We start from the raw sequence: 461,373 nt of genomic DNA, 5'->3' as shown, positions 1-461,373 counted from the left end.
GACTCCTTCATATGCGCTATGACGCTGCGCAGACTCGCTACCATATCGTTAAAAGAACGGGAGAACTGGCCAACCTCGTCCCTAGACGTAAATGGACTGTTCACGGTCAGATCGCCATTTGCCACCTTAGCAGAAATATCCGCCAACTGACGCAGCGAGCTGCGTGTGGAAATACAGAAGCCGATGGTCAGATAAGTCGCAAGCAGCAAGAGCAGCGAGATAAAGAGCGTGCTCTGCAACCGTTCAGAGGTAAATCCGTCTACCCGCTTATGGAGCAAGTCATCGAGAACTGACGAAGATGTCTCGTACAGAGAGAAAGCTGCCGATATCACTTCATCGCTTAGATCGTCTTTACTGCCTGCACCTGCCGGTACTCGATCCGCTTCCATAAAACGTTCATTCATCAGCTCTAGAAATGTATTGATAGAAGCTGCCGACTCCGTTGCAACGCGGCCCATATCCTCTCTCAAGCCGGGGTTGTAGGCGTAAACCGTCTGCAAATTTTTCTCAATTTCCGCCAGATTGCTCTGAATCTGCGTCAAATTGCGATCCAATCGTCGCTTGGTCGACTGTGTCATCTCTCCATCATAAATCGCTCGGTTCGCTATGACAGCGGATGAGCTGAGCAAATCGGTCATATACGGAAGCTTCACTAAGCTAATATCCATGATATAGTAGGAATCCAAATCCGGGTCCAAGACCAAATTCGAATGATCCCCTACGAGTGTAATTAAATTCAAATGATCCTGTACCAACACATCATATTGGGTATACTTGTCATCCACGACGCCAGCTTTAGGCAAGGTGCTCTTGAAATCCTGCCAGTCTGCCAGCAGCTTCTTCCAACCCGCTTCCGTACCAAGCTTCGACCCATATTTGTCTTCAAGCGTTTGCTGCTGCTTCATCGCCATCGTCATCAAGTTCTGACTCTCCGCAATCGCAGCCTCACTGCCGATTTCACCTAATTGCAGCGAAGTCGTCTGCTCACGCAAGTCCAGTGCAATCCGAAGCATGTTCTTCAGTCCTGCATTGTACTGGTTTCCGATTAATTCCTTCTTACCGAATTCAATGCCGACTTTCTTCTCCGAAATGTAGAAGTACATCAATAATGCGACAGGGATGATGAGAACTACGCCTATAATGATAAATTTCTGTGCGTAGTTCAAGCGATTCATCAGTTTAATAGCAGGATTAAAGATAGCTGTAATCATGGTGTTTCCTCCTTATTAATCGTAGTCATCCCCAGCAAGCACTTCAATAGTACGATACATTTTCGACAAAATTCAGCAATTACCTCCTCGATTCGACGCTATTTTGCGTAAATTTTCCATAAAGATATTTGCGCTGTCGACCTCTTATCTCCGCCAAACCGCACTTCCTTTCGGAGAAAATAAAGAGGCCGGCGATCCCCCCTAATCAGGAAAGAACCGCCGGCCCATCTATTATTTCGATGCTTTCCAGGCATCGATCTGAGATTGCATCTCCGCCAAAATCTTATCGAGTCCTGCCTTCTTCAGTTTCTCGTTCATCTTCGTAAGCGTCGTATCCGGATCAGCGATACCCGTTACCAGTCCGGCGTAGAACTCATCCACAACAGAAGCGGTTTGCGCAAGCTCACTCTTCACGTTGCTCGGATCGAAGGAGAAACCAAGCAGCTTGGAAGGAATCGCAGCTGCATTCTTGTCTGGACCGGCAGGGAACCACTTCGGCTGTGTCGGGCTTGTGCGGTAGGAGTTGAACATATTGCCATACTCCCAGCCGGAATCCATCCAGTAGCCGGTGTTGTCGATCTTCTGAATCAGGTCGTCTCCAGCCTTCGTGTAATGTTTGCCTTCGATACCGAAGCTCATCAGATTGAATAGCTGCGGATCGGAGTAGAGCAGGTTGTAGAACATCATCGCTCTGGCCGGATCCTTGGACGTACGGGAGATCGCCGTCATCGTTGCAATGATGGAGCCTGTGCTCATGTAAGGCTTGGAGAACTCGACAGCCGCCACGTTCGCCGCATCTCCGCCGCCGAATTTAGCCGCTTGGTTAGCCGCTGTATCCGGGTTGATCACGGTAAATGTGGAGGTCACGTATTTGCCTGCCATTTCATCGGAGTTCGTATCTTTCAAAGTGGATGCATCCTTGCGGATGATGCCTTTCTGGAACCATTCATGCATAAGCTTCAAGAAGTTCGTGAATTCAGGTGTTTCATACAGATTAACAACCTTCGTGCTGTCATCGTTGATATAGACGACACCAGGGTTTTTCTGCGAAAAATATTCGATGCCGAGCGCGCTGCCGTAGTTGCCCATAACATCGGTGTCGCCTTTCAAGCTGAACGGGAATTTATCCGGCTCGCCTGCTTTGACCTTCTCGAAGAAAGGCGTCAAATCTTGGAGCGTCTTGAATTGATCGGCTGTGAAGCCATACTTATCGAGAAACGTCTTGTTAATCAGGACGCCCGGCGTTCTTGCCAGTACTTGCGTATTAATGATGGCATAGAGCTTGCCTTTTACTTTAGCCGCATCCCACGCTGCTTCCGGCACCTGCTTGAGAATGTCCGGTCCGTACTGCGGGAGCAGATCCGTAATGTCGAGGAACGCGCCTTTATTCACATTTTGCAAATAGTCGTTTGTCCAGTTGGAGGTGAAGATCAGATCCGCTTTCTCGCCGGAAGCGGCGATCGCCTGCATCTTCTGATCGTACGTGCCCCAATCGACAAGCTGAATGTTCAGCGTCGCATTGATTTTCTCCTGCGTGATCTTGCTCATCTCATCCTGCACAAGCTTCGCATCCGGGAAAACGCTTTGAGGCAAATACCATGTAATTTCGTAGGGGTCGAGCTTGGATGCATCCGTTGCAGTCGTGTTCGCTGCCGAATTGTTCGCCGCTGCAGTGTTGTCTGCCTTTGTATTGCCGGTATTCGCGGACGTATTGGCATTATTCTCTGTGTTACTGTTGCCGCAGCCGCTAAGCAGCATGCTAACGGAAAGAATCGCTGTCAGTGTTGCCGTAACAAACTTGAACCCTCTTCTTCTCATTGAAATAACCCTCCTGTGATTACTATTTATTATCATCCGAGAACGGACCGATAATCCAGTACAACTTTTCAAGCTGGGCCGAGCCACAATCATTCACCGGCTTTAGCCCTTGACTGCACCGACCGTTAATCCCTTGACCAAATATTTCTGGAAGAACGGGAAGGCGAACAGCATCGGCCCCGCAGCCAGAATCGCAATTGCCATGCGGGAAGATTCCGTCGGAATCGCGCTCAGATCAACGCTTATGCCGGCTTGCACATTCTTCGTCAGAAACTCGATGTTGGTCATGATGCGGTTCAAGAAGAACTGCAGCGGGATCAACTTCTCGTTCTGAATGTAGAGCATAGCCAGCCACCAATCATTCCAGAATGCCAACGCATAGAACAACCCAATCGTCGCCAGGGCCGGCTTCGATAACGGAAGTATGATTCGCACGAAAATGCCGGGCTCCGTTGCGCCATCGATTTTCGCGGATTCAATAATTTCAAACGGCAGCCCTTGCATAAATCCCTTCATCAGCATCGCGAACCAAGCACTGACGCCATAGGGAAGGATCAAAGCCCAGATCGTATCCTGCAGATGCAGCACATTCGTCATGATCATGTACGAAGGCACTAGTCCCGCATTAAAGAGAAGCGTGAAGAAGACGAAGAATGTGGTTGCTTTGCTGTACCTGTAATCCTTGCGCGTCATGACATAAGCAATCGAAGACGTAAGAAGCAGAGCGATTGCGGTTCCAAGTACCGTGACGACAATCGTAATGAAATACGATTGCAGCAGCAGCTTCGAATTCTGAAGCAAATAAGAGTAGGCGGTAAACGTAAACCGCTTCGGAATGAGCTGGTAACCGTACCTGGCAATGTCGGCGTCATAGGAGAGCGAGACCGATACCACGTACAGCAATGGAAAAATAATCAGAATCGACAGCAGGGTCAGAACCAGTACGATCCCTACATTGTTGCCGCCTAGTCTGCCCGCTTTAGCTGCGTGCATTTGCGCTCACCTCCATTAGAACAACGCGTTGTCCTTGCTGTATTTTCGAACGAGCAGATTCGTTGTCAGCACTAAGATGAGTCCGACAACAGCCTGATACAAGCTTGCTGCTGAGGCCATTCCGAGATCCCCGACGACGCGCAGCGATCGGTACACATACGTGTCCATGACGTCTGTTGTTGAGTAGAGCATCCCTGCGTCCCTCGGTATGAAGTAGAACAAGCCGAAGTCGGAGTAGAAAATACGGCCGATATTCAACATTGTCAGCATCGTAATGAGCGGTGTAATTAGTGGAATCGAGATGTTGCGAATCTGCTGTAAACGAGAAGCTCCGTCAATCGAAGCGGCTTCATAATAACTCGAATCAATCGCGAGCAAGCCGGTGAAGAAAATAATCGCGGTGTAACCGACGTTCTTCCACAGGTAAGTCAGCGTAAGAATGAGCGGCCAATAGGACGGATTGCCATACCAATCAATGGCCGTGCCGTGGAATTGTTCGACAATTTTATTGATGACGCCGTAAGTTGGATTAAGCAGAATGTAGGTGACAAACCCGACGACGACCCACGAGAGAAAGTAAGGGAAGAACAGGATCGTTTGAAAAATTTTCACGAGCTTTCTGCCCATTTCTGCCATCAGCAGTCCAACAATAACGGAGCAGATCGTCCCGACGACGATGAATACCCCATTCAACAGTAGCGTGTTTCGCGTTATCCGCATCGCATCCTGGGAGTTAAAGAAGAACTTAAAATTGTTTAAGCCCGACCAGGCGCTGCCCCAAATGCCATCGGCATAATTGATGTCTTTAAATGCGATCACGATGCCAAAGAGCGGCAGGTAATAGAAAATAAAGACGACGATGATCGCAGGCAGGCTGATCATGAATAAGCTTCTGCCTTTCGTGAAATGCTTCCATTCCTTCTTGAATACCGAAGTGATTCCTCTGCTCATGTGCTCCTCCTTTGTGCCGTTTTGCGATTTCGTTGTTTACGATTCTGAGCATACGGCCCACGGGGGCATCGGCGAAACTGCTCATTTTTGCAGCGTCAAAAAAGCACTGTACGATTTTCAAATTTGCCGAAAATCCACTGTACAAAAACAAAAAAAGGCCGCCGATACTGGGATCGGCGGCCTTTCTAAATCTGTGACGCGAATGTTCCGACTCACGACTACCCTTTCCCCCGCCCGGCAATATACTCACGCGGCGTCATGCCGAACTTCGCCTTGAACAATTTATAGAAATAGCTTTCATTCTCAATGCCCACTCGGCGCATGATTTCTTGAATGCTCAGCTTCGAGTTCTCCATCCACTCCACCGCTTTCGTCAGCCGGACTTGATTGATGTACTCCGGTATCGACATGCCGAAATGCTCCTTCGATATCTTGCTCAGCTTATAGGCGGAGAGTCGCATCATGCCCGAAATATCGGTCGCCGAGAGGGAAGAGTCGAAATAATTCGAATCGATGAAAGCCTTGATCGTATCTGCAGCTACCTGATTGCCTTCCTCGGCAGCTGATTTGCGCTCACTCGTCATCGTCTGAACCGCTTCAAGCAGCTGCTCCTCGAACTGCTCTGCCGTCTCCTCCTCATACAGCTCCCGATTCAGCAGCTTCGCATGAATATGAATCGGCTCCTTGAGGGAACGGTTCATTTCGTACACAGCTTTCTTCAAATGATGCACAACCTGCATGCTGACAAGCATAATATCGCTGTACTCCAGCTTGCGGATATAACGGAACAGCTCGCGGAATTTCTCTTCCGTTCGCACGGGATCGCCCTTCTTGACAACCTCGATGAACTTGCCTGTAAGCTCCATCACCTGCTCCATATCAATACTGCTCGTCTGCTCATCGATCTCAGCTTGCGTGATAATCGCCATATGGCCTCGCACATAACGATAGGAGCTGTTCGTGAAGGTGTGACTGTACGACGCCGCAATCGCTTGATAGTGTTCAATCGGCTCGCTGATGGCGACAGAGAAGGAAATTTTGTAATGCTCTTTAATGTAATGCTGCGCTTCCGACAGCAGCTCCTTAACCATCTCTGGCTGCGGCGCAGAATCAATATTGAGAAGGATCGTGAACGAATCATCCTTCATATCTACGGTTTGCTGAGCGAATGACCTGCTAATCACCTCTGTCGTTATGTTGGCGATTGCGAAGCGCAGAAGCTCTCGCTCAACCAAGCTCTTCGTCATGAACAGCTTATAGTTGTCGATACGCAGCACGCAAAGCAGAAACGGCTTCTCCTGCGACAACGCAGGATGGAGCGAATGCAGCGCCTCCCCGAATGCCGTGCCGCTCATACTGAAGCTGTCGACAAGCAAACGTTTGAGAAAATACAATTTCATAATGCCGGTATTATTGTTTTTCTCCAGATGATACTCGTACAGCTGCTCTCTTGATTTCTGATACACCTCGGTCAAATAGGAGAATTCATCCTTAGCTCCCGGAGCCACAGATCCGCCGCGTGAGGTCTGTTCCATCAGCCTTCTGACCGGCTTGTAGATCCCTCTTGAAACCGACAAGGTCAGCAGCAGCGCACCGGCAAAGATCGCCAATGTAATGAGCAGAATCGTATCCAGCAGCTGCTTCAAGTTCGCATACGCCTCTTTGTAAGGCTTCGCATCAAGCAGTGTCCAGCCGGTCTTCTCCAGACGAATATACGAGATGATATATTTCTCGCCGCCAATGCTTTGATTAAAGAAACCTGACGGCTGCGCAGCCAAGCCTTCTGAGCTGCCCGCCTGGTCCACATAAGCTTGCCTAATCGTATTCGCGAATGTTGAGGTTTGTACCGGATTACCCGGATCGGTCTCAATCAGCCCATTGCCGCTGTCCAAGATGTAGAGCTCACTTCGCGCGCCGGCCTCAATCCGGTTAATCGCACGGATGTTATCGACGAGCCAGTCCAGCTTTATGTTCAGAATGATGGCGCCATCCATACGGTTATCGCGATCCGTCGTCTCATACATCACATAGCTTAATACCGTATTCGCAGCAGCTCCGGCTGCGCCTTGATCAGCGGCTTCCGCACTGCGTCGCACGATTGCACGGAGCACCGGAATGTTCGTATAGCTTTGCAATACTTTATCGAGCTCTGCGTCCTTATGATACAAATCGCCATATGTCGAGTAATATAGTTTCTTATGATTGTTATAGATGTAGATGGACTGAATGAATGGATTGTTCGCCACAATCGTCGCGTTTAGTTTATTAATGACATTCAAATGCTCGTACGTTTCCTCATCGTTCAAATACATAAGCGCCTTCACGTCGTTGCTGCCATAGGTGGAGAGGGTAATATTGCGAATCATCGTATCGAGATAATCGATGTTGTATTTCATCTGCGAGAGTACCTTCTGGCTGTTCTCGTATTCGCTCTTGAACACCTTCTTCTCTACATTCACATACACAAGCGTGGAGAACGAAACGACGATTAGCAAAATAATGCTGGTGATCCACAAGAATATGCGCAGCAAATATTTCTTCTCTTGAAACAGACGAATGAAGCTCATAAGCAAGTACCACCCTTGTTATTCAATCTTTGCTTCCCAAACCGAACTGCCGTAATGAATGTCCGCTTTGCATATATGCCCGGCAACCGCAATCGGCTGCTTGCCTTCTGCCGCGTGCAATAACTGAAGGGCAGCACTTCGTCCCATATCATAGAAAGGCTGGTTCGCACCTGTAATATCTAGTTGGAGTTTCCCGTTCAACCCCTGCGCATCATAAGTAACAAAGGACATCTCGTCCGGGACACGCTTGCCAAGCCGCTCAAGTGCAGCGAGCGCAGCCTCGGCAATCTGATCATTCGCTGCAAATACAGCCGTGTACCGCGTCATCTCCAGTGCATTCGCAAGCCGAGCAACAAAGTCTTCGAACTCGCTCTCGAAATTCTCGAACCGAGTCGGGATGCATAAGTCGTATTCAGCTTCAAAAGAAACGCCTGCTTCAATAAACGCTTGTCTCATGCCAAGCAGCCGTTCATAGAACGTGCTGAGGTCCGAATTGCGTACGAATGCAATCCGCCGATGTCCCTTGGCAAGCAGCAATTTCGTAAGCGAATACGCGCCTGAAGCGTTATCGCTCGTCACAAAAGGAATATCGGTGTCCCATACGCGCCTATCCAGAAAAATGACCGGAATGCCGCAACCCGCTAACTCCTCGTAGATCTGCCGACTGCGAGGCTCGTCCTGGCCGCCGTGAATCGGACTCAGAATAATCCCCTCCACTCGCCTTGCAATCGCGCTCGCAACGAATGACTCCAGCTTATCTAGGCTGCGATTATCGCTGCTGCTCATGAGCTGATAGCCCTTCGGCTGAAGCACATCCTCGATCCCGCGCAGAGCGGCTCCCCATAGCGGATTATCGATACCGATAACCGATGCAGCAATGAGTCCGCTCCCGTTCCCATTCCCGCTCCTTATTCGACTGGTCGGCTGAGACAAGAGCCCTCCATCTGCCAAATATGTACCTCGGCGATTATCTCGTGTCAGAAGCCCTTCCCCACACAATTCCTTAATCGCCTTCTCTATTGTATTAACGCTGGATTGATAGGACTCCGCCAAATTCCGGCTGGAAGGCAGGCGTGAAGTGTCCCTCCACTCTCCAGCATGTATGCGCTTTCGAATATCTTCCTTAATCCGGTGATACGGGAATATAGTCAGCCTATTCACCTTCATCTCTGCTAGATTAGCTTGACTATATGATATGTGTATCATCTGTGTCAATCCAGAGTCTGAAATTGATGAACCACATGTATATAGGCCTACTTTTATGAACCTTTAGTCCTTCACTTACGCAACTAAGACATCAATATCACCTATAAATACCAACTCTATCCTTTTAAATAGGTTCCAGAGACTCATTCGCTAGTTTGAGATATTATGGAAAATAGAAATAGCGCTAAATTCCTACATTATTCGTCAAAACTGAATCATTTTTCGCAGGCAAACCCTACGAAAGCAGGGGACGCAAAGTCAATGGGTCTAAGTCTATTCTCCTATAAATGCGATGAGATACGACAGCCAGACTGCCGAAGTTAATCTGCTGACCTTGGTTCTCCAAGCGGGAAGATGCGTATCGGTCTGTTACCGCCATCTTGCTTCGAGCCCGAGGATTTTTGTATACCTATTTGACGTAGAAAGGATGTGTACGGCTTGGCAACCCCTTACGAGCAGTTTAGTTCTAAGCTTCTGACATACACATTAATATTCCTTATTCTGTCTTCTATTCCCATATATGTAACCGTTCTTGCACTTGAGCTAATTACCTTTCAAGTCTTTATTCGATTCGTCGCTTCCGTTATCCCGCTTGGCGTTGTGCTCTACTTCATTTACCGACAAACCTATCAAACGCTCAAAGGAAAAGTCATTATTTCAGCCTATTCGTTCCTGCTCTGCTTCATCGTCATGTGGTTTATCCCAACATCAAACTCCGGCACCGTGGTTTTCCTCTTTGCGCTTCTCTCCCTCATCTATCTGGACCGCTTTGTGACACTAATGGCAAGTGGATATGGCATCCTTGTACTCATCACCCATCAATTATTCAACCCCTATATGCTCGCAACGGATCTGCTCTACCAAATTGTTCAATTCACCTTGTTCACCATGAGCTGTATCACCTGTGTCAGCGTTTGCATCATTGGACGCCGAATCATCGCACATGCGCAGCGAAGCGAGAAGAAAGCGCTGGATAACGAGAATCGGTACCGGCAAATTTTCGAGCTGTCTCCCGAAGCTAATATTGTACAGATCGACTATAAAATCGTTCACATGAATCGATCAGGGCTAACGATGTTAGGCGCACAGCATCTGGATGAGTTAGTCGGCGTCAATGTGTTTGACATCGCATTGCCGGAGTATCACGAGATGATGCGAACCAAATCAACCGACCTCATAGAGGGCCACACTGCCGTTAATCACGCGGAGCTCTGCATTTACAAGCTAAACGGTGAAGTGATCGACGTTGAAACCAATTCCATCTCGATTCTATTTCACAATCAGCCCGCGATCCTATCAAACTTCCGAAATATAACGGAAACGAAGAAGGCTCGTGAAACCATCAACTATATGGCCTATCACGATCAACTGACTGATCTTCCCAACCGCTATCAATTAATAACGAAGCTCGATGCAGAGCTCCGGTATGCGGTACACAAACCATGCAGCTTCGCTCTCCTGTTCCTTGATATGGACAGGTTCAAATCCATCAACGACACATTCGGTCATCCACTGGGGGACCGTCTGCTCAAGAGCTTCGCGAAACGGCTTCAGGCATCGCTGCAGCCAGCTGCATTTGCGGCCAGACTTGCCGGCGACGAGTTTGTCATCCTGCTGCCGAATATCGATGCTGAAACGGTGGGGACGCTTGTTGGCCCTCTGCTGGAGCGGCTCTCTGAACCTTTTATTCTCAGAGGTCAAGAAATCATCGTTACGACAAGCATCGGAATCGCTATGTATCCCAAAGACGGGAAGGATGCCGATACGCTTCTGATTCTCGCAGATGCGGCTATGTATGCGGCTAAGAGGCGGGGAAGAAACAACTACGCCTTCTATAGTAATGAGATGAACGAAGTTAATTTACGGAAAATGATGCTGGAGCAGGACTTGCGCAAAGCACTGCAGCAGGGAGAGCTGCATTTGCTCTATCAGGGCAAGAAGGATTTGCAAGCTGGCAGTTTGAACGGCTTCGAGGCTCTCCTTCGTTGGACGCATCCCAAGTTCGGCGCCGTTCCTCCGGCTGAATTTATTCCGCTTGCGGAAGAAACAGGGCTTATTGTTCCGATAGGAGAGTGGGTCATACGGCAGGTATGTAATCAAATCAATGCTTGGAAGCAAGCGGGCTTGTCTCCTTTGCCGGTGTCCGTGAACTTATCGGTTCGCCAATTCAAACAGGACAACCTGATTGATATGCTGAAGGCGATCCTGCTCTCCACTGCGGTTGAACCACGGCTCATTGAACTTGAAATTACAGAGAGCGTTGCTTCATCGAATTTCGAAGCCCCGCTTATTGAGAAGCTGCATGAAATGAAGGCGCTCGGCGTTGCTATTTCGATTGATGACTTCGGAACCGGATACTCATCGCTTAGCTATCTGCGCCTTTTTCCCGTGGACACCCTTAAGATGGACAAATGCTTCATTCGCAATATTGGTCACAATCAAGATGATCTGGCAATCGTCACGGCGATCATTGGTATGGCTCATAGTCTCAAGCTTCAAGTCCTCGCTGAAGGGGTTGAGAACGAGACTCAGCTTGCACTCTTAAAGGAACAGCGCTGCGACGGTGCTCAAGGCTATCTCATCGGCTACCCTATTGCGGCTGAGGAAGTGGAGCTGCTGATTACTCCGGTCCATGAGCTAAGCAATTCGTAGGGGAGTACAAGCCCGTTCCTATGATGGCCCGAACTCCCTCCAAGCTGCTTGATCATCATTAGGTTTGCTGTTCATAGGCGAGCTGATGGCCATCCTCGAATCCTTTGGCAAAGCCGAGGTTATAGCCTTGATTATAAGCATTATCGAAGGCTCGATTATAACCCGGACTGCTTAAACCCCGCTTCCTTCCACGCTTCTGCTTACGCACGGAAGATTTGCCGGTGCCTGACTTCGTGCGTTTGCGCTTCGTAATCGAGGTAGCCTTCTTCTGGCTGCCTGCTGCTGCCTTGCTTGAAGACTTGTTCGGTGTGACCCGTGGTGTGATTGGTGACTTGCTGACGATCTTCCCGCTTATTCCCGCTGCAATCACTTTCCGGTTCCTCCTTTACCTTCCCGTATTGGATGCGAACCAACCTGCACGGCAGCATTCAGCCATGGCTTGGCAGAGCGGCTGTCTCTGCTTCGACTTTGGCTTTGACTGCTCTCCATGGCGCTTACCATTGCGGTAAGCGTCAGCTGCATCGCCTCAAGCCGCTTCATGTTGCGCTGTATGGCTTCTGCCAGACCGGATGCCCGCTCGGCTTCAGCTGCGACGCTGTTCAGAATTCGAGCGACGGCCTGCTGGCTGCGGGAGAGCGACGCTAGCAGTTCGATTCGTACCTCCCGCTCCTTCAAGCTCCAATTCATTAGTGCCTATCACCCATATCAAACGGTCCGTTCAGCATATTTTCGATGCCGTTCATCGGTCCCGCCCCCATCCCCATATCATCCACCTGGCGCAGTGCCGCCTTCAGTACATTGGTCATCCCATGATTGAGCTTCGCAAGCCCGTCAATCACTTCGACAAGCTGATCATGTACCATCATCGAGGACTTCCATTGGTCTTGCTGCTCCGTAAATGCGTCCGGCGTAATATGATTGCACAGCCAAGCGCGTACCTTCTCCGCTTCGACGGCCTTTGCCTCCAGAATCATCGCCACATTCCACTGCAGCTTAGCGGAGGCGTCCAGCATTCGGATATATGCGGTTTCTCGACTCATAACGGGCACGCTTCCTTTCCTCCGCCTATTCTTCGTCCTCGACGTCCATCTCTTTCATAACAACCGAAATCGTAAGGGCAAGCGACTCCTGCAGCTCTGCAATGCTGTTTAAATAGGCCACTACACTCTTCGTCATCACCTGAGAATTATCCATCAGCTCGCTGACCCCGCCGAAGCTTGGGTGCGTATCCGGCAATGCGTGCACAATTTGTGCCATCCGGACTGCGACATGACGCTTCGCCTCCAAGACGCGCGCCAGCTGCTCATGGGAATGTGACATATGCTCAATCATTTCCGTTACGATATGCTGCAAGGCGCAGTCCCTCCTCTACCTATCGCAATATCAGGAATCGGTCTCTTTGTTAACATATGCGCCGCCCTCTCCGCTTGGCACAGCCAAGACTCCTGTGCGCTATAACTGATCGGCAACCTGAACGGGAGCAATGATTGGCAATCCTTCAGGCAGCATGCCGAGCTGCTCCTCCGTCACCAATCCTGCAGGCTTCCACTGCAGGCACCATGCCTCCGCTGCTTTCGCGCTTGCCACTCTTCTCCGAACGCCGTTCGCGACCACATAGAAACTGCCGTCCGCACCAGCAGCCGTAACGCCTTGCATCGTCAGCGCCCCTTCAATGCTTCTTCCGTGCCAGCCAGCTTCAACAGCTTCGACTGCAATGCTCTCCCCGATTGGCCAGCGTCGCAAATCCACTTGCGAGAGCCGTACGATAGGCAGGGTAACTTGGCCTACAATCGGGCGACGCATACCACCTTCCACCCAGTAGAGCGCCCCGGACACTCCGCGAACGATGACATGCTCTGGAAAGAAGGCGGTTTCTCCTTGTGCGCGGTCACCGGCTGCGTTCATGGCTTGAACCTGATAGACGAGATCGTGGGGATTCCCCCATTTCTCTACGTACACCTGCAAATTATGATCGTTGACTTCTACAAACTTCGTTCCAAGCTCCTTCATGCTTACACTGCCGAAATGATGAATGAAGGAATCGCGCGCGATGACAAGCGTATACCCTTGCAGACGTACGCGGATGTTGTAATCGTCGTCCTCATAGTTTCCAATCCGGTAGCCTTCGTCGAGGTAACCGGTTCGATCCCAAAGTTCGCGGCGAAACAGCAGGCAGAAGCCCGTTAATCGGTCCGTTCGCTGCCATCTGGCCGGGTTAGGAATATTATACAGTCTTGCGAATGGCGCAATGCCTCTTACCGTCTTGTACGGCACTTCAATGCGCTGATCGCCGCTGATATAGTTCGTCACCGGACCGACCATGCCGATTGCGGGATCGCTGTTCAAACAGGCCAGCATATTGCCCAGCCAACGCTCTGTCACAATCGTATCGTTATTGAGAAGCATCAAGTAAGATCCCTTCGCCATCATCATGCCGATATTAATCGCGCCGGCGAAGCCTCGATTCGTCTCAAGCACCCGAAACCGAACCCTGTTGCCGAGTCCGCGCAAGTAGGCGGCCGTACCGTCCGTAGACGCGTTGTCGACGATGATGATCTCATAGGCGCTCGGCGTATGCAGCTCGATGCTGGCAATGCATTTCTTCAAGAAGTCCACTTTGTTATAGCTTGGAATAATGATGCTTGTGCCTTCAAAATAAGTACCGAAGCCAAAGTACCCCGTGCGGACACCTTCCTGATAGCCGGCTGCCATTCCGATTGGAAATTGGCTGGATTTCTTCGTTTTGCGGGCTGCAGAGGTACTCGTAGCCGTCGATTTCTTCCGCTTGCGATGCGCATGCGCTTGCCTTCTCATCCGCTCTGCCCTCTCCTATCCTTAATGCGTAAGCGCGATCTGTCCCTTCACAATGGCATCTGCCATATGGCCAAAATCAAGCGCTGTCTTGCTCCGCTCGTGTGCGATCCGGGTGCAAATCATAACAGCCGCAATTCCCGCGGACACGAGCGCCAAATCAAATTCAACACCTCGACTCTCCAAGATGACGCGTTCCACGTCACGCACTCCCCGTACCGGACTGATGAGCCCTGACACCATGAATCCCCGTTCCGTGAGCATATGCGCCAGCGCCGGAGCTGCATTGCCGATGACAAGCAGCTGCTTGCCGGCGAGCAGGCTGCCGAGCAGTCCGGTTTGGGCAAGCCCGTAATTGACCGTCGAGTTCGTCATCCGAAGCGTCCCAGGGTCAAGTTGATGCGCGCGAAACACCGGATGCAGCAGCGGGTGAAAATGTTTTCTGCGGGCAAGCGGCACACCGACGATATGCGCATGACGTATAGCGTGCAGGAGCTGATCGCGCGCCAGCAGATCAGGCGGATTCACGCCGGCATAGGGGAGAAACGTGCCCTCTCGCTGGATCGTAGCGGTGTCGTAGACGACTTCCTGCGCAAGTGTCAGCAGCTCTCCGTCTCCAAGTCTGACGACCGCGCACGGTCTGCGCTCATGAATGGCCTGTTCCATCTCGGCAAACACCTCATGAACATCCATTAACGGCAGACATCTCGGCCGCAAATGCTCGACTCCGATGGCAATGACGTCTTGGAGCCGAACTTCTGGGAGCAGCAAATTCATCGGCAGCGCTTGCTCCAGCAGCAGCTCTCCTCCTTCGTACTTGCCAAGCTCGTAACCCGCCGTAAAAGCATTGTCGTGAAATTGCCCATGTTCCATACCGGGTGGAAGTGCGGCGCTGTCGCGCTGTCCCCGGCGGCGCCCTCGCTTCTTGACCAAGGACGGCTTCCGCCCTCTTGTCCTTTTCTTGGCGCCATTCGCGCTTGATTTCCTTGACTGCCCGGCTTTTGCAGCTCCGCTTCTGCCTCCGGTTGCCGCTGGAACCGCCTGCTTCTTCACGATCTTCTGCGGCGCATTGCCTCCCGAAGTCTTAGCCGCTGCGGGAGCGGGAGCCTGCTTCGGCTGCGGCTGCGACTGGGACTGGGACTGCGGCTTCGGTGCCGACACACTACGTTTGGTCGCGACCTGCCCTTGCCCGCTGCTGCTTGTGAGCATCACGTTTCTGTGGACTACCGCCACCTTCATGGTCCATCATCCCCGCTAAACTTTATCGAAGCCTCAAGAAGGGATTGAAAGGTACCGGCATCTGTCCACCAACCGGTGATATGCCGATGGGCGAGCTTCCCCATGCTCGCATATACGTTGTTCACGTCGGTAATCTCCAGTTCCCCGCGCAGCGATGGCGTCTGTGCCGCAATGAAATGAAAGACTTCGCGATCGAACAGATAGATCCCCGTTACGCAGCTGTCGGTTAATGGCATCTTCGGCTTCTCATCGATATGAATAATCCGCCCTTCCTCGTCGAATACCGGTACCCCATAGCGCTCCGGGTCAGGCACTTGCTTGAGCAGCACCATCGCTCCGTCAGCCTGCTGCATGAACGCTTCCAGATGAGGGGCCAGCGATTCCTCGAACAAATTATCACCCAGCAGCACGATAAACTTGGCATCCTCGCCAACGAAAGACCTCGCCAGCTCAAGCGCCTGGGCGATTCCGCCGGCTTCTTCCTGGATGCGGTAAGTAAGTGACACCCCGTACTCTACGCCGCTTCCGAGAAAAGAAGTAAACATCCCTGCAGAGACTCGGCTTGTAATGAGCAAAATGTCCGTAATTCCAGCCTCTTGCAGACTGTTAATGCTGTAGCATATCATCGGGAGCCTCCCGACCGGCAGCAAATGTTTGTTCAAGAGCTTCGTCAGCGGCATTAGGCGCGTTCCCGTACCACCGGCCAAGATAACAGCTTTCAAATAAATAACCTCCTTTGCTTTGCCGATTCGCTCAATACATGAACTTAGCAGGATCTACCTTCCACTTGGCTATAAAATGCTGCCGATTGCGCTCGACGAGCTGCTGCAATTCCTGCGGGTTACTGCGTTTGAAGCTGGCGCTGCCGCGATGATGAACGAACACATCCCTGCACATGAGCAGACTGTACCCGTGCATGCGAGCCCGGAAGCAATAGTCATCGTCCTCGTAATGACCTGGCGTGAACCTCTCGTCAAGCTCACCGATCCGTTCATAGAGCGAACGTTTGAACAGCATGCAGAAGCCGACCAGCCGCATGATCGGCTCACTTCGCTTTGCTTCCTTCACGAGCGCCGTTGCCGCTTGGCCGTGAAACTCTTCCATGGAACTGAACGGATACTCCACCTGCTGTCTGCCGCTGATGTAATTCGTTACGGGTCCAACCATGCCGATATCTGCGCGTGCCGTCAGTGCACTGATTAATGCAGGCAGCCAGCCGGCTGAAACGGTCACATCATTGTTCAGCAGCATCAGATATTCGCCGCGCGCCATACGCAATCCACGGTTGCAGGCAAATGGAAATCCGGTGTTTCTGGCCAGTGACAGACAGGGAATTCCTTCTCGGATACACCATTTGCAAGTGCCGTCATCAGATCCGTTGTCGACGACAATCACTTCATAGGGGGTCTCATTCGAGTCGGTATACCGGCGTATGGCTTCGATGGCATCCTGCAGAAGCGATAGGCCGTTGTAGCTCGGTATAATAATGCTCGTCATGCCTTTCATGTTGCTGTTCCTCCCGCAGCGGCACGCCGCCGAACCTGATCTGGAAATGCCAGTCTTGGACCTTTCGATCTCATGGCTGTCTGCAGCGCTTCAACATGGTCGCCGACCGACAGCTCCTTGGAAACTACTCCTACCGGTCCTCTTATAGCGACCGTTTTGTTCTTGCGCACTTTGTTCAGCGAGCAGCTTCGGAATATCAGCTTGTGCTGGATGGCCGCCATATGAGCTATCGGCGGGACCGCAAGCGTTGATACGCCTACGGTTTCCATTCCATGGCGCGACCAGGCATGCGGCAGCAGCTCAACCGAGTTTGCCAGCAGCTCGGCACGACCGAGCGACCAGTTCATGAATGCTCGAACGCGTGCAGCTTCATCCCAAGTCTTGAAAATCCCAAGTGATGGCGTCTGATCCGCCACCACAATATCCGCGCCGGTCTCTGCAAGCGAGAGCATAAGCGCCAGCTGCTCTGCTGCCATTATGGATTGTCCGTCGGCGAACAGGACAATATCGGACCTTGTCATGCGAGCTCCGATCGCCCGCCCGACATCTGCGCCGAGCGACTCTCCGATTTGCATGATCGTAATCTCCGGCACCGCGCGAAGCTCCGCAAACTCGCCTTCGCTGCCACCTTCCAGCACGACGATCACTTCCTGAAGCGGCAGTCGCAGCAGCTGATTGATCGCGGACGAATTCATGCCCGGGACGGAGAGGACGACAGCCGCGACTGACTTCCCCATTGCGACCGGCTGCCACATCCCCCGCGGCAAATCCAGGGCTGCGGCGAAGCCGTCGGCATAGGCTCTGCCTTCCGAGAGCAGCTTGACTCGCAGCGCATCGGTGTGGTTTCGGCCTGCGCAGCGCGTCGTCCAACGCTCATTCATTCGCAGCTTCGCTTCCGTGGTACCAGCCTGCGTGGTATGTCCGTTCTTGCGAAGAAGCGCACCATCGGTATAGCCGGCATTATAGGCCGTTCTCAGCTTGCCGGTATAGCTGCCGGCAGCGCGTTCTTGGCCGGTTCGCCCCGCGCGCGAGCGACGCGTGCGGGTTTTCGTAGTCGCTCTTTTGCCTGAGCGGCCTGACTTTCTGGATTGCATACGTTCACCTCGCCAAATAACGTTTTCGCGCCATATCCGTATATCCGCCGCGATCATCCGTCTGCTTCGTCAGCCAATCAATGGCTTCCAAGTGATCGCCTACTATGAGCAGCTCAAGCGGATTCGTCCGTTCTCTCTGCTTGCGGGGCAGGTTGAGCTTCCCCACATTAATGCGTTTTACTGCGGATACTGTTAGTCCATGCTGCACGGCTTTGGCATGCGCGAGCGGCGGTATCGCCAGTGCGTCGGCACCGATTCTCGTTAATGCGGTGCGGCTGATGGCATGGGGGACTGCTGTCATCGAAGTGCCTTTCAAATCGGGACGCCTCAGGATTGTATTCAGCGCATGTTTCGCGAGGACGACGCTGTGGACGGATGATTTGTTCGTAGGGCCGGAGTAATCGTTAAGTGCCACATCTACTCCGCCATGCAGTACCGATTGAACGAAGGGTCTCAACCCCGATGCCGGTATGATCATATCGCCGTCGAGAAAGAGCAGCACCTGCCCGCTGGCGGCGGCAGCCCCGACACTTCGTCCGACATCATGACCAAGCGGCTCCGCGAACGGAATAACCTTAGCCCCCTTGCGCTTGGCGATGGCCGCCGAGCCGTCAGTCGATCCGTTGATGACGACGATCACTTCCACGCTGGAATGTACCTTCTTCGCTTCTTGAATCACTTTCCCAATGGTACGACGCTCATTCATGACCGGGATGATGACCGACACGACCGGATTGGTCGGAGTTGCAGATATCGTCAATATCGGCTCGGGTTGTGGCTGAGGTTGCGAAAGTGGATGCAGTTGCGATTGAGGCTGCGAGTGCAGTTGCGGCTGTACCTCTGGCATTGGCTGTGGCTCAGCTATTCGGAATGCTTGCTGCCTGATGGCTTCAACTACCGGAGTCTGCTTCTGTTTCGGCTTCTTCGGGGCGGCTTTGGAGAAGGACTTTCCGGAATTGGTCGTCGCCGCATGTTGGACGATCGGCGGCTGCTTTGCTGCTCGTTTTCTCATTTCGGCTTTCTGCACAATTGCCTTCTTACTTGCTCGCGGGACGGATTTCGCTGCGATGGCTGATTTTGTTGATCGGGAAGATACCTGTTGCTTTGGAGGTGATGGTGCTGCAATTGGAGGTGCAGCGGAGGTCTCGCTCCACGCTGCACGAATGGCGCGGCTCCCGGCTGCCATCGATAACCCGGCATAGACTCTATCATTTAGGAGCGGCTGCTTCCGAATCTGCTGGACGACTCTTCCGCTGCTAGGCTTCATGAACTCGTTCACCTCCATATCCGTCTTTTTACCAGTTAGTTTATGGACGATAGAGTGCAAGAGGAACGGCTGATGTACGTTAAGGCAGGAGCCGCGCTGATTTTACGCGTTTTTCACGTCACTGAATCTACCTAATTACATATGCTGTTGACATAGAGGAGGTGATGCCAAATGGTAGAAAGCTTACAGCTTCGACAAGCACTTCGTGTCTTCCTAAACAAGGCCGAAGCGGCTTGGTTTGATGTGTACGGCGCGAGCTTTAATAGAAAAGAGATTAAAGTCGGCGGCACGGAATACGTCCAGCTACCCTTGCGCTATAGTACCAGGGCTAAAATTTACGCTTATTTTCGCAAGTATTGGGGTATAACCTATAGCCGCATGCAGCTGCGCAGCTTGAAGTCCATCGTGCATAACGGGAGGGTTTATGTCATTTTGGGCGATCCCGGACCGATTCCGAATATCGTCGAATCCGTGCGCATTCTGAGCATTACGAGTACACGAATTCGGGTCCGTGCCATGTTGTCCGGTGATCCCGACGGCAATGTACCGATTTATTACACCATTGCCCGTACCTGTTGCGGGTACAAGATCATCAGCCGTTCCGGCAAACGTTATGATTACCGGTTCACAATTGGTTAGCAGCAATATGACGCACATCACATCAAGCCAGCGCAACGCAAAAAGGGACTGTCCTACCGGTCATCATTTTGATGACTGGACAGTCCCTTTTTGTTCGTTGCGAAGATTAAGGAACGGCGGCATTGCAGTGTCCGGGACAGCCTTTCTGCGTTTTGTTCTAACGAACCGTAGAGGTCTTATTCGCAGGAAAACTGGCACTTTTCGAATCTAACGATCCGTGGAGGAGGTCGTTACTATTAGCCGTATGCCCAAGAACCCCCCCCGCCTTCCAATTCTAACGAACCGTAGAGGTCTTATTCGCACGAAAACTGCCACTTTTCAAATCTAACGAACCGTGGAGGTCTTATATGGGGTAAATGGTCCGAAAAGTGGCTTCTCGGCACGAAATAAGGCCTGTACGGTTCGTTAAATTTTCAAATGACCCTTTTGGGCCAAATAAGACCTCTGTGGTTCGTTAGCGATCAACTTTTAACGATTTACGTGGTGCGCGCAGTGTCACTCCCATTTTCTCGATTTACCGCTGATGCAGAACCCCAGGTGAGCAACTTTACCGCTCATGTGCGGTTCACTGTACCTCTCTGTTGCTCCAAACCTCCATTTCTCTGCCGGTCCCGGGACGAGTTCGGAGGCGAGTAGAGATTACGGTTAGAAATTAGTACATTGCGTGGTACGGGGGCATGGTACGAGGTGCGGCGTTCGGGGAGCAGGGTACGGGCTACGGGGTACGGAGTTCGAGGTTCGAATTACAGGGTACGGCGTTCGGCGTTCACGTGCGGGGTGCGGGGTGCGGCGTGCGGGTTACAGGGTACGGGTTACAGGTCGAGGTGCAAGGCGCCCACCGCGGATGTGGTTTGTGGTTACCGGTAGCGGCACTACAAGGAAGGACAGCCTCCGAATAAAACAAAGAGCTGAGAGTCGAAAACCGACTCTCAGCCCTTTTGCGAACCTGCCTTACAACGAATCCCAAGCGAGATCAATATCCGCCATCAGATCCTTCGGATCTTCCATCCCCACGTACAGTCGAACCACCGTAGCGGACTGTCCGTCACTTCCCGGAGGAAGTGCGTTCACCGTCACGAGGCTCTCGAAGCCGCCCCAGCTGACTGCGATTTTGAAAAATTGCAGCTTCGTTGCCCAAGCTCTCATCTTCGCAAGCGGCTCGTCCGTCATGAAGGAGAATAAGCTGCTGTAGCCCTTCATCTGGCTTCTGCCCAGCTCATATTGCGGATGCGAAGTCAGGCCGGGATGATTGACGCGGCTTACATATGCTTTGCGGCTCATAAACTCCGCCAGCAGCAATCCGCTCTCTTCGTGTCTTTGCATGCGCAGCGGAAGTGTGCGCATTCCTTTGGAAACGAGCGCTGCCGTCTGCGGCGTCATGAGTCCGCCAAGCAGCATATATTCTGCATATCCGACTTGATCAATCAGCTCATTTGAGCCAAGAATGACGCCGCCGACGCAGTCACTATGACCGCTAATGTATTTCGTAATGGAATGTACAACCAGATCCACGCCGAGATCAAGCGGACTCTGGAAACAAGGCGTAGCCCACGTATTATCAATGATTGTCCGTGCCCCAATAAGCTTGGCATAAGCCGCGCATTCACGCAGGTTTTGCAGCTCGAACAATCCTGAGGTTGGACTCTCCAGATAGAGCAGCTTCGTATTCGGACGAACCGCTGCTCGGAAGTTGTCAATGTTGGTCCCATCCACAAACGTCGTTTCCACGCCGAATTTCACCATGTAACTGCCTAGAAACTCTCTCGTCGGGCCGTAAGCTTGATCCACGCAAATGACGTGATCCCCTTGCTGCACCGATGACAAGATGGCCGACGAAATGGCAGCCATACCGGATGCGAAGCACTTAGCCTTGTCCGCGCCTTCGAGCTCCGCTAGCTTGTGCTCCAGATACGTTACCGTAGGATTGTTGCCACGTGAATAGATATGGTTGTCGAGCAGTGCTTGAAAAGCAGTGTCGAACTCTTCATACGTCTGAAAAGCAAACAAGCTGTTCTGATAAATCGGCATATGGATCGCGCCATGATGCCTCGAATCGAGTTTATCGTAAGAGACTTGAGTAAATTGTTTTTCTCTGGCTGTAGCTGCATCATGTCCCGTTTCCGTTTTACTCATCCTTTTTCTGCTCCTTGTGTCAAACCCTCAACGATGAAACGCTGTGCAAAGGCGAAAATCAAAATCGTTGGAATGATCGACAATACCACTCCTGCTGACATTGAGCCCCAATCCACATCGAATTTTAGAATAAATGAATTCATAGCGACCGGGATCGTCTTGAGTGAATCGTTATCTATAAACAAAGCGGCCAGGAACAACTCGTTCCAGTTCTGTACAAAGGCGAAAATAAATGTAGATGCAATACCTGGCAGCATGACGGGAATAATAATCCGAATCAGTGCCGACCAACGCGAGCAGCCATCAATCATTGCCGCTTCTTCAAGACTGCCGGGAATACGTTGGAAGAAGCCGCGCAGCATAATGGTCGAGAACGGGATAAGCCCTACCGTATACATCAAGACCAGCGCAATTCGGTGGTTGAGCAGGTTCATTTGGCTCATCATCAGATACAGCGGTGCAAGCGCGATAAATCCGGGCAGCATCTGTGTAATGAAGAACGCTAACATGATTTGGCGATGTCCTCTGAAAGAAAAACGGGCAAGTACATACGCACTCAATACCGCAATAACCAATACGACTAATGCAGCCGAAATCGCAATCAGAAAGCTGTTAGCGATGTAGACGTGAAACTTGGATATTTTGAAAATATTAATGAAATTATCAAGCGTAAATGTAGTCGGCCAATATTTGATCGGATAAGAGAAAATATCCTTCTGCGGCTTAAGAGACGTGATGACGATCCAATAAAGCGGGAAAATCATCGCGATTAAGTAAAGGGATAAATAACCAATTCGGAACAGGCTCAGAAGGCGTTGCTTCATTAGAAATCACCTACTTTCTCAGCCTTTGTGACTGCCAGGAAGAAAATTGTGTAAAGCAGCAAAATAATTATCATAATAATACCGATCGCTGACGCGGCACCGTAGTCGCCGCCATACAGGATTTTGTCCAGCATAAGCGAGGACAGAATATGTGTTGTTCCGGCAGGACCACCGTTGGTCAAGCCGTAAATGATCGTCGGATCATTGAATATCCAAATCGCGCGCAACAGCGTTGTCGCGATAATAGTCGGCATAATGTAAGGCAAGGTTACGTTCAGGAACTTCCGCATTCCGGTCGCGCCATCCATGTCCGCAGCTTCGTAGAGTTCGCCGGGAACGGATTGCAGGGCAGCCAGCAGCATGATTGCGAAGAAGGCAACGCCGTACCATACGTTGGCGACAATAACGGAAACCATCGCCCATTTGGGATCGGATAGAAAACCGATACGTTCGTGTATAAGGCCTAACTTAAGGAGCAAATCGTTGATAACCCCGATTTGGGAGTTGAACATCCATTTCCAAATCAACCCGATTAGAAAGCCGGATAATGCCCATGAGTAGAAAGCGAAGCCTTGATAAATTCCTCTGCCTCTGAATTGCTTCTTCATCGCCAAAGCCAGCAGGAGTCCAAGTGTAAATTGCAGGATCAAGGAACAGAACACCCAGTAGGCGCTGTTCTTCATGGCCATTAGAATTTTAGGATCATGGAAAGCCGCTTTAAAGTTCGCCAAACCGACAAAATGTACATTACGTAAATCGAACAGCTTGTAATCTTGGAAAGCCATTAAAATCCCTTTTAGAAACGGATAATACGTAAACACTAACACGAGACACAAAGCGGGAAGCAGCCCCGATAGTATAAAGATGCGTTGATTTTTCATAAGACACCGCCTTGCTCTTTGAATTTAGTGAGGGCGGCTTGTCGCCGCCCTCCTGATGAATCCTTATTTATTCAATTTAGCCTTTTCGTCTACCCAGTACTTGTCCCACTTCTTCAGCGTATCATCCAGATTCGCTTGACCAAGCAGAAGCGCTTGCGTGGTTTCCATTGCAACTTGTCCCCATTGTGCATTACCTGCGTACTGGAATGCTGGTTTGAAGTTTACGAAAGTATCCGGTTGGTTGGACATGTCGAGCAATGTTTTGTAAGGACCTGTTTTGAAGAACTCATCTTCGGAAGCGCTGGAGTGAACCGGAATAAGTCCAAAGTCTTTCGAGAATTGCGTGTTCTCAGCCGGGCTCGACAAGAATTCGATCAGCTTCCAAGCTGCTTCTTTGTGCTCCGAGTTAGCTGCGATACCCCAGCCTGCTCCGCCTGCTGCGAGTAATGCTTTGCCTGTTGGGCCGGTTTGCAGAGGTGCTGTTGCCCATGTTCCTGCTTCCATTTTCTCATTAAGCGATTGAATAACGTCAGGATCTTGAAGCAGCATACCTGTTACGCCGGAAGTGAAGGCTTGTACTTGCTCTTGGAAGCCCCAGTTCACGGAATCCGGTGGCGATACATCTTTATAAAGTTTAAGGTAAAGCTCCATTGCCGCTTTCGCTTCAGGCGTCGAGTAAACCGTTGCGCCGTCTGTTGTGAACATGGAGTCTTCCAAATTCACCTTTGCACCGTTAAAAGAAAGAATCATTGCATCCGTTGTACCTGTCGAACCTGAACCTCCGCGGAAGGAGAATCCGAAACGGTTCTTCGCGGGATCTGTCAGCTTCTTGCCTGTTTCGTAGAGCTCATCCCATGACTTTGGCGGCGTTAGGCCCAATTCTTTGAACCAATCGGCACGATAGAACAGTTGTCTCTCATAAAGACCGTTTGGAATGAAGTATAATTTATCGCCTACGGAACCAACGGATTTAGAAATCGCTGTCAATGTTCCGAAATCAGCCCATTTATCTGCGTATGTGTTTAGTGGCTCAACAAAGCCGTTATTCACCATTTCAGCAACGTTCAGGTCACGAACCTCAAGGATGTCGATATCTTCTTTGGCACCCAGCATCGTTCTGATCTTGTTGTCTGCTTGGTCGAATGGAGGGGAAATGAATTCGACTTCAATGTTCGGATTCGCAGCTTCAAACTTGTCAATCGAAGCTTGAATCAGCTTCGTTCTGTTCGGACTTGTTAAACTTTCGATCATGCGTAGCTTTACTTTCTCGTCACTTGCACCTGCATTTGCATTTGTGTTTGAGTTACTAGCCGTGCCGTCATTCGAATTGTTACCGCATCCTGCCAAAAGACCAACTGATACAACACCACAAAGCAGTGTAGTAAGAAGCTTGTTGCGACTTGTCATTGATGTCATCCCCCTATTTAATATCATGTATCACACAGTCATACAGTCATCCTGTCTGATAGGTTGATTATAGTGAAAGCGCTTAATCATTGTCAAGGAAAAAATTGCGCTTACTTGGCGCTTTTTATTTTCGCCTCGATGCAATCCATCAACTTGCCAAACTCTTCCAATGCAGTCCTCGTATCATGCGCTGCAATGCCTTTAAACATCGTAATATGAAACGGATACGTCTCATCAAAGAGCTGTTTGTCTCCTAGCGGATCGTTAAAAAACTTCTCATATAAGCCTGAAATCGAATCTAGCACGGTCTCTAGCACCGGGTTATTCGCAGCTTTAATAATGTGACGATGAAAAGCTAAATCAACCTGCGAAGTGTCTTTATTGCCTTCTTTCAAGATACGGTACTCTTCCAGACACTCTTCTACTTCGGCAATTTGCTTGCTGGTAATCCGTTTGGATGCCAGGACGACAGACTGTCCTTCCAACGCCCTGCGCACTTCAAGAATGGACAGCAGGAAATTCTTCTCCCGTTCAATCTTCACTTTCCCGGTAAAGCGGAACGTGTTGACGTCTTTAACAAAGATACCCTTGCCATTGTGAACCTGAATAATATCCATGGCTTCCAAATAGCGAAGCGCTTCGCGCAGCGAGGAGCGGCCGACACCGAACATTTGCGTCATTTCTTCTACAGAGGGTAGCTTGTCGCCTTCGGAAAGATCCTTCTCTTCTATGAAGTTCTGAATCTCCTGCGATACTTGTTCATGTACTAGTATTTTTTGAATTTTCTTCATTGTCCGCTGTTCGCCCTTTCACCTTGCTACCTATCTGATAGGTACATCGTACGCGAGAAATGAGAACGCTGTCAACTGGAATATACTTTAATAACCAAATAGCCGGAGCTCCCTGAGGGGGCTCCGGCTATGATTTCTGCCTATTTTACTGGCCGATTCCGATCCAGTTCACCAGACCGATTGGCTCTGGGCTGATTCGGGTCCGCACGATTGTCAGTTGAACCGCTTCGGCTGTTTTGCTCTTGATTACAGCATAGCAGGAAGGCTGATCCGTCGTCGCAACGAACACATAAACGTTGTTGCTGAATGGCTGGTCGAAACCAATCGTAATGTCAATCTGCTCGCCTTGGCCTTGGAAGCTGTACGGCGCAAGCCCGAACTGCTGGATGACGGCTGTTTCCCGTTTGACCGTCGTAACCGGTGTGAAATCGAGCTTATCGCTGCTAATGCTGCCGTCTTGCAGCGAGCTGCCTTCCACAGCGAATTCCGGAGCCGGAGCTGCTTGAACCGGGAATGCATCTTCAGCAAAGTGAGCTGCCGTAATGCTGCCGAGGGCGATTTTGACACCTGTTACAGCGCCGTCTGCCAGTTGCTCTGAATTCACTGCTCCGATTGCAATGTGGCCTTCCTCGATGCAGCCGTTTGATATGGTTTGCTGAGCCGGCGCTAGTACGCCGGGCGCAAGCTTCTCGAGCGTAATTGCTCCGTCAGCGATCGCTTCTGTGCCAACCGCACCGACTGCCAGCTTCTCCGAGGTCACCGATCCGTTGCATAAAGCAACACTTTCGATGGAGCCAGGGATGAGATGCGAGGTCGTAATGGAGCGTGCTGCGATCTTGCTAAGCGTCACTGAGCCGGCTTGCAGCTGGTTCTCACCAACTGCTCCGTTCGCCAGCTTCGTGCCGCTGACAGCGCCATCGCTGATCGCTTCGCTACCCACGGAACCTGCTGCATAATGAGCAGAACCAATGGCTTTGTTTGCAATGATGTTCGATGTCACTGCTCCATGCTGCAAGTGACTTTCGCTTATTACGCCGAGTGCCAGCTTCGTGCTCGTAACCGAGCTGTCGCCTAGCGCTTCCGTGCCGACCGACAAGGGCGCCAGCTTCGCACTTGTTACCGCGCTGTCGCTGAGCGCTTCCGTGCCGACTGCGCTGCTCGCCAGTTTCGCACTTGTTACGGCTGCATCGACGATGGCTTCTGTTCCAACTGCTCCACTTGCCAGCTTCGCATTTGTTACTGCGCTATCGCCGAGTGCTTCCGTGCCAACTGCGCTGCTCGCCAGTTTCACACTTGTTACGGCGTGGTCGCTAAGTGCTTCCGAGCCAACTGCTCCGCTAGAGAGCTTCTCGCTTGTAACTGCTCCGTCACACAACGCCTTCGTACTGACCGCTCCGCCTGCCAGCTTCTCACCTGTGACTGCGCTGTCGCTGAGTGCTGCCGTGCCAACCGATCCGAGCGCCAACTTCGCACTTGTTACCGCGCTATCGAGGAGCGCTTCTGTACCGACCGATCCGCTCGACAGCTTCGCGCTGGTCACCGAACCGTCGCTCAGCGCTTCCGTGCCGACTGCTCCACTCACCAGCTTCGCGCTTGTTACCGCGCTGTCGCCGAGCGCTTCTGTACCGACTGCTCCGCTAGCCAGTTTCGCGCTTGTTACCGCGTTATCACCGAGTGCTTCCGTGCCGACGGAGCCTCCGGACAACTTCGCGCTTGTTACCGCGTTATCGCCAAGCGCTTCCGTGCCGACCGAGCCGCCGGAGAGCTTCGCTCTTGTCACCGAGCCGTCGCTGAGCGCTTCCGTGCCGATTGCTCCGCTAGCCAGCTTCGTACGTGTCACTGCGCTGTCAATGAGCGCATCTGTGCCGACCGAATCGCTTGCCAGTTTCGCACTTGTTACCGCGTTGTCGCCAAGTGCTTCCGTACCGACAGAGCCGCTCGACAGCTTCGCGCTTGTTACTGCGCTGTTGCCCAGCGCTTCGGCGCTGACGGCTCCTTTGGCCAGCTTCGCACCTGTGACTGCGTTGTCGGCGAGCACATCCGTGCCGACCGCTCCGGCTGCCAGCTTCGTGCTTGTTACCGCATTGTCGCCAAGCGCTTCCGCGTCCACTGCTCCGCTTGCCAGCTTCTCGCTTGTTACCGAGCTATCGATCAGCGCTTCCGTGCTAACCGATCCACTCGCAAGCTTTGCGCTTGTTACCGCTCCATCGCTGATTGCTTGCGTACTTACCGCACTTATTCCGAGTTTCTCGCTTGTCACCGCGCTATCGCTGAGTGCTTCCGTACTCACGGCTCCCAGTGCCAATTTCGCGGTTGTTACCGCTCCGTCTCTCAGCACTTTCGTGCCTACTGCACCGTTTGCCAGCTTCACGCCCGTCACCGAGCTGTCGATGAGTGCTTCTGTGCTCACCGCTCCGCTCGCCAGCTTCGCGCTTGTCACCACTCCATCGCCGATTGTATCCGTGCCGACTGCTCCGCTCGACAGCTTCGCGCTGGTTACGACTCCGTCTCCGAGCGCTTTCGAGCCGACAGCTCCGCGCGCCAGCTTCTCGCTCGTAATGGCGCTGTTGCCAAGCGCATCTGTGTTCACTGCTCCAGGCGCAAGCTTCACGCTTGTTACAGCTCCGTCGCTCAGCGCTTTCGAACCAACCGCTCCATTCGCCAGCTTCTCGCTCGTAACCGCGCTGTCGCTCAGCGCTTCCGTTCCGACCGCTCCGCTTGCCAGATGCGAGCTTTCGACCGCTCCTTTGCTTAGCGCATCCGAACCGACTGCGCCGTTTGCCAGCTTCGAGCTGATCACCGCTCCTTCGCCCAACGCTTCGCTTCCGACAGCGCCTGCCGTCAGATGCGCACTTGCGATCGATTTCGGTGCAATTTTGCTAAGCGTTACCGCGCCCGGCTGCAAATGTCCTTCGCCAACCGCCGATGTGCCGAGCGCTTCGGATCCAACGGCTCCGCTTGCGATCTTCGTGCTGCTGACAGCCCCGTCACTCAGCGTATCGTTGCTGATGGTACCGCGTTTGATTTTGATGCCATGGATGATGCCATCCGGCGCCTTATCAAACGTGTAAAACTCCGATGCCAAATGCGCTTGGGAGATCGAACCTTTGCGGATGTGGTACCCTTGAATGGCTTCAGCCTTCAAGTGTTTGCCTGCGATGGTCTCTAGTTGGATGTGATCGCCGTGCACAGAGAGCGATGACAGCTTCGAGCTTGTTACCGCTTCGTCGCACAGTTGATCCGTGCCAACGGACTCCTCGGATAAATGAAGCTGCAGGACGCTGTCGATCTTCAGATGCGTGCTGCCAACCGAAGACTCTGCGAGATGATTGGAATCAATGGCAGAAGCAGCTACATGCTGGCCATGAATCGCGGAAGGCTCGATTGCACGGGAGCTTACCGCTTCATTTTGCAAATGATAACCTGCTACACTGCCTTCACTCAGCTTCGCTGCGGTAACCGAATCATTGCTCAGATGAACGTCGCGAACGCTATCCGGTGCAAGATGCGCGCCGTAGACGGATTGCTCCGCCAAGTGCTTGCTGCCTACCGATTCGCTGCTCAGATGACCGCCGGTTACCGATCCCAGTGCAAGCTTATCGCCCGTAACCGCACCTTGAGCCAGCGCATCGCTGCCGACGATGCCTGCCGACAGATGCCGTTCGGTGATAATGCCTTTGGCAAGATGCTCTGCATCGATTGCACCTTTGGCCAGATGCTTACGCGTAACGGAACCAAAAGCCAACTGATCGCTTGTAACGGAACCGTTCACCAGCTTAGCCGTCGTTACGCTGCTGTCAGCCAGTTTACTTGATGTCACCGCGCAGTCCGTCAGCTTATCGGTAGAAACACTCTCCGGTGACAGCTTGAGGGAATTCACGATGTGATCCGCCAAATGGTGAGAGTGAATCGAGCCCGCTGCCAAATGCCGCTCCGATACGGAACCGGTTGCCAGCTTAATGGATTTCACCGCGCCATCTTGAAGTGCGTTTGTTTCAATCGCACCTTCGCTGATGTGATACGCTTCGATAAGCCCCGGCTGCAAATGCTGCGAGGTTACCGCTTCCGGCGAGATGGCTTCTTCCGTTACCGTTCCCGGCGAAAGATGGAAGGCGCGAACCGCTTCCGGACCGATTTTATCAAATGTGACGGACTCATCCGCCAGATGCTTCGTCTGAATAGAAAGCTCTGCCAGCTTAGCGCTGCTTACGCTGCCATCGACGAGCTTCTGCTCGCTGACCGACTCATCCTGCAGCTGTACTTGACCGACAGCAGCTGCGCTGATGTGCACCTGCTTCACCGACTGGGCCGCAAGCTTCTTATCCGTAACGGAACCGTTGATCAGATGTCCGGTAGCTACGCTGTTATCAATCAATTGCTTCGAGCCGACCGAGTTCTCCGCCAGATGGCGTTCTTCGATCGTGTCGGATAACATTTTGTCGCCGCTGATGCTGAGTCTGCTTAGATGTTTACCGTGAACCGCATCATCAGTCAGCTTGCTTGCCGTAATGCTATGATCCGCGATCTTGGATGCCGTAACCGCATGATCGACGAGTTTAATCGTGGAGATCGACAGGTCTGCAATTTTCGGTGACGAGATCGAGTAATCCTGCACATGCTCCGTACCGATTTCGGCGGCAGCGATATGCTGCGACTTCACGGCGCCGTCTTGCAGCTCCTTCGAGCCGACAGCTCCTTGCGCAATGGATTCGGACGTTACGGAACCGGCTTTCAGTTCTCTGGTGCCGACTGCTCCTTCAACCAAATGGGCAGCTGTAATTTCGCCCAGCGCCAGATGTTTGCCCAGCAGAACGCCTGATGCTACATGCTCCGCAAGCAGCAGTCCGGGCAGAAGATGGGAGGAATCGATTGCTCCAATGCTGATCTTCTCACCAGTTATCGAGCCATCGCGAATCTTCGAGCGGGTGATGGAGCCTTCCGCAAGCTTTGAGGTTGAGATGGCTTCGTTGGCAATATTCTCGGTACGGATCGCCGCACTTTTGATTTTGCTGGAAGTAATGGTTTGATCTTCGAGCAGCTCTGATGTAACAATAAGCGGCTTCAAATGTTTCGCTTCAATGGACCCTTCCGCAAGCTTATCGGCGCTGATTGTCCGGTCAGCCAGCTTCTCCGACGTAATGCTGTTGTCACGCAGCTTATCGCCTGTAATGGAGCGGTCGCGAATTTTCGTGCCTGAGATGGCATTCTTCGTCAAATGGTCGCCCGTAATGGACTCCGACGCGATTTTGGACGAGGTGATGGCACCGTTAGCGATTTTGATGCTTTCCACCGCGAAATCGGCAATCGTGTTCGTAATGACCGCACTCTGCTTGATCCGGTCGGAGTCAACCGTACCATATGCCAATTTAGCCGATGTTATGGCATTGTCGGCAATATCGTCCGTGTGTATGAAAGGCAGCGGTGAATCCGGCATACGCTTCTCGGCTACTAGCGCCTCTTTGCGCAGTAGCTCCTGTTTCAACAGTTCCTCCATCTGCTCAATATGGAGTCGTTCTGCTTCTTCGTTCTCGCGGGCCAGCCGCTCTACTTCTTCTGTCAATGCCTGTAATTCTGCTTCCGTCTGTGTATGTGGAATCAGCACGGCCGGCTCTTCCGAGACAACCACGACCGGCTCCTGCTGCGGCGCTTGTTGTTCCACAACTTCCGCAACTTCCTGCGCAGTAGTCACTTCAACCTCTTGCCGAGGCTGATCTTCCGGCTCCACTTGCTGCGTAACCTCTTCCGGAGTTTCTGTTTCCAGCACAGGTGCTGCTGCATTCACTTGAACCATTTTCTCTTCCGGTTTCGCCGATATCGGCTTTTTCTTCTTCAATTCCTCGAGCCATTTCAACTCCGACGCGTTCGGATTATCCACATAAAATAACGGCTTCCGCCCTTTGGGGCCTTTTCCTTTGCTGCTCTTCGCCATAGCCCTCTCCTTCTTCCACCTCAAATGTCATAGGTATCATATGCATTCACCCATGGGCTGGTCACATGATCGAAGGTCTAATTATTTGTAAAAGGCGGCGAATGCCTTGATAACGTTCGGATAAATATGTTATTGCATAGGCGAGAAATGCGAAAAGAAGCCGCTCCCACGAAGGAACAGCTTCGTCCAAAATCAATTTAATTATTGCACGCGATGAACGCCGATCGTTTGCTGCACATCGCCGGCAATCGTAATCGTCGCATTCGTAGTCTCGACTGTACCATTATTGTAAATAGCTTTAAACGTGAACGTCAGCGGCCCGTCGCCGAAGTCCTCGAAGCTCTCCTCCCACATCGCCCCTGCCCAAGATGTCTTTGCTGCATTCGTCTGACTAAGAGAAACCGTCATCCCGTTCATCGTGACCTTCACTTGATCGGCAATCGTTGCGGTTCCGGTAGCCGTCGTAGTAGCGGACAACATGAATTTCTCCCCTGCCCAATATACCGCGTAAGCGCGGGGGCTATTCTCGTTGCCGCTGGTTTCGCGATTGCTCGCCTTACGACGCTCATCCCACAGTTCCGTATGTTTCACCTGTCCGCTTACCGATAGCGGCAGCACGGTGATGGTTTTGTGGACGATGACCGGAGGAGCCTTTCCGTCGGAGACCGAGAGCTGAATCATATAGGTTCCTGCCGAAGAGCTTGGAATGCTCGGACCCACAGTAGGATAAGGAAAATCCCCCGAGAAATTGTACAACTGGCTTCTTCCGGCAGGGTCCGCAATGGAATACTGAAGATCGACATGATCATGATCTGGATCCGTGATCGCATGAGACAAGGAAATCGTGTCGCCTTCATAAGCAAGTTTGGGCAGCCAGTCCAGATCCGCGGCAGGCGGCTGGTTCGTTTCAATAAATAAATATTTAGGCGCGCTATAGTCGCTCCAGTCATATCCATCGTATACACGGACGACTACATATAGGTTGACCTTTTCCGGAAGATCCGTGCCTGGAACCCAATTTAAGACCGAACCGTTCTGAATACCGGAATCCAACTCTAAGATGCCGCCGTAACGATAGATTTTAAGCTGATACTTGGTTTGCGGATCGTCGTCCGGGTCTCCGTAATTCCACTTGAAGGCAGGACGCAGCACCGTCATCTTCGTTGGATTGTTTTGATCCGTACTGCTCGGAATATAAATATCCGGAATTGGCTTTCGATTGATAATATGAACGTTTTTACTTATCTGAGCTTCCTGTCCCAGAGAATCTGTGACGACCTGTCGGATACTGAACGTACCCATGGTATTGAATGCTTTGGTCCATGCCGTCCTAACCGTGCTCTGGAAGCTTTCAACTCCCGTGCTTTGACTCAAGATAAAATACTGATGGGCAAGATTTACACGTCCACCATCTTCCTTATCGCTTGCTGTGGAGTCAATTGTGATGGGTACACCGCGATAGGTGGTTACAGGTGTAGTTGTAAAGCCAGGTATCGGCGGGTCATTGGCACCAGCGATCTTGGATACGGTGATTGTTACCGTATAATAGCTGCTCCACGCTTGATACTCGTCCCTTACAGCCATACCAACTTCATATTTACCCAGCTCCTGTGGTGCCACCAGTTTCTGATTAACCATCGTTCCACTTGGCGTTATGTAGTAAAAGCTCTTCTCCATGATGCCTTTGGTCACTTTATAGTCAATGCCTGTTGCCTCTGTCGAGTAGTTAGTTGCGCTTAAATATCGATCTGGATCGTGGCTGGAATCTGTCCACTTGATTGTGCCATCCGCATTTATGGATAGCGCAAAGTTTGAAATTGGTCTGCGATGAACAATGACTTGCGTGCTGTACGTGTTTGATTCCTTACGATAATCATTGAATGTCAGATTCGGGAATAAATACGCACCATTCGGATCATCCAGCGTTGTATAGGCCACATCATATGCACCGACTTTATCGAACGGAGATTGAGGTGTAGTAAACGTTGTTCCTGACAAACTAGAAGGGCCGGATTTACCGTCACCTGCATCTAAGAACTTCTCAGCAGCTTTGTTATATGTCCACTTCGTCTTATTAGCTACCAGAGGATCATTCTCCGTATCGAAATTGGTCAAGGAGTAGTGGACATTGTCTCCAACCAAAGCCGTATTGAGCATCAAAGACTTGTTAATGGAGATTTCCGTTAGCTCCATGTCCTTAAATTCGGTTAATTCCGTGTTCCCGTACGGACCATACTTGCCCTCAGTAAAAGTGCTGTCTTCTACATCAATTAATGGAGTGCCGTTCACATAAATCTTAATGTTATCGGCAAGAGCTTTAATCGTAAATGAACTGTACGTCCCTGGTCGCATGATGAAATCCGCTTGCGATAGAAGAGTTCTCGTTCCATCCTCGATTTTCACCAATCGCACAGTATCATTAGATGCTTCTACCCGGTACATATTATCTTTGTCTACCATGCGGAAAGAAAAGCCAGATGAAATATCGGTGTCTAGAAATTTGAAGTTGTATTTCATCTTAAATCCGATTGATAGATCATCCTCCAGTGGCAGCGTATCGCTATAGAATTGCCCGTATGAATCATAATGTCTATCTTGTATTGTCGAAGAGGCAAGAAGGTAATGACTTCGATACCCTGATTCAACGTCTAGTTGTCCATCCTTTAAAGTCGTCAACGAATAGATATACGCTCCCATTGTAGCAAGAATCGTTAACTGACCGGATTCTAGATCTAGTTGTAGAACCTGTGTATCATAGGTGCCATAAGCATATCCATTCGGTGTGAATTTTAGATCGTTTATTCTTCCCGTTGCTGTCCAGGCAAGTGACAGATCGCTAAATTTATAGGCGCGAATCTCAGTAGCAGCTTGTACGATAATGTAGTCTTTGTATGATCCAATAATGTAGTCAGTAGCAGTTAAAGCCTTCGAAAGAAGCAGGCTGCCATCGCTTGCCTTTCTGGCGATTAAGTTATGCGTCCCGCTATAGCGGACGATATAGCCAATTTTGCTGCCATCCGAACTACTGGCCAGCTTTCCTCCGAAACTATAACCACTACTACGACTATATCCGCCGAATTGATAATCATACATGGTACCATCCTTGATGGTATAGACAGGCTTGCCTGACTTGCCGTCGAGTTTAGTCAATGCTAATTCATAGAAAGTTACACTTGATGAAGAACCTTGAGATGGCGTTCTAGACCACTTATCGAAAGATTCGTAGTAAACATTTCCATTTGCATCGTATCCTAGCGGGGATATTGAGACCCCTTCATGCGCTTTTCCCGTAGGAACATAGAACACCCCGGCTGGTAAATCTTCGGTATAGGCTGTTGTCGAATTTATTAAATGAGGTGCCGGGAATAGAAAATTGTCAGATGCATCTGGATTAGTTCCGGACTGAACTTGCGGGAAAGTTCTAGTCGTATATATATTTTTGGAGTCAAGGCTAAATTTAATGGGTTTATTAATCAGCATCGAGTGAGTTCCAACAATAAAACTGTCACTTCCAGCCGAACCCCAGAAAGTATTAGGATTCGCAATCTTCGCTTCAGGAGCCTGGCCTAGAGCTAATTGCGTAAACGTATAAAGGTAATCGTAGTCTGCGTCTATAATATAGACCAGCTCTAAGCTTCGGTCGATTTCTTCTACACTTATTTGCGAATAGGTGCGAAGCAGAGTCGAACCTTTATAGACCTCAACATCCTTAGCTCGTTTACTGCTGTTTGGAACGATGACCATCTTGTAATCATCAAATAAGACTGTACTGTCACTTTGATCCGTCAATAGGCTAACCGTTACTCCTGTTTTCGAAGGCCCTCTCCACAGGTTAACTCCGTATGAAACCACACTAGACAGAGAGTTTTCTTCACTATCCCAGATCCATCGCTTCACTGGACTCGTATTCTTCCACGTTGAAGATATCAGATCGCTTGGCCTTAATTTGTATGTCATCCCATATAGAGGAGGAGAGGAATTATCGCCTTTCATCTCAAACGAAACGAATGGGGCATCATTGATGACGTCAATGATGATGGATTCACATACGCTTTTTCCCCAGTCTTCCGTTCCGCAGGCTTCGATTTGACGCTTCCCAACGGATAGATACTTAAGATCAATCTTCCCTGTTCCAAAGTTTATGCTGACAGGAGTTTCTTCAACGAAGTTTCCATCGTTGTCTTTATCGTAACGCTCTTTAATTTGTTTGGACACGATCGTGTCACCGTCGATACTGAAAATATCGATCGTATAATTGCCAGTGACGTTCCGAAGCAGCTTCAACGGACCTGTGATTGTCACGTCTGGAGGCAAGTCAGGCTTTACTGTCAACGTGTGCTGAGCAGGCGCAAGGGATTTTAACCCAATCGCATCGTACACGTTAAGTGTAATCATTTCAGTACCCGGCGTAACATAGAGAGACTTTTTGTTCGTCCATTCATCTCTTGTGTGATTGATTGAACGGCCAGCAATGGGACTGTAACTATGAGAGGAACCGAATGCATTAGGCAGAGGCCGTCCCTCGACAACCTCGAAAGGTCCGTCGATAATTGGAACTGGGTTAGGCGGCACAACTTGAATTGTTGTACAAGCTGTAGTCGTGAGTCCATGCTCATCTCTCATCTGAGCACATACACGGTGTGATCCAAGCTTGTCCATAGTCAATGTATGCTGGCCGTCATTATATTCAACGCTCTTCGATGGAATCGACTGCACGAATGCATTTCCGGCCCCGAAATCGAAGCCCAAGAAAGTCATAAGGTCACCATCTGGATCATGTGGCGTTGGGATTGCTGGATCCTCAATATAGATAAGATCGAGCACCGTCCCCTCAAGGACTTGGGTCAGTGGTTTTGTCGGTGCGTACGGGTAGACATAGCCAATCTGGAAGCTTGGCGGGTCATTAGGGCCTGTGTCCTTTGATTTTTCATAAAAGAATGTTACATAAGCTTCTGGAAGAGCTGCGGTTAAATTTACACTGGCGCTCGAACCAGCTGTTACGGTGTTCGAATATGCAACATAAGAGAGATTCTTACCTTGAAGTATTCCGTGTGTTGCAGAATTGGCGAAAACCCCTTGGGAATGCGGTAAAGTCGGTACTGGAATCAGTTCTTCGCTCTGCTGCAAGTAGGGCTCAGAGGAACTGTTACGAACCATGTGCCGAACGTGGATCTTGCCGGCACTTACTACATCGTAGATGTAATAAAGATAGAGCGTTTTGAATGAGGAGCTATTATAGATTGGAATGCTGTATTCCCCTGCTGTCGGGCTGCTAAGACTAGTCGGCGGCGCGCCTGTTGTGGTTTTGACATAACCCTTATAGACATACCCAGCAGCCGAAGGATGCGCTGGAGTAAAAGAATTACCATTCGTTAAATCAATGGTTTTGTCAGGAAACACCGAACTGAGACTCTGGCCGGTAGTCGTGACATGGCGCACATGAGCTTTGCCATCTAAAATCGTTTCTTGATCATAATAAAGATTGAGATAGTATCGATCATATTTCCCATCATATACAAAGGTAGGCGGGCTTCCAGTAATGATCGATCCCCCGCTTGGGGGGCTTAACGTACTTTTCTTATACCCGTTATACGTATAGCCAGCAGCCGTTCCAGGCGTGATTGATTGGCTTTGGCCTTGTGTCATGTTTTGCGTCTGATTGGTAAAGGCCGCATCGATATTCGTGCCAGACGTTGTGTAATGATGAACTTCAAGTACGCCGTCAAGCTGGATTTCGAATAGAATCGGAAGATAGTAGCGGTAGATTTTTGTTGATAGTGTACAAGTTGGACAATAGCTTTCGTGATATATTTCATTCATATCATAAACAGCTAGTGAATTTAATGTTGCCGTTGCTGAAGCCGTAAAGGAAATGGTAGAAGTACCTTTTCCAGTTTCATTGCTTTTGGATGGAGTTCCAATATTGGAACTTACGAATTTTGAGAATTCTGGGTAGTCCTCTGATCCTGCCCGAGACCGCTGATATAAATCCATTTCCATCGTAGAATTAAAGTTGTAAACTTTTACATCACGTACCGTTCTCCCAGGAAAGGAGAACGTATACGATTTTGTGACCGGTACTGGCTTTCCTGGTGCTTCAGGATTTGACGAATCCCACGTTCCATCGTTTTTACTCCATGTTTCATAATACATAAATCCTACAGCATAATACCGCGCCTCACCTGCAGCATTGTAATCAGGGATAGGCATAACACTCGCATTATCTCCAAGGGCGGCGTTAGCTTTCTCTGGGACTAAGTTAATAAACATGCTGAATATCAAAGTAACTATAAGGATGGTACTCGTTATACGCTTCATGGTGTCTCCTTAGTTGAATGGATTTTTGACAACGATAGGAGCTGAATTCAATCCAACGGAGCTGCTAATTCCAATATATTGAGCATCTTTGAGTGTGAATTCGGAGTATTTCATGTCTCCAACCAAGTCAGCATCTGATTTCAAAACAACACTATAGTAGTGGATACGAAATACACCAATAGACTCACGGAAACCGAAAAACTCTGGTCGGTTGCGAAATTTGTAACCATTCGAGAGATAAAAAAGCCCTGTCCCCATCGAGCCGCTTTGAGTGGTTGTTGATTTGATATAAGGGACACCGTTAGTGTCCTTCGACAAATCCCACCGATAATAGATAGACCCATTCAAAATAAACGGAAAATCACTGTACTCCAAAACATAGGCTTGCGTAGCTTTTTGTCCTGTCTGAAAGACATCGAGATAAAGTTCTCTCCCCTTGTAATAGGGTAAAATCGGCTTAATATCCACTAGATCCGCTACATCCTCGGCGTTCGGAATATCCTCATTCCCCACCCATACAAACTGCGCCACTGGATCCCAGCGAACAGGAACACCCAGCCCCTCACTGATCACGCGAATCGGGACAAGCGTACGCCCGTTCTCAACGATGGCAGGCTGCGCTAATGTTACGCTCTCCCCATTAATAACAGCTACATTCGATCCGATCGATAGCTTTACCGTATTGCTTCCTTTTACAATCAGAATCGTGCTGTCTTGTTGGGTAACAGTCGCTTGCAGCTTCTCCGCTACGTACCGAACAGGAATCAATACGGTACCATCAACCATCTTAGGCTTCACGTCGAATGCAATTTTACGGGCATTATATAGAACCTCGATAGGCATGTCTGCCTTCAACATTTTCGGAACTGCTGCATTTACGACTCCAAACGGTAATGCCATAGATAATGCAAGAGTAGTGACTAGTAGTTTTTTCATCATTTCGTTCCATCTCCTTTTATATACTAATCTCCCCGAACCCGAACTCCCTGTCCATCATCCCGCGGTATCCGCGCACTTTCTTTACTAGCCTGCACGATCCCCATCACGCCCATCGAGATCACTATCAACATAATTAGCACTACAAGCGAATAAAACATCTTCATTCCAAACACTCCTCTAAGTTGAATTTGACTAAGCTGCCTTCATAGGAACTAACATATTCTACCACTTCTCACCATAATTCGACGAGATAAATCTATCATTTTATACCATTTTATCCAGCCTATAATGCAAAAAAAGCACCTGCCCGCAAGCTGAATAATCAGCCGCAAGCAGGTGCCTCCTGCATGTCGTCTCTATCAATTCCTTAAGCAACGTTATCCGTTGTTGCCTACCATTCTCTATCTTTTGCTACTTCCTATCTTACTTTGGCTTTCGACATTTTTCAACCTTAATTTTACATTTTATTTCATCACTCGGATCTAATCCGAGCGCCCCTCCGCATCAACATCGGTTTCCATCTGCGCGTCTCGAAACAGCTCCAACCATCGCTCTGCCGAGTGCTGCCAAGTAAAATGCTGCTCCACCCGCTCCCGACTCTTTCGACCCATCTGCATACGCAGCTGATCATCGCGCAAGAGCTTCAACAAGCGTTCACGCATTTCATGAACCACATCATCCGGATTGACCAAATAACCGGTAACGCCATCCTCAATAATTTCTTTCATTCCGCCCGCCCGCGTCGCGACGACAGGCAAACCGCAGGACATCGCCTCCACGTTCACAAGGCCGAATGCCTCCCGCTTTCCAGATGGAACAACAGCGACATCCGCTGCGAGGAACCAGCTCGGCACTTCGGAATAAGGTACATAAGGCACAAACTGCACATGCCCCTTCAGCTTCCGACCAAGCTGCCGCAGCTGTTTCACATACGGAGTTGTACGTTTGGAACCATAGAACGCACCACCTACAATAACCAGAAGTGCTGAAGGATGCTCCTGCACAAGCTTTGGCATAAGCTTCAGCAAGTGGTGGACCCCTTTGATTGCAAGAAGTCTGCCCATAAACAAAATGACACTTCTGCCCGACCATCCGCGTTCATTTCGAAGTTGAGCCCTACGATAAGCCCCCATTATGGAGTACTGAGATTGAAAACGCTCCGTATCGACTCCGAGATAGACGACACGCAGCTTCTCGGCGCACTCCGGCACTCGAGCGGCAACGTCCTCTCTCAAATACTCGCTGTTCACGATAATGCGATCGGCAGCTCGGAAACTCTGAGTTAGGAGTGCACTGCTAATGGCCTGTTTACGGATAAAAGTCGAGGAATGCAGGTTCAGCCATATTTTGCTCTGCGGCCGCAGTCTTCTAAGCTTCAAAGCATAAAGAGGTCGATTCTCGATCTGCAGCAAATCCGGTTGGTGAGTCAGGATGGATTTTCCTACCCGCTTCAAATACAGCCTTTTATTATGAGCCGGGTAGCGAACCACGGATGCTCCGCCAAGCATCGTCCTATTCTCCAGCGTCCGGCTTGATCTCCCATAGATGTAAGCTTCCACTCGAGGAACAAGCAGCGGCACAAGCTTCTCAACTACCCGCTCCACGGAGCTGCTGCTCTGAGAAGGCAGTACATACGTACCCGGTGTCACAAATGCGATTTTGGCTCTAGCTCTGACCATGAACGAAGCCCGCCTCTCTTTCAACAGCTTGCTTCTCCTATCATATGTACAAGGTTCGCTTGCTGACTCCGACAGAGGCCCCATTCCACCGATTCCGCTGCATCCAACTTATTGGCGTCTGCTCCATACCTGCTGAAGCAGCATACACAATCCATAGGGTCCCAAATAAGCACCGCTCACCAGAAAAACCGGACTTAGCAGCACCTCATGCACCTGCGTCATAAATACGGTATCGTCAAGCAGTGTTCTCGCCACGCTGTTCGCTGCAATGCTGAAGAAGCCCAGATAGGCTAAGACTGCCAGCCCATCAATGATTTTACGAAGAGCTTCGTACTTGACCCGAAGCACTGCTAGAATTAAGCCTCCAATAATCGCTCCAATGAGCACTAACCCTGTCATACGATCACCTCATATGACAGTATTTGCATACCTACTCGCCCCTTAAACATGCTTCCGGTGAACTCTATTGATAAATGAGTCGCGATATGTCAAACTAGTCGGAGACCACCACGACGAACCCCCGTTTAATCCAGAGAGGACGTGAACTACCGGCATGACCAAATGGCTGCTCCGATCCATGACTGAGCTTAGCTCGCGCAAATGGATTTCGCGCATAACCGGTCGATTCGCCCAGTCGCCCGCTAGCCGGCGCTTTATTCCAAGATTCGCCCGTATGTACGGGATCGCTATAGAGGAAGCCGAGAAACAGCTGCATGAGTATTCTACGTTAAATGAGTTTTTCACAAGGCGCTTGAAGCCCGGCGCACGTGTAATTGATGCTGACCCAGCTGCGCTTGTCAGCCCGGTTGATGCACTTATTACAGGCTGCGGTCCGATAGAGCAAGGCACGATTCTTAACGTCAAGGGCCAAGATTACACCATCGAAGAGCTGCTCAACCGCTCTCCCCGTATGGAGAATTACAAGAATGGCTACTACATGGTGCTGTATCTCAGCCCAACCGATTATCACCGCATACATACGCCTATAGCTGGTACGATTGTAGAACGCGAGCATGTACTCGGCAAAGTCTATCCCGTCAACGATTTCGGCCTCCGGCATATGCGTCGCGTGCTGAGCCGCAACGAAAGGCTCATCACCTACATGCGTCATGCCAATGCAGAGACTGCTATCGTCAAGGTTGGCGCGATGAACGTCAGCAGTATCAAATATGTATTGCCCTTGCAGGAACGAATGGACAAAGGTGCCGATCTTGCCTACTTCGAGTTTGGCTCAACCGTCGTACTCTTGACTGAGGATGACAGCTTCTCTCCGCGTCCGGATATGAAGACAGGACTTAAAGTGCGCATGGGCGAGAAGCTCGGCACGCTTGCCGACACATAGAATATGGAAAAAGCTGTCCAAAAGTGTGACTCACTTTTGTGACAGCTTTTTTGATTCCGCGGATTCTAGCTCTAACGAACCACACAGGTCTTATTTGATTCAAAAAAGCTGATTTGAATTTCTAACGGATCCCACAGGTCTTATTTGGTGTCAACACGCCTATTTTCGTCTCCATTCCCCGCAATAGCGTCTCCACGGTTCGTTAGATTTTGGAAGAAGCTATTTTCGAGCAAATAAGACCCCCACGGTTCGTTAGCGTGTGAGACGGGTGCAAGTTGCGATGGAGGTGCATCGGGTGTACGCGGGGGCGATGGAGATGCGAAGTTCTCGGGGTACGCGAGGTGCTCCGGGTACGACGTGGTGCGCGAAGTGCGCGAAGTGCACGGATTGCGCGAGGTGCTCGATGCTCGAGGTGCTCGAGGTGCTCGAGGTGCTCGAGGTGCTCGAGGTGCACAGCGTGCGCACTTCGCACAGCGGTGCGCCGTTCAGCGCCTCCCCGCTCATTCCGCCCCTTCCCCCAACAACGACACCGCTATCGCTTCAATCCGCTCTGCTCCAGCAGCAATCTGCTCCTCCGTCAAATGCGAGAAGCCGAACAGCGCCGTATGGAAAGGCATTTCGCCTTCCCATAACGAGTCACCTACAGACCAATGAACGCCAGCTGCTCCACACGCATCCTGAAGACGGACATAGCTCTCCGGATCGCCCCGCCACTCGGCATACACGTGAAGTCCTGCATCCGCAGGAACGAACCTGAACCACCTTGTCAGACGACTCTCGAATTGTTCACGAAAGACAAGCAGCCGCCGACCGATAACCCGCTTCATCCGCCGCAAGTGACGAGAATAACAGCCGCTCGTTATAAAATGCGCAAGTGCACGCTGCTCAACAAGAGCCGATGGATGCGGCTCCAGCAGCGCTTTTGCCAGGCGAAACGGCTCTGCTAACGACGCAGGCAGCACTACATAACCAAGGCGCAAATCGACGAACATCGTCTTCGAGAAGGTGCCCATATAGACGACGCGTTCATCATGATCGAGCGCCTTAAGCGGTTCTACCGGCCTGCCTCCCCAGCGCAGCTCGCTATCGTAGTCATCCTCGATAATGACGGCCCCTTGCCTCCCTGCCCATATAAGCAATTCCGCTCTTCGTTTCGCCGACAGCACCGCGCCGGTAGGATATTGTCGTGTCGGCGTCACGACGAGCAGCTTGGATGGCCAGTCCTGCGGCACGATGCCTTCGTCGTCAACGGCAGCTGCCAGAATCGAGCCGCCAGCAGCGGCGACCGCTCTGCGAATGCCGGTGAAGCATGGATTTTCCACCACCACCGGGAGCTCCGGACGCACGAGCAGCATAGACAACAGCGCGATCGCATGCATCGAGCCGTTCGTAATATAAATTTGCGAAGCATTCGCGCGAATTCCTCGCTCACGGCGCAAGCCCTTAGCAATCGCTTCTCTCAGAGGAAGGTAACCTTCCACCTCACTGCTGATAGCGGGAAACGCAGCCATCATCTCGCGAACCTCGGCATGCAGCGCCGCTTTCCACTCCTCCACCGGAAATTGCGACGAATCCACCTGCCCCAGCCGAAAACTGATCTCCTCCGCGCCACCAGCTCCCTGAAACGGATGATTCTCAACGGTCACAAACAGCTTCCTGGAAGAAGTAAGCTGCTCGGCCCAAGCCGACAATGTAACACGAGCACCGGCAATTGTCCCCGACTCCCTATCTTTTACAACACCAGAAGAAGCCGCGACAAACGTTCCGCTTCCGCCCTCAGCCCAGGCATACCCTTCCGCAATCAGCATGTCATAGGCTTGATTCACAGAGCCGCGCGACACGCCATACAATTCGGCTAGCTTCCTGCTGGAAGGCAAGCGAGCTCCTCCCGCCAGCGTGCCACTCATGATCCCTTCACGAAGTGCATGAAACAATGCCTCTGTCTTGCGTCCGAGTTCCTCGTAATACCGCTCAAAGGGAATGCGAAAATCCATATCCATAATGCACATTTGCCCCCATCTTTAGTGCTGCTGATAATTGGTCTATTAAAATTAGACTAAATTGGATCTTTTTAATTGTCAATAATCGCAGTATGCTCTTACCTATTAAGTCCGGCGTGCGGGCATTATTGGGATTAGCAATGGAGGGGGAGCAAAGATGCGCAGAAAAGAATTTGCGATGAACGAAGCAGAGAACCACGAGGAAATGGAGAGTTTTCTTCGGGAGATGAGCTTTGGGTTTCTGGGAACCGTTTCAGCAAACGGCGAGCCTAACATGACTCCGCTAAACTTCGTCTATGTAAACGGGAGCATCTATTTTCACGGAAGCAGAGCCGGGGAGAAAATGACACAATTAAAGGCTGACCAACGCGTTAGCTTCATGGCCGCCAAAGAATATGCGATCATTCCCTCGTATTTCACCGATCCGCTGATGGCTTGTCCGGCAACGGCTTTCTTCAAATCCGTCCGCGTGGATGGCTGCGCTGTCGTGGTCGATGATCCGAATGAGAAAGCAGAAGCTCTCGAAGCTCTCATGCGCAAGCTGCAGCCGGAAGGCGGCTACAAAACGATTGATGCCAGCGACCCCGACTACATCTCGCGTCTGAAAGGCGTTGCCGTCGTACGGATCGATGCCGACCGGATGACAGGGAAATTCAAATTCGGACAGAACCTCAAGGAAGCTGAGAAAACAACGATTACAGAGCAGCTGGCTGAGCGCGATCTTCCGATGGACGCGGAGACAATCGCCATGATGCAGCGCTACTGCCCGCATGCGAAGGCCATCGGCGATTGAACGGGAAAGCGACGACAGCCTCTACAGCGCACAGCACAGCAGAACAAGGCAGCCACCCGGCTGCCTTGTTCTCATACCTACCCTTATTTCTTCTGTGCTGTTGAGCATTGAATCGTGGAGCGTTGTATCGATTTCCGAAGAACGTTTCGGAAGACCGCAGCGGCCACATTATTATAGTTGCTATAGAAGTCCGAGAGATCGTCATTATAGAACTGAACGACAAAGACTTTAAACACGGGAAATACAGATATAAGGCCGAACGTATTCCTAACTGCGACGAATTTGAACAGCCTATTCGTGCAAAATGCTCTGCGGAAGAGAATGGCGATGGCACGTGGAGTCAGGTTGCTCGTAATCGGCGTTACCGGCTTGCCTTGGCTGTCTCGCACCCTCACAAAGATCCGATAACTCCCTAAATTTCGGTTCAGCACGAGAAGCGTCGCAAGTGCTTTCGCTTTAAGCGTCCCTTTCACGCGCAGTGTAACCAGATAATTGCCGCTTGCCAATCTACGCAGGGGATCTACTTGTACAAGCGGATCATTCCCTACAGAATACTTGATTTCGTTAAAGTACGTGAATTCAGGCGCCGATAATGAAATATTGACTTTCTTAGCTATTTCGGCCATATTTTCGCCTCTCTCCGCTCCCTCAGACTATGTCGCATACTATATTATTGATCTCGAATTGCATCAGGAACTGCCTGTACCTATAACGAGCAAAAAAAAGAGCCTATCGGATTTCCGATGGGCTCTTCCCTGTATACTGCTTGAACTGCCTGCTGAAGAAGAATATATCGCGATACCCGAGCGCATCGGCGACTTCCGTCACATTCATGCCGGCATGCATGAGCAAATGCTGCGCCCGATCGATTCGTGTGCGAATCATGTAGTTCTGCACCGATGAACCGATCAGTTCCTTGAACTTGATCGAAAAATATCTCGGCGACAGCTGCGCACGCTGGGCCAAATCTTCCACTCGATGCGCGATCCCGGGGTTTTGCCGAATATAGTTGGCCACCTCATGGATGGCTTCAGTCAATTGATTGCTGACCTTCCGTTCTACAGGACCTTCCAGATCCTCACGCAGCAAGTAAATCATGAGCTGCTTCAGGATCAATTGCGCCTCTTCCTCTGCGGCGAAGGTCTTCACTAGAAACAAACGTACGTAACGGGACAACAGATGCTCGAAATCTACCGTCTCTGCGAGGATCCGATACGATTGCGGCACGACGCTGACAGTCTCGGATACGTCAAAATGAATATACGTCAGAACAAGCGGCTTCTGCGGATTATGAGTCGCACTCGTATAATCCCCAGGCTTAAATAGAAAGCAGCTCCCTTTACTAACCGAGAAAGGCACGCCGTTTAATTGAACTTCTCCGCTGCCGCTCCATACATAGAATAAGTCGTAATTCGCCAGCGGTTTTTCGCGCTTTTGCCACTTCCATCCCGGCTCGCAGACGATTTTGGCTAACGCGGGTTTTAATTGAAAAGATGTCGGCGCACAGTGCAGCATCTCAGCTTCCTCCGTTTGCAAAAACAATATCGTTGTCATCATACAATACTGCGATTCCTTTGCCAATATGGACACCATGCAAGAAGGACGACTCTCACGAAATAATTGTTGCAAAAAAGTGTTTGTAACATGGCCTTCCACTCCCAAACAGTGATATAATATCTCCTAAACGGTTTCCAATGGGGACCAAATGAGAATGAAACGCCGGAAGGATGAATGAAGTCGATGAACCCACTTGCCCAGCAATTGAACGCGACGATTGAGCGAGAGAATGGTCATGTATTCGCCATGTTGTCAACACTCGGTAAAGCTATTTATTTCCCGAAGGAAGGCATTTTGAGCCAATCTGCCGAAGCAAAAGCGAAGGCGAAGAAGTACAATGCAACAATTGGTATTGCCATTGAGAACGGCCAGCCTATGCATTTGAAGGTCATTCAAGACACGCTCTCCGCTTATAATCCGAAGGATCTCTATGAATATGCACCACCGGCAGGCAAGCCGGAGCTGCGCGCCGCATGGCGCAGCAAAATGCTGAAGGAGAACCCTTCGCTTGCCAATAAGAACTACGGCAACCCTGTCGTGACGAACGCACTGACGCATGGCCTCAGCATTGTAGCGGATCTGTTCGCAGATACAGGGGACGCCGTTATTATTCCGAACAAGAACTGGGAAAATTACGAGCTGACCTTCGGCATTCGCCGCGGCGCCGAGATCGTCCAATATCCGCTGTACAACAACGAGAACCGCTTCAACAGCGACGGACTCCGCGAAGCATTGCTTGCTCAGAAGAGCAAAGGCAAAGCGATCGTCGTGCTCAACTTCCCGAACAACCCAACGGGTTACACACCGGGCGCGCAAGAAGGCGCTGAAATCGTTGCTGCAATCCGCGATGCGGCAGAAGCCGGCATCAACGTTGTAGTCGTTACCGACGATGCATACTTCGGTCTGTTCTTCGAAGGTTCGATGCATGAATCACTGTTTGGCCAATTGTCCGATCTACACCCTCGCGTGCTGCCGATCAAAGTCGACGGCGCGACGAAGGAAGAATACGTATGGGGCTTCCGCGTAGGGTTCATTACGTATGCAGGTGCTTCCGATGCCGTACTTGCTGCGCTTGAGCAGAAGACACTCGGCATTATCCGTGCGACAATTTCGAGCGGCCCGCATCCGTCCCAAACCTTCGTGCTTCACGCGCTGCAATCGAAGGACTTCGAACCCCAGAAGGAAGAGAAGTACGCGATTATGAAAGGTCGCGCCAATCGAGTGAAAGAACTACTCGACAGCGGCCGCTACGGCGATGTTTGGTCCTACTATCCGTTCAACTCCGGCTACTTCATGTGCCTCAAGCTGAACAATGTGGAAGCTGAAACCGTCCGTAAACGTCTGCTCGACACCTACGAAATCGGTACAATCGCACTTGGCGAAACCGACCTTCGCGTAGCCTTCTCTTGCATTGAAGAAGAGAACCTCGAAGAGCTGTTCGATACCATCTACAAAGCCGTTCAAGATGTCGCGGTTGCCAGCAAATAACTAGCAGCTCCTGCTTTCAATAAGCAAGAAGGGCAATGAGAGAAGGTCATGTTAACGACCTTTCCTCATTGCCCTTTTTTGCATGTCGCCGCCAGCCGCTTTAAGCATACCTCTTCGATGACGCCAATCGGACCTCTTTATCCAGGATTTCATGATCCACGAATCCTTCATCGTCGATAACACTGTTGCACATCACAATACTGTCGCGGACGACCGCACCTTTACGTACATGAACCCCTTCGAACAAGATGCTGTTTATTACAGTGCCCTCAATGATACAGCCATTGGCGATGATCGAATTGCTTGCCCTTGAGCCTTCGACATAACGTGCAGGCGGCTCGTCATTAAGCTTCGTTATGATACTCCCCTGTTGAGCAAACAGACCTCTTCGAATGCCGGGACGCAGCAGCTGCATGCTGTTCTCATAATAGCTGGCCAGCGTATTGACCACACCTAGGCAGCCTTCATGTATATAGCTCTGAATATGCAGCTGGTCGACCCCGCCCATGATGGCATGCTCCACGAGATGATCCTGCCCTTGCGCCAAGGAAGTATCGACCAAATCGAGCAGCAGCTCCTTACGCATGATGTACATTTCCATAGAAATCAGATCATGGTCCGCTTCATCGGACATCGGTGCAATGGAGGTGATACGGCCGCCTGCATCGGTCTTGACCTTCCGTGCTTTTCCGCCCAAGAGGTTGTTCGACTGCTTGCAAATGACCGTAATATCCGCCCCGCTTGCCTGATGTGCAGCCAATACAGGCTTAAAATCAACGTTACAGATCATATAACCGCGTGTAATTAAAACATATTCGCAGGAATGATGCTTAAAGTAGTCCTGATTCTCATAGAAATGATACAGATCACCACGGTTCGTTTCATGCGCATGTTCCATAATATTAGGCGGAATAATGGATAACCCGCTTTCAGGGTGCTCAAGATCCCAGTGTTTACCCGAATCAAGATGATCCATCAGGCCGCGATATTTCGTATGCGCGAAAATGCCAACCTTCGTAATGCCGGAATTCGCCATACTCGATAGTACAAAATCAATCAGCCGATATTGGCCGCCGAAAGGAACAGACGCTAAGCAACGATTCGCCGTAAGAGACCCCATTTCATCCGGTGCATGGATGAGATTGATTATGCCGAGAATATTTGCTTGCACAGCTGCTCTACCTCCGTCATGGATTGATTCACAACCGTAACCTCACTGAATTCAGGACCGCCTATCGAAGCACCATCGGGAATAACGGTTCCCTCTGCGATAATTGCTTTATAAATGCTGACTCCCTTGCCTATCTGCACGCCGGGCATAATAACCGAATCCTGAATTCGGCTGTCTCGCCCCACCTGAACGTCACAGAAGAGTACGGAACCGACCACTGTTCCTTCCACAGTGCAGCCTTCCGTAACGAGCGAATTCGAAATCTTTGCCCCAGCTGCCGCAAAATGTGCCGGACGATTCGGCTGAACCGAATAGATTGGCCAATTATAATCGTTCAATTCAAGTGATGGTGTCTTCGCTAACAGATCCATGTTCGCTTCCCATAAGCTCTCAAGTGTGCCGACATCCTTCCAATACCCGTCAAACGTATAGGAATCCAGCTTCATCCCATCATCGAGCATGGCCGGGATAATGTCTTTACCGAAATCATTACCCGAAAGTTCATTAGCTTCATCACGAATCAAGTATTTCTTAAGGGCTGACCACTTGAATATATAAACGCCCATCGAGGCAAGGTTGCTCGTAGGGACTTTCGGCTTCTCTACGAAGGAAGTAATGGCCCCTGAATCGTCGACATGCATAATGCCAAACCGGCTTGCTTCTTTCAGGTCTACTTGGAGACATGCGATGGTAACGTCAGCGCCGCGCGCCTCATGCTGCTCCAGCATCCGGTTGTAATCCATTTTATAGATGTGATCGCCGGAGATAACAAGTACATATTCAGGCTCATACTGTTCGATAAATCCGATATTTTGATAGATGGCATTTGCCGTGCCTTTATACCATTTGCCGCCTTTTTGTTTCATATAAGGAGGAAGAATAGACATGCCGCCATCGCGTCTATCAAGCCCCCATGGGCTGCCGTTGCCCAAATAACCATTCAATACAAGAGGCTGATATTGCGTCAGCACACCCACCGTGTCAATGCCGGAATGTACACAGTTGCTTAACGTGAAGTCAATGATTCTATACTTCCCTCCGAAATGAACTGCAGGCTTCGCCAACTCCTGTGTAAGTACGCCTAATCGCTTTCCTTCGCCTCCAGCAAGAAGCATAGCAACCATTCTTTTTTTGCTCATCAACAACATCTTCTCCTTCTCTAATCAAGCTTACGTTCCAAACAATATAGCTTTATTTACATATACAATTTTCCATATATTTGAAAACAGAAAATTGCATTACAATCCGGCTTTAAATTATTAAACTAGGTCTAATTGGTTATCTGCTAGGTTTGAGAACAGCTCTCAATTCGTTATTCAGTATACCTTCCAGCCATAAACTTTGAATCCTACTTCCAGCATATTCGTGCCCTACGATTCGACAGTGCCCCTTCTCAGTGATGTCGAACAGCACAAGTCGCCATTCTTGCAATGGATAAAATAATCTATGTACGATTGTATTATTTATTCTTTTCCGTCCATTTTTTCACAGAACGTCCATAAAAATTGTTGTTTCTTTTTCCCCCTGCATAAAACTGTCATTTTCCATAAAACCCCTGCAGGCACGTTCGTTGTCGAAAAGAATTTGCATAATCGCACCTCTATTTCGTTTGAATTTCCGGATGAAGCGCTGCCACAAATACTAGTCTCCTTTAAACGACGCTATATTGACGAATTGTCGTAATTTTTCATAGAAAAAGAAGCAACCTTAGTCCTATTGATAACGGACCAAGATTGCTTCCCAAATTATTCTAATCCTCATCTGGATCAAACACGAGTTTGCGCTTCACTCTTCCCGGCCGTAACGCCAAGACGTAGAGCAGCGACAACGCAAGTGAGGTTAACGCCTGTACCACGAGCCCTTGTGAAGGCAGCAGTACGATCTGCGGAAGCCAGATGATAATGGCGCACAAGAGCGCAGCCATACGATCGACGCGCACTACTGCATCATAACGAGTCTGCTCCGGTAGCGGGTAGACATGCCGCCAGACCGAATGCCGGTGCGCCTGCGTGAGCGCGCTCAACTGAACCCCGCTCAACCAGACGAACAGAATGCAGACGCCGGCCGATCCCCAGCCTGACCACAGGCCGGAATAGGCAGACAAGATGCCTGTGAATACACCAAGTCCTGTTAAGCGCAGCAATATGCCGCCAAGCTCGGTACGGATCAGTGTAAATGTATAGAGATAAACAAAGGCATGTTCCCTGCGGTACCGAATCCGCCTTGCAATCCAGGACGCATAAGGCCGTGACTTGACCGCTGCCGATTCTGTCGGCACATCCGTGAAAGCCCCGAAGAAAACATCATACCTCCGCCGAGTGCGTTTCTCTTCCTCAATGAGCAGCAGCCATGGAATCGGATAACGCGGCATGCGCAAGTACAGAAGTCCGAAGAGACAACCGATAACTGCGAGATAAATCGCCGTCTTCCATATCTCGGTATGCAGCAGCGCCGCGACGCCTACCGCTGTGGCGGACCAGCGCAGCAGCCGAATGCTGCGCCTGCTTCCTGCATGAACAAGCTGGCGCTCGCGCCAAGCTGCCCCCATGTGCAGCAGCTTCAACAACAGCGCGGCAACTACGATTATGATGCTGCTTGTCTGACCATGCGCCGCAATGTAAAGCGGAATATAGATGCCGCACATCAACAGAACAGCAGCCATGATGCCCATGCCATTATAACGAAAGGAACGTCTTAGATAAGACGGCAGCTGCGCTTCACGCGGTACCAGAAACACCACATCTGCCTCACGCAGCCATGTCCGCAAGGGACTCCAGCATACGAACGGCGTCAGCACGACTACGCCAACAATCGTTATCGGGAAGGTAGCCGGCATATTACGCAGCAGCATTCCGTACCCGGCTAACCCGGCCAGCAGCAGCATGATCGTTACACCCGGCAGTCCACTCTGAACAATATAGCGAAAATAAGGCAATGCTCCGCGCCAGAACGTGCTTGAGCGCGTACGCCACAACGAATCAACCGATCGCTCCATTTGCCCCTCCACCTGCCACGAGACGGTAAAAGGCTTCTTCCAGCGAACCGGCTCTGCTCTCACGCGGCATCCCGGCTGCCTCGCACACATCCTGCAGCGTGCCTTGTGCAACAACAGCGCCTTGATGCAGCACGATAAACCGGCTGCAATACGATTCTACCGTCGATAAGATATGGGAGCTCATAAACACAGAGGAGCCCTCCTTCGTTACCTCGACCAGTTTATCGAGCAACGAACGAATGCCGAGCGGATCGAGGCCAAGGAACGGCTCGTCAATGACATATAGCGCAGGCCTCGCGAGCAGCGCATTCATGATCATGACCTTCTGCCGCATTCCTTTGGATAAGTGAGCCGCGAAAGCACTTCGCTTCGGCGTCATATAGAACTCATCCAGCAAGTTCTCCGTTCGCTGCTTATACAAGGTTTCTTCCACATTGTAGGCCATGCCCGTCAATGCCAAATGCTCCTCAACCGTCAGCTCATCGAAGAGCAGCGGCGACTCCGGCACATAAGCCAGCGAGCTGCGATACGCCTCGGAATTCTCTGCCAGCGTATGACCGCTAATGCGAATCTCCCCGCTGTGCGGCTGCATCAGACCGAGAATATGCTTGATGGCCGTGCTTTTGCCTGCACCGTTCAGCCCGATGAGTCCAACCATTTCACCCGCACCCACTTCGAATGACAAGTCGTGGAGCACCGGCCTGCGGGGGCTGTATCCGCCTGTTAACCCTTTTACCTCTAAGACTGGCTTCATCGCAATCACCTCTACATTCTCACCCTGATACTACCAAATTTCCGGCAAAATGAAAAATCGCAAGCAAAAAGGCCCCATGCCTGCAGCGATGCAGGTCATGGAGCCCTCTAAGAGCTCGAATATTATAGTACTTTGATGGAATAAACGAGGTTATTAAGGACAGTTAGTTCAACCGCATGACCGGCTACCAGCAATGCTGCGTTGCCAACGATCGCTACGTCAGGAGCCGTGTTAAACACATACGCTTGCGTAGTGCCGTTCTCTGTGCGCGTGATCGAAATCGTTGCGATTTTACCTTGCGCATTCAAGGAATAGGAGTTGAACAAGCCAACTTGAGTTGTAACGGCAGGCTGCTCAGAAGCCAGCTTCGTCACTTCGATGAACACGACTTTGTTTTGGTACGTACGAACAAGAACTTCGTCGCCGGCTTTCAGTGCCGATACCGCAACCTTCACGTTATTACGGAAAATGAAGACGTTCGGGTCAAGCGCAAGCGCCACTTCGGTGTTGTTTGGTTTCACGACTACGATTGCGTTGCTTGCAGGATCCGCTTTCAGCTTACCTGTGATCGCTTGAGCGTCTTGATCCGGAAGCTGCTCATCCGTACGGTCAAGCAGAGCCGCAAGCTCAGCGCGAGTGACTTGTTGGTTCGGACGGAACGAGTTGTCCTCGTAGCCTTTGATTAGGCCTTTCTCGATCGCTACTGCAACGTAACCAACAGATCCCGCAGGGATTTTATCCGCGTCGCGGAACGTCAGGTTGGAGTTCACTTTCGCTTTCGCTTCTGCTTCCAGGCCCAATGCTTTCACAAGCAAAGTTGCCGCGAACAAACGAGTTGCCGGCTTGTCCGGTTGAATCGCATCGTCTGTTTCGCTGAACAAGTCTTTCTCAAGCGCTACAGCCACGTAGCCGACTGCCCATGGGTATTTTTTGGCAAGAACATCAGCGTCTTTGAAATGCAGCTTTGTGCTCATTTCAGCTTGCGATTCCGCTTGCTCTTTCAGACCCATCAAACGAACAGCCGCTACGATGGATTCGATGCGCGTAATCTTCTGCTGAGGCTTGAACGTGCCGTCATCGTAGCCGTTGAACACGCCTTTGGAAGCCAGACGAATGATGTACTCAAGCGCCCATTTCAGCTCTTTCTCATCCTTGAACTGAAGGTTGATGCCGTGTTTATCATTATCTTTCTTATCATCGTTCTTGTTATTGTTCTTTCCGTTGTTGCTTTGATGATTGCCTTTATCGTCATGTCCTTTGTCGTTACCGTGAGCAAAAGCGCTGCCTGCGCCACCTGCCAGGGTTAGTAACGCCACTGATGTAATTGCCGCCTTTTTCAAAATGGCTGTTTTCATGGTGCTGCCACTCTCCTCGCGAATGCGGTCCGTGCCGCTGTTTTTACTTTCGCTCATATCGTTCGGAGAGTAGCCGAGCATTTAAGGGGGTCATGGTCAAAATAAAGTTCGTCCGTTCGTCAAAAACCGAGGTTTGACGCGGAAAATCAGCTCTTATTATTCCTCAGATGACGAGTATGCAAGGGGGAAATATTGGTTGTCATACAGGTCGCCTTCCTTAGGACGAGGGCCCAGCAGACGGATATTATCGACATTCTGAGTTCTCTTATAAGCCGTTCCTTGCGGAATATAATGCGCAACGATGCTAAGGCGCGGGTCGTTGGAATAATTTTGTCTGGATCCGTGGATCGTATACGAATGGTGGAAGCTCACTTGGCCTGCTTTGAGAATAAGCGGCTCTTCGCGCCATGGCTTCTCATCGACTTCCATTTGTTTCTTCACTGCTTCAAGCTCCGTGTTGAAGAAGCCGTCGGAGTTCAGAAGTCCCCATTTGTGCGAGCCTGGAATCACTTGCATGCAGCCATTGGACAGATCCGTATCCTGCAGCGCAATCCAAGCCGTAACTAAGTTTGTTGTGTTCGTGCATTGCCAGTACACATAATCCTGATGCCAGCCAACGTTGCCAACGGATGTTTGCTCGCCTTTGCCGGTACCCGGCTTGTAGATCGCTTGGTCATACCAAACGCGAACTTCGTTCGTGTTCATCAAGTTTGCCGCCAATTTGCCGAGTTTGCGAGCGGTTACCGTTTTGTACACCTCGTCGTTGATCCACCAAGCATTGTCGATCTTGCGCAGACGGGTCGGATTGTCGCTCGGGAACCATTCCGTAAGCGGGTAAGCGTCACCGTCGAAATCTTGATTCCAAATGCGATCATGCGCTTTGCGCAGCGCTTCTACTTCTTCTGCATCGAAGACAACCGGACTAATCCAGTAGCCGTTTTCCTCGTAAAATTGTTGATCTAGCTTCGCTTGTTCCGCCGTGATAGGTTTCATTGTTTTCGCTATCCCCTTTGACATTCAATTTGTATATCCATACATAGAATATACAGTCATCATCACGATATGTATTGTATGTCTACTTCTCCATTTGTATAATTGTAAGATGAATTGGAGGGGTTAGCATGCATGGCGACAACCAGCCTCGCATCGGCGTAGAGGCTCTGATCAAGTTGGTCGATCAGAACTGGAACCATATTCGTATCCATTCCTGCGGGTTCTGGGAGAACTTAGGCTGGGATGGTCCGGGCAGATGGTTCGAGCTCAATTACTTGACCGGCGGGAGCCAGCTTGTCATCCAAGACGGTCAAGCCGTTCAGTTGAATCAAAGTGACCTGCTTGCTGTGCAAGATACGCTTCGGAACAGCTCCTGCGCAGGCGGACAGTTTCGGCTTTATTATATCGGCTTCTACTCGGACAAAACGGAGATCAATACGGCGTTCCGCGAATTGTTCGCCAGACTGAAGCTGGATACTCGGCCCATGGCGCTTCAAGGGCTGCAGCAGGATTATCAGGCGATCATGGCTGATTTGAACTTAGGACGGCAGGATTCGGTCCTTGTGAAGCAGCATTTCCTGCATTTGCTCGTGCGCATCTATCATGGTGCGGCGCAAACCTCGCAAAGTGCCCATCATAAACTCATTCATGCGGTCATGAATGACTTGCATGAACGAGTAAATAATGCAGGCGAGCGGCTGCTGCTTAGCGAAATTGCAGCGCGTTATTCGCTGAACGAACGCTATCTCAATCAGCTGTTCAAGCAAGAAACCGGCGTCACGATCGGTATCTATATGAATGCAATCCGCCTCGAGCAGGCCAAACGGCTGCTCGAAACGACATCGATGCCGATCACGGCCATCGCGCACGCCGCCGGATTCTACGACGGCGCGCATTTCAGCCGCACGTTCAAGGGCAAGGAAGGCGTTTCACCGCAAGAATATCGGGCGATGCAGCGGAATGGCTAAACCATTACGGACCCGTGGCCTCTTAGTGGACGCGATATGCAGTCTCAGGCTACCTCTCTTGATTACTTTTCCCCGCTTCCTCAACTACCTCACACAGTTACCTCTCTCCTCTCTACCGCCAACCTCTGCACACTCCCACCAGCTTTCTTCCAGCCCGGCCTGAAATGACAGTCCCCGCCCCGAGTCGTGGTGAATAATGGACCTGCGGCGGATTTCCCGTGAAACGATACGTAATAAGATTAGTCCCAGGAACGGTATACCACCGTGCATCGCAACTTAGGAGGCCATTCATGAACCAGGTCAAAATCTCACAATTGAAACAATCGATCACCCCATACGAGAAACCTCATACGAAATCGAGCCTCATTCAGCTTGCCAATACACTGGGTCCACTTCTTCTCCTCTGGTATGCAGCCTACGCGAGTCTTTCTCTATCCTATTGGATCTCACTTCCGCTAACCTTCGTCGCTGCCGGATTTTTAGTCCGGACGTTCATTATTTTTCACGACTGCTGCCATCAATCATTCTTTAGAAACCGTAAAGCCAATGATATCCTTGGCACCGTCTTAGGCGTGATGACACTCTTTCCCTACCATCAATGGAAGCAAAGCCACTCCATTCATCATGCCACGAGCGGGAACTTGGATAAGCGCGGAACCGGCGATATGTGGATACTCACAGTAAACGAATATAACGCTGCTCCTTTACGTAAGAAGCTTGCTTACCGCGTTTACAGACATCCATTCGTAACGTTCGTTATCGGGCCGATCTTCGTGTTCCTTTTTACATACCGATTCAACCGCAAAGGCGCAAAACGCAAAGAGCGCCTGAATACGTATTTGACTAATGCATCCGTAATTGCTTTATATGCGTTATTGACCTGGGCGGTTGGTTGGCAAGCCTTCATCTTAGTTCAGGGTCCGATATTCTTCGTCTCCGGCTTGCTGGGCGTGTGGCTGTTCTATGTTCAGCATCAATTCGAGAATTCATATTTCGAGCAAGACGAGGAATGGAACTTCGTCCAAGCTGCCGTCGAAGGAAGCTCCTATTACAAGCTTCCGAAGCTGTTGCAATGGATGACGGGCAATATCGGGTTCCATCACGTCCACCATCTAAGTCCGAAAGTGCCGAACTATCATCTGGAGAAAGCCCATCAAGCCTCTCCACCCTTGCAAAAGGCGACCACAATTACGATTGGCACGAGTTTAACGTCGCTTCGATTCCACTTGTGGGACGAAAACAGCAAATCGTTCGTTAGCTTCCGCGATCTTCAGCGTTTGTCCGGCTAATCCCGTGCCGCTCGCCCAAGAACACAGAAAAGGCCGCCTCACAAGCAGCATAATGCTGCATCTGAGGCGGCCTTGCTTCGACCTATTGCTGCTCGCCGTCGCGCTTCGCTTTCAGCCACTTCGGGGCGCCTTTGTTCTTGCGCTCGCGCTCTTGATCGCGCTTCGACTTCGTCGGCTTCACCGACTGCTTCGCTGCCGGCTTCGCAGCAGCCTGCGGCCGGCCGGCCGGGGCCGCACCGCCGATTCGCTCGCCGCCGGAGCCGCTTGCCTCCGCGCTTCCGCTAAGGCTCGCCGCAGCAGGCCGCGAATCGGCCGCCGTCGCCGGGCGCGCCGGTCGAGCGCCGAAGGCTGCGCCGGCTTTGCCCGCGCTCGCTCCTGCGCCGCGCGCCGCTCCGCCGAAGCCAGCTCCGCGCTCCCCGGCTCCACCACCGCTTCGCCCTGCTCCAGCGCTCGCTCCGCCAAAGCCCGCTCCGCGACTGCCCTGCTCCTCACCTGGATTCCACAGCTTCCCGTGAGACATCGTCTTCTCCTGCAGCTCAATACCAAGCTGCTTGCGGAATTTATCCATAATGAACAGCTGATTGCGCGTCACAATGGAAATGACCGTGCCTGGCTTGCCCATCCGGCCCGTACGGCCTGAGCGATGGACATAATGATCCGCATCCAATGCCGGATCAAGATGTACAACCAGCGGCAAATCCACAATATCGAGTCCGCGAGCCGCAACATCCGTTGCGACCAGCAATTGAAGACGACCTTCACGGAAACGAGTCAGCGTCGAAGCACGCTTCTGTTTGTCCGCATCGCCATACAGCGTCTCCACACTAAACCCTTCATAGCTCAGCTTTGCTTCATAATTGGCAATCTCATCCGTCTCGTTAATGAACAGCAGCGCAGCAGTCGGCTTCAGCATCCGAATGAGCTTCCTCGCGGTATCGGCCTTATCCCGACGTTCACATACGACAAAATAATGCTTCACCTGTTTGCCTGCGTTCTGATCCGCCGTCACGTCCACGCGCTGAGGATCCTGCATCCAGCGTGCTTCCACATCGACCATTGCCTGCGGCCTTGTTGCCGAGAAGAACGCAATCTGCCGGTCGCGAACCATGCCCCGCAGCAGCGTTTCCACCTCGACAGTCGAGCCCAAATTAAACACTTGATCCGCTTCATCGATAATGACGAGCCGGATATGATGCAGCTTTAGCTTGCCGGACTTCACAATTTCATGAATACGTCCCGGCGTACCAATAACAACATGGGGATGCTGGCGCAGCTTCTCGACCTGACGCTGCATCGATGCGCCTCCAATGAGCTGCTGCGTCTTCACGCCAATCGCTTCACCGTAGATTTCGGCAACTCTAAAAATTTGCATCGCCAGCTCCTGCGTCGGCGCAAGCACCATGACCTGCACATCCTGTTTGGTCACATCCACACGCTGAAGCGCGGGCAGCATATACGCAAGCGTTTTACCGGTCCCGGTCTGTGATTTGGCAGATACATCATGCCCTGCTAACAGAACCGGTATGGTTGCCGATTGTACCGGCGTCGGTTTCTCGATTTGATTCGAAATCAGTGTTTCTACCAGCTGCGGATACAGCTGCAATGTTTCCCATGTCACGTTCATCAAACTCCTCATCTGCTTGCTATCCTATTTCCGATTCAACCAGCGTCCTGCGAGCCTGTCTGCCAAACGCGGAAATAATCCATAAATCCGAATACCGATGGATGCCGATCGCGGCAAGTCCACTTCCGGCTTTCTCCGTTTCATCACTTGCACAATCACTTCCGCCACACGCGCCGGCTTCAGCATGAAGCCTTGTACTTTGCTCGCATAATGGCCTTGCGGGTCTGCTATATGTAGAAAAGGGGTATCGATCGGCCCCGGATTAATCGCCGATACATAAATATTCATCGAAGCAAATTCCGATCGCATCGCATTAGTCAGCCCAAGAACGGCATGTTTGGTTGCCGCATAACCGGATGACTTCGATGTGCTAAGTTTCCCAGCCATAGAGGCGACATTAATAATATGGCCCTCGCCTTGCTTTTGCATAATAGGCAGCACTGCCTTGGTACATCGAATAATGCCCATATAGTTCGTATCCATCATCTCATGGAATCGCTCGATCGGAGCATCCGCAAACAGCTCAAATACCCCATAACCCGCATTGTTCAGCAGAATATCGATCCGGCCAAAGTCCTTCGCGATTTGCTGCACCACGCGCTCAACCTCATCATTGTTGGTTACGTCCATCCTATAGCAGCCATTCCGGCCTCCGATCGCATCAGCGGCCTCGCGAAGCTTATCCAGCCGTCGTCCGGTAAGGATCGGAATCGCCCCGGCTGCCGCCAGCAATTTGGCCGTTTCCGCGCCAATCCCGCTCGCCGCGCCGGTAATAAGTACAATCTTCCCATGCAACATCGTGATCACCTGACTTTCAGTTTACTGCAACAGGTACAAATAGGCAAAATAGGACCGCTACTTATGGCCCTAAACACGAAAAAAAGCTCCACTGGGAGCTCGAATCGTGTTACGATGCAATTAGTACCTGGATGTCCAGCTCTCCGATTCCATCCATAATCAGCGGAATGGTTAACGCTTTCGAAGCTTTAAATTCAGTCGCCTGTGATGAAAGTACCAGCTTCGGAGGGGTAATATCGACGCGAACTCCTTGATTGAAGAGCATCGTGCTGGCATTACCGCTAATCATGTTGCCAAGCTCCGATATTGCGCTTTTGCCCATCTCATCCATTTCCGAAATCACATATCCGCCCATCATAGCCGACACCATTTTCAAAGCTACTTCTTCACTTAATCCAAATACAATATCACCCTTCATTTGACCGTTTATACCAATTTGTATCCAAATATAATCATGAGTGAATTTAACTTCTTTCACACCGAGCTGACCAGTGGAAGGCCGAATTTGGATGACTTGTTCGATGACTATTTTAGCGGACTCTAAGAAGGGATTAATATATTCAGCCTTCATCGTGAGGTAGCGCCCCTTTTCGACTTGATTCGATGGCATTCGTCTTTACCAATGATTATACAAGAATTGTTAGGTCAAGTATACTACTCAATTCGAGCTAAAGTTTAAAGATTTGTAGAAATGCGTCGAACAAGAGTCTCAGGGAGGATAACCGTGCCGAATGTATGGACTCATTTTCTATTCGGGCAGCAATGCCTGCAAGTGCTTGGTGAACAGCATCTAATTGCTGCGCCGCACCGAAAAAATATGTTTAATATGGGCTGTCAGGGCCCGGATTTTCTATTCTATCATCACTTCCTGCCTTGGCAGAGAGGGAAAACGATGAGTCAGCTCGGGAGCGAGATGCATCAATTCCACTGCGGCCCCGTTCTTCTGGACTTATTGGATGCTCTGGATAGTACATCTGATGCAGATGCTGCGGCGAGAGACGATGCGCTTGTCTATACGCTGGGTTTTGTGCTGCATCATTTATTGGATCGTGTCATGCATCCTTATGTCTTTAGCCGTTCCGGCTCTCGCAAATGGGATCATCAACGCTTTGAAGTCATCATGGATACACTTATTGTTCGCAAGCTGCTTGGGGCGGAAACGTGGAAGACTGAGGTATGGCGCGAAATTAACAATAAAGGGGAGCTGCCCGCTTCCGTCGTGGATGCGTTCGAGCAGATTGCTGCAGTTCATTATCCGAAGCTTGCACCTCTAATACGCCGTGAATACTGGACCGGCGCCATGCGTGACATGATTGCGGCGCAGCGGTTATTCTATGATCCTACCGGGATCAGACGTTTGCTTACGTTTGGTCAAATCGAACCTTTCGTCTATAAACGCGATCCTTTGCAACTAGATATATTAAACGAGTCCCACGCGCCTTGGCTGGACCCGGTCGATGGGCATACGCTGCATACGGAAAGCGTATGGGATTTGTGGGATGTTGCTTTGGCAGAAGCGACAACGGTCATAAGGGCTATTCTGGCATGGCTTCGAGAGCAAGACCCGCTGGCGCCGATTCTTGGCAGCAGTGAAATTCCTTCCCCCTCCAAACATCAGCTCCGAGAAGCGGTCGTTCAATTGATAGCCAACCGCTCCTACGAAACAGGACTTTCTTGTGACTGTGGGGCATCCATTCAATTCGAAGATCCGATCTGGTCGACGATCTGATCTTAAGATACTTGATTGATCTTCATCCGGCGATAACGAAGGCGAATCAATCTTAAGCGATCATAGATCAGATCAAGTGATTTCCCCTTGCCTTGCACCGCTTCTTCACCATACACACGCTGCAGCACCGGCTTCAGATAGCGGTCACCAACAGCTATCATCGCATCCCAGACAAGCTGCTGCTCCGACTCCGGCATCGATTCCAGCTCTCGCTCGATAAGCGGCTCTATATCGTACCCTTCTGTCTCCAGCTTCTCAATGCGTTCCATGAGATCTCTGCGAGGCAGATCGGTCTGAGCGAGCAGCCCCTCTAAGGAGTTGCCCTCCGCAATTCCGCGAAGCAGCTTCTGCTTCTCCTGCTGGCGATCCATCTGCGATTTATACTTATTTTCCTTCTGCTTATACACCCACTTAATGTAGACCTTAGGATCAATTGCCGTAGATACCCAGTCCAGCGGAAAGCTTCTTTCGCGCTCAAAGGTCCGCGTAATGGCAAGCACTTCTTCCGCATATGCAGCCTGCTTCGTCTCGCCCCATCCGGGTATTTGCAGAAGCTCTTCAGGCTGATGCGGTACAAAACTGCTGATCATCCAGAGCATCCGATTGGATGCGATGAGATAAGCCGATTTCTTTCCCTCCACCGCTTTCAAGCGGCGCCATTCGCGAAGTGCTTCGAACAGAACGGGATCGGTGTTCATTTCCCCATAACATTGAATCATCGAATACAAACTGCCCAGCCCATCCTGACCGCGGCGTTCCTCCAGCATCCCATCAATCAAAGGCGTATAGCCTTCACCCATCTGAACGGCGATGCCATGGCGGAATGCCGTCATCATTTCTTCCCACGAGCTGCCTTCAAACCAAACGGCTTGCTGCTCATCTTGCCCGTTTGCATACGACTCCGTCCAAATAACCGACCATACACCGTTCTGCTCGCAAATGGACAACTGTGCTTGTTCGGCACGGCTGCCTTGTCCTGCTTTCTCAAATGTGTTCAAAAATACGACCTGCATGCAGGTCCACCTCCACCCGAAAATGTGTTTGATCAAACGCCGAAACACCGGAAAACACAAAAAAGCACCTCTAACGCCATAGATATGGCGAAAGAGGTGCTTCCTCACGATGCAACGATTTGATTGCCCAAATCATAGCATAGCCGACTAAGCATGACAAGAGTCAATTTTCCAATTCATGGCTATGAGCCTGATTGCCCCGCCGCAGAAAGGAATGCTATGATAGATGCAGAATAAAGGAGGAACTCGAAATGCTGCTGCCTGATTATGATTTTATGTCCGATACAACGGAGCAAACAACAACCCGCTTCGTTACTTTTATAACGCCGAACCTGAAGCGGTTCGATCTGGCTATTATGACTACCAACCGGTTCTACGGCAAGAAGCTGATCACAGAATTGCAAAGCGGAAAGACTGCGATCGTCGGTCAAGACGATTTGGACGAAGAGGGCTACCTGGAATTCACGTTTAAATTGACGGAAGAAGAGGCCGCCGATCTTAAACAATTTTTAGAATTTGTGGTGGGAACGGTGCATTTTACCGACTGACCTCGGGTACACTGTAACGGTCATGAAGAAAGGGCTACCGCCTTTTCTTTTATTTAAACCAATAGCCGCCGCAGGAGGAATCTGCATGTTTATGAAAGAAAACCGTCAGCCCTATACAGATTTGAAGTCGGTCGAATCTCAGCGAAACGATCTCAATGCACAAGAGTTTCCCGATGGACCGTATGGTTCGAAGATTGTGTCCGAATCGCTTAGCAAAGGCAAACCGTGGCGAGTCGATCAACGGCCGCCGAATCGGTTTGATTACGAGAACCGCGAGCTGCATGCAGGCATATACCGTGACTACCCCGGTGAGGACGTTTATCCCGATGCAATGGATGAGCCTTAATCACTCTCACAATGAAAACCCGCCAGAGAAGGAAGCACTCTCCTCCTCTGGCGGGTTTTCGCACTTCAATCCTCTTCCATCAGTGAACCCTCGGAAATCGTTCCTTCACGAACAGAAACACGGAAGGTCTTCACCTCAAATGGTGCAAGCACAACGTTGCAAGTGATGCCGAGCATCGGAATCTCCAATTCCGTCTCCCGTGGACTTCCGGTTGGCTCGAACAGGCGAAGCACATAATCATCACTGCGTTCCATTTGCTTGAAGGCTCCCAGTTGAACGACATCATCCTTCAATATAACGAGCGGTTTTATTTTCTCTCCGCGGCCGGATGGGAAGAAAGACAACGCGTAAGGGGCTTCATTACGCTGAACCGCCTCACGATCAATGGCGTTAAGACGCTCATTCGCGGCACCGCCGTTCAGCCAGTACGTAAACTCCCGTTCCCCTTGATCAATGCGCGGTGAGAAACGATCCTGCACAATAAGCGGGCGATCCATAATCGGGTGAGTCGTGTAGCCTGGGCTGCGCAGCAGCGTTGGACGAATTGCACCATCTCTGAAGTCTGAACCATAGGTCCCATTATTAATTAAGGTCAAGGCAGCCTTCTGCTGTGCCGAATGAGCAGCGGTCCACTTCTGCGCCACAGCTTCTTGTCCTGTCGTATCCAGCGTCTGCACACCATACACCGTTTGACCGATATACGCAGCATCCGAGAACATCGTTGGAATGGACAGCTTCAGCATCTTGTCCTTTTCATTCCAGAACACCCGTACATGCACTTCGAGCTCGCTGCCCTGTTTAGGGAGTTTGTACGTAAGAACCAGTTTGGAATTCTGATAAGCAAGAACAGCTTCAACTACAGTTCGCACAGCTCCGTCTTCGACAACCCGAACGGATGGCAGCAATGCATGACGCAATCCGGAGAAATCAGAGCCTGCTCCCTTATCCATCAGCTGAAACGAACCGATATCCGGCTCAAACCGGTTCGTGTCCATCCGCCATGGATCCTCATTATCAGCGACAACGACCGGCTGGAATGCACGTTCCTTCACATACGAAACACCATCTACCAGATAAGCATCAAGCAAGCCTGTACTTGTATCGATAACAGCTTCCATTCGACCGTTCGAGAAACGAATCGCATGCTTGTCGACTTCAAGCTGCGGCTGCGGTTTGGCAGGGAGCATCTCAATTCGGCAATCGAAGCGATTCATCGAAGAAGGCGCGAGCTCCGCATAGAACACGGCACGTTTCCGCCAATCCAGATTAATATTGCTGTGCTCCTTCTCAGGCTGAGAAGGAACTCTCTTGCCGTCTTGATAAACAACGGGCATCGAGAATTCGTCCTTCCAGTTCTGGTCCGCCAGCATAAACTCGCAAGCAAACACACCGGCTACCGGGAATGGATGCGGGTTATAGATGAGAATCGGATATTCGCCTTCCTCTGCCTTCGGTTGTCCGGCTGCTAATCCGAAGAAGGCTCTCGCCTTCAGTCTCGAGACGATTTCAAGTCCATGTCCGAGCAGACGCAGGGATGCATCCTCGGCAGGCTGTACCGATGAGCCCGGTAATATATCATGGAACTGAGCAGTGAGCAGATCATAGGTTGCCTGCTGCAATTCCTCTCTTGGATAGGTAAGTTTGCCGGCAATTGCAGCGGCAGAGAGCATTCTCTCCGTTACATAGAGCTCATTCTCGAGCAAACGATGCTTCTGCTTAATTCGAATGATGGACGTATAACAGCCGACAAACCTTGGATTCAAATCATTCGCATGGCCCGGCAATTCTGCCGCCTGCACAGCCAGCTCTGCAAAATATTGCTCCGGAGATGAATGTACGATTTGAACATCGCTCCGCGTTTCCATCAGCTTGCCGATTTCGTCTAAATCGACGCGGGAAGGGCCGCCTCCATGATTGCCAACCCCCCATAACATCAGGCCAAGCGGCTTGCCTTCATGGCTGCTGAGCCAGTTCTCGATGGACTTACGCGCTTGACCCATAAGGGTATTATAGAAATAAGTCTGATGAGCCATCACCTCGGAGCCGTCAAATCCGATCCATCGAAATTCCCGCTCCGGGCCAACCGTATGATCATCGGGACGCATAAACAGATAAGAATCGTAACCGGCTTTGCGCATGAGCTGCACTAAACCGCGGGAATGTCCGAAAGAATCGAAGTTGATTGCCGTAGTCGGCCTTGCGCCGAATTTCTCCGAGAAATAAACTCTGCCATGCAGCATCTGCCTGACGATCGATTCCCCTGAAGGCATATTGCAGTCCGGCTGAAGATACCATCCGCCCATGATATTCCACTTGCCTAGGCGCACCAGCTCTTGAATTTCCTCGAACAATTCAGGCTCATATTCCTCTATCCATTTGTAGAGAATCACTTCATTATGATTGAAAACATACCCATCGTATTCCCTGCAAAATTCAGCGGCGGCGCGAAACGTAGAAACTGCAGCGGCAGCGCCCTCTTCCCACTCCCACTGCCATACGGGATCCAAATGCGCATTGCTTAGCAAGTGAAGCTTGGCCATCCGTTCATCCTCCCAGATCGATCGTACCGATGTTTGTTAGAAACAAATAATGTTCCTTTCAAACTTACGATACCTTACAATGGCAAACTTGTATATAACAAAAAAACAATCCTACGGCTACTAACAGCCACGTAGGATTGCTTGTTCTTCATTCCATTTCATTGCGAATGCTTATTGTGCTGCAAATCCGCTCTTTAACGCTCTGGCTATCGTCACATTACGTTTGGCTTGATGTTCGGCAGCAGCGCGAACGTCTTCCTTCATTGCTCCATCTTGATCTACGGATACACTCGTGCCATAAGGATTTCCTCCCGCAACAAATACGGATGGATCTGTAAATCCGGGAGCGACCACGATCGCACCCCAGTGGTACATGGACGTGTACAACTGAAGAATGGTTTGTTCTTGTCCACCATGCGGATTCTGAGCAGAAGTCATGGCGCTCACGACTTTATTCACTGTTTTACCTTGGAACCATAGTCCGCCGGTTGTATCGAGGAACTGTTTCATTTGGGCCGGAAGATTACCGAAGCGAGTCGGCATACTAAAGATAATAACATCCGCCCATTCCACGTCCTCAAGTGTCACAGTCGGGACATCTTTGGTTGCTTCAAGATGACTTTTCCAGGCTGGGTTCGTATCAATGACGGACTGAGGCGCTGTTTCCGGTACTTTTACAATTCTCACATCTGCCCCGGCTTGACGCCCACCTTCAGCCGCCCATTGCGCTAACTGATAGTTAGTTCCATTCGAACTATAATAAATAATGGCTACATTCACTTTTGTTGATGTCATTGGTGTGGTCCCCTTATTAAATAATTTCTGCAAAAAACTCATTGTAGTATCCCTCCAAATTACGTTACTCTATTCAAGCCTTGCTATCCGACTTACAATTATTGCTGAGCAGGCTTCACTGTTCTAAGATAATGCACATAATCGATGCTGCTCTGAACTAATCGTTCATTCGTAACGTCTGAAGTATCATTCAGCGAGAAGTGAGGCAGATAAGTAGCACTGATAAACTCAGTCAGCGCCTCTATCGGACGCAGTATTTCTTGCAGTGTAAAGCGATTGAACCCGGTTGGTTGAAATGACTCTGCAGTGCCATAAGTCGAAATAGCTACGCCAATTTCTTTACCTGCCGTTTTGGTGGCATTTGGTCCATAAGCCCAGTTATAAAGCAATACCTTATCGAACCATTTCTTCAATAACGGCGGTGAGCTGTACCAGTACAGGGGATATTGAAAAATAATCCGATCATGGTCTTCAACCAACTTCTGCTCCCTCGGAACATCGATAATCTCGTCAGGATACTCCTTGTATAACTCATGAATCGTAATATCACCTTCGTCTTGAACGGCCTTCAACCAAGCTTTATTCCAGTTGGAGGCTTCAATGTTCGGATGTGTAACGATGATCAAAGTTTTCATTATTGGGTTCATCTCCTTGTTGTATCTTGGTGCTTCTACCTATTGAAAGATAGTTAAATGATTGAAGTTTAATCATTTCCTTAATTGACGAATTCCCGCGCGATCCGCTGCATCTTCACAGCAATATTTTCGCTCGGCTGATTGTTCATGTTGCTATTCTATCTTTTAGTAGATAGCCTGTCAATATCCAAATCCTCTCACTTAGCAAACACGATTCAACAAAAAAGCAATCCGCTCGGCTAACTTCGCCCAGCAGGATTGCTTCACTTCCATACATTATGAACGATAAAGCCGTGTTTCGTCTGTCTTCTCCGGCAGCCATACTTTCATTTGGCCGGCATCCCGATTATCCCACGCGTAATAAGGAATCGCCTTGAACTTTTGATCACCGCTCGGTTCTTCGGCATATACGGCTAAGACACCTTGCAGCAACTCCGGCTCATATACGGTACGGAACCGGGTAGCGACCGTTACGCGTAGTGCGTCATAGCTCGCATTATCGATCTCTTCTATACAATAGACGAGCGGTCCGCGTTGCAGTGCGACTTTCCCCTCATTGGCCAAGACTAGCGGATGCGAGTAAACCCGCTCAATCTGCATCGTCAACTCAAGCGTAATTTCGTCTCCGGGCTTCCATTCGCGTTGCAAACGAACATAGCCTTTCACGATTTGAGCATCAGCGATTTCCAGATCCCCGACCGACAAACGGTAGGATTTGCACCATGCCGGGATACGCAGTTGAATGCCGTACGCTCCTGCTTCTCCATCTTCCACGCGCAGCTTGATTCGACCATTCCATGGATACTCCGTCACTTGACGCAGCGTAATTGAGCCAGCTAGCAAGTGAAGTTGGCCGGTTCCCTCCACGAATTGATTGACGATAATGTCATTGCCTCGGGTCGCATAGACATACCCGCCGATGGACGGAATGAACCGTGCGATCTGCGTCGGACAGCAAGAGCAGTCGTACCAAGGTACTCGGTGATGCGTCCCGTCAGACTCCAGCGGATTGACATAGAAGAACTTGTCGCCGGACAAGGATACGCCGGCAATCGAACCGTTATACATCGCCCGCTCGACGATGTCTGCGTATTTCGAATCGCCATGCAGCAAATTCATGCGATGGTTCCACATCACCATCCCGATCGATGCGCAAGTTTCGCAATAGGCGCTGTCGTTAGGCAAATCATAATCTGCGGTAAACCCTTCATTATGGCGAGAAGGGCCAATACCGCCTGTTATGTACATATTCCGGTCGACGACGTTAGACCAAATACGATTCAGTGCCTCTATGTAACCTCGATCTCCGTTTAGCATGGCAGCGTCCGTCATCCCTGCATACATGTACATCGCACGTACGGCATGACCGGTTACAATCGATATGTCCCGTACAGGCACGTCATCCTGCGAATAAGCGGCGCCCCAATCCGAACGATCCCAGCTGTAGCCGACACCATGGCCGTGACCGCGTTCTTCCAACAGCCAATAAGCCAGCTTCCAGTAGCGCTCTTCTCCTGTTTCGACGTACAGCTTCACAAGGGCCAACTCGATTTCTTGGTGACCCGGAACCCAGTGGCGCTTTCCCGGTCCAAACAAGGAATCGATATGATCAGCTACCCGGATCGCAACATCGAGGAACAATCTTTTGCCAGTGGCCTGTTTATAAGCAATCGCTGCTTCGATCATGTGGCCGGCACAGTACTCCTCATGCTTATTCATGTCCGTCCATTTCTTCTCCGGTTCGGCAAGTGTAAAGTAGGTTTGCAAATAACCGTCTTCTTGCTGCGCCGCGGCGATCAGCTCGATAATCCGATCAGCTTGCGCTTCCATCTCCTCATCGTGCTCAATCAAGAGGGAATAAGCGATCCCTTCCAACACTTTATAAACATCGGAATCATTATAGAAAATCCCTACAAAGCCGCCTTCCTCAAGGCCTCCGGCTTTGGCGAAATTCGATATTCTGCCTGTAGCCTCGCACTGGGCCAGACATGCTGTAATCGTCGATTTCTGTGTCGCCTTAATCCGATTGCTCCAGAAACGATCCTCGATGGAAACGTTCGTGAACGGAATTGCTGTCAACGTTTGGTACGGTAACGCTAACTCTTTCAGTACTGTCATACCGGCTACGACTCCTTCGATTCAGGTAGTGGATTTGGTTAGCGAGGGATTCATGCCGGCTGTTCGATTAGCCCTTCATCCCCGTCAGTGAGATCCCTTGTACAAAGTAGCGCTGCGTAAACAAGAAAACGAGCAGCACCGGAAAAATAACGAGCAGCGACGCGCCCATCTGAAGCGGCCAATTCGTCGTATATTGGTTTCGGAATACAGACAACCCTACCTCAAGCGTACGCATCTCAACCGTATTCGTGACGAGCATTGGCCATAAGAAATCGGTCCAAACTCCCATGAACGTAAACACCGACAACGTGGCAATCGCCGGCTGCGACAAGGGGAGAATGATGTTCCAGTAAATCCGAAACTCGCTGCAGCCATCGATTCGCGCCGCATCCTCGGTTTCCTTGGGCAGGCTGTGGAAGAACTGCTTGAGCAGGAAGATCCCATATGCGCTGCTGAGGAAAGGAATAATCTGAGCGGCATAGGTATCCAGCCAGTGGAATTTATAAATCATGACATAAGTCGGGATCGTCGTGACCTGCGAAGGTATCATCATGGTCGCGAGGAACAGAACAAAGATTGCGTTGCTTCCTTTAAACGGAAGCCTTGCGAAGGCGTAAGCAGCCAACGAACAGAATATCACCTGTCCGATAACAACGCTCATCGTTACGAAGACTGTATTGTAGAGAAACCGCAAGAAAGGTGCCGCTTTGAAAATGCTCATATAGTTCTCGAACAACCAACTGCTCGGAATGAATTTCGGCGGAAACTCAAACACGGAATATTCCGGTTTCAGCGACGTGGAAATCATCCATAGAAACGGAACCAGCATCGTTAAACTGACGATTCCCAGTACGACGTACGTGAAGATGTCTGCGAACAGCTGCCCTGGTTTTGCTATTTTGCTGCTATTACCCCTGCTTGTCATCGTGGCCATCGGTTTATCCTCCCTCCCGGCTTAATGCTCATAATTAAATTTCTTCATGAATTTCACTTGAATGATCGTAATGATGAAAATAATCGAGAACAGCAGCCATGATTGTGCGGATGCATACCCCATATTGAACACTCGGAAAGCTTGCTCATAAATGTGATACACCACCACATCCGTCGAGCCGACCGGCCCGCCTTCTGTCAGCATGTAGATAACCGTAAACGCCTGGAACGAACCGATAATGGTCGTCACTGTGAGGAAGAAGACCGTCGGCATGAGCAGTGGAAGCGTGATTGACCAGAAAATGCGCCATTTATTCGCTCCGTCGATACGTGCTGCTTCATATAAGTGCTCGGGGATGCCCTGCAGTCCGGCCAGGAAGATGATCATTTGGTAGCCGATCCCTTTCCAGACGGTTACAATAATGACGGCGATCATGGCCCATTTAGGATCCATCAGCCACTTGGGACCTTCGATGCCTATCTTGCCTAGCAAATAATTTAACAGCCCGAACTCCGGCTGTAATATCCATTGCCATACCATCGCGATTGCTACCGTCGAGGACACAACCGGCAGGAAGAAGAACGAACGAAACCAATACACGCCCTTCATTTTGCGATTCAGCACAAGCGCCACGAGCAGGGAGACCGCAATTCCCGTTGGGACACTCCCGAATACAAAATAAAACGTGTTAACCATCGCATGCCAGAAGTCGGTATCATGGTACATCTTGATATAGTTTTTCAGCCCGACGAACGGCTTCGCCGGCTTCAGAATGCTCCACTTATGAAAGCTGAGATAGAGAGAGAATAGAATCGGAATTAAAGTAAATACGGCGAGATGAATAAAAGCAGGCAAGATGAACAAATAACCGATCGGTTTATCGTCGCCTACTGCCTGTCCCCTCAATTTCTTCCAAAAGCTAGGCTTAGCCAGCTTCTCAGACGGCACGTACGATTGGGAGGCCGATTCCACTGCTGTTTCCTCCTTCTTAGCCGCATAACAGAAATCGGGGGAGCGGAATTTCTCCAATCCCCCGACCTGCGCAGCTTATAAGTTATTCGTCTTTAATGATGGCATCGATCTTCGGTACAGCGGCATCCATGGCTTCTTTCACAGAGATGCCGTTTACGACAACCTGCTCCAGCGCTTTATCGATTTGTGTTTCGATTTCGGCCCATTTCGGATGGATCGAGCCCCATGGCTGACGTGCATATTGCACTTCGTCTACGAACACTTGCTCAATCGGCTTGTCCTTCGCATACTCTTCTTGCACCGATTTCACTGCGGACAATTCCAGCCCCGATTCAACGCGGCCCTTCTGGCCTTCAACCGACTCGGACATGAATTTCGCGAGCTTGTAAGCTGCTTCCTGATGCTTCGTTGAAGAAGCTACGCCCCAGCCCGCTTCATACATAACGGAAACACGCTCTTTATTGCGAGGCAGACCTACGACGCCCAGCTTACTGATATCAAATTTGCCGGATTCTACCGTATCGTTGATACCAAGAAGCGTCCAGTGACCGGAAACTTGCATCGCGACTTTACCGGATTGGAACCACAGATCGCCAAACGCTTTCTTCACCGATGGTGTCGGGGAAACCTGCTGCTTCACAAGATCCGTATACATCTGCCAAGCTTCAACCGTAGCCGGGCTGTTCAGATAACCATCAGCGGTTGTGCCGTCCTTATCGAGCACGTCCGAACCATTTTGCCATACGAATGGAACGGATTTGTAGAAGTAAGGGTCAGCGGACATGCCGTAAATATCGGTTTTGCCATCGCCGTCCTCATCCTTAGTCAGCTTCTTAGCCGTATCCAGGAAGTCCTGCCAGGTCCAGTTATCCTTCGGATAAGCTACACCCGCTTTATCAAACACCTCTTTGTTGTAATACACGACCATTGGGGTGAAACCACGTGGGAACTCATACAGCTTGTCGCCGCGAACGCCGATATTATAAACGTTCTCGAACCACACATCTTTATTGAATTCAGTATCATTTTGCGTAAATGGAGCCAGGTCAAGCAATGCATTATTGTCGATAAATTGCGGCAGTAATACAGAGTCAATCAGGAATACGTCCGGCGCATTGCCGGCTGCGATGGAAGACAGCAGCTTCTGCGTTGCGTCATCGCCTGGAATCGGTTCATATTTGACAGTAATATTCGGATTTTTCTTCATAAACGCATCGATCGCTGCTTGTTCGGCTTTCGCTTCTTCTACAGCCGCGCCGGATGAAACACGCAGCTCGAATTTCTCTTGCGAATCTGCATTCGTTGCATTTGCATTCGTTGTTGCTGCATTCGAATCTGTGCTGGACGTATTTGCGTTCTCAGCATTGTTGCTTCCACAGCCGGCAAGCAGCGTCGTGGCCCCTACTACCGATGCCAACATATAACCTTTCCACTTCTCCATCTACTTTCACTCCCCTTGTATAATGAAATTCTGTTTTATACAAACGCAATCTCGTCGAACAGAATCGTAAAGTTCCCTCCGCAAGAAGCGATCTGTAGCTCAAGTTGGCTAAGCTCATTCAGGTCGGGAAGACCTGCACGGCTTTGCACCCAACCGGTTTGTTCACCGGTAAGCGGGATACGGATGTTGGACCAGCCGCTTCTGGCCTCAGAAGCAATCTGCGTCCATTCAAAGAGCGGGCGAGCAGACACCCATTGCACATATCGGCTGTCATCCTGCTTCAGTCTTACGGTAAATGCGGATGACGGAAATCCGCCCCACGTTTCATGCGAGAACTTGATCCAGAAGCTGAGTTCGCTGTCGTTCTGCGACAAAACTTGGGCAGCCGTCTCGGTCGGAATCGGAAGCTGCAGTCTCACAAGCGACGATGTTGCTTGCAGCTGCAAGGCTTGTCCCTCGCCCGAGAGCGTCTGATCGTCGCTCCTAGTGATAACGGCCGAATGATTCGGAACGACACCGGTCAGAATCGCTTGATTCACCTCTATGCGATGCTTGATTTGTTCTGACGCATGCAGCACATTCAGATCGATCCAGTCCAGATCCGCCGTACCGCTAGTACCAATGACGGTCAAGCCTACACGATAGAAACCGGCCTGCTCATAGAAATGCTCAACCTTCGCTGTTTCCTTAATCGTTCCGTCTCCCATATCCCAGCGATAGGTCAACTGGCTGCCACCTGATGCATCCCGACTTGCGGAGGCATCGAATTGGACGGCATATTGCGCGCGCGGCCGCTCCGTTAACAGAGCTGCCTTGGCAATAGGAGGCTCTCCGTCTGCTTCACCTACGATCACATCTGACACATTGATGTCTTGATAGATGTCTCCGCTGCCGTTACCGGTGATACGGTTCCCGGCAATGTACAGCTGCTTCGCATGCTTCATATAAATGCCGTAGGTGTCGTTGTCGGTTATTTCATTTTGTTCGATAATCCAGTGACTGGTTTCGTAGCCTTCCTTATAACCTATTGCGAGGCCAACGCTCTTATTGTTGTGAATCCGATTGCGTCTCATAGTGAAATGACTGCTGGATCCGTTCACGACTGCAATCCCTGCATTACCGAATTTCTCAGGTGCATTTGCGATTCTTAAACCGTTATAAGCCGCTTCATTCTCGATTAGCACCGCATGGCAGGAGCCGCCAAGCCAGAATCCATAGCTCGAATGGTTGCCCTTATTGCGAACGAAGACGTTGTCCGGATCCCAGACTTCCCAAGCGTTATTGTGAGCATAAGACGCATCATTGCCTTCAAAATAGTTGCCGGTGCTGACAAATCCGTTCAGGGAACGGATGAATACGCCGTCTCCGCCATATGTAAAGTCATTGTTCAGAATCCTGTTATCGTTAGAGCCGCTTTCGATCAGCACGGAGGTCGAGTCTCGTGCATGTACCTCACCGGGGGCGATTCGAATTCCGTAGCTCATCACATTACCGTCAATTTCGTTATGAGATGAACCCCATAGCTTCAGGCAGACGTTCGTGCAATGGGAGAAGATGTTGCCTGTAATCCGATTGCGGTCGGCATATTTTAGATCCAGGCCGTTCCACACTCGGTTGCCTCTGTTTCCGGCGATTACGCTGTCCGAGACACGTTCCAGCATCAACGCGCCTACAGACTCCCCATCACCCCAGCCATAGTCAGGGTCCGTGTAATTATCCGAGAGGTCATTGTTTTCGATTACCCAGCCGGAACCGTTCGTTATTTTCATACCGGTCTTGAATCCATGCAGCTCCAAGCCTTTGACCGTTACTCCGTCATAACCGTTGGAATAAAGCCCTGTACCGTCGTAGGAATGAATGTTGCCGATTTTGCCGCGTCCGCGAATGATGGCTCCGTTGCCGTCAACCGTGACGCCGTTTGCAGCGATAATCAAGCCTTTACTGTTTGGAAAGCTATATTCACCCGGCTCGAAAACAACGTCTTCGGTAATAATCATGCCGGCATATGGCTGAATTACTTTCGTCATCTTGTGATTTACGCCCCCGTTTCTGGAGTGAAATAATCGCTATCGTACCGATCGAATGCCTGCTGCTATCCCTTCAGAGGCGCCGTCGTTTCACGCTCAATTACGTTCCCTCTTACTAGCTGCTTCGCCGTTTTCCCATCCGGCATATGGCCGGTCGTGATCATTTCGCAAAGCACTTTGCCTGCGATAAACCCGACTTCGAACATCGGCAGCGAAATGGTTGTCAATCTTGGCCGTGCATATCTCGCAATCGTCCGATCATCGTAGCCCATGACCGAAACATCTTCCGGAACACGAAGACCACATTCTCTCGCGGCATCGATTATGCCGATAGCCATCATGTCGTTCGCTGCAAATACGGCTGTTGGCGGATCTTCGGAGCGGAAGAGCTCAAGTGCCAGTTGGTAGCCGCTGTCCTCGAACCAATCGCCGTGCTTCACGTATTCGGAGCGGAACGGGATTTGATTCTGATTGAGCGCTTCCTTATAGCCATTCAATCGGCGGATACTGGAATACCAATCCTCAGGTCCGTTTATGTAGGCAATCTTACGATGATTCAGGTTAATCAAGTAGTCAGTCGCATCAAGCCCTCCGGCAAAATCGTCCGTACACACGATGCTGACAGGCTCCTCGGCACTGCTATATCGGTTGATGAGCACGAAAGGCAGCTTAGTGGTAGGCACTTCGGCAAGTGCATCAAGCGTGGAATCCGCCAGAATAACGCCATCCATCTGCATATCCGCGAAGTAATCGATGGCGGACTGCTCATTCTCCGAATCATGATGCACATTCCAGACCAGCATGCTGAACCCGCTCTCACGCAGCGCATGTTCGACGCCCTTGGCAATCATGCCGCTCAATTCATCGGATACATCGTCCGTGATCAATCCGATCATCGAGGAGGACTTCTGTCTGAAATTGCGTGCCAGTAAATTCGGGCGGTAGCCCATCTCTTCTGCAATCCGCTGAATGCGTTCACGAGAATTGCGGCTAATCTTGTCGTTGTCGGCAAGTGCCCGAGAGACCGTAGCCGCGGACATGCCTGCCGCTTTGGCAATATCGTATATGCTTACCACTGGCTTCACCCCTCTCATGGTTCATTTATTCCAATAGTTTGCAATCGATTGCAAAACTTCACAAGTTCACCTGCAAACGTTTACACTTCCTGTCTAGAAGTTATTGTAATCGATTGCATTAATTCCTGCAACGGTTATTTTGCAATCGATTGCAAAAAGATTATAGAGTGGGATTAACTTCGTCCCTCTACGCGAACAGGACTCCCCGTACGGATCGATTGGCGAATGGCTTCCAGCGTTGCGATCGTTTGGAATCCGTCCTCCGCATCCGGCATTGCTCGCGTCCCCTGGTGCAAGTTCCTAGCAAAATGCTCGGTATAATTAACAAACTCGCCGGCATGATGATTCACGCCTTCAAACTGAAAATAGTGATAAATATCCTCGAAGTAGTGCTCCGTCCGTTCCTTCTCGCCTTCGTACTTGATTTGCGCTTCCAGCTGAGGGTATTTGCCGATGAAGGTTCCCTTCGTTCCGTACAAGGCGACTTCAATCCAAGGGCGAGTCTGGTGCAGATGCTCTAAGCCATAGAGACCTAGCACGCGTCCGATTTTGCCGCTCCTGAATTTCAAATTGATGACGAATGTATCGTGACCCTCAAACCCGTTCGCAATCGCAATATCCGATTGGCTGCTGTACGCCGAAACCTCTTCAACATCGCCCATGTACCAGCGAATAAGGTCTACCGGATGTGAGCAGCAGGCGAACAGAAGATCAAAGCCGCCTTCTCGTGCCCATGCCCGTTCATTGTAAAACCAGCGCATATCGTGTACATACTGCGTTTCCGCGAAGCTGAGCGTACCAAGCTTGCCCGCCTCATAAGCCTCGCGCTGATGCTGCATAGGACCGAAGAAACGCGAGCTTTGCCCAACCATAAGCTGACGCTCGGGATTAGCCCGCACATAAGCAAGCACTTCTCTTGCTTCTTCCAACGAATTGACGAGCGGCTTCGTGCAAAGCACATGTTTGCCCGCTTCAAACGATTGGCGAATATGGGTAAAATGCATTTGATCCGGCGTATAGATCGCGACAAAATCAATATCCTCGCGAGCCAGCATAGCCTCAAGGGAGCTGTAAAAGTGAGGAACTGCATATTGCCGTGCGATTGTTTCTGCCAGCTGTTCGTTCGCGTCACATACCGCGACTACCTTCAGCTCCGGATGACCGGCCAATCCCTTTACGAGTCCTTTGCCTTCGCCCAGACCAACAATCCCTATGCCGTACTGGCGGCCGATTGCTGTAAAACGTCCATGTCCTTCCATCCTTCATGCCCTCCTACTTGGGGATCTTATATCAACGGAAGCAAGTAATCCAATATACAATCGAGCAGATAAAGTGCCGCCGGATTACGTTCAAGCCCGTCAGGCTGGCTGCCGAGACCACCTTCCAACCGCAGTGTGGTCGCAATTCGAATGCCTTCTCCAATTCGCTCCTCGATCATGTATCGGTCAAGCTCAAATATTCTTGCATCCAAGCGGTCCATGATTGGCTTATGCTCGCCAAGCTTCAAACGGTCGAATACCATATCGGTTGCGAGTCCAAACAGCAGCATCGACGTATGATCCTGATGCGGAAATTTGCTCATAAGGGCATGGTCATGGAACAGCTGCAGCGATTCCCGCCAGAATGGCGCACGCTTAACAGTGAGCGGACCGTATCCTCGCTCTATGTACAGTGCCTTGCCTCCTGCCGCGACGAAGCGGTCCATCTTCTCCGTCCATCTTGAGGTAAGCAGCACTTGGACGTTATCGTTATTGCTTTCGCCGTTCTCCGACCATGTACGAATGGCAGGATGCAGACTTGCCCATTCACGGAACAATCCGTTAGCATCATCTACAGCAATTGCGGCAAGCAGGTTTTCAGATCGATCAGCCCTCGGCAGCACCCAGATTGGCCACGAGTTGGTCGCAACGATACGCCCTTCCGATTCCAGCTCTACTTGCAGCACCACCTGTAATGGTGTATGCGTTTCGGGAAGCGTCCATTCCGCAACAGCCAATTCCTTGAAGTCTCCTACTTGAAGCTTGTCGACCTCACGCGTACCTTCGTTCGCAGCTTGTCCGTCAACAATCCATGTCCAACGAAGCATAGCTGCTTGAATTGCTTCCGCTCCATAATGCGACACCGCAAGATGCGGTCTGATCGCCTCACCCGGGGCATAGTTGTTCGGATCCCATGTCGTCAATCGGTCGCCGCCATTGATCCAATTTCTGCGTGCATCCCAGGTTACCGTAATCATAGTCGCGCCATTAATTTGCCGGAAACGCTCAGGCGGCTGCTTCCACTCGCCAAAATCATCGAACACGGCGCTTGATGCAAGGCCTGAATCCTGAATCGATGTCAGCGTATAGCCATTGATGTGCGGGTACGCTCGAACTTGTTCTAGCACGGATTTGCGGTATACATACGCGCTTTCGCGTGCGTTTGCAGTAAGCTCCTCTTCCGTAAATGGCAGGGGAAGCATCGCTAATTTCTCATCCTGGCGGTGATATTGCCAGCGCGCATCTCGTGCTACAGGGTTGACGGTGGGATCGGATTTCAGCCACCATGGCCTTTCGCCTTTTCGCTGAATCACCTCACCAAGCGGCCTAAACTCATCGTAATCGCAGAACTCCCCGAATACCCATGGCTTCTTCTCCCGCCAAGGCGAAGCGAACCGGCTCAGTAAATCCGGGTAGAAATGAACGTCCGTGTAGAAATGGTAGTCGTAGAAATCGGCATATTCCTTAAGCAGGCCTCCGTAGCATTCGCCTGAACCGCTGTTGTCGCGTATGATTGCCCCATTGGTTAACCGCTTCGCCTGCTCGTACAGGTCTTTCAGAAATTCAGCGTCCGCCTCATGGTTCAGCTCACAGCCCAGTGTCCATACCCCAATCGAGGTGTAGCTGCGAATTTCCTTAATGATCGCCTCATACTGCGAGAACGCGCGCGCTTTGAACTCTTCGTTTACCTCAGGCAGCCACATCGGCAGCTCCTGCCAGATGACGAAACCAAGCTCATCAGCTAGCTCGAAATAATCGCGAACGGGCACATATAAGCAATGCTTAACCATGTTAAAGCCGCCATCCTTAAGCTGGAGCAATTCCTTGCGAATCGCCTCGCGATCCGGTATCGGTGCGACTAGATCGCCATACCAGCCCCAATGCAGGATACCTCTGAGATGAATGCGCTGGCCGTTCAATAACAACTGTTCACCTTCAATGGAACAGTACTTCATACCGAATCGATGCTCGTAACGATCTACCGCTTGGCTGTTTCGTTCGAGTGTCAATGAAAGCTTATACAGCTCTGGGTTCTCCGGGGACCACAACTTGATGTTCGCTCCGGCCGGAATCTCAATGACGCCGGTGTTATCGGCTGTTATCGGAAGCGTTACCTCGGTTGCGATCGATCCATCCGGCGCATGAAGAACAGCATGAATCGTCCATGTCCCCTCAGTGGACCCGCCTTCTAAGCGATAATTGACAGTCACCGTTTCCGTGCCCGGCAGTGTTTGAACGAATACATCCGCAAGCTCACCTACCGGAATGACACCAAGCTCAACCGGCTTCCATATCCCGCCGAAGATGACGCCTACATCCGGCAGAAATCCGGCCAGACATTGCCGCAGCGGATACTTGTCGCCTTGCTTGTACACGCGAAGAAGCAGCTCGTTCGTTCCGCCTGCGTTTAATGCTTCGCCTGTCTCGATGCGAAAGCCGCTCCATCCTCCCTCGTGCTCGCCAATCCGCTTCCCATTCAGCCATATCTCACAGAAATAATTCACACCTTCAAAGTCAAATGCCGTTCTTTGCTCATGCCAGTCGGCAGACGCCTCAAACGACAGCTTATACCATACAGCTCCGTCCGCCAGCTTGTTATCCGTCAGCACATCCCAACAGCCGGGCACTTGCGTTTCCTGCCATACGCCCGCGGCGATCGCCTCTTCAGGACTTCCATATTGATGGTCAAAATCAAACAACAGCTTCCAGTTTTCCGTCAATTTTACCGATTGCTGCAGCATGTATCACTCACCCTTTCGCCTTCGATGATCTTACGTAAAGCCGTTACTAAATCCAATCTCGCTGTTCCTTCGTACCCCTCCGATAGCCTGAGTCCCCCCAAGTTGGTAGCGGTTACAGACTAGCATGGGAGATTTTTGTCTGTCAAGCAGTCATTTCCATTCTGATTGCAAGCAAAAAAGCCGCCGAGCATCCAAATTCCTGACGCTCCGCGGCTTCTATAGACATCGCTATACCGAAAATAAATCCAAATTGAAGGTCGGATGACCTTCTAATATTTTAACGAGACCACCAAACTCAAGCTCTTCGAATTTACGTGTCGCAGCTTCGTGTTGGATCTGCCAAGAGCAAGCTGACAGTTCGCAGCGTACCGGCGCATTGAGGCGAATGGTCGCCAAATCTCGTGACAGGTGAAGCATATCAAGATCCGCTTCGATTTTACCACGAACGCCTTTAGGCAGCTTATCCAGGTTCAGCAGCACGCCTTCGATTGATTGATATTCGAGAATCAGCTTGAGCGCTGTTTTCTCGCCGATGCCTTTGACGCCGGGGTAATTGTCGCTTGTATCGCCCATGAAGCCCTTCAGGTCGATGACCTGGCTCGGCGATAGCTGCTTCTCTTCCAGAAGCAACGCCAAATCGTAGACGGCGTAATTCAGCTTACCCTTCTTCATGATGACCACTTTCACCGTTTCACTTACCAGCTGCAGCATGTCGTGGTCACCGGTCAGGACGTAGACCTCTGCTTCACCGCTTAGCTGCGTCGCTAACGTGCCGATGCAATCATCGGCTTCAAAACCGACGACACCCACGTTCTGAATGCCCATTTCCTCTACGACTTCTTTGACCAAATCAAATTGAGGAATAAGCTCGAGCGGTGCCTCGCCCCGATTTCCCTTATAATCCGCGAACTGCTCAGTTCGGAACGTCTTGCTGCCCATATCCCAACAACAAATAACATGAGTCGGTTTAAACGTATTGATCGCATCGAAAAAATATTGTATAAAGCCGTATACCGCATTCGTCGGCAGCCCAGCACTTGTTTTACGAATATAGCCCGTATAAGACGTGGCGTAGAAAGCTCTAAACAAGATCGCCATTCCGTCAACGAGCAGCACTCTGCGGTTGTTCGTTTCTTGCATCCCCATATCTCTCCCCTATAACATTTATTCGCCTCTGATGAATCTCCCGATTCGTTCAGCAGCCTCAATAAGTCGCGCTTCCTTCTCAACTAAAGCAATTCGGACATAACCTTCCCCTTGTTCGCCAAAGGCATCTCCGGGAATTACAGCAACTCCGGTCCGTTCGAGCATTTCCCGGGAAATGCGACGCGATGTCCAAGGCTCCGACAATTGCCACTGCATAGGAGGCAGCTTCGCCCAAATAAACATCGTAGCTTTAGGTGATGCAATCTCCCATCCTTGCTCACGAAGCGCCTCAATGAATACGTCACGCCTTGTCTCATAGAGAGCTCCTACCGATGGTTGATCCCCTAGCATATCCTGCTGCAGAGCAACGATTCCCGCTTCTTGAACAGGCAGAAATACACCATAATCGATATTCGCTTTCAGCTCGCGCAGCGCAGCTATCGCCTTCTGATTGCCAGCCAGGAAACCGATTCTGCATCCCGCCATATTGAAACTCTTCGATAGCGAATGAAACTCTACCGCTACTTCACTTGCTTCCGACACTTGCAGAATACTAGGAGGTCTATATCCGTCAAAAGCCATCTCCGAATAAGCTAAATCATGTACGATCAATACTCCATGACGTTTGGCATAAGAAACAGCGCGCTCGAAGAATGGGATATCCGCAACGGCCGAGACCGGATTGCTTGGATAATTGAGCAGCATAAACTTGGCTCTCTTCCATACTTCTTCGGGGATGGCATCAAAATCAGGCAGAAACCGATTCTCTGCAAGCAGCGGCATCCGATAAGGCTCCACACCAGCAACCGCAAGTCCAGCCATATAGACCGGATAACCCGGATCAGGAACCAGCGCAATATCTCCCGGATTGCACAGTGATAGAGCCAAATGTCCCAGTCCATCCTGCGAGCCCATAAGCGACAGCAGCTCATGCTCCGGATCGACTTCAATGCCGAATCGATACGCCAGCCAATCGGCTGCCTGACGGAGAAACTTCACACTCCCCTTGGAGCCTGGATATCCATAGACATCCTCACGCAGCACGGCTTCGCTTAATGCTTGCCGGATCGGCAGCGAGGGAGGCAAATCCGGACTGCCGATGCTAAGATCAATGACGTTCATCCCAAGGCGCACGGCCTCTCGTTTCCACTCAGCCACCTCGGCAAATATAGACGAGCCAAGCTCAGACAATCGATCCGCACGCCATTCTTTCGTAGTTGTCACCTGACGAGTACCTCCTTAGCTCTCTGCGCCGCTAGTTGCCCCAAACCCGATCATATTCCTCATCCTTGAAGCCTACCGTAACCGTACTGCCGTTCGTAACGACAGGCCGTTTAATCAATCTGCCGTTCGAGGCAAGAAGCTCAATCTTCTCCTGCTCCGTCATTCCCGGCAATTTATCCTTCAGTCCGAGCTCCTTGTACACTTCGCCTGAAGTGTTGAAGAACTTCTTCACATCCAGGCCGCTATTGGCAATAATCGTTTGCAGCGTCTCCACGGAAGGCGCCGTTTCAAACACATTGTGCGACTCGAGTTCATAGCCCATTCCTTTGAGCGTCTTGATTGCACTGCGGCAGGTGCCGCATTTCGGATATTCGTAGATTGTAAGCTTCTTCATGGCGTACCTCTATCTCCAGTTCATGGTTGTTATCGTAGTCGTTATAGTTTCCGAAGCTCTGACTCCAACTGCCGCAAATCCTCCGGCAGCGCCGCCTCAAACGTCATTCGCTCCTTCGTAATCGGATGCGTAAATGACAAAATCGCAGCATGCAGCGCTTGCCGCTGCAGTAAGGCTTCCAGCGAAGCTGCCACCTCCGGCGCCTCAGCTTCCTTGCCCTCGCCTGCATACCCATACAGCTTGTCCCCGAGCAGCGGACAGCCAATATGCTTCATATGCACACGAATTTGATGCGTGCGGCCTGTTTCCAGCTTAATATTCAGCTTCGTTGCAGCGCCGCTTCCGTATACCGACTCTACCTCGTAATGCGTAATCGAATCATAACCATCAGGCGTTACGACGCGCAAATGAGGATTGACTGTATCCCGATCAATCGGTTCATGAACGGTTCCCGCTTCCTCGGCTGGACTGCCGTACACGTAAGTCCGGTACCGTTTATCCACCTCACCGGCCTGAAGCTGATCCGAGAGCTGCTGGTGAATATAAGGCGTCTTCGCGATCGCGACAAGTCCTGATGTTTCCTCATCCAAGCGATGAATGGGGCGAAACCGAACGCGCTCCCCGCGCTGCTTCCAATGATAAACGACCCCGTTAGCCAGCGTCCCCGTGTAATGCCCCTGTGTGGGATGCACTACAATTCCGGGCGGCTTATTCACGATAAGCAGATCCCGATCCTCATAAACAATATCGAGCTCCATCGGCTGCGGCAAAATATCATTCGACTCTTCCTGCTCCATCCGAAGCTCGAGCAGGTCACCACTAGTCACGCGGTCATTGGTATAAACACGTTCTCCGTTAATGGTGATTCCATGCTCCGTCTGCTTCAGTCGTGACAGCAGTTTACGAGAAACGCCCATTCTGCGCTCCAGCACCTTGCGGACGATCTTGCCATTGTCCTCTTCTTCGATAACTAAGGTGAGTGGTTCATAATAGACGGCATTAGTCATTGCTCTTGGTGCGAAACACGTCCGCGCTCCTAATATATTCGGTATCCGGTACGCCGAGCTTCACATTCGCGAAACGTGCAGCCGCGAAGAAATAGTCCGACAACCGGTTCATATACGTACTTACGGGCGGGTGCACCGGTACTTCTGCCGTCAAAGTCACGATGCGCCGTTCCGCTCTTCGGCATACCGTTCTGCACACATGTAGCAGAGCAGATACTTCACTGCCCCCGGGCAAAATAAATCGCTTAATCTCCGGCGACGCCGCCGTATGCGCATCGATCCAGCTCTCCAGCCGAGCAGCTGACGCATCGGTCAGCTTCAAATCGCGTCCGCTCGGATCCGCGAAGGCCAGATCCGAGCCGCAGTCAAACAGCTCCTGCTGAATTTCTGTCAGCTCCGCAGCGAGCTCGTTCAACCCATCACGAACGGCAATCGCAGCCGCCTGACCGACAAAGCTGTTCAGTTCGTCAACCGTTCCGTAAGCTTCAACCCGGCTGTCATCCTTACGAACTCGGCCGCCTTTGACCGATGTATCTCCTTTATCTCCGGTACGTGTATATAGTTTCAAGGTGCTCACCATCCTATTTTTCGTCCCACCTCAACACCTAAATAAGTGTTACGATGTTTTGCCGAGCTCAGTAGCGGAGTGGGCGGAATCGTTGTGTAGAAGCGTCAGCGTTCGCCTTTGTCAGTCGGATTTCAACCGATAAATCAGTTACATAATCATAGAAATCCGAGGGACAACAGCGATCGTAACAATGATCCGCACGCGCAGCGACCTGTTAATCGCATTACTGTCGTGAAACGCATTTAGCTCCACTATAGCACATATGTCAGAACAGCAGACATCATTCCGACCAGTTGGCGCTCATTTCCTGCGGGCCAGTCCTCTGCTTCTTCCCATATATGGAAAGCAGTACTAGACTGAACAACAAGGCGCAGAATGACAGGCCAGCAATGATCAAATAATAGGTTTGACCGGTTACCGACTCATATAACCATCCGCCTGCGTAAGAGGCGACGATGCCGGATACGCCGAAGAACAGAAGTGCAAGCACGGTTTGGCCTGTTGCACGCCACTCCTCGGGAACAATGCGGTACAGATATTGAATGGCTGCGGTATAGAAAATCGGGAACGTAAAGATCTGCAGCACTTGCAAATAAGCCAGCATATGCGGATCTGTAATCCAAGCCGATAGGAAGAAACGCACAAAGTAGAATAGGCTGGCAAATGCGATCAGCGCAAGCTCCCTGCCCTTGCGCATCCACCAGAAGCTAAGGGCAAACACAAGAATTTCAGTCCCGGCAGCGAGGAACCATGCTTGTCCGATCAGTTCCGGGCCACCGCCCAGCGCTCGCAAATAGACACCTAGATACGTATCATTGATTCGCGATGGAACAGCCGCAATAAAGATTAGAATGAGGAACATCAGCGTTTCTCGGTGGGTGAGAAATTGTCCGAGCTTCTTCAGTTTCACCGGCTTGCTGGCAGCAGGTGCGTCCGCTAACGTGAAACATATGATGAAGCTGATCACGCCGATGACGCCGAAGAGCGGTGCCATTCCTTCAACACCGAAATACTTCATGACATAACCAACGGCCAGCGACATTACCGCATAACCCAAGGCGCCGAACGTCCGAATAGAACCATAGCTGACGCCTCTGGCTTCAGCCGTTTGGAAATTCAAGCTTTCCGTTAGGGGATCCATCGACAGTAAGAAGAAGTAGAGCAGCATCGTAAAGACGACAAGCAGTATAAAGCTGCCCGAGGCATAGAGCATGTACCCCACAATAGTGGAGCAGAAGATAAGCAGCAGCAATACTTTTCGAATTGTCTTCGTACGATCGCTAATCATTCCCCAGAGTGGGGAAGCAAAGAGGGAAACAAAGCCCCCTGTGCCAATAATAAACCCGATCTTCGTCGCAGCAAGTCCTTGAGCATCCAGATACACCGGCAGAAACGAAATAAACATAGCTAGTAATGCAAAATACAAAAAATTGAATATTCGTAAGTTAGCAGGTGATTTCATCGCAAATCTTAACTCCTCTTCAAGTTGCAAAAAAGAAAAGAAGTCCTGTACAGGACCCCTTCTCAGGTGAAAAAGCAGTGGTAAGAGTCATTACGACTGTTGCGCCCAGCTTCTTCTGAATTGCATATATTCATTTATCTTCTTATCCAGACGGCGGCTTAAGTCAATCACTTTCTCAGAGCCGAATGTCGCTTCTTCGACATAAGACTGTTCCATCTTCATGCGCAGCGCATATATTTCGTCTTCCAATCGGCGTATAGATGATGAGGACACAAGCTTAAGACCCGTTTTCGCACAAGTCATGGCCATCCCTCCTGTCATCACTCAACAAAACTTAACGACGCTTGTGCATTGCGTTTATAAAGTTTTATTAAATTATAACAAAGTCTGACAAAAATGAGTATACCTATTTTAATTTCCCTTAAGTTTCCTCACATAGTTGCCAATACGCTCTATTGCTTCCGTAATTTGGCTCACGGAAGTTGCATAGGAGCAGCGCAGATGACCTTCTCCGCCAAGTCCGAATACATCTCCTGGCACCGCCGCAACCTTCTGATCGTTCAGCAGTCCCGTAGCAAATTCCTCTGATGTCAAGCCAAGTCCGGCTATGGATGGGAATGCATAGAAGGCGCCTTGCGGCTCATGGCATTGCAATCCAATTTCCCGGAATCCTTGCACAACGAGTCGACGACGTTGGTTGTAAGATTCCACCATACGGTTCTTTTCATCCATGCCGTTGCGAAGCGCTTCAAGCGCTGCCACTTGTGACATGTTCGATGCGCACATAACCGTGTATTGATGAATCTTCAGCATAGCCGAGATCAGATCACTATGGCCGCATGCATACCCGATCCGCCAGCCCGTCATTGCAAACGACTTCGAGAAGCCGCTGACCAGAATGGTACGATCCTTCATACCCGGCATCGAAGGGAAGCTGACATGCTTCGATCCATAAGTAAGCTCGGCATAAATCTCATCGGAAATAACGATAAGATCGTTCTCCTCCACGACTTTAGCGATCGGCAGCCAATCCTCATACGTCATGATTCCGCCTGTTGGATTGCTCGGATAACAGAGGATGAGCACTTTCGAGCGAGGCGTAATCGCTGCTCGGAGCGATTCAGCCGTCAGCTTGAACTGATCCTTCGCGAAAGTTTCTACCCCGACAGGCACTCCGCCGCTTAGCGCAGTAATCGGAGAGTAGGAAATGTAACAAGGTTCAGGAACCAAGATTTCATCGCCAGGCGAAATCAATGCACGCAGTGCCAAGTCGATTGCTTCGCTTCCGCCTACAGTCACGAGAATCTCATTCGCAGGGTTATAAGCCACATCGAATTCACGATCCATGTAGATCCCGATCTCTTCGCGGAGTTCCGGTGTTCCCGCATTCGAGGTGTATTGGGTCTTGCCCATTTCAAGCGCATAGACGCATGCTTCGCGCACATGCCATGGCGTTACAAAGTCAGGCTCACCGACACCAAGTGTAATAATATCTTTACGACCGCTTGCTAAGTCAAAAAACCGACGGATACCGGAAGGTTTAATGCCTCTCACTTGCGGAGACAAATAATCAGCCATCGACGTGCGGCGCGTCAGCGTGCCGCTTTGCTTCTCTTCATCTTTTATCATAAGCAATCACCCTTTACGGTGAGACGAGAAGACGGTGGTCGTCCTCATGCTCTTCGAATATAATGCCGTCTTGCTTATATTTTTTGAGGATAAAAAAGGTCTTGGTAGAAAGTACGGCATCGATCGGGGACAGCTTATTGGATACGAAGGAAGCGACGTCTTTAAGCGTTTTCCCTTGCACCTCAACGAGCAAATCATAGGCGCCCGACATGAGATAAACCGATTTCACTTCCGGATATAAATAAATGCGTTCCGCAATGCCTTCAAAGCCGCGGCCGCGTTCTGGCGTAATTTGGACTTCAATAAGTGCGGTTACTTTCTCATCTTCAACCTTGCTCCAGTTGACAACGGTCGCATATTTGACGATGACGTGATCCTGCTCCATCTCCGCAATCGCCTGCTTCACCTCCGCCGCTGGCGCGTCCAGCATTGTCGCGATCAGTTCCGCGCTGCGTCTTGCATCTTCTTTCAGCAGTTCAAGTATTTGCATTTTCCGTTCATTCATCGTCAAACCCTCCTGATTCTTCAAATCGTCCGCAAAGCTTACAAGCCTGCGATGCGAAATAGCTATAAAGACTATATTACAACGAATCCAAGCATCCTGCAAAGTAGAAAAGCGCGGCAGCCCGCCTACTTTGACCAACTATTATCAGTCGTCAACCGGAAAATAATGCAAGAGCTGTCGCATTTCGCGGCAGCTCTTGTGTTTGACAGCTATAGGGCATGGAAATTACATATAATACGGATTGGAATTTCCCGGCCCTGGACTTTGATTGGCAGGCTGAGGCGGATGGTACTGTCCGTAAACCGGTGCGCTGCGGTAACCGCCATACCCCAGATTCAATTGCTGCAGAAACTGCTGCGTCTTCTGTGCGGTTTGTTGATTTTGCTTCAGTTGCTTGTCAATTTCTTGGCGCAGTGCACCTGAGGAGGCGCTGTACATATTGTTTTGCTCCATGATTTTATAGAGATGTCCCTGCATCTGCAGTGTGCTGTTCATTAAATTGGTGAACAACTGTCGAATTTCCTGACAGCTTGCTTCAGTGGCTGCTGTTGCATACTCGCGCACAACGCGCTTGAGGTCTGCTAAAACCGTGTAAGCCAAGTCTTCATCTGACAATATCGGCTGGGCTTGTCCTTGTTGTTGAAACATGCTGCTCCTCCTTTTAATTAATTTTGTGGCTGAGTCGGTGCCAGCTGCTGGTGCTGACTGAGCGCTTGAAGCAGCATTTGTGTATGCTGCTGATGGGTCTGAATCATTTGGATACTTGCTTGCTTTAACGCTGGTGTAGTCGCCGAAGCGGCCATGACCGCATTTTGTTTGATGAGCAAATCTTCGTTTGACAACGAATCCGCTACATACTCCAATTCTTTGGCAGTTATCGGCTGAAGCATTGTGTTCCCTCCTGAATTTCCATATCGTGCCTTACTCGAATACCATTCCCGCAATAATCATTTCCTATGTAGCCGGCTTCTCCGCTTGCAGGGGAAGAAGCCGATGTTGAAACATGTTAGGGAAGATGAACCGTCTTTACGTGATCGAAGTGCAAATATACCGCATTCCCGCCCGCTGTCGATAGTTCGATCATATTTTGATCGAGACCTTTGAGGACACCGATCTTATTCGGGTTCTCGCCGAGATCCAGAATGACGAACTCGCCGATGAGTTTCCTCAGCTGCTGATCAAACGTACGTGCCAGTGTAATTGGAGATGGTTTAAGCGGAAACTGCTCCGGGGTCAATGTGTACGGTGTCACGTTAGGATTGTAGGGAATTAAATATTTAAGATGATGCAGTGAAATAATGACGGAATGATAGACGGGTGAATAAAAGACGAAGAAATCATTCATCACGCTCGTGAGGTAGCCATGGATAGACTGATTCCCGGTGATATAAAGCTCAGAGAACATCCCTTTGGCATTCATCAGCACTTTACGATAGGAGATGGGATCATTTTGCGGTTCGAAAGGAAGTTCCGGTACATCGATTTCTTGGGCTTCACTTTTGGCAAGACGGAGCTGCTGCAAATGGATTAAAGGAACATACAGAAATTGCGTACCGTTATGAAGCACGAGAATATCTTGACCTATATCAATTAATTTACCGCGAATAGGAATTGTTTTTCCCGAAATATCAAGCTCGACATAACGGTCTAATAAAGGGTGACGATGTTTCATGAAAATCGACCTCCTTTCATCCTATTAATTGCGTTCATGCATATAGACAGCGTAGACTGGCAAGCAGTCCTGCCGGGATGACAACTTTATTCGATCGGCACCCCTAGGCCGGATCCATAGGAAGAACCCAGCCCGGGCTGCGACGACAACCTTAAATGCCAAATCGTTACCAGCTGCCATTCCCGAGATACGGTTAGGTATTTGTGTACGGAAAATAAGATACAGCAGCCCTGGTAGAGTGTGTGCAGCAAGTACGATAGAAGAACAGATGAATGGCATGTGTAAATCTAGTACTGCATGACAATGAGAGGTACAGCAAGGCTGCTGCCGGGGCTGGCAGAATTCATTAGCCCCGGCTTGCAATCAGCCTTATTTACCACCATAGTAGCGTGTTTTTTTGTTTCCTTTTTTACCAGCTTTCTTCGTTGCGTTGTTGCGTCCGGAACGATTGCCGCCGCTTCCGCCGCTTCCACCGCTTCCTCCACTTCCACCGCTTCCGCCAGATCCGCCGGATCCACCGGATCCGCCGCTGCTGTTACCTTTGCTGCCGTTGCTGCCTTTGCTGCCTTTGCTGCCGCCGCTTGCGTAAATACCTGCGGTTTTAACCGTTTTGATGTGGTACAACGGGATTTGAACCAATTCAGGACCTACAACGAGCAGCAATGCATCGTTGCCAACACCAGCGATGAAGCCTTCGATGCGTTCTGGTCCACCCCAGTTAATTTGAACGAATTTCTTAGTCAGATCGCGAAGGACACCTACAAAGCTGCCTGCCTCAATAAATTTAGCGTGGGATAAACCTGTGGAGCCGCCAGGAAGATCTGTAATACTTTTTACGTGAGCTGTGCTGACATAAACTACGCCTCCTGTTGTTTTCAGAACCAGGTAACCTTGTTTCACAGCGAGTAAACGACCTTCTACCGACTCAGGACCGCCGCGGTTAATGCGAACCATCATACCTACTTGAGCTTCCAAGAAATTGTGACCTCCCGAATGATGACTTTTGTGACTCTTGTGGCTTTTGTGGCTTCTGTTATTGTCGCAACATGAGTTTGTTCCCGCCACTTGGTTCGCTCCAAATGGTTTGTAGCTAACTGCATTGTTTCTGACATCCATACCAAAATCCCTCCATAATTAATAGATTTTGACCTGTACCACGTAGACCACCGGCGCAAATTACGTTACGATCACGACTACCAAAATACCGGTTCATCCATCTCGCTTCGACATTCATCCCTCCATTACTTGCCCCGGTGAAATCTATCATGGGAGACAATTTATAATGTATTTATATGTATCCCATATGTGAGCGGTACTAGATTGATATCTATTTTCTATAAGATTAAGCATATGACCCAGTCCGATTACTAGATTCGCGACATAGCTTGTATAGAATCTATTAATAAGGAGATGAATTCTCAATTGTCCAACAACAACAATAAATCGACAAAAGGAAGCAACGGCTCTCGCGGCTCCCAAGGTACTGGCGGTACTCAAGGTTCCCGCGGCTCTAACGGTTCGCGCGGCAGTGGCGGTTCCCATGGCTCCCATGGATCTCATGGGACAGGCGGTACTCAAGGCTCCCGCGGTTCCAACGGATCTCGCGGTACTGGCGGTTCCCAAGGTTCACGCGGTACTAACGGCTCGCGCGGTTCCCAAGGTACTGGCGGTACTCAAGGTTCCCAAGGCACTGGCGGTACTCAAGGCTCCAACGGATCATACGGTTGGGCTGGCGCTGAGCCAACACAAGATACCAATGGCTCCTGGGGCTATTCTTACGCGTTGCTGCTTGGCCCGGTAGCAGTCCGCTCACGTAACTCTAGCGGTTCCAACGGCTCCCGTGGCTCCGGCGGTTCCCAAGGCTCACGCGGTTCCAATGGATCCCGCGGCACTGGCGGTTCCAAAGGCTCACGCGGTTCCAACGGCTCCCGTGGCTCCGGCGGTTCCCAAGGCTCACGCGGTTCACACGGTTCACACGGTTCACACGGTTCACACGGCTCCCGTGGCACTGGCGGCTCCCAAGGCTCTCGCGGTTCCAATGGATCTCGTGGCACCGGCGGTTCCCAAGGTTCACGCGGTTCCAACGGCTCCGGCCGCAGATAATCTGTGACCAATAGACATCTACCCGCATAGTGTAAATAAGCTGAAGCCTATCGAATGCGATAGGCTTTATCTTTTGCCTAAGGAGATGGTCTAATGTCCGGGGAAGGACTGCCTACTCGAAAAATAACGATCAACAACGAGGATTTGAAGAGGCTGGAATCCAATGTATGGAGCAATGAATTTGCTCCCGTAAAGCTGGAGATGAACGGAAAGACGATAGATGCAAAGCTGCGATTCCGCGGCGGTCACACCCGCAATTATCCGAAGAAATCATATGAAATTCATTATGGAAATAATCAAATTTTGCACTGGAATGCAGAAGTCGATGATCCTTCTATGATTCGGAATGCGCTCTCCTTCCATTTCTTCAATATGATCAACGTGCCCTCGCCAAGAACCAGACATATGTGGCTGGAATGGAACGGCTACCCGCACGGCGTTTATTTGGAAATTGAATCGGTTGATGATACGTTCTTCCGAAGAAGAAACATCGGTTCGCAAGCCTTAATCTACGCGGTCAACGATAAAGCGAACTTCGGTCTCTACGACTCGGAAACCGGCGAGTTGAAAGAATCACTCTTTGACGGCTACCGAGTGATGAAAGGATCCGATGAAACCAAGTCGAAGCTCGTAAATTTCGTGAAACGGATTAACAATCCCGCGAACAGCTCCTTGAAGAGCTATCTTGCTTATCGCCTCGATATCTACTTATATTTGAAATGGCTGGCTGGTGCTGTTTTGACGGGCAATTATGATGGGTTTGATCAGAACTACGCTCTGTATGAGCATACCAAGAGTGGAAAGTACCGCATCATTCCGTGGGATTATGAAGGGACATGGGGCCGCAACTGCTATGGAAGACTGTGCGGAAGCGATTTAGTGGACGTTAGAGGATATAATACGCTTACGAAGAAGGTATTGGCTTACAAATCGCACAGACAAATCTATCGTAAAATCTTAACCAATCTACTCGCGAATAAATTTACGGTCAAAACCATCGAGCCGATCATCGCCGACTTGTACGAAAACTTAAGACCCGCCATTCGAGATGATTTCACGCGAAAATGGCCCTTATACGCCTTCGATGATGAGCCGCAATTGTTTATCAGCTATATCGAAGAACGCAGGGCCATTGTGTTAGATGAGCTTAATAATTGGGTGGATTAGGAAGAATGATCTGCTAAGAAGCTTAGCTTCGTTGCAGCATTCTTCAAACTGAATGTTCGCGTACGTTATTCAGACGGGAACATTCAGCTAAGCTGATTGGTTTGCGTTCGAATCCAAGGATTCGAATGCAGCATTCTGCTGCTAAAACAATCCCATACTTAAGTATCGCTCGCCGCTATCCGGGGCGATGCAAAGTACACGCCTGCCATCTCCAATTCGGCGGGCTTCCGCCATTGCCGTCCAAACGGCAGCTCCCGAGGAAGGACCTAGGAGCAGCCCTTCTTGGCGGGCTAACCGACGCATCGTCTCGATCGCGTCGTCATCGGACACCTGAACGATTTTATCATAGACGGAAGTATTTAGAATAGCTGGAACGAATCCGGGGCTGGTGCCGACAAGTTTATGAGGCCCCGGCTTGCCGCCCGACAAGACCGGTGACCCAAGGGGTTCCACAACGGCTACATAAAGTCCCGGAATCGCAGCTTTCAACGCCTCACCGGTTCCCGTAATCGTGCCGCCGGTTCCCGCCGTTGCAACGAAGACGTCGAGACGTCCTTCGGTTTGGCGGATGATTTCCTGTGCGGTGGTGCTGCGATGAATCGCCGGGTTAGCCGGATTCTCGAACTGATTCGGGATGTAGCTCCCCGGACGTTCTGCTTGCAGCTCGAAAGCTCGTTTGATCGCACCAGGCATTCGCTCTGCAGCCGGCGTCAGTTCAACATCGGCGCCATAAGCCTTCAGCAACCCGATTCGTTCCTTTGTCATGTTATCCGGCATGACCAGAATGAGCTTATAACCTCTCGCCGCCGCATTCATAGCGAGTCCGATGCCGGTATTCCCGCTGGTCGGCTCGATGATTGTGGCACCGGGCTTCAGTGTCCCATTCGCTTCTCCCGCCTCGATTAGCGCGTATGCCGCTCGATCCTTCACGCTTCCACTCGGATTGAATCGCTCCAGCTTCACCAGCACTTCCGCCGCTCCCGGCTCCTTCAGCCTGCGGAGCGCAACGACCGGCGTATCGCCAATCAGATCCGTTACATTATTTACAATACGGGGCATACCCAGCCCTACCTTCCATTGTCAGCCTCGCGAAGAGGCTCGTTCTTGATTGCCGTTCACCCTCCCCAGCACGGACCGCATCAGCCACCAGCCTATAATCGGAAAGGCTCCTACGATCAGCATAAGTGATGGAACAATATAGGGGGAACGGTTTATATACGGTAAGATTAGCAAATAAGAAGTGACACCGATGATTCGGCCCACGGTTAAACCGGCCTCACGAAGAATGACATACTCCTCTCGCTGCCGCGCGCTTTCCTCATCGCTGCCAATGAGATCAAATACAGCCGAAGTCATCGGGATGATATATAGCGGCATGAAGAGTGCCGTTCCTAGACCCCAGATGAGCAGCGTGCGATAACTGGTCGGCCAGAATAATACGCCAATAACAGCCGTAATGGCAACAGCCCCGATCAGCATCGCCATGTTTCTTCGATTCGGTTTCATGACGCGTCCGATCAGCCAGAAGCTCACTAATGCAACAAGCGAGGTAATCAGCGAGAAATTGCCGAGCTTCCCTTCATTCTTGGTTGCAATGTAGACGAGCAAGCCGATTAAGAACATAAATACGCCCTCGCGCACGCCTTGTGAAACAATCGAGGGAACCGCATAACGCCAAGGATTACCTCGCTCCTTGAGCACTCGCAGTCCTTGAAACCACTCATACTTCCCACTGGTTTCACGTTTCTTCAACCAGAAGCTAAGGACCACTGCAACGGCAAAGATAATCGAGGATACGGTGAAAATAATACTGTAACCCCGTTCCCCGCTGTTAGCCGTAATCAGCCAGCCCGAAATCCAAGGCGCAATAATGCCGGCACCTGAGCCAAGCAGTCCCGCCCAGCCATTGAATCGGTCCCGATTACCTGGCTCCGTAATTTCGAAGTAGACGACATTAAAGGCGAGCCAGAAGCAGCCATTTCCGATGCCAATCATCATGCCAAGCGGGACGACATACGTTATCGCAGACTTCCCCAGCATGAGTACGACAAAATAGAAAACTCCGGACAGCGCGACGCCGAGCCGGAGGCTGTTCATTTTGTTATGCTCCTTCACCCATTTGCCGGCCAGCCAGAACGTCAGTCCGCTTACTATAAACTGCGTAAAATTAAACCAGCCGATTAACGCGAAGGATTGGCTCGCTTTCCATAGATAAACCGGCAGAAACGTGCCGGACAGCGCATTCGCGGTGCCAAGCAGCGCTTGGACGGCAAGCAGTATTATCGCTTGGCTGTCCAAATGGCTGCTAGTAGAATCACGTTTATTTCCTCCACCCGATACAGTCCGCAGCTTCTCCCGGGATTTTCCCGCGAACCAACGTGATTGCACAGCATGTTTGCCTTGCTCCAACAGAACCCCTCCCGCCTGCTGCATGATGCTGCAGCTTTCTAGGCGTAAGTTGCCCCCATTAGAGACCTAACATGCCGGAACAGGCTGAATTACAAGAAGTTTCCACATACTGAAAAGGCAGATGATACGGTTCGGATTGCAGCATCCCTCTAAATTCGCATATATGAGATGTTTATTAAGCGTAATGTTGCACAAAGTACAACAAATTAGAGGCCCAATGGTATTTCACAGCTAAATGTTGCAGGAAATGCAGCATCTAATCAGATATGAGCTCCTACAAGCCAGCCCTAGTCTAGTCTTCCAGATCCACTGCTTTGGTCAGCAGTTGAACCAGTCGCTCTTGATCTTGTACGGAGAGACGGTTCTGCGTATGGAAGCAGGACGGGCATACATAGAGCTGCAGCTGGAACGGTGTCGAAACAATCGTTTCTCCGAGCGCCGCAGGTGTTCTAGGTTTAAACTGTTCTTGCGTGATAATCTGTGTGCCGGCCTCTAGCATGAACTCTCGGCACGTTGGACATTCCGGCGCTTCCAGCTGTTCATCCAGAATACGCGCCATCGTCTCTTCCAGAGCGAGCTGATCGCGATTATACGGCCTTAGATCAGACAGGTCACGGGTTTCATCTTCATCCCAGCTGTCCTCGTCCAGGTCCGCTTCCTCTTCGATTTCATCGTCCAATTCCTCGTCCGGCTCTGCGCCGCCAAGCGTCAGCGTCCGGTAGCCTGACAATTCATTATCGCAGTGCGGACAATTACGCTCCGGACCGATTTCTTCGTCCCATACAATTTCAGTGTGGCACCATGGACATATTGGCTGCTCTTCATGTTTATCGCTCATACCGATTCCTTCTTTCTATTTCGCAATTATTGTAGTAAGTAAAAAACGCCAAAAATAACAAATAACGCGGCTAATGCAAATAAAGTTCCCCATAAATATTTCATCGGTCGAGCCTCCGAGCCGTTAATGAGTTTCGTATACGTTTCGTGATCATGCAAGAATGATGCTGTACATTAGGCAACTGTGGCACCAATGACGTAAGAAAGCGAGATCGAAATAACCATGGCAATGAAACCTACCGCCCGATTGTCCTTCTCAATTTCTTCATCAATACGAAACACAGGTGTCAGAAATTCAAATAAAAAATAAGCAGCAATAAGCAGAGCGAACCCGTATGTCGCCCACACCAAGCTATGATACACGCCTTCATTGGCTTCGATGGAGAAGCGGAACAAGTTGCAAATCCCGAAGATTTTGCCTCCTGTCGCCATCGCCACTGCCAAATTGCCGCGTTTAATTTCTTGCCAGCATTTATAACGGGTAACAAATTCAAAGAAATACAAGAAAACCAGCAGCGCCAGCACCGTTACCGAAACATAAGCAAGCGAGGCTGCAAATTGATTGCTGAGCAATTCGTCGATTTCATGTTCCATCTCGAAGTCCCACCCGCCTTACTTAAGTTCCGCTACCGTTACGCCGGAGCCGCCTTCACCGTATTTACCAAGCCGATAGCCCTTCACATGCTTATGTCTGCGCAGGAAATCGCTGATGCCTGAACGCAAGATGCCTGTTCCGTTGCCGTGAATAATATAAACCTGCCCGAAACCGGCCAAGAACGATTCGTCGAGGAACCGGTCAACCTCCAGCATCGCTTCTTCCAGGTTCGTACCGCGCAAATCGAGCTCGGAGCGAACATTCTCATCGCGTGTCCGCTTGAGACTTGCTGCAATCTTAGGCTGCTGCGTCTTGCCGGATTCCGCCCGCTTCATAAGCTCCAAGTCGCTTAACGCCACTTTCATCTTAAGAATGCCGAGTTGAACAACCGCATCATTGCCATTAACCTCTACAACGTGACCGCGCTGGCCAAGGCTGTATACCGTAACCTCATCGCCGCTTTCGATCCGTTGCGGCTTAGCCACCTTGTTCTGCTGGCCTTTCGACGACTTACTCTTCTCAGGTGTTGCTTCATCAAGCTTACGCCGCGCCTCGGTCAGCTTATGATCCTTAACCGCTGCGCCTTCCTCCTGGGCTAATTTGCGCAGGTCGGCAATGATTTGCTCTGCTTCGCGTTTCGCCTTGAGCATGACTTCACGCGCTTCGTCTTGCGCCTTTGCCAGCAGCTTCTCCCGCTGTTCATCGAACTTCTGGCGTTCAATCTCGTGACGAGCGCGTTCCATTTCAAGCTCTTTGCGAAGGGCTTCGGCCGTATTCCGCTCTGCCTCGGCTCCAATCCGATTCTCTTCTAATGAAGCAATCATCGTTTCAACGCGTATATCCTCTTCGCTGACCTCGCCACGCGCGTGATCGATGATGCCTCGCTGCAAGCCAAGGCGCTCAGCAATTGCAAAAGCGTTGCTTCGTCCCGGTACCCCAATCAACAAGCGATAGGTTGGGCTGAGTGTCGCGATATCGAACTCCATGCTCGCATTGATGACACCTTTGCGGTTATAGGCATAAGCCTTCAACTCGCTGTAGTGCGTCGTTGCAACAATGCGGCACCCGAGCTTGTGCATGTGCTCCAGGATAGCGATAGCAAGCGCTGAACCTTCAGCAGGATCGGTACCTGCGCCAAGCTCATCAAGCAGGACAAGACTCTTCGGCGTCATATTTTTCAGTATGCGGATGATATTCGTAAGATGACTTGAGAACGTACTCAGATTCTGCTCGATGCTCTGCTCATCGCCGATATCCGCGTACAGCGCGTCAAACACGCATAGCTGACTGCCTTCTTCAGCTGGAACAAACAGACCGGACATTGCCATAAGGCTTAGCAGGCCGATTGTTTTCAACGATACCGTTTTACCGCCTGTATTCGGACCGGTTACGATGATCGTCGTATAATCATTGCCAAGCTCGACATCGATCGGAACGACATGCTCGCGATCAATCAGAGGATGACGGCCGCGGCGCAGCTTAAAGTAACCGCGATCATTCATTCGAGGCAGCGTAGCACCCATCAAGTGAGCGAGACGTGCTTTGGCAAAAGCAAAATCAAGTAGACCTAACAAGTCCAAATCAAGCAGCAAATCATCGGCGTAATCGGCCGTCAGCGCTGTTAATTTCTGAAGGATTTTCTCAATTTCGCGTTCTTCGGCCAAACGCAGCTCACGCACTTTATTATTAAGCACAACAACCGCTTCCGGCTCAATAAACAGCGTTGCTCCGGAACCGGATTGATCGTGAATAATACCGCCGAAGCTGCCGCGGTATTCTTGTTTGACGGGAATAACATAACGGTCATTGCGGATCGTAATGATGGATTCCTGCAGCATTTTCTGTACGGATGAAGAGCGAATCATGCTCTCCAGCTTCTCTCTTACACGACCTTCGCCGCTGCGAAGCTCTCTGCGAATGGATGCCAGCTCCGGACTCGCGCTGTCCATCACTTCTGCCTGATCATCAATGCACGTCAAGATAGCATCTTCAAGTGCTTTATGTTCCGTTAGCTGTTCAGCTGTAGCGGCAAGCAGCGGGATGGGATGATCATCGTGCAGCGCATGAATATGTCGCTTCAGACGGCGCGAGCCTCTAACCGTCTCCGCGATTTCCAGCAGCTCCGCAGGATTCAGCGTTCCGCCGATCCGAGAGCGAAGAAGCGAAGGTTTGATGTCGGCAATGCCTCCGAAAGGAGCGTTTCCTTTGAGACGGTCCGCTTTGTAAGCTTCATCCGTCACTTGCAGCGCATGCTTTACATCCTCTAAGTCGGAGCTCGGATGAAGCGCATCCACGACTGATTTTCCAAGCGCGGTTGCGGCATGCTGTCCTAATTTATATACAATTTTGGCATAATCCAGTGTTTGTAATATTTTGTTGTCCAAGCGAGAACACCCCTCTCGTTTCCTATTATAGCCGAACAACGCGGTGTATGCCACGATCCAGCGCTTCCATGAATGGAGTAAGCAAAAAAGGAAACAATACCTCTACACGAGAAGGTAAGCTTCTCCGAACACTGGCCAATGCTTTTGATCCATGCGCCGATACGCGCTTAAGTGTGGTCAGGAGGCTTTTGTCAAAAAACTTTGTAGGAGGTTTTTCACTATGCATTTCCTGGGTCACGTGGTCAGATTCATTGTATCAGCAATCGTGTTAATGATTGTCGGCTATATTGTACCTCAATTTAGCGTCGGCGGTTTCTGGAGCGCACTCTTCCTGGCGCTTGTTATCGCGGCCTTGGGCTGGATCATCGAGGGCATCTTCGGCAAACGCGTCTCGCCGTTTGGTCGAGGCATTGTCGGTTTCTTGTGCAGCGCCCTTGTCATCTGGGTCGCGCAGTTCATTGTTGGCGGTGTTTCCGTCACCTGGCTGGGAGCGATACTGGCCGCGCTCGTAATCGGGATCATCGACTTGTTTATTCCGGTCAGCACTCCGTATGAAGCAGGGCGAGAACATTAAGCAGCTGCTGCAGATAAGCATTCAACAGATCGTCACAGTAATTTGTTTCCGGTAACGGTATACTAGAGGAGTTCATAACTATCCGATTCATGAAGGAGCGTTCTCTAGTGAAAAAATTACTGCTCATGTCCTTTATGCTTGTTGCAGCCGTACTCGTCTTAGCCGCATGCGGTTCGAAAAATTCCGACAATAACAATTCAGCTGGTTCCGGCGTAGAAGAAACCGGTACAGCTGCTTCTGCAAGCATCGTAATCAAAGCATCGCGTTTCGAGTTCGATCAACCGGTTTACAAGATCAAGAAAGGTGAGCCGACTGAGATTACGCTGGAATCCGAAGATGGCGTTCACAACATGGAAGCACCTGACCTGAACCTCACGGTTAACAGCGGCAAACCGAAAGTCGTCACTCTTAATGATGCAGGGGAATACGAGTTCCATTGCGACATTATGTGCGGCACCGGCCATTCCAAAATGATTGCCAAAATTATCGTCGAGTAGACCGGCTTGCTCCGTTTATCGAATGAATAACAATAACCCGTTCAGTATGTGCTGGACGGGTTATTTGTTATTCCGATATTTAATGCACTCCATCAGGAATATTGATGAAGGTCGTTTTGCGAGCAACTTTCCGGCATATATCCGTTTCACTGTTAGCATCGTATAAGAAAGACTTATAGCTCCGCTATTCCACCGGCGAATGTTGTTTGCTACGATGTTTGCAACGATAACGAAGAGGGTGGACTTCATGAGTACTGTGGATGGACGAGTAGTAATGATAACAGGTGCGGGCACAGGTCTTGGCCGAGCGACAGCGATCGATTTTGCAAGTGAGGGGGCTCAAGTTGTACTCCTAGGTCGACGCCAAGGGAAGCTGGAGGAAACAGCTGCTCTTATCGAGGAAGTCCGTCCGGGAAGCAATGCTCTGGTAATTGTCTGTGATATTGCAAGCGGAGTGGCTGTACAAGCTGCAGTCCGACAAGCGATAGCAGCCTTCGGTCGCGTAGATATCCTTATTAATAATGCTGCTGCTTTAGAGCCCGGACGCGTCATCGAACTCACTTCTGAGGAGTGGGCCACTCAAATCAGCATAAACCTGACCGGACCATTTCTCATGACCAATGCCGTATTGCCTTCCATGCGTGAAGCCAGGTACGGACGGATTATAAATATCACTTCGGGTTTGGCATTAAACGGAGCCGGCGGATATGCCGCATATAGCGCATCTAAGGCAGGATTAGAGTCGCTAACACGGACAACTGCGGATGAAGAGCATGAATACGGCATTCTTGTGAATGCTTTTAATCCCGGAACCATCCGTTCCGAGATGCATGCAACAGGCAAGGATCCGCATCAAGTGACCGGTGATCTGCTTCGTTTGGCGGCGTTGCCCTCTGATGGGGCGACAGGAACAATTATTGCTTATTAATGAACAAGAGGGCTGTGCCGCACGCGGGTTTCATTTCGAAACCGGCGTACAGCACAGCCCTCTTCTTCTCTTATCTAATCGACTTCCAGGAGTGCAATCCATTCGTTGTATTCCGTCTGAAGCTTCGAGTATTCAATCTTGAGCTTACCATGCTCGATCTGAAGCTGATCATGTGTTGCCTGCAGTTCATTGGCTGAGGCCAGTGAGGCTTCCAGCTCTTCGAGCCTTGAGCTGATCTGCGTAGCTTGCGCCTTCGCTTTCTCCGCTTCTTCCTCGCTCAACAGGAGCTGCTCCAGCAAGCCTGCTTCCGCTTCGGCATGTGCCGCAGCTTGCTGCTTGGCTAACGTAATCTCCGAATTAGCGGCATGTGCTTGATCCATCAGCTTCACATTAGCTTCGTCGGCAATCCGCTCCGCTTCGGCCATTTGCTGCCGTGCCTCGCGCATGAAGTCAGCCGCGCGATCGTCTGCAGCTTGCAGACGATCTGCCAGTTGCTCGTTCCGCTCCTCCAGCTGCTTCGCTTCGCGCATGATGCGCTCATGCTGTTCTTCCAGCATTAATTGTCCCAGCTGGCTTTCTTCCACAGCCTGCTGCGCTGCCTTCAGTTCTCTGCGCAGTACATCCAACTGCTCTTCCTGCTGTTGAATCGCTGCGCTCCGGCGGCTTTCTTTCTGCTCCTGATCGGCAAGCCATTGCTCCGCTTGTTCAGCTCGGCTCTCATGTTCACGCAGTTCCTGTTCAAGGCGTGCCGCCTTGGAACGCAGTGCCTCGCCTTCTTCTGCCATTTCCAGCTCGAGCAGCTCAGTCTTCTCTTGTTCCTGGGCAAGCTGATCTTGCATGGAACGAAGCATCTTGCGCATCTCTTCAAGCTGCGCAGTGAGCTGATCGCGCTCTAGCTGCCATGCGTTCTCACGGTTCTGTTGCTCGGTTGTGAGTGAGAGATAACGGCTCTGCGCATCTGCACGGCCGGCTTCAAGCTCCCGCTTGTAGGCAGCTGTGATGGACGCTGCCTCCGCTTCGCCTTCTTGAATCGCCTGATCAAGCAGCAATTGTGCAGTCGACCGCTCCTGCTCTAACTGTATAGCTGCTGCTGTCTGTTCCCGCTCCAAGAGGGCGGCTGCTTCTGCCTGCGCCTGTTCGAGCTCTTCGCTTGCAGCTTTGCTCATCTCGACCAGCTTCGCTTCGGCTATGACAGCTTGCTCAACAGCTCGCTCGGCCTCGCCGCGCATCCGCTCTAAACGCTCGCGAGCCACCTGACGAACTCGTTCCACATCCGCCTCCGCGGTGATACGCACCTGCTCGATCCGAGATTGCATCTCCAATCTCGTCTCTTCCAGCTGCCCGGATGCTGCTTCTGCGGTCGCTTCCTGCAGCGACCGTTCCTTCTGCAGTTCTTCTTGATGAATCGCATGCAGCTGCTTTAGTTCAACTGCCGTATATTCTCGCTCCTGAGCAAGCTCTGCTTGAGCAGCTTCACGCACTTGCTCCAGTTGCGCTTCCATGGCGAATTTCGTGCGCTCCAGTTCTTCGCGCGCTTCGATTGCAGCCAGCGACTGCGATTCCACTTCCAGCTCCAGCGTAAGCTGCAGCTCCTCGAGCTCTGAGCGATGAGCGTCGCGCAGTTCAGCAAGCTTCGCATCCGCTGCTTCGAGCTCACTTGCCAGCTTAGTTGCTGCAGCTACTCGTTCAGCATGCAGAGTCGCTTCTGCGACTTCGCGTTCAGTAGTCAGCTTCGCTTCCGCTGCTTCAAGTTCACTAGCCAGCACTGCTTCCATGGCTTCAAGCTCGCTTGCGAGTTTAGCAGCTGCTGCTTCACGCTCAGCATGCAGATTTGCTTCTGCGACTGCTCGTTCACTTGCCAGTCTCGCTTCCGCTGCTTCAAGTTCACTAGCCAGCTTAGCTGCTGCTGACTCACGCTCAGCTTGCAGATTTGCTTCTGCTGCTTCGCGCTCACTTGCCAGTTTCTCTTCAGCCGCTTGAATCGTTTGCTCCATCCGGCCTTGCAGTGTCGAGCTGACCAGCTCCAGCTCTTCATGAGCGGCCTCTTGCTCACGATCGAACTCTTCCTGCAATTGCTCAAGCGCTTTACGCGAAGTTTCTCTTACCGCTTCCAGTTCCGCTGCGAGCTCCGTGCGTACGCGTTCCAGCTCTGCTTGAGATGCGGACTGCTCACTTTCACGCTCAGCAGTCAGTTCCACCCACACCCGCTCGAGTTCTGCTTGAGAAGCATCCAATTCACTTGTATGTTTTGCATCCAGCTCTGTTCTTACTTGCGCAAACTCAGCACGAGCTGCTTCCAGTTCACTTGTTAGTTTCGCCGCCCATTCCGCACTCACACGCGCAAGTTCCTCTTGAGCTGCTTCCTGCTCGAACGAAATCTCTGCCAGTAGCTCCGCTCTTGTACGCTCAAGCTGCTCGATAGAAGCGGCTTGCTCGCTTTCCAGCTTCGTTGTCAGCTCCTGCTGGACTCGTGCAAGCTCTGCATGGGCTGCTGCTTGCTCGTTTTCCAGCTTCGCAGTCAGCTCCTCCTGAACTCGTGTAAGTTCCGCTTGAGCTGCAGTATGCTCGCTATCACGTTCTTCTTGCAATAGAACCAGCTCTAAACGCGCTGTTTCTTGTGCATCCTCACGTTCCGCAATAAGCTCCGCTCTTACTCGCTCAAGCTCAGCTCGCGCTTCCTCTTGCTCACGCACAAGCTCCGCCTTCAAGCGCTCGATCTCTGCTCGCGAAGCCTCTTGCTCGATCTCGCGCTCCGCCATCACGCGCAGTTGCTCCGCAAGCGCGGCTTCCTGCTCGCTCGCCAGCTTCGCTTCGGCTGCGCCGACCGCTTGCTCCAAGCGCCCCTGCAGCATCGCGCTTGTCCGCTCCAGCTCCTCGCGCGCAGCCTCGATCGCCGCTTCCGCTTCCTCCTGCTCCGCGGCCAGCGCCGCTTCCGCTCTCGCCTGCTCCACGGCCAGCGCCGCTTCCGCTCTCGCCTGCTCCGCGGCCAGCGCCGCCTCCGCTCTCGCCCGCTCCGCGGCCAGCGTCTCCTCCGCAGCCGCCAGCGCAGCGGCAAGCCTCGCCTCCGCGCTAGCCAGCTCCGCTTCCGCGCTCAGCCGCTCCGCATCGAGCTGGCCGTGCAGCGTATCCACGATCAGCTTTACCTGCTCCAGCTCCGCTACGGCCGCTTTGCGGCGCTCCTCGGTTTCGTGCATCCGCTCATTTTCGACTCGCAATCTAAAAACATCTTCAGCCATATGTACTGCAGCAAGCATAGCAATCTTAGGCACATCCAGTCGTGGATAGCCCTTAGCCAGCTTATTCATATTCTCGTCAACAAGCGCTGCAATGCGCTTGATATAGTCAGGGTTATTGTGACCAGCTAATTTGAATTGGTTTCCAAATATATCAACAGTTACACGTGTCCGATCGGCAGCGTTCATGAGGGCATGTCCTCCTATAGGTTCAAGGGTGAAAAATGAGTTCAATGCGACAATCGTTGCCTTCTTCCACTTCTAAAGCATTCCGGGCAAGCCTTGCTGTACAAGCTTTCTCATGCCGATAATCCAGCAAAATAGAATAAAGCCGCACCGAGATTTGTTCGCAAGGAACTAATTCGATGCGGCAAAGGTCAACTCCTGCCTATTTACGCAATTCCGCTGCAAAAGATTGTTCCAATTTTGTTACAACCTCTGCATGGCGTTCTGTTACTTCTTCATCCGTCAACGTACGCTCTGCATGACGGTAAACGAGTGAAAGTGCGACGCTTTTCTTATCAGCGCCCAGCTTCTCTCCGGTAAAGATATCGAAGATACGAACCGATTCCAGCAACGCGCCGGCTGTCTCTTGAACAGCATCGATCAGCTTGCCTGCTGCAACTTCGCGGCTGAGTACAACTGCGATATCACGTTCCATAGCTGGGTAACGAGGCAGTGCCTTATACACGATGTCAAAATCAGCAGCGGCATAAAGCGGCGCCAGCTCGACTTCGAGCACATACGTGTCAGCCAGATCATGATCGATCTGTGTGGTCGGGTGCAACTGCCCCAGGTATCCAATGGTCTGCGCACCGCGCTCGCCTTCGAAAACAACCGCTGCAGTACGGCCCGGGTGCATATGCTCCGGCTGAGCTGCTTCATAGCTGATCGAGCCGCTAACGCCAAGCACGTCCACCAAGGTTTCGAGAATGCCTTTCAGATCATAGAAATCATAAGCTTCTGCTTTACGGTTCCATTCCGTTACATTCTTGTTGCCGGTAAGGAGAACGGCAAGACGGTGTTTCTCATGAGGCAGACGAGTAAGTGCCTCTTCATCCGTATGGAAGACGCTGCCGATCTCGAAGATCGCGACATCGTCGTTTTTACGATTTCGGTTGTACGCAGCTGTTTCCAGCAATTGCGGAAGCAGGCTGGTACGCAATACACTGCGGTCCTCGCTCATTGGAAGCGCCAGCCGAACCGGGAACAAGTCCGCTCCGGCCAGAGCCGGGAACAGCTTCGTCCGATCCGGGTGAGTGAAGGAGTAGCTGATTACTTCGTGAAGGCCGGCATCCGTGAGACGTTTGCGCAGCTCGCGGCGAATCGCCTGCGGCTTCGTCAATGCACCCGGTGTTGCAGCGCCTTCGATTGCCGTCGTCGGGATATTGTCATAACCGAACAACCGGGCAACCTCTTCAATTAGATCGACATCGCGTGTAATGTCGCCGCGCCTGGATGGAACACTTACAGTAAATACCCCATCAGTCGACAATTCAAACGGGAATTGCAAACGGCCAAAAATCGTTTCGATTTCGAGCTTCACAAGCTCAGTTCCGAGGTAACGGTTGATTTTGGCGATCGATACGCTGATTACCGCATCCTTCGGCTGTTCAGTCAGCTCTTCCACGATGCCGTCAAGCACATGGCCGCTTGCATATTTCGCCATTAGCGAAGCTGCGCGATCAAGGGCAGGTATTACTCGAGCCGGGTCAACACCCTTCTCGAAACGTACGCTCGATTCCGAACGCAGGCCGACTTGACGAGATGTTTTGCGAATGGTGCCGCCATCAAAGCGAGCCGATTCCAGCAAAATATTGACCGTCGAAGCGGTTACTTCCGAGCTTGCACCGCCCATAACGCCTGCAAGCGCCAGCGGTTCTTGACCGTTCGAGATAACCAGAATGTGCGGCTCAAGCTTGCGATCTTGGCCATCAAGCGTAGTCAGCACTTCACCTTCGTTTGCCATACGAACAACAATGCGTCCACCTTCGACTTTATCCGCGTCGAAAGCGTGCAGCGGTTGACCGTACTCCAGCATAACAAAGTTCGTAATATCGACTACGTTGCTGATCGGGCGAATGCCGGCAGCCATCAGACGATTCTGCATCCACTGCGGCGAAGGGCCGATATGAACGCCTTGAATATAACGCGCCGAGTAGTGTGAGCATTGTTCTTTTGCTTCGATGCGAACCGATACATGCGCAGAAGCTTGCTCCGCCGAATCGCTCACACGGTTGTCCGGCAGCTTCACGCTGCGGCCTGTCAATGCACCGATTTCATAGGCAACACCCAGCATGCTTAGGCAATCCGAACGGTTTGGCGTCAAATCAAGCTCCAATACTTCATCTTCGATAGCGAGCACATCCAGAATAGATGCGCCGATCGGCGTACCTTCCGGCAGCACGAGAATGCCTTCTTGCTGTTCTTTAGGCAGAAGCTTCTCGTTAAGACCAAGCTCCTTCGCGGAACAGATCATGCCCTGAGATTCTACCCCGCGCAGCTTAGCACGTTTAATGGCAAAATCCCCCGGCAATACAGCGCCGATTGTCGCAACCGGAACCAGCTGTCCTGCAGCTACGTTCTTAGCGCCGCACACGATTTGCAGCACTTCCGGGCCGCCCACATCAAGTGTACAAACGCTTAGCTTGTCAGCATCGGGATGCTTTTCGCGTGTCAGCACGTGACCGACAACTACGCCTGTAACACCTTTGTTACGGGATTCGACGACATCGATTTCAATGCCTCCGCTTGTCATTAGCTCTGCCAGTTGATCGCCGGTATAGCCGTTCAACTCGATATATTCGTTCAACCATTTATAAGATACGTTCATATTAGTAGTCGCCTCCTTCTCACATTCGGACAAACTGGCTTAGGAAGCGCAGATCGTTCGTATAAAAATGACGGATGTCGTCAATGCCGTATTTCAGCAGCGCAATACGTTCTACGCCCATACCGAATGCGAAGCCGCTGACTTCATTCGGGTCGTAGCCGCCCATCTCAAGCACGCGCGGATGAACCATGCCGCAGCCCAGAATCTCCAGCCAGCCGGTTTGCTTACACATCCGGCAGCCATGGCCGCCGCACTGTACGCAAGTTACGTCAACCTCAGCGCTTGGCTCCGTGAACGGGAAGAAGCTCGGACGAAGACGGATTTGGGCTTGCTTGCCGAACATCAGCTGTACGAATTGAAGCAAAGTGCCTTTGAGATCGCTCATGCGGATGTTTGGTCCGATGACAAGTCCTTCGATCTGATTGAACTGGAACGAATGCGTTGCATCGTCATCATCGCGGCGGTAAACTTTACCCGGGCAAATCACTTTAACCGGCTTGCCGTTCATGGCTTTCATCGTGCGAACCTGTACCGGCGAAGTGTGCGTACGCATAAGGATGTCGTCCGTTACATAGAAGGAATCCTGCATATCGCGCGCAGGGTGATCCTTCGGCAGATTCAGCGCTTCGAAGTTGTAGTAGTCGGATTCGACCTCCGGTCCTTCAGCGATCGTGTAACCAAGACCGATAAACACGTCCTCGATTTCTTGCGCTACTTTGTTCAAAGGATGAACGGCGCCTGCGGATTGTTTCTTGCCCGGCAGCGTAACGTCGATCGTTTCGGCACGAAGGCGGTTCGCCGTTTCAGCTTGCTGGAACGCCGCTTGCTTCGTTTCAATAACTTCTTCAATAGCGGCGCGTACTTCATTACCGACTTGCCCGATAACCGGACGCTCTTCAGCACTTAGAGAACCCATGCCGCGGAGAATTTCGGTCAGCGCGCCTTTCTTGCCTAGATATTTGACACGCAGATCATTCAATTGCTGCGGACCGTCAACCTGCTGCAGCTCCTGCAGCGCCTCGACCCGCAATGCTTCCAAACGCTCTTTCATTCCATCCAGCCCCTTCTTTAACCAAATCGCATTTCTGAAAACAAAAAAACGGCTCCTTCTCCCCGTAAGGGACGAAAGAACCGTGTTACCACCCTAATTCAAATTACCGCAGCCTGATTGTAGGCGAGGCAATTCCTCAAAGTCCGAATATCGGCCGGAACCCGGTACTCCCTACCTTGTGCGGCACGAAGCCGTACACCTTCAAGAGTCTGCTCGGAAGGGAACTTCGGCAGCCTGATTTCCCAAAGACGCTCTCAATCTACGGCGTCTTCTCCCTGTCAAGAAAGCACTGCGTACTCTTCTTCCTCATCGCGTTAACGTATATAGAACCTATTATACAAAGTTTACATACCCTTTCGCAAGGGCGGATTGCCCTGCCACTGATGGAACCACTCCGAGAGCGGTATATCCTCTTAAGCGCCGCTATTCGACCATCTTTCACTTCTGTAAGCGGCATATCCTCTCTCAGCTCCAAGAAACGCAAAAGAGGCAGTCTCATCAGCCGCCTGCACGCTTTTGAGTCTGCCCCTGCATCTAATTAACGCTGTCTCTTACGCGAAACCGCAACGCCGAGCGCTGCTGCCGCCAGTGCTACGGCGACGATGGACAGCGTACGGTTGACCGGATCCGAGCCGCTATCCGACTTGTCGGCCGCAGCAGTCTCTGCCGCGCCGTTACCCGCTGTTTCCGGCGTACCGGCCTCGTTACCTACATCCGTCGTCGCTGTGTTCCCCGTACCTTCCGAACCCGAAGACGTTGCCGTATTCGGATCTGACCCTGCGGAACCAGAAGTACCGCCGCCGTGTGCGTCACCTTCGCCTGATGCCGCCGTCACCGTAGTTACCGATGCCGGGTAGTCCGCTCCGTCACCGCCGACCCACTCCACAACTGAGCTGTCGCTGTAGGTTTGATAAGCTTTCCAGATCAACTGCTTCGCATCCGCTGCAACTTTACCGGATACCCGGAATTCGGTGAATTCCGTTTGCGCCAATCCATCGCCTTCGGCTGTCCACGTCACAGCAGTAATGGCTTTCGTGTCCGCATTGCGCTCAAGCTCGTATTTCCAACCCGCCTTCGGCTCAACGCGGCTAATTCCCACGCCGTCAGGCACTTTCACTTTCACGACTTTCGTCGTCACGTTCTCTTTCTCGCTCGGAACGCGCACCGAGAAGACTTCATAACTGTTCTGAGCTGCTTCCTTAGGCCAAACCGTTACGTGTGCACTTGCAACTCCTGCAAAAAGGAACATCGCCATCAGCGTCATGCCGAGCACTGACCATTTCTTTAATTTTTTCATTTTACACCCTCCTGCTCTCGTCTATATAGGAGCAGTATAACGCAAGAAGCTTTATCCGCCATGACTCGTTCGAGCTATTCGCATGTTACAAGTTTGTGTCTTGGCTTGCCCGTGCTACTCCTTCGCAAGCCCTTTCTCCAGCGCATAGCGAGTGAGTTGAACCCGATTCTCCAGATGCAGCTTTTGCAAAATATGTTTCAAATGGTTCTTCACCGTATGTTCGGAAATCCCGAAACTTTCGGCAATTTGCCGATTAGAGCCGCCAAAAGCTACCCGCTCCAGCACCTCGCGCTCCCGCTGCGTCAATGCGGTGTGTACGGCATCTTGCTCCGTTACGCCGGCAGTCTCGCTGCGCACGACCTCAGCGACAACAGCTTTCCCAGCTCCTGCCCCTGCCTGCCCCGCGCTTCCCCCGTTAAACTCCTGCAGCATGCGAAAAGCAAGCTCCTTGGACAACGGGGCCTCATCCACGGCAACAGCGCGCAAATACTCCAGCCATGCCGATGGCGACAGGTTCTTCAGCAGATAGCCCTGCGCCCCCCGTTTGATCGCTTCGAACAGGTCGGAGATATCGTCCGAGACGGTCACCATAATGATTTTGATGCGCGGATCGATCGTCTTAATGCGCTGCGTCGCTTCCATTCCGTTCATCACCGGCATGTTGATGTCCATTAGCACCAAATCAGGCACCAGCGAAGCCGCAAGCATGACTGCCTGCTCGCCGTTTGACGCTTCTCCTACTATTGAGAAGGATGCGTCGCCGCTGAGGATGTCCCGCATCCCTTCCCGTCCATGTGGATGGTCGTCGACAATCAGCACCGTTATTTGAGTTTCGCTCATGTCAGCGCTCCGCCTCCTTTTTCACTTCAACGACGGTACCCTTAACCATCGGCATCTCATCTTCCACATCTTTTGCATCTGATGCCTCCGCCGCACCAGTCGACCGAACCCCAAACTGCCAGCCCATCGCCTTGGCACGATCCTGCATCATCCTAATGCCGTATCGTCCCTTAGCCATAAGCTGGGCCGGCTCAGCGCCAATTCCATCATCCTCGATGGTACACCGAAAGCCGTTGCCCCCATCCGAGTCAGGCCAAGCATGCACGGCCAGGCATGAAGCATTGGCATGCTTACGCACGTTCAGCATCGCCTCGCGAACGATCGCGAGCAGCTCGACCTTTTCCTTGCTGCTTAAATTACCTTCGGTAAGCTGCCAATCCAGCTCCACTGTGAGGCCGCCGCGCTGCAGCTCCTCCGCCATATCCCGAACCGCCTGCATCCATTGCACATCGGTTCTCGAAGGCTCGCTGCGAAGCGAGGCAATCGACTGCCGCACATCTTCATATACGTGCCGCACCGTACGGCGGAGCTGCTGCGTCGTCTCCATGACAGCTTCATTGTCCTTCGCTTGCTCCAGCTTATCCAGCTTCACGGACAACAGGAAGAGTGACTGCGAGATGCCGTCATGCAGTTCCCGGGCAAGCTGCTCTCGTTCCATGAACGCTGCCTTAGCCGCTTTCGCCTGCTGCAGCGACTCGTTAGTGGACTCCAGCATGCGAAACAGCTTGATAAGGAGCGTCGCCGTTACGGTCATGACAATAACGGGCGCGAGCGCATTGCCAAGATCCATCGAAACATAAGGGAGCAGAAACGTATGTCGCAAATATTCCCACAACGCTATCGTTAAAGTCGGCGTCCACAAAATGAACCATTTTATTCGGTTATATGTCATTTTGTCACCTGCCGCCTCTATTAATAATTTCGGAACTCCACCTTCTGCACTTGCTCGTTATCGTCTTTATCCAACACGCGGATTTCAGCCTGCCAACGCCCTGCGAATGGAATGAACGGTCCCTCTGCTTTGTAAGCAGCCTTCACATAGCCATCGAATGAGGTAATTTCAGTATCTTCGAAAAGCTTGATCGGCACTTGAATCGGGCCGAGTTCCTTCTGATCCAACGCAAACAAGCGCATCGTAACGGATTTCGGGGCGCCTACCGCGTCAGGCAGCCATACCTTCACGATAAACTGGTTATCGCCCGGCTTGTTCGGCGTTACTCGCAGTGACAGATGCATCGTATCACCCATTTTGTGATAAACAACCGGCTCATTCGCCGGCAATGGACTTATATAGGTAAAGAGTGCTGCCGATACAAGGATGAGGGCCATCAGTGCGGCATCGATACGAAGCAGCACGGTTGTCGGCAGATTGCCTCTGCGTATGCGCAGATGAAGAATACCGCCAACGATGAGGACCAGCAGGACGAAACCTGTCTTGATCAGTAGAATCGTTCCCCATGCCGTGTAGAACAAATAGTGAAGGGAAGGCAGAAACAGCAAAGTCATGCCAATGCCTGACAAAATAAGAAGTGCAAGCGACAGCAAGGCCGCCCTGGAGAATAAGACGGCGAATCTCCCAGCTTCCTTGCGATCGGACTGCCAGAGCAAACCAAGCAGGATCAAACCGCCTACCCAGATGGCTGCAGCTGCCAGATGCACAAAATCAAACATGACAGACGCTGATTTCGGAGCAAATACCGCCGCATGACCGCTCCAGCTCTCAAGCGCAAGAATGAGCAGCGCCCAGATGGTCTTCAGAACGGCATGGAAACGGACGATAATAAATCCGAGAAGCACCAGCACCAGCAGCGCAATCCATTCACGCCCGATGTTCGTCTGCAGGAAGAGCTTGCTATATTCATCCCGTGGATAACCTGTCAATATCTCGCGAGCATGGACGAAAATATAAACAAGCGAACCAACAAGCAGTGTCCGCAAGGCAATCCGTTCCCATTTTCGCTGAATGTCCGGAAGCAGTTTGCCACGTCCCCGGGTCAGTAATGGCCACAGCATTAGTCCCGCTGCCCATAGCAGCGCCCCATAATAAACGATGCGGGCAGCGTAAATGATAAATTGTCCTGTTGTCAGTTGGGTAGTAGCGCTGTGTCCTTCATGACCAAGCTCTTTATGGGGATCAAATGTGGCAGCATCCACGCCCTCCTGAGGATTTCCTACAATAAAGACGTAAGATCCACTAACGGGATGGCCGTCCTCAGAGATGATTGAGTAAGACACGGTATACACGCCTTCGCCAAGCGAAGGAAGAGGCAGTATCAGCGAACGATGATCTTTGCTGGCTTGCGCGGTTTCGCTCGTAACGGGTCGAGATTTGGAATCAAGTACTTCTATGGAGCCTACCTTCGCCTCGATGGATTCGTTAAAACTCAGCTCAACCGATTTCGGGCTTTGCTCATATTTGACGTTAGCCTCCGGTTCGGAGCGTTCAAGCTCAGCGTGCGCGGACGCCAGGCCAGGGATGCTGATAAGTACGAGGCACATCCAGATGCACAAGACCACCGCTTGTATTGCGGAATGGGATTTATATTGAATGCGAAGGTTCATGATGTTGTGTAGTCACGTCCTCTCCTTATTATTGAACAATAAACTCAGAATAAGTGTACTAAAGCTGATGGTCGAACACCAACGATAAATCCAAACGTTGTTTGAACATCTTACACGGTTAGAAGCAGCTTGCCTTTATCCCTATTATTGTCACCACACGACTACTAAAGTTAGTGCTATAATTAGTTTCCGCAATTGATATAGTACTCACTTTTTTATATTAGCTACGTTTATAGAACTAGCTGTCCCGATCGATAAAAAATGCCGCAGCTGTACGTTTTCATGGGCTTTTCACCCCCTCAAAACAGGTGTAACGGTATGGTCTGATGTCGAATAGTATAACTTGACAGCCACTATATATTGGTGTAATTTAGGGAAGTACTAACAACATATTGTGTATTAGAGGTTGTCAGACGACATCCTTCGACAAGGAGTGGCTCTGCTCGTGGATATTATTAAGAGGAACGGTCAGAAAGAAGAATTGATCTTTTCAAAGCTTAAGAAGGTTATTGATTTCTCGTGTGTCGGCTATAACGACTGCGATCCGCTTGAGCTGGAAACTGCTTTGCTTCCTTATTTCCGCAACAACATTACAACCAAAGAAATTCAGCGTACACTCACACAGGTTGCGGTAGAAAAAACAAGCATCGAACAGCCGAACTGGCAGTACGTTGCAGCCAAACTTCTTGTGTACGATCTTTATAAAGAATCTGCAATCAATCGCAAATACGGCTATTTCGGCTATGGAGACTTCTACTCGCTGATTACGTATTTGACAGACAAAGGGCTTTACGGGAGCTACATATTAGAGTATTACACCCGTGATGAAATCCGTGAGCTCGGCAATTACATCGTGCCTGAACGCGACTACCTGTTCAACTACATCGGCCTCAAAACACTTGCAGACCGCTACTTGATCAAGAGCTTCAGCGGCGACGTGCTTGAGCTTCCGCAAGAATTGTTCATGGGCGTAGCGATGCATCTCGCTATGAAAGAAGATGACAAGCTCGCTTGGGCGCGCAAGTTCTACGATGTGCTCAGCCGTCTTCAAATGACGGTTGCCACACCTACTCTTGCCAATGCACGCAAACCGTTCCACCAGCTTTCCAGCTGCTTCATCGATACCGTGCCTGATAACCTGTGGGGCATTTACAACGTAGACTCCAGCTTCGCGCAAGTATCTAAATTCGGCGGCGGCATGGGTATCTACATCGGTAAAGTGCGTAGCCGCGGCTCCAACATCCGCGGATACAAAGGCGTTGCCGGCGGCGTAGTCCCTTGGATCAAGAACTACAACAACACGGCGGTTGCCGTCGACCAGCTCGGCGTTCGTTCCGGCGCAGTCGCGGTTTACCTTGACGTATGGCATAAGGATATTTTCGACTTCCTTAATCTTAAAACCAACAACGGCGATGACCGGATGAAAGCACATGACATCTTCCCTGGTGTCTGCATCCCTGACTTGTTCATGCGCAAAGTACAAGAGCGTGACTCGTGGTTCCTGTTCGATCCTCACGAAGTACGCAGCTACATGGGCTGGGCACTTGAGGATTCATGGGGCGAAGAGTGGGAACGTCGTTATGAAGAGTGCGTGAACAACCCTGCGCTTTCCCGTGACGAAGTACCGGCTATCGATATCATGAAGAAAATTCTTGCAAGCTCCTTTGAAACAGGCACACCTTTCGTGTTCTACCGCGATACGGTAAACCGCGCGAACCCGAATAAACATAAAGGCATCATTTATTGTTCTAACCTTTGTACGGAAATTTGCCAGAACATGAGCCCGACTGAATATATCACGACAACTCATGAAGACGGCGTTATTACAACACAAGTGAAAAGCGGCGACTATGTCGTTTGTAACCTCTCTTCCCTTAACCTTGGCCGTTCCAGAACGAAAGAGGAAATCGAAGAGGTTGTCACCTGCCAAATGCGGATGATGGATAATGTTATCGACCTTAACCATTACCCGATCCCGCAAGCGGAAATTACGAACCAGAAATACCGTGCGGTTGGACTTGGTACGAGCGGTTACCATCAATGGCTTGCTCTTAACAGCATTGCATGGGAATCCGAAGAGCATTTGGATCGTGCCGATGAGCTGTATGAGTGGATCAACTACTGCGCAATCAAAGCATCGATGGAAATCGCCAAGGAAAAAGGCGCTTACCGCGTATTTGAAGGCAGTGAATGGCATACGGGAGAATTTTTCGAATCCCGCGGTTATGATGCGCCGCACTGGCAGAAACTGAAGAAGGATGTAGCTGAGAACGGCGTCCGTAACGCATGGATGTTCGCGATTGCACCTACAGCCTCCACTTCCTTGATCGCCGGTTCTACTGCAGGTATTGACCCGATCTTCAACAAGTTCTTCGTTGAAGAGAAGAAGAATGCGGTCATTCCGCAAACAGCGCCTAACCTGAACGAAGAAACGTTCTGGTTCTACAAAGAAGCGCATCACATCGATCAGCGCTGGAGCATCCGCGCAGCGGGCCGCCGTCAGCGCCATATCGATCAAGCGCAATCGTTTAACTTGTACATCACGCCGGAATACACGGCGAAGGAATTTATGGAACTGTACATGGCAGCATGGGAGAACGGCCTCAAAACCGTTTACTATTGCCGCAACAAGAGCTTGGAAGTTGAAGATTGCGTAAGCTGCAGCTCTTAAGGAATCGTTGAAAAAAGGTGTCCCTGCGGTCAGTATGGGTCTCCAATCGCTGTTGTAGACCGGATTTCTTTGAATTTATAAATGATTTAGAGGTAGAAATCCGGGCTACAAAGGCTGAATGATTGACGTGACAGAAGCTACGCCAGTCATTCAGCCTAGGCGAACGTTGACACTTTTCCGACTCCATACTGCCCTCCGGGCCACTTTTCAACGTAATCTTAAGACCACTGCAGCTTATTTTTAGGAACGAATAGAGGGAGGCAGCCCATTTAATGGATCTGCAAAAGAAAAAATTGTTCAATGAAGAAGGCGACCGCGATTGGGGCAAGCGTCGCATGATTGGCGGCAATACGACCAATCTGATTGAGCTTAACAACGTGAAATATGACTGGGCAACGAAGATGTACCGTACGATGATGAATAACTTCTGGATTCCGGAAGAGATTCCTCTTGCTCAGGATGCCAAAGATTACAGAAACCTGTCGCTCTCCGAGCGTAACAGCTACGATAAAATTATCAGCTTCCTCATCTTCTTGGATTCGCTTCAAACGGCAAATCTGCCGAACGTCAACGAATATATTACTGCACCTGAGGTAAACCTGTGCTTAACGGTTCATACGTTCCAAGAAGCCGTTCACAGCCAATCCTATTCCTATATTCTAGACAGCGTGGTTTCTCCGGAAGTACGCGATCAAATTTATAACCTGTGGCGCGAGGACAAGAACCTCTTGAAGCGGAATCGGTTCATCACCGACCTGTACGAGAACTTCATTGCTAATCCATCGTCGCAAAATCTTATCAAGACCATTATGGCGAACTACATCCTTGAAGGGATCTACTTCTACAGCGGATTCAGCTTCTTCTATGCGCTTGGCCGCCAAGGCAAAATGCTCGGTACCGTCTCTGAGATCAAATATATCCAGCGCGATGAATTGACTCACTTAGCGTTGTTCCAAGGTATCTTCCGTGAAGTGCGAAAAGAAAATCCGGAGCTGTTCACGCCGGTTCTCATCGAAGAGCTTCGCCAAATGATGCGTACAGCTGTTGAGCATGAAATCGAATGGGGTCAATATATTACGAACAACACCATTCCGGGCCTCACTGATGAAATCATCGAGAAATACATTAAGTTTCTATCCAATGAACGTCTGCGCAAGCTGAATCTCGATATTCTGTATCCGGAAATCGTCGAGCATCCGATGAAATGGGTGGAAAGCTTCAGCAATATGAACGGGATGAAAACCGATTTCTTCGAGCAGAAAGTAACCAACTACAGCAAATCGTCCAACCTTAACTGGGGCGACCTGTAAGTTTAATATAAGGTGAACCATCTTATACTTCAAAAGGGCTCAAGCCCTCTCCACTCGAGAGGCTTGGGCTTTTTTTTCATGCTCGGCAGAGTTCAGGATCTGCACGCTTCATGATACAATAGGAATAAGGCGGGACATGCGGCGGGGAGTGAATTGAGGGTGGATGCAGCTACACAGCAGCCTATTAGCGAGATAATGCCATTCATCCGCGTCGGGCATCACTACCAATTCCCTTATGAGCGAAACGAGTTCGAATATGGCCGCTTCGGATACTGTTATGCCTTTCATCTCGTTGATGGCGGCAGAGGAAGTATTACGGTTAACGGGCAGGTCTATCCGCTGAAGAGGGGCGATTTGATCTTCCTGCCGCCTCAGCTGATGCATTCCTTCTACACGGACCATGAGAATCGTTTAGCAACTTATAATCTCTATTTCGAGCTATGGAATGAGGAGCCGCGGTCAACTGAGCATCACTTGTATTGGCATCCGTCGGATTTACTGCCAGAGTTGTTAACAGCCGTACAGGAAAACACCGTTCTGGATACAATGCCGCATCTCTTTCATTTGCAGCACCATACCATCTTGATGGATTTGTTTCCCCATATTGTGAAGCATCATCAACAGCAGCGCACACTCGGCGATACGATCGCACATAGCCTGCTCAAAGCGTTTATGCTGGAGTTCATCCAGATTGCCGGGGAAAGCTGGCACAGTGACTACCGAATGAAAACGATTATGCACCGCATCGATAAAGAAGCGCATGCAGGATCGAATTATACGAGCTGGCTGGCACAAAGCGGGCTTCAGAAAACGAGATTCCATTCGCTCTTCAAGCAAACCGCGGGCATCTCTCCAAAAGCCTATTGGAGCCGCGCTGTCATGAAACAAGCAGCAGCCGCACTTTGGGAGAGCAATCGATCCATTACGGCGATCGCAGAGGATTTGGGATATGCCTCTATTCATCATTTTACGAAACAGTTTACCGCCTACTATGGCGTGTCTCCCTCCCAATATCGCAAACGCAAAGTGTAATGCTTAGAGGAGATACGAGAGATACACCTTAAACCTAAATCTACGACCTAAGTCCAGTTTCAGCACTGGACTTGCGCCCGTTCTTGAACCATAGTGCTTCCAAGTAAACTAATACTAGTTCATTCCGTGGAAATGGGGGAAACCGAATATGTCCACACAAGTTTACGTCATCAATGCTGCGATGGCTGTTCTATTACTCTTATTGTCTCTCTTTGCGGGGCTCACAACCGGCAGCATGGCCTTCCGGCGTACGACTCACAGTCTGCGACGCACTGCCATCCTTACGCTTGCCCTGCTCAGCTCAATGATACTTCTGGCTTTGGCCAAGATGATCATGCTGATCGCGACGTATTCTTACCGCAACTGGTTTGTGCTCGATAATGCGCTCATGTTCTTCGCGCTCATTATGCTGCCAACTGCAGCCATCGCCTTCTATTCCGTTTCTAGACTGCTTAATCTGGCTCGGCTTACCGTGAAGCACCCGGATGATGTCGTGAGCCGTACAAAGCGCCGTGCGGCGTCTGAAGTCGCTTTAGTCGTCCCCATTCAAGTGCTGGTCATCGAAGCGTTCCTGTATGCTTCCATTAACGTATTCCCTCTTGGCATGGCTTACCGGAAGCAGATGATTACCGTCGGACTCATTATCCTCGCTGCACCATTACTGCTTATCTGGCGCCAATCGATCAGACGCAGGCGAATTCACCGTGATGACGGAACGGCTGTCATTCACAAAGTAAAACGCGTTATCGTCTTTACGATGGCCTGCTTGTTGCTCGCCTTCGGAATTATCCATACGTTCAACAACGCAAAAACGCTCAGCAAGGCGACTGAGCGAAATTTATCCTTACGTATATCGATGTCAATTCCCTCAACGAACGAGTAATCGCATCTGCATGTCAGCCCCGCTTGCGGGCGTAGAAGTCAGGCCAATAATCTTCCGCGATGGGCGGGCAGCCTCTCGGCGTATCCCATACATAAACCCACCCGCTTTGCTCCGGCTGATGGTTGTCGGTTACCCAGATCCGATCGTAATCGTTTACCTCTTCGATCCCCACGAATTGCTCCAGATCATCCATACGTTTCAAACCTTGCTCATTCACGACAATCCACATTCCACGAACACGGGCACCACTTGTGTAAGCTGCGGCATCCCGCAGCAGCGCCGGGTAAGGTCCGTAATCAACCAGCCTCCCAAGAATGACACCGGGTGCAGCAGATTGAATGAATCCGGCACAGACATGATGATTGCTATGGCCCGGCAAGAGCGAGCCATAGATAAACACGGTTGTGAGTTGTTCCATATGTAAACACTCCTCTTAAGCCTCTTAAGAGCCTAAGCCAATTGACTATTGCGATGCCTGTACCAGTTCTCGAACAAGTTCGCCGGAATCGGCTTGGTGAAGTAGAAGCCTTGCGCTTCCTCGCAGTTACGTTCACGCAGAAACTTAATCTGTTCGTCGTTCTCTACGCCTTCGGCCGTTACTTTAAGCTTCAAGTTTCTAGCCATCGTTGTAATGGTTGCGACTATCGCCGCATCGCTGCCGCCTTTCGCCAAGTCGCTGACGAATGAGCGGTCGATCTTCAGCTTATCAATCGGGAACCGTTTAAGCGAGATCAGCGAGCTGTAGCCCGTACCGAAATCATCGATACTGATCTGTACGCCTATCTCCTTCAAGCTGGTCAGCGTATCGCTGGCGAACTCCACGTCGCTGGTCATACTCTCCGTAATCTCCAGCTCCAGATATTTCGGCGGCATGCCCGTTGCATCCAATATGCCCTTAATGCGTTCCGCCAGCTGATGCTGTCTAAACTGCCGCATCGACAAGTTCACGGACATCATCATCGGCGGCAAGCCGGCTTCCTGCCAAGCGACGTTCTGTTTGCAGGCGGCCTTGAGCACCCATTCGCCGAGCTGCAGAATAAGTCCATTCTCTTCCGTGATCGGGATAAAATCACCCGGCGGCAGTAATCCCCGCTGTGGATGATTCCAGCGCACTAACGCCTCGACTCCAATTACTTTGCCCGTGCTTAAATTAACGAGCGGCTGATAAGCCAGCGTGAACTGCTCCTGCTCGATCGCACGGCGCAGATCGCTCTCCAGCCTCAAACGATCATGCGATTTACAGTTCATCTCCGGATCGTAGCTGGAGAATTCATTGCGATGTGCTTTGGCGCTGTACATGGCCGTATCTGCGTTCTTGAGCAGCACCTCAACGCTCTCTCCGTCCTGCGGATAGAAGGAAATCCCGAGACTGATCGTAATATGATATTCCGCTTCGCCCAGCACAAACGGTGCATCGAAGAGCCCCATGAGCGCTTTGGCTTTTGTTTCTACCTGTTCGGTCTCCGCATCCTTAATGTCCGCCATTAAGACGACAAACTCGTCCCCTCCCATGCGGAACACATGATTCGACGGGCCCACTGCCAGCCTCAGCCGCTGGGAAACAGCCTGCAGCATTTGATCGCCAAAGGAATGACCAAGCGCATCATTAAAGGTCTTGAACCTATCAATATCCAGTAGAAAAACAGCGAGTTTATGGTTGCTCTGCTGCGCGCGCACCAGCTCCGCGCTTAGCTGCTCTTGCAGCTGGCGCCGATTGGACAATCCGGTTAGCTCATCGTGGTAAGCCAAGAAATGGATGCGTGATTCCGTCCGTTTATATTGTTTGAACGGCTCATCCAGCGTGACGTAATAGATCCCTTTCATCAGGAAGTAGAAGCCGGCCAGCTTATACACATGCCCGAGGAGCATATCGGTGTCAACGCCACCGGAGCTTAAGATGAACTGCAGATTGGCAAACAAGAAGAAAACAAGCGATTGGATAATGGTTAGCAGCGCTTGAGGCCGCTCATTGCGATTTAAGTAAAGCACCATGCCGATCGTACTCAAGTAGGAGAAAATAATAACGAAATAAACAAGTACTCGCACCAATTCAAGCGTTTCGCCCGTGAGCACTGTAATGTGGGCACGATCAACCAATGCAAAGTAGACCAGCGCGACCACAGTCGCAAAACCAAGTGACAGTAACACAGCCGGAAGCCGTTTCCTTGCCGAAACCGGTGCATCATTCTTGCGGAAGATGAGAAACAACCCGACAGAACCGATGAACTGGGCAGACATGGAGAACAGGGCGGATAAGTTGGTTTCCCCAACGGGATGGAAGAACGGCATTCCTTCCGCTGTAAGTCCGTGAAGCATGTCGAACACGCCGACAGCGCCGAATAATGCCGCCGTATAGAGCCGATGCTTCGACAACGATTTGACGAAAAACAACCAGCCTAACACCAGCATGGTGAAGCTCACTGCATATGTATTAAATTCGATGCCGGAATGCACAAACAAGTACGCCCGGCCCGTAATCGGCCGATAGAGTTCGCTATGAAACACCTGCATAAGTATAAAGCTGATGATGGCGGCAAAGGCCGTCCACATCGTAATTTTTTCCGCCCTATTGATAGACATATTGTCTTGATGTCCTCCTTCAACAAAGAAAGCCGATGCTGCCCTGCATGCCCATGTGATGATGTTTGAATGTTACGAGCAGAGCCGTATCTTCTCGAAAGCTGCAAGCTACCTACGCGGTGTCGGCGGCTGAAGCGCGATTCCCGCCGCTTCCAAGCCTTTACGCAGTGCAGCGGCAAATTCTGCTGCGCGCTGTCCGTCGCCATGGAGACAAACCGTGTCTCCTTGAATAGCGATCTCTTTGCCTTCGATTGTCCTTGCTGTCCCCCTTGTAATGATACTTAGCGTTTGGAGCAGCGCTTCATCAGCGGAGGCGAGCGTCGCCCCTTGCTGATTTCGGGGAGTAAGTGTTCCGTCCTCTTGATAAGAACGGTCTGCGAAGATCTCAGATGCCGATTGCATGTTTTGCTTATGCGCTGCTGCGAGGAGCATGCTTCCCCATTGTCCGTAAATGATCAGGGATGGGTCGTACACGCTCACCGCGCGCACGAAGGCTTCTGCAAGCTCTTCGCTGCGACCTGCCATATGATAGAGCGCGCCATGCGGCTTCACGTGACGCAAGCTAGCGCCGGCAGCACGAACGAATGCATCTAATGCGCCGATCTGGTAGAGCGTCATGTCATAGATTTCCTGTGCGCTGACCGCCATCTCACGTCGCCCGAAGCCGAGTCGGTCCGGCAAGCCCGGATGCGCACCAATTGACACACCGGCGTCTGCTGCTCGATATACGGCTTCACGCATCGCATGAGGATCTCCGGCATGAAAGCCGCAGGCAATATTCACTGAAGTGACATGTGCGAGTAGTTCACAATCTTGGCCAAACGTATAGATGCCATAGCTTTCGCCAAAATCACAGTTCAGATCGATCACCTGTTGTGACTGCGATAAATCGTGGATATTAGTCATATCGGCTTTTGGCGGTCCTTTCATGATCACAAATTCAATTTCATTGCTTTCTTACAAATCGCGAGAATGGCGGCGAGCTGCTGCATGCCGCGTTCTTGCTCTCTAGCGATGTGCTGGGCTTCAGCCAGCGTCACTTCTTCGAAGGTGACGTAATCGCCGGGCTTGCACTGCGCGAGCAGCGGCAAGTCGGCCGTGATGACATGCGCTAGCTTCGGATAGCCGCCGGTCGTCTGGCAGTCTGCGCCGAGAATGATCGGCGCGCCGCCGCGCGGCACCTGTATCGTGCCGGCGATGACGCCGTGGGACAGCAGTTCTTCGCTGTCCTCCATCTGCAGCGGGGGGCCATCTAGGCGGACCCCCATACGGTCTGATGCGGGAGCTACGCGATAGCGCTCCCGCATGAACGCCGTACGGGCCGCTTCGCGGAATTGCCCGTACTCGGCGCCCGGCATCACGCGCAGCCGGATGCCGGCGGGGTTTGCGCTGCCGCGCTGCAGCGCCTGCGGCGGCGCGAACCAGCCCGGGGCCGCCCAGCTGCGGCGGCGGCCCTGCGGCACGGCCGCGGCACGCGCGGCTAGCGCGGCGTGCCACGCGGCCGCCCAAAGCGCGGCGCTGCCGAGCGGCAGCACGTCGCCGCCCTGCAGCTTGCGCCCGGCGATGCCGCCGATGCCGGCACGCGTGTCCGTGCTGCGGCTGCCGAGCACCGCCTCGGCGGCAATGCCGCCGGCTGCCGCAACGTAAGCGCGGCACCCGCTAGCCGCGGGACCGAAGCTGACGACCGTTCCGGCGTCAAGCCAAACCGGCCGCCTCAGCGGGAGCGCCTCACCGTCGATCGACGGTGCCAAGTCGGCGCCGCACACGGCGATCAGCATCGCTTCTTCCGCCAGCAGCTGCGGGCCGTTAAGCGTTAGCTCAAGCCCCGCAGCTCCAGGCGCATTGCCGACGAGCAAATTCGCCGTCCGCAGCGCGATGCTGTCCATCGCGCCGCCTTCGGGAATACCGAAGCGCCGCCAGCCCGGTCGTCCCAAATCTTGTACCGTTGTATGTAAGCCCGGTTTGATTATTCGCAGACTCATGGCGCTTCACCTTGCTCCTTCAGGTCCTTCTCGGAAATCGGAACAAAACGCAGCACATCGCCCATGCGCAGCAGAAAGGGCTCCGCTCGCTTCGGATCAAACAACCGAAGCGGCGTGAGGCCGATCAACTGCCATCCTCCCGGCGTCGATAGCGGATAGATGCCTGTCTGCCCGCCGGCAATGCCGACAGCCCCTGCGGGCACGCTGCTTCGCGGCATGGCAAGACGCGGTTGACGGAGCTCATCCGGTAAGCCGGTTAAATAAGGAAAGCCCGGCATGAAACCGATCATGGCAACGCGGTACTCCGCAGAGGCATGGCAGGATACGAAGCTCGCTTCCGTCATGCCTGAACGCGAGGCGCACGCCGCCAGATCGGGACCATAACGACCGCCGTAGCATACCGGAATTTCGACCAGCCTGGGTTCAGCAGTGTTATGATGCTGCCTGCCTAGCAGAATCAGTTCCACATCGGCTGCCGTTTGTTCATAGTTGAACCCCTCATAGACGACGGTTACCGTATCGTAGGCAGGAACCACATCGACGAACCAGGTCCGTCCTGCCTCACGCAGTAATTCCGCCATTCCGGCAGCAAGCAGCCAGCGCTCACCTTCTTGCCCCTCGTCATCCAAAATTACGACAAGAGCCCGGTCTCCAAGTGGCCTGATACTGAACGTTCGCTCCGCAGCGTCACCCACAAAATTCACCAATTTTCTCATATTTTCAACATTGCAATTACGAATTGGAAGGTAATGCCGTTAAAGGGTAATCTCCTTTAGTTTGTACCATTGCGTGCCTTTTTGTCCAGCATCTTTACAAAGCTTTCCTAAAACATTTTCCGACAAAAAGTGTTCTATTCAGACGTGTACCGACTAATGACCTCCACGAGCAAATCATTGAGACGTTTCACTTCATATTCCCCGACAGCCGGTTCCATGTGATCATTCCCGATACCGCTGTGATCCGTTAGAAATAAATAAGTCCCGCCTGTGGCAGTGGCCATGAAACGCATCAAGTATTCGGTCTGTACATCAACACCGCTTGAAGCAATCGGAATGATCCGAATGCCTTCTGCTGCCGCGGATTCCATCAGCTCATGAATGCGTTTCGTCACCTTACGTTCATGATGCGGCGGAGCGTCAAGCACGAGAAACAACAGTCTTGCCCTTGCATCACCGCTCCATTTATGATCATCGACGGCATTCTCCAGCGCTTCATCTACCGCTTCCGGGAAATCGCCTCCGCCTGCAGCATCTTGCTGCGAAATCTGCTTGACGGCCGTATCGATATCCTTCGTGAACGGATAATCTTTGACCAGATATTTATCGCTGCGATCTCGGTAGAAATTGGTGCTGACTTGAATATCAAGCTGTTGGCCGTTATCCTTGCCGACGCGGGCGACGACGTCTTTCAGCTCCGACTTCAGAAAATCCAGCTCATCCTGCATGGAACCTGTTGTATCCACAACGAGCATCAGATCAACACCAAGCGACGGCTTCACCTGTTCGTTCAGATCAACGCGCAGCGCGGAACCTCTTGGGATCTGCACATTCTCATACTGCTTCTCTTGATTCCCCGAACGAATGATAACCCCATATCTCTCCTGATTCTGCTGCTCATCGAATAATCCCGCGTAGGCAGACGCTTCTCCATCAATATTAGTACGTGACTCCCACACCGTATCGCCATCGTCATCAACGAGGCTGACTTCTGCATCGGATACCGGCTTACCGCCTCCGGTCACAACAACTTCCAATCTATTTTGCGGAAAAACAGACCAATAGGATTGCAGCTCTCTGCCCTCGCCGCTATTCAGCAGCCGGATCCACTCCTTCCAGGAGGTAAGATCGTCCGACTCCCCGGCTGTCAGTTGACCCGCTTGTGAGTCGTCGTACTGGCTGCCCGGCGGAGTTGTCTCATCCTTATCGATCGGGGAATCATCCGTATCATGAGCAGGTTCTTCGGAAACGGATGAATCGGCTTTGTCATTGCTGCTTGAGTTGGTAGTGGCTTCACCCCGGTTGCTTGTGCTGCTGTTGTCCCTTGCTTCCGTGTTCGAACTGTTGCTTGAAGAATCCGTGTTCGCCGCGCTGTCGTTCTGATTGTCAGCCGAGGAGCACCCGGCCAGCAGGAACGTTAATGCCGCGAGCAGTAGAAGCGACGTCTTCATCTTTCCTTGTCCCCTTACATTCTCTTTACCCGGTGCATGTTCTCTGTTTATTCCTTTACGTTGTTGCATCCGAATTCCCCCTCGATTCTGTTGGTAGCCGAACCATTATATGTAAAAGCCGGCTTATTACCATCGACGGAATCGCTCTCCGAATTGTTGCATTCTCGCTGGCACGACAGTACAATCGGGGGAAGTATATTTTTGGGGAAGAAAGGAGCGCTGCTGCCTTATGGAAACTTACTCACTAGCAGAGCTGAGCATTACCTATAACGATGTCACTACGAAATTAATTTATAAGTCTGCACATTTGGTTGTCGTCACGGACTCCGGCTATAAGCTGTGGTACATCGAGATCGACGGCATGACTCAAACCTCGCTCCTTCACATGTTCCATGAATCCGAGGACATTGGGATATCCTTATCCGGCATAACAGCCGGCGGCAAACCGTTCCAAGCGGGCGGATATTTCCATCCGAACGTCCAGCATCAGGCTGCGGCTATCCGAGGTGACGGCGAGCTGCACGGTTTCTAGAAACGACTAGTACTTTCGCACACAACAAAGCAGCTCCGGTTCTCATTCCACGATGGAAGGAATGAACCGGAGCTGCTTTTTGTGTTATAAGGGCGTTACTGCACGGCAATACCTTTGAAGAAGAGCTCAAAAGTAATGGCCATTCGGTTATCGAGTGAATCCTCATTCTCTTCCATCGACCAGACGAAGAGCGTGCCGAAGTAAGCTTGAAAGGCTTGCTGAGCCATCATCTCAGCGGGCATGTCTCTGCGAAACTCGCCGTTCTCCTGCCCTTCGGCAATAAGCGGCAGCAAGGCTTCTTTAAGCGTAGTGAGCATCGAGTTATGGGTATCAAGCGCCTTGGCACTGCCGAGCATGGCTTGAAATAATGCGCGCGTGAGTGGTTTGCTAAGTACAAATTGTTTCACGATTTGGAATAACAACAGCTGTAGACGGGGCACCAGCGGTCCGGGCTTGTCTTTGAGCTTCGCCACCTCGTTTAACGCGAAGATCGCTTGCAAATCGCAGATCAGTTCATCCTTGGAAGCGAAATAATTGAAAAAAGTGCCTTTCGCAACGCCGGCTTGCTTGGCAATACTTTCAACGGATGTCTGCTCGTAACCCAGCTCAGCAAATAAAGAGAGCGCAGCTTCTTTGATTCGAATGCGGGTCTGTTCTTTCTTGAGCTCGCGGTTCATCGCTATATCCTCCATCTAAGTTGTTCGCGTTCAGTCAATGCTAATTGTAGCATAGCACTTAAGCTCCGTAAATACGAGTTGACCATCGGTATAAAATTTAGCTTTATACATACAATTCAATCTATCGCGAATGAAACCGAATTCAATAAAGATACCGAATTCTGATGTGTGAAATAATTATGACCATTAGTTCAAAATTATTGACGAATGGTTTTGTCTTGCGCTATAACTATTCATAGAGAACCTGTTAGTTTAGTTTCGAGGAGGTATTGAAATGTCTGAACGTATCATTCGAAGTATTGCCCGCGCCAAATGGGCAGTCCTAATCGGCTGGCTGGCGATTACCGTGGCCTCCATGTTTGCCCTGCCTGATCTTGCGGCCATTGTCCGTCAAACCGAGCAGAAATTTATTCCGGCCGCTTCCGAATCCGTCGTAGCCAAACAGCTCATGGAACGGATTAATCCGGAGACCACCACCAAATCCAGCGCAATCCTTGTTTACTCCCGCGAAGGCGGCATGACCGCACAGGACCGCGATTGGCTCAAGGCCAAAGCTGCCGAGCTTGCGCTGCTTAGCGGCAAGGATGGCTTCAAGTCGGTGCAGTCGGCTTATGAAACGCCGGAGCTGGCGGAGAAATTCCGCAGCAAGGATGGCACAACCGAGCTGCTTATCGTCGGATTCTCTCGTGCGGATAATGATACGCTCACCCAAGAAGCGGTTGATATACTCGCAGCTAAAGTGAAAGATGCGCCGAGCGGAAGCAAAGTGGAGCTCACGGGAAGTGCTCCTATCGGCAAAGATTTTCAACAGAGCTCTGAGGAAGGATTGAAGAAAACGGAGCTGCTCACCGTAGCGCTCGTACTCGTGATTCTTCTCCTCGTTTTCCGTTCCCCTGTCGCGCCGTTCATTCCGCTTATTACGATCGGCATTTCCTTAGTCATCACACGCGGGCTCGTTGCACTGGCCACGGATTACGGGATGCCGGTTTCGTCTTTTACTGAATCCTTCCTGATTGCCGTCTTGTTCGGTGCGGGAACCGATTATTGTATCCTGCTTATCCAGCGTTTCCGCGAAGAGCTCAGCCATGACGGTGACAAAGTGGAAGCACTCGTAAGGACGATGCGGACCGTCGGCAAGACCGTTGCCTTCTCCGCCAGTACCGTATTCGTTGCGTTCTTCCTCATCGGCTTCGCCCAGTTCGGCCTTTATCAATCAGCCGTTGGCGTATCCATCGGCGTTGCGGTTACGCTCATTGCAGGACTTACCTTAACGCCTGCCTTGTTGATGCTCTTCGGTAAAGCTACCTTCTGGCCGAGCAAGGCTGCAAGCGGTCAAGGCCACGGCGAGTCTAAGCTGTGGGGAGCGATGGCAGCTCTTGCCGCACGCAGACCTGTAGCCATTCTGGTTGTTACGGTTCTGCTGCTTACGCCAATTACATTCCTGTACCATGGCAAGCGGTCCTTTGACGACTTGGCCGAAATCAATCCGCAGCTTGGCTCCGTGCAAGGCTTCCGACAAGTGGAGCATGCCTTCGGTGCCGGTGAAGTCTTCCCGCTCTCCGTAGCGCTGCGATCGGATGAGTCGATGCGCAATCCTGCCGCACTGGCCGCACTCGAAACGGCAAGCGCCAATGTAGCGAAGCTAAGCGGCGTCAAAGAAGTGCGAAGCGCCATAAGACCGCTCGGCGAACAGCTGGCGGACCTAACGGTTTCGAATCAGCTGACGCGAACCTCTGATGCGCTTGATCAGATGAAGAATGGCGTCGATCAAGTAGCAGACGGCTTAACTACCGCCGGCAGCTCAATTGCGAGCGGGCAGGCCGATATTCAGAACCTGACAGATGGCTTGCGAACGATGGCTTCCCGCACCTCTGAAGCGCAGAGCGGGCTGAAGCAAATCTACGGCGGCATGCAGCAGGCGTCCCAAGGCGCCGGCCAGTTATCCGGCGGACTCAAGCAGAGCGCCGAAGTATCCGGCTCCATGAGCCAAGATTTGCAGGCGTTGCTGAAGAAATATCCGGAGCTGAAGAACGAGCCTGCCATGCAGCAATTGTTAGGCAAGCAGCAAGGACTCTCCGGCGGATTAAATGAACTATATTCCGGGGCAGCTAAGCTGTCAGCAAGCTTCACTCAACTAAACCCCGGCGTCAATAAAGTTGCCGACGGACTTGGCCAACTGGCTGACGGTCAAACCCAAGCCGCCGACGGTACAGCGAAGCTCGGAAGCGGACTTCAAGAGCTTACCGGCGGCTTGAAGGATGGAGCTGCAGGTCTTGGCGACATCTCGAAGGGTCTCACTTCGGTGAAGGATGCACAGCGTACGATTGGGGACAGTCAGATCCCTGGCTGGAATCTTCCTCAAGAAGCATTGGATAGTCCTGAGATGAAGCAAGCGCTCGATTACTATATTTCCACCGACGGGGAAACCGCCAAGATGGAGATCGTCCTCTCGGTAAATCCGTATTCTCCCGAAGCGCTGACAACGGTTGATCAGATTAGAGAAGCGCTGAACCATAGCTTCGAAGGAAGTGCCATTGAAGGAGCTCATGTGTATGTATCCGGCACATCGGCACAAATTTCGGAGCTCAAGGATATTTCGAAGAATGACTTTACGCGAACAGGTGCGTTTGTCTTGATCGGGATTTTCATCGTACTGATGATTCTGCTGCGCTCCATTCTGGCGCCGCTCTATGTACTGCTCTCCCTTGGCTTTAACTTCTTGGTCACCATGGGCATTGTTGAATTCATATTCGTTCAATTGCTCGGCAAGGAAGGCTTGTCATGGAGCGCTTCATTCTTCGTCTTCCTCATTATCGTAGCGCTTGGCGTCGATTACAGCATCTTCCTCATGGCTAGGTTCAAGGAAGAATATCGACCGCGGGGCATTACGTATGCGATGACGAAAGCGATGTCGACGACAGGCGGCGTTATCATATCCGCAGCGGTCATCATGGGCGGCACGTTCGCTGCACTTATGATGTCCGGCGTGAATACGCTCCTGCAGATCGGTGCAGGCATCGTCATTGGTCTGATTCTGTATGCGACTGTCTTTATGGGCCTTGTCATTCCTGCTTTGGCTAATCTCTTCGGTGAAGCCAACTGGTGGCCTTTCCGCCAAAGAGCAACCTCTCAATCAGAAGCAGCGAAGGCCCAAGAAGAAGGGAATAGCCCAAGATACAAAGAGCAAACCTCTGAATAAATCAGGCTTCCGATAAAAAAAGCTGTATCCGCTCCTTTCGAAGGTGGCGGATACAGCTTTTGCTTTATTTATATCGAAGATTCGGCTACAGCACGTTTGGCTGCTTGATGCGTATAAGCAAACAGCTCCATAAGCTCCATATGCTGCACATATTCAATCGCGCTCCTGGCTTCTTCCGAGATCGTCCCGCTCTCTTGAAGCGCAATCATGCCTGTGAGTGCCGAAGCTTGCCAGCGCACTTGGCGTTTCATTACCTGCAGCGAATCGCGAATGGTGCCTTCCTGCAAATCGCCTAATACGACGCTGTTCTGCAGCCAATCCGCTACTCGTGTCTGCAAGCTCTCCATCGCCGGATGGGCGCCTGCATTGCTGAACCAGTAGTTCGCATTGGAGTAATCACCCTCCATCCGGTGCATGATACCATGCCAATAGCAGCCTGTCGGGTCGTCTTCAATCTCTTGGGATTGTTCATGCGACGCGTCCAAGCTCTCGTTAAGCAGATGCAAGCCGGCCTTGAGCGCAATGAGCGCGGGTTGAGCGGATTTCGGAGTTCCGACAGTAATTAGAGGCAAAGCGGCTATTTCTTGATCGAGTGCAGCATCCCATACCCCTTTCGGAGACAGGGCTTGCATGGTCTGACGCGATTCCAATTGTTCGATGATTAGCGCTAATGATTTCTTCAAGCCGCATCCACTCCTTCAACAGTTCGTAACGCCAATCACTTGCATGAGTGGACTCTATTGTAATAGATGCCCTTCGAAAATTCAATGAGAATATGCCTATTTATCCTTACAATCCGCGCGGATGAAGTTCGGCGACGGCGACGATCCTCCTTAGCAAACAAGCTCCCGAACCGCTAAGGTCTGGGAGCTCGTTCATTATTGAAGAACTTATTTGCTGTGCAATACTTCAGGCGTAGTCAGCTTATCGTAGAAATCAACCGACTTATCTTTGTCATCGGAATTCCGAAGCGCCATTGCGGAACGAGGATGCTCATCGAACATGCCTGTAATCATATAAGGAATAATATAGCCCCACTCTTCTTTTTCACGAAGCGGAATCATGTACTTCTCGATCATATCCAGAACCGGACGCACATTGTACTTCGTGTTCTTCAGATGTGCGACAAGCAGTTCCGTTGGGCAGTTGCCGGCCGCGCGGCCCATACCGTATACGGAAGCATCCAGGAACTCGACGCCTTTCTCAACCGAAATAAGCGTATTGGCGAAAGCAAGCTGCATATTGTTGTGCGTATGCACACCAAGACGTTTGCTTGGCAGGTACTTCTGGAATTTGCTGACCAAATAATTGAAGTCATTCGGCGCCAAGCTGCCATAGGAGTCAACGACGTACACGACGTCGACTACACTTGCTTCGATCAATTCGAATGCTTCAAGCAGCTGGTTCTCCATTACGTTGGAGAGTGCCATAATGTTCAAGGTTGTTTCGTAGCCGCGCGAGTTGAATACGTTAACCAGCTCCAGCGCCTTCGGCACGTCTTGAATGTAGCAGGCAACGCGAATCAAATCGAGCATGCTCTCTTCGCGTGGAAGAATATCGTTCTCATCTACCCGTCCGATATCGACAAGTGCAGAGAGCTTCGTATTCAGCTTCTGCGGGATGACTTTACGAAGGAAGTCGTCGTCCAGGAAGCGCCATGGCCCCGCATCTTCAGCGCCTTTGAGCAGCTTCGGAGAGTTTTTGTACCCGATTTCCATATACTCGACGCCAGCTTCATTCAGCGAGTTGTATAGATGCTGAACGAACTCAACGCTGAAATCCCAGTTATTGACGAGCCCGCCGTCGCGGATCGTGCAGTCGACGATTTTACAATGACTTTTTTTCGAAGCATTCATAGCATTGTGTCTCCTTTTTAGCCAGATCTTGTCTTTTCTACTCATAATACTTGATATTGGCTATGAACGCAAAGTCATTTTTGTCAGAATTGCAGGACTCTTCGGATTAAATGGCGCGGAACGATTTCCTCGTGCTGACCATCGTTTGATCCAATTTATCGCTTAATTTCTCCAGCATTGTCGCAAGCTCCGACGATCTGGAAATAAGCTGATGCTGCTCATTCGAGCTGCCCGTAACCGTCTTGACGCTGCCTGTTAATTCAACGGACATTCGGGAGATTTCCTCAATGTTGACGCTGAACTGCTTCGTGCTTGCTGTCATTTGCTGAGAGGCACCGGAAATATAATGAATTTGCTCTGCGACGGTTTTGATGGATCGCATGATCCGTTCGAATGCGGCTCCCGCATCACATACGGCTTGGTTGCCTGATGCAACCTCTTCAATGACTTGATCCATGGAATGGATAGAAGCACGGTTATTAGCCTGAATGTCTTGAACAAGCTCAGCGATTCTCTGGGCAGAGGCAGTTGTTTGTTCAGACAGCTTGCGCACTTCATTAGATACGACGGTAAACCCACGTCCATGCTCGCCGGCCCGCGCCGCTTCAATCGCCGCATTCAGTGCCAGCAGACTGGTTTGTGAAGCGATGTCTGCAATTAAGCTTGTAATGTCATCTATTTCTTGCGAACGCTGACCGAGCAGCTTTACTTTGGTTGCGGACTCTTGGACGGCATTGCTCATCGATGTCATCTGCCTGACAGCCTTCTGTATGGCCTCATTCCCGTTATCGGCCTCCGTCGCTACCTCACTGGAGAAAGTTGACACCGTAGCAGACGTTTCGGCAATGGTATGGATGTCTCGGAGCATCTCTCCGATGACCCTCTTGCCTGTCTGTGCGCCATGCTCCTGCAAATGCGCCGTGGCATCAACCTTATGCATCGTTTGTACAATATCCCCTGCCAAGAGATTAAGCGTAGCCGCATTGCAGCTGAGCTCTTTGGAATTCATGAGCACTTGGTCCGACGTTTCCGTCACATTTTCAATAATTTGTTTGACCGCTGCTTGAATCTTCTGCTGTTGGGCCGATTCCAACGCGAGGATGAATGCTCTGCGCGTCACAATTTGATAGGTAACCGCGCCGATAAACAAGACGACAAATACGATGTGAATGGAGACCATGGCAAGTGAGTAATCACGGGTTCCGTAGACAAGGTCTGGGAAGATTAAGAAGCCGAGTACATGCTGAAGTGCGAAGATAACGGTGCTGATGAGAAGCATTGCGATGAGGTCGTAGTACAAAATAATAGCGAGTACCATAAAGATGGAGAAATGATATTCCACCATGCCGTTGCCGCCTGAGATGATCGATATGCTGCTGAAGGTAAGCGACAGTGTCAATAGAAGCGGAACGGACTGCTGCTCCTTCTGCAACCGCATGCAAATCCCGGCAAGCAGTAAGAAAATAATCGGTAATGCCAAGAACGTTTGCTTAAGGAAAGTGTGGAACGTAGAACCATTCATGTCCGTTTGATGATCATGATGCATGGAGAAACCGAGCCAATCGAATGCGTGTACCAGAAGCGATAATAGCACAATAATTGTAGAAATGAATAACATGACACGGTTTTTCTCTCTAAGCATACAACTTGCCTACCTCCCCATATATGTATACATATAAAAAGAGTCCACCCGCGTTAAGGATGGACTCCTTTTCACTCGGTAACCTGTCCACCATGGCATCTGAATTGCGATGCTTTAGGCCTAGGCTTTGCGTCCCAACGTTTCCGTTGGTTTGCCATTATCATATGAAGAAGTAGTCGGATACTATGGTCATGGTACTGTTAACAGGGTTAATTATATGAGGGGAAAGCCCTGTTTGTACATAGCGTAATTTGTATTGTTTTGTCGAATTTGTCAGATCATCTCTTCTGCTCTCACCACTTCGTCGAACTTGGCTGCCGTAATAAGCCCACTGCGAATGGCAGCCTCGCGAAGCGTCAGGCCCTCCTTGTGAGCGGACTTGGCAATGGCCGCCGCATTCTCATAGCCGATATGAGGATTCAGCGCCGTGACGAGCATCAACGACTCGTTTAGATGCCGAGCGATGGCTTCCCGATTCGGCTCAATGCCGACCGCACAATGCTCATCGAAGGAGCGAATCGCGTCGCTGAGAATACGGGTCGACTGCAGGAAATTGTGAATGATGACAGGCTTAAACACATTCAGCTCGAAGTTTCCCTGACTGGCCGCGAAGCCGATTGCCGCGTCATTGCCCATGATCTGACAGACGACCATCGTCAGCGCCTCACACTGCGTTGGGTTGACCTTCCCCGGCATAATGGAGCTGCCCGGCTCGTTCTCCGGGATACGAATCTCGCCAATCCCGCAGCGAGGTCCGCTTGCGAGCCAGCGCACGTCGTTCGCGATCTTCATTAAGTCCGCGGCGAGCGCTTTAATTGCGCCGTGTACGAAGACGATCTCGTCGTGGCTCGTCAGCGCGTGAAATTTGTTCGGCGCGCTGATGAAGTTCTTGCCTGTGAGGCGGCTGATCTCCGCCGACACCTTCTCGCTAAAGCCCTGCGGGGCATTCAGCCCCGTTCCCACGGCTGTGCCTCCGATGGCAAGCTCACGCAGCTCCTCGCGGCTTGCTCTGATATTACGCTCCCCTTTCTCCAGCATCCGAACCCAGCCGCTGATTTCCTGGCCGAGCGTAAGCGGTGTGGCATCCTGCAGATGGGTGCGGCCGATTTTGATGACCTCCATGAAGCTAGCACTCTTCTGCTCGAGTGTGGATTTCAGCTGCGCAATCGCCGGCAGGACGAGGTCCTCTACCGCAATCAGCGCGGCGATATGCATCGCGGTGGGGAATGTATCGTTGGAGCTCTGCGAGCGGTTGACATCATCGTTGGGATGAACGGCTGCTTCTTGCCCCTTCTCCCGGAGCAGCTGCGCCGAACGTCTTGCTATCACTTCATTGACGTTCATGTTGGACTGCGTGCCGCTCCCGGTCTGCCATACAGCAAGCGGAAACTCATCCTGCCACTTTCCTGCAATCACCTCATCCGCTGCAGCCGCAATCGCTTCTGATTTAAGGGTATCCAACTTCCCCAAGCTTCCGTTCACGGTTGCTGCTGCTTTCTTCAGATAAGCGAAAGCGGTAATTAACTCGCGCGGCATCTTCTCCGTACCGATTCGAAAATTGTGCAGACTGCGCTCCGTTTGCGCTCCCCACAGCCGGTGCGCCTCAACCTGTATCTCACCCATAGAATCCTTCTCCATGCGAAAATCGCTCATCGCGACTACCTCCTCATTACGGATTATTTCTGTTTCGGCTTACTCTCTATATACCCTATGAAAGAGGCGATGCATCTACGAGCATGCATCGCCTCTTTCCCATGATTGCCTATTTGCGGGCTTGCAATACGGCTTCTGTCTGAAACCTCGCAACTGCGATTCCGTGTCATTGGCTGATCCAGGGGCGAAGTTGCATTCTATCGCAACATTTAAAACTGACCTCTTAGTTCCGGAGGCAGCTCCCGGCTCTTGCGCGTGTTGGAATCCATCGTCACACAAGTAACGACCGCGTCCCCGCATAGCTCGCCTTTCTCGTTCACGATCTCCTGATTGAGCACATAGCTGCTACGCCCGGCCCGCTCCGGCGATGTTGTAACCGTCAACCGATCGCCTTGCCTGCATTCCTTGCGATAGTTGATATTGATATTGACCGTTACCGTCTGAACACCCATCGCAAGTAACACATCATAGTGCAAGCCCGCCTGCTCATACCATGCTTCCCGTCCCCATTCGAGATATTCCAAGTACTTGGCATTGTTCACATGCCCGTTCACATCGATTTCCGTTGAACGGACGATTAGCTCCAGATTCGCTTGCATCGATCCACACACTCCTCCGTTGTTGCAGCCGCCTTGTACAGATCAGGCCTAGTTGCCTTCATGTTAGCGGGCGAGAGTATGCTTGTCAAAGCGAGTGGAGAGTGCCAAATCAACTAGTCATGAAAAGGCAATATTCCGCTCCCCGCGCTAGACGCTGAGAGTGCAGAAAACGAACTCTCAGCGCAGAAAATATGCCGATACACGGCGCTGAGAGTCGAAATATCGAACTCTCAAGTTTTCAAACTAACCATTAAGCTTCTCTATCATTCACCATGCAAAACAGCAAGAAGACCGCTCTCTCCGAACCTACCGGAGAGAACGGCCTATCATTTTACCACTCTGCGAACGAGCCATCGTCGTACGCCAGACGAGGTGTATCCCAGTCGCCTGCGTAGCCGCGTTCAATGAGCGCTTCTTCATTAATTTCGATACCGAGGCCAGGCCCCTGCGGGATAGCGACGTGACCATCGATAACTTCAAACGGCTTCTTCAAGTAGCCTTCTCCAAGGTCCCACTTCTCCGCCATAGACGGATGCTCTTGGATCAAGAAGTTCGGCGTACAAGCATCGAGCTGCAAGCAGGCCGCAAGCGAAATCGGTCCAAGCGGATTATGCGGTGCGATGGAAGCGTAGTACGTTTCCGCCATTGCGGCGATTTTGCGTCCTTCGAAGATTCCGCCTGCATGGCATAGGTCCGGCTGAACGATTGCTACTGCGCCTTTCTCCAACGCTTCGCGGAAGCCCCACCGTGTAAACAACCGCTCGCCCGTTGCGATCGGAATGCTTGTCGATTGTGCTATGCGCAGGAGGGAGTCCACATTCTCAGGCAAGCAAGGCTCTTCAATAAACATCGGATAATAGGGTTCGAGTGCCGCGGCAAGGCGAATCGCCATAGCCGGGCTGACCCGACCGTGAAAGTCGATCGCAATGTCGACACCGCTGCCCACAGCTTCGCGGGCTGCAATGAACTTGTTCACTTGGCTCTCCACGAAAGCCAGCGAATCCACATGCCGTACCGGTGCGTCTACACCTGTTTTAATGGCGTTGAAGCCAGCTTCTACTCTACGCTTAGCGTTGGCTGCGAACGCTTCCGGTGTTTCACCGTGGCAGTGACAGTACATGCGGATTTTATCGCGCACTCTGCCGCCGAGCATTTCATAGACAGGCATGTTGTAGAACTTGCCTTTAATATCCCACAGCGCCTGCTCGATCCCGCTTATCGCGCTCACGAGGACAGGGCCGCCGCGATAGAACGTGCCCCGGTACATGATTTGCCAGTGATGCTCAATACGAAGCGGATCTTCGCCGATCAAGTAACGCTTCAACTCTTCAATGGCTGTCGCCACGGTAAGAGCACGACCTTCGACGATTGGCTCGCCCCAGCCAACTATGCCTTCATCGGTCTCAATCTTCAGAAACAACCAGCGAGGTTTCACATGATAGAGCTTCAAATCAGTTATTTTCACAGCTTTCGATCTCCTTTACGTCCTATACTGGTTTCATCGAGCATTGAGCAACTCTCCGTTACCCGTTCCCCTTCTCTGCCCATACCGGGAGCAATGCGCCGCCATCCATAAACATAGTCGTTCCTGTCATATAACCCGCGCTGTCCGAAGCCAGAAATACAGCCGCTTCGCCTACTTCCGCCGGCGTACAGAATCGTCCCATTGGGATACGTGATGAGACCGATTCGATGATCTTCTGAACGCGCTCATTGCCATCGCCCCAACCGTTCTTCGTGTAGCCCGGCGCGATGCCGACAACCCGAATGCCATGAGGAGACAAATCGAGTGCCATGTTCTTCGTCAGCTTGTTTACAGCTGCCTTCGCCGCGGCATAGACGGTGGAATTCGCCCATGTTCCTTCGGCATGGTTGGAGCTAATCTGAATAATAACGCCGCTTGTGCCGTTCTTGACCATGAGCCGCGCCGCCTGTTGCGAGCAGAAGTAGAGTCCCTTCAAATCGGTATTGAACACCTCGTCGAACAGCTCCGGCGGCGTTTCAAGGAACGGCTTCATCCGCGTGATGCCCGAATTGTTGACATGTACATCCAATCTGCCGAATCGACTATTAAATTGCTCGAACAGCGACTCGACTCCCTCTAGCGTTGAGATATTGGCTTGTACGGCCTCCGCCTTCACGCCGAAGGCGTTAATCTCACGCACTACTTCCTGTGCCATCTCCGCACTGGTGTTGTAATTGACGCACACATCATAACCTGACCTTGCAAAAGCAAGTGCAATGCCTCTGCCGATCCCGCGACCTGAGCCTGTTACTAAAGCAACTTTGCGATCCACGTAAGTCCCCTACCCTTTCAAGCCTGTGAAAGAAACACCCTTCTCGATGAGTTTCTGACAGGAAGTGATGATAATCATGAGCGGAATAGTTGCGATAACTAAGCTGGACATAATGACGTTGGACCCCATGCTTTGCCGCTGCTGGAAGTCATTAAGCGCAACGGTGAATGTCCATACGTCTTGCGTTCGAGCAACAACAAGCGGCCACAGGAATTCATTCCATACCGCAATAAACGTCATAACCGCGACAACCGTAAAGATCGGTGCCGACATCGGTACGATGATTCTCCAGAAAATCTTAAACTCGGAGGCACCGTCGATGCGTCCCGCCTGAAGCAGCTCGCCCGGCAGCTGTTCGAAGAATCCTTTGAACAAGAAGATAACGATCCCCCACGCCGTATGCGGTAAAATAATCCCCCACAACGAGTTGACCAGGTGGAGTTTATCCATCGTTAAATAGAGCGGAACGAGGATGGCGATCTCCGGAATCATAATCGTCGCTACGAAGAACAACGTGAGCCACGTACCGACCTTGCTCCGAACAAGATGAGCAAGCGCGTAACCTGCAGTTCCGCCGATCAGCAGTTGAAGAATAATCGTTGATCCGGTTACGATCACGCTGTTCAATAAGAAGTGCGGGAAGCCGAAATTAGCGCCTTTGCTTTCGTCACCGGACTTTTTCCATAGCACGATGTAATTGTCGAACAGCCTTTTCCAGTCCTTCACCTCAGAGATGGTGAGCACTTTACCTTTCACAACTTTCGATTCCGAAAGCCATTTCAGCGCGTTTGTCGCGTGAAGCGGCAATTCCGCTGCAATTTCAGTGGAGCCCTTATAAGCTCCGCCTTCACCTTTGAAATCGAACGTTGTAAATTTCCCGGCACGAATTTTGGCCAGCTTGTTCTTCATCACTGCATGTGTCGCTACCATGGTCGGAACGATCTGCGGCCGTCCAACCGTAAAGTTATAAGCCGGCATCGACGCTGTATACACGATGACGCCATCCTTTACGCCGGTTACCTTCATCGCGCCGACCGCTTCATTCTGCATTCTTTTCCAAGTGAACCAAATGGCCTCCATGGCATCCAGCTCATACTCTTCAGGCTTCGTAATATCCGCGCCATCGTAATTGAGCGTCACGCTTACGGTTTTGGGTACCTCAGGAACCCATTTAGGCGGAAAGCTGTAAATAGAAATGTTATCTTTCATGGATGAGCTGATCATCCAGACAAGTGGAACGATCGACGATAGAATAAAGAAAATGGCAACTGAGTAGGAGACGATTTTGACGGATAATCCGCCCTTCTCCTTAATGCGTCCGCGTCCAGCCATGAGATACTCCTTCCTGGATCCTCTAAATTAGATGAATGCTGAGTCGACCGGAAATCTCCTCAAACCACTCATCTTAATCCTTGTTGGACAATTTGAGCTGCAAGTAAGTGATCAACGCGATGATTACGAACATAACGAGTGAGATCGAACCCGCTACCCCAAATCGGAACTCCTTGAAGGAGCTGTTGAACACGAGCATGGCCAGAGTCCGCGTGCTATTCGCCGGTCCGCCGCCGGTCATAATGTACATCGGGTCAAAGGTCAGGAATACACCGCTTATAAACGATATAAACTGAATCCCGATAACGAATTTCAAGCTTGGGAACACGATCGCTGTCATTCTGCGCCAAGGTCCTGCACCATCAATCTTGGCTGCCTCTACGTTCTCGCTCGGAATGCCCTGAAGCGCCGAATAGTAAATGAGCATCCCCATTCCGGTTGCAAACACGCCTGGCAATACGATCGACCATTTGGACATTGCGGGATCGTTGAGCCAGCCGTATGGACCAAGACCGATGAAGCTGAGCAAATAGTTCAATAAACCGTAATCCGGGTTGTAGAGCCACTTCCAAAGCAGGTAGCCCGCTACTGACGGAACGGCTGTAGGGAGCAGGTACAACGAGCGCATCGTTTTGCTGGCGAATTTAACTTCGTTCAGCAAGACGGCCTGCACGATCGGCACCCAGAATGTAAGTACAAAATAGATAAAAAAGAAAGCAAAGGTATTTCGGAGCGCGTTCCAGAACTCCGTCGAATGCCATAAATACTTATAATTATCCAGCCAGACAAACTTGCCGGGCGGGTTAATGACCTTGTAATCAAAGAAACCCATATATACGGCTTGCAGCAGCGGGTAATATTTAAATACCAAGAAACACACGATAGCCGGCGTCAAAAAGAAAATAGGCGTCCACGATATCTTAAATCGGTAGGGAGTCTTTAATTGCACTTGCGGCTGCTGTCCGGTGGCTGTTTTCATCGCTTCCGCTTCCTTTCGGAATGACAGGCGGGGCAGCTCGCGGCATGACTTGCCCGCTCGCTGCCTCCGCCTGCGTCATATTATTTCTTCACGGATGCGTTATACGCATCGATAACTTCTTTCTGTGCTGCATCTTGCGCTTCTTGAAGCAGCTGTTTCGGATCGGATTTCTCATCCGTCAACGCCTTTTGAACCGCTTTAACTACATAAGGAGTAAGACGCTCTTTCAAGAAGTACTCCAGGTGAGTATCGGAAGCCGCTTTGTTTACAGCAGCAACGAGCTCAGGAGAGATATCTTTGGCGAATTTGGAAGGATCCACGTCGCTCCGAACGGACAACAAGTTCGGGAACATACCGTTGTCTTGTTGGAATGTAAGGACTTTCTCCATCACTTCTTTGGAGTTCATGTACACGATGTATTTCCAAGCTGCATCTTGTTTTTCTTTGGATGTCTTCGGATTGATAATCCAGTACGCGCCGCCGATTTGGCCTGGACCTTTGCCGCCAGGACCTACCGGATATGGTGCAAAGCCTACATCATTCAAATCCATACCTTGAGCAACATAGTCGCCGAATCCGCCGGATGCTGCATTGGACATCGCTGCGCGGCCTTGGAAAATATCATTCATGTTGTCTTGGTAGCTTTGGAGCACGTTGTTCTGAACGATTTTGTGCGTCCATTTCAAATCTTTGTAGAACTGAAGTGCTTTAACAGAAGGATCTTCTGTGAAGGCCAATTGTACAGTACCGTCCGGCTGCAGGTGCGTCAAGTCGCCGCCAGCTTGCCATACATAATACTCGAACCACCAGTCAGCCCACTCCATGCCCAGAAGCGTGATACCGTATTGTTTCTTGTCTACGTTCGTCAGCTTCTTACCAAACTCAACCAGTTGATCCCAGTTTGCAGGAGGCGTATCGCGATCAAGACCCGCTGCTTCGAACATTTTCTTGTTCCAGAACAAACCTGTTACGTACATATCATGAGGCACGCCGTAAACTTTGCCGTCGATTGTGCCGGCTTGCAACGAGGATGCGATAAATTTATCTTTGTCCGCATATCCATCCCAATACGGAGTCAAGTCAAGCGCTAGGCCTTGGCCAACCCAGTCAGCAATGATTGGGAAGTGAGCTGCGTGGTAAGCATCCGGTCCGTTGCCGCCAGCCATTGCTGTAACGAAAACTTCACGGTCATTCGTACCTTGCGGCATTAATTCATGCTTGACTTTAATGCCGGGGTTTTGGGTTTCGAACTCCGCGTAAATTTCTTCTTTCAGCTCTTTCTGTGTGTCTTCCGGTGTTGGTTGATCCCAAACCGTAATTTCGACGTTTGCTGCCGGTGTATCTGTTGTAGCTGCTTCATTTGTTGCAGCATTATTCGTGTTGTCGGTTGTTTCCGTAGTCGCTGTGTCCGTGCTTTCATTCGTTGTCGTGTTGTTAGCTGTGTTGTTGTTATTGCCGCCCCCACAAGCTGATACAACAAGCATCAAGACCATGACACATGCTAATACAGTCCATTTTTTAAGTCGTTTTGCGTTGTTCAATTGACTGCCTCCCCTTAAATGATTTCTTCTACAACTGTAGTATAGTTCCTTATTGAGAGCGCTTTCTATGTAATATCCTAACATCCTATTAGCAATATTTTAACTTTTCTCTGTAAATTCAGAATCGCCATTAAAGGAAAACTTCGGAAGTTGTCGAATATTCGGAGTAAGCGCTGTCAGTGCCTGGAGGGGTTTGTTTGAGCAAGATGTGGTCTTACTTTCAAAGTCTTAACAATCAATTCCGCAACAAAATGATATTATCCTTCTTTATTGTCATCAGCCTTACGGCTTTTATCATGGGCTATTCGTACTATCGAATTATGAGCCATGAGCTGGAAGCCTCTACCTTGGAGGGACTTGAGAAGCTGACGGAACAAACGGTGGATACCCTCGACCTCCATTTCAAGACAATCGGTAATACCGGATACAGTTATTTCAGCGATACGTCGCTGCAGAAGTTTCTGGATGCCCCTCTCAACTTTGATACCCAGCAGTATTATCGAAACAAGCTCGCCTCCCAGAAAGTACAGAATCCACTCATTTCATTCATTGCGATCACTGACCTCAAAGGTGAGCAGATCAGCAGTTACTACTACTACAATGCCAGTGTTAGGAAGCTTCTCGATCAGGAACAAGCTGTTCTTTACAAGAAGGCGCTCGAACTGGATGGCTTTCCTTTCTGGAGTGTGTCCTATACCACAATCAGCACAACGGTTACGCCAGTCAAGACTGTCAGCTACATCCAGCTGCTTAAACGAATTACGATGAATGCCCAGCATCCCATTGGTTACATCAAGATCGATATTGACCCCCGCGTGCTGGAGAAAACCTTGCTGGGCTTACAGAACGATGACGGCAGTACGTATTATATTGCGGATACAAGCGGACATATTGTGTACTCTCGCAATGAAGAGGAGATCGGCAAGTCCATTGCCGGCAGCCCTTTATTCAACGGCTATAAGGAAGCACAGACGAATACGAAATATGTGGATTTCCGGTTTCAGGACGATGACGAGAATACCAATATCGGTTTCTATCACAAGCTTGGGGTCAGCGATTGGATCGTCCTCGGCAGCGTGCCGCTTGACCGCATTCTCGAGAAGGTCAATACGTTCCGGAATACGCTTATTCTTATCGCAGCCATCAGTTTCTTGATTGCCATGCTGCTCGGTTCCCTCATTGCCGCCGGGGTTACACGTCCGCTCAAGGAATTGAATAAGAAGATGAAACTCGTAGAGATGGGCGACTTCCAAGCGTTCATTGAGGTTAAAGGCTCCGATGAGCTGTCCACCATTCAGCATAGCTTCAATAAGATGACATCCGAAATCAGCACGCTGATTTCCAAGGTGTATGAAACCGAGCTCTTAAAGAAAGAAGCAGAGATTAAAGCACTGCAAACGCAGATCAATCCTCACTTTCTCTACAATACGCTCAGTACGATCGACAGCATCTCTTCCATTCATGGCGATGAGCGGATTTCATATATTTGTCTGGCGCTTGGCAAGATGCTCAGGTACAACCTCAATGGCGGCAGCATTGCCACGATCAGGGAAGAACTGGATCACTTGCACCAATATCTATCGATTTATAAAATACGGTTTCCCGAGAAGTTTGATTACGAAATCCATACGGATGAGCAGATCGGCTCCTACGTTCTACCGAAGTTTCTCATTCAGCCGCTCGTGGAGAATGCCATCATTCATGGTCTGGAGCAGAAGGTTGGCTATAAATTCGTCCGCGTGACGCTCGTCAGCCTTGATGAGCACTCGCTGCAAATTATTGTTGAGGATAACGGAGTCGGCATGGAACCGGCCATGATTGAGCTGTTTCACCGCAAGCTAAGCGACCCGAACGACATGATGTCCCGTCAGATTTCGTCCCGAACGATGATTGGACTTTCCAATGTGTTTAAACGCATTCAGATGTATTACGGCAGCGATCCTCAGGTCGTTATTGACAGCAAGCCGGGGGCGGGAACGCGGATTTATTTTGTATTACCAAAGCAAACGGCAGGAGGCGGTACCGATGAAAGTGTTAATCGTGGATGATGAGCCGTTGCTTCGAGAAGGATTAATTCGCAAAATCGCCTGGGAGACGCTCGGTCTGCAGCTTGCAGGAGAGGCCGGAGACGGCTTCGAGGCTATGTTTCAGCTGGCAAACTGTCAGCCGGACATCGTCCTGACGGATGTTCGCATGCCGGGGATGGACGGGCTGCAGTTTATCAACTCCGCACGGGTTAATTTTCCACGGACTAAATTCGTCATCATCAGCGGATTCGATGAATTCGAGTATGTACGCGAAGCGCTTCTCTACAATGTAAGAGACTACCTGCTAAAGCCGATCGACAAAGAGAAGCTGAATGTGCTGCTCGAGGGTATATGCGAGGAGCTTCGGAAGGAGCAGCAGGAAGCCGCCGATCGCAGCAAGCTCAGTGAACTAAGCGATATGATTCGCCAGAGCAATCTGCAGCCGCTGGATTTCCAATTGACGCATCTCATCTCCGAACAGGAACTGCGATGGGACGGCATTCCAACTAGCCTCATGCAATGCACCTCTTTCGCCGGAGCATCCGTCAAGATCGTGTACCGCAACGAATCCTCTCGCTTTCAAGAGAATGACGAGCCGCTCGCGAGGTTTGCGATTCAGAACATTATAGAGAATACATTAGCGGCCGAATCCGGCATCCAGTTCTTAGTATTCAAGCACGCCTACCACTCCGAAGAGATCGTTGTTTTCCTAGGCTCACAGAGCGAGCTTGAACTGCAAAGACTGCCTGAAACCTTGAATCAAACGGTAGAGTGGATCAAGCAGCATCTGGGTCTCGTGATCTCTATCGGCCTTGGCGGCATCAAACCGGAAATGACGCAGCTGCGCCTCTCCTGCATGGAAGCGCGCAAGGTACTGCAGAATCGCTTGCTCTTCGGCAATGGCAACGTATATACCGATATCGAAACGACTTCCTCTGCCGCAGCCGCATACCCACGCATCTTCGTCCAGGCAGAACGCGGACTCAGCGCGATGCTCGAGGAAGGGCGCCATCAAGAGTTTCTCGATTATGCGGGCCAGCTGTTCCGTACGCTCGCTGAAACGTCCGGTGCCAGATACGAACAAGTGGAGTACCTCTATACGGATATCATTCACATGCTGCGCAAGTATGCGGCCAAGACCGCAACTGATCTGCCCAATTGGAACCTGGGCACGCCCATCGCCAGCTTAGACAATCTACGAAGCTGGAAGGATATCATCGACATCATCGAACAGCAGCTGCAGCGTCTGAGCGGCATGCTGAACCGAGGAACCGATCAATCCTGCGACGAAATTATCGAGAGCGTCAAACAATACATCGAGGTTCATTATGCGGAAGAGCTGTCCTTGCAGTGGGTCGGCGAGACCTATTTCATTCATCCTAATTATTTCTCCAAACGCTTCAAGACGGTCGCCGGCATCAGCTTCAATGACTATTTAACCAAGGCGCGAATTGAGCGCTCCAAGGAGCTGCTTCGGACGACAACGCTCAAGATTGCCCGAATCTCGCAGCTTGTCGGCTACGAAGATCAGAACTACTTCTGCAACGTGTTCAAGAAAGTAACCGGAACCAGCCCTTCTGTGTTCCGAGGCTAAGAGGAACACTAAAGAAGCATCGTCCCTTCTCACGAAGAAACGATCAGAATGTCGAGAAACCCAACGTCTTCTCCAACGTTGGGTTTCTTTTTGGATCTTTGAATGTAACTCCATGATGAGCGTATGTTTTATCGCTTTCTAGCTTTAACGGTTGTGACAGTGGCTATTTGGCGCGAATCGCCCCTTTATTATTTCTAACGGTTGCCAGCGAGCTTATATGAACGTTTTCCACTTGGAATCGACCAAATTGCTGGAAATAACCTCTGTCGCAACCGTTAGCGTTTCAAAATGGCATATTTCCATGAAATAGCCCCGCTGACAACCGTTAGCGGGGCTATTTCATGTTGTATAGACAACAAAGTGGCTGCCGAGACTTGCCCGGACAGCCACTTCTTTGTATCTTATGCTTAAACTAACGGCTACGCAGCTTCGAGAGCAGGCGCAAAATTTCGATGTAAAGCCAAACCAGCGTCACGATCAAGCCGAACGCCCCGTACCATTCCATGTACTTCGGCGCTCCGCGCTGCGCCCCTTGCTCGATGAAATCGAAGTCGAGCACGAGATTAAGAGCAGCAACTACAACGATTACGAGCGAAATACCAATTCCGATCAGACTGTTGTCGTGCAAGTACGGAACCGTTACACCGAACATCCCGAGCACGATGCTGACCAGGTAAACCAGTGCAATACCGGCCGTTGCCGCGAATACGCCAAGCTTGAAGTTCTCTGTAGCTTTGATCAATCTTGTTTTATACGCGAGCAGCAAGGCGATGAACACACACATCGTAATTAACGCGGCTTGCAGCGTAATACCATTAAATCTTCCTTCAAAGCTGGCCGAAAGTGCGCCGAGGAAAGCACCTTCCAGCGCGGCATAGACCGGTACGAGATATCGCGATGTCGTCGGTTTGAAGCTAATCACGAGTGCCAGGATCAAACCGCCTATTGCTCCGCCAATCGCTAATCCCGTAACATTCTGGCCATTGAAATACATCGACCATGTGGCGAACGCAGCCCCGAGCAGAATCGCTAGTGTAATAAATGCTTTGTTCACGGTACCTTCGATCGTCATGCGATCAGCACCGAGATATTGACCTGAATTCTCGAAGGACTTGTCATTCAAAGTAGGATTGCCGCTGCGACCTAGCAAGATCAATCACCTCATCCATAGATTTACATCTATTATAGCATTCTCACTATTAGTCGGCATTAATCCAGCTTACATCTTTATCTGCCAAATAAGCATGCCATTCCTTCGGCGCTTCCACGTCGCTGACGATGATATCGACATCTTTGACATCGGCGATTTTGTAGAACTGCATGGCACCGAACTTGGAGTGGTCCGACAAGATAATGCTTTGCTTCGCATGGCTCATCAGCTGCTTGGCCAATTGACCGCGCTCGGCATCGAAGCTTGAAATCCCCTTCTCTATCATAATGCCGTCTATCGAGATAAAGGCTTTATCCGCGTAGAACTGCTCTACCATCCGCTCCGTTAAAGACCCGCTCACTCTGGAATGTTTGGCATTCACTTTGCCGCCGAGAAAATAGATTTCGCCGGAGAAGAAACCTTTATTCTGGTAATCGATAAGCAGATACATGATTGGGGCTGAGAGGGTGATGACCGTAATATTTTTACGATTGAGCAAATAATGAACCATCTGCAGTGTCGTTGACCCGTCCTCGATAAAAATAATATCGTTATCTTCCACGAGCGAAGCAGCAGCGCGTCCGATCCGCTTCTTCTCTTCAGCCCGAATGACCTCGCGTTTGAGATGAGTAGGCTCTTCGCGGGTTAGATTGATCTTCACCGCACCGCCGTACACACGCTTCAGCTTATTCTGCTCCTCTAATTCCTCCATGTAGCGACGAATGGTCTCAGAGGATACTTTTAACTGATCCACTAAATCGGATGTCCGTATTGTCCCCTTCAGGTTCAGTGCATTTAAGATATAGTCCTTACGTTCTTCGCCGATCAACGACATGTGTACGCAGCCTCCTCAGAGCCAGAAGCGTCTCCGCTCCACAGCTTCGATTAAACGTTCCATATCCGCAGCATGTACATCCCCGATATTACCGATTCGGAACGTATCTGCGGCTGTGATCTTCCCTGGGTATAGCACGAAGCCTTCTTCCTTCATCTCTTGGTAGAAACGCTCGAATGTGAACGACGGCGAATCCGGAAAATAGAAGGACGTAATGATAGGCGAATGATGGCGAGCAGGCAGCAGCGTTTGGAACCCAAGACGCTCCATACCGCGAACGAGCATCCGCTGATTCGTTTCGTAACGCTGCTGACGCGCCTTCACGCCGCCTTCATCTTCAAGCTCCAGCAAGGCTTCATGGAAAGCATGCACGACATGAGTCGGAGAAGTGAACCGCCATTTGCCGCTGTACCGCTCCATGGAATCCCATTGATCATACAGATCCAGCGACAACGACCGGGCAATCCCTTTACACTGCTCGAGCTGCTCCTTGAGTGCGATGACAAAACCAAATCCGGGCACCCCTTGAATACACTTGTTGCAGCTGCTGATCAAGAAATCGATGCCGAGCTCCTGAACATCCATTTCAATTCCGCCAAATGTACTCATCGCATCGACGATCAGTACTTTTCCGTGTCGTTTCACCGTACCCGCAATGTCTGCGAGTGGATTTAACATGCCGGTAGTCGTCTCGCCATGCACCATAGCCACATGAGTGATGGACGTGTCTGCAGCCAGCACTTCGTCGAGATGATGAGGATCTGCAGACTCTGTTTCACCAAAATCAAGCACAACCGTCTCAATGCCCAAGGTGTTAGCCATCTGAACAATCCGCTGTCCGTATGCACCATTCACTAACACAGCCAGCTTACCGGCCTGTGGAATTACAGATCCAATGACCGACTCTACGCAGTACGTACCGCTTCCTTGCAATAACACACTCGTATAGGATTCTGGTTGTTTGGTAGCCAGATGCACGAGCTTTGCTCGAATGTCTTGGACCAGATCATTATATTCTTTGTCCCACGTACACCAGTCCCGCAGCATCGCCGATTTGACTCGTTTTGTCGTGCTGAGCGGACCTGGCGTAAGGAGCAAATACGGGTTCTCGGGAATGTTTGTGTAGGTCATGGTTTATCCCCCTGCTCCAAACGAGCATTGATTAATGCAATAACGGTGTCCAGTTCGCCGATGGTATCGATGACGTAATGTGCGCCTGCCGCCCGATATTTCAGTTCAACAGCAAGGAGCTTCTCACTTAACTCTTTAGGAGGACACGCAGCCACTTCTGCTTCCGTCATGCCGAGCTCACTGCTGCCTTTCAAGATCCCAACCGTCCAGACTCCTGCATTGACGCCTTCTTGAATATCGCTGATCGTATCCCCTGCTTTGACAATATGCTTCATCGGATAAAGATCCAAACGAATGGCGTTCTCATAGATCATCCACGGATACGGACGTCCGGCCGGAACATCATCAGGAGTAACTAGTGAATCCGGGGCATACCCTCTCTTATTTGCTTCCAGCGCTACGACTTTCATCATTTCGAATGTGTAGCCTGTCGTGGATCCGATCTTGATTCCTTGTTTACGCAATCGTTCCATGAGCTCTATCACGCCTGGAATAGGCTCTGCATAGTTAGCCAGAATGGAGAATAGAATGCGTTCGAAATCCGTATACATCTCATTCACATCGGCATCATTCGGGATTCTGCCGTATTTATCTTCCCACAGCCCCGCGATACGCTCCATCTCGCACAATGTTCTCAAATGATCGATTTTGAGCATACCCATCGGCTTGCGCGCTTCATCCATTGTAATGTCGATGCCTTTATTAGCGAATACCTCTATAAACACCGCAACCGGTGCGAAGCAACCATAATCAACCGTAGTCCCTGCCCAGTCCAAAATAACACCTTTAATCGTCATCTAAATGGCCTCCTTTATTTGTGAACCTGCCATGCTTCGGATTGTCTTCTTACACGTTTTACCGCCAGCTCATAGAGTGAGCGGAAAAAAATGTTCGTGAGGACGATCAACGTGGACATTGCAGCTGCAGCCGCGACGTCTCCGGCATCATCCATGCTAACGATGGAAACAGAAGCCAAGTTCGTATCGGCCGACCGTAAGAAGATCACGGCAGATACAGTAACCATGGCATTAACGAAATAGTAGATCGCATTCTCGAGAATGACCGGCAGCGACAACGGAACCGTTACGCGCAGGAAGGTGCGGTAGAACGGAACTCGCATCGATTCCGAGACAAGCTCGAACTCTTTATCCAGCTTCTTCAGGGAAGCTGTCGCCGTGATAAACGGCACGGAATAGAAGTGAACGATATTTGCGAGCACAATAATCGCCAGAGTGCCGTAGATTCCGCCAAGCGGATTGCTCGAATTATTAAAGAAGAAGATATAGGCCAAACCGACGACCATGCCGGGCAACGCAACAGGCAGGATCGATAGAAAGTAACCCGCTTCTCGGATGAGCTTCAATTCCTTGGACTTCTCGATAAAATAAGCAAAAACGAACGTGACGATCGTACCGATTACGGCGGTAAAGAAAGCGGCTTTCAAGCTGTTGATATACGGCCCAAGTCCGCCTGCCGCAACTGTTGTGAAGTCGTAATGCTTCAAGCCGATGCTCAGATCATAAGGCCATACTTTGACGCATGAAGCATAGACCATCGTTACGAGTGGAATGAGAATAACTAATGCCACGACAGTGCTGAATACCGTAAACAGGACGTCGCGCGTTCGTTTCTTCTCCACGCGGTAAGGCGTAGATTTGGCTGACAGCATCGAACGCTGCTTGCGGTCGACGATGCGGTTTACAACGAACGCAATTACTGCCGGAACGGTAAGCAGGATGCCGACTGCTGCTCCCATGGACATATTTTGCTGTCCGATAACCTGCTTGTAGATGTCGGTTGCCAGCACATTAAACGATCCGCCAACCGCCTGTGGCGCTCCGAAATCCGTAAAAGAGGCTGTAAAACAGACAAACACGGCACTAATTAATCCATATTTGACCGATGGCAATGTAACCGTGAAGAATCTTCTCAGCTTGCCGGCTCCCATCGACTCCGCGGCTTCGTAGAGACGGAAGTCGGTAATCGAAAGTGCCGTAAGGAAAATCATATACGCTTGCGGGAAGATGTAGATGACCTCAGAGATGATGATGCCAACCGGGCCGTACAAATGAATGTTGACCCCTGGGATATGGCCGAAAAACCCGGTTGTAATCAACCCTTGATTCCCGAACAAATACGTCAAAGCGATGCCGTGCATGATGGTGGGTTCAAATAACGGAAGCAAAGCCGCGTATTTGAAGAATCCTTTGCCCCGCACAGCGGTTCGCGATATGCCAAAGGCATAGAAGAAAGCAAGTGTACCCGCGATAATCGTAGACACGACAGAGATTAAGATCGTATTCGTTAAGGATTGGGACAAGGCCGGTGTCGTGAAATAATGAACGAAATTATCAAGTCCGTTAAATTGACCATCCCGATTTAGAAAAGCTTTGCTAAACAATGTACAGAGTGGAAATAATACAATCGCCATTAAGATGAATACGACACTTACGATGATGATGCGCCGTATCCATTGCTCACGGTCTCTCATCCGAACACCAACTTCTCGGGCTGAAAGTGGATGCGTTTAGTTGTGGGAATCTCAAGGAATACGTCGGCGTTTCTGGATAGCTGCATGTGAGCAGCGGCCTGTGACGAAATGTCCACGATCATCGTTTGGGCGGCGATCGTGCCCTGTTGCGATGCCATTTCCTGCTGCTCAACTTGTACAGTTAAGCGATAGAAGGAACCGCGGAATTCAATATTTCGCACAATGGCCGGTATTCCGTTAGGAATGGGCATCGTGTGAATATGAACATGCTCGGGTCGAATTGCCATTCCGCCTTGTGCGGCAGCAGCTTTCCCATGATCCATGAAATTGATGGCACCGATAAAATCAGCGACAAACGGGGAGGCCGGCACATCGTAAACCTCTTGCGGCGTCCCAACCTGCTTGATCTCGGCATTATTCATGACCACGATACGGTCTGCCATCGTTAACGCTTCTTCTTGATCATGGGTAACCATGACCGTAGTAATGCCGAGCTTCTCTTGCAGCTCGCAGATTTGCTCTCTCAGCTTCTCACGAACCTTGGCGTCAAGCGCAGATAACGGTTCGTCCAGAAGCAAAAAATCGGGAGATAAAACAATTGCCCGAGCAAGCGCGATTCGCTGCTGCTGTCCGCCCGACAGTTGAGCCGGGTATCGTTCACCCATATGCGCCAGGTCTACGAGATCCAGCACATGTCTGACTTTCTCGTTCATTTCTTTCTTGGATAACTTCTTGCCTTGCAAGCCGTAGGCCACGTTCTGATAAGCCGTTAAATTCGGAAACAGGGCGTATGATTGAAAAACCATTCCGAAATTCCGTTTTGCCGGCGGAAGCTTCGTGATCTCTTTGCCCCCTACAAGGACACTTCCTTCGGTTGGCGTTTCGAGGCCTGCGATGATACGCAATAAGGTTGTTTTGCCGCATCCGCTTGGGCCTAACAAACAAATAAATTCACCTTTTTGAATCGTCAGGTTGATATCCTTGAGTGCGGTAAATGAGCCGAAATGTTTATGAATATGTCGCAGTGACAGGTAAGCTTGTGACATAAGAGCCTCCCTTTATTGGACTGAAGCTGCCCGGCATCATGCCCGCGCAGCTTCTTCCTTGATTAGTAATAGGGTGATGTAAGGCGTTATTCCGTTTTCGGTTCGCTCTTCGCGTTATAACGTTTATCCCACTCTGCCAGCGTGTTGTCTCTGTTTTTGGCCGCTTCATAGAGGTCATTCTTAATCAGCTGCTTCACCGGATCCTGCAAATAACCTTCAGGGATTACAGTCGTATCCGCTTTTGTTGCGAGAATGGCGAAATTCTTGTTGTATTCCTTCATTGCATCATCTGTAATTGCCCAATCCAGGAAATTCTTCGCTGTTTGCTTGGTGGTTGCTTTCTTCATCAAAGCATTGGCTTCCACATCCCAGCCTGAACCTTCTTTCGGGAACACAACCTCGACCGGTGAACCTTTCTTCTTCTCTTCGATACCGCGGTAGCCGAAGGAAATCCCGATCGGATACTCACCTGTACCTGCCATCTTCGCAGGCTTGGAGCCGGAATGCACATACATCGCGATGTTATCGTTCAGCTTATCCATGTACGACCATGCATCGTCTTGGCCTTTCAGTTGAACGAGGCCGGATACGGTAAGGAATCCTGTACCGGAAGAAGATGGGTTTGGCATGGTGATAAGACCTTTATACTCGGGTTTAATTAGATCCTCGTAGGATTGCGGAATTGGCAGGTTCTTCTTCTCAAGCTCAATCTTGTTCACTACAAACGCTGTTTCCCAAGCATCGATACCAACCCAGTGAGCAGGTTCGTTCTTGTCTTTGAAGTCTGGTTGGATACGCTCCACGCCTGCCGGTGAGTAACCTTCCAGCATTTCGTTCTGGTCTAAGACGAGCAAGCTTGTTGCCGCTACGCCCCAGACGACGTCAGCTTGCGGGTTGTCTTTCTCTGCCAGCAGCTTCGCTGTGATAACGCCAGTTGAATCACGAACAATATTCAATTTCACGTCTGGGTACTTTTCTTTAAAGGTTACCAGGTATGCGTTAATTTGATCATCCTCAAGTGCGGTGTAGATCGTCAGATCTTTACTCTCTGTATCTACGCCGCTGTTTGTTCCCTCATTTGCCCCCGCAGATGTTTGTTCTGTATTTGCTTCCGGTTTTGCTTGTCCGCAAGCTGCCATAATGGAGATTGTCATCAGTGTTAGAACGATAAGTGCGATAAACCTTTTCATTATTCGTTGTCACTCCTTATTTGTTCGGCTCGGATTAACCAAGCTTCGATAGTCTAAATATAGGGGGCAATTGTAATTTCAATATTAAATACAAGTTAAGAAATTGTTTTTGTTTGTGTATTGGTTGTTTTTAGTTGTGTTTCGAGGTTGAAATGTCTTCTATGCCGCAATGCGTGGAGGCCGGGAGCTGGATGCGAGTTCAGGAGTGAGTGGATACCGGGAGGGAGATTCGACTTGCGATCGCCCCCCGTCAGTTGAGTAGCATATACTCTTCCCAACAGCAAAAAGAACCTCCTGCGCCCGATGAAGCGCAAGAGGTTCTTCAGTTGAAGGGTCAACCTTACAGTACGGGAATAGACAGCTCGAAGTGGATATATCCCTCTACCAGTTTCACATCGATTGTGCCTTTGTAATACTCGACACGTTCTTTCACTACAGCCAACCCAAGCCCGCTGTGCTCCCCGCCGACTTTCGTGCTGAAGCCCGTTCCGAACATCTGGTTGACGCGCGCGGGATCGAAATCCTCATGCACCAGATTAGCAACGGAGAAAAACAGCATGCCCGATTCCGACCAGCCTTTGACGATGACATGACGCAGCTCCGGAGCCAAGCCGCTTACTTCGTCGAATGCATTGTCGATAAGATTACCGATTATTTTCACAATATCCACCGACTTCACACCAAGCGATAACCCTTCGAGTCCCGTAAAATGATGGTCAAACAAGATCTTCGTTCTCATCGCCTGCGCCAGCTTCGCCTGAATCAACGCAGCAACGGCAGGATGGCCGATGCGAATAATATCATTCACTTCATTGATTTCTTCAATTAACTCTTCCATGTACCGAAGCTGTTCTTCCTTCTTCCCTCTTGATAGGAGGGCATACATCGTTTGCACATGATTCAGGAAATCATGCCGCTGGCTGCGAATCTCCGTAAACATAACGTCCATATTCTGAATATACAGCTCTTGCGTGGAGCGCACGGCGATTTCCTTGCTTTTGCCCGTAAACCGGAATACGAGATACATGCATAATAGGCTGAATATCGTAAACAGCACAACGAGCAGCGCCAGTCGAACCAGTTGCACATTCAATGTTTGCTCAACCGAGCTATAATCGGACACGATCGCGATGACGTAAGGGACGTCTCTTTGCACTTCCGAAACTCGCGTTTTGGCAGGTATGTAGACGAATGTTTTGAGAACAGTCTTACCTTTCCATTTCTCAAGACTGCTTACCGGCTTGTTCGTTTGAACAGCCTCCGTAAAGCTGTCGATGTCATCGGCATGTTTAATTGCATAGCTGCCAAATAGAACCTGTCGATCATAGATGGAGATAAAAGATGCCCCGTTGTTATCTCGATACAGTTTAGGAGGTTTGCCGAAAGTAACGCCGTTTAAGCCTGAAATTTCGATAATATCGTGATTCGCCGCAACCGTCTTCTTCACAATGGTATCACTGCCGACAATTTCCTGATATTTCAGCACCTGATCGGCGTTCACAAAGACCGCAATAATATAATCCGTCGATCCATCATTATAGAAACCGAATTTACTAACCTCGCTTGCGCCGGAGGCCGGAACCTCAGCGATGCCGGACCAAAAGTTAGCTAAGCTCTGACCTTCTGCTATCGTGACATTGTGCTTCGTTAACAGCTGATCATATGCCGTGAACCAATATCCGAACGGTTTCGTGCTCGTAATCTTAAGCTCTTTGGGCTCCGAGGATTTGATAACTCCGATGTCGTCACTGCCTGCAACACGCTGCATGAGCGAAATGCCGGCAACACCTGCCTGCTTCGCAAGTACACGAAGCTGTTCGTTCGTAATCAAATTCACATCAGGGTTAATTTGTCCTTGGATGGACATCGCGGCCATGCGCAATTTCTCACCGATTAGATCCTCTGTGTAGAAAGAGCCTTCTTTGGATTGCTCAATGGAGGTTCGGATTTGAATGGCCGTTGAGGCCATACGCGCGGACAAGTCATCTTTTAATAGAGTCTTCGTATACCAATAATAGGATGCATTGTTAATTGCGACCAATAACACGGCGATACCGAAAATAATATAGATGATTCTGGAATTAATCCGCATGAAACTCACACTTTCTCTCTGGGACAATTTAGAACTCTCTTAGTAGTATAGTTCCATCCCGTGTAAGCTGTCTATGTACAGATGTCCTAGTTTTCGTCGAATACAACAAAGAGCCCCCCTGGTCAGAGGAGCTCCTTCTGTTCATTCCGCTTGATCCTTCCACGAATAGACAGGCTTCCAGTTTAATACCCGGCAGGCAGCCTCATTGCTGACCAGCGCCTCTCGTCCTTCATAGCTTCTTCTACGGTCGCGCACCTCTGGATAAAACTCATCCAGCAGACGCTCCGTATTCCAATCGCTCAGCGTATCGCTGCTCGTAATATTGAGGGAGACCGCGCCGTAACCGTCCGTCGTCATGGCCGCGATAGTGGCGGAAACCGCATCTCTTATATCGACATAGCTCCACAAAATATTCTTGAAGTTCGCCGGCTGCTTGATGCGCTCCCCGAAAGACTTCAGCTCATCCGGAGTAGCGATCAGCGAATAGCGCATGGCCGCAACCTGCATACCGGTCCGGCGGTTGAACATCTCGCCTGTCTGTTCGTTGACGATCTTGGATAGTCCGTAGCATTCCTGCGGCTGCTGCGGATGTACTTCATCAACCGGAAAATAATCGGGATCGAACTTCCTCGGCGCCCAGGCGAAGCCGTATGAGGATTCACTCGAGCCATGCACAACTTTCCGGATACCGAGCACCGAAGCCGCTTCCAGCACGTTATACGTCGATTGCACATTGTTCGCGAATATAAACTCGTTCGAAAATGAACCCGGTGCAGGAATAGCCGCCAGATGGATGATAGCATCGGCACCGTTCACGCCGCCGATGACTTGCCCGAGGTTGCCCAGATCCACCGTGATCTGCCGGCAGCGCAGCTTGTCGGAGCGACGGTTATCCAGCGCAATGACGGTATATCCTTGATTCAGCAGCTCCGAGGCAACCCATCCGCCAAGCTTTCCACTTGCTCCGGTTACAGCTATCGTTTTCATCTATTCGCCCTCCTATGGCCTAACCAGCGTTCCATCCGGCCTGCGGTCAAGTTTGTACGGAATATGATAAGCCGACCGGCTCCATCCACCATCCACGAGCAGTGCTGCTTTCTCCTCATCGATGTCGATCCCCAAGCCCGGCTTCTCCGATAAATAGAGATAGCCGCCTCTGCGCTCCACATGACCCGGGAATGCTTCGCACTCCGCCTCCTTGAAATGATTGATTTCTTGAATCCCGAAATTCCATACCGCGCGGTCCAGATGGACGGCTGCCGCTTGGTTGACGGGGTCGTTCTCCCCGCCTTCCTGCCAGGCCGTCCGAACGCCGAAGGTTTCGCCAAGCGCGGCCAGCTTGCGGCAGGCGCTGATGCCGCCGCCCTTGGACACGCGCACGCGAATGAAGTCGATGAGCCTCTCCGTGATGAGATCGGTCCATTCATGGGGACTGGTGAACAGCTCTCCAACCGCTTGCGGCGTTGAAGATTGCTGCCGCAATTGGCGGTACCAGCCGATCTGCTCCGGCGGCAGTATATCCTCTAGGAAGAACAATTGGTAAGGGTCCAAGCGTTTGGCCAGCTGTACAGCGGCAATCGGCTGCAGATGGGAATGAACGTCATGCGTAAACTGAATATCGTTGCCAAAAGTAACACGCAGCTTCTCGAACATGGCCGGAATGGCGTTCATATAGATCGCTTCGTTGAACACATTAGGGGACCAACTCGGAACAGGTACGTTCGCTTGGTCTGCCGGCACGAAACCGCCGCCGCCATAGGAGCCAAGCTGACAACGGATAACCGTGTAGCCTTCCTCCTTATAGCGGTGAACCGCTTCAGTCAGCTCCTCTTGATCGCGTCCATCCGCATGGCCGTAACAGGGAACGGCTGATCTGCACGCGCCGCCGAGCAGCTGATACACCGGCAAATTAGCCTCTTTGCCTTTAATGTCCCAGAGCGCCATATCGATGCCGCCGATCGCGGTTTGGGTAATGGAGCCGTGCCGCCAATACCCGCTCGTATGCATCATTTGCCAAATGTCCTCGATCTGGCCTGCCTCTCTGCCGATCAGCAGCGGGGCAAACAACTGCTCCACGACCTGCACGACGGCTTCCGGATTAAACATATCCGTCGCCGAGCCGATGCCATACAATCCGTCTTGATCTGTCGTTACTTTTACAATCGTCCAGCTGCCGTCATGCCGTGTTCGGATACATTTCACACCTGTGATCTTTGCCACTGTTTGCTCCTCCGATTCTTGGACCTATGATTAGTATGATCTGCTCATAGGTGCATTTCGTTATAGATTGTGACCGTTCCCAAGGATGTCGTACCGTTATAGCGCATCAGATTCATCGCTTTGACCGTGCCGCTGTCCACCTTCACGGTGTATCCGCCTGAGCCGAGGTTATCCGTTCCTAAGTTGAATGCGTTTACCGTTCCCGACTGCACAACTACACCGTTCTTGGAGCCGTAGGCAAACACGTTAACCAGCTTCTCATCGGAAGCTCCGTTCACGGTTACAAGCGTCTCGTTCGGTCTCGTAAACGCATCGATGACCTGCGAGAAGACGTTGCTCTCCACGACCCAGCCGGGAATGTTGTAGCCGGTGCGGCATACGGCGTTGCCGTTCGTGAGAATGCCGGTTATATAGCCGGACGTACTGAGCCCTACCGTAATACCATTCTTGAACAAGGTCCCTTGTACCTTCTCGACATAGTGGTTATCGTTACGATTTGTCATCAAATCGATGGCGTTATACGAGTTGGGCAGTCCCACATTGATGATGTATACGCTGCTGCCGTTGCCTCTAATCGTATATGGGAAAGCTTTAATGCCTGCCGCAGGGTTGTTCTCCGGATAAAATACACGCAAACCGCGCAAGCCGGCTGTATTCCCATTCAGCGTAATAAACGCCGTGCTGGAATCCGGTGTTGTCGTATCTTTGCCTTCATAAGCGAATAGCACTGTGCCGGCACTCGATCCGCCTTGATCCCTCGTCGGTGACGATGCCGAGCCGCGCAGCTCTACATTGGCCGGAACGGTCAAGTGCGTGCTGACTTTGAACCAGCCTGCAGGCACATAGACCACACCGCCGCCGGCTGTTCCCGCAGCATTGAGCGCGGATTGGATCGCGGTAGTCGCATCCACCGTTGGCAGCGCTGGGCCGCGCGAGGAAGTGAACGGCGCATTGTACGGCGCTTTGGTGACATCGTACAGCACAGCCCGGCTGACCTTCGGCGTCGCCGCAGAAGGGGACACGACCGGCGATGTGCCCGTACCTGAGATCGTTACCGTGCCTGATGTGGCGCCGGTCATATCGGAGTCGGTAACTTTCACATAGCCAGCGGTGTTGTTCTGAACGGAAGCCGTACTGCCTTTAAGCACACTGCGCAAGAACGATACGCCCCAGCGAGTATCGATATTATCGACCTTCACGGCGATATTCGTGTTCTGAATATTCGCCCAGATAAAAGCGCCCGAGAACTGAATCCGCTGGCCTGTCACGATGTTGATTCCGATATTGAAGTCGGATGCCTCCATCGCATAGAACTGATCCCACTCCAAGTCGCCAAGCGTAAACGCAGTGGCGTTCGCACGCGTCCAGTTCTTGATCGTTGTCGCACTTGGAGCATTGTAGGATGCGCCTGCACCGGCCCAATACGAGCTGTTGAAATTCACATGCTCCCATGTGCCGACATCTGCGCCGTTGTAAGCTTCCACGCCTCGGTAAAGAATCGTGCCCTTCGCGTTCTTCACCGTCGCTTGCTCATGAACCTGCGAACCGCCGGTATGGTCGGAGGCCATCGTGCTGATGCCGATTCCGCGGTACGAATTGAGCATGGTCACGTTCATGATGGACGCTGTCATATAATTCTCGCTGCCGATCCAAGCATTGCCCGGAATTTCGAAGGTGTAGTTATAGTGAACCGGACTTGTCGCATTCTGGTTCGGATAATACACCGTCAAGCCCTGTACCGATGCGCTGCCCCCGATACGGAACAGCACCGATCCCGAATCACCGGAAGCCAAGTTCGCCGAAATCACAGTGCCATAACTCCCGCTCCCGCTGTCCGCATCCCGGTAATCGCCTCGGACCGAGCAGAAAGCTCGTACCTGAATCGTACCGGATACCTTGTAGGTCCCGGCAGGCAGCCACACCGTGCCGCCGCCGTCGTTATAGCAGGCGTCAATCGCACTCTGAATAGCTGTGGTCGCATCGTTCACACCTGTGTTATCAGCGCCGAACCCCGTGACGGCATTGTAATCCGAGATCACAATGTCGCTCGTTGGATAGACTGTACTGACGATAACGCTGTTACGGACAGAACTTGTCGTCGTTGTATTGGAAATCGTAATATCGTCGATGTAGCCGCGGTAGTTGCCCGTACTGCCAGCACGGTCGTAGGCGACCCAGATGCGGTCGATTGTCTTCCCGGCATTCTGCACGCCGAAGCTCGAATCGATCTGCGACCAAGCATTGAGCGGAATCGTGCCGCCATGACCGCCGGCCGGATGAACGGTGTTCCCGTTTTGATCCACCGATCCGCTGTCACGCAGCGTCGACCCGTCCGTGAAATGGAAATCAACGGCCATGTACCTCCCATTATCCTGCTGCGGATAGATGAAGTATTGCAGCTTGGATGCCGATGTAACGGGAATACTCACGGCGAACACTTTGAAATACGCATACGTAGTAGAGCCGCCGTTCGCGTTGCCTGAATACATAAGCGCCGAGGTGCCTGAATGCGCCTGCTCACCGGTACGCGGCGAAGCCTCCGGTGAAACGCCTGACGTAATACCGCTCACATTCGATGAGAAATCAATGGTGTCCACGAAATTCGGTGCGGTTTGTCCGGATTCCAAGCCTGTCGTGAACAGGACGGTATCCGCCGATGCGACGAGCGGTAAGAACGGAAAACAGGATACAGCGAGTAAGAAAGCCATGATGAGCGGAGAAAACCTCTTCTTCATGATCTACACCCTTCCATATTTGTAATCGTTTACAAATAGAGTATAAGGGAGTCCCGCTGCCACTTGTAATGAGTCAATCCAATCGTTATCTGGGGCAACCTTATCTGTTTGCTCCTCAGCGTCAGCAAAAATCCGCGCCCGGTGAGAGGCGCGGATTTCTCGATTATTTCTTCGTAGCCAAGTAAGCATCGATTTGTTTTTGCGCTTCCGCGATGATTTTGTCAAGGCCGTTTGCTTTCTGCTTCTCGATGTAATCCGCTACTGCTTTATCCACATCTTTGGCATTCCCGTACTCGATCGGTTTGTGGAATTCTTCGACTGCTTGGTCGCGTTTAGCTACTTCGTTCTTGATATTGTCCTCGGAGATGAACAGTCCGTCTACCGGGGAGTTTACGTTAACCGGCAATGCTGCGAATTCGGCTTCATGCACCCAGAAGTCTTTGCCATAGGCTGGGTTTGGACGCATGAACTGCGGTTTCCACAGTGCCCATTGGCCGCCCCACTCCATGTAGTTGGACGTCGTCGTTTGCATGCCTTCCGGATAATTCGCTGTTTCGCCGTCAATCACGTAGGTTTTGCCTTCGATGCCGTATTGCACGAGATCATAGAGCGTTTTGTCGGTTTCAAGCATATCCAGGAATTGCAGCACACGGTCAGCATGCTCGGAGTTGCGATTAATTGCTACAACGTTAGCCAGCGCTGTACGGTTGACATATTTCTTGTCTGGGTAGAGAAGCGAGCTGGACAGCTTGTAGGACGGATCCGCGAAGCCCGGGTTTGCGTTAACCCATTCATGCGAGGAGTCGGTGTAGAACATTTTGCCGTTTCTCCATTGTGCCGCGCCGTCTTCTTTATCGATCATGGCATCTCTGTTGATGATACCGTCGTCGTACCATTTCTTCGCCATAAGCGCTGCTTCTTTGTAGAACGGTTGTTGTTCAACCGGTTGGATCTTCACAGCCGGATCGTTCAGGTAGAAGCCCATGCCGTGGAAGCCAAGGTCAACCCACTCATCGCGCTCCATGTAGATGCCAAGCGGCGTGGAACGGGACAGCTTATCTTTCGGGAACGCTTCTTTCAGCTTGTGCAGGAACGCATCGAGGTCTTCGATTGTTTTGATGGAATCCACAGCCGGCGTGATTCCTGCTTTATCGGTCAGATCCACCCGCCATACCGCATATTTACGTTGGTTCATGCTCATCGTCCAAGGAAGGCCGACGATTTTGCCATCCACTGTTGCAGCCGTTAGCGTGCCTTGTTCTTGATACTTGGCAAACAGGGTTGGTGCGAATTTCGGAAGGAGATCATTGAGCGCCATATAGGAGCCTTTGGCAGCCATTTGCTTATAGGAGAGCCAGTCGCCGTCAAAGTTCATATCCCATTTATCGCCGGAAGCGGCCATAACGAGCATTTTGTCCTTAAAGTCGCCAAACGGGATAAAGTTGATATCGAATTTCACGTTGAGCCCTTTTGTTTTCACATAATCGCTGACTGCAGACCATACTTCATCCGTAGCCGCTTTCTTGTCACCGCCAAAATAAAACTTCAGCGTTACTTCCTCTTGCTCCTTAGCTGTATTATCAGTCGTTGCTGCTGCGTTGTTCGTATCATCTGTGGTTGCATTGGATGTATTGTCGGTCGCCGTATTCGTCGTGCCGGATGAATTGTCCTTCGAGTTGCCGTTGTTGTTTGAACTACATGCTGAGAGTAATAGGCTAAGCATAAACACAATCGTGAGCAGCAGTGGAAGCTTGGCATGCATCTTCTTCATCGTGTACCTCTCCCCTTGAGCTTGTTTTTTATACTATCCAGCGCTACCGGTAGCGCCGTTATAGCTGTCTGTCTGTTACCCTTTCACTGCGCCAACCATCAAGCCTTGGACAAAATACCGCTGCAAGAACGGATACAAGAAGATGATCGGCCCGATCGTCACCACCGTGAGTGCCATCTTGATGGACTCGGACGGCAGCTGCGCGGAGATACGCTGCATATCGGCGGCATTGCTGGAGCTTCGGAGGAACTCTACGTTTGAAACGAGTGTGCGAAGGAGCAGCTGCAGCGGCTGCAGCTCTTGTTTATCGACGAACATGAGGCCCAGGAACCAATCGTTCCAATACCCCAGTGCGACGAACAAGCCGACCGTGGCGAGAACCGGTTTGGATAAAGGCATGATTAGCTGCCAGTAGATACGGTACTCGCTGGCTCCGTCCATTTTGGCGGATTCATAAATGTCCTCCGGGATGGAGAACAGGAAGTTGCGGATCAGAAACATATTGAACGCGTTCGCCAGCGGTGGCAGAATCATCGCGAAGATCGTATCCTTCAGGTGCAAGTAGTTGACGCATACGATGTACCAAGGCACCAATCCGCCGCTGAACAGCATCGTGATGATGACGTAGATCGAGAGAATGTTGCGGTATTTAAAAGAGCGCCTCGCCATCACGTACCCGCCCAAGCTGGTCAGGAAAACGGAGAACACTGTACCTGCAACAGTGACGAGTAAGCTGATGCCGTACGCATCCACAATTCGATTGGAGCCGAGCAGCAGAATCTCATACGACATGAACGTGATATGCCTTGGGAATAGCGAGTAGCCGTTGTTAATAATATCGTTCTCCGTTGCAAGCGAGCCGGTAATGACCATGAGAAACGGCAGCAGACAAGCAAGGCTGAACAAGGAAATGATGACGATAATGATCGTTTGCGAGATGGATATACGTTTTACCGGCATGGTGCCCTCCTTATGTTCGTCACGAAGTGAAGTTAGAAAATCGCTGAGTCCTTGTCGACTTTCCTTGCCGCATAATTGCTGCCAAGCACGAGGACGAAGGCAACGACCGATTGGATGAAGCCGGCTGCTGAGGCCATTCCGATATCGCCGGATTTCCGTAAGCTTCGATAGACCAGCGTATCGATAACATCTGTTGTCGGATAGAGGAGCGAAGCGTCGCCGACCATGGCGTAGAACATGCCGAAATCCGCATTCATGATTCGTCCGACGGCGAGCAAGGTGAGGATGATGATCGTCGGCTTCAGCATCGGAATGCTGATGAACCGAATCTGCTGCCAGCGGGATGCACCGTCAATGGAAGCGGCTTCATAATACGAGTTGTCAATGCTCGTTAGCGCGGCCAAATAGATAATCGTGCCATACCCGGTTACTTTCCAGCGGATGGCGATGGTCAGGATCAGCGGCCAAAGCCCTGCTTCGCTGTAGAAATCAATGGGCTGGAAGCCCAACCATTCTACAATGCGATTGATTGCGCCATTCTCGTAGTTGAGCAGGTTATATGTAAAGACGCCGACGACGATCCAGGAGATAAAGAAGGGGAGAAACGTGATCGACTGTGTAATTCGTTTAAAATATTTGTTACGCACCTCGTTCAGCATCAGCGCAAGTCCCACCTCGAAGATCAGCCCCACTGCGATGAACAACCCATTGAGCAGTATCGTGTTCCGGACTGCACGCGAAGCGGCATCCGACGATAGCAGGTAATCGAAGTTGTTGAGAATGGGCTGGGCCCATGGACTGCCGAAGATCCCTCTGGCGAAGTCGTAATTCTTGAAGGCGATGATGAGACCCGCGAGCGGCAAATAGTTAAAGACAAGGAGCAGGATGCCGACCGGGAGGAACATCACGTAGAGCGAGTGGTTTCGCATGAGATCGGAGACGAAGCTCGACCTCTTGCGATAGACAGCTGCAGATATCGGTTTATTCCCAACTTCGCTGCTTGGTTTCATGGGCGTCCTTACCTTTCTTGTTCATGTTTGGTAGCTGCTTATCGTTGCTATAATCATCATAATGGATGGCCCGCCTAGCTACTATGAGCCAAAATTAAACTTTGTGGTGTAAACTTGGCCTCTGAATGGGAAAGTGCGCGTTGGCGTATTGCGTCACGGTGCGACGAGCTGCGCTGCGAGCTTGAGCAGCAAGTGTTGCTCTGGGAGCTACTCTTGCTCTGGTATCGCAGACTAATTGCTAATGTGTGGCTCTGAGAACTACTCTTTCTCCGAATTCGCTCATTCTCCTCTCATGTGTGGTTCTGGGAGCTACTCTTTCGCTCATATCGCCGACTAATTGCTGATGTGTGGCTGTGGGATCTACTTTTCTGCTGATATCACCGTTTTAGCACCCATGTAGACTTCCTGATGGGCTTCATCCGCTCAAAAACACTGGTTTCCTCCCATGTAGACTTCCTGATGGGCTTCATCCGCTCAAAAACACTGATTTCCTCCCATGTAGACTTCCTGATGGGCTTCATCCGCTCAAAAACGCTGATATCCTCCCATGTAGACTTCCTGGTGGGCTTCATCCGCTCAAAAACGCTGGTTTCCTCCCATGTAGACTTCCTGATGGGCTTCATCCGCTCAAAAACGCTGGTTTCCTCCCATGTAGACTTCCTGGTGGGCTTCTTTATCTCTACTTCCTACTACTGTGCGGTAACTTTATCTCTCTTGAAGCTACTTTCTCGAAGTTCTACACATGTGCGGTAGCACGTACCTCTCTCGACGCTACTTCGCAGTTATCCCGCACATGTGCGGTAACTGCTGCCTCTCATCTGCACCACTAGCCACCCAAACAAAAGGGCACCTATTCCAACTCCGGAATAGTGCCCTCCCTTCCCTCGCTCAGCCAAGCACGCAAGCACTCCCTCACACACACAACCCGCCGACCGCTAACCCTGCTCCTCCTCCGGCTCCATGATCGGGTGGCGCAATACGATGCGCGTCCCGCTCCCCGCTCTGGCCTCGATCTGCAGCGTATACGCCTCGCCAAAATACAGCTTCAGCCGGTCATTCACGTTGCGCAGGCCGACGCCGCGGCGTTTGGCTACAGGGGCTGCCTTCTCCTCCGGATGGGTCAGTTCCTGCAGCACCGCCTCCGGAATACCTTGTCCATTGTCGCTCAGCTCAATGACAATATCCGTCCCCTCGCGGCGCCCGGTCAGCATGATCTTCCCTTTCTCCGGATTGCTCCGAATACCATGATGAATCGCATTCTCAACAAGCGGCTGCAGCAGTAAGCGGAGAAACGGCGCATGCAGCACCTCTTCATCGATCGAAATCAAGAACCGTACCTGGTTGCCGAGGCGTGCCTGCTCGATGCGGACATAGGCCTTCACCTGCTCGATTTCCCTCGATACCGTCGTAATTTCCTTGCCTTGATTGAGACTCAAGCGCAGCAAGTTACCTAGAGAGGATACCATTTCGCTTATATCCGGCATGTTATGGTACTCCGCCTTCCACCGGATCGACTCCAGCGTATTGTACAGAAAATGCGGATTGATCTGATGGCTCAGCACTTGAAACTCCAGCTCTTTCTTCGTCCGCTCGGCTTGCGTCGTTTGGTCGAGGAGCTGCTGGATTTTGCCCGTCATGTTGTTAAAGCCCCGATACAGCCAGCCGATCTCGTCTCTTCGGTCCGATGGCGGCAGCATGAACTGGAACTCGCCGGACTCCAGCTTACGCATGGAACGAACCAGCCTATGCAGCGGATGAGTGAAATACAGCGTCATATAGATGATGACCCCGATGCAGCAGATCAAATAAATAATGAGGAAGAAAACAAGCAGCTTATCCATTTCCTGAATGGGGTGCGTCAACTGCTCCAGCGGCGTCGTGCTTACGAGCATCCATTGCTCCGTATCCAGCTTCACATAGGTGACCAGCTGCTTCTCGCCGTCAATCGTGAGCGTCTCCGCTTTCTGCGTCGAGGCCGCAATCGAATCGATAAGCGGCTTGGACGGGATGAGCTTGCCGGCCAGCGCATTGTCTGCCGTATCATAGAGCACATACCCGCTGCGCGTCATCAGAAACATGCGCTGCCCCTTCATCCGCTGCGAAGGCGAGAGATACCGTTTCAGCTGATCCTCAGTCAAATCCGTAATGACGATCCCACGCGGAATTTGATCATGCAGCCCTGTAAACCGTTTGATTTTGGACAGCATCGGTCGAAAATACGTACTTTCCGCAGGCATGAACAGATGCCACGTCGGCGTAATCGTCTTCTGTGCCGCCTTGAACCAGTTGCTTGTCTGAAACCCCTTCTGTTCATCCAGTGTGTTGATATACATGGGATGTTCGTTCGGATCAATCGGAAATACACGTACTCGAAAAGCATCCACCTGCGACTTCGATTGATCGAGCAGCAGCATCATGCCGGAAATAAAAGCACTCTCATCCTCCGCCCTAGTCATCGAATTCTCCATCAGCTGCTGAAACTTCGTATTGCCGATAATGCCGTTTATCTGCTCGTTCAGCTGGTTGAGATAGCGATCCAGATTCTGCTTGGATTGGAGCATGTAGTCCATCGAGAAGGAGGCATTGGCATTCGAGATGCCTTCAACCGACTTGATATGCGCATAATAAGCAAAGAGCAGAAACGGCACGATGATAATGATGAAGAAAATGCCAATTACTTTATTGCGTAAGGAGGCCGCTTGCTGAAGCGAATAGCTACTCATCGATGATTCCTCTCAGCTTCCGATATTCTTTGGGCGTATGGCCAACGTTCTTCTTGAACAGCTTCGTAAAATGTACCGGGTCCCGGTAGCCTACCTCTTGCGAGACCTGATAAATTTTACTCCCGACATCCCCTAACATTTCCTTCGCCTTCTCAATCCGCACCTCGGTCAAATATTCCAAGAAGGTCTGCTGCTTCTCCTTCTTGAACAGCTTGCTCAGCCACACCGGCGTAACATGAACCTCCAGCGAAACGGTGTGCAGCGTCAAATTATCCCCATAATTCCGCTGAATCACCTTCTCCGCCTCCGAAATAATTTGGCTTTGCGGCACCCAGTTTTTCCTGAAATCCGCGGCAATGGATACCAGATAGCTCTCCACCTGGATTCGCAGCGATTCGAGTGTATCGTACTGCTCCAGCCGATCCCAGATGGCGATGGGGTTGCGTTCCCAGCCCCTTTCTTTCCATCCGCCGGCGGCCGCTTTCTTGAATAGCTCAAGCAGCCATTCGAATATTTTCTGCTGAATATCTTTGATGTTGGTCGCGCCCCATGTCCGTACAAATTCAGGGAAGGACTGCATGACAGTCCGGATTTCAAGGTCGGATCCGTAACGAATGAGATCGAACATTTCATTGACGTTGCCAATCGACAGCTCCGAGAACTCCGCATCGACGCCGAGATCCTGACGAAGCAGCAGCCGATTGCCGCCGTAGACCGCCTTCTGCTCCAGAATATCTGCCGCTTCCTGCCGCATATCATGCAGCTGCTTAATGCCGCCGACCGTTGAGGCGAGCCCGATGCTGACCTTCACTTTGACATAGCCGTTAATCCGGTCGATGCACGTAACAGCAATATCCTTAATGGAGCAAAGCTGTTCTTGATGATTGCAGCTGAGAACGATCGCGAATCGGGACTTCGCATCGCTGTACATGCAGGCCGGATGCCCATATTCCTCCTGCAAAGTCTGCTTCACGACATTGCTGATGCCGAAGAGGACAAGCTCCTTCTCCTTGCGATACAGCTTCCCTTGATCGATCGCCTTCAGATCGTCTACTTCTATGAGCATGAGCGCAAGCTTGTGCTGCGTCAGCCACTCCAGCTGCAAATTGCCGAGTCTGTGCATCATGCGCGATTCCCAGTACGGGTTATACTCGTTCTCCGCCGCTTCGCGAACGACTTCCTCTTGCATCTTCGGCAACGCAAAATGCACCTGATTCTCCAGCAGCAGCTTATTCTGCTTGTCGAGCCGCTCCTCGCGGATTTGACTAAGAGCCTTGTGTATAACCTGCGACAGCTCCTCGATATTAATCGGCTTCAGCACATAATCAATGGCGCCAAGCTGCATCGCATGCTTCACCAGATCAAAATCATCATAACCGCTGATTACGATCGACTTGCCCGAGAAATTACCCCGCTGATGCAGGGACTGAATGAATTCGAGACCCGACATGCGGCTCATTTTGATATCCGTCACGATAACGTCCGGGTTTAACTGCTCCGTCAGCTCAAGCGCCGTTTCACCGTCGTCAGCTGTATATATTTCATCCATTTCGATGCCAAAATCCATCCAAGGAAAACGAAGCCGAAGCCCCTCTCTGATTTCCTTCTCATCATCTACAATCAGCACTCGATACATGTTCTCTCATCACCCTTTACCGAGTATGTATGCGACTTCAACATGAACGTACCGTTATCTTATCGCTCTTAATTCCAGGCAGGCAATGGGGGAATATTATCTTTAACAGGTCAATCGAAACCAACTTGGAAGCGCTTCATTACAGTTCGACAACAATTGTCCTTTCCCTTCCACATGGTTTGCCAAAGAAACTTTGAGGCGATTATGAATAATGGCTTGGACGCCTCATTTACCTTCGTTTGGAAAGGCGGTAGAATAGGGGTGTTTGGTTTACCTGAATGCATATCCCCCATCCCATTACGATAGCGAGGAATTATCATGAACCAAGAAACAATGGAACTGATGCGTACGTTAACCGAATTTCAAGCGGCTTCCGGATTTGAGCGGGAGCTACGGAGCTTTGTGCGCGGTGAGCTTACGAAATATACAGATGAAATCGTGCAGGATCGGCTAGGCAGTATCTTTGGCGTTATGCGCGGCGATGCGAGCGGTCCGGTCATTATGGCGGCTGGTCATTTGGACGAAGTCGGCTTTATGATTACGGGAATAACAGAGAACGGCATGCTCAAGTTCCAAACGCTTGGCGGCTGGTTCAGCCAAGTGCTGCCTGCACAGCGCATTCAAGTGATGACCGAGAACGGGCCGATTGTCGGCATCATCGGAACGACGCCTGTTCATCTGCTCGATGAAGCAGCGCGCGGCAAGCCGCTGGATGTGAAAGGTATGTATATCGACATCGGCGCGGACAGCCGCCAGCATGCGGAAGAAGTCGGCGTGCGCATCGGACAGCAGGCTGTTCCGTATTGTCCGTTCACTCCGCTCGCGAATCCGAAGAAAATTATGGCGAAATCATGGGATAACCGCTACGGCGTCGGGCTTGCCATCGAGCTGCTTAAAGAGCTGCATGGTCAGAAGCTCCCGAATGTGTTGTATGCAGGGGCAACCGTACAAGAAGAGCTCGGACTTCGCGGTGCCAAAACAGCATCTGCCATGATTAAACCGGATCTGTTCTTCGCCATGGATGCCAGCGCGGCGAACGACATGAACGGCGACAAGTCGCAGTTCGGCCAGCTTGGTCAAGGCACTCTGCTGCGTCTCTATGATCCAAGCATGCTGACTCACCGCGGTATGGTGGAGTACGTGCTGGATATGGCGCAAACGCACAACATCCCGTACCAGTATTTCGTATCCCAGGGCGGAACGGACGCCGGAGCGGTACATACGCAAGGAATCGGCATCCCTTCAACCGTCATCGGTGTATGCGCAAGGTACATTCATACCTCGGCTTCCGTCCTGCATACGGATGACTACGATGCAGCTAAAGAGCTGCTCGTGAAATTGGTACAGCATTGCGACCGCACGACCTACCAGACGATTATTGACCGTTCGTAAGAGGCGTTATTAAGAAAAGACCAGTGAATCGTTCGTTAGCCGAACGATCACTGGTCTTTTTGGCATCACCTGCATGACAAGCGCATCTCCGCTAGGAAGGAGAAAGCCGTTTCATCTGGGTTAGTACAATTTTCTATTTAGCAGATCGAAACATTACGCTGTATCTATTCGTCCATAAAGTGAAAGCATAAAGGTAGAAAGGGTGATGGTAATGCAAGCACATATTGGTAAGCGTTCAAATGTCTGGTACAGGCTGACTTCAGCCGTTCTCATAGCCGTCACCGTCTTCGCTGTAGTTGGCTGCAGCCAATCGGATCAAAATAAGAGCACAACGGAGCATCAAGTCCGTAATTTGCCAACGATCACGAGTCAAATCAAAGCCGGAACCAATCCGTTCGAAGTAGCCGGCATCGAGGATCCGCAGGCATTCTTCGACGTTTTCGATGAGGTCAAAACAGCCATCGCCCAGGACGATAAGGTCACTGTAGCGAATCATATTCTATACCCGCTCAGAGTGAACAGCACATCTGGCTCGCAGCTGATCAAGACACGCCGGGATTTTGTCGATCAATACGACACCATCATCGACAAGTCGATCAAACAAGCGATTGCCGAGCAAGAAGCGGATCAAGTATTCGTGAATTATCAAGGCGTCATGGTCGGCAACGGCGACATCTGGTTCGGCGGCAGCGCGGATAAGCCTCAGGTGATCGGGATCATCGCCATTAATCACGATATTCGCTGACAGTCGAGCTACTGAAACAATTTGCGCTGATAATCGGCAATACTAGCGTATTCATCTGTCAGCTTCTCCGATAGGCGCAAGTAGATAGGCAGCAGCTCCTCATAGTGGGCTGCTGCTTCTTTATTAGGCGTAAGCTCGAACGTCGAGCCCATCATCTTCGAGACGATCGACAATGAATCGGCACGGCCGATCGCCATTAATCCGAGCACAACCGCCCCTAAGCAGGAGCTCTCGAAGCTCTCCGGAATGACAATCCTCTGCCCCAATATGTCCGCCATCATCTGACGCCAGAGCGCAGAGCGTGCAAATCCGCCGGTGGCATGGATTTTGGCCGGCTTACCGATCGTTTCCTCCAAGGCATGAAGAACCGAATACAAATTGTAGTTGATGCCTTCCAGCACAGCACGCATCATATGCTCCTTGCGGTGATGCAGCGACAGACCGAAGAAAGAACCGCGCGCATCGGGGTTCCAGAGCGGTGCTCGTTCACCCGTCAGGTACGGGTGGAAAATCAATCCGTCCGAGCCGGGACGCACCTTCTCCATCATTTGCGTCAGCACGTCGTAAGGGTCTAACCCCTTACGACGTGCTTCTTCCGCCTCTGCAGAAGCCAGCTCATCTCTGAGCCAGCGGAAGATGACGCCGCCGTTGTTAACCGCCCCGCCGATGACCCATTTGTCCGCCGTCAGCGCATAGCAGAAGTAACGGCCCTTCGGATCCGTTACGGGTTTATCTACAATCGTACGGATCGCGCCGCTTGTTCCGATCGTAAGCGCCACGACGCCGGGAGCAATCGCATCCACGCCTAGATTGGACAGCGGACCATCACTCGCACCTACAACGAATGGTGTGCTCGGCAGCAAGCCGATTTGTTCCGCTGCTTCGGCTTTCAGCCCGCTTAGTACATGTGTCGTCGGAACGAGCTCCGACAGCCGCTCACTCGTAATGCCCGCAATACGAAGCGCTTCCTCATCCCAATCCAGCTTCTCCAGATTCATCATCCCGGTTGCCGAAGCAATCGAATGATCGACGACATAGAGGCCAAATAGCTTAAAGAACACATATTCCTTAATCGAGATGAACTTCTTCGCAAGGACGAACAGTTCCGGTTCGTCGTGTCGCAGCCAGAGCAGCTTCGTAATAGGCGACATCGGGTGTACCGGTGTGCCTGTCCGCAAATAAACCTCATGACCGCCCATTTCATTCTTGAACTTTGCTGCCCATGCTGCGCTGCGATTGTCCGCCCAGGTCAAGCATCTCATGATCGGCTTCCCGTCAGCATCAACCGGAATCACGCTATGCATGGCCGAGCTGAATGAAACGAACAGCACATCCGCCGCATTCACGCCTTGCATGATTTGCTTCATTGTCGAAACTACCGCGGCATAAATCTCATCCGGATCCTGCTCCGCCACTTCCGGTGTCGGCGTATAAAGCGGGTACTCCACATGTGCCGAGGTGACGATACTGCCGTCCTCCCGGAACAGCACGGACTTCGTGCTCGTAGTCCCAATATCCACGCCAATCATATAGTTCATCTGTTCGCTCTTCATCGTTAAGCCTTCTTCCCCGTCAACACATACAAGCTTCGCGCGCTTAGCCCGAGTATGTATTTCGTTTATCATCACTTTCCATGTAGTATATATTCCCTGCCTTTAGAGCGCAATGTTGGGAGATGCGACCTGCCGCAGAAAAAGCCGCCCAAGCCCCCTCATAAGAGGAAGCCTGGACGGCTTGCAATTACACACTCTATCTTTACAGCAAATCCCAGTCAAACATAACGCCAATCGCCGAGGTGCGATCCTTCATCAGGAAGTCATATGCAGCAGGCGCCTCAAGCGGCGAATAGGTATGGGTCATCAAATGTTCGAGGTTCATTCGACCTTGGAGCAGGTAATCGTAGAATACGGCTGTCATTTGATCGCCGGTCACGCCGTTGTAGTTGCGCGTCATGCTGGCATGAACACCAAGAATAGCTACGGAGTTCGAAACGACGCGCGGCCCGATTACTTGCTGGGACGGCTGAGTTGTATCGCCGAGCAATACGACACGGCCCATTTCCTTCGCAAGCAGCGTTGCCGGCGCCAATACAGCCGGATGGCCCGTAATATCATACACCACGTCGCACATGCTTCCGCCCGTAATTCGGCGCACTTCTTCAGCCGCTACATCAGCAGCAGCGCAGATCGTATGCGTCGCTCCGCTCTTGCGGGAGAACTCCAGGCGCGATTCCGCCTGATCAATCACAATGATATGTCTGGCTCCGGCGGCTCTCATATACTGCACGACCAGCTGGCCGAGCAAGCCTTGGCCGATGATGGCAATCGATTCGCCGAGCTTCAGCTCCGCGCGGCGCGTGCCTACTTGCGTAATTTGTCCAAGCGTCAGCCAGGAAGCTTGCTCATCTGTAATGCCGTCCGGAATCGGTTTTACGTTGCTCGCTTGGGTATTGAAGTATTGTCTGTGCTGCATATTGGACGTGACTCGATCGCCAACCTTAAATGCTTCGACGCCTTCGCCCACTTCCATAATTTCAGCAGCCATGGAGTACCCCGGGTAGAACGGATACTGCACCCAGGATTCCCAGTTCGTATTCGTATCGAAAATTCCGCGCAGGCAAAGCGTTTCCGTGCCGGTGCTGATTAGCGATTTTCTGGCTTTGCAGCGCACCTCGCCGGGCTGCAGAGGAGCTAGTTCTTCCTCACGTACTTCAACGACCTGCGCCGCTGGAAAAATAATATTCGTGGAATTCATGGAACTGTTCCCTCCCATTCGTCTATACGGACATTGTAGGAGAAAAGAGTGCGCTTACAATAGAGCAGTTTTATCGCTATAATGATCATTTCTTTAGGTTATCGTTTCCTGCATGAACCGGCGGTACTGAATGGGCGCCATACCGGTATACTTCTTGAACAGCCGTGTAAAGTTCGTCACCTCAGAGAAGTGAAGCGCCTCCGCTACCTGCGTAACGCTCATATCCAGATCGGTAAGCAGCAGCGCTTTGGCCTTCTCAATTCGCAGCCTGCGCTGCAGTCCGATCGGCGACATGCCGTACAGTTCCTTGAATCTGCTGCTTACATACGCCGTGTTCAAGTGCAGCTGCTGTGCCATCTCCGCTAACGAGAGCGGCTTCTCCGGCTGCTGCACGATTTGGCATAACATGCCGAGGAAGCTCTGCTGCCCGCCTGCTGCCGTATCGGCAACCGCTCGCTGTCCGATCGCCTCATCAAACAAGAGATACAACAGCTCCAGCGACTTCGCTTTCTGCAGAATCGCCGCCGGCAGCGATGAGGCATTGCGCCTCGATTCCATGAGCTGCTCGAAGACGGTCTCGAAGCGTTCCTTCTGCTTCAGCTGATAGATATACGGAATTTGAAACAGCGGCAGCACATCCAACACCCGCTCCACTTTGTATGTAAAATGCCACCATAGAATAATCGCCTCATCATCCGTGTCTTTATATTGATCATGGATCAAATGAGGCGGAATGAAGATTACACTGCCTGGCACAATCTCATAGACCGCATCGCCAATACGCAGCTTTGCCGTGCCTGTTTTGTGATAGGACATCATGTACTCGCTCGCGAACGCTCGCTCGCGAAAGTTCATTTCCCTGCGTGTATGAATGGCAAACTCCGACACATTCAGCTCCGCTTGTTGAAGGAGCTTAATCAAGTACTGATTCACTTGTAATCCCCACCTTACTATCTGTCTGCCTTCCTAGCTGCATAGTCGCCGGTTACCTCACATTTATCTCAGGTCACGGGATCGTGGGATTACCATTCTTCAAACGGTCGAATTCATAGATCGCTTGCAGCTTATACTCACTGTTCTCGTCATCCCGATGATAAAGGCCCATATAGCCGACATCGGCGAAAATCATCGTTTCCACGTCAGTCCGCATCTCATCGCTGCGGCTTGATTGCCAGTAATAATGCAGCTGAATCGGTGCTTCATACCACAGCCAATCCAGATCTTTGATGGTCTGATTGTGATGCGTCAGTACCCAGATTTGAAAAAGCACATGCGGATCTTTGATATCAATTTGCGATGCCAGATTCACGGTCTTTAAACGTTCCGCTTCCTTTCGCAGCAGCTCATGAATCTCCGAATCCGCTGTAATGGTCGTTATGGAACGTACTTCATTGAACTGTGCCGCATATTGATCCGCTTTGGCATGTACGCGCAGCTCGTGGAACGAGAGGGTAGGCAAATAGAAATTTGCCGTTACCGTAACCAAGCCGAAGATCAGCGCTCTCAGCAAGAAGCCTTGCTTCTTCTTGTTCCTGTAGGACAGTCCGATGAGGAACCCGACCGGAATCAATACCTTACTAATATTGACGTAGAAATTGCATAAGCAATAGAGCGCGACGATCATCAGCCACATCCGTACAGTCATGGCTTTACGCTGATCGAGATAGGAAACCAGAAGGAGTGCCAGCAAGCCAACCCAAATCATGATGTTCATGATTTAACGGATTCCGCGAACGATGTTCGTGTCGGTCGATACGAAAGAAACATTTTGCCGGTAACGAAGCTCCAGCTCTTGATCCCCCAATTGAATCTCGAAAGTCACCGTAAAAGGTGCTTCGACGAAACGCAGCGTTATGATTAGCGTGTCTTGCTCCTGCCAGGTAAAGCTGGCCATCGTCCGCTGCCTGTCACGTGCATTCGGTTCCGGTTGGAGGAGTCTGCCGCTGCCTTCCTTCCACGTACCGCGTCCGCCATTCACGAGAAACTGGCCTTCGGCTCCTTCGAATGTAATGACAGCCTCATCGCGCTCGAATTGGAGGGTAAGAAATTCCCACTGCTGCGAGTTCTTATCCAGTCGGTATCTATTGCCGGACACAAGTTCCTCTCGTGCAGAGCTAGTTTTGCCGATAGCCGGCGGATGAAGAGCTAAGGATGCGAGCCGCTCGGATAGCTGTGCGGCTTGTTCGCCATTTGCTCCCAGTGGGAGCGGTTGATCCAAGGCAGCGGGCAGGATATGCGTCCAGATAGCATCCAAGACACCTTGCATGTCATTCGTGCTGCTTGTGATCGCGATTACCATGTCTTGCTCCGGCATAACGATGCAGAACTGACCGAATGCGCCGTCCCCGCGGTACGCACCGTGACGGCATTGCCAGAACTGATAGCCATACCCCTGTGCCCACTCGTTGTCTCCGCCATCGCCATTGTCAATTTGCTTCGAAGTTGCTTCCTCGATCCAAGCTTCGGAGATCAGTCGCTTGCCTTCCCAGAGCCCTTTCTGCAAGTAAAGCTGCCCGAACTTCGCAACGCCTTCGGTGGTCAGCGCCAATCCCCATCCACCTACATTGATTCCAAGAGGGCACTCTCCCCATGTCGCGCCTATAATCCCAAGCGGGCCAAACAATCGTGGTTGCAAATAATCGATCAGCTTCTGTCCGGTGACCTTCTGAAGAATTGCCGACAGCATGTAGGTGGCTCCACTGTTATAGACGAAATGAGTACCCGGCTCCCGCTCCACAGGTAGATGCAGGAAAGTTCTTGCCCAATTGTCATCCGTGCCGGTTATGAGGTTAACAATGGTGTCCGTTTCATTGCCGGTTCCCATCATGAGCAAATGGCGAATACGCATCGCTTGCAAATTCGGTGATGGTTCCTGCGGCGTCTCATCCGGAAAGTAGGAAATGACGCTGTCATCGATCGATAGCAGCCCCTCCATCACGGCCATTCCGATTGCTGTAGAGGTGAAGCTCTTGCTTAGCGAGAACAGCATATGCGGAAGCTGACGCGAGTAAGGCGCCCACCATCCCTCGGCTGCTACTTGACCATTCCGCATCATCATCATGCTATGTATTTCGATTTGACGCTCCTGCCACTCATTCAGCAGGGCCGTAATCGCCTGCGGATGAATGCCCAGCTCTTCGGGCCGGCTTCTGGGCAGGCGCAGCTCTGTTCTTGTCATAGGGGGAACCGCCTCTCAAAGTTGTGGCTTATTATCCTGATTTTCATTACTGCCGAACTCTTTCCAATTGGTCTTAATCTGGTTCATCAGCTTGGAGAGCGGCCGTTCAAACTCTGCAGCAACCAAATAGCAGATGCCCACAATTAAGGCGAACCTGCTCATGACTAAGGGTCCGTTGCCTACATAATCCAGCATGGCATTGAATAATTCACGGTTCCAGGAAGTGACGTTCGAGCCGAATATAGCCGCTGATACGTACCGGATGCCATAGAGAAAAGCTGCGATGCTGATGAGAATAATACCGACTGATCTCCTGTTCATACATACCTCCTGCGAGTTGATATGCTGAAGTTTACTTCAGCAGTTCATGGAAATAGCCTCGTTTTCGAAGTAGTTGTTGCAAATTGTGCAACATTTTCCCATATAGATGAGCATCTGAGAGAAAATGTTGCAGATTCTGCAACACATGCTGTCTAAATCGGCGGGAAAGTCCCTATTTGGGAATAATTGTTGCATTTTTCGCAACATTCACATGTTTGGAACGCAAAGTAGAGCTCAATGTTGCATAATGCGCAACATTTTTGAATTGAACCAGAAGTGCTTAATCCAGGAAGAAGTCATCTGCGTTTCGCCTTTACCCGCATGCCCGATCGGCATCGGTCCGGCATTGTCAGGCGGATACGCCACATATTTATCGATGCCTCCAACCTGGATCGTTTCGAAAACAAGCGGATTCGGCAGCTCCTCCATCGCCTTCCAGCCCCAGGAATGCCCCCACTCCAGCGTTTCCTCACGTGTCAGCTCTGCCGCCGCACGTCAAAGACTAAGCGCCTGCAGCCCTTCCATACCCTGATGATGCTGCACCTCGAATTTGCTCAGGACGCATTCTCGTCAAATACATCTTCCTATCCTCCCTGACCGACTGGCGGCATTATCACTATTAATTCTTATTCTGCTTCGCCTCTATCGAAACCTGTTAGATTGTGATATCCCTACGAATAAAAAAAGCGAATGCATTTCCCGCAAAGGAGATGCAATCGCTTATTATGATCAAGCCAACCAACTAACCCCCATCTCCTCTAACGATCCCCTCCAGCCGGCAGGGGGCTCATTATCAGAGACTATGCAATGAATATCCGTCAGGTCGGCGATCTTCGCGACCGTTCGTTTGCCGATCTTCGAGGAATCGGCGACTACGATCGACGTTTCCGAGCAGCGGATCAGCTTGCGCGTGAATAAGGCCCGCTCGAAGTCGTAGCTCGTAATTCCGTTCTCGAGCGAGACGCCATCCACGGAGAGGAAGGATTTATGCACATAGAAGTCCTCCATCACTTTCTCTGCGATCGGGCCTGACACCCGCATATGCTTGCTATTGACTTCTCCCCCGATGAAGATCATTCTACCGTCGAACAACCCTCTCTTCTGATAGTCGATAAGAAGAATAAGCGTCGGAATGGAGCATACGAGAATGGTAAGATTGCGTTTGTCTGCCAGGTGGTGAAGAATCTGCATAGCCGTGCTGCCTTCATCGATAACGATAACGTCATCATTCTCGATTAAATTCGCCGCCAGCATACCGATTTTCCGCTTCTCTTCGGCATGAATGACCTCACGTTCGTGATAGGCAGGCTCGAAATCGGCCTGTACCTTAACCGCCCCGCCGTAAACCTTCTTGAGCTTGCCGTCCTTCTCGAGATCATCAAGGTCGCGCCGAATCGTCTCCGTCGTCACCTCGAACTTCTGTGCAAGCTCGTTCACTTGAACCTTCCCTTGGATGACCAACAGCTCAAGAACGCGTTTCTTTCTTTCCTCACTTGCCAGCGACATGCTGTTCACCCCTTGATCTTATTAGTGCCATTATATCAAAAGGGGATTCATTCGTAATAGCTTCCACTTGCAACCTCATGAATCGACAGCTCAATTTGCTCAAGCGCCCAGCGCATTTGCTCGATTGTAATCAATAGAGATGGCCGCAATGTAATGACATTGCCCTCAATAATCTTGAACGCGACGCCTCTTTCCATCGCCTTATACATGACAGCTTCGGCTTCCGTGACGGCTTTCTCTTTGGTCCGCTGATCTTTCACGAGCTCGACGCCAAGATGCAAGCCGACCCCGTTGACATTGCCCGCCATCGGACAACGCTCGCGAAGCCCTTCAAGCCATTCCAGCGTAAATTGGCCAACTTTCTCTGCATGCTCAACAAGCGAGTGTTTCTCCAGATATTCAATCATGGCCAGCCCCGCCGCAGCAGACAGCCCATTCTTCTCATGTGTAAAATGCCCGATGGACAAGTGGCCCAGCACGTTGAAGCTCTCTCTGGTTACGAGGGCAGCCATAGGAAGAAGCCCGCCGCCAAGCGACTTGCCAAGTACAAGAATATCCGGCGTCACACTGTGCTCACAAGCAAACATTTTGCCCGTACGACCGAAACCTTCAATAATTTCGTCAAAAATAAGCAGTGCCCCGTGTTTCTCGCACAGCTCCTTCACCCGCTCCCAGAAACGACGGCTTGGCACGATCGGAGTAGCCGAGATCGGCTCACCGATGACGCACGCGATATCACCTTCGCGCTCGAACAGGAGCTCCATCTGGCGCAGAATTTCATGATCCACGGCCTCATCTGAATCGAAGCCCCACGGGTTACGATAGTAATTCGGGAACTCCACATGGAGCGCTCCCGGCACCATTGGACCGTTGCCTGCTTTGAACAGGCGTTCGCCACCGACGCTTGAAGCCTGAAATCCGTTTCCATGGTAGGAATCCCAGAACGAGATCGTCTTCCACTTGCCCGTAATCTGCTTCGCCAGCATAACCGCCATCTCAATGGCTTCCGAACCGCCGGGTGCAAACAGCACGCGATCAAGCCCAGCCGGCGTGATTTCGACAAGCTTCTTAGCCAGCGCCACCGCATATTCGTTCGTATACCGCCTTGGCGTGAACGTTTGCTTGTTCCGTAGTGCCGTAATCACCGCTTCGATCACATCATCATTATTGAAACCAACGTTATGGACCCCGTTCCCGTGCATGTCGATGTACGCTTTGCCGTCCATGTCATAGATATAGATGCCTTCCGTCTTCGACAAGACGTTCATGACCGGAGTAGACAAGCTTTGATGTAGAAAATAGCGGTTGTCATCCTCGAAAACAGCCTGTGCCGCTGCACTCAAGTTGCGTTTCCAATAACGGCTCCGCGCGTCGGTTTGGTTGATGTCCCCTTGCTCCCTGCTCATCTCCATGACCTTTTTCCTCCGCTGATCATAATCGTCTATCGGTACTGCATCAGATTGAGCCCGTTATCAGTCGAATCAAATACATGAAACTTATCGTCACGGAATCGAATGTAAACAATGTCACCAGAATGAACATCTGCCTCGTTATCGACCAGGAAACGGATCATTCCCTCAAGCTGGTTCCGCGCATCGATGACCTTCACCAGCTTGCCGCTGCCCAGATGCTCGATGAGGTCAACCTTCATCGGAATCCCCAGCGCGTCCGCAGCATCGGTCAACGTGATATCATGCGGCCGCACGCCTAAATGAACCTGCTTGCCGATATGTTTAACATCTACCTTGCGCGCTTCCGGAACGGTGTATTGGAATCCCTTCGTCACGATTATTTGCACACCGTCACGCTGTTCGATTTTGCCCGCAATTAAGTTCATCGGCGGGTTACCGAGGAAGCTTGCGACGAACAGGTTCACCGGGTGGTTGAACAGCTCCTCCGGCGGCGCGTATTGCTGGATCTTGCCACCGTTCAGAATCGCGACACGGTCGGAAATGGCGAGTGCTTCCTCCTGATCATGCGTCACGATAATCGTCGTAACGCCGAGCTGACGCTGCAGCTTCCGGATCTCATCGCGAACGTCCAGCTTCAGCCGCGCATCAAGATTAGACATCGGCTCATCGAGCAGCAGAATCTCAGGGTCTTTAGCCAGGGCACGCGCCATCGCGACCCGCTGCTGCTGACCACCGGACAGCTGCGATGGCTTGCGATCGAGCAGATGGTCGATCTGCAGAATACGGCCCATTTCTTTAGCGCGTTCATACGCCTGCGCCTTCGGCACTTTACGCTCCCTCAGCGGGAAAGCGATGTTGTCGCGAACCGTAAGATGCGGATACAAGGCGTAGGACTGGAACACCATCCCTATGTTGCGATCCTTGGGCTCCACGTGATTGACCATCCGGTCTCCGAAGAAAATTTCACCCGAGGTAGGCTTGAGCAATCCCGCAAGCATCATCAGCGTTGTCGTTTTGCCGCAGCCGGAAGGGCCAAGCAACGCAACGAATTCCCCTTTTGGAATTTCCAGGTCGAGCCCGTCTACGGCTCTTCCGCTTTCTTTTTTGCCATCGTAGGATTTGACGATATTCCTCATTGTAATCACGATTGTTTCGCCCCTCCCATATTGACCTTCATAAACATCTTCTGCGTGAAAATATAGAACAGCACAACCGGCAGCGTGTAGAACAAGCCAATCGCGGTAATTAGGCCGTAGTTGATGATATGGTTCTCCTTCGTTACGAGCTTCGCCAAGTAACCGGCAAGCGTCAGCATTTTATCATCGAAGATGAGCAAGGTGAAGAGGAACCACTCGCCGTAGGCGCCTAGGAAAGCGAATACCGCGATCGCTCCTATACCGGAAAACACATAAGGAACGAGCACCTTGCGGAATGCGCCGAATCGGCTTGATCCGTCAACCATGGCCGCCCACTCAATATCCCAAGGCACCTCATCGAAGAAACCTTTCATGATATAAACCAGACCCGGAAGGGAGCCTGTTGTTGCCACGAGCATAACACCGAGGTAGTTGTTCACCAGTCCCATTTTGACAAGAATGAAGAACGTAGCAATGATGAGCGTAATACCGGGAAACGAACGCATCAGGAACAGAAACTTCAAAGCCGCCCCTTTGCCAACAAAATCAAGACGCGAGAACGCATAGGCGGTGGGCACGGAAATCCCAACCTCAATTGCGACAATAAGAAAGGAGTACACGATTGTATTGAGCACAATCGGCCAGATCATCGGCAGCTTCACGCCTGAGTATTCCACCGGTTTGGTAAAGAAGGAGAAATTGTCGAGCGAGAACTCCCCAGTCGTGAAATTCATCGTCGCGGCGAGAAAATACCATACGATCATGGCAGCAATCGGAAGCGTAAATAGCGTCATATAGGTGTGCACTAGCACTTTCTTTAACGTGCTGGTCGACATCGGGATTCACCACCGGTCTCCTAGATTAGTCTTCGATTCGTGAAGGCTTGATCATCTGATCGAAATCGAACAGGCGGATCAATAGCAGCGTCAGCACGAAGGAAATGAACACGACGATCAGCGATACCGCTGCCCCGTAGCCATAATATTTGAGATTAAATGCTTGCTGGAAGGCGTAAAGCGATAATGTCGTCGTATCTCGCATCGGTCCGCCATTCGTAAGCAGCATAATGAAGAAATACGAGGATACGAAGCCGATCAAATCCGAAATCGTGATATACATGAGCGGCCATTTGAGCGTCGGCAGAATGATTTTCAGAATAACGGACTTCTCACTGGCACCATCGACGCGCGCCGCCTTGTACAAATCCTCCGGAATCGAGTTGATTGCCGAAGACAGTAAGATCATGCCGCCTGACACCGTCGATACGATCGTCGCCAGAATGACGATGGCCATTGCGCCTTTCGTGAACCAAGATACCGGCTCCGAGATAATGCCCATATTTTGCAGGAATTCGTTAATCAAGCCGCCTTCGGTCGGGTCGAAAATAAACTTCCAGAAGGTGACGTACACGACAGACGGAATGATGCTCGGGATGAGCCATAACACTCTATAAATGACAGCCGTCACTTTGCCTTTAAGAAAATATTGCGTCGCAATGGCAATCACAAGCGCAAAGAGCAGCGAGATGACCAAAGTTAGAATGGCGAATACGGCGGTATTGCCCAGAATTTGCGGCAAGTTGTAGTCAGTCATTATTCGTTTGAAGTTGGTTAGCCCAATGAAATGGGGTTTCATGGATGCGTTTAAATCCGTGAAAGCCATCCCTACCGTCGCAATCGCCGGCAAGACGAAGAAGACAAGGACGAGTAAAGCGAATGGCATGATGAACAGATAAGGATAAATGATTTTGCGAACAGGTTTCTTGTATGGCTTTGATTCGAGTGCTTGTGCTTGAGTCATTTCGTTGCGGCCTCCATCCGTTGTGCGGCGTTACTTAGAGACAAGGTGAAACGGCTGTCGCCGTGCTACCGGCGGAGAAGCGCGTTTCATTCCGGTGAAATATAAGCATGGTATAAGGTGAAACTTATACTTTCTTATATTTGAGGGTAGGCGCCCTAATCGGGATTTGAGCGCCTATTCCTCTTATGCCTTATTCCTCAATGATTAGATGATCCGCTGGTACGTTTTGCTTTACTTCCTTCTCGAACAATTCATAAGCTTCTTCAGCTGTTGCGTTTTTGGTCAGGATCGCATCGATGCCAAGTGTGTAGCCTTTCGTGAATACTGCATAATCCGGTAGAGCCGGACGAGTCTTCGTGAACTCGACCAGGTAGGCGTGATCCTTGTAGAAGGACATTTCTTTGAAACGTGCATCCTCTTGTGCTTCAGGCGTTACCGGCAGCTTGCCGCTTGCAACCGTATGGTTGATTTGCAGGTCCGGTGCGAGTACATTCTCGATCAGCTTCTGCACGTAAGGCATTTTCTCATCGTCAACGGTTGGACCAACGAAGATCATAGCCGGGTTACTGTAGGAAACAGGCTTGCCGCCTTTGGTCGCGGAAGGAACCGGGATCCAAACTACGTTCTGATCGAACCATGTGTTATAAGCTTGCACATCATCTTTCATGCCGTTTGCTTCACGCATCATTTGGTAGAATTCCGTACGCGCGAATTGGGCGAAGATCTCGCCTTTCACGAACATTGGCGCGGACATGTCAGTGTCAACGTCACCGATATTCTCTGCAATAACGCCGCGTTTCTTGGCATCTGCCCAGAATGCGTATACGTCCTTCGCTTTCGGTGTCAGCATCATTTTGTTCTGCGCAGCATCGTAGTTCACGAAGTCAAACGCGTAATTCCAGCCCTCGAAACGCGTATCTTCTACAGCGAAGCCGGTCTTCACGAGCTTCTTCTTCTTCGCTTCATCAGCCAAGTTAACCAGATCCGGGAACGTAAACTCGCCGCTGTCGACTTTGGCTTTCAAGCCATCGATTTGGTCCTTCGTCCAGCCGATGCCTTCCAGCGCCTTACGGCTGATGAATACAGGAGAAGCATCCATATCTTGAATCGCGCCATAGTAATGGCCGTCGTAGCTCATAATGTTCGTGTAGGATTCCGGTACGCTCTTGAACACGGCAGAATCCTTCACCCAGTCGATATCGCGGATCAGACCTGCGTCCTTCTCCCAACCGATGTCAACGCTGGAGTTGATAAACACATCTGCAACTTTGCCGGCTTGTGCTTGCAGGACAAGCTCATCGTCACCGATGCCAGGCCACCAATCGAGCTTTACTTGCACGTTCTCGGAAGCCAGCTGCTCGTTTGTGCGTTTCTCCGCTTCAATGAAGTTATCTTTACGTGCTCCCCATGTATTCTCGCGAACCGAAATCGTCACGACCTTAGGTTCTTTATTTCCCGCCGAGTTCGCGTTGTTAGCAGGAGCATTAGCGGATGTGTTACTGTTGTTGTTTGTTCCGCACCCCGCCAAGACACCCACACTCATGACCATTGTCAATGCAATACCAGCAAATTTCTTCACAGCTTATACTTCCTCCTTCGAGTCTCTTGAATGGATACCTTACAAGATTGAGTATAGAGCTCGTTTGTAAACTCGCTATAAAAACAACGTTAAGATTTTGTTTATTGTTGTTTTATTTGTTATTTCATTGTTTTAATCCTTGAAAACCTGTTGAATCGCTTCTTCTACGATGTCTAAAGCCAGAAGCAGCTGTTCCTCGGTTGCAATTAGCGGCGGCACCAACGTAAGCACATTCCCGCTGGAAACCTTGAAGCTGAGCCCTCGCTCCATACAGCGGTACATCACTTTCTCCGCTTGATCGCTCGCCTTTTCCTTCGTATTGCGGTCATTCACCAGCTCGATCGCAGCCATCATGCCGATGACTCTCACGTCTCCGATCGGCATATAACGCGATTTCATGTCTTCAAGTCTGGCTTTAAGCACCTTCTCCATTTGGCCTGCGTGCTCTACGAGACCGTTTTGTTCGATATATTCAATCGTGGCGAGCGCCGCGGCGCAGCCGACCGAGCTTTTCTCATGCGTATAATGACCAAGTGAAATGTCTTGCGCGACATCCAGCCCTTCGCGAACGATGATGCCTGCCATCGGGAACACGCCGCCTCCGAAACCTTTACCGATTACCACGATATCCGGCACGATGTCGTAATGCTCATGCACGAACATCTTCCCGGTTCGGCCGAACGCCGTCGGAATTTCATCCAATATTAGAAGCACGCCATAACGATCGCACAGCTCACGCAGTCGTTTGAAATACGCCTTAGGCGGAATTTGCACATCCGTGCTTCGGACCGGCTCCATCACAATCGCGCCGACATCACTTTCCCGCTCCAGCATGAACTCCAAGTAATCCAAGCATTTCAAGCCGCAGCCATCGCAATCCCCCATGAAACATCTGTAGCTGTTGAAAGGCATCATATGTTCCGTACCCGGAAGCAACGGGCCCATGGAGTTGCGGAATACACCTTCCCCGCCGACCGAGATCGCATCGAGGCTTGCACCGTGGAACGAATCCCATGTCGAGATGGTTTTGAATTTGCCCGTAGCTTTTCTCGCGAGCTTCAGCGCCATGCCTATCGCACTCGTGCCGCCCGGCGTGAACAAGACTTTGTTCAGATCGCCGGGTGCGAGTTCCTTGAGCTTCTTCGCCAGTTGGATGGCGACGGGGTTCGTGAATCGGCGCGGTAGAAACGGCAGCTCGTCGAGCTGGTTCTTAACCGCATCGATCACATATCGGTTCTTGTAGCCGACCTGATGGACGCTGTTTCCGTGGAAATCCATATATTTGCGGCCGTCCATGTCGATGAGGTAGATGCCATCCGCATCGGTAACGACGTTAAGGCATGGGGTCGACATCGATTGATGGATAAAATATTGGCTGTCTTCCAGCAATACATCCATCGTTTCCTCGCTTAAGTGCGTTTCTTGCCAGAGCTTCCGCTCAGAAGTAAGGTTAATGTCCCCTTCCGTCTTCATAAAGGCTTTTAATTCCAACTAGTCGCTCCCCTTTCATAGGTGCTAACTTGCTACATACTTTGCGCCAAATTTTTGGCCCATTTATTCGATCGATACCGGAACCATCCGATACAAGCTTTCGATACTTCTTCGAGCGCAAACACGAAGTAGACCCATTCGACCGGCCAATGAAACACGTAAACACCGGCAAAAACAAGCGGCAATGAAATGAACCAGGTCGTAACCAGAATCAACTTCATTGTATAGACGTTATCTCCACCTGCGCGGAACAGGCCGACGATCCACACATTATTGAGAAAATAGGCGGTGAGCACGAGCGATTGGATCAGCATGACATGTCCAAAAGCCGTCTTTACTTCCTCGCTCGTGTTGCCGAACAACTTCACGATATAAGGACTGGACACGGCGACAGCAACACTAACCAATAACGAGAGAATGACCGTTATCTTCGTAAATTTCCTTCCATAGAGGATCGCTTCACTCGGATCCTCTTGGCTTAATTTCTGTCCAATCATGACTTTGGCCGCATAAGCGAAACCGAATATTCCCATCATAAAATAACCATTGAATGTCCGAGACAGCTGAAAGGTAGCGAGAGCAGTCACGCCCATGTAACCGAATGCCACAGCATACAGCATGTTGCCGACTGACCAGAGTCCTTCATGGAGAACAAGCGGCATCGTCGTTCGGTACAAGCTTTTTGCGAACGATAATTTGAACGAGAACAGCGACTTGATAGGCACGTTGAAAGCAGCTTTCCTCGCATAAACGTACCCGATAAGCGCAACAGCGCTGATGACGGATGATACAAGCGTCGCCCAAGCTGCTCCTTCGACCCCATAGGCGTGAAACCCGAATTTGCCGTAAATCAATACGTAATCGAGACAGACGTTAACGGACATCGAGATGATGCCCACGATGAGCGTCGGTTTAACCAAACCGATGGACCCAAGCGCTTGGCCGAACGTGTCCTTTACCGAATTAATGAGATAGACCACTAACAGAATGGTAAGATAATGCACACCATAGGCCACCGCTGTTGGATCATTAATGAAAGCCGTTAACATCCCATGACGGAAAACAAATGCAACCCCTGCCAGCACTAGCGTTATGCCAATGCTGGAGGTGAGCATCAAGGAGAACGCCTTCTGCGTGGACTCCCGATCCTCTTTGCCATGGAACTGGGTGATGAAAGCTGTAATGCCATATACGCCCGATAAGATCATGCTCAGGATGAATCCAATCTGACCGACAGCAGCAACGACCGCAATGGCCGTATCGCCAAGCCCGCCGACCATAAGCGTATTTACAAGAGAGAACGAGTTGCCTATCAGCATCTGAAGCACAGTCGGAATGACCAGCTTAATCAGATTTTGACGAAATTCAGTATGCAATGCTGAGTTGCTCATAGGTGCTGTCTACATCCATTCTTCGGGGAAGATAGGATTGGACCAAGCGACATTGCCTTCGAAATCCATGCATTCCACCCGAACGTATCGCATCCCGGCGTCCAGAAGGAACGCTCCATCCGTTATTGCTGAAGCATCCCGATTGAACACCGTACGGCCATTGAACGGATGCGTAATAAATTTGATGAACTTGACGGGCGAGCATTCAATCTTGAGATAGCCATCTTCCACTCGCAGATCATGAATGGCAGGACCGTTTGAGGAGTAATAGCTGCCGGCTTTCAAGGCCTCAATAATTCCCTCTTGTCGCAAGCTCTCTGCCTGAACCGAAATCCATCCGCCGAAAAATTCCGAAATCGCGCTGTCCATCGGACCGCCATGTGCATCGTCTGCAGCGATTCCGAATACTTTACGTCCATTGCTGAGCAAGTAATCCCAATGCCTTACTCCATAACCGACCGCTTCGTCGAGCTCGGACTGGTGATTGTAGATCTCGACGGCAAAATAATGCTGGAGCTCAAGCAAGTCCTCCGGTTTGTTGCGCGACCACGTTGGATGATTCATGATGACGAGATTACCTTTGGCCCTCATCTCGTCGATCAGCTCTTGAATCGTATCCAGGCTTGTATAATCCGGCTTGGCGTGTTCTTCATCATGCTCGAATTCGGACGTGGAGCCGAGCGACGGATCAAGCAGGCCATGGATATGGTATTGCTGCCCCGTCTCTCTCCAGCTCATCTCGCATGCCATTTCGTACCCGCTCAGCATCAGGAAATTCTCGTCGTCATAGGCTTCCGATTTCCAGTAGATCTCGTGATCGCTCAGGCACATGAAATCGTAGCCTTTCTCGCGATATGCTTTGATTACCGTTTCCGCCTCGTATTGTCCATCACTTCTCGTCGAATGGGTATGAAGATTGCCTTTGTATTTGCGTTTGCTGCCATCCAGAAAAATCATCGGTTTCATAGTAGATCCTCCACGAATACGGGATTCGTCCAAGCCACATTGCCATCGAAGTCGACGCATTCCACGCGGATATAGGTCATGTCCTCTTCAATTTCCATCATTGCTTGTGTAAGCGGCTCGCCGGTCATAAAGTTGCCGAAGAATGGCCCGCGTTGCGGGAATGCTTTGAACATAATGAACTTGCACGGGGAGCACTCGATCTTAAGTCTGCCGTTCTCCACCCGCAGATCGTACACTTCCGGACCAGAGCTTGAGTAAAATTGACCTGACTTGAGGCTGCGAATCACATCCGTATGCGTGAGCGAGTCCGCTTGTGCTTGAACCCAACCTCCCCCGTACTCCGGAATTTGCCAATTCGGGTCGTGGCTGTGGGAATCATCTGCGGCAATACCGTACACGCGTTTGCCGTTCTGCAGCGCATGGTCCCAATAAGCGGCACCGTATGAGCTGGCTGTCGACCATTCCGTAGCATGATTGTAGATTTCGACGGCGAAGAAACCATCGTACTTCACCATGTCCTCGAACCTCGTTAAGTGCCATTCCGGGTGGTTGAAGACGACGAGATTACCATGCGAGCGAAGTTCGTCGATCAACAGCTGCGGCGAATGGTCGCCAACCCATGGCACAGGCGTAGGGAAAGCGTGAAGATGCTCGTAGCGCGGTTGCTCCGGTTGAGCGGTTGGATCGTCCAATACCCCAAAGTGATATCCTGGGTTCTTGTCCGGTACCGGATTCAGCTCGCCTCGCTCCGTTCCCGGGAGTGTAATAAAGTCTTGCGTGTTGAACTCTTCTGTACGTGTATAAATATCATGATCGCTCAGAGAAATGAAATGATAGCCTTTCTCCTTGAAAGCTTGAACGACATCCGCGGCAGGCAAACGACCGTCTGACCAGGTCGTGTGAAGGTGTAGATTTCCTTTGTACATCGGTTTATTGCGGTCGAGCAAGATAATATTCTTCATATGCCTTACCTCCACTTGGTTTGTTGTTGTTTTATAAATTGTTTTATGTGGTTTATATCAAGGATACATCGATAAACCGTGCGATTCAATCGATTTCGTTAAAATTAACACGGAGTTAATACTCTTTTACAAAAGAAAACAAACAATAAACCACATCATAAAAAAAGAAGCGATGGCAGCGCCGTAGTGGCGTGTCATCGCTTCTTGATATGTTCATCAAAGTTTACGGATCATGGAGCTCGTCGAAACAGAAAAACCACTCCTAATGGAGTGGTTTCTTAATTAGTCCTTATACCGTTATACCAGATGGCAAGCGACGCTGTGATCGTTCCCTACATTTCTGAACAGCGGCACTTCCTCACGGCAACGGGCTACCGCAAAGGGACAGCGAGTATGAAACTTGCAGCCGGACGGGGGATTCGCCGGATTTGGCAGTTCCCCGCTCAGCACGATCCGCTCGCGCTTGAGTTTGGGAATCGGAATCGGCACGGCCGAGAGCAAAGCCTTCGTATACGGATGCAGCGGATTGCGGAACAGCTCGTCGCGCGAAGCGGTCTCCATCATCGAGCCAAGATACATTACGCCGATATGGGAGCATAAATGCTCGACGACACTTAGATCATGAGAAATGAATAAATACGTTAATCCCTGTGTCTCCTGCATTTTGCGAAATAAATTAATAATCTGTGCCTGAATGGATACATCCAGTGCAGAGACCGGCTCGTCTGCAATAATCAGATCCGGATTCAAGACGAGAGCGCGGGCGATGCCGACACGTTGGCGCTGTCCGCCTGAGAATTCATGCGGAAACCGATCGATGTGATACGACGACAATCCGCAAGCGGCAAGAACATCCATGACCCGATCGCGTATCTCTTCCTGCGGCACGAGACCATGATCGAGCAGCGCCTCGCCAATCGCATCGCCGATACGAACCCGGGGATTCAGCGAGCTGTATGGATCCTGGAAAATAAGCTGCATTTTCGGGCGAAGCCTGCGTAATTCCTCCGGAGACAAGTTATAGAGATCAACGCCTTTGAATTTCACTTCACCGGCCGTTTTGTCCGTCAGTCGCAGGATCGTACGCCCTACCGTGCTTTTCCCGCTTCCGGATTCTCCGACGAGCCCGAAGGTTTCGCCCTGCTTAATCGAGAAGCTGATATCATCAACGGCCCTGACGTTGCCGACTGTACGGCTGAGCAGACCGGATTTGATCGGAAAATATTTCTTTAGCCCGTTTACCTCGAGCAGTGGTTGTTGTATCTCAGACATAAGCAATCGCCTCCTCATACAACCAGCATGCGACCTTTTGCCCATTTCCGACTTCCTTTAATTCAGGCTGCTTGGTTCTGCAAATGTCCATGCAGTGCGCGCACCGGTCGTGAAAGTAGCAGGATGGAACGAGCTCCAGCGGATTCGGAACCTGACCCGGAATGGAATACAGTTCTTCTTGGCGCTGGTTGATAATGGGCTTGGATTTCAGCAAGCCTTGCGTGTACGGGTGCTTCGGACTTTCAAACAAGGCAACAACTTCGCCTTCCTCTACGACTTTCCCCGCATACATGACCACGACATAATCCGCCATCTCCGCCACGACGCCAAGATCATGCGTAATGAGCAATATGGACATGTTGGATTCATCCTTGAAGCGGCGCAGCATATCGAGAATTTGCGCTTGAATCGTAACGTCTAGTGCCGTCGTCGGTTCGTCGGCGATAAGCAGCTTCGGACCGCACGAAATCGCGATGGCGATCATGATTCGCTGGAGCATGCCGCCGCTTAGTTCATGCGGATACGAATCCGCAATTTGCTCCGCGCGCGCAATCCCTACTTCGCCGATGAGCTCGATTGCCCGCTTCCGCGCAGCTTTCCTGCTGAGCTTAAGATGCTCCATCAACGGCTCCATCAGCTGCTCCCCGATTCGGAGCACAGGGTTGAGTGAGGTCATCGGTTCTTGAAAAATCATGGCGATTTCATTGCCCCGAACGGTACGGAGCTCATTGCGGCTTAGTGTTAGCAAGTTTTCGCCATGAAAAGAAATCCTTCCGCCCACCACCTGACCTGCCGGTGCTTCGACCAAGCCCATCACCGACATCGCTGTGATGCTCTTCCCGCTGCCTGATTCTCCGACGATACAGACGATCTCACCCTGGCGGACCTGCAGGCTGACATCATCTACAGCTCGAACGACACCCTCCTCGGTTTTGAAAATCGTGCTTAAGTGCTCTATATCAAGTACGTTCTCCATGCTCACGTACACCTACCTTTTCTGCTTGGGATCCAAGACATCCCTTAATCCATCCCCGAAAATATTAATAGCGATGACAGTCGCGAATATCGAGAAACCGGGCGGAATCCAAAGCCACGGATGGTCTTGAAAGTCGATCATATTGTTAGCGGCATCGATCATATTGCCCCATGTTGGTGTTGGCGCCATGACCCCGAGTCCGAAGTAACTGAGGACGGATTCGTATAGAATCGCCCCGCCGATGTTTAATGTGGCAATGACGATGAGCAGCGGTACCAAATTCGGCAGCAAGTGATTGAATAGCTTCCTTCGGTCACGAAGTCCGAGGACGACGGTTGCTTGCATATATTCTCGCTCGCGCAGGCTAAGCATCTGTCCTCGAACCATCCTGGCAAGCCCGGGCCAACCGACAATACTAAGCATCAGCATGACGATATACATGCGATAGTCCGTCGGTATTTTCCACTCTGACAGCAGTGCACCTAAGATGAATAGAAGCGGAAGGCTTGGAATCGTCAACAGCAAATCCGCCAGACGCATGATGATTTGATCGGCGATCCCCCGATAATAGCCGGCAATAACCCCAAGCAGTGAGCCGACGAAAACAGACAGAACCATCGAAGCCAAGCCGACGGTCAATGAAATTCGTCCCGCTTGCAGTGCCCGGGTCAGTACGTCGCGTCCCAGCGCGTCCGTTCCCAGCCAGTGCTTGAGATTCGGCGCTTTATTCATAAAGGCCATATTGATTTTGTTATCCGTGTACGGCGAGAACAACGGACCGATGAAACATGCCGCGAACATGAACGCCACGACAACAAAACCAAACACAGCCAGCTTGTTCTTGAGCAGTCGCCTCAAGGATTGCCTCCATAGCGACGTATATACAGGTTTAGCTTTAGGGGCCGACAAAACCGCAGTCCCCTCACTATGAGTCGTTGACATCCGTTTGGACCTCCTACAGCCTGACCCGCGGGTCGGCGACATGGTATAGAATGTCGGAGACCAACGTGCCGATGACGGTCAATATAGCAATAAACAAAGTGAATCCCATGAGCAGCGGATAATCCCGCAAGCCGAAGGATTGCATATAGAGCTGCCCGATTCCCGGCCAGTTGAAAATTTTCTCGATAATCAACGACCCTCCGAACAGCGCGGGAAGCTCGAAGCCGACCAGCGTAATGGCTGGCAGCAGCGCGTTGCGCAGCGCATGCGTGAACAACACCTTACGTTCTTTTAACCCCTTCGCGCGGGCCGTACGAATATAATCCTGCTTAATAACGTCAATCATATTGCTGCGGAAGTAACGCGTCAAAGAACCGACTCCGAGCAAGGTCATGACCATCACCGGAAGAATCATATGGTGTACGACTTCTTTGACATAGGCCAATCCCGTTGCATTGCTGCCCGTCGTCATCATGCCTCCCGGAGGCAGCCACTTCCAATCGACGGCTAGAATCTTGATCAGGAAGAGGCCGATAAAGAACGAAGGTATAGACATAGCGGCGAAGAGCGCCACCATGACGAACGTATCGAACCATGAATACTGCTTGTACGCGGCGATTACGCCGACGACGACCGCGATCAACCAAGTCAGAAATGTGGAAACGGCCGCAAGCAGGAATGAATTCCAAATATATTGGTTAAACAAAGTGAGAACCGGTTTCTGCTGCGACAACGAATAACCGAAATCGCCGTGGAACGCATTCTTCATCCAGATTGCATACCGCTCAATCACAGGCTTATTCAGCCCATAGATCTCCCGAAGCTCTGCTTTGCGCTCCGGCGTCAGCTTGATATTTCCCGTGATAAAATCTCCGGGCGTCAACGCGTACAAGCAAAATATCAAGAATGAAGAAGCGAACAATATGACGATGATATATAAGATACGCTTGGTAATGTAAGTGCTCATATGGACTCCTTAACCTGCTATTCCCTGCCCGGGAAATCCGAGCAGGGAATAGCATTCGTTTGTATCGTTATTGGCTCAGCGTCCAATTCGGCAAGCTTGGAGCAAGGCCGTTGAACGGGCTAACGCTTAGATTCTGAATCCGACCGTTATAGGCGTACACGCTCTTCTTATAATTCGTGAAGATGATTGGCAACTGGTCGTTCAGCAGCTTGTAAATATCCTTGTACACGGCTTTGCGCTCATCAATATTCGAAGTTGCCAAGCCTTTCGCGTACAATTCCTTAAAGGTTGCATCATCGTAGCCTGGAATCTCTCCGTCAACGAATTGCAGTAAGCCATCCGACGGATCGGTCAAGAGCGATGTCGAGAAGGAAGCCATATCATAGTCGCCGCCTTCCACCTTAGATACAAGCGCGTTGAAATCCGCGAATACTTCAGGCTCGAATTTGATGCCCAGTGCTTCGAAATCTTCTTTGGCTACAGCGATAAAGACATCCGTTTCCGGCTTTTTGTAGCCCAGGTAATGGATCGTCAGCTTCTTGCCGTCTTTCTCGCGAATGCCGTCTGCACCTGCTTTCCAGCCTGCTTGATCCAAGAGCTCCTTCGCTTTCTCCGGATCGAACTTATAGGAATTGATCCCATCCTCCGTATACGACCATGAGATCGGAGAAGAAGGAATGTTCGCTACTTGGCCAGCCCCTTGAGCAGCATCCACATAAATGCTTTGACGGTCTAAGCCGTAGGTGAGCGCTTGACGGACTAGTTTATCCTGCAGTGCCGGATGTTTCAGGTTCAATTGCAGATAGCCATACGTGCTTGGCGTATAAGGAAGAATATTCACGAAGCCAAGTGCTTTCAGCTTATCGATATTTTCCTTCGTAGCCGTGAACGACGCATAATCGACCTCGCCTGTTTCCAGGTACTGCCACGTATCGCCCTGTGCTGTTTTGTATATAAAATGCTCTGTTTTTGGTTTGCCATCGAAGTAATTCTCGTTTGCGATCATGCGAACTTCCTGACCCGGAATAAATTTCTCCAGCTTATAAGGTCCGGTGCCGAGCGGACTGCCGCTTAGCTTCTTCATGTAATCCAATTGTCCTTGCTTGTAGTCCTTGCCGTAATACGCCTTGGACAGCACGTCTGATCCGAGCAGGGTCAACGCACTGGCGTTCGGCTTCTCAAGCACGACGGATATCGTCTGCGGGTCGATGACCTTGATCCCCGATATACTGTTCGCCGTACCTGCTTTATAGGCGTCGCCGCCTTGGACATGCAGCGTGTTGACCATGGAGTCGCCGTCGTACGACTTGTCGTACAGAATCGTCCACGTAAAGGCGACGTCTTCAGCCGTAAGCGGCGAACCGTCGCTGAATTTCAAATCCTTGCGAAGATGGTACGTATAAGTCAAGTTGTCCGCGGATACTTCCCATTTTTCGGCTAAGCCGGGAATCGGAAGTCCTTTGTCGTCGACTTTGACTAGCGGCGTATAAAGCAACGACGAGACGTTGCCGTCATATCCGCTTTGTTGGAAGTACGGAGTGAACGCGCCGCTTGGATCGGTTAAGCCGACGATGATCGTATCCGTACGCTTCTGGGCGATGTCTGGAAGTTTAGACATGTCTGACGCTGTGAAGAGGCCGGAAGCATCCTCTGCCGGAGCGGTTGTGTTCGCTGCATTGTTCGTTGCAGGCTGATTCACTTCCGTCTGGTTGGCAGCCCCCGTGGTATTATTATTGCCGCAAGCAGATAACAAGATGGCGCTCGCAAGTATGGCTGTTGATAAGGTTGCAATTTTTCTCTTCATGATACCCTCCTAGATTAGGCAGCTTTTGGCGCCTCTTTAATTCCGATAGAATTACTCGACTTTCTTCGTCCTTATTATAGGATCGATTTTCGGTTCTGTAAATAGAGAACTCAAAATTTATTCTTTATCTAAAGAATATATAAAGAAATGACTAGAAATACCCCCTCGTTCGGATAGGCTGCAGCAAACGAAAAAACCGCTTCCCCACCGTGAAATCACGTGTGTGGAAGCGGTTAATTTATGAAAGCTGACTTTCTATCCTCAGCCCTGCTCGATATAACCCAAGATTTTGCTATGAACCTGCTCCAAGGCGCTTGTCCTCAGGCTATAAGTAGTAAGCGTCTCCCCTTCGAAGTGCGCCGATAACATTCCGGCATATCGAAGCTTTGCAATATGATCATGGGTGATCCCCTTGGATAATTCCATATGGCGTACGATTTCGATGAACGAGCGCGGCCCTTGGTTGAGATATCTCAAAATCTTCAACCGGCTCTTCTCTGCCACGCTTCGGATCATGCGATACTCATGCGGCGCCAGAAATTCTTCTTCCTCCGCGTAAATTCTGGCTGCGTAATGGCAAATGGTAACTTTGCCAAAGCTGAAAATAACGTTAATCGGTTGAAAATGATACTGCGGCATGAGAATCAACTGTTCCAGTCCGTTGATCGGTGCGAAAGACAGTCCATTCGTCGTCTCATCGATGAAGGCATTCGGATCCGTCGACTGAAGCGCTTCCTTGCGAATAAGCGCTTGTTCGCGAAGCCCTTTCAGAATAAAGGGATCGATATGTCGAAAATATTGATCATTCCACTGCTCGAACAGATTGATGGTATGATCCCGAAATTCACCCATCTGGTCCGGGAACTGGTTACCGTAAGTCGACATTAATTCATACAGGTCTCCCGCCGACATCCCTTTGAGCCACTCCACGAAATCGACGACATCTTCTCCCGGGCATAAATGTACGAGTAAATACGTTAGTTTCCAGTCGCCGTCGATCTGAACACGATCCAGTACATCCGCTAATTCAGGTGTAATCATTTGACGGACCTGTTTGGACCAGGACGGAGTTAAATCGAGCTTTTTATGCGATTTACGGCAAACATAAGCATGCAAGCTGCCCATGATTTCGTATAATGGTTTGAATCTCACGTCCAACCTGTATTCCATGACGTAACGCCCCTCTCTGTCCTATCATTATAGCAACTGATCTTCGCTGAGCACCACTTCGATTTTCTCGGTTCCCCTTTACAAAAAAAATAACCTTCCCGGCTGGGAAGGCCACTAATGCAATGGTTGCATAGCTAATATGCAGATCAGATCATCATGAATGCTCCGTCAACGTCTGCTGCTCGCTGCGCTCCGCTCGAAGCACGATCGGACCTACAGTAAGCGCAAGCAGAAGCAATGCTGCTCCTGTAATAAGGGAGATGCCATAGCTTTGCAGCCAATACGGGCTGTCCTCGATTTGCTTATATACCCAGCCTCCGAAGAGTGGCCCGATAAACCCTGTCACGCCTGTAAGTGCGGAGAATACCGCAACATACATCGGTCGATCAGACTTTGGCGTATCGCCGATAATAAAGTTGAAGACAAGCAAGTTGTAGCCGCCAAGCCCTGCACCCAGCGCGATATTAACGATGGTCAGGACGAGCAGGACAGGCATGATTTCTATCCCTACCCAGAGGACGCAGGAAGCGGCAATAATCGGCAGCGCCCACAGCAGCAGCGTCCGCGAGTCAAATCTACTATTGAGATTCCCCCAATAATAGTAGCTGAACATCGTCGTCAGCATCTGAACCGTCGTGAGTACCGTAATGCCCCACTTGCTGATATGCAGCGTCTCTAGCATCACATACGAGAATAACGGGACGACCGCATTTTGCAGCAAAATAAACACCGCAATGAATAGCGTCGCTTTCATATAACCTTTATCTTTAAGAGGCTTAAGGAAAAGTGCTGCCGAGCTCGATGCTGCTGATTTCTCGAAAGGTGGATTCGGATAACGCCACAGCTCCAGCCCGTTCCATACCGCGCATAATGCACTGACAATGTAAAGAACGGCAAATCCGGTCTCTGCATTCATTCGCTCCAGGATCTGACCGCCAACAAGCAGCGTTATACTGCCAACGGCCCAATGAATGGTGTTTCGGATGCCAAAATATCTTCCGCGCACTTGCGGCGGTACCATATCCGCAACGATCGAGGTCCAGAAGACGGAACTGGTAGAAGCGCAGATAAAGGAGATTAGAAATAAACCGATGAAGACCTCAACCTGCAGTCCTTCCGAAACGAAGAACGGAATAAGCCCGGTCGCAACCCAGAAAAGTCGATGGACCGTTCCGAATATCGTGAGGAGCAGTTTACGATTATTTAACCGCTGCATGTAGAAAGCCGCCAACAGCTGCACAAGATTGGCAAGCGCCGGAATAGCCATGACCAGCCCGACATCCGATGCCGAGCCGCCCAAGTATACAACATAAATCGTTAAGATAGGACCGCCAAGCAGGTTCGCGATAATGACAGCCGGTATTCCTTCCATGATGGAAGTTAACAACCCTCTGCGCTGATCGGACATTTGTTTTCGGCGAAATACAGACATTAAGTGATTCCAGAAATTCATGCGGTTATCTCCCTCGTGATGTTACCCCTATAAATGGCCGCGCTATATTAAAAGTGTTAAACGAGCAGTTCGCCAAGCGTGCGCACCATGACTCCTGTACCGCCTTTAACCTCCCATGACCGATCCCGCTCCAGCCATGCCGTACCGCCAATATCCAAATGCACCCATGGCTTCTCCTCTGCGAAGGCGCCGATGAACAACCCGCCGATGCTTGCGCCGCCGTATCGTCCGCCGCCATTCTTCATATCCGCAGCATCGCTGTCCAGCTGCTTGCGGAATTCCGGGTATGCAGGCATCGGCCAAATGCGTTCGCCGGCTCGCTTCGATGCGAGAATAACCTGCTGCTGAAGCGTCTCATCATTCGTGACGACGCCTGTAGCAACATCCCCAAGCGCTACCATAACCGCCCCGGTTAAGGTCGCAACGTCAATCAGCTTCGTTGCGCCGCGGCGGATTGCGGTTGTGAGTCCGTCCGCAAGAACGAGCCGTCCCTCTGCATCGGTATTCACGATCTCAACTGTGGTGCCGTTCATCATCGTGAGCACATCGCCCGGCTTCATCGCACGATCGGATGGCATATTCTCCGCGGTCGGAATGACGATGACCGCGTTTAGCTTCGGCCGCAGCTCGCCTAGAATACGTACCAAACCCAGTACGGCAGCAGCGCCGCCCATATCGGAAATCATCTCTTCCATGCCAAGGCCCTTCTTCAAGGAAATGCCGCCTGTATCAAACGTGATGCCTTTACCAATGATGCCCCATTTGTCCTCGTCCCCCGGAGCGCCTTCATACTGGATAACAATCATACGCGGCGGGTTAATACTGCCTTTGCCGACGCCGATAAGTCCACCCATGCCGAGCTTCTTACAGGTCTGTTCATCCATAACTTCAACGTTCAGGCTATAGGCTTGCGCCAGCGTCCGTGCTTCGTTTGCCAGCACTTCCGGTGTCAACGTGTTACCCGGTAAGTTGGTCAAATCCCGAGCAAACACAACGGACTCTGCGAATACGACACCTCGGCGGGTACCGCTCTCCCATTGCTCCGCTGCTGCTGCTGCCAGCGGCTCCGGTAATGTCTGTGTCACTGTGAAGGCGACTTTACTCACAAGCGACTGTCTCCGATTATCAATCTTCTTCGCCGTCTTACGTGTGAATAAACCGAGAATATAACCTTCTGTCATCGCCTGCGCAGCTTGACACACCGTAAACACGGGCGTTCCGATTGCCAGCACTTGAGGCAGCTGCTGCTGCACGCTCACTGCCTTTAACCGTTTAGCCGCTTTAGCTGCAGTCGCTGCCGCATCTCGCAGTCCGTCAACCGTGAGATGGTCCTGCGAAGAAATCCCAACGAAGATGATATGCGACTCCGGCCGCAGCCCTAACGTCGGCAGCACCAGCGTTTCACGGAGATCACCTTTGAACAGCTCCTTCTCCACATGCTTGCGCAGCGCCTCATCTAGCTGTGGATGGATGCCCGCTACCGCCCCTCCGGGCTGCTTTAGTTCTTCTTTACTGATGAAGGATACGACAACATCGGCAGCATCTGCTGCATTCCGCGCGCTCTTCGTCTCATATATAAATGTAATGCTCATCGTGTGTGAACAACTCCTGTCTTGAAACTCGTATGCTGCACAAAGCTAATCAACACAAAAAAACCGGGTTTCCCCGATTTCCTGGTTCGTCCTTGTCATGCAGCTCTGAGGCAAGCATAATCAGCCTCTGCAAGACAACTTCTGCAATTAACACGGGTTATACCCCGATTCTAATCCTTTATTCCGCCAATGGCAAATAGATATTAAACTCCGTACCTTCACCGCTGCTGCTCGAAACACGGATCTTCCCGCCGTGGTTGCGAACGATGCGGTAGCTAACTGAAAGGCCTAGCCCGGTACCTGATGCTTTCGTCGTGAAGAAAGGGTCGAACAGTTTGGATTTGGTCACAACATCCATACCCTTCCCATTATCGCGGATCGTAATTTCGGCGTCTTTGCCGTCTCGCCTTGTAATAATGTCTATTCGGCCGCTTCGCTCACCGCCCATTTCGTCGATGGCTTCCATGGCATTGCGAACAATATTCAAAATAACCTGCTTAACCTGCTTCACATCAATGGAAGTGGAGAGATCCTCGTCATACGTTTCCAGATGAATTTGGCAGCCCTTCATAAGCGCCTCGCTGTCGGATAGGAGAATGACTTCTTTCAGCAGCGAATTAATAAGCACCTTCTGCTTCATCGGAGCAGATGGCTTCGAAGAGTTAAGGAACTCATAAATAATATCGTTTGCGCGATCAATTTCAGTCAAGATGATGCGGGAATACTCTTCTTTCCCTAACTGGGTGAGGTGAGGCTTCAAGAGTTGGATAAAACCACGGATGGAAGTAAGGGGATTGCGAATTTCATGCGCGATAGCAGCAGCGATCTTACCCAGCATCGCCAGCTTATCGTTCTGATAAGCCGATTGCTCAATCTGCTTGTATTCTGTGACATCCTTGACACTGAATAAATAATCACCGTCCAGCTGGTCCCCGTACGTAACGGTTACGAGCAGAAAGCGACCGTTCACATCTTGAAATTCCAAGTAACGGCTTCTTCGCAGAAACATTTCTTTATAGAGCCTGAGAATAATGCGCTTCTTGCTCCGACCAAGTTGATTATGCCATAGTATATCGGTCAAATTACAGCCGATTAACGTTTTGCGGGGAATATCGAGCAGCTTGGCCATCTGAACATTGATAAAGGAAACAATCCCATCGCTATCCAGAATCGCAATGCCGCTGTCCATATGCTGCAGTACATTCTCATACTTGTTCTTCACCATACGGAATGACCGGTGCGAGCTGAGCAGCATGTCCCGCATCTCGCTAAAGCGCTGCTCCGGCGTTTGCTCCGGCTGGAGTCGGAATCGGAAAGCAACCATTAGCTCAATCAGAAAAATAAACGACCGGCTGTACAGCTGGAGCGCTTCCTCTGATTCGACGTTGGCAACGAGCATCTGCATCGATTCTTCATGAATCGCAATGATATCCTCCGGATGAATGCCGTGAAGCTGCTTGCCGATTTCAGTCGCTTCAAAAAGCGATGCCTCGCTGCCGCTTCGAATATATTCAGCAAGCGCCGGGAAATATCGCTTTCGAATGGCTTGCATTGATTTACTCCTCTCCTGCTGCACAGTTCGGCGAATCCATGCGCAATGGAGAAACAATCCATTTACGGAGTGTGATCATGGTTCCTCGTAACTGATCATGGGACAGCTCAATATCGTCTGCCAGTTTTTCTACCAACTGAAGATGGATTCGACTGGCTCCGCGAAAATGATCGAAAAGTCTGACTTCAATGCCGCTCGCGGGTTCCCCTTTGGACGGACTGATTTGCCGAATGGTCACATGTCCCTTCTCCGAGAAAGAAATAAGCTGAAGGGCTAGTTCGGAAATCGTATACGCAATTACCGTCTGATCAACAAGACTGAAACCGATCGCCTTCGCGATGTCTCTTCCTCTTTGTCGTGCCTTAATCGCATCAGCCTTTTCCCGAATATGGAGCATTTCCATTTTTTTCTCGCCTCCGCACATCAAAAAATTGCTTTCTTTATGCAGGTTCCGAGCCCGAGATCGCTTACAATAATCATAGTTATGACGTCCATTTTCTGTCAACAGGAGATCCTGTCGAATGATATCGAATATACGTAGTACGAAAGGCGCAGCTCTGATGCCTGCGCCTTTCGTGGTCCTATACTAATTCTGTTTTCCTTGTCCGCGGCCGTTCTTCCCCTCGTTGTTCCCCCTGCCGTTGCTGCTGTCTTTTCCTTGATTGCGATCATCATTCTTACTGTCTTTGTTATTGTCATTCTTAATGTCATTTTTACTATCCTTGTTATCGTCTTTATTATTGTTCTTGCGATCGTCCTGCTTCTTATCATCCTTAGAAACGCCATTATGACGACCATTGGAAGTGTTTTTCACTTCGCCCTGGCCGCCTTTTTGGTCGTTGCTGCGATCATCGTTCTTGCGATCGTCAACGTTTTGCTTATTGTCACTTTTTCCATGGTCATCTTCACGACTGTTTTCTTTGGGTTTATCATCCTTACGAATGACATTCCCCTTCTGTGGCGGGTTCTGAGTAGGCGCTCCGACTGTAATGCCTCCACCTGAGGAATGATTCCAGCGATTCCAGCCTTTGTTGATGACTTTATTATCATCTTTGACGTTGCCTTTATTGTTACTTTTGTTATTGTTCTTATTGCTTTTATTGTTTCCTTTGTTATCGTCCTTCTTGGTCTCCGCGCTAATGACCTTGCCTATGCCAATGTTCGCGTGACCCTTGTTATCGTTCGATCCTGATTTGTTGTCAGAACCCGAATGATTGCCGCGGTGATCATCGTTCTTCCTATCCCGCTTCTCTTGCTCCTTCTTCAGCAGCTCTCTTAACTGCTCTCTCTGCTGTATCTTCTGCTGCTCCCAGGACTGCTTCGCTGGAGTAGTTTGCGATTGTTCTGACTTTCTCACCGTATCCCCTTGCTCTTGATCGCTCTTCGCAACAGTTGCCGGCGGCTTGTTGTTCTCGTTAATGACCGCTTTTACGCCGCCCCACGGCTTCGCTGTCTTGTGAATCGACTGCGTCTTAAGCTGCTCAATCGACACCTTATGGCCCTGCTTCTTCGCCATTAGGTAGAAGGCCAGCTTGCCCGCAGACAAACCATCCTGCTTCGCCTCTTCTCGAATCTCTTCAGGCGCTGAAAGTGTGGTCACTTCGACCTTCAAATTGCGTCCTTTATCCGTCTTCGAAAGCGATTTGCGCACTGCCGTATCCATATGCGTAGTTACCGTATTCTCGTACTCTGAAGCTGTCGGATTAGCTACCAGTACACTCGTAATGATGACGTCGCCTTCACCGCTGTTCAGATACGGGCCGGCACTAATTCGATCCATAATGGCTTCCGTAACTTGCTCAAGCGTAAGCCCCTTATACGTCAAACCTTCCGTAACATCCTTGCCATCGTCATTGATCGCGCGCAGCTCTTCTACATGCTCATCTTCCGTGATGCCAAGCTCGATACTTGGATTCACATCCATCGTCAGATAAGCGACAACCTGCGGTCCCTTATTCACTTGATTTAGCAGAAACGGAACAAAGAGGAGAAGCAGAATCGCTGCTGCACCTGCACTAAAGCTGTACAATTTACGCGGCTGGGCGAATCTTCGCTGCTCGGTGAAACTAAACTCTTCGCCAATTTGTGGCTTCCGGCTTGTCGGCACCTTGCGGAATTGCCCATCCGGCATTAGTAGAATGACGTATTTCTGGCCTGTTTCCATCACAATTCCACGACTCATGCTCTCACTCCTTTCACCTGGGGTTGTTCCTGCTGCGGTGGCTCTTGGGGCTGTATATATTCCTGCAGGTAAGGATAATCACCGTTATGTAGTAGTGCAATGGCTATTATGTATTTACGATTTCGCTCGATCGTCTTGCGAGACACGCCTGCCATTTCGCATAATTCTTTAATGGGCAGCTTCTGCTTCGTCTCCATGATTTCGTAGAGCTCCGGAGCGTTAGCGAGCAGCTTGCTGATCGAGATCAGCAGAACCCTTGAATCGGAGTGCTTCGGTGATAAATCCGGCAGTTCGCCAAACGAGATGCCAAACTGCTTGAGCCGGCTGTCATACTCGCTGATTTCAAGGCGCCTGGCCTCCACATCCTGCGAAACGGAGTATCGCTGCAATGCTTCCTTCATCTCTATAGGATTGACGGTCATTTCTTCCTCGTCATCCTGATCAAAGGCGCTGTATGGAACAGTGCCCGAATGCCTTTGTTCTTTTCGCACATAATCAATAAGCCTGCGCCGAATGACCGTTTCGGCAAAGCCGAGAAACGATTTTCCTGCCTGACTTGAGAATTGTTCTACCGCTTCGTCGAAGGCAGCCAGCGCAATGCTGAACTCATCCGAACGAGTAGGATCTATGTATCTCTTGCAGAATCGACTTGTCACCTTCGCAATATACGGCTTATACGACGCGATAAAATCATTCCGCGAAGCTTCGCCGCTGCGAATCATCTCCACCATATCTTCCGGAGTGATCTTGGTATCTAAGGTGACAGCGGACGTAACGGGCTTACCGCCAAAAATCCGTTTGAACAGAACAAGTAACAAACCGCTCCACCTCACATTTACATTTTTCGTGATGTCCCTTTAGCTTGAGGGGGTCGAACACATGGGTATATAAAAGAAAAAGCCTCCTTCGTCAGGAGGCGTTGCGTTCTTAACAATATCCTTCGGAGGTTCGTCGCTGCAGTAGCTTATTACGCCGCTGGTTTAATACGCCGAGCCGCTTTTTCAATTCCGCTTCCCAAGCCTCATCCGCGATTTGCTTCGCGAAGCTCAAGAGATCAAGTGCCATATCGATTTGATTCGTGACGACTTCCATAGGATCTTCGTTCTCATTGTTTACACAGTTCTCGAACAGTTCTTTATCTTCCTGCTCCACATATTCGATAAAGTCGACTTCCGATGCGCCGTCGCCGTGTGCATACTCAGCAAGAATCTCATATTCATTCTCAATCATGTGATGAATTTCAACGCGATGACATACTGGACAGAAAAGAATAGGAACATTATGAATATGCGTGCGAAAATGCTTCAGCGTGCCATTCGTGCCGATCATGCTTGCTCCACAGCAAAAGCTCATGTCAGTCTCCTCCTTAGCCTCCATTACCCTTCATCAATCACATCTGAAACTTTGTATAACTTATTCGCGTCTCTCTGGCAAAATTCCTGCTTTCCTGCGTTTCCAGAGTATAGAAAAACCCGAGGCCTCTTGGAGGTCCCGGGTTGATCGTATGCAAGATGTCGATTCTTATTTCGCAACGAGGTGCTGATCGCCCGGTTTCCAGTTGATCGGGCACAGACCGCCGGATTGCAATGCTTGCAATACGCGGAATGTTTCTTCAACACTTCGACCTACATTGTTGTGGTTAACAACTTGGTATTTGACTTCGCCTTCCGGATCGAGAATGAATAAACCGCGAAGCGCGATCCCTTCTTCTTCGATCAGTACGCCGTAGTCACGAGCAACGTTCTTGGTGAGGTCTGAAGCAAGCGGGAAGTTCAGTTGGCCAAGACCGTTATCCGTAATCGGTGTGTTGATCCAAGCGCGATGGGAGTGTTTGCTGTCCACGCTCACGCCAAGGATTTCTGCGCCGACTTTGCTGAATTGATCATAAGCCTCGCTAAGTGCCGTAATTTCAGTCGGACAAACGAACGTGAAATCGAGAGGATAGAAGAAAAGGACCAACCATTTGCCTCTGAAATCGGAAAGTGCCGCCGTGCTGAAGCCTTGACCGTTGCCTGTTGCCGTCTCCATCGAGAAATCCGGAGCAAGGCGACCTACCAAACGTTCTGCCATGTTGTCGTTACCTCCACTATTACTTCTTCAATGCCGCGATGATAAGGTCGCCCATTTCAACGGTACCGATTGCTTTGCTCTTATCGACTGCAATGTCACCTGTGCGGTGGCCAGCGTCCAGCACGGATTTAACTGCATCTTCGATAGCTTGTGCTGCTTCTGCGTAGCCAAACGTCAAACGGTACATCAGCGCAACCGAAAGGATTGTTGCGATCGGGTTCGAGATGCCTTGTCCGGCAATGTCAGGAGCGGAGCCGTGCACCGGCTCGTACAAGCCGAAGCTGCCTTCGCCTAGCGAAGCGGAGGAAAGCATACCGATGGAGCCGGTCAGCATCGCTGCCTCGTCACTGATAATATCTCCAAACATGTTCTCTGTTACGATAACGTCGAAGCTCGAAGGACGGCGAAGCAGCTGCATGGCGCAGTTGTCGACCAGCACGTGCTCAAGCTCTACATCCGGGTACTCAGGAGCAATCCGGTTTACTACTTCACGCCATAGACGGGATGTTTCAAGTACGTTAGCTTTATCTACCGACGCCAATTTCTTGCGGCGAGTTTGTGCGATTTCGAAGCCTTGGCGAGCGATACGTTCCACTTCTTGCACGTTGTAGACACAAGTATCTACAGCTTCTTCACCGTTAGCGCCTTCGCGGCGGAATTTCTCACCGAAGTAGATGCCGCCTGTCAGCTCGCGCACAACGATTAGGTCTGTGCCTTCAAGAACTTCCGGCTTCAGCGTAGAAGCTTCCATCAAGCAGTCGAATACATTAGCCGGGCGAATGTTCGAGAAGAGGCCCAGTGCTTTACGAATGCCGAGCAAGCCTGTTTCCGGGCGAAGCTCTTTGGAATTGTTATCCCATTTCGGGCCGCCAACTGCGCCAAGGAGAACGGCATCGGCATTTTTACAAATGTCGAGCGTTTCTTGCGGAAGCGGAGTACCTTTCTCGTCAATCGCGATACCGCCGAACAAACCATGTTCAAACTCGAACTGGAAGCCGAACAGCTCCTCTGTTTTCTTCATTACTTTAATCGCTTCGCCAACAACCTCCGGTCCAATTCCGTCACCGGCGATAACTGCAATCTTTTTCACGTCTGCCATGTCTGATTGACTCTCCCTTTTATTCAGGACTTGAGAAGAATAGTTGTCACCGACCTTGTGCGGCGCAGTAAGTTTCTTCTATCGTCGTCCTTTGATTATGATTCTCAGTCTACTCCTAGTTGTACCATAAGAAACCGACATTGACAAAGATATGAAAGCTATGACTTTTATAGGCTGAGCGAATAAGTCGTCAAATATGTACACGCAAACCAATCAGCTGGTTCAAAACAAATCATTATCTTTCGCTCGCTGCGCTGCTTCTTTGCTGCTCTTGCCGCCAAGCTTGCGCAGGATGTTATTCACATGGTTCTTCACTGTACGGAGCGAGAGGAATGATTTCTCTGCGATTTGCGTCTGGCTGTAGCCCTCGTGAATCATCGACAGCAGCTGAACCTCCGATGGAGTCAGCATCCGTTTGAACTTATCCGTTTCGTATTCGCGCTCGAGCTTCTTGAGCCGCCTGAACTCTTCGAGCATCAGCCTTGCCGCAGAGCCGTCGATTGCCGACCGATCCTCTGCCGCTTTGCGTACCGCGCTTGGAATGGAAGTGAAATCCGACTTCACCAAGTAATTGACCGCCCCTGCACGGAATGCCTCTACGACAAAAGCACGATCCTCCATCGAGGTAAGCATAATAACGCGCGCATTCGACGCGACAGACAGCTCCGCTGCCAGCCGTAAGCCCTCCGGACTGTCAGCAAGCATAATATCTAGCAGAATGACATCCGGATTCCTCTCTGCCACAACGGTGAGTGCCGCATCCGCATGATCGGCCTCGCCAACAACCTTCATATCAGGCTCACCGTTTAAATAGGCGATTAATCCTCTGCGCCAATCCGGATCGTCCTCGACCAGCACGATCGAAATTACTCCCTCGCTCATCTCTCTGCTCCTTTACCCCGTTTGACCGCTCTAAAATGAAACCGAACCACCGTGCCCACTCCCGCCTCGCTGCTGATCCGCAGCTCCCCGCCTTGGCGGCTCATCAGCTGGGCACAGTACGCCAGTCCCAGCCCGAAATTCATCGCTTTGCCACTCTTCGTCGTGAAGAACGGCTCAATCACTTTCCTCAGCTGCGAGCGCTCAATTCCTGCACCTGTATCGCTGATCTCAATCGTGCTGCCGCGCTTGCCGCCGATTACGGTGACGGATAAACTACCGCCGCCAGGCATCGCATCGATCGCATTTTGCAGTACATTATGTATCGCTTCCGACGTTTGCGCCGCATCTGCCATTGCCATTGCCGTCACCTGCTCGTCATAGTGCACGGTTACACCTATGCCGCGGCTGCTTGTTTGCTCCTCAAGCATCGCCAGTTGCCCGCGCACCAGCTCCGTCAGGCGAACCTCCTGCAGCTGCAGACGCAGCTCCTGCGTCCGTTCATGCACGCTGCGTATCATCGCCTCAATATGCCCGGCCGCTGTGCTGATGACGCTCAGATCGCTGCGCAGCTCCTCATTCGCTCCGGCTTCGCGGTTCATTTTATCGGTAAACAGTTTGATTTTCCCGATATCGTTCTTGATTGCATGATTCAGCATTGCCGTTCCGCTCGTAATTGCTCGCAGCGAGTAATTCAATTGCCTGCGCTCGATGAGCAGCTGAACACCAAGGAACCCGAAATTGAACAGAGCAAAGATGAAGATGACAAAAGCAATGCTGATTGGCCATACGTTATACCGCCAGAGTCCATATAGGCCGAACAATGGCATAATGAAATTCATCGTCAGTGCAATAAGTACAGCCGGCAGCACCGCGATTAACAGCACCGCATGAGCGCGGCGCTCCGCCGGGTGCACATGGGACTTTGTCAGCACCAGTAACACTCCGAGAAGAAAATACGGAATCGCCCAAATGGCGAGTATATTGTAATGCACGGGATACGACTCCGCTATTGGCAGCGCAAGCATGCCAATAGGCAGCACCGCTGCTATCACTGGTAATCTACGCGAGAGCATCACCGGTATACGATCCGAATTATAAGCTGCCCCGAAGCAGAGAAACCCGAAAGGCAATCCGTAGTAGCTTGTCCAGGAGCACGTACGTTGGATGATCCGAAGCACTTGCTCGCCTGCCGCATCGATATCTTGATTGGCCAGCATCGTCGTGATCCAGCCTTCCAGTACGGATGCCAGCGCTCCCATTCCCCCGCAAAAGGCGACTAAGCTGAGCCAGCGACCCGCAGCATTCCTCCGGTTAGCCGTAACTAACAGCACAGATGTAACCCATAACACAATCCACACGAACAGCATCTATTAGTGTTCCCCCAATCGGCACTGCGCGCGCATCCCAGTTACAGACCGAGGCGACTACCAATGTCGATTTTTCCTATAGTATAACATGGCTGCAGCTGATTGGTTTGCGTCCAACTGCGTCCCAACAACAAAAAACGCTCCGGCAGGCCATAATAACGGCCGCCGAAGCGTTGTTAAGTATCAACTCTAGATCAAGCTCATTTTGTCGCGTCTGCCAGGTGACTTCCGCTTCTCCACGAGACGGTTAAGTGCATCGATGTAAGCACGTGCGCTCGCTTCCAAAATATCCGTGCTAAGGCCGCGGCCTTGAGCGGATACTTCATCTTGCTTAAGCACAACATGCACTTCACCAAGCGCATCTTTACCATGCGAAACGGACTTGATGGAGTAGTCCTCCAGCTCCACGTTTTCTGTCGTCAATGCATCAATAGCGTTGTAAATCGCATCCACAGAACCGTTGCCTTCTGCGGATTGCTCTTTCACTTCGCCTTCTGCAGTGCGCACACGGATCGTTGCATTAGGTACGGATTTGTTGCTATAGCTGACTTCGATCGTCTCAAGCGAATACACCTCAGGCGTATCGGTGAGCTTCTCTTCCAGCATCGCGCGAATATCTTCGTCCATGACGTTCTTCTTCTTGTCCGCCAGGTCTTTGAATTTCGCGAAAGCGGTGTTTACTGCTTCGTCGTCAAGCTCGTAGCCTAGGTCAATCAGCTTCTCTCGGAACGCAGCGCGTCCGGAATGCTTGCCAAGCACAAGCTTGGAATCACGCAGACCGATTGAATCCGGAGAGATGATTTCGTATGTCGTTTTCTCTTTCAACATGCCATCCTGATGGATACCAGACTCATGCGCAAACGCATTCGCGCCTACGATGGCCTTGTTGCCAGGGACAACCATGCCCGTCAGTTTGCTCACGAGACGGCTTGTTTTTGCAATTTCCTTCAGGTTGAGCGTCGTTGTCGCACCGAAGTAATCCGCACGCGTAGCAAGTGCCATCGCAATCTCTTCGAGTGCCGTATTACCGGCGCGTTCGCCGATTCCGTTGATCGTACCCTCGATTTGATCCGCACCGTTAAGAATCGCTGCCAGTGCATTGGCTGTCGCCATGCCAAGATCGTCGTGACAGTGTGCGCTAAGCTGAATTTTCTCGATGCCCGGCACCTGCTCCTTGAGCGTCTTGAAGATATGACCATACTCGGACGGGTTCATATAGCCAACCGTATCCGGAATATTAACAACCGTTGCGCCTGCGCGAATCGCCATGTCCGTTACTTGACACAAGAAATCAAGCTCCGTACGGCCCGCATCCTCAGGCGAGAATTCGATTTTGCTAAAATATTGCTTCGCATAACGGATCGCACGCTCTGCTGTCTCCAGTACTTGATCCTTCTCCATACGCAGCTTGTGCTTGCGGTGAATTGGGCTCGTGGCAAGGAACAGATGCAGGCATGGATCTTGAGCGCCTTTCAGCGCTTCAGCAACCGCATCGATGTCCTGTTCGCGAGAACGCGCCAGGCCGATGACAGAAGCATTCTTGACGGCACGCGCAACGGCATTAACCGCTGCAAGATCGCCCGGGGACGCAGCCGGGAAGCCGGCTTCGATCCGATCGACACCGAGCTTCTCCAGTTGGTACGCAATCTCAACCTTTTCCTTCGTGTTGAGGTTAACGCCAGGAGATTGCTCGCCGTCACGAAGCGTCGTATCGAAAATATAGATTTTACGCATTAGCTACACCTCGGACTCAAGAATAATCCCGGATAGCGAAACGGCCCTGACGCCTCCAGTAGGAGACGCAGGGACCGGTCACTTTATCCGGGTATGCATATTTATACATTCAACCGCAGAATGCTACCTCCCAAAGAACCACCTGGAAGTCAAACCAATCTGCATAACCGGTTACGCGGATAATGCCTTATTATTTCTTGATCCAGTGCATCAATTCACGAAGTTGACCGCCGACCACTTCGATTGGGTGTTGAGCTTCGTTACGGCGAGTTGCCGTCATAAATGCATTGTTGGATTGGTTCTCCAAGATGAAGTCGCGAGCGAATTTACCTTGTTGGATATCTGTAAGAACGGCTTTCATAGCTTTCTTCGTCTCGTCAGTTACAATGCGAGGACCAGTTACATAGTCACCGTATTCAGCTGTGTTGGAGATGGAATCACGCATAGTGGAAAGGCCGCCTTCATACATCAGGTCAACGATAAGCTTCAGCTCATGCAGACACTCGAAGTATGCCATTTCCGGTGCATAACCTGCTTCAACAAGCGTTTCGAAGCCTGCTTTAACAAGTGCAGTTGCGCCGCCGCAAAGTACAGCTTGCTCGCCGAACAGATCTGTTTCTGTTTCTTCGCGGAACGAAGTTTCGATAACGCCTGCACGAGTACAGCCGATACCTTTTGCGTATGCAAGACCGATTGCTTTTGCGTTGCCTGTAGCATCTTGCTCGATTGCGATAAGACCAGGTACGCCAAAGCCTTCAACATAAGTACGACGAACCATGTGGCCCGGGGACTTAGGAGCAACCAGCAATACATCTGTGTCTTTACGAGCATTGATTTGGCCAAAGTGAACGTTGAAGCCGTGGGAGAACATCAAAGCAGCGCCATGTTTCAGGTTCGGCTCGATTTCTTCTTTGTAAACGCGAGCTTGCGTTTCGTCAGGCATCAAGATTTGAACAACATCAGCAAGTTTTACAGCTTCGCCAACGGACAATACTTCAAAGCCGTCGTTTTTAGCTTTCTCAGCAGATTTACCAGCGCGAAGGCCGATAATTACTTTCAGACCGCTGTCGCGAAGATTTTGTGCTTGAGCATGACCTTGGGAACCATAACCGATAACTGCGATTGTTTTGCCTTGCAGAACGCTTTGGTCTGCATCTTTCTCATAGTACAATGTAACTGCCATGTGAATGTTGCCTCCTTTAATTTAACCCTTTTGAGCGGGTGTTACAGAAGGGACTTGACCCGAGCATTTCGCTTTGTAAACAACCCCGGTTCCCTCGCTCTAACCCCCGCTCAAAAGCGGTGTTGACCTTATGATTTGGTCTGAAGATGTACGTGCTTGGGGCGTTACCTATGATCTAGTTATCTAGCGTTTCCACGGATCATTGCCGTCACACCTGTACGAGACAGCTCGCGAATGCCATAAGGCTTCAGCAGCTCGATCATCGCATCGATTTTCTCCGTATCGCCTACTACTTGCACCATCAGCGACGTTGTGCCGATATCGACAACAGCAGCACGGAAAGTTTCCACTACGCCGAGAATTTCAGGACGGGACGTTGGTTCCGCACTTACTTTAATAAGCGCAAGCTCGCGGCCAACCATCGGATTGGCGCTTAAGTCTACGACTTTAATAACGTCAATGAGCTTGTACAGCTGCTTGATGACTTGCTCAAGCATCTTGTCGTCGCCTGTAGTGACGATGACCATCCGGGACAAGCCGGTTTCCTCGCTCGTCCCTACTGTGATGCTTTCAATATTGAAGCCACGGCGTCCAAACAAACCGGAAACGCGCTGAAGGACGCCTGGCTGATCGTTTACGAGAACTGCTACCGTATGTCTCTTCATCATTCGGAATCCCCCATTAGCATTTGGTCAATTGTGGAGCCTTGTGTAACCATCGGATACACATTCTCATGTTTGCGAACGACAAACTCCACTACTGCCGGTCCCGGATGATTCATCGCTTCTTGCCAAACGGCACGTGCATCTTCTTTATTAGAAGCGCGGAATCCGCGTACGCCGTAAGCATCAGCCAATTTCACGAAGTCAGGGCTGCCTGAGAGATCGATGTGGCTGTAACGGTTGTCATAGATCAGCTCTTGCCACTGACGAACCATGCCTAACACCTGGTTGTTAATGATAACGACTTTTACCGGAATGTTGTTGATGGCACAAATCGCAAGCTCTTGCGCGCACATCTGCATACCGCCGTCACCATTAATTGAGATAACAAGACGGTCCGGATTCGCCATTTGGGCACCGATTGCCGATGGGAAACCAAAGCCCATCGTACCTAATCCGCCGGAAGTTACCCACGAGCGCGGCTGATTGAATTTGTAGTACTGTGCTGCCCACATTTGGTGCTGGCCAACGTCAGTCGTTACAATCGCTTCGCCCTTCGACTCTTCGTAGAGCATCTCGATAACCCATTGCGGTTTCAGCTCTTCTTCGGAATCTGTGTAGCTGTAAGGTACTTCCTTACAGGAAGCTGCAAGCTTCGCACGCCATGCATCAGCTTTCTCCGCATATTTCACTTCTTTGTTTGCGATTTGAAGTACAGTCTTTACATCACCAACAATCGGAATGTCCGTCGGAACGTTCTTGCCGATTTCCGCCGGATCGATATCGATGTGAACGATCTTCGCCAGCGGCGCGAAGCCGGACAATTTGCCCGTTACGCGATCATCGAAGCGTGCTCCGATATTGATTAGCAAATCCGCCGATTGAATGGCTGTATTAGCTGTGTAGGTACCGTGCATGCCCGGCATGCCGAGCCATAGCTCGTTACCGCTTGGGAATGCGCCTAGTCCGAGCAATGTCGTCGTAATCGGAATACCTGATTTCGTAATGAACTCGAGCAATTCCTCATGACCGCCGGAGTAAACAACGCCGCCGCCTGCCAATACGATCGGACGTTCAGCTTCCGTGATCGCTTTAATCATCTTGTCAACTTGCAGTTTATTCGGCGTCACCGTTGGGTTGTAGCCGCGGATGCTCACTTCCGTTACCGGCTCGAACAACGCAAGCTCGGCGGAAACATCCTTCGGAATATCGATCAATACTGGACCTTTACGGCCGGTATTGGCGATGTGGAACGCTTCATGAATGATACGAGGCAAATCAGCAGCCTTGCGCACCAGATAGCTATGTTTCGTAATCGGCATCGTAATGCCGGTAATGTCAGCCTCTTGGAAAGCATCCGTACCGATAAGTGAAGTCGCTACGTTGCCGGTAATGACGACAAGCGGCACCGAGTCCATATACGCAGTTGCGATTCCTGTGACGAGATTCGTAGCTCCCGGTCCTGATGTTGCGATACATACGCCAACTTTTCCGCTAGACCGCGCATAGCCGTCGGCCGCATGAATGGCGCCTTGCTCGTGACGGGTCAGCAGATGCTGAAAATCCGAAAATCCGTGCATGGCATCATAAATGTACAACACAGCTCCGCCTGGATAGCCGAACACACACTCCACATCCTCGAGCACCAAGCTGCGAAGCAAAATTTCTGAGCCGGTAATAACCTCCGGTTTTCTCAGGTTTTCCTTAATTTCTTCTTTTGACCTTAACGTTGCATGTTGAGCGACCATTAAGTCGTCCTCCCTTCCTAGGTGAAACGAGTTGGAATTGTAGAAAAACAAAAAAACCTTTCGTTCCCAGACGTCTATTGCGTCTAGGGACGAAAGGTTTAGCTTCCGTGGTACCACCCAAATATGTTATACGCCTCACAGCGCATAACCTCATGAGGTAAGAACGAACCATCGTTCATTACCTTGGCACAATAACGTGTGCCTTACGATTTCCCCTAATACGATCAATCATGATCTTTTCAGGGAAACAGCTCCGAGGTGAGCTCGTTGGAAAGGGGTATTGGCGTCGGTTTCAGCAGATCCGATCGCTCTCTGGAGCAAAAGAGCCCTTAACACTTCGTCCTCTTCATAGCCGTTTACTTATTAGCTTATCGTTTATTATATGCTCCCCAATTTCATTCGTCAAGGACTTGCGCCAGCATAATTATAAAAAGTTATGTATACGCCATTCTTAGGCGCGCCGCTCCGCTATTTGCTACATAAGATGAAGAATCATGCGCCAAGGTGAAACGGCTGACGCGCAAACTTAATCATCTATAAATTCCGGAAAGCAGGATGTCCTATGATTCGAGCAAGACGAGCACGCACGGATGACGAGGAGATCATCCGTCTGATCAAAACCGAGCTCATACCGCTTTCGTATACAGCTTCGCCCAGAGATGCGCAAACCATTCGCGAGCTGCCCAAACGTCTAAGCGACGGAGTCTCGCTTGTTTATTCCCGGTCAAAAAGAAGCATACCGCTTGGAGTCATTCATTACTATACGCGCGGCGACATGCTCCTCTTCGATATGCTCGTCGTCCATCCGCAGCATCGCGGTAAGCAGATCGGCACGCTTCTTATATCCAAAGCGGAAACAAACGCCAAAGAAAAGGGCTGCAGCTACGCCAGGCTGTTCGTCGATCACGGAAATCCAAAAGCCCAGCGGCTCTATTCGAGGCTGGGCTATCAGACCGTCCGTTTCATTCATCAGGTTCGCTGCTACGAGATGGTTAAATCATTAGTAACTTAATTCGCTGGTTAAGACAGACATGAATCATGGGTGCGATTAGTAGTATGGCGTGTTATTGTAACCGGCAATAGGCTGGCAGTCGCAGCCTGGTCCGCCGAAGCCTGGTCCGCCGAAGCCCGGACCACCGAAGCCTGGGCCACCGAAGCCTGGTCCGCCAAAGCCTGGTCCACCGAAGCCCGGTCCGTAGCCCGGTCCGCCGAAGCCGCCGCCCCAGCCAAAGCCGCCTCCGGCAAATAGACCGATTGCTAGCAGATCGAATAATACAAGTGCTATGATCGCTCTTGTTTGAACCTCTTTACCATTGCTAAGCGGCATAAGCTGCAATTGATTGTGATGGGCGCGAACGAGTTTGCCGGTGACAACAGAACCGTCTTTGCGAACCGCATAGACCGTTTTGCCGACCATCTTCTGAACTTGTTCTTTCGTAACGCGTTGCATAAGGATTTCCCTCCTCGACATAGCTTACAATGCATGTGATTTGCCTCCGCCGACAAATGCTCATAGAGGATATTTATCTCGGAAGTATAAACGGCGTTGTCCTATACTCTATTCACTAGCATCCTCATGCGATTGTACCGCTGTCCATATCGATCAAAACAAAAAAAGCGCCTTTCCGCAGAGCGGAAGAGCGCTTTTATCATAAAACGGTAATCCGAAGACTACGCGTTTACTTTTTGTTTTGCAAGGTTTGCAAACGTGTTGAACGAGTTGATGTCGTTAACTGCAAGATCAGCAAGCATTTTGCGGTTTACTTCGATACCAGCAAGTTTCAAACCGTACATGAATTTGCTGTAGGACAGGCCATTCAGACGAGCTGCTGCATTGATACGAACGATCCACAGTTTGCGGATGTCACGTTTGTGTTGACGACGGTCACGGTAAGCGTAAAGCAAGGATTTCATTACTTGCTCTTTCGCTGTTTTAAACAGGCGATGCTTTGAACCGAAATAACCTTTTGCTAGCTTCAAAATTCTTTTACGACGACGTGCGCGGACGAATCCGCCTTTAACTCTTGCCATGAGTAGAAACCTCCCGAGTAATAGTTATACGAATTAGATCGATCTAATTAACCTTTGATGTTTGCTAGGCCTTGTTGCAGACGTTTGAAATCGCCTTTAGCCAGGTTTGGTTGAGTGTTCAGTACACGCTTCTGACGGGACGATTTGCCGGAAAGAAGGTGGTTTTTGTACGCTTTATAGCGAATTACTTTACCAGTACCCGTAATTTTGAAACGATCTTTCAAGCTGCTGTGAGTTTTCATTTTAGGCATGTTGGTGTATCCTCCTCAAAGAATGTTAGTTAACCTGTTTCGGTGCCAAAATCATAATCATGCTGCGGCCCTCAAGCTTAGGAAGACGCTCCATGACGCACAGATCAGCAACCTCTGTTGCAAGCCGATCAAGAATCTTCTGACCGACAGAAGCATGTGTAATTTCACGTCCGCGGAAACGAACCGAACATTTCACTTTATCGCCTTCACCCAGAAACTTTACAACATTGCGGAATTTCGTTTGGTAATCGTTCTCGTCGATGTTAGCACGGAACCAAACTTCCTTCGTGTCTACAATCTTCTGATTCTTGCGAGCTTCTTTTTCTTTCTTTTGCTGCTCATAACGGAATTTGCCATAGTCCATAATCCGGCACACCGGCGGTTTCGCTGTCGGTGCAACGTTCACTAGGTCCAAGTTCAAATCGATTGCCAATTGCAGTGCCTCGCGGAATTGCTTGATGCCTAGTTGTTCGCCTTCAGCACCGACTACACGCACTTCTCTGGCCCGAATTTCATCGTTGATTTGATGTTCCCTGCTAATAACCTGCCACCTCCAAAAATTATGAATCACGCAAGCAAAAATCAAAAAATGCGGATCCGCTCGGGACCCGCATTCCAATAATCAAGATTGTTGGCTGTTCAAGCAGCTGTTAAGCTGTAGCCTGTTCAATCATCGATCGCGAACCATTCGGCCATCGCCGAGTAGGTGAGAAGCGGGTGCCTCTACTTGTGCGTATACATGTTTAAGTTACTGTAAGACATGTTACTGAAATACTATAGCATAGCCTATTCAGGAATGTCAACCATCGATTGACGAGGCTGCCCTAGAAGCTCATTAAACCTGTTTGCTCTGCACTTCTTCCAAGCGAAGTACACGCGTATGCTGCGTATGGCTCCATTGCTTGTTGTTTTGCGTGAAGAACGCGTAGCATGTAATCGGCAGCCAGGAAAGCTGGAAGAAAATCATCGAGAACAGATGTGCATACATCTTCCCAGAGCGGATGCCTTCAAGCATCATAACGAGCGGGAACATGACTACTGTAGCCGCAATCGCAACACCTGCTACCCAATACGGCATGTAGTAGTAGATGGATGAAAAAGCATTCTTCGCCGGGATGATATTATCCATCCAGAGCAGCGCAGTAACCAGGAAGCCGATAAAGGTGTTGTACACCGAGATGGAGTACAGCGCCGCATCGAACTTCACGAAGCTGCGTTCTTTGATACTTGCCCATAGCAGCGGGAAGAAATAACTGCGAGCTACGGTAAAGTGACCTTGCATCCAGCGCAGACGCTGTCTGGAAGAAGCTTTGAAGCTAAGCGGCTTCTCGTCGTATACTTTGGCATCGTAATTCAAGACCGGATGAATGCCGCGTTTCACGCAGCGCATCGAGAACTCCAAGTCCTCAACGAGACTTGTTGCACCCCAGCCCATTTCCTTCATGAGCGCGGTATCAAAGCACATGCCCGTGCCGCCAAGATAGTTGGCCATGTTCAAGTTTCTGCGGGACAGCTGCCACAACCGGTTGCAATACCAGTATGTGATCGCATAAGACGCCGTAACCCAAGAATCCGTCGGGTTCTTCGTATCCAAGTAGCCTTGGATAACCTTGTGGCCTTCGCATAAATCATTGTTCATATGAATCAAGAAGTCATTGCCGACCAAGTTATCTGCGTCGAACATCACGATGGCATCGTACTGACGGGGCATGGCCCACAATTCCTTCAGCATCCATTCGATCGCATGGCCTTTGCCGCGCAGATGCGGGTTCTTACGCTCGCATGCCTGCACGCCATAGCTGCGGACGATCTCTGCCGTGTTGTCCGTGCAGTTGTCGCAAATGACGAAGATATCGTAAAGTTCCTTCGGATAATCCAGCTTTTTTAAATTTTCAACAAGCGCTCCGACTACCTGTGCTTCATTGTGTGCAGCGACCAGAACGGCAAAGGATTTCTGAGGTGCATGCTTCACTTCCTTACGTTTCCTTACAATACCGAACAGGGAAATGCTGAATTGATACAAACCGACAAAAGCCAAAAAGATTTGAAACATAATAATGATTGTATTAACCATTATTCTTTACTACCCCCTTGAGACCCCATTTTTATATTCTCTCTAGTTTTGTTTGATCTCGCTGTCAGTGAATCGCGGCAGTTCTTTTTGTTTATTCCGCAACCCTACTGATTCTCCACACATTGTGTCCATTTGTCAAAAGTAGAAAATGTCGCTTAACCGCCAAGAAGTCGAAGAAAAGCGCTTGCATTGGGTGCTGACAGGACTGATACCTTGTTTTCGTCCGTCTCACCCTTATTTTCAGCCATTTACGATAAAAACATGTTTCTTTTTCAATAAACGTATAGAACTGGCAAAGGTTTCATGTAAATTATCCCCTAGTGTGACGATTTGTTGAACTCGGGACTTCGCTTTCCGCTTGCCGGAACCTCATGAGAAGTTCTTCAAAGATGGCATCCCAGGATTGTCTTAGGCTATGTGCCAACCCCCTCGCTGTGAAACGCTTGCGAAGCTCCGGGTTTCGGTACATGCGTTCCAGCGCTGCACTGAAGGCGTTCACATTGCCGGCCTCGCACCTCAAACCACTCCACTCGTGGACAACCGTGTCCACCACACCTCCCGTATCTGCACAGATGACAGGCGTACCGCAAGCCATCGCTTCCAATACGACATTGCCGAAGGTTTCGGTAGGTGACGGAAACAGCATGACATCCGCTGCTGCATACCATTGTTGAAGCGCAGGCATCGCAGTAAACCCAAGAAAGCAAGTCGAAATCCCTTCACGCACAGCTTGCTGCTTCAAGGTATTCATGGATGGACCGTCGCCGGCTATAACGAAAACGGCGTCTTTGCACACCTCTCGTTGAAACTTTGCAAATGCGGCAATCGCACAATCCACGTTTTTTTCAGGAGCCAGTCTGCCTACATAAAGCACGATGAAGCGATCCTTCGGTATTTGATACTGCGCCAGAAGTGCGGCTTTATCCACATTCGGATGAAAGCTCTTCGTATCCATACCTCGCGTCCAAACGGCTAGACGATGCTCATCCCACCCCCGTCCCTTCAGCTCAAGAAGCGTCGATGCGGAGGGTACGAAAATGAACCTGCATTCCTGGTGAAACCATTCCATATACCTCCATAACATCTTAACCATCCAACGGGTATTGTAAAACGCCAAATAGCGGTCAAAATGTGTATGATAGGATGCAACCAGCGGTATTCGGTGTTTATGCGCATAATGAATGCCGCAAAGCCCAAGATTGAACGGGGTCGCAACATGAATAAGTGTAGGCCTGAACGCTTGCAAGGTGCGATTGATATGAATCGGATTTGGCAATGCCAGGCGGCATTCGGGATAGAGGAAGAAAGGCATGCTGGCAAACCGAGTAACCATAGGTTGAGGTTCTTCATGCGCGGCGGCTGCAGGCTGTGGAGCGAAAACAAGACATGGAATATCGCGGCGGCGCAGGTACTGCTCCCACCGTTCAAGCGTTCGTGCCACTCCGTTAACCTCAGGAGTGAAAGTATCCGTAAATAATGCAAGACGCATCGGTCATCGCCTCCATCTGCTAGAACCGCCTTAGATGCGCGGCCAGCTTGTGGAGCCAGTTTACATGAGTTGTATTTCCAGTGTATTAATGGCAAATGAAGAGTGAGTGAAGAAGCATTCGCCATGTATCCTTCATAAACATGTATCCTTCATAATCGGTTATTTATTTGTTAATACCGCAGAAACAATTCCAACCTATACTTGATTTGCAGGTGGCAAGTGATCGGTGGCTTGCAGCTGATGAATAGGCGTGACATTTGCATACAACCAGGAGGGGATTCATGTGGTTAATGTCGTGTTCTGGGCTTTAACACAGGAGCAACGCTTATTATTATGGGCAAATCGCAGATCGGCGCACAGAGCTGTCAATCGCTTGTTAGGAGGATGGCTGGGGACGATTACCCATGCAGGCGGGGCAACGTTCACGTTACTGACTGCTTTGCTTTGCGGATTGTCCGCGCCTGGCGTATGGGGTACCGCCGGCTGGCAAGCTTTCGCAGCCATCATTATCAGTCATATACCCGTTGCCATCATGAAACGTAAGTTCAGCAGACTTCGCCCTTATCAAGCACTTAGCAGTGTGCATGTATGCAAAAAACCGCTGCGCGACTCCTCGTTTCCTTCGGGTCACACAACGGCTATATTCGCTTGGCTCTTGCCTTGGCTCGTGACGGAAACCGCTATGCTGCCGATCATTCTTCCTGCAGCAATCATCCTCGGTGTATCCGTTGGCTGGTCAAGAATGTATCTCGGTCTCCATTACCCTTCCGATATTGCGGCAGGTGCGGTAATTGGCTCGTCTGTATCATTATCCGTTTCCGCAGCTTGGTCACTCTTCTGAGCAGCAGCAAGCTTAGCCTCTCTATGAGCCGCAATCGCCTTCTCACCGATCACCACTTCGACGCGGTGAATATTATTGCCCTTCTCAACGAACTTGGCTTCATATTCCGTCAGCACAAGATCATCGCGCAGCGTTTCTTTATGAAGATGCAGTGAAATATTACGCATATGCAGTTCCATATCCGCGAAGCTGTTAAGCGAGAATTCGAATAGCAGCTGCGAATCGGTCTTGAAATGAATTTCGCCGTATTCGTTTAGAATCTCCATATACTTCTTCACGAAGCGCGGGTGCGTCAGTCTTCTGCGCCCGTGCTTTGCTTTGGGCCATGGATCGCTAAAATTCAAGTGGATGCGCTGGATTTCCCCTGGTGCAAACATCTCTTCAATTCCTTCAATATTCGCACGCAGCAGTGCCAAATTCGGCGGCTGTGTAACGCCTTCCTTCTCCCATGCCAAACGCGCTTTATCACTTGCACGGCGGATCAACTCATCGTACATGTCCACGCCGATGTAATTAATATGAGGATTCCGAACGCTCATATCGCTGATAAACCGGCCTTTTCCCATGCCAAGCTCAACATAAATCGGGTTATCGTTGCCGAAAAATTCGCGCCAGCGTCCTTTATGAGGCGCTGCATCCAGCACCACCAGCTCCGGCTGTGCTTCCAAGCTCTCCAATATTCCTTTTCTTCCTCTAAGACGCATAATAATTGATTCCTCCACTATCGCTAAATGCTGAACGAGCATCGTTCAATCTATAAACTTATTCTGCCCGAATTCCGCATCACTTGTAAAGTCTACGGTAATGCAGGCCTTTGCCAGTTATTGTGCATATAAAAAGCCGAGGGCACAGTTAGCGCCTTCGGCTGAGGTTGTTTCTGATGCGAATAGCAGAGTTTAGTTGAGCAATTGGTTCTGAGCAGTCTCTTGCGACTCCAAGATGTCATGCAGCTTCTTCCGGGCGGAAACCTCAACATTATGATTACCGTAAAAACGGATCCCTGCGAGCGACATTAATTCTTTTCTCGTTAATTCGACCGTAACTTTCTCGTCACCATGTGGAATTTTAACTTGTGAATCCATTCCTCATCACCTCAACTTGATTATTTTCAAGCACATTTCCAGAAAATCGACCTGCTATGACAAGTGGTTGGAAGAGGGTTAAATGTGGTGTTTTTGCTGTTCTGTCGCACTTTTAATATAACACTTCATGTTAGGTTTAGCAAGCCCTTTTCTAATCTTTTTTACAGCATCGCGCCTATTTTGAAACCGTTTTTTTGGATCTAATGAAGTGCGATTAGGTGGCCGTTTACTGCCTCAACGTAGCGTTTTGTCTCTTTTTTCGTTATGATTGGGGATATAAGATTTCATAAAAGCAAGAGGAGCCTACCCATGAAAGTTCAAACTCAGCCGGATGTCGACTCCCTACAGCCTAGCCTGTGGAGCGACAAAAGGTTTCATACATGGAATTACGAAATGCGAGAGCAATTCGGGAGCAAAGTATTCAAGGTCATGCTGGATGCCGGATTTACCTGCCCGAATCGGGACGGGAAGATCGCTACAGGCGGCTGTACTTTCTGCAGCGCGAGAGGTTCAGGTGATTTTGCGGGCAGCCGCAGAGACGACTTAGTGACCCAATTCAATAAGATCCGAGATTTGCAGCATCTGAAATGGCCGGAAGCGCAATATATCGGGTATTTCCAAGCGTATACGAATACGTATGCGCCGGTAGAAGAGCTGAGGGAATATTACGAAGCCATCCTCGTTCAGCCCGGTGTTGTCGGCTTGTCCATTGCAACGCGGCCGGACTGTTTGCCGGATGACGTTGTCGATTATTTGGCCGAGCTGAATGAGCGGACTTATCTGTGGGTCGAGATGGGACTCCAAACGATCCATGAGTCCACTTCCACCTTGATTAACCGCGCTCACGACACAGCCTGCTATGAAGATGCTGTCAAGCGTCTTCGGGCACGCGGCATTCGCGTTTGCGCGCATATTATTTATGGCCTGCCTCAGGAAACGCATGAAATGATGCTTGATACCGGCAGAGCTGTGGCCGCCATGGATGTGCAGGGGATCAAAATTCACCTGCTTCATCTTATGCGCAAGACGCCGATGGTCAAGCAATATGAAGCAGGCCTGCTCCGCTTCCTGGATCAAGATGAATATGTGAAGCTGATCGTTGACACGCTGGAGCTGCTGCCGCCGGAGATGATCGTTCACCGGCTTACGGGCGACGCGCCTCGCGATCTGCTGATCGGTCCGATGTGGAGTCTTAAGAAATGGGAAGTGCTGAATGCGATCGACCGCGAGCTAACCACCCGCAACACCTGGCAAGGCCGCTTGTGGGAGGCGCAGTAGAATGGGGTTCCTGAGCGTACTCAGCATGGCTCACAAGCTCGTGAAGGAACGAGTGACACCAGGCGACATCGTCATAGACGCGACCTGCGGCAACGGCATAGACACGCTGTTTCTGTCGGGGCTGGTTGGCCCCCGGGGAAGCGTCTATGCCTTCGACATCCAGGAGGAAGCACTGGAACGAACGCGGCAGCGATTGAACGACAGTGCAGCAGATGCGGCGCTAAACCTCGTTCATGCGAGTCATGCCGATATGGTGGCGCATATCTCCGCCGAGGCATGCGGGCAGGCAGCCGCCGTTATGTTTAACCTCGGCTACCTGCCCGGCGCGGATCAGTCCGTGATCACGACTCCTGATGGCACGCTGGCCGCTCTGGAGGCCGCTCTCTCGGTCCTTCGGCCTTCCGGCATCGTAACCGTCGTGCTTTATCCAGGTCACCCCGGCGGCGCCGAGGAAGCCGAAGCTGCCGTGCAATGGGCTTCCTCACTGCCTCAGTCGCTTGCGCAAACGGTACTGTATCGTATGGCACAGAAACCTGAGGCACCTTATTTGCTTGCAATCGAGAAACGGTAGTGTAGTCTTCGTTGTGGGACAAGCTGGCTTCTTGAAGAAGAAATCCTGAATAGCTAAATTATGAGGAGGTAATTATTCATGGCAGTTCGTAAACTTGAGCATGTAGGCATTATGGTATCTGATTTGGAGAAATCGATCGCATTCTATACCGAGATTGTTGGTTTGAAGTACCTGTACACGTTAAACCATTCCAACAATGTCATCCGCCTTGCTTTCCTTTCCGGCACAGATGGCGGTGAGTCCGAGGTCGAGCTGATCGAAGGTTACAACGGTCAATTGTCAGATGAAGGACGCACGCATCATGTGGCATTCACTGTAGACGATGTGGACGCTGAATTTAAGCGCATCACGGATCTTGGCGTTCCGCTGAAAGATACCGAAATTACAATGCTGCCGAATGGCGCACGTTATTTCTTCTTCTATGGCCCGGATGGCGAATTCTTAGAAATGTTCCAACCTGCTGCACAACCGCAAGTCTTATTGTAGTTTGAGGAAACCAGGAAGTTTAGACAGAGGAGTGATTGAATTGACACAGACTTACCCCTTGCAATTTAAACCCGAAATGAAAGAACGGATCTGGGGCGGCCGCGCACTGGAGCAATTCGGCCTTGAACTGCCGGAAGGCGCTATCGGCGAAGGCTGGATGATCGGCGATCATCCGAACGGCACGACCAAAGTCATGAACGGCGCACTCGCCGGACTTGGATTGGATGATATTCGCGAGAAATACGGCCGTGAATATTTCGGTACGAAAGGCTACGCCGAGAACGGTCGTTTCCCGCTTCTGATCAAGCTGCTGGATTGCAATGATGATCTGTCCATTCAAGTGCATCCTACCGATGCTTACGAAGGACTGCCTGAAGGCGAGCTTGGCAAAACCGAAATGTGGTACATACTGGCTGCAGAGCCCGGCGCCAAAATCATCTACGGCCTCAAAGAAGGCGTCGATCGCGCTGCCCTCGCTGCTGCAATTGAAGAAGGCCGCGTCATGGATTGCCTGCAAGAAGTACCGGTTGAAGCCGGAGATGCGTTCTACATTCCGGCCGGCACGGTTCACGCGCTGTGCGCAGGCGTTGTAGTCGCTGAAATTCAGCAAAACTCCGACACTACTTACCGCGTGTTTGACTACAATCGTCCGGGTCTGGACGGCAAGCTTCGTGAGCTGCATGTGGAAGACTCCCTCAATGTTACCGCTTATGAGGGCGCTGGCGCGAGCCGCATGAAGACCGATGCGATCGGCGACAATGAATGGCTCACTATTGCAGAGTCCCCTTATTTTGTCGTTGAGAAAGGTCTTGTACGCGCTCCTTGGAAATTGACAACGACACCTGAATCTTTTGTCATTATTGTTATTGCAGAAGGAGCTGGCTCGCTGAGCTGGGATGGCGGCACACAAGCCGTTAAAGCCGGCGAATGCTTCTTGCTTCCCGCTAGCCTTGGCAGCTACGAGCTGGACGGCAGCATGACCGTTCTGCGCAGCGTTACGCCTTAATACGAACAAACAAACGAAGAAGCCCTCTCAAAAGTGTGCAAGACGACTTTTGAGAGGGCTTCTTAATGACTAGAGCTACGGCACATTCCAAGCTAAAAATGCTGCTTCATGTACGGAGGTGCGCGCCTCCAAAATACATCGAGGTAAAATGCTGCTTTTACACCTTAATCACAAACGGAGCAACGAGCACCTTCCCCTTATATTGAAATTGCGCCCATAGCTTATACTTGCCCGCCTTGGGGAACTGCGTATGGAACATCACACTCGAACCAGAGTCAGCGCTCATTTCAGATACGGCATGCACATGCAAATACTGCGTGGCACTCTCGTCCAGAATGACGCAATGTCCCGCTGTTCCCAGATAGGGCTCCAGCTTTATGGACTCTCCTGTAGCGGCATCCTTCAACGTAAAGTTGAGCATCGCCATCTCCCCTGCCTTCATTTCCTTCAAGTCAGGCATTCCGCTGAGAGTAACCTCTACGCCGGAAACGATCGTTTGCATGGGCTCGCTTACGGAAAGCTTCTCACTTGCCGGCTCCGCACCGCCAACCGTGATCCATTTCTTATATACCGTGAGCCCGGCGTCATCCGGCATAAATTCCGAAATAAGCAGAAACCGACCGCCATGCGGAAAGCTCAGCTTTACTTTGAATTTCCCCTGGCCCTCTTGAACCGGATGAACATGTGAGAACGTGGATAAGTCAGAGCTGACTACGATCAGATGCATCAGCTTTGTCATATCTTCTGTAAAACGCTCGACCGGCACACCTGACGGATCAAGCACCTGCAGCTCTAATTCAATCTCTCGCCCGCTCTGGGCCGACTTCTCCTCCGCTACGATCACTTTATATCCCCGGTCAGATACGTTAGTCATTTGATCCTGCTGCAAATAGTGAAGCAGTCCTCTGGTTGGGGGATCGATCTCCACATTGCGAAGCGGTTTGGCTGTACAGCCGCCCAAGAGAAGCGCTGCTAAACCGACAATAACCAGACATCTTAATCTCAAACTCTTGAGCTGCATCCGATTTCTATCCTTTCCCTTTCGAAGCAGACAGGAAATGAACGCCAAGGGAAAGTAACGTCGCCTCTACAATCGAGCCTGACCATAGCTCTGCCGACCATCCGATGCCATCCACAGCATTCATGTACCCGAAATAAAAGCCCCAAAGCGCAATCGGCAGTGCGCCTGCGATTATTCGCTGAGCCCATATTCTGCCTTCACCAGCCTTCAAATATCGGTAAAGCAGATCACCCAGCAAACCTGCGGCACCTGCAATAATAATCGACTGGTAGTACACGAACCCGTCCAGTACATTCATCATCGTCGTGATCATCGCAAACAGCAGCGTCATAGCGCCGAAGGGCAGCTGCCATCTTTTCATAAGCAGAAACACCGGATACATGTAGATCAACGTATCCAGCAAGATGTATGTAAGACCGCGCATCTCGTTACTTTCAGCAACAATCCCATTACTAAAATGACTGACATACCAATCTACCACAGAGGCTGACGGCAAGTTGTAGCGGAACGCCCAGGCGTACATGAGAAAGAAGCTGACGGCGCCGACTGTGATGACCAAGGATAGAAAAGCAGGCGCGAACTCCAGCCAGCTTGGTTTTGTCATTTTCTCATTATGCCAGCTGGCCCGAAACGGACTCGATAAAATCAATAACCCGCCTAACAGCAGCATCAGATGTGACGGACTCAGCAGCGCTGCCGTGTTTTGCTCAATGCCGAACACAACATGCCAATACATATCGAACAGTCCGCCGAGCAGGAAGATGACAACGCCGGTTAATCCGAGCCCATAGCCTACAGGCGCAGCCTTGAGCCAAGGCATGCCGGTAGTCCGTTTGGAACGGTACAGCAGCCAGCACATCCACATCGCTGAAACCATAAAACCCGAATAAAGAATGGCATGCCATGGGGTAAAGAACGTTTCGACGACCCCGTGATTATGAGCAAATCCATCCACGAAGATACCGCCGATCAGCCAGATGCCAAATACAATCGTCCAATAATCTTTCGCCGTACTTACTCGCACTACACGTGTATTCATAGCTTGAATCGGAACTGCTTGCATGGCGCGTCCCTCCGGAGTTGTCATTTTGCAAAGGCTGTAAACGCCTTCACATTCTTGTTTTATTGTACTATGCCGGTTTGTATTTCCACTACTGGACCAGCTAAAAAAAGAAGACCGCCGATTAAACGGCAGTCTCCTCTTCCTTCTTCCAAACGCCTCTTCGCTCCAGCAGTGCCACAATTGCCGCAGCAGCAAATATCGTTAATAGACATACGAGCGGATAACCATAGCGTCCGAAGGTAATAAATGGTAGATGAATGAACCAATAATAGAGAAAGGGCAGCAGCACCGGCAAAATCAGCTTCAACCGTCCGCGAATGCCAAGTACGATGAGTCCAGCAAAACCAGCGAGCACGTACAGCCAGTGCACCACGTTGATCGCCGGTCTAGGCAAGCCCGGCACCGGCTTGGAGTAGAAAGGGCTCTCGAAGAGTTGGATGGACTTCCCGACCGTAAACCAGTACGCATAATCGAACGTGTGATGCTTGAAGCCATAAGCAATGACTCGCTGCGCGGCCAGCTTCTCCGCACTGTCGCTGCCCACGAACAGCTTCTGATCCTTGTATTCCGGATATTGCTCGAAGAACCCTTTTGGCGGATTGGCCCGTTTGATCAGCGCTCCCAGCAGCATAGGGTTACCGGTAGACTTGGTGAATGGAATAAATTCATGAAAGTCGACGTAGTTGCGAACCCACCATGGTGAGAGCAGCAGCATGCTGCAAACGCCAACGATAGCCGTATATTTAAAAATATCCTTCCAGTTGTAACGCTTCACCAGCCATATAATCAACAAGCAGATCGGTATCAGTGCACATTGCGGTTTGACGTAACAGGCGAGCCCCAGCATGATGCCGACAAACACATAGGCAGATGCCTTTCGACGCTTCAGCGCATAAATAATGCTGCAAATCAGCAACAAAAAGAGCAGTTTAAACGTCGATTCCGTTAGAATCGCACCAGAGGCAAACAAGTTCGGCACATAAAGCGCATCAAGCAAGACAGCCACAACAGCGACGCGCCTGCCCAGCATTTCACGTGCGATGATGAAAATGAGATAAACCGATGCCGCCTGCATCAAGCACTGAAGCAAACGGAAACTCATCACTGCAGCATCGCGATCCAGAAACGACAGAAATCCGCTGAGCACAACCGGAACCACCGGCATGATGTAGTTGGTCGGGTTCATTCCGCTGTTATAAACAAGCGTATGATGCTCGAGCAGCACTTGCGCGGCATGTACATATTTGACGTCATCATTGTTGCGTTTCTCATAGGAGCCAAGCAAGAAATGGTCGCCGAGCGACAAGACCGTAATCACATGGATGAGTAAAACCGCCGCCATAAGAATCCAAACGAACTTCCGCATCCGGGACGTTTCGGACCGTAGTGAAAACAAAGCATAACTCCCTTTCCATTTAACTGGTATTCTATAAAGAACCGTTTTCTATTATACTATAAAAGATTTGTTGAAAAGCAAGACGCGCAAGTAGAAGGATGGGAAAGAAGGTAATACAAGATGCAGCAGCAACGGAGCAGCGATATATTGGTCATTATTCCTGCCTATAACGAAGAAGATACTCTAGCCCGCACCGTGCAGGAGCTTAAACGTCACACACCCTATGATTTTGTCGTCATAGATGATGGCTCTAAGGACCGCACGCCTGAGATCATTCGCAAAGAGGGTTTTCCTTCCCTTCGCCATGCCGTGAATCTCGGAATTGGCGGCTCGATGCAAAGCGGCTACAAGTATGCAGACCGAGGCGGTTATAAATATGCGATTCAACTGGACGCGGACGGGCAGCATCGTCCTGCGGATATTGAGAAGCTTGTAAACGAAGTAACAATTAATGACTATGACATGGTCATCGGCTCGCGTTTTGTGGAAGCAAGCAGCTACAAGGGAAGCCTCTCCCGCCGACTCGGAATATTTTACTTTCACTGGTTGATTCGGATGCTGACAGGCGTTCCGGTCTACGACCCGACATCCGGCTTCCGCATCGTCGGACGCCGAGCGATCGAGCTGTTCTCACGCACCTATCCGACGGATTATCCGGAGGTCGAAGTGCTCGTCAGCTTGTCCAAGCGAGGCTACAAGCTCAAAGAGATCAGTGTTGAAATGCGCAACCGTCAAGGCGGCTCCTCCTCCATCAACTGGTCCAAATCGATCTATTATATGATGAAGGTTACGATGTTCTCGCTCATTCGCAAAAGCTTCTCCTAAACGAAAGGACCCGTCCAGATGAATCAGCTTGTCGCTATTCTCATTACGTTGTTTTTCCTCGGGCTTATCGTTTCCTTCACGGTAACCCATAAATTAAAGGACCGCTACGCGTTCCTCTGGCTGATTACAGCCGTTGCCGGCGTGCTTGCCGCGGCTTGCATCCCGCTGCTTAACCGGTTTGCCTTATGGATCGGCATCGCCTACATGCCTACCTTCGTGTTTCTGGTCACCATCATCTTCATCCTTGCGCTGCTCGTGCGGCAGACGATGAGTTTGTCGAACCAGTCGGAGAAAATGAAGACGTTGACGCAGGAATTCGCCGTCATGGAGAAGAAGCTGCTCGATCTTCAGAAGACAGTGGAAGGACGTGAGACCCTGTGAATCTGGTCCAATTCCTTCTCATTCTCGCCAATACGCTCATGCTTGTAAGCGGACAGTTTCTATGGAAATACGGACTCATGCAGCGCGCGAAACCTTTCGAATCGCTGCGTACGATTGTGGAACTGATGTTCTCGCCTTACATTATGGGCGGATTGTTCATCTATGGCTGCGCAACGGTATTGTGGCTGTTTATCGTATCGAAGGTTGACCTCAGCTTGGCTTATCCCATCCAGAGCCTCGCGTACATAATCTCCATCATCGGCGCTTATTACCTGTTTGGAGAATCGTTGTCCGCCCTCAAAATCATCGGCTGTCTGCTCATACTTGCAGGTGTCGCATGCATCGGCTTGTCAGCTCGTTATGCGTAGAAGCTAAAAAGCACGGTAAAGCTCAGGAGCGATTGCCTCCTGCAGACTTTACCGTGCTTTACTTGTTTAACATCGCTGTGCTTTAGTTCTGCTCGTTCTCGTCGATTCCGCAGGCGTCATCGGTGCAAACACCGGTGCTGAAGTTCGAAGAAGGATCGAGAATGATCAGCGGCTTCTCCTCTTCCCAGCCCTTCTGCAGGACATCGAGGAACACCTCGCTTTGAAGCGCGCCGGCTACCGCGTATTTGCGGTTGATCACGAAGAACGGTACGCCATTCGCGCCAAGCATGCTAGCTTCGCTGGACTCTGCTTGCACTTCGGCTATGAACGCATCGCCGCCGAGCATCGTTTCCACTTCATCCGGGTTCAGTCCGGCTTCAACCGCGATTTCGCGGAGCGTATCCATCTCAGCAATATGCTTGGAATCTGTAAAATACGCCTTGAACAGCAGCTCCGCTACCTCAGTCCGTTTGCCATGTGTGCCTGCAAAATGAATCAAACGATGCGCATCAAGCGAATTCGCGGGAATCGCATGCTCGAAGTTGAACGTAAGCCCCTGCGCCGCAGCTTGCTGCACCAAATTCTCATGAAGCTGGATGGAACGCTCACGGCTTACTCCGTATTTGTCCGCTACCAATCCATAGACATCATGCTTCGGATATTTCTCCGCATTCGGGTCCAGCTGGAAGCTGCGATAAACGACCTCCACCTGATCTTTATGCTCGAACTGATCCAGCCCCTTCTCGAAGAGACGCTTTCCAATATAGCAAAACGGACATGCAATGTCCGACCAAATTTCCACTTTCATCTTCACTTCACTCCTTCATCTGATAAGCCCATTATAGCCGCTTCCTCAGGTGTAGGACAACGTTTGGAAGCGTTCAACTGCTCGCCTCCCGCCGCCTCCATTCGCTTGGAGGACATCCGATCAATTTCCGGAACACATTCGTAAAGTGCTGGCTTGTCTTAAATCCAAGCTCAAGAGCAATTTCAATGATGGATAAACTCGAGTTCAACAGAAGCTCACAGGCATGTTCAATCCGAACACGTTCCATGTATGCAGCAGGCGATTGTCCGAACAGCTCTTGAAACAATTTATAGAAATGCGATTCACTCACCTGCACCTCCTGCGCCATCTCAGCAATCGATAATCGTCTCTCAGGTGTTTGCTCCAATCGCTGAACAAGCTCAGTCATCTTGCCCCACCATTCAGGTTCAATCGTCTTCAGTGGAACCGGCTGCAGCAGTCCAAGCAGAATATCCAGCATCTGATGATGGGCAAACAGCCTCTTCGCCGGTCCATCCGATTCTAAGGTCGCCTTTAGCCGCGCGAATTGCTCATGCACCCGATTATCGGCACGAAATACATGCGGCAGCTGCTGCAGCCCGGCCACGATGAAGTTACGCTCTTGCTGTCCTAAGTTAAACCAACTTGAGTCCCGCTCAGGGTCCGTGATGATAAACCACCAAATGCGGCTAGGCTCGATATGGTTGAATCTAGCCTTGTGCAGCTCTCCCGGAGCTGTGAAGAACCATTGGCCTGCACTAGTAGGATATTGCACACCATCTACTTCCCAAGTAACGCTGCCATGCTCCAAGTAGACAAATTCGTATCCGATCATGTGACGATGCAAGGTCAGCTGATAAGCTTCCGAATACTTCTGACAGCCAAGCACGATCAGCTCCGGAATAATGCTGGTTCCGACTGCATCCATCCCGTGACTTTCATCATAATCAGGCGGGTAAATCCAGCGCATCGATGTAGAAGATTGTTTTCTTGCCATGCCCGTTCCCCCATCTCCATACAACCTTTATGTGTCTAAAACTATTTCGTATTTTTTGGAAAGCCAGTCGAGCTTCCATCCCTTACACTTAGAAGCAGGAAGCTATTCTGCGCCAATAAGGAGTAATCATATGAGCGAAACTTCACAACGGGATTACAGCATACTAGGACCGGAAAGAGAGAAAGCGATCGCCAAAGGACTTGTATCCGCCGAGTGGTACAAATGTCCCGTTCCCCGCAAACGCATGAAGGAGCTTATGGTCCGCAGAAACGGTCCAGCAATAAGAGACACATTGCTATGGTTTATGTTTCTAGCAGCGACAGGATATCTCGCTTATTTATCCTGGGGAACCTGGTGGGCGATCCCCGCATTTGCCCTTTACGGCATCATCTACTCCACTCCCGCCGTCTCGAAGTGGCATGAATCCTGTCACGGGACACCTTTTCGAACACCATGGATGAATGAAGCTTTGTATCAGCTGTGCTCCTTCCTCATTCTCATTCAAGCGACGAATTATCGCTGGAGTCATGTTCGTCATCATACCGATACGATCATCGTCGGCAGCGACCCGGAAATTATGGAGCCGCGCCCCCCAATGTGGAGCAGACTGCTCAAGATGATTTTCCGATTCGGCGATATCTTCGGGACGTTTAAATCTTTGTTCCGACATGCTTTCGGCCGCCTTACCAATAGCGAGAAGGAACTGATCCCTGTAAGCGAGTATCGTTCATTGTTCTGGGAAGCTCGCATTTTCATTCTCGTTTATGCTGCTATTATCGGGCTGTGTTTCTATATTCAGAGCCTATTGCCGCTTATGTTTGTCGGTTTACCTGCGTTCTACGGCTTCTTCTTGATGACCGCCCTGAACTCTACTCAACATCTTGGCTTATACGAAGACACGCTTGATCACCGGTTATGCGTGCGCACTTTCTATACCAACCCGATCATTCGGTTTCTGTATACCAACATGAATTATCATATGGAACATCATATGTTCCCGATGGTGCCTTATTATAACTTACCTGACCTGCATCAAGAGATTAAGAATGACTGTCCGCCCGCCGCATCAAGCTTCACAGCCGCTCTTCGTGAAACGGTTTCCGCCTTATGGCATGCACAGAAAGATCCGGCCTATGTCGTACCGAAATACCGCGCATTTGCCGAACAGCGCGCGAATAACCAGCCTATTGAAACCACCCTCGCATCCAATAAATAAACAGAGAAATGTACGTGATGAAGGACGCAGCTAACGTCCCTTATCACGTACATTTTTTATTATCCCTCTGATTTCAACCGAATCACGAATCTAAACTTGGTATTCTCCTCGTACCACATGCGGAAATTAGTACCCCAAACATTGTTGTGCAGGTTAAAATGCATGCCGCCATCCAATGGAGCGAATGCTTGATCGAATTGAAGCATTCGCTTCTCTCCCGGAGCTAATACCGGAGCATCCAACGTTTCCAAATGGACAATCCCATCACTGCCTTGGTAATGCACGCCGGAATGAACGGCATGAAGACTGCGGTTTCCGTTCTTAACCACTTCAAGCGGCGAAACACGTTCCCCCAACTTATCCATCTTCCACAGGTTCGGGTTATCTACGTTCAAAGCAAAGGAGAACCAGCTTGCCTCCGGCAGTCGATAGGCTTGTTTATCGAACCAGCCTAATTCGACCTCGATCTTACTCTCCTGTTTGTAGAACCGATACTGCATATGAAGCTTCTTGGGAGCGCCATGTGTCTGCGAGGCTTCTTGGCTCATGTTAAGCTGCAAACTGACTTCATCATACTGCTCCTCTTCCCGGACAACTGCCCCATTGACTCGGGGTGAATATCGCTTATGTTCCGGTTTAGGCTCTGCAAACTCCATGCCTGGCTTGCCGAAGTCCGGCTCCGACCAGTAATACGTTTCAGCCCAATTCACAACATAATCTCGATACCAATTATGGTAGTCATCCATGCCAAACGTTTCATATTCGAATACGCCTAACCGATGCTGATCATCAGCCCAAACTTTACCCCGCCCGTCGACAAGCTGAATAATCGAGCCGTCGATTCCAAACTCGACATCGAAGCAGCCTAGTCGTTGCGGCTGTCCCAAGGGGAGCTCCCGCCCATTCGCATGAAACGCTTCATTCGGAGCCAGCATCAACAGTGCCTGACGTGCTTCGTTCTGCAAGTCCGACGATAACATGGATATCGCCTGCGTGAGGTAATTCCGTTGTTCCTCCCATGAACTTTCGATCAGGCTGAAGCTTTTCCCCGAATCTGATTCGAACTTCTCCGAGTGGTCGCCGCCATAAATGCCGAAATAGCCATAACGAGGATGGATGGCATCCTTCGTGACGACATCGGCTTGCCTTGCCGCATGGAAGTCATGGACGGAATAATGCTTGAAATCGGTCAAATGTGTCTTCTCGTCCATCCCCCATGTATGTTCGGGAATGAGTATGAGCTGATCGCAGAAGTCGGCATATTGCCTGCTGCTTGCGTCCAATCGACCTTCACCTACCCACTTGCTGCGCAGCCTTAAGAGCTCCCGATAATGGGCGATTTTCAGCGGATCGGAGGCTGCTCCGTGAATCCATGAATCACCGATTTCCTCCGTAACGACGGGGAATTGATCTTTCATAGCTACTAATTTCTCGGCGAACGCATCCATTGTTGAGGCTTCTATAACGGCTCCCGGAAATTGTTCGGCAAGCTGTAGGAACTGCTTCCGAATATCCTCTGCCTTCGGCGGCCCCATATTATCGTTCGTATGCGCAAACACCAGCACTTCATCCAAACCGTCAATGAACGTGATATTGCCGTAACTGCCGGCATAGTTAACAACGATTTCCGATCCGTCCTTCGCTCGCCAAACGAATACTTCCGGAACGCTCGGCTTCGTCGAGGCATAGTTAACGCCAAGGTGCAGGTATTGAATACCGTACTTCGCCATATAGGGAACCATGCCAATCGTATGTCCGGGTACATCCGTCATCTTGGCCGCGATCGTACGTTTGCCATACTTCTCATCCAGCTTGCGCGCGATCGACAAACCATGCTCGAATAACGCAGGATCCATTAATTCCGTGTGTGTTGTAAAAGGTAGTCCGTGCCAAACGATACTGCCGGCAGCAATCCCATCTTCCATGCGCTTACGCTGCTCCGAATCAGCCGTTTTTAGAAATTCATGAATCAGCCAAGAGCCGGTTGTCCACACAAACCTTACCGGGCCCTGTTCGCGATTGAATGCGTCAGCCAGCTCGAGCGCTTGAGGAATAAAGGAGTGAAAGTATTGATCCACGACATGACTTGCCAAGTCCGTAAACCCGATATCAAGATGCGTTTTAAATACAACATGAACTTTACGTATGTTTTCCATCCCAAGCGTACCTCCTACTTATTCCTTAACGGATCCAAGCACGATACCGTGAACAAAATATTTCTGAAGAAACGGATAGATCGTCAATAGCGGAATCATCGCTACGATCAGCTTGGCTGAGTTCAGCGTCTTGTCAGACGCCTTCGACAGCTCAATTAATTGATCCGTCGTCAGCGATTTCATCAACTCTGGATCAATCCGTACGACAAGCTGTTGAATGTAGGTCTGCAGCGGATAGAGAGACGGCTTATTCATGTAGATGAGTCCGTCGAAGAATGAATTCCAATGGCCGACAATGCTGAATAGCGTTACAGTCGCCAAGGCCGGCATCGATACGGGAATAAAGATACTCGCTAGTGTTCGCCACGGACCGGAACCGTCAACGATTGCAGCTTCTTCCAGCTCTTTAGGTAAATTTCGAAAGAAATTCATAATGAGAATGACATTAAAGACAGGTACTGCCCCTGGCAAAACGAGCGACCATAACGTGTTCTGCAGATTCAGTTCCGTCACAGTCATATACAGCGGAATGAGTCCGCCGGAGAAGAGCATGCAGAACACCAGATACCACATATAAATTTTTCTGCCCGGAAACATCTTGTTATCTCTTGCTAACGGATAAGCCATGATGACGGTCAGTGCGAAGTTGATCGCACCGCCAAGCAGCACTCGTTTTACAGAAATGTAGAAGGCTGCAAAAAATTTATGGTCTTCCAAAATAATTTTATACGATGTTAGATTGAAGCCAACAGGCCATGCAAATACTCTACCGGCATTTACAGCAGCTTTGTCACTAAAGGATAGTGCAATCGTGTACCAGAGCGGGAACAACGAAATGCACGCAATAAGGATCAAAGCCAAATAGATAAACATATCAGCGCTGCGGCTGCTCCACGATTTTGAGGAAACCATGCCTAGACCCCTTTTCTTAGAAGATGCGGTAGTTAGCAAATTTGTCGGCCATTTTATTGGAGAGCGCGATCAATATAATAGCGATCACAGACTTCATTAACCCGACAGAGGTGGCGAGTCCGTATTGTTGATCCACAAGGCCCATGCGGTATACGTACGTATCGATAATATCGCCAGACGAGTAAACGAGCGGATTGTACAGATTAAACACTTGATCGAAGCCGGCGTTCAAAATATTGCCAAGACTTAGTGTCGATAGCAACACGATTGTAGGCATAATGCCGGGAATCGTGACATGCCATAGCTTGCGGAACCTTGATGCGCCGTCGATCTCGGCTGCTTCATAGAGCGAAGGATTAATGCCTGCAAGCGCAGCCAAATAGACAACAGCGCTAAAACCAAATTCCTTCAGCACATCGCTCCATACGATAATATGACGAAAATAATGATTGCTGGCGAGGAACATAATAGGCTCCATGTGAAAAAATCCAGTAATCTGGTTGACGATTCCGTCTATAGATAGCATCGCAATCAGTATGCCGGATAGAATAACCCAGGACATAAAGTGCGGCAAATATACGATAGTTTGAACTAACCGTTTGAACGCGCGCGCTCGAATTTCATGCAGCAGCAAGGCGAACGTAATTGGAATAATAATGCCCAGAACAATCTTCATGGAAGCGATAACTAATGTATTGATGAACACCTGTCTACTGCCTGGAAGTTGAAGCATGAATTTAAAGTTATCCAATCCGACCCATGTCTGCTCAAAGATCGGAATACCCGGTATAAAATCCTGAAACGCAATAACGGTACCAAACAGTGGAATCGTACTGAAAATGATGAGCAGCACGATGCCCGGAAGCAGCATCAGGTGATAGTTTAGCAGCCATTTCTTCGATATCATCGGTGTTCCACCTGTCCTATGGAATGATATAAGGGAAGCGCCAGCATATCGCATTGGCGCTCCCCCATCTTACTATTTGCTTATCTCTTCTTTCACTTCTTCGCTAATACGTTTACCGCCAAGCGTATTCCATTGCTCTACAAACTTATCGAAGCTGTCTAGAGGCTGCTCGCCCATAATAATTTTCAGGAAGGTTTCGTTCTCAAGCTTCTCCAGAATGGACCACTTCGTTTGCATCGACTTTGTTTTTCCGAAGTACAGGTTATTCGAGAATACAACATTGTCTGCATTCATAAGCTTTGCGCCTTCGAATCTTGCCGTAGCGTTAGCCCAAGCGGCTATATCCTTCTTCGGATTAGCTTGATTCGTAAAGTAATCCTTGTACCAGCCTTTAAGCTCCGTATCCAATGACGAATCATCTTTTGCGTCTACAGCGGCTTGAGCTTGTGCATGCGTATCATATACCGTAGTTTCCGGGCCAACTTGAAGCGAGAATGGCCACAGCTCCCATTTCTGCTGAACGGCAGGTTGATCCTTATACAGATCAGCCGCTTCCGGGTCAATCTTGCGAATACCGTTATATTCCACATTCAGTACGCGAACAACCGCATCCGGATGCTCATAACCTTTTCGTACGACAAGGTATTGGCCTGTTGGGTCCTGGTCAACCGTGTTGAACTTGCCTTCGCTGTCAAGTGGAGCGATAAACGGCTTCCATTCCGCTTTCGGATCATTCTTAACAGAGTCGTTCAGCGGCCAATAGGAAATCCACCATGGACCAAAGACGATACCGACTTGGTTGTTCGCTACAACTTCAGCCGGATCTTTACGGATCGCGAACTCTTTGTCGATTAAGCCTTGCTTATACATTTCACTCAATTTGCCGAGTGCCGTCTTCATTTCGGGCAATGTCGAGCTGTACACGACGTTGTCAGAAGCGTCCTTCAGCCACTGGCCTTTAAACGCGTGGAATGTGCTCATAATGGGGTCAAAGCCGGAGAAGTTATTCCAGCCGGCAAGCGAAGGAACACCGCTAATGCCAAGCGTTTTGCCGTTGCCGGCAGCATCATTATCGATAAATGTTTTAGCTACCGACATCAGCTCGTCAACTGTCTTAGGCGCTTGCAAGTTATATTTGTCCAGCCAGTCCTGGCGCACCCACATAATATTGTATTGCTGACCGATATTCGTATTTGGAAGCGCCATCAATTTACCGTCAAATGTCGCTCTCTTAAGCACTCGTTCGCCATAGGAATCGTAGTAGCCTTTGATGAGCGGGCTAATGTTGCTGTTATAAGCATCCGTCAAATCTTCGATCAGATCGGCAGCTACGAGCTGCTTAAGCTGCTGCTCATTCACGAGGAATGCATCCGGCAAATCTCGGCTCGCCATCGATACACCAAGCTTCTGCTCGTAAGCTTCAGGCGTTTCCACCTGCCATGCATGCGTCACCTTCACATTCAATTTCTTATTGACCCAGCGAGTGAACTCGTTATCCTCAACCGTATCACCGTTTTGGAAAGTGACATTTTTGGAGTTAATCGATTTCGCAATTGAAAGAGAAATAGGTTGATCGAATTTACCGAACGGGTCTGGCTGTGCAGCGTCCGATGCCGTATTCGTTGCAGTATTCGTTGAGGAATTGGCTGTGTTGGTATTCTCACTGCCTGCTGAGTTGCTTGTGTTGTTCCCGTTATTGCCCCCGCAAGCGCTTACCAAAAGCATTAACGATACTAAACTGAGTGCTGCCCATTTGCTATTGCCCTTCATCTTTCAGCCCCCTTGATGATCTATATCACTACGTCTTTATCTTACCTTTGGCAGGGCAAATAAAGTGAGAGAAGCCTGCTGTTGCTGGTTAGAATTTGGTTCTTCATTCGCTGAGGTTGTACATGGATAATCTCATTTTCTCACCTGTTGTAACCATTTTCGCACCTTTCTTGCTCCCAATACGCTAAAAAGGGATCTTCAACGTTACCGTCGTTCCTTGCCCAATCCGGCTGTCTATAGAGAATAGGCAGTCATCGCCGTAATGAGCCTGAATGACTCTCTTTACATAATCGAGTCCAATGCCAAGACCGGAGTCCCGCAGCGGATTTTTCTCTTCCAGCATGACTTTGGCTATCTCGTCTGCTGTCATCCCTTCGCCGTTATCGATGACTTCGATGATTAAGTAATGATCGCTGACTTTATGAATGTCGAGCGTTATTCGTCCATCCTCGTCGCTTAGGCCGTGATAGAGCGCATTCTCAACGATCGGCTGCAGAATGAAGCGGGGAACGTCCGTATCGAGCAGCCCCTCATCAATGTCGGCAACGACCTTGAACTCGCAATCGTACCTGACACGCTGCAGCGCGATATAGTCATGTATGGCTGCCAATTCATCCCGGAGCGGAACGATTTCTCCTTTTTTTCCAAGGTTATAGTGAAGAATGCGGGTAAAGACCGATACAAACTGGTCGATCTCCGTTTGGCCCTTCATCCGGGCAAGCCATTGGATCGTATTTAAGGTGTTGTGAATAAAGTGCGGGTTGATTTGATACAGCAGCTTCTCCACCTCTAATTGCCGCTTGTTCGTTTCTCTCAGCTCGATATCGCCGATCAGATCCTGAATCCGGGTTCTCATCTGATAGGATTTTTGCATGACAATATCAAACTCTTTGATGTTGGTATAGCTAACCGGAGAATCGAATTTGCTGCTTGCGAGCAGTTGAATGTCATGGCCGACCTTCTTCAGCGGCAGATAAACCGTTCGCCACAGCACATAGGCAAACAACAAGCTGATGAACAAGCTGCCGGAACCGATCAAGAAATATTTGACTAACCATTTATGGAATTCTCGCTCAAAATCTTGTTTCGCGATGACGACCATCAGCGTCCAGCCTTGCTCATTATGCTGACCGAAGATATAGTAATCCCCTTGCTTTTCTTTAAAAGTACCGGCTGTGCCAGATCTCGCAAATGCTTGTCCAAGCGGGAACCTCTCCGGAAAATCACTGTAAACAATGTTTCCTTGATCGTTAATCAATACATTCGAAGCCTTCATTCCATATTGCTGCTTGTCCATGATTTGCTCGAACAATTTATTATTCGTTTCCACGTACAGGTACACTTGGTCTTCCCCCGTTAAATACACAGGCCGTACCAATGAAAATACAATCTTCTTCTTTCCGTAACGATACAGCGTCTCATGCGGCCCGTAGAAGGTCACGGCTTTCCCGGCTGCCAGACGAGGCAGCTTATCGAAGCTGAATTTGCGATCTACGACCAAATTCTCAAACTTCACTTCTTTATTTTTCGGAAAATAATAAAACATAACGCCAAGATTGGGATTCGTAAAGTTAACCAGGTTCAAGTTTTGCTGGATATCTTGACTCAGCTCCAATTGCTGATAAATACTCTCCGTCGTCAGATAATCCGTCAATTTCTGACCGACGTTGCCTTCATTGGTGAGCTGAAGAGATGCGTAATCCATATTATTCAGCGTACTGTTCAAGTTGTAGCTGCCCTGGTTGAGCGAATTGAATAAACCGCTTTCAATTTTCTTGCTTGTGATTTCCTCAATGGACAGATACGATACCCATCCTAACAGAGCTAATGGAATGAATGCGCTGAGCAGCAGAATGAGAATGAGTTTATTCTTAAGCGATCGTGCTCTTCGCAGTTTGGGTATAAGTGCGTTCACAATATCCTCCCGCTTTTCTTCCCGAACTGTTTGCGATGATCCAGCGGATTTCTCCCGAACTGTTTGAAGAAGACGCGGCTAAAATACTTTTCATCTTGAAAGCCCGTTTTTTCGGCAATGGTGTAGATTGGCAGCAGCGTGGACTCGATCAAGGCAACTGACTTCTCCAAACGCAAATGTTTGGTGTACTCGCTATAAGGCTTCCCTACGATATCTTTAAAGCACCGGCTGAAATAGCTGCCGCTCATTAAGAACTTTGCCGCCAATTCATCGCGATTAAAATCATAGTCGCTGCTTTCATGGATAAGGCGGATTGCCTTCATGACAAGGATGATGATGTCGGTAGAGTAAGGAAACGCTCCCGTTCTATTGCGCAAAGCTTCTCGTAAAGCTGTGAGCCACGCTGAGGTTTGATGCCAGAAGTAAAGCCTATCTTTATCTGCCAACAGGTCTCCAAATCCATCCTCGCTCAATACCGAAAACCAAAGGGCAAGATGCTCATCGATCAGCTTCATGATCGTATCGCGATTGGGTCTTAAATCGGTGATTTCTCCGAGAAGCGCATGGAAGGCTTCGTCCTCATAAATCCAGTTCATCTCTCTCCAATTGCAATACAGCTTGTCCCCGTCATTCGAAAGTTTCGTCTCGTCCGAGGTTGACAAGTTTAAGGAAATGAAACCGAATTTCTGACCAGGCTGAAAGTCATAATAGATTTGCTTGGGTGTTTCAAACTGGACTGCTTTGCTGATCGCATTCACCGATTCTTGACTTGCGCCTTCAATATCCACCCATAGCCAGTTCTCTTGACCGATTATAAATTGCCGGGTGACGCTGTCGATTTCTTGATGCTCCTTGCGGAACAGCCACATGCCGCTGCTTAGATCAAGGACATGCTCGGATCTGTTAATCTCGCCTGGGAATGCACGTTGATGCGGCGTGCCGGCAGCAGTCACGTCAACTAACAGCCCGAAATGTTGGACTGCCGGTTTCTCCTTGCGATACGAGCCTGTGCTCTCGTGTTCAATACGGTCCACGATCCGGCCGATGATTTCTTCGATCTTCTCTGTGTCGAGCTGCGTCTTTACGATATAATCCAATGCGCCTAAGCGAAGTGCCTCCTGAATGTAGTCAAAGTCCTGATGGCAAGTAAGCACAACCATTCTGGTCTGGTGAAATTGCTCCCGAATGGCTTTCATAAGCTCAATGCCGTTCATTACCGGCATAGTCAAATCAATAAAAATAAGGTCAACCTGATGCTGATGCATAAACTCGAGCGCTATTTTTCCATTGACCGCTTCACCAATGATTTCGATCTCAAATTGCTCCCAAGGTACGATCGAAATAAAGCCTTTTCTGGCCAGTTTCTCATCGTCTACGACGAGTGCTTTAATCATTAATACTCCCCCCTTTTGCTGGAATCTATAGAAAAGCCGCCTTATAAATAGGCGGCTTCCGTAACTCCCTCAGTACACTATAGACTTCGCTCTATTTTTCGTGCAGTTACTATTGGCTGATAATACCCTGAATCGGATGGCAACAACCACTCGATTTCCGAGAATCCCGCTTTCATCAACATCGTAGTTAATTCTTCGCGCAATAAAGCTCTGTACGTTGTTTTATTATGCTTTGTTGTCCAATTCCCGTTTATTTCTTGCAGAATAAACTGGTTCGTCTGATAGGTTGTCCCATCATCTGCCCAATCCCAAACCTGAAATACAATACGCTTGCCCTGGTCGAAAATGCGCGGTTCTGTGGCTCTTGGCTTTTCTCGTGCCAGCTCATCGTAATCCCTGATTGTGATCAGAAGAACGCCGTCATTGTTAACTTTCGCGTACATATTGCTTAGAGCGAGAAATAAATCTTCATCCGTCAGCAGGTGCGGGACTGCGTTATCTGCGGAAAGAACGACATCAAACGTGCCTGAAACCTCTTGTGCCAACGAACGAAAATCAGCGACTCCAAACTTTATTTCAACCCCGAAAGCTGCTGCTTCTTTGGCTGCTCTTTCAATTGAAACTGAACTTAAATCAGTACCCGATACTTGAAATCCGTGATTAGCAAGCCCAATGGCTTGTGTGCCGATCCCGCAGGAGCAGTCTAAAAGCGAGGATCCCGCTTGGTCCCGATCTGCCGTCTTTGAATGAATGATTTTGCTTAAAATCTCACCTTGTCTAGCAATAGCCTGATGCCAATCCACGAAAATGAGGTGATACGTTTCAGCCAGGTCATCATAAAATTCTAAAACAGAATCATCCATTGTTCACACCACCTATTGGTATTCGTCATTTTCAAAGAGTTGGACCTAATTATAGTGATAAAGTGCAATCATGTATACTACATAAAACGTTATATGATATAGATCAAAAGCTATCTGTAATCAAAAAGCTATCTCCTTCAGCGAGTTCACGGCATCTTCGATTTGATTCAGCGCCTGTATCAGAACGGAGCGCGGACATGCCACATTCATACGCATGAAGCCTTCTCCGTTTGCTCCGAACGAATAGCCTTGATTGACGGCTACCCTCGCATGTTGAATAAAGAGTCGATCCAATTCCTCTCGTGTCAGACCCCATTCACGGCAGTCCAGCCAAACCAAATAAGTAGCCTCCGGTTCAATTACTTTGATCTGTGGGATCCTCCCTTCCATAAAGCGCTTCACCAACTGCACGTTCTCTTGCAAATAAATGAGCAACTGATCCAGCCATTCTCCGCCATATCGGTAAGCGCTTTCTAATGCGATAACCCCAAACGTGTTAGGGGCGTTCATGGACAGTCCTTCCATGGCTCTGTTGAATCTATCTCGTATTTCAGGGTTCGGAATAATAACGCTCGATGTATGTAGACCTAATAGATTGAATGTTTTGCTTGGTGCAATACATGTGATGGATTGGTCGGCAAATGCAGCCGATAGGGATGCAAATGGGAGATGGGTATGGTTATTGTAGACAAGATCACAATGAATTTCGTCCGCAACTACGAGGATGTTGTGCTTGATGCAGATCTGCCCCAGACGAGTGAGCTCTTCCGGGCTCCATACTCGGCCTACCGGGTTATGCGGGCTGCATAGAATAATCATCTTTACGCTTGGATCAAGCTGTGCTTCCAGATCATCAAAATCCATTGTATAGCGCCCGTTATTCAGCATGAGCGGATTATCAACAATCTTGCGGCCTTGCGCCTCTATGAGCCGGAAGAAATTATGGTAAACCGGCGATTGCACCACAACTTTATCGCCCGGATTCGTAAACGTGTTTACGATGACCGATAAGGAGGGAACGACGCCGGGGCTGTGCGATAACCACTGCTTATCAATCGTCCAGCGATGTCTTTGCGTGAGCCACTCCACGATCGCATCCAAATAAGACTCCGGTCTGAAGGGATAACCGAATACACCATGCTCAGCCCGTTTCGATAACGCATGAACAACTTCAGGCGGCGATGCAAAATCCATATCCGCAACCCACATCGGTATAATGTCCTTCATGCCAAAGAAGTTCTCGAGCTCGTCCCACTTTAAGCTCCCACTGTTCCGGCGATCAATAACCTGATCGAAATTATATTTCATTTTACCCACCTCTAGTAGAGTACTCAGAATTATTAATCATTATATTGGCACTCCTTTGAACCTGTCAAAAAGAAAAACCTAGGAGGCATGCCTCCTAGGTTTCTTATAAGTTTGATTAACGACGCAGAATATCTTCGATGCTTGCCAGCTCTTCGCTCGTAAACGAGAGATTGTTCAGCGCTGCAACGTTGTCTTCGATTTGGCTGACGCGGCTTGCGCCAATCAGAGCCGAAGTGACGCGACCGCCGCGAAGCACCCATGCCAGAGACATCTGAGCCAGCGACTGTCCGCGCTCTGCTGCAATGGCATTGAGCTTCTGCAGCTGTGCTATACGCTCCGGTGACACTGCGCTTTCACTCAGGAAGCCTGTTGCGCTTGCCGCGCGCGAATCGCTTGGAATACCGTTCAAATATTTGTTCGTCAGCAGACCTTGTGCCAGTGGACAGAACGCGATGCTGCCAACGCCGTTCTCTTCCAGCACATCCTGCAAACCGTTCTCCACCCAGCGGTCAAACATGTTATAGCTTGGCTGGTGAATAACAAGCGGCGTGCCGAGCTGCTTCATGATTGCGATGGCTTGCGCCGTTTGCTCTGCACTGTAGCTGGAGATCCCGACATAAAGCGCTTTGCCGGAGCGAACCATGTGATCCAGCGCGCCCATTGTTTCTTCAAGGGGTGTTTCCGGATCCGGACGGTGCGAATAGAAAATATCAACATACTCCAGGTTCATCCGTTTCAAGCTTTGCTCCAAGCTTGCCATCAGATACTTGCGGGAGCCCCATTCGCCGTATGGACCAGGCCACATATAGTAACCGGCTTTGGAGGAGATGATCATTTCGTCACGGTACGGTTTAAAGTCCGAGATCATCATTTGGCCGAACATTTCTTCTGCAGAACCTGCCGGAGGACCGTAGTTGTTCGCCAAGTCAAAATGTGTGATACCCAAATCGAAAGCACGGTGAAGCATCGCACGGCCGTTCTCATACTTGTCCACGCCGCCGAAATTATGCCAAAGCCCTAATGAGATCGCAGGCAGTTTAAGGCCTGTACGTCCACAACGGTTATACTTCATCGTCGCATAACGCTCTTGATTAGCTGCATATACCATGTTCACTGCTCCTTAGTAGTCCGGATTATATAAAACCTCTTAGAGTTTACACCATATGCCAACCCGGCTCAAGTTAAGCTGGAAGGAACCAGCGATAGCGTAAAGAATTCAGGTGACTTGGAATCTCCCTTGCCGCCTCCGCTGTAGATGACAACCAGCAGCGTTTCTTCTTCCGTCGAAACGACGCCTTCCTCCAAATACCGCTTCAATTGGAATGGCAGTCTCTCAATGACAGCATGTTTCTGAAGCTCTTTCTCGCCAAGCCCCAGCGCTGCAAAAGCTTCCGATACATCGTCCGGACGCTCAGCAAGACGCTGCATCCAGCCGCTCCACTCCGACTTCTCCATGCTGAAATCCCACCAGACCTTGCGCGGCTTATAGTTGTGATTCACGAAGTAATCCAGCTTCATTAGGCCAAGCGCGACATCAAGCTGCCAAGTTGCAGATTCATCCTTCTTGTGGGCTTCCGTGAGAAAAGCCCACAGCCGTGAGAATAGATCCTCCAACTGGTGACCGATCTTCTGCCAGCCGCGGCCTTCCCAATAATCGCCGAACTGCTGGAAGAAGTCGAAGGCGGACGGGAATGCCCGCTCCACTAGATAAAGGAGCGTATGATCCATCCGATGCGCATTCCAATACTTCTCGAGCACGTCTTCTACTCGTTTGATCCGAACGATGTCCGAGAACGGCATGATATCATTGCCGAGAATCTCGTATGGCGCACGGTCCATATAGATATAACCGTGTTTCTCCGCGTCAAGGCGCATGCCTGTACCGCGCAGCATCTTGAGGAAGCCCAGCTGCAGCTCCTCCGGACGCAGCTCAAACACGTCGTTGAACGTCTTGCGGAACGAATCGTAGTTCTCGTGCGGCAGGCCGGCAATCAAATCGAGATGCTGATCGATTTTGCCGCTTTCCTTGACCTTCATGACCGTTCGCGTCAGCTTCATGAAGTTCTGGCGGCGCTGCACGGCTTCGTTGGTCAGATCGTTGGTCGATTGAACGCCGATCTCGAAGCGGAAGATACCCGGCGGCGCGTGCTCCGCTAAGTAATCCAGCACTTCCGGACGCATAATATCCGCCGTGATTTCAAACTGGAATACACAGCCGCCGTGATTCTCGATGAGAAAACGGAAAATTTCCAGCGCGTAATCGCGCTTGATATTAAAGGTGCGATCGACGAATTTGATCAGCTTCGCACCGGCATTAATGAGGTAGAGCAGATCCGATTTGGTTCGCTCCATATCGAAGTAACGAACGCCGACCTCGATGCTCGACAAGCAGAATTGGCAGCTGAACGGACAGCCTCGGCTGGTCTCGAAGTAGACAACACGACTTGCAAGGCGCGGCACATCTTCCTCGAAACGATGCGGCGAAGGCAGCGTTGCCAGATCAAGCTTCGGACGAGGCGGGTTCACGATAATTTCCAGTCGGCCGTCTTGGTGCTCCTTGCGATAGGCAAGGCCAAACACCAGATGGAATTTGCGCGTATCCGCAAGCTCCGTGAGCAAGTGATGGAAAGTCTCTTCCCCTTCTCCGACAACGATGTAATCGACCTGAGGCAGACGCTCCAACCAGAATGCGGTGTCGTAGCTCACTTCCGGACCGCCGAGGACGATGCGGATCTCAGGTTTGATTTTGCGCAGCATGTCGATCACTGTAATCGTCTCTTCTATGTTCCAAATATAGCAGGAGAAACCCACAACATCGGGGTTGCGGGCAAACAAGTCAGCGACGATATTCATCGCAGGGTCCTTAATCGTAAACTCCGCGATATCGATATCAAAATCCTTCTCCGCATAGGCCTTCAAACAGCGCAGCGCGAGCGAGGTGTGTATATATTTAGCGTTTAAGGTGGAGAGCACTACTTTCATTGAACGTCATTCCTTCATTGGCTTGAATATGAATCTGGACTAGCCTAACTATCCCATTGTAACGAAAATCAACTTAAAAAAGAAGAGCAGCCCCTTGGGCTCGGCGGCTGCTAACGCATCCTGCCTGGCTCAACCGGACTGCTCCATCCGCTATGCGCGGACGCTGACGAATACTTTGTCTTTGCCTTGATACGAAATAACAGGGAATTTCACGCGCCATTTGCCGTTGCCAAGCGCGGTTACTTCATCCTGCGCGAAGCCGCGCGGCTCGAAACTAAACTCTTGATCATAATACACAAGCAGTTGGATCGTATCTTCCGGGAGCATGCGACGCAGCTCATAGCCGGTATTCAGTGCCCATGTGCGCAAATCTTCACTGGACGCATGACCATACTGCATATAGATAGCCGGATCGATCACGGCGCTTACGACGAGCCAGCCTTGCGCATCCCGTTTCACGTCCATTTGACCCAGCTCGGTTGTGCCGCCTGTTGTTTGCAGCTCCGCAAACTCATCCTTGATCAGCAGCTTAATCGTATCGGTTGATTCCCCTACCAGTGTCGCCGGAAGAGTAGGAGGCAGAAATTCGATCTTCTTCGGTGGCGTTTCTTCCAAATCGTATTTCAGCATTAAGATATTCATAGAAGATACCGCGAAATTCAAATCAGCCTGCGTAGTATCAATACCCGCAGCCGTAATCCCGATCAGCTCGCCGTAATCATTGAACAAACCGCCGCCGGAACTGCCATGATCGATTGGCACGCTGATTTGATAATATTGTGCGCCATCAAAGGTAATGTTGCTGATTACGCCGTCAGAGATCGTATTCTGCAAACCAAGCGGACTGCCGATCGCAACGACATGATCGCCTTTGGATGCGCCGACTCCGATATCAACAGGGTCAACCTTCAGCGCGGTTTTCGTCTTCACGATAGCCAGATCGTAATTCTCGTTATACCCGACAACGCCTTGGATTTCCAGTTCTGTCCCATCCAGAAGCAGCGCGCTTCCTTTGGTCGCATCCGCAATGACATGATAATTGGTCAATATTTCATCTTTGCCAATGACAACTCCACTGCCTTGCGCAGTGTCCGTCATGATCATGACGACCTTATTATCGTTCTTCGCGACGATTTGTTTGGTCGTCATGAGCACGGGGTGTTTCTCTTGCTCAGCCAGATCCATGGCATGCTGCTGCTTCTGTTCGATAACCTCAGCTGACGTGATGCGAATCACATGTTTCGCTTGATCGAACTGCACATCGGCTCCAAGCGCCTCTGCAATGAAACGAAGCGGCACCATAGTAGCGCCATTCAGCTGCTGCGGGGCTTGCGTAAGCAGAATCGTCTTGCCATTCTTGACCGCTTTCTTATTGCCAAGCTGCAAGGAGATCGTTGTACGTCCCTTAACAGCAATAATGGTCTTGGTCGTAGGTTCCCAGGTAACACTTGCTCTTAACGCTGTAAAGATCACTCGCATAGGAACAAAAGTCGTACCTTTCAATGTTAGCGGCGAGGGGTTGGTCGATAGCTTCTTCCCGTCTACGAAGACAGAAGTTGTTTGGTTATTCGATTTAGCAGCGGTTGCGGAGGCATAGGCTATCGGAGCTGTTACTGTTCCTGCTGTTGCGGCTTCAGCTGAATTCAGTTTCACGTTCATGGAAAGCGGTGCTAATACAAGTCCTGCGGATAAGACGGATAAGAGCCATTTTTGCTTCAATTTCATAGTCAGACTCACGCGTGTTTCCTCCAATAATCCCTAAATCTTACATCAAACCATCGTATCATCCACCCTCTATTTTGTCTATCAAATGCATATTGCTAGATGCTAGAAAACCATGGGACAACTTGAAAAACTTGTGCTACTGCTGTTTAAATTCCGTTGGCGTGAGCCCCGTCTCTTCTTTGAAATTCCGCGAAAAATAATGAACGCTCGCATAGCCGAGCCGCTCCGCAATAACCTCCATTTTGTCCCCGCTTAGCAAGTAGTACTTGGCCTTGCGAATTCGCTCGGAGATGAGATACTGCTTCGGACTCTCTCCGGTGCATTTACGAAATAATGAAGAGAAGTAGATCACATGGTAACCGCACAGCGCAGCGAGCTCGGCGACGCTCCAGTTCTTCTCCGGTTCCTTATTCATGGCATGCAGAGCCGGATCGATCTTGCGCTGCTCCTGCGACTTCGGACGTTTCGTCAGTTGGTTCCGCACAATTGTGGCCAGCAGCTCTGTCATTAGAGCGCGCATCACGATCGTGTAGCCGGGCTGTTCGTTTAAGTATTCTTTTACAATCCGCATCAGTATCGGTTCAAGACCCGGAATGGTGAAGAAAGGTGGCAACTCCAGCCCCTCTTGGCCTGCAATGTCGAGCTTATAGCTGCTTCTTCTGCTCGCTAGAAGTGTCTCCTCACTGCAGCTCTCAATTGTAAAAGCGGGATGCACGGGCTCCAGTGTTGATCCGCGATAAGTAAAATGGATGCCGATAAAGACGACCTCGCTGGTAATGGTCAACTTATGTGGACAATGAGGGCCATAGAGCGCGCTGTCTCCCGGTCCCAGGATGCAGCGTTCTGATCCGATACACACTTCGGCTTCTCCTGAGAGGATGTAGAATAGCTGGTAATCCGGGATGATTCGGGGTCCGAATACCATTTGCGGCTCTGCTTGGGCATGGCTTGCGAAATTTACGGTAGGCAGCAGCTCTTCGATCGCTCCGATGACATATTCGGGATGTGGCAGCGACAAGTGGGGCTCAACTCCTTCATCACAATAGTTGAAACAACAGTTGAAACAATATTAGAAACAATATTAGAAAAGTGCAAAGCCCTGTTGTGTATGTGTAAATACACCGCTTTCAATCTGCTATATGCTTAGCACATAGCAGTTCAGGCAAAGCAAACTAACTAGGGGTCAGGGAGGAATTATTCTATGTTAAGTCAAGCACAAATTGAGGAATTTGAAAACAACGGGTTTCTGAAAGGCGACGTCGTGCTCAGCGATTCGGAGGTTGAGGCGCTGCGTGAAGAATTGGATAAAGTCATGAATGGTGAAAGCGTGACGAAGCCGGTGCTGAACCACAATATGCTCTCATCGGACTCCCCCTACGACAATATGAAAATGATTGCGAGCGAGAAAGTCGTTCAAATCGTGAATATTTGGCTCGCGAGTGATCGGTTCTTGCAGCATGCCGCTCATCCGGTCATCTGCGAGGAGGTTGCACAGCTGTCGCACACCAACTCGCTGCGGATCTGGCATGATCAAATTCAATATAAGCCTCCGGTTACCGGCGGACCGACTGCTTGGCATCAGGATCATCCGCTGTGGCCGATCATCCAGCCTGCTGATCTTGTGAGTGCTTGGGTCGCGCTTGATGATGCCGTCATCGAGAACGGCTGCATGTGGATGGTGCCGGGCAGTCACAAGTGGGGCAATCATCAGCGCTACCTCTCCAGCACGAAGGAATTCAAGCCGTTCCACAAGCGTCCGGAGATGCTGCCAAACAACGCCGTCGTCGAAGCGGTGCCGTTCGAAATCAAGAAAGGCCAAGTGGGCTACCACCACTGCCTGACCTGGCACGGCAGCCCGCATAATCGCTCCGACATGAAACGCCGCGCCATCGCGGTTCATTATATGCCGGGCCATACCCGCTACGAGCCGGTAGGCGAGCATGTCATGCTCTCCTATGTGAACGTCCAGCCGGGCGAGCTGCTGGTCGGGGAGCATTTTCCGGAGGTATACCGGAGGCAAGGGGTACAGGTGTAAGAGATTGGAGCCGAGGCGCGCTTGCGTCTCGGTTTTTTGTTTGGGCGGCGAAGGGATGGGGCTCGTGAGAGTTCGGTTTATGTACTCTCAGCTTCCGGAACGGTTGTTATGGGGTTAGTTTGAGTTGATTGGGTTGGTGAGAGCTCAATTTTCGACGATTGTACCACTTTTTAGCGGTATATCCTCTTATGCGCTCCTCTTCGACTTCGTTTTGATGTTATTAGAGGGATATCCTCTTAATAGTTACAACCTCAAATATGGACGAATTTACCGTAGTTTTAGCGATTGTACCCATTCTTTAGCGGTATATCCTCTTATGCGCTCTTCTTCGACCTCGTTTTGATGCATGAAGCGGATATTCGCTTCATGCATCCGAAAGCAAACTTCAACATATAAAACCAACTTATACCAGTAACATTTCGAGCATCTTAAACACCCACAACACAAGTAGCCTTCTCACCGACGACAATGACTTATTTGTATGACCGCGTTTCTTTCGGTATAGTAAAATGAATATACAATTCGTACTAGGAGCGTTTATAGATGGATAACAAGCAACAACCAAGATCACCTAAGCAAAAATCGAATGCCGGGAACAGGCAGTCAACGGCATTCGGTAGATCCGAATCGGGAGCTTCGCGCGATTCCCGCGGTGCGTCCGCTTCGCGCGGCGCCGCCAAAGCAGCGGCAGCACCGCGCCAAGCTGCGCCGGCACCGAGCCGCAGCTACCCCGTGCAAGAGAACGCCGAGCTGCTCTCGTTCCTGCTCCAAACCGTCAAAGGCGAAGGCCGCAACGCCATTAAGGCGATGCTGAGCCGCGGACAAATCGCAGTGAACGGCAAGACGCAGAAAGTGTTCAACTATGCGTTGAAGCCCGGACAAACCGTGACCGTGTCCAAAGAACGCATCGTTGAGGCGCCTCCGCTGATTGGGCTTTCTATTCTTTTTGAGGATGATGATCTCATCGTCGTTGTGAAGGAAGCGGGACTGCTGTCCATCGCCTCCGATCAAGAGTCGGAGCTGACCGCCTATCGCCAGCTAACCGCACATGTTCGCTTGACGGATCCAAGCAATCGGATCTTCGTTGTCCATCGCCTGGATCGCGATACTTCCGGCGTCATGATGTTCGCGAAGAGTGAACGCGTGCAGCAGGAGCTTCAGCATACATGGCAGGACACGGTGAAGGAACGTACGTACATCGCGCTTGTCGAAGGAATGGTCAAGAAGCAGGAAGGCACCATTTCGTCGTATCTCAAAGAAAGCAAGACGCTCAAAATGTACTCCACCTCCAATCCAACCGACGCCCAGCATGCCGTAACGCATTACAAAGTGTTGCAGAGCAATCGGAATTACTCCCTGCTCGAGGTATCGCTTGAAACAGGCCGCAAAAATCAAATTCGCGTCCACATGGAAGACATCGGGCATCCGATTGTAGGCGATAAGAAGTACGGCTCCAAATCCAGAGCTATTCCTCGCCTTGGTCTCCATGCGCGGCTCTTAGCTTTCTTGCATCCGTCGACCGGCAAGCTGGTTCGCTTCGAAACCGATATTCCTAAGCTATTCTTGAATCCGTTCAAGGACGGCTTTATTCCCAAATAATAAGGAGGCAGCCACCTTGTCCAAAGCAGACAACATGCTGGCCATTCTGTGGCTGCTCAAAGCAAACAAACGAATGACCGCCAAGCAGCTGGCTGACTCCCTAGAAATGCACATCCGAACCGTATACCGGTACATCGATGCGCTCTGTGCGAGCGGCGTCCCGATTGTAGCCGACTCCGGCCATAATGGCGGGTACAGCCTGCTCGAGCACTTCAAGGAATCGCCGCTCTTCTTCGATCTGGAGGAGCAAAAGGCGCTCATCCATGCCGCACTCTTTGCACAGGAAGCGGGATATCCCTACGGAGACGTGCTGAAACAAGCCGTTACAAAATTAAAACGCTACACCAATGAGGCGCAGCGCAGCGAGATTGAACGGCATATGGTCGGATTCGAGGTTGTAAATCCATCCGCTCCACAATCACATATCGAGGGTTTCCTTCAACAGCTGGAGCAGTCCGTCGCAAGCTGCACGACGCAGCATATGGTCTATCAGAAAGGCTACGGTCTGGATGAACAGGAGCGCTCGATCGACCCATACGGCCTCGTGCATTGGAGAGGCAAATGGTACATCATCGCCCACTGCCATCTCCGGCAATCCACGCGGAGCTTCCGTGTGGACCGCATTACGGCGCTGAACGGAACGGACCACGTATTCGAGCGACCGGAAGCCTTCTCGGCACGTTCTTTTCTAATTCAGAATTTAAAACGACAACCCGAAGGTGACGTTCAGCTCACCTCTGTCGTCATTCAAGGCAGCCTGCAAGCACTGAATGCACTAAGTGAAATTTGGTTGTTCAGTGATGCGCTCGTCAACCGTTATACCGATACCGCCCACTTTATGATGGAGGAGCATTTGCTCCAAACCTTCGTCCCCTATCACCTGCTCAGCTTCGGAACTCGCATTCAAGTGTTGGAGCCGTTGCAGCTGCAGGACAGATTAGTCGTAATAACCGGTCAGCTTCTTCAGCACCATTCCCGTTAAAGCGCCCTGCTTGCAGCTTGATACTCATCGAGCTGTGCAGCGGGCTGCATGACCGGTCCCCCATGACAAATTTCCAATCGTTTCGGCTTCAGCTTCCGTACGATCTCGCTGCTGCGAATCGCTTCTGCCATGTCCGCCGTAAACATCGCCATCGGTTTGCGCAAACGGCCTTTCTTCGAAGTAAATAAATCTCCCGCCAGCAGCATGCCATCTTGCTTATGGAAGTATACGACATGCCCAGGTGCATGACCCGGCGTATGATAAACGCTCAAGCTGGCGATATTGGCAAGCTCCCCATTAACCTGCTCCAGCGGCTTTGCCAGGCCAGTTTTGACCGACTGCCCCGCTTTCTTGCGCCCCGGATAAGGTTTGCTCCCCTCCATATACGGAAATTCAATCTCATGCGCATAGACTTCGGCATCCGGGTATCGAGCCAATAATCCCGTAATCGCACCGACATGATCCGAATGCCCATGAGTAAGCACAATACGCTTCAGCGGCCCAGCCTGCAATTGATCTATAAAAGAAATGATACCCTTCGTCATGAGCGGAATTCCCGCATCCACCAGCGTAACGCCATCCTCCTCGCGTACCACCCATACCCGGAAGGGGATAATCATCCATGTCCGTAAAGTCCATACATGCTCAGAAATTTGCTCGGATTTCATACTCACTCTCCACTCCTTTTCCCATGATTATTCGTAGCTGTGATACTTCATAACCAACGGTTACTAACCACTGGTTATAATATATGCCCCGACTCCCTTTCTGTCAACATCATTTCTCCCTTTTTCAAAAAACGACATTTTTCGATATATGGAGTAATTGTAAAGAATCCCGAGAGAAGCAGAGATAATAGGCGGATTTCTTGTCACATTGGCATTATTTTGATTTTTCTGAATATTTACATAATAGGCGAATTGCCTGTACACTAAGGTCAGATCAAACAAGCAGCTCGCCCCCAAGCCGAGAGGTTCGGGTAGAGATGAAAGCAGGTTGATCGAGAAGATCTCCACTTTCTCTGAGAGGGGATAGTCCATTGAAGAAGGTTAGCGAAGTATGTCCCTCAATGATTCGGGAAAGGAGTTATCCGGTATAGTTGTTTTCGGGACATGCGGGAAACGGTGAGCAAAGACGGACAATAGAATCAATGGTCAGGTTAAGTTTTATGGTCTTAAGGTAGGTTTACAAGCAAGGTTTAAGAAGTTTACAACAATTACAAATTCAAGAATGAGGATCCATCAACAGTAAGAGCAAGATCAGCGTGAAATTTGATTAGCAACGGTTGTTGTTTGGAAAATGGAATGGAGTTGCAGTATCCAAATTGAATAGGAATGGTTCGTATCGATAGGGATTTCGGTTGTCATAGACAAGCGAAATCCCTATTATATTGCGTTCTTAGCGAAACCGCGAATCCATTAGTTGCCTATTTTACATATTGCGGATTGACATGTTCATCTAATTAGATTATCTTCTAATTAGATGAACATCTAACATATATCGAAAGGCAGGCCACAGCCATGATGCAGCTTGACAAGATCGTTAACTATCATAAGGCACTCGCTGATCCTACTCGCATCCGTATGCTTATTTTGCTGGCGGAAGGTGAAATGACCGGACAACTGCTTGCGGAGAAGCTTTGCCTATCCCCCGCTACAATAACGCATCATGCCGCCAAACTGCGGGCAGTCAGCCTCATTCACGAGCGCCGCGACAAGAATGCGATTTTCTTCTCGCTGGATCATTATTTTCTGAGGCAATACGAAGGCTCGCTGCAAGCTATCCTTGCGCAGCCTGCAATAAAGGAAACGAAGGAGATCGAACCTATGGATGAGAAGAACGAACGATTGAAACAATCCGTTCTGCGCAATTTCATCACTGCAGATGGTAAGCTTAAGCATATCCCCGCTCAGCTGAAGAAGAAACGGATTGTGTTGGAGCATTGGGCACGCCAGCTGGAGGAAGGCAGAAGCTACTCCGAGAAGGAGCTAAACGAGTTTATCAAACAGTTCCATCCCGACTTCGCCACCATTCGCCGCGAGTTTATCATGCATGCTTACTTGTACCGCGAGCAGGAAGTGTATGAACGGAACCCGCAAGAAATGTGGGAACGCTGGGAAACGTTATCCTAATCCATCTAGTCCATTTGGGAGGTACTAATACCGATGAGCAGCCATTCGAACGACCCTCATGAGCCTTCCGGCATCGCCAAGACACCGAAGCCTCCTTATTACGCCGTCATCTTCACCTCGCTCCGGACATCCGGCGACAATGGCTATGGCGATATGGCCGAGCAGATGAGTAACCTTGCTTCTGTACAACCGGGTTTCCTTGGTGTAGAAAGCGCACGCGACAGCGATGGGCTCGGCATCACCGTTTCCTATTGGGAATCCCTTGATGCCATCAAGAATTGGAAAGCCAATCCCCTCCATCTAACCGCGCAGGATAAAGGCAGAACAGACTGGTACGCCTCCTACAGCGTGCGGATCAGCCGTGTGGAGCGTAATTATTTTTTCTAGTATATAACTGTTACAAAGAAAAGGGCCGCCCGGCGAATCGTTGCAGATTCCATCCGAGCAGCCCTATTCTATTTATTCTCCGGCAATGCTGTTCTCTTTCAAAATAACGTCATGCGCGCCGCCCTCAATAATGCTCGTCGCTGAAACCAGCGTAATCCGTGCATTCTGCTGCAGCTCTGCGATAGTAAGCGATCCGCAGTTGCACATGGTCGATTTGATTTTGTGAATCGTCTTGCTCAAGTTCTCGTGCAAGCTTCCCGCGTAAGGAACGTAAGAGTCTACGCCTTCCTCGAACATCAGGCCCGCTTTGCCGCCGGTGTCGTAACGCTCCCAGTTGCGTGCACGGTTGGAGCCTTCGCCCCAGAACTCTTTTACAAAGTTGTTGCCGACCTTCAGCTTACGAGTCGGGCTCTCGTCGAACCGTGCAAAATATCGGCCCATCATAACGAAGTCCGCACCCATCGCGAGCGCCAGCGTAATGTGATAGTCATGCACGATACCGCCGTCCGAACAGATCGGCACATAGATGCCGGTTTGCTGGAAATACTCGTCGCGCGCTGCAGCAACCTCAATCATCGCCGACGCTTGTCCGCGACCAATCCCCTTCTGTTCACGCGTGATGCAGATGGAACCGCCGCCGATACCGACTTTAATAAAGTCTGCGCCTGCTTCTACCAGGTATAGGAACCCTTCACGGTCAACTACGTTACCTGCGCCGATCTTGACATCGGAGTTTGATTTCACGAAAGCAATCGTTTCCTTCTGCCATTCCGAATAGCCGTCTGAGGAATCGATAACAAGCACATCCACGCCAGCTGCGACAAGTGCAGGTACACGTTCCGTATAGTCTTTCGTATTGATGCCCGCGCCTACGATATAACTCTTATTCGCATCCAGCAGCTCGGATGGGTTTTCTTTATGCTCGTCATAATCCTTACGGAAAACCAAATAATCCAAATTGCCCTGCTCGTCTACAACTGGCAGACAGTTCAGCTTGTGATCCCAAATGAGATCATTCGCTTCCGAAAGCGTAATCCCGGACTTGCCGTAAATCAGCTTCGAGAACGGTGTCATGAACTCGCTAACCGTCTTGGACTGCGGGTCTCGGCTGATCCGATAATCACGGCCGGTTACGATGCCAACCAGCCTGCCTTTCGGTGAACCGTCACTTGTAATCGCAACGGTGGAATGGCCGGTACGCTCTTTGAGCTCCAGTACATCCTTCAGCGTGTGCTCTGGCGTCAGGTTCGAACGGCTGACAACGAAGCCCGCCTTGTAGCTCTTCGCTTTACGCACCATCTCCGCTTGGCTTTCCACAGACTGGGAGCCGAAGATAAACGAGATTCCCCCGCTTCGTGCAAGAGCAACGGCCATTCGATCGTCGGAGACAGCCTGCATAACAGCGGATGAGAACGGAATATTCAAGGAATAAGCCGGTTTCTCGCCTTTCTTGAACTTCACGATCGGTGTTTTGAGACTTACGTTTGAAGGATTGCAATCCTTCGTGGTCAAATTTGGCACCAGCAAAAATTCGCTAAAGGTGCGGGATGGTTCCATGTAATAATGAGCCAAAAGATGTCGCCTCCTGCAATCCAATTCCGGATAAATTCTTACAAGCATATCACAGCGATCCCAATCGCGCAATGGAAGTTGTCGTTCGACTTTACTCCGGTATTTTAACGACGATTTCGCCAAAAAAGTTGCTACTTAGCTGGTTCAAGCAAAGAAACCGCTTTGTTTCGTTGGGGATCTTCGACCTCGAATTTACTCGTCACCTTCACCATCATACGGTAGGCGGTCTTATCATTCATCGCACCGGTTTGCGGCAGTTCTTCATTCGCTTGGAAGCTGCGAACCGCTGAAGCTGTATCCTCATCGTAAATCCCTTTACCAGCACCTACTGCATAACCGAGTACTTGCAGCATGCTCTGCACCGTCTGTACCTTGTCGCCATAATCGCCAATCCCCAGCTTCAAGCCGGCTGCAAGACGTGGTAATTGTGCATAATCCGGTGCTGCCACCACATAATCAGGCTCAATGCCCTTCTTATGAATCCATTGTCCATCCGGCGAACGCCATTGCGCCTCCGTCAGCTTAAGCACAGAACCATCCTTCAATTGACGGAAGTTCTGCACGATCCCTTTGCCGAAGGTTTTCTGCCCCACGACTTTGGCATCGGCAGTTGCTTTAAGCGCTGCAGTCAGCACCTCGGCAGAGCTTGCCGTATGAGCATCTACCAGAATTGCAATCGGCAGCTTCCATGGTTCTTTCTGTTTGGACTGATGAGTAATGACGCGTGTCTCGCCCTTATACACGACCTGTACGATTGTTTTCCCCTTTGGAACAAACCGATTAGCAATCGTAATAGTCGGCTCCAGCAAGCCGCCCGGGTTGCCGCGCAAATCGAGCAGAAGCGACTTCATTCCTTTCTTCTGCAGCGCTTCAATCGCAGCGTTAAATTCATCTGCTGTCTTCTCCGCGAATCGGCTGATGGTAATCTCGCCGATTCCGTCTGACAACATCTTCGAAGTAACCGTGAGCACCGGAACGGCACCACGCACAACGGAGATGGAGAGCGGTGTACTCGAGCCCTCACGCTGAACCGTCAGCATCGCCGTCGTACCTTCTTTGCCTTGCACAAGCTCCTTCAGCTTCGTTAAGTCGAGTCCCTTAGCCGATGTTCCGTCTATCGAGACAAACACATCGCCTGCCTTCAAGCCCGACTTCTCCGCCGGGGCGCTCTTAATCAATTTATCGATAATAAACCGGCCGTCTTCCTCACGAATTTCTACGCCGATCCCGACAAAATGGTCCTCATACGAGCTTATGTATTGCTCCCCTCGATCTCCCGTTAAGTAGACCGAATAAGGATCGCCGAGCGATCCGACCATGCCTTCCGCAGCGCCGTCGACAAGAGCCTTCGAATCCGCGCCTTCCAAATAACGATTCATGATTTCTTTATACGCGTAAGATAAATTGCGGAATGCGGGCTCTTTCATTATGGGGTACTGAAGCAGCATACTGAACCTTCCCCCTGCAAATCCAACCACGACCGCCACTGTCAGCAGTACAGCCATGGAAACGCGCCGCCGCTGTTTTACCGCTTTCTCACCATAAATACTCACCCTGACACCTCTTCCAAAATGAACCTGTAACTCACTCTATCGCATTCGAGCGCCTGTCGCAAGTTCCTCCCAGGCAAAGCAAAAAGACGTTCCCGGGCACATGAAACAGACCTCATTGCTGCATGGCTGCAGCAGTCTGTTCGTGCAAGGGAACGCCTTTGAATTTCAGTTATGTTGGCATGCTACAGCGCCGCTTTCTCTGTAAGCAGGTTCAGCCAATCGCGCTCGGCATCGGTCAGCGTAACCGGCAATGCCTTAAGGCTGTCATGCAGTTCGCTTGTTTTATGCGGTCCGATGATAGCTGCAACCGGGAATGGCTGATTCAATACATAAGCCAGTGCGATGTGGTTAGCGGTTACGCCGTATTTCTCCGCCAGCAGCGTCGCTCTGCGCTTACGCTCCCAGTTATCGGCGCTGTAATTGACGCGAACCATCTCGGCGTCCTCGCGATTATCTTCGGAATAGCGGTCCGTGAAGAACCCGCCGGATTGCGAAGACCAAGATAAGATCGGCAGCTGCGATTGCTCATGCCAAGCTTCGTCCTCCGCCGTTGTCGTCACACAGCCCGCCCAGCGTGCTTCATTGGGTCGTGCCAGCGCCAAGTTCGGACTGCTGCAAGCGAAGCCTGTCATCCCGTGTTTGGCAGCATAGGCATTGGCTTCTTGAATGCGAGCTACACTCCAGTTGGATGCGCCGATTGCACGGCAGCGACCGGCAGCCAGCTGATCGTTAAGGCCTTCCAGAATGTAACCGACGTTCACGTTCGGATCATCGCGATGAAGCATGTACATATCCATGTAATCGGTTTGCAGCCGCTCAAGCGACTCCACCAAATCACTTTGAATACAGGTTTTGGTCATACGGGATTGCTCATACGGATGAGCGCCTTTCCCGACGATGACGATCTCGCTGCGGTTCCCGCGATCTGCCATCCATTGTCCAATCGCCTGTGCCGAGCTCGCGCCGTAAATATGTCCGGTATCAATAGCGTTGCCTCCGGCAGCTACATAAGCATCAAGCAGTTCACCGGAATAATCCATTCGATTAATGTCAAGCATCATAGAGCCTTGAATGAGCTGCGTAACGCCCTGCTCAATGCCTGCAATTGCGATTCTTTTCATAGTCGTCATCGATCTGCGCTCCTTCATATCGTTATATTGATCATTATAGTAAAGGATTTCACTTTCAAAAATCGAAATATATTGCATAGACTACAACGATATTGCTCATGTAAGGAGTGTACCGATGGCTAAGCAACATTTGACGCTGCCGCTGCTGCGAAGGAATAGGTTCTATTGCTTCCCGGAGTCAGCCGGATATTACGAGCATAATAAAGGGCATGATGTGCGCCGATCGGCAGGTATGCTGCAGGAATTCAACCTGCATCTGGTTACCTCTGGCCATGGTTATGTCGAGCATGACGGGCAGCGCCATGAGCTGAGCGCAGGTGATGCCTTTCTATATTTCCCGGGCGATAAACAGGCGTATTTCGCCGATGATGATCATCCATGGGATTTCAAGTGGATTCATTTCTACGGCAGCGGTATCCTCGCTGATCTGACCGAAAGGGGCTTCCACCGTTCAATCGGATGGCGAGTACGCTCTCCATTAGTGCTCGAGAGCTTAATCGATGAACTGCTTGGCGAAATCAATCAACACAAAATGCTCCATCCCAGCCGCATTTCCATGCTCATGTACGGCATTATTGCCGAATTCACCGAGCAGGCCGAGCCTATTACGGCACCAAGTGCCGGTGCATCCGCCATAGAACGGATGCTGAAGCTTCTGCCTGAGCTGCAGGCTGCTGCAGCCGAGCCATTCGACCTGGATGATTGGGCGGCACGCGCAGGAACGAATCGTTTTGCTTTCTGCAGGTGGTTTCGCCGCGCCGCCGGTCAAACGCCGCTCGAATTCGTGACGATGTGCCGCATCCAGCGGGCTAAGCAGCTGCTCGTCGAACAACAGGACCTCAGTGTGAATGAGGTTGCGAGGTTGTCGGGTTACGTTCACCCGAGTTATTTTAACAAGCGCTTTCAAGAAAGTGAGAACATGACGCCGACTTCCTATCGTCAGCAATTTACAATGTCGACATAAGGGTTAGGGTTGTTCCTGCCTCTGATTTCCGCTACAATCAATGAAAATGCGTACGCAGGAGAGAGAAGGAGCAGAGAGAAATCATGTATAAATTAATCGCTATTGATATTGATGACACGCTCTTAACCGATGAATGTACGGTTACACCGGGAACGAAGGAAGCACTGACAGCAGCGATGGAGCAAGGCGTGTTCGTCACTTTGGCGACAGGCCGCATGTTCCCATCCGCGAAGAAGATCGCTCATCAAATTGAGCTGAATGTCCCAATCATCACGTACCAGGGCTCCAGCGTCAAAACATTACTGGACGAACAAGTTCTCTATGAGCGCTACGTGCCTCAGGATGCTGCCGATCTGCTGATGCAGTATTGCGAGGACCATGGTATCCATCTGCAGCTCTATACGGATGATGTTATTTATGTCAAAGAGGATAATCAGAAAGCGCGCGACTACTCGAAGCTGGCGAACATTCCATTCGTCGTAGAGCCGGATTTGAAATCGCTGATCAAACGCCCTACGGCCAAGATGTTGATGATCGACGATCCTGCCCGCCTCGATGAAGTTGCCGCGGATCTCGCTCCGTTAATCGGCAATCAAGCACATATTACGAAATCCAAGCCGCACTTCCTGGAAGTTACACACAAGGAAGGTACCAAAGGGCATGCGATCGCGTTTATGGCGCAGCATATCGGCTGCTCGCTGGATGAAGTCATCGCAATCGGCGACTCTTGGAATGACCACGAGATGATCGAAACGGCCGGACTTGGCGTAGCGATGGGCAATGCCGTGCAGAAGCTGAAGGATATCGCGCAATATGTAACGAAAACCAACAATGATGAAGGCGTACGCCATGTCATCGAGAAATTCATTCTTCAAACCGTTTAAACGATAAACGAAGAGCTGCACCGACAGTCGATTGGTCCCGACTGTGACGGAGCAGCTCTTTTTTGCTAAATCAGATGGTGAAATAAGTGCCCACAGCGAGCAGTACAGAGGCGATGAACATGGCCGCAAGAGGCTTCACAATCACCTTGCCGCTTCCGCGTAAATCTACATTGAGCCCAAGCGCTACCATCGCCATGGTCAACAAGAAGGTGGTTATCTTGGTAATGGCATTCATGACCTCCGGCGCTTCGTGGATAAAGCTCTGTCCGGCAGCGGTACTTCCAAGCGCACTTAGCGCGAGAAAACCAAGCAGGAACCACGGAAGCTGAAGCTTAGCAGTTTGATGTATCGCTGCTTCAGCAATCGATCCGGATGTCTGCTGCTTTAACCGCCGGAGTTGGCGCTGCCTCCTGTGCCGCTGCACAAGAATAAGCACAAGACTTAGCGGCACAAGCAAGAAAACACGGCCGAGCTTCGCGAGCAGCGCACCTGCGAGCGCATCTTCTCCGGCTGGCGCAGCCGCCAGTGCAACGTGCGCGATTTCATGCAGACTCGTTCCGGACCAGATGCCGTACTGCAGCTCCGTCAGCGCAAGGACGGGACGAAGCATCGTGTAACCGACTGCAAATACCGTCCCTACAAGCGCGATAAGGCCGACGCTTACGGCTGTGTCATCCTCCTTGCTGCGCAAGATCGGCGATACGGCTGCAATAGCCGCCGCGCCGCAGATCGCGGTGCCAATGCCAAGCAGCAGCGATAGGTTCTGATCCGTCTTCATCAGCTTAGCCAGCAGCAGGGTACAGCCTATGGCGAATAGGGCAGCAGCGATATCCCGAATGAGCAGTGCCGGTCCATCTTGGAAAATTTGCAGCGCATTAAGCTTTATCCCGTAGAGGATGATGGCGAGTCTGAGTAAGCTTTTACCCGAGAATGTGATTCCTGCGCGGAGAGCCCCCGGATAGCCCCACACCTGTCTATAGATGACCGCAAGCAGAATGGCACATGCCATCTGCCCTACATAATGGAGAACCGGCAGCTGTGATAATCCATATCCCGCAGCCGCCAATAGAAAGGTAAATCCGATTCCGCCTGCTTTCTTGCCGCTTGAAGAGTTGAGGCTTGCTATATAGGAACCAATCGGTTTTATTGTCTGCTGGAGCGCCATAGCCGCCTTGCCACCTCCGTGTCTCGTTGTTGGTTTTCATTATACGTGGCAGCAGTTGATAAGAGAAATCAATCATTATGATGAAAAGAATAAAGGATTGTTATGTTAGTCCGTTAGAAACATTGTCGTTACCATTTTGTCACTCCTAATTGGATAATGCCCGTTATACTGAGGTCCTAGCCTACAACAACCCTGGAGGGATTATTCATGTTCAACATACAGCAACCATTCAAACGGATTACCGCAATCGGAGCTGTAAGCTCACTTCTTCTTACTCTTTCTGCACCGCTAGCTTTCGCGGATCAAGCCGTCGCACCGGTAACTACACAAGCAGAGGTTAGCATTCAAGCCGGTACTGTCCAACTGACTTCCAAGACAATTAGTGATAAAACCGACTATTATGAGTCTGAGCTTACGATCCCCGTCATCAGCGGGATGCAAGATAAGAGCTACCAGAACACGCTGAATGCTAATCTTGCGGCACGTGCACATGCAGAGCTTGAGAAACTGAAGAAACAAGCCAAAGACGATGCCGCCGCTGCAGTTGGTGTATACGAGTTTAGACCTTATCTGTTCAAAGTCAGCTATGAATTGATTGCCGATGGCAGCAAAGGCGCAGGTGGCGTCCTATCCTTCAAAATGATTACCGCAGCCTATACCGGAGGCGCTCATGGCTGGACACGCGTTGACACGTACAATGTCCGCAATGAAGTGAAGGCTTCCGCCGTGAAGCTCAAGGAACTATTCGGCGAAGGCTACAAAACCATCCTTAATAAGGCGGTTAACGCTGAAATTGCCGCGCATTCGGATGTTTATTTCAAAGATACATTTAAATCGATTGCAGACAACCAGCCCTTCTATCTCAAGAATGGCAAAGCGGTGCTCGTCTTCCAGCAATACGAAATCGCGCCTTTTGCAGCGGGTATTCGGGAAATCGCCGTTACCCTTCCGGGCAGCAAACCAACACCAACTTCCGCCGTTCCCGGCAACCTTAGTTCCTTATCCATAACTGTTGGTGGAAAAACAGTCTCTGGCGCACATCTATTCGCGGACAAAGACGGCGTCGCGATGGCACCGCTTCGTGCCATTTCCGCCAAACTAGGCTATGAGCTCAGCTGGAACGCTGGCCGAATCGTTGTAGACAAAGGGACTCAGCATGTTTCCCTGCAAGTTGGCAAAGACAATTATGTCACTACTCCTGGCCAAATCACGCTTGGTGCCGCTCCTGTTATGAAAGACAATACGCTCTATGTGCCGCTGTCTTTCTTCTCCAAAGTGCTGAAAGTTACAGTTTCCTACTCGAAGGATGCCGTAGTCATCGGCTAAATCGAATCGAATGGAATCGAATCGAATGAAAACCGAAAAAAGCATTCTACTTTAGGGAGCCTCACAATGTTTCGACAGCCACTTTGGTGTCTATACAACATGAATCAAAGTGTAACGGTTGTCAGCGTGGCTATTCCGTGAAAATAAGCCTGTTTGCAACTCTAGCGGTTGCACCGAGCACCAGCTGGAACGTGAGATTCAGACGAATCTCGATTACCGCCGTTGAGTTCTTTGCCTGGAAACCCGAGCAAAAAGAGAAACCCAACGTTTGAAAAAACGTTGGGTTTCTCGACATTCAGAAGCTCCCTGCTGCAGGGAGCTTTTTATTATTTTCCCGATTAAATACCGGCCAATACTTGATACCATACGCCTTTCGGTGAATAGAGCTTCTCGCGAACTTCAGCCCATCCTCCCAAATAGCTGATATCAAACAAATCCTCAGGGGTTTTATAATTGCCTTTGACCTCTTCCATGACCTTGTCATTAACGGGTCGGAAGCCGTTGTCCGCGAAGATACGCTGCGCTTCCTCCGTGTACAAATAGGCGAGCAGCGCTTCAGCTGCTTTACGAGTGCCGTGCTTATCGACGTTCTTATCGACAATCGCAGCTGGATTCTCAATCAGAATGGTTGATTTCGGCACGACCACCTCATACGGAATGCCTTTCTTAATCCGAGCAAGCAGCTCATTCTCGTAAGTGATGATGACATCGCCTACCCCATATTCAAAGGCAGCCATCGATGCACGGCCGCTCTTATCCAGCGATTCTACATTATGATGAATCCGTTCCAGGAACGACTTGGCATAAGCCGGGTCTTTCTGTCCTGTCTTCGTTTCTGACTCCTTCAGTCCCGCACCGTACATCGCATTGATATCCCATTGCGCGCCGCCGGAGGTTTTCGGATTCGGGTATAGAATCTTCACGCCTTTACGGGTGAGATCCTCCCAATCATGAATGCCTTTGGGATTGCCCTCACGCGTGCCCATCACTGCGATAGAGCGTGTAATCATCCCGCCGTTGCCGACTTTCCGCCAGTCGCTTGTAATGAAGCCTGCCTTCTGAATCTTATCGATATCGCTTTCCATCGCAAGAGCCGCTATATCCGCTTCGAATCCGCCTGCAATTGCACGAGCTTGGGTACCGGATGCCTCATACGACTCCTGGAAGGTAATCGTCTGCCCGGTCTCTTCTTTCCAATGCTCCGCAAACTTCGGCAATAGGACATCGAATGCATCCTTTACTACGGAATAAGCTCCGATTACGAGCGTGAGATCACCTTGTGCTGCAGGAGGTTCAGCGCTATTCGTATTCGATGTCCCGCATGCTGCTGTGAAGAGAAGCGAGGACGTCATAAGCGCGGCCACTGCAATGCGCCAACCTTTTGTTAGGAATGATTTCATTGTGTACACAACGCTTTCTTCAGTTAAATATGCATCGGCATCGGATCTTCTTTCAGCTTGTTCTCCATAATCCAAGTGTCGTTGTCGTTAAACAGGTAGGCGCGGTGAATCATGACACTGATCTCTTCGCCCGGCTGCAGCACATCCTTCTCAAGCGAACGATACGTAATTAGTTTAATGTCGCCGACCTCAACCTCAACCATCCATTCGCTTCCGCGGAAATGCAGATGCTTCACTTTGCCGAGCACCGTTGCAGACGGAAGACGGAATTCATGGCGTTTGCCGATCTCGATATATTCGGGACGAATGAGTGCTTTGGTACCCGGCCAGTTCTTGGCTTCTTCGAAGCCTTTAAGCATCTCCACTTTATCGACGATCGTGGACTCCCCAATGAAGCTGGCCACGAATTGGGTTTGCGGGCTTTTGTAGATATCCCAAGGCGTCCCCTTCTGTTCCAGGCGGCCTTTATTAATGATCATGATTTCGTCGGCTACTTCGATCGCTTCATCCTGATCATGCGTAACGAAAATCGACGTAATCCCAAGACGCTCAATCATTTCCTTCAGCCATGTCCGAAGCTCATGCCGAATCTTCGCATCAATCGCGGCAAAAGGCTCATCCAGCAGCAGCAGCTGCGGCTGTGGTGCAAGCGCCCTGGCAAAAGCCACACGCTGGCGTTGACCGCCGGAGAGCTGATGCGGATAGCGGTGCTCGAAGCCCTTCAGGCCGGTAAGCTCAAGCAGCGACATAACACGCTCGCGGATTGCATCCTTAGGCTCCTTCTTGACCTTCAAGCCGAAAGCGACATTATCATAAACCGTCATATGTTTGAATAGAGCATAGTTCTGAAATACGAACCCGATTCCGCGTTCCTGCGGCGGCAGGTCATTCACCCGTTTGCCATGAAACACGATATCTCCGGAGGTTGGTGTCTCCAGCCCCGCAAGCATGCGGAGAATCGACGTTTTGCCGCCGCCGCTTGGTCCGAGCAGACCGATTAATTGACCTTTGGCAATATCGAAGCTAACATCATTGACCGCTTGAAAATCACCGAACTGTTTATTTAAACCGCGCACCTCGATATGCATCGCTTAATGCACTTCCTTTCTCTTCTTCGCCCATTCCATAAGCAGCAGCAATCCCACAGAGAACGCAGCCAGCACAAGCGCCACGCTGCTCGCCGCGATAACATTGAAATTCTCGACATCCTGATAAACGAGCGTTGTCGCCGTTTGCGTCTTGTTCATGATATTGCCTGAGACAACCAGTACGGCACCAAATTCGCCGAGCGATCTTGCGACGGTCAATACAACCCCATAGATGACGCCCCAGCGAATCGACGGCCAGGTCACCTTCCAGAAGGTGTACCAGGAGTAAGCGCCAAGCGTCGATGCCGCTTCTTCCTGCTGAGAGCCGATTTCCTGCAGCACCGGCATGACTTCACGCACCATAAGCGGGAACGTCACGAAGAGTGTAGCAAGGATCATACCGGGCAATGCATAGACTACTTTGAAGCCGATATCTTCGAAGAATGTACCGATTACCGAGCTCGGACCGAGCATCAGAACGATCATCAATCCACCGATGACCGGCGAAACCGCAAACGGCAAATCAACGATACTGTTCATCAGCCCTTTGAGCCGCTTGCTAAGCCACGTGCCTCTAACGAGATAGAGGGCAAGCATGACGCCGAACAGCGTATTTAGGAGCGTTACTACGACGACGATCAAGCCGGTCATCATAAGCGCATGTAAGGATTGCTTGCGTGTCAGCGCTTCTGCGAAGCCGCTCCATCCATCTCCCCAGGAGCCGGTAAAAATCTTCACGAGCGGTGCAATGAGCAGTATCAGAAACACCAGATAGGTTAACGTAATCCAAAGTTTTCTCATTTGCCGTGCCTCCTCGATTGGACGAAGTTAACCGCCCACAGAATGAGGAACGACAGTGTCAGCAGCATAACGGAAACGGCCGCAGCCCCCTGCACGTTATCGCTTTCAATCTCTCCGAAAATATAGACAGCTGCGATCAGCGTTTTTCCCGGAATGTTGCCTGCCACGAGTACGACAGCGCCGAATTCAGCGAGTGCTCTCGAGAAAGCCAGCATCGCTCCGCTAATAATACCCGGAAGCATGGAAGGGAATATCACTTGAAAGAAGGTTCTCGCCCTCGATGCGCCAAGCGTATACGAGGCTTCTTCTTCCGACTTGTCGAGCTCTTCGAGCAAGGGCTGAACGCCGCGAATAACGAAGGGAAACGTCACGAATACCATAGCTATTATGATAGCGGGTTCATGAAATACGATCTGAAATCCGAGCTTGTCGGCGATTCCGCCCGCGAAGCTGTTTGGACCCAAGAGCAGCAATATCATCAAGCCACCGACAGCCGTCGGCAGCGCAAATGGCAAATCTACTAAACTATTAAGTATTCTTCGCCCCGGAAACCGATAACGAATCAATACCCATCCAATCATGGTGCCAAGAAATACATTGATAAGTGCAGCTATTACGGAAAGTTTAACGGTAAGCAGCACGGCCTTCCAAGCCAACGGGTCCGTGATGCTGTCCCAGAAAGGCTGCAGGCCAAGCTCAAAGGATTGCGAGTAGATTCCAATAATCGGCAAAACAATCAGCAATACAAAATAAAGCATAATGGTGCTGCGGAAGCCAAAGCTCCACAAGCGGCTGCGCATGATGATATTCAAGCTGACTTACCCCCTGACACTTTCCTTGAGGAATCGTTGTAGTGGTTTAATCCCCATCAAACTACTTGGTATTAAATGTAGCAGACAGAGGCGAGTCTAGTCAATCCTAATTATTCTTCATCCAGCCCGGGGATTAAGTGAAGGAATAAGAAAGCTCCCCGGCACAGGTTGGTCCGGGGAGCTTCTTATTGCGTTATTCGCCTTCAATGTAGTACTTCTCTTCACCAAGAGAGAGTACGGCTTGTCCTTGCGTGACGTCGGTTATCCACGCGCTGAATCGCTCTGCGTCCGGCGCTTCCGGCAGACAGGTGATGACTACACGGTCGGTGAATTCGGTCCCGCCAACTCGCACATTACGGGCGTGGAATTCGTTTTCCAGCTTGCCATACCATGTATAATCGACATCGACAATTACCTCGCGATGCAGAATATACACAATGGGCTCGGCCGCTTCAATTGCCGCGACAGCACCGTCTGTATAGGCGCGAATAAGGCCGCCTGCACCGAGCATGATGCCTCCGAAATAACGAGTCACGACAATAACAACGTTCTTGAGGCCATGATGCTTGATCACTTCCAGAATCGGTTTGCCGGCAGTACCGCTTGGCTCCCCATCATCGGATTGCTTCTGGATCTCGTCGCGTTCACCGATCACGTATGCAGAGCAATTATGCGACGCGTTCCAGTGAAGCTTCTTCAGCTCCTCAATGTACGCGATCGCTTCTGCCTCTGAAGCGACCGGCTTTCCATAACCGATGAAACGCGATTTCTTAATGACAATCTCTTTGCTGGCCTGCTTACGCAGCGTTTTGTATCTGGGCTGCATGGCGATTAAAGCTACAGGCGAGCTTCCAGCTCAGCCTTCTCTTTCTCATAGCCCGGTTTGCCAAGCAAGGCAAACATGTTCTTCTTGTACGCTTCAACGCCCGGTTGGTCGAACGGATTGACGCCCAGCAGGTAGCCGCTGATGCCGCACGCGATTTCGAAGAAGTACACCAGGTAACCGAATGTATAAGGTTTCATGTCCGCAATGTTCACGACAAAGTTAGGTACTTGGCCGTCTGTATGTGCAAGAAGCGTGCCTTCGAAGGCTTTCTTGTTTACGAAATCCATCGTTTTGCCAGTCAGGAAGTTAAGCCCGTCCAGGTCTCCTGCATCATGACCGATCGTAATTTGTTCCGCTACGTTCTTCACTTGGATGACCGTTTCGAAGATGTTACGGTTACCCTCTTGAATGAATTGACCCATGGAATGCAGGTCCGTCGAGAAGTCTACGGCAGCCGGGAAAATCCCTTTGAAGTCTTTGCCTTCGCTCTCGCCGTACAACTGTTTCCACCACTCCGACACGAAGTGAAGCGCCGGCTCGTAATTCACGAGAATTTCCGTTGCTTTGCCTTTACGGTAGAGAGCGTTGCGCGCTGCTGCATATTGGTAAGCTTCGTTCTCGGCAAGCACGGGGCTGCTATAAGCTTGCTGTGCATCCGCTGCGCCTTTCATCATCTCATCGATATTGATGCCTGCAGCTGCAATCGGCAGCAAACCAACTGCTGTAAGGACAGAGTAACGTCCGCCTACATCATCCGGGATGATAAAGGACTCGTAGCCTTCTTCCGTTGCCAGCTTCTTCAGTGCACCCTTCTCGCGATCTGTTGTCGCATAGATACGTGTACGGGCTTCAGCTTTGCCATACTTTGCTTCCAATGCTTCGCGGAATACGCGGAAAGCAATTGCCGGCTCAGTCGTTGTACCTGACTTGGAGATCACGTTGATCGACCAGTCGCGGCCTTCCAGCAATTGAAGCAAATGCGTTACATATGTAGAGCTGATGTTGTTGCCTGCGAACAAGATTTGCGGCGTCTTGCGTTGTTCTTTCGGCTGCAGGTTATAGAAAGAGTGTGACAGCATTTCAATTGCTGCGCGAGCGCCTAGGTAAGAGCCGCCGATGCCGATAACGATCAGCACCTCGGAATCCGATCCGATCTTCGCAGCTGCTTTCTGAATGCGGGAAAACTCTTCTTTATCATAATTCGTCGGCAGGTCGATCCAGCCCAGATAGTCCGAGCCTGCGCCCGTACCTTCACGAAGCTGGTCATGTGCTGCGCGTACTTGCCCTGCCAGATTATCGATTTCATGCTGGCCGATGAACGACAATGCCTTGCTATAATCAAACTGAACTGCTTTACTCATTCGTAATAAACCTCCCACAAATTATCCTGTTTACAGCTAGGATAAGGATAATGGATTTGTTAGGTAAAAACAAGCGATCGAGGGGGCCAATACTTCTTCCCAGCTTTTTGTGATAAAATGAAACTACATAAAATCCGCTTTCAAGGAGATGAACATGCATGTTTAAAATTGCATTTATCGGCCTAGGCGTTATGGGTGAGCCCATGGTAGCCAATTTGCTCCGCAAAGGGTATTCCGTTACTGTATTTAACCGTACGCCGGGCAAAGCGGACAAGCTTCTCGCGCTTGGTGCGGATGAAGTTTCATCACCGGCAGCAGCAGCGCGCGTATCGGATCTGATTATTACGATGATCAGCAACGATGACGCGATTCGTGAAGTCTACTACGGTGAGAACGGCCTGCTCGGAGCTATGATGCCGGGAACGATTGTCATCGACAGCAGTACGATATCTCCGGCTTTGGCACGCCAACTACATACAGATGTTTCTGCTAAATTCGGCGACTTCCTCGATGCCCCGGTTACAGGAAGCAAGCCTGCTGCAGTGAGCGGCTCCCTTGTCTTCATGGTTGGCGGCGATATCGAAGTCATCCACAAGGTACACGACGTCCTGAACGCGATGGGACGCAAAGTCATTCCGATGGGTCCGGGCGGAAGCGGTTCAACTGCGAAGCTGGCTCATAATACGATTGTCGGCATCAACGTTGCCGCCCTGCTTGAAGGGATGGCCATAGCCGCAAGCGGCGGCATCGACGCCAAGTCGTTCCTCGAACTGGTTCAATCCGGCGGAGCTGCCAGCAAAATGGCCGAGCTTAAAACGCCGAAGCTGCTGGAACGCGATTTCAGCGTGCAGTTCTCGCTCGCGCTCATGCTGAAGGATCTGCGCCTTGCTTCCTCGCTCTCTGATGAGCTTAAGACGCCAACGCCGATTCTGGAAACGGTAAAGAGCCTTTATCAAGTCGGTGACGCGATGGGTCTTGGAGAGTTGGATCTCTCCGCGCTCGCTCACGGCTATGAGCAGTGGATCAACAAACGAATTACGACGCACAACGATGTTGAAGATACCGTTGCTGCCACTTCGGAAGCACCGACGGGTGTTCAAGTATCCGATAACGGGCAGAACCGTCGCAGGGCCGAACGCCTTGCACTGAATGTACCGCTGAAGCTCTCCGTCTATCAATGGGCGCAAGAAGGTTCGTTCTCCGGTCAACTGATTGATGGGACGCTTTGCGATATTTCCGAAAGCGGACTTCAAATTTCGTCCAACTTCCCGCTGGAGTGCGATATGTTCGTCGTCATCCACTTCCCTCAGGATTCGGAGCTGCCTCCGGTAACCGGACGCATTATCCGCATTGAAACCAATGGCAGCCGCTTCCGTTACGGCTGTTTGCTGGCAGGGCTCGCTCCTTATCAGCGGTTGCAGTTGGAAGCTTATATTAACAAACAACGCATTACGGCTGACTAATCGACCGTTTAACGCAGAAAAAGCTGCCCCACTCTCCTTGGATAATGTCCAAAGCGAGCAGGGCAGCTTTTCGTTTACCTAAACTATTCTTGAATATAAGAGCAGATATAATCCGTAACCGTTGTCACTTGAAGCTTAAACTTTGCATGTGCCGGAACCGTAAACTCGCCTTCGCCGGAGATGCTGATCCATTCGGAATCGCCTGGCAGCAGCACTTTCAAATCCCCTGCCACGATTTCCATAATTTCCTTCACATCTGTACCGAATTCATACTCGCCTGGCATCATGATGCCGAGCGTTTTCTTCGTTCCATCTGCGAACAGTACTGTGCGGCTGGTTACTTTACCATCGAAGTATACATTAGCTTTCTTGACGATTGACACATTCTCGAACTGAGACATTCGGCATTAGCTCCTTTGTGGTATACGCTTAGAATGAGGATAGGAAAGCAGGGCTTCCTGCCGCGTTACAATAGCCGGCTTTCAGCCCCGCAGTTTATTAGCTACTACAGCAAACCTTTTACCTTGCTTACAACATTCTCAACCGTGAAGCCGTACTCTGCAATTACGCGATCGCCTTTTGCGGAAGCACCGAAGGTATTGATACCCAGTACCTCACCGCCGTCGCCTACGTAACGCTCCCAACCGAATGGTGAACCCATTTCGATGGCAAGACGGGCTTTAACACTTGGAAGAATAACGGATTCTTTATACGCCTTAGGCTGGCGCTCGAACAGATCGAAGCTTGGCATGCTGATGACACGAACTTGAATGCCTTCTGCTGCAAGAGCTTTCTGAGCTGCAACCGCAAGCTGTACTTCAGAACCGGTAGCGATCAGCTGAGCTTGAGGATTGCCGTCAGCCGCTTCGGAAACGACATAAGCGCCTTTCGCAATGCCTTCGCGAGCTAGCTCGTTCGTTCCTTCAAGAATCGGCAGGTTCTGACGAGTCAGAACGAGTGCTACCGGCTGATCCGCTTTGGAAATCGCATAAGCCCATGCTGCCGAAGTTTCGTTCGCATCCGCCGGACGCAATACAGTAAGCTGCGGAATGATACGCAGGGAAGCAATTTGCTCGATTGGCTCATGCGTAGGACCATCTTCACCAACTGCGATACTGTCATGCGTCAGTACATAGACAACCGGCAATTTCATCAGCGCGGACAGACGTACTGCCGGACGCAGGTAATCCGTGAATACGAAGAACGTAGCGCCGAATGCTTTAACGCCGCCATGCAAGCTCATACCGTTGATAGCTGCTGCCATCGCAAACTCACGTACGCCGAAGTATACGTTACGGCCTTCGTAGCTGCCTGGTTTAAATACAGGCAACCCTTTCAGGTGAGTCATTGTGGAGCTCTCCAGGTCAGCAGAGCCGCCGATTAGGTTTGGGACGTTCTTCGCAAGTCCGTTAAGCGCGTTACCGGAAGCTACACGAGTCGAAAGTGCTTTGTCCGCAGACGTGTATGCAGGCAGATCATTATCCCAGCCTTCAGGCAGGTTGCCGCTGATTGCGGTTTCGAATTGTGCTGCCAGCTCAGGGTTAGCTGCTTTATAAGTTGCATACAATGCATCCCACGCTGCATTGGCTTTCTCACCGTTTGCTTTCACTTCCGCGAAGTGTGCGGCAACTTCTGCCGGCACGTGGAAAGCTTCGTTCTCCCAGCCGTAGAATTGCTTCGTCAGAACAGTCTCGTCAGCGCCAAGCGGGCTGCCGTGTGTACCCAAATGACCGCCTTTGCCGCCTTTGTTCGGACTGCCGTAACCGATTGTCGTTTTCACTTCAATCAGTGTCGGTTTGCTTGTATCCGCTTGTGCAGCAGCTACTGCTTTAGCAAGTGCGTTCAGATCATTACCGTCTTCTACGCGAATGACTTGCCAGCCGTAAGCTTCGAAACGGCCTTGTACGTTCTCGGAGAACGACAGGTTCAGCTCGCCATCGAGCGAGATATCATTTGAATCGTATAGGACAACCAGTTTGCCAAGCTTCAGGTGAGCTGCGAGCGAAGCTGCTTCGCTTGCAACGCCTTCCATCAAGTCGCCGTCGCCGCAAATTGCGAATGTATAGTGGTCGATCACGTTCAGGTCTTGTTTATTGTAAGTTGCGCCAAGATGAGCTTCAGCCATCGCCATACCAACTGCCATGGCAATCCCTTGTCCAAGTGGACCGGTTGTTGCATCTACGCCGGCTGTGTGACCGAACTCGGGGTGACCCGGTGTCTTGGAGCCCCATTGACGGAAGTTTTGCAGTTCTTCGATTGGAAGACCATAGCCTGTCAGGTGCAGCAGGCTGTAAAGCAGCATGGAACCATGACCTGCGGAAAGAACGAAACGATCGCGGTTGATCCATGTTGGGTTGGACGGATTGTGGTTCATTGTTTTCGCAAACAATTGATACCCCATCGGAGCCGCTCCCATAGGCATGCCCGGGTGGCCGGAATTTGCTTTCTCAATCGAATCGATCGCTAGTGTGCGAATCGTGTCAATGGAAAGCTGGTCGATGGATTTCTGTGTTACTGTCATTACGTAAACTCCTCCTAAATCCGAATAGGCTTGCATCGAAGTGAAACGGCAATCGCGATCCTTGGAAGGCGCGGTGCGTTTCAATGTCATACTCTCTCTTTAATTACTCTGGCGGTGTACCCGCACTGGCTTTGAAATATTGTACCATTACCACTGCGCCTTTTCCATCCTTAATGCGTTAGTGCGCTAAAAATCGACATGAAAATGGCGCGTTCACACGGAGAATTCCGCGAAAACGCGCCATTGTTGTCAGCAGGTTGCTGACGTTTGCTTCAATTAATTGAATACGACCGTCTTGTTCTTGTGCACAAGAATCCGGTCTTCGACATGCCACTTAACCGCACGCGCAAGTACAACACGTTCAATCGTACGTCCGATGCGTTTCAGGTTGTCCACTTCATCACGGTGGCTGACGCGCTGAACATCCTGCTCGATGATCGGTCCGCCGTCGAGCTCTTCCGTTACGTAATGCGCTGTAGCTCCGATGATTTTGACGCCTCGCGTATACGCTTGAGCATAAGGTTTGCCACCTACAAAGGCAGGCAAGAAGGAATGATGAATGTTAATAATCCGATTCGGGAACTGCTCGATGAATTTAGGCGAAATAATTTGCATATAACGTGCCAGTACAATCAGATCTGCTTTATCGGACACAAGCTCCAGCTGCTTCTTCTCCGCTTCGGCTTTCGTGTCAGCCGTAACCGGAATGTGGTGGAACGGGATACCAAATGATTCTACGAGTGCTTTCATATCCGGGTGATTACTGATTACCATTGCAATATCCGCTTCCAGATCACCTGCTTGCCACTGCCAGAGCAGCTCCAGCAAGCAGTGATCTTCTTTGGAAACGAAGATAGCCAGACGTTTCTTGCGACTCGCGCGGAACGTATGCCATTTCATCTCGAAACGATCTGCCACTCGGGCAAAATCCTCCTGGAGGACCGGCAGCTCGGCGTCCAGGTCACTGAGATCAAATTCAAAACGGATAAAGAACATGCCGCCGCCGGGATCCATGGAATACTGGTCGGACTGCACGATATTCGCGCCATGCTCGTACAAGAAGTGCGAGACAGCCGCTACAATTCCGGGCCGATCCGGGCAAGAGATGAGCATTGTCGCACGTTTGCGCTTATCCGGGCGCTGCGAGGACGGTCCGGGCTGATAGATGTTTTGCATAATAGACAAGTCTTCCTTCCGTCAACAAGTAGAGTAGCTATAGGTCAGCTTATGCGTTCACAAGCAGCGTTTTGCCCGCGAACCAAGCCGTAATCCGCTGATTAATGGCTTCTTCCGAGAGCTCTGGCAAAATGCGATGCTCGGCTACAAGATCATACAAACGATCCATCGGCTCGCGCGGATCGGCTTTCTTTGCTTTTGCGTCATTCTTAAGTACATCCCAAACGGACAGTACATAGCCGCGGTGGTTGATGTCCTGTTTATTGAAGAAATGGTGCAGACGCTCCACATCCTCCAAGAACTCACTGCCGAAACGCGTATGTGCATCGCCGCGAAGCAAAGCAATTTCCGCTTCGTACATCGGACGCTGCGTTTTGTCCTCTTGGCCAATCCATGGTGTCTCAAGGATAAATGGACGTCCTTTGAGTCCTTCATGATGAACGATATTGCGAATCGCATCATGCCCAATCCAGCCGGCACCGATCGGTGCATGACGGTCTTTACCCGCTCCGCGCGGATTTTTACTGTCATTGACATGGACAACGGCGACACGGTTAAGGCCAACAATGCGATCAAACTCTGACAGTACACCATCAATATCATCGACGATGTCGTAACCTGCATCATGCATATGACAGGTATCCATACAAACGGTCAGACGTTCGTTTGCAGCTACTTTGTCAATAATGGATGCAAGCTCATCGAAGCTGCGGCCGATTTCAGTGCCTTTACCTGCCATAGTTTCAAGGGCAATATTCACGTTTGTTTCTTTCGTGCCATTGAGTACTTCATTCAAGCCTTCTGCAATGCGAGCAATCCCGTACTCCGCATCCTTGTCGGTGAAAGCACCCGGATGAAGCACGATATTGCGTACGCCGATCGCGTCTGTACGGCGAATTTCTTCCTGAAGGAAGCGGACAGCCAGTTCAAACGTATCGTCTTTGTAAGAGCCGAGGTTTACGATGTATGGGGCATGAACGACGATCTCGTCAATTCCCGCCTTGCCCATTGCGTCTCTGCCATCTGGAATATATAAATCTTCAATCGGTTTACGCCGTGTATTCTGTGGTGCACCGGTGTAAATCATGAATGTACTTGATCCGTAGGATACGGCTTCGTTCGCTGCGGTCAGCAGCCCTTTATCGGAAAATGAAACGTGGGATCCGATTTTTAACATGGACTCATTCGCTCCTTTCGTTACAAGGCGGGACTACTAGGTGTCCTGTTCCTCGCAAACGCTTGTCCTTCCTATTTTACAAGGAATACTCCAATAAATCTAGGTGTGTGACCGTAAGGAAAGTTTGGATGCTATCGTATCGTGCCGGAAATGCCTTGTCGGTTGCGGGAGATAGACGTCATCGCTTATAATGGAAACAATTTGTTACGCATAATTCGTATATCTGAGTTGGCTCGAGGTGAATAAGTCGAATGGCACCGAATTGGTTTATGTATTTTATTATGTTTTGGGCAATTGTGATGATTGGCTTTATGTCGATCGGCGGCTATTTTATGTTCCGTAAATTCCTTAAGGTGCTCCCGATGCGAGATGGCAAATCAAAGCTTGATTGGCAGAACTATTGGGTGGAACGAAGCCGCGGCATGTGGCCTGAGGATTCCAAGAGTTTTCTGGATCAGCTCGTCTCTCCTGTACCAAGTGCGTTTCGGGACATTGCCAAACATTCCATTGCAGCCAAAATCGCTCAAGTAGCCGTTGAAGGCGGCGCATCGGAAGTGTCGCGCAATCACTGTATTGAAGGTTATATTCGGGCAACGCCTAAGCGGGATTACCGCAGCTTGGTTTCGTTTCTGGAGAAGGAACAGATCGACTACTCCGCCTATACACATTTAATTAACAAATAAGCCGCCCGCTTGGGCGGCTTTTGCAGTATTATTGAAGCAATTGGATGCTCTGAATGAGGTTTAAGGAGGTCTCTGTATGAAGGTAGCAGTTACCGGAGGAACGGGATATGTAGGAGCTATGCTTGTCGATGCACTGCTGCAGCGAGGAGATGAAGTATGGATTATCTCTAGGTCTGAGAAACAGATGAGCCCGAATCCGAAGCTGCATACGATCACTTGGTCCAAGCTGGCCGAGTCTCCGGTTAAGCTGGAAGGGATCGACGCAATCGTCAATTTAGCAGGAGAATCCATCAGTCGCCGCTGGACGAAAGAAGGCAAATCCGCAATATTGCATTCGAGACTAAATGCAGCGCGTGCGATCGGCAAAGTCGTAGAAGCCCTTCAGCGTAAACCGTCCGTCGTTATAAATGCATCGGGCATCTCTATCTACGGGACGGATGGAAGTAAAGTCAGCGATGAGTGGGGCCCAGCTCACATTACTGATTTCCTCGCTTCTGTCGTTGAGAAGTGGGAAGCTGCTGCAGATCGCATTGAGGTTCAACGGCTTGTAAAGCTGCGAATCGGACTAGTGCTTGGGATGAAAGGCGGTGCCTTCCCGAAGATGCTGCTGCCCTATCGATTAATGGCAGGCGGAAGAATGGGAAGCGGCAAACAGTGGATCCCCTGGATTCACGAAGACGATATGATTCGACTGATTCTATTCTGCCTCGATGATCCGGAAATACATGGACCCGTCAATGCATGTGCACCAGAGCCGGTAACGAACAATGAGTTTGGAAGAGCAATCGGCAAGGCCATGAGAAGACCGCACTGGTTTCCGGTGCCGGCATTCGTACTCAAAGCCGTTCTCGGCGAGCTTTCCTTCCTGCTGCTCGAAGGTTCAAGAGCGATCCCACGGAAGTCTATGGAGCTGGGGTTCGAGTTCCGCTACGATACCGTTCATGATGCGCTGCGTCAGTTATTAGCCCGGAAGTAACAGCTTCCTTGACTGGTCGGCCTTACACTTCACTTCAATCACTTCCGAAGAACCTTACCATACGGGAAGTCCTTCAGCCTACTTGTTGTGAGGGACTGGAGGGCAATCCTGATCGGAATTTATAGAGTGGCCCTCTATCACCAGCCAGCTGTATCGAATCGTTATCATTTAGCGGATAGGCTTTGTAGGGAATCATTGTAACTCCGTTAAGGGTACTTCCGTTTCGAGAGCCCATATCTTTCACTGACCAGTTGCCTTGCTTCACACTTAATTCCAGATGGGCTCTGGAAATCCCGGAAGACAAATCCACGTGATCCACTCCCTCATTTGCTCGGCCGATTACAAACTGGTTCTGTCCCAGTCTGACTACCACCGCTGACTCTCCTTCTACCTTGCGTTCGAGACACGGAGCACTAATAACAGCTCCGCTTTGCGCCTCTGCATTCTGTCTAAGTAACACTGTTGCATCGTTAGGCGATGCTTCCAGAGATGCTGTCTTTCCGCTGAGTGATAGAGGTGTGAATGGAATCGCGTTTGACTGAACGGCAGGTGGAACACCATCCCCTGTGAATTCTTCTCGGTATGACTTCAACTGCCTTTGAACGTGGATAGGCATGGAATTAGGCACGAATCCATCTTCGACAGGCCATGCCTGCCTCTCATTCCAACCATTGCCCTCATCTTCCTTACTCGAGCCAGAACTCATCCTTCGATTCACAATTAGTCCTCCCGCGGCTGTCATGAGCGTCAAACCAGAGCAAATCAGCAGACTGCTTTGAGATGGAGATGGCAAATAGAGAAAGCGCCAAATGACCGCGGCAATAATTAGTCCTCCTGCTCCTAACATCCAGCCCGACTTCATTAAGGAAGCTGGTCGCTCTTGGACCGGCAGCTCCGTTAGCGGAAGCTCAAATCCAATATCCCCCTGAATGCGCTCGCTTCCCTCATCCCTTCGAACTACACTTGGAGCTCTCGGCGGCACAGACTCATTCTTCCATACGAACGAAGATTGAGTAGATGAAGGGACAGCCACATTATCTACCGGCCTTATAGCATGATCCGGCTCTCCGAACGACTCGTTTGTTGACTCTCTGTATTCACTTCCAAGAAGGGCGAGCAGGGTCCGCCTGAGCTGCCCCCAAGCAGTATACTCCCCTCTTAAATGCTGGAAAATTTGCTGCAAGCCCGCTCCATCAGGCTGGGCGATATAACCAACCCAGCGAATAGCCATAGCAAGCACCGCCTCACTTGCCGAGGATACAATGCTTGTATCTCGAAGCGGCACGTACACAAGCTCGGCTTCCTCCCAATGATCACCGATATAGATGTATTGCTCATGAAGCATAAAGCCTTCTTCTCGCAGCATGTATTGTTTACAATCATCCAGTGCTTCCACGATAGCGAGCAGCAGGGCATAGAATTGAACCATCGTCAACTGCTGAGTTTGCATGCGATGAAGTAAGATTCGTTTGCCGTTAATGCGATACCGCAAAGTTATCTTCCCGTCGATATCGACCCATTCCACAGGCAGCAATTTCGGAATACGCTGGCTTTGGAGCATCTTCATTTCGATTGGATCAAGCTGCTCCCTCGAGATGCCGGATTCCAAATCAACGATCATTTCAAGTCCACGCTTCATCGTGAAATCGACTCTTAATTCTTTAAACACCATCAACGTCGCTCTCCTTCCTATCCACTGAACGGCCATTCACGCATGAAGCAGCAGGTCGTAATCGCCCCTGGCACCACTGCGATCATGAACGGGAATCGCAACCCATTCTTCTTCAGCGTCATGAAGCCATCTGTATGCAGATTTCGAGGTAAGGCAAACAGTGAAACTGCAAATGCCACAATTCGCTTTGCAAAGGTTTGATTCATGACCAGGAGCACGATTCCAAACAGCCCCCCAAACAAAATGGAATACATAAGAACTTCCAAGCACGTAGCTGCCCCAACAAGCGCACCAAGTGCTCCGAACAGCTTCACATCCCCCGCCCCTATTCCCTTCAGCATATACAAGGCAATCAGAGGCAGCACTCCCGCCAGTATACCGATTAACGAGAAAATCACACCGCTCAAACCATCGCTGCTCAAATGATAAATGAGTCCGGCGGCGAAGAAGGTTAGCGTCAGCTTGTTCGGAATGCGCATCGCTCGCACATCACAGACAAAAGCAATTCCAAGCAGCAGCGCTGCTAAAACGAGCTCGATTTGAGCCATCATCCGAAACCTCCTTCCAAGCTACAGAGCAGCTCTCTTCTCCACTACAAAATGTCTGGCAGCACGCGATGAACCTTCACTTGCCGAAACAATAAGCTCCCATACGCCGGGAGTGGTGTTACCCGATATCAGCCATGTCCACTCCGCAAACCCTTCGTTGTCTGTGTAAGTATCGCCGAGATGCTTTGCCACACTGTGCCCACTCTTATAAATCACCTGAATGGACAGCTTTCTACCCGGACTTGTCTGAACGACAACACGTGCCCGTCTTCCCGGATTAGCCGGTGACGGCTCGAGAAGTACAATTTGAATAGGCGCTTCATCTAATTGTGCCAACTCTTGATCCTGAGGTGCCGGAATGGAATCGCGCACCCAGACACGTTCTTCAGCACGCTCCCTCAATACAATCGACTTCTTCGTAAACGGAAATCCCAGCTGGAACTCATACTCCGCCTCGATGAGAAGGGAAACATCTGACTTATTCTTCAAATCAGGAAGCGAAAGCTTGCTCAGACGCAGCCTCTTAGGATCGAGCACGGACTTATCGGCTTCTTGGCGAAGCAGCGGTTCAATAATGCCCCTGCCGGCTTCAGTTGCTGCTGCATCCACTACCGGCTTCCAATTCCCCTGCAATGCCGATGAAAGGAGAAGCCCTGCCGGAGCCGGAAGCCACTCTTCCAGCTTCTCAGCAATGAAATCCACTCCCGGTAATTGTTGCAATAGCGGTGGTAAAGCAGCTTCTGTTCGTGTTCCCGCTTCCGTATCTGCCTGAGGCTCCGTCACCGAATTAGCTGCCGATTCCGGTTCATGGATCTCTCCCACGGATGCACTCAGCTTCTGAAGAGCTAGATCAACAGGATGGATATTAGCCGCAGCCTGCCTTACCGTTTGGGATACTGAGCTATGAAGCGCCATCTGCACCGTATTAAGCCGGATCAAGCAAATAAAGAAAATAACGACCATTAGCAAAATCGGAAGCAATAAAGCCGCTTCTAAAGTAATGCTTCCGGTTTCGCTGCTCCGTTTACCCGTACGACCAGCCAATGGTATGCGTCGCTTCATATCGATTGCCCTTAACCTTTCCGCTCAGAATACCTGCGCCAGTAAAGCTCCTCATGAGCCCGGGCAGAAACCACAGCTTCACGGAGGAGGTCAATTCCCCCGTCAAGCCTGTGGAGACATATGATAAGGAAACGCCGCCCAGATTACGCTCAATGACAGCGATAATGCGCGCTGTCTTGGCTTCGCTGCTGCCATGCAACAGCAGAAAAACCCTTAGATAATCCAAATAACTTAATTCCACGGGCGTATACTTGGAAAGCTCCACTTTCCCTTCCTGCGCAATCGTAATCATATCGGCCAGCGATTTCTCTAATCCGTACAGTACCGCAGCGGAGAGTACCAATAATGGATGTCCCAATCCTTTGCATGCAATAAACCCTTCCATCGTTCGAATCGCCAGCCTTGCTGCGAACAATTCACCGTAAGCGGCGGCCACATTAGCAGCGGGCTCCTGAAAACCATACATAATATATTCGACCTCTTGATTCTCGAGAGCCAGTCCCGAAGAGAAGCCTTCTGTGGTCGATCGACCGCTTGCCGGAGAAGCAGAGAACAGCTTAGGATCGAACGAATGAAACCGATGAACGATATATTCATTCACATAGAGCGGATCTCTGATCCCTTCAAGAACATCCGCCATCCCGCTGAAGATCCTTCCCATGGAAGTCATCGATACCCTTGCCTTCTCACCGGCATCGACATCAGCGTCCTCACCGCCATTCAGGTCATCATCTATTAGCGGCGACGTTGCAGCTTCATTGAATTTCAGATTCGCTTCCATTTGCTGCTTCACTTCACGAAATGCCTCTTGGTGGTCCTCCTGATTCGGGGCAGAGATCATCGATTGAAGCTGCTGTTTCACTTGAACCCATTTGGTCTCAGCTGCCGCTTCATTAGACTTTCGTTCTTGATCGCTGGACTGCCGGCTCTCCATCTCCTTCTGCCTGCTATGGATGACGGTGCCCGGTTGAATGTAGCGATCCCCATAGCTGCCATAAGCACCTTCAAGCTGCTGCAAGGATTCACGTAATATTTCGGACCTGCCGATACCCCCAATTGCAGTTAGGACCGCCTGACGAAACAAAGCAGCCCTTGCAGCTACTTGCTGAATATCGACTGTTTGCTGGCTTAGTTCTTGTTCATAAGTTTCAAACCAAGCTTGATCCAGCACGAGCCCTTCTGCAGCATCACGTGATTCACGAAGAGGTGACAGCTCACCAGCTTGCGATTGCCCTCCGGTAAGCTGCTGCTGATTCATCCGGTCATAACCGTCGCCCGTTCCTTCTTCTCTCATCCGCTTGACCGCATCTTCCATGGCCTTATTCAAGCCCTTTGCTTCTTGGAGCAAAATAACTGCCTTTCGCTCCGATTCGCGATGAAGAATGGCCGCATCATCCAGCACTGCCATGATTGAATCAGCTTCGTTACTCGCATAGTTCCGATAGAAATTAATGGCATCAATGCGTAGTGGGGGCAACTCCTCCATTGTGCGTATCGTATCTTCTCTGATCCACTGCTCATAGGAACCATAGAGGCTGACTATTTCTCGAGCCGAACCTGTCATTCGTGACCCTATTGCATTCTTGACGCTGGCAGCGGCTTGTTTCTGAATCGTAATCACTTCCTGCAGCCGCTTCTCTCGTTCATCGTAAAGCTGACGAAGCCGCTCCAGCAATTCCACTGACATGGAGGCTTCCTTCATAGCAGAGGCCATCGGGGCGAACTTGGAGGCTACCTCCAATGTAAAATCAATCGGCGCTTTGTATTTCATGTCCTCCAGCACCTGCCTGCTAAAGACCTGATGAAGGCCTAATACCTCATAGCTGTCCACATGCGATGCTTCCGTCTTCCCGTCGAGGAGTCTGAATCCGCCCTCATCCGAGGTCCAGTTGTGCGACACGGCTTGCGCGAACAACTCCCCACGATCTGAACCGCCTGTACCGAACAGACCATATTGCTCATATAACGCCCCGTCATAAGCAGATAAAGCGGATCGGATGCCGGATTGCGCAGCAAGCCTGCTCTGTTTCTCAAAAGCCGCAATTCGCGCTAAATCGATGAGCAGCGCTGTGAACAGCAGCATGGCTGCAGTCGAAACGATCAAGTAAATCGAAACAGCACCGTCACTGCTCCTCCAGAAGAACGACTGGATAGGGGCAACATGCCGACTATTATCATTCAATCGGTGCATTTGTTCTGCCTCCTACTGCTCCTGATCCTGAAGAGATTGCCGGTTATGCAGCACTTCACGGGCTTGTGCCTTGCCTTGCTCGGACTGACCGGCAAATCTTCCTGCATAATACCGTACGAGATCCACATTTCTGATGAGCTCGACAGGGTCGACTATGACAGCATCCGTTATAGCCATCGGCTCCGAGTGGCCAAGTATCGTTTCCAGAGGAGGGATCGATAATGGCTGGCGGAGCTTCACGTCAATTCTTTTCACCCATACCCCGTCATACGTCATCACCCCTTCGAGCGGCTTCCGAACTCTGACTGCTCCAATTGCCATCTTCTTAAGGGGGAAGGATTCAGAGGGAACACTGGATGTATCCGAATTATTGGCAGAGGTTTCGCCAATCGGAACACTCAAGCTGTTCTGATTGCCGCCAGCTGATCCGAATAACGTTTGCAGTGCCCCATTATCTGACAACCGCCAATATAATCCGTCGTACTTCCCGGTCACGCCTATTCCACTGACAGCAGCTCTGGCACTGTTATCCCAGCGGAAAGCAGTTCTCTCTGCCGTTTGTGATGCAACTGAATACAAGACAACCTTCTGGTAGGTATACATACTAAGCATGAGCAGCGTAATGAGGGCTACGAAAATCATAGGAAACACCATACTTGCTTCAAGCGTAAAGCTTCCTTCCTCCTTCAATGCCAGCGCACGCCAACTCGCCAAACTAGTTGAAGATTTCGTTCGCTTTATCATCCGCATCGCCCATCAATTTCTCCATTAATGCAATAATCCAATCCTTGAAAAGCAGTGCTAATATAATGACTACAGCAATGATAAGTACGATCTCCAGCGTACCAAGGCCCTCCTCATCCTTCCAAAATGCACGCAGTGCGTTGTTCATGTTCTTCATATCGTTCCACTCCTCTATTAGTAGTAGTTAACCGCGCATCATTAAGATCGCAGGTGAGGCAACAAGCACCATAAGCACCATAAAGATACCGACAAGCGGGAAAACAAGCTTCGAGGAAGCTTCTTCACCTCTTGCACGAGCTACAGATTTACGTTTCTCCCATAAGGAATAAGAGAGCTCCTTCAAAGAAAGGACAAGCTGATCGCCGCCTCGGCGATAATTCAGCAGTAATGTTGTAGTAAACAGCGAGACCTCCTGCACACCGCAGCGCCGGCTCAGCGTCTCCATTGCCGCCGCAAAGGATTCGCCATTACGCACGGCTTCATTCACTTTGCGAAGCTCGATGAACAGCGGAGTTCCGCCTTTCTCATCCTTTCGTTCACCGGCTCGCACTAATGCGCGCTGCAGCGTCTCTCCCGCTCCAAGCAACAACATCAGCTTGCTGATGACCTCAGGCAGCAGCAGTAAAATATCCTGCTTGCGGCGCTCCACTTTAGTGGCGGTATCCCGCCATTTCGCTGCGGGCAGAAGGATACCAAGCAGCATGCCTATATACAGCAGCGTCTGCTCCTTGCTGAGTACACTAAGCCACGCTCCCGCACATGCTGCCGCGTATCCTGTACCGATGGACATAGCGACAAAGCCGTCTGTTGCATCTACCGTCCAGCTCCGCCCGTTAAGAATAAACAGCCTCCCGTGCAAGCTCGCAAGAAAGGGCTGAATTCGGTTTAACAATCCGCTCTGCTCCAGCAAATAACGAAAAGGGGATGTCACTAATCGTTCTGCCGTGCTCATCTGGTTTCTCTTGTCATGCCGCCTGCATTGCAGCAAAGCCCAACTCCATAAAGCAGTAAGTAAAGACCCCATAATAATGGACAACAGCAAGCTGCAACCCCCTTCGACAATTACATGCGGATATTCATAATTCTCGTCATCAGCATAAAACAAAGTCCGAGAAGAAGAAGCGCCGCTGTCAGTATGACGTAGCCAATCCCGCTGTATAAAGGTGCCATATAGTCCGGCGCTGTCAGGCTGAGGAAGGCTAGGAAAACAAACGGAACCCCCATCATAATTCGCGATTCCAACCGCTTCTGCGCTACCATGACGGCGATTTCCTGCTGCACATCCAGCTTCTCGCCAATCATCTGTGAGGTTCGTCTGATCACTTCAACCAAATCACCTCCGGATCGTTTACAGGTTGTAAAGACGTCGGTGAACTGTGAAATATCATCGATCTGGGCACGTTGGCTCAAATCGATCAGCCCCTGTTCAAGCGTTTCCCCGTAACCCAATCTCGCTGATAAAATCTCAAATTCGATTAGAATCTCAGTCAGCGGATTCGGGTAGAGCAGTCTGAGATCCTCAAGCGCGGTAACGAAGGCATTCTCTACAGAGCGCCCTGCGGCAAGTGAAGATGCGATTGAATAGAGCGCTTCTCTAAATTGAACTGCCAGACGTATTCGCCGCTGCTCCAGCAAGGATCGCCTGTGGATACGAGGAGCGATGATGCCAGCTAATGACAGCACAAGCGCAGCAACAACAGAACGATAAAACAAGAACGCGGCAGCAAAGACCAGAAGCCCTCCGACAACCGCCGCTGCCTTGAATTGCTGACCGGATAAACGATACTCCCCGTAACAAGGAAGCTCCTCTGCGCCTGCTCCTACTGCAGATGCCGCACTCGTCCATCCAAGCCAAAGCATCCAGTCGGCATGAGTACTCTTCATACTCTTCAAGCACCTTCACCTTCCGAGAATTCAGCTTCAGCCATACCCGCCATCTGCAGCTTCCACGTCCGGTGCAACTTCATATTCTCGCAGCGCCGTAGTAAGCCGGACACACGACCTTCACGTTCACCATCCTCTTGGAACCGGTAGAGGGTTTGCAGTAATACCTCACCATCCTGAATTCCGATGACCTCGGATATTTCGATGACTCGCCTCGAACGATCGCGTAAGCGGGATACATGCACGATAATATCGATTGCCGAACTAATTTGCTGCCTGATGACGGCGATCGGCAAATCCGCACCGCTCAGCACCATCGTTTCCAATCGGGCAATCATATCCCGAGCGCTGTTACTATGTCCGGTGGATAAGCTTCCATCATGTCCGGTATTCATTGCAGCCAGCATATCGATTGCTTCGCCGCCCCGTACCTCGCCTACAACGATCCGATTCGGCCTCATTCGCAGCGAAGCTCGAATCAGCTCTCGCATGGAAATAGCCCCTTTCCCTTCGGTGTTCGCGTTACGCGTCTCCAGCGATACTAAATTGGGGACCGTACGAATTTGCAGCTCGGCTGCATCTTCAATGGTTACAATCCGCTCGTCCTCCGGAATGAACTGAGTAAGAGCATTAAGGAAGGTTGTTTTGCCCGAGCCTGTCCCGCCGCTAATGAAGATATTGTATTTGGCCTTCACAAGCTTACTAAGCATGGAGGCGGCCTCAGAAGTGAGCGCCTCACACGCGATCAGATCATCCATCAGCAGCGGACGCTCAGGAAACTTCCGGATCGTCATCGTCGGTCCTTTCAGAGCAACCGGCGGCAATACGATATGCACCCTCGAACCGTCCTTCAGCCTGGCATCCACAATCGGCGTGGATTCATTCACTACGCGGTTAACACCCGCAACTACAGATTGAATCAAATCCTCCAGCCGTTCCTTACTTTCAAAAGCCATTGGAAGCCTCGACAATTGTCCCGCGCGTTCCACGAACATCTCCTTATGGGAGTTGATCATAATCTCCGAAATGGCCGGATCATCCATAAGCGGCTGTATAAAATCCAAGCCTCGGAAAGAATGAAACAATCTTCGAACCAGCTGGATCTTCTCACCTGCCGTAATGGGATGATCCAAGCACCACCGAAAAACCTCCCGTTCAATGCGCGAGCTGAAATCCTCATCTGACATGGCGCTCCCCAGCTCAAGCTGGTTGCGAATTCGCTCCTTGAGCAGCTGGATTGTTTCTTCTTTCAAAGGCGACACTGTCATCACCTCCCGGCTTCAGCTCGCCAAGCTTGCCAAGCAGCGTTTCAAGCGCTCCGCGATACTGAGGAGCATCGAACCACCCAGCCCCGCCTTGCTGACCGATAGCAGTCCATTCTTTCACGAAAGGAACAGTAGCTGTAATCGACAGTGAAGCCATCTTACCGCTATGCCATTCCGCTTCAGGCCTGCCAATTGGTTTAAGCTGAATAAATTGAAATTTCGGTTTCGACTCCGCAAAGGAAGAACCATTCTTCTGCTCGCCATATTGCATGGCTAACTCAGTCTTACGCAAGCTGCTCGGGTCGTTATTCAAGAGCCAAAGCACATGGCGGCTTGCTTGAAACACCCCGAAGTGTAAGGCATCCAATCGGCTGTCCAAATCAACCACAATCTTGTCGTATTCCCCGGTTCCCTTGATGGCACCCAGCAGCCTCTTCACATGCTCAGCCGTAAGGGACAGTCGTTCCTCCGCATTCTCGCAAGGCACGATAAAATCTATGCCGAGCCACGGATGCCGCTTGCGCAGCGCAATAATTTGGGCAACCGCTTTATCCGGGGCTGCTTGCAGCGTGTACAACAAATTCGAGAAATCTTCTCGACCATCCCTGCTGTCCCAGAGCGGTGCAGCATTCCACTGTTCCAAATTCAAATAAAAGACCCGAGCACCGCAGGCGGCTGCCTGCCTCGCAAGCTGAAGCGCAAGCGTGGTCTTACCGATTCCACCGGCAGGGGAATACACCGAGATGATGCTAGCCCCAGCTTCAGACTCAGCGCCGGATTCGGCATTCCCCTCACCCATCAGCTTTACCGTGCGCTGCTCAGAAGAGGCATATAGAGCCGCGAACGACTGCAGCAGCTGCGGCAATGGCTGATACTGCAGCACTTGGTGCTTATGCCCTGAAAGTCCAACCTGCCCTACAAGAGCTGCGGCTAACACGCTCTCAGCCAACTCTCCCAGCTCATCCAATAAGCTTGGTTCTGCGACGAGCAGGTCAACGGCATATCCTCCGCGCATATAGCTGCGAAGTGCTGCCGGATTCGTGAAGGCCGTTAACTGCCAGCCCGTTCCAAAGGAGCTCTGACGCATGTAGTCGCCAAGTCGTTCGATATAACTCGATTCTTGTACAGCAACAATAAGGTTTCGTTTGCTCATACGGATCAATTCCACACTCCTCTTGGCATCCTGAAAAAGAAGAAAAGGACGCAAAAAAGCACCATAACAACGCAGATCATCTGCGCGTTACGGTGCTTCCGTAGCGTCCTTGTACAATTGACCATAATTTACCACATTATTCACATTGGAGTCAACCCACATTTAGGCACAATTCAAAGTTCGACTTCCTAATTTTGTAGTTGCTTATCTTTTGTATGTGTACTATACTAAAGTAAGTTAATTTGTATCTGGTTAGTTACTTATTTTTACATTCATTCCATTTGGAGAGGGAGACACCTAAAATGAACCAAAACAATACTGTAGCAGCACCATCCGCCGAGCAAGTCATGCGTGAGCGTCATTCCGTACGTCAATACAAAAGAGACGTAGTTATTCCTGAAACAACATTGAACGAAATTCTTGAACTGGCAGCAACTGCACCATCTTCTTGGAACCTTCAGCAATGGCGTTTCCTCGTTATCCAAGACCAAGCACAGAAAGATCTTGTTCGTCCGATCGCTTACGGTCAACAACAAGTATCCGACGCTTCCGCCGTTATCGTTATTCTTGGCGACTTGCAAGCGCAAATTACCGGCCGCGAAATCTTTGACGGCATGCTCGCAGCAGGCCATGTGACGCAAGAAATCCGTGACAATATGGTTAGTCAAATCGAAGGCGCTTATTCGTTCGAGCAAGTTGCACGCGACGAAGCTAACAAGAATGCTGGTCTTGGCGCTATGCAGCTAATGCTCGCAGCTAAATCGAAAGGTTATGACACGGTTGCAATGGGCGGCTTTGACAAAGCGAAGCTCGTTGAAGCTTTGAACATCCCGGCACGTTACATCCCGGTTATGATGATTGCAATTGGTGAGGCAGCTGCACCGGGTCGTCCGACTCCTCGTTTGCCGCTTAGCAAATTGGTTATCAACGAATCGTTCTAATTCATCCCCACACACAAAACAAGCACACAATAACGAAAGCCCTCCGTTCTCTCTAAACGAGATACGTGAGGGCTTTCTTGTAATTGCACTACCTGTGTCGTTAATGAATGGAATGCTCATCTCGTGCCACAGCCGTTCTTCCAAATAATGGATACAGAGGCTGCGCAGCATGCTCGCGATCAAAGAACAGCCCGATTTCACGCGCGGCACTTGCGTCAGAATCCGATCCATGCACAATATTACCCGAAATATCCATTCCGAAGTCGCCCCGAATCGTCCCCGGCCCAGCTTCCACCGGATTCGTCTTGCCGATGATTGCACGCGCATTCTCAACCGCATGAGGCCCTTGCCAGATCATGGCGCACACCGGTCCGGACGTCAAATAATCGACCAATTCACCGAAGAATGGCTTTGACTTCAGCTCTCCGTAATGCGTTTCAGCAAGCTCCCGGTCAATTGTGCGAAGCGATATCGCGGCCAGCTCGAAGCCTTTTTGCTCAAAGCGTGTAATAATAGGGCCGATCAGCCCCCTCTTCACTCCATCCGGCTTTACCATCACAAACGTCTGCTCTACTTGCATACTCCTCGAACTCCTTCCATAAGCGGACAAATCCAGATCCAGATTCCAGTGACAGAAAAACGGCGCCGTCCCCATAAGGCCGCACCGTTCTCTATCGATCATTATTCCACATTATGTCAGGTATTATGCCTAACTCTCACAATCTTACGATTCTTCTGTCAGAGCCAGAAACTCTTCAACGTCTTCTAAAGCAAGCTTGACCGCTTCACGCCAGAAGTCCGGCTCATCCAAGCGTACGCCAAGATGCTTCTGCGCCAAATCCTCGACCGTCATCAATCCGGTATCGCGAAGCAATGCGACATAGCGGTCCGCAAAAGACTCGCCTTCTTTCTTCGCTTGCGCATAGATGCCGCAGCTGAACAAATATCCAAATGTATACGGGAAGTTGTAGAACGGCACGTCCGTCAAATAGAAATGCAATTTCGATGCCCAGAAATGCGGATGCAGCTTGCCAAGCGCGCCGCTGAACCCTTCCTGCTGCGCCTCTTCCATCAGCTTGCACAGGTCTTCTTGGGTCAGCATGCCCTGCTTGCGTTGCTCATAGAAGCTCTTCTCAAACAAGAACCGAGAATGAATATCCATAAAATAAGAAACCGCGTTATTCAGCTTATCATCGAGCAAGGCCAGCTTCTCTTCCCGGCTAACCGCAGCCTTCAGAGCGGAATCAGATACCAGCATTTCGGCAAAAGTAGACGCTGTTTCGGCCACATTGCTCGCATACTCCTGTGCCAGCGGCGGCAAATCATTCATTACATGCTGATGATACGCATGTCCAAGCTCATGGGCAAGCGTCGAGATATTCGACGGTGTACCGGAATAGGTCATGAAGATCCTTGTTTCCTCACTCTTAGGAAACGACGTACAGAACCCGCCCGGACGTTTACCGGGGCGATCCTCCGCTTCGATCCACGCTTCGCGGAACGCCATCTCCGTAAACGTGGCCAGATCCGGACTGAACGCACGGAACTGCTCCGTAATGAACGCCGCTGCGTCGCTATAAGGTACTGTCTTGCTCGCTGAACCAAGAGGCGCGCTAACATCATGCCAATCCAACTGCGAGAGGCCCAGCAGCTTTGCCTTGCGCTCCATATAGCGGACAAGCCGCGGCTTCCCTTCGGTTACGGCAGACCACATCGCATTCAGCGTAGCCTCGCTCATCCGATTAATCGCAAGCGGCTCCTTGAGCGCCGTACCCCAGCCCCGCTTCTCATACAGCTTCAACCGGAAGCCGGAGATGCGGTTAATCGTATCTGCGCACAGATCCCCTTGCTCCGACCACTCGCGCTCCCACTCCGCGAAAGCAGTCTCGCGTACGCTGCGATCACTATGACTAAGCCTATTATGCATTTGGCCCGCAGATAGCTGCTTCACGGCCCCGTCCTTCTCAGTGACTTCGAATCGAATACGCGATACGATCGTGTTATAGAAATCTCCCCAGCCGTGGTAGCCGTCAACCGCCAGCTCCGCTGCGAGTGCTTCCTCTTGAGGCGGCAGCTTCTCCTTAACGGCTTCACGCCGCTCATTCAGTACGAAAGCAACCGGTGAAGCATCAGCAGCGTTCAGCCAATTCTTCCAGCTCTCCTCATTTGTCCGCAGAAGCAGCTCATCGAAGTTGGTAAGTGCCCCGTTGAACTTGGCCGATAAGGTTTTGACTCGATCATTAAGCCCGTTTGCCGCCGTATCTTTCATCTGCTGCGCTTGCAGGCATCCTACGAAGGAATCCGACTGACGAAGCCGAAGCAAAATCGACTGAACCGCTTTCGTCCAGCCTGACAGCTGATCCGGTGAAGCAGGCGTGCCGCTTGCAGATGCCTCGGACAGCTCACGTGTCAGGACATCAATATCGCGCTCCATGCCGCTTAGTTCCTGATGAAATGCGGCAGATCCGGAACCCCCCGCATAGATATTTTCTAAATTCCATGTTGTCGGTAATATGGATTGCATAAGAGCCTCCTCCTGTCTGCGCGTTGCGAATTCTATCGTCGCAGTGTATAACTGAATTATACCGTTATCCATGTCCCTTTTTCCATCCTATGCAAATCTGGGCGCTGCCTATGCAGACAAGCCCCTACGATAAGGAGTGTTTACGATGTCTCAACCCTTACAGCTCTCAGCGGAAACTGCAGTTAAGCTGGCGAAGGAATTGAATGTTCCGCTCGAGCATTTGATGCATATGCCCAAACATATTTTGCTGCAAAAGATTGCCGAGCTCGCGAAGAATGCCGCAAGCGACACTGAGGATAAAGGAGCTTCCACGCCGTGATTCCTTTTGAACGCGCTTGGCCTTATGACATTATCATGAAAGACGTGTATGTGCCGAGCTGCCCGTTCTGCAAGAAAGACAACGTCCTGCTGCCAATCAGACCCAAGGAGCTTGGCGATATTCGCACAGGCAAGAAAAGACTTCTCGTCTTCCCATGCTGCCATAACCGGGTAACGGTGATCGATGCAGACCAGGACTATCTCCTTACGGACACGACGCTTCGCCACGCCTAATTTCGCTTCCATGCACACAAAAAGCCGTCCGAGCAAAAGCTCGGGCGGCTTTGTATTATCGCTATTGTATATTATCCCTACGCGTTCATTGCGGCGGGCTCATCCTCGAAATTGTCTCCAAATTGCTGCTGTTCGCGAAGCAGCTGCCATTGATCGCGGCATGCCCGGATCATGGAAGCATCCTCAATCCGTTTGTCATTGACGACACGCGAGAACCATTTCACTGCTGCATTCGGCTCGCCGATCCGACGATTCAGCTCCCCCATCAAATACATCAGCTTCGCATTATTGAGTGAACCGCTCTCCGTTTCGAATACGGCTACGTAAGAATCCAGTGCGAAGCGGAGGAAACGCAGCTCCTGTTCCTTCATATTCTCATACCGATAGAGCCATGCAATATGATGAAGGATACCCGCTATGACGCGTTCCTTCTCGTCAATAATGCCTGAACAGAGGAGGGCAAGCTTGTAGCATTCCAGCGCCTGCTCCTTCGTACGCGTACCGCCGTAATCGCGATAACTCCAGCGGCCTCCCAGCGTCTGTTGATAGAGACTTTTCTGAGCTGCTGTCATTGACGTCTTGCCGTTCTCCGTAGAAGAGAATCCGCATCTCGGACATACACGTACAACGTAGAAATCAGGGTTAAACTCCGTCTTGTAATGCGAACAGAAATCGGTATCCCGACCGGAAGGTTTCTTGAAGCTTGGGCGTACACGTGACGTCTTGTAGGTGGACTCACAGCAAATGCAGGTAATTGAAGTTAAATAGAGTGGATCCATTTCGTCACGTCTCCCTATTGTTATGGTTGTTGATTAACAAAGTGATGCGCCGGTCCCGATAAACGGTCAAGCATTACTTCCTGCAGCTCTGCAGGTAAGTCCGTTTCAGCAAGGGCTTCCCGCATACAACCAAGCCAGGCCTCCGCACGTTCAGGTGTTATAGGAAACGGCAAATGCCTTGCCCGCATCATGGGATGCCCATATTCATCAGAGTATAAAGAAGGGCCGCCGAAGAACTGCGTCAGAAACATCGTCTGTTTCTCCATGACAGGTTGTATGTTCGGTGGAAATAAAGGCCCAATCAATGGGTTCTTCTGAACCTTAGAATAGAAGGATTCTACGATGCCTTTAATACCGGCAACTCCTCCGACAGCCTCATATATAGTGCTATAGTTATTCATCGTCATTACTCACTCCGTTTTGTAGGTCTTTTGTAGCACTTTTCTTAATTATTTTAACATAAAACATGAATCCATAGGCACACAAAAAAATGCCCTCTAGGAAGAGGGCATTACGGCAGTAGGTGTTGGTACGAATAAGAGTCGGGATATATCAGCTTTCGTAATCCTCTTCTCCGGGAGCCATCAGGGACTCACGGATGACGTAGATGAATGCGCAGACGAGGATGCCAGCAATTATACTCATAGTCATCACCTCAAGGCGTTCGATTGATGTAAGACAATTGTAGCATACCCAGAATAAAAATAACATATTGTTTTGCAAGCGTTTTCTAAACATTTTTTCCCCATATTACAGCCATATTACAGCTCTTTTACGCCCCTATTACAGCACCTTTAAAAAGCATTTTTTCGGACAAGTGATGTTTGTCCTCTCTCGCACATATAGCAGTAATAGTAGGCATTTTACGATTTTCAAGGAGGGCCTCTTCGTGCATGTCGTTCGCTATTTACTTCGTCCGTCCATCATACCGGCTTGGTCAGCGGTTCTGCTCGTTCTGCTGATGATTGGTTTTCCCGCTGAGGCGCTCTCAGCTTCCATTCGTGGGCTCTCCATCTGGTGGGAAGTGCTTTTTCCGGCTCTGTTCCCCTTCTTCGTCATTTCAGAGCTGCTGCTTGGACTAGGCATCGTACATTTCTTCGGCAAAATATTGGATCCGCTCATGCGGCCGCTCTTCCGTATACCCGGTATAGGCGGTTTCGTTGTGACGATGGGGTATGCATCCGGTTATCCTGTAGGGGCAAGACTTACGGCCCAGCTCTGGGAACAAAAGCTTATTAATCGTTCGGAGGGCGAGCGGCTCGTGGCGTTTACGACAACCTCGGATCCTATTTTCCTCATCGGTGCGGTTTCCGTCGGCTTCTTCCACAATGTTGCACTCGCGCCGGTTCTGGCCGCAGCCCATTATGGCGGCGGTCTCATCATCGGACTGCTGATGCGATTTCATGATCGTAAAGCAGAGGCGACTCTACCCGCAGCAGCAGCAGCAGGCAGCACCGGAGGCAAGAGCAGCACAAATGGGAAGAGAAAAAGCCGTCTCTCCGAGGCTATACACGCCATGCATTTCGCGCGTTTAATGGATGGACGCAAATTCGGCGATCTCCTTCAAGACGCCATACAAGCTGCGCTGCGGCTCATGATCGTAGTCGGCGGTCTCGTCGTGGTGTTCTCCGTAATCATGGAGCTGCTAAGACAGGCAGGGGGCATCAATGTATTGGCGCACGGCATTCAGTCCTTGCTCAGCCTGATTCATGTTCCGCCTGCCCTCTCTGACGCCGTAGTAAACGGCATCTTCGAGGTTACGCTCGGCGCGCGCTCCGCAGGCGCGGCAGTCAGCAGCGGTCTCGTCCACCAAGCGGCAATTGCCGCATTCATCCTCTCTTGGGGCGGCTTGTCCGTCCATGCCCAAATCGCCAGCCTACTCAGTCATACGGATCTGCGCTATAAGCCTTTTCTGTTTGCACGGTTCGTACATGGCTGTATTGCCACCTGCTTAATCTATCTGCTTTGGGGTGCGCTCGGTCCGGCGCTTTGACATTGAATTCGCCACAGATATCCGCTATGATTCAAGTATTAACTGCGCGGAAGGGGCGCCTGGATTTGAATTATGTCGTAATTGATCGAGGAGATAAGTTATCGAAAGAGCTTGTCACTCGTTTTCATGAGCTTGCAGCAGCACGAGGATTAAAGCGTAATGATGAGAGTCCTGAGATGGTCATCTCCATCGGCGGCGACGGAACGCTCTTGAAGGCATTCCACACCTATGTCGACCGAATCGATGACCTCGCTTTTATAGGTGTACATACAGGTCACCTTGGATTCTTCGCCGATTGGAAAGCCGACGAATTGGAAGAGCTGGTCCGCATGATGGCGGAAAGTGAACCTCGCATCGTACGTTACCCGCTTGCCCAAATCGAGCTGGACACAGACGCAGGCAAAGTGACACATACGGCGTTGAACGAATTTACTCTTAAGGGCCTCGACAATATGTTAGTCGCTCAAATTAACGTCAATGATGAAATGTTTGAAATGTTCCGCGGCGACGGCATTGTCGTCTCCACTCCATCAGGCAGTACGGCGTATAACAAAAGTCTTGGCGGCGCGATCATCCATCCATCGATCGAATCGCTTCAGCTGGCCGAAATTGCATCGATCAATAACCGGGTCTACCGTACGCTGGGTTCTTCAATTGTCCTGCCACAGCACCATCACTGCGACATCATTCCACGCAAGGATCAGCGGCTGCAGCTGACAGTTGATCAGCTTACCATTAAACGGGACGATATTCACTCCATTCGGTGCAGCGTGGCTTCACGCAAGGTTAGCTTCGCACGCTACCGTCCATTCCCGTTCTGGAACCGGGTGCGCGAAGCGTTCCTTGGTTACGATGTGAAATAGATGAATCATTTTCGCGCCTATCTGCAAATTGTTAAACCTTATCGCTGGCTGATTGCGATTACGCTGGCGATTGGCATCATTAAGTTCGCGATTCCGCTGACACTTCCCTTATTTCTCAAATATGTCGTCGACGACGTGTTGCTTGCTTCTCTCTCGGTTGAAGACAAAACAGCAAAGCTGTTTAAGGCGGTCGGGCTCGCCTTCTTACTCTTCGTCGTGGTCCGATATCCAGTCGAATATTACCGTCAATATTTCGCGCAGCTGACAACGAGCCGCGTGCTTTTTGACTTGCGTAACAAGCTCTACGCTCACCTGCAGCGGTTGTCCATTCGGTTCTACCAGAACCGCAAATCCGGCGAGATTATCTCTCGCATGATGAACGACGCCGAGCAGACCAAGTCGCTCGTAGAGACAGGACTCATGAACATCTGGCTGGATATGTTCACGCTCGTCATTGCACTCATCATCATGTTCAACATGAATGTCATGCTGACCTTTGTGGCTATTGCGATTCTGCCTTTCTACGGTTATGCGGTGAAGAAGCTGTACAAACGGCTGCGAGGCTACTCGCGTTCGAGATCGCAAGCGATGGCTGAGATGCAGGGGTATCTCAATGAGCATGTGAACGGTATTCCCGTGGTGAAGAGCTTTACCTTGGAGTCTTATGAGCAGCAGCAATTCGGCAATCGGAACCAGACCTTTCTGGAACGCGCCTTCGCCTTAACTCGGTGGAATGCGCTCACGCAATCCATTATTAATACGTTGACCGAAATTGCACCGCTGCTGGTGCTTGCCTGCGGCGGTTATTTGGTTGTGCAAGGCAAGCTTACGTTAGGCGAGTTTGTCGCCTTCTATGGCTATCTTGATCGGTTGTACGCGCCGCTTCGCCGGCTTGTCAACTCGTCTACCGAGCTCACTCAAGCATCCGCATCGCTGGAGCGTGTGATGGAGCTGCTCGGCGAGCAGGCTGAAATCACAGATGCGCCGGACGCTGTCCCGCTGCGTACTGTGCAAGGAGATATTCAATTCCGCCATGTATCGTTTCGCTATCAGAAGGAATCGGACTGGGTGCTGCGCAATATCAACTTGCACATTCCAAGAGGTCACACAGTCGCGTTAGTCGGCATGAGCGGCGGCGGCAAATCTTCGTTAGTCAGCTTGCTGGCACGCTTCTACGATACGCAAGAAGGCGAAATTACAATTAACGGCCAGCCCATTCGCAGTGTGACGCAGCATAGCCTCCGTTCGCAGATCGGGATGGTGCTGCAGGATAACATCTTGTTCAGCGGCTCTGCTCGCGAGAATATTCTGCTTGGCAATCCGGAGAGCACGGAGGAGCAGATTTACGATGCAGCCAGAAGAGCCAATGCCCATGAGTTCATCATGTCGCTGCCCAAAGGCTATGACACGGAAATCGGCGAACGCGGCGTTAAGCTCTCCGGAGGGCAGAAGCAGCGAATCGCGATTGCCCGCGTGTTCCTGAAGGATCCCGCCATCCTCGTGCTGGATGAGGCGACCTCGGCGCTTGACCTGGAATCCGAGCATGCCATCCAAGAGTCCCTCGCGGAGCTCTCGCAGAACCGTACAACGCTTGTCGTGGCGCACCGACTCTCAACAATTACACACGCTGATCTCATCGTCGTCATCGAGCATGGCCAGATCGTGGAGCAAGGCCGCCATGAGGAGCTCATGCGTAACGGAGGGGCTTACGCCCGGTTGTATAACGTGCAGTATTTATAGCTGCCATTGCGCACCAGGACATCTACTTGGGAGCGAATTCGGCGAAATGAGCTCATGTAGCGCACCAGGAGATCTACTTGAAAGCGAATTCGGCGAATCGAGCTCATGTAGCGCACCAGGACATCTACTTGGGAGCAAAATCGGCGCATCGAGCTCATGTAGCGCTCCAGGACATCTACTTGCGAGCGAATTAGGAGAACTGAACTCATGTAGCGTACCAGGACATCTACTTGGGAGTGAATTCGGCGAATTGAAATCATTTAGCGAACCAGGACAGCTACTTGAGAGCGAAATCGACGAAATGGGCTCATGTAGCGTGCCAGGACATCTTCTGGGAAGCAAATTCGGCGAATCGAGCTCATGTTCCGCACCAGGACATCTACTTGGGAGCGAATTCGGCGAAATGAGCTATAACAAAAAAGGCCAGCCTCAAAAGTAAGCACTTTTGAGACTGGCCTTTTATTTAATGTTTAGGGCTCTGTTCCTTGCCGCCACGCCCTTGAGGCGGATGGGAAGGGTTCTCCGATGCGGCCGCAACGGGAGCCTTCTGGTTAAAATGAGGGCGTTTGTTGCGATTCCGTTCCGGCCGATCCGGACGTTCATTACGATCTGAACGCTGCTCGCCGCCGCGATCAGGGCGCTCATTGTTATTGCGCTCCCCGCGTTCGCTGCGTTCTCCGCGTTCATGACGCTCGCCGCGCTCCGGACGTTCATTCTGATTGTTCCGAGCAGCCTGCTTGCCACCATGCTCACGGTCCTTATTGAAAGGCTTACGTCCCTCGCGAGGCGTTTCCTTCTCCGGATCCTTCGCCGCATCCTTACGGTTGCTGTTGCGCTGCTGCTCTCTGCGTTGATCCCGCTCATGCCGCGGCATGAACTTCACCTGCTGATGCTCCGAAGCCGGAGCATCAGCGGCTTGACCGGCAGCGACGGCACGGGAGGCGGTTACATAAGCTTCCACGCCATCAGCCGTTTCATAGGTTTCGCCATCCTGATCTTCGGTCAGATCGCCGTCTTCACCGGATTTCGCACCACCCGGCTGTTTCTCGAGCACGAAGTAGGCGCATCCAAAATTACAATACTCATTAATATAATCCGTCATCGAGGAGAACGCGCTCTCGCGCGTCACCTTCGGATGATTATCACGAAAGAATCCCTTGAGCCGAAGCTGATTATATCCCCAATCACCGATTACGTAATCGTATCGTTCCAGTACTTCACTGAATCGTTCTCGAAAGGCTTCGAAATTCCAGCCGTTTCTGTTCTCATGTATTAATTCGTAGGTTCTGCCGCTGATATGGATCAAGTCTGCTTCTCACTCCTTCTCACAGGGATGCAGGCTCGGCCTGTGCTGCGGATTTCACTTGCTCATGCGCGTGATACGAGCTGCGTACGAGCGGTGCCGATTCCACATGGCTGAAGCCGCGTTTAAGTCCTTCTTCTTTAAGCTTCGCGAATTCGTCTGGATGCACATATCGCTCAATCGGCAAGTGGTTCGGTGAAGGCTGCAAATATTGGCCCAGGGTCAATATGTTGCAATCCACCGCACGCAGATCATCCATTGCCTGCAAAATTTCATCCCATTCCTCGCCGACGCCAAGCATGATGCTGGACTTCGTAGGAATATTCGGCTTCATTTCTTTGGCGCGCTTCAGCAGCTCCATCGAACGAGCATACTTCGCTTTCGCGCGTACGCGGTTGGAAAGCCGAGCAACGGTTTCAATATTGTGGTTGAGAATATCCGGATTCGCATCCATAACCGCTTGCAGTGCATCCCAATTGCCCATAAAATCCGGAATAAGCACTTCTACGCTGCAGAACGGCAATCTCTTGCGGATGGCTTTGATCGTCTCGACGAAAATCATCGCGCCGCCGTCAGCCAGATCATCACGAGCAACCGAAGTCACAACGCAGTGTTTCAAGCCCATCTGCTCGGCGGCTTCCGCTACGCGTTCCGGCTCTTGCAAATCGAGCTCGGTCGGCAAGCCTGTCTTCACTGCACAGAATCGGCATGCACGTGTACATATATCGCCTAGAATCATGAACGTGGCCGTCCGATTCGCCCAACATTCATAAATATTCGGACAACGCGCTTCCTCACATACAGTATGCAAAGTTTTGGTGCGCATCATCTCTTTAATTTCGGCATAGTTGCCGCCTGTCGCTAATTTAATACGAAGCCAATCCGGCTTCGGCGCTCTTTCGGTGAGCTTTGTCTTCATGGGAGGTGTACCTGCTTTCTGTAATCTCTGCGTCTTATTATAGCACGTTTCGGATAAAAACCAATGATTTGCAAATCATAACAGCAGGGCAGTTCAAACCAATTGCACCCATTTCAGACATTCGACCGAAACCTAAAATGAAAGTTTTGCTAGTTGGCGCGTGTGGAGGCTGATACATCTGAGATCATTTGTAATACGCCTATTCTTGGTGATGTTGGTGATGGCAGGGCTTCCGCCAGGCACCGCTGCTTACGCAGGTGCGAAGGACACGGCGCCCAAAGACGATGCTTTCGCCAAACGAAGAGAGCTGTACGATGAAATTAGCATCGTAACCCGTATTCCCTGGTACCGTCTGGCCGCAGTCGATCAATACGAGCGAACCATGACAAGAGCCCGGCCCAAGACGAGGGCTCAGCTGGGCCAATATATCGGTATCTTTATGACCGAGAGTGCTTGGGCCGGCGTACTCAACCCCGATATGTCGGATGAGTCGCCTGCCTCCATTCGGTGGTTCAGCGGACTTGGTGTAGATGGGGACGGAGACGGGCGTGCGATACGCACGAATGACACAGATTTACTGTATTCTGTAGCCAATCATTTCATGCAATTTGGCACAGAAGAGGATGATTTTTCCATTGGTGTGTGGCAGTATTACCACAATACCAGGGCGGTACAACGCATCCGCCAGTTTGCGCGTCTGTATGCTACATACGGCAAGCTGGATTTGTTCGAGCATGCTTTTCCCGTCCCAGTCGGAACTAATTATTCCTACAAAGGAACTTGGGGTACCCGCCGCAGCTGGGGAGGCTACCGGATTCATGAAGGAACAGATATTTTCGCAAATCATGGTGTTCCGGTTCGCAGCACCTGCTACGGCATTATTGAGGTAAAAGGCTGGAACCCTTATGGCGGCTGGCGTCTTGGCATCCGCGACCTCAATAATTACTATCATTATTATGCGCATCTGTCCGGCTATGACAAGACATTAGCCGTTGGCAGCGTCGTAAAGCCCGGCCAAGTTGTAGGATGGGTGGGCAGCTCCGGATATGGCAAGCCCGGAACGCAAGGGAAATTCCCTCCGCACCTGCATTACGGGGTATACCGCGACAGAGGGTTAGTGGAGTGGTCGTTCGATCCCTATCCAATGCTAAGGCAATGGGAGCGAGAAGAGCGGCGCAGATTACGCAGAAAGTAAACAAAGAGCGCTAATCACAGGCCTTTAGCCTTGATTAGCGCTCTTTGTTTAAGGTTCGTCTGCAGGCGCAAGCGACGGCACATCAGCATTACCGCCGCTATTCCCCTCAGCGTCATGCGTCTCCGTCGTAGTGGACACACCATCCCCGCTTTGCTCCATCGGCAGTGAAATATTCGGAGCTCCTGGCGCCGAATCACCGACGGGATTGCCTTTGTTATCGTAATAGTACATCGGCACATCGCCAACTACGAGCAAATACGAAATCGGAATTTCGGTCTCCACGAGCTCCGGCTTCGTATCGAACGGGATAATGATCGAAACCTCGGCCACAATGTGCATGTAAACCTCAACCAAAATCATATTGATCCCGGCATCCTTCTGCCGCGTGCTCAGATCGACCTTCACCGCTCCGATCGGCTCGAATTTCACGGGTATACGCGGACCGAAAGAAGCGATAATCGCGCTGCCCAGCGCTTGGCCAAGGGGAATCCGCTCCGGAATATCGCCCATCTTGTTCAGCGTTGTTTGCACGGTATCGATCGTCTCGGACGTAATCCGCATATGCTCGGCATAGTTGAGCATGAAGCCGGAAATTTTGCCGCTGGCATTCGTTTTCCAATCAATCAGCTTATCCGCATTGGAGTTCCCGGCGACCTGTTCCGTAATCGCTTTGTTGATGGATTGCGTAGCCACCTGCTTCACGCGCAGGGTAGCGACGGTCATGAGCGGGCCTTGCAGATTGCGTTCAATGAAGATAAACGTCTGCGCGAAGAACAGTATAAACAGCAGCATCAGGAAGACGAGCAGCTTGCGTCTGCTTATCTTCTTCCTAGGCTTTCCGGACGAACGGCGCCGCCTGCCGCTGCTTCGCCAGCCCCGTCTTCCCCATTTGCGCATGCGACGGCCTCCTTCGTGGACGGTCTTGCACATCTCCATTCCAAGCTAGCTTATGCGGAGACCGTCCAAAAAAGAAGACAACTAGTGCAGCTCAAGAAGCCCCATTTCGAGACAAGCGGCAACCGACAATTTACGAACGCCGGTCGTAAATCGAATTTCGATAAATTCCGCTCCAACCGCGATCAGCTTCCCGTTGCCAAACACGCGGTGCTTCAGCTGCTGACCCGGCTGCAACGAAGCAACGTTCTTCAGCGCTTTCGGATTCGGCGGTACGAACGACTTCGCTGAGCTTGTAACCGTCACCGTTCCGGCAGATTTGCGCGATCCGGCAGCAGACTTCCTCTGCTCACCACCCGCACGGGTTGCCGCAATTTCCGCCGATGCCGTCCCCGTCTGTTCTGCACCCGGAGGCGTCTGGAGATTACGAACGGCCGTCACGAATTGGGACTCCTTCACCTCTTCCCCGTCCCGCTGTCCATAGCTCAGCAGCACAAGCTGCTGCTTCGCCCGCGTCATGCCGACGTAGAACAGCCGAACCGCTTCTTCCATTTCCGGCGAAATTTCGCCTTCCACTTTCTTCATATCATCGTTAGACGGCAGGATGCCGTCGATCAGATCAATGATATATACGCGCTCAAACTCCAAGCCCTTGGCGCTGTGCAGCGTGGAGAACGTAACGGCGTTGGCGTTCTTGTTGCGTTTGGAAGCCTTCATGACCGCTTCCAGATACTTGAGCCGGTTCGCGAAATCCTCCAGCGTCTCCAGTCCCACCGCAATATCCTCAAGCGTATTAAGGATGCCGATCAGATTCTCTTTGCGGAAGCCGAGCCGCTCGCACATTTTCTCCAACGCCTTCTCGTACCCCAGCTTGTACCGGATCGTACGAATCGCCGACTGGGGAGCTGTCTCCTTCAGCGAAACAAACGTATCTTTGCAATCCTGCAGCTGCTTCGGCTGGTAGTCCTGCAGCGGCACGAATCGAATCAAGTTGTCGAAGACGGACTCGTTATTCTGAATTTGGCTAAGCGCTGCCATTTGCGTTTTGGTAATATAACCGTTCAGCTTCGTATGAATCTTCTCCAGCAAATCCGGTCGCTTGTCCGTGTAGGCCATTCGCATGAAATTCAGGATGTCCTCCAGAATCCAGTGGGAGAAGAAACGATTGTCGCCATCCTTCATATAGAACGGAATGCCTCTGCGGTCAAACTCATTCATGAGCGAGATCGACGATGAATTGTTCCGATACAATACGGCTGTCTCGCTTAAATTCTCGATCAGCGCCACCTTGTCTCCGACATACTTAGCCTGCACCTTGTAATCGGCCAAACTCTTGATTTGAATCGGCCTGTTGCTGGGGTTGCGGGTAAACATCTCTTTATCATAACGGTTGCGGTTACGTTTAATGAATCGGTTGGCGATGCTGACGATATTTCGCGAGGAACGGTAGTTCTGCTCCATTTTCAGTATCGCGGCGTCCGGATATACCTCTTTGAAATCGAGCAAATACTGCGGTTCCGCCGCCCGCCAGGTATAGATGCTCTGATCGTCATCGGCGACGACGCACAGACAGCCATGTCTGCGCACCAGCTTCTCAATAATGGCATGCTGTACCAAGGAAGTATCCTGGCTTTCATCCGTCAGCACATAGTCGAATTTGTTCTGGTACTTCCATAGGAGCTCATTGCTTTGCTCCAGCGCGCGGTTCGCGATGACGAGCATATCGTCATAATCCACGAGCAGCTTGTCGCTTCGCGTACGTTTGAACGCTTCGTATTCCTTCAATAGCAGAGCAGCATCCGGAACATCGCATTTCACGCTCGCCCATTCCGCTTCGGGAACCAGCTTGTTCTTAATGAAACTAACATAGGTTGTGAGCTCTTCCATCTGCTCTTCCGTGATGTTGTCGCCCCGAACCTTCCGGTAAATATCCCGAAGGATCAGCTTCTTATGAAGGGGAGGATTATTGTCATCGAAACCGCCGGTTTGCTCCGTTTCCCCCTCGCCGACTTCTATCTCTACTGCGCCTTCTATAATTTGAAAGGAAGTTTGCGAGCGGCGTAAATATTCCCGCATGACTTCGAATGCGAGACTATGTATGGTAGAGAAATCGACGCTTCCGGAGGGCATCTCCGGGAAAAACCGATTAAACCGGTCCTTCATATCCTGCGCAGAGGCTTTACTGAACGTAACCGCCTTAATACGCGAGGGATGGACACGTTTCACTTCAATTAAGTAGCCGATTCGCATAATAATTGTCGTCGTCTTCCCTGATCCGGGCGAAGCCAGCAGCAGCAGCGCACCTTCGGTGTGCATAACCGCCTGCTTCTGCACCTCATTAAGCGCAACGCCAAGCTCTTCTTTCTTTCTAGCGAAAAAATCCATCGTTCCTGCCATTTCCGAAATGTCCCTTCCATTCCATAAACATTAAAATTCCCTCTGACGCGGCTGCGGGAGGGAATATAGTCGTCCGTCTATGATTGTATAGAACAAGTATCGCTCGTTTGCTCCCCTGTCCGCAATAGTTATTTTCTGCCTTCGGCGCTGCGGCCCCTTAACCTTAGCTTAGCAATGCCCCACAGCAGAAGCGGCACACCTACACAATGAACCGGAAGGAGGTATGGAATGGCGATTTTCTGCGGGAAATAGACCGAGCTCTCGATGAAATCTTTGGGAATAAAGGAGAGCAGCATCACGAAAGGCGCTACCCCCCACATGAGCCGCTTCCACTTCTTCACCCCCAGCCACTGGGCGGTCCCATAGGTGCTGACGAAGAAATAGAGCGAGACTTTAATAAACACACTAATGATCCAGATGGCGATGACGAGCGAGTCCAGATTTTGGAGAAAATCAAAATACGTCATGTAGCGGATTAGATTGAAGAACGGAAAGGTCAGCCCCGCTCCGGCGCCATAACCAATGACTCCCACTATCAGAAAGGTCGAGAGGGACGTCAGCAGCCCTGCCGTCCCTACGCCAAGCATAGCCGGTTTTGTGCCCGATTTCGGATTCGAAACGAAGGCAAACAGCATGATGAGAATGATGCAATCGCCTAAGAAGGTCGTCGTCGGGAGTGAGCCCTTCAAGATCGTTTTAATGCCCGTATCGGTATACACAGGAAGTATATGATTCCAATTAAAGCCTTTGGAGCTCAAGACGAGCGGCAAGAAGATGCCAAGCAGGATAGGCGGCCCGAACACCTCGCTGCAGCGTGCAATGACTTCAATTCCGGCACTCGCTACATAGATCGCAACAAAGAGCATACCAATAATCGGAACAATCATGGGCGTTTTCGGCAATATCGTAGCTGCAATAAAATCCGCATATTGGCGTAAGATGATCGCGAGAACGCTGTACCAGTAAATGAAGTACAGGAAAATAAGCAGATGACCTGCCCATTTGCCGACAATGAGCAGCACATACTCCACAAAGGTTTTTCCGGGATACAGCTGACTGAGCCGCGCGCATACAAAAGCAATAAATGTGCTAAAGACGCTTGCAAGCACCATCGACAGCCACGCATCCTGCTTGGCGGTTACAAGAGCCGGATTAATCGTTAGCAATATGGTCATGCCTGCTTGCATGGTCGCGATCAACCAGAACAACTGCTTGCCGCCGATTCGCATCTCGTTCATGATTGTCCCTGCCCGCTGCCAATCAGCAGCCTGCCAAGCGGGCCAAACCACAGCTCCAGAAGCTCCGAAGGACCCGGAAGCCGAGGATAAACATACAGCAGCACGCCAAGCCCAAAGCCAATCGCCAATAATGCAAAATAAGCAATCCGCTCTTTCCTCGGAGCATTGCGTACCCAGTACCACTGTAGAACGCTCACGATCAAACTGCATGTCAATAACGCGGGAATGGATTTCCAAGTCATAGCCTTCGCTCCTAATCGCTAGATCTTGCCCTTACATTAGATAATCCCGGACGCAGCAAAACGGCATCGGGTTCAATCTTAACCTCCACTTTCGGAAACTGCTCATCCCAGTCATTCTCGGTACGTTGCCATATTTGCGGATAAGCCCGGTGAAATTCACCTGCAAAGTCAAATACATCTGCCTGCATCCCCAATTGAATTCGTCTAAGCGCATTTCCGATCTCCTTCTTCATGTCCTGCTCAAGCGCACGCTCCACCTTCCTGACGCCCGCTTCACTTGAAGCCAAATTGATGCTGGTCGCATTCTGCAGGGTATCGTTCTCCGAATGAATACGTACCGTCATACTCCATTTCCCATCACTGATATGCGGGATGAGCTTGGTTTGGCTTCTCAGCATCTGTACGGATACGGACCCGTCTTCTCCTTTCGGCACGACCGTTACGATCGCATAATCGATTTCATTGCGAAGCCATAGCAGGCCTCTCGTTGTTTGTTCGTCTACAAGGCCCACCATACGGCCGTTTTTGAAGATCGCCGTTCCATTCTGATAGCGGGCCGACCCGATGTTCGAAGAATTAGGAGGCTTAAGCTCCCTTAACCACGGCAGCGCAAAAGCATCGGCCTTCTCAGTCAGCATTTCGGAGACCTCGGCCAGCGTAAAGCTCATGGTGCTTTTGCTCTTAGCGAGCTCCCGCAGTACCTCAGATGTATCTCGCTCCAATGTAGACTGGATCGCGAGCACACTCTTCGCCTTACTACGACAGACATAAATATAGGCACGCTCTCTTGGCTGCGGTGCTCGCATGAGGTAATCCACATCGTCACGGATGCCTAACTTAGCCGCTCCCTCACCAAATATGATGACTTCGGCATGTCCCCAAAACAGTTTCCTCGAGAGCTTGTCCTGCATATGGGATAGGGCATCGGCAATATTCACCCCTGTTGACGTCAGCACGAATGTGTTGGATGTCCCGCTCCCGCCCTTATCTCCCATGCCCACTCCGCCTCCGCCTGCAGCTCTGGGGACATAGATTTGCAAGGACAAATCGACTTCGTTACTGCTCGTCCTATCGATCGCTGCTCCCGTAATCAGCGCAAGATCATTGATTTCGATTCGATCCCAACAACCGGTAAGCAGAAACAGCCCGCATACGCACATGACTTGGGGGAGTAAACGAGACCGCCACTTAGCTTTCATGCCTTTTCCTCCCCTTGAAGATCGCGATTAGGAGCAGCAAAGCAGGAACGAGCATTTGCATGAGAAAGGTGTATACAGGCACGCTGGTACCCAAGGTAACACGCAGCATTTGATAGTTAGGCGCACACCATATGCTGACGAGGATAACGAGCAGCCCAATAGGCGCAATGATCGTCCGATAATTCGGCAGCTTCAGCCACTGGGCGGTCCACAGGACAGAGCCATAGAAATTAACGGTCACCTTAATAAAGATTCCGATCAACCACGTTGCCATCAGCAACGATTCGATATGTTCCAAGAAGTCCGATAATGAAATATAACGAACCGCGACGAGAAACGGATAGTTGAACGCTTTGCTTAAGTTACCGAACATGAACAGGATGGAAAGGTTGATCAGTACCATTGTAATCGTGACGGATGCCACACTGATCAACGACCATTTGAGTTTATCGCCTTTATTCTTAGTCACGTAAGGCAGGAACGTCGAGATAATAAAGTACTGTGAGAACCACGAAGCAGGAAGAATCGAACCTCTTAGCAAGGGAAACGGTCCGTATTCCATAACCGGGTACATTTCCTTCAAACTCATATCCGGGATCATAATGATGAGCATCACAAGGATAATGGCGAGCGCAATTGGAATGAGCAGTTGAGCTGCACGGGTCCATGCCTCCAACCCCATATACAAGGCATATGCACAAACAATCATCAGACAAATGACGATCACGATCATCGGCGTCTGAATGAGAAACGTTGTGGAAATAAATTCGCCGTATTGGCGGAGCACCATCGCGTTGGTATAAATAATCGATACCACATAGATCAGCGCTAAGCTTTTGCCCAGATAACGCCCGAGAATCGATTCAATATATTCGATAAAAGTTTCATTCGGGTACCTGAGATGCAGGGCGAACATAAGAACGACAATCAAGCAGGCGAATACTCCTGCTAGGATCGGAGTTGCCCACATATCCCTGCCCGCTGTGACCATAGATATAGCCGGTGCGCTTAAGACTAACGTCGCCAGAATATACGGATGCAAGAGATAGGAAAGCTGCAGTGGTGAAATTCGACCTTTCTCCATCATGGCGACTCATTCCCTTGGGGTGGACCCGGCTTCTGGCCTGCCGCCACTCTCGTTCTGTTCGGTGCCTTGTTCGACACATAAGGTCTCTTGCGCATCATCCAAATTGGTGCACGTACAAGCACATCCTTCATCTCGCTTCCTTTCATCGGTGCGAGTGGCTGCAGATAGGGGATCCCAAGAGAGCGCAGGGAACACAGATGGATGACAACCACAATAACACCGAGCATGAGCCCAAGCAGACCGAGCATGCCGGATAGAACCATTATCGGGAAACGCAGCATCCGAATCGCGATGCCGCTGCTGTACTGGGGCATCATGAATGAGGCGATACCCGTGATGGCAACCACCATGACCATTGGTGCGGATACCAGTCCGGCCGAAGTCGCTGCTTGTCCGATTACAAGCGCGCCTACGATACTGACAGCGGCGCCGACTTGTCTTGGCAAGCGTACGCCGGCTTCGCGGAGCGCCTCGAATGAGACCTCCATGAGCAAAGCCTCCACAAGCGCCGGGAACGGAATATCCTCTCTGGATTTCGCGATGCTGAGCAGCAGCGAGGTCGGAACCATCTCTTGGTGAAACGTCATAATCGCTACGTAGAGGGACGGCAAGATGAGCGTCATAATAAAGAATAGGTAGCGCAGCCACCGGATGAACGTACCGATCAAGAAACGCTGATAGTAGTCTTCCGGCGATTGCAGCATCGTGAACAGTGTTGCAGGGGCAATCAGCACAAACGGTGTACCATCTACGAGAATAGCGACTCGCCCCTCGAGCAAGGATGCGCTCACGACATCCGGCCGCTCCGTCACTTGAATTTGCGGAAAAGGGGAGAACGGATTGTCTTCAATTAATCCTTCGATATAACCGCTCTCTAATATGCCGTCAATATCGATCCTCTCGATACGCTCTCGCACCTCTTCGATCAATGATGGCTCTGCGATGCCTTCGATAAACGAGATGAGCACCTCCGTACGGGTTTGGCGTCCGAGATAGTAAGGAACCATTTTGAGCGAAGGCGTTTTGATTTTACGGCGAATCATCGCCGTATTGACACTAATCGTCTCGGTGAACCCTTCCCTTGGTCCACGAACGACTGCTTCCGCTCCCGGCTCCTCGATGGAACGCTTCTCCCACTTGGCAAGTCCAATTGAAATCCCCTGTCTCATGCCATCAATGACGAGCAGCCCGCAACCATTGGATAAACATGCGATGGCATCTTCCAATGCATCGTGCTCCAGCACAAGGGACAACGTCAGAATAGAAGCAAGCCGCTCCGACGTCATGTCGCCGGATGCCTCAGCCGGCAGCTCTAGCAAGGGCCTGATGACATGCTGATCCAGCAGCTCTACATTAACTAATCCATCAATATATACAACAAATGCATCCGTGGTATCCCCTATCGAGAATTCGCGGAACATCACATCTTTGCAATCCGAGTAAATAGCATGCAGCAAATCATTATTATCAGCCAGCACGGTGGAAAACGGTTGTGACTGAGTAGATGCATCCATAGGCAGGCTCCTTGTAAGTAATAGGTTAATTTTTTCCATAATGCACCTATGATAAACGCAAGGCTGCTTCAAAAGTAATGTTGTCTCTGATCCAGTGACGTTAAAGTGACCTGTTCGTTGAGCAGAATGTTATCCCCGACGATACCTTGAAGAGATTAGCTACTTGCACCCGTTTCCCCGAATTTCCCGCCAATTTAGATCTCTGGACGAGCTACTTTTCACTCATGAAAGGTACCCAGTACCTCTCTTTTACACCAAACCACCTTTTCACCCACATGCGAGGTACCCAGTACCTCTCTTTCTCCCAAAACCACCATTGCAAGCGCAAGTGAGGTACCCAGTACCTCTCTTCGTATTTGCCTTCCCTTTGCTCAAATTGCGTTGCCCCTCTCAAACGAACAAAAAAAAGCTGCCCCAAAAGTGTTACTACACTTTCGAGACAGCTTCTTCTATACAAATCAGCTATGCAGCGGATAGTGACACGCTACTTGCCGCTCATCCATGACGACGCGCAGCACCGGCTCCTCTGTCTTGCACCGTTCCTGCGCGAACGGACAGCGCGGGTGGAAGCGGCAGCCCGAAGGCGGATTGGCCGGAGACGGAACATCTCCCTCCAATATGATGCGATCCTTCTTCCGCTCGGTTGTCGGCTGCGGAATGGCCGACAGCAGCACCGACGTATAGGGATGAAGCGGCTTGGCGAACAGTTCCTCTGTCGGCCCTACTTCGACCATTTTGCCCAAATACATAACCCCTACACGATCGGAAATATGCCGGACGACGTTAAGGCCGTGCGCAATAAACAGATAAGTCAGACCCAATTCCTTCTGCAGCTTCACCATCAGATTGAGCACCTGCGACTGAACGGAAACGTCCAGCGCCGACACCGCTTCGTCGGCCACGATGAATTTGGGATTGAGCGCTATTGCCCGGGCAATGCCGATCCGCTGACGCTGACCGCCTGAGAACTCATGCGGGTACCGATTGCGGCGTGAAGCATCCAAGCCGACCAGCTCCATCAATTCCACGACGCGGTCATCGATTTCCTTAGCCGTCATTCTGCGGTGAACCTTGAGCGGCTCGCCAATCAGATCTCGTACAAGAAACCGAGGGTTCAAAGAACCGAACGGATCCTGGAAAATAATTTGCATCTCTTCCCGAAGCTTGCGAAGCTCGCTCGTTCCTACCTCTTGAATATTCCGGCCCTCGAACTTAATTTCTCCGGCTGTTGCTTGCTTCAGATTCAGCAATACGCGGGCAAGTGTAGACTTGCCGCAGCCGGACTCGCCTACGAGGCCGAAGGTTTCTCCGGCACGGATACCGAACGATACATCATCGATCGCCTTAACCTGTCCTACGACACGATTGAGCAATCCGCTCTTAATGGGGAAATACTTCTTCACATTGGAGGCTTCGATCAAATATTGGCCGCTCATGAATGTGCCACCTCCAGCTTGCTCTTAATTGTCACTTTCAGCTCTTGGCTGCTGAATGCGCCGGGCCTTGGATCTGCTCCATCATGATCATCCAGCCAGCATGCAGCCTTATGCCCCGATGGTGAAGTCTGCATCGCCGGCTCCTTATGACGGCAAATATCCATGGCATACGGACAGCGCGGGTGGAAACGACAGCCTTCCGGCAGCTGGCTGATCGGCGGAATCGAGCCTTTGATCGTATACAGATCGCCGCCCCGTTCCCCTTCTAAGCCCGGAATGGATTTAAGCAGCCCAATCGTATACGGATGACGAGGCCCATCGAAAATTTCCTTCACCGTTCCTTCTTCCACTACGGTTCCCGCGTACATGACCGCAATGCGGTCTGCCACCTCAGCTGCTACGCCCATATCATGGGTAATCAGCAGCATCGACATATTGAACTCTTTCTTCAACTGGAGCAGCAAGTCCAGAATCTGCGCCTGAACCGTCACGTCCAGCGCCGTTGTCGGCTCATCCGCAATCAGCAGCTCCGGGTTGCAGGCGAGCGCCATGGCAATGACGACACGCTGGCACATGCCTCCGGACATCTCATACGGATACTGCTTCGCGCGAATTTCCGGTGCGGGAATGCCGACGCGGCGCAGCATCTCGATGCTTTGCCGCCAAGCTTCCTTCTTCTTTAAGCCTTTATGAATACGCAGCGCTTCTGAAATCTGGTCACCGACCGTAAAGACCGGATTAAGTGCAGACATCGGATCTTGGAAGATCATCGTAATCAAATTGCCGCGGATTTTGAGCATGTCGGATTGTTTCTTCTTCACCAGATCTTGACCGTTAAACAGCACTTCGCCATCTACAATCAAGCCGCCTGCATAATCGATGAGACGCATGACGGACATGGCCGTAACGCTTTTGCCGCTGCCGGATTCGCCGACGACGCATAGCGTTTTTCCTTTTTCCAAATCGAACGAAACGCGATCCGTCGCCTTGGCTAAACCTCTATCAGACAGAAAGCCAGTTGTTAAATTCCGGATTTGGAGAATTTTTTCCGCCATCTGTCCAGCCTCCTTCGAGGAATCGTTGTCTTCCTAGGATCCAAGCCATCGCGAATGCCATCGCCGATAAAATTAACCGCCAGCACGACAAGCAAGATACATAACCCCGGATAAATCGCTTGAATCGGGTCAGTCAGCATAAATTCCTGCGCGTTGCTCAGCATCAGTCCCCAGCTTGTATTCGGCGTCTGAACGCCGAGTCCAAGGTAGGAAAGGGCCGATTCACTCAGAATCGCTCCGCCTACCATGAGTGTTGCCGTAACGATAATCGGTGCCGAAGCATTGCGAAGCAGGTGTCGGAAAATGATGCCAAGGTCAGAAACGCCCGTAGCCTTAGCTGCTTCTACATACTGCATTTCGCGAAGCTGCAAGTACGTGCCGCGGACAAGTCTGGCTACGCCCATCCAGCTCGTCAAAGCAAGAATCAGAATCATGTAACTAATCTTCGAACCAAATATAGCCAAGATCAAAATGTTCAGGAACAACGTCGGAATCGAGTTCATGACGTCAACGAAACGCATCGCAATCGTATCTACCCAGCCTCCGAAGTAACCGGCAAACGCGCCGACAAGCGTACCGATAAATACGGATACAAAAGCCACGGAGAAACCAACGGTAAGCGAGATCTGCGAGCTATGCAGCAATCTGGAGAAAATATCCCGGCCCAGCTCATCGGTGCCGAGCAGATGACCATCTGTCCCTGCCGGCAAATTCGGAAACATCATATCGATCCGCGTAGGATCATAAGGTGAAAACCATCTTGCACCCAGCGCGGCAATAACAAATATAGAGAGGATCACAAGTCCTGTCACGGCAAAAGGGTTTGTGCGAAACTTCTTCCACGCGGTCTTCCACGGTCCGTCCGGACGTTTGTCCAAGGCCGCTTGGGTTCCGGAGGCCGACTTCTTCTCAAGCACTGCGTTACTCATGATGCCGCGCCTCCTTTAGAGCCTAATTGCACCCTTGGATCAACAACGGCGTATAAGATATCGGCAATCAAATTGCCGACGACGACGATAACGGATACGATCAGCGTGATGGACATCAGCACGGAGTATTCCCTTGCCACAGCCATATCTACGAATAAGCGTCCCATTCCCGGCCAGTTGAACACACGCTCTGTTAGAGCGGCTCCGCCTACCAGAATCGGCAGGTCGAGACCCAGAATCGTAATGATCGGAATCAGTGCATTGCGCAGGGCATGGCGAAAAATAACCCTTCCCTCTTTCAGCCCTTTCGCGCGAGCGGTACGAATATAATCCTGGTTCAATACCTCCAGCATGCTTGCTCGCGAATACTTCGTGTACGCAGCCAGAAATCCGAGCGTCAGCACGGATACCGGAAGAATCAGGTGCAGGAACAGGTCGCCGAGGTTGCCCTCTTTGCCCATGGTATACATATCCGATAAAGGCAGCAGATCAAGCTTGAGTGAGAAATACTCCTGCAATATAATGCCAAACCAGAACGTCGGCATCGCGAATCCAACATAGGAAACGAAGTTGGCCGTCTGGTCGGAAAGTCCATATTCGGCTGTACTGTTATAAATCCCCCAAGGAATTGCGATCAAGAGCGAGAAGAGCCATGCAGCGCCCATTAATACCATTGTGTTTTGCACGGTTGGCCATAGAATGTCGCCGACCGGAATATGATTCTTAAACGTATAGCCGAGATCGCCCGTAAGCAGATTACCTAACCAAATCGTATATTGTACAAAGATGGGACGGTCGAGCCCCAAGTTATGGGCTTGTATCGCTCCAGCTTCCGGTGATAAGCCGGGGGCTAAAAATATCTTCGTAGGTCCGCCGGGTGCGGCGTGAATCATGAGGAACGTAAGAATCGAAATTAAAAATAGTACAAGGACGGATTGCAGTGTTCGGCGTATCATATATTCAGTCATTCCAGCGCCCCTCCTTTTACTGAACACAAGAGAAGGGCCTGTTGGCCCTTCCCTTGTTCAGCTATACAGTATGATTGTCGAACCTATTCTGTTGCCCACCAGTTGATTGCATGGTACAAGTAGCCGTAGCCGAGGGCAGATTCCGGTTTGTCTTCTTCAGCCCAGTGGATCTTCGTGCCGTCTACAACTTGCGGAAGACCATATTGGTACAAGAATACATAAGGAAGGTCAACCGAGATTTGTTTGCCGATTTCATGGTACACATTTGCGCGCTCTGTTTGATCCGTAGTCAGTTGACCTTTGGTCCACAAAGCGTCGATTGCTTCGTTCTTATACCAGCCGCCGTTTTGGCCGGTTGGCGGGTAATATTTCGAAGAGAAGATGCTCTCTGCATCCGGATCCGGGTTAGACAAGGACCATGAAAGCAGAATGGCAGGGAATTTACCAGGCGTGATGTTCTGGTCGATCCATGTTGCAAAGTCAATGCCCTTAGGAGTTACTTCAACGCCAACATCCTTCAGGTTTTGCTGAATGATTGCGGCAACTTGCTCACGACGGCTGTTGCCGGCGTTGTATTGCAGTTCGAAGGAGAAGCGGTGTCCGTCTTTCACAAGGATACCGTCTTTGCCCGCTACCCAGCCGTCTTCAGCCAGAAGTGCTTTGGCCTTCTCAGCGTCATAAGCGTAGTTAACGGCTTGGTCACCCGGATCTGCCCATGAACCCGGCAGGAATGGCGAGTTCATCAGCTTACCGGTTCCTTTAAGAACATTGTCGACCATACCTTGACGGTTCAGTGCAGTAGCAATGGCTTGACGTGTCTTCTGACCTTTGAACGGTGAATATTTATCAGGGAAGTTCTCATCCTTAAAGTTGAACTGTACGTATTCGTATTGAGGACCCGGAGCAAGAATCACGTTCAGATTCTCTTTCGCCTTAATCGCATCGATTTGGGTAACCGGAATCGCCGGAGACATTTGAATGTCGCCTTTGATCAGGGCTTGTACTTCTGTATTTTGGTCAGCGTAAATTTTGTAGATGATCTTAGCCAAGTGCGGCTTCTTCTCGCCCCAGTAGTTCGGGTTCGCTTCCAGCGTAATGTATTGGCCTTGTTTCCACTCGGCGAATTTCCACGGACCGCTTGTAACGGTTTTCGCTGGATCTACGCCGTATGCGTTCTTGCTCAGTTCTTTAACCGGCACATCCTTCAAGATGTGGGAAGGAACTAGGGAGCTGGCAAGCGTGTATTGGAATGGTGCATACACTTGCTTCAGTTTGAATTCAATCGTCGTATCATCGACTTTCGTGATGGTATCGATTTTGTCGACTGTGCTGATACCAGGTGCGCCGGCATCAGGGTTTTTAACAGTGTTGAAGGTGAAGAGAACGTCGTCTGCAGTAAGCGGCTGACCGTCGTTCCATTTTGCAGTGCTTTTGATTTTGACTGTATATGATTTGCCGTCTGCGCTGATCACTGGAAGCTCGGCAGCAATCGACCAAGGCTCAACTACCAGGTTGGCATTGCGGTCTACGTCGTATAACTTGGCGTTGATTAATGTTTCAATATCGCCGGAAGAAGTGTCATTGATATAAATAGGATTTACAGAGACGATATCGGAGAATGTGCCAATCGTCATGGTTCCGCCGTCTACAGGCGTGTTTGGATCAGGAGTCGCGGGTGTTTCAGTCGTAGTGTCGGTGTTTGTGGTAGTGTTCGTTGCTTCAGTTGTATTAGCAGGTTTGTTGTTCGTTGTTGTATTGGCGTTGTTTGCATTGTTATTACCGCTGCACCCCGCCAACATTACTCCAACAAGAGCGATGACAGACAAACAGGAAAACCAATTCGATACCTTCCTCATCTTGTTCATTCCTCCCCATGATCTCAACAAAATGATTACATAAATTGACTTTTGTTGAAATATACCAAACTATTAGAATTTTCTCAAAACTTTTTCGCGAGATTCATAGCCTTTTCTGAAATCTTTAGAACTTCTTTACCAAGTTTGCCTTCAAACGACCAAATCCCCTATTAAATGACTCCTTTCGAACGCTTGTATTTGATGCTGCAGTTAGGCTGCTTGACTTCGAAATCATTGTAATCGATTTGACATTTACAGTATATTGGGGGAATTTCAGCATAAAAGAAAGCGTTTTTAACATCCCAATCTACCGAAGTCTTGCATTTACAAGATTTAAACATGTCATGAGTTGGGGGAATTGGATGGATCGGTTGCATACGGCTACATTCGAAAAATAGTCCCAAAGTAGGCGGAGTGTATTTTTATGCAGTAGGCACTATTCGCTTCAACGCGTTGGCGCGGCGCCTCAATTTGACAATAATCTTCACCGCGTTTACCAATTACTTCATTAAAGCAGTTGAGTGAATAGTATTTCTTATAGGTTTTGAAACCGTTGGTTTTACTAGTTTTTTTAATTTATAGTTTCCAGTTACAGGAATTATTAATTTCCGGCAGGCAAAATGAAAGGCCTCCCGAAATAGACCGCGCGGAATACGAGTATGAGCCAGCTACGTTCAATGAACGCAGTTTAGATGAGCGTGTTACAACACTATGAATATTTATGCACAATTAATAATTCTTCAAAAAATATCACGAATTTAACGTAAAATGTTAAGAAATATTACATAAGCTTCATTTTGATGACAGTTGCATGCGTTGTTTGTCCAATAAAACAAACCGCCAATACGTCTGTTCACGTATTGGCGGTTCTCTTCTTCCTTACAAGGAATTCATTACGCGGTAAATCGTTACAGCCGCTTGAGCTCTGGTAGTCTCGCCTTTAGGGGCGAAGCTGCCATTGCCAAGGCCGTTCATCAAGCCTGCCTCTTGCACGGCAAGCACAGCTTCTTGCGCATAAGCCGAGATTGCGCCTTGATCTGTGAACGATGCTGCTGAGCCAGCTTCCGGTTTCGCCAGTTGAAGCGCACGGTAGAGGATGACCGCCATGTCTTGGCGCGTGATGCTGTCATTCACGCCGAAGCTTCCGTCTTGCTTACCGGTTACGATGCCCAGCTGCTTCGCCGCTGCAATGGCATCCGAGTACCACTGGCCGCTCTTCACATCAGTGAACCCTGTTTCTGTGCCCGCCGCTGCTGCTTGCAGGTCCAGTGCTTGGATCAGCATCATGATGAAGGCTGCCCGCGTCACTTGCCCTTGCGGTGCGAAGCGATTGTCCTCAACGCCTTGCAAGACTCCGCGTGCAGCCAGCGCTTCAATGCTGTCCTTCGCCCACGCTACCGTTTCAATATCTCCGAATTGGATAGCTGACGAGCCTGCTGCATAGTAGCTGAAGTGCTCCGGCGAGAACGTGACGGTTTGAGTCTTCTTGTCATATTTCGCGTTCTTCACCACTTCCAGCTTGCCTTCGTCGTTCACGTAGTACACCACGACTTGGTTCGGATTCTCTCCTGCTTTCAGCTGGTATGGCAGTTCAACCGTTACGTCCTTCTTCTTGAACTGACTTACCTTAGTACCGTCTACAGTTAGCGTAAAGTCATATATAATGTGATCGCCGATCTGCGCTCTGGTTTGCTCGTTCAACCTAGATCCATCGACCTGTTTCACCGATAGCTCTACTTCATTGCTGCTATCGCCGATAATCGCGTTCCACATGCCTGCATCGAACGATACCGTTGCCAGACCTGCATCCAGCACCAACGATTTCTTATCGTCTGCCAATCGGTTCACTTGCTGCGCCGGCAGCTGGAACACAATGCCTTTGACTGTGCTAACCACATCCGCCGCTGCCGTTACCTTGACGGATTTCGTTTTCCCTTCGCCCGCTTGAAGCAGCTCTGCTCCCGTTACCTTCACCGCTGCTTGTCCGGATGCATCCGGCGTTGCTTTCAGCGCTACATGACCTTCCGTTACGACTGTTGTCGGAGGAGTCGGTGTAGGCGGTATATACGGTGTTGGGTCAACATTCGCAGTCGTTATTTTAATCGTAACTTCCGTACTGCTCGACAATTCGCCGTCTGTAGCCGTTACCGTAATGACGTAATTGCCTGCTGTTGCGTTCGCCCATTGGAATTCGCCGGTCGCTGCATCAAGCGTTGCATCTGCCGGTAAATTCGAAGCACTGAATGCAAGGTCGTCCCCATCCTCATCTGTAGCCGGAACAGTAAAGCTTACGGTCTCTCCTGTCTGTACAGAGATCGGAGCAATCGTACCGATAACCGGCGCATGATTAGCCGAAACCGCATCCAGATCATCCACGAAGAAATCATCCAGAACCACGACTACATCAATTGCCGACAACGTTGGAGCACCTGGTGCTCTTACAACTTCGAATGCAATGTAGTAATCGCTGTAATTGCCCGTATTAAATGTCAGCTCAGCACTGGCTGTACCGGTTGATTTAATAATAGGGAATGTCCAGTCTGGGATATTGCTCTTTCCAGTTCCCGTTGCTTCAGATAACAATACGCTTTGTTTCGGTCCGCCAGAGCGTGACTTCGCCGAAATCTGATACAGACCGGCTTGGTTCGCTTCGTATTTCAGTCCGACTTTATACGTCGTATTCGCTTTAAGCTTCAGCGTAGATGGCAATGTAGCCGCAATCTCTTGCACGGAAGTTGTGCGATTAATGAGATCTTGTTCGTTCGACTTTAAGGAGAACAAGCCATCAATAACATACGTCATCGGCTGCTTCACATTCGGATCCGCTGCTTTCAGCCCATCGCTTGCTTTCTCCGCAAGATGAGTCTGATTACCGCTGTTTGCCCGGAATGCGAATGGCCCAAGTCCTTCCGATACATTCTCGAAATCCTCATAGAAGTAATGAGAGCCAAAATCCGTTCTTCCCGGATTTTCCCACAATCTCACATCATCGAACCATACATTGGATGTGGCTGCAGTGACTGCATCTGCCTTCAAAGCAATCGTCGCTTTGCCCGACTGGTCTGCCGTGAAATCAACCTCTAGCCGTTGGAAGTAGGTGCCTTTAAATTTACTAGGCTCTTCCAAATTCAAAACCTTCGAAGCGTTGATCGTATTCATCAACACAGGTCCACCATAGTTAGACACTTGTAGGTACGCGTTTCTATTCGTGGTGCTGGCAGCTTGATCGTCTATATTACTACCTGTACCGTTATTGATATCCACCCATACAGAAGCCGTATAGGTCTTACCAGGTGTTAAGCCGGATACGGTTTGTGAAAGTGTCGCATCGTCCACACCGCTAATTCTTACATAGTTGTTCATGTTGTAATCATGCTTAACCGTAACATGACTTGCAGTGGCGTTTGTGGTTGAAGATTTCTGCCAGGAAGTGAAGCTGCTGCTGTCGAAGCCCGGATCTTTGACCGGTCCGCCAACGCCCCATTCGCCCGCTTGTTGAATCGTCGAGCCTTGTTCGTCAGCTTTAGACTTATAGACCACATAAGGAACGCCGACCGTTGTGTTGTCGATCGTTACTTTACCGTCCACAACAGGAAGAGTCCGCTCCCAGACACGGCCGGTATCCGTCAGCTTGTACATTTCAACCGAGGATAAGCCGTTCCAGCTGTTTGGCATATCCCAAGTCGTTGCACCGCCTATAGGATTCCAATAATAAATTTTCGATTCGTTTTGCGGATCCCACGGCAGGAACAATTGGGATTTCTGATTCTGAACATCCAATTGTCCGATTCCCGTGTCGCCAGCCGCTTTGTCCAGCACGACATCATAAACAGCAATTTTCTTGCCGTTCTTCTTGAGAGACGCCGTACCGAGAATCAAATTCGCATTGGATGGGCTTGCATGATACTCATCCAAAGTTGCCGTTACGCCGTTGCTGAATACGACGCTTTGATCCATACCTGTACTGTCATAGGTAAGGTTCATAATCGGGAAGTGCTGCATGTATTTCGTCAGTAGATTGTTGTTGTAGAACAAATCGATACCGTTCTGCATATCTGTTCTGCCCTGCCATGAACCGACACCTGCTTGCAGCATCCCTCTCAGGAGCACGCTCGTTGCCGGACTTGGCGCTTGGAACGTATCTTGGTATTGGTTCTTCATGAAACGAACGATCATACTGCCGTCTGTTTTACTAGGGTAATAAGGGTCCGTTCCCCAGTGTGTCCAGATGACGTTCTGTTCCATTGGTCCGGAGAACTCGGTTGCGAACCAGAAACCCAGCTTGTTCTGGATGATGTTCGCGAACTGATCCGCATGCCAGCCTGCACCGCTATAAACATCATCATAAACCATGGCTAGATTCGGAACTTCTTGCTTAAGCTGTGCATATCTTCTCTCCAGTTCACCTGTAGAGAGATCCTGGGCACGGTCCGGTCCATAGGTCGGATCGACCCAATCATAGGCGGAACCCGAGCTCGTCCATTTGTCTTTTTCCGCATAATAAGCATCCGGGTCTTGACCGTCAATGTTGGTATGAACGCCGACTTTAACGTTATATTTCAACCCTTCATCGACAAGCGTGTTGAAATCCTTGAGTCCGCCCGGGCGGATACCAAAGTGTCCCGCAACGTCCGGATGGCTGTCATCATGTCCTTCAGCCTGATAGCCTTTTTCAAGGATTAACTGACCAAAGCCGTCGTACAGATTGTACAGTTTCTTCGCATTATCCAATGTTCTTAAGAATGGAGCCTGCGTTAAGCTGTTAAAGTTCATTGCGATATACGATACATAATTGTTGATCTCATCTGCTCCGGGATGGAGATTCTGAGACCATTTGTCTCTGTACTCGATCGCTGCGTCTTTCCAATCTGCCGTACTATTGTTGTTTCTGTCCGGTGTGATAATGATCTCGGACGACAAATCATAGTTAGGAGGGAATTTCGCGTCATCAATGACGTCGCCTCTTACATTCCACTGTCCGTTCCACATCGAGAGCAGCTTGTTCGAAGTGCCATTCTCGGCCGCGATATTCATATTCACTTTCCCAGGTTGGTTAATAACATTATTGATGATTGTCGCAGCGAGTTTGCCATCGCTGACGAAACCATAGGTTCTGCTCTTACTGTCTGCTTCTTGATCGGCAAGCTTCTGACCGAATGCCGCATCATTCGTATAATACTCTTCATAGAATTGATTCCATTCCCCGGTAATCCATACGGATGCGCCTTGCGCATTCGGATTCGCGCTGGAGACGGTCACCAATTTCTGATCCGGGAACTCCAGTGTGACTACTTTATAACCTTCCGGCTCCGCATTAATATGCGTATTCATAAGAACGGATCCGTTTGTAACCTTGAAGGTGACGTCCAACTCCACATTGCCGATAACGGCTTCCGTATTATCATCGATTACAGGTACATTTAGCTTATAAACTACAGTATCGCTGGCTGTTTTCATCGCACTAACCACGGTCGCGAAACTCTCATTCCCGTTAATCTTTACTGTACTCAAGAAGTCGCTTTGACCTTGGAGCGTATCGGTTACTTCACCGCCTACCCAACTGTAGCTGCGAACAGTCGGGAAACGATTGTCGAGCTCGACGCTTAATTTGCTCGATGTGATTGTAATAGGCGTCAGTGTTCCCGTTGTTGGCGGCACCGGCGAAATATATCTCTCTTGCGATAACTTGCTGATCGTAATTTTCTTAGCGTCAAACCAGCTTCGCAGACCCACTTTGCCTTCTACTACAGGGAAGTCAGCAGATCCGCTAACAGCGAGTACATCGTTGACAAACACTTTGACACTTTGTCCGATATACTTTATTTTCACTGTATATTCGGTGTCAGGCAGCAATGTTGGTCCGTTCGACGTCAGCACGCCATAGTGACCCCCATCCGTCTGCCATCCCCACTCCTTGCCGCCGCCATAATAAATCATCGCAAACGGCTGGCTTGGTGATGTATATCGGAAATAGAATCCAATCCTGCCCGTGCTGGAGCTTGTGGTAAATTTCACGGTATAAGTGCCATCTTGCATTTCAAGGGAATCGTTGTCATAAATTTCACCGAAAAAGCTGTTAAGCACGAGCTTATTATCCGTAATAACTGGTGCCGGAGAGTAAGTAGATCCATCGGCATTGTTTTTCCACGTTCCCGTTACGCCATCTGTATAATCTCTGACGTACTTGGTAGGTTTAGCTGGTGTATACAGATCGTTCTGATCATACTCTACTTTCATTTCATCCAGTATTGTAGTGAGTGATTCCGCGTGTGTCGATACGCCTACGCGGCCATAGGAGCTGAATAAACCGGGATTCGTACCGGCATAAAGCTCAGTCCCGTCTACGCTAAGTGAGTAATCATCACCATGGTAATCAATTTTCACTAGATGAGGCGTCGTGCCGAGAGACTGCGGTGCACTTGTTAAATCAAAGCTTACATTCGTGCCGTCATTCATCCCGACCAGCTTCCAGTTCCCGTCACTGTCGGTTCTTACGGCACTCCAATTGCTCTCATCTTGATAACGGAACAGAAGTCCGGCATCCGTGTACGTACCGTCAAGCTGAAGTCGTGCGCTATATGAGCCATTACTGATCATAGGCGATTTACTATCCGCGACTTGACTTGTCCCATCCGTTGTCACTACTTTAACCACTCTACCGTCAAAGCCCGGCAGCGGCGTCTTCAATGAATAGGTGGCGTTCGTCGTCACCGTTCCGATATTGGCAACCGGCGCTGTTTCATTATCAAAGTTACGATCATAGACAACGTTATTGTCCGTATCCGTAACTTTCACACTATCGATATTGAGAGATTTCGCACCGAAGTAGGAGCGGAAACCGATTTTACCCGCAGCTGTCGGCAATTTATTGCCCGTCGTGGAGGAGTAAATCAGTCTGCCATCCAAATAAATCTCGTACGTATCCCCAACAAATGTTTCTTTCAAGGTGTAGATTTTTCCCGGAACAAGGGACTCCGCTTTATTCTGGGTTGTTCCCCATACTTCTGCGGAACCATTAAACCCATCCCAAAGCCATCCGTTAGGATCTCGGCAGACCAAGGAATAATGCGAGGCATCCTTCACCCTTACGGCAGGGCAGAATTGTTCGGCTGCTCCGCCATCGATACCGAATTTCATTTCAACGGTACCATCCGCAATATCGGGCATATCGCTGAAATAGAAGACGTTATTACCGGTTTGCTGAGCGGCCAGAAACTTCCCGCTCATTCCGGAGTAAGAGGTTACTCCACTGATAGCCGTATCTGACTTATCAGTCCCATTGTCAGCGAGATTGGCATCCGTGCCCGTATCGAAATTGTTCGTATACGTATTCAACTTCGGCTGTGCTGCCGTATCTTGGATATACTTCAGCGTGGAAGCAGATACTTCAAAGTTATGCGTCCATTTGAAGGAGATTACCCCTTCTTTACCTGCTGCCGTTGGGATGGAGGCTGACTTCTCCTCGAAGTCAGGCGCCTCCTTGCTATCCAGCACCTGAGTATCGTTAATAGACACGACAAAATCTTTGCCCGTATACTTGATGTTTAGTTTGAGCGGAACGCCAACCTCAGGAGTCCCGGCAGCGATCGGAAAGTCAGCCCCGAAGTATCCATACCAATCTTCCGTGCCATCGCTTTTCCAATTCATGAACCAGCCTTCGCCGGGTTCATTACCCAGGTAAACCCAGTTATTAGCGTCAATATAGCGAACTACGATTCCATAACGGTTTTGTGAACCGGATTTCGTAGTAAGGGTAGCCGTATAATCTCCATCTGCAACTGCAGGCGAGTTGGAATCGATGATAAAATTTTGGTAGGAACCATCATTTGTCGGCTCGCTGATGGTCAGTTTGCCGCCTGCCGATGTAATCGCTGCGGTTCCGGATTGCAGCCAGGTACTCGCATCATCCAAGTTGGAATTGTAGGTTTGATCGACTTGCGCGGCCTGAGCAACCGTGCTGCCCAGTACATTTGCAATCCCTTGCATCGGGATGATTCCCGATGAGAAAACAAGTGTCGCCGTTGTGATCAAACTGATCGTCTTCTTCAATAACCTCAAATTCATGACCTCCATTGTCAGTTGCCTTGCGGCCCGCTAAGGATTGTGTGAACAGCTATGTACTCCTTGCTTGATACGCGCACTTCTTAAATGCACCCCCCATCCACGAGTTTCCTACGATACTTTGTATCTTACAGATGATGAAAACGCATTCAAATGATGATTATTGATAAAAAAATGATATTTTTTGTTATTTTTCGTGTTTTATTTCGCAAAAAAACTCTAATTATTAGTTTCCCTTAGCAAAACAAGAGAAAATAACCATTAGAGTATCCATTTCGCTTATACGATCATCGAGACTCCGCGATGTGCCTTCGGACTGTGACCTGTTATTTTTTTGAAAATACGACTGAAATGCTCCGGATTCATATAACCGACCCGATCGGACACCTCGCAAACTTTCAGCCCGCTTCCCATTAATCGTTTCGCCTCTTCAATTCTCAGCTTCGTCAAATATTGAATGAAACTGCTTCCGACTTCCCTGGAAAACTGTTTACTTAGATAGCTCCCACTGACGCCTACCATTTGACTGATTGACGGGAGCGTTATATCCTCGCAAAAGTGTTTGTCTATGAACGTTTTTGCTTTCGCGACAGGAAGTGAATATCTCTCCTGCTGCTTGCATGCATGCTCATGAATCAAGTCATGGATTCGGCCCAGCGTGCCCTCCATCCATTCCGAAATGCCCCTCATCGTGTCAAACTGCCCGATAAAGTCCAGTGGATTACTAACCTCCTCCTGGAGCTGCTGCCAACGCAGTCCACTCGGATAGAGGATCGCGCCAATTTCCCATATCATCTCGGTAAACTCCGATTTAATGACTTCGGGTTTCAAACTTTCAGCAGCCTGCAAGAGCAGCATACGAAATTGGGTATACCGCATTCGCCAATGTACGGCATCCGATATAGTAAGACCCTTCACCACATCAGCCCTTGCAATCCGTAACTGCCCCAGGAAGGATTGTAAACGCACAAGCTGCTCCGGCGTTTGTTTGGATACCGGTATAGCTTCAGGAAAAAAAACTTTATCAAACCCGCGATAATAACACAGCTCTGCGGCATTAGACGACTGCTCCGCCAAAGCAATCCATTCCCATGAACTCCTGCCCCAGTCGCTGACTCCAATGGAGACAGAAACATTCATAAATTGCTTTAAACGTACGCTTACTGTCGTCAATACACCATGGATGTTTTCACGCGCAGACGTCTCGCTGCGATGATGGGGAAACGCCATCAGCAAGGTGTACTCACGCGGATGTCGATCCAGAATTACAGCTGGGATAGCTTGGGACTCCATGACTGTCCGAATGGTTTGTTTAATAAATCTCGCAGAGCTGTCCGTTACATGAGCTTGTGACAATTTAACCGAAGCCGCAACAAGATTCACTTCACCAAGCAGGCACTTCAGCTCAGCAAAGGCTTCACTGCGAGCAGAAGTTTCCAGTTGTTCATCGTTAAACAGGGAAATAAGCAAGGGCTCCAAATTCTTCTCAGCACTTACGGTCGGACTCCTGTCAGCCGCCGCTTCTTCCACGGGGATTGCCTCTTTATGCTTCATGACTTCATTCACGGCTTTAGACAGAATTGGCGCAAGAGTGGCTTCATCCATGTTTGCTTTGAGCATATAATCCTTGGCCCCGTTAATAAACGCTTCCCTCACGTAATCGTAATCATGAAATGCACTTAATACGATCGGATATACCGGCTTCGTCAGCTCAAGCTGACCCAGCTGTATAAGAAATTGTAATCCGTTCATCTTGGGCATCTGAATATCCACGCAAACGATATCAATTTCAGGATGCTGCGCAATGAAGTGAATCGCTTCTTGACCGTCAGATGCTTCTCCGACGATGTGAATATCCGCATGTTGAGAGGTGATCATATGACGCAATACGAGTCTGACTAAAGGCTCATCGTCCACAATCATCAGATTGATCATCTTATTTGTTCCTCCCCACCTATGATTAGGATTATCCCTTCACGGCACCGTCCATAAGACCCTTAAAGATAAACCGTTGGAACGTGATGTATACCGCTGCGCTTGGAATCAGCACGAGCACAATACCGGCACAAAGTGCGGATAGATCAGAGCCCCGTGCACCAACAAATTTCATCAGTGCCGTCGACATCGTCACAAGCTCCTTCGAAGGCATGTACAGAAATGGAATATAGACATCATTCATGACGGTTACACTCTTCAGAATCGCAAGCGTCGCGGTCGCAGGAAGAAGTAACGGAAATATAATGGAGCGGAAGATCCGCACATAGGATGCTCCATCCAGCATCGCACTTTCATCAAGCTGGTTTGAAATTTTCTCGAGAAACTGCATGTAAATATAAATCTGCATGATGTCCGTACCTATATAAATTAAGATCGGAGCTCGCAATGAATCATACATACCAATCGTATGAATGATTTGAAAACGAGCAATTTCAGTTGTATAAGCGGGAATAATCATGGCGACCAGAAACAGGGCGTACACAACATTCTTTAGTTTAAATTGAAACCGATTCAGGATATAAGCAGTCATCGTACCTAATATGGCATTGCCGCACAGCGTGATGAAAGCAATGACAGTCGTATTCCACAACCCTCGCAGCATATCACCTTGCGTATACGCCAGCTTGAAATTGCTGAAATTCAAGAAACTTCCGGGCAGCGCCAAAGGTGTTGTCTGAAACAGCTCCGTTCTCGTCTTGAAGGCTCCGAATACAACGAGCACAATCGGAACAAACACAATTACGAAGATGAGTGCGAACATCGTATAATAGAACACATTTCCCGGTAAGTTCCGTCTCCAACTGGACATATCAGTTCCCACTCCTGTCCTTGATGATCCAATTCTGTATCGAGGAGAACACGATGATCAGGATCAACAATACTACGGCCATGGCCGATGCTAAACCGAAATTATTGAATTTAAAGGCTGTGAATAAGGAGAATAAGCCAAATGTGCTGCTGGCCACACCGGGTCCCCCGCCTGTCATGACAAACGGAATATCGAATTGAAGCAAGGCACCGGTAACATTCATGAATAGGATGATCTCAACAACCCGGCGAATACCAGGGAATGTGATATAACGCTGCTTCTTCCAGAAATTCGCTCCATCAATCGAGGCTGCTTCATATAAATCCTGTGGAATCGATTGAAGACCTGCCAGGAACAATATGACGTGCACCCCGCAGAAACGCCATAAGGAAACAGCCACCAGCGAGTAATTCACTAATTTCAAATCACTTAGCCAACCATGAATCCAGCTCTCGAGTCCAACGGAAGATAAAAAGCTATTAAGCGGTCCGTTGATGGGATAGTAGATGTAACTGAACATATAAGCAACAGCTACGCCGTTAACGACATAAGGCATAAGTATAGTGAAGCGGAACAGCGAGCTTCCGCGTATGGCCCGATTTAATAGAACGGCAACCATGAGTTCCAAAGGAATAAACAGCGTATGCACCAGAAAATAAATGCCATTATTGCTAATCGATTTCCATACATCCGGCATCGAAAACAAAACCTGCTTATAGTTATCAAAGCCAATATAGCTCTTCGTGGCGCTAAACCCATCCCAATTCGTAACACTATAGTGAAACAATTGTAAGGTCGGATAAACCAAAAACAATAACAGCAATGAAACAGGAATGAATAAAAAGCCGAAGATAACCCATTTTTGCTGTGCCTGGTAATTCATTCTCATCCCTCCTGCAAGGTAACCGCATCTCTCTATCATGCTCTTTCTAACTTGCTGCTTTGTTGAAGAAGAGAGGGTACATGGTTTGACCCCAAGTACCCTCATCAGCAGGTATCCAGTTATTTAATCGACTCTACGGCTTTCTTCCAGTTGCCATTCAACGTTTTCTCAACATCTTCTACCGTTTTGCCGGCAAAAATGTCTGCTGCTGTTTTCTTCTCGTCGTATTGCGCAGCTGCTTTTACTTTCGCGTATCTCTCATCTGTAGCATCATAGATAAACGGAACAAAAGGAGCTGCCTCGTTCGATTTGTTAAAGAACGGAAGGTCTGAAGTTACACCTTCAACAGTAGATGTATTTTTCAGCTCGTTGATATAAGGTTGGTAAACTTCCTGGCTAAACATCCATTCCATGAATGCTTTCGCTTCTTCCACGTTCGCGGAATTTTTGTTGATGGAAACGTATTGATCAGCCAGAGTCATATTCGGAAGCGGATCGCTGGCAGAAGTTCTCCAAGGCATTGGGAATGCGGCAAGGTCGTCGTCGTTGCCCACCTTCGCCAGATGATCTGCATAATACCATTGTCCTAATGCTATAACTGCTGCTTGTTTGGCTTGGAACAGCTGGGTTGCTTGGTCAAAACCAATGCCTAGTGCATCCGGTCCTGCCAATTTATCTGATGCGATTTTCTTGATCATGTTTGCAACCGTTTCGAAGGTAGAGCCCGCACCGAACGGCTCTGCATTAGTAGCCAAGTTCGCTTGGTATTGCTCATCCTTGGATAGAATATGAGGACCAAACTCAGAGAATGGATAGAACGTCCAGTCATCCTTACCGCCAATTGCAAGCGGAATATATTCATTGCTGGCTTTGATTTTCTCGAGCACGTCAATGAACTCATCCATCGTTTGCGGAATTTGCAGATTCAGCTCTTCGAAGATGCTAGGGTGATAGTAAACATACTCAGAGAACGATACCAGAGGCAATCCCAGCGTTTTACCGTCGATCACGCCTGGGAATTTATTGGTTTTCACTACAGGCAGCTCATCAAGCGGAAGCAACGAATCTTTATAGATTTGGAAGTGAGCCGGTTTCAGGTACATCAGATCAGGCAGGTCGCCAGCTGCAAGACGCACCTTCATATATTGACCGCTGTTATCCGGGATCGTTTCCACTTCAATGGAAACGTTCGGTTTAAGTTTGGTGTACTCTTTCACTTTCTCTGTCCAGAACGCGATATCTGTTTTGGCTTCCCACATGCCGAGCTTTAATTTAACAGGCTTAGCTGTGTCTGTTTCTGCGTTAGACTCAGCGGCAGCTGTCGTATTATTACCCGTGTTCGTGTTGTTCTCTTTGCTGCTCCCGCAGCCTGTCAACATCGCTACTGCAAACATACATACCACGAGCAATACAAGATAAAGCTTATTGTTACGCATTGATTTACCCCTCCGTTTGTCATGTTTATCTACGGTTGTTATTCAACCTTCTTCATAATAACCGCCATGTAACCGCATCCAAATGATTGTTGTTAAGGTAAACATGATCTTTTTTGAACCATTCTACGCCGAGATGATCTCGTCTTCATCAGAATTGCTTATGACAGGCAAGAGCAGCATGACGCGCGTACCGCCTCTTGCACTCGCCTCCATATGAAGCCCGTACGTTTTCCCATAATGAAGCTGAATGCGCTGATGTACGTTCAATATCCCCATTCCGCTATAGCTGCGATCTTTGACAGGCTCTTCCGCTTGCCTGCGATAGCTCTCGAGCGCTTGATCCGTCACGCCAACCCCGTTATCCTCGATGCAAACCTGAAGCATCTCATCCTTCATGCCTGCCGAGATATAAATGATGCCGCCGTGATCCTTTCCATTCAATCCATGGATCAGGCTATTCTCAATAATCGGCTGCAAGAGCAGCTTAAGCACGTACAAGGACTTCACACGTTCTTCGATCTCCCAAAACGTATCAAACTTATTCCCATAACGGATTTCCATAATGGACAAGTAATGCTTCAAATTCTCTACTTCATCAGAGAGCCTCGCCAGCCGCCCACCGCGGTTAAACGATGATGACAATAGCCGCATCAGCGAGTTCGTCATATTCTGAATATTGTCCGCTTTACTAATTAGCGCCATCAGCTTAATCGCGTTTAGGGTATTAATTAAGAAATGCGGATTAATTTGCGATTGCAGCACCGAGAATTCCGCCATTCGTTTCGCTCGTTCTTGTACTTCCTGCTGCTTCATCAGCTGTAGAATCTTCACAATCATATGATTGAACGTATTGCCAAGAGTCAGCAGCTCCAGACTTCCGGAGGCATGTGCATGCGTAGATAAATCACCATCCATGACACGCGACATCTGACGCATGAGTCGGTGGATCGGCTTCGTGACATTATGTACAAAATAAATCGCTACGGCACCAAGCGACACCATGATCAGCATCGCGGCAAGCAGAATGATTTTGTTCACTTTCTTATAATTGACGATTAACTCGCTGTATGGCGTTATATTCACGATTGTCCAATCGGCTTCACCGACATTGGCGTATGTGACCAGCATCTTCTTCCCATCGATTGTCTTCAGAAAATGCCCCCATTTTCCCGTAAGCTTCTGAAGCATTGGCCCCAACGATTCTCCCCGCTGCTCCTGCTGCTGATTCGAGGTCACAATGGATCCGTCACCATCTACCAGAAATACTTTCGATGATCGATTCGTATCCTGAAGCAGGATATTGTCGAACTCGCCTCCATTGAATGCAAAATAAATCACTTCAACGTCTGACAAAATATTAAATGCGCTTGGTGAGAAAGAAGCCGTCATGATATTGGTAAGCAGCTTCTCGCTATGAACGACTATAGGCTGCAACCCCTGAAAATGAACTTTATCCTGCTTATTCAACGCCAGTTGATACCAAGCCGCATTGCGTATCGTCCTTTCATTGCCTTCCATATTGCTTAGATAGGTGTAGGTACCCGCCTTCTTGAAGAAAAATTTAACAGAGAGAACATCCGACATGATAGATGACGTATGCTTGTTGAGAATTTTATGCAGCATGCTGATATTCGTTTGTCTTTCCACGGAGGTGGTCTTGTTGATCTCAGATGCAGTGGTAAGTACATCCGGATCCATACTGATTGCCGCGAAGATGCTGATCATTTTGTTAATTTCCTGTTTCGTCGCATAAGCGACGGTTTGTGAGGATTGAAGCGTTCTTTCGGTAGCTTGATTAATGACATCGGTTTTGTACATACGTAGAACAAAGATACTGCTGAGCGTAATTGGAATGATGACGATGAACACGACAAATATGCTAAGAATCGTAGATAATTTCATGCCGTTGGTTCGGGCGAGCAATGCTGATTTCAAAGGTAATAGCCCCCCGTTTGATGAATGTACTGACAGGCAAATCGTAACATGCGGTGTAGGGCCAGAACCATTACGAATGGTATGGGGTTTTTACATAAATGTAGTCAAACTTTCTACTCAGCAACAAAAAAAAGACCACTCCGAGGAGTGGCCTTACGATCGATTACAGCTGTGCAGTTTTCTTCCAGTCGGCAGCGAACTTCTCCATGCCTTGATCCGTCAGCGGATGCTTGGAAATTTGCTCGATGACCGAGAATGGAATCGTGGCAATGTGCGCGCCTGCCATCGCTACGCGAGTAACGTGATCGGGATGGCGGACAGAAGCAGCGATGATTTGCGCATCCAGGTTATGAATACGGAACAATTCAGCAACCTTAGCGACCAATAGAACACCGTCTTCGGAGATGTCGTCCAAGCGGCCAAGGAACGGAGACACATAAGTTGCGCCTGCACGAGCGGCCAGAAGCGCTTGGTTCACGGTGAAGATCAGCGTTACATTCGTTTTGACGCCTTTCTTCGTGAGATAACGGCAAGCTTCCAAGCCTGCAAGCGTCATCGGGAGCTTGATCGTGATGTTAGGATCGTTATTATTGATCTTGATCAGCTCATTCGCTTGCGCGATCATTTCTTCGGCAGTAAGAGCGTCAGGCGTGACTTCGGCCGATACGGATTCGACCTCAGGCACTAATTTTAAAATTTCTTCAATGCGATCCTCGAACTTCACGCCTTCCTTGGCGACCAAGGAAGGATTCGTTGTTACGCCGGACAAGACGCCGGTTTTGTAGGCTTTCTTGATATCTTCTACATTGGCAGTATCGATAAAAAATTTCATGTTTACGACCTCCAGTTATGGTGTTGATAGTAGATAATTACCAGCTTATTAGTTCAGCAATTGTTTCGTTTGACGAACTACATTTTCCGTGGAGAATCCAAAGTACGCTAACACTTCTGTACCCGGACCTGATGCACCGAATGTATCGATCGATATATTCTTGCCGCTTAGTCCCGTGTAGCGTTCCCAGCCTAACGAGATGCCGGCTTCAATGGACACCCGTTTCGTCACAGCAGCAGGTAGAACACTTTCCTTGTAGGCTGCGGATTGACGATCGAACAGCTCTCTACTCGGCATTGCAACTACGCGAACGGAGATATTCTCCTGTTCGAGCTCAGCCTTGGCGTTTACGGCAAGGGAAACTTCCGAACCCGTTGCAATTAGGATGACATCCGGCTGAGCGTTCGTTTCAGCTAGGATATAAGCTCCTTTTGCTACCGCATCAATATTGCCCTTGGTCGCTTCATATACAGGCAGGTTCTGTCTGCTCAAGATGAGCGCAACCGGACCTTCCTTCTGCTGCAGCGCATATGCCCATGCACTTGCTGTTTCATTGGCATCCGACGGTCTGATGACGGTCAAGCCAGGAATGGTACGCAGTGCTGCCAGATGCTCAACAGGCTCATGCGTAGGCCCGTCTTCGCCGACTGCGATGGAATCATGAGTAAATACATAAGTTACAGGCAGCTTCTGCAGCGCCGCCAGACGGATAGCCGGGCGCAAATAATCGCTGAATACGAAGAAGGTGCTGACAAATGGTTTAACGCCTCCATGAAGAGCCAGACCGTTGCCGGCTGCGCCCATCGCATGCTCACGAACGCCGAAGTAGATGTTCCGTCCCGAGTACGACCCTACAGCGAAGGTTTGCTCGCCGCTGATATCCGTCATTGTCGAGTGCGATAAATCCGCGCTTCCGCCGAAGATGGCAGGTACGGTTTTCACAAAATGATTGATCGCATTTCCGCTTGCAATACGCGTTGATACCGTCTTAGCAGAATCAAATGTTAGAATATCTGCTGCAGCAATTGATACTCCGCCGTCGATCACTTGCTCGAGTTCTTGGCCTTGTGCCGGGAATGCGGCTTTATAGGAAGCAAGCAATTGGTTCCACGCTTCTTCTTTGGCCTCCCCATTACGCTTCAGCTGTTCGAAATGAGCTTTCACATCTTGCGGAACCGTGAACTCTTCCTCGTACTCCCAGCCATATACTTTCTTCGTTGCTATGGCTTCTTCTTTGCCGAGCGGATTGCCGTGTACTTTGTTTGTACCCGCTACTTTACTGCCGTAACCAATAATCGTCCGAACCTCGATCAAGGTTGGCTGCGTTTCATTCTGCTTAGCCGCTTCGATCGCTGCAGCAATTCGTGTAATATCATTGCCGTCTTCCACACGGATATACTGCCAGTTCGCCGACTCCGCTCTCTTCTGAATATTCTCTCCAAAGGAAAGGTTTAGCGCTCCATCCAAGGAGATGTCGTTAGAATCATACAATACGACTAGCTTGCCCAGTTTCATATGTCCGGCCATCGACATGGCCTCATAAGAAATGCCTTCCATTAAGTCGCCGTCTCCAACGAGTGCATACGTATGATGATCGACAACCGGGAAACCTTCTTGATTGTATTTAGACGCAAGATGCGCTTCAGCCATCGCCATGCCGACTGCCATCGAAATCCCTTGTCCAAGCGGGCCTGTCGTCGCATCGACACCATCTGTATGGCCATACTCGGGATGCCCCGGCGTCTTGCTGTTCAGCTTACGGAACTGCTTGAGATCATCGATCGAAACCTGATAACCGGACAAATGCAGAAGGCTATATAACAAAGCGGAACCATGGCCCGCAGATAAAACGAAACGATCGCGGTTAAACCATTTAGCATGGCTTGGATTGTGATTTAATGACTTGGACCATAATGCGTAAGCCATCGGCGCAGCGCCCATTGGCAATCCCGGATGACCGGAGTTCGCGCTGTTAATAGCGTCAATGGATAAAGTGCGGATCGTATCGATTGCGAGTTGTTCAATTGTTTGTGATGTAAGCATAGTGTTCCCCTTCCTCTTCTTGTGTTTCATTCACATGTTCTGTATGTTGATCGAACCACCAGTGATATCCATCCTCTGCTAATAGCGCATCGGATGCAGCTGGTCCGTAAGTGCCTGCTTCGTAAGGATAAAGCGGAACCGTGTTCGCTTGGAAAGCATCCAAGATCGGCTGCACCCATTGCCAGGACAGTTCTACTTCGTCCCAGTGCGCGAAGAATTTAGGGTCGCCGTTCAGGGCATCATGAATCAAGTTCTCATACGCTTCCGGCGTGTCGTCTTGGCTGGCGTGGAAGTCGATATTAATCGGCTTGAACTCCCCTTTATGCTGCGGGTCCCTTGTATTTAGCTGCAGCACGATGCCTTCGTTCGGACTGATCTCGAAGACCAGAAGATTAGGCGCTTGTTTGTGGTCATACGCCTGCGCCTCCTTGGAAGTCTCCTTTAACGGCTCCTTGAACTCAATCACAATCCGAGTTGATTTCTCTTTCATGCGTTTGCCTGTTCGTATATAGAAAGGAACGCCGCGCCAGAAGTAATCATCGATCTGCAATCGAGCCGCAATGAACGTATCGTTCATGGATGTACTTGCAATTCCAGGTTCATCTAGGTAACCGACAACAGGCTTCCCTTGAATCGTTCCGGCTTTGTATTGTCCGCGGATAATGCTCGCGCTGATTTCCTGTTTCTGCACCGGCTCAAGTGCTTCCATGACCTTCTTCTTCTTGAAGCGGACCATCTCGGAGTCGCTGTGATTAGGAAGATGGCTTGCCAGCATCATGAGAAGCTGCAGCATATGGTTCTGGAACATGTCGCGCACAGCACCTACATGATCGTAATAACCGGCTCTTTCTTCCACACCGACCGTTTCATTGGCCGTAATTTGCACATTCGCAATGTAACGGTTGGTCCATAACGCCTGAAGGACCGGGTTCGACTGCTGCAGAATCTCGAGCTTCTGAACCATCGGTTTGCCGAGATAATGATCGATACGGAAAATTTCTTCTTCCGCGAAAGCTTTGCTCAGCTTTTCATTTAAATCCCGAGCAGATTGCAAATCATAGCCGAAAGGCTTCTCGATCACGAGGCGCTTCTGGGCAGCCCCAAGTCCGCTAGCCTGGATATTAGCGGCAATGGTTTCGAAATGCTCCGGCCCCACTGACAAATAAAACATCCGATTCGGTTTCGTAACGTGAAGCTGCTGTTCCCGCTGTTCGATGAGGTTCAGCAAATTGCGGTAATCTTCAATTCGGCCCACATCCAGTACGTTGTAGCGGAATGCTTCCAGAAAACGCTCCAGCGAGGCAGGATCTTCTACTACCTTACGTCGCGAATAGGTACGAAGCGATTTCTCGACATTCGACCGAAAGGTTTCGTTAGACAGCTCTCTTCGGCCAAGACCAATTAATGTGAAAGCTTCAGACAGTTTCCCATCGATAAATAAGTTATATAATGCCGGATATATTTTTCGTTTCGCTAAATCACCGGTTGCGCCAAACAGTACAAACGTAGTCGGTTCCATTTGTCCATACTCCTTCCAGTTAAACGCTGGTATCTCTTCTGTACTTCCACTATAATACGAATTGCATCTATACAAGTAATACATATATTTCAGAGGAGCTATAGACCACGTCTATGACCAACAATTATGAGTTGTATAAAGTTTTTTATTGGGCCGCGAAGACGGGCAGCTTAACTCAAGCCGCTAAGGCACTTTATATTACCCAACCAAGCGTCAGTCATGCGATCAAACAGCTGGAAGACAGCTTTGGCATTACGCTGTTTTACAGAAATTCGAAAGGAGTTGCGCTTACACAAGAAGGTTCTTTGCTGTATTCCTATATCGAGCAGTCCCATATCTTGATCTCAATAGCCGAAGAGAAAATGGCCGCACTTAAAAATCTCGACAGCGGCGAGCTGCGAATCGGCGGCAGCGACTCCCTGTTCAAGCATTACATGCTTCCTTATTTGGAGGACTTTAATCGCAAGCATCCCGGCATCCGGCTTCATCTGAATCATGGGACGACACCCGAGGTAATATCTTTTCTTAAAGAAGGCAAAATAGATCTAGGCGTTGTCCGAATGCCGATTGTGGATCCTCAGCTTGAGGTGAGGGAGAGTATTCAGCTGCAGGATTGTTTTGTTGCGGGAGCTCGTTACGCCGATCTGAAGGAGACCGTTCTTTCGCTGGAGATGCTGCTTCAGCACCATCTGATTCTGTTCTCACGCAATAGCCGGGCACGAATGGCGATCACGGAATTATTCCAAAACTACGGCTACACCCTTAAGCCTGAAATTGAAGTCGGCAGCGTGGATCTTCTGATTGAGTTCGCGAAGCGTGGACTTGGTATCTCCTACGTCACAAGGGAATTTGTGAAGAAGGAGCTCGAAGAGGGCTCTCTATTCGAAATTAAGCTGGACGTGCTTCTGCCGCCTTCTCAAGTGGGGATTATGATTATGCGCAACATGCCGCTATCTATAACAGCTACTCGATTTATCGAGTATTTTGATAAATTCTCCTTGCGTTAGCAAAAGAGAGGCTTGGCGGGCCTCTATCTTACCGGATGAAGCGTGGTAAATTTCCATTTTGATACGGGAGCCATTTGTGCCGCATTTGCAACGCCATGCCAGCCCATCGAGCACGACGATTAATGCTGCATTTTCTGCAACATTTCTACGTCAAAAGAGCTCTGGTCACGAAAATGCTGCATGGAATGCAACATTTTTGTGGCCAGAGCTCTTTTAGTCTTTATTTATCTTGGAAATGTTGCATTTCTTGCAATATCAGATCAAATTCAGCCTCCAGAGAGGTCAATTGTTGCATTTCTTGCAACAATCACATGTTGCTTATACGTCGTAGTTGACGACGTAGTGATGCCGTTCGGTATGGTAGTAACCTTCGCTGTATTCGATTAATTCGCCACTCTCGTCGTACGCATAGCGCGACCTCTTAAGCAGCGGTGTTCCCGCTTCGATTGACAGCGCAGTCGTGACGGAATCAGACACCGCCGAAGATACGGAGAATTCATCCCGGTACTTGCTGATTGTAATACGCTGTTCTTCCAGCAAGTCGTACAGCGACTGCGCACCTAGGTCAGACAACTCGATGCCGGCGGCCCGACTCAACAAGTAATGCGTGTAATGAATGTAAGGCTCGCCGTTCAGTTGGTACAATCGCTCGACTCGCAAGCATCGCTCACCGAACAACTGATATGCCGTCGTGCCTTTTTCACTCGGGACATGCGCCGCGCTTAGCAATTGTTTAGCGATCTGATGCCCTTCATCGACCAGCACCTCTGTAAACCGTTTCAGCTTAGACAGCTTGGAAGCGGACGTATTACGGATGACCTTCGTCCCTTTACCGCTGCCCGTCTCCACATACCCTTCCTGCGCCAGCTCCTTAATCGCGTTCCGTACCGTAACCTTGCTTACCCGGAACTCTTGCTCAAGCTGAGGCTCGGACGGGATGTTCGTTCCGACCGGGTAAACCCCGTGCAGAATTCGGTCCTTCACGATGCTCGCGATCTGCACATACAATGGCTTCTTACTGCGTGATAGCTTCATTATCGGATCACGTCTCCATTCGCAAGATCCGTCATCGCACGCTCGATCTCGCGCTCCGTCGACATCGGCGTATCTCCGGCAACCGTATGAGCGAGCATAGCGGCTGCGGCTGCGAAGCGAACGGTACGATCCGGCTCGAATGCGGAGAGTTCACCATGAATGATGCCGCCGGCGAATGCATCGCCCGCTCCGATTCGATCGTAGACGGCAAAAGTAAGCGGCTCTGAAGCAACCGTCAGAGTGCCATTCTTATACATAAAACCACGCAACGAATGCGTGTTGTCTCCGTTAATGGTGCGATGCGTGCCCGCCATCGCGGAGAGGCCGGTGTATCGCTGAGTCACCATCGGCAGCAATTCCGTTAGCTGCTCCATTCGATCTGTTTTGTCCGTCGACATGCCGAGAATGTGGATCATGTCCCGCTCATTCATCATGACGATATCCGCGAGCTCCAGCATTTGTTCGTAATGAGGCTTCGCTTTCGCGTAACCTCCATCTCCCCAATGGGTCGGCCTGTAATTACAGTCGAAGACGACCGTTCCGCCGGTCCCCTTCACTGCCTTAGCAAGCTGAACCATATGCTGTCTCACATTATCGTTCATCGCCAGTGTGATCCCGCAGAAATGAACGAGCTCGATTCGTGCAGCGATAGCGTCGTAATCATATGCATCGAGCGGAGCCGTATTGAAGCTGCTCTCCTGCCGATTGGCGTAGGTGACACGACCCGGCCTCGCGCCGAATCCGTTCTCAAGGAAGTACATGCCAAGGTTACTGCCGCCTCGCCCTACGAAATCTAACGACAAACCCAGTTTGCGCAAATTCGCCGCGGCCGCTTCTCCGAGTGCATTGTCCGGCAGCCTCGATATGAGGCTGCTGTCATATCCGAATCGAGCCAGTGCAGAGGTTACGTTCACGCCGGTGCCGGAGAACGAATAGCGCAGATGATCCGACTGCGACATTAATTCATAGCCCGGCACTTGCAGACGCATCATGACTTCGCCGAAAGCGGCGACACGAGTGCGATTACCCATGGCGATCGACCAACTTCTTCATGATCTCGAGCAGCATGCGAACATCCTCAACATTCGTCTTGCCGGTTGCTTTGTCTACGATCGACGAATAGACATGCGGTATAACCTGCGGTATGCCCGCATCAAGCGCAATGCGCAGTATGGGCTCGAAATTGTCCATGTCGATGCCGCCTGTCGGTTCGAGTGCAAACCCTTCTTCTGCGCAAGCCTTCGCAACAGCTCGCAATTCATCCTCACGACTCAATCCATTCATCGGAAAATATTTGAGCGCATTGCCGCCCATATCGCGAACGAGTGCGATTGCCGTCTTCACAGGCACGATGGCCTGCTCCGGCTGTGCTGCGCTAAAAGGTCCTGTCGAAATATTCACGTAGCCTGCTTGTCCTGTAGGAGAAACAAGGCTGTTGATCCAGCTGTCTCGCTCTCCTAAATTCGCACGTGTAGCGCCAACTGCCGGGAAAACCTGATTAATATGCGTGCCTGGGTAATGCTTCGCGATCTGTGCAACGACGGCCGCCTGCCGATTGTCCCCGGCCCCGAGTCCAATCGAGACCGCGTCATCGATTGCTTCCCCATATCGCTTCATCGCGGTAACGGCAGCTTCCACGGTCGGATAGTCCTTGGAGAGGATACCGACAAGGACATGCCCTTCTGCGGCATCGAAAACTTCCTTCGCATTCTCGATGCCGTTAGCCAGCACATTAAGTGCCGCGCGACTTTTATACAATCGTTTCGTCATGTTGTGCATGTTAATGGCCTCCCGTAAGCGTAACTATTCTAGCTGCAATGACATTCATATCATCACCAAGCAGCGGACGCGGATCGATATCAAAATACCCCTGCTTCACGCCATAATCGCGCGTGTAGATGGCGATATCGCCGCCTTGCAGTCCTTCAACGACTGCCTTCGCCGTCGTGCCGGACAGCGCTGGATCTACCTGAATGCGCGCACGGAATATCGCGCGCCCCGCTTCATCTTGGACAATCGTCACTTTAACGCCTGGCTGCTCGTTCAGCGGAATCAGCGTTTGCAGCGTTACCTTCTCCTGCTCACTATTATCCTTCTTAACCATATACTCCTCGAGCGCTTGGAGCAGCCCGAATATCGTTTCCTTCCCGACCTTCATGCTGCGGCCAATCCCGTGCAGCTGCATTTTGACCATCTCGATATAATCACGTTTGCCCCCGACAATACCGGAGGTCGGACCTTCAATCGCCTTGGAGCCGCTATAGATCGCGAGGTCCGAGCACTTCACATACTTACGAACATCCTCTTCCGCAGCTGCATCCACGATAAGCGGAACCCCTTTTCGCTGCGCCACTTCCCAAGCTTCCTCCACACTAATCATGTTCTTCTGCACCGCGTGGTGTGACTTCACGTATAGAATTGCGGCCGTGCGATCGCTGATCGCGTCTTCGATATGCTCGGCTTTGCCCTCATTCGCATAACCGACTTCAACGAGCTTGCCTCCGCCCAGAAACACCATCGTCTCCACAGGTGCACCGTATTGGACATTATGTCCTTTGAGAATAATGATTTCGTTCTTCGCGATTGCCTCTTGATGAAGCCGTTCGCTCATACGCCGATTGCCTTGCGTAACGATACCCGCAACAGACAATGCAATTCCGCTTGATGCTGAGTTGACGACAACAGCAGCTTCGGAGCCCAGCACTGCCGCAATATGGTCGCCCGCTTTATCCACCAAATCGGCGATTTCCACATAGCGTTGTCCGCCTAGCTTCATCGCTTCCATGACGGTATCGGAAGGTGCCGACACCCCGAGGATGCTCATTCGCCCGCTGGCATTAATAACGCGTTTCAACCTATACTTAGCATTCAATGAATCGCCCATTCGCATATACTCCTCTAACTTTAATTTGATGATCGCCTTCGCGCATGTCTCCCTCCGAATCGACGAACACGCTACGCTCCTCTTTAACAGAGAACAAAGTCAGATTAGCCCGATCACCTGCTTGAATGCGGCCCAGTTCCGGTTTCCCCAACCAATCTGCCGCGTTCACTGTCACGGCTTCGATCACTTCGCTTAGCGAATACCCTAGGCACAGAAACTTCGACATCACATGCGCCAAGCTATATACAGGACCATGCAGCCGATTCCCGCGATAAATGTCCGAACTAATCGTATCGAAGCGAATTCCGTTTCGCCTCGCCGCCTCTGCCGCCTTGAAAGAAAAGCTGGCTGTGCCGTGTCCGACATCCATTCGAACGCCTCTCGCGATAGCCGCATTCAGCTCCAGAATCGGACTTCCGTCCTCGCTGAATAAGTTGTTGCTTTTCCCGTTCAAATAGTGCGTTACAACATCATTTCTCACGAGCAGCGGTAGAATCTCTTCGATTCTAGGAGGAGCGGAACCGATATGAACCATCAAGGGCAAAGCGGTTTCTTCAGCCAGCTCCCTGGCCATATTCAAAGGCCGAATACCGTTGTCGCGAACGACGCTGCCGCTCATTCTGGCCTTCCAGCCGACGATAAAATCGGGATACGCTTGGACGGCTTGCAATGCGGCTGGTCTATCGAGCCAAGCCAGATCGGACAGCTCGTCGATCCGCTGCAAACCAATCTTCGAAACGTTCAGCAGCGCGAACACGGTCGTCATCGCCCTCTCGCGGCTTGTGGCCAATTCGCCGATTCGATCCGCGCCGCAGCTGCCTGCGTCAACAATGACCGCAACGCCTTGTTTTACGCCGATCTCGTCAATGTCATCCCCATACGGGTCAAAATCGGGGAATGCATGAACATGAAGATCGATCCAACCGCTCGATACATACCAGCCGGAACAATCTATGACTCGCCCGGCAATCGAGGCATTGCTTGCCCCCGCTGCCGTTATTTCCGCTATGACGCCGGCCACGATCACAATATCGACTTGCCGACCATCCATGAGTGCTGCCCCGCGTAAAACCAAATGATCAGTCATCGTAAGCCCACCTTTATTTTTGCCGAAACGAAACGAATAGCCATCAGAATTTAGATTTTAACGTTATAATGTTTAATCTACATGGAAACAAGTTTAGCGTCAACAAACATTATAATGTTTAAGTATTCCACTCTAATAAAAAAAAGCCCACCTGTCCTATCGACAAGTGGGCATTCCTTATTAACTAGAACTGATAGCTGAGATTGCTCATGGAGCCATATTTGATTGGCTCATCGAATAAGACCCGAGCTTGCTGTCCCGGCATTCCGCTCCCAAGCGCGATGAGCAAAGGTACGAAATGTTCGGCACGAGGTACTGCTTTCTTGGCATGCGGAGCTAATGTTTCATAGTTACTCAGTGCCTCGATGTCTCTTGCAAGAACTTTATCGGTAATCCAATCCGTGAATTCTACGGCCCATGCGCGAGGCGGAGCATCCATGTTCCGATCGAACTCATTGAGGTTGTGCGTCAAGAAGCCGCTGCCGATTACGAGGATGCCATCCTTCTCAAGTCCCTGCAGCGCTTCCCCGATCGCAATTTGCTGTCTGGCAGGCAAGAAAGCATTTACGGAAACAGGAACAATGGGTATATCGGCTTCCGGGTAAGCATGACGCATAATCGGAAATACTCCATGGTCGAGACCCCGATATTTGCGCTGAACCGGAATGTTATGCTTGCGCAACCGTTCTTCCACCATGGACGCGACGATATTGGACCCTCTTGCCGGATACTGTACCTGGTAGTACTCGGGCGGAAAACCGTAATAATCGTATTCCATCTCATGGATGTCGTCCGTGGCCGCGATTGTTGTAACTTGGTTCTCGAAATGGGCGGAGAAGATAACGATCGCTTTGGGACGGACTGATTTACCGAAGCGATTCAAGAAAGAGGTAAATTCGGACTTCTCGAAAATCGTAAATGGCGAGCCATGCGCCAAAAAGACGGGCGAAAGCATATTGTGACCTCCTTAGTAGAGACATACCTATCCCCTTGAATGAATATAACTATAGACTTATAATATATTCTAGCTGTATTCTCGGGAAGTAGGATCAATCAAATTACCTAGTATCCAAAAAGTAACCATAGATAAACACTGGAGGAATTACGATGATGAACGATGGTGGGTGCAAGATCGAAACGGCGTTAGAAATTCTGGTCGGCAAATGGAAACCCGTTATACTCTTTCATCTTTTCGGCAACGGTACGATGAGATTTAGCGAACTGCAGCGTGCCATGCCCGACATCTCCAAAAAAATGCTCACCTCGCAGCTCCGGGAATTGGAATATCACGATATCGTTCACCGGGAGGTCTACCGCCAGATTCCCCCGAAAGTGGAATATTCCATTACCGAATACGGTGCCAAAATGACGCCATTACTTCAAGCGATCGGCAATTGGGGAATGGAGCATGTGCAGCATTTGAACGAGATGTATGGCGCTGACCGCGCGGTAGAGATATTCGAAACAAAAGAGAATAAGCTTGCGGGCAAGTAACCCGCCGCCGCGACACAGAAAAAGCAGTCCTGACCATCAAGAACCTTGATGATCAGGACTGTTTTTTCATTCCGGGGCTTGTGAAGCATAACGATCCGTACGGCTGATCAATCCGGTCTTATCTGTCGGAGGCCGCTTAGTCGGTTTTATTGCGAATACGTTATCCATTCTTCACATGTTTATCCCAAATTTGGACACTGTAACATAGTGAAGGAGTGGCGACCATTGGCAACCATTACAATCGCTTCGATTCAAGAGGCTCTTTATCATACCGATGATCTAGTCGTGCGCGAACTGAATATAGGCGAATCTAAAGCTGTACTTATCTATTTGGAAACGATGTGCGAGGCCGCCAAAATCGAACTCAGCCTGTTCAAGCAGCTGCGGCGTGAAACGGCAGATGGGAACACCTTTCCGCCTCTAGAAGAACTGCTTACCGCAACCAAAGTTGATCTTTGCCCCACTATTCAGAAAGCTGTTGACGATCTCATTCACGGACGTGCCCTGATCTGCGAGGCAGAAGCGAATCGCTGCTACAGCTTTGATGTCAGCAAGCAATACAGGCGCTCTCCCGCAGAGCCTGAGAATGAACGTTCCTTGGCCGGCAATCGGGACGGTTTCGTGGAGCATCTGCAAAGCAATTTGAATTTGATTCGTAAGCATCTGTCCACCGGAGAGCTAAGCGTGCGCTATTTTTCGCTTGGCACGACGGCGAACCGGCGGGTTGCTTTGGTATGGCTCGATGGAACCGCCGACAAGAGCATGGTCTATGAAGCTGCTAAACGTATTTCCGCCTTGACATCCACGCACGACTTGCATCCCGGTCTTCTTCGCAAGCTGTTGCGTGAGAACAAATTCTCCATTTTCCCGCAAATTTTCAATACGGAAAGGGTCGATTTTGCTTCAGCCCTGTTGGCTCGCGGAAGGATCGGCGTGCTTTGCGATCAAAGCAGTTCCTGCCTGATTCTTCCTGTTTCTATCTATACCTTCATGCTGACGGTGGACGACCTGATTCAAGGCACGTGGCCGTCGATGCTCATGCGGATAGTAAGGGTTGTCGGATTGATGTTCGGCCTCCTTCTGCCCAGCCTTTACATCTCGATTGTCGGCTTTAATTATGAAGTCCTGCCGTTCAAAATGGCGTTCAGCATCAAAAGTTCCCTGGAGAGCGTTCCCTACCCTCCGATCTTTGAAACGATGCTCATGATTTTCATATTCCAGCTCATTGCCGAAGCCACGCTGCGTCTGCCCTCAGCGCTCGCCCAAATGACGGGTATCGTCGGCGGTATCATTATCAGCGAGTCGCTCGTTCAAATCGGGTTCGTGTCGAATATTCTAATCGTGGTTATTGCGCTGACGACCATTAGTAAATTTACCATACCATCTATGGAGCTCCGATCGACCACGACGATTTCGCAGTTTATCCTTATTTTCGGTGCAACTGTCCTGGGCTTTTACGGTATTGCGTTCGCGTTTATCGGCGTACTGATCCACGCCCTTGCCATGGAACCTTTCGGCGTTCCTTACTGTCTGCCGGTTAGGAGCATCAAGCGATGAAAACTGCGAATCTCCCGATCGGTCCCATCCAACTATTCTGTCTGCTGTTCCAAGCCCAGTTCGGCCTAGGCGTCTTATCTCTTCCACATGCGGTCGATGCCGATGCCGGACAAGACGGTTGGATTGCCTGCCTATTCTGCGGTTTAATTAACTTGATTCTATTGCTCGTGATTTGGATACTAAGCAAGCAGAACAGGAGCCTAACCGTATTCCAGATGCTGCGACAGCGGCTTGGCCCTTGGATAGGCGGATTATTCAACTTGGCCATAGCCGCATACTCCATTACCGTAAGCTATGAAACCCTTGCGAATTGGGTCTTCATCTCGAATCTTTGGGCGTATGAGAATACCCCCGCATGGATGCTGTCACTGCTGCTCGTCGGCGGATGCGCCTTTCTCGTTTCGCAACCGGTCCGTGTTTTCGCCCGTTTCGCCGTATTCGCCATGGCGTTCGTCCCGCTGTTCATCGCGCTAATCTGTTACACGCTTAAGGACGCAAATCTGGATTATATATTGCCGGTTTTTTCGATGGGGCTAGCAAAAATCAGCCTTGGAGCGTGGAGTGGGATGATGTCGTATGCCGGCATCGGCATTCTGATGGTACTGTCTCCTCATATTCAGATGCCGTCCAAATCGGTTCTGCGCATTGCCATAACAGCCAATATCGCGATCACAGCCGTTTATATGCTCTGTGCATTCTCGACTACGGCCATCTTCAGTACCGAGATGATTGGCTTCATCCGCGAACCGTTATTATTTCAATTCAAAACGGTTTCGTTCAAGATCATGGAGCGAACAGATCTCATGGTACAGACCATATGGATTCTGTTTATCATGACTTCCTTATCCACCTATCTGCTGCTGTTCATGTCCGCGGTGACAGCGCTGGCCAATGCCCGGAAAGGAGTAAGACTTCCCGCTCTGTTTGTGGTTGCCCTTGTCTTAATTGGGGTAGGTGCGTGGAAGCTGAATGTCTCGCAATTATCGAAGCTGCAGGACATCATCGCTCTTTACGTGCCGACGGTGGCGATCGGGATGGTTTTGATGATGCTCATAATGGTTTATCTACACAAATGGCTATCAGGTAGGAAAGGGGCTCGAGCATGAAGCCGCAGTCCGAAAGAACCTTCCTCTTGCTCCTCCTCCTGCCGTTATTAACCGGGTGCTGGGACAGTCGCGAATTGAAGGAGATCCGAATCGAACAGGCTGAAGCCTTCGACTTACTCGATAACGGCAACATTCGCTTCACGATTACCATTCCAACCATTAAGTCCGCCGTTCAATCCAAATCCTCCATCGTCTCGCCAAGCTTTACTGGGGATGGAAGAACCGTCAATGAAGCCTACCTGGAAATGAAAAAGGCGGTTTCGCAGGAGTTAGACTTTGGCAAAGCTCGCGTGATTCTAATCAATAAGCGATTCGCAAAGAAAGGTTTCTACCCTGCGCTGGAATCATACTACCGGGAAGCCCGCAGCCCGATCAATGTCAAGATGGCTATCGTTAACGATTCCGCAGGGCAAGTCTTGAAGATGAAAGTCGCTGATCGCTTAATGATCAGCGATTACCTCTACGATTTGCTTCAGAGCAGCGAAGAGAACGGCTTGATTCCAAAAGTTTCGCCGTATCTCATTTCTTCCTTGTTCACCAATAGCGGTACCGACGCCGTGCTCCCGATCATTAATCCACTAGGAAAAGACCGTGTAAAACTAGAGGGACTCGCGCTCATGCATGGGAAGCGGATGACCGGAGAGTTGGATGACAAAACATCCGCGAATTTCGTCATGCTTTCCAAATTCAATCCCGAATACTTCACTGTCACGGAATACATCAATACGATAAAAGCCAATGTTTCCCTATTTATGTCCCGTGATAAGCGGAACATAACCGTCGCGACCGATAAGGGTACCGTCAAGGCCGTCATCAGCGCCGATTTCACATGCAATCTGGTGGAAATCCCCAAAATGGTTCACACGGATGAGGAGATGCTGAAGAAGGTTGCATCAGAACTGGAGAAACTGTTGAACGATAAAGCGAAGGAAGTCATCAAGCAACTTCAGCAAGCCAATTGCGATGCATTGGGCATCGGACTTCACATCAAAGCGCATCATAACCGCTATTGGAAATCCATCGCGTGGGACGACGTCTATCCCGAGATAGATATTGAACCCCGCATTAAAGTCAGCATCGAAAAGAGCGGGATCATGGAGTAGAGCACATTAAGGCGATCTCTCTCCGTTGTATTCCGGAAAGCGATCGCCGCTCGTTTCTCTCAAGGTTTAACTTAAATCGACCATTCCTTTCGTGCTTCTTCCATGGTCTTCGACTTTTCTTTGCCCCACGCATAATGGCCCTTCGGCTTCACGCCTACCCAGCGCTCATCAACGGGCTCCGAGCGAAGCTGATAGCGAGTATCGGAACTCATGCGGAATCTGTTGGTCGTATTATTGACCGAGCCATGCAGCAGGAACATGCCGAAGATAATGATGTCGCCAGCCTCAAACGGCGTCGTTGCCCATTGGCCGCCGAACTTGTCCACGCATTCGATCGGATCTTTGGAAATCCACCCAAGCTCGATATTGTCACGATCGACATCCATTTGTCCGTAAGTCGCTTTAATTTTCTCGAAGTTTTGCGATCCTAGGCAGATCGATAGCGGCCCCTGTTCGTATGGAACATCGCCTAGCGGCGTCCACATCGTATACACTTGTTTGGTACCGCGTCCCATATAGACGATGTCGTAATGGGCTCCGGTAAAGTCGCCGTTTCCTACTGCACGCGGCCATTTGTAGTCATAGGTCATCGCTTCTCCGCCGAGCAAACGATCAAAGAAGCTCATCACTTTCTCGCTGTTAACCAGATGATAGAATGGCAGCATGTTCTCATCGTCTTCATTCACGGCGCCGCCGAACATCGCGCCTTTGGCGCCTGGAGCAATGACACCTTCTTCAATCGGGAAGCCGGAATCCAGCTTATTCATGTCATGAAGCTTTTGCAATATTCCGCTGCGTGCGCTCATCACATCCGCCCGATCATGGAAACCGCGAATAAGCAGGTAGCCATCCTCTTCCAACCGTTGTCTGAGCGCATCTACATCGTGCAGCAAATCATTTGCACTGCGAAGCTCCGTCAAATACTTGCTGCCCATCTCGAGTTCCGCATTTCCCATCATGATCTTCATTGATAATTCCTCCCGTTTGAGTGGTTTCTGCTTGATAACCGAATCATAACACCGGTTATTGAAGTCAACCATTCAGAACGGTATGGATTTGTTACATAAATGTAGTCTATACTAATTGTTATCCCTCAAATACTGATATATTTGTAGGAAAACCACCGATTACAGAGGTCGATCTCGATGGATCATATGTTTCGATTGCCCAATTTGTACAATGCCATCCGCATTCCGGGCATGGAATACGCCAAACAAGAAGCCGGATGGTCCTATTCGGATCATCGGCACCCTTTCTTCGAATTCCTGTTCTGCATTTCCGGTGAGATCGAACAGTGGGTCAACGGCCGAATGTATCATCTGTACCCCGGAGATGCGATTATCATTCAATCGGACATGCTTCATCGTACCGAAACGCGAGTAGGCTGCAGCTTTTTCGATTTTCATTTTGAAGTCGAAATCAATGCCATCAATATGATCTTTCAACTCACCTCCGATCCTGTATTTCGCAGTGAATCGCATGGGAATGTATCGGAATGGGTGACGCAGTTCATTACGCGTTTCGGTGAGCATTTGCAGCACATGATGGCTCGCGATGATAAGAGAACCTCGATTACCGACGAAATGACTGCCTCCGTTAAGCAGCTGCAGATCCATTCCAGCATTTTGGATTTTATCGGCAACCTGGCATCGGAGCTTATTTCCACGCAAAATCATCAGCATCCCGCTTCCGGCATTAAACCTTCGCAGATGAAGCTTGCGCGGGAGGCGGCCTATTGGATGGAATATCATCTCCATACGCCGATGAATATATCATCGCTATCGACACAATTGAATGTTCACCGAACCTACTTGCATGAATGCTTCAAACTCGTCTATGGGATCTCACCTTCTGTGTACCTGCAGCGAATCCGCATTCGCGAGGCCAAAAAAATGCTGCAAAACCAATCGATCAGCGTGGAAGAAATCGCTCATTCCCTGTGCTATTCTTCAACCAGCCATTTCAGCCATGCTTTTCGGACGGCCATGGGGGTCTCGCCTCAGCAATTCCGTAATTTCACTAGCACAACTACAGAGTAAAAGAACCAAGCACGCCAGCCTACTAAGGCGCAGCCAATTGCTTGGTTCTTTTTTATCTACATATATGCAAACATGCTGGACGAATAGAAATGGTGCGGTCCGCTGCCTGATGCTACCATGAAACGATAGGGAAGCTATTATGAGGCATAAAGGAGTAAACCACCGATGAGCATTCAATTGTTTAAATCGTTATGGGGCATGGAGCATCTGTCCTACCGGGAAAGTATCGAGCAAATTGCGGCAGCCGGTTACGACGGCGTGGAGTCGACACTGCCTGCTCCTGAACATACGAACGAATTTATGGAGCTGCTGCAGGAGCATCAACTGAACTTTATTGCCCTTATCGGCTCTAGCGGCGCAACAGTCAGCGCTCATGAAGAGGTGTTTGCCGCAGGGATAGAACGAGCAGCGGCATTCCGCCCGCTGCTTGCTATTTCCCATAGTGCCAGGGATTGTTGGTCCTTTGAGGATCAAGTCCGCTTCTTCCGTTCGGCGCTTCGCGCAGAGCAAGCCGCAGGTGTACGCGTTGGGCACGAAACGCATCGCCACCGCGCCATGTACACGCCTTGGAACACGGCCAAGCTGCTTGAGGAACTGCCTGATTTGCGCATTACAGCAGATTTCAGCCATTGGTGCTGTGTCTGTGAAACGTTACTCGAGGATCAAGGGGATGCGCTGAGGATCGCCTTCGAACGTACGATTCACATCCACGCCCGCGTCGGCTATGCGCAAGGACCGCAAGTTCCCCATCCTGCCGCCCCGGAGTATGCGCTGGAATTACAGCGGCATGAGCTATGGTGGAGCAGCATTCTTGCACAGCGCGAGGAGCAGGGATTCACATCGACAACCGCAACCCCTGAATTCGGGCCGCCCGGGTATATGCATACGCTCCCCTTCACCCATCAGCCGGTGTCCGATTTATGGGACACTTGCTTATGGATGGGGGAGCGTCTGCGGACAACATTCAAATAAGCCTGCGGCGATGCTCTGAGGGAGGGAGCCGAAGCTGCTTCATTCCGCACGAACCGGGGGCGCCGCGTAGGCTTCATACCGCACGAACCGGGGGCGCCGCAATTCCTACATTCCGCACCGTATGGTGCTGCTCCCTGAAATGATGTCAGTTGTGCAACATTTTCGCTGGAAAGTCCCTTCACCGAAGGTAATGCTGCGCGAAATGCAACATTACCTTTTTGATGTTGGCTTTTAAGCTTGAATTCATCGAAAATGTTGTATTTCGGGCAACATTTTCAATAGAGCAGCGGAATCCTGGCAGAAATGCTGCATTTACTGCAACATTCCGCATGCACTCCCAAACAAACTAACCCCATCTCGCATTTCACTACGCATTGCCCGATACGCCTGCGACGCTGCCTTCAGGATTGTCTTCCGGCATGATGGCTTGAATCTGCTCACGCCACCCGTGAAGCATCTGACGCAGTCGTTCGGTCCGCTCTGGATGCAATTCAGCAATATTGTGCTCTTCCGATAGATCTGTTCTCAGGTTGTATAACTCCAAACGCCCGTCTTCAAAAAACTCAATGAGCTTATAGTCTCCCTCTCTCACCGACGACCCCGGCGTTCCCCCTTGATTGCCGTAATGGGGGTAATGCCAGAATATAGCGTCCCGGCTCAGGCTCTCCTCACCTCTAAGTACGGGAACTAAACTTACGCCGTCCTTATGCTGATCCGGCAGCAGGTCCAGTCCCGCCATCTCCAGCAGCGTCGGATAGAAATCAGGGCTCGTTACCGGGACCTCACTAACACTGCCCGGCTTCGTGACGCCAGGCCATCGGATAATTAGAGGCTCCCGCACGCCGCCTTCGTACATCCAGCCTTTCCCTTCTTGAAGCGGACTGTTGCAGGTCGGCGAACCTTCGGCCGTTGCCAGACCTCCATTGTCGGACGTGAACACGATCACGGTGTCATCCAGCTGGCCTGTTTCTTCCAATGCCTTCACTAATCGGCCAATATTCCAATCGAGATTATAGATCATCGCCGCGTAGGCAGGGTCAGACTGCACGATGCGCCTCTGCACCCGCAAATGTTTCTTATGTTCGCAAGGGAAGAACTCTCCTTCGACGAACGCCTCCACGCGGTCCAGCCCAAGAGCCTTGGCCTTGTCCGCGAAACGCTTGGTGAGCTTTGCGCTGACCTCGATCGGGATGTGCACGGCATAATGCCACAAATTCAGAAAGAATGGTGTCCCGTCATTTTGCCGGATGAGCTCTATTGCCTCGTCCGTCAGTCGGTCCGTTAAATATTCTCCTTCAGGCCCTTCCCCCAACGTCTCAATGCCATAAGGGCTAAAGAAGCCGTTTAACGGCATCCCCCAGCTGCAGCCCCCGATATTGACATCGAAACCGTGTCGGTCCGGATAATGTTCACGTTCGCCGAGATGCCATTTGCCCACATGCCACGTCTGATAGCCCTGCTCCTTCAAAGCGGACGCCACGCTTTTCTCCTGCAGAGGAAGGTGCCGGATGTACGGCGCATCGATCAGTTTACCGGTCGTATGTCCGCCGATCCAGTTGGTCACGCCAACATGCGCCGGATATTTGCCGCTCATCAAGCTGGCCCTGGTAGGCGAACAGACCGGAGCGGCAGCATAAGCATCGGTGAATCGAACACCCTCGGCGGCAAGCCGGTCCAAGTTCGGCGTTTCATAGAAGATGCTTCCATAACATCCTAGATCCATCCAGCCCATGTCGTCGATTAAGATAAATAGCAGATTTGGCTTTTCCTTCGGCTTACCCACCAATTGTTCTCCTCCAATCTATAAATAGGGAAGAGAGCCCGCGTCACCCGCGGGCTCTTGTCTTCTCAAGGTGAAACGGCTGTCGCCGTCCTTTCGGCGGAGAAGCGCGTTTCATTCCGGTGAAAAATAAGCATGGTATAAGGTGAAACTTATACTTTCTTATATTTTTAATAAGGCCGATCGCCTACAATCGCCACCCGCTCCGCTACGCGGCGGTTCGGGTAATAATCCGAATTCGCATAATGCTGAGTTGCGCGATTATCCCAGAATGCGATGGAGTTCGCTTCCCAGCGGAAGCGGACTTGAAACTCAGGCAGCTGCGAATGGCGGAACAGATAAGTCAGCAGTTCTTCGCTTTCCTCCGGCTCCAGGCCAACGATTCGCACCGTAAAGTTCGGATTGACGAACAGCGTTTTTCTTCCCGTTTCAGGATGAGTACGCACGACCGGATGCTCGGCCGCCGGAAATTCCTCTTGCCGGCGCTGCAATTCCTCGGGAGCCAGATTCACCCCGAAAACGTGGGTGAAATCATGAATCGCCGTCAGCCCGTCGATGCGCTGTTTCACCTCATCCGGCAGATTATCATACGCAGCCGCTTGATCCGACCACAGCGTGTCGCCTCCGAGTGGCGGCACCTCTGTCAAGCGTAAGACCGAACCAAGTGCAGGCGTCAGTCTCCAGCTGACATCCGAATGCCAGTTGTTCTCGTGCCCGGGCTTCTTGTCATTCTTCGCGAAGCGTACGACCTCATTCGAATTTCCTTGAGGCAGGAAAGGATGGGTTTCCAGCTCTCCCCATAGTCGGGCGAAAGCCTGCTGCTGCTCGCTGGTAATGTCCTGATCGCGGAAGAATATCACTTTCCATTCCAGCAATGCGCGGTTCAGTTCCTTCTGCAGCTCCGGCGATACCGGATTACTCAGGTCGACACCCTCGATTTCTGCGCCGATCAGCGGGCCATAAGGTTTAACATGAAACAACGTATACGGCTGCTCAACTACTCCCTCCGGCAACCGGTCAATAATGCGTGGGCCTCCTTTAAGACCTCGATCCGGAATTTGCCTCGGACGTTCCTCGTTCGTAATCGTTTTAACCATCGCACATTCTCCTCACTATTCGCTATTTGCGGTTATTTACCTGCGTCTTGATTCTTGTATTCTTCGTTAATCTCTGTCAGGATGGCATCGCCGCCGGCTTGACGCCATTCTTTGCCGAGCTCTTCGATCCCCTTATCTACGTCAAGCTTGCCGTTTAACAAGTTTACGAAATATTGGTTGTATACTTCATTAACCGCTTTTCCATATTCAATCTCAGAATTCGTCTTGCGGGTAATGAGATTTGGCACAAAATATTGTGAGGCGACTTTGACCGATTCAATGGCGCGATCAATGTTCTTCTCCGTCTGCGGCAAGTAGTTCTCATCGATTGGCCAAGTCACGTTACCCCATGCAAGCGGATGACTCCAGCCGTTCGGAGCAAACCCGTCTTTCTCGCGTTCCGCTTCGTTGTAAGTAATTTGATCTCCTTGCTTCGTGTAATGGACCCCTTCAATGCCGAGCTGCAGCAGGTCGCGGCCTTCCTTGGACAGCATGAACTCGATGAACTCCGCCGCCTTCTCGGGATTCTTGGCCTTATTGGTAACAGATGTGAAAAAAGCGGTCTTCGGACGCGTAGCCATACCTTGTTTGCCGTCCGGTCCTGCCGGCGGCGGTGCGAAACCAAGCTTCCCATCGGGATTGACCTGCTGCAAACTGCCTTCTACGCGGCTCACGTGGCGGAATAGTGGGCCATCCATTACACCCGCTTTGCTTTGGAAGAACTTCTGCTCCTTTGTCGGCCGGTCATAGATGATATATTCCGGATCGATCAACTTCTCCTGGTACCATTTCCGCAGCTCCTCAATCCCCTTCTTGAAAGCAGGATCTTCGAAGCGCGGAATGACTTCTCCTTTATCGTTCAAGGCATAGTCAGCGTATGGCAGTCCGTACGCATATAGAACAAAATCGAATGCGGTGAGTGCGTCCCCGGCAACCGGCTTGTTCGTGATAAAACCGAAGGTGTCGGCTTTGCCATTGCCATCCGGGTCCTTCTCCACGATGGCTTTCAGCGTATCGTGAAACTCATCAAGCGTTTTCGGATGCGGCAAGCTCAGCTTATCCAGCCAATCCTGGCGGAATTGAACGGTGTAATTCGACTTTTCCATGCCGCTCACGAAGGGATATCCGTAATATTTTCCGTCGACGGCAGTCCACTGCAAGCCATTGTCGAGCTTGGCTTTGATTGTGGGGAGTTTGTCGAAATAATCGTTCAATGGAACCACAATGCCTTCTTTGATCCATTGGGAAACGGATGAGGACGGATACTGCGTGGTCACAACGTCAGGAAGATCCCCGCTCGCGATCGCCACGTTAATCTTGTCGTACGAGAATTCCGGCGATATCTTGATCGTCAGCTTGATGTTCAGCCGTTTATTAATCTCGGCAATAATGCGATCGTTCGGCACCAACGGCTTAGCTCCTTGATCGCCGGTGGTCAAATACACGAGTTCATACGGCTCTTCCGCAGCGGAACCGGAGTTGGTACCGGAGTTGTTCGTACTCGCTTCGTTGGAGTCCGGCTTATTGGAGCAGCCCGCCGTTACGATCAGTGCTGCCGCAGCTAGTCCAATCACCCATTTTTTCATTGTTAACCCTTTCCTCTCAACCATTTCTCTTTCCTCCCGTTAGATCATTTTTTTATAGTGAAGGAATTACTCCTTGACCCCGCCAATCAAGACGCCATTGATAAAATACTTCTGGAAAAAAGGATAGATGAGCATGACCGGAATGGAAGCCGCCATAACCGTCGCCATCTTGATGGACGGTCCAAGGAGGAACAGGCTGTCGCCGCCTCCCGAGTAGGACGATTCGTTCTCGAACAGCATGCTTCGCAAGAACAGCTGCAACGGCCATAGTTCCTTGTCGCTGATGAAGAATATCGCGTTGAAGAAATCATTCCAACGCGTTACGGCATAGAAGAGTGTAATCGTCGAAATCGCCGGCATCGATAAAGGGATGACAATCTTGAACAGGATCCCCAGGTCATTACTGCCGTCAATCTTGGCTGCTTCAACCAAACCATCCGGCATCGAAGAGAAGAAGTTTTTCATAATAATCAGGTTATACGTATTGAGAGCGCTCGGAATGATCAACGCCCATACCGAGTTCATCATGCCTAGGTCTTTGACAACCAGATAGGTCGGAATAATACCTCCGCTGAACATCATCGTAAAAACAAGCAGGAACATGATTACGCGCTGCCCCTTAAGTGAAGGCCTCGACAGCGCATATGCCGCCAGAACCGTAAGGATCATATTGAGCGCCGTTCCCACAACCGTGATGAACAGCGTCACCCCGTAAGACTTCCATAATTCATTCATTGAGAATAAGTAGGTATACGCTTCGAATGTGATCTCTTTGGGAAAAAGATGAATACTGGAACCGAGGTACTCCTCCAGCGGGATGATCGATACAACGAACGTATCCCAGAATGGATACACCGTAACGATGGCTACGATAGTCAGAAATACCACATTAAACGAGTTGAAAAGCTTTCCTGCCCTGCCGGTGTATTGCATAAATCTCCCTCCCGTATCAGTAAACGCCCTGTTCTCCCATCTTCCTGGAAAGCCAATTTGCCAGAACGAGCAGAGTAAAATTAATCAGGGATTTAAATAAACCAACCGCTGCCGCAAGGCTGAATCTGCCATCCGTTAAGCCGATTCGGTATACATACGTGTCGATAATATCCGATACGCGGTATACACCCGGATGATAGAGCACGAATATCTGCTCAAAGCCGGCTTCCATAATGCCCCCCAGCCGAAGAATGAGAATGAGCACGATGGTACTCCGGATCAGCGGGATCGTGAGATGCACAAGCCGCTGGAAGCGATTTGCCCCGTCGATGACCGCCGCTTCGTATAGATGCGGGCTGATTCCGGCCAAGGCCGCCATGTAGATAATCGTGTTCCAGCCGAACTCTTTCCAAATCATCGAGAAGACAAGCGTGCTGCGAAAATAAGATTCATCACTTAGAAATCCGATAGGCGTACCCCCAAACAGCTTAATCAAGTTATTGACGATGCCGCTGTCCGTGGAAAGCAAATTAATGAGAATGCCGCCAAGTATCACCCAAGAAATAAAGTGAGGCAGGTAAATGATCGTCTGGATCGTCTGCTTAAACACCTTCACCCTTACCTCATTCAATAGCAGGGCAGCAATAATGGGAGCCGGAAATCCGAAGGTAAGCCGGTAAAGCGAGATGATCACCGTGTTTTTGATGACCTGCCAGAATTTATCCTGCGAGAACAAGTATTCGAAATGCTTCATACCGGCCCAATCACTGCCCAATATCCCTTTCATAATGCTGAAATCCTTGAAGGCAACGACCGCTCCGTACATCGGGATGTAATGAAAGATCAAGTAGTAGAGGAGTGCGGGTACCAGCATCAAATACAGGTAACGATTGAACCAGACATACCTCATCAGTTTTAATTTGCGCCTAACGGGCTTCTTGTGAGGCAGCACTCTAGCCTCTTGCAGAGCCGCCTCGCTGTCAACGTATTCCATCCACGAATGCTCCCTTACGGTAAAATAAAAGACACAACATCGAGTACATGTTGTGTCTCCGGTTGAACGGTCGACTTCGTATTCATCTCATCAATCAAGTAAATTAGCGGCTTGAATCTCTGGTCATCCAGTCGTTTTTCCCAACAAAAAAAGGAGACTCAGCGCCTTTGTTAAAGCGTGGTCTCCGGTTGTCCGGTTGATATTTTATTATTCCGATGAGATTACTTTGGTATGTGGATTATACTATCATGCCAACTTTTCGACGTCAACTGTTATTTCCTGAATTCTCCAGAAGGGTCTCCGCTTGCAGCCCGGAGGCCTTCAATCATTTTATAGCGGCTGGTGCGCTGTCAGCTTAAATTCACGGCGGTACTCCATTTGTTCCCCGGGCTGCAGTTCAATGGCTTTGAACGATTCTACGCTGAATGCGTGGGGACATCCCCATACAGCCACCTTGGAAGGCACGAACCAGTCGATCTCCCGAATGCTGCCGATGTTCTCATATTGGATACAGAGCTCGAATACGTCATCATCCCTCTTAACTGGCTCCGCTCTATAATAGAAAGCTTCTTGCGGTGCATCTGTGAAACGAAGCTGCCCATCAACCTCTTGGATAAAGGATGGGAGTTTACCGGGATCAACAGCTGCATCCATGTGATAGGAATACCCCGGCCCGATCGGTTGCTCCTGGATGGCGATAAAATTGTGTACGTATTCCTCCGTGCAAATCGCCTTTGAGCCTAAATTCACGAGCTTGTAATCGATAACAACGCCATCCTCGGTCAACGTAAATGTTCGGGAAACCCGCATCCGGCAACCACCGGCTTCTTGGCCGTCCGAACTCAAGGTCACCGATGCGGGACTGTGCTGCACCACCTCGAACGTATCCGGAAGACATTCATATTGCTTGTGGAAAATATAACGCTCCGAGTCCTTCTTCAACAAGCCGACGCCGGGTTTGACGAACCATTCTCCAATCTCGGCTTCCTCAGGCTGAAAGAGGCCGAATTCGGAGCAAATTCCCGCCCCGCCGGCACCGATGGGCCGATCCGGAAACTCATGGGCACCAAACGAAATCCCCTTGAAGCTTATCGCATACAAATAAGCAGACCGGTCGAATCGCGTCCCCTTATACTGCTTTCCCGGCGTGTCAAGTCGAACCTTAATATGGTCATTGGTTAATAGAATCATATGCCTCTCTCCTCTTCCTTGGACGATAGGCTGCCGTTTGCCGCGCATCGCATCCTCATTTACCAGCCTCTCTTCAAGTGTATCAATAAATGCATCATTCTGCCGCACCCGATGGCAACCGCATCAAACGATAACGAAAACAAAATACTCTCGCCTCTAAAATAGAGGCGAGAGCAGGCATCCCAGCTCTAACGGTCGTGACAGTGGCTATTTGGCCTAAATGTACCCATTTTAATTTCTAACGGTTGCCAGCGAACTTATTTGATCGTTTTCCACTAGGAATGGGTCCATTTGCTGCAAATAACGTCTGTCACAACCGTTAGCGTTTCAAACAGGCTGATTTGCATGAAATAGCCACGCTGACAACCGTTACATTTTGATTCAAGGTGTGTAGACAACAAAGTGACTGTCGAGACTTTCTCGGGTAACATGGCTCTCGCCTTCTGAATAAGAGACGAGAGCATTATTCCCGTGGAACAGGCAACTAAGAAATCGACACAATAGGAATTTTTCACTTTGCGTGCTGACATGCAACAAGGAGCAGCTGCCGATGGCAAACTGCTCCTTGTATCGTCATTTACCTAGTCCCAAAGCTTTGCTTAAACAGAAAGCTAAACCATTTTTCTCGTAGTAGTCCTGATGTTCTTCCTCCGCTTTGTAGAACGTAGTCGCAGCCGTAATCTTCGTTGCGTTGCCAATACGTTTGGCAGCGCCTTTTCGAGATAATTCAGCCAGTTCTTGTTGTTCAGTGCTTGTGTAGAAAATAGCAGCTTCTGCAGGACTGGCGTTCTTCCAGAAATGCTGCAGCAATTCGTTATACGTAATCACATTCGGATTATAATGCACCTCGACTGCTTCGAGATGGTCCGTTGCATGAGAAACAACTTGTTGATAAGTCGGATCCTTCATTACTCCACCCGTATACCCGGCATACACAGTTGAGACACCATCAAGCTTCTGAAAAGCATCTTCCATATGCCAGAAACAGCCGCCTGCAAAAACAGCGGTTTCTAAAGGAACAGCATGTCCATTACCTGTCTTCATTCGTATCCCTCCAATATTCTATAGGTGCATTAACGCAGCGACTTGAATGCAATGCGAAGTTCCGAAGCCATAAAATGTAACTATCTAAGTCGTCTTAACAAGTTACTAGACGTACTATATCACGGCCCGGCCGCGATGGCAAGTAACTATTTAAATTAATTTTGGTAGTTACAATTTAAACAAAGCCCTTTGATGTTTCTGAAACGCAAAAAAACCGCCTTACCAAGAGGCGGCTATCTTAATTTGACACAATCTTTATTGAGGAATGTCACAACATAGGATGGATGGTTCGATTATTCGCTTTCAATTGGAGCAGCAGCAGCAGGCAGCATGATCGCGAACACCGTTCCCGCCGGACTTGTCTCTGTGACTTCCATTCGTCCGCCATGATCTTGGACGATCTTATGCGAAATGGATAAACCCAGTCCTGTCCCTTGAGCTTTGGTCGTATAGAAAGGTTCAAACAGCTTTGCTTTGGTATCTTCGGACATCCCTTTACCCGTGTCAGACAATTCGATGAATACGCCGTTCTCCATTCCGTAAATCTTAACACCGATTCTCCCGATATCGTCCATCGCGTCAATGGCGTTTTTGAACAAATTAACGAGCACCTGCACGATTTTGTCCTTGTCTATTCGCACATATATGGGATGTTCGGGATAATCGACAATAAGGTCATGACCTTCTCTCTCGATTTCCGTGCCCATTATCGAGAGAGCCCTTTCTACACAGGAGCGGATCGCTTCCGTTTTCATTTGGGAGAGGTTAGGTTTCGAGAATTGTAAAAACTCGGATGTCAGCTCGCTAACCCTCGTGATTTCATCCATGATCATCGGGTGGTATTTATCGATATCCTTATAGCCGTGCTGATAGGCCAGCTGCAGAAACCCTTTTATCGTTGTCAACGGGTTGCGGATTTCGTGGGCCATTCCCGCCGCCAGCTCGCCAATTACCTTTAACTTGTCCGAACGGAAGAAGTGCTCATCTCTTTTCAGCCAGGCTTCTTTCTTTTGAAGAAACAGCTGATCTTCTACATCCTCTATCGTTTCATTCGTCGAGCGTCCGTTTGAAAAAGCATAAGCGTAAATGATGTCTAAATGGGATGACTGTACGATTATGGTTTCGATGACATGCTTCACATAATCTTCAGCAGCTTGTTGATCGGTATACGCCATCGCGATTGCGAATTCGCTCCCGCCGTAACGGGATACGCTCGAAGAGCCGAAATGTACGGTTAACTGTCTGGCGATATCCTTCAGCCCATTGTTGGCTTTCTCAAACCCTTGCTGGAAGTTGACGACTCTCAAATCCTGACAGTTCATAATAATTAAGCCATATTCGCCGCGCTCTTTCATTCGGTTTAATTCATTGCGAAATTCATGGTAATTAAGCAGTCCGGTAAGAACATCCCTTTTCAATAGCTCATCATTCTTTTTCTGCAGGTCCTCTTTTTCCTTTTGTTTGGTCTTGATGATCCAAATCATGGCCACAAGGACTAATCCGCTTGCAATGTCAGATAACGTAACTAACACGGAGTAATCATTAATTTCCGAATACGTGTAGCGCACCAGACTGTATAAACCCATCAGCAGAAGGGCGTGGTAGTAACTGTGTTTCATCGTTTCACTGCGGGTCAGAAGACGGATGAGTTCGATCACATAGAGTGTCAAGCACCAATTCAGTTCGCTCAACCAATGAAAAACGATTAGACATGCAATTTGTAAGTAGATTTGCTTGGTAGAATTCCGCATGAGGTTAATGGACAGAAACACGGCTATACCCGCAGCGATCATGAAGAGAGGGTATGTCGTCCGTTCTAAATAGATGGATGAAAACGAAATAATCCCTAGCAGAACAGGGAGCAATATTTTAAACAGAATACTGTTTGCCATATCCATGTCACCCTTACGCTATTGTTAATATTTCCCTACTCCTTGTTCATTCGATAAACAAGGCGAAATACCCTTTCGCAGACAAGTAAAAATCACGTGAATAAACAACGTGTATCTCAAGATCCCCCTCCCGTCGATTGCATACTTTTATCACTTGATGGTGAAATTATGGAAAACGATGCGTGAGGAGGGAGAAATTGTGAAGTTAAGCCCATCCGTAGAAGAATCAGAGTCCTATCTCAAGCAGCTCTTCGCCGAACAAAGCGACTTTCAATCGAAACGGCTGTTCATCGGGGAATCGGAGTTTCGTTTGTTTTATTTCGATACGCTGATTGATTCCGGCGTCGTTCAAGAATTTATTCTGAAACCACTGCTTCAACGTCCGGAAGCGAAGATTCAGGATGTCGTTTCCATTCTCGATTACGCCGAAACCGAGCAATTCGAGGATGCGGTTCAAGCGATCATATATGGCAAAACCGTGATGCAGCGCAATGGAGAGGACAAGCTTTATCTGCTCGGTGCGGATCTCAAGAAGGAGCGCTCCATCAATATTCCGACCAATGAGCGGGTTCTTCGCGGCGCGAACGAAGCGTTTATTGAGAATTTAGATACGAATCTGAACCTGATGCGCAAGCTGATCAACTCTACGGACTTTATCGTCAAAACCTATACGCTCGGGCGGATCTCCCAGACAAAAGTGGCAGTTATGTACCTCAAGTCCATTGCAACGCCGGCGATTGTTGAAGAGCTGGACAGAAGGCTTCAAAGCATTGATATTGACTATGTAGAGGTACCGGGTTTTCTCGATGAGCTGATTCGGGAGAAGAAATACAGCCTATTTCCTCAGCTGCTCATTACGGAACGGCCTGACCGCGCGCGTTCGTATCTCATGGAAGGCAAGGTCGTCGTCGCTGGAGCCGGGTCGCCGGATACCCTTATTTTACCTGTATCGTTCTGGTCGTTCTTCCAAAGCGCGGACGATTATCAGATTGGCTGGTTACTGGGCTCCATCTTTCGACTATTACGCATTTGCTGTTTCTTTATTACCATTGGTTTGCCCGGCCTTTATGTAGCGGTCAGTGCCTTCAATTCGCAGCTGCTGCCGATCAATTTCGTCAATACGCTGCAGAGCTCGCTGAAATATGTTACATTCCCTCCGGTATTCGAGGCGCTTGCCATGATGCTCTTGCTCGAAATATTAAGAGAGGCGACGATTCGGCTGGCCAGTCCCGTCGGCCAAACGATCGGCGTCGTTGGCGGTATCGTGATCGGGACCGTCGTCGTGCAATCCAATTTGGTATCCAATACGATGGTTATCGTCGCGGCTTTAACGGGCTTGGCCTCCTTTATCGTACCTTCTTACGAAATGAGCAGCGCGATGCGCCTGCTAAGTTATCCGGCGTTGCTCTTATCTGCACTGTTCGGCTTGTTTGGGCTTGCCTTTTTCTTCATCATGGTCTGCATCCACCTCTGTCATTTGGATACGATGGGATATCCTTACTACACGCCTCCGTTCTCATTTGGCGACGCGAAGGACACGTTGATTCGAGCTCCGATTTGGAATTTGCGTAAAAGGCCTGCAGCTACAGCGCCGGGTAACCGAATCAGGCTGCGAAATCCAAGGGGATGGAAACGATGATCAAAGAAGAAGGCATCAGCGGAAGGCAGCTGTTCACGCTCATCTTTATGTCCCAGATTGGGCTTGAAGTGCTGTCCTTGCCGCATGTGGAAGCAAGCATTGCCGGGCATGATTCTTGGATTGCCGTATTGCTGTCCGGACTGACTGCGCAGATCGGCATCATACTGATTTGGTGGCTTGGCAGCCGATATCCGGCGCGGAATTTCTTTGCCTATACTTCTTCCATAATCGGCAGACCGCTTGGAGCTTGCATTAATTTGATGTATGGATGCTACTACACGCTTTCCGGGTATTTGCTGATCATGCTTTATGTCGAACTTTTATCTCGCTGGCTGTTTATACTCACGCCGAAATGGGTGCTGATTCTGATGCTGCTGATCGTCACCGGCTATGCGGCGACTTCCTCGCTGCTGAAGCTCGCGAATCTCACTCAATCTTTCATGCTCATTCCTGTCGTTGGTTTCCTGCTCATTGTTTGTAGCGGGCTGTATGGGATGGACATAAGAAATTTGCTGCCCATCCTGCCGAGCGGCTGGTCTCCGGTTATGAAAGGCGTGTACACCGCATTCACAGCCTATGTCGGCTACGATCTGCTGCTTTACGCTTACCCGTATGTAAAGACGAAGAGCAAGAAGAAGCTGCTGCTTGCGATGACGCTCGCGAACGCCTGCACAATTATCTATTATGTGGCAGTCTCTCTGATCTGCTCCACGATGTTCAGCTTAAAGCAGCTCACGCTTATTCCCGAGCCGATCGTTTTTATCCTCAAGAACTATCAGATTGAGATTTTGCAAAGCATAGACATCCTGTTTCTAATCTGCTATTTGTGTTTGGTTTCGGATACGGTTTATGTGTATTTCTTCATGGCGGCGAAAGCGTTTATGCATCTTCGCGGACGAGGCTTGGGCAAGCAGAAGGTCTGGGTCTTGGTTATAACAGGCGCATGTTTCATCGGGAGCTTCCTCCTGAAGAGAAGCAGCGCGATTAACCAGCTCGCAACGATACAGGACCAACTGTCCGTCATCATGCTCTTTGCTTTGCCAGTCATTCTGCTCATTATCTCCGGGTTGCGGGGCGTTGGGAGGGGCAAAATATGAAGAGAGGGATTACTTCACTGATGATCTGCCTGCTGCTTACAGGTTGCTGGGATCAGGTGCAGCTGAAGAAGCAGCTATTCGTCGATGTTGTAGGAGTGGATTACGTCGGGGACAGCAAGAAACTCAATGTGAGCTACATTATTGCTACGCTTAAAGAGGCTAATCTGGGAGGGGGCAAACCATCCGGAATATATGTAAGCTCAACAGGCGACAGCCTCTATGATGCCGTAAGGCAAACCAACCAGACAATGCCGGGCATCCTTACTGTTCAAGAGACCAGACTGTATCTCATAACCTCGCGCTTTGCCAAAGATCAACCGCTTAACTATTTGAATGCCACCGGCCAATTCATAACCAATCCGTTATATGCCTATTTAGCCGTGTATAACGGCGACCTGTCGAAGCTATTGTCGAAGAAGAAAATCAAAGAGCAAATCGTACCGGAATATTTGGTTGGTTTATTGGACGATCAACTGAGACGTGGAAGAATTCCTTCCAATAAACTGCTTCGCTATATCCTTGGAGGCGAGGGATTCGTAAACGACTTTGCTCTGAATATGTTCGAACCCAGCGGGGACGAGGTGCGTCTTGCCGGTACCGCCCTGTTTCGCGACGGGAAGTATACCGGGGTTAATCTGAATAACGAGGAAACGCTATTAGCTTGCCTCATGCATGAAGCTTTGGGCAAAAACCAGCCGCTCATCGGGCATATCGAAGGTAAGGTATATACGGTTTTCGTTCAGAACGTGAAGCACGATCTTCATGTGATTCACAATGAGAAAGACATTCGCGAGATTGACATCTCGCTAAAGCTCGACGTCACATTAGTCGAAGATGGCTTTAACGATAAGAAACATACAAACAAGATGCTCGCAGATCTGGAGAAAGCAATCGCCGCGGATCTCACCTCGAAGGCATCTTCCATCATTGCCACATTGCAGAAGGCGAATTGCGACTACTTTCAGCTTAGTCATGAGGTGGCAGCCTATCATCCGAAGCTGTATAAAGGGATGAATTTTCGGGAGCAGTATCCGAAGCTCACCATTAAGCCAAACGTGAAGGTTAAGATTCTGAACACCGGCGTTCTGGGGTAGCACAAGTAAGTCTGCAGCTGTTGAAGCTGCAGACTTATTTTCGTGATTTTGTTCCCTTCAAGCGCCAATTCCATTAGCCATTGTCGACCGGATTTCGGGTCGGTCGGGTCGGTCTTCTTGATTCTAACGAATCGTGAAGGCCTTATTGGGCATGCTTTTGACTCTTCGAGAATCTAACGAATCGTAGGTCTTATATAGGAATAATCGGCTCCAAAATACGCGTAAAACATTAAATAGGGCCGCTACGATTCGTTAGCATTTTTTCAGCGCAATTTCAGGGCAATTAAGACCTGTACGATTCGTTAGAGATTAAGAGCCTTCTCCATGGGCTTGATTGCTTGAAGCAAGAAACGCGTTGACTCCACGAAGATACTCGAATTGGGCGTTTGTGTAATGGGATCCATACCAAAGTCGTTCCAGCGGCGCATCCTCAATTTCCATCGCGCATTTTGCCCAAAACGTTCTCCACCAAAGATCGTGAACCTCCCGAACGGAAGCTATCGATGCTTGATTTGCTCTTGCCACATATTTAATCGCTTCTTTCAAACCGTCATCCGAATCACGATTGGTCCGCGCGGATAAGACAATAACGGCTGGACGTCTCTCCCGTAGAATGAATGCATTGCCTGTATCCGTTAAAGCATGTACCGCTAGGCAGCCTTGAGTAGACCCATTCGGATCCCAACCTGAATATTGCCGGGAAACCCAGTCGACCCGGTTTGCCAGTCCTTGCTGCGTATTTGATTCATGGCAGGATTGCGCCCATAACTTGATGTCAACCGAAACCGGACTACCTTCGCATGAAAGCTCCACGACCAATATATTGTCCATAGCCGCCACCCATGTGCGCATGGTTACAATCGTCGACCCCGAGTTGAAAATCGATAGTATTTCTGACTCGTACAATCGTTGCTCACAGTAGTAAGAGCTGTCTTTCAAGGCAGGAATACAGATATCCATGTCCCCCACCAAACAAGAACTTCCGCCGGGAGTCATTCGTTTCGACTTCAGCAAATCGTTGTGGGATACCCAGAATCGCTGTCGCTCCGGCTCGCCGCTGACAACGACGCGCACATCTCCATTCCCGATGATTGGCCCGTCGACGACGATGTCATCCGGCACTTGCTGCGGAGGTCGGTCAAAAGCAACCTTGTACCGGGATATCTTGTCTTCCGCCTTAAACCAGCTGCACATTGTGATCTGCTCCCCTAACTGTGTACTGTTTCTCTGATGTAATGGAGACTTATTGTCTTAAGATTTTATCTAATTATAGGGATGAAGCGCAGTCCTGTATAATACTTAAATCGTTATATGTTATAGCCTAGAAGGTATGTATTTTCGTCCGTTATAATCGTCGGTGATCATCATTGAAAAAAGCACCGTCCCGATGGGACAGTGCCTTTAAAGCTGTGATTCATATTGTAATTTATAAACTAATTCCTCGACCCATTTCTCATCTTTTAAATCCAATGCCAAGTCAATCAAGAACAGCAAACTACCTTTGTAGGGCAGCACTTCAAAGCCATCTTCATTTGAAACGATAATTTTATCCGACTTAGCGTTTTCAAACACATAGCAAGGCAGCTGAAAGTAATACTCCACACCTTTAAATACAGCGATTTCCCCATTGTAAATGTGGTTAGGGAAATCACTTTGCACAAATCCCCTGTTTGTAAATGGATATACCAGTTAATAAGCACCCTGACCAACTGCCCCCATGAGTAGTATTCAATCCATAACGTTCGCTTAATTATAGATCAAAAATCCCATCTGAATGATACGATTGATTATTATTTGAGCTTAAAATCACCCGCCGCAGCACACATAATAGCCTAATGGGCTCGATTGGTTTCGATAGATAAGCATCCATCTCCATATTCTCCGTCTGTTTATCTTTTCCTCTTATTGAATTCGTTGTCATCGCGATAATAGGGACTCGTCGTCCGCTATCCAGTTCTCGTAATTGATGAGCAGCTGTCCCCGCATCCAAGGCGGGGATGTCCATATCCAACAGAATGGCATCATAGCGCTTCTGAAGAGCCATTTCTATAGCCTCAGCTTCACTCTTCGCCAGATCAATCGTCATTTCCATCTCCATTAGGATGGTTTTAGCATGCATATAACTGATTTCGTTATCATGAACGAATAAGATTCGAGCTTGCCTTAGAACATCGAATACTCTTTTAAAAGATAATGTGGTGCTCATATTCATTCCCCTCTTAGCTCTGGTCTCAGATTGGAACTAATTATAGGGAGTAAAAGCAACCATGTATAATACATAAATCGTCATATGATATAGATTCAAAGCTATAGGAAGGAATACAAAAATGCCCCCAATGGACGGGGGCAAATCCTTGCATGGGTTGTTTAAGCTTTACTGTAAACGACCGGGAACATATCCCCTTGCACGATGTCTCCGTCCTTGCCGCCGGCGGCGATGAATTTCTTGATTTCTGAGTATTCATCGGCGAATCCCGCCCGATAGCGCGTCTCTGCCGTAAGATAATGAAGCGCCGACGAACGGCGTACGCGGTCGGATATGTTAGGTCCGCTTCCGTGAATCGTCAGGCTATGATGGAAGCTTATTTGGCCGGCTTTCATGATAATCGGTACGGTTCGAGCAATTTGCCCTTCCGGCGCCATATCCTGCAGCTGCTTTTGCATGTTTTGCTCGTAAAAATCGTTTCCGTTCAAAATCCCCCAATAGTGGCTGCCCGGCACCATTTGCATGCAGCCGTTCTCCTCGTCAACATCATCGTAGGCTACCCAAGCCGTGATCATCGTTTCCGGATTTTGAAAGCAGCCCCAGTAATGATAATCCTGATGCCAGCCGACGTTCGCCGCGTTTCCGCTGGATTGCGCCGGTTTAAGCAACAGTTGATCCTCCCAGAAACGAATCGTATTCGTTCCTTTCAGAGCTGCGGCAATTTGTCCGATTTGCGAGTCATGGGCTAACGCACGGATCGTCAAGTCGGCCAAGCTCGCATTGTCGGTCTTGCGAAGGGAGTTGGGACGACTTGTCTCGCGGCGCCAGATGGCATCGGGCGCCGTCCCGGTTTCGAATTCCCCCTGATACACCCGCTCCATTCTATCGCGCAGTCTCTCCAATCGCTCATCATCGATGATCTTCGGCGAGATCCAATATCCATTTGTCTTGAAGAAATCTACATCTTCCTGCGTTGGGATGAAATTCGTATCCGGCATTCTTATTTGCCCTCCTAGAATTGAAATCGCTTCCTTGGATTCATTATGTCTGAAAGAGGACTTTCCGTCTTTAGCTAGAAGTATGATATTGATCCGTTTGTACGATTTATAACAAATAAAAGTTGAACAGGATGAATGAAATGACAACTATTTATCCTTTTGTACGATTCGCCATTCGAGTACCGATACGGCCGGAAACTAGGTTTCCTTACCGGATCTGTTATGTCCCTTCCCTTTATTTTATCGAATCCGGCAGTGCCCGCGTGCTTTACGAGGATGGCACATTTATCCGGTTGCCGCCCGGCACGCTGTTCTCATTAAAGCCGGGTATTTCGCATACGTGGGAAGTCGATCCGGACAGTACTCCTTTTGCATTCCTGTGCGTGTTCTTCGAATGGTCGTATCGGCCAAAGCCGCTGGCTATGGTTACCGGAGACCTTTTGTGCCTGAGTGCTGAGAAACACGATCCCGATATGCTTGACGAGCCGCTTGACATGGATATTCCCGAATGTCTCACAGCGGATGCGCATGGCTACTGGAAAGGACTGTTTGAAGCCGTATCCACCGATTACAAAGTCCTCCATCACGAGAATTACCCGGAGAGTCTCGCCATAAACGGCCATTTTCAATTGCTGCTTCATCAGCTCTATCAGCTCGCACGGCGCAAGAACGATGCAACCGATCCGCGTATCGCAAAGATTAAGGCATACATGGACATGAATGCCGGGGGAGAATACGGCGATATCGACCTGTGGGCAGAGACGCTCGGACTGAGCCGCGGCCACTTCCATGCGTTATTCAGCACCCACACCGGCTTTACGCCGAAGCGGTATTGGAACCGGCGGCGCATCGATAAAGCCCGGAACGACCTTAGTGGTACAAACGATTCCGTCACTGTGATCGCGGAACGATACGGTTTTTCTTCCGTTCACGCCTTCACCAAGCTGTTCCGGCAGACCGTTGGCATCTCTCCAACGGATTATCGAAAGCAAAGTCGCTTGATTTAAAAGCAAGGAGCCCTCAAAATGAGGGCTCCCGTAAGGAAAGGGTTGTAATTTCCAAAAAGCACCGCACATTAAAGATAACGTATCCGACTCCGGTAGCGATCAATGAGCTTCTGGTTGTGCCCATCGCCCCCATCCCGATTGGCACTTATTAATACCGGCGGCTTATATCCGCTCGTTTGCAGCTCCTCAACAATGGCCACAGTAAGCGCTTGGATGAGCGCTATGCCGCCGATCGTCGATGTCGCTCCCATCTTTTGTCCGCTGTCATCGTATGACAATACGGCATCTCCATATACGCCGCAATTGTCAAGCACGATGTCGGCGACTTCATGTAGTTTCATGCCGCTCTCATGGCGTGATGCCGTCTTCACCGAGTGGTCCATGTTGGTCAACGCGACGACGTACAATCCTCGCTGCTTGCAAGCAAGAGCCACTTCAATCGGAACAGCGTTTATGCCGGAATTGGATACGACGACGATGACTTCTCCAGGGCGTAGATCATAACCGGTCAGCAGCACCTCGGCGTAGCCCGGCAGCCTTTCCAATAAAGTAGCTCTTCCGATATTCAGCTCCATTAGGGATGGCTCCAGCATCGCATTCACACAGGCGAGACCACCGGCACGATGAAAGACATCCTCCGCGATCATATGGGAGTGTCCGCTCCCAAACACGTGCATGATTCCGCCCGCTGCGATCGAATCCGCGATTTTACCTGCGATTTCCGTTATCTTCCCTCGTTGAGTTTCGAGAATGTGATTGAGTTGCTCTTGTACGATTTGGATATATTGATCCAGTAACATCTCAGTTCACCTCGTTTTCAGGACTCAGCAGCAGCGCAGCAGCGCCTATAATACCGGCAGTTGTCGGAAATGCAGCTTGCGCGATATGAACATGCAGCGTATTCGAGGACGGTATCCGTTCCATGACTGTCTTCCTCACCGGATCGAGCAGCATCCTGTCCGCTTGGCTGAAGCCTCCGCCAATGATGACGTTTCCTACACCGAAAAGCTGCATGCAATTCACCAAACTGGTTCCGAGCAATTCGCCGGCATCCTGAAATAGCTTCTTGGCATATAAATCACCATGATGAGCCGCCTTATAGACTTGATAGGCGTCCAAGCCGGTTTGTTCTTTCATTGCCGCTCCGGATACGTAGGTTTCCAAGCAGCCCCGATTTCCGCATTTGCACAGTTTACCGTCCGGGATGATGCTCGTATGGCCAATATTGAGAATCGGCCCCCGTCCACCTTCAAACATACGTTGTTTGAGAATCAAGCTAGCCCCAACGCCTGTTCCCACACATAGATAAAGAAAGCTGTCCAAGCCGGTCCCGGCACCAAACCATTTTTCCCCTTGAGCGCCCGCAACCGCATCGCAAGTCAGTCGTGCAGGCATCTGAAGCTTTTCCTGCATAATTGCCACGAGCGGAACCTGCTGCCAGCCCAGATTCACGGCATCATTCACGATGCCTCGGCCCGGATCCACGATTCCTGGAGAAGCGATTCCCACACCTGCCAATCGATCCTTTTCCGTCCCCAGCATCAAGATAAAATTAGCGACCTGTTGACTAATGAAAGCAGTATCCGCCTTATTATCCTCGCCTCGAGGCAAGGGAATCGAATGATCAGCGATGATTTGTCCTCGGCTGCTTACAAGCCCCATCTTCAAATTGGTTCCGCCGATATCGACACCGATGGCCATTCTGTCCATTTGTTGCCTCCCTCTTGTTCCCCTTGGGCGTAACAGCAGTTCCGAAGGCATCTCTACGGCACGCGTCAAACTTTTGTTACTGCCAACGATTTCAACTCCGCGATATAGTCGCGCATCGATATCGTACTGCCTTCAATCCTCGATTTCTCCGCGGCGAAGGCGATCAGATGGCTTTGCACGGATTCCTTCGCACCCGTGCGTCCTTTCTCCTTGCCGTCGCTTTGAACGAGTCGGACGAAATCGCGCATAATGTTCGTGTCTCCCCCGCCATGCCCCGTGATTTCGGTATCAAGGAGAATGGTTTCCGTCTCCCGGGTTACGAAGCTCGTCACTTCGATGACGTTCTTCTCCATGTCCGCCCGAATTTGGCCAAGCGTCCCCATCAGCTTCACCGAACGGCCTCCTTCGAACGTAAAGGCACTCATGGTGAACGCGACTGTTACGCCGCTGGCAAACTCCAGGTTTACGACTTGATGGTCGACCACATTATTATCGCAATGGTAGACGCATCGGCCGTAAGGACCCTCCTTTAAAGCTTCGAGTACGCCTTCGTCACTCGTATCGTTGCTGACGATAGAACGCAGAATTGCGGCGGCCCAGTCATCCCTTTCAATGTACATTTTAGGTGCGTAATAGGGGCAGGAATCTTGTACGGGACAACCGTCCAAGCAGCGTAACGGCGCGCCTTCAGGCGCATTCTCTTCGCGGAAATAGGTTAACGAGCCGAAGGAAGACACTTTGGCGCATTCCTCGTCGACCAACCATTGCAAGATGTCCATATCGTGGCAGCTTTTTGCTAATATCATCGGGCTGGAAACGTCGGAGTTGCTCCAATTTCCTCTTACGAAGCTGTGTGCTTGATGCCGGTGTTCGACGTTTTCAGTGTGCTGGATCGAGACAAGCTTGCCAATCCGGCCGTCTGAAATGAGCTTCTTGATCTCCGCGAAAAAGTCCGTATACCGGAGCACGTGGCAAATCGATAACACCCTGTTATACTGTTCGGCATACTCGCCCATAATGAAGCACTCCAGCGGGTCCGGCGACATCGGCTTTTCCAGCAGGACATGGTATCCCTTCTCAAGTGCCTGAAGCGTAGGCTCGAAGTGCATTTTGTCTTGCGTGCAAATCAGAATGGCGTCCGCGAGTCGAGGTCCCGCGAGCAGCTCTTCCCAACTCGAGTAACAGCTTTGTTCCGGGAGGTTATGCTCTTGCCGGAAACGCTCCCGTCGCCCGGTATCCGCGTCCGCGACGGCAACGAACTTTATTTCCTCAGAATGACTCAATGCGTAGGGAGCATATGCTCCTGCTCCTCTTTGTCCGGCTCCGATCAAAACCGCTGTAATTGGTTTCATTGAAAATCCCTCTCCTCCATGCTGCGCGATTGCTGCCACCTTATTCGTTAAAGAAAGGGAACTTCCCGAGCGGAAGCTCCCTTTCTCCGTCCTATTTCACTTACTTATTAGCCGCTTTCCATTCGTCCAATTGCTTCTGCTTCTCGGCAATGATTTTGTCCGCGCCGGCGCCTTTGAGCTTATCGATGAACTTAGGCAAATATTTGTCCGGATCAACGGAGCCCGAAGACAAGGCTTTGTACATTTCTTCGATGACCGCGTCGACGTTGGCTTTCTCGGACTTGACCGGCGTGAAGTCGAACACGAAGCCCAATGCGTTGGAAGGAGTCGCATTCTTGTTCAGATTAATCCACAATTGATTGCCTTTATCGTCTTTAATAGCTTCAGGCTTATCGGTCGACAGGTAGTAGGCGTTGCCCATATAGCCGAACTCCCAACCGGCCCACAGCAGGTAGCCGCTGTCTTTCGCCAATTCGATTTGGTTGTCGCCGATTTTCTTGTAATGCTTGCCTTCTACGCCCCAGTCCATGACGTTATAGATTTCTTTGTCGGTGTTCAGAAGATTGATGAACATCATCGCTCTTTCTTTGTTTTTGGACGTCACGGAAATAGCCGTATTGGTCGCAGCCGCTTTATCCGTCGTAAGCAACGGTTGCACGAATTTGAAGTCGTAGGATTCGGCTGCCGGATTTTGAATGGACATTCTTCCCGCAGGCATGGATCCGTAAGCGTCTTGGAAGTCGATAGAATCCAGATCGATCTGACCGATCTGCAAGGCGACTTTGCCGGCCTTAAGGTCCGCGTTTGCGTCCCTCGTCGCCGCGTCTTTCATGATATAACCCTTCTTAAACCAATCGCGCATCAACGTGACGTACGATTTGAACTCCGGCGTATCGTACTGGTTAACAACCTTCATGCTGCCATCGTTCAAATAAATGTAGCCTGGCGTTTTCGCATCGCCGAGCGCTTCCATGCCGAAGATCGGAGGCCCTGTCATGAAAGCGTCTGACCAGTTCCAAGGGATTTGATCGGGTTCGTTTTTCTTGATGGTGTCAAGAAACGGAGTCAAATCAGATAGGCTCTTCACAGACTTCCAATCGAGGTTATACTTGTCCGCAAGCGATTTTTTAATTTGATAACCGTATCCGGCAGTTGCTTGTTGGAAGTTCGGCACAGCGTACACTTCGCCTTTGACAGTGACCGCTTTCCAGAAAATATCCGGCACGACTGTTCTAAGATCCGGCGCATATTGATCGATGAGATCATTCATCGGAACGAACGCGTTCTTGGCGACGTTCTGGAAGTAGTTGTTGCTCCATGTGGCGGTAAAGGCAAGGTCGTACGGTTCGCCGGACGCCATCATGACGTTCATTTTCTCGTCGTACGCAGCCCAATCGATGAGTTTAAGATGAATCGTTGCGTTAATCTTTGGCTTCACGAGGCGGTTCAGTTCATCTTCTACCAATTGAATATCCTTCTGAGGCGTATTCGGGAAATAATAAGTCAGCTCGATGGGCTCCAGCTCTTTCGCCGGTTCCGTCGTTGTGTTCTCGGAAGTCGTTGTGTTCTCGGAAGTCGACGTGGAATCCGAAGCTGCCGGCTCCGCGGCATTTTCACTTGTGTTCGTGCTAGCGCCTTGGTTCGTCGAATTACCGCCATTGCTGCCGCATCCGGTAAGTACAATAGCGAGGGATACAAGCGACGTTAGAACTGTTCCTGCCACTTTCTTCTTAATCGTCATTGCTGATCTGACCTCCATTTTTTTATATGTTTTATGCTAAACGAGCGTATTGCCCGGCATAGCCATGCTTTAGGCTTTAACGGCGCCCAGCGTCAACCCTTTGACGAAATATCTCTGCAATAAGGGGTATGCCACTACGATAGGTCCTACTGCCATGATGCATGTGGCCATCCTGGCCGTCTCGCTCGGTATCGTGACTGCCATTTTCTCTCCGAACGCGGTTCCTTGCAAATATGCGATATTATTCATGATGGACTGAAGGAGGTACTGGAGCGAATACAGCCTGCCATCCTCAATGAAGAGGGCGCTCGTAAACCAATCATTCCAGAAAAACACCGCAGTCATAAGCCCGATGGTAGCGAATACAGGCGTCGATAAGGGGACGACCATCTTGATGAACGTGTTAAACTCGCCCGACCCGTCAATCCTAGCTGACTCTATGATCGAATCCGGAATCCCGATGAAGAAATTTCGCATGATGAGCACGTTTATCGAAGAGACGAGATACGGGACGAATAACACGAACAACGTGTTTTTGAGATGAAGGTACTTCGTGATTAGGATGTACCAGGGCACAAGTCCGCCGCTAAACAGCATGCAGAACACCACAAGAAAAGCGACGATATGCCGATACTTGACTTCTTTTCTCGAGAGTCCGTAAGCAAGCATGGACGAGAGGATCAGATGCAGAATCGTTCCCGCCAAAGTAGCGATCGTCGTGACCCCATACGCCTGCAAGATGGGCGATGAGCCGAATAGGATATATTCATAAGCTTGGAAGCTGAAATCCACCGGAAGAATGTGATAGCCGGTCCTAAAGATGGACTCTTCATCAGACAACGAGATGGAAAGAACGACAAGCAACGGAATGACGCACAAGGCGGAGTAGATCAGAAAAATCGTGTTTACGGATAATTTAAATAGAATGGGCTGCTTCATCTTTAGCCTCCTAGAACAAAGCGCTGTCGCGGTCGTATTTTCGAATGATCCAGTTCGACACGATAATGAGCACGAATCCGACGCAATTCTGATAGAATCCGATCGCGGAGGACATGCCGAAGTCGTTCATCCCTCGCAAAGCTCGATAGACGTAAGTGTCGATGACATTGGTTGCGCTGAACAAGATCCCCTGGTCCTTCGGAAGGGTATAGAACATTCCCCAATCCCCAAAAGCCGCATAGAAGATTTTCCCCGCCTGCAGAAGCACCAAAATAATCGTAATCGGAGTCAGCATAGGTACCGTAATTTTAATGGCTTGCTGGAATCTGCTCGCACCATCGATCTTCGCGGCCTCATAATACTCCGGGGAGATTGTCGTAATGCCGGCTGCGAAGAAAACCGCGAAGTACCCTACATTCTTCCAAATATAAGCGGCCGGCAAAATAAACCTCCAATACGACGGTTCAAAATACCAATCGATCGGTTCCCCATGAAAGTAAACGATCATCTTATTAAGAATTCCGTTATCCGTGCTCAGAAACGCATACAGTAAATAGCTGCCGACTACCCAGGATAAGAAGAAGGGCAGCAGGATCGCGCTTTTGTACGCGCCGGCAAAATGACGATTGCCGATTTCGTTAAGCAGAATCGCGGCCACCAACCCGAGGCCAATCCCCGTTACGAGGAAAATCCCATTATAGAAGAGCGTGTTAAACGTCACTTGAAAAAACGCGTCCGATTGGAAAAAAAACTTGAAATTGCTTAACCCGACCCACTTGCTGCCCCATATTCCTTTGATCGGATCGAATTCTTTAAACGCGATCACGGCTCCGAACATCGGGAGGTAGAAGAAAAGAATAATAAACAGTAACCCCGGAAGCATCATGGCATAAATCGTTTTGTTTTTGACGAGCTCACCAATGACCGGCCATCGATTCAGACTTATTCTATTGGTTTTTGTTTTTGGCGGCTGCAAGGCCTTCACAACTCTTTCCATCGCCATTTCTCCTCCGTTTCCATTTCGTAACCCGATCATAATTCTTGCCGCTGCTATTGAAAACAATGAATAATGATCAAATCAACGATTTTTTAATGTGAGACACCGTCAAATGCCGCCCGTGTGAACTACAAAAAATAGGTTTTTCTCTAAATAAACAAGAAACGGAGCGAAATCAAAGCGCAAGCCTGTTTCGGCCACCACGATTTTGATACAATTTAGAAAGCGTTTACTTTAGGCAAAGGTGGCCCTGACTGCATGTACAAAAAATTACTTCTCACCTTCGTTGCCAGCATCACGTCGCTGATCTTGGTGCTATCATCCTTGCTCTATTACAACTACAATTCTTCTATCGTAAGCACCGTAAAAGGAATGAATGAAAACCTCTTATCGAATATCAGCTACAGCTCCGTCTATATGGATACGATTTCGAAGAAGTTTTGCCAATCGTTGATGCTGAACAATGCCATCAAAGCTTTCGCTTACAGCAACGACGATCAGGACGAAGACTTCTTAAACATACTGGGTGCCATCCGCACGTTGAAGGAGTTTACGATTCCGAACACCTACATCCACTCGACCTACGTGTATAACCGCAAAATTGATACCGTTATCGATTCAAGCTCCTTCTATAAAGCTTCGAATTTCTATGATAAGGAAATCATTCGACTCATTAACGACGCAGGAACGGTTGCAACGCTTAGCCTGAGTCCAATCCCGAGAAAAGTCGCGTTGCCACGTGGCTCCGAAACGAGAACCGCCAACGTGTACACGTATATTTTGTTCGATAACAACGACTACAAAGGGAATTTCGACAGCGCCATCGTGTTAAACGTGGATGCGGAATGGCTAAGGCTGACCATCTCCTCCCTGAACAAGCTCGGCAACGAAATTATCGTTTTGGACGATCAAGCAGATATCGTCAGCCACTCTTCTTCCGATATGTTCATGAGAAACGTTTCGAATGAGAGCTACCTGCGAGAAGTGTTTACCGCTTCCGCGCCGACGGGAACGTACATCGATCGGATGAATCGGGAGAAACACGTCATCTCCTATGTTTCTTCCGACGTTCTGAAATGGAAATTCATTAGCCTGACGCCATATAACACCGCATTTTCCGCCGCCAAGAAGAACGGCATCATCACCGTTATCTTTTGCTTGATCGTCTTGCTGCTTGGCTTATTGTTTGCCGTACTCGCTTCCAAGAAGCTATACAGGCCGATCGGAGCGCTTACGAAGGGCATCATCCAGAAGCTGGGACCCGATAGCGCGCCTTCCAAAAACATGGACGAAATGGGCTACTTATCCACGGCGTTCACGGGGATGATCGATAAAACGCAAGTACTGGAAAATATGAAGAGAAATACGACGCCCGTCATTAAAAACGAATTTTTGAAAAACGTCGTAACCGGCCGCGCCTACTTGCCGACCGACAAACTGATCGCCAAGCAGCAGGAGCTTCAGATCGATTTGGATTTTCAAAATCGCCTTTACTTGTTTATTCTGAAAATCGACTTCTATAAAGACTACGTAGACCGGAACAGCGATAAAGACCGTTCCCTCTACCAATACGCAATCACGAATATTGCTCGGGAAATTACGGGGGAGCACTTCCGAAATGAAGTCGTCGAGACGGCGCATGATCAGTTCACCATTCTTGCGGACATCGGCGGAGCCGCGGAGCAGCTGCCACAGCTTACGGAAAAGTTCCACGGCATCGTCGGCAAAATCCAAGAGAGTGTCTTGGAGCTTCTAAACCTCTCGCTGACCGGAACGCTCGGTTTCATCATCGAGTCGCCAGATGGCATTAAAAGCGCGTACGACGAAGCGTTCAACTTATCTATGTATCGAATCAAAACGGGTCACTATAGCATCATTTCGCCGGAGACATTAAAGGAAACGGATTCGGGCTCCTTCATCTTCCCCATGTCCAAAGAGAAGCAGCTTATCGATTCCCTGAAGCTGGGAAGCGGTGAGGCCGCCAAGGATAACTATCGGGAAATCATTAAGGCGATCGAGCATTCTTCCTACGACAATATCTTAACGTCGGTCATTTATTTGTTTTTCTCGATTTACAACTCTCTTAACCGGATCGTCGAAGGCTCGGAATCCAAATTCAACTCGATTTCGATCAGCTTCTTCAACAAAGTATCCGGATTCGAAACATTCGAAGAAATCGAGCGCACGTTCTTCGAATTAATCGACGAGATTATCGTACTGAAGGACAGCGCGAAGGACAGGAAGAAGAACGACATCGTCAACGCCGCCATCGACCACATACACGCCGCCTTTGCAGACAAGAATCTCTCTTTGAACAGCTGCGCCGAATCGCTTTCCTTATCGTCCGTCTATCTCGGGAAGCTGTTCAAGAACGCAACCGGCAGATCCGTGGCCGAGTACATTACGATGGTCCGAATGGAGAAAATCAAAGAGTACCTCGAAAGCAGGAAGGTGCCGATCAACGAAATTCTGGAGAGGTGCGGCGTAGAGAAATCGAACTACTTCTACACCAGCTTCAAAAAATATTTCGGCGTCTCTCTTACCGAATACAGACTGAAAAACGTGAATAACGATCGTTGATCGGCTAGATGCCGACGCATAAACGGAAGCAGCAGTCGTCGTTATTGTGCTATGAAACAAGCAAAGACCACCTCCTCGAGGAGGTGGTCTCGCATGGAGTCCGTTTACTTGCTTCATTATAGTGAGGATAATTATTCCTGTAAAATACCTATACCATCATATTAAATAGATCTCAATCTATCTAAATCATCAAGCTTCCAATCTGTATTTACCGGTTCAGGAGCACTTCGTGTTGATAGCTTAACACTTACGGACGGCTTTGGTTCTCCTTCAAATTTACAGCTAAACGAAATTGTCTGCCCGCCAGCCCGAACGATCGGCGTCTCTGACGAGGCCTGCACGGTTCGCAGTACATTCCAATTCCTGTCCATAATCTGTCCAACTCGGTCTCCGTCACACACCAAATATTCACCGGCGCGCACTTCTGCTTCAAACGTCATGTATTGGCCATTCACGCAGATCGTCGGACGCTTAATGTATCCTTCCTCATTACCGTACGCTGAGAGCACGCGCATGCTGAACCTTAACGGCTGCGCTTCATGGATGTTGAAGAACGGCCAATCAGCGCCGCCTGGCTGACCTGGCTGCAGCTCTTCCGGAATGCATTCGAGCGGTGCAGATAGGCTGATCAAATACAAGCTCCAGCGATCCTCTTCAAGCTTCTCAAGATGCCAGTCGCTTGTCGGATCCTTCATCCTTTCCCGCTGATCCGGAGAGAATGCACCGATCTGCCGCGCTCTCTCCCAGCTGCTTACGTTCTCAAGCAGTTTGTCGCTATTACCATTTCGTCTCAGCACAACCATTTCAGCAGACAACGCGAAACCCGCGTTAAAACCAGCCGCCTTCGACAATACCCATTCGATCTCGTCCGATGTTGTAGCTTCAAACCGATTCGATGCTGAGCGAATTAAAAACCATCCCAGCATCGGAGGGATAAAGTTTCTTTCAAAATAACGCTGGTTGCTAAGCCGCCATTCCAGTTGTCCTTCGCGTGTTGCCACTCCCCATGGTTCGCCCCAATTAAATCTGGTAAAGATGTGCCAAGCGTAATTGGACACGACAATGCTCGCATCGTTGATAACTTCGTTATTCCAGCCGTCATAGCACCGTTTAACGAAACGGTTTACGCCATAATCGTCTTGACCGGTTGCGTAACAGCCTTCCAGTCCATCAAAGGAAATTTGCTTCAAGCCTGTGTTACGGAACAGCTCGCCAATTCGATCGCTGTATTGGTCCTGCAGTTCAACATTCGGAAAAAACACATTATACGGATGATCCCATAAACGGCCAATTTCAGCACCTGCTTCATGCTCGGCAACGATTGTCCCGTTTACGCCTCTCTTAACGTCGAGAAGCTTCCATGGGGCGCTTTCCGATATGGAGCCGTATTCGATGAGCTCATTGCCGATGATTGCCGTTGTGCGATAAAGGTTTACCATAAATGGCTTTGGATTATCAACAATCAGCTCGGCGGTTCCGGTTTCGCTCACGGCTTCCATTAAGCGAGCCGTACCAACGGTTTGCAGCCTCTTATCAGGTACAGGTGTTACATACAAATCATTTAAAGTCGTAAAATTGGAGAGGGTATGGACGCCGACGTGTACACCTGCAGATTCAGCCGCTGCCACGCTCGCTCTAAGTCCTTCATCTCCGTTCGGGAAGCTCTCCGGCTTAAGAACAAAATGTCCCCATGCAGCGAACGGATCAGGATGGTACACGTACTTTAATCCCGCCTGCTTTGTGTACCTAATTGCTTCTGCGGTCGTCTCCTCAGTGAAATCTATGATTAAATACGACTGGGTTGCAGCGGGCGACACTTTCCCCCACGCGCCTTCAATCGTTGGATGCGGCAAATTTTCGCCAAGCTCAACCGCCTCAATCGTTTCAAGAACGTTCTCTGCAGCGCATCCGAACAACGCGACTTTAGATCCTACGATTGCGGCGTCTTCGTTCTCTAACGGAGCTACATCAATATCGTTGATGCCCCATACCGGTCTTGTCCCGCCCTTAGTACGGTTTCTAGCATACGCCTGCAGCAGACTGCCTTCCTTCGTTGGCCACGCCGTGCTAAGCCTATATTCGAACTTCCCGTCCTCATAGAGTCCGTCAGCAAAGGCCAGCGCCTTCAGTTCTGATGGCCATCCGCCTATCGTTTTAGCATTTAATGAAAGGAGACCTATCGCAAATATATGATTATGAACAATCCCAACCGATTCTCCAATGGAACCACTAACTGTGGTTTCGAACGGCCCCCATATTACCGCGTCAATTGCATACTTCTCAATTGCTTCTATTATGCGTGCAACCTCAAATGACGTGTAAAGCTCCTTTGAAACAACGTTAACATCCACCTGTACACCGCTGCTTTCAAAGAAAAGCGATAGCTTGCCCTCTTCATCGTCGTATACAGCACTGCTTGGCCTTTCAATCTCTTCGTTAATTACAATTCGAAGCAGTGGCGAACCCTGATCAGCCACGTCATAAGTTCCGCCATGAGCCGTATCCGAAAGGCGCGTGATATTACCCGCTTCATCTATACAAAAAGATAATGAACCCGCATTAAACTGAGCGCACATCATGAATCCTACTCCTCTCAAAAAGGGCGAAAATTGTTTGTCCAATTTTCGCCCCTTGTTTGTATTATTCGTTTGACTTCAGCGTAAGACGGAATCGGTACTTCATATCATCCTCGAACCACATGACGAAATTTGTGCCCCATGCATTGTTATGCAGATTAAAGTGGAACCCTCCGTCAAGCGGGGCGAAGTTGTTGTCAAACTGAAGGATCCTCTTCTCTCCCGGACAAACGATAGGCGTATCCAACGTTTCGATGACCGCTGTGCCGTCCGCGCCTGCATAGAATAATCCGGACTGAATCCCATGCATATTTCGATTGCCGTTCTTGACTACTGACAGCGGCGAAATGCGACGTCCCAGCTTATCCATTTCCCAAATATTCGGATTGTCGACAAGCGGCGAGAATGAGAACCAACTCGCCTCCGGCAGACGGCTTGCTTGTTTCCCTTGCCATTCCAGCTGGGCCTCAAGAGTAGGAGCGTTGCACTGGAAGGTATACAGAACGTTCAACCGTTGCGGAGCTCCGTGATGCTCGCACACATAGTCCGGCAGCTTTAGTTCGACGCTAACAACATCGCATTCCGGCTTTCTGTGCAGCTCGATCTTCTCGACTCTTGCCTTGAACTGTCTATGCTCCGGCTTAGGATCAACAAACTCAATACCCGGCTTTCCTAAATCCGCTTCAGCCCAGCTGTGATGGAGCGGCAAGTTGGTTACATATTCTTTAAAATATTGATCATAGCTCTCCTTGCTGAACGTTTCATAAATGAAGCTGCCCAGCTGATGCTCTTCATCCGCCCATACCTTCCCTGCTCCATCGATCAAGGAGCAGATGGAGCCCTCGGAAGAGAAAGCAACACGGAATGTTCCCAGCTCATAGGATTCACCGATTCGTATAGGCTCGGCAGTATCGGACACTTGGCGTTCCGAAGTAGGATGAAGCTGCTCAAGCGCACTCACCGCTTCTCTTGCCAAAGCTTCCGGCAGAGCGGCAATAGCCCGGGATAAGTAGTCGCGCTGTTCCTGCCATGAACGCTCCACTTCACTGAAGCGGCGGGTAGGATTCGCTAATTGGCGGAGATAGTCGAACTTCTTCCACTTCGTGTCATCGACCACATCCCGCCCTCTCGCGGCAGCCAGTGAAGATGGCGAATAGCTGCTAAAGTCTACCAGATACACGGACTCATTCAAACCCCACGTATGCTCGGGAATAAGCATTAAATCATCACAAAACCGAGCGTAAGCTTCACTTTGCGGATCCAGATCGCCGGAACTTACCCACTTATCACGCAAACGAAGCAGTTCACGGTAACGGGCGATTTTCCACGGATCAGAGGAAATGCCGTGAATCCAGGAGTCTCCGATCTCCTCCGTAACGACCGGCAAGAGATGCTTGACGGCCTGCAGCTTCTCTGCGTAAGCATCCATTGTCGACGCTACAATGTCAGCGCCCGGATATTCATGCTGAAGCTTCTCATATAACGCCCGTACTTCTTCTATCGTAGGTGGACCATCGTTATCACCTGTATGCGCGAAGTACAGCGCGTCCTCCATCCCGTCCAGATAGAATGGTCTGCCGTAAGCGTCGGCATAATTCACTATGATTTCGGATTCATCCGGTGCGCGCCATACGAACAGCTTGGGAACCGACGGATTTTTACTTACAGGGTTCACGCCAAGGTGTAGATATTGTATGCCTCGATCCGCCATCATCGGGACAATGGCGATCGTATGGCCGGGAACATCCGTCATTTTGGAAGCAATCGTTGTACGTCCGTACTTCTCATCCAGCTCCTTAGCAATGGAAAGCCCATATTCAAACAAACGCTCATCCATGATCTCCGTATGGGTCGTAAACGGCAGGCCATGCCACACGATGCGGCCATCTCGAATACCTTCCTCCATTCGAGCGCGCATGGGCTCGGACGCGTTTTGCAAATACTGCTTAATTAACCAAGAGCCTGTCGTCCATACGAACTTCACGGGTCCATCCTCTTGCGCGAGCTTCTCGGATAGCTCCAACGCTTGCGGGATAAAGCTGTTCATATATCGATCGAATACATCTTGCGCCATATGGGTAAACCCGATATCCAAATGCGTTTTGAAAATAACGTGGACTCTCTTAATCGCGTTCATCCTACTCGTCCTCTCCAATGCGCCAAGTGGTCAGTCCTGCGCCCATGGTATGGCAATGCCCAATTGCTTCGGCAGCCGATTTGACATTCTCGCTCCATGCCAAGCTGTAGCGGAACTCATAGAAGCCGCCTAGTGTCGCTTTGAAATTCGTTTCCCAGTAGTTCGTCATCGCCCATATGTAAAGCTCAGGTTTCATTTCTTCTGATTGTTGTGTATGCAGCAAACGTTTGCCGTACTCCAACGTACCCAGCTGCAGAAGCGGCGTATCCGGAGTTGCCAGCATAAGCGAGCCTTTATCACTCACATAAGCAAGTCCTTCTTGGATGCAAGTAAAATCAAGGAGCGAGCCTGGTATTTGGTCTACCCATGGACGAACCAGCGCGCCCGCTTTCTCGATCCAGAGCGTCTCTTCGCGATCCGATCCGGATGTAAACGGCAAGGAGAAATAGACATTTTCCGGTTCCCACACGGAGTCTTTATGAAGCCGAACCGCAACGTCGACACGATTGACTGTCGCAAATACCTTTAAGAACAATGAATAATAGCTTACGCCCGGAAGCTCAAACCGCAGCTCTACGGAACCGAACATCGGTCCGTTTTCCAATAGTTTCACTTTTACGAGGCGCCCGGCCGAACGGCGAACGTTCATCCCTTTCCGATTGCGCCCCATCGAACCGCGAGCCGAAACGCCCGGTGTCACTTCATAAACAGGTGTGAACGCCCCGTGCTTCCTGTCTTCGCGAATCTGTTCTTCCCCGGTCTCTTTGTTGATCCAGGAAATAATGCCTTCCTCTTCCGTCCAGCAAATACGAACAAATGCAGACTCAATCGAAAACTGGTTTGCGATAACGGTGCTCTCCGTTCGACCGCTTGGGAACATGTCATCGACGTCATCAACGCCATCTGTGGCAAGCAGCCGGTAATTATTCGTTGTTTTCGCCTTCGACACATTGGCCGGACGAAGCCTATACGCCTTCTGCTCACCTGGCTCCAGACTAGCTTCGATCGTTACACTTTGATAACCGGGCTGATGAGGAACGACAAGGCCCGTGCTTTCATCGATGATTTCAATACCGTTCTTGAAGATTTCATTCTCGAACCCGTCCCATTCCAATTCCACAAGCTGCCTGGAATGCTGGAGCTCCGTATTCGCTACAAGATAACGGAATGCGCGGCCGGTGTGAAGCAGTGTGCCGCCTTTCGCATTTCGCACTTTATCTAACGCCGAATGAGCCAGACGGCTTCCATTCGCGGCATAAGCAAGCTTACGCACCTCAAGCATTTGAACATTAAAGTGCCATGGCTGATGAACGGAGGTGTGGAATCCCCATGTATGCTCCGCGTACATGACGAGCTGACGCTCAATTTCGTCAAGCTCCCGGCGGCTTACAATACGCTGCTCCGGGTCAAGGCGCTTTACCTTGCGAAGCACGCGTTGACCATCCTTGAAGATTTGCGTATGCATCGGAGTCGAGCCCGCACCATCCGTCCACCAATCCGGCCAATCCCCGGCATGCACAGGAATATCGACTGGCTGACTCTTCACATGCCGGAAAAACTCGCTTAAGGTCGCCATTTGAATCTGTACCTGTTCCCCATGACGAGCATTCCACCTGTTGATGACGTCCATAATCGCTCCGTTCGGCGCCCCGTTGTCCGTCGCAAGGCCCGAGACCGTTACAGGCACGAAATCATATGGATAGTTCTCTTGTTCAAGCAAGCTTAAATAGCGCTCAATCCGTGTATCCATAATTTCATCGTGGTTGCTGACAATCGCCGGCGTATGGAACTCATCGCGAATGATGTAGCTGCCTACGGCATCCGGACACATGCCCAGCTCGTTGCCTAAGAAATAATGATCCCCGTTCCAGACAAGCAATTTCTCTCCTTTTGGCGTCTCCCACCAGAAAGGCGTCTGTTTCTTTCCCAGAGCGAACATGCCGTGATGCGTATGGATACAGGAGAATAAATGCTGCACACCGGAATCCAACAAGCTTTGTCCATAGCCCCAGCTGTAGCCGTTAATGTCAGCGGTCATGGCCGAATCCACGTGCCGGCCAACGTTTCTTCCGTATTCCGCAGCCTTGGAATGAATCGCTTGCAGCAAATCGTAATCGGCGAGCTCTGTCATATTGAGATAGGTCCCGGACAGCTCGATATCGCCGCTGCGAACAGCTTCCGCGAAGTCACGCTTCTCCTCTTCGCTCGCTTCCTCCAGAAACTTCTCCACAGCCCAGAAGGTTTCACACGTCCACTTGAAGCCTATCCACTCCGCTTTCTGCCCTTGCTCGATTTGCTTCGTAATTTGCAGGGCTTGCCGAATGAAATCGACATGGAATTGCTCGATTCTTTCTTGTCTTCTTGTATAGCCGATATCGGTATGAGAATGATGAATGACGAATATACGCCATTTGCGCCCCAACTTTTCCATTTGCATGTTAATATACAGTCCTCTCAGACGAATGAATGATGATTCTAGTGATCCCAGTGCTACTCTTTAACGCTTCCCACAACGATTCCTTTTACGAAGAACCTTTGCAGGAACGGATATACAAGCAAGATCGGCAATGAGCCTACGATAATTTGAGCGGCTTTCGTCGTACGGTCGGAAATCTCGGACATATGCTTCGCCTGCAGCATGCTGATTTTGTTGAAATCGGGTTTGATGATGATCGTCTGCAAATAAGTAGCAAGCGGATATTTGTCCGGTGACTTCATCAGAATCAGCCCGTCAAACCAGGAGTTCCATTGACCGACAAAGGCAAACAACAGGATGGTCGCAATCGATGGCATCGAAATCGGCACAAGAATTCGCCACAATGTCGTCCAATGCGAAGCCCCGTCAATGAATGCGGACTCCTCCAGTTCCTTCGGCAAGCCGCGGAAGAAATTCAGCATGAGAACGGCATTAAACACTTGTACCGCTCCCGGCAGCACTAGTCCCCATATCGAGTTGTCGAGCGAGAACATCTTAATCGTCATATACCAAGGTATAAGTCCGCCGCCGAACAGAACCGTAAACATGAAGTACCACGCGTACAAGGTCCGAAACCGAAAATCCTTCATTTCCTTGGATAAGGGATACGCCAGCAGAATCGTAAAGAACATACTGATCGATACACCAAGAACGCAGCGTTCTATCGAAATAAGGAACGACTTCACAAACTGAGAGTTCGAAAAAATAAACGAGTAAGACGCCACCGTCGCATCTACCGGCCAAAGCTTGACTAGCCCGGCGGACGCGGCAGTGCTGGTGCTGAATGAAATCGCAAGTACATGCACCATCGGAGCCAGACATAAGAGCGATAACAGAATAAGAAAAACATGATTAAATACGCTGAACGTACGGTATTTAAATGACGGACGATGAAACATAGGTTTGTCCCCCTAAAATATGCGATAGTTGGATAGTCGGTACGCGAGCCAATACGAAATGCTGATCAGCAGTAAGGACACGACGGATTTAAACAGTCCCATCGCCGTTGCAACACTGTATTGCGCGTTAACGATACCGGTACGATAGACAAGCGTATCTAATATATCGCCTGTTTCGTATACGGTCGCATTATACAGGGTGAAAATTTGATCGAATCCGGCATTAAGCACATTGCCTAAGCTTAACGTCATCATCAGGATCACAATTGGGAAAATGGACGGAACCGTAATATGCCTGGTTTGCTGCCAGCGTGTAGCGCCATCGATGACAGCCGCTTCATATAAGGACGGGTTCACGCTTGTAATCGCCGCCAGATAGACGATCGTACTGAAGCCGAACTCCTTCCACACATCCGAAATAATCAGAACAGGCCGGAACCAATCATTGCTGCCCAAGAAGAAGATAGGTTCAAAACCCAGACTCTTAATAACTTGGTTAACAATACCTGACTCGGGAGACAAAATGTCAATTAATATCCCACCTAAGATAATCCAGGACAGAAAGTGAGGCAAATAGATCAGCGTCTGAATGCCGCGCTTAATTAACGCGTTTCGAACTTCATTGAGCAGCAGCGCGATCGTAATAGGAACAATCAGACCGACAACAATTTTAATAGAGGCAATGATGAGCGTGTTCTGGATCGCCAGCATCGTATCCGGCATCATGAAAATATATTCAAAGTTATCGAACCCTACCCACTTGGAGTGGAAAAAGCCCATTAACCCCTTGCCTTTAAGGCGAATAAACTTTTGAAAGGCGAGCACGATCCCAACCATAGGGAAGTAACTGAAAATCAGAGCAAAAATAAAGCTGGGAAAAATCATGGCATGCAGCGGAAGTTCCTTTCTCAACCTTCTATACACGGAGGCACCTCCTAGTTTCCCTATAAAAGTAAAGAGAGAGGAGTGAGGGACTCTCCTCTCTCTTTCTATTCACTTCCTATTACTGCTTCGCTGCCCAATCATTCACTTCAGTTGTAATTTGATCGCCGCCCAGCTTCTTCCATTGCTCGACGAACTTATCGAATTCTTCGATAGGGGCAGCGCCCATAATGATTTTGGTAAAGGTTTCATTCTGCAATTTGTCCAGCACGCCTTGTTTCTCAACCATCGTCGGCGTATTGGCGCCTAGGTAACCCGTCGTAAGCAAGGTATCTTTATAACCGGCCAATACCTCGAATGAAGATTCCGTCGGACCTGCTTGGCGATAAGTAGCCCATTGTTCTTGGTCGCCGTTCATAAACGCCGTAATTTTCTCGTACAGCGACTTCTGCTCCGGATTCAACGCAGACGTATCTTTGGATTCCACTGCCCCTTTAACCGCAAGGTAGTTATCCGGAACGTCCTTATTAGGTGCGAATACTTGGAATACCGGGTATTGGAAGAGCTCTGTTCCTTTAGCGGATACGGAGTACTTCGTCCAATCCGCCGTCTGGCCATAAGCGCGTTCCAGCCATAGGTTTAGCATTTTCACGATCACTTCAGGATGCTCGAAGCCATCTTTGGCCACATAATATTCATATACCGGGAAGCCTACGCCAGCAATTGCCGGCTTATCATCTGCGGAAACGATCGGGAACGGCTTCCATTCCATGCCTGGATTTTGTTTTCTGGCATCGTTAAACGGCCAGTAGGAATACCAGTTTGCGCCGAAATAGATCCCTACTTTGTTTTGAGAGATGGATTCAATTACTTTACCGCCATCTTTCACGGCAAACTCTTTATCCAAGAAGCCTGCTTTATACAGCTTCTGAAGCTCCCCTAATGCTGTTTTCATTTCAGGAGCGATGTTTCCGTTCGTCAGCTTACCTGATGCGTCTTTCACCCAAATGCCGGGATATGCGTGGAATCCGTTGTAGAAGCCAGTCAGACCACTAAGCTCTTTGCTGATCGCTAGGCCGAATGTGTCATTCTTGCCGTTCCCGTCCGGGTCCTTGGTCATGAATGCTTCAGAAATTTTGAGCAGCTCATCCATCGTCTTCGGCGGCTGCATGCCCAATTTTTCCATCCAATCTGTACGAATCCACAGAATATCTGCGCTTGTGATGTTTCCGCCGAATTTCGGAATCGCCATCAGTTTGCCATCGAAGGTAGCCGCTTTGAGCGCAAGTCCTCCGTCTTGATTTCCCAATTCCTTCAGCGCAGGCGAAGCGTACTTCTCCCACACCTCTGTTAAATCCTGAATTTGCTCGCCTTCTACCAGCTGGTTCATCTGCTTCGTAGTGACGCCGAATACATCCGGAATGTCATTAGAAGCGATGGAAATATCTAATTTATTGCTATCACCGCTCGGGTCGCCCAGCCAATCGTACTCAAGTTTAATGCCTAGAGCGCTTTCATATTCTCTAGTCCAAACATTATTCTCATTCGTATCGCCATTCTCAAAGCGATCTGCCGGGAGGGCCATACGAACCGAATGTACGGTAATAGGCGGATCGTATTTTCCGAATGGGTCAACCGTGCCTTCAGCGTCCGTGTTGGTCGATGTCTTGTTTGTATTTGCGCTGTTATTTGCGGTTGTCGATTCACTGTCTGTCGACTGCTTCGAAGCTTCATTGCCCGCATTGTTATTTCCCCCGCATGCCGAAAGCATAAGCGAAGTTGTAAGTAAGCAAGCGGCGAAGAGTGTAATCCGTTCCTTTCTTGCCATTTCGTAAACCCCCTAGGTTTGAATGTTTTGCTCACAAGTTGATTATAAGTAGACGAAGGGGCGGCCAGCTATTCGCCATTCTTTACTTTGCACTCGCATTTCTAGACATCACGACACTATCTCGATATTCCTGCGGTGTCATCTGCAAGGCCTTCCGGAAGAAGCGGAAGAACGATTGCTCCGATAAGAAACCGACAGAAGTAGAAATTTCATGGATTTTCAAGCGATTTTCTTCCAGCAGTTCTTTGGTTTTCGCAAGCCTCGCCGACATAATATAGTCGGACAAGCCTTCATTCGTGACTTGCTTGTATAATCGAGATAGATACGAAGGATTGTGTCCAACCACATCACCGATGCGATTAAGCGTCAAATCCCCTGCTATGTTCTGTTGAACATAACGCTGCACCATCCGAATCACATCATGCTCCTGATTTCCTTTGCCTGCCTGTTTGTGCTCAAACAGCGCTTCCGCCAGCTTATAGAAATAATCCACTACTTCCTTCCAGTTATCATGACAATCAAGGGCGGTCATTTTACCCAAATTGACTCGGCCTCCAACCTCACTCTGAACTTCCCAGCGGTTGATATAAGATAAGAAGATGGAGACGAGCGTGAAATAAACTTCCGTCTTTATTGCATTCTTAGCAGCCGCGCACGCTGTCAACGCTGTCATAATGCCAACATATTCAGCAATAAATTGCTCCTTCTGCCCGTTCTCCAGCAAGGTATGCAGTAAATTCAGCTTCTTGAGCTGCTTTCGTTGATCATGCTCTATTTGATCGGCTGAGGTAATGGTTATGGTTGGCTCTATAAGCAGCAGCTGCTGACTTAGCCCAAGCCCCCGGTTTAGGAGCTGCTGCAAATGCTCAAATTGCTCCGATATGCGATCCCACGCCTTGAACGAAGCGCCAATGGCAATGGATAGATTCAGCTTGAGCAAGACACTGCAAGAATCTTGCATCATCTCTGCCGTTCCCTTAAGAAAAATAAGACATCGCTGTTCCAGCTCGGCAAGCTCGGCGGCTGACAGGGTTCCCGTCTGCTCTTCGGGCTGAATCAGCCATAACAGCTTTGTTTTTCTCTCAAAATCAAACGAAATGAATTGCACCTTCGCCGCCAGATATTCCTTCGCAATGTTCTGAATGGCAAATAGATATAACGATTTGTCAAAAGGACGCGTGTCTTCCTTCCAATTGTCTATCCTGCCGATCATAGCAACGACAGGTTTAGTAGGATCAAGTTCAATGTCAGCTTCCTCAAAGCTTCGGCTCAGCGCGCCGTTTGCAAGCGTCCCCCCTTGTACAAGCTCCATAAGCAGCTCTTTCTGCAGCAATGGTGTTATCGCTTGCATCTGCTGCTTCGATTTAGCAATATACGCTTCAGCCTCGACCGCTTCTGATAGAGCCGTCAGTGCTTTCTGAACGGAAGCGACGATCGCCTCTTCTCCTTCAGTCTTTAATAAGTAATCGACGCCTCCGTTACGCATCGCTTCGTGGATATAATCAAAATCGTTGTAGCCCGTTAGAAAAATCACCTTACATCGCGGCCAATATTTGATAATTTCGCGATGGAGCTCTAAGCCGTTCATGCCCGGCATTCGAATATCCGACAAAACAATATCGATTTTAACCGTTCGCATACAGCCGAGCGCTTCCGCAGAGGAGTAGGCGCTAAGCAGCTCCAATTCAGGAATGGCCTGTCTTTCAAACAAATCGAGAACACTTTCTACGATAAATGGTTCATTGTCAACAATGAGTAATCTATACAACCTTCTCAACCCCCTTAGCAGATAATCTCATCTCCACCCGAACGCCACCCTCTGCTCCTCGAGACACAGATAGTCCATACTGCTCGCCATATCTTAATTTTAGGCGTCGATGCACGTTCAGAATACCGGTGGATTCTTTCTCCAGAACATGGGATTGTATCCGATTTCGCAAGTCATCAAGACCCGCTTCCGAAATGTTCTCCCCATTGTCCTCCACTTTAATCAATAAGTCTTCGTCCTCTATTTCAAACCTTATTGAAAGCAAGCCATTCGAAACCTTGTCTTCCAGACCATGCACATAGGCGTTTTCAATAACGGGCTGCAGAATAAGCCTAGGAACAGGCACCTTCTTGAACGCCTCCGGCAGCTCCTCCCATTCCACTCTGATTTGTCTGGAGAAACGCAGTGTCTGTATCTCTGTATAAGCCTTTGAGTGGTGTACCTCTTGATCGAGCGTGACGGTTTCATTTCCCGTTCGAGTAATGAATTTGAAATAGTCTCCGAGGTGTTGAATAAGCTGTTCCGCCGTTTCAATATTGCGCATCCGAACAAGTCCCTGCAGCATAAAGAAGCTATTGTATAGAAAATGCGGATTAATCTGAGACTGCAGCTGTTTAAGCTCCGCTTGTTGGGAACGAATCCGCTCCTCATAAACCTCACCGATCAGCTTATGCAACTGGCTAACCATGGCATTGAATTGTCCGTATAAGTATTTGAATTCGTCGCTGTAGTTATGGTCAATCTCTACCTGCAAATCCCCCTTTTCCACCCTGCGAAAAGAAGTGACAAGCCGTTTGAGCGGCCGATGAATTAAGCGGAAGATCCAATAAGAAAATGCAACGATAATAATGGTGGATAGAATAGACAACAGCCATAGAAATTTACGGTAAGTATCCAGTGGTCCCAACACTTCATCAGCAGGAATATACACAACTAAATAGGTGTCCAGAAGCTTCGAGTATTCGTACGTAATCAAGTAATTCATGCCGTTCATGTTGATGTTGCCTTGATCACTCGATCTTCCGCTAATAGCCGGGTTGTTTAGGAACTTCCTCAACTCAGGCGAGATTTGATCGTTTTTCCCATCCGAAAATGTCCAATTCTGTTGCACATTAATAAAGGAGGCGCCAGCCCCATCCATGTCGACGATTTGACGAAGCGTTTCCTGAATCTTCTTCGTGGATAGATCGACTCCAAGCGCAATCGTCAAAGGCAGCTTCTGAAACGGATCGGGATATACTTCACTCAGAAAGAGCCCCTTCTCCCAGTACGTGATCTTCGATCCGGAGCGTCCTGACATTTTTAGAGCGTTTAGCTCGTCTGACGGAATGTGATTGTCGTAGCTGTTAGAGAATATCCCTCTCTCCATGGAAGGAATGTATACCTTGACATTGTCGACGTATAAACTAGATGTTTTCAGTAAATTTAGCCTGTCTTTCACTTTAAGAATCGTCTGAACTCTTGTGTAATCGTCCATATCCGCGGCGATCGTTCGAATTTTGAGAAAATCTTCGTTGAAAATAAGCTCTTTATTGATCTGGATAATACGAGCCATTTCGCTCTCAAACGAACTCATATAGAAATGGACATTCGTTAGGACGGATTGCGACAATTCCTCTCGCATGTTCTTCTCGGCGGATTGGATGATAAAGATGCTAATGCTAAAAATCGGAATGATTACGACTAGAAATGATAGCAGCAGCTTTGTAAAAATACCCGCTTTAAACGGCGCTTTGAATATACTCATGCTGATCCCCCGAACTCATTGTAATAGCATTGTTGGACGTACTGGAGTTAGACAAAGGTAATAACATTCTATATCTCATGGAAATTCCCTCCCTAATCCAGGGTAATTGATGTAAGGAACATGTCGAATCCTGCGTAAATACAAAAAAAAGCACTTCCACAACAGGGGCAGTGCCTTCTACATGAATGATTCTTCTGTTGCAGCCAATTAGATGACGGTATGCAATCTCACCGAGAAAAAGAAATTGATCCCCTCCCCTTCCTCGCTATGAAAGCCTATTGACCCGTCCATCATTTCAACTAGTTTCTTACTGATTACCAGACCAAGCCCAGATCCCCCGAACCTCCGGGTTGTGGACATGTCGGCTTGGGTGAACGCACGAAACAGCTGATTTTGACTGTCTGCTGCAATGCCGATTCCTGTATCCTTTACGTCAAAACGAAGCGTCGTTGTATGCTCTTCTGCAGCCAATGCACGTACGGAAACGGAAACCTCCCCTGCACCCGTAAACTTAATGGCATTGTTCGTTAAGTTCAGCAAGATCTGAGTTAAACGAAATGAATCGCCTTTCAACTTCTTCGGTACGCTGTGATGGGCGGAAAAGCACAGCTTAAGCCCTTTGTCGTAAGCTTTAAAGCTGACCATATCGGAAACCGTGCCAAGTACTTCATATAAATCAAAATCGGCATATTCTAGCTGAATCTTCCCGGCCTCGATATTCGAAAAATCCAAAATATCATTAAACGTAACCAGCAAGGCTTTGGCCGATTTGGTCGATTTATCTACGTAGTCCTTCTGCTGATCAGTCAGCTTGCTTCGCTGCAGCAGATAGTTAAGACCCATGATCGCGTTCATCGGCGTACGAAATTCATGACTAATATTCGCCATGAATTGGCTTTTTGCCCGATTCGCCGATTCTGCGCTTTCCTTAGACTCTATAAGCTGTACATTCTTTCTCTCTAACTCCTGTTGAACGCTACGCAACCTTGAGAACATAAATAGCAAGAATATAACGAGCAGCAGAATTACTGTTGCAGCCAGATACATAGTCCCTGATACGACTGACATGATTTTCAACCAAGCTGATATCTCCACTGCTCTGTTACCCCTCGTGTTGTCCAGATACCCCTTTTACAAATCGACAACTTTTTTTTCATTGCTATAACAAATTCGATCTAATTATAGGGATAATGAGAAATAATGTATAATACTTAAATTGATATCTGTTATAGATCCGAAGCTATCAAATTCATGTTATACGCATCATATGGATGATCAATCGTAGGAGGATATCACAGTTGGAGCTGCTTCAATTGCAATACTTTGTAACAACGGCCAAACTAGAACAGATGACCAAGGCAGCGGAGATTTTACAAATCGCCCAGCCCTCACTGAGCCGAACAATCTCCAGACTGGAGGAGCATTTCGGCGTCCCCTTATTCGACCGACAAGGCCGCACGATCCGCTTAAACGCATATGGAAAGGTGCTTCTTAGGCGGGTCGAACATGCCTTTCAGGAGCTGGAGGAAGCCGAGCGGGAAATTCGGGACATGTCCGGATTAGACCTGGGAATCATCACGCTTGCAGTCTCCCTAACGAACCTCTTGCCGGAAATGCTTGGCGCATTCTTGCAGCTGCATCCGAATGTGAACTTTCGTCAAATCGTAGAGCCTACAGATGTCATGAACCAAATGCTCGAAAACGGAGAAATCGATATGTGTCTTACGTTTGCGAGGATGGAAGGGGCTGATATCGAGTGTGAGCTGCTGCGAACGGAAGAAATCCATCTGTTCGTGCCCGATCATCATCCTTTATTCGGACGTGATAGCGTCTCGTTAAATGATCTGAAACAGGAAACGTTCATTGGATTACATACCGGGTACTGGTTCAGGAATCTGACAGACCGCTTGTCTATGAATGCTGCCGGCTTTACTCCCCGGACGACGATTGAGGTTGATGATGTAGATGCGGTGCTGCTGTTGTTGAAAAAAGGACATGGCATTGCTTTCGCTCCTGATTTGGCTTGGCGAACAAGAATGGATCTAACACCGAACAGGATAAAAATAACAGATCTCGGTGGCAGCATATCTCTGCGCCTTGCTTGGTCCAGAAAGCATTATTTGTCCTCTGCAGCTCAGAAGTTTCGTGAGTTTGTTATCGATTACTTCAAGAGTCTTGAATGGTGAACGCCTATAAAATAAAAAGGTACGGTCTCCTCATTGTTCATGAGTGTGACCGTACTTCTTTATTTTTCAGTGACCGTTTGAACGGAACACTTTCTATTACTTATTGATCGTGAGAAGCCGCTTCAATATCATTGAATGCCCAATGAGAAGCCGCGACGTCAGACCAAGTCGGCTGAACAACCGGTACCGTGACCGTGCGGCCAAGATAACGGTTCATCATGACGACAGCTTCAGCGCGGGTCAAGGATTGATCCGGTTTGAACGTTCCGTCTTGGTAACCCTTAATGATAGTTGCCGCTGAGGCTTGCTGAATGGCTGCCTCTGCCCAGTGACCGGAAATATCCGTAAACCGGCTTGCTGCAGCTGGCTCAGCATTCCCCAACAAACGTGCGATAATTGCAGCCAATTCCGCGCGGGTAATCTCTTGATTGCCGCGGAATGTGCCATCTTCGTAACCCTTCATGAGTCCCATTTGAGTTACGGCCGCAATGACATCATGCGCCCAGTAGTCTGCAGCAACATCCTTGAATGTAATCGCTGCGCCTGTTGCTGGCTTATTCGCAATCGTTGCCAGAATCTTAGCCGCTTCAGCACGCGTAATTTTCCCTTCAGGCTTAAAGGTGCCGTCTGGATATCCGTTTACATAAGCCTTCGCTGTGACACTGAAGTACTTATCTATGCCATCGACTTTCACGACGGAGAACGTACTGAACTTGTGCGTTGTGAACTGAATGCCCAGCTGTCCGTTATCCAATTTCACAACCTTGCCTTGAACAAGCTCCTTCGTGCCGTCGCTGTGCTCGATGTAGATCGCAAGATCTTTGGCTTGATCGGCCGTTAGATTTACCAGTGGCAATGTAAGCGTGACAGGCTTATTCTGAAGCTGCGTGTCGATTTCGATCGGCTGACCGATGATCGAAATCTCGCTGCCGCCAGTGATTTCTTTCATGATCGGCAGGTTCTTCGCATTGTCGGTTACTTCGTGTTTCTTCTCATCGCTCGCAAGGTGAACCGTAAAGGTTACATCCCCGGAAGCATTGGTTAATGATTCACTTGGAATGTTGACTTCCACGCCCATGACCGAGATAATAAGATCTTTCTTCGCATGAGCCAGTTCTTGTACCGCATCCTTAGGAAGCGATACTTTAATGTTCGTTACGCCGGCCGTATCAGGAATGATAATTTTTACTGCTCCCGTTGCTGCGTCTGCAATTGCTTTAACCGCTTGCTCAGGAGTAAGTTTCGCCTCAATTCCCTTCGTTCCATCCGGCAATGTGATTTCTTTGATATCCGCTTCCGCAGACCCTTGTGGAGGCGTGATTGGCGTTCCACCGCCAACGACTACAATCGGATTCCACTTTGCATACAATCTTGTAGTTGCCGTTACTTTATCGGTTGTAAAGTTCCAAGCCTGCGTGACGCCTGCATCTTTATACCAACCGCCAAAGATGTAACCCGGGTTTGTCGGAGCATCAGGAGCCGTAATGAGCGTGTTGTGCTCAGCTACAACGCTCTCTGCTAAGTCTCCGTTTTGCTTATCGAAAGTAACGGTGTACTTAGCGATCGCCCATTTCCCGTAAACCGTCTTCGCCGAATAGATGGAGCTTGTGAAATCCCAAGGAATCGTACGCTCTTCATCCGCAAACCAAGTCGGATCATAGCCGACTACAACCGGCGGCGTAATTCTGCGAACAACAATTTGGTCTTGAATTGCTTCAAATGGAGCATCATCTGGCATGACGAAATGAATCAGATAGCCAATAATGACCTTTTGGATAACCGTTACATCCGCATACTCGGTTGCACTGATACTGATGCTGTAATCCCCTGCTTTTGTGAATAGGCTCTTATCCAATGTAATCGTTCCTGCAGCAGCGTCTACAGTGTATTTCGATGCAGGGACAATAGATCCCGCAACCTTAATGCCTGTAATTGCTTTTGCCCAATCAGAGTCGCTGAATTCAAGCGTCATCGCATTGCCAAGAGCATTATCTGTCGTGTCGGTCGTTACAAGTGATGTTGCCAATGCATATTTAGCGTAGAGCGTTTTTGATCCCGTAACAATGCTAGTAAAATCAAACGGCGTCGTTAATTGCGCGTTCGTATACCAGCCTGTGAACTTAAAGCCAACCTTAGCCGGATCAGCTGGTTTCGTTACACGCGAATCAACAACCTGAGACGCGACAGCCTCTCCGCCGTTGGACTCGAATGTAATCATGTGACCAACAATTTGATCTGTGACAACTGCATCTACGTAGCCTTCTGATACGATCGTCACATTGATCTTTTGACCAACCGTAAACAAAGATTTATCAAGCGTAATGGCATTGGCCGAAATCTTATAATCCGTATCCTTAACCAATGTTTTGGAGCCAATGCTAACGGATTTAATATTCGATTTCCATTTGCCGTCATCCGTAAAGGATAACGTAATGTCACTGCCAACGATATTGTTAGAAGTATCCTTCACTACCGTTGGAGGCGTCTTAATCCAGCACATGTAGTAAGTCGCATTATCCGTCAAGTAGATACCATTACTTTGGGAAATCGGTGACGTATTTCCGGCAGTGCCTGCAGCATCCAGATAAAGCGTTGGGCTGACGGAAAGATTGCCATTGGTTACATGTTTCATGGCATTCGACATATCCGGCGCGAATGCTTTTCCGTTTACAACCGCGTCGAAGAAATAGCTGTCGTTTATGCTATTTAACGCTCCGCCGTTCAAATCAATGTGGCGTCTGTAGCCGAGTTTTACATCCGGAATTTGGATCGCCTGATTCGTAGAATCAGCCGGTGTAATGGTTACCTTATATCCTCGATACGGGCTGCCAAAGGATAAGCTTGTCGCTGCGCTGAATGCAAATTTCTCGCTCGGATGCGCGGTTGCATAGGCCTCTGTAGCCGTCTTAAAGGATAGCGTTCCATTGCCGCTCTCGAGCAAGAATTCGTACGTGCTTGGATCGAGCGTATAAGTGGTAGGCGTCGTCTCAGTAGTGCCATCGCTCTTAATCTTATAGTAAGAAGCTTCGATCTTCGCGATATTCACCTTGTTCGACAACCACGAAACGTTCGTTGTAACGTCCGGAATGCTGATTTTCAGGGGTCCTTCTCCGAGCACCCAGCCCATTCCGTTTACACTCGAATTTGTACCGTCGAACTTATAGCCATTCGGCTTCGCTTGATCAACAGGCGAATAGTTCTGCGAAACATTCATTTGCCATTTCGCATAAACCGTCTTATCGCCAGTCAACCAATCGTTTGGATCCCACTGTTTCGTACCTTCTGGATCATTATACCAACCAATAAAGGTGTATCCAGCTCTAGTTGCACTTGGATTTTTCAATCCGCCAACGTACGCACCGTTAAAGAGGTAGTCTGCTCCGTTTCTTGTTTTGGACGGATTGAAGCCCACCGCGATCGGTGCAACCGGAGCTCCACCTTGCGTATCGAAGTTAACGCTGTATCCAACCGCTTGTCCCGTCCCGCCATTCGCATCTAATCCAGCGGTCACGAGCGGGTAAATCGTACCGTCATCGCCTGTCGAACTGATTTCAAATTTATACAGTTGTGGCAAATCATTCGTTCCGCCGGGCTCAATAGGCGATGTAGGGCTAACTGCAGCCGCATTCGTCTTGAATAGTCCGGCCTTAAATGTAATTTGTCCTGGCGTACTGATGTCGTAATACTTATTGCCGCTGCCATCCGTATTATCCGTGATATCGACTCCAGCTGCGAAATTCGCTGTCTTCACGACGATTTTATTAATGCCGCTGCGCCATTTCGGATCATCGGTAAAGGTTAACGTTAGATCTTTGCCTAGATGCGCTTTGGACGGATCCGTCACCAATGGAATGACAGGCGTCGCAATTGGCGTTGCGGCAATTGAGAAGCTCGTATCCACATCTTTATATCCATCAGCTATGATCTTTACCTTATACGTACCCGCTGTAGCAAACAACGATCCTGACAGCGTAATTTTGGACGGTACGAAAATTCGGCCTTTTTGTGGATCGAAGTACGTATATCCTTCTGAAATATTTAATTTCTCGGAAGGCACATCTTTAAACACGTTGCTTCCAAGTTGAAGCTGAACCCTCGTAATTGCATTTCTCCAAACAACGTCGTCCATGAAGACGGAGCTGCTTGGAATTAAAGTAATATTAGAGCCGTTCTTCAACTCATCCAACGTCGGCAGCGTCGTTACGGATGTCTGCTGTCTTGGACCTGCAAAATTAAGCTTTTGAGTGATTTTCGTAATATCGTCGCCGGCCGCTAACGTAAGTGGCGGGAAATAGGCCGGATACTGATCCGTATAGGACGACTTTATGATCACTTCATTCGTTAATGTGAGCTGCGGAGTTGGAAGCGTCTTACCTGCCGCTTTCGCGCTCTCATTGACTTTGCCAAAGTTTTTGAAAATATAGTAGAAGTCATTGTAATCAATCGCCCAACCGCTAATGGACAGCGGGTTGACCCAGTAAATATCCTTGCTTCTGTTCTGGGCCAGGAAAGTCTGTCTGACCAGTTTGGAATCTCCCATATCGGTCTTGGCCTTATATTCAACATAAGCCTTGATCTCTTCAATAACATCCTTCATGTCGATTACATCATCGCCATTGACATCTCCACCTAATAATGACGGTGTCTGATAGGATGGGTGATCGTAAGAGTAGCCCGATTGATAGCCATAGCGAATGTAACCGATAACAGGCGTTGTTACATAACCCTTGAAATGTCCCGGCATGCTGATTTCAACGTTGTACGGCGCTGTGCTGACACCCATCGAGACAGCGTACGTACCGGAAGTATTACCTGCATATTCAATCGTGTTTCCTACCGCTGTAGGCTGATCTGTTGTATATTTCGTTCCATGCTCATCCGTAACCGTAACCGAAGCCCCAGATGCCACCGTGACATTCTTAAAGCTCCCGCTTAGCGAATTTTCTAGGAACGACTCCGCGAATAGACCGCCAGTCATCATAGAAGTCGGCTGTTTCACATAGACCATATTTGTTGGGAATGCGGGAAGCGTCTTGTCGCTGCCGCCAAATGTTAGCTTGGACTCCGTAACCACATAGTTTTCCCATCCAACATATGGAAGTGGATACGTATAGTTCACATCGGCTTCCAAAATGTTCATATCCGCTTCAATAGCGCCGTTCGCGCTAATCCCTGATATCGTAATATCTGTGGAAATGCCACCTTTGTGTGAATCAGAATATGGCTCTCCTTCGTGCAGAACCGCAGTCGTGTCAATTCCTTTGCTCTGAAGATAAGCCTTATACTCCGGTGCCAGCCTGATATTGCTGAACGTATAGAGTTTACTATTATTAATAGTAAACGATCCGCCCGACATGCCAATACCATTCTTGGTCGCGATTGTCGCTTTGAACGTTTTGCCCGGTTCTACGACAACCTTGCCTTGGCTTTCCAGTTCAGCGTCTACACCGTTTGATGATGTAACCGTTACATATGGAGAGCCTTTCTTGATGAAATAATACTGCTTTTTCGTAGTTAACAGATCACCGGCATTTGCATAGTCGACCGGATAGATAAAGAATTCACTGCCTTGTTCTCTAATATCCTCAGGCGTTAGGCCGAAATGGAAGCGGCCTTGCGCATCTGTACGGAACAATGTCGTCGGGAATGTACCGTCTTGATAGCCCCAGACAACGTTCAGTGCCTGATCGATAGGCGCAGGCGCATTGGGATCATCAAGACTCGGAACCGAGGTTTCACCGTTATTCTTCATCACTTCGATATTCGAATCGTAAATCGTGCCATAGAAAGACTTAATCTCTTGTCCAGGCTGATAGCCTGTAGAGTCGATCTCATAAATCCCTGGCTTTGAATCTTCATCCATCGTAATCGTTGGTGCTTGATAATCAACATAGAGCGTGTCTTCAGCTGTATAGTGACCTCCGGCAGTGTCTGTTGCGATTATCTCTACGGAATAAGCGCCTTCCTTCATTACAGCTGCCGTCGTTGCTATGCCGGAGCGATCAAGCGTGCCATCAAATTCCTTTGTAAATGGTAAATAAAGTCCGCCTGTCAGCAGTAAGAGTGGGCCGTAAATGACACCGGGACCTGCAGCGTCGACAGCCTGTACATCTTGAGCCAATCCCAAATAATTGCCATCTTTATCTTTTAATACAATATAGATGTTCTCCATTGCGCTATTAACAGAGAAGTTGTACAGCGAGGTTCCTGGCCCCATATTATTAGGGTTATAGTTTCCTGTATAGCGCTCTGACAGTGTCATCGCTTTGACAGTCAAATTAAAATCGATTCCTTTTACGGAAACGGTAATTGTAAACGGAATACGATACGATTCCGTCTCGTCATCGGCATTCACAACCCTGATATAACCCTCATAAGTGCCGTCTAATGCATTGGCCGGAACTGTAATTTGAGCCGTTGTTTTCACCGAGCTGCCGGCGCCTACCTGAACGGAAGAAGTTTCCGAACCGTCAGCAGAGAATGCAATGGTTACATCATTGCCTGTGCCCGGTCCAACTTGATTCGATTTCGCGAACTTCGTCGAAATGAACGATGTGCTCAGATGAAACGTTTTGCTGCCTGTTCCCCTATTGACAACATTGAAGTCCTTCGACTGAATGACGTCATCAGAGCCAACAGCTGCTCCTTCTCCCCGTCCTTTAAATCCGAAGAACAGACTTCCGTTCAGATGATCAAGTACTTTCTGCGTCGTTTGATCTCCTGCAGTACCGTAGGTAACAGCTTTGTCCAGGACTTGAATTTTAACATTCGCTTTAACAGCGCGTGCAGGATCAACGCGTCCTGCGCCGACTTGGTATACGCTGTACGTGAGCGAGCTTGTATTGACGTCTTTCGCTGTGTTCATTAACGCAGTCTTGATGTCTGCCGGCGTATAATCCGGATGAGCCGCCAATACGAGCGCTGCAATACCTGCAACGTGCGGCGACGCCATTGAAGTGCCGGACATCGGCATGTAAGCATACGAATAATCTTTGGTTTCTACGTCTGCTTGCGGTGTCCAAACATCATAAGGGACAGTAGACATAATATCTACACCGGGTGCAACAACGTCCGGCTTTATTTCCCAGTTCTTGACTGGACCTGTCGAACTAAAGGACGCCAACTCATCCCCATTCTTGATATATGGCGCATCAAGCTTAGCTGGGAAAGAAAGAGTCGCTGCACTAGGGTTCGCTTGAACGGCTGCCGAAAGCGCTTCACCCTGTACTCTGGTCAATGAAATCGCGTAGACATGAGACAGCTTTGAGCCTAAGAACGTAGATACATAGCCTTGGGTATCCGGATCGTCAGCGTTATTCCAAAGAACCAACCCTGCAGCGCCTGCTTCTACGGCGTTCGCCATTTTTTGCGTCATATATTCGCCGCCGCGTTTAACGAGCGCTAATTTTCCTGTCATATCCAATCCTGCATAATCGGCCATCGTACCTGCACCGACATCAACGATCGGCAAGGTTTGCCCTGACAATTCATCGTCTGCCTGTGTGTAGGATTTACCAAACAATCGAACTTGGTAGGACCCTGATCCACTTTGGACGGTCATGACCGGTATCTCTCCCGGTATCGAGCTTGCACCAACTGTAATCGCAAGCGGCGATGTACCAGGGGAACCTAAGGTTGCTACACCCGGTCCTGAGTTACCTGCGGAAATGGCGCATGTAACACCCATCAGCGAAGCATTGTTAATGGCAATGCTTGTTGGATAGTACGGGTCATTAATAGGCGCGCCAAGAGATAGATTGATGACATCCATATCATCTTTTACAGCTTGATCGATCCCGTTCAGAACAGAATCCGATGTACCGTGACCGCCAGGTCCTAATACACGATAGCCGTAAATGGCAGCATCCGGCGCTACGCCATTAGCTGACAATTGTGCGTTATTATCGGTTGTACGAGCAGCAATTGTACCCGATACATGCGTTCCATGTTCAGTAATATATTTCTTGTAATCCGCTGGAGCCGCTCCTTCGAAAGGATTCGGATGAGCTTTAGCGTAAAGCCAATCGTCGTATATCGTTTCCATCGGATCAAGGTCATCCGTATAGATAATATTTCCGTCGGAATCGACTGTATTGTTGACAAAGTCATGTCCGCCTGCGTATACATCCTTTAGATCCGGGTGATTGTAATCAATCCCTGTATCCAATACGCCGACCTTTACTCGCTGGCCTTCACGGTCACCGGATTTAATGATCCCTGTATGACCTTCTGCTTGAAGCAGATCGACTCCCATCAAACGCAGACCAGTAGTAGGATGGCCTGCGGATGAATCCGTTAATTCGGTCATGTCGATCTCAGTATCATCAACAGCTGCACCATCAGTTGCACCATCAGTTGCACCGTCTGTTGCACCTTCTGAACTTCCTTCGGAATCGTCTATCACCGGCTCAGATTCATCCGACGCCTCGTATTCAACAACAGACCACACGGAAGCAACCAGAGGACTATCAGCAACCTGGGTTAATAGATTTGCAGGAAGAGACAGCGCAACGCCATTAAACGCTTCCGAGTACTCTCTCGAGATTCTCATGTTCGAGCTGACAGCTCTGCCGCCAACGATTTGCGGCTTTACTTGCGTATTAATAAAGTTTTTAAATTCGGCATGAGAAGCTTCGACCTTTTGCTGCGCCGACGCGTAATCACCCTCGAACGCTTGGCCCGTTACAGCAGCGCCGCCATTGGCCAATAATTGCTTGATGATTTGGATTTTGGCGGGATCTATTTTGAATTGAACGATCACATTGAGATTCTTGTTACTGCGTAAATCCTTCGGATCAACATGGAGTTTCTGGGAAGTGTCTGCTCCAGTGAGTTTATTGATGCTTCCCTTCTGCTCAGGAGTAAGACCGTCAAGAATACGGTTTACTTCCTCTGCACTGAATGTCCCGCTTGTTTCACTTTGCTGGCTCTGCTCAGCAGCATGCGCATGCATTAAGTTTTGAGGCAACGCACCGCTTAGAAGTATCGAGCCTAGCGCTAAGAGAGTTGCAGTTCTCTTCGCTTGTTTCATCCTCTTACCCATGTAAATCCTCCTCTGATGTATACTTGCTGACTTACGTGAACCTCTAAACCCCCTCATGACAAGCTATATCAAAAAGGACATCTCCTCTGGGAGGAATCCTGAATGAACGTAAATGGATATAAAAAAGGCCAGCAGGAAACCGGCCCCCATTTACAAGTAAATGGAGAACTGATTTGTATCCTGCTGACCCTTCTGCTCATCGCTTTAGTTGTCAGTAGCGGCGTATGGCAACCCCGAAATCGTTAGAGCGACTCTCCGTCTGACGACTCGGTTGCTGCTAGCGAAGGAAATTTCAATTCCTTTCGCACGATCTTTTCTTCGATGTTTTTGTTAAGTGTAAGAATCATATACGTATACTCGAGCTCGTGCCTGACTTCATAACCGGTAACTTCAAGCGAGCCGTCCAAGCCTCTGAGCATCTCAGTGACTAAGGGGAAAATGTGCTTCTTGTTAAACTCTAGGTACTGTTTCGTCAATTCGTGCTTGTCCAGAAACTCAAATACGCACATTTCAAACCAAGTCTTCCTTGAGTCGAATACGACATAAAATGAGTTATTTACGATTCTTACCGTTGTCCTCGAGGAGCCTTTTCCTCTGTATAATTTAAACAACCTAGAAAACTCTCTTTCCAGGTAAGTCTCGAATTCTTTCAAGTGAACCACGTAACCCCTTTCAATCCTTTGACTCGCCTATTATGACTCATAAAATGCAAATTATCAATATAAATTGCACGATATGTGCAATTTAAGGCGTAAAATAAAGCCATCCTTCAAAGGATGGATTCATGTTTAAATTAGTCCTAATTATAGTGGGGAAGAGCTACTGTGTATAATACCTAATCGTTTATATAAGATAACTTATGAGCTATTAATCAGTTACACTATCTCCCAACTTGAATCTAATTATATGGTTGAAGAGAAATCATGTATAATAAATACATACTCATATGAGATAGTTAAGAACATATAGTCCAAGCTAAGTAAACGAGGGAAACTCGAGATGAAACATGATGAAAGCAAAACGAAACAGCTTCAGCGGACTAAAATATTAAACGAGTCTTATCGGCTATTCATTGATAAAGGCATTCAAAACGTGACCATGCAGGACATCGCCGAAGCCTCGTCCATTCAGCGGCGCACGCTGTATTATTACTACCATAACAAAGAAGCGGTAGCTATAGAGTTAATCAACAACATACTCGGCGAATTCCAGAAGATATCGCCTAACATTCCTGATTATATGAATTCCGGTTATGCTCGAATCGAATATCTCTTCCACTACTTTTTGGATTATATGCTGAGAAGTGAAGATGACGTCTTGTTTATGATGCAATTTGATTACTATTTCCATAAAGGTTATGGAGAAAATGAAACAGGCATTATATCCATTTATGGGGATATGGTTGAACAATTCCTCACCGAGTTCCAACTTGGGATCGATGACGGCAGCATTCGAAAACAGTACAGTCACAATTTAAGTGAAGTATTCTTCATTACCTTCTCCTCCATCTTCTCGTTAGCTCAACGAATACTGTTCCGCGAGGATATCATCAAACAGGAGTCCGGATACGACAGAAGCAGCATCAAATTGCTGGTCGATCTCTTGCTTGGCGGACTGAAGGCATGAATCCATCCTTTGAGGGATGGGTTTATTTCACCCAACAAATTACTCACTATGTGTAATTTATATTGATTATTTGCAAATTGCGAGATATTATGAGCGTATCAAAGGAGGATTGATTATGCTTACGATACCAAGGATTAACGGCAATTCGGTTATTCATGATGTGCATTATCAGTTGCAACATGGATTCAAAGTGGAAATCGGCGAATTTCAATTGTCGGCCGTTGAAGTTTTCTTCCAGCGTGTCAAAGAAGCTTTTCATTTAGATGGGTATGTAAGCGATTCCGAGAAAGTCGATATCACTCTGATCAAGGACCCTTCTCCATCTAATGAGGCTTATTCTGTGAGCGTAAGCGCTAATGGCATCTGTTTATCAGCCTTTGACGAGCAAGGAATGGCCTGGGCGCTGAGCACCCTGTTTCAAATGCTCTCGGAAGCGCAAGATATAAATAACGGCAAGAAACTTCAAGGCATTGCTTTCACGGATTGGCCGAAGTATTCGCATCGCGGTTTGTTAGTTGACGTCGGCCGCCATTTCTTCCATGTCGAGCAAATGAAACGAATAATCGAAGAGATGTCCCTGTATAAGCTTAACGTTCTGCACTGGCATCTCACGGAAGACCAAGGCTGGCGGATTGAAAGCAAAGTTTTTCCGAAGCTGAATGAAATCGGTTCCCGCGGTGAGTATTACACACACGATCAAATCCGCGAGATCGTAGCTTTTGCAGCCAGCAGAGGGGTTGAGATCATCCCCGAAATCGACATGCCGGGGCATGCATCCGCCGCGATCGCGGCATATCCGGGGCTCAGCTGCCTAGATGAACAAATTCAGGTAGCCGAGAAGATGGGCGTTTACAAGGTGATCATGTGTGCGGGCAAAGATAGCACGTATGAATGGATTTATAAAGCGTTGGATGAAATCGTAGAACTCTTCCCTTCCAGCAGAATCCATTTAGGCGGAGACGAAGCTCCTAAAGTGAAATGGAAAGAATGCCCGCACTGCAAAGCCATGATGAACCATCTTCATCTCGAAGAGATCGAAGACCTGCAGGGAGCATTCACGAACAAAGTCGCGGATTATTTAAGAGCAAAGGGAAAGCAAGTCACTTGCTGGAACGAGAGCTTACAGGCCAAGTCTCTCTCGCAAGACATCACCGCGCAGTATTGGATCGAACTGGCCCAGGAAAGCTATGTCTATCCGCAATATGAGAAAGGCCGTCCGATGGTCTTCTCCGAACTATTCCATATGTATTTTGACTACCCATATAGTATTGTCTCCCTCCGGAAAACATATGAATACACGCCGAAGATCATGGGAAATCACAATCTGTCCCGCGATAACGTTCTAGGCATCGAAGGGGCGATTTGGACAGAACGCGTTCCGACAAGCGAGATTCTCGAAGCGATGATCTCCCCTCGCATTCAAGCGCTTGCAGAAGCTGCATGGACGGTTGAGCGGAACTATGATGATTTCCTCCTTCGCTTAAAAGCCCATATGCATGAACTCGGACTGGTAAAGCTGATGTCAACGCCTTTCGATCAAGCAACAATTAGCGGCGAAGAAGCAAAAACTCAAGCAATTGGCTTCATGCAAGCTTTCATGGGAGCTATGGCTGGCAACGATATCGAGATGGGCCTTTCACCGGAAGAACTGCAAGGCTTCGCGACGGCATTCTTGATCAATATTGTTGGCGAAGAAGCGGCAATGGATATTGCAAAATCACTCACTAACTAGAACCAGATAAACAAACGGGGATGGTCATCATGGAAAGAACTCAAAAAAAGTATGCGGCAACGCGCTTCGAAAGAACCAGCTACGACGTTTTCTTTATCGGACAGAATATTCTGTTCATGATCCTCACTTCATTTTTGGGCATTTTCTATACCGGTACCTTAGGCATTCCAGCTACCGTCGTGGCCGTCATTTTCTTGTCAGCGCGCATTTGGGACGCTTTCGTCGATCCTCTCCTTGCCACTGTGATCGAGAAATCCAAATTGAAGGGCGGAAAATTCAAGCCCTGGCTGAAAGTAGCCGCCTATACGGTTCCGATTCTATCCGTGCTGTGCTTTGGTTTCGAGAATTTCCTTATCGACCAAAGCTTAGCGGTCCGTATCGCTTATGCAGCCATTACCTATTTTGTCTGGGGAACGGTCTATGCGGCTTCCGACGCTCCCGCTTATGCGCTGTCGACGGTTATGACTCCTTATCCCGAAGAGCGCAATTTGCTATTATCTTTCAATAAAATCACAGGTTTGCTTGGCATCCTGCTCGCGATGATCGGTTTCCCTCTCATACTGACGGCGACAAACAATAACTATTTTATTACCGTCCTCAGTTTTTCTGTGATCGCGTTCCTGACGATGTACATGATTCGGTTCACCAAAGAAAGAGTAAAGCATGAAGGAACCAAACATCCCACGACGCGTGAAATCTTCAAGGCAGTCACGAGCAACAAATATTTGATCGCCATCGTGGTTATAAGCATCATTTCGAACGGCTCGAATTTCGCTTCGACGCTTACGCCTTTTGTTGCAAGCGACATCTACAACGATTCCAGCTCTGCCGCCAGCATGCTCGCTATTGGGATTCTGCCGATGCTGCTTATCGCGCCGTTAGCCCCAATGCTCATCCGCAAATTCGGCAAAATCAAGCTAGTTCTTGTTTCTTTTGCTGCTAACATCGTATTTTCGTTGCTCATCTATTTGTTTGCGAAGGACAGCCTTACTTTCTATCTGGTACTCTCATTCCTAAGAGGATTGATTTCCTCCCCCTACATTGTGATCTATTCACTGTTCTTTACGGACTGTATCGAATACGATGCGTATACGAACGGTAGACGTTTCGAGGCAATTACGTTCGCTGCCCAAACCTTTATGTCCAAAATCTCTTCAGCCATCTCAGGTGGAGTAGGTATGTGGATCATCGGTATGGCAGGCTATACCGCCGCAGTTGCCGGCCACACGGTCACACAATCATCCACTGCGCTACATGCGCTATGGGCAACGATGAATTTGGGCCCTGTTATAGGCTCTGCAATTAGCATTGTTTTGATGATCAAATACTACGATTTGACCGAAGACAAAGTGAAAGTGATGGTTGAAGCCAATCTTCAGAAGACGGTCGGCTAAAATGAAAAAAGGCAAGCTTCTAGAGAAGCTTGCCTTTTTTAAAGTTAATTGTAAAAAAGTCATAACTATAGGATCACGAAAATCACCCTTCGTTTTCATTGTCTTTAGGGATTGTAATATAGTGGGCAGGAACCAGTAATCCGACAAACAGGAGTGCAAGCATGCTGAAGAAGAACAGATAGATTGTAAAAGTATCCATTAAACAGCACCTCCATTCAATGTTTGACCCGTTGGATATGTTTCGTCAATTGATTCCATGTTCAATGCAGTTTTTACAAGAATGCCTAAAACTGCAATCGCTGCTATATTGAATCCCATGATCATGAACATAACTTCCATTGTCACCACTCCTAGTTGTTGTATTTGTATTCCATAACCCAGCCGTATTAGTTGCTTCATGTAATTAAGTTATGAGTTGATTATAAATTGCACGCGAAAATAAGTATTGTAAAACGGCATTTCAATTGTAAAAAAGTCAGGAATACAGCGGAGGGAAAATGCCCCAATCCCGATGTGGAAATTCAATTAAAAAAGTCCTGCATATCAAAAATTTCTTGATACGCAGGACTGGCTTTATTGTAATATGAGGGCATGATAATGAGCACCGAGATGATTTACGTCAAGTCGAAGAACTGCAGCAAGCTCTTCAGCTGCTTCCTTGCCGCTTCCGAGTCCCAACAAGCCCAGCCCTCTCATGTACCGGCAGTGAATTTCGTTCCTGAAATTCAAATCGTCCTCGAAGACGAGGAAGTCCGGCAGCGAAATCGCGAAATAATCGATCTTGACGTCGTCGAACACATGCTTCTCAGCGTAGTCGATCAGCTTGTAGAACCGTCTTTTTGCTTCCTTGCCGTTACCGAGCTTTAGCCAAGCCAAGCCTTGATAATAAATCATATCCGGCGGCTGATCGTTATAAAACATCGCACTGGCCGGCTCCTCGAGTCCAACCGATGCGGCACCGAATGCCGTTTGGGCTTCTTCCGCTTGACCTAACGCCGCATAGGCACAGCCAAGATAATAGTAAATGTTGTTTTCTTGCGCTCCCGTGAGTTTACCTTCGCCTAGATTGTCCGGATAGACGAGTGCCTTCTTCAGCCAAGCGATCGCTTCGTCATAGTTCTCTTCGGACAAGCATGCTTTTGCCAACTCTACGTGAGAGAGCACATATTGGCCAGTCGCTTTTCCTTCCCCGCCTTCCCACGGATGGAATTGTCGCGCTGCGAGAAGTTCAGTTGCACTCTGATGGCGGCCAAGGCGATTATGGAGTGTGACATACTCCAAGTAGAGATCGTCTCTGCGTTCCACGAGATGTACGTGCGCGGATAACCGAGCGAGCCGTTCTTCCGGAGAGATACCGATTTTTTTATACAACTGATCCAGCTCGTAGAAGACCCTTGCATCATCTGGATTGCAAGCGAAAGCTCGTTCCAATGCTTGGCGGGCCTTATCCTTGTCGCCGAGCTTGTTGTAGTAAGCAAGCGCCAAGTTCCGGCTCACGGTCGGGAAGGAAGAGTCAATCGACAGAGACGTCTCCCAATGAGCAATCGCTCTGTCCGCGACTTTCTTGTCGTAGTACAAGTTGCCGATGTAATAGTGCGCTTTGGCATCTCGCTGCCCATTGCTGGCTGCGAATGTTAAAACCGTTAAGTCAAACAACGTGTTCGGGAAACAATAGTCCGGGGATGCCGCTCCTCCGGCTTGCAAATGCTTGATCGACAGTTCTGGTTGACCTTCTCTGCTATACAAGTAGCTAAGCGTGTAATGGATCATAGGATACGTGTTGTCCGAACTGCTGTCTGCTATCATATTCAATACTTCAATAGCCTCGGCGTATAGCCCGGCGTCGGCATAGTCAGAAGCTAATGACAAGTGGTTATGTGCGTCCGCTCTCAACAAGAAAAGGAATTCCTCATACACCGATTCCGCTTTCTCGATATCCCCTGCCGCTTCCAAAGCCAGTCTCAGTTCGTTGTACGCACCGAAGTCAGCGATGTCCAGTCGGAGCGTTTCGCTGCCGAACGCAATCGCTTCCTCCTGTCGACCGAGCTTGCGGAGCAGCGCTGCCTTCAAATTTCTTGCTTTGTAATTACGCGAGTTACGGACGAGCGAACGTTCTACCAGCTCCAATGCTTCGGACAGCCGTCCTCGTTCGGTCGTGATTTGCGCTAAGGAAAAGTAGCCGCTGTCTTGCCAGGCTGCCGACCATACGGATTTGTAAAAGGCCGCGAACGCTTCTTCTTGCCTTCCTTGAAGCTTTAACGAAACGCCTAACTGATAATAAGCTTCGCCGTCATAAGGATTCGGATTGCGCCACGTTAAACTCTTAACCGCTGCGCGGAAGTGACGCTCGCTTTCTTGTAGCAGCCCTTTGCGGAGCAGCAGCGTTCCGTATGCCACATTGATACGGATATCACTGGCATCCCGCTTCAGTCCTTCGAGGTAATAGGCTTCCGGCTCGAAGGTCGCATGCCGGTACTGCTCTAAGTGAAGCCCAGCCAAATACAGCTGCTCGTTTGTCTTCATCTCCTGCGGCTCCGGCAAGGGCTTCGCCGCTTCGGGCATTTCCTCGATCTGCGGTTTCTTAGGCGTATAGCTCACGAGCGTCGAACCGGATCCATCCTTTACCGACAACGTGAGTTCGTGCGCCTTAACGCCTGCATCCAGACGAACTTCGGCTTGAAAGCCCTGCAGCGGAGTGAGTGTCAAGTTTTCGCAGTAATACGATTGGCCATTACCGGAGAGCTCCAAGGTTGCGCCTTCCACTCGGGATGTCGTGTAGACGTAGATGGCAGCCGCGGCAAGGTTCTCATCGACTTCCAAGTTGACCGCAGCTTCGGTCGTCGCGTTCTTGACGACACCGATATCTTTGTACGGCATGAAGTATTGCTTAAAGGACTTCTCTTCGTAAGGCTGCAGCCACGTGAAATCGGGCTGGTTGTCCGTGTACACGCCTGTCATCAGCTCGATATACGGTCCGTCTTCATCGGTCAAATTGCGGTCCCATGCTTGCCCGAACTCCCCATTTCCCCACGTCCATTGTTTTTTGCCCGGCGAAATATGATGATTCGCGACGTGAAGCAAACCTGCTTTCAGCGCATGATCGTAGCCCCCAACGAAGTTATAGTCGGATTTATAGGCCATGTAAGAGGTCGGAACGGGAATGTTCTTGTACCTTGAGATGTCGACGCCTTCGGAATAGTCCATTTTGTAATAGGTGCCGGTGGCGATCGGAAATTTGGACACGTCGCGTTTGCCATGGTCGAATACGGCGTTCACGTCCGGCGGAAACACCGATTGCGTATGATCGTTGACCGCTACCGCGGGGTTTGCCCACCACAGGAACGTTTGCGGCTCCGGCGTACGGTTGTAGAGCTGTGCAGCTATTTCCAGATACGCTTTGTCCGGATATAGCGTGAAGCCCGCCGTAACTTTCGTCCCGTACATACGGTCGATTTCGCTCACCCACACGGTGGCGCTGCCGTCGTCATTTTCCACCAGACGGTATTCTACCGGGCCGTATGTGTTCGGACGGTGGTGCTGCGGCCAGTTGAACTCGATGCCTCCCGAAATCCACGGTCCCGAGAGCCCGACGAGCGCCGGCTTGATCACCTGGTTATAGTAAACGAAATCGTAATTGTTCGTGCGATCGACCGCGCGATAAATTCGGCCGCCGAGCTCGGGCATGATTTCGATGCGCAAATAATCGTTTTCTAAAATGACGATGCGGTAGGGATGAGGCTTTTTCTCGTCCTCTATTTTATCGATGACCGGATGGGGATACACTTTGCCGGAACTGCCCTGATACACGCGTTTTTCCAGAAACATTGGATTTTTGTCGGGTTTCCCTACATCGTACGTAGGAATTTCGACGATCTTTTCCCAGACGCGGGAACGTCCCATTTGCTGAGTCAATTGCAGTCACTCCCTATTAAAATATGAATTCTACTCCCTACTTTAACGAACGTCGTCGGTAAGAACAATTGAGCATCAACGGATAATGATGGACTATATTCTGATTTATTGTTATTGAACACCGTCGCAACAGCAGATACAATAACAGTAATAAAGCACCTCTGAGAAACGAAGGGATTTGATCGTATTCACGCTACGAAGAAAATGGAAGGATTTCGAGAACAGCGTCTCTTCGTCCTCCCGGAGTATATGCAGCGCGAGCTTGCCGGAACCGAGCTGACCCGGCAGCTGTACGTTAGCGATATCGGTTTCTTTCCGCATGCCAAGCACCACTACAGGGAGAGGCCCGAAGGCACAGACGCCCATATCTTCATCTATTGCATCGACGGCCAAGGGAAAGTGCTAATAAACGGCGGAGAACCTCTCGACATCGGGTCAGGCAGCCTTATCGTGATTCCGGCAGGCATGCCTCACCGCTATTGGGCTTCCGAGCAAGAACCGTGGAGTATTTATTGGTTCCATTTGAAGGGAGACCACGCTCTGGAGTTGACCCGTCTGTATGGATTGCAGTACAAGGCTATCCCGCTTCCTCGCTCCATTGTTTCTGAATTCGTCTCCAACATCGAACAATCGCTTGCGATCATCTCGGACAGACCCTATTCGATTCACTCCCATGTATACGTCTCGCAGACCATGCGCTGGGTTCTGAGCGGCGTTGGCCAAGAGCTTATGAATGTAAGCCATGACCATAAACGAGACCAGTATCTGGAGAAAGCGATACGGTATATGAACGAACACATAGGGACAGCCGTTCGGCTACCTGAGCTTGCCAGATACACCGGCATTTCGACGCAGCATTTGATCCACCTCTTCAACAAGGAAACCGGCTTCTCCCCAATTGATTATTTCCTTCGCATGAAGATGCAGCATGCCGCAAGCATGCTCGATTTAACGGACTTAACCGTGCGTGAGATCGCCGGCTCCGTCGGTCTTGCCGACCCCTATTATTTCTCCCGCCTATTCAAGAAGCTCATGGGCTACGCGCCTACCGAATATCGTAAAATCCCCAAAGGCTAGCACATAAAAAAAGTAGGCTGCATGTTACGCAGCCTACTTAGATATTTATTGTTCAATGATCATTTCTCAACTCGAACGATGCGGATCATTCGACTCTGACAATCACCGGAGAACCCTAATGCGACGCCAATTCGCATTAGGAAGCTGCCATGCAGCTCAACCGTTCGGCCATCTCCGGCATCAACCTGATACAAGGCATCCGGATCAAGGCCCTGCAGAGCAAGTCGGCGTTCCCAAGCGCCGAAATGCTGCGCATTCTGGAAAGCAAACACGACGGACTCTTGCCCGTCTCTGACTACATACTGGCATGCCGCAACATTGGAATGCCGTAATGAAGACAAGCGATATAAATCACCATGCATCGTAATCGATCGGACTCGTTTATACTGCTCCACATAGTCCTTCGCTTCGGCCAGTTCTTCTTCTGTCCAGCGATCGATGTTCGCTCCTATGCCGAGACCGCCCATCATCGCGCTATGAAACCGGAAGGAAAGCGGAAGCCTTCTTCCGTTCATGCCGTGAGGGGACTCCGTGACCCAGCACATCATGACAGACGGGTCATATGCGTAGGTGAAGCCTTCCTGAATGTGTAGCCGATCGAGCGCGTCCGTATTATCGCTGATCCAGGCTTGATCCGCGAAACGCAGAATTCCGAGGTCGATTCGGGCTCCGCCGCCCGCGCAAGTCTCAAACTCTACGTTCGGGAACCGCCTGCGAAGCTCGCCCCATATTTCATACAGGTTGTTCACATGGCGAATCCAGTATGAATGCTCCCTTTGCTGCCGCTCACCAGCAATGCCCGGTTCCGTTACGGTTCGGTTCATATCCCACTTAATGAAGGAAATATCGTAGGCACCTAGTAATTCCGTCATGAAATCGAGGACAAACTGTTTGACTTCCGGAAGCCCGAGGTTCAGCAGCAACTGATTCCGAAGCTGTGAGCCGGTACGCGTCGGGAATTGATAGACCCATTCCGGATGCGCGCGGTACAAATCACTGTCCGGATTGACCGATTCAGGCTCCACCCAGATCCCGAAATCCATGCCGAGCGATTTGACCTCGTCGATCAGCTCGTTCAAGCCATTCGGGAACTTCTGCGGATTGACCTGCCAATCGCCAAGGCCTGCTCGGTCACTGTTGCGGGCGCCAAACCAGCCATCGTCGACAACGAACAGTTCGACGCCGATATGCGCCGCTTTGTGCGCGAGTGCTTTCTGATCCTGCACGTTCACAGCGAATTCCGTCGCCTCCCAGGAATTGTACAGCACCTTGCGGATGCGCGAGCCCGGCAGGATCGCGGCTTTCTGATAACGGTGCAGCTTACGGCTCATCTCGCCAAAACCATTCTCGGAAAACCCGCCCGTAAAGACGGGGGACGTAAAGGATTCGCCCGGCGCGAGCGTGAAGCTGCCGTCGAAATCATTGATTCCGCCGGTTATTCTGAGGTGGCCGAACGTCGTTTTTTCTGCGACGATTTTCCAATTGCCGCTCCAGCCGAGCGCGCCGAACCATACACTGCCGTGCGTTTCACCGGCGGTCCCGTCGTCGATCGCAAACCATGGATTGGCGTGCGGGCCTGTAAAGCCTCTTCTTGATTCCAACACTTTCTTACCTTCTGAGAGCACATCTGTCCTCAATTGATACTCTCCTGCCCAGCGGCCCGTGACATGTGTCAAACGGTATGCGGATAGTGAAAGCACCGACCAGATGGCTGACATCACTTGCTCGATGCGGACAGCTGAAGGCTCGCCGTTTGTTACCGTTACATAACGCTCGATTAGGTCGAATTCGGGAAACACGTGGTAATGCAGGTTCACTTGAAGATCGTAGTGATTGTCTGCCAAATGAACGATCAGCTCCTCGGGCTTATCCATCGAGTAGCCGTCAAATCGCAGCTTTAGATCGCGCACGCCGTCGCCGAATGTCACCTTCAAGGCCGGCTCTGCGTACAAAAGGTCGCCCCAGCCCCCGTACTCTTCCGTTTCGCGGTCTAGGGCCGCATCGAAGGAGCTGTGATGTTTCGTCCTCAGCAATTCGGCGCAATCCCCGGCATGCACCGGGGCTCCCCAATAGAGATGCTGCACAGTTCCGCTGTCGTTGATGCCGAACAGATAGGATGACCGTGCGGTACGGATGGTGAAAATACGGGCATCTTCCAAATAGCCAATCGGCACAGCGATCACTCCTCTGAGATGTAAGTTTCAGCTTTATTGATAAATGGTGAAAATCAAGTCCGTATCCGTTTGAGGTGACCAGGTCTGCCCTCCATCGCCTGTATACTGAGCGATCCCGCCGGCATAAACGTCGCCGCTGTAGGCAAAGCCGTATTTGTTATCGGTAGATCCGTCATCCAGCGAATTCGGCGACCGCAGGATAAATCCGTACTTCTTCGTCGTATCGAGTCCGCTCAGTCTCGGGTAAATCGAGTACGGCTGCGGAGAACCCATGAGATTGTAAGGCGGAACGGCCGCGGTAAACAGCTTCTTCACCGGCTTCATGTTGCTATCGAGCTCCACGATGTCGATATACAGATTGTCTTCCGGCACTTTGCTGACATAGCTTTCGTAATAATACACGTCCATCTTAGGAAGCGATCCGCTCGTCAGCGTGAAGGTTTGCATCCTCTGCGTTTGCGCTCGGATATCCGAATAGCTCCAGAACGAACCGTTGCTGTCGTCCTGCGCGATGACGGAACCGGTATTGCCCGGAATGTTGTACGCTTCGATTTCATTGACGGAGCCAAGCCAGTGGCTGGTTTTCATATAAAGTCTGATTTTCGAAGTCGAGACCGTCTTGAAGTCCAGCTCTCTCCTGTCTCCAAGCGTCAGCCCTTTGGTCAAGTCGACATACTGCGATGCTGCGTCATCCCAATATTGGAGCGCAAAATTCCATGTTTCATATTCCTGCTTCTCGTAGCCGTACTCGCTGACAACGACACGGTTGACGCTCGTCGGAGCGCCGAAGTTGATCTCGAGCCACTGGTTGCTGAAATCGTTATTCGCTGGCCAGCCTGCGCTCCAACGGGTTGAAAAATTGCCGTCAATGACGTTCGATGCTTCGTAGCCGGCCCCGTAGGATGAGGATGCCGAAGCTGTAACCCCTGCACCGAGCGCCAAGTTGACAGGTGCTCCCGGGTTGCTGCGCGAGCCTTTACCCGAGATGCGAATCATAACGGATTCGCCGGGTCTTAACGTGCGTGAATAACTGCCGGTATACGTACCCAGCGTCGTCTGGCTGTACAGCTCGGAGAGCGTGTACGCCTTGTCCGCGCTGAGATGCAGATCCTTGAATGAAACAGCGACCGGCGTGCTGTTGTTCATATCCCAATTGGAAATGCCGACGATGACGTCCCCATTCTTATCATTCAGATACAGAGTCTCCGGCGAATGCTCGCCTTTCAGATAGAAGTTCGTCATGCTAAGCGGTCTTGCCGCTTTGCCTAAGTCTGCAACGTCCAGCAGCTCCCTGTTCATGACGAGCTTCTTCATCCGGTCCTCCGAAATGAACGGAATATCGTCGCCAAGAAGCAAATGACCGCCGCCCATCACGATAGCAGTGGTTAACAGCGTTGATTGATTCAGCGTTGTTTTCCCGTACACGCCTTGCACGATATTTTCGGGCATCGACATGTCCGCATCGTTAAAGGGATACAACGTGCCGTTTGTCCACCACGATGCAGCCGCATTAAACGCTTGGCGCTCAATGCCGGAATAATGGATGCCAGCGCCGTCATCGAGACCAATGACCGTGTCGCAGCCGGTTCTTCTGCCGTGGGCGTATCCCGAAGGTAGCAGCGGCGCGATCGATTCGTCGATGAAAATTTTCTGCCGCGCACCGACAAGCGCATCCCGCATGATTTTCATTCCGATCCGGTAGGCCTGTATCCCGTTCTTGCTCTTGTCGTAGAAGCTGCCTTCGTACATGCCGAAATCAATAAAGTCGAGCTTGACGTAGTCGAAGCCGGGCTCGACATGATTGGTATTCATCAGCCACTTCAAATACGCCTGTCCGCCCGGATGCGTCGCATCGACTATCGGCGTGTTGAGATAGGACATGACCGGATTGCCGTTCGCATCCTTCAGCGCGATATCGCCGAACGAATAGGTCGTCGTAGGTACAAGATCGGTCAGCTTATTCCAGATCGCAAAAGGCGCTTCATAGGAGCCGGCTTTCATGCCTTTGCTATGTACATAGGTAACGTAATCCTTCAAATTCCGGATCTGCTCCTGCCCTTTGACCCCCTGATAGCTGGCGTCCAAATTCATATAATTGTAGCCAAGCGACTTCAAATGCGCGACGAAGTAATCCGTCATGGCATACATCGCGTCAGCTGTAGCGTACTGGCTGTAGAAGTTGTACCAGGTGTTGTAGCCCCTCGGTACATCGCCTTTCCACTTCAGCATCGGCTCTTCGACGGTGTATGCTTCCCCGAAAGTCTCGAGTCCCGACTCATAATCATCGAAATACCCAATAAAGAAGGCATCCGACGACACGGAAGTGCCGCTCTGCTGTCCGCCGGCATTGTAGACGGAGAAGCCGCTCAGCGGGCCGTTCGGTGTTGCCGCCTGACCGAGATGCTGCATGCTTTTCCAAGCTTTCGTCGTGGCCGCTCCGGCAATGACGCCATTCTTCGCCGTATTATCAAATACCGCCGCAACCCAATAGCTTGTTCCGTTGAACGCGCTCCACTGATCCTCTACGCCGTAGGGGCGGTCATAGCCGTTCTGGCTTTTGCCGAAATCGTCGACGGGCGCTACGCCGAAATCATAGTTATTCGTATAAGGCGTCGTATAGATCCGTTTGTCCGTGCCCGAACCGATATCCAGATTGTCGGATGCAATCGGCTCCAGCACACTAATCGTTTGGGTTGCCGCACTGCTCACTGTCATATCTGACAGAAAATAAGGCTGGTCCTCGTACATCGTCAGCCGCAGCATGATGGTCGAGCCTGAATCGAGCACGCTCTTGATCGTTATTCGCTCGCCATGCTTGCCATATCCGTCATTGCCGATTGCCTCCCACTTTGCCGAACGCGTACCGGGATCGTAGGAATGAATGCGGGAACTCGTCCCATAAAGCTCATAATCGGAATAGAAATTCGAGATCAGCGTTGTACGGCCTTGCTTGAAGCTGCCGCGCCCCGTCGACAAATCGTACGTGAGCGATATCGAGCCGTTGTCAGCGGTTACGACAGATCCCGTCTGTCCTACGGATACTTTGGTTGGTTTAGCCTCTGCAACGTTAATAGGTCCAATCATCGTAAATATGAGCAGTAAAACGAACAATCCTTGAATGCTTCGTTTCATTCTGTACGTCCCTCCCATAATGATGATTCTGATTTATCCTTTAATCGCTCCTGCTGCAATGCCCTTAATAATGAATTTCTGCATGAAGAGGAAGAAAACAATAATCGGAATAAGCCCCATGACGGCATAAGCGAAGGCCAAATTCAAATCGCTGCTGTACTGTCCGAAGAAGTAATACTGCTGCAGCGGAATGGTGCGATACGCTTTATCCTGCAGATACAGCAGCGGAAGCAGGAAGTCGTTCCAAATATACAGCGCATTCAGCACGACGACGGTAGCGGTGACGGGCTTGAGCAGTGGAAGCACGATGCGGGCAAATATGCCCGGTGTCGTACAACCGTCAATCCGCGCCGCTTCCTCGATCTCAAGCGAAATGCCTCGGATGAAGCCCGCATAGAACAACACCCCCATCTGAACGCCGAAGCCGCCGTAAATCAAAGCGATTCCCCAGTGAGTATCGATCATATGAGCCATCTTGCCCATCTTATAAAGCGGAAGCATGATAACCTGGAATGGAACCATCAAGCCGGAAAGAAACAGTACATAGATGAATTTATAGACGGGTTTATTCCGACGAGCAATAGAGTACCCCGCAAGCGCGGATACGAAGATGATCAACGCGACGGAAAGCAGATTTACCCACAGACTGTTTCGGATCGCGGACGGATACTTCGACGTTTTCCATGCATGCACGAAATTATCCAGATGCAAGCTCGTCGGCAGCGCGTAGAAGGAGTCGAAGGTTTCCTTCGCGGATTTCAGCGCCATGAGCAGCGCGACGTACAGAGGAAAAACGAATATGAGCGCCAATAAGGAAATCAGTGTAAGCACGATCGCATGCGTCAGCTTCATTACATATCCACCTCCCGTCTTCTAAAAATAGTCAGCTGCACAATGGTGACGATGACGAGAATGAGGAAGAACAGCATCGACAATGCCGTACCGTACCCCGCTTTAGCGGAATTGAAGGAGACATTGTAAATAAACGTCGAGATGACCTGAGTCGAGAAGGCAGGACCGCCGCCGGTCGTCAAGAAGACGAGATCGAACACTTTGAGCGAACCTGTCAGCACGAGCAGCAAATTAATCGTGACCGAAGGCGCAAGCAGCGGCAGCGTAATATGACGGAAAGCGCCGAACCAGCCGGCGCCGTCGATCCGCGCGCTCTCGGTCAGCTCCCCGGGAATGCCCTGCAAACCGGCGATGTAGATAATCATCGGAGAGCCGATCCCCTGCCACAGCGAGATGACGATGAGCGCCGTCATTGCATGATCCGGATTACCGAGCGGGCTTGTCATATCGACGCCGAAATAGCCGAGCAGCTTCGGCAGGCCATTACTATAGTTGTAGCTCCAAATATAAGCCGACAGCACCGTGGAGATCGCAACGGGCAAGAAGAAGATCGTGCGGAATACTTTTCTGAATTTCAAATAAGAATCGAGCAATACGGCAAGCAGCAGCGACACGAGGTTCACAAGCACCGTTACCAGTATCGCGTACTTGAACGTGTTGCGAAGCGCCGCCCACAGGTCAGGATCGCGCAATGCCTGCGCGTAGTTTTCCCACCCGATATATTTCGCGGTAGGTGCGACGCCGTCCCAATCCGTGAACGAATATTTCGCGCCAATGACTAACGGGACGATCACCGCAAACGCAAACAGACACAATCCCGGGAGTATAAACAGCACATACCACATCTCGCTGCGGATCGATCGCTTTAAGCTATTCATAGACGAATTCCTTTCCGATAAGTAACGGCATAGGCGCCGCCTATGCCGTCATCTGGGATACGATTATTTATGGTTCTTGGACACCCAATCATCCAGTGCGGAAATGACTTGGTCCGGCGTTTCTTTCTTAAAGAACATTTTTTGAAGGTGTTGGATGAGCTGACCGGTCCAATCGATCGTCGTTTTCGACATATACGCTTGCGAGTTGTACAGCTGGCCGTTATCGAAGTAAGGCTGCAGATCGTTCAACGCCGGCGCGATGTCGGTCGTTGCGCCTTTTACGTAGCTCAGCGTGTTCGTATTCTTCACCCAAGCGTCTCCGCCTTCTTTGCTCGCCATGAAAGCAAGGAATTTCAACGCCGCTTCTTTGTGCTGGGATTTGCTGCCGAGCGCAAGCGAAGCATCCGGATTAAACTCCAATTTGTTCAAGCTTTCGTCATTGCTGAACGGATACGGGAAGTAGCCGATGCCGGTATTGTACAAGTCCGGATTTTTCTTCTGAATATCCGCAAGCGGCCATGTGCCCATGTACATCATGCCGACATCGCCTTTGGCGAACAGGTCGACGACGTCGTTGTAACCGAGGCCGAGCTGGTCCTTGTTGCCGAGATCGAATATTTGCTGGGCATGATCGAGCGTTGTCTGCATCGCCGGATTGTCGGCGAATTTGGTGCCGCCCGTCTCCAGCTTGTCGAAGAAGTCGGGCTGGTTCGCGGCAAGCGCCGTGTTACTCGGCAAATCGCGGCCGATCCACATGCCGAGCGGCCAGCCATCCTTCCAGCCGAGCGCGAACGGCGTTTTGCCCGCCGATTTAATCTTCTTCGCATTCTCGATCATGGCGTCGAACGTTCTTGGCACTTCGAGATTCAATTCACTGTAAATATTCTTGTTATAGAATACGGCGATCGGTCCGGCGTTCAGCGGCATAATGTAGTTCTTCCCGTCCGTTGCCTGCGACGTCAGCACGTCCGCATCGAAATTGTTCAGGAATTCCTGCCCGGTCAAATCCTCCACGTAACCGCCGTCCACAAACAATTTTGCCTGCGCGCCGGCATTCAACGTGTACACGTCAAGAATGTCTCCGCCTGCCAATTTCGTTTTTAGAATGGTGTAATAATCGTCATATTTCACGGGCTGTACATCGACTTTAATGGTCGGATTAGCCGCTTCGAACTGATCGACGATTTTCTGAATGCCGTCCGTCACGTCGCTCTTGAAGTGCATGAACGAAATCGTTACCGGTTCCGTGCTCGCTTCCGATGCATTAGTCGCCGATGTGTCGTTCGTAGTCGTGTTCGAAGCCGCATTGGAAGTGTTCTCCGTTGATGACGTATTCGAGGCTGTATTCGATGATGCATTTGAAGATGTGTTCGCGGATGACGACGCATCATTGTTCGCGTTACCGCATGCCGCAAGAGAAAGCATTGCGATGACGGCACTCAGACCGACCAAACTCTTTTTCATTTTCCAGTCCCCTTTTCCTGTATTGTCCGAGGACGATTGTTTCGTCCATGAGTCTATCTTATCGGTCGGCCACTTTTCACGTAATGAATTAATTTGTGTTTGCCATGTTCAATATTTTGTGATTTCCTTTGCTCCAACCGTTCCATCCCGGTATTCGGAAGGCGTCTGCCCGGTAAAACGCTTGAATACCTGACTGAAATACCGCTGATTCTCGTAACCGACCAGCTCGGATATTTCGTTGATTTTGCTTTCGGATGCTTTCAACAGCTCGCAAGCCTTCTCCATTCGTTTGCGCGTGACATATTCGGTGAAGTTCTCGCGCGTGATGCTCTTGAACAGCTTGCTCAAATACGCGGCATCCATATGGAACCGCGTCGCAACGTCGATGAGACTGAAATCCTCAAAATAATGCTCATCCAGAAACATGGCGATTTCGCGAACCGAGCGAACATTCTCCGTCTCGCCGACGCTGGCACAATGGGCTTCCATAGCTTGAGTAAGCAGGCTGAGGAATGTATGCAGCTCCTTCTCGTCCAAGATGCGGGACACTTCGTCAGCGTCGAGCAATACGGACTGCGTTGCCTTAATCCCTTTCAATTCCGAAAGCGACAGCTCAATCATCTGCCTCATATCGCGCTGGATCTGGCGAATGGTGACATTAGGCTGCCTGCCAACCTTTTCGCAGTAATCGTTCAGCAGCCGCCTGAAGTCTTTCGCATTATGGGCTCCGATCGCTTGCCTCATCGATTTCAAATCGAAGGAGCCCAGCAGCTCAACCGGCTGTACCGCTCCCGGGCTCTCAGCCGATGAGAATGCGAATGACTCCCCCAGCAGGCGATTATTTCGGAGCGCGTCATTAGCCGCTTGATACGCGGCAGGAAGCTCTTCGAGTCTTGCATAAGCACGGCTAAGCCCGGCTACCACGCCGACGAGCAGCATTTTACTGACAGCTTCGTGATAGTCCTTCAATAGCTGCCGAGCCCTTTGTTCATCATAGGAAGCAGCCGGGAAGAGCAGACAAATACGCGTACGGTCATCCGATTTATAGACATGCAGCTTGTCCTCCCGCATCACTTCGTACAGAATATTTTCCAGGCTGAATAAGAACAGATCCGCGTTCCCGTGAAATTTAGTTCGGGACATCTCGCTGAACTGCCGAAACATGCACACCGCAACCCGATAACCGCCGTCCACGGCGATGCCAAGCTCTCCTGCTTCCCGCTGTATATCCGCCGTATTCGTAATCCGATGGCTTGTAACGGTTTGCAGAAAGGTCTCCCGCTTAAGAAGCCGAACCTCCTGATTAAACCGCATTTGCTGCTGAATGCTCATGTAGATGTTACAGGCTTGGATCGCCTTGTTGAGTGCTTGCTCGAGATCCGTAACGGATACCGGCTTGAGCACATATTCGCATGCTTGATAGGTGACGGCCGCCTTCATATATTCGAACTGCGAATAACCGCTAATGACGATTACCTTGATTTCGCCGAACCGTTCATGAAGCGCTTCCAAAAACTGCCCGCCGTCCAATACCGGCATATTCATGTCGGTTACGACGATATGCGGCCTTCGGATCGGGATAAGCGCAAGCGCCTCCTCGCCGTGCCTTGCTTCCGCGATAACCTCGACGTCCAGAGCAAGCTCGCTGATCATTTTGCTGATCGATTTGCGGCTCCACGGCTCATCGTCCACTACCATAACCTTATACATGCTGCATACCTCTATTCCTGTAGGGGATCGTTACCATCACTTCCGTACCTTCGCCTTCGATGCTATCGATTCTGAGCCCATAATCGGATCCGTAGTACATGCGAATTCTCTCGTTCACGTTTTTCAAGCCGATCGATATGCCGCTGAATACTTCGGTGTTCCTATGCCCCAGAACCGTTCTAAGCCGAGCCAGTTGCTCCGCGTCTATACCTGGACCGTTATCCCGCACCTTAATGATGGCCCGATCCGATTGCTGCACCGCCGTGATTTGCAGATGAAGCTGCCTGTCCTCGGTTTTACCCAGTACATGAACAATCGCATTCTCTACAATGGGTTGAAGGACGAACCGGATGACGCTGCATTCAAGCAGCGCATGCTCCACATCGAACTCGGTAACGAGCGATTCTTCGAAACGAAGCTGCTGAATATATAAATAATTTTTGAGATGCACCACTTCCAGGCCGATGGTGGACTCGCTATTCCCTTCGTAGAAATTGTAACGGAACAGATCACCAAGAGCCCTGCACATTTCATGAATGTCATATTCCCCGATTAAGACGGCTTTGCCGCCGATGGTTTGAAGGGTATTGTATAGAAAATGAGGATTGATTTGCATTTGCAGCGCCATGATCTGCGCTTCCTTGTTGCGAATGAGCAGCTGATACTCCTGCTCGATCAATTCTTGAATCTTGTTTGTCATGAAATTAAAGTTTCTTGTCAATTCGGACAGATCGTCGCGCCAAGGGCTCGGCTTCAGCGTGACATGGAAATCCCCTTTACGGACAGCCCGCATGGCCTTGCTTAGCGACTGAACGGGCCGCGTAATAAACTGCTGCGCCATCGATGAGAATAACGCAATGATGAGCATCACGAGGGCAAGAGCTCCGACCGTCAGCCACAGCGTATTTTTACGGTTCTGCGCGAGCTCGCTGCTCGAGTATAGGAGCGTAAGCCCGACGTTGCCATTGTCAAGCGAAGACGTGCTGATCAATGCCTGACGGTGGTCCGTGAATTGAAGCTCGCGCTTGCCGTAAGAGGCGAAGTTATCCGAGCGAATGTAGGTTTGGACCGCGTCACTGAATTGATCGTTCGTGCGATAGAAGGTTTCGCCTTTATCATTCTGAAGGACAATATTGTTCGGGGATCTATTATAGGTTTCGATCTGTTTCACGAAATCTCTCATCTTCGTATAGAAAACTAAAGTGCCGTATTTATTTCGATAGAAAGGGTCATAGATCGTGATGGCATACACGAAAAACCGCTCCCCCTGCTCCTTGTCCACATAAGTGAACATCAGGGCGTGCTGAAACGGCAAATCCAGCAATTCATCTGCATGGGGGACGGAATCGTCGAACCGAATCGAATCGTAGCTGGCCGCTCTCGACCAGGAATCCCTCAGCTTATTGTCCTGTCCATACATCATGATCTTGATCACATCTTTATTCTTGCTTTGAACGAGACGATAGTAGTTGTCGAGCGCATCCTTGGTTTGAAAAATATCTGCGTTGTTGTAATTAGCACCATTGCGCATCAGATTGACCAATTGGTTGAAGCCATAGACCTGCAAGGCAGACGAAGAGAAGCCGCGGAAGAATTGATCCAAGTAATTGGACAAATATTCGGCGTTCTGGTCGGCGCTCCTGACCATGGTACGCTCCAGCGAAAGCGAGCTTGACCTGTAGAACAGGAAAGATAGGAAGAGCATCGGGATAAGGGAGATGACCACGCTGCTCAAGACGAGTTTGGTACGTATGCTCCGGTTAATAAACAGCCGCTTGATCATTCGGGTCTCCTTCGTTTAGCAGGTATAGGCAAACGCTGCAAGTGCTCATTCATATCTAATCTATTCTACCATCGCGATTCGGCCGCACAAGAAAAGAAAACGCGTTCTTTATGTTAAAAAATTTGTGGAGACGAAAGCTGCCTTCCCCTCATTTAACGATGCAGGCGGGAAAAATGAGACAAAATAGGTCATACCTCACCATGCAAACGCCGTCTTTGCTTGAAAACGAAATAAACCTATCGGTCAAACACTATAAAGAAAGTGTCCGTCCGATAGGTTATTTGCCTGCTCAACGAAATCCTATTCGCCGACGAGGATATTTATATATCCATAACTTCCTTCGCGTCATCCAGTATCAGAACCCAATCGTCCCGCCGCCCGCAGGAAGGCGGAACGAATCTTCGTTCCCCCGTATTTGCGAACGAACCGGCGGGAACCGTCTCTCCAGTTCGCGGATCGAACCAGCTCGCTTCGACCGTACTGCCGGATATTCGCCCCATCCGGCAAACGATCGGGAGCCCGTTCGGCGTATAGATAAAGGCGTAATCCGCGCCGCGGCATGCCCGCTGCCGCCCAGCCCCTGGCGGATTGGCTGCGAGCAGCTCCTGATCCGGCACCCGCTCCAGCATCTGCCGCGACAGCATCAAGCGCTTGACGTGCGCCATCTGCTGCGCCCCCGGTCTGGTCAGGGCAACCCTCCACGACATGATGAAATAGTCGGTAGGGTATTCAGTGAACGACCAGACGCTATGATGACCATACGTGTGGCCGAACGCTCCTGCGAACAATGCCCAATAAGCGGCGTGACGAACATCCTTGTCATCAAACCAGCCATTCTCCGGCTTGAAGGAAATCGGATGGTCCTCGTAACAGGGCTCGGCGTCAAGGACTGGCTTCGCGGGTTCGCGGTTATAATCGCGCTCTATCATTTCGTCATTCGGATGATGAAGACGATAGTGGCTGGACTGCAGCATGTTGAAATCAAGCCAATCCTCTTCATGCCAGTAGAGCGACGATGAATATTCTCCATTCGGGTGGAACGTAATTAATTGAGAACCGTCCCCATGCCTTCGAAGCGCTTCCGCCATATTATGGATAACGGCGTAATGCCTGCGGTTCGATACGGTTCGGTCTCCGCCGAGCACCCAAATGATATTCGGCTGCTCTTTGTACTATGGTTGATCTTCATTTCAGCGCTGCCTCCTATCCCTATCATACGTCAAAAAGGAACAGAGCAACGTCTATTGCGGCTCTGCTCCGCGGTTCTTATTCGAGCTTGCACTAGCATAAGACGATGCGTTCAGCGGCTTGGCTTTCTCATCGCACTTAACGATGATTCTCCAACGACGATGGATTTTCCTCCACCGGCGACGAAATCTTTTATCGCGATGTAAAAAACAATAAGAAGCCTAAACCACTTGGGCTTAAGCTCTCCTTCAGGCGTTAGAACGCCGTCTTTATACCATTTGGCCATCTTCCCCACGAATTCATGCAGCCTATCGGTTTTTAACCACTATCCTTTAACGGCACCGGCCGTCATACCTTCGACAATGAATTTTTGCGCAAGCGCGTACGCAATGATTACAGGTATAGTAGAGATCATTAACACGCTGAACACCTTTTCCCACTCGGTATTATACTTGGAATTATAATAGAATACGGACATCGGAATCGTATATTGGGTTGAACTTTTCAGATAGACAAGCGGGCCGATAAAATCGTTCCAAGTCCCCAAAAAACTCAACATGAAAGACGTTGCAAGAATAGGCTTGAGCTGGGGTAATATGACGGAAAAAAACAACCTCGTAACTGTACCGCCGTCCATGATGACGGATTCATCCAGTTCTCTGGGAACGGTTTTGATAAAACCGACAATCAAGAAAACACCGAGGGGCGCGCCTGCTGCAATGTAAATGAGGTCTATTCCCGCATAAGTTCCATACAGCCCAATGGCTTTCAGCGTATAGATCGTAGGGATAAGAAATCCGGAAGGAATGATCCCGAAAATAAAATAGTTATAAGCGAACTTGGTTATAGACGACTGCCTTCGATCTATGATAAACGCACACATCGAGGCCAGGAACAATAGAATAGTAACACTTGATAACGTAATAAAAGTACTGTTCTTCAAGCCATTTAATATTCCGGCTCCCTTAAATACAGTCGCATAGTTTTCAAAATGAAAGCTAGAAGGCCATGCAAAATTCAGCAATGCAGCTTCTCCAGGCGACTTTAAGGAATTGATCACGCAAAAGTATAAAGGCAGCAAGAAAACGAGGGCTAATAGAATCGTGATGACTTCGCTGAAACCTAAAAGGAATTTTCGATTATTTATTTTGATTTTCATTATAATTGTACCTCGTTTTTTCTTAGCACTTTAATCAAAGGGAATGCAAGAAGGCAAACCATTAGGAATAAAATGAGGCTTATCGCGGTTCCGTAAGCATACAATTGGCTACTTATTTGAGCATATACCAGTGAATTAATGACAGGCGCCTGAGACCCCGATAGCAGGTAAGGAAGATCGAACACCTTCAGTCCGCCGACAAGGGACATAACCATGTTGATCGTGAATGCAGGCGCAATCAGCGGAAAGGTGATATTCCGGAAACTTTGCCAACCATTGGCTCCGTCGACTCGCGCGGCTTCCCTTAGATCATTCGGTATGGACTTCAAGCCCGCAAGATAGATCGTGGCCGTAAAACCCACCGTCGCCCAAATACTAACTCCACTGATTACATAGATGTTGATACTGTGATCAATCAGCCAAGCGTGAATGAGATTGCCCATACCTAAGTAAATCAGAACCTGGTCAAACGGCCCCCCCGGGTAGAAGATCGCCGAAAAAACAAAAGCGATGATGAGTCCGCTAAACATAATAGGCATGAAAAACGCGCTACGGATAAAGCCTTTGAATTTGAATGGCAGATCAAAAACAAGCGCAAGCATCAACCCTAGTACATTGGCGAAAAGCATTCCCGTAATCGCGAATTTAAAGGTATTGGCGAATGCCATGCCTTCGTTGCCGTAGGTTCCCATGAGCTTAATTTGCGCAATTATATTCTCGAACTGGTACAGTCCCACGAAATTAACATCGAATATACTTCGGCTTTGTGCCGTCCAATCCGTAAAAGACATGCACAATCCCATGACTGCCGGAACCAAGGAAAACGTGGAATAAATGATAAGTAACGGCAGCATATAGATATAGGAATAATATCGCTTGTTCAATATGTCGAGACCACCTTTGATAAAGAGGAGGTAAACCGTCCAAGCTGGTTTACCCCTCTTTGAATTATGCGATTACTTAAATCCCTCGATCTTATTGTCTTTTCCTGATTTGATATAATTCGCTTGCGTTTCTTGAAGAATCTTATCGATTGGTTTGGCTCCAAGGATGGCTCCCGCTAAGTCAAAGCCAACGCCAATTCCAGGAGTTAAAGTATTGGAATAGAACGGTACCGTTTTGCCTTCATCGAAGTATTTCACCATATCGGATATTCCCGGATTGAGTTCGGCGGTTATTCCGGCATATGGAGGAATAGATTTCAATCTCGCGTAGTATCCGTTTAGAATTTCATCGGAAGTGAAGAATTTCAAAAAGTCCAGCTCTGCTGCTTCGTGTTTGCCCTTCGCAACGGCCATGCCGATGCTCAAGTCAACTGGAACGACCGGATTCTCGTCCCAAGGAAGCTGGAACATGCCGATAAACTTCGAAGAATCCGGGTACTTAGCCAGAACACTGGTGATTAAGTTGTCAACCTGTACGACCATTGCGGCTTTCCCTTGTCCGAACTCGGAGATTTCCTGAGCGTTGGTAGCGGATGCCGCATCTTTATTGAAGTAACCTTTAGCCATCAGTTCGCCATGTCTCTCTAGCAATCTTTTCGCGCCTTCGGATTTCGTGAAATCGAAAGTACCGGCATTCATCTCCGAAATACTGCCTTTTTTCGTGAATTCATTGGCGAAGCCTATGAAGTTATACAATAATGGTGGCCATCCATCTTTGAGACCCGTGTAGATCGGCGTAATGCCCGCTTGTTTCAATTTTTCGCACACGGCCAGGAATTCATCATAGGTTGTCGGAATCTCGAGTCCGTTCGCCGCGAAAATTTCTTTATTATAGATAACCCCTGCAGCGTTAAATCCACCGACAGGTATTTCATAGAATTTACCGTCCGATTTCAGCCATACCCCGTCTTTACCCGTGATGGCCGGCTGTAATTTCCCCATGAAATCCTCGTTCGATAAATCCACCAGCAATTCGGACGCTCTCAATGTTCTCAGGAACGACGCGGTGCTGTAGGTAAACATGATATCCGGCAATTCGTTTACGGCCGCTTTCGTCGTAATCGCATCATTGTAAGGCTGTCCTCCCGGCGTGACTTGAACGTCCATTTTATTTCCCGATTTCTTCTGATATTCGTCGAATACCCATTTAATCGGATCATCGTACCAGTCCGAACTAAGGATTACGCTTAGTGTAACGCTTTCATTTTTCGGCGCCTCAGCGGACTCCGACGGTTCAGCAGAATTCGTTGGTGCATCGGATGTTTGTTCGGTTGTGGAAGCGTTTGAATGATTTGACGCATTGTTGTTGCCGCAAGCCGTGAATACAATTGCCATGAGTACAGTAAGAATGACCGCGAATGCTCTTTTCTGATTTCTTTGCATCATCTTTAACCCTCCATTGTATGTTTAAAAGGTCGACCCTTTAACTAGAGTATAAGAACAATCGTTTCACAGATAAATGGAGGATATCTACCCGTCGTTTGGATTATTCTGCAAGCGTTTGCAGGATCCAAGCATCAACATAAGAGAAATCCCCGCCGAGTAGGCGAGGAATATAGGTTAGACTATGGCTTGCTTTCGGTTCTGAATTCGGTCGGTGCTTTTCCGGTTATGCTTTTGAAGACACGGCTAAAGTAATATTGATCGCTGAACCCGGTCATTTCGGCTATGTCCCTCAACATCATATCGGGATACTCGATCATGATGTGCTTAGCTTTTTCGATCCTCAATTGGATTAGAAAGTCTATGGGGGATTCCCCTCTATGCTTTTTGAAGATCTTGCTTAGATGGGATTCGGTAGTACCGAATAGCTCCGCGGTTTCCGGCAGGGAGATTTTCTGATCCAGATTATTCGCGAAGAATTCTGCTATTCGATCTGCCATTTGCCGGTAGTCCGTAGGATCAACGATCCCATTGAAACCGAGAAGCAGGTCGATGATCTTGAGATATTCGTCTCTTATGTCGTCCCACCGGTTGTATTCCAGAAAAAGACGGTCAACATCCTCTTCGAAACGCAGCAATTCGTCTTTTAATTGAACTCCGCTATTTTGACCGCAGATTCTAAGCGCATGCTTTAGATTGATCTCCATGATTTTCTTAGGAATAGCCTCTTTCATCCAAGCATCCATGGAGCTGGACAATTCGCTTTTAATCCTTTTACTCTGCCTATTCTTGCAGAATAAGATCAGCTTCTTCTCAAGGTCCGAGTTAAGGGCGACCCACTCCAAGCCGACATTGCCTTGTTGCGATCCGGATAGCAATTGATTATATCCTACGACGGCTCTTCGGTTGATCAACTGCCTTAATCGCTGCACGGTTCCGGATATTTGTTCGCTATTCATTTCACCTTGCTCTATTGCAATCGTTGCATAATCCGAAGTAAGGCTAAGCTTCTCTAAGATTTGTCGTGAGATTTTCTCGAGGCTGCGTTCGCTATGGATCGGCCATTTAATGACTACGATGATCTCATTGGGAAATTTACCTTCCACAATCCAATAATTATGGTCATTTAGGGAGTTGTTGGCGACTAATATGCTTTCCAGATCCAAGTGCCGGAGTATGCTTTGTATCTTATCGCTATACGATCTTGATCCGGGAAACTGGTTCAACGGGTTGTTGATGCACATATAAAGCACGCCGTGCGTCTCTGTGTTTAGATGATCCAGCTCGGAGCTGTCCGCATTGAAGTGAATGGCTTTATTTAGAATATCGGAGACTTGCCGATGTTTTTTATCTCGTATTTTTATTTTGCTTCCGGCAAGCACGCGGGCTAAATCCTCCGAAGATACCGGCTTCAGCATATAATCCTCGACACCTAGTTGAAGAGCTTGTTTGGCGTATTCGAATTCCTCATACCCGCTTAAGATGACGCAAATCAGATTCAGTCCGCTGGCTCTTAATTTCTTGATCAGATTCAGCCCGTCTAAAATCGGCATTCTGATATCGGTAATCAGAAGATCCGGCTGTAAGCGAAGGATATTTTCGTATGCATCCTCTCCGTTGATCGCTTGTCCGACCACTTCGAAATCCCCGTCCAATTCGCCGATCTTTTTAACGGTATTTCTTAATAATGGCGGCTCGTCTTCCGCGATATATACCCGATAGTTCATCCCTCTGACTTCCTCTCCTCGAATGCGCCTCCGAAGGTAACGGACAAGCCGCCATTCTCGTTATTCTCCAGCTTGAAATGGAAAGAATCCTTATACATCAGCTTTAGGCGTTTGAGCGTGTTCATGAGACCAAGACCGGATTCTTTTGTCTCCTCGCTCCTAACGGCGTTCAAATTATCGTAGCCCCCTATTTCCCTGCCGATCTCTTCAAGCTTAGTTTCACTCATGCCTGACCCGTTATCCGCAACCGTTAACTTCCAAGTGCCATATGCCATAATTCCGCGAACCGATATTCGCCACGGAGGCCTGCTTTCCTTGAAGCCATGGTTGATACAATTTTCAATCAAGGGCTGCAGTACGAGCTTAGGTACGGCAATGGCCATCATTTCTAAGGGAATATCGATATCGTAAGCCAGATGATCTTCGTAACGGAACTTCATCAGCTCCAAATAATGATTCATATAATCGGCTTCATGTTCCAGCGTTGTTCTTATATCCGTAAAATGGGTGACGTATTTCAGCATAGAGGATAACTTCCTGCACATATCGGATACATTGTGCATGCCCCCTTCCTCGCTTGTAACCGCAAGAACTGCGAGGGTGTTATAGAGAAAGTGAGGGTTCATTTGCGCCTGCAAGGCCATCCAGTGAGCCTTCGCCTCATTTGAACGCGCCTCTATATTGTCATTCATGGCCGTATTAAGACGCAGCCTCACATCATTGAACGTTGCGTAGATCTCGGATACTTCTTCTATACCAGATTCCAGCTTCGGATTAGCGGATTCTTTCAACAAGTTGGACATGTCCGTTTTTTTGATAAACCGGTGCAGCAGTTTCATGGGATACGTGATGCTTCTTGATGAAAAGTAGGCAAAGATAAAGGTTGCCGCAAGTACGACAATAAGAACGGATAGGAACCACAATCTGAATTTGTTGGTCTGAGCATACAGTAAATTGTCTGGAACCGCGTAGATCGTCGTCCAGCCCGTATACTCCGAATAGCTGTAGAGTAAGGTTTCGTTTTCTTTGGAATTAGGATTCCATGCCTGCTTCTGATCGGATTCCTTATCGGCTGTCGCCTCTCTTAGATAGTTAAAGTCGTCATTAACCGGAGCTTGCCCGCTGACCGGTTGAATGGCCGGATAGATCAATTGATTGTTATTATCGAACACATAGAAAGCATTATGTTTATCCGCCGTAACGAGATTAATAATATTTTCTAGCTTCGAATAGTTCTGTTGCACCTCGATAATGCCGGTTTTCAAGAAGCTTCTCGTATCGCTGAACGATCTGGCTAAGGAAACAACCCACTGGTTATTGCTATTCCAATCGCTATAATGGGGAGGTAAAACTTCTTTGTTGCCCTTCTTTTCATAGACTCTGTCCGTCCATGCCGCATCGGAAATTCTTTGCTGCAACTCCTGTTTATTAAGAGTATTGCTGAAAGGAGCGCCGAAGAAAGTCCCTTTTCGATCGAATAACACGACTTCATTCGTTCTCATCTCCGGGCCGTTCAACGAAGTGATCACGTTCACGATGTTGCGATCCTGCAATAAAGCATACAATTGATATTTATCGTCATTAGGATCTTGAATGGGATTGGAAAAGAAGTAATCGCTCATATAATTCGTCTGGGGAATCTGGAACAAGTCGAAATCCTTTTGTAAATAATAAAACATGTTGCTGTCGTAATAGACACGCGAAAATAAAATGTTTCGGGATAGATAGTCCATATCTCGGATGAACAAGTCCAGTTGATTCGAAGTGGACTTGACCATATTATGGTCTGTCCCTAGTACGTTCTTATGAATAACGGAAGAGGTGTAGAGGAAAAAGGTAACCCCGGAGATCAAAGAAAAGATGATAATCGTCGCGATATGGCTGATAAACAACCTCTTTTGAAGGCTCCGGAACTTAAACATAGGTCTACCTCCGATTACGTCTATATACACTATAAGAATGGTCTAGACATGATGATACAATTGGTAAACGCTTACTTAAGATGTAAAACCTATATAAACACAAAATTCTTATCTTGTAAATTTAAATCCTCCCATCTGCTATACTGTCTCAATTGCTAATTTGCTTCCTAGGGAGTGACCCCCCTAAATAAAACAAAACGAACATGATGCACTTTTATTGTCTTATTGCAAAAAAAAGCCCGGGAATGCTCTCCCAGGCCTTTAAGTGTGTAGTGCTTCAGCTATGAAACGACCTTACGCTAGTGCCAAACTGAATTACAACTCAAAAATGATGTTCCATGTTATTCCGCATACCGCCGCTGCCGCAGCGCCTCATACAGCAGAATCGTACTCGCCATCGCCACATTAAGCGACTCCGAATGACCATGCATCGGAATAATAATGCTAGTATCCACTAACCCCAGTACATCCGCCGACAATCCTTGCGATTCGCTGCCCATCAGCAGCCAGGTTGGCCCGCTCCAGTTATAGCTGTAACAGGTAGCCGAAGCTTGCAGGCTCGTCCCCACAAGGGAGATACCATGCTTCTTAGCTTCCGGAAGCAGTTCACTCAGATCCCCTTCAATGACCGGAAGATGGAATAAGGAGCCCATCGTAGAACGCACCGTCTTCGGATTATACAGATCGACGCAGCCTTGTCCGAGCACAACGGCATGAGCGCCGACCGCGTCCGCGCTGCGGATGATCGTGCCGACATTGCCGGGATCGCGTACGCCGTCCAGCACCACAACCAGCGAATCCTGCTGATACAGCTTGGACAAATCCGCATAGGGCTTTGCAGCCACGCCGAACACCGGCGGCGGAGAGTCCGTTCCGGTACATTTGGCCATCACTGCCGGAGTCGCCTCGATCAGCTCACAGTCCGTTTGGCTCAGCAGCGTACGAAGCTCGCCCGGCACACCGCGTTCCATATCGATTACGATGGTTTCTACATCGGCACCGGCAAGCAGCGCTTCCTGCACCAAATGGACACCTTCGATAATGAATCGGCCCGAACGGTCGCGGTGCTTCTTCTCCAGCAAGGCAGCCATGGCTTTAACTTTCTCATTTTGCACAGAAGTAATGCTCATCATTCGTTTATTGTTCGTTTGCACGCTATTATCAGCCTTCCGCATAATCAAGCTCTAATTCAGATAAAAGTTCATTCTTGCCCACAATAACCAGCACATCGTCCGCTTTAATGACATCCTCCGCTAGTGGAGAAATATTGAGCTCGCTTCCTGTCTTAATCGCGAGTACATTGCATTTGTATTTGGCGCGTATATCCAGCTGCTTCAAGTTTTTGCCGACGGTAAAGGAAGGTGCCTTGATCTCGACAATGCTGTGATCCTTGGACAGTTCGATGTACTCCAAGATGTTGGGGGAAATCAAATGATGAGCAACCCTCATCCCCATATCCCGCTCCGGAAACACGACTTTGTCCGCACCGATCTTAGTCAGCACCTTGCCGTGCAGCTCGCTTTGCGCCTTCACGATCAGCTGTGGTACGCCGAACTCCTTCAAAATAAGCGTCGTTAGTATGCTCGCTTGAATGTCTGCACCAATCGCAACGACGACGACATCGAAGTTGCGCAACCCGAGTGACCGCATCGCATCCTCGTCCGTCGAATCCGCAGTAACTGCGTGCGTTACCCAAGCGGACACGTCCTCGACCTTCTGCTCATTCGAATCGATCGCCAGCACGTCAAAGCCAAGCTTGGACAACGATTGAGCGACACTTGTACCAAACCGTCCCATTCCAATTACCGCGTACTGCTTATTCGGCAAGACTTTCATCTCCCTTGAAGCAATTTGAGCTTATTATAGCACAATTTCCTTATATATCCGAACGCCTCGCTGCATCGTCCGGCATGAAAACAAGGATGCAAGGGGATATTAAACCTCGAATCTGTATGTGATGGAGGGATCAGATTGAACAATCTTGATTTGCGGCAAGCAATCGTTCGTCGGGTAGAAAATTTAACAGGGGAAGAATTGACCGACGTCATTGAAGGCTCCATCGGAAGTGATGAGAAAGCACTCCCCGGACTAGGAGTATTGTTTGAAATGATTTGGAAAAACAGCGGTGAAAGCGATCGTAATCAAATGGTGCAGGTGCTCTACGACGATCTTCATCCTGCGGCGGAAAGTGCATCACCAAGCCCAAGCTGACCACCAAGCGACCCTCCCATAGATAGAAAAATGACATTCAAACCATGACGCGGTTTGAATGTCTTTTTCTGTACAGCTTATACTACTGCTGTATCGCTTTCAAGCACTGGCATAGGCTCCGGACGATCGCAAGTGCTCTCCATCACATAGTGTTTGCCATCACGGGAAGCATCATGGAAGCCATGCATCGCTTCAAGTACATGATAGGCCATTGCCCCATTAGCACGATGCTGGCGACCCTCAGCAATAGCACGCGCCATGTCGGCTACGCCGATGCCGCGGTTATTGTCCGTGTTGCCGTGCGTGAACGGCACTTCTTCCCACTCTTCAGAGCCATAACGGCGCAGCTTGATGGTACCGCCAAACGTGTTCGGATCCGGCACGAGCAGGGAGCCTGCACTGCCATGAATCTCGATGTTCGGCAACGAAGTGCCTGCCTTCGAATCGAAGCTCGTAATCAGCGTTCCGACAGCGCCGCTTTGGAAATCGATAACGCCGGCAATATGCGTAGGCGTCTCTACTTTAATAATCTTTCCGTTCTTCTTCTCGCTCGTAATCGTACGCTCAGGGAATGGAATGATAGCCGAGCCTGTTACGCGGCGGAACGGACCCAGCAGCGCGATATAAGCTGTCAAATAGTACGGCCCCATATCAAACATCGGACCGCCGCCGGCTTCATAGAAGAACTCCGGATCCGGATGCCACCCTTCTGGTCCTTCGCCAAGCATGAATCCGGTTATGGAGATCGGAGTACCGATCGCACCGTCATCAATCAGCTTACGGCAAGTTTGAATGCCACCGCCTAGGAATGTCTCCGGTGCACTGGCGACGCGCAAGCCCTTCTCAGCAGCGAGAGCCAGCACCTTCTTGCCTTCCTCGCGAGTAACCGCAAGCGGCTTCTCCACATACACATGTTTACCTGCTTCAAGAGCCTGCAAGCAAACAGGCGCATGTGCTTTCGGAATCGTCAGGTTAACGACAATCTCGATTTCAGGATCTGCAAGCAGCTGTTCTACGGTATATGCTTTAGCAAGACCGAATTCTTCGGCACGCATCTTCGCTCGCTCCAAATCGATATCTGCCGCAGCAACAAGATCAATCTCCGGGTATTTCTTCAAATTCGTAAAATAGATTTGGCTGATATTGCCGCAGCCCACAATGCCTACTTTCACTGGTCTCATGAACGAATTCTCCTTTTATGTAACGGAAATAGATGTGTGAAAATGATCAGCCCGCCCAAACGAGCGGGCAGGCTGCATGTCTCATTCCATATTATCGTTATTGGGGCTGGGCATCAAGTGCAGGCATAGGCTCAGGACGCGTGCAAGTGCTCTCCATCACATAATGCTTTCCGTCGCGCGAAGCATCGTGAATGCCGTGCATCGCTTCCAGCACATGGTAAGCCATCGTGCCGTTAGCACGGTGCTCTCCGCCTTCGCGAATCGCGCGAGCCATATCGGCGACGCCAATACCACGATTACTGTCGGTGTGGCCATGAGTCAGCTCGATCTCTTCCCAGTCTCCGCCCGCACGGCGCAGCTTCACTGTGCCGCCGAAGCCGTTCGGATCCGGAACAATCAGCGACCCTTTGCTGCCGTGAATCTCGATGTTCGGCAGCGATGTGCCTCCCGGTACATCGAAGCTTGTCAGCAACGTACCGATTGCGCCGCTCTCGAAGTCGAGAACGCCTGTAATATTCGTCGGCGTTTCTACTTGGATAAGCTTGCCGCGTTTCTTCTCGCTTGTGATCGTCCGCTCCGCATGCGTAATCCGTGCCGAACCGGTAACGCGGCGAATTGGACCAAGCAAAGTAACGAAAGCCGTTAAGTAGTACGGTCCCATATCGAACATTGGGCCGCCGCCGATTTCATAGTAGAACTCCGGATCCGGATGCCAGCTCTCGTGACCGCCGCAGAGCATGAAGCCCGTCGCGGATACCGGCATGCCGATTGCGCCTTCGTCAATCAGCTTACGGCAGGTTTGGATGCCTCCGCCTAGGAATGTCTCAGGTGCGCTTGCGACGCGCAGACCTTTCTTCTCCGCCAGCTCCAGCACTTGCTTGCCTTCTTCGCGAGTAACGACAATCGGCTTCTCTACATAAACATGTTTGCCCGCTTCAAGCGCTTGCAAGCATACAGAGGCATGTGCCTTCGGAATCGTTAAGTTGACGACAATTTCGATTTCCGGATCAGCGAGCAGCTGCTCTACCGTATAAGCTTTGCTCAAGTTGAATTCTACGGCACGCGCTTTCGCACGCTCAATATCGATATCCGCCGCTGCGACAAGATCCACCTGAGGGTACCTCTTCAAATTTGTAAAATAAACATGGCTGATATTGCCGCAGCCAATAATACCGACTTTTACTGGTTTCATGAAACGCCATTCCTCCTATAAGTAGAAATCAGAATGATTCTAAGATAAGTGCTCGGCTATCAACTGCTAATGCTATTGCTATTGCTATCGCTCTCTTAAGCTTCTTGGCTACGTGCCGCCCACAGGAATCCGCGGCGCATCAATTCAAGTGTTTGCGGCATAGCCACGATGTTCGCTTGATGCCCCAATGAATTGTAGTACACGCGCCCTTCGCCCCATGTTTTCGTCCAAACGATCGGCATCTTCACATCGCCGAACGATGTCGTCGCATGTACTTCATTGGCCGGGTCCACATGCATATAGTACTTCTCTGTGCACACTTCGAAATCGCCGATGCCGCTTGTAAGCGGATTGTCTTCGGAAACCATGTTGACGTCGTAGATGACGCCATCATTGCCCGGGTGAGCGACCCATTGACCGCCAACCATGAACTGATAATCGACATCGTTACGGAAGGAATCGCCCATGCCGCCGTGACAGCCCGCGATGCCGCATCCCGCACGTACCGTATCGAGTAAGGGACGAAGCTGCTCCTGCGTAATGGAACCCATTGTCCATACAGGAACGATGAGGTCCAGCTGTGCCATCAGTTCCTCGTCCTTGTAAGCGTCCAGCGTGTCCGACACCGTTACTTCAAAGCCTTCCTTATTCAACAAGTCAGCGAAAATACCCGCTACTTCCTCCGGCTGATGACCATCCCAGCCGCCCCAAACGATCAGTGCTTTTCTCATGCTTCCCATCCTCTGCTTCAATAGTTAATCTGCTATCGTTCTCTTTATCTTAATTCCGAAATCGCTACCCAGCGGCGTTCGGCAATCGACTTATCGACAGCTTCCAGAACAGCCTGGCATTCTACGCCGTCCACGAAGTTCGGAACAGGCTGACGATCTTCAGCCAATGCCAGCATAAACTCGTGCATCTCATGCGTGAACGTGTGCTCGTAGCCGATCGTATGTCCAGCCGGCCACCAAGCCTCGCTGTAAGCATGCGGTGCATCCGTTGCTATGACGCGGCGGAAGCCTTGAACGTCCGCTGCATCGTCAGTGAAGTACACTTCCAGTTCATTCACGCGCTCAAAATCAAACTTAATGCTGCCCTTGCTGCCGTTGATTTCGAACGAATTCGTACAACGATGACCCGGCGCGAAGCGCGTTGCTTCGATGCTGCCAAGTGCGCCATTGGCGAAACGCGCAAGGAACAAGGTCGCGTCATCTACGGTTACCTGGCCGCGCGGCGCGTCTTTATCGCCTTTCGCACTCAGACCGGTCATCGCCGTCGGAAGTGGACGCTCCTTCACGAACGTCTCGCTCATCCCGATTACTTCTTGGAATTCGCCGACGAGGAAACGCGCCATATCGATGACATGCGCACCAAGATCACCATGCGAGCCGGAACCGGCAATTTCCTTCTGCAGACGCCATACGAGCGGGAATTGCGGATCTACGATCCAGTCCTGCAGGAAGAATCCGCGGAAATGATAGATTTCACCGATACGGCCATCGGAAACCAGCTTCTTCGCCAGCTGCACAGCCGGAGCAAACCGGTAGTTAAAGCCCACCATATGCTTCACGCCGGCTTTCTCCGCTGCATTCAACATTTCAATCGAATCAGCCAGATTAAGCGCCAGCGGCTTCTCGCAGAAAATATGCTTGCCCGCTTCAGCAGCAGCAATGGCAATCTCCTTGTGTGCATCACTCGGTGCATTGATATCGATCAGATCGATATCATCGCGCGTAACAAGCTTACGCCAGTCCGTCTCAGCGCTTTCCCAGCCAAACTGCTCACGAGCTTGCTCAAGGCCGACTGCATCCCGTCCGCAAATAACAGCCATCTGCGGGCGAGTTACTTTCGGGAAGAACATCGGAAGTGCTCTATAGGCGTTGCTGTGGGCTTTTCCCATAAATTTGTAACCAATCATTCCTACTCGAATAGTGCTCATCGTTTTGTTCCGCCTCTCATAAAATTAGGTTAACCCTACTGTGAAACTTCCTCAGTTATCAAGCATGAAACCAATAGGTACACCTCACCTAGGTATCACGTTATTTTGTCGTCGTTCTCGTTGTCTTGGAGGAAGCCCTTTCAATCAACTTCACAGGCAGCTTAACTTCAAAAGGGGACGATGGTTCTGTCTCCGTCATCATGTCAAGCAGGCGGGAGGCCGCCTCGCAGCCAACTTCATAGAACGGAACACGAATGGAGGTAAGCGGCGGCTCTGTCATCCGCGAGACATCGGAATCGTCACAGCCAACAAGCGCAACGTCCTCGCCTACGCGTATGCCCAGCTCCTTAAGCCCTTGCATGAGCCCGATTGCCATACGGTCGTTTGCAGCTATCACCGCATCGACATCACCGCTGCGAATGAGCTCCGCTACCTTTACAGCCTGCTGATAGCCGCTCTTGCGGCTATAATTCCCAATCAGCACATGCTCAGCTTGGAAAGGCAACTGCGCTTCAACGAGCGCCTGCCGGAAACCCTTCAACCGATCCAAACTGTTGGAGTATTCCGCAGGACCATTGAGAAAACAGATCTTCCGAAAGCCTTGCTGCAGAAGATGTCTGGCCGCATGTCGGCTCCCCATTTGCTGATCGGCATCCACCGTGTTGAAGGCTTCTCCTTCAAAGCGCTGATTAACGAGGCAGAAGGGATGCTCCCCTTCCTTGAGCTCGGCAAGCGCCTCACGTTCCGTCGGCACGTCTTGAGCGCCAAGTATGATGCACCCGTCAATCTTCTGCGTCCGAAACAGATTCGCATAGTCCCGCGGCTCGTCAGCTTCCCGAAACAAGAGCAGCAAATCATAACCGCGCTGCTTGGCAGTAACCCCGATCCCGCTTAATACTTCAGAGAAGTAATAAGTCGAGAATAGATTCACTTTAGGCAATAGCGGCAAAATAACGCCAAGATTTCCGCTTCTGCGCAGCGCAAACCGCTGTGCAAGCGCGCTTGGCACATACCCAAGCTGCTTGGCGGCATCCACGACCCGTTTAGCCGTCTCATCCTTCACTGTCCCGGCGCCGTTCAGCACACGCGATACCGTCGCTTCCGACACTCCTGCTAATTCAGCGACTTTTTTACGGATAAGTCCTTCCTCCCATCCAAGTTAATGATCCAATGTACACGCGTACATTTTCTCATGCAAGCGGTTTCGTGTCAATCCTTTTACAAGTTTTTTAACATTTAATTACAACGGTGATGGACTGCCGCCACTACAAAGGAGAAGAAGACGTCATGCTCACCAAACATGACTTGACCTATGAAGAATTACTCATCCTTCTCTCCGAGCTTCGCGATGCCGAGAAATCGCCGGCTGTCTCGTATCTACTGCTGTTTGTCGGCATTCTGGGACTGCACCGCTTCTATTTGAAACGGGCTGTCACCGGTACAGCACAGCTGCTCCTCTTTGCAGCCGCAGTACTCTTCTACGTTATGGGCTCCGTTACTACTGCCTCTACAACCAATAATCGATTATCCATTATGCTCTGCGCCATTTCGGGAATTGTCCTCAGTATTTGGCTCATCGTCGACATGTTCCTGCTGCCCGGAATGCTCCGATCTTACAATGATGGCGTGAAGCAAGAGATTCTGGCCGCGATTGAGCATCATCGCCGCATGGAGCTGTTGGCTGGCCGTTCCATCCCGGATTAAATGGACTCCAAATTATCCCTATCTCGTAAAATAAGGCCTTCTCGATTCGGAGGCCACTGAAAAAGTCCAATTAATGATAGGCATAGACTTTCATTTTACTTGCCAGAGCCAGGAGGTTGTAATCGGCTTCCTCCTTGAGTTGTACAAACTACACGACAAACCAAAGACTTCCGAGAAAAAAGATATTTTACATGTATAAACTGCATTTGAAATACGGAAAACCAGCTAGATTCACTAGAAAGTAACGTATGAATTGTACTCAGTACACGTCATACGTCATTTGAGACTAGAAAGTAGCGAATGTGTTGTACTCCTTACACGTCATACGTCATTTGAGACTAGAAAGTAGCGAATGTGTTGTACTCCTTACACGTCATCTTCGAGCCGCGCGATAGGTGATCCGCTGTACGATTCGAAAATCCACCTCATCACCAACAACAACCAAAAAAGACCTCAACCCCGTCAGCGAACTAACGGAATTGAGGTCACTATTATTAAGGAGCCATCTCCAAGAATTTGGAGGTTGGGTTCTTATCCATTGCGGTACGCATCGCATATTCGTTCTCGAACAAGGCTACGTAGTTGTCTTTCTTATCCTTTACCAGCGTGGAATTAATCCGGTACTTGGATGGGTCAATCTTGTCATCGACAATCCAGCGGGCAAACTGGAACTGCATCCGGTGCAGCTGAATCTCGACTCCGTATTCCGAACGCATCCGATGCTCGAACACCTCGAATTGCAGCTGTCCGACAACGCCTAGAATGGTTTCATCGAAGTTGCCCGTGGAATGGAACACTTGAATCGTTCCTTCTTCCGTCAGCTGATCGATACCCTTCTGGTATTGCTTATGCTTGAGTGCGTTCTTCACGGTAACTTTCGCAAACAGCTCCGGCGAGAAGGTTGGCAGCTCGTCGAATACAACATCGCCGCCTTGGGACAAAGAATCGCCGATCCGGAAGATACCCGGATCGAACAAGCCGATAATATCACCCGGATAAGCATTTTCTACGATATCCCGATCCTGCGCCAGAAATTGCTGCGGCTGGGCAAGCTTGATATCCTTGCCGTTACGTACATGGCGAACACTCATGCCCCGTTCGAAACGGCCGGAGCAAATGCGTAGAAACGCAATCCGGTCACGGTGGGCGGGATTCATATTCGCTTGGATTTTGAAGACATAACCTGTGAACTTCTCGCTCATCGGATCGATTGGACCGCTTGTGCTTTGACGCGGTGTCGGCGAAGGAGCAAGCTCCAGGAAGTTCTCCAGAAACGTCTGCACGCCGAAGTTGTTAACCGCACTTCCGAAGAATAGCGGTGTCAATTCGCCTGCACGGACTTTATCGTAATCGAACTGATCCCCTGCTACATCAAGCAGCTCTAGATCTTGAATCAACTGTTCCGTCAAGAAGTCGCCCGCCATCTCGCGGATATGAGGATCGTTATAATCCTTCACCTTCACAACTTCAATCGTGGAATGATCGTTGCCTTGGAACAGCTCCACTTGGTTCTTCATCCGGTCGTAGACGCCGCAGAGCTCGCGTCCCATGCCGATAGGCCAGTTCATCGGAACCGCCCGAATACCAAGCACGCGCTCAAGCTCTTCCATCAGTTCAAATGGACTTTGCCCTTCACGGTCGAGCTTGTTAATGAAGGTGAAGATAGGAATACCGCGTTTGCTGCACACTTGGAACAGCTTAATCGTCTGTGCCTCGACGCCTTTCGCGACGTCGATAAGCATGACGGCGCTGTCGGCTGCAGTCAGCGTACGGTACGTATCTTCACTGAAATCTTGGTGACCCGGTGTATCGAGAATGTTAACGCGATGACCGCTATAGTCGAACTGCATAACGGAAGACGTAACGGAGATCCCCCGCTGCTTCTCGATTTCCATCCAGTCGCTCGTCGCATGGCGGCTTGCTTTACGCGCTTTAACCGTACCGGCTTCACGAATGGCGCCTCCGAATAGAAGGAGCTTCTCCGTTAGTGTCGTTTTTCCCGCATCCGGGTGAGAGATAATGGCGAATGTACGCCTTTTCTCCACTTCTTGTTTAATCTCATCGGTCATTGTTTTACTCATGATAGTTCCCTTCGTCCTTTACATGCCGCCAATCAAGAAAGCCCGGGCAGGAGCTGCGTCCAGCCCCGTAAGCTTAAGCGGCGCAATGGCCATAAAATAGGTGCCGGGAGCGACATCCTTCAGACGCAATCCTTCGACAATAATAATATTATTGCGAAGCAGAGATCGGTGCGTCGGATATTCCGGCTGTGCGCGCTCGATGCCGAGTGCATCCGTACCCAAACCGCGGATACCGAGCTCAACTAAATAGCGAGCGCCGTCTTCGCGCAGGAAGACAAAATTGAAATCAAATGCTTCCGAGAACGAGTTGCGCGTCTTGAACAAAACCCACTCATTACGCTGCAGGTGAAGCGGCTCTAAGTCTGCACGTGTGATGCATTCCTCGCAATGCGTCAAGTCGACAACGCGAGCATGACCAATGAGCTGCTCCAGACCGATCGTTTCAATCGCCTCTCCATCTTTCAGCATATGCAGAGGTGCATCTACGTGCGTACCGCAGTGAACATCCATATCTAGACGGGATTCGTATACAGCTTGTCCGTTATCATGGTTAGACATATTCGTGATGATCGGCAAGTTCGATGCTTTATTATTAAACACTTGCATCGATGGATCGACCGTCATCGAAATATCGTAAATTTTAAACATGGTCAACGTCTCCTATACCGCCTTGCATGCAATCATTTCGGACCGCCAGAGATCCAAATCACGTTATCCTCAGCTTGCCCGTTCACCGGCCACCAATGGAAGCCATCTTGAGCAAGGAGATCGTCCGTGCTTGCCGGCCCCCATGAACCTGCAGGGTAGAGCTGAAGATCGGAGCTGTCTTTACGCCAAGCATCTGCGATCCGATCCACGAAGGACCACGCCTGCGCAACCTCATCCCAACGAGTAAAGTAGGTGGATTCGCCGCGAGCCGCATCATAGATCAGGCGCTCGTAAGCTTCCGGCGTATTGATGCCGATCATGCAGCTTTGGCAGAACTCCATCGAAACCGGCTGTACGACGTTGTCGACGCCGGGCTTTTTCGCGTTGATCTTAATATAAATGCCTTCCATCGGATTCACGCGGATGACAAGTAAGTTTGGTGCCAGATCATGGCGGCGCGCGAACAGAATATTGTCCGGCACGTTCTTGAACTCGATCACAACCTCAGTTGTTTTCACCGGAAGGCGTTTGCCCGTGCGAATATAGAACGGAACACCTGCCCAGCGGAAGTTATCGAGGAACACACGAGCTGCCATATACGTCTCGGTTGTCGACTCCGGATTAACGGAATCCTCTTGGCGATAGCCGCTAAGCGGTTTGTCTTTCGCCGAACCTTCCGCATATTGTCCGCGAATGACATGCTGATTCACTTCGCCCGCCGATGCGAATGGACGCAGCGAACGCAGTGCCTTCACCTTCTCGTCGCGGATATCCTCCGGATGCAGCCTGCTTGGCGGCTCCATTGCGATCATCGCAAGCATTTGCATCATATGGTTCTGAACCATATCGCGAAGGGCGCCTGACTTATCGTAATAACCGCCGCGCTCTTCCACGCCCACGGTTTCGGATAGCGTGATTTGGACATTAGCGATATGTTTATTGTTCCACAATGGCTCAAAAAATGCGTTCGAGAAACGAAGCACCTCGATGTTTTGCACCATTTCCTTGCCCAAGTAGTGATCGATCCTGTAGATCTCCTCTTCCTTGAACACTTGGCTGAGCTGAGTATTGAGCTTGCGCGCCGAATCGAGATCATAACCGAACGGCTTCTCGATAACAAGCCGGTTCCAGCCTGACGATTCCAGCAAACCGCCGTCACGCAGGTTGAAGGAAACCGGTCCGAACAAATTCGGTGCCAGTGCCAAATAGAACAATCGGTTGCCCGGGATTTTGAATTTCTCATCCAGCCCTTGCGATAAGCGGGCCAACTCCCGGAATCCATCTACATTATTAATGTCGAGGGACATGTATACAAAATGCTCGGCGAACCGGTTCCATAGCTCGGCATCATCCGATTTGTAACGCGAAAATTCGCTGATCGATTCGTAGACGTCAGCTCTGAACTGCTCATTCGTCCGCGGTCTGCGGGCAAGTCCTACTACGGCGAAATCCTCGGCCAGCTTGCCTTCTTTATATAAGCTGAATAGCGCAGGAAAAAGTTTCCTACGCGCCAAGTCTCCTGTAGCTCCAAACAAATAATAAACCGCACCCTCTGCGGCAACTGATTCATGTTTGCTCACTTCGGTCATTTCCCTCATTCTCTTATGTATTTTCATACAACGATTGGTAAGATCATGTTATGTAGTTTAGCATATTGAGGCCATAGATGCTATTCATGCCATCATAAAAAAAACGAATCGGTTTTCAAACTTCTAGTTATTCGGCAATGAATAATCTCCAGTAATTAAAGGCACTCCGACGATTAATTCCCCGTCTTCCCCTGCTGTTGCAGATGATTCGGCCAACTGTAGATTCACTTTCGCGGAGCCGCTTCGTACGCTGCTTTGTAACGCTTCACTATAATACGTGATGCTTTCCGTATGTCCGTCGTTATACGACTCCATCTCCTTGGCTGCCGCTGTTGCTGCAATTCGCGCTGCACCACCTTCACGGATCGGTATTCCGCGAACCGTAAATCCCCCTTGAATATCAAGCCCCTCCGCCGACTGCTCCACATTGCCGATCATCTCATCCATTGAAGTCCGACTCGTCCCCACGGCCGCATCCAGCAGCAGGACAAGCTCATACGGCTTATCCGCGGACGGTTCGTCTATGCCGGGTTTGGTATGAATCCATAGCTTCATATGTCCCGCTTCATTAGATGACATGACATCGACAGGTTCATTCCCATCCAAGCTCGCTGCCAAATGAAAGCCGAGCGAAGCCGCCAAACGCTCTGCTCCTTTCCGATCGGAAGAACTGTCCCAGCGGAACGTCCAGTGTGCCTGCTCCGCTCCTCCTTCGAATTCACTGCCGCTCCACGCCCAAACTTGCTCAAAATCATGCCGGAGCCGCTCACGTGCAGCGGTTGAAGCCTCATTGTCATTGGCATAATACGCGCCCCACAGCCCGGCAGCCAGCATAACGAACAGGGCGGTCAGAACGCCCCACTTCGGGGTGCGCTTGGGGCGTCGCAAGCTTGGGACGATATTGTCCTCGGAACGGGAAACGACCATATCATTTCACTCCTCGTTAGGTAAATAACCATACGCTTATGCCTGTAGGTGAATAGACTGTATCCAAGAACCCAGGGGGAGGTATCAAATAAAAATGGATCAAATTTACCCGCTCCATGAGGATCATATTAAGAACTTTTGCGGCATGGCCGTTTGTGCCGTTACACAAGATGGTCAGCGACATGTCGGCATTCTTAGTCGGTGTCATGGCGGCAAGCTGATGTTCAATGAACAAGCAGGCGCTCTAAAGCATGTCAGCTCGCAAGCACAACCGCCTCAACAGGGCAAAGTGACGAATTCGAAGGTGAAAAGCAAGAAAGGCAGCAAAAAAGCGGTGACGGAAGCTAAGCCGAAGGAAGCTGCGCAAACGCAGGCTTACTATCCGTATGATCCGTATTATGGTGATCCCTACTATGGCTATGGTTATGGCTATTCGCCATTCGGAGAAGCATTTGCCATTGATCTGGCGTCCCTTGCTTTCCTTTTTCTCCTCCTATAACGATGGCCCTCAAAGCCCGAAGCCTGGTGTGGTGTATGCTGCGAGGTAAGGGCTTTTTGTCTGCCGACAGCTTGGCCGATAGGAGCGAAAATAACTTTAGTGAAGACAGTTAACGCTCATCGACAAACTGGAAATATTTATTTAAAATAATAGTAGTAGAGATGACATGATCGGAGGGCATTGATATGGTTATGCCGTATGCTATACCCGCTGTATTCGGAACCGTGCGCAGGACGCAAGAGCCCATCATTCCTGTGGAACGGTATGCGCTGTATCCGAATTTCAATTCATGGCCCTTCACACGTCAACAACAGAAGGCTCCTGCCGGTTCTGGGAATTTGCTCGGATCGATTGGCAGCTTCGGTTTGCCAAGACAAGCCCAAGATACGTTGAAGGCTGCCGCAGGAAGCTCAGCTGCATGGCTGGCTCAAGGAAACAAACTCAAAGCGGCTGTCACGGACATGATGATGAAGGATAAGACTGCTTTTGGCAATCGAATTGTGGCGGTATCGGACAGCGTGGATAACGGTAAAGTGACGGGACTTGCGGCTTTCGGCGCAGAACGCATCTTATATGACTTTCAAGTTGATTCTGTGGCGCGGTCTCAGAAGAACATAAGCTTCGACTTGACCAAGAATGCCCCTTCCATCATGGGTGCAGGCCCACATACATTCACCATCCAAGCAGGGAACGAAGCGAAAACTTACACTACTTTCATTAAGCCCGGAGAAACGAATGACAACGCGCTCGGCAAGCTTCGCGATACCATAAACAGTGCCAAGCTTGGCTTGACCGCTTTCGTAAGGGAGGATCGGACAACCGGTACCGTGAAACTCGAGCTCGCCTCGAATCACACCGGCAAGAAGTCTTCTTTTGAGATTAAAGATCAGCATGGAAATCTAATTGCGGCCAGTGGGATTGGACGTATTGCTGTGAATGCAACAGACGCGAGGTATCGGGTAAATGGTGAATCTTACATTGATTCGTCGTCGAATGACATTTCCCTGCAACAAGGTAAAGTAACCGTGTCGCTCGCGAAGCTGGATGCCCCGGCAGATTTCACAATCATGGTGGAGCATGACGTAGAAGCGGTTGCAAAGCAGCTCGGCGGCATTGTCGATGAGGTCAATACACTTCAAACCATCTATGAGGATGCTTCAGGCTACTTAAACCCGATGCTTCGGAACCGGATCGAAGACGCTGTTCAGAGCTCCGGCGCTGACGTTATCGGTTTATCTCGTACTGCGGATGGCCGCTTCAAGTTGGATAAGGAGAAGTTCGAGACTGCAATGCAAACGAGGCCTGATGAAGTGAAACGGCTTCTATCGGGCAGAAGCAGCCTGACCTCACGATTGAAAGAAGCGCTTGATCGATTTACGGGACTGCCGACCGAAGCATTGATTAGTTCGAAGGCCGGCGGGTTTCAGTCTTTTACGCTGTACGGTGCTTCATCGAAGTCGTACCTGCAGCTGCCGCTTGGCGGACTGTACGTGAACTCTTTTATGTAAAATAGTAAACCCGCCGGTTGGAGCCGACTTTGATGTCGCGGCTTCAAGATGGCGGGTTTTGTTTGTTAGTTGAGGATGAGAAAAAGGCGATCGAGTCGCATGCCTATAGTACGATAATGTCGACGATGGTATCGGCCGCTGCTCCTTCCGGACTCGCCTTCAGACGAATGAGTCCGTCGGCATCCGGGATGGAGGCCATCATGCTCGATTTGCCGAAGGCGAGCGGATCGGCGAAGAGCATCCCATCGCGGGAGAATAGCCGCGTGCGCACGAAGCGCTCGTGCGGGCTGCCCTTGTCAAAAGGGGACGAAAGCTTGGCCGTCACCTGCTTCGGCAGCGATTCATTAACGCTGGCTCCCTGCAGGCGCTGTATCGCCGGCTTGGCGAACAGCTCAAAGCCGACGAAGCACGCTCCGGGATTGCCCGACAGCGCAAGCAGCAGCTTGCCCTCCATGACGGCTGCCGAGGTCGGACTGCCGGGCCGCATGGCCACTTTGTTGAACAGCAGCCGCGAGGCCTGTGGAAGCGTGGCTTCGTTAGGGGCAGGCGAATCCACAGCTGGAAACGCTGGCGCTTCGGCCGCGCCGTCGCTTCGCTCTAAACCGCGAAGCAAGCTCGCGATGACATCATAATCCCCAACCGACACGCCGCCGGTTGTGATGATGAGGTCACTCTGCGCCAGCGCTTCTGAAATCGCGCGAGCCGTAGCTTCCTGCTCGTCTGGCACGCGACGCAGCACCAGCGCTTCGCCGCCGCATTGTTCCACCAATGCGGCGACCATCGCGCTGTTGCTGTCGCGGATGCAGCCCGGCGCGAGCTCCGCCTCAACCGGCAGCAGCTCCGCGCCGGTTGCCAGCACCGCGACGCGCGGGCGCGCATACACCGGCACGTCGGCGCAGCCAAACGTGCCGAGCAAAGCGACGTGGCCCGGCCGCAGCCGCGTGCCGGGCTCCGCAATAACGCTGCCGCAGCGAAATTCCTCGCCGCGGGGCGCGATGTTCTGCCCGGGCTCGGCGGCGCGTTTCACGTGCACCGCCGGCAGCCCGTCAACCCTGGCGTCCGCCGTCTGCTCCAGCATGACGACGGCATCCGCCCCCAAGGGCACCGGTCCGCCCGTCATAATGCGGACGGCCGTCCCCGGTGCAACAGCCGCCGAGGCGAGCTCGCCAGCGGCAACTGAACTGACAACGCGCAGCGTCGCCGGTGTACTCGGCGACGCCAGCGTCGTATCCGCGCTGCGGACGGCGAAGCCATCCAGTCCGGATCGCGCAAAAGGCGGCCAGTCCGTCGTCGCCGTAATCGCCTCCGCGAGCCGCCGACCCGCGGCTTGCCGCAGCGGCACAAGCTCTCGCCGCCCCGATACAGCCGCTTCAAGCACGAGCCGCATTGCTTCCTCCACTTTGACCGCGCGTCTACGATAACGCGCCTCTCCCTGCGGCTGCTTCACGTATGCTTCTCCTCCACTCAATCTCTCTATAACTGTCTTGTTTATCTTTAGCAATTGATTTGTCCTATTCTGTCTCGATCGCTCTCAACTGCATTTACTATCTCTTATCCCACCATTGTATCAGAATGTGGCAAATTCGCGATACGCTTATGCTATACTCGAATCAACTTATACACGTCTCTGGATCTCCAATCCGAAACAAGGAGCAACTCTCATGACCTCTCATTCCGATACGCTTAGCCGTTCTGCCCCATTCGTCCTCCAAATTGTCGGCTACAAAAACAGCGGCAAAACCACCATGCTCACCGCACTCACGAAGCTTTTAAAACAAGCAGGCTATACAGTAGGCACCGCGAAGCATGACGCCCACGACTTCACGATGGATACACCGGGAACGGATACATGGCGGCATCAAGAAGCCGGCGCCGACATCACAGCGATCAGCTCTTCTTCCCGCAGCGCCATCATCAGCGCACGCCCTGAGTCGCTTTCCGCCCTGCTTACCCATATGCAGCATGTCGATATTGTGCTTGTCGAAGGATTTAAGCAGGAACATTATCCCAAGCTGATCCTTCTCCGCTCACCGGATGACGAGTCTTTGCTTACACTGACGAATCCCGCCATGACAGCAGTCTGGCCTCAGACCAACACACGCACATCCACTCATGTCCCACACTACGATATTAACGATATCCCGGCCATCTATAATCATCTGCTCACGCTCCTCTAACAAACAAGCTGCTCCGAAAGTCAACCTGACTCTCGGAACAGCCGCTCTTGCTCTTGCCCTTGCTCTTGCTCTTGCTCTTGCTCCTGCTCTTGCTCTTGCTCTTGCTCTTGCTCTTGCTCTTGCTCTTGCTCTTGCTCTTGCTCTTCCCCTCGCCCACGACGACTCCTGCTCTACCCTACGTCCCCCGAATAATGAAACACCTCTTCTATCTCCCGCACAATATTTCCATCCTCATTCTTGATCAACAAATCCGCCATAAACTGCTGCCATCGAACGTTCGCCGGATGAGTGCTCAGCGTCTGCATCGCCTGCTCGAAATCTTCTACCTCCATATATGCAAACAGCTTAACGCCATCGATAAAAATACTATAAGTTCGTATGCCAACCTCTCCGAAAGCCTGCAGCAGCTCCGGATCGACGTTCCGATGCCGTTCTATATACGCCTCGCGATTGCGCTCATCAATTTGCAGAACAAAAGAAACCCGTTGCATTGCCGCTCACTCCCCTAATTGTTTTTGCACAATGTCACATGACGAAGCTGCAGCAGCTCCGCTACTTTCTTGAACTGAGCCGCCTGATTCCCAACCGCAATGGCGCAATGATGTGTCGGCGCTTCGGCAAACCATTTCTCCATATAGTCATCCGGATGAAGGTCAAATTTTACATGCGTCTGTGTATTGCCGATTTGCATGATTTCCCCATTCGTTGCCTGACCTTCACTCGCAATCATCGCAAGCTTCCCGTCTCCGGTCTGAGTCACATTCAGTGTTGTAATGGAGCCCCGCTTCACCTTCGCTTCAACGGAAACCCCTGTCCCCCTCTTCCCATGATACAAGCCCATCCCCCGCAATATCGGCTTCTCGCTTGCGATCGCAATATGGAACGGCCCATCATGTCCGAGCAAAATCGTTTCATCTTCATAATCGACTACGACAATCTCAGAGAAGCTTCCGCCTGTCCCCAGAATGTCGCATATTTTCATCCCGACAGCCGTTTTCATATCCCCTTCGCCTGAGCATGGGATGCCTCGTGCCGTTAACAGAGAGTGGCCAACTATAAAACCAGCCTGCAGCTTCTCGTATTCATTTCCGTCCTGGCCATGATAGTAATACGTGAGCGCATCCAGATCATAGGCACGTACCAGCTTCTCCTGCGCAACCGCCACCTTCGCCGACCATTCGAGCTGTTCCTGCGTTGGTTTCTTGGCAATCGGATCGGAAGGGGAGTCCCCGCTTATCTCGAACATTTCAACCACTTCTTCGAGCTTTGCTTCGATCTCCTCCTGCGTCACTTCCTTCACAAACCGGTCGAGATCGCACATCTCCAGCACTTCCACATGCAGCCCAAGCTGAGCTTGAAGCATCGCGAAATCACTGTACATGTCGAGCATCCCGCTGTACGTATTGCCGAGGAAACCAAAGCGTGCATGACGCAGTGTCCGAACAACACCAGCCGCTTTAATCCACTCTTCAATTTCCCTCATTGCCCTTACAGCCTCTGGACGGTCAACTGTCACCTCATCCGTCAATGAAATTGCCGGTGTATAATCGAGCCCCAGCAAACCATTAATAACGCGAAAACGGATACCCGCACGATTAAAAGCATTCGATATCTCAGGAACCGGACAAGCCACGCAGTGCGCGAGCCATTCACCTGTCGTCGACTTCGCATAATTGATTCGCGCGGTCGGCTGCAAATTCAAGACGATTACAGGCTTGCTGCAGAATTGATGTACCGGCAGCACCGTCGAACTCGTAGAGTAAGTAGCCACATGGCAGAAAACAAGATCAACGTTCTTCTCATTGAACCATTCTCCCGCTTGCCGCCCCCTGCCCTCCGAATCGACTAGTCCGAAATTATAAATCTCGCCATACGGAGACATCTTGTTCTCCAAATGACATCCATACTCCATGAGCCGCTCGCGAAGTCCGGGAAACTGCGGCCAGTAAGCTTCCAGACCAATCGAGTACAAGCCGATGCGAGGCTTTCTTGCCGGCTTGATAGGCGTGAGCAGTGACATCGTCGTTCCTCCCCGATATAAATAATAGATTTATACCTTCATTGTAATCGCTATGATTTAAACTAACATCGCGCGATATTGCTTCAAAATAACAGAATATTGCTAACTGCTCTGAAGCATCAGATAATAAGGACAATCGCCTTTGAAGGGGGAAGTTGCATTTGCCACAATATACGGAGAATGCCTCGCATAGCTGGACACCGGATTCCGTGCGTCTTATTACTTCTCCAAGCGTCGCAGCCCGTTCAACGCTTATGTATGTGCAGGAAGCCGGCTATTTCTGGACGCATCCGCCTTATTTTACAGAACGTCAGCATCTGCCTTCCTATCTGCTTGTTTACACCGTCTCCGGAGAGGGACGACTCGAATATGGCGGGCAAACTTACAGTTTAACGGCCGACTCGCTATTCTTCATCGACTGCATGGGACATCAGCATTATCGAACGGCCGAGCAGGACCATTGGGAATTCGCCTGGGTTCATTTCTATGGCGGTGCAAGTAAGCATTATTACGAGCTGTATGCACAGCAAGGTGATCCACGCCTGCAACTACAACCGCAATCACCTCTTCTCGAGCAAATCCGAGCCCTAATCCATATTCACGAGAATAAAACCGTACATACAGAGCTTCTAGCCGCCAAGCTTCTGACTGAAATAGCAACCGAGCTGATTCTGTCCGCTCATGTCAGGAATTCCGATTCCGGTACCATCCCGCCCTATATAGCCGATGCCGTACGGGAGATGGAGCGCCGCTACTCAGAGCGACTTCGAATGGATCACTTAGCAAGGTCACTTGCCGTGAGCAAATACCATTTCACTCGTGAGTTCAAGAAGCATATCGGGATGTCCCCTAATGACTACCTTATCTATCTCCGTATTGTGAAGGCCAAAGAGCTGCTCCAATATACCACGCAATCCATCGCAGCAATCTCGGATGAAATCGGCATCGACAATGTCAGCCATTTTATTAACCTCTTTAAAGCGCGGGAAGGTCTGACTCCCTTCGCCTTCCGTAAGAAATGGAGAACGTTATGACATCACCTGCAGCCGCGCCAAAAAGGCCGTTCCCTGAAATCCAGGAAACGGCCTTTAACCATAAGTGCTACTCCGCCAAACCATGCTTGTGCGCATATATAGCCGCCTGCGTCCGATCATCCACGCCAAGCTTTGCAAAAATATTCGTGACGTGGAACTTCACCGTCTTAATCCCGATGAACAGTTCCTCGGCAATTTCTTGGTTCGATAACCCTTTCGCCACGCATTTCAGCACATCCATCTCCCGGTCTGTCAGCTGCTCATGAAGCGGACGCACAGCTTCTGCCTTGGGCTGACGGAATCGGTTCATCATCTTCATAGCAACCTGTGATTCCAGCACGGATTGCCCTCTTGCTGCAGCGCGTATCGCATCTGCAATTTCATTCGCACGGGAAGTTTTGAGCAAATAGCTGAACGCACCTGCTTCGATTACCGGATACATTTTACCATCATCTAAGTAGCTGGTGAGCACGATTACTTTGCAGTCTGGATAGAGCTCCAGAAGCTTGCGGGTCGTTTCGACGCCGTCCATGCCTTCCATAACTAAATCCATCAATACGACATCTGGCCGATACGCTTGCGCCAGGCGGATCCCTTCCATCCCATTGCTTGCTTCCCCTACGACCTCAATGCCGTCCTCTGTATTCAGTACAGCCGCAAGTCCGATGCGAACCATCTCATGATCGTCCACGAGCAATACTTTAATAGGTTGTTCGATGCTGTCCATTCGTTCGATCGCTTCCATTCGGTGATATTCCTCCTCCATCATGCCCAGCCGCAGGCACCCATATGTCTATTAATACGCCATTTCCCGGTGAAGTTATTAATTTTAACGAGCCGCCGAGCACATTGACGCGTTCCTCCATCGTTAATAATCCATAGGAGGTCTGCTTCTTCTCCTCCAAGTTAAAGCCGGTTCCATCATCCTGCAGCGTCAGCCGAACGTAAGCTCCCGCATGCTGCAAATAGATATTGAGATGCTCTGCCTTGGAGTGACGGAGTGTATTGGATAGCGCCTCCTGCGCGATACGGAACAAATGGTCTTCCGCTTCCGTATCCAGCTTAATCGTTGGATCCGCCTCCAGCGTAATCACCATCGGCACCTTCTGCTTCAGCTCATCTATTAAGCTGTGCAGAGCTTGTCCCAGGTTTTTACCGTCCAAATGAATCGGCCGCAAATGAAGCAGCAAGGCACGCATTTCCGATTGCGCAACAGATGCCATCTCCTCGATAAGCTGTACCTGACGTTTAGCACGCTCCCAGTCCTTCTCCATCGTCCGGCTGACCGCGGTTGCCGTCATGGAGATGGCGAAGAGCTGCTGGCTTACCGCATCATGGAGCTCGCGAGCAAGACGCTGCCGCTCCTCAATGACAGCCGAGAACCGAACCTGCTCCGTCCAGGCTTCATCCTCTTCCGAGAAGGATTCAGGCGCCTGCGCCTGCCCTTCTTGGTCAGGCAATGTCACACGCTGACGTTTGCGGCGCTGCTGCTCCGTGAGCCGTTTCATCGCCTCTCGAAGCTTTACGCTTTGCAAGTAACTGTACGCGGCAGCCAACACCAGTGAGAGGGCAATGACCGTCAGTCCGATCAGCGCTGCTTTACTTTGCAGGGCAAACAGCTTCACATAACCGGTTCCTTGCAGAACCAGTACAATTAAGCCGAGAATAACGAGTATCCACAATACGGTCTCTGCTGCATTCCTTCGCTTCTCCGTTTGCATGGCTGAAGGCCGTCCTTCATTTCGATACACCGGAAACATGTTGGCTTGTGCTGCCGGCGCTGTCATCGACCTTGAAGACCGTTCCTTCTCAGCCTCCGATCTCGGCGAAGATGCTTCTTCCTTCACTGCGGTACCCCCTCATCTATGTATAACCGCAGACAAGCCAGTGGTCGATGCCTGAATAGCGCATCGACCATGTGTGGTTTGTTTGTAGCTTTTACGGTTATTGTGAATGCTTTCGTTTCTCTTTACTCGTCGGAAGGCGGGTTTAGCTTGCTCTTGAGCGCTTGCAGCTGCTCTTCGATTTGAAGCTGCTTAGCAGGGTCTACAGAGCTTGCAGCAGCCGCTGGTGCATTGTAAGTGCCGTAAGGAACGCGCATGACATCAGCTTCAGCTTCCAATTGCATAATTTTCTCTTCCATTCGGCTGAAACCGCGCGATGCGTGGCCGCTCTCAATGGAGTGTACAGAAGAAACTTGCGCCATTTGTTTCTTCGCCTTCGCCATTTGGGCACGGGCAGCCAGCTCATTGCGTTTGTTGCGAAGCTGGTAGTATTCATCTTTCATGCTGTGCAGCTGTGCCATGAGATCATCCGCTTGTGTTTTGGCGCTTGCATGCATCTCAGTATATTCCGCTGTTTTCTGATCGAAAAAGATTTTCTCCTCAAGCAGCTTGCGTGCCAATTCCTCTTGACCTGCACGAAGTGCAGTCTCTGCTTTCGCTTCACGGTCTGCACCGCTGCGAACCGCTTCATCCAGGCGCTGCTTCATGCGGCGCTCACTTGCCATTTGTTTCGCTACTGTAAGCTCAGCCGTATGGATCTCAGCCTCCATATCGCGTAAGTACTGATTGAGCATCACAACCGGATCTTCCATTTTATCAAGCAGCTCATGCATCGATGCCTTCGTCATATCTTTCATTCTTTTGAAAATACTCATGTTAAAACTCTCCCTTCTCATGTTTCGCTAATTTAGCACGAAGCTCTTCAATTTCTTTGCGCAATGCACGTTTCTCCAAATCTTCCATCATGGCATCTATATTAGAAGCCGACTGCGCCGGCGGCGACTGCCAATTCGCTCCGCCCGAGGTTGGTGGCTGAGGCGGGTTGTTGTACGAGCTTTTATAACCAAAACCTTGATCCTGACCCGTGAAATTGCTGCCTTGCGGACCGTTATTCCAATTACCGCCGCCATTATAACCGCCCGGTCCATATCCGCCATAATGGTACGGATCTTTCGGAACAACTAATCCAGCCAGAATATAGACAAGTATTAATGCGCCACTTGTAAAGACGGTCACCACAATCAGAAGAATCCGAAGCAGCGTCGCATCAACATTCAGCATTTCGGCTAGACCGCCGCATAAGCCAAAGAGCTTCTTGTCGCGGCGCGAACGATACAGTTTCTTCATTACGGCTTCCATCCTTCCTGTTGTAATTTGCGTTTCAATTGCTCCATCTCACGTTCAATCACGTTCTGCAGCGTATGTCCCGCTTCGGTAATAAACTCTTGCCCTGCTTTGCGAAGATCACGAAGGCTGCGAGCTTCCAGCTCCATATCAGAAATCCGGTCTTCCAGCTTGCGGAACATCCCGCTCGGCTGTTGTCCCGCCGAACCGTATGTGCTGCTGCCTGTATAACGCTCATTCATGCGCTGCTGTAAGCGAAGCGATTCCATCCGTGCGGCAAAATACTCGCGCTTCTCATACACCGTTTGATACTCGCTGCGCAGCTCGCGCAGCTGTTCTTCCAATTCTCTCGTGCCTTGCAGCGATTGATTATAGAGCTCACGATACTGCATCGCACGTTCCTCGCTGGACGCTTTCTCCATTAACGCAATGCGAGCAACTTGCTCCTCGCCGGCTTTCAGCGCAATAATAGCTTGCTGCTCCCGCTTTTCTTTCAACTGCTCGGCTTGCAGCCACTGCATTTTCAAATGATTATTATGACCGGCGCATTGCTGATAAAGCTTCTCTGCCCCGATAATCTCTTCCCTTGTCGACCAGAGAAACTGATCGATCAGCTTTACGGGATCTTCCGCTTTCTCCAGACGCTCATTCAGCGTCGCAACCGTCATATCCCGCACTCTCCGCATGATACTCATCGTTCTTGCCTCCTTCGTCCACTGCTATAAATTAATCGTTGTAGTTCATCCGTTAGATACTTTTTCTGCGATTCTTAAATAAGGAGACGCCCCATACGATAAGTCCGACTGCGAGCAGCAGCGCGAACAGTCCTGCTAATTTGCCGATCAGCATAATAGCTCCGACTACGATAAGAATACCGCCGATGATTTTGCTGTTATTACGAATACCTACCACGCCAAGACCGATCAAGATGAATGGCATGAGCAGACCGATAATCCATCCAAGATTGATACCTATAAACTTCATGACCATCAATGCACCAATCACGACTAGAATTGCACCCAATGCAGATTTTCCGTTCATTGTTTGTGTCACCGCCTCTCATTGTTTAAATGCTGTTACTTCTCTTTACGCCTTGCTTCATTCATTTGTTTCGTTTCTTGCTTATGTCCTTATTCTAGGTTGTTTTAGCTTTTTCCAAAACGGACTCGCGACGGTTTTTGTTACTGGACCTCAGGCGGGGAACACGCCGACCTTAAGGCTGAAAGACAAACAAGACCCATCCTGAGCTATCCAGTACAGACCTTTTCTTTAGCTGCTAACCGTTCTTTTCAATAACAATAGGCAGTCCGTTATTGTTATGACGCCACACGAACAACAAAAAACCTGTAAGATCATTGATCCTACAGGTTGTCTTATTCAATATGGTGCCGGCGAGAGGACTCGAACCTCCACGGTTTCCCTCACGATTTTGAGTCGCGCGCGTCTGCCATTCCGCCACGCCGGCAAATTGATGGCGCGCCCTAAGAGATTCGAACTCCTGACCTTTTGATTCGTAGTCAAACGCTCTATCCAGCTGAGCTAAGGGCGCAAATTATTAAATTTTGAAAAATTGTGGAGGCGCCACCCAGACTCGAACTGGGGGTAAAGCTTTTGCAGAGCTCTGCCTTACCACTTGGCTATGGCGCCATAAAAGATGGAGCGGAAGACGGGAATCGAACCCGCGACCCTCGCCTTGGCAAGGCGATGCTCTACCGCTGAGCCACTTCCGCGTAAAATGGCTGGGGATCTAGGATTCGAACCTAGGGATGACGGAGTCAAAGTCCGTTGCCTTACCGCTTGGCTAATCCCCAACGCATAAGTGTTCTTTGTAGTTGATATGGGGCGACCGATGGGAATTGAACCCACGAATGCCGGATCCACAAACCGGTGCGTTAACCACTTCGCCACGACCGCCATACAACTATTCAATTGGCAGGGGCAGCAGGAATTGAACCCACACCAACGGTTTTGGAGACCGTTGTTCTACCCTTAAACTATGCCCCTAAGATAAAAAAGTGGTGGAGGATGATGGATTCGAACCACCGAACTCGGAGAGAGCAGATTTACAGTCTGCCGTGTTTAGCCACTTCACTAATCCTCCATGATGGTGCCGGCGATAGGAGTCGAACCCACGACCTACTGATTACAAGTCAGTTGCTCTACCAACTGAGCTACACCGGCATATGAACTTACAGTTTGAAAAATGGTGGCTCGGGACGGAATCGAACCGCCGACACGAGGATTTTCAGTCCTCTGCTCTACCGACTGAGCTACCGAGCCGAACTTTGAAGAAATGGCGGAGCCGACGGGATTCGAACCCGCGGTCTCCTGCGTGACAGGCAGGCATGTTGGGCCACTACACCACGGCTCCGCGTTATTAAATGCTCGGTATGTACTACCGAATTGTTTTGGTTGCGGGGGCAGGATTTGAACCTGCGGCCTTCGGGTTATGAGCCCGACGAGCTACCGAGCTGCTCCACCCCGCGTCATTAAAAGGTACTTCTTATGAAGTTAAATGGTGGAGGCTGACGGGATCGAACCGCCGACCCTCTGCTTGTAAGGCAGATGCTCTCCCAGCTGAGCTAAGCCTCCGTGTTAAGCGACAAGTAATACTATAACTCATTTACTTGTGTCAATGCAAGTCTTTTTTTGAAGAATTTTTGAAGAATTTGGTGACCCGTAGGGGACTCGAACCCCTGTTACCTCCGTGAAAGGGAGGTGTCTTAACCACTTGACCAACGGGCCTAATCTGGCGGAGAGCGAGAGATTCGAACTCTCGAGACGCGGTTAGCGCCTACACGATTTCCAATCGTGCTCCTTCGACCACTCGGACAGCTCTCCAGATGAATGGCTCCCCGAACAGGACTCGAACCTGTGACAACTCGATTAACAGTCGAGTGCTCTACCAACTGAGCTATCAGGGAACAGTGTTATTCAGGAACTTGGTACAAAGCTTGCGCCTTGAAAACTGGATACGAACCTTTGCGAAGGTTTTCATTAGCTGATTGTTGTCCGAAGTTGAACATCCGAGCAGATGTTCGTAGGATAAGCCCTCGACCGATTAGTATTCGTCAGCTGCATGCATTGCTGCACTTCCACCTCGAA

At 50.2% G+C, this 461,373-nt stretch carries 374 protein-coding genes, 16 tRNA genes, 1 pseudogene and 2 riboswitches (1 of these 393 only partly in view); of the genes and pseudogenes, 78 read left to right on the top strand and 313 right to left on the bottom strand.

What is annotated here, in order from left to right; translation table 11 throughout:
- The 6 genes from AC0YN4_RS10275 to AC0YN4_RS10250 form a co-directional block, all read right to left on the bottom strand.
- Nucleotides 1-1,211: the 5' portion of a methyl-accepting chemotaxis protein gene (locus AC0YN4_RS10275; RefSeq protein ID WP_475835741.1), read on the bottom strand. It extends 778 nt beyond the left edge of the window; the window shows 1,211 of its 1,989 coding nt (coding positions 1-1,211); the start codon lies at nucleotides 1,209-1,211; the stop codon falls past the left edge of the window.
- A 231-nt stretch (nucleotides 1,212-1,442) separates the two neighbouring features.
- Entirely contained in the window at nucleotides 1,443-3,029 is a 1,587-nt protein-coding gene (locus AC0YN4_RS10270; protein ID WP_475835740.1) for a DUF3502 domain-containing protein, read from the bottom strand.
- A gap of 102 nt (nucleotides 3,030-3,131) precedes the next feature.
- Nucleotides 3,132-4,022 (bottom strand): carbohydrate ABC transporter permease, encoded by an 891-nt coding sequence (locus AC0YN4_RS10265; RefSeq protein ID WP_475835739.1) that lies wholly within the window; start codon nucleotides 4,020-4,022, stop codon nucleotides 3,132-3,134.
- Nucleotides 4,023-4,037: 15 nt separating this feature from the next.
- Nucleotides 4,038-4,973: an ABC transporter permease gene (locus AC0YN4_RS10260; RefSeq protein ID WP_475781370.1), complete on the bottom strand. Its 936-nt coding sequence runs from the start codon at nucleotides 4,971-4,973 to the stop codon at nucleotides 4,038-4,040.
- A 218-nt stretch (nucleotides 4,974-5,191) separates the two neighbouring features.
- On the bottom strand, nucleotides 5,192-7,540 hold the full coding sequence (locus AC0YN4_RS10255) for an AraC family transcriptional regulator (RefSeq protein ID WP_475781369.1): 2,349 nt from the start codon (nucleotides 7,538-7,540) through the stop codon (nucleotides 5,192-5,194).
- 18 nt (nucleotides 7,541-7,558) lie between these two features.
- A complete protein-coding gene (locus AC0YN4_RS10250) occupies nucleotides 7,559-8,707 on the bottom strand; it encodes a GntR family transcriptional regulator (RefSeq protein ID WP_475835738.1) in 1,149 nt (382 codons plus the stop codon).
- A 256-nt stretch (nucleotides 8,708-8,963) separates the two neighbouring features.
- Nucleotides 8,964-9,065: riboswitch (cyclic di-GMP riboswitch) on the top strand.
- 119 nt (nucleotides 9,066-9,184) lie between these two features.
- On the opposite strand from AC0YN4_RS10250, the gene AC0YN4_RS10245 reads away from it, so the two are divergent.
- Nucleotides 9,185-11,398, top strand: coding sequence for a putative bifunctional diguanylate cyclase/phosphodiesterase (locus AC0YN4_RS10245; protein WP_475835737.1), 2,214 nt, complete (start codon nucleotides 9,185-9,187; stop codon nucleotides 11,396-11,398).
- A gap of 58 nt (nucleotides 11,399-11,456) precedes the next feature.
- On the opposite strand, the gene AC0YN4_RS10240 is transcribed toward AC0YN4_RS10245, so the two are convergent.
- The 10 genes from AC0YN4_RS10240 to AC0YN4_RS10195 all read right to left on the bottom strand — a co-directional run bounded on the left by AC0YN4_RS10240 (nucleotide 11,457) and on the right by AC0YN4_RS10195 (nucleotide 19,315).
- A complete protein-coding gene (locus AC0YN4_RS10240) occupies nucleotides 11,457-11,768 on the bottom strand; it encodes a hypothetical protein (RefSeq protein WP_475781366.1) in 312 nt (103 codons plus the stop codon).
- A complete protein-coding gene (locus AC0YN4_RS10235) occupies nucleotides 11,765-12,085 on the bottom strand; it encodes a hypothetical protein (RefSeq protein WP_475781365.1) in 321 nt (106 codons plus the stop codon). The genes AC0YN4_RS10240 and AC0YN4_RS10235 overlap by 4 nt, the downstream gene beginning before the upstream one ends.
- Entirely contained in the window at nucleotides 12,085-12,438 is a 354-nt protein-coding gene (locus tag AC0YN4_RS10230; RefSeq protein ID WP_475781364.1) for an alpha-helical endospore appendage domain-containing protein, read from the bottom strand. The genes AC0YN4_RS10235 and AC0YN4_RS10230 overlap by 1 nt, the downstream gene beginning before the upstream one ends.
- Before the next feature lie 25 nt (nucleotides 12,439-12,463).
- Nucleotides 12,464-12,751, bottom strand: coding sequence for a nucleoside-diphosphate sugar epimerase (locus tag AC0YN4_RS10225; RefSeq protein WP_475781363.1), 288 nt, complete (start codon nucleotides 12,749-12,751; stop codon nucleotides 12,464-12,466).
- A 99-nt stretch (nucleotides 12,752-12,850) separates the two neighbouring features.
- Entirely contained in the window at nucleotides 12,851-14,212 is a 1,362-nt protein-coding gene (locus AC0YN4_RS10220; protein ID WP_475781362.1) for a glycosyltransferase family 2 protein, read from the bottom strand.
- Nucleotides 14,213-14,233: 21 nt separating this feature from the next.
- Complete coding sequence (locus tag AC0YN4_RS10215; protein WP_475835736.1) at nucleotides 14,234-15,448, bottom strand: GT-D fold domain-containing protein; 1,215 nt, start codon at nucleotides 15,446-15,448, stop codon at nucleotides 14,234-14,236.
- Entirely contained in the window at nucleotides 15,445-16,170 is a 726-nt protein-coding gene (locus AC0YN4_RS10210; RefSeq protein ID WP_475781360.1) for a sugar phosphate nucleotidyltransferase, read from the bottom strand. Before AC0YN4_RS10210 ends, AC0YN4_RS10215 begins: the two co-directional genes overlap by 4 nt.
- Before the next feature lie 31 nt (nucleotides 16,171-16,201).
- A complete protein-coding gene (locus tag AC0YN4_RS10205) occupies nucleotides 16,202-16,954 on the bottom strand; it encodes a glycosyltransferase family 2 protein (protein ID WP_475781359.1) in 753 nt (250 codons plus the stop codon).
- A complete protein-coding gene (locus AC0YN4_RS10200; RefSeq protein ID WP_475835735.1) occupies nucleotides 16,951-18,048 on the bottom strand; it encodes a hypothetical protein in 1,098 nt (365 codons plus the stop codon). The genes AC0YN4_RS10205 and AC0YN4_RS10200 overlap by 4 nt, the downstream gene beginning before the upstream one ends.
- Before the next feature lie 4 nt (nucleotides 18,049-18,052).
- On the bottom strand, nucleotides 18,053-19,315 hold the full coding sequence (locus AC0YN4_RS10195; protein ID WP_475835734.1) for a glycosyltransferase family 2 protein: 1,263 nt from the start codon (nucleotides 19,313-19,315) through the stop codon (nucleotides 18,053-18,055).
- Between the two features lie 171 nt (nucleotides 19,316-19,486).
- Between AC0YN4_RS10195 and AC0YN4_RS10190 the strand changes: the two genes are divergently transcribed.
- The gene (locus AC0YN4_RS10190) at nucleotides 19,487-19,954 is read left to right on the top strand and encodes a DL-endopeptidase inhibitor IseA family protein (protein WP_475835733.1); all 468 of its coding nucleotides are present in this window, start codon (nucleotides 19,487-19,489) and stop codon (nucleotides 19,952-19,954) included.
- Nucleotides 19,955-20,905: 951 nt separating this feature from the next.
- Here AC0YN4_RS10190 and AC0YN4_RS10185 read toward each other — a convergent pair.
- The 10 genes from AC0YN4_RS10185 to AC0YN4_RS10140 form a co-directional block, all read right to left on the bottom strand.
- Nucleotides 20,906-22,087: a trans-sulfuration enzyme family protein gene (locus AC0YN4_RS10185; protein ID WP_475835732.1), complete on the bottom strand. Its 1,182-nt coding sequence runs from the start codon at nucleotides 22,085-22,087 to the stop codon at nucleotides 20,906-20,908.
- A complete protein-coding gene (locus tag AC0YN4_RS10180) occupies nucleotides 22,084-22,911 on the bottom strand; it encodes a carbohydrate ABC transporter permease (protein WP_475781354.1) in 828 nt (275 codons plus the stop codon). The genes AC0YN4_RS10185 and AC0YN4_RS10180 overlap by 4 nt, the downstream gene beginning before the upstream one ends.
- A complete protein-coding gene (locus AC0YN4_RS10175; protein ID WP_475781353.1) occupies nucleotides 22,911-23,792 on the bottom strand; it encodes a carbohydrate ABC transporter permease in 882 nt (293 codons plus the stop codon). The genes AC0YN4_RS10180 and AC0YN4_RS10175 overlap by 1 nt, the downstream gene beginning before the upstream one ends.
- 63 nt (nucleotides 23,793-23,855) lie before the next feature.
- Nucleotides 23,856-25,199, bottom strand: a complete 1,344-nt coding sequence (locus AC0YN4_RS10170) for an ABC transporter substrate-binding protein (protein ID WP_475781352.1) — start codon at nucleotides 25,197-25,199, stop codon at nucleotides 23,856-23,858.
- 110 nt (nucleotides 25,200-25,309) lie between these two features.
- On the bottom strand, nucleotides 25,310-25,990 hold the full coding sequence (locus AC0YN4_RS10165) for a FadR/GntR family transcriptional regulator (RefSeq protein WP_475781351.1): 681 nt from the start codon (nucleotides 25,988-25,990) through the stop codon (nucleotides 25,310-25,312).
- 145 nt (nucleotides 25,991-26,135) lie between these two features.
- A complete protein-coding gene (locus tag AC0YN4_RS10160) occupies nucleotides 26,136-31,919 on the bottom strand; it encodes a WIAG-tail domain (protein WP_475835731.1) in 5,784 nt (1,927 codons plus the stop codon).
- Between the two features lie 201 nt (nucleotides 31,920-32,120).
- The gene (locus AC0YN4_RS10155) at nucleotides 32,121-37,739 is read right to left on the bottom strand and encodes a glycoside hydrolase family 78 protein (protein WP_475835730.1); all 5,619 of its coding nucleotides are present in this window, start codon (nucleotides 37,737-37,739) and stop codon (nucleotides 32,121-32,123) included.
- Nucleotides 37,740-38,246: 507 nt separating this feature from the next.
- Nucleotides 38,247-39,176, bottom strand: coding sequence for a copper amine oxidase N-terminal domain-containing protein (locus AC0YN4_RS10150; RefSeq protein WP_475835729.1), 930 nt, complete (start codon nucleotides 39,174-39,176; stop codon nucleotides 38,247-38,249).
- 482 nt (nucleotides 39,177-39,658) lie between these two features.
- On the bottom strand, nucleotides 39,659-40,855 hold the full coding sequence (locus AC0YN4_RS10145) for a glycosyltransferase family 4 protein (RefSeq protein WP_475835728.1): 1,197 nt from the start codon (nucleotides 40,853-40,855) through the stop codon (nucleotides 39,659-39,661).
- Between the two features lie 108 nt (nucleotides 40,856-40,963).
- Entirely contained in the window at nucleotides 40,964-41,254 is a 291-nt protein-coding gene (locus tag AC0YN4_RS10140) for a transposase (RefSeq protein ID WP_475781346.1), read from the bottom strand.
- 154 nt (nucleotides 41,255-41,408) lie between these two features.
- Between AC0YN4_RS10140 and asd the strand changes: the two genes are divergently transcribed.
- Nucleotides 41,409-42,197, top strand: a complete 789-nt coding sequence (gene asd, locus AC0YN4_RS10135) for an archaetidylserine decarboxylase (protein WP_475835727.1) — start codon at nucleotides 41,409-41,411, stop codon at nucleotides 42,195-42,197.
- A 500-nt stretch (nucleotides 42,198-42,697) separates the two neighbouring features.
- Here asd and pdxR read toward each other — a convergent pair whose 3' ends face one another.
- Entirely contained in the window at nucleotides 42,698-44,197 is a 1,500-nt protein-coding gene (gene pdxR / locus AC0YN4_RS10130; RefSeq protein WP_475835726.1) for a MocR-like pyridoxine biosynthesis transcription factor PdxR, read from the bottom strand.
- A gap of 157 nt (nucleotides 44,198-44,354) precedes the next feature.
- Between pdxR and AC0YN4_RS10125 the strand changes: the two genes are divergently transcribed.
- Entirely contained in the window at nucleotides 44,355-44,990 is a 636-nt protein-coding gene (locus tag AC0YN4_RS10125) for a pyridoxamine 5'-phosphate oxidase family protein (RefSeq protein ID WP_475835725.1), read from the top strand.
- Nucleotides 44,991-45,073: 83 nt separating this feature from the next.
- Here the strand turns inward: AC0YN4_RS10125 and AC0YN4_RS10120 are convergent, their stop codons facing one another.
- Together AC0YN4_RS10120 and AC0YN4_RS10115 are read right to left on the bottom strand one after the other, a co-directional pair.
- On the bottom strand, nucleotides 45,074-45,616 hold the full coding sequence (locus AC0YN4_RS10120) for a hypothetical protein (protein ID WP_475835724.1): 543 nt from the start codon (nucleotides 45,614-45,616) through the stop codon (nucleotides 45,074-45,076).
- Between the two features lie 103 nt (nucleotides 45,617-45,719).
- Nucleotides 45,720-46,505, bottom strand: a complete 786-nt coding sequence (locus AC0YN4_RS10115) for a helix-turn-helix domain-containing protein (protein WP_475781875.1) — start codon at nucleotides 46,503-46,505, stop codon at nucleotides 45,720-45,722.
- A 225-nt stretch (nucleotides 46,506-46,730) separates the two neighbouring features.
- Between AC0YN4_RS10115 and AC0YN4_RS10110 the strand changes: the two genes are divergently transcribed.
- Nucleotides 46,731-48,035 (top strand): aminotransferase class I/II-fold pyridoxal phosphate-dependent enzyme, encoded by a 1,305-nt coding sequence (locus AC0YN4_RS10110; RefSeq protein ID WP_475835723.1) that lies wholly within the window; start codon nucleotides 46,731-46,733, stop codon nucleotides 48,033-48,035.
- A gap of 100 nt (nucleotides 48,036-48,135) precedes the next feature.
- Here the strand turns inward: AC0YN4_RS10110 and glgD are convergent, their stop codons facing one another.
- The 6 genes from glgD to AC0YN4_RS10080 all read right to left on the bottom strand — a co-directional run bounded on the left by glgD (nucleotide 48,136) and on the right by AC0YN4_RS10080 (nucleotide 55,303).
- Complete coding sequence (gene glgD, locus AC0YN4_RS10105; protein ID WP_475781341.1) at nucleotides 48,136-49,206, bottom strand: glucose-1-phosphate adenylyltransferase subunit GlgD; 1,071 nt, start codon at nucleotides 49,204-49,206, stop codon at nucleotides 48,136-48,138.
- Entirely contained in the window at nucleotides 49,182-50,345 is a 1,164-nt protein-coding gene (locus AC0YN4_RS10100) for a glucose-1-phosphate adenylyltransferase (protein WP_475835722.1), read from the bottom strand. The genes glgD and AC0YN4_RS10100 overlap by 25 nt, the downstream gene beginning before the upstream one ends.
- 611 nt (nucleotides 50,346-50,956) lie before the next feature.
- Nucleotides 50,957-52,201, bottom strand: coding sequence for an ABC transporter permease (locus AC0YN4_RS10095; protein WP_475835721.1), 1,245 nt, complete (start codon nucleotides 52,199-52,201; stop codon nucleotides 50,957-50,959).
- The gene (locus tag AC0YN4_RS10090; protein WP_475781874.1) at nucleotides 52,185-52,961 is read right to left on the bottom strand and encodes an ABC transporter ATP-binding protein; all 777 of its coding nucleotides are present in this window, start codon (nucleotides 52,959-52,961) and stop codon (nucleotides 52,185-52,187) included. The genes AC0YN4_RS10095 and AC0YN4_RS10090 overlap by 17 nt, the downstream gene beginning before the upstream one ends.
- 116 nt (nucleotides 52,962-53,077) lie before the next feature.
- Nucleotides 53,078-54,367 (bottom strand): S-layer homology domain-containing protein, encoded by a 1,290-nt coding sequence (locus tag AC0YN4_RS10085; protein ID WP_475835720.1) that lies wholly within the window; start codon nucleotides 54,365-54,367, stop codon nucleotides 53,078-53,080.
- A 99-nt stretch (nucleotides 54,368-54,466) separates the two neighbouring features.
- Nucleotides 54,467-55,303 (bottom strand): phytanoyl-CoA dioxygenase family protein, encoded by an 837-nt coding sequence (locus AC0YN4_RS10080; protein WP_475835719.1) that lies wholly within the window; start codon nucleotides 55,301-55,303, stop codon nucleotides 54,467-54,469.
- A gap of 128 nt (nucleotides 55,304-55,431) precedes the next feature.
- Here AC0YN4_RS10080 and AC0YN4_RS10075 point away from each other — a divergent pair, with 128 nt between their 5' ends.
- Nucleotides 55,432-56,271 carry a helix-turn-helix domain-containing protein gene (locus tag AC0YN4_RS10075; RefSeq protein WP_475781336.1) on the top strand — a complete coding sequence of 280 codons (840 nt, stop codon included), beginning with the start codon at nucleotides 55,432-55,434 and terminating at the stop codon, nucleotides 56,269-56,271.
- Nucleotides 56,272-56,561: 290 nt separating this feature from the next.
- Entirely contained in the window at nucleotides 56,562-57,560 is a 999-nt protein-coding gene (desA, locus tag AC0YN4_RS10070; protein ID WP_475835718.1) for a Delta(5) desaturase DesA, read from the top strand.
- An 82-nt stretch (nucleotides 57,561-57,642) separates the two neighbouring features.
- On the opposite strand, the gene AC0YN4_RS10065 is transcribed toward desA, so the two are convergent.
- From AC0YN4_RS10065 to AC0YN4_RS10055, 3 genes are all read right to left on the bottom strand, one after another.
- Complete coding sequence (locus AC0YN4_RS10065; RefSeq protein WP_475835717.1) at nucleotides 57,643-59,184, bottom strand: DEAD/DEAH box helicase; 1,542 nt, start codon at nucleotides 59,182-59,184, stop codon at nucleotides 57,643-57,645.
- Between the two features lie 24 nt (nucleotides 59,185-59,208).
- Nucleotides 59,209-59,982, bottom strand: coding sequence for an SDR family NAD(P)-dependent oxidoreductase (locus AC0YN4_RS10060; protein WP_475835716.1), 774 nt, complete (start codon nucleotides 59,980-59,982; stop codon nucleotides 59,209-59,211).
- Between the two features lie 109 nt (nucleotides 59,983-60,091).
- A complete protein-coding gene (locus AC0YN4_RS10055) occupies nucleotides 60,092-60,553 on the bottom strand; it encodes a chemotaxis protein CheX (RefSeq protein WP_475835715.1) in 462 nt (153 codons plus the stop codon).
- Nucleotides 60,554-60,706: 153 nt separating this feature from the next.
- Between AC0YN4_RS10055 and AC0YN4_RS10050 the strand changes: the two genes are divergently transcribed.
- Complete coding sequence (locus tag AC0YN4_RS10050; protein ID WP_475781331.1) at nucleotides 60,707-61,711, top strand: zinc dependent phospholipase C family protein; 1,005 nt, start codon at nucleotides 60,707-60,709, stop codon at nucleotides 61,709-61,711.
- A gap of 2 nt (nucleotides 61,712-61,713) precedes the next feature.
- Here the strand turns inward: AC0YN4_RS10050 and AC0YN4_RS10045 are convergent, their stop codons facing one another.
- Nucleotides 61,714-62,724 carry an HRDC domain-containing protein gene (locus AC0YN4_RS10045; RefSeq protein WP_475781330.1) on the bottom strand — a complete coding sequence of 337 codons (1,011 nt, stop codon included), beginning with the start codon at nucleotides 62,722-62,724 and terminating at the stop codon, nucleotides 61,714-61,716.
- 251 nt (nucleotides 62,725-62,975) lie between these two features.
- Between AC0YN4_RS10045 and AC0YN4_RS10040 the strand changes: the two genes are divergently transcribed.
- A complete protein-coding gene (locus AC0YN4_RS10040) occupies nucleotides 62,976-63,272 on the top strand; it encodes a DUF3055 domain-containing protein (protein ID WP_475781329.1) in 297 nt (98 codons plus the stop codon).
- An 85-nt stretch (nucleotides 63,273-63,357) separates the two neighbouring features.
- Complete coding sequence (locus AC0YN4_RS10035; RefSeq protein WP_475781328.1) at nucleotides 63,358-63,618, top strand: hypothetical protein; 261 nt, start codon at nucleotides 63,358-63,360, stop codon at nucleotides 63,616-63,618.
- Between the two features lie 65 nt (nucleotides 63,619-63,683).
- On the opposite strand, the gene AC0YN4_RS10030 is transcribed toward AC0YN4_RS10035, so the two are convergent.
- The 24 genes from AC0YN4_RS10030 to AC0YN4_RS09915 form a co-directional block, all read right to left on the bottom strand.
- Nucleotides 63,684-66,158 (bottom strand): glycoside hydrolase family 38 N-terminal domain-containing protein, encoded by a 2,475-nt coding sequence (locus AC0YN4_RS10030; protein WP_475835714.1) that lies wholly within the window; start codon nucleotides 66,156-66,158, stop codon nucleotides 63,684-63,686.
- Nucleotides 66,159-66,329: 171 nt separating this feature from the next.
- Nucleotides 66,330-66,995, bottom strand: coding sequence for an NAD(P)H:quinone oxidoreductase (wrbA, locus tag AC0YN4_RS10025; RefSeq protein WP_475781326.1), 666 nt, complete (start codon nucleotides 66,993-66,995; stop codon nucleotides 66,330-66,332).
- A gap of 56 nt (nucleotides 66,996-67,051) precedes the next feature.
- Complete coding sequence (locus tag AC0YN4_RS10020) at nucleotides 67,052-67,588, bottom strand: NAD(P)H-dependent oxidoreductase (RefSeq protein WP_475835713.1); 537 nt, start codon at nucleotides 67,586-67,588, stop codon at nucleotides 67,052-67,054.
- A 276-nt stretch (nucleotides 67,589-67,864) separates the two neighbouring features.
- The gene (locus AC0YN4_RS10015; protein WP_475835712.1) at nucleotides 67,865-69,706 is read right to left on the bottom strand and encodes a glycoside hydrolase family 127 protein; all 1,842 of its coding nucleotides are present in this window, start codon (nucleotides 69,704-69,706) and stop codon (nucleotides 67,865-67,867) included.
- 67 nt (nucleotides 69,707-69,773) lie between these two features.
- On the bottom strand, nucleotides 69,774-70,640 hold the full coding sequence (locus tag AC0YN4_RS10010; protein WP_475781323.1) for a carbohydrate ABC transporter permease: 867 nt from the start codon (nucleotides 70,638-70,640) through the stop codon (nucleotides 69,774-69,776).
- A gap of 21 nt (nucleotides 70,641-70,661) precedes the next feature.
- Entirely contained in the window at nucleotides 70,662-71,612 is a 951-nt protein-coding gene (locus AC0YN4_RS10005) for a carbohydrate ABC transporter permease (RefSeq protein WP_475781322.1), read from the bottom strand.
- Between the two features lie 82 nt (nucleotides 71,613-71,694).
- Nucleotides 71,695-73,053, bottom strand: coding sequence for an ABC transporter substrate-binding protein (locus AC0YN4_RS10000; RefSeq protein ID WP_475781321.1), 1,359 nt, complete (start codon nucleotides 73,051-73,053; stop codon nucleotides 71,695-71,697).
- Nucleotides 73,054-73,088: 35 nt separating this feature from the next.
- Nucleotides 73,089-75,080: a right-handed parallel beta-helix repeat-containing protein gene (locus AC0YN4_RS09995; protein WP_475835711.1), complete on the bottom strand. Its 1,992-nt coding sequence runs from the start codon at nucleotides 75,078-75,080 to the stop codon at nucleotides 73,089-73,091.
- A gap of 65 nt (nucleotides 75,081-75,145) precedes the next feature.
- A complete protein-coding gene (locus AC0YN4_RS09990) occupies nucleotides 75,146-76,156 on the bottom strand; it encodes a LacI family DNA-binding transcriptional regulator (protein ID WP_475781319.1) in 1,011 nt (336 codons plus the stop codon).
- A 173-nt stretch (nucleotides 76,157-76,329) separates the two neighbouring features.
- On the bottom strand, nucleotides 76,330-77,415 hold the full coding sequence (locus tag AC0YN4_RS09985) for a Gfo/Idh/MocA family protein (protein WP_475781318.1): 1,086 nt from the start codon (nucleotides 77,413-77,415) through the stop codon (nucleotides 76,330-76,332).
- 26 nt (nucleotides 77,416-77,441) lie between these two features.
- Nucleotides 77,442-80,156 carry a glycoside hydrolase family 2 protein gene (locus AC0YN4_RS09980; RefSeq protein WP_475835710.1) on the bottom strand — a complete coding sequence of 905 codons (2,715 nt, stop codon included), beginning with the start codon at nucleotides 80,154-80,156 and terminating at the stop codon, nucleotides 77,442-77,444.
- Between the two features lie 228 nt (nucleotides 80,157-80,384).
- The gene (locus tag AC0YN4_RS09975) at nucleotides 80,385-81,296 is read right to left on the bottom strand and encodes a 5'-3' exonuclease (RefSeq protein WP_475781316.1); all 912 of its coding nucleotides are present in this window, start codon (nucleotides 81,294-81,296) and stop codon (nucleotides 80,385-80,387) included.
- A gap of 24 nt (nucleotides 81,297-81,320) precedes the next feature.
- A complete protein-coding gene (locus AC0YN4_RS09970) occupies nucleotides 81,321-82,526 on the bottom strand; it encodes an aminotransferase class I/II-fold pyridoxal phosphate-dependent enzyme (RefSeq protein WP_475781315.1) in 1,206 nt (401 codons plus the stop codon).
- 31 nt (nucleotides 82,527-82,557) lie between these two features.
- Complete coding sequence (locus AC0YN4_RS09965) at nucleotides 82,558-82,920, bottom strand: arsenate reductase family protein (RefSeq protein ID WP_475781314.1); 363 nt, start codon at nucleotides 82,918-82,920, stop codon at nucleotides 82,558-82,560.
- Nucleotides 82,921-82,961: 41 nt separating this feature from the next.
- Nucleotides 82,962-83,927 (bottom strand): RluA family pseudouridine synthase, encoded by a 966-nt coding sequence (locus AC0YN4_RS09960; protein WP_475781313.1) that lies wholly within the window; start codon nucleotides 83,925-83,927, stop codon nucleotides 82,962-82,964.
- Nucleotides 83,920-84,495, bottom strand: a complete 576-nt coding sequence (locus AC0YN4_RS09955; RefSeq protein WP_475781312.1) for a cob(I)yrinic acid a,c-diamide adenosyltransferase — start codon at nucleotides 84,493-84,495, stop codon at nucleotides 83,920-83,922. Before AC0YN4_RS09955 ends, AC0YN4_RS09960 begins: the two co-directional genes overlap by 8 nt.
- Before the next feature lie 280 nt (nucleotides 84,496-84,775).
- Complete coding sequence (locus tag AC0YN4_RS09950; protein ID WP_475781311.1) at nucleotides 84,776-85,957, bottom strand: MFS transporter; 1,182 nt, start codon at nucleotides 85,955-85,957, stop codon at nucleotides 84,776-84,778.
- 90 nt (nucleotides 85,958-86,047) lie between these two features.
- Nucleotides 86,048-86,260: an aspartyl-phosphate phosphatase Spo0E family protein gene (locus tag AC0YN4_RS09945; protein ID WP_475781310.1), complete on the bottom strand. Its 213-nt coding sequence runs from the start codon at nucleotides 86,258-86,260 to the stop codon at nucleotides 86,048-86,050.
- 108 nt (nucleotides 86,261-86,368) lie between these two features.
- Nucleotides 86,369-87,586: an aminotransferase class I/II-fold pyridoxal phosphate-dependent enzyme gene (locus AC0YN4_RS09940; RefSeq protein ID WP_475781309.1), complete on the bottom strand. Its 1,218-nt coding sequence runs from the start codon at nucleotides 87,584-87,586 to the stop codon at nucleotides 86,369-86,371.
- Nucleotides 87,587-87,599: 13 nt separating this feature from the next.
- Nucleotides 87,600-88,091 carry an Lrp/AsnC family transcriptional regulator gene (locus AC0YN4_RS09935; RefSeq protein ID WP_090977785.1) on the bottom strand — a complete coding sequence of 164 codons (492 nt, stop codon included), beginning with the start codon at nucleotides 88,089-88,091 and terminating at the stop codon, nucleotides 87,600-87,602.
- Nucleotides 88,092-88,316: 225 nt separating this feature from the next.
- Nucleotides 88,317-88,739, bottom strand: coding sequence for a spore coat protein (locus AC0YN4_RS09930; RefSeq protein WP_475781308.1), 423 nt, complete (start codon nucleotides 88,737-88,739; stop codon nucleotides 88,317-88,319).
- A 17-nt stretch (nucleotides 88,740-88,756) separates the two neighbouring features.
- Nucleotides 88,757-88,981, bottom strand: a complete 225-nt coding sequence (locus AC0YN4_RS09925; RefSeq protein ID WP_475781307.1) for a hypothetical protein — start codon at nucleotides 88,979-88,981, stop codon at nucleotides 88,757-88,759.
- Nucleotides 88,982-89,097: 116 nt separating this feature from the next.
- On the bottom strand, nucleotides 89,098-89,763 hold the full coding sequence (locus tag AC0YN4_RS09920) for a DUF2642 domain-containing protein (protein ID WP_090977246.1): 666 nt from the start codon (nucleotides 89,761-89,763) through the stop codon (nucleotides 89,098-89,100).
- A 369-nt stretch (nucleotides 89,764-90,132) separates the two neighbouring features.
- Complete coding sequence (locus AC0YN4_RS09915; protein WP_475781306.1) at nucleotides 90,133-90,738, bottom strand: DUF6897 domain-containing protein; 606 nt, start codon at nucleotides 90,736-90,738, stop codon at nucleotides 90,133-90,135.
- Nucleotides 90,739-91,173: 435 nt separating this feature from the next.
- Here AC0YN4_RS09915 and AC0YN4_RS09910 point away from each other — a divergent pair, with 435 nt between their 5' ends.
- The gene (locus AC0YN4_RS09910; protein ID WP_475835709.1) at nucleotides 91,174-91,866 is read left to right on the top strand and encodes a hypothetical protein; all 693 of its coding nucleotides are present in this window, start codon (nucleotides 91,174-91,176) and stop codon (nucleotides 91,864-91,866) included.
- 93 nt (nucleotides 91,867-91,959) lie between these two features.
- The gene (locus AC0YN4_RS09905; protein ID WP_475781304.1) at nucleotides 91,960-93,033 is read left to right on the top strand and encodes a CotH kinase family protein; all 1,074 of its coding nucleotides are present in this window, start codon (nucleotides 91,960-91,962) and stop codon (nucleotides 93,031-93,033) included.
- 141 nt (nucleotides 93,034-93,174) lie between these two features.
- Here AC0YN4_RS09905 and cysK read toward each other — a convergent pair whose 3' ends face one another.
- From cysK to AC0YN4_RS09880, 5 genes are all read right to left on the bottom strand, one after another.
- Nucleotides 93,175-94,092 carry a cysteine synthase A gene (gene cysK, locus AC0YN4_RS09900; RefSeq protein ID WP_475781303.1) on the bottom strand — a complete coding sequence of 306 codons (918 nt, stop codon included), beginning with the start codon at nucleotides 94,090-94,092 and terminating at the stop codon, nucleotides 93,175-93,177.
- Between the two features lie 21 nt (nucleotides 94,093-94,113).
- Nucleotides 94,114-95,442: an MFS transporter gene (locus AC0YN4_RS09895; protein ID WP_475835708.1), complete on the bottom strand. Its 1,329-nt coding sequence runs from the start codon at nucleotides 95,440-95,442 to the stop codon at nucleotides 94,114-94,116.
- A 292-nt stretch (nucleotides 95,443-95,734) separates the two neighbouring features.
- Nucleotides 95,735-96,280, bottom strand: a complete 546-nt coding sequence (locus AC0YN4_RS09890) for a hypothetical protein (protein ID WP_475781301.1) — start codon at nucleotides 96,278-96,280, stop codon at nucleotides 95,735-95,737.
- A gap of 173 nt (nucleotides 96,281-96,453) precedes the next feature.
- Nucleotides 96,454-96,873 (bottom strand): DUF350 domain-containing protein, encoded by a 420-nt coding sequence (locus AC0YN4_RS09885; RefSeq protein ID WP_475781300.1) that lies wholly within the window; start codon nucleotides 96,871-96,873, stop codon nucleotides 96,454-96,456.
- An 18-nt stretch (nucleotides 96,874-96,891) separates the two neighbouring features.
- On the bottom strand, nucleotides 96,892-99,258 hold the full coding sequence (locus tag AC0YN4_RS09880) for an endonuclease MutS2 (RefSeq protein WP_475781299.1): 2,367 nt from the start codon (nucleotides 99,256-99,258) through the stop codon (nucleotides 96,892-96,894).
- A 220-nt stretch (nucleotides 99,259-99,478) separates the two neighbouring features.
- Here AC0YN4_RS09880 and AC0YN4_RS09875 point away from each other — a divergent pair, with 220 nt between their 5' ends.
- The 3 genes from AC0YN4_RS09875 (at nucleotide 99,479) to AC0YN4_RS09865 (ending at nucleotide 101,257) form a co-directional block, all read left to right on the top strand.
- Entirely contained in the window at nucleotides 99,479-99,832 is a 354-nt protein-coding gene (locus AC0YN4_RS09875; protein ID WP_090977267.1) for a phage holin family protein, read from the top strand.
- Between the two features lie 107 nt (nucleotides 99,833-99,939).
- Entirely contained in the window at nucleotides 99,940-100,329 is a 390-nt protein-coding gene (locus tag AC0YN4_RS09870; protein ID WP_475781298.1) for a cupredoxin domain-containing protein, read from the top strand.
- A 247-nt stretch (nucleotides 100,330-100,576) separates the two neighbouring features.
- On the top strand, nucleotides 100,577-101,257 hold the full coding sequence (locus tag AC0YN4_RS09865; protein WP_475781297.1) for an SDR family NAD(P)-dependent oxidoreductase: 681 nt from the start codon (nucleotides 100,577-100,579) through the stop codon (nucleotides 101,255-101,257).
- A gap of 74 nt (nucleotides 101,258-101,331) precedes the next feature.
- Here AC0YN4_RS09865 and AC0YN4_RS09860 read toward each other — a convergent pair whose 3' ends face one another.
- The 7 genes from AC0YN4_RS09860 to AC0YN4_RS09830 form a co-directional block, all read right to left on the bottom strand.
- Nucleotides 101,332-104,679: a hypothetical protein gene (locus AC0YN4_RS09860; protein WP_475835707.1), complete on the bottom strand. Its 3,348-nt coding sequence runs from the start codon at nucleotides 104,677-104,679 to the stop codon at nucleotides 101,332-101,334.
- A gap of 199 nt (nucleotides 104,680-104,878) precedes the next feature.
- On the bottom strand, nucleotides 104,879-107,323 hold the full coding sequence (gene pheT / locus AC0YN4_RS09855; RefSeq protein WP_475835706.1) for a phenylalanine--tRNA ligase subunit beta: 2,445 nt from the start codon (nucleotides 107,321-107,323) through the stop codon (nucleotides 104,879-104,881).
- A 19-nt stretch (nucleotides 107,324-107,342) separates the two neighbouring features.
- Nucleotides 107,343-108,374 (bottom strand): phenylalanine--tRNA ligase subunit alpha, encoded by a 1,032-nt coding sequence (pheS, locus tag AC0YN4_RS09850; RefSeq protein WP_475781294.1) that lies wholly within the window; start codon nucleotides 108,372-108,374, stop codon nucleotides 107,343-107,345.
- A 538-nt stretch (nucleotides 108,375-108,912) separates the two neighbouring features.
- Nucleotides 108,913-109,671, bottom strand: coding sequence for a YcnI family copper-binding membrane protein (locus tag AC0YN4_RS09845; RefSeq protein WP_475835705.1), 759 nt, complete (start codon nucleotides 109,669-109,671; stop codon nucleotides 108,913-108,915).
- A 114-nt stretch (nucleotides 109,672-109,785) separates the two neighbouring features.
- Nucleotides 109,786-110,511, bottom strand: coding sequence for a response regulator (locus AC0YN4_RS09840; RefSeq protein WP_475781292.1), 726 nt, complete (start codon nucleotides 110,509-110,511; stop codon nucleotides 109,786-109,788).
- Between the two features lies 1 nt (nucleotide 110,512).
- Entirely contained in the window at nucleotides 110,513-111,403 is an 891-nt protein-coding gene (locus tag AC0YN4_RS09835) for a sensor histidine kinase (RefSeq protein ID WP_475781291.1), read from the bottom strand.
- 20 nt (nucleotides 111,404-111,423) lie between these two features.
- Entirely contained in the window at nucleotides 111,424-113,073 is a 1,650-nt protein-coding gene (locus AC0YN4_RS09830) for a copper resistance CopC/CopD family protein (RefSeq protein ID WP_475835704.1), read from the bottom strand.
- Nucleotides 113,074-113,518: 445 nt separating this feature from the next.
- Here AC0YN4_RS09830 and AC0YN4_RS09825 point away from each other — a divergent pair, with 445 nt between their 5' ends.
- From AC0YN4_RS09825 to AC0YN4_RS09810, 4 genes are all read left to right on the top strand, one after another.
- Nucleotides 113,519-115,744, top strand: a complete 2,226-nt coding sequence (locus tag AC0YN4_RS09825; RefSeq protein WP_475835703.1) for a ribonucleoside-diphosphate reductase subunit alpha — start codon at nucleotides 113,519-113,521, stop codon at nucleotides 115,742-115,744.
- 272 nt (nucleotides 115,745-116,016) lie between these two features.
- Nucleotides 116,017-117,054, top strand: a complete 1,038-nt coding sequence (locus AC0YN4_RS09820) for a ribonucleotide-diphosphate reductase subunit beta (RefSeq protein WP_475781288.1) — start codon at nucleotides 116,017-116,019, stop codon at nucleotides 117,052-117,054.
- A gap of 159 nt (nucleotides 117,055-117,213) precedes the next feature.
- The gene (locus AC0YN4_RS09815; protein ID WP_475781287.1) at nucleotides 117,214-118,086 is read left to right on the top strand and encodes an AraC family transcriptional regulator; all 873 of its coding nucleotides are present in this window, start codon (nucleotides 117,214-117,216) and stop codon (nucleotides 118,084-118,086) included.
- A gap of 148 nt (nucleotides 118,087-118,234) precedes the next feature.
- Nucleotides 118,235-118,969, top strand: coding sequence for a hypothetical protein (locus tag AC0YN4_RS09810; protein ID WP_475781286.1), 735 nt, complete (start codon nucleotides 118,235-118,237; stop codon nucleotides 118,967-118,969).
- Nucleotides 118,970-118,982: 13 nt separating this feature from the next.
- Here AC0YN4_RS09810 and AC0YN4_RS09805 read toward each other — a convergent pair whose 3' ends face one another.
- From AC0YN4_RS09805 to AC0YN4_RS09780, 6 genes are all read right to left on the bottom strand, one after another.
- The gene (locus AC0YN4_RS09805; RefSeq protein ID WP_475781285.1) at nucleotides 118,983-119,387 is read right to left on the bottom strand and encodes a gamma-glutamylcyclotransferase family protein; all 405 of its coding nucleotides are present in this window, start codon (nucleotides 119,385-119,387) and stop codon (nucleotides 118,983-118,985) included.
- 32 nt (nucleotides 119,388-119,419) lie between these two features.
- Nucleotides 119,420-121,549 (bottom strand): putative bifunctional diguanylate cyclase/phosphodiesterase, encoded by a 2,130-nt coding sequence (locus tag AC0YN4_RS09800; protein WP_475835702.1) that lies wholly within the window; start codon nucleotides 121,547-121,549, stop codon nucleotides 119,420-119,422.
- 108 nt (nucleotides 121,550-121,657) lie between these two features.
- On the bottom strand, nucleotides 121,658-122,479 hold the full coding sequence (locus AC0YN4_RS09795) for a LamB/YcsF family protein (protein WP_475781283.1): 822 nt from the start codon (nucleotides 122,477-122,479) through the stop codon (nucleotides 121,658-121,660).
- A 2-nt stretch (nucleotides 122,480-122,481) separates the two neighbouring features.
- Nucleotides 122,482-123,531, bottom strand: coding sequence for a 5-oxoprolinase subunit C family protein (locus tag AC0YN4_RS09790; protein WP_475835701.1), 1,050 nt, complete (start codon nucleotides 123,529-123,531; stop codon nucleotides 122,482-122,484).
- Entirely contained in the window at nucleotides 123,528-124,247 is a 720-nt protein-coding gene (gene pxpB, locus AC0YN4_RS09785; protein ID WP_475835700.1) for a 5-oxoprolinase subunit PxpB, read from the bottom strand. The genes AC0YN4_RS09790 and pxpB overlap by 4 nt, the downstream gene beginning before the upstream one ends.
- A 134-nt stretch (nucleotides 124,248-124,381) precedes the next feature.
- A complete protein-coding gene (locus tag AC0YN4_RS09780; RefSeq protein WP_475781280.1) occupies nucleotides 124,382-125,767 on the bottom strand; it encodes a VWA domain-containing protein in 1,386 nt (461 codons plus the stop codon).
- Nucleotides 125,768-125,927: 160 nt separating this feature from the next.
- Between AC0YN4_RS09780 and AC0YN4_RS09775 the strand changes: the two genes are divergently transcribed.
- Entirely contained in the window at nucleotides 125,928-126,230 is a 303-nt protein-coding gene (locus tag AC0YN4_RS09775; RefSeq protein ID WP_475781279.1) for a hypothetical protein, read from the top strand.
- 95 nt (nucleotides 126,231-126,325) lie between these two features.
- Here the strand turns inward: AC0YN4_RS09775 and AC0YN4_RS09770 are convergent, their stop codons facing one another.
- Nucleotides 126,326-126,907 (bottom strand): TetR/AcrR family transcriptional regulator, encoded by a 582-nt coding sequence (locus AC0YN4_RS09770; RefSeq protein WP_475781278.1) that lies wholly within the window; start codon nucleotides 126,905-126,907, stop codon nucleotides 126,326-126,328.
- 274 nt (nucleotides 126,908-127,181) lie between these two features.
- Between AC0YN4_RS09770 and AC0YN4_RS09765 the strand changes: the two genes are divergently transcribed.
- On the top strand, nucleotides 127,182-130,106 hold the full coding sequence (locus AC0YN4_RS09765) for an MMPL family transporter (protein WP_475835699.1): 2,925 nt from the start codon (nucleotides 127,182-127,184) through the stop codon (nucleotides 130,104-130,106).
- A 68-nt stretch (nucleotides 130,107-130,174) separates the two neighbouring features.
- Here AC0YN4_RS09765 and AC0YN4_RS09760 read toward each other — a convergent pair whose 3' ends face one another.
- The 10 genes from AC0YN4_RS09760 to AC0YN4_RS09715 form a co-directional block, all read right to left on the bottom strand.
- Nucleotides 130,175-130,789 (bottom strand): hypothetical protein, encoded by a 615-nt coding sequence (locus AC0YN4_RS09760; RefSeq protein ID WP_475781276.1) that lies wholly within the window; start codon nucleotides 130,787-130,789, stop codon nucleotides 130,175-130,177.
- Nucleotides 130,790-130,996: 207 nt separating this feature from the next.
- Nucleotides 130,997-131,962 carry an aldolase catalytic domain-containing protein gene (locus tag AC0YN4_RS09755; RefSeq protein ID WP_475781275.1) on the bottom strand — a complete coding sequence of 322 codons (966 nt, stop codon included), beginning with the start codon at nucleotides 131,960-131,962 and terminating at the stop codon, nucleotides 130,997-130,999.
- Between the two features lie 106 nt (nucleotides 131,963-132,068).
- Nucleotides 132,069-133,604 (bottom strand): methyl-accepting chemotaxis protein, encoded by a 1,536-nt coding sequence (locus AC0YN4_RS09750; protein WP_475781274.1) that lies wholly within the window; start codon nucleotides 133,602-133,604, stop codon nucleotides 132,069-132,071.
- Nucleotides 133,605-133,678: 74 nt separating this feature from the next.
- Nucleotides 133,679-133,770: riboswitch (cyclic di-GMP riboswitch) on the bottom strand.
- Between the two features lie 107 nt (nucleotides 133,771-133,877).
- Nucleotides 133,878-135,257 (bottom strand): class II fumarate hydratase, encoded by a 1,380-nt coding sequence (gene fumC, locus AC0YN4_RS09745; protein WP_475835698.1) that lies wholly within the window; start codon nucleotides 135,255-135,257, stop codon nucleotides 133,878-133,880.
- Nucleotides 135,258-135,466: 209 nt separating this feature from the next.
- Nucleotides 135,467-135,856 (bottom strand): acyl-CoA thioesterase, encoded by a 390-nt coding sequence (locus AC0YN4_RS09740; RefSeq protein WP_475835697.1) that lies wholly within the window; start codon nucleotides 135,854-135,856, stop codon nucleotides 135,467-135,469.
- A 331-nt stretch (nucleotides 135,857-136,187) separates the two neighbouring features.
- Nucleotides 136,188-137,321, bottom strand: a complete 1,134-nt coding sequence (gene dgoD / locus AC0YN4_RS09735; RefSeq protein ID WP_475781271.1) for a galactonate dehydratase — start codon at nucleotides 137,319-137,321, stop codon at nucleotides 136,188-136,190.
- A gap of 58 nt (nucleotides 137,322-137,379) precedes the next feature.
- Nucleotides 137,380-138,153 carry an SDR family NAD(P)-dependent oxidoreductase gene (locus AC0YN4_RS09730; RefSeq protein ID WP_475781270.1) on the bottom strand — a complete coding sequence of 258 codons (774 nt, stop codon included), beginning with the start codon at nucleotides 138,151-138,153 and terminating at the stop codon, nucleotides 137,380-137,382.
- Between the two features lie 9 nt (nucleotides 138,154-138,162).
- Nucleotides 138,163-139,485 carry a carbohydrate ABC transporter permease gene (locus tag AC0YN4_RS09725; RefSeq protein ID WP_475781269.1) on the bottom strand — a complete coding sequence of 441 codons (1,323 nt, stop codon included), beginning with the start codon at nucleotides 139,483-139,485 and terminating at the stop codon, nucleotides 138,163-138,165.
- Between the two features lie 73 nt (nucleotides 139,486-139,558).
- A complete protein-coding gene (locus AC0YN4_RS09720; RefSeq protein WP_475781268.1) occupies nucleotides 139,559-140,464 on the bottom strand; it encodes a carbohydrate ABC transporter permease in 906 nt (301 codons plus the stop codon).
- A gap of 80 nt (nucleotides 140,465-140,544) precedes the next feature.
- A complete protein-coding gene (locus AC0YN4_RS09715; RefSeq protein ID WP_475835696.1) occupies nucleotides 140,545-142,005 on the bottom strand; it encodes an extracellular solute-binding protein in 1,461 nt (486 codons plus the stop codon).
- Between the two features lie 206 nt (nucleotides 142,006-142,211).
- Between AC0YN4_RS09715 and AC0YN4_RS09710 the strand changes: the two genes are divergently transcribed.
- Nucleotides 142,212-144,053 (top strand): cache domain-containing sensor histidine kinase, encoded by a 1,842-nt coding sequence (locus AC0YN4_RS09710; protein ID WP_475781873.1) that lies wholly within the window; start codon nucleotides 142,212-142,214, stop codon nucleotides 144,051-144,053.
- A complete protein-coding gene (locus tag AC0YN4_RS09705; RefSeq protein ID WP_475781266.1) occupies nucleotides 144,031-145,626 on the top strand; it encodes a response regulator transcription factor in 1,596 nt (531 codons plus the stop codon). Before AC0YN4_RS09710 ends, AC0YN4_RS09705 begins: the two co-directional genes overlap by 23 nt.
- A 412-nt stretch (nucleotides 145,627-146,038) precedes the next feature.
- Here the strand turns inward: AC0YN4_RS09705 and AC0YN4_RS09700 are convergent, their stop codons facing one another.
- The 14 genes from AC0YN4_RS09700 to AC0YN4_RS09635 form a co-directional block, all read right to left on the bottom strand.
- Entirely contained in the window at nucleotides 146,039-146,776 is a 738-nt protein-coding gene (locus AC0YN4_RS09700) for a Bax inhibitor-1/YccA family protein (protein WP_475835695.1), read from the bottom strand.
- A 49-nt stretch (nucleotides 146,777-146,825) separates the two neighbouring features.
- A complete protein-coding gene (locus AC0YN4_RS09695) occupies nucleotides 146,826-147,611 on the bottom strand; it encodes a DeoR/GlpR family DNA-binding transcription regulator (protein WP_475781264.1) in 786 nt (261 codons plus the stop codon).
- A 15-nt stretch (nucleotides 147,612-147,626) separates the two neighbouring features.
- Nucleotides 147,627-148,727 (bottom strand): 2-aminoethylphosphonate--pyruvate transaminase, encoded by a 1,101-nt coding sequence (gene phnW, locus AC0YN4_RS09690; RefSeq protein WP_475836096.1) that lies wholly within the window; start codon nucleotides 148,725-148,727, stop codon nucleotides 147,627-147,629.
- Nucleotides 148,728-148,738: 11 nt separating this feature from the next.
- A complete protein-coding gene (gene phnX / locus AC0YN4_RS09685; protein WP_475835694.1) occupies nucleotides 148,739-149,539 on the bottom strand; it encodes a phosphonoacetaldehyde hydrolase in 801 nt (266 codons plus the stop codon).
- 14 nt (nucleotides 149,540-149,553) lie between these two features.
- Nucleotides 149,554-151,233 carry a putative 2-aminoethylphosphonate ABC transporter permease subunit gene (locus AC0YN4_RS09680; protein WP_475835693.1) on the bottom strand — a complete coding sequence of 560 codons (1,680 nt, stop codon included), beginning with the start codon at nucleotides 151,231-151,233 and terminating at the stop codon, nucleotides 149,554-149,556.
- Nucleotides 151,230-152,279 (bottom strand): putative 2-aminoethylphosphonate ABC transporter ATP-binding protein, encoded by a 1,050-nt coding sequence (locus tag AC0YN4_RS09675; protein WP_475835692.1) that lies wholly within the window; start codon nucleotides 152,277-152,279, stop codon nucleotides 151,230-151,232. Before AC0YN4_RS09675 ends, AC0YN4_RS09680 begins: the two co-directional genes overlap by 4 nt.
- Nucleotides 152,280-152,365: 86 nt before the next feature.
- Nucleotides 152,366-153,469 (bottom strand): putative 2-aminoethylphosphonate ABC transporter substrate-binding protein, encoded by a 1,104-nt coding sequence (locus AC0YN4_RS09670; RefSeq protein ID WP_475835691.1) that lies wholly within the window; start codon nucleotides 153,467-153,469, stop codon nucleotides 152,366-152,368.
- Nucleotides 153,470-153,809: 340 nt separating this feature from the next.
- Nucleotides 153,810-155,561 (bottom strand): sensor histidine kinase, encoded by a 1,752-nt coding sequence (locus AC0YN4_RS09665; RefSeq protein WP_475781259.1) that lies wholly within the window; start codon nucleotides 155,559-155,561, stop codon nucleotides 153,810-153,812.
- 141 nt (nucleotides 155,562-155,702) lie between these two features.
- Nucleotides 155,703-156,548 (bottom strand): NAD-dependent epimerase/dehydratase family protein, encoded by an 846-nt coding sequence (locus AC0YN4_RS09660; RefSeq protein WP_475835690.1) that lies wholly within the window; start codon nucleotides 156,546-156,548, stop codon nucleotides 155,703-155,705.
- Between the two features lie 12 nt (nucleotides 156,549-156,560).
- Nucleotides 156,561-157,781: an enolase C-terminal domain-like protein gene (locus tag AC0YN4_RS09655; protein ID WP_475835689.1), complete on the bottom strand. Its 1,221-nt coding sequence runs from the start codon at nucleotides 157,779-157,781 to the stop codon at nucleotides 156,561-156,563.
- 44 nt (nucleotides 157,782-157,825) lie between these two features.
- Nucleotides 157,826-160,516 (bottom strand): glycosyl hydrolase family 28-related protein, encoded by a 2,691-nt coding sequence (locus tag AC0YN4_RS09650; RefSeq protein WP_475835688.1) that lies wholly within the window; start codon nucleotides 160,514-160,516, stop codon nucleotides 157,826-157,828.
- 163 nt (nucleotides 160,517-160,679) lie between these two features.
- On the bottom strand, nucleotides 160,680-162,287 hold the full coding sequence (locus tag AC0YN4_RS09645; RefSeq protein ID WP_475835687.1) for a DUF3502 domain-containing protein: 1,608 nt from the start codon (nucleotides 162,285-162,287) through the stop codon (nucleotides 160,680-160,682).
- 75 nt (nucleotides 162,288-162,362) lie between these two features.
- Nucleotides 162,363-163,247: a carbohydrate ABC transporter permease gene (locus AC0YN4_RS09640; RefSeq protein ID WP_090977358.1), complete on the bottom strand. Its 885-nt coding sequence runs from the start codon at nucleotides 163,245-163,247 to the stop codon at nucleotides 162,363-162,365.
- Nucleotides 163,248-163,279: 32 nt separating this feature from the next.
- Entirely contained in the window at nucleotides 163,280-164,257 is a 978-nt protein-coding gene (locus AC0YN4_RS09635) for an ABC transporter permease (protein ID WP_475781254.1), read from the bottom strand.
- A gap of 408 nt (nucleotides 164,258-164,665) precedes the next feature.
- Between AC0YN4_RS09635 and AC0YN4_RS09630 the strand changes: the two genes are divergently transcribed.
- The gene (locus AC0YN4_RS09630; RefSeq protein WP_475835686.1) at nucleotides 164,666-165,010 is read left to right on the top strand and encodes a hypothetical protein; all 345 of its coding nucleotides are present in this window, start codon (nucleotides 164,666-164,668) and stop codon (nucleotides 165,008-165,010) included.
- Nucleotides 165,011-165,192: 182 nt separating this feature from the next.
- Here the strand turns inward: AC0YN4_RS09630 and AC0YN4_RS09625 are convergent, their stop codons facing one another.
- Together AC0YN4_RS09625 and AC0YN4_RS09620 are read right to left on the bottom strand one after the other, a co-directional pair.
- On the bottom strand, nucleotides 165,193-166,980 hold the full coding sequence (locus AC0YN4_RS09625) for a cache domain-containing sensor histidine kinase (RefSeq protein WP_475835685.1): 1,788 nt from the start codon (nucleotides 166,978-166,980) through the stop codon (nucleotides 165,193-165,195).
- The gene (locus tag AC0YN4_RS09620) at nucleotides 166,973-168,616 is read right to left on the bottom strand and encodes a response regulator (protein WP_475835684.1); all 1,644 of its coding nucleotides are present in this window, start codon (nucleotides 168,614-168,616) and stop codon (nucleotides 166,973-166,975) included. The genes AC0YN4_RS09625 and AC0YN4_RS09620 overlap by 8 nt, the downstream gene beginning before the upstream one ends.
- A 318-nt stretch (nucleotides 168,617-168,934) precedes the next feature.
- On the opposite strand from AC0YN4_RS09620, the gene AC0YN4_RS09615 reads away from it, so the two are divergent.
- Both AC0YN4_RS09615 and AC0YN4_RS09610 read left to right on the top strand, forming a co-directional pair.
- Nucleotides 168,935-170,008 carry a M42 family metallopeptidase gene (locus tag AC0YN4_RS09615; RefSeq protein WP_475781250.1) on the top strand — a complete coding sequence of 358 codons (1,074 nt, stop codon included), beginning with the start codon at nucleotides 168,935-168,937 and terminating at the stop codon, nucleotides 170,006-170,008.
- Nucleotides 170,009-170,219: 211 nt separating this feature from the next.
- Nucleotides 170,220-170,753, top strand: a complete 534-nt coding sequence (locus AC0YN4_RS09610) for a hypothetical protein (RefSeq protein WP_475781249.1) — start codon at nucleotides 170,220-170,222, stop codon at nucleotides 170,751-170,753.
- Between the two features lie 8 nt (nucleotides 170,754-170,761).
- Here the strand turns inward: AC0YN4_RS09610 and gntK are convergent, their stop codons facing one another.
- The 38 genes from gntK to ilvB form a co-directional block, all read right to left on the bottom strand.
- Nucleotides 170,762-172,306, bottom strand: coding sequence for a gluconokinase (gntK, locus tag AC0YN4_RS09605; protein WP_475836095.1), 1,545 nt, complete (start codon nucleotides 172,304-172,306; stop codon nucleotides 170,762-170,764).
- A 202-nt stretch (nucleotides 172,307-172,508) separates the two neighbouring features.
- Entirely contained in the window at nucleotides 172,509-173,507 is a 999-nt protein-coding gene (locus AC0YN4_RS09600) for a zinc-dependent alcohol dehydrogenase (protein WP_475781247.1), read from the bottom strand.
- Between the two features lie 93 nt (nucleotides 173,508-173,600).
- Nucleotides 173,601-174,440: a helix-turn-helix transcriptional regulator gene (locus tag AC0YN4_RS09595; protein WP_475781246.1), complete on the bottom strand. Its 840-nt coding sequence runs from the start codon at nucleotides 174,438-174,440 to the stop codon at nucleotides 173,601-173,603.
- Nucleotides 174,441-174,513: 73 nt separating this feature from the next.
- Nucleotides 174,514-175,221: a hypothetical protein gene (locus AC0YN4_RS09590; protein ID WP_475835683.1), complete on the bottom strand. Its 708-nt coding sequence runs from the start codon at nucleotides 175,219-175,221 to the stop codon at nucleotides 174,514-174,516.
- A 3-nt stretch (nucleotides 175,222-175,224) separates the two neighbouring features.
- On the bottom strand, nucleotides 175,225-176,685 hold the full coding sequence (locus AC0YN4_RS09585; RefSeq protein WP_475781244.1) for a serine hydrolase domain-containing protein: 1,461 nt from the start codon (nucleotides 176,683-176,685) through the stop codon (nucleotides 175,225-175,227).
- 15 nt (nucleotides 176,686-176,700) lie between these two features.
- Nucleotides 176,701-177,006 (bottom strand): hypothetical protein, encoded by a 306-nt coding sequence (locus AC0YN4_RS09580; RefSeq protein ID WP_475781243.1) that lies wholly within the window; start codon nucleotides 177,004-177,006, stop codon nucleotides 176,701-176,703.
- Nucleotides 177,007-177,240: 234 nt separating this feature from the next.
- Nucleotides 177,241-177,435, bottom strand: coding sequence for a hypothetical protein (locus AC0YN4_RS09575; protein ID WP_475781242.1), 195 nt, complete (start codon nucleotides 177,433-177,435; stop codon nucleotides 177,241-177,243).
- A 300-nt stretch (nucleotides 177,436-177,735) separates the two neighbouring features.
- Nucleotides 177,736-178,512, bottom strand: a complete 777-nt coding sequence (locus AC0YN4_RS09570; protein ID WP_475781241.1) for a DeoR/GlpR family DNA-binding transcription regulator — start codon at nucleotides 178,510-178,512, stop codon at nucleotides 177,736-177,738.
- Between the two features lie 47 nt (nucleotides 178,513-178,559).
- A complete protein-coding gene (gene pbfA / locus AC0YN4_RS09565; RefSeq protein WP_475781240.1) occupies nucleotides 178,560-179,924 on the bottom strand; it encodes a (R)-1-hydroxy-2-aminoethylphosphonate ammonia-lyase in 1,365 nt (454 codons plus the stop codon).
- Between the two features lie 29 nt (nucleotides 179,925-179,953).
- A complete protein-coding gene (locus tag AC0YN4_RS09560; RefSeq protein WP_475781871.1) occupies nucleotides 179,954-181,060 on the bottom strand; it encodes an ABC transporter ATP-binding protein in 1,107 nt (368 codons plus the stop codon).
- 5 nt (nucleotides 181,061-181,065) lie between these two features.
- Nucleotides 181,066-181,896, bottom strand: a complete 831-nt coding sequence (locus AC0YN4_RS09555; RefSeq protein WP_475781239.1) for a carbohydrate ABC transporter permease — start codon at nucleotides 181,894-181,896, stop codon at nucleotides 181,066-181,068.
- 25 nt (nucleotides 181,897-181,921) lie between these two features.
- Complete coding sequence (locus tag AC0YN4_RS09550; RefSeq protein ID WP_475781238.1) at nucleotides 181,922-182,860, bottom strand: carbohydrate ABC transporter permease; 939 nt, start codon at nucleotides 182,858-182,860, stop codon at nucleotides 181,922-181,924.
- Nucleotides 182,861-183,050: 190 nt separating this feature from the next.
- Complete coding sequence (locus AC0YN4_RS09545; protein ID WP_475835682.1) at nucleotides 183,051-184,439, bottom strand: ABC transporter substrate-binding protein; 1,389 nt, start codon at nucleotides 184,437-184,439, stop codon at nucleotides 183,051-183,053.
- Nucleotides 184,440-184,571: 132 nt separating this feature from the next.
- Nucleotides 184,572-185,930, bottom strand: a complete 1,359-nt coding sequence (locus tag AC0YN4_RS09540; RefSeq protein ID WP_475781236.1) for an aspartate aminotransferase family protein — start codon at nucleotides 185,928-185,930, stop codon at nucleotides 184,572-184,574.
- Between the two features lie 32 nt (nucleotides 185,931-185,962).
- On the bottom strand, nucleotides 185,963-187,306 hold the full coding sequence (locus AC0YN4_RS09535) for an MATE family efflux transporter (RefSeq protein ID WP_475835681.1): 1,344 nt from the start codon (nucleotides 187,304-187,306) through the stop codon (nucleotides 185,963-185,965).
- Nucleotides 187,307-187,330: 24 nt separating this feature from the next.
- Complete coding sequence (locus AC0YN4_RS09530) at nucleotides 187,331-188,287, bottom strand: CehA/McbA family metallohydrolase domain-containing protein (protein WP_475781234.1); 957 nt, start codon at nucleotides 188,285-188,287, stop codon at nucleotides 187,331-187,333.
- Nucleotides 188,284-189,249 (bottom strand): PHP domain-containing protein, encoded by a 966-nt coding sequence (locus AC0YN4_RS09525; protein ID WP_475835680.1) that lies wholly within the window; start codon nucleotides 189,247-189,249, stop codon nucleotides 188,284-188,286. Before AC0YN4_RS09525 ends, AC0YN4_RS09530 begins: the two co-directional genes overlap by 4 nt.
- 297 nt (nucleotides 189,250-189,546) lie before the next feature.
- Nucleotides 189,547-190,512, bottom strand: coding sequence for an ABC transporter ATP-binding protein (locus tag AC0YN4_RS09520; RefSeq protein WP_475836094.1), 966 nt, complete (start codon nucleotides 190,510-190,512; stop codon nucleotides 189,547-189,549).
- 1 nt (nucleotide 190,513) lies between these two features.
- Nucleotides 190,514-191,497: an ABC transporter ATP-binding protein gene (locus AC0YN4_RS09515; protein ID WP_475835679.1), complete on the bottom strand. Its 984-nt coding sequence runs from the start codon at nucleotides 191,495-191,497 to the stop codon at nucleotides 190,514-190,516.
- A gap of 12 nt (nucleotides 191,498-191,509) precedes the next feature.
- Nucleotides 191,510-192,439, bottom strand: coding sequence for an oligopeptide ABC transporter permease (gene opp4C / locus AC0YN4_RS09510; protein ID WP_475781231.1), 930 nt, complete (start codon nucleotides 192,437-192,439; stop codon nucleotides 191,510-191,512).
- A gap of 13 nt (nucleotides 192,440-192,452) precedes the next feature.
- Nucleotides 192,453-193,406: an ABC transporter permease gene (locus tag AC0YN4_RS09505; protein ID WP_475781230.1), complete on the bottom strand. Its 954-nt coding sequence runs from the start codon at nucleotides 193,404-193,406 to the stop codon at nucleotides 192,453-192,455.
- A 67-nt stretch (nucleotides 193,407-193,473) separates the two neighbouring features.
- On the bottom strand, nucleotides 193,474-195,210 hold the full coding sequence (locus AC0YN4_RS09500) for an ABC transporter substrate-binding protein (protein WP_475835678.1): 1,737 nt from the start codon (nucleotides 195,208-195,210) through the stop codon (nucleotides 193,474-193,476).
- Nucleotides 195,211-195,471: 261 nt separating this feature from the next.
- Nucleotides 195,472-196,380: an ArsR/SmtB family transcription factor gene (locus tag AC0YN4_RS09495; protein WP_475835677.1), complete on the bottom strand. Its 909-nt coding sequence runs from the start codon at nucleotides 196,378-196,380 to the stop codon at nucleotides 195,472-195,474.
- Nucleotides 196,381-196,534: 154 nt separating this feature from the next.
- A complete protein-coding gene (locus AC0YN4_RS09490) occupies nucleotides 196,535-197,812 on the bottom strand; it encodes an MFS transporter (RefSeq protein ID WP_475835676.1) in 1,278 nt (425 codons plus the stop codon).
- A gap of 77 nt (nucleotides 197,813-197,889) precedes the next feature.
- A complete protein-coding gene (locus AC0YN4_RS09485) occupies nucleotides 197,890-199,425 on the bottom strand; it encodes a leucyl aminopeptidase (RefSeq protein ID WP_475835675.1) in 1,536 nt (511 codons plus the stop codon).
- 178 nt (nucleotides 199,426-199,603) lie between these two features.
- Nucleotides 199,604-200,977 carry an ATP-binding protein gene (locus AC0YN4_RS09480; protein WP_475781225.1) on the bottom strand — a complete coding sequence of 458 codons (1,374 nt, stop codon included), beginning with the start codon at nucleotides 200,975-200,977 and terminating at the stop codon, nucleotides 199,604-199,606.
- 4 nt (nucleotides 200,978-200,981) lie between these two features.
- A complete protein-coding gene (locus AC0YN4_RS09475; RefSeq protein ID WP_475781224.1) occupies nucleotides 200,982-201,380 on the bottom strand; it encodes an ATP-binding protein in 399 nt (132 codons plus the stop codon).
- Nucleotides 201,381-201,563: 183 nt separating this feature from the next.
- The gene (locus AC0YN4_RS09470) at nucleotides 201,564-203,159 is read right to left on the bottom strand and encodes an anti-sigma factor domain-containing protein (RefSeq protein WP_475835674.1); all 1,596 of its coding nucleotides are present in this window, start codon (nucleotides 203,157-203,159) and stop codon (nucleotides 201,564-201,566) included.
- Nucleotides 203,156-203,977 (bottom strand): RNA polymerase sigma factor SigI, encoded by an 822-nt coding sequence (sigI, locus tag AC0YN4_RS09465; RefSeq protein ID WP_475781222.1) that lies wholly within the window; start codon nucleotides 203,975-203,977, stop codon nucleotides 203,156-203,158. Before sigI ends, AC0YN4_RS09470 begins: the two co-directional genes overlap by 4 nt.
- Nucleotides 203,978-204,086: 109 nt before the next feature.
- The gene (locus AC0YN4_RS09460; RefSeq protein ID WP_475781221.1) at nucleotides 204,087-204,512 is read right to left on the bottom strand and encodes a hypothetical protein; all 426 of its coding nucleotides are present in this window, start codon (nucleotides 204,510-204,512) and stop codon (nucleotides 204,087-204,089) included.
- A gap of 168 nt (nucleotides 204,513-204,680) precedes the next feature.
- Nucleotides 204,681-205,229: a peroxiredoxin gene (locus tag AC0YN4_RS09455; RefSeq protein ID WP_475781220.1), complete on the bottom strand. Its 549-nt coding sequence runs from the start codon at nucleotides 205,227-205,229 to the stop codon at nucleotides 204,681-204,683.
- A 19-nt stretch (nucleotides 205,230-205,248) separates the two neighbouring features.
- Nucleotides 205,249-206,328 (bottom strand): 3-isopropylmalate dehydrogenase, encoded by a 1,080-nt coding sequence (gene leuB / locus AC0YN4_RS09450; protein WP_475781219.1) that lies wholly within the window; start codon nucleotides 206,326-206,328, stop codon nucleotides 205,249-205,251.
- A 222-nt stretch (nucleotides 206,329-206,550) separates the two neighbouring features.
- Complete coding sequence (locus AC0YN4_RS09445) at nucleotides 206,551-207,210, bottom strand: response regulator (protein ID WP_475781218.1); 660 nt, start codon at nucleotides 207,208-207,210, stop codon at nucleotides 206,551-206,553.
- Complete coding sequence (locus tag AC0YN4_RS09440) at nucleotides 207,207-208,577, bottom strand: sensor histidine kinase (RefSeq protein WP_475835673.1); 1,371 nt, start codon at nucleotides 208,575-208,577, stop codon at nucleotides 207,207-207,209. Before AC0YN4_RS09440 ends, AC0YN4_RS09445 begins: the two co-directional genes overlap by 4 nt.
- Nucleotides 208,578-208,766: 189 nt before the next feature.
- The gene (locus AC0YN4_RS09435) at nucleotides 208,767-210,311 is read right to left on the bottom strand and encodes a 2-isopropylmalate synthase (protein WP_475781216.1); all 1,545 of its coding nucleotides are present in this window, start codon (nucleotides 210,309-210,311) and stop codon (nucleotides 208,767-208,769) included.
- A 190-nt stretch (nucleotides 210,312-210,501) separates the two neighbouring features.
- A complete protein-coding gene (ilvC, locus tag AC0YN4_RS09430; RefSeq protein WP_475781215.1) occupies nucleotides 210,502-211,494 on the bottom strand; it encodes a ketol-acid reductoisomerase in 993 nt (330 codons plus the stop codon).
- Nucleotides 211,495-211,673: 179 nt separating this feature from the next.
- Complete coding sequence (gene ilvN, locus AC0YN4_RS09425; RefSeq protein ID WP_475781214.1) at nucleotides 211,674-212,162, bottom strand: acetolactate synthase small subunit; 489 nt, start codon at nucleotides 212,160-212,162, stop codon at nucleotides 211,674-211,676.
- Nucleotides 212,159-213,904 (bottom strand): biosynthetic-type acetolactate synthase large subunit, encoded by a 1,746-nt coding sequence (gene ilvB, locus AC0YN4_RS09420; protein ID WP_475781213.1) that lies wholly within the window; start codon nucleotides 213,902-213,904, stop codon nucleotides 212,159-212,161. Before ilvB ends, ilvN begins: the two co-directional genes overlap by 4 nt.
- Before the next feature lie 562 nt (nucleotides 213,905-214,466).
- Here ilvB and AC0YN4_RS09415 point away from each other — a divergent pair.
- Complete coding sequence (locus AC0YN4_RS09415; RefSeq protein WP_475781212.1) at nucleotides 214,467-214,916, top strand: GNAT family N-acetyltransferase; 450 nt, start codon at nucleotides 214,467-214,469, stop codon at nucleotides 214,914-214,916.
- A 36-nt stretch (nucleotides 214,917-214,952) separates the two neighbouring features.
- On the opposite strand, the gene AC0YN4_RS09410 is transcribed toward AC0YN4_RS09415, so the two are convergent.
- From AC0YN4_RS09410 to AC0YN4_RS09385, 6 genes are all read right to left on the bottom strand, one after another.
- Nucleotides 214,953-215,375 (bottom strand): hypothetical protein, encoded by a 423-nt coding sequence (locus AC0YN4_RS09410; RefSeq protein ID WP_475835672.1) that lies wholly within the window; start codon nucleotides 215,373-215,375, stop codon nucleotides 214,953-214,955.
- A gap of 200 nt (nucleotides 215,376-215,575) precedes the next feature.
- Nucleotides 215,576-215,935, bottom strand: a complete 360-nt coding sequence (gene rplT, locus AC0YN4_RS09405) for a 50S ribosomal protein L20 (RefSeq protein ID WP_475781210.1) — start codon at nucleotides 215,933-215,935, stop codon at nucleotides 215,576-215,578.
- Nucleotides 215,936-215,982: 47 nt separating this feature from the next.
- On the bottom strand, nucleotides 215,983-216,186 hold the full coding sequence (gene rpmI / locus AC0YN4_RS09400; protein WP_090576365.1) for a 50S ribosomal protein L35: 204 nt from the start codon (nucleotides 216,184-216,186) through the stop codon (nucleotides 215,983-215,985).
- A gap of 25 nt (nucleotides 216,187-216,211) precedes the next feature.
- The gene (gene infC / locus AC0YN4_RS09395; protein WP_475781869.1) at nucleotides 216,212-216,754 is read right to left on the bottom strand and encodes a translation initiation factor IF-3; all 543 of its coding nucleotides are present in this window, start codon (nucleotides 216,752-216,754) and stop codon (nucleotides 216,212-216,214) included.
- Between the two features lie 267 nt (nucleotides 216,755-217,021).
- Nucleotides 217,022-218,260 (bottom strand): glycosyltransferase family 2 protein, encoded by a 1,239-nt coding sequence (locus AC0YN4_RS09390; protein ID WP_475781209.1) that lies wholly within the window; start codon nucleotides 218,258-218,260, stop codon nucleotides 217,022-217,024.
- 310 nt (nucleotides 218,261-218,570) lie between these two features.
- Nucleotides 218,571-219,749 carry a glycosyltransferase family 4 protein gene (locus AC0YN4_RS09385; protein ID WP_475835671.1) on the bottom strand — a complete coding sequence of 393 codons (1,179 nt, stop codon included), beginning with the start codon at nucleotides 219,747-219,749 and terminating at the stop codon, nucleotides 218,571-218,573.
- A gap of 283 nt (nucleotides 219,750-220,032) precedes the next feature.
- Between AC0YN4_RS09385 and AC0YN4_RS09380 the strand changes: the two genes are divergently transcribed.
- Complete coding sequence (locus AC0YN4_RS09380) at nucleotides 220,033-220,590, top strand: phosphatase PAP2 family protein (RefSeq protein ID WP_475835670.1); 558 nt, start codon at nucleotides 220,033-220,035, stop codon at nucleotides 220,588-220,590.
- Here AC0YN4_RS09380 and trmB read toward each other — a convergent pair.
- Both trmB and AC0YN4_RS09370 read right to left on the bottom strand, forming a co-directional pair.
- Entirely contained in the window at nucleotides 220,509-221,294 is a 786-nt protein-coding gene (gene trmB / locus AC0YN4_RS09375; RefSeq protein ID WP_475781206.1) for a tRNA (guanosine(46)-N7)-methyltransferase TrmB, read from the bottom strand. The two genes, AC0YN4_RS09380 and trmB, sit on opposite strands and share 82 nt — an antisense overlap.
- Nucleotides 221,295-221,486: 192 nt before the next feature.
- Nucleotides 221,487-221,672, bottom strand: a complete 186-nt coding sequence (locus AC0YN4_RS09370) for a hypothetical protein (protein WP_475781205.1) — start codon at nucleotides 221,670-221,672, stop codon at nucleotides 221,487-221,489.
- A 309-nt stretch (nucleotides 221,673-221,981) separates the two neighbouring features.
- Between AC0YN4_RS09370 and mnmL the strand changes: the two genes are divergently transcribed.
- The 4 genes from mnmL (at nucleotide 221,982) to AC0YN4_RS09350 (ending at nucleotide 225,013) form a co-directional block, all read left to right on the top strand.
- The gene (gene mnmL, locus AC0YN4_RS09365) at nucleotides 221,982-222,950 is read left to right on the top strand and encodes a tRNA modification radical SAM protein MnmL/YtqA (RefSeq protein ID WP_475781204.1); all 969 of its coding nucleotides are present in this window, start codon (nucleotides 221,982-221,984) and stop codon (nucleotides 222,948-222,950) included.
- 1 nt (nucleotide 222,951) lies between these two features.
- Complete coding sequence (gene mnmM, locus AC0YN4_RS09360) at nucleotides 222,952-223,521, top strand: tRNA 5-(aminomethyl)-2-thiouridylate-methyltransferase MnmM (RefSeq protein WP_475835669.1); 570 nt, start codon at nucleotides 222,952-222,954, stop codon at nucleotides 223,519-223,521.
- Between the two features lie 78 nt (nucleotides 223,522-223,599).
- On the top strand, nucleotides 223,600-224,007 hold the full coding sequence (locus tag AC0YN4_RS09355; RefSeq protein WP_475781202.1) for a VOC family protein: 408 nt from the start codon (nucleotides 223,600-223,602) through the stop codon (nucleotides 224,005-224,007).
- A gap of 40 nt (nucleotides 224,008-224,047) precedes the next feature.
- Entirely contained in the window at nucleotides 224,048-225,013 is a 966-nt protein-coding gene (locus AC0YN4_RS09350; RefSeq protein WP_475835668.1) for a type I phosphomannose isomerase catalytic subunit, read from the top strand.
- A 157-nt stretch (nucleotides 225,014-225,170) separates the two neighbouring features.
- Here the strand turns inward: AC0YN4_RS09350 and AC0YN4_RS09345 are convergent, their stop codons facing one another.
- The 3 genes from AC0YN4_RS09345 to AC0YN4_RS09335 all read right to left on the bottom strand — a co-directional run bounded on the left by AC0YN4_RS09345 (nucleotide 225,171) and on the right by AC0YN4_RS09335 (nucleotide 228,463).
- Nucleotides 225,171-226,019: a hypothetical protein gene (locus AC0YN4_RS09345; RefSeq protein WP_475835667.1), complete on the bottom strand. Its 849-nt coding sequence runs from the start codon at nucleotides 226,017-226,019 to the stop codon at nucleotides 225,171-225,173.
- 22 nt (nucleotides 226,020-226,041) lie between these two features.
- Nucleotides 226,042-227,097: a hypothetical protein gene (locus tag AC0YN4_RS09340; protein ID WP_475781199.1), complete on the bottom strand. Its 1,056-nt coding sequence runs from the start codon at nucleotides 227,095-227,097 to the stop codon at nucleotides 226,042-226,044.
- A 121-nt stretch (nucleotides 227,098-227,218) separates the two neighbouring features.
- Entirely contained in the window at nucleotides 227,219-228,463 is a 1,245-nt protein-coding gene (locus AC0YN4_RS09335) for a glycosyltransferase family 39 protein (RefSeq protein ID WP_475835666.1), read from the bottom strand.
- 150 nt (nucleotides 228,464-228,613) lie between these two features.
- Between AC0YN4_RS09335 and AC0YN4_RS09330 the strand changes: the two genes are divergently transcribed.
- The 3 genes from AC0YN4_RS09330 to AC0YN4_RS09320 are packed head-to-tail and all read left to right on the top strand — an operon-like array spanning nucleotide 228,614 to nucleotide 230,067.
- On the top strand, nucleotides 228,614-229,318 hold the full coding sequence (locus AC0YN4_RS09330; RefSeq protein WP_475835665.1) for a glycosyltransferase family 2 protein: 705 nt from the start codon (nucleotides 228,614-228,616) through the stop codon (nucleotides 229,316-229,318).
- Nucleotides 229,319-229,336: 18 nt separating this feature from the next.
- A complete protein-coding gene (locus AC0YN4_RS09325) occupies nucleotides 229,337-229,699 on the top strand; it encodes a DUF2304 domain-containing protein (RefSeq protein WP_475781196.1) in 363 nt (120 codons plus the stop codon).
- The gene (locus AC0YN4_RS09320; protein WP_177186508.1) at nucleotides 229,696-230,067 is read left to right on the top strand and encodes an EamA family transporter; all 372 of its coding nucleotides are present in this window, start codon (nucleotides 229,696-229,698) and stop codon (nucleotides 230,065-230,067) included. The genes AC0YN4_RS09325 and AC0YN4_RS09320 overlap by 4 nt, the downstream gene beginning before the upstream one ends.
- An 82-nt stretch (nucleotides 230,068-230,149) precedes the next feature.
- On the opposite strand, the gene AC0YN4_RS09315 is transcribed toward AC0YN4_RS09320, so the two are convergent.
- Together AC0YN4_RS09315 and AC0YN4_RS09310 are read right to left on the bottom strand one after the other, a co-directional pair.
- Nucleotides 230,150-230,875: a DsbA family oxidoreductase gene (locus AC0YN4_RS09315; protein ID WP_475835664.1), complete on the bottom strand. Its 726-nt coding sequence runs from the start codon at nucleotides 230,873-230,875 to the stop codon at nucleotides 230,150-230,152.
- 73 nt (nucleotides 230,876-230,948) lie between these two features.
- Nucleotides 230,949-231,851 (bottom strand): helix-turn-helix domain-containing protein, encoded by a 903-nt coding sequence (locus AC0YN4_RS09310; RefSeq protein WP_475835663.1) that lies wholly within the window; start codon nucleotides 231,849-231,851, stop codon nucleotides 230,949-230,951.
- A 130-nt stretch (nucleotides 231,852-231,981) separates the two neighbouring features.
- Here AC0YN4_RS09310 and AC0YN4_RS09305 point away from each other — a divergent pair, with 130 nt between their 5' ends.
- On the top strand, nucleotides 231,982-233,067 hold the full coding sequence (locus AC0YN4_RS09305) for a fatty acid desaturase family protein (RefSeq protein WP_475835662.1): 1,086 nt from the start codon (nucleotides 231,982-231,984) through the stop codon (nucleotides 233,065-233,067).
- A 59-nt stretch (nucleotides 233,068-233,126) separates the two neighbouring features.
- Here the strand turns inward: AC0YN4_RS09305 and AC0YN4_RS09300 are convergent, their stop codons facing one another.
- From AC0YN4_RS09300 to AC0YN4_RS09245, 12 genes are all read right to left on the bottom strand, one after another.
- Nucleotides 233,127-235,223: a DUF5054 domain-containing protein gene (locus AC0YN4_RS09300; RefSeq protein WP_475835661.1), complete on the bottom strand. Its 2,097-nt coding sequence runs from the start codon at nucleotides 235,221-235,223 to the stop codon at nucleotides 233,127-233,129.
- 18 nt (nucleotides 235,224-235,241) lie between these two features.
- Complete coding sequence (locus AC0YN4_RS09295) at nucleotides 235,242-236,135, bottom strand: carbohydrate ABC transporter permease (RefSeq protein WP_475835660.1); 894 nt, start codon at nucleotides 236,133-236,135, stop codon at nucleotides 235,242-235,244.
- Nucleotides 236,136-236,151: 16 nt separating this feature from the next.
- Complete coding sequence (locus tag AC0YN4_RS09290) at nucleotides 236,152-237,042, bottom strand: ABC transporter permease (RefSeq protein WP_475781190.1); 891 nt, start codon at nucleotides 237,040-237,042, stop codon at nucleotides 236,152-236,154.
- A 72-nt stretch (nucleotides 237,043-237,114) separates the two neighbouring features.
- Complete coding sequence (locus AC0YN4_RS09285) at nucleotides 237,115-238,812, bottom strand: extracellular solute-binding protein (RefSeq protein WP_475781189.1); 1,698 nt, start codon at nucleotides 238,810-238,812, stop codon at nucleotides 237,115-237,117.
- A 184-nt stretch (nucleotides 238,813-238,996) separates the two neighbouring features.
- Nucleotides 238,997-240,727 (bottom strand): cache domain-containing sensor histidine kinase, encoded by a 1,731-nt coding sequence (locus AC0YN4_RS09280; RefSeq protein ID WP_475781188.1) that lies wholly within the window; start codon nucleotides 240,725-240,727, stop codon nucleotides 238,997-238,999.
- Nucleotides 240,724-242,121: a response regulator transcription factor gene (locus AC0YN4_RS09275; protein ID WP_475781187.1), complete on the bottom strand. Its 1,398-nt coding sequence runs from the start codon at nucleotides 242,119-242,121 to the stop codon at nucleotides 240,724-240,726. The genes AC0YN4_RS09280 and AC0YN4_RS09275 overlap by 4 nt, the downstream gene beginning before the upstream one ends.
- A gap of 77 nt (nucleotides 242,122-242,198) precedes the next feature.
- Nucleotides 242,199-242,984: a class I SAM-dependent methyltransferase gene (locus tag AC0YN4_RS09270; protein WP_475781186.1), complete on the bottom strand. Its 786-nt coding sequence runs from the start codon at nucleotides 242,982-242,984 to the stop codon at nucleotides 242,199-242,201.
- Nucleotides 242,985-243,104: 120 nt separating this feature from the next.
- Entirely contained in the window at nucleotides 243,105-244,292 is a 1,188-nt protein-coding gene (locus tag AC0YN4_RS09265; protein ID WP_475835659.1) for a MalY/PatB family protein, read from the bottom strand.
- 115 nt (nucleotides 244,293-244,407) lie between these two features.
- Complete coding sequence (gene mgrA / locus AC0YN4_RS09260; protein WP_475781184.1) at nucleotides 244,408-245,400, bottom strand: L-glyceraldehyde 3-phosphate reductase; 993 nt, start codon at nucleotides 245,398-245,400, stop codon at nucleotides 244,408-244,410.
- 68 nt (nucleotides 245,401-245,468) lie between these two features.
- The gene (locus tag AC0YN4_RS09255) at nucleotides 245,469-247,274 is read right to left on the bottom strand and encodes a B12-binding domain-containing radical SAM protein (RefSeq protein WP_475835658.1); all 1,806 of its coding nucleotides are present in this window, start codon (nucleotides 247,272-247,274) and stop codon (nucleotides 245,469-245,471) included.
- 150 nt (nucleotides 247,275-247,424) lie between these two features.
- A complete protein-coding gene (locus AC0YN4_RS09250; protein ID WP_475835657.1) occupies nucleotides 247,425-248,999 on the bottom strand; it encodes a stalk domain-containing protein in 1,575 nt (524 codons plus the stop codon).
- 136 nt (nucleotides 249,000-249,135) lie between these two features.
- On the bottom strand, nucleotides 249,136-250,017 hold the full coding sequence (locus AC0YN4_RS09245; RefSeq protein WP_475835656.1) for a helix-turn-helix domain-containing protein: 882 nt from the start codon (nucleotides 250,015-250,017) through the stop codon (nucleotides 249,136-249,138).
- A 183-nt stretch (nucleotides 250,018-250,200) separates the two neighbouring features.
- Here AC0YN4_RS09245 and AC0YN4_RS09240 point away from each other — a divergent pair, with 183 nt between their 5' ends.
- The 3 genes from AC0YN4_RS09240 to AC0YN4_RS09230 all read left to right on the top strand — a co-directional run bounded on the left by AC0YN4_RS09240 (nucleotide 250,201) and on the right by AC0YN4_RS09230 (nucleotide 253,615).
- Nucleotides 250,201-251,034 carry a phytanoyl-CoA dioxygenase family protein gene (locus AC0YN4_RS09240; RefSeq protein WP_090977490.1) on the top strand — a complete coding sequence of 278 codons (834 nt, stop codon included), beginning with the start codon at nucleotides 250,201-250,203 and terminating at the stop codon, nucleotides 251,032-251,034.
- Nucleotides 251,035-251,577: 543 nt separating this feature from the next.
- Nucleotides 251,578-252,633, top strand: coding sequence for an RluA family pseudouridine synthase (locus AC0YN4_RS09235; protein WP_475835655.1), 1,056 nt, complete (start codon nucleotides 251,578-251,580; stop codon nucleotides 252,631-252,633).
- A gap of 16 nt (nucleotides 252,634-252,649) precedes the next feature.
- Nucleotides 252,650-253,615 (top strand): helix-turn-helix transcriptional regulator, encoded by a 966-nt coding sequence (locus AC0YN4_RS09230; protein WP_475835654.1) that lies wholly within the window; start codon nucleotides 252,650-252,652, stop codon nucleotides 253,613-253,615.
- Here the strand turns inward: AC0YN4_RS09230 and AC0YN4_RS09225 are convergent.
- Complete coding sequence (locus tag AC0YN4_RS09225) at nucleotides 253,612-254,283, bottom strand: MBL fold metallo-hydrolase (protein ID WP_475836093.1); 672 nt, start codon at nucleotides 254,281-254,283, stop codon at nucleotides 253,612-253,614. The genes AC0YN4_RS09230 and AC0YN4_RS09225 overlap by 4 nt on opposite strands.
- Nucleotides 254,284-255,138: 855 nt before the next feature.
- On the opposite strand from AC0YN4_RS09225, the gene AC0YN4_RS09220 reads away from it, so the two are divergent.
- Together AC0YN4_RS09220 and AC0YN4_RS09215 are read left to right on the top strand one after the other, a co-directional pair.
- Complete coding sequence (locus AC0YN4_RS09220; RefSeq protein WP_475781867.1) at nucleotides 255,139-255,747, top strand: DUF2087 domain-containing protein; 609 nt, start codon at nucleotides 255,139-255,141, stop codon at nucleotides 255,745-255,747.
- Between the two features lie 33 nt (nucleotides 255,748-255,780).
- Nucleotides 255,781-256,134, top strand: coding sequence for an antibiotic biosynthesis monooxygenase family protein (locus AC0YN4_RS09215; RefSeq protein WP_475781178.1), 354 nt, complete (start codon nucleotides 255,781-255,783; stop codon nucleotides 256,132-256,134).
- Between the two features lie 72 nt (nucleotides 256,135-256,206).
- On the opposite strand, the gene AC0YN4_RS09210 is transcribed toward AC0YN4_RS09215, so the two are convergent.
- The 3 genes from AC0YN4_RS09210 to AC0YN4_RS09200 all read right to left on the bottom strand — a co-directional run bounded on the left by AC0YN4_RS09210 (nucleotide 256,207) and on the right by AC0YN4_RS09200 (nucleotide 260,389).
- Nucleotides 256,207-257,706 carry an IMP dehydrogenase gene (locus tag AC0YN4_RS09210; protein WP_475781177.1) on the bottom strand — a complete coding sequence of 500 codons (1,500 nt, stop codon included), beginning with the start codon at nucleotides 257,704-257,706 and terminating at the stop codon, nucleotides 256,207-256,209.
- A gap of 131 nt (nucleotides 257,707-257,837) precedes the next feature.
- Nucleotides 257,838-259,259 (bottom strand): S41 family peptidase, encoded by a 1,422-nt coding sequence (locus tag AC0YN4_RS09205; RefSeq protein ID WP_475835653.1) that lies wholly within the window; start codon nucleotides 259,257-259,259, stop codon nucleotides 257,838-257,840.
- 182 nt (nucleotides 259,260-259,441) lie between these two features.
- Nucleotides 259,442-260,389: an aldo/keto reductase gene (locus tag AC0YN4_RS09200; RefSeq protein ID WP_475835652.1), complete on the bottom strand. Its 948-nt coding sequence runs from the start codon at nucleotides 260,387-260,389 to the stop codon at nucleotides 259,442-259,444.
- Nucleotides 260,390-260,504: 115 nt separating this feature from the next.
- On the opposite strand from AC0YN4_RS09200, the gene AC0YN4_RS09195 reads away from it, so the two are divergent.
- Together AC0YN4_RS09195 and AC0YN4_RS09190 are read left to right on the top strand one after the other, a co-directional pair.
- The gene (locus AC0YN4_RS09195; protein WP_475835651.1) at nucleotides 260,505-261,353 is read left to right on the top strand and encodes a helix-turn-helix transcriptional regulator; all 849 of its coding nucleotides are present in this window, start codon (nucleotides 260,505-260,507) and stop codon (nucleotides 261,351-261,353) included.
- Nucleotides 261,354-261,436: 83 nt separating this feature from the next.
- Nucleotides 261,437-262,237 carry a Cof-type HAD-IIB family hydrolase gene (locus AC0YN4_RS09190; RefSeq protein ID WP_475835650.1) on the top strand — a complete coding sequence of 267 codons (801 nt, stop codon included), beginning with the start codon at nucleotides 261,437-261,439 and terminating at the stop codon, nucleotides 262,235-262,237.
- A gap of 70 nt (nucleotides 262,238-262,307) precedes the next feature.
- Here AC0YN4_RS09190 and AC0YN4_RS09185 read toward each other — a convergent pair whose 3' ends face one another.
- Nucleotides 262,308-263,402 carry a YeiH family protein gene (locus tag AC0YN4_RS09185; protein ID WP_475835649.1) on the bottom strand — a complete coding sequence of 365 codons (1,095 nt, stop codon included), beginning with the start codon at nucleotides 263,400-263,402 and terminating at the stop codon, nucleotides 262,308-262,310.
- A gap of 207 nt (nucleotides 263,403-263,609) precedes the next feature.
- Here AC0YN4_RS09185 and AC0YN4_RS09180 point away from each other — a divergent pair, with 207 nt between their 5' ends.
- Nucleotides 263,610-264,728 (top strand): stalk domain-containing protein, encoded by a 1,119-nt coding sequence (locus tag AC0YN4_RS09180; protein WP_475781171.1) that lies wholly within the window; start codon nucleotides 263,610-263,612, stop codon nucleotides 264,726-264,728.
- A 338-nt stretch (nucleotides 264,729-265,066) separates the two neighbouring features.
- Here AC0YN4_RS09180 and AC0YN4_RS09175 read toward each other — a convergent pair whose 3' ends face one another.
- From AC0YN4_RS09175 to AC0YN4_RS09150, 6 genes are all read right to left on the bottom strand, one after another.
- On the bottom strand, nucleotides 265,067-266,128 hold the full coding sequence (locus tag AC0YN4_RS09175) for a sulfate ABC transporter substrate-binding protein (RefSeq protein ID WP_475835648.1): 1,062 nt from the start codon (nucleotides 266,126-266,128) through the stop codon (nucleotides 265,067-265,069).
- 23 nt (nucleotides 266,129-266,151) lie between these two features.
- The gene (locus tag AC0YN4_RS09170; protein WP_475781169.1) at nucleotides 266,152-267,216 is read right to left on the bottom strand and encodes a sulfate/molybdate ABC transporter ATP-binding protein; all 1,065 of its coding nucleotides are present in this window, start codon (nucleotides 267,214-267,216) and stop codon (nucleotides 266,152-266,154) included.
- A 3-nt stretch (nucleotides 267,217-267,219) separates the two neighbouring features.
- A complete protein-coding gene (locus AC0YN4_RS09165) occupies nucleotides 267,220-268,017 on the bottom strand; it encodes a sulfate ABC transporter permease subunit (protein WP_090977517.1) in 798 nt (265 codons plus the stop codon).
- On the bottom strand, nucleotides 268,014-268,817 hold the full coding sequence (cysT, locus tag AC0YN4_RS09160; protein WP_371264686.1) for a sulfate ABC transporter permease subunit CysT: 804 nt from the start codon (nucleotides 268,815-268,817) through the stop codon (nucleotides 268,014-268,016). Before cysT ends, AC0YN4_RS09165 begins: the two co-directional genes overlap by 4 nt.
- Nucleotides 268,818-269,022: 205 nt before the next feature.
- A complete protein-coding gene (locus AC0YN4_RS09155; RefSeq protein WP_475781167.1) occupies nucleotides 269,023-269,655 on the bottom strand; it encodes a YigZ family protein in 633 nt (210 codons plus the stop codon).
- Nucleotides 269,656-269,666: 11 nt separating this feature from the next.
- A complete protein-coding gene (locus tag AC0YN4_RS09150; protein ID WP_475781166.1) occupies nucleotides 269,667-271,016 on the bottom strand; it encodes a glucose-6-phosphate isomerase in 1,350 nt (449 codons plus the stop codon).
- A 158-nt stretch (nucleotides 271,017-271,174) separates the two neighbouring features.
- Here AC0YN4_RS09150 and AC0YN4_RS09145 point away from each other — a divergent pair, with 158 nt between their 5' ends.
- A complete protein-coding gene (locus AC0YN4_RS09145) occupies nucleotides 271,175-272,479 on the top strand; it encodes an NAD(P)-binding domain-containing protein (protein WP_475835647.1) in 1,305 nt (434 codons plus the stop codon).
- Between the two features lie 83 nt (nucleotides 272,480-272,562).
- Here the strand turns inward: AC0YN4_RS09145 and ppnP are convergent, their stop codons facing one another.
- The 4 genes from ppnP to AC0YN4_RS09125 form a co-directional block, all read right to left on the bottom strand.
- Nucleotides 272,563-272,880 carry a pyrimidine/purine nucleoside phosphorylase gene (gene ppnP / locus AC0YN4_RS09140; protein WP_090977527.1) on the bottom strand — a complete coding sequence of 106 codons (318 nt, stop codon included), beginning with the start codon at nucleotides 272,878-272,880 and terminating at the stop codon, nucleotides 272,563-272,565.
- Nucleotides 272,881-272,984: 104 nt separating this feature from the next.
- Nucleotides 272,985-275,000, bottom strand: coding sequence for a transketolase (gene tkt, locus AC0YN4_RS09135; protein ID WP_475781164.1), 2,016 nt, complete (start codon nucleotides 274,998-275,000; stop codon nucleotides 272,985-272,987).
- Nucleotides 275,001-275,276: 276 nt separating this feature from the next.
- Nucleotides 275,277-276,176 carry a formyltetrahydrofolate deformylase gene (gene purU, locus AC0YN4_RS09130; RefSeq protein WP_475781163.1) on the bottom strand — a complete coding sequence of 300 codons (900 nt, stop codon included), beginning with the start codon at nucleotides 276,174-276,176 and terminating at the stop codon, nucleotides 275,277-275,279.
- A 49-nt stretch (nucleotides 276,177-276,225) separates the two neighbouring features.
- Entirely contained in the window at nucleotides 276,226-277,353 is a 1,128-nt protein-coding gene (locus AC0YN4_RS09125) for a deoxyribonuclease IV (RefSeq protein WP_475835646.1), read from the bottom strand.
- Nucleotides 277,354-277,604: 251 nt separating this feature from the next.
- On the opposite strand from AC0YN4_RS09125, the gene AC0YN4_RS09120 reads away from it, so the two are divergent.
- Both AC0YN4_RS09120 and AC0YN4_RS09115 read left to right on the top strand, forming a co-directional pair.
- Complete coding sequence (locus AC0YN4_RS09120) at nucleotides 277,605-278,036, top strand: DUF2621 family protein (RefSeq protein WP_475835645.1); 432 nt, start codon at nucleotides 277,605-277,607, stop codon at nucleotides 278,034-278,036.
- Between the two features lie 76 nt (nucleotides 278,037-278,112).
- The gene (locus AC0YN4_RS09115) at nucleotides 278,113-279,012 is read left to right on the top strand and encodes a TIGR01777 family oxidoreductase (protein WP_475835644.1); all 900 of its coding nucleotides are present in this window, start codon (nucleotides 278,113-278,115) and stop codon (nucleotides 279,010-279,012) included.
- A gap of 73 nt (nucleotides 279,013-279,085) precedes the next feature.
- On the opposite strand, the gene AC0YN4_RS09110 is transcribed toward AC0YN4_RS09115, so the two are convergent.
- Genes AC0YN4_RS09110 through AC0YN4_RS09065 form a run of 10 tightly spaced genes read right to left on the bottom strand, consistent with a single transcriptional unit; the run spans nucleotide 279,086 to nucleotide 289,531 of the window.
- Complete coding sequence (locus tag AC0YN4_RS09110; protein ID WP_475835643.1) at nucleotides 279,086-280,684, bottom strand: DUF6382 domain-containing protein; 1,599 nt, start codon at nucleotides 280,682-280,684, stop codon at nucleotides 279,086-279,088.
- Nucleotides 280,685-280,701: 17 nt separating this feature from the next.
- The gene (locus AC0YN4_RS09105) at nucleotides 280,702-281,235 is read right to left on the bottom strand and encodes an A24 family peptidase (RefSeq protein ID WP_475835642.1); all 534 of its coding nucleotides are present in this window, start codon (nucleotides 281,233-281,235) and stop codon (nucleotides 280,702-280,704) included.
- A gap of 18 nt (nucleotides 281,236-281,253) precedes the next feature.
- The gene (locus tag AC0YN4_RS09100) at nucleotides 281,254-282,276 is read right to left on the bottom strand and encodes a TadE/TadG family type IV pilus assembly protein (RefSeq protein WP_475835641.1); all 1,023 of its coding nucleotides are present in this window, start codon (nucleotides 282,274-282,276) and stop codon (nucleotides 281,254-281,256) included.
- Entirely contained in the window at nucleotides 282,257-284,485 is a 2,229-nt protein-coding gene (locus AC0YN4_RS09095) for a hypothetical protein (RefSeq protein WP_475835640.1), read from the bottom strand. The genes AC0YN4_RS09100 and AC0YN4_RS09095 overlap by 20 nt, the downstream gene beginning before the upstream one ends.
- Before the next feature lie 12 nt (nucleotides 284,486-284,497).
- On the bottom strand, nucleotides 284,498-285,199 hold the full coding sequence (locus AC0YN4_RS09090) for a pilus assembly protein (protein ID WP_475835639.1): 702 nt from the start codon (nucleotides 285,197-285,199) through the stop codon (nucleotides 284,498-284,500).
- 1 nt (nucleotide 285,200) lies between these two features.
- On the bottom strand, nucleotides 285,201-285,386 hold the full coding sequence (locus AC0YN4_RS09085) for a Flp1 family type IVb pilin (protein ID WP_475835638.1): 186 nt from the start codon (nucleotides 285,384-285,386) through the stop codon (nucleotides 285,201-285,203).
- 27 nt (nucleotides 285,387-285,413) lie between these two features.
- Nucleotides 285,414-286,271 carry a type II secretion system F family protein gene (locus AC0YN4_RS09080; RefSeq protein WP_475835637.1) on the bottom strand — a complete coding sequence of 286 codons (858 nt, stop codon included), beginning with the start codon at nucleotides 286,269-286,271 and terminating at the stop codon, nucleotides 285,414-285,416.
- Nucleotides 286,272-286,291: 20 nt separating this feature from the next.
- Nucleotides 286,292-287,113, bottom strand: coding sequence for a type II secretion system F family protein (locus tag AC0YN4_RS09075; RefSeq protein ID WP_475835636.1), 822 nt, complete (start codon nucleotides 287,111-287,113; stop codon nucleotides 286,292-286,294).
- A gap of 5 nt (nucleotides 287,114-287,118) precedes the next feature.
- The gene (locus tag AC0YN4_RS09070) at nucleotides 287,119-288,366 is read right to left on the bottom strand and encodes a CpaF family protein (RefSeq protein ID WP_475836092.1); all 1,248 of its coding nucleotides are present in this window, start codon (nucleotides 288,364-288,366) and stop codon (nucleotides 287,119-287,121) included.
- Nucleotides 288,314-289,531 carry a P-loop NTPase family protein gene (locus AC0YN4_RS09065; protein WP_475781151.1) on the bottom strand — a complete coding sequence of 406 codons (1,218 nt, stop codon included), beginning with the start codon at nucleotides 289,529-289,531 and terminating at the stop codon, nucleotides 288,314-288,316. The genes AC0YN4_RS09070 and AC0YN4_RS09065 overlap by 53 nt, the downstream gene beginning before the upstream one ends.
- A 302-nt stretch (nucleotides 289,532-289,833) precedes the next feature.
- Here AC0YN4_RS09065 and AC0YN4_RS09060 point away from each other — a divergent pair, with 302 nt between their 5' ends.
- Entirely contained in the window at nucleotides 289,834-290,472 is a 639-nt protein-coding gene (locus AC0YN4_RS09060; protein ID WP_475781150.1) for a nitroreductase family protein, read from the top strand.
- 100 nt (nucleotides 290,473-290,572) lie between these two features.
- On the opposite strand, the gene ndk is transcribed toward AC0YN4_RS09060, so the two are convergent.
- Together ndk and AC0YN4_RS09050 are read right to left on the bottom strand one after the other, a co-directional pair.
- The gene (ndk, locus tag AC0YN4_RS09055; protein WP_475835635.1) at nucleotides 290,573-291,052 is read right to left on the bottom strand and encodes a nucleoside-diphosphate kinase; all 480 of its coding nucleotides are present in this window, start codon (nucleotides 291,050-291,052) and stop codon (nucleotides 290,573-290,575) included.
- A gap of 144 nt (nucleotides 291,053-291,196) precedes the next feature.
- Complete coding sequence (locus tag AC0YN4_RS09050) at nucleotides 291,197-292,996, bottom strand: M3 family oligoendopeptidase (protein WP_475835634.1); 1,800 nt, start codon at nucleotides 292,994-292,996, stop codon at nucleotides 291,197-291,199.
- Nucleotides 292,997-293,141: 145 nt separating this feature from the next.
- Between AC0YN4_RS09050 and AC0YN4_RS09045 the strand changes: the two genes are divergently transcribed.
- Nucleotides 293,142-293,315, top strand: a complete 174-nt coding sequence (locus tag AC0YN4_RS09045; protein ID WP_475781147.1) for a YycC family protein — start codon at nucleotides 293,142-293,144, stop codon at nucleotides 293,313-293,315.
- Nucleotides 293,312-293,548 (top strand): hypothetical protein, encoded by a 237-nt coding sequence (locus AC0YN4_RS09040; RefSeq protein ID WP_475781146.1) that lies wholly within the window; start codon nucleotides 293,312-293,314, stop codon nucleotides 293,546-293,548. The genes AC0YN4_RS09045 and AC0YN4_RS09040 overlap by 4 nt, the downstream gene beginning before the upstream one ends.
- Nucleotides 293,549-293,625: 77 nt before the next feature.
- Here AC0YN4_RS09040 and AC0YN4_RS09035 read toward each other — a convergent pair whose 3' ends face one another.
- On the bottom strand, nucleotides 293,626-294,327 hold the full coding sequence (locus AC0YN4_RS09035) for a DUF2225 domain-containing protein (protein WP_475835633.1): 702 nt from the start codon (nucleotides 294,325-294,327) through the stop codon (nucleotides 293,626-293,628).
- A gap of 20 nt (nucleotides 294,328-294,347) precedes the next feature.
- Nucleotides 294,348-294,728 carry a globin domain-containing protein gene (locus tag AC0YN4_RS09030; RefSeq protein WP_475781144.1) on the bottom strand — a complete coding sequence of 127 codons (381 nt, stop codon included), beginning with the start codon at nucleotides 294,726-294,728 and terminating at the stop codon, nucleotides 294,348-294,350.
- Between the two features lie 488 nt (nucleotides 294,729-295,216).
- Between AC0YN4_RS09030 and ylbJ the strand changes: the two genes are divergently transcribed.
- The 3 genes from ylbJ (at nucleotide 295,217) to AC0YN4_RS09015 (ending at nucleotide 298,923) form a co-directional block, all read left to right on the top strand.
- Nucleotides 295,217-296,320, top strand: coding sequence for a sporulation integral membrane protein YlbJ (gene ylbJ / locus AC0YN4_RS09025; RefSeq protein ID WP_475835632.1), 1,104 nt, complete (start codon nucleotides 295,217-295,219; stop codon nucleotides 296,318-296,320).
- Nucleotides 296,321-296,385: 65 nt separating this feature from the next.
- Nucleotides 296,386-297,183 carry an NAD kinase gene (locus AC0YN4_RS09020; RefSeq protein WP_475781143.1) on the top strand — a complete coding sequence of 266 codons (798 nt, stop codon included), beginning with the start codon at nucleotides 296,386-296,388 and terminating at the stop codon, nucleotides 297,181-297,183.
- Complete coding sequence (locus tag AC0YN4_RS09015) at nucleotides 297,184-298,923, top strand: ABC transporter ATP-binding protein (RefSeq protein ID WP_475781142.1); 1,740 nt, start codon at nucleotides 297,184-297,186, stop codon at nucleotides 298,921-298,923.
- Between the two features lie 463 nt (nucleotides 298,924-299,386).
- Here AC0YN4_RS09015 and AC0YN4_RS09010 read toward each other — a convergent pair whose 3' ends face one another.
- Nucleotides 299,387-300,229, bottom strand: a complete 843-nt coding sequence (locus AC0YN4_RS09010) for a YutD family protein (protein WP_475835631.1) — start codon at nucleotides 300,227-300,229, stop codon at nucleotides 299,387-299,389.
- Between the two features lie 19 nt (nucleotides 300,230-300,248).
- Complete coding sequence (gene lipA / locus AC0YN4_RS09005; protein ID WP_210662457.1) at nucleotides 300,249-301,145, bottom strand: lipoyl synthase; 897 nt, start codon at nucleotides 301,143-301,145, stop codon at nucleotides 300,249-300,251.
- Nucleotides 301,146-301,365: 220 nt separating this feature from the next.
- On the opposite strand from lipA, the gene AC0YN4_RS09000 reads away from it, so the two are divergent.
- The gene (locus AC0YN4_RS09000; RefSeq protein WP_475781140.1) at nucleotides 301,366-302,340 is read left to right on the top strand and encodes a M23 family metallopeptidase; all 975 of its coding nucleotides are present in this window, start codon (nucleotides 301,366-301,368) and stop codon (nucleotides 302,338-302,340) included.
- Nucleotides 302,341-302,388: 48 nt separating this feature from the next.
- Here the strand turns inward: AC0YN4_RS09000 and yunB are convergent, their stop codons facing one another.
- The 21 genes from yunB to zwf (AC0YN4_RS08895) form a co-directional block, all read right to left on the bottom strand.
- Nucleotides 302,389-303,237 carry a sporulation protein YunB gene (yunB, locus tag AC0YN4_RS08995; protein WP_475781139.1) on the bottom strand — a complete coding sequence of 283 codons (849 nt, stop codon included), beginning with the start codon at nucleotides 303,235-303,237 and terminating at the stop codon, nucleotides 302,389-302,391.
- 81 nt (nucleotides 303,238-303,318) lie between these two features.
- Nucleotides 303,319-305,631: an ATP-dependent helicase gene (locus tag AC0YN4_RS08990; protein WP_475835630.1), complete on the bottom strand. Its 2,313-nt coding sequence runs from the start codon at nucleotides 305,629-305,631 to the stop codon at nucleotides 303,319-303,321.
- A gap of 128 nt (nucleotides 305,632-305,759) precedes the next feature.
- Entirely contained in the window at nucleotides 305,760-306,869 is a 1,110-nt protein-coding gene (locus tag AC0YN4_RS08985) for a GerAB/ArcD/ProY family transporter (RefSeq protein WP_475781137.1), read from the bottom strand.
- Entirely contained in the window at nucleotides 306,866-307,111 is a 246-nt protein-coding gene (locus AC0YN4_RS08980; RefSeq protein ID WP_475781136.1) for a hypothetical protein, read from the bottom strand. The genes AC0YN4_RS08985 and AC0YN4_RS08980 overlap by 4 nt, the downstream gene beginning before the upstream one ends.
- A gap of 11 nt (nucleotides 307,112-307,122) precedes the next feature.
- The gene (locus AC0YN4_RS08975) at nucleotides 307,123-308,310 is read right to left on the bottom strand and encodes a Ger(x)C family spore germination protein (protein ID WP_475781135.1); all 1,188 of its coding nucleotides are present in this window, start codon (nucleotides 308,308-308,310) and stop codon (nucleotides 307,123-307,125) included.
- Nucleotides 308,300-309,397, bottom strand: coding sequence for a GerAB/ArcD/ProY family transporter (locus tag AC0YN4_RS08970; RefSeq protein WP_475835629.1), 1,098 nt, complete (start codon nucleotides 309,395-309,397; stop codon nucleotides 308,300-308,302). Before AC0YN4_RS08970 ends, AC0YN4_RS08975 begins: the two co-directional genes overlap by 11 nt.
- Entirely contained in the window at nucleotides 309,394-310,911 is a 1,518-nt protein-coding gene (locus AC0YN4_RS08965; RefSeq protein WP_475835628.1) for a spore germination protein, read from the bottom strand. Before AC0YN4_RS08965 ends, AC0YN4_RS08970 begins: the two co-directional genes overlap by 4 nt.
- 458 nt (nucleotides 310,912-311,369) lie before the next feature.
- Nucleotides 311,370-312,347 carry an ABC transporter ATP-binding protein gene (locus tag AC0YN4_RS08960; RefSeq protein ID WP_475781132.1) on the bottom strand — a complete coding sequence of 326 codons (978 nt, stop codon included), beginning with the start codon at nucleotides 312,345-312,347 and terminating at the stop codon, nucleotides 311,370-311,372.
- On the bottom strand, nucleotides 312,344-313,402 hold the full coding sequence (locus AC0YN4_RS08955; RefSeq protein ID WP_475781131.1) for an ABC transporter ATP-binding protein: 1,059 nt from the start codon (nucleotides 313,400-313,402) through the stop codon (nucleotides 312,344-312,346). Before AC0YN4_RS08955 ends, AC0YN4_RS08960 begins: the two co-directional genes overlap by 4 nt.
- Nucleotides 313,369-314,331, bottom strand: a complete 963-nt coding sequence (locus tag AC0YN4_RS08950; RefSeq protein ID WP_475781130.1) for an ABC transporter permease — start codon at nucleotides 314,329-314,331, stop codon at nucleotides 313,369-313,371. The genes AC0YN4_RS08955 and AC0YN4_RS08950 overlap by 34 nt, the downstream gene beginning before the upstream one ends.
- A complete protein-coding gene (locus AC0YN4_RS08945) occupies nucleotides 314,328-315,299 on the bottom strand; it encodes an ABC transporter permease (protein WP_091212472.1) in 972 nt (323 codons plus the stop codon). The genes AC0YN4_RS08950 and AC0YN4_RS08945 overlap by 4 nt, the downstream gene beginning before the upstream one ends.
- A gap of 83 nt (nucleotides 315,300-315,382) precedes the next feature.
- Nucleotides 315,383-317,155 (bottom strand): ABC transporter substrate-binding protein, encoded by a 1,773-nt coding sequence (locus tag AC0YN4_RS08940; RefSeq protein ID WP_475781129.1) that lies wholly within the window; start codon nucleotides 317,153-317,155, stop codon nucleotides 315,383-315,385.
- A gap of 879 nt (nucleotides 317,156-318,034) precedes the next feature.
- A complete protein-coding gene (locus tag AC0YN4_RS08935) occupies nucleotides 318,035-325,213 on the bottom strand; it encodes an endo-alpha-N-acetylgalactosaminidase family protein (protein WP_475835627.1) in 7,179 nt (2,392 codons plus the stop codon).
- 282 nt (nucleotides 325,214-325,495) lie between these two features.
- A complete protein-coding gene (locus AC0YN4_RS08930) occupies nucleotides 325,496-327,151 on the bottom strand; it encodes a response regulator transcription factor (protein ID WP_475781127.1) in 1,656 nt (551 codons plus the stop codon).
- Between the two features lie 31 nt (nucleotides 327,152-327,182).
- Entirely contained in the window at nucleotides 327,183-328,022 is an 840-nt protein-coding gene (locus tag AC0YN4_RS08925) for a carbohydrate ABC transporter permease (RefSeq protein WP_475781126.1), read from the bottom strand.
- Between the two features lies 1 nt (nucleotide 328,023).
- Nucleotides 328,024-328,905, bottom strand: a complete 882-nt coding sequence (locus AC0YN4_RS08920; RefSeq protein WP_475835626.1) for a carbohydrate ABC transporter permease — start codon at nucleotides 328,903-328,905, stop codon at nucleotides 328,024-328,026.
- A 119-nt stretch (nucleotides 328,906-329,024) separates the two neighbouring features.
- Complete coding sequence (locus AC0YN4_RS08915; protein ID WP_475835625.1) at nucleotides 329,025-330,341, bottom strand: ABC transporter substrate-binding protein; 1,317 nt, start codon at nucleotides 330,339-330,341, stop codon at nucleotides 329,025-329,027.
- Between the two features lie 123 nt (nucleotides 330,342-330,464).
- Complete coding sequence (locus tag AC0YN4_RS08910) at nucleotides 330,465-332,276, bottom strand: cache domain-containing sensor histidine kinase (RefSeq protein WP_475781123.1); 1,812 nt, start codon at nucleotides 332,274-332,276, stop codon at nucleotides 330,465-330,467.
- Nucleotides 332,277-332,439: 163 nt separating this feature from the next.
- Nucleotides 332,440-333,108 carry a fructose-6-phosphate aldolase gene (gene fsa, locus AC0YN4_RS08905; RefSeq protein ID WP_475781122.1) on the bottom strand — a complete coding sequence of 223 codons (669 nt, stop codon included), beginning with the start codon at nucleotides 333,106-333,108 and terminating at the stop codon, nucleotides 332,440-332,442.
- A 48-nt stretch (nucleotides 333,109-333,156) separates the two neighbouring features.
- Nucleotides 333,157-335,151 carry a transketolase gene (gene tkt / locus AC0YN4_RS08900; RefSeq protein WP_475781121.1) on the bottom strand — a complete coding sequence of 665 codons (1,995 nt, stop codon included), beginning with the start codon at nucleotides 335,149-335,151 and terminating at the stop codon, nucleotides 333,157-333,159.
- Nucleotides 335,129-336,670, bottom strand: a complete 1,542-nt coding sequence (zwf, locus tag AC0YN4_RS08895) for a glucose-6-phosphate dehydrogenase (protein ID WP_475781120.1) — start codon at nucleotides 336,668-336,670, stop codon at nucleotides 335,129-335,131. Before zwf (AC0YN4_RS08895) ends, tkt (AC0YN4_RS08900) begins: the two co-directional genes overlap by 23 nt.
- Nucleotides 336,671-336,783: 113 nt before the next feature.
- Here zwf (AC0YN4_RS08895) and AC0YN4_RS08890 point away from each other — a divergent pair, with 113 nt between their 5' ends.
- Nucleotides 336,784-337,677 carry a LysR family transcriptional regulator gene (locus AC0YN4_RS08890; protein ID WP_475781119.1) on the top strand — a complete coding sequence of 298 codons (894 nt, stop codon included), beginning with the start codon at nucleotides 336,784-336,786 and terminating at the stop codon, nucleotides 337,675-337,677.
- A 318-nt stretch (nucleotides 337,678-337,995) separates the two neighbouring features.
- On the opposite strand, the gene AC0YN4_RS08885 is transcribed toward AC0YN4_RS08890, so the two are convergent.
- The 6 genes from AC0YN4_RS08885 to AC0YN4_RS08860 all read right to left on the bottom strand — a co-directional run bounded on the left by AC0YN4_RS08885 (nucleotide 337,996) and on the right by AC0YN4_RS08860 (nucleotide 343,638).
- Complete coding sequence (locus AC0YN4_RS08885; protein WP_475781118.1) at nucleotides 337,996-338,712, bottom strand: GntR family transcriptional regulator; 717 nt, start codon at nucleotides 338,710-338,712, stop codon at nucleotides 337,996-337,998.
- A complete protein-coding gene (locus AC0YN4_RS08880) occupies nucleotides 338,712-339,743 on the bottom strand; it encodes a sugar kinase (protein WP_475781117.1) in 1,032 nt (343 codons plus the stop codon). The genes AC0YN4_RS08885 and AC0YN4_RS08880 overlap by 1 nt, the downstream gene beginning before the upstream one ends.
- Nucleotides 339,736-340,491 carry a 2-dehydro-3-deoxy-phosphogluconate aldolase gene (gene dagF / locus AC0YN4_RS08875; RefSeq protein WP_475781116.1) on the bottom strand — a complete coding sequence of 252 codons (756 nt, stop codon included), beginning with the start codon at nucleotides 340,489-340,491 and terminating at the stop codon, nucleotides 339,736-339,738. The genes AC0YN4_RS08880 and dagF overlap by 8 nt, the downstream gene beginning before the upstream one ends.
- 1 nt (nucleotide 340,492) lies before the next feature.
- Entirely contained in the window at nucleotides 340,493-341,596 is a 1,104-nt protein-coding gene (locus AC0YN4_RS08870; protein WP_475835624.1) for a DgaE family pyridoxal phosphate-dependent ammonia lyase, read from the bottom strand.
- Nucleotides 341,574-342,683 (bottom strand): amidohydrolase/deacetylase family metallohydrolase, encoded by a 1,110-nt coding sequence (locus AC0YN4_RS08865; RefSeq protein ID WP_475781114.1) that lies wholly within the window; start codon nucleotides 342,681-342,683, stop codon nucleotides 341,574-341,576. The genes AC0YN4_RS08870 and AC0YN4_RS08865 overlap by 23 nt, the downstream gene beginning before the upstream one ends.
- A gap of 184 nt (nucleotides 342,684-342,867) precedes the next feature.
- Complete coding sequence (locus AC0YN4_RS08860) at nucleotides 342,868-343,638, bottom strand: DODA-type extradiol aromatic ring-opening family dioxygenase (RefSeq protein ID WP_475835623.1); 771 nt, start codon at nucleotides 343,636-343,638, stop codon at nucleotides 342,868-342,870.
- Between the two features lie 155 nt (nucleotides 343,639-343,793).
- On the opposite strand from AC0YN4_RS08860, the gene AC0YN4_RS08855 reads away from it, so the two are divergent.
- From AC0YN4_RS08855 to AC0YN4_RS08840, 4 genes are all read left to right on the top strand, one after another.
- Nucleotides 343,794-344,177, top strand: a complete 384-nt coding sequence (locus tag AC0YN4_RS08855) for a winged helix-turn-helix transcriptional regulator (RefSeq protein ID WP_475781864.1) — start codon at nucleotides 343,794-343,796, stop codon at nucleotides 344,175-344,177.
- A gap of 225 nt (nucleotides 344,178-344,402) precedes the next feature.
- Entirely contained in the window at nucleotides 344,403-345,734 is a 1,332-nt protein-coding gene (locus tag AC0YN4_RS08850; protein ID WP_475781112.1) for a spore germination protein, read from the top strand.
- Complete coding sequence (locus AC0YN4_RS08845; protein WP_475781111.1) at nucleotides 345,731-346,840, top strand: GerAB/ArcD/ProY family transporter; 1,110 nt, start codon at nucleotides 345,731-345,733, stop codon at nucleotides 346,838-346,840. Before AC0YN4_RS08850 ends, AC0YN4_RS08845 begins: the two co-directional genes overlap by 4 nt.
- Complete coding sequence (locus AC0YN4_RS08840; RefSeq protein ID WP_475835622.1) at nucleotides 346,837-347,943, top strand: Ger(x)C family spore germination protein; 1,107 nt, start codon at nucleotides 346,837-346,839, stop codon at nucleotides 347,941-347,943. Before AC0YN4_RS08845 ends, AC0YN4_RS08840 begins: the two co-directional genes overlap by 4 nt.
- A 71-nt stretch (nucleotides 347,944-348,014) precedes the next feature.
- On the opposite strand, the gene AC0YN4_RS08835 is transcribed toward AC0YN4_RS08840, so the two are convergent.
- A complete protein-coding gene (locus tag AC0YN4_RS08835) occupies nucleotides 348,015-348,911 on the bottom strand; it encodes a phytanoyl-CoA dioxygenase family protein (protein ID WP_475781109.1) in 897 nt (298 codons plus the stop codon).
- A gap of 177 nt (nucleotides 348,912-349,088) precedes the next feature.
- Here AC0YN4_RS08835 and AC0YN4_RS08830 point away from each other — a divergent pair, with 177 nt between their 5' ends.
- Both AC0YN4_RS08830 and AC0YN4_RS08825 read left to right on the top strand, forming a co-directional pair.
- Nucleotides 349,089-349,982 (top strand): helix-turn-helix domain-containing protein, encoded by an 894-nt coding sequence (locus AC0YN4_RS08830; RefSeq protein WP_475781108.1) that lies wholly within the window; start codon nucleotides 349,089-349,091, stop codon nucleotides 349,980-349,982.
- A 165-nt stretch (nucleotides 349,983-350,147) separates the two neighbouring features.
- The gene (locus AC0YN4_RS08825) at nucleotides 350,148-350,954 is read left to right on the top strand and encodes a sugar phosphate isomerase/epimerase family protein (RefSeq protein WP_475781107.1); all 807 of its coding nucleotides are present in this window, start codon (nucleotides 350,148-350,150) and stop codon (nucleotides 350,952-350,954) included.
- Between the two features lie 367 nt (nucleotides 350,955-351,321).
- Here the strand turns inward: AC0YN4_RS08825 and AC0YN4_RS08820 are convergent, their stop codons facing one another.
- The 8 genes from AC0YN4_RS08820 to AC0YN4_RS08785 form a co-directional block, all read right to left on the bottom strand.
- Nucleotides 351,322-352,737, bottom strand: a complete 1,416-nt coding sequence (locus tag AC0YN4_RS08820; protein WP_475781106.1) for a sulfatase — start codon at nucleotides 352,735-352,737, stop codon at nucleotides 351,322-351,324.
- Nucleotides 352,738-352,904: 167 nt separating this feature from the next.
- Nucleotides 352,905-353,831: a TauD/TfdA dioxygenase family protein gene (locus tag AC0YN4_RS08815; RefSeq protein ID WP_475781105.1), complete on the bottom strand. Its 927-nt coding sequence runs from the start codon at nucleotides 353,829-353,831 to the stop codon at nucleotides 352,905-352,907.
- A gap of 32 nt (nucleotides 353,832-353,863) precedes the next feature.
- A complete protein-coding gene (locus tag AC0YN4_RS08810) occupies nucleotides 353,864-355,417 on the bottom strand; it encodes an extracellular solute-binding protein (RefSeq protein WP_475835621.1) in 1,554 nt (517 codons plus the stop codon).
- A gap of 66 nt (nucleotides 355,418-355,483) precedes the next feature.
- Nucleotides 355,484-356,350 (bottom strand): carbohydrate ABC transporter permease, encoded by an 867-nt coding sequence (locus AC0YN4_RS08805; RefSeq protein WP_475781103.1) that lies wholly within the window; start codon nucleotides 356,348-356,350, stop codon nucleotides 355,484-355,486.
- A gap of 16 nt (nucleotides 356,351-356,366) precedes the next feature.
- Nucleotides 356,367-357,344, bottom strand: a complete 978-nt coding sequence (locus AC0YN4_RS08800; protein WP_475781102.1) for an ABC transporter permease — start codon at nucleotides 357,342-357,344, stop codon at nucleotides 356,367-356,369.
- 330 nt (nucleotides 357,345-357,674) lie between these two features.
- Entirely contained in the window at nucleotides 357,675-358,643 is a 969-nt protein-coding gene (locus AC0YN4_RS08795; protein WP_475835620.1) for a hypothetical protein, read from the bottom strand.
- 465 nt (nucleotides 358,644-359,108) lie between these two features.
- Nucleotides 359,109-359,579 (bottom strand): peptide-methionine (S)-S-oxide reductase MsrA, encoded by a 471-nt coding sequence (msrA, locus tag AC0YN4_RS08790; RefSeq protein ID WP_475781100.1) that lies wholly within the window; start codon nucleotides 359,577-359,579, stop codon nucleotides 359,109-359,111.
- 293 nt (nucleotides 359,580-359,872) lie between these two features.
- Nucleotides 359,873-361,477, bottom strand: a complete 1,605-nt coding sequence (locus tag AC0YN4_RS08785) for an ATP-binding protein (protein WP_475835619.1) — start codon at nucleotides 361,475-361,477, stop codon at nucleotides 359,873-359,875.
- 193 nt (nucleotides 361,478-361,670) lie between these two features.
- Between AC0YN4_RS08785 and AC0YN4_RS08780 the strand changes: the two genes are divergently transcribed.
- From AC0YN4_RS08780 to AC0YN4_RS08770, 3 genes are read left to right on the top strand one after another with little or no spacing between them, the layout of a single operon-like run.
- Nucleotides 361,671-363,110 carry a spore germination protein gene (locus AC0YN4_RS08780; RefSeq protein WP_475781098.1) on the top strand — a complete coding sequence of 480 codons (1,440 nt, stop codon included), beginning with the start codon at nucleotides 361,671-361,673 and terminating at the stop codon, nucleotides 363,108-363,110.
- Nucleotides 363,098-364,207, top strand: coding sequence for a GerAB/ArcD/ProY family transporter (locus tag AC0YN4_RS08775; RefSeq protein ID WP_475835618.1), 1,110 nt, complete (start codon nucleotides 363,098-363,100; stop codon nucleotides 364,205-364,207). The genes AC0YN4_RS08780 and AC0YN4_RS08775 overlap by 13 nt, the downstream gene beginning before the upstream one ends.
- Complete coding sequence (locus tag AC0YN4_RS08770) at nucleotides 364,204-365,301, top strand: Ger(x)C family spore germination protein (RefSeq protein ID WP_475781096.1); 1,098 nt, start codon at nucleotides 364,204-364,206, stop codon at nucleotides 365,299-365,301. The genes AC0YN4_RS08775 and AC0YN4_RS08770 overlap by 4 nt, the downstream gene beginning before the upstream one ends.
- Nucleotides 365,302-365,610: 309 nt before the next feature.
- On the opposite strand, the gene AC0YN4_RS08765 is transcribed toward AC0YN4_RS08770, so the two are convergent.
- From AC0YN4_RS08765 to AC0YN4_RS08750, 4 genes are all read right to left on the bottom strand, one after another.
- Nucleotides 365,611-366,495, bottom strand: coding sequence for a hypothetical protein (locus AC0YN4_RS08765; RefSeq protein WP_475781095.1), 885 nt, complete (start codon nucleotides 366,493-366,495; stop codon nucleotides 365,611-365,613).
- Nucleotides 366,496-366,702: 207 nt separating this feature from the next.
- Nucleotides 366,703-366,960 carry a hypothetical protein gene (locus AC0YN4_RS08760; RefSeq protein ID WP_475781094.1) on the bottom strand — a complete coding sequence of 86 codons (258 nt, stop codon included), beginning with the start codon at nucleotides 366,958-366,960 and terminating at the stop codon, nucleotides 366,703-366,705.
- Nucleotides 366,961-367,051: 91 nt separating this feature from the next.
- Nucleotides 367,052-367,507, bottom strand: coding sequence for a response regulator (locus AC0YN4_RS08755; protein ID WP_475781093.1), 456 nt, complete (start codon nucleotides 367,505-367,507; stop codon nucleotides 367,052-367,054).
- A gap of 161 nt (nucleotides 367,508-367,668) precedes the next feature.
- A complete protein-coding gene (locus AC0YN4_RS08750) occupies nucleotides 367,669-368,505 on the bottom strand; it encodes a phytanoyl-CoA dioxygenase family protein (RefSeq protein WP_475781092.1) in 837 nt (278 codons plus the stop codon).
- Nucleotides 368,506-368,645: 140 nt separating this feature from the next.
- On the opposite strand from AC0YN4_RS08750, the gene AC0YN4_RS08745 reads away from it, so the two are divergent.
- Nucleotides 368,646-369,512 (top strand): helix-turn-helix domain-containing protein, encoded by an 867-nt coding sequence (locus tag AC0YN4_RS08745; protein ID WP_475781091.1) that lies wholly within the window; start codon nucleotides 368,646-368,648, stop codon nucleotides 369,510-369,512.
- A gap of 68 nt (nucleotides 369,513-369,580) precedes the next feature.
- On the opposite strand, the gene AC0YN4_RS08740 is transcribed toward AC0YN4_RS08745, so the two are convergent.
- The 6 genes from AC0YN4_RS08740 to AC0YN4_RS08715 all read right to left on the bottom strand — a co-directional run bounded on the left by AC0YN4_RS08740 (nucleotide 369,581) and on the right by AC0YN4_RS08715 (nucleotide 376,251).
- On the bottom strand, nucleotides 369,581-370,312 hold the full coding sequence (locus AC0YN4_RS08740; protein ID WP_475781090.1) for a sugar isomerase domain-containing protein: 732 nt from the start codon (nucleotides 370,310-370,312) through the stop codon (nucleotides 369,581-369,583).
- 1 nt (nucleotide 370,313) lies between these two features.
- Nucleotides 370,314-371,222, bottom strand: a complete 909-nt coding sequence (locus AC0YN4_RS08735; protein WP_475781089.1) for an ROK family protein — start codon at nucleotides 371,220-371,222, stop codon at nucleotides 370,314-370,316.
- A 65-nt stretch (nucleotides 371,223-371,287) separates the two neighbouring features.
- Nucleotides 371,288-372,574, bottom strand: a complete 1,287-nt coding sequence (locus tag AC0YN4_RS08730) for a Gfo/Idh/MocA family protein (protein WP_475781088.1) — start codon at nucleotides 372,572-372,574, stop codon at nucleotides 371,288-371,290.
- 100 nt (nucleotides 372,575-372,674) lie between these two features.
- Nucleotides 372,675-374,315, bottom strand: a complete 1,641-nt coding sequence (locus tag AC0YN4_RS08725; RefSeq protein ID WP_475835617.1) for an ABC transporter substrate-binding protein — start codon at nucleotides 374,313-374,315, stop codon at nucleotides 372,675-372,677.
- A 69-nt stretch (nucleotides 374,316-374,384) separates the two neighbouring features.
- Entirely contained in the window at nucleotides 374,385-375,254 is an 870-nt protein-coding gene (locus tag AC0YN4_RS08720) for a carbohydrate ABC transporter permease (RefSeq protein WP_091212336.1), read from the bottom strand.
- 10 nt (nucleotides 375,255-375,264) lie between these two features.
- Nucleotides 375,265-376,251, bottom strand: a complete 987-nt coding sequence (locus AC0YN4_RS08715) for an ABC transporter permease (RefSeq protein WP_475781086.1) — start codon at nucleotides 376,249-376,251, stop codon at nucleotides 375,265-375,267.
- Between the two features lie 258 nt (nucleotides 376,252-376,509).
- Here AC0YN4_RS08715 and AC0YN4_RS08710 point away from each other — a divergent pair, with 258 nt between their 5' ends.
- Entirely contained in the window at nucleotides 376,510-378,831 is a 2,322-nt protein-coding gene (locus AC0YN4_RS08710) for a helix-turn-helix domain-containing protein (protein ID WP_475781085.1), read from the top strand.
- 161 nt (nucleotides 378,832-378,992) lie between these two features.
- On the opposite strand, the gene AC0YN4_RS08705 is transcribed toward AC0YN4_RS08710, so the two are convergent.
- From AC0YN4_RS08705 to AC0YN4_RS08665, 9 genes are all read right to left on the bottom strand, one after another.
- Nucleotides 378,993-381,410 carry a hypothetical protein gene (locus AC0YN4_RS08705; RefSeq protein ID WP_475835616.1) on the bottom strand — a complete coding sequence of 806 codons (2,418 nt, stop codon included), beginning with the start codon at nucleotides 381,408-381,410 and terminating at the stop codon, nucleotides 378,993-378,995.
- Nucleotides 381,411-381,471: 61 nt separating this feature from the next.
- Complete coding sequence (locus AC0YN4_RS08700) at nucleotides 381,472-383,544, bottom strand: DUF5054 domain-containing protein (protein WP_475835615.1); 2,073 nt, start codon at nucleotides 383,542-383,544, stop codon at nucleotides 381,472-381,474.
- 1 nt (nucleotide 383,545) lies between these two features.
- On the bottom strand, nucleotides 383,546-385,981 hold the full coding sequence (locus AC0YN4_RS08695) for a glycoside hydrolase family 38 N-terminal domain-containing protein (protein ID WP_475835614.1): 2,436 nt from the start codon (nucleotides 385,979-385,981) through the stop codon (nucleotides 383,546-383,548).
- A gap of 53 nt (nucleotides 385,982-386,034) precedes the next feature.
- On the bottom strand, nucleotides 386,035-386,919 hold the full coding sequence (locus AC0YN4_RS08690; RefSeq protein ID WP_091221767.1) for a carbohydrate ABC transporter permease: 885 nt from the start codon (nucleotides 386,917-386,919) through the stop codon (nucleotides 386,035-386,037).
- A 12-nt stretch (nucleotides 386,920-386,931) separates the two neighbouring features.
- Nucleotides 386,932-387,804 (bottom strand): ABC transporter permease, encoded by an 873-nt coding sequence (locus tag AC0YN4_RS08685; protein WP_475836091.1) that lies wholly within the window; start codon nucleotides 387,802-387,804, stop codon nucleotides 386,932-386,934.
- Nucleotides 387,805-387,922: 118 nt separating this feature from the next.
- Nucleotides 387,923-389,629: an extracellular solute-binding protein gene (locus AC0YN4_RS08680; protein WP_475781081.1), complete on the bottom strand. Its 1,707-nt coding sequence runs from the start codon at nucleotides 389,627-389,629 to the stop codon at nucleotides 387,923-387,925.
- 82 nt (nucleotides 389,630-389,711) lie between these two features.
- Nucleotides 389,712-391,397 carry a response regulator transcription factor gene (locus tag AC0YN4_RS08675; protein WP_475781080.1) on the bottom strand — a complete coding sequence of 562 codons (1,686 nt, stop codon included), beginning with the start codon at nucleotides 391,395-391,397 and terminating at the stop codon, nucleotides 389,712-389,714.
- Nucleotides 391,390-393,144 carry a sensor histidine kinase gene (locus AC0YN4_RS08670; RefSeq protein ID WP_475781079.1) on the bottom strand — a complete coding sequence of 585 codons (1,755 nt, stop codon included), beginning with the start codon at nucleotides 393,142-393,144 and terminating at the stop codon, nucleotides 391,390-391,392. Before AC0YN4_RS08670 ends, AC0YN4_RS08675 begins: the two co-directional genes overlap by 8 nt.
- Nucleotides 393,145-393,351: 207 nt before the next feature.
- Nucleotides 393,352-394,140 carry an ATP-binding protein gene (locus AC0YN4_RS08665; protein ID WP_475836090.1) on the bottom strand — a complete coding sequence of 263 codons (789 nt, stop codon included), beginning with the start codon at nucleotides 394,138-394,140 and terminating at the stop codon, nucleotides 393,352-393,354.
- A 302-nt stretch (nucleotides 394,141-394,442) separates the two neighbouring features.
- Here AC0YN4_RS08665 and AC0YN4_RS08660 point away from each other — a divergent pair, with 302 nt between their 5' ends.
- A complete protein-coding gene (locus tag AC0YN4_RS08660; protein WP_475781077.1) occupies nucleotides 394,443-395,330 on the top strand; it encodes a LysR family transcriptional regulator in 888 nt (295 codons plus the stop codon).
- 100 nt (nucleotides 395,331-395,430) lie between these two features.
- Here AC0YN4_RS08660 and AC0YN4_RS08655 read toward each other — a convergent pair whose 3' ends face one another.
- Nucleotides 395,431-404,373, bottom strand: coding sequence for a S8 family serine peptidase (locus tag AC0YN4_RS08655; RefSeq protein ID WP_475835613.1), 8,943 nt, complete (start codon nucleotides 404,371-404,373; stop codon nucleotides 395,431-395,433).
- A 102-nt stretch (nucleotides 404,374-404,475) separates the two neighbouring features.
- On the opposite strand from AC0YN4_RS08655, the gene AC0YN4_RS08650 reads away from it, so the two are divergent.
- The gene (locus AC0YN4_RS08650; RefSeq protein ID WP_475781075.1) at nucleotides 404,476-404,619 is read left to right on the top strand and encodes a hypothetical protein; all 144 of its coding nucleotides are present in this window, start codon (nucleotides 404,476-404,478) and stop codon (nucleotides 404,617-404,619) included.
- Here the strand turns inward: AC0YN4_RS08650 and AC0YN4_RS08645 are convergent.
- Nucleotides 404,616-404,882, bottom strand: a complete 267-nt coding sequence (locus tag AC0YN4_RS08645; protein ID WP_475835612.1) for a hypothetical protein — start codon at nucleotides 404,880-404,882, stop codon at nucleotides 404,616-404,618. The two genes, AC0YN4_RS08650 and AC0YN4_RS08645, sit on opposite strands and share 4 nt — an antisense overlap.
- 490 nt (nucleotides 404,883-405,372) lie before the next feature.
- Between AC0YN4_RS08645 and AC0YN4_RS08640 the strand changes: the two genes are divergently transcribed.
- From AC0YN4_RS08640 to AC0YN4_RS08630, 3 genes are all read left to right on the top strand, one after another.
- Nucleotides 405,373-405,999, top strand: coding sequence for a TetR/AcrR family transcriptional regulator (locus AC0YN4_RS08640; protein WP_475781073.1), 627 nt, complete (start codon nucleotides 405,373-405,375; stop codon nucleotides 405,997-405,999).
- Between the two features lie 115 nt (nucleotides 406,000-406,114).
- On the top strand, nucleotides 406,115-407,731 hold the full coding sequence (locus AC0YN4_RS08635; protein ID WP_475835611.1) for a beta-N-acetylhexosaminidase: 1,617 nt from the start codon (nucleotides 406,115-406,117) through the stop codon (nucleotides 407,729-407,731).
- A gap of 29 nt (nucleotides 407,732-407,760) precedes the next feature.
- Nucleotides 407,761-409,125, top strand: a complete 1,365-nt coding sequence (locus AC0YN4_RS08630) for an MFS transporter (protein WP_475781071.1) — start codon at nucleotides 407,761-407,763, stop codon at nucleotides 409,123-409,125.
- A 198-nt stretch (nucleotides 409,126-409,323) separates the two neighbouring features.
- Here AC0YN4_RS08630 and AC0YN4_RS08625 read toward each other — a convergent pair whose 3' ends face one another.
- Complete coding sequence (locus tag AC0YN4_RS08625) at nucleotides 409,324-409,464, bottom strand: hypothetical protein (protein WP_475781070.1); 141 nt, start codon at nucleotides 409,462-409,464, stop codon at nucleotides 409,324-409,326.
- A 234-nt stretch (nucleotides 409,465-409,698) separates the two neighbouring features.
- Entirely contained in the window at nucleotides 409,699-413,025 is a 3,327-nt protein-coding gene (locus tag AC0YN4_RS08620) for a DUF5107 domain-containing protein (RefSeq protein ID WP_475836089.1), read from the bottom strand.
- A gap of 216 nt (nucleotides 413,026-413,241) precedes the next feature.
- Here AC0YN4_RS08620 and AC0YN4_RS08615 point away from each other — a divergent pair, with 216 nt between their 5' ends.
- Nucleotides 413,242-414,114 carry a helix-turn-helix domain-containing protein gene (locus AC0YN4_RS08615; RefSeq protein WP_475835610.1) on the top strand — a complete coding sequence of 291 codons (873 nt, stop codon included), beginning with the start codon at nucleotides 413,242-413,244 and terminating at the stop codon, nucleotides 414,112-414,114.
- 59 nt (nucleotides 414,115-414,173) lie between these two features.
- On the opposite strand, the gene AC0YN4_RS08610 is transcribed toward AC0YN4_RS08615, so the two are convergent.
- From AC0YN4_RS08610 to AC0YN4_RS08530, 17 genes and pseudogenes are all read right to left on the bottom strand, one after another.
- Nucleotides 414,174-416,288 (bottom strand): alpha-galactosidase, encoded by a 2,115-nt coding sequence (locus AC0YN4_RS08610; RefSeq protein WP_475835609.1) that lies wholly within the window; start codon nucleotides 416,286-416,288, stop codon nucleotides 414,174-414,176.
- Between the two features lie 33 nt (nucleotides 416,289-416,321).
- Nucleotides 416,322-419,420, bottom strand: a complete 3,099-nt coding sequence (locus AC0YN4_RS08605; RefSeq protein ID WP_475835608.1) for a discoidin domain-containing protein — start codon at nucleotides 419,418-419,420, stop codon at nucleotides 416,322-416,324.
- A gap of 33 nt (nucleotides 419,421-419,453) precedes the next feature.
- Nucleotides 419,454-420,272 (bottom strand): carbohydrate ABC transporter permease, encoded by an 819-nt coding sequence (locus AC0YN4_RS08600; RefSeq protein ID WP_475781066.1) that lies wholly within the window; start codon nucleotides 420,270-420,272, stop codon nucleotides 419,454-419,456.
- A complete protein-coding gene (locus AC0YN4_RS08595) occupies nucleotides 420,272-421,150 on the bottom strand; it encodes a carbohydrate ABC transporter permease (protein WP_475781065.1) in 879 nt (292 codons plus the stop codon). The genes AC0YN4_RS08600 and AC0YN4_RS08595 overlap by 1 nt, the downstream gene beginning before the upstream one ends.
- 63 nt (nucleotides 421,151-421,213) lie before the next feature.
- Nucleotides 421,214-422,614 carry an ABC transporter substrate-binding protein gene (locus AC0YN4_RS08590; RefSeq protein ID WP_475835607.1) on the bottom strand — a complete coding sequence of 467 codons (1,401 nt, stop codon included), beginning with the start codon at nucleotides 422,612-422,614 and terminating at the stop codon, nucleotides 421,214-421,216.
- A gap of 108 nt (nucleotides 422,615-422,722) precedes the next feature.
- Nucleotides 422,723-424,324: a response regulator gene (locus AC0YN4_RS08585; protein WP_475835606.1), complete on the bottom strand. Its 1,602-nt coding sequence runs from the start codon at nucleotides 424,322-424,324 to the stop codon at nucleotides 422,723-422,725.
- Nucleotides 424,317-426,107, bottom strand: a complete 1,791-nt coding sequence (locus AC0YN4_RS08580) for a sensor histidine kinase (RefSeq protein ID WP_475781062.1) — start codon at nucleotides 426,105-426,107, stop codon at nucleotides 424,317-424,319. The genes AC0YN4_RS08585 and AC0YN4_RS08580 overlap by 8 nt, the downstream gene beginning before the upstream one ends.
- 320 nt (nucleotides 426,108-426,427) lie before the next feature.
- Nucleotides 426,428-426,736: a putative collagen-binding domain-containing protein gene (locus AC0YN4_RS08575; protein WP_475836088.1), complete on the bottom strand. Its 309-nt coding sequence runs from the start codon at nucleotides 426,734-426,736 to the stop codon at nucleotides 426,428-426,430.
- Between the two features lie 6 nt (nucleotides 426,737-426,742).
- Nucleotides 426,743-427,267: pseudogene (locus AC0YN4_RS08570) on the bottom strand (glycoside hydrolase family 140 protein); the annotation flags it as partial.
- Between the two features lie 140 nt (nucleotides 427,268-427,407).
- The gene (locus AC0YN4_RS08565; protein ID WP_475835605.1) at nucleotides 427,408-427,581 is read right to left on the bottom strand and encodes a hypothetical protein; all 174 of its coding nucleotides are present in this window, start codon (nucleotides 427,579-427,581) and stop codon (nucleotides 427,408-427,410) included.
- A gap of 39 nt (nucleotides 427,582-427,620) precedes the next feature.
- Complete coding sequence (locus AC0YN4_RS08560; protein ID WP_475835604.1) at nucleotides 427,621-428,454, bottom strand: carbohydrate ABC transporter permease; 834 nt, start codon at nucleotides 428,452-428,454, stop codon at nucleotides 427,621-427,623.
- Nucleotides 428,454-429,338, bottom strand: coding sequence for a carbohydrate ABC transporter permease (locus AC0YN4_RS08555; RefSeq protein WP_475835603.1), 885 nt, complete (start codon nucleotides 429,336-429,338; stop codon nucleotides 428,454-428,456). Before AC0YN4_RS08555 ends, AC0YN4_RS08560 begins: the two co-directional genes overlap by 1 nt.
- Before the next feature lie 72 nt (nucleotides 429,339-429,410).
- Complete coding sequence (locus tag AC0YN4_RS08550) at nucleotides 429,411-430,784, bottom strand: ABC transporter substrate-binding protein (RefSeq protein ID WP_475835602.1); 1,374 nt, start codon at nucleotides 430,782-430,784, stop codon at nucleotides 429,411-429,413.
- 179 nt (nucleotides 430,785-430,963) lie between these two features.
- Nucleotides 430,964-432,508, bottom strand: coding sequence for a response regulator (locus AC0YN4_RS08545; RefSeq protein WP_475835601.1), 1,545 nt, complete (start codon nucleotides 432,506-432,508; stop codon nucleotides 430,964-430,966).
- Entirely contained in the window at nucleotides 432,505-434,430 is a 1,926-nt protein-coding gene (locus AC0YN4_RS08540) for a cache domain-containing sensor histidine kinase (RefSeq protein WP_475835600.1), read from the bottom strand. The genes AC0YN4_RS08545 and AC0YN4_RS08540 overlap by 4 nt, the downstream gene beginning before the upstream one ends.
- A 341-nt stretch (nucleotides 434,431-434,771) precedes the next feature.
- On the bottom strand, nucleotides 434,772-435,605 hold the full coding sequence (locus AC0YN4_RS08535) for a TrmH family RNA methyltransferase (protein ID WP_475835599.1): 834 nt from the start codon (nucleotides 435,603-435,605) through the stop codon (nucleotides 434,772-434,774).
- Nucleotides 435,592-436,257: a potassium channel family protein gene (locus AC0YN4_RS08530; protein ID WP_475781043.1), complete on the bottom strand. Its 666-nt coding sequence runs from the start codon at nucleotides 436,255-436,257 to the stop codon at nucleotides 435,592-435,594. Before AC0YN4_RS08530 ends, AC0YN4_RS08535 begins: the two co-directional genes overlap by 14 nt.
- 144 nt (nucleotides 436,258-436,401) lie before the next feature.
- Between AC0YN4_RS08530 and sspI the strand changes: the two genes are divergently transcribed.
- Nucleotides 436,402-436,641: a small acid-soluble spore protein SspI gene (gene sspI / locus AC0YN4_RS08525; RefSeq protein WP_475781042.1), complete on the top strand. Its 240-nt coding sequence runs from the start codon at nucleotides 436,402-436,404 to the stop codon at nucleotides 436,639-436,641.
- A 77-nt stretch (nucleotides 436,642-436,718) separates the two neighbouring features.
- On the opposite strand, the gene AC0YN4_RS08520 is transcribed toward sspI, so the two are convergent.
- The 5 genes from AC0YN4_RS08520 to AC0YN4_RS08500 form a co-directional block, all read right to left on the bottom strand.
- Nucleotides 436,719-437,822: a Gfo/Idh/MocA family protein gene (locus AC0YN4_RS08520; protein ID WP_475835598.1), complete on the bottom strand. Its 1,104-nt coding sequence runs from the start codon at nucleotides 437,820-437,822 to the stop codon at nucleotides 436,719-436,721.
- A gap of 97 nt (nucleotides 437,823-437,919) precedes the next feature.
- Nucleotides 437,920-439,014 carry a Gfo/Idh/MocA family protein gene (locus AC0YN4_RS08515; RefSeq protein WP_475781040.1) on the bottom strand — a complete coding sequence of 365 codons (1,095 nt, stop codon included), beginning with the start codon at nucleotides 439,012-439,014 and terminating at the stop codon, nucleotides 437,920-437,922.
- Between the two features lie 95 nt (nucleotides 439,015-439,109).
- A complete protein-coding gene (locus tag AC0YN4_RS08510) occupies nucleotides 439,110-439,745 on the bottom strand; it encodes a ThuA domain-containing protein (protein ID WP_090977741.1) in 636 nt (211 codons plus the stop codon).
- Nucleotides 439,746-439,789: 44 nt separating this feature from the next.
- The gene (locus AC0YN4_RS08505) at nucleotides 439,790-440,953 is read right to left on the bottom strand and encodes a Gfo/Idh/MocA family protein (RefSeq protein WP_475781039.1); all 1,164 of its coding nucleotides are present in this window, start codon (nucleotides 440,951-440,953) and stop codon (nucleotides 439,790-439,792) included.
- A gap of 100 nt (nucleotides 440,954-441,053) precedes the next feature.
- Complete coding sequence (locus tag AC0YN4_RS08500) at nucleotides 441,054-442,091, bottom strand: LacI family DNA-binding transcriptional regulator (RefSeq protein ID WP_475836087.1); 1,038 nt, start codon at nucleotides 442,089-442,091, stop codon at nucleotides 441,054-441,056.
- A gap of 149 nt (nucleotides 442,092-442,240) precedes the next feature.
- Between AC0YN4_RS08500 and AC0YN4_RS08495 the strand changes: the two genes are divergently transcribed.
- Nucleotides 442,241-442,657 carry an NINE protein gene (locus tag AC0YN4_RS08495; protein WP_475835597.1) on the top strand — a complete coding sequence of 139 codons (417 nt, stop codon included), beginning with the start codon at nucleotides 442,241-442,243 and terminating at the stop codon, nucleotides 442,655-442,657.
- Between the two features lie 494 nt (nucleotides 442,658-443,151).
- On the opposite strand, the gene AC0YN4_RS08490 is transcribed toward AC0YN4_RS08495, so the two are convergent.
- The 4 genes from AC0YN4_RS08490 to AC0YN4_RS08475 all read right to left on the bottom strand — a co-directional run bounded on the left by AC0YN4_RS08490 (nucleotide 443,152) and on the right by AC0YN4_RS08475 (nucleotide 447,902).
- A complete protein-coding gene (locus AC0YN4_RS08490; RefSeq protein ID WP_475781037.1) occupies nucleotides 443,152-444,738 on the bottom strand; it encodes a peptide chain release factor 3 in 1,587 nt (528 codons plus the stop codon).
- Nucleotides 444,739-444,756: 18 nt separating this feature from the next.
- Nucleotides 444,757-445,386: a cyclase family protein gene (locus tag AC0YN4_RS08485; protein WP_475781036.1), complete on the bottom strand. Its 630-nt coding sequence runs from the start codon at nucleotides 445,384-445,386 to the stop codon at nucleotides 444,757-444,759.
- Between the two features lie 32 nt (nucleotides 445,387-445,418).
- Nucleotides 445,419-446,975 (bottom strand): glucose-6-phosphate dehydrogenase, encoded by a 1,557-nt coding sequence (gene zwf, locus AC0YN4_RS08480; RefSeq protein WP_475781035.1) that lies wholly within the window; start codon nucleotides 446,973-446,975, stop codon nucleotides 445,419-445,421.
- Between the two features lie 123 nt (nucleotides 446,976-447,098).
- Entirely contained in the window at nucleotides 447,099-447,902 is an 804-nt protein-coding gene (locus AC0YN4_RS08475) for a YwmB family TATA-box binding protein (RefSeq protein ID WP_475781034.1), read from the bottom strand.
- A gap of 94 nt (nucleotides 447,903-447,996) precedes the next feature.
- Between AC0YN4_RS08475 and AC0YN4_RS08470 the strand changes: the two genes are divergently transcribed.
- Together AC0YN4_RS08470 and AC0YN4_RS08465 are read left to right on the top strand one after the other, a co-directional pair.
- Complete coding sequence (locus AC0YN4_RS08470; RefSeq protein WP_475781033.1) at nucleotides 447,997-448,401, top strand: hypothetical protein; 405 nt, start codon at nucleotides 447,997-447,999, stop codon at nucleotides 448,399-448,401.
- Nucleotides 448,402-448,586: 185 nt separating this feature from the next.
- On the top strand, nucleotides 448,587-449,909 hold the full coding sequence (locus AC0YN4_RS08465; RefSeq protein WP_475835596.1) for a hypothetical protein: 1,323 nt from the start codon (nucleotides 448,587-448,589) through the stop codon (nucleotides 449,907-449,909).
- 103 nt (nucleotides 449,910-450,012) lie between these two features.
- Here the strand turns inward: AC0YN4_RS08465 and AC0YN4_RS08460 are convergent, their stop codons facing one another.
- The gene (locus AC0YN4_RS08460; protein WP_475836086.1) at nucleotides 450,013-451,296 is read right to left on the bottom strand and encodes a molybdopterin molybdotransferase MoeA; all 1,284 of its coding nucleotides are present in this window, start codon (nucleotides 451,294-451,296) and stop codon (nucleotides 450,013-450,015) included.
- A gap of 274 nt (nucleotides 451,297-451,570) precedes the next feature.
- Here AC0YN4_RS08460 and mobB point away from each other — a divergent pair, with 274 nt between their 5' ends.
- On the top strand, nucleotides 451,571-452,086 hold the full coding sequence (gene mobB, locus AC0YN4_RS08455; RefSeq protein ID WP_475835595.1) for a molybdopterin-guanine dinucleotide biosynthesis protein B: 516 nt from the start codon (nucleotides 451,571-451,573) through the stop codon (nucleotides 452,084-452,086).
- Here the strand turns inward: mobB and AC0YN4_RS08450 are convergent.
- The 3 genes from AC0YN4_RS08450 to AC0YN4_RS08440 are packed head-to-tail and all read right to left on the bottom strand — an operon-like array spanning nucleotide 452,073 to nucleotide 454,106.
- Nucleotides 452,073-452,243, bottom strand: a complete 171-nt coding sequence (locus tag AC0YN4_RS08450; RefSeq protein ID WP_475835594.1) for a hypothetical protein — start codon at nucleotides 452,241-452,243, stop codon at nucleotides 452,073-452,075. The genes mobB and AC0YN4_RS08450 overlap by 14 nt on opposite strands.
- A 13-nt stretch (nucleotides 452,244-452,256) precedes the next feature.
- Nucleotides 452,257-452,577, bottom strand: a complete 321-nt coding sequence (locus AC0YN4_RS08445) for an L-rhamnose mutarotase (RefSeq protein WP_475835593.1) — start codon at nucleotides 452,575-452,577, stop codon at nucleotides 452,257-452,259.
- Between the two features lie 14 nt (nucleotides 452,578-452,591).
- Nucleotides 452,592-454,106, bottom strand: coding sequence for an L-arabinose isomerase family protein (locus AC0YN4_RS08440; protein ID WP_475781028.1), 1,515 nt, complete (start codon nucleotides 454,104-454,106; stop codon nucleotides 452,592-452,594).
- A gap of 161 nt (nucleotides 454,107-454,267) precedes the next feature.
- Between AC0YN4_RS08440 and AC0YN4_RS08435 the strand changes: the two genes are divergently transcribed.
- Nucleotides 454,268-455,140 (top strand): helix-turn-helix domain-containing protein, encoded by an 873-nt coding sequence (locus tag AC0YN4_RS08435; RefSeq protein ID WP_475781027.1) that lies wholly within the window; start codon nucleotides 454,268-454,270, stop codon nucleotides 455,138-455,140.
- A gap of 67 nt (nucleotides 455,141-455,207) precedes the next feature.
- On the opposite strand, the gene AC0YN4_RS08430 is transcribed toward AC0YN4_RS08435, so the two are convergent.
- From AC0YN4_RS08430 to AC0YN4_RS08325, 22 genes are all read right to left on the bottom strand, one after another.
- Entirely contained in the window at nucleotides 455,208-455,885 is a 678-nt protein-coding gene (locus AC0YN4_RS08430) for a response regulator (protein ID WP_475781026.1), read from the bottom strand.
- Nucleotides 455,842-456,987 (bottom strand): sensor histidine kinase, encoded by a 1,146-nt coding sequence (locus AC0YN4_RS08425; RefSeq protein WP_475835592.1) that lies wholly within the window; start codon nucleotides 456,985-456,987, stop codon nucleotides 455,842-455,844. Before AC0YN4_RS08425 ends, AC0YN4_RS08430 begins: the two co-directional genes overlap by 44 nt.
- 122 nt (nucleotides 456,988-457,109) lie before the next feature.
- Nucleotides 457,110-457,799 carry a PspA/IM30 family protein gene (locus AC0YN4_RS08420; protein WP_475835591.1) on the bottom strand — a complete coding sequence of 230 codons (690 nt, stop codon included), beginning with the start codon at nucleotides 457,797-457,799 and terminating at the stop codon, nucleotides 457,110-457,112.
- A gap of 1 nt (nucleotide 457,800) precedes the next feature.
- Entirely contained in the window at nucleotides 457,801-458,271 is a 471-nt protein-coding gene (locus tag AC0YN4_RS08415; protein WP_475781023.1) for a PspC domain-containing protein, read from the bottom strand.
- Nucleotides 458,271-458,963, bottom strand: a complete 693-nt coding sequence (locus AC0YN4_RS08410) for a PspA/IM30 family protein (protein WP_475835590.1) — start codon at nucleotides 458,961-458,963, stop codon at nucleotides 458,271-458,273. The genes AC0YN4_RS08415 and AC0YN4_RS08410 overlap by 1 nt, the downstream gene beginning before the upstream one ends.
- Before the next feature lie 52 nt (nucleotides 458,964-459,015).
- Nucleotides 459,016-459,309 (bottom strand): LiaF transmembrane domain-containing protein, encoded by a 294-nt coding sequence (locus tag AC0YN4_RS08405; protein ID WP_475781021.1) that lies wholly within the window; start codon nucleotides 459,307-459,309, stop codon nucleotides 459,016-459,018.
- 342 nt (nucleotides 459,310-459,651) lie between these two features.
- A tRNA-Leu gene (locus AC0YN4_RS08400) sits at nucleotides 459,652-459,733 on the bottom strand.
- 7 nt (nucleotides 459,734-459,740) lie between these two features.
- Nucleotides 459,741-459,817 (bottom strand) — tRNA-Arg (locus AC0YN4_RS08395).
- 24 nt (nucleotides 459,818-459,841) lie between these two features.
- Nucleotides 459,842-459,915: transfer RNA gene (locus AC0YN4_RS08390), tRNA-Cys, on the bottom strand.
- A gap of 8 nt (nucleotides 459,916-459,923) precedes the next feature.
- Nucleotides 459,924-459,998 (bottom strand) — tRNA-Gly (locus tag AC0YN4_RS08385).
- A 6-nt stretch (nucleotides 459,999-460,004) separates the two neighbouring features.
- A tRNA-Gln gene (locus tag AC0YN4_RS08380) sits at nucleotides 460,005-460,079 on the bottom strand.
- A gap of 27 nt (nucleotides 460,080-460,106) precedes the next feature.
- A tRNA-His gene (locus AC0YN4_RS08375) sits at nucleotides 460,107-460,182 on the bottom strand.
- A gap of 16 nt (nucleotides 460,183-460,198) precedes the next feature.
- Nucleotides 460,199-460,272: transfer RNA gene (locus AC0YN4_RS08370), tRNA-Trp, on the bottom strand.
- A 12-nt stretch (nucleotides 460,273-460,284) separates the two neighbouring features.
- Nucleotides 460,285-460,369, bottom strand: a tRNA-Tyr gene (locus AC0YN4_RS08365).
- 4 nt (nucleotides 460,370-460,373) lie between these two features.
- Nucleotides 460,374-460,449: transfer RNA gene (locus tag AC0YN4_RS08360), tRNA-Thr, on the bottom strand.
- Between the two features lie 23 nt (nucleotides 460,450-460,472).
- Nucleotides 460,473-460,548 (bottom strand) — tRNA-Phe (locus tag AC0YN4_RS08355).
- Between the two features lie 14 nt (nucleotides 460,549-460,562).
- A tRNA-Asp gene (locus AC0YN4_RS08350) sits at nucleotides 460,563-460,639 on the bottom strand.
- 38 nt (nucleotides 460,640-460,677) lie between these two features.
- Nucleotides 460,678-460,754, bottom strand: a tRNA-Met gene (locus AC0YN4_RS08345).
- A 30-nt stretch (nucleotides 460,755-460,784) separates the two neighbouring features.
- A tRNA-Val gene (locus tag AC0YN4_RS08340) sits at nucleotides 460,785-460,860 on the bottom strand.
- Between the two features lie 78 nt (nucleotides 460,861-460,938).
- Nucleotides 460,939-461,013, bottom strand: a tRNA-Glu gene (locus AC0YN4_RS08335).
- A 5-nt stretch (nucleotides 461,014-461,018) separates the two neighbouring features.
- A tRNA-Ser gene (locus AC0YN4_RS08330) sits at nucleotides 461,019-461,109 on the bottom strand.
- Nucleotides 461,110-461,116: 7 nt separating this feature from the next.
- A tRNA-Asn gene (locus tag AC0YN4_RS08325) sits at nucleotides 461,117-461,192 on the bottom strand.
- Nucleotides 461,193-461,373 lie beyond the last annotated feature (181 nt).

The organism is Paenibacillus sp. J22R3 (assembly GCF_056269305.1).
The sequence above is the reverse complement of the archived record's forward strand: the minus strand, read 5'-3'. Positions and strand labels throughout refer to the sequence as shown.

Excerpts from the sequence above, each read along its gene's own strand:
- AC0YN4_RS08725 (WP_475835617.1), bottom strand. The coding sequence starts at position 374,315 with ATGACGATTAAGAAGAAAGTGGCAGGAACAGTTCTAACGTCGCTTGTA.
- AC0YN4_RS08840 (WP_475835622.1), top strand. The coding sequence starts at position 346,837 with ATGAAGCCGCAGTCCGAAAGAACCTTCCTCTTGCTCCTCCTCCTGCCG.
- AC0YN4_RS10110 (WP_475835723.1), top strand. The coding sequence starts at position 46,731 with ATGAACCCACTTGCCCAGCAATTGAACGCGACGATTGAGCGAGAGAAT.
- AC0YN4_RS09795 (WP_475781283.1), bottom strand. The coding sequence starts at position 122,479 with ATGAAAGGACCGCCAAAAGCCGATATGACTAATATCCACGATTTATCG.
- AC0YN4_RS09780 (WP_475781280.1), bottom strand. The coding sequence starts at position 125,767 with ATGCAACAACGTAAAGGAATAAACAGAGAACATGCACCGGGTAAAGAG.
- pheS (WP_475781294.1), bottom strand. The coding sequence starts at position 108,374 with ATGAAAGAGCGTTTGGAAGCATTGCGGGTCGAGGCGCTGCAGGAGCTG.
- zwf (WP_475781035.1), bottom strand. The coding sequence starts at position 446,975 with ATGACCGAAGTGAGCAAACATGAATCAGTTGCCGCAGAGGGTGCGGTT.
- AC0YN4_RS08495 (WP_475835597.1), top strand. The coding sequence starts at position 442,241 with ATGCTCACCAAACATGACTTGACCTATGAAGAATTACTCATCCTTCTC.
- AC0YN4_RS09835 (WP_475781291.1), bottom strand. The coding sequence starts at position 111,403 with ATGACATATAACCGAATAAAATGGTTCATTTTGTGGACGCCGACTTTA.
- AC0YN4_RS09410 (WP_475835672.1), bottom strand. The coding sequence starts at position 215,375 with ATGTCGAGGAGGGAAATCCTTATGCAACGCGTTACGAAAGAACAAGTT.
- AC0YN4_RS10230 (WP_475781364.1), bottom strand. The coding sequence starts at position 12,438 with ATGAGTCGAGAAACCGCATATATCCGAATGCTGGACGCCTCCGCTAAG.
- AC0YN4_RS08635 (WP_475835611.1), top strand. The coding sequence starts at position 406,115 with ATGCTTACGATACCAAGGATTAACGGCAATTCGGTTATTCATGATGTG.
- AC0YN4_RS09775 (WP_475781279.1), top strand. The coding sequence starts at position 125,928 with ATGGAAACTTACTCACTAGCAGAGCTGAGCATTACCTATAACGATGTC.
- AC0YN4_RS09925 (WP_475781307.1), bottom strand. The coding sequence starts at position 88,981 with ATGCTTCAGCCGATAACTGCCAAAGAATTGGAGTATGTAGCGGATTCG.
- pdxR (WP_475835726.1), bottom strand. The coding sequence starts at position 44,197 with ATGGATATGGATTTTCGCATTCCCTTTGAGCGGTATTACGAGGAACTC.
- ilvB (WP_475781213.1), bottom strand. The coding sequence starts at position 213,904 with ATGGTCGCTCAACATGCAACGTTAAGGTCAAAAGAAGAAATTAAGGAA.
- AC0YN4_RS09675 (WP_475835692.1), bottom strand. The coding sequence starts at position 152,279 with ATGTCACAAGCTTACCTGTCACTGCGACATATTCATAAACATTTCGGC.
- AC0YN4_RS09975 (WP_475781316.1), bottom strand. The coding sequence starts at position 81,296 with ATGCAAGAAACGAACAACCGCAGAGTGCTGCTCGTTGACGGAATGGCG.
- AC0YN4_RS08720 (WP_091212336.1), bottom strand. The coding sequence starts at position 375,254 with ATGAAGCAGCCCATTCTATTTAAATTATCCGTAAACACGATTTTTCTG.
- lipA (WP_210662457.1), bottom strand. The coding sequence starts at position 301,145 with ATGAAGACAAAGCTCACCGAAAGAGCGCCGAAGCCGGATTGGCTTCGT.
- AC0YN4_RS08845 (WP_475781111.1), top strand. The coding sequence starts at position 345,731 with ATGAAAACTGCGAATCTCCCGATCGGTCCCATCCAACTATTCTGTCTG.
- AC0YN4_RS09235 (WP_475835655.1), top strand. The coding sequence starts at position 251,578 with ATGGATAACAAGCAACAACCAAGATCACCTAAGCAAAAATCGAATGCC.
- AC0YN4_RS08695 (WP_475835614.1), bottom strand. The coding sequence starts at position 385,981 with ATGCAAATGGAAAAGTTGGGGCGCAAATGGCGTATATTCGTCATTCAT.
- AC0YN4_RS10175 (WP_475781353.1), bottom strand. The coding sequence starts at position 23,792 with ATGAAAAATCAACGCATCTTTATACTATCGGGGCTGCTTCCCGCTTTG.
- AC0YN4_RS09275 (WP_475781187.1), bottom strand. The coding sequence starts at position 242,121 with ATGATTAAAGCACTCGTCGTAGACGATGAGAAACTGGCCAGAAAAGGC.
- AC0YN4_RS09960 (WP_475781313.1), bottom strand. The coding sequence starts at position 83,927 with ATGACTAATGCCGTCTATTATGAACCACTCACCTTAGTTATCGAAGAA.
- AC0YN4_RS10255 (WP_475781369.1), bottom strand. The coding sequence starts at position 7,540 with ATGAGCTTCATTCGTCTGTTTCAAGAGAAGAAATATTTGCTGCGCATA.
- fumC (WP_475835698.1), bottom strand. The coding sequence starts at position 135,257 with ATGAGCGATTTTCGCATGGAGAAGGATTCTATGGGTGAGATACAGGTT.
- AC0YN4_RS09800 (WP_475835702.1), bottom strand. The coding sequence starts at position 121,549 with ATGTCTATCAATAGGGCGGAAAAAATTACGATGTGGACGGCCTTTGCC.
- gntK (WP_475836095.1), bottom strand. The coding sequence starts at position 172,306 with ATGAAGAGCGAACAGATGAACTATATGATTGGCGTGGATATTGGGACT.
- AC0YN4_RS09875 (WP_090977267.1), top strand. The coding sequence starts at position 99,479 with ATGCATTTCCTGGGTCACGTGGTCAGATTCATTGTATCAGCAATCGTG.
- trmB (WP_475781206.1), bottom strand. The coding sequence starts at position 221,294 with ATGCGTCTTAGAGGAAGAAAAGGAATATTGGAGAGCTTGGAAGCACAG.
- AC0YN4_RS10015 (WP_475835712.1), bottom strand. The coding sequence starts at position 69,706 with ATGACAGTACTGAAAGAGTTAGCGTTACCGTACCAAACGTTGACAGCA.
- AC0YN4_RS09035 (WP_475835633.1), bottom strand. The coding sequence starts at position 294,327 with ATGGATCCACTCTATTTAACTTCAATTACCTGCATTTGCTGTGAGTCC.
- AC0YN4_RS08565 (WP_475835605.1), bottom strand. The coding sequence starts at position 427,581 with ATGGCCAAATGGTATAAAGACGGCGTTCTAACGCCTGAAGGAGAGCTT.
- AC0YN4_RS09770 (WP_475781278.1), bottom strand. The coding sequence starts at position 126,907 with ATGAACCGCGAGCTCAAGAAAGAACAGACCCGCATTCGAATCAAAGAA.
- AC0YN4_RS10000 (WP_475781321.1), bottom strand. The coding sequence starts at position 73,053 with ATGGAGAAGTGGAAAGGTTATATGTTGGCATCGGTAGTAGGGGCCACG.
- AC0YN4_RS08970 (WP_475835629.1), bottom strand. The coding sequence starts at position 309,397 with ATGATGGAGAAAGGTCGAATTTCACCACTGCAGCTTTCCTATCTCTTG.
- AC0YN4_RS09580 (WP_475781243.1), bottom strand. The coding sequence starts at position 177,006 with ATGAACAGGAGATCAGTCGGTATTATTCTCATCAGCATCGCAGCTTTT.
- AC0YN4_RS08430 (WP_475781026.1), bottom strand. The coding sequence starts at position 455,885 with ATGGAAGCGATCGAACGAATGGACAGCATCGAACAACCTATTAAAGTA.
- AC0YN4_RS10155 (WP_475835730.1), bottom strand. The coding sequence starts at position 37,739 with ATGAATGAAATATATCACGAAAGCTATTGTCCAACTTGTACACTATCA.
- AC0YN4_RS10075 (WP_475781336.1), top strand. The coding sequence starts at position 55,432 with ATGCATGGCGACAACCAGCCTCGCATCGGCGTAGAGGCTCTGATCAAG.
- AC0YN4_RS09570 (WP_475781241.1), bottom strand. The coding sequence starts at position 178,512 with ATGTCGCTGGCAAGTGAGGAAAGAAAGAAACGCGTTCTTGAGCTGTTG.
- AC0YN4_RS08475 (WP_475781034.1), bottom strand. The coding sequence starts at position 447,902 with ATGGTCGTTTCCCGTTCCGAGGACAATATCGTCCCAAGCTTGCGACGC.
- AC0YN4_RS08865 (WP_475781114.1), bottom strand. The coding sequence starts at position 342,683 with ATGACTGATCATTTGGTTTTACGCGGGGCAGCACTCATGGATGGTCGG.
- ilvN (WP_475781214.1), bottom strand. The coding sequence starts at position 212,162 with ATGATGAAGAGACATACGGTAGCAGTTCTCGTAAACGATCAGCCAGGC.
- AC0YN4_RS10045 (WP_475781330.1), bottom strand. The coding sequence starts at position 62,724 with ATGCAGGTCGTATTTTTGAACACATTTGAGAAAGCAGGACAAGGCAGC.
- AC0YN4_RS08650 (WP_475781075.1), top strand. The coding sequence starts at position 404,476 with ATGAACGTAAATGGATATAAAAAAGGCCAGCAGGAAACCGGCCCCCAT.
- AC0YN4_RS08540 (WP_475835600.1), bottom strand. The coding sequence starts at position 434,430 with ATGTTTAAGTTCCGGAGCCTTCAAAAGAGGTTGTTTATCAGCCATATC.
- mnmL (WP_475781204.1), top strand. The coding sequence starts at position 221,982 with ATGAAAGTTCAAACTCAGCCGGATGTCGACTCCCTACAGCCTAGCCTG.
- AC0YN4_RS09860 (WP_475835707.1), bottom strand. The coding sequence starts at position 104,679 with ATGAACGCTGCCGATCGGACACGTGTAACTGTTGATATATTTGGAAAC.
- AC0YN4_RS10260 (WP_475781370.1), bottom strand. The coding sequence starts at position 4,973 with ATGAGCAGAGGAATCACTTCGGTATTCAAGAAGGAATGGAAGCATTTC.
- AC0YN4_RS10065 (WP_475835717.1), bottom strand. The coding sequence starts at position 59,184 with ATGAACGTGACATGGGAAACATTGCAGCTGTATCCGCAGCTGGTAGAA.
- AC0YN4_RS09370 (WP_475781205.1), bottom strand. The coding sequence starts at position 221,672 with ATGGATTCACAAGTTAAAATTCCACATGGTGACGAGAAAGTTACGGTC.
- AC0YN4_RS08575 (WP_475836088.1), bottom strand. The coding sequence starts at position 426,736 with ATGCTGGAGCGGGTGCCGGATCAGGAGCTGCTCGCAGCCAATCCGCCA.
- AC0YN4_RS09490 (WP_475835676.1), bottom strand. The coding sequence starts at position 197,812 with ATGTCTGTATTTCGCCGAAAACAAATGTCCGATCAGCGCAGAGGGTTG.
- AC0YN4_RS09255 (WP_475835658.1), bottom strand. The coding sequence starts at position 247,274 with ATGAAAGTAGTGCTCTCCACCTTAAACGCTAAATATATACACACCTCG.
- AC0YN4_RS09845 (WP_475835705.1), bottom strand. The coding sequence starts at position 109,671 with ATGAAAAAATTAAAGAAATGGTCAGTGCTCGGCATGACGCTGATGGCG.
- AC0YN4_RS09050 (WP_475835634.1), bottom strand. The coding sequence starts at position 292,996 with ATGCAATCCATATTACCGACAACATGGAATTTAGAAAATATCTATGCG.
- AC0YN4_RS08645 (WP_475835612.1), bottom strand. The coding sequence starts at position 404,882 with ATGTGCGTATTTGAGTTTCTGGACAAGCACGAATTGACGAAACAGTAC.
- AC0YN4_RS08590 (WP_475835607.1), bottom strand. The coding sequence starts at position 422,614 with ATGAAAAAGAGTTTGGTCGGTCTGAGTGCCGTCATCGCAATGCTTTCT.
- pbfA (WP_475781240.1), bottom strand. The coding sequence starts at position 179,924 with ATGGAGATGAGCAGGGAGCAAGGGGACATCAACCAAACCGACGCGCGG.
- ndk (WP_475835635.1), bottom strand. The coding sequence starts at position 291,052 with ATGCAAGTAGAGCAGACGTTTGTGATGGTAAAGCCGGATGGAGTGAAG.
- AC0YN4_RS09175 (WP_475835648.1), bottom strand. The coding sequence starts at position 266,128 with ATGAAATCATTCCTAACAAAAGGTTGGCGCATTGCAGTGGCCGCGCTT.
- AC0YN4_RS09930 (WP_475781308.1), bottom strand. The coding sequence starts at position 88,739 with ATGTTTCAACAACAAGGACAAGCCCAGCCGATATTGTCAGATGAAGAC.
- AC0YN4_RS10220 (WP_475781362.1), bottom strand. The coding sequence starts at position 14,212 with ATGAGAAGGCAAGCGCATGCGCATCGCAAGCGGAAGAAATCGACGGCT.
- AC0YN4_RS09670 (WP_475835691.1), bottom strand. The coding sequence starts at position 153,469 with ATGAAAAGGTTTATCGCACTTATCGTTCTAACACTGATGACAATCTCC.
- AC0YN4_RS08410 (WP_475835590.1), bottom strand. The coding sequence starts at position 458,963 with ATGAGTATCATGCGGAGAGTGCGGGATATGACGGTTGCGACGCTGAAT.
- AC0YN4_RS09790 (WP_475835701.1), bottom strand. The coding sequence starts at position 123,531 with ATGAGTCTGCGAATAATCAAACCGGGCTTACATACAACGGTACAAGAT.
- AC0YN4_RS09920 (WP_090977246.1), bottom strand. The coding sequence starts at position 89,763 with ATGAAACATCGTCACCCTTTATTAGACCGTTATGTCGAGCTTGATATT.
- AC0YN4_RS10140 (WP_475781346.1), bottom strand. The coding sequence starts at position 41,254 with ATGACAGGGTTAGTGCTCATTGGAGCGATTATTGGAGGCTTAATTCTA.
- AC0YN4_RS09950 (WP_475781311.1), bottom strand. The coding sequence starts at position 85,957 with ATGAAATCACCTGCTAACTTACGAATATTCAATTTTTTGTATTTTGCA.
- AC0YN4_RS09300 (WP_475835661.1), bottom strand. The coding sequence starts at position 235,223 with ATGGAAAACATACGTAAAGTTCATGTTGTATTTAAAACGCATCTTGAT.
- AC0YN4_RS09695 (WP_475781264.1), bottom strand. The coding sequence starts at position 147,611 with ATGTCGTTGATCGGCGAAGAACGTAAGGACTATATCTTAAATGCACTG.
- AC0YN4_RS09220 (WP_475781867.1), top strand. The coding sequence starts at position 255,139 with ATGCAGCTTGACAAGATCGTTAACTATCATAAGGCACTCGCTGATCCT.
- AC0YN4_RS09075 (WP_475835636.1), bottom strand. The coding sequence starts at position 287,113 with ATGAAGAGTACTCATGCCGACTGGATGCTTTGGCTTGGATGGACGAGT.
- AC0YN4_RS09885 (WP_475781300.1), bottom strand. The coding sequence starts at position 96,873 with ATGGAACATGAAATCGACGAATTGCTCAGCAATCAATTTGCAGCCTCG.
- AC0YN4_RS09590 (WP_475835683.1), bottom strand. The coding sequence starts at position 175,221 with ATGAACATCATGATTTGGGTTGGCTTGCTGGCACTCCTTCTGGTTTCC.
- AC0YN4_RS08560 (WP_475835604.1), bottom strand. The coding sequence starts at position 428,454 with ATGAAAATCAAAATAAATAATCGAAAATTCCTTTTAGGTTTCAGCGAA.
- AC0YN4_RS09305 (WP_475835662.1), top strand. The coding sequence starts at position 231,982 with ATGAGCGAAACTTCACAACGGGATTACAGCATACTAGGACCGGAAAGA.
- AC0YN4_RS08960 (WP_475781132.1), bottom strand. The coding sequence starts at position 312,347 with ATGAGCGGCCAATATTTGATCGAAGCCTCCAATGTGAAGAAGTATTTC.
- AC0YN4_RS08830 (WP_475781108.1), top strand. The coding sequence starts at position 349,089 with ATGGATCATATGTTTCGATTGCCCAATTTGTACAATGCCATCCGCATT.
- AC0YN4_RS10235 (WP_475781365.1), bottom strand. The coding sequence starts at position 12,085 with ATGAATTGGAGCTTGAAGGAGCGGGAGGTACGAATCGAACTGCTAGCG.
- AC0YN4_RS09480 (WP_475781225.1), bottom strand. The coding sequence starts at position 200,977 with ATGCAAGCCATTCGAAAGCGATATTTCCCGGCGCTTGCTGAATATATT.
- AC0YN4_RS08930 (WP_475781127.1), bottom strand. The coding sequence starts at position 327,151 with ATGATCAATCTGATGATTGTGGACGATGAGCCTTTAGTCAGACTCGTA.
- mobB (WP_475835595.1), top strand. The coding sequence starts at position 451,571 with ATGACCTCTCATTCCGATACGCTTAGCCGTTCTGCCCCATTCGTCCTC.
- AC0YN4_RS09840 (WP_475781292.1), bottom strand. The coding sequence starts at position 110,511 with ATGAGCGAAACTCAAATAACGGTGCTGATTGTCGACGACCATCCACAT.
- AC0YN4_RS09195 (WP_475835651.1), top strand. The coding sequence starts at position 260,505 with ATGGCTAAGCAACATTTGACGCTGCCGCTGCTGCGAAGGAATAGGTTC.
- AC0YN4_RS10030 (WP_475835714.1), bottom strand. The coding sequence starts at position 66,158 with ATGGCCAAGCTTCACTTGCTAAGCAATGCGCATTTGGATCCCGTATGG.
- AC0YN4_RS08440 (WP_475781028.1), bottom strand. The coding sequence starts at position 454,106 with ATGTCACTGCTCACGCCTATCAAGCCGGCAAGAAAGCCTCGCATCGGC.
- AC0YN4_RS09475 (WP_475781224.1), bottom strand. The coding sequence starts at position 201,380 with ATGGAAATGCTCCATATTCGGGAAAAGGCTGATGCGATTAAGGCACGA.
- AC0YN4_RS09155 (WP_475781167.1), bottom strand. The coding sequence starts at position 269,655 with ATGCAGCCCAGATACAAAACGCTGCGTAAGCAGGCCAGCAAAGAGATT.
- AC0YN4_RS10200 (WP_475835735.1), bottom strand. The coding sequence starts at position 18,048 with ATGCAATCCAGAAAGTCAGGCCGCTCAGGCAAAAGAGCGACTACGAAA.
- AC0YN4_RS09095 (WP_475835640.1), bottom strand. The coding sequence starts at position 284,485 with ATGCACCGATTGAATGATAATAGTCGGCATGTTGCCCCTATCCAGTCG.
- AC0YN4_RS08700 (WP_475835615.1), bottom strand. The coding sequence starts at position 383,544 with ATGAACGCGATTAAGAGAGTCCACGTTATTTTCAAAACGCATTTGGAT.
- AC0YN4_RS09115 (WP_475835644.1), top strand. The coding sequence starts at position 278,113 with ATGAAGGTAGCAGTTACCGGAGGAACGGGATATGTAGGAGCTATGCTT.
- AC0YN4_RS09185 (WP_475835649.1), bottom strand. The coding sequence starts at position 263,402 with ATGGCGCTCCAGCAGACAATAAAACCGATTGGTTCCTATATAGCAAGC.
- AC0YN4_RS09865 (WP_475781297.1), top strand. The coding sequence starts at position 100,577 with ATGAGTACTGTGGATGGACGAGTAGTAATGATAACAGGTGCGGGCACA.
- AC0YN4_RS08975 (WP_475781135.1), bottom strand. The coding sequence starts at position 308,310 with ATGAAAGCTAAGTGGCGGTCTCGTTTACTCCCCCAAGTCATGTGCGTA.
- AC0YN4_RS10100 (WP_475835722.1), bottom strand. The coding sequence starts at position 50,345 with ATGAGCAAAAAAAGAATGGTTGCTATGCTTCTTGCTGGAGGCGAAGGA.
- AC0YN4_RS09295 (WP_475835660.1), bottom strand. The coding sequence starts at position 236,135 with ATGGTTTCCTCAAAATCGTGGAGCAGCCGCAGCGCTGATATGTTTATC.
- AC0YN4_RS09525 (WP_475835680.1), bottom strand. The coding sequence starts at position 189,249 with ATGAAGAATATTATCTTGCTCGACCGCAATAAACCGATGTACAAAGGA.
- rplT (WP_475781210.1), bottom strand. The coding sequence starts at position 215,935 with ATGGCAAGAGTTAAAGGCGGATTCGTCCGCGCACGTCGTCGTAAAAGA.
- AC0YN4_RS09190 (WP_475835650.1), top strand. The coding sequence starts at position 261,437 with ATGTATAAATTAATCGCTATTGATATTGATGACACGCTCTTAACCGAT.
- AC0YN4_RS09065 (WP_475781151.1), bottom strand. The coding sequence starts at position 289,531 with ATGAGCAAACGAAACCTTATTGTTGCTGTACAAGAATCGAGTTATATC.
- AC0YN4_RS09710 (WP_475781873.1), top strand. The coding sequence starts at position 142,212 with ATGTGGTCTTACTTTCAAAGTCTTAACAATCAATTCCGCAACAAAATG.
- AC0YN4_RS08465 (WP_475835596.1), top strand. The coding sequence starts at position 448,587 with ATGGTTATGCCGTATGCTATACCCGCTGTATTCGGAACCGTGCGCAGG.
- AC0YN4_RS08730 (WP_475781088.1), bottom strand. The coding sequence starts at position 372,574 with ATGAAACCAATTACAGCGGTTTTGATCGGAGCCGGACAAAGAGGAGCA.
- AC0YN4_RS08710 (WP_475781085.1), top strand. The coding sequence starts at position 376,510 with ATGTACAAAAAATTACTTCTCACCTTCGTTGCCAGCATCACGTCGCTG.
- AC0YN4_RS08535 (WP_475835599.1), bottom strand. The coding sequence starts at position 435,605 with ATGCGGAAGGCTGATAATAGCGTGCAAACGAACAATAAACGAATGATG.
- AC0YN4_RS09640 (WP_090977358.1), bottom strand. The coding sequence starts at position 163,247 with ATGCCGGTAAAACGTATATCCATCTCGCAAACGATCATTATCGTCATC.
- AC0YN4_RS08990 (WP_475835630.1), bottom strand. The coding sequence starts at position 305,631 with ATGGCAGGAACGATGGATTTTTTCGCTAGAAAGAAAGAAGAGCTTGGC.
- AC0YN4_RS10085 (WP_475835720.1), bottom strand. The coding sequence starts at position 54,367 with ATGAGCGAAAGTAAAAACAGCGGCACGGACCGCATTCGCGAGGAGAGT.
- asd (WP_475835727.1), top strand. The coding sequence starts at position 41,409 with ATGACCAAATGGCTGCTCCGATCCATGACTGAGCTTAGCTCGCGCAAA.
- AC0YN4_RS09665 (WP_475781259.1), bottom strand. The coding sequence starts at position 155,561 with ATGCGGATTAATTCCAGAATCATCTATATTATTTTCGGTATCGCCGTG.
- AC0YN4_RS09940 (WP_475781309.1), bottom strand. The coding sequence starts at position 87,586 with ATGATAAAAGATGAAGAGAAGCAAAGCGGCACGCTGACGCGCCGCACG.
- AC0YN4_RS09805 (WP_475781285.1), bottom strand. The coding sequence starts at position 119,387 with ATGGAACAACTCACAACCGTGTTTATCTATGGCTCGCTCTTGCCGGGC.
- AC0YN4_RS09505 (WP_475781230.1), bottom strand. The coding sequence starts at position 193,406 with ATGAGCACTTACATTACCAAGCGTATCTTATATATCATCGTCATATTG.
- AC0YN4_RS10215 (WP_475835736.1), bottom strand. The coding sequence starts at position 15,448 with ATGAAGGTGGCGGTAGTCCACAGAAACGTGATGCTCACAAGCAGCAGC.
- AC0YN4_RS08950 (WP_475781130.1), bottom strand. The coding sequence starts at position 314,331 with ATGAGTAACGCAGTGCTTGAGAAGAAGTCGGCCTCCGGAACCCAAGCG.
- AC0YN4_RS08620 (WP_475836089.1), bottom strand. The coding sequence starts at position 413,025 with ATGGGACGTTCCCGCGTCTGGGAAAAGATCGTCGAAATTCCTACGTAC.
- AC0YN4_RS09945 (WP_475781310.1), bottom strand. The coding sequence starts at position 86,260 with ATGACTTGTGCGAAAACGGGTCTTAAGCTTGTGTCCTCATCATCTATA.
- AC0YN4_RS08655 (WP_475835613.1), bottom strand. The coding sequence starts at position 404,373 with ATGGGTAAGAGGATGAAACAAGCGAAGAGAACTGCAACTCTCTTAGCG.
- AC0YN4_RS08600 (WP_475781066.1), bottom strand. The coding sequence starts at position 420,272 with ATGAAGCTGACGCATGCGATCGTGCTTACACTGATTTCCTTATTGGCG.
- AC0YN4_RS09150 (WP_475781166.1), bottom strand. The coding sequence starts at position 271,016 with ATGAGTAAAGCAGTTCAGTTTGATTATAGCAAGGCATTGTCGTTCATC.
- AC0YN4_RS09120 (WP_475835645.1), top strand. The coding sequence starts at position 277,605 with ATGGCACCGAATTGGTTTATGTATTTTATTATGTTTTGGGCAATTGTG.
- AC0YN4_RS09725 (WP_475781269.1), bottom strand. The coding sequence starts at position 139,485 with ATGGCTGGACGCGGACGCATTAAGGAGAAGGGCGGATTATCCGTCAAA.
- AC0YN4_RS09555 (WP_475781239.1), bottom strand. The coding sequence starts at position 181,896 with ATGTCGACCAGCACGTTAAAGAAAGTGCTAGTGCACACCTATATGACG.
- AC0YN4_RS09240 (WP_090977490.1), top strand. The coding sequence starts at position 250,201 with ATGTTAAGTCAAGCACAAATTGAGGAATTTGAAAACAACGGGTTTCTG.
- AC0YN4_RS08515 (WP_475781040.1), bottom strand. The coding sequence starts at position 439,014 with ATGAAACCAGTAAAAGTCGGTATTATTGGCTGCGGCAATATCAGCCAT.
- ilvC (WP_475781215.1), bottom strand. The coding sequence starts at position 211,494 with ATGGCAGTTACATTGTACTATGAGAAAGATGCAGACCAAAGCGTTCTG.
- AC0YN4_RS09755 (WP_475781275.1), bottom strand. The coding sequence starts at position 131,962 with ATGAATGCTTCGAAAAAAAGTCATTGTAAAATCGTCGACTGCACGATC.
- yunB (WP_475781139.1), bottom strand. The coding sequence starts at position 303,237 with ATGCGCAAATGGGGAAGACGGGGCTGGCGAAGCAGCGGCAGGCGGCGC.
- AC0YN4_RS09225 (WP_475836093.1), bottom strand. The coding sequence starts at position 254,283 with ATGAAATCCGAGCAAATTTCTGAGCATGTATGGACTTTACGGACATGG.
- AC0YN4_RS09625 (WP_475835685.1), bottom strand. The coding sequence starts at position 166,980 with ATGAGTAGCTATTCGCTTCAGCAAGCGGCCTCCTTACGCAATAAAGTA.
- AC0YN4_RS08870 (WP_475835624.1), bottom strand. The coding sequence starts at position 341,596 with ATGGGCGATTCATTGAATGCTAAGTATAGGTTGAAACGCGTTATTAAT.
- AC0YN4_RS10195 (WP_475835734.1), bottom strand. The coding sequence starts at position 19,315 with ATGAAGCCTAGCAGCGGAAGAGTCGTCCAGCAGATTCGGAAGCAGCCG.
- AC0YN4_RS09740 (WP_475835697.1), bottom strand. The coding sequence starts at position 135,856 with ATGCAAGCGAATCTGGAGCTAATCGTCCGTTCAACGGAAATCGATGTG.
- AC0YN4_RS09415 (WP_475781212.1), top strand. The coding sequence starts at position 214,467 with ATGATTCGAGCAAGACGAGCACGCACGGATGACGAGGAGATCATCCGT.
- AC0YN4_RS10020 (WP_475835713.1), bottom strand. The coding sequence starts at position 67,588 with ATGAAAACTTTGATCATCGTTACACATCCGAACATTGAAGCCTCCAAC.
- AC0YN4_RS08805 (WP_475781103.1), bottom strand. The coding sequence starts at position 356,350 with ATGCAATACACCGGCAGGGCAGGAAAGCTTTTCAACTCGTTTAATGTG.
- AC0YN4_RS10055 (WP_475835715.1), bottom strand. The coding sequence starts at position 60,553 with ATGAAGGCTGAATATATTAATCCCTTCTTAGAGTCCGCTAAAATAGTC.
- AC0YN4_RS09390 (WP_475781209.1), bottom strand. The coding sequence starts at position 218,260 with ATGGTTAATACAATCATTATTATGTTTCAAATCTTTTTGGCTTTTGTC.
- AC0YN4_RS09820 (WP_475781288.1), top strand. The coding sequence starts at position 116,017 with ATGGATCTGCAAAAGAAAAAATTGTTCAATGAAGAAGGCGACCGCGAT.
- AC0YN4_RS08985 (WP_475781137.1), bottom strand. The coding sequence starts at position 306,869 with ATGAACGAGATGCGAATCGGCGGCAAGCAGTTGTTCTGGTTGATCGCG.
- AC0YN4_RS08785 (WP_475835619.1), bottom strand. The coding sequence starts at position 361,477 with ATGGATATGGCAAACAGTATTCTGTTTAAAATATTGCTCCCTGTTCTG.
- AC0YN4_RS09325 (WP_475781196.1), top strand. The coding sequence starts at position 229,337 with ATGAATCAGCTTGTCGCTATTCTCATTACGTTGTTTTTCCTCGGGCTT.
- AC0YN4_RS09110 (WP_475835643.1), bottom strand. The coding sequence starts at position 280,684 with ATGGTGTTTAAAGAATTAAGAGTCGATTTCACGATGAAGCGTGGACTT.
- AC0YN4_RS08800 (WP_475781102.1), bottom strand. The coding sequence starts at position 357,344 with ATGGAATACGTTGACAGCGAGGCGGCTCTGCAAGAGGCTAGAGTGCTG.
- AC0YN4_RS08415 (WP_475781023.1), bottom strand. The coding sequence starts at position 458,271 with ATGAAGAAACTGTATCGTTCGCGCCGCGACAAGAAGCTCTTTGGCTTA.
- AC0YN4_RS08835 (WP_475781109.1), bottom strand. The coding sequence starts at position 348,911 with ATGAAGATCATGATGGGAAATGCGGAACTCGAGATGGGCAGCAAGTAT.
- AC0YN4_RS08945 (WP_091212472.1), bottom strand. The coding sequence starts at position 315,299 with ATGACTGAATATATGATACGCCGAACACTGCAATCCGTCCTTGTACTA.
- zwf (WP_475781120.1), bottom strand. The coding sequence starts at position 336,670 with ATGGAACCGACTACGTTTGTACTGTTTGGCGCAACCGGTGATTTAGCG.
- AC0YN4_RS08920 (WP_475835626.1), bottom strand. The coding sequence starts at position 328,905 with ATGAATTACCAGGCACAGCAAAAATGGGTTATCTTCGGCTTTTTATTC.
- AC0YN4_RS09530 (WP_475781234.1), bottom strand. The coding sequence starts at position 188,287 with ATGAAACCGATGATTTTTCTGGATGGCAGCAAACGCAAATACAAAGGC.
- opp4C (WP_475781231.1), bottom strand. The coding sequence starts at position 192,439 with ATGTCAACGACTCATAGTGAGGGGACTGCGGTTTTGTCGGCCCCTAAA.
- AC0YN4_RS09905 (WP_475781304.1), top strand. The coding sequence starts at position 91,960 with ATGTCCGGGGAAGGACTGCCTACTCGAAAAATAACGATCAACAACGAG.
- AC0YN4_RS08755 (WP_475781093.1), bottom strand. The coding sequence starts at position 367,507 with ATGAGCACCACATTATCTTTTAAAAGAGTATTCGATGTTCTAAGGCAA.
- AC0YN4_RS08510 (WP_090977741.1), bottom strand. The coding sequence starts at position 439,745 with ATGAGAAAAGCACTGATCGTTTGGGGCGGCTGGGATGGTCATCAGCCG.
- AC0YN4_RS09890 (WP_475781301.1), bottom strand. The coding sequence starts at position 96,280 with ATGAGCGATAAACATGAAGAGCAGCCAATATGTCCATGGTGCCACACT.
- AC0YN4_RS08980 (WP_475781136.1), bottom strand. The coding sequence starts at position 307,111 with ATGACTTGGAAATCCATTCCCGCGTTATTGACATGCAGTTTGATCGTG.
- AC0YN4_RS08765 (WP_475781095.1), bottom strand. The coding sequence starts at position 366,495 with ATGTGCAGCTGGTTTAAGGCGGAAGACAAGATATCCCGGTACAAGGTT.
- AC0YN4_RS09340 (WP_475781199.1), bottom strand. The coding sequence starts at position 227,097 with ATGCAAGCAGTTCCGATTCAAGCTATGAATACACGTGTAGTGCGAGTA.
- AC0YN4_RS09125 (WP_475835646.1), bottom strand. The coding sequence starts at position 277,353 with ATGTTAAAAATCGGATCCCACGTTTCATTTTCCGATAAAGGGCTGCTG.
- dagF (WP_475781116.1), bottom strand. The coding sequence starts at position 340,491 with ATGCACAACATGACGAAACGATTGTATAAAAGTCGCGCGGCACTTAAT.
- AC0YN4_RS08470 (WP_475781033.1), top strand. The coding sequence starts at position 447,997 with ATGGATCAAATTTACCCGCTCCATGAGGATCATATTAAGAACTTTTGC.
- AC0YN4_RS09560 (WP_475781871.1), bottom strand. The coding sequence starts at position 181,060 with ATGAGGAATATCGTCAAATCCTACGATGGCAAAAAAGAAAGCGGAAGA.
- mgrA (WP_475781184.1), bottom strand. The coding sequence starts at position 245,400 with ATGGTATATGCAGCTAATCAAGAGCGTTATGCGACGATGAAGTATAAC.
- AC0YN4_RS09660 (WP_475835690.1), bottom strand. The coding sequence starts at position 156,548 with ATGAAAACGATAGCTGTAACCGGAGCAAGTGGAAAGCTTGGCGGATGG.
- AC0YN4_RS09145 (WP_475835647.1), top strand. The coding sequence starts at position 271,175 with ATGTTTAAAATTGCATTTATCGGCCTAGGCGTTATGGGTGAGCCCATG.
- AC0YN4_RS08815 (WP_475781105.1), bottom strand. The coding sequence starts at position 353,831 with ATGGTTAAAACGATTACGAACGAGGAACGTCCGAGGCAAATTCCGGAT.
- AC0YN4_RS09165 (WP_090977517.1), bottom strand. The coding sequence starts at position 268,017 with ATGAGAAAACTTTGGATTACGTTAACCTATCTGGTGTTTCTGATACTG.
- AC0YN4_RS09600 (WP_475781247.1), bottom strand. The coding sequence starts at position 173,507 with ATGAATTCCACGAATATTATTTTTCCAGCGGCGCAGGTCGTTGAAGTA.
- mnmM (WP_475835669.1), top strand. The coding sequence starts at position 222,952 with ATGGGGTTCCTGAGCGTACTCAGCATGGCTCACAAGCTCGTGAAGGAA.
- tkt (WP_475781121.1), bottom strand. The coding sequence starts at position 335,151 with ATGCTTACATCACAAACAATTGAACAACTCGCAATCGATACGATCCGC.
- AC0YN4_RS10165 (WP_475781351.1), bottom strand. The coding sequence starts at position 25,990 with ATGAAGAAAATTCAAAAAATACTAGTACATGAACAAGTATCGCAGGAG.
- AC0YN4_RS10190 (WP_475835733.1), top strand. The coding sequence starts at position 19,487 with ATGGTAGAAAGCTTACAGCTTCGACAAGCACTTCGTGTCTTCCTAAAC.
- AC0YN4_RS08460 (WP_475836086.1), bottom strand. The coding sequence starts at position 451,296 with ATGCGGCTCGTGCTTGAAGCGGCTGTATCGGGGCGGCGAGAGCTTGTG.
- AC0YN4_RS09515 (WP_475835679.1), bottom strand. The coding sequence starts at position 191,497 with ATGGAGAACGTACTTGATATAGAGCACTTAAGCACGATTTTCAAAACC.
- AC0YN4_RS08625 (WP_475781070.1), bottom strand. The coding sequence starts at position 409,464 with ATGGAAGTTATGTTCATGATCATGGGATTCAATATAGCAGCGATTGCA.
- cysT (WP_371264686.1), bottom strand. The coding sequence starts at position 268,817 with ATGCGCAGCCGCTTGTGGAGCTTTGGCTTCCGCAGCACCATTATGCTT.
- AC0YN4_RS08880 (WP_475781117.1), bottom strand. The coding sequence starts at position 339,743 with ATGGGTAATCGCACTCGTGTCGCCGCTTTCGGCGAAGTCATGATGCGT.
- AC0YN4_RS09750 (WP_475781274.1), bottom strand. The coding sequence starts at position 133,604 with ATGCTTAGAGAGAAAAACCGTGTCATGTTATTCATTTCTACAATTATT.
- AC0YN4_RS09935 (WP_090977785.1), bottom strand. The coding sequence starts at position 88,091 with ATGAATGAACGGAAAATGCAAATACTTGAACTGCTGAAAGAAGATGCA.
- AC0YN4_RS08775 (WP_475835618.1), top strand. The coding sequence starts at position 363,098 with ATGGAAACGATGATCAAAGAAGAAGGCATCAGCGGAAGGCAGCTGTTC.
- AC0YN4_RS09500 (WP_475835678.1), bottom strand. The coding sequence starts at position 195,210 with ATGAAGAGAAAAATTGCAACCTTATCAACAGCCATACTTGCGAGCGCC.
- AC0YN4_RS08640 (WP_475781073.1), top strand. The coding sequence starts at position 405,373 with ATGAAACATGATGAAAGCAAAACGAAACAGCTTCAGCGGACTAAAATA.
- purU (WP_475781163.1), bottom strand. The coding sequence starts at position 276,176 with ATGCAAAACATCTATCAGCCCGGACCGTCCTCGCAGCGCCCGGATAAG.
- AC0YN4_RS10115 (WP_475781875.1), bottom strand. The coding sequence starts at position 46,505 with ATGCTGCACTGTGCGCCGACATCTTTTCAATTAAAACCCGCGTTAGCC.
- AC0YN4_RS09985 (WP_475781318.1), bottom strand. The coding sequence starts at position 77,415 with ATGGAAGGACATGGACGTTTTACAGCAATCGGCCGCCAGTACGGCATA.
- AC0YN4_RS10150 (WP_475835729.1), bottom strand. The coding sequence starts at position 39,176 with ATGATGAAAAAACTACTAGTCACTACTCTTGCATTATCTATGGCATTA.
- AC0YN4_RS08855 (WP_475781864.1), top strand. The coding sequence starts at position 343,794 with ATGAACGATGGTGGGTGCAAGATCGAAACGGCGTTAGAAATTCTGGTC.
- AC0YN4_RS08405 (WP_475781021.1), bottom strand. The coding sequence starts at position 459,309 with ATGAACGGAAAATCTGCATTGGGTGCAATTCTAGTCGTGATTGGTGCA.
- AC0YN4_RS08705 (WP_475835616.1), bottom strand. The coding sequence starts at position 381,410 with ATGATGTGCGCTCAGTTTAATGCGGGTTCATTATCTTTTTGTATAGAT.
- AC0YN4_RS10060 (WP_475835716.1), bottom strand. The coding sequence starts at position 59,982 with ATGTTGCATGGGAAGATTGTACTTATTACCGGCGCGGCGAGCGGGATT.
- AC0YN4_RS09455 (WP_475781220.1), bottom strand. The coding sequence starts at position 205,229 with ATGGCAGAACGTTTGGTAGGTCGCCTTGCTCCGGATTTCTCGATGGAG.
- AC0YN4_RS09720 (WP_475781268.1), bottom strand. The coding sequence starts at position 140,464 with ATGAAAACAGCCACCGGACAGCAGCCGCAAGTGCAATTAAAGACTCCC.
- AC0YN4_RS09060 (WP_475781150.1), top strand. The coding sequence starts at position 289,834 with ATGAACCAAAACAATACTGTAGCAGCACCATCCGCCGAGCAAGTCATG.
- AC0YN4_RS08680 (WP_475781081.1), bottom strand. The coding sequence starts at position 389,629 with ATGGCAAGAAAGGAACGGATTACACTCTTCGCCGCTTGCTTACTTACA.
- AC0YN4_RS09550 (WP_475781238.1), bottom strand. The coding sequence starts at position 182,860 with ATGACTCAAGCACAAGCACTCGAATCAAAGCCATACAAGAAACCTGTT.
- AC0YN4_RS09470 (WP_475835674.1), bottom strand. The coding sequence starts at position 203,159 with ATGAGTCGTGGAATTGTGATGGAAACAGGCCAGAAATACGTCATTCTA.
- fsa (WP_475781122.1), bottom strand. The coding sequence starts at position 333,108 with ATGAAATTTTTTATCGATACTGCCAATGTAGAAGATATCAAGAAAGCC.
- pxpB (WP_475835700.1), bottom strand. The coding sequence starts at position 124,247 with ATGAGAAAATTGGTGAATTTTGTGGGTGACGCTGCGGAGCGAACGTTC.
- AC0YN4_RS08485 (WP_475781036.1), bottom strand. The coding sequence starts at position 445,386 with ATGTTTAAAATTTACGATATTTCGATGACGGTCGATCCATCGATGCAA.
- AC0YN4_RS10035 (WP_475781328.1), top strand. The coding sequence starts at position 63,358 with ATGTTTATGAAAGAAAACCGTCAGCCCTATACAGATTTGAAGTCGGTC.
- AC0YN4_RS08505 (WP_475781039.1), bottom strand. The coding sequence starts at position 440,953 with ATGAGCACTATTCGAGTAGGAATGATTGGTTACAAATTTATGGGAAAA.
- AC0YN4_RS08615 (WP_475835610.1), top strand. The coding sequence starts at position 413,242 with ATGGAAGGATTTCGAGAACAGCGTCTCTTCGTCCTCCCGGAGTATATG.
- AC0YN4_RS08630 (WP_475781071.1), top strand. The coding sequence starts at position 407,761 with ATGGAAAGAACTCAAAAAAAGTATGCGGCAACGCGCTTCGAAAGAACC.
- AC0YN4_RS09635 (WP_475781254.1), bottom strand. The coding sequence starts at position 164,257 with ATGAAACCAAGCAGCGAAGTTGGGAATAAACCGATATCTGCAGCTGTC.
- AC0YN4_RS10180 (WP_475781354.1), bottom strand. The coding sequence starts at position 22,911 with ATGAAGCAACGCCTTCTGAGCCTGTTCCGAATTGGTTATTTATCCCTT.
- AC0YN4_RS09460 (WP_475781221.1), bottom strand. The coding sequence starts at position 204,512 with ATGAGCTTTTGCTGTGGAGCAAGCATGATCGGCACGAATGGCACGCTG.
- AC0YN4_RS10125 (WP_475835725.1), top strand. The coding sequence starts at position 44,355 with ATGCGCAGAAAAGAATTTGCGATGAACGAAGCAGAGAACCACGAGGAA.
- AC0YN4_RS09200 (WP_475835652.1), bottom strand. The coding sequence starts at position 260,389 with ATGACGACTATGAAAAGAATCGCAATTGCAGGCATTGAGCAGGGCGTT.
- AC0YN4_RS10040 (WP_475781329.1), top strand. The coding sequence starts at position 62,976 with ATGCTGCTGCCTGATTATGATTTTATGTCCGATACAACGGAGCAAACA.
- pheT (WP_475835706.1), bottom strand. The coding sequence starts at position 107,323 with ATGAACGTATCTTATAAATGGTTGAACGAATATATCGAGTTGAACGGC.
- AC0YN4_RS08490 (WP_475781037.1), bottom strand. The coding sequence starts at position 444,738 with ATGAGTAAAACAATGACCGATGAGATTAAACAAGAAGTGGAGAAAAGG.
- AC0YN4_RS09000 (WP_475781140.1), top strand. The coding sequence starts at position 301,366 with ATGGCAGGGCTTCCGCCAGGCACCGCTGCTTACGCAGGTGCGAAGGAC.
- AC0YN4_RS09440 (WP_475835673.1), bottom strand. The coding sequence starts at position 208,577 with ATGCTGTTCGTGTGGATTGTGTTATGGGTTACATCTGTGCTGTTAGTT.
- AC0YN4_RS09045 (WP_475781147.1), top strand. The coding sequence starts at position 293,142 with ATGTCTCAACCCTTACAGCTCTCAGCGGAAACTGCAGTTAAGCTGGCG.
- AC0YN4_RS08825 (WP_475781107.1), top strand. The coding sequence starts at position 350,148 with ATGAGCATTCAATTGTTTAAATCGTTATGGGGCATGGAGCATCTGTCC.
- AC0YN4_RS08690 (WP_091221767.1), bottom strand. The coding sequence starts at position 386,919 with ATGTTTCATCGTCCGTCATTTAAATACCGTACGTTCAGCGTATTTAAT.
- cysK (WP_475781303.1), bottom strand. The coding sequence starts at position 94,092 with ATGCCCCGTATTGTAAATAATGTAACGGATCTGATTGGCGATACGCCG.
- AC0YN4_RS10160 (WP_475835731.1), bottom strand. The coding sequence starts at position 31,919 with ATGGCGAAGAGCAGCAAAGGAAAAGGCCCCAAAGGGCGGAAGCCGTTA.
- AC0YN4_RS09355 (WP_475781202.1), top strand. The coding sequence starts at position 223,600 with ATGGCAGTTCGTAAACTTGAGCATGTAGGCATTATGGTATCTGATTTG.
- AC0YN4_RS09980 (WP_475835710.1), bottom strand. The coding sequence starts at position 80,156 with ATGCTGCAGCAATCGGTAAAATTGACGGAAAACTGGAAGCTGTTGTTT.
- AC0YN4_RS08595 (WP_475781065.1), bottom strand. The coding sequence starts at position 421,150 with ATGAATAGCTTAAAGCGATCGATCCGCAGCGAGATGTGGTATGTGCTG.
- AC0YN4_RS08420 (WP_475835591.1), bottom strand. The coding sequence starts at position 457,799 with ATGAGTATTTTCAAAAGAATGAAAGATATGACGAAGGCATCGATGCAT.
- AC0YN4_RS08665 (WP_475836090.1), bottom strand. The coding sequence starts at position 394,140 with ATGTTCTCAAGGTTGCGTAGCGTTCAACAGGAGTTAGAGAGAAAGAAT.
- AC0YN4_RS09385 (WP_475835671.1), bottom strand. The coding sequence starts at position 219,749 with ATGCGTCTTGCATTATTTACGGATACTTTCACTCCTGAGGTTAACGGA.
- AC0YN4_RS08580 (WP_475781062.1), bottom strand. The coding sequence starts at position 426,107 with ATGATCAAGCGGCTGTTTATTAACCGGAGCATACGTACCAAACTCGTC.
- AC0YN4_RS09910 (WP_475835709.1), top strand. The coding sequence starts at position 91,174 with ATGAATTCTCAATTGTCCAACAACAACAATAAATCGACAAAAGGAAGC.
- AC0YN4_RS08965 (WP_475835628.1), bottom strand. The coding sequence starts at position 310,911 with ATGGATGCATCTACTCAGTCACAACCGTTTTCCACCGTGCTGGCTGAT.
- desA (WP_475835718.1), top strand. The coding sequence starts at position 56,562 with ATGAACCAGGTCAAAATCTCACAATTGAAACAATCGATCACCCCATAC.
- AC0YN4_RS08885 (WP_475781118.1), bottom strand. The coding sequence starts at position 338,712 with ATGAAGCTATCACGCAGTAAGAAGCCATTGTATGTGCAGATCGCGAGC.
- AC0YN4_RS09180 (WP_475781171.1), top strand. The coding sequence starts at position 263,610 with ATGTTCAACATACAGCAACCATTCAAACGGATTACCGCAATCGGAGCT.
- AC0YN4_RS09680 (WP_475835693.1), bottom strand. The coding sequence starts at position 151,233 with ATGAGAGACCGTGAGCAATGGATACGGCGCATCATCATCGTAAGTGTC.
- AC0YN4_RS08520 (WP_475835598.1), bottom strand. The coding sequence starts at position 437,822 with ATGAGACCAGTGAAAGTAGGCATTGTGGGCTGCGGCAATATCAGCCAA.
- AC0YN4_RS09250 (WP_475835657.1), bottom strand. The coding sequence starts at position 248,999 with ATGAAATTGAAGCAAAAATGGCTCTTATCCGTCTTATCCGCAGGACTT.
- AC0YN4_RS08585 (WP_475835606.1), bottom strand. The coding sequence starts at position 424,324 with ATGTATAAGGTTATGGTAGTGGACGATGAGCCGTGGAGCCGCAAATCG.
- ppnP (WP_090977527.1), bottom strand. The coding sequence starts at position 272,880 with ATGTCTCAGTTCGAGAATGTGTCAATCGTCAAGAAAGCTAATGTATAC.
- AC0YN4_RS10080 (WP_475835719.1), bottom strand. The coding sequence starts at position 55,303 with ATGAAACCTATCACGGCGGAACAAGCGAAGCTAGATCAACAATTTTAC.
- AC0YN4_RS09435 (WP_475781216.1), bottom strand. The coding sequence starts at position 210,311 with ATGCGTAAAATCTATATTTTCGATACGACGCTTCGTGACGGCGAGCAA.
- AC0YN4_RS09620 (WP_475835684.1), bottom strand. The coding sequence starts at position 168,616 with ATGTATCGAGTGCTGATTGTAGATGATGAGAAGGAAATCAGAGAGGGG.
- AC0YN4_RS09285 (WP_475781189.1), bottom strand. The coding sequence starts at position 238,812 with ATGAAGGGCAATAGCAAATGGGCAGCACTCAGTTTAGTATCGTTAATG.
- rpmI (WP_090576365.1), bottom strand. The coding sequence starts at position 216,186 with ATGCCTAAAATGAAAACTCACAGCAGCTTGAAAGATCGTTTCAAAATT.
- AC0YN4_RS10145 (WP_475835728.1), bottom strand. The coding sequence starts at position 40,855 with ATGGTCAGAGCTAGAGCCAAAATCGCATTTGTGACACCGGGTACGTAT.
- wrbA (WP_475781326.1), bottom strand. The coding sequence starts at position 66,995 with ATGAGTTTTTTGCAGAAATTATTTAATAAGGGGACCACACCAATGACA.
- AC0YN4_RS09630 (WP_475835686.1), top strand. The coding sequence starts at position 164,666 with ATGGGCTTCATCCGCTCAAAAACACTGGTTTCCTCCCATGTAGACTTC.
- AC0YN4_RS08685 (WP_475836091.1), bottom strand. The coding sequence starts at position 387,804 with ATGATTTTTCCCAGCTTTATTTTTGCTCTGATTTTCAGTTACTTCCCT.
- AC0YN4_RS10185 (WP_475835732.1), bottom strand. The coding sequence starts at position 22,087 with ATGAGTAAAACGGAAACGGGACATGATGCAGCTACAGCCAGAGAAAAA.
- AC0YN4_RS08445 (WP_475835593.1), bottom strand. The coding sequence starts at position 452,577 with ATGCAACGGGTTTCTTTTGTTCTGCAAATTGATGAGCGCAATCGCGAG.
- AC0YN4_RS09270 (WP_475781186.1), bottom strand. The coding sequence starts at position 242,984 with ATGGATGATTCTGTTTTAGAATTTTATGATGACCTGGCTGAAACGTAT.
- AC0YN4_RS08670 (WP_475781079.1), bottom strand. The coding sequence starts at position 393,144 with ATGAGTATATTCAAAGCGCCGTTTAAAGCGGGTATTTTTACAAAGCTG.
- AC0YN4_RS08740 (WP_475781090.1), bottom strand. The coding sequence starts at position 370,312 with ATGTTACTGGATCAATATATCCAAATCGTACAAGAGCAACTCAATCAC.
- AC0YN4_RS09310 (WP_475835663.1), bottom strand. The coding sequence starts at position 231,851 with ATGGCAAGAAAACAATCTTCTACATCGATGCGCTGGATTTACCCGCCT.
- AC0YN4_RS09575 (WP_475781242.1), bottom strand. The coding sequence starts at position 177,435 with ATGGAGGAGCTGCCGAATCCGCTTGTTTTCGAAACGATCCAGGTTGGA.
- AC0YN4_RS09265 (WP_475835659.1), bottom strand. The coding sequence starts at position 244,292 with ATGAAATATAATTTCGATCAGGTTATTGATCGCCGGAACAGTGGGAGC.
- AC0YN4_RS09085 (WP_475835638.1), bottom strand. The coding sequence starts at position 285,386 with ATGAAGAACATGAACAACGCACTGCGTGCATTTTGGAAGGATGAGGAG.
- AC0YN4_RS09105 (WP_475835642.1), bottom strand. The coding sequence starts at position 281,235 with ATGATGGCTCAAATCGAGCTCGTTTTAGCAGCGCTGCTGCTTGGAATT.
- AC0YN4_RS08860 (WP_475835623.1), bottom strand. The coding sequence starts at position 343,638 with ATGCTTTCGCCCGTCTTTTTGGCGCATGGCTCGCCATTTACGATTTTC.
- AC0YN4_RS09335 (WP_475835666.1), bottom strand. The coding sequence starts at position 228,463 with ATGCGGAAGTTCGTTTGGATTCTTATGGCGGCGGTTTTACTCATCCAT.
- AC0YN4_RS09645 (WP_475835687.1), bottom strand. The coding sequence starts at position 162,287 with ATGAAGAAGATGCATGCCAAGCTTCCACTGCTGCTCACGATTGTGTTT.
- AC0YN4_RS09765 (WP_475835699.1), top strand. The coding sequence starts at position 127,182 with ATGTCTGAACGTATCATTCGAAGTATTGCCCGCGCCAAATGGGCAGTC.
- AC0YN4_RS09330 (WP_475835665.1), top strand. The coding sequence starts at position 228,614 with ATGCAGCAGCAACGGAGCAGCGATATATTGGTCATTATTCCTGCCTAT.
- AC0YN4_RS09015 (WP_475781142.1), top strand. The coding sequence starts at position 297,184 with ATGAATCATTTTCGCGCCTATCTGCAAATTGTTAAACCTTATCGCTGG.
- AC0YN4_RS09610 (WP_475781249.1), top strand. The coding sequence starts at position 170,220 with ATGCAAGCACATATTGGTAAGCGTTCAAATGTCTGGTACAGGCTGACT.
- tkt (WP_475781164.1), bottom strand. The coding sequence starts at position 275,000 with ATGACAGTAACACAGAAATCCATCGACCAGCTTTCCATTGACACGATT.
- AC0YN4_RS09615 (WP_475781250.1), top strand. The coding sequence starts at position 168,935 with ATGAACCAAGAAACAATGGAACTGATGCGTACGTTAACCGAATTTCAA.
- AC0YN4_RS08890 (WP_475781119.1), top strand. The coding sequence starts at position 336,784 with ATGACCAACAATTATGAGTTGTATAAAGTTTTTTATTGGGCCGCGAAG.
- AC0YN4_RS10250 (WP_475835738.1), bottom strand. The coding sequence starts at position 8,707 with ATGAAGGTGAATAGGCTGACTATATTCCCGTATCACCGGATTAAGGAA.
- AC0YN4_RS08955 (WP_475781131.1), bottom strand. The coding sequence starts at position 313,402 with ATGGCGGAAAAAATTCTCCAAATCCGGAATTTAACAACTGGCTTTCTG.
- AC0YN4_RS08940 (WP_475781129.1), bottom strand. The coding sequence starts at position 317,155 with ATGAGGAAGGTATCGAATTGGTTTTCCTGTTTGTCTGTCATCGCTCTT.
- AC0YN4_RS09315 (WP_475835664.1), bottom strand. The coding sequence starts at position 230,875 with ATGAAAGTGGAAATTTGGTCGGACATTGCATGTCCGTTTTGCTATATT.
- AC0YN4_RS08545 (WP_475835601.1), bottom strand. The coding sequence starts at position 432,508 with ATGAACTATCGGGTATATATCGCGGAAGACGAGCCGCCATTATTAAGA.
- AC0YN4_RS10205 (WP_475781359.1), bottom strand. The coding sequence starts at position 16,954 with ATGAAAGGCATGACGAGCATTATTATACCGAGCTACAACGGCCTATCG.
- AC0YN4_RS08750 (WP_475781092.1), bottom strand. The coding sequence starts at position 368,505 with ATGCCGGATACGAATTTCATCCCAACGCAGGAAGATGTAGATTTCTTC.
- AC0YN4_RS09445 (WP_475781218.1), bottom strand. The coding sequence starts at position 207,210 with ATGAGCGAGGGAGTAATTTCGATCGTGCTGGTCGAGGACGATCCGGAT.
- AC0YN4_RS10010 (WP_475781323.1), bottom strand. The coding sequence starts at position 70,640 with ATGGCCACGATGACAAGCAGGGGTAATAGCAGCAAAATAGCAAAACCA.
- AC0YN4_RS09965 (WP_475781314.1), bottom strand. The coding sequence starts at position 82,920 with ATGAAGAAGCTTACAATCTACGAATATCCGAAATGCGGCACCTGCCGC.
- AC0YN4_RS09485 (WP_475835675.1), bottom strand. The coding sequence starts at position 199,425 with ATGAGCATTACATTTATATATGAGACGAAGAGCGCGCGGAATGCAGCA.
- AC0YN4_RS09585 (WP_475781244.1), bottom strand. The coding sequence starts at position 176,685 with ATGACAAGAACAGAGCTGCGCCTGCCCAGAAGCCGGCCCGAAGAGCTG.
- AC0YN4_RS09215 (WP_475781178.1), top strand. The coding sequence starts at position 255,781 with ATGAGCAGCCATTCGAACGACCCTCATGAGCCTTCCGGCATCGCCAAG.
- AC0YN4_RS09705 (WP_475781266.1), top strand. The coding sequence starts at position 144,031 with ATGAAAGTGTTAATCGTGGATGATGAGCCGTTGCTTCGAGAAGGATTA.
- AC0YN4_RS10170 (WP_475781352.1), bottom strand. The coding sequence starts at position 25,199 with ATGACAAGTCGCAACAAGCTTCTTACTACACTGCTTTGTGGTGTTGTA.
- AC0YN4_RS08605 (WP_475835608.1), bottom strand. The coding sequence starts at position 419,420 with ATGAAACGAAGCATTCAAGGATTGTTCGTTTTACTGCTCATATTTACG.
- AC0YN4_RS08735 (WP_475781089.1), bottom strand. The coding sequence starts at position 371,222 with ATGGACAGAATGGCCATCGGTGTCGATATCGGCGGAACCAATTTGAAG.
- AC0YN4_RS09995 (WP_475835711.1), bottom strand. The coding sequence starts at position 75,080 with ATGACGAAAGTAATTCAGCCATATGCCGGCATGATTATTACCGAAGAC.
- AC0YN4_RS09495 (WP_475835677.1), bottom strand. The coding sequence starts at position 196,380 with ATGGAATACAGGTTGGACGTGAGATTCAAACCATTATACGAAATCATG.
- AC0YN4_RS08745 (WP_475781091.1), top strand. The coding sequence starts at position 368,646 with ATGACAACTATTTATCCTTTTGTACGATTCGCCATTCGAGTACCGATA.
- AC0YN4_RS09650 (WP_475835688.1), bottom strand. The coding sequence starts at position 160,516 with ATGAAGAAGAGGTTTTCTCCGCTCATCATGGCTTTCTTACTCGCTGTA.
- AC0YN4_RS08715 (WP_475781086.1), bottom strand. The coding sequence starts at position 376,251 with ATGGAAAGAGTTGTGAAGGCCTTGCAGCCGCCAAAAACAAAAACCAAT.
- AC0YN4_RS09290 (WP_475781190.1), bottom strand. The coding sequence starts at position 237,042 with ATGATATCGAAGAAATGGCTGCTAAACTATCACCTGATGCTGCTTCCG.
- AC0YN4_RS09170 (WP_475781169.1), bottom strand. The coding sequence starts at position 267,216 with ATGCATATCGAGGTGCGCGGTTTAAATAAACAGTTCGGTGATTTTCAA.
- AC0YN4_RS08550 (WP_475835602.1), bottom strand. The coding sequence starts at position 430,784 with ATGATGCAAAGAAATCAGAAAAGAGCATTCGCGGTCATTCTTACTGTA.
- AC0YN4_RS09830 (WP_475835704.1), bottom strand. The coding sequence starts at position 113,073 with ATGAACCTTCGCATTCAATATAAATCCCATTCCGCAATACAAGCGGTG.
- AC0YN4_RS08770 (WP_475781096.1), top strand. The coding sequence starts at position 364,204 with ATGAAGAGAGGGATTACTTCACTGATGATCTGCCTGCTGCTTACAGGT.
- phnX (WP_475835694.1), bottom strand. The coding sequence starts at position 149,539 with ATGACGATTAAAGGTGTTATTTTGGACTGGGCAGGGACTACGGTTGAT.
- msrA (WP_475781100.1), bottom strand. The coding sequence starts at position 359,579 with ATGAAGACAGGTAATGGACATGCTGTTCCTTTAGAAACCGCTGTTTTT.
- AC0YN4_RS08925 (WP_475781126.1), bottom strand. The coding sequence starts at position 328,022 with ATGTCCAGTTGGAGACGGAACTTACCGGGAAATGTGTTCTATTATACG.
- AC0YN4_RS09810 (WP_475781286.1), top strand. The coding sequence starts at position 118,235 with ATGTCCACACAAGTTTACGTCATCAATGCTGCGATGGCTGTTCTATTA.
- AC0YN4_RS10120 (WP_475835724.1), bottom strand. The coding sequence starts at position 45,616 with ATGGCCGAAATAGCTAAGAAAGTCAATATTTCATTATCGGCGCCTGAA.
- AC0YN4_RS08810 (WP_475835621.1), bottom strand. The coding sequence starts at position 355,417 with ATGAAAAAATGGGTGATTGGACTAGCTGCGGCAGCACTGATCGTAACG.
- AC0YN4_RS10265 (WP_475835739.1), bottom strand. The coding sequence starts at position 4,022 with ATGCACGCAGCTAAAGCGGGCAGACTAGGCGGCAACAATGTAGGGATC.
- AC0YN4_RS08915 (WP_475835625.1), bottom strand. The coding sequence starts at position 330,341 with ATGCGTAACAATAAGCTTTATCTTGTATTGCTCGTGGTATGTATGTTT.
- AC0YN4_RS10270 (WP_475835740.1), bottom strand. The coding sequence starts at position 3,029 with ATGAGAAGAAGAGGGTTCAAGTTTGTTACGGCAACACTGACAGCGATT.
- AC0YN4_RS10095 (WP_475835721.1), bottom strand. The coding sequence starts at position 52,201 with ATGGAGCGATCGGTTGATTCGTTGTGGCGTACGCGCTCAAGCACGTTC.
- AC0YN4_RS09030 (WP_475781144.1), bottom strand. The coding sequence starts at position 294,728 with ATGAATAACTATAGCACTATATATGAGGCTGTCGGAGGAGTTGCCGGT.
- leuB (WP_475781219.1), bottom strand. The coding sequence starts at position 206,328 with ATGGCAGACGTGAAAAAGATTGCAGTTATCGCCGGTGACGGAATTGGA.